Here is a 461,373-nt window from a genome sequence, read left to right on the forward strand (position 1 = left end):
ATTGGCTGGATCTGGGCGAGTTGCGTAAATCCTTGGAACAACAGATCCCTACGATACGCGATGTACACCACGTACATGCCTGGCTGATCAGCCCTCAGGAAGCCTTGCTGACCATGCATGCCACGGTCAGTCCGGCAGCCGACCATGCGCAGGTGCTACGCGAAGCCAAGGCGCTGCTGGCTCAGCGTTACGGCATCACGCATGCCACCATTCAGATCGAGATCGAGGGATGCCCGGATGAAAGCTGCGATCAGGATTGCGATCGAGCCATCCGCGCTCCGTGAGCGGCCCGCAACGCCGCCTGATCCCGATGATGGATCGGGTGAACGGTCTCGCATCGCTGACATACCGTCGGCTATAGCGCCGCCCGGGCCTTCTGGAACGTCATCAACAGGCGACGCTCCACTTCGCGCTGAGCCGCCTGCATTTCGGCCTCCTGCATTCGCTTGGGTGGGAAGTAAGGCTCGCCGATCGCGATGCGAATTTTTGCAAAGGGAGGAACCAGGACGAACTTGTCCCAGGTTCCGAGCAGACGCGCCGGCTTCGCGGCGTAGGCGATCGGCACCAAGGGCTTGCCGGTGATCTGCGCTGTAAAGATTGCGCCTGGCTTGAGCACGAAACGTGGCCCGCGTGGACCGTCGGGCGTGATACCGGACGAGATGCCCCGCTTGACGATCGCATGATGGACGCCACGCACGGCGCGCACGCCCGTATAGGAACCCGAACCGCGCACCACATGTGCGCCATATAATTCCGCGAGCATGGTCGGCGCCTGGCCATCCACTGAAGGGGAAATCATGAATCCGGGCTTGAAGCCCTCGACGCCTGTACCCACCAGGTAGCGCGAGCAGATCAACAAATGCTGATGCCAGAACGTCGGCACGACGGCGCCATGTTCCTGGATCAGCGCAACCAGCCGATCGCCGTCGACGACCTTCACCCGGGCGGTACGCCAGATAAGCTCGATAAAGGCTGCTGCAAGCCAGACTGCCAGGTGATAGCCGAACATGCGCACCGGTGTCAGCCGCCGCTTGGACCGTGTGACCTGAGTGGGCTGGGCGGTCCCTGGGGCGAGTCCCGTGCCGGACTCGGTGATGAGTTCTGTAGTCGGCCCAGTGGTCGATCCTGTGGTCGGCCCTGTGGTTGCATTGGGCTTTTCGAACGGCAACGAATCAGTCAAACAGGACTCCTTCGGACACGAATGCCCACTGCTCAAGCCGCTCGTAACGCATGCAACCGCCGCGTCGACCGACCCCTGCCGATCGAGCCGGGCCGAACAACCCAGCCTGACATTATAAAGAATGGAGACTTCACCCTGGTGGGCTGACCCGCATCACATACGATGCTGTCCCCTCCAGTGATGACCAGCTCACGGAAATGACGTAGCTGACCGGGATCGTCGAGAGATCGCGCCTGATCTTGCCCTGGCTACTGGGCAACTTTCGCGCCACTTCGTCCTCCCAGCATGCGGCCACCAAGGCAGCGACATCGATGGCCAGCCTGGGCCGGCCATCCCCTTGGGGAGACACCTGCCTTCCTGGGGCCAGCCCCTCACGGTATCGGTCCTCTGGACCGCAGACCACGCCGATCGTGGTGGAAAAGCCCTCACGGCCTTCCCGGGTAGCCAGGATGCGCTCAGCGATAATATCGACAAGCTCGGCCGCCTCCTGACGCCATCGCGCTCCTTTTCGAGGCACCTGATCCGAGTATAGTGCAGCGATCCCGAGGATCCCCACGGCAACGACCAGCAACGCCGCCAGCCCCTCGGCCACCGTGAAACCCCGTGCCGCCGGGCGGGACAGCCTCCTCAAGAACGAATCCATGCGGCATCTTCCCCGGCAGCTCTCCCGGCCGCAACCCCAAGGTGACAAGCCGCAACCGAGACGCTGTACCCCCGGATCAATACCACCCGGCCGGAAGACCTCGTGATCACACGCAAGTATGGTCCCGCCCATGATGCTTGTCCGCCGTGCCTTCGGGATTCAGGGCGGACAAGCATCATGGGCGGGGCCGTCACCCCAGCACGGTCGTGAGCAAGAGAACCGCCGCAATCCATGAGATACCGCACATCGGATCAACGCATACCCGTGATACTCTCGCTTCGAGGTGGCCGGTGCGGTATTCTGCAGCGGTACTCCGCCTTGCGGTATGACGACAAACCTCGGGATTGAGCGTGAGTTTCAAGTATACCGATACGCTTCCGCCCCCAGTGCGGATCGCCCATGAGCTGCATCGGCACGGTCTGAAGCCGACCAAGCAGCGGCTGCGTATCGCGGAAATTCTCATGAACGAGCCCACGCACATGACGGCGGATCAGATTCTTACCGTCTTGCGCCGCGATGGCGACCACGTCTCCAAGGCGACGGTCTACAACACGCTCAAGGTACTCGCCCAACGCGGCCTGGTGCGCCAGATCAATATCGATCCGGAACGCGCCGTATACGACTCCACGCGCATTCCTCATCATCATTTCTATGATCTGGAAACCGGCGAGCTATACGACATCAATCCTTCCGAAATCGAATTCAGCCGCTTCCCCGCATTACCTGAGGGCATGGAAGCCGACGGCGTCGAACTCGTCATCAAACTGAGGAAGAAGCGCCCCGCCCCGACAGACTCGGGTCCGATGGCCCTCAGTTCGATGAAATTCGATCCGATAGACCGCGGCCCGGCAGAATAGCCTCGCAAAAACCCCAGCTCGACCGCCCGCAGACGCAGTTCTTCAGCTGCATGTCGACGGCGGCCAGCCGACGCCTTTACGCGCTTTTTCGATGTGTACAGTAGTTCGGCTGCGCTGCTTTCCGTATACTGCGTCCCCTCGCCGGAGTAGCTCAGCTGGTAGAGCAGCGCATTCGTAATGCGCGGGTCGGGAGTTCGAGTCTCTTCTCCGGCACCATCCATCACCCGACGCCCCGTCTCATCGGCGGGGCGTTTTTCTACGGATGAGCGTCTTTTTCAGGAATCGATACCGCCTGTCTCGGCACCCTGCGAAGACAGGGATGAGGAATGTCCACGCAGTTCGCGCGGCAGACTGAACACCACATTCTCGGCCTGGCCCAGTACATTCTGCGGCACCTCCCCGCCCCAAGCGCGAATCTGCTGTACGACGCGTTCCACCAACACTTCAGGCGCGGACGCACCGGCGGTCACACCGACCGACTGCTTACCCGCAAACCACTCTCGCTGCAGATCCTCCGGTCCATCGACCAGATAACCGGGAATGCCGGCTTTTTCCGCAATCTCGCGCAACCGGTTGGAATTGGAGCTATTGGGCGAGCCGACGACCAGGATGATGTCGCATTGCTCGGCCAGGCGCTTCACCGCATCCTGACGGTTCTGGGTGGCATAGCAGATATCTTCCTTGCGCGGGCTGGCCAGATCTGGGAAGCGCCGGCGCAACGCCTCGACGATCTTGCGCGTGTCATCCACCGATAAAGTGGTCTGGGTCACGAACGCCAGGCGCTGCGGGTCGCGTATCTGCAAGCGCTCCACGTCCTGCGGGGTTTCCACCAGCAGGATGCGTCCACCGGCGGAGGTATCGAATTGTCCCATCGTGCCCTCCACTTCGGGATGCCCCTGGTGGCCGATCAGGATGACGTCGCAGCCCTCGCGAGCGTAGCGCAGGACTTCCATGTGGACCTTCGTCACCAGCGGGCAGGTTGCATCGAAGACCCTCAAGCTGCGCCGGCGTGCCTCTTCCTGCACGGCACGCGAGACGCCGTGGGCGCTGAAGATCACCGTGGCGTCGTCAGGCACCTCGGCCAGTTCGTCGACAAAAACCGCGCCCAGGCCGCGCAGGCGCTCGACCACGTAACGATTGTGCACCACCTCGTGACGCACATAGATCGGCGCGCCGAAAAACTCGATGGCGCGTTCGACGATGCCGATCGCGCGATCGACGCCGGCGCAAAAGCCACGAGGATTGGCAAGCAGGATGCGCATGATCGATGTCTCTCCCGGGACTGCGTGCGGTTACTTCGGCGATGCACCGGACGCCTTTCGCCCGGCTTTCTTCTCCTGGCCGCTTTCACGGAAAGCATCGATCAGCAGACAGCCTGCCCCGATCGAAATCGCCGTATCCGCAATATTGAATGCCGGGAAATACCAGCTGCGCCAATGAAAGAAAATAAAATCCACGACGTAGCCGTGCATGACCCGGTCGATGACGTTGCCCAGCGCACCGCCCAGTACCAGCGACAAACCGACCGCCAGAAACCGCTGATCGGAGCGAATGCGGCGCAGCCACACCATGAGCACGACGCTGACACCCAGGGCCAGCACGATGAAAAACCAGCGCTGCCAGCCGGAAGCCTGGGCAAAGATGCTGAAGGCAGCGCCGGTATTCTCCAGATATACGATCTCCAGGAAGGGCAGCAAGGCGATCGTGTCCTGCAACTTCACGGTACCGATGACCAGCGCCTTGGTCGCCTGGTCCAGCAGAATCACGAAAATCGACAGCCACAGCCAGTTGCTCGCCCCGCGGGTGGGCGTGAACCAGATCTTCGCCAGCGAATTGGAATTCATCAGCGCTCCTGCAGAAAGCATCAAGTTCCAAGACTTCGATCCGGAAGTTCGGCCGTAAATTCCAGTTTCGGGCAACGGCAAATCCCGGGTCGGTTTCAACCGAAGCAGCGACGCTCACCCGGTCCTTCTATATTGATCACACAACGTCCGCACAATTCCGGATGCTGCGCGCAGCTGCCCACGTCGGCCCGCTTGTGCCAGCAACGCACACATTTCGGCGCGGCGCTCGGTGCCGCTACGATCCAGACGTCATTGTCATCGCCGTCCTGTGCCGCAACGGCCTGCGCGGGACGCTGATCCGCGGCATACACGCGCGCCTCGGAGGTGATGAAAACAAAACGTAGTTCCTCGCCGAATATCTGTAAGGTCTGCAGCACCGGCGCGGTGCAGTACAGATCGACCTGCGCATCGAGCGGTGCACCGATGGCGCCCGCGTTGCGCAATTTTTCCAGTTCGCGCGCAATGGCGCCGCGCACCCGCAGCAGCGCATCCCAATCGATGGCCGGACGCTGTCCCGCCCCTTGCGGCAGCGCCGCCCAATCCGTGAAGAACACCGACTCGCTGCGTTCGCCGGCGGCTGGCGCAGGCATGAATCGCCAGATCTCCTCGGCTGTGAACGACAGAATCGGCGCCAGCCAGCGCACCAGCGCCTCGATGATCCATGACATCGCGGTCTGCGCCGAGCGGCGCGGGTGGCTGCCGGCGCCCGTCGTATACAGCCGGTCCTTGAGCACATCCAGGTAAAAGCCGCCCAAATCGACGCTGCAGAAATTATGGAGCTTCTGATAGATCAAATGGAATTGATAGTTGCGGTAGGCCGCAGTGATTTCATCCTGCAACTGCTGAGTGCGCCACAGGGCCCAGCGATCGATCGCCACCAGTTCCTCGAGCGGCACCTGGTCGTGCGCCGGGTCAAAGCCAGTCAGGTTACCGAGCAGGAAACGCGCGGTATTGCGGATACGCCGATAGGATTCCGCGACCCGTTTCAGAATCTCATCCGAGAGACTCATCTCGTTGGCATAGTCGGTCGCGGCAACCCACAAACGCAGGACATCCGCCCCCAGCGTCCCCACAACCTTCTGCGGCAGGATGACGTTGCCCAGCGACTTCGACATCTTGCGTCCCTTGTCATCGATCGTGAAGCCGTGGGTGAGTACCCCACGATAGGGCGCATGACCGTGCAGCGCGCACGACACCAGCAGCGAACTATGGAACCAACCGCGATGCTGATCGGAGCCTTCCAGATACAGATCAGCGGGAAAACGGATCTCGGGACGAGTCTTGGGCACGCAGTAGTGCGACACCCCCGAATCAAACCAGACATCCATGATATCGGTGACTTTTTCATACTCCGGCGCCTCGGCACCCAGCAGTGCGACCGGATCCAGGTCGTACCAGGCATCGATGCCCTCCGCCTCGATGCGATCGGCCACGGCATCCATCAGCTCCGCGGAGCGCGGATGCAGCTCGCCGCTGACCCGATGAGTGAACAAGGCCAGCGGTACGCCCCACATACGCTGGCGCGAAATGCACCAATCGGGGCGATCGGCAATCATGCCCCCCAGACGGCTCTCGCCCCAGGCGGGCGTCCATTTCACCTTGCCGATCTCGCGCAAGGCCGTCTTGCGCAGACCGGCCTGCTCCATGCCGACGAACCATTGGGCGGTCGCCCGGAAGATCACCGGAGATTTGTGGCGCCAGCAATGAGGATAGCTATGACGCAGGCTTGCCTGGTGCAGCAGCGCGCCGCGCTGCTGCAATACTGCGACAACGTGAGCATTGGCGTCGAACACCCGCTCCCCCCCGAACAACGGCGTATCGGGCAGGAAACGCCCGTCGCTGCCGACCGGATTGTCGATCGTCAGCTTGTATTTCCGGCCTACGACATAGTCTTCCTGACCGTGTCCGGGCGCGGTGTGCACCAGGCCCGTGCCCGCATCCAGCGTAACGTGATCCCCGAGGATCACCGGCACCCTGCGCTCATAAAAGGGATGCGACAGCAGCAAGCCTTCCAGCGCCTCGCCCGTCGTCTCGCCTATCCCCTCGGCCTTGCCGGAGGCATCCTCGATGCCGGCCCGCTCCAGGACCTTCGGCGCCAGTTCGCTCGCCAGTATCAGCAGTTCTATGCCGGTGTGGATCAAACGGTAGCGAATGCTCGGCCCCACGGCGACCGCTTGATTCGCCGGCAAGGTCCAGGGTGTGGTGGTCCAGATCACCACGCTGGCCGGCACGTCCGGCACGCTGGCCAGAGCGAAGCGCCGGGCCAGCTCGGCCGGGTCCACGATCGCGAAGCGCACGTCAACAGCGGGCGAAGTACGTTCCTCGTACTCGACCTCCGCCTCGGCAAGCGCCGAACGGCAGTCCAGGCACCAGTGCACTGGCTTCAAACCCTTATAGATGTGGCCATTGCGCAGGATCTGTGCCACCGCGCGCAACTGGTCGGCTTCGTAGCGCCGATCCAGTGTGAGATAGGGACGCTCCCAATCGCCCATCACGCCCAGGCGCTTGAAGTCCTTGCGCTGTGCGTCGATCTGCTCCAATGCATATTCGCGGCAGGCTTGGCGAAAGGCCCGCGGCTCGAGCATTTTGACCGCCTTGCCGTGCGCCTTCTCGATCTGATGCTCGATCGGCAGCCCATGACAATCCCAACCGGGTACGTAGGGAGCATCGAAGCCGTCCAGGCCGCGGGATTTGACGATCACATCCTTGAGAATCTTGTTGATCGCATGACCGAGGTGTATCGCACCATTGGCATAGGGGGGGCCGTCGGCCAGAATAAACGTCGGGCGGCCGCGCGCCACGTCGCGCAGTTTTGCGTAGATGCGCTGCTCTTCCCACCATTTCTGGATTTCGGGCTCGCGGCGGGCGAGATCGGCCTTCATGGGAAAGCCGGTCTTCGGCAGGTTGATCGTGCCCTTGTAATCGCTCATGCGTGCTCAGCCATCGTCATTCATGTCATCGTCTCGCGCGCCAGGATCTCGCGCGCCTGTGCGGCATCGCGATGCATCTGTTCGACCAGCGCGCCGATATCCGGGAACCACTTTTCATCGCGCAGGCGGGCAATGAAATCAACGTGCAGGGTACGTCGATACAGGTCGCCGTCGAAATCAAAGATATGCGCCTCCAGCAACAGTTCCTTGCCATTCACGACCGGGCGGGTGCCGAGGCTGGCCACGCCAGGCGCATCATGCAAACCGGCGCCCGATACGCGGATCGCGAACACCCCCGCCAGCGGTGTCGCACGCCGCAGGGGCAACAGGTTCGCAGTGGGGAAACCCAGCCGTCGGCCGAGTTTCGCGCCCTGCACGACCTTGCCCGTCATGCGATAGGGCCGGCCCAGCAATCGGGTCGCACTCGCCATGTCGCCGGCCTCCAGGGCCAAACGGATACGCGTACTGCTGACACGCTCCCCCCCGATCTCGAACGGCGGCACTTGCGTGACCTCGAATCCAGCCGTCGGTCCGAGTGCCAGCAATGTGCCGATATTGCCGGTCAAGGCACGGCCGAAGCTGAAGTCATGGCCCACGACCAACTCCCGCGCTCCCAAAGCCCGTACCAGCACTTCTTCCACGAACACTTCCGCTGGTAGATTACGGATCTGCTTGAAGCGCAGGCAGACGAAACGCTCGACGCCGTAATGGCACAGTGCATCCACTTTTTCGCGAAAGCGGGTCAAACGCGCGGGCGGGGCGTCGCGCGCGAAAAATTCACGCGGGAGCGGCTCGAAGGATAGTACCACTGCCGGCAGACGATGCGCCGCGGCGCGCTCGCGCAACACCCGGATCATCTCCTGGTGACCAAGATGAATACCGTCGAAGGCGCCGATCGTCAGCACGCAACCGCGGTGCCGATCATGCAGACTGTACAGGCCGCGAATGAGTTCCATCGTGGCCTCGCACTCTCGCCCACCGGAAAAACGGCATTATATTATAGGAACGCCGCCGCCGGCCCGATTGCTTTCGTCATCGGTTCAGCCTGCCGCCGCCGGCACCTGCAGACGGAACTGCCGCGGACGTACGCCCAACAGCCACAGGATGCCGAAATACGCACCCGCGCCGCCGGCCACCAGGGCGGTGAGCCAGACGACGCGATGCGTCCTAGGCGCATCCAGCCAGTCGGTGACGCCCCCGCCGAACCATAGCAGCAGCGCCGCCATCACCATGCTGGCAATGAATATGCGTAGCAACAGCAGGCCGCCCAGGGACTGTCCGGGACGCAGGATCTGCCGGCGCACCAGGCCGGTGTACAGCAGCGCAGCATTCAGCAGCGCGCCGACGCCGTTGGTCAGGGCCAGCAGGGCATGCGCGCCCGGAGACTTCAGCAGCCCCATCAGCCACAGCCCCAGGACCACGATCACATTCAAAGCCATCGTCAGACCCAGCGCCCGCATCGCGACGCGCACCGGACCGCGGGTATCCTGGCGGGCGTAGTAGCCGGTCGCCAACACCTTGATCAGGCTCCAGCCCAGCAACGCAAAGGAAAAAGCCATCAGCGCCAGGCGGGTCATTTCCACGTCGACAGGAGTGAACTTCCCATGGTGGTACAGCACGACGGTCAACGGCCCGGCGAGCACAAACAATGCCACGGAGGCCGGAATCACGATCAGGCAGACCAACCGCACCGCCCAGGCCAAGGTTGCGGAGAACTCATCGGAACTGCGCAGCGCATGCTGAGCCGACAGGCTGGGCAGGATCACCGTGGCCAGCGCGATGCTGAACACGCCCAGCGGAAACTCGACCAGCCGGTCGGCGAAATATAGCCACGTCATGCTGCCGTCGGCCAGCAGCGAGGCAATACCGGTACTGACCATGACGCTGAGTTGGCCCATCGAGGAGCCGATGATGGCGGGTCCCATCAATACGGCGATACGGCGTACTGCCTCGTGCTGCGGGTTCCAGCGCGGCAGGCGCAACACGCCCAGGCGCAGCAGGGCGGGAATCTGGATCGCCACCTGCAATATGCCGCCCACGAAGACACCGACGGCAAGCGCCACCACGGGCTGCTCGAAGTAGGGCGAAACCCAGGCGGCAAATACGATCATGACCAGGTTGAGCACCACCGAGGAGAACGCGGGCAGTGCGAATCTGCCGTAGCTGTTGAGTACCCCCCCGGCCAGGGCCGTGAGTGAAACGAACAGCAGGTAGGGAAACGTCCAGCGCAGCATTTCCACGGCCAGCGCATACTGGCCCTCCCCCTTGGCCAGGAAGCCGGGAGCGCAAATCAGCACCACGAGGGGTGCGGCCAGGACGCCGATGATCGAGATCAGGGCCAGGACGGCACCCAAGGTACCGGCGACCGAATCGACCAGGCCGCGCACCTCCTCGAGACTGCGCTGGCTGCGATATTCGGCCACCACGGGCACGAAGGCCTGCGAGAAGGCGCCTTCCGCGAACAGGCGGCGCAACAGGTTGGGAATCTGGTTCGCAAGGACGAAAACCTCCATCGCCACTGCCGGCACAAAGGCGGCGTACACGACATCCCGTGCCAACCCGGTAATCCGGGACAGCAGGGTCGTGATTCCAACGATGGCGGTACTGCGAAAAAAGCCGCGAGTCATAGGGATCCGGCATCATTTCGCATGGCGGGGCCGTAGTTACAGATTTTCATGGCGGCCATACTGAAGTCATGACGTGGATTATCCATGAACATCGCTCCAGTATTCGATGCCTATAGCGATCCTGACCGTACCTCTTGCCTTACCGTGCCTATAGGGGCAGAATTCGTGTTCCATTTTTGGAACCTCGATCCGTGGCCAATATCAAGTCATCAGAAAAGCGAGCTCGCCAGACGGTCAAGCGCCGCGCCCATAACATGGCTGCCCGCTCGAAGCTGCGCACCGCCATCAAGAGTGTCGTGAATGCCGTCGCCCTGGGCGATAAGGATGCTGCAGCGGCCAATCTCAAGGTAGCCGGTCCGATCATCGATTCGGCCGTGAACAAGGGGCTCATCCATCGCAACAAGGCATCCCGGCACAAGAGTCAGTTGAATGCGCGCGTGAAGGAATTGAGCCAGGCAGGCTGAACCTCACACCGGCTTCCGGCCGCCGGGACGGTGGCTTTCGAAGAAGCTCAAAAGCCGGGTAATACCCGGCTTTTTTGTTTCTACGAATCTGCTGAGACGGCATGGATCAATGCCGAGGCCGGCGCGCCGAATCGGCATTCAGGCATTTTCACCCTATTCACCACTGCAGGCTACGCCGTACCTCGTCCTGGGACGGCGGCTGCTCCTGCGGCTCGCGCCGAATGTCCTCCAGGCGATTCATGAGCGCCTGGCACAGGGCCTCCGTGCCTCGATGCGCCAGCCCCGAAATCCGATACACCGGCCCCTTCCAGCGCAGGCGGCGGACGATGTCTTTACAGCGCCGCTCGGCCTCCTCAGGCGCCAGCAAATCCACCTTGTTCAGCACCAGCCAGCGCTCCTTGGCAGCCAGATCGGGACTGAATTTCTTTAATTCCCGGACAATCGATCGCGCATCCCGGACCGGATCGGCCTGCGGATCGGGAGGTGCGATGTCGACCAGATGCAGCAATATCCGGGTACGCTGCAGATGCTTCAAAAAGCGGATACCCAAGCCGGCACCCTCGGCCGCGCCTTCGATCAATCCCGGAATATCGGCCATGACGAAACTGCGATGAATCCCCACGGAGACGACACCGAGATTGGGATACAGGGTGGTGAAGGGATAATCGGCAACTTTCGGCTTCGCTGCCGATACGCTACGAATCAACGTTGATTTACCCGCATTCGGCAGACCCAGCAGGCCAACGTCCGCCAAGACACGCAATTCCAGGCGTAGCTCCCGCTGCTCTCCGGGCAATCCGGGCATGGCCTTGCGGGGGGTGCGATTCGTGCTGCTCTTGAAACGAACATTGCCCCAACCGCCCTTGCCACCTTTCGCCACCAGCAGGCGATCACCGGGCTGCAGCACATCGCCGAGTTGTTCTCCGGTATCGATGTCGATCACCACCGTACCGATGGGAACGGGAATATCCAGATCCTTGCCGCCGGCTCCGGTACGCTCCTGGCCTGCGCCGGGTGTGCCGTTTTGTCCTTTGAAACTGCGGTGGTAGCGAAAATCCGCCAGCGTGTTGATGCCGGACGTGCCCACCAGGTACACGTCCGCCCCTTTGCCGCCGTCGCCACCATCCGGACCGCCGAAGGGAATGAATTTCTCACGGCGAAAGCTAGCCGCGCCACGTCCGCCGTGACCGGCCTGGATCCTGATCTGTGCTTCGTCGACGAATTTCATGGCATGGCAGGGCCTTGCTGACGAAAAAGCCCCGGACTGGCCGGGGCTTTTGGGATGACCTGCGTCCGATCGCGAACTTATTCGGGCACGATGCTCACGTAGGTACGCTGCTCGAGACCCTTCTTGCGGAACTGAACCCGGCCCGGCGCCGTCGCGAACAGGGTGTAGTCCGTACCCACGCCGACATTGTCGCCGGCATGGTACTGGGTACCGCGCTGGCGTACCAGGATGTTACCGGCCAGCACCTGCTGTCCGCCGAACTTCTTGACACCCAGCCGCTTGGACTGTGAATCGCGGCCGTTCTTGGTACTGCCGCCTGCCTTTTTATGTGCCATGACACAACTCTCTAAAAATAGATTTCGATATGCCGAGCGTACAAGCCTTTCCAGGCGTCGGCAGTTTCCAGGCGTCAGCTCAGGCGCCGACGATGCTCGTGATTTTCACTTCCGTGTAGGGCTGGCGGTGATTGCCCTGGCGCAGATAATGTTTGCGTCGGCGAAACTTCACGATCCGCACCTTGTCGCCCTTGCCATGACCCTGCACCGTGGCCACGACCTTACCGCCGTCGAGAAACGGGGTGCCGACCTTGATCTGCTCACCCTGCCCCACCAGTAGTACCTGGTCGAACTCGATATCGGCGCCAGCCTCGGTCTCGAGCTTTTCGATTCGCAGAACCGAGCCTTCGCTGACGCGATATTGCTTTCCACCCGTGGTGATTACGGCGTACATGATCTTGAGGGAACTCCAGCGCACCGGGAGCCCCCGGCGAATAAAGGGCGTAAAGTTTACGGATTAGGCTGGCGCGGGGCAAGAGCAGACATATAAGTCCGCCCGACGGCAGTCTTTCCGCTACCATGCGCCGTCCGAATTTCCCCATTAGCATACATGAGCTTCGAGTCCATCAAAGCCCTGGTCGAAAACGATCTCCGACAGGTCGATCAGGTCATCAGAGACCGGCTGGCCAGCGACGTGGTGCTGATCAACCAGGTCGCGGAGTACATCATCGGCAGCGGCGGCAAGCGGCTGCGGCCGCTGGTCGTGCTGGTGGCTGCGAAAGCCTGCGGCTGCGAGGGTATGCGCCACGCTGAAGCGGCTGCCATCATCGAATTCATCCATACCGCCACGCTGCTGCACGATGACGTCGTGGACGGCTCCACGCTGCGGCGCGGCCGAGATACCGCGAACGAGATCTGGGGCAACGAGGCCAGCGTCCTGGTCGGCGATTATGTCTACTCACGGTCTTTCGAAATGATGGTCGCCCTGGGTGACATGCGCATCATGGACGTCATGGCCAGCGCCACAAACCAGATCGCGGAAGGCGAAGTCCTGCAGCTCATGAATACACATGACCCGACCACCACGGAAGAGCGCTACTTCGAGGTCATCTACCGCAAGACGGCCAAATTGTTCGAGGCAGGTTCCCAGGTCGCCGCCCTGCTTGCCGGCGCTCCGCCTTCCCTGGAAGCGGCCATGGCCGCCTACGGCAAGCACCTGGGTATCGCCTTCCAACTGGTCGACGACGTGCTCGACTACTCCGGTTCAGATCGGTTGGGCAAGAACGTCGGCGACGATCTTGCCGAAGGCAAGCCCACCCTCCCCCTCATTCATGCACTGCGTCATGGACTGCCGGAGCAGCGCGAAATCATCCGGAAGAGCATCGAGCAAGGCAGCGCCACCGAACTGGCCCGGATCACCAAGGCGATTGAATCGACCGGAGGCCTTGCGTACACCGCGCGCCTTGCGCGGCGAGAGGCCGCTCTTGCCATCGAGGCGCTCGCCGAACTTCCCGCATCGGCTTACAAGCAGGCCTTGCGTGAGTTGGCGGATTTCGCGGTCGAGCGTACTTATTAGTGAGTCGCCGGCCGGCCCGGCGTACCCAGGCCAGAGCCACTGGTCCATCTTGCCACCGCTCTTAACGTCGGCGAGATCGAATTCGGGATGTGGCTCAGCCTGTCGCTCTATCTCCAGCACCGGAGCACGCACCCCGGAGAATAGCGCTCGAGAACGCTGCGCATGAACCGTTGCGATGGAGCTTGTCACTGCTGACTCAGGTATCCCATCCCCATCGTCATCCCGGCCCCCATGGCGGTAAGCCGGCAGAATCAGGGTCGCGGCATCGGCACAGGGCTACTGCAGGACGCGATCCGCCGCACCCTAATCGTCGCCGAACAGGCTGGTATCCGGGCACTGTTGACGCACCCGATTGATGAAGAAGCCTCGCGCTTCTACCTACGTTTCGGTTTCGAAGCGTCACCCGCCCGCGAACAGCAATTGCTGTTGCTGCTCAAGGATGCGCGTCGGCATAGCCGTGAGCTTCGGTGACGATGACCTAAAGCACCGGACGCCGAACCTCCATCCATCTCGGATTGCCATGGCAAAGGGTTTTGTGCCCGGTTAGGACCGTGAGTTGGTCGGGATGACAGGATTCGAACCTGCGACCTCTTCGTCCCGAACGAAGCGCTCTACCAGGCTGAGCTACATCCCGAAACATCCATGCATGCCTGCGTGGATCTCACGTCGCGATGTCAGGCGGGGACAGGTCGGGAAACCTGCCCACATCGCACCGCTCTGACGGTCGCAGGACCGGCCAGCGCGGGGCCGCGTAGTGTACGGGATGAGTTGGGCCGGTTCAATTAAATTGCGCCGCGATACACCTCTCCAATCGGGTCCGCCTACACTCGTCCTTGGGATACCGTTCACCGATGGAGTTCGAGCAGGCCCGCAGCCAACCAACGGGTGTCCACTTTTTCGTTGGAGCTCTCGCCGTGAAGCGGTATCGGCTTGAATGAATCGCTAGGCGCGTCCACACTTGTAGGCCCAATAGTCATGAACTCTATTGAACTCGGATATCCAGCAGACCAGCGAATCCTTAGTGTCCTTACCCAGTGACTTAGCTAGCTCGAAGAAGCTTGGCCCTACAGTGACGTCTCGCCACCGATGTTACTGAAGATGCGATGCAATCTGGATTCAGTTCAACCGGCGGTTAGTAGTCTTCATCTGTCCTTTTTCTCTTCGATAGCGCAGTCGATCAATGCTCCATGAATTCTTCCAGGGATTCGTTTCCCGATACTTGCGTTCGCTTTATGTTCTGCCGACAGTCTTTGCGGTCGCGGCGCCCATTGAAGGGTTGGCGGCGACCCAATGCGTCAATCCGGAAGCTCCGGCCCCATTGGAGGTCTGCGTCGAGGATTCAGGCGCCCCGGGCGTATGGGTCGATCAGCCGAATGGACGGTGGCAGCAGTACTATAGCGGACACTCCTGGGGCTCGCTGGTCTGGCTGGACGGCCTCAATACCAGCATGCGCTTCGGCAGCGGCTATCTCGGCGGCACCCCCTGGAGCACGCAGTCCAATACGACGACCGGCACGGGCGCTGCGAACGACCCTTACGTGATCACGACCATCGCCGATCTCGGCGCAACCAATGTGCGCTTCACCCAGAAGATCTCCTATGTCAATGGCGATCGCAGCATCCGCAAGACTTGGTCGTTCGAGAACACCGGCGAGACGACCTTCGATGACCTGCGCTTCTTTCATGGCGGAGATACCTATTTCGGCGGTCAGGACTCCGCTCGCAGCTGGTATGACAGCGGCAATGCCATGGTGTATGTCACCAATTCTGATTTCACCAATTCCGGCTATATGGGGTTCTATCCCAACCCGGCAACGCCCGCGGCGCGCTATTTCAGCGGGCGCTACAGTACCGGAAGAACGCAGGCGATGGCAGGGGAGTTATCCAACACCGCAGACTCGAGTTTTCTGGATGCCGGCTATGTCCTGCAGTGGAATCGTGCCACTCTGGCTCCCGGCGAGACCTGGACATTCGAAGGCTTCGAGACCTGGTCCGCACCGGGTGAGCTGCAGGTCTTTTCACCAGCGGACGAATACGTGTTGTCCGGCACGACTGTGCACAAGACCTTCAAAATCCAGAACCTGACCGAGGAAGGCTTGACGGCGGGTATCACGGTTACGGCGTCCGCGGGTTGGACCGCCACCTTGTCCGAGGAGGCCACGATCACACTCGCCGCGCTCGAAGTCGGCGAGATTCTCGTGGATGTGCAGGTGCCTGCCGAGGCGGGCGCGGGTGCCTCCAGTGATATCACCGTGTCGACCACCGGCGCCATTGTCACCAGCGCCGCGACGCGCCTGAGCGTCTTGCAGACCGATTATGTGATTTCACCGACGACACTGGACTTTGGCATAGTCCCCGTGGGGAGTACTGCGGATCTCGTCGTCACGATGAGCAATGATGCATCGGGTCTGCCAGTTGCGATCGGCCGGATCGCCGAGGCGAATCAGCTCGCAGCGCCGTATTCCATCGTTGCGGATCAGTGTTCGGCAACGACACTGGCAGCCGGCGAGGAGTGCGCGGTCACCGTCCGATACACTTCCACGACGACGGCGGCGACGCTGGACAGTTTCAGCTGGCCGATACTCGCGCCGGTCATTACCTCCCAGACCATTTCGACACGCAGCAGCGAGATACCATCGACTCATGTCGTGACGGCCAGTGCCGAATCCAATGGCACCATCACGCCAGCCACTGCCAACATCGCTCACGGCGAGCGTGCCGTGTTCACTTTGACGCCCGCGGTGGGTTACAGCATCGCGGCGGTCAGCGGGTGCGCAGGCACGCTCAGCGGCACCACTTATACGACGGCGGCCATTACCGGCGCTTGTTCGGTATCCGCCGGCTTTTCTAGTACGCTGCCGGCGTTCAGTCCCGGCGTGGCGCAGCCGCTAGAACTGGAGACGGATGCACTGACGACGCAGCTGCCGCAGTCGCTGTGGCCGCAGGCCACCGATTATGCCGGCACGAAGCTGGAGGTCACCTTGCTGAACCCCCAGCCGCGCTACCTGCCAGGGGAGCATGTGCTGACATGGCGCGCGGTCGACCAACGCGGTGTCGAGTCCATTGTGCAGCAGACGCTGCGCGTCTGGCCGACGGTGTCGCTCGGCAAGGATGTCATCTTGGGATATCGGCAGGGTAATTCAGGATCATTCAAGGTGGTCCTGAACGGTCCGTCACCGGTGTATCCCTATGTCGTGGATTATCAGGTGAGCGGCGACGCCCAGCATCATGACCTGGCAGATGGCAGCGTGCGCTTCGAGCAGGGGGAGGTCGAAAAGGACGTCTACTTTGCCATCGTTGGTGCGCCGGCGTCGGATGCCCCCGAACAGCAGATCCAGGTGTCCCTGGCGGATGATGTGAACGCCGGTGGGCGCAGCTCGCTCACCGTCACCCTGACCTCTGCGAATGCGGCGCCGGCCGTCCACTTGCATGCCTTCCAGGATGATGAAACACCGGCGGCTTTCGGCCGGGCAGGCGGAGTCATCACGGTTCGAGCGGACGTTCGCGATCCGAACTCCGAGGACACGCACACCGTGCAATGGATATCCCCTTCCGGCGCCGTGGTGACCACGCTCGGAGAGGTACTGACGCTGCAGCCACAGAGCCTGGCGGTGGGCATCCATCGCTTCGAGGCAGTCGTGACCGACAATGGTTCGCCGGCGTTGGCATCGCGCGGCACGATCGACCTGGTGCTGGCGGAACAGGCGGCGGTGCTGCCCCAGGGCGCTTCGGCCTGGCTCGACAATGGGCTGCCCGATCATCCGGCCTATAGCCTGCCGATGAGGAACGTGGTACCGGAGCGCGCGCGCGAGCTGCACTACTATCTGCTGGAAGCCGAGCCGGGAGTGCAACTGAGACTGGGACCGTTGGCGCTGCTGGCGGCCGCCTCCCAGGCGGAAGTGCAGCTGGACGACTCCGCCCTGGTGCCGCCGGACACGGTGGGTAACGTCGGAGGATATTTCGACTTCGTGGTCAATGAGCTTCCCAAGGTGGGACAAAGCGTCAGCATCGTGCTGCCGCAGCGCCGCGTCATCCCGTCCCAGGCGGTGTATCGCAAGTATGACCCCGCAGCCCAGCATTGGTTTACGTTCGTCGAGAATGCCTCCAACGCGCTGGCCTCGGCGCCGGGTGCACCGGGCCTGTGCCCCTCACCGAACAGTGACGAGTTCCGCGCCGGCCTGAATGCGGGCGACTGGTGCGTACGACTGACAATCGAGGACGGCGGCCCGAACGATACCGATGGTCAGCCCAATGGCGCGATTTCCGATCCGGGCGGCGTCGGAGCGACGGCATCGGTGATCGTCGAAGGGCGTGGCGGCGGCGGCAGCATGCATCCGCTGCTGGTGCTGCTGTTCGCCGGGATGCTGGTCTGGCGGCAACGCGCTCGCATCCTGCTGATTGCCGGCGGCATCGCCGGCGCCACGGGGCTGGTCAGCGCAGCGGCGTCTGCCGACGATGCGACACCATATTGGTATGGCGCGGCACACCTGGCGCAGACGCAAGGCGGCACGGGCAATGCTGGATTGACCGCGACGCTGCAGACGCAAGGATACGACGTGACGGCCACGATCGATGATCGCAAGCGTCTGGCGTGGCGCATTCGAGGCGGCTACCAGTGGACGAAATTTCTTGGAGCGGAACTCGGCTATGCGGACCTGGGCAATGTGGAGTCCACGATCGCGGGCAATGTGGTGGACGTACAGGCATTGCTGGCCAGTACCACTGCAACGCATCCTCGTTCGGCGAACGGCTTCGAAGCTGCCTTGGTGGCCCGCTATCCCATGGGCGAGCTGTTCGCCCTGACCGCGCGCGCGGGTGGCTGGCGCTGGGATTCGAGCTATCGTGCCCGCAATGTCGCAGGAGAGTTTCGACGCCACAAGCGCACAGGATCGGATGCGCTCTATGGCATGGGTGTGCAGATCGGTCCATGGGCGCAATGGAGCGCCGCTCTCGACTGGACGCATTACCGGCTCGAGAGGGAGCGCATCGATGTGCTGGGCGGCGGACTGGTCTATCGATTCAGGTAGTCGCCAGCCTCGAGCGGGCTGGCGGCCGCCCGCCTTGCATTGCGACAAACGGTGGCGACACAATGATAGCGGTAAGCATGCCTCTGCCCGCCCTGTCTTCTTCGCTGCTGATTTCTCCGAGAAAGCGCTGCGAGTTCTGAAGGCCGGCAAGTACGGCGCCAGCCGCGAGAAGCTCGGTACGGCACTTGGTCAGCGCGGCCTGTTCAACGAAGTTGAAACGGCGGTCGAACTCACCGAAGTAGTCGGTAACAAACCCGCGCTGAGCGCCACGCCATTGCGTGAGACGCGCAGTGTACTTCGTCAGCATTGTCGTGGCCGCCACGATCAACATCGACGATCCACCCACCGGTCGTTGCCGCCGTCGCCCCGGTGTCGACGCTGCAACGGGATCGTGCTCTCCTATCCCAGCCTGGATGAGAACGATCGCATCTACTGGTTCTACTTAGTGTGTCACGACAATGGTGCGATCAGCGGCTGGCAGAACACTTTGTGGGACAGCTTGCTCGATCCTGATCCTATGGGAATTTCGTGACGCACAGCTCGCGATCACTCACAACCCCGCGGAAAATAGATCGCTTACGCCGTAGATGCAAAAATCTATTGCGCAACGACGAAAACCGGGCTGATTGGTAAAAGCAGAGGCACATGTCTACACATAACGGCCAACTCCTTACAAAAAATCACTACAGCTACGCCCAGTATGGTGACTCGCCAAGTTGCTTCGCACTCGTTTCACTACTAAGATTTCAGTCATGATCTCAGTCACTCATCGCATCGAAAGCGGCGGACAGAATGAGGATCGAATATTGGTGGAGCGCAGCGACCGTCGTACCATAGTCGCAGTATGTGACGGGATGGGAAACGGCGGCCGTGGCGCGCAGGCGGCTGAGCTTGCGATCTCCGAGCTGGAACGTGTTTGGCGGGGCGGTGGTTTTATAGATTGGTCGCGCACGCTGCGCCGCATCGATCAGCTACTCAAGCTCCAGGTTCAGGGCGGCGAAACGACCTGTGTGGTGGCAGAGATTTCAGACACCGGTAGCTGCAGGGGAGCCAGTGTAGGCGATTCCGGCGCATGGATGCTTCCGACCGGCAGTCCGATTCGCGACTTGACGATAAACCAGGTTCGAGCACGTCTCGGCTCTGGCCAAGCGGGGCCCTCTCAATTCAAAATGCAGTTAATGGGCCGCCTACTGATAGCGTCCGATGGATTGCTGAAGTATGTTCGTTTGACTGATATCAAGACTTATGCCGCCCGCGGTGTAGAGGCTCTCATTGACAGCGTACGCCTCAAGGACGGCGCGTTACAGGACGACGTAGCCATGATTCTTGTCGAACCATGCGCGCCTTGCACGCTGAATCAAGCTTAGCTCGTGAAAATTGGCTCGTGCTTGTTTCACGACTCAAGTTGAACTAGTTTCGTCCCGACACCGAGGATGAACGCGGCACCGAAAGTTGTACACTTGCCGAGTCAGTGATCAATGAACTGCATGATTCCTGCGGCCGCTCCCGAGGGCGAATGGTAGGTCGTATATTTTTCCGATATCGTCGCGGTCGCGGCAAGACAGGCGAGATATACCGAGATGAGAACCGCGGACAAGGCGGAATCATCGCCTCACGATAGCTGGATGTTCACGCGTCGGACCGGCGGGGCGAGGTGAAGTATGCGGCCGTCAAACCTAGACCTTCGCGGTGTACTTTCATTTCCATACGCGCGACGGAGCGCAGATGCACCTCGTCCGGTCCATCTGCAAACCGCAGGCAGCGGGCCAATGTCCAATGGTCGGCAAGAGGGGTATCGGAACTGATTCCCATTGCACCGAACGCCTGCATTGCCCGATCGCAGACCGTGGCGTACATCATCGGAACCGCTGCTTTTATCATCGCAATTTCCTTGTACGCCGCCTTCGCACCCAGTTCATCAATCATCCATGCGGTCTTGAGCACGAGTAGCCGTGCCTGATCGATCTCAAGGCGCGAACGGGCAATCCAATCGGCAATTACTCCATGCTGATAGATATACCGACCGAATGTCTTGCGCTCCCGGACACGCTCGATCATAAGCTCTAATGCAAGTTCCGCAGCACCGATCGAACGCATACAGTGATGGATGCGTCCCGGTCCGAGGCGGGCCTGCGCCAGTGCGAATCCACTGCCCGGCTCACCAAGAAGGTTCGACGTGGGCACACGTACATCCCGGAACACGACCTCGCAGTGTCCCTCCGGCGAGATATGATTCATGACCGAAATGTTGCGAATCACCTCCACGCCCAGCGTATCGCGCGGAACAAGAATCATACTTTGCTGTGCATGGGGAGCAGCATCCGGGTCTGTCTTCCCCATGACGATGAAAAGCTGACAGTTCGGATGGGCGGCATTGCTTATGAACCACTTACGGCCGTTGATGACGTATTCATCTCCATCGGCCCGTATGGATGTCGTAATGTTCGTAGCATCCGAAGATGCCACGTCAGGTTCGGTCATCGCATAGGCTGATCGAATCGAGCCATCGAGGAGCGGGACGAGCCATCTTTGGCGCTGCTCCGGGGTTGCGAACATATGCAGTAATTCCATGTTACCCGTATCCGGAGCGCTGCAATTGAAAACTTCTGACGCCCATGTGACGCGTCCCATGATTTCCGCGAGTGGCGCATACTCCAGATTCGTCAGTCGAGTGCCGGGCTCGTCATCACATAGATGCGGCAGAAAGAGATTCCAAAGACCTTCTTGCTTCGCGTGCGCCTTCAGATCCTCCATGAACGAAACAGGGAAGATACCTTTGCCGGTCTCTTCGTGATGCTGGCGAATACGCGGTACGATATGCTCATCCATGAAATTACGCACTCTCGAACGCAGCGCTTCCACTTTATCCGAATATGCGAATTCCATCGTCTAACTCCTTTGGCTCTGAATCTGAATTTGGATCGAGTTGTAGCTTTGCATCGACGATACGCCTCTCATCATTTGCTCGCCCACGGATCGCTACCGCCCCGCCTGTGCGATATCGGCGTTTCGCCAGCGACACACTAGATCGCGTTGATCTTGATATTTCTGCCGTCGTATATACTGGTTGACGACTAGATCAGGCCGATGACTGCATGAATGAAAGCTGTAGAAGTACTCCTCCTGCGGCACTGCCGATTCCGAGGAGAGAAGGCGGCGTAGAGTTCGCCGATCGCGCAGCCTTCATCGACTTATCGCCTCGAGTCCTGCCTTTGCAACTACCTCAACCGTCGCTCCGCTCTCCAGAGCGTGCGCGTTGGAAGCATTTCCCGCCAATGCGCGCTTGTAGACACCTTGCAGGATGGCGGCCATTCGAAAGAAGCTGAACGCAATATAGAAATCCCAGTGAGAAATCTGAGCTATACCACGCAACTCGCTGTACTGCTGAACAATTTGCGCTTCGGTCGGAATGCCGAGTTGCTCGCGGTCAATTCCAGCAAGACCCGGAATATGCTCATCAGGTCGCAGCCTAGGCGTTGCACAGAAGTAGGCCAGATCGGCAAGTGGATGGCCGAGTGTCGACAGCTCCCAGTCCAGCAACGCTTTAGCGCGTAGCGTCTGGGCGTCGAATATCAGGTTATCGAGACGGTAATCACCGTGAATGAGGCTGCACTGACCATCGTCAGGCGGCATTCTTGCAGCGAGCGCCTCCATCAAAGCTTCCATCTCGCCCCGCTTGGTCGTCTCCGATGCGCGATACTGCTTGGTCCAGACCGATAATTGGCGCTCGAAGTAACCTGTTCGTCGCCCCCAATCGCCAAGTCCAAGCTGATCCACATCGAGACTGTGCAGGGCAGCGAGAACGCGGATCAGCTCCGAATAGACGACTCTACGCTGCTCCGGTGTCAGTTCCGGTAGCGCCGGATTCCAATAGCTCGATCCCGGCTCGAAGCTCATGATATAGAACATGCTACCGATGACGTTGGTGTCAGTACACAACAGGTAAGGATAGGGAACCGGTACGGCAGTTCCCCGCAACACGCTCAGTACGCGATACTCGCGATCAACTGCATGAGCGGACTTGAGCAAAGGCCCAAATGGCTGCCGCCGAAGTACGTACTTTGAACTCGGAGCCGTCAGCAGGTACGTGGGATTCGACTGCCCACCAGCGAATTTTTCCAGTCTGATCGGTCCAGCAAAACCCTCTAGGCGGTGTTCCATAAGATACGCTTCCAGCCGCGAAACATCGATTTCGCATCCAAGCGCGCTCGTCGGTTCTCCGTCTGTCATTAGTTCTCCGTCTGCAGGGGCCGATCGCGAGTCAGACCAGAGACATGCTTCGGCCAAGATCCGTTTCATCTGTTCGATCCGAAATTTGCAGGACTCGTGGATCGACGTGCGTGTTGTCAAGGCGTACAGGACCATTGCAATGTTTACACAGCAGATCGGCGGTCAGCGGTTGGCCGCACTCCAGGTGTGTCGCAAACGGTCGGCTACCACCGGCAAGCCATCGCTCCGCCCAGCGAAATAATTGCAGGGTCGGCAGCATGAAATCCCAGCCTGCCGGGGTCAGGTGATACTCGAAACGATCCGGCTTCTGTTGATATAGACGCATATAAACCAATCCCATGATCTGCAACTTCCTGAGTCGCTGCGCCAGTGTCGCGGGAGATAACTGCGTCCAGCGCTCGAGTTCATCGAATTTATGACATTCGCGCAGCAAAGCAGCGATCACAATCGTAGCGCAACGATCACCCCATAGCTCTACCACCCGGGGTGGTTGCAATCCCTTCGAACGACCGTCCGTGGCGGTCCGGCTCGACAGCCGCCGGTAACGCGGCGATGTCTTGGTGTCATATAGCGTCGCCTCACGCTCGACCAGGCGAATCGTCCCTTCCTTCGGCTCCACACCGCACACGTGACATACGCTGTAGCAGCGCAGCGGTTGACCGCATGCATGTAACCATGGGGTTACGAACGCGTCTTCGCGCGGATGCCATCTCAATTGCCATTCTCGAATCGCCATCTGAAACGGAAAGAGATCGATACCCTTCTGAGTCAATTCGTAGGTAGGGCCGGCGCTGCCACTATTACTGGTCGTCTTGACCAATCCCGCCTTGACTATCTGCTTGAGCCGTATACTGAGGGTTACCGGCGACACGCGCAGCCAAGCCATGAAATGCGACCACTGCCGCGCGCCGATATAGAGTTCACGGCAAAGTAGAATCGTCCAGTAATCTGCAACTATATCGAGCGCGGCGCGGATCAGTGAGCGTCCTGCTGTGCGGTTCCCATTGGTCATCATTGGCCTTGTATCATTTACTACTGGTTTTCTACTGAGCGGACGAGCAGCCCTGTATCTCTGGCGCGTATTCGATAATCGCTTGCCCTGGTATCAGGCATACAAGCGTGCGCTCTCAAACACGCTTAGCGGCCAGCAGCCTCGCATATTCTCCCTGTTCAGATATCGCCTTGGAGATCTCTGCGTCAGTGAACCACTTGCGCAGGTCCACCGCTGGATATTCACCCCGCCAATAGTGCTGCTGTTCTGCCTTCGGCCCGGTAAGATCCAATCCGACCCGTGCAACGGGCTTCAGAGGTCCGCCTACCCTGCGTCCGTGCTGCGGGTCGGGTATAACGATCATGTTACTCTGCGCGTCGAGTCGAGTATTCATCGCCCAAATTATTTCATCCGCATTATAGATATCGACGTCAGAGTCGACAACGATTACAAGTCTAAGTTGAACGCTCAACGAGAATGCAGCCAGAATCAGATTACGTACGAGAGCATCATCCCGACGAAAGCGCTTCTTGACCTGAATGACCAATCCCAGCTGTTTCATACTGTCGAGCGCATTGACATCCGTGATCACGCCTGGCGACAAGCGATCGAGATACTCCAGCAGCACCCCATCGTTCACGAGCCGTACGATATTGGGCAGCTGCAGCGAATGAGCCAGCCATACGTCGAAGATCGGATCGTCCCGCCGCCGCGTAATACCCGTAGCTACAAATTTATAGGTGATCTCCGCCTCCCCCTCGTGTCCATGCCACTCGGGAAAAAAAGGTGCATACGCCTCCGGATCCCTCGCACGCAACTCGCTTTCGGCAATGCGCGCACTCGTGTCTACATAACCTTCGATAACCCACTCGGCATCCGCGAGAGCCATGGCAGCTATGGTCTTGGCACGACAGATATTCACCCCTCGACCTTGAAGCCCACCCGCCATCGCCAGTTCGTCGCTACCGGCAGGAATAACCGAAGGAATACCTCCTCCGGCCGCAACGGCCATTACCGCCGGCGGTGGCGACACGTTGATCGTCAGCGGCAGATTCTGCCCGGCTTTGCGGCGGGCCAACACCCAGTGCTCGAAATGACTACCGGGGATGAATGCCAGGCTTGCCCAGTCCTTTCCCTGGAAATGCAGGCGCTTATACGAAAGACAGCTGCCGATATCATCGCCCGACAGCAGCACCAGACCTCCCAGGATTCTGCCGGGATCGGTTTCCGTGTACGTAGGAATCGGCATTGCGCTGAGAACGTCAACTTCCTCGCCGCGGATGACCACCTCCTGCGAGGGCGCAGCGCCTATCTCCTTTGCGGATACCGGCGATTTGAATGCGCTCAGACCGGCATGTTTGAGATTTTTCAGGTCTGATGCACCGAACAGTTTACAGACACGTTCGTTCGTTGAAAAAGGATTACCGAAGATACGCTGTCCAGGGTAGCCCTTGATATTCTCGAAAAGTACGGCCGGTCCGCCTTCAAGAGCCTTGAGAGCTCCGGTGATCTCAAACCTGGGATCGATCTCTTGGTTGCTACGGATGATCCGATCTTCGGCGAGCAGCTCGTCGACCAGCGATCTTACGCTCGTGACATTAATCATCGTCGACACTGCCTCACTGGAACTGACGCTCCGAGAATACGAAGCAACCCACACCGCACCCTATCTGCCCCACCACTCGCGACGGGCAGGTTCTTGATCCACAAACCCGGATGGCATCGATGAATACAAGTCGCTGATTCGCCCTTCATCCGAAGCATTATCCGCCAAGTATCGCAACGGCGCCAACGCCAGGTGCACCATAAACCTGACTATATGCGATCTGTGGCGACTTGCCGACCTGCCGCGAGCCCGCTCGTCCCATGAGCTGTACGTAGTTCTCGTAGACCTGACGTAGACCCGAAGCGCCGATGGGTTCACCGCACGCAAGGCAACCGCCGTCCGTGTTGATGGGAAGACGCCCTTCCAATCGAGTAGCCCCCTCTAATAACATACGTTCCTGCTCGCCCTCCTCGCAGAAACCGTTTTCGGCCATATGCATGATTTCGGAGCCCGACTCGGTATCCTGGATCTGGGCGAGGTCGACATCCTCGGGACCCAGACCACTGAGTTCATAGGCAGCCTGCGATGCCAGCACGGTGGCGGATGGCCCCGGTTCGATGTCGATGGATGGCGCGTACACCTCATAGGATCCCCTGACCCGCGTACGGACGGTCACTGCTCTCACCCGCACACCACGTTTACCGAGTTCGCGGGCCTTTTTCTCACTCGCCAGCACGACCGCAGCCCCCCCATCGGATGGAGCGCAGAACATGTACTTCGTCAGCGGATCGTTGATCATCTGAGAATTCCCGATGGTGTCGAGATCGACTGGCGACCTGCGCCAAGCGTGATCGGCTCGCGACCCGTTGATATAAGCTTTCTCAGCCACACGCGCCAAGGTGCTTGGCGAGATGTCATACAGGTCCATATAGCGACGAATTTTGATGCCGAAATATTGTGTCGTCAACATGAATCCCGCCTCGCCATACCAATCCGGAAGCCCCCAGTCCGCGGCTCTGGTGATGAAGGCTCCGCGCGGATGCTTATCGAACCCAACGACCAATCCGAGATCGAACTCTCCCGCCTTGATCGCCAGATAGCCAGACAGCAGTGATGACACTCCGGTCGCACAGCCTGTATAAACGTTGATGAATTGAGCCCCGGTCAGACCAAGTCTGGGAATGACGGCATCGGCATTACCAGCATCATGTGAACCGCCATATCCGAACTGCATGTCCTTCCATTCCACTTCCGCATCCTGCAAAGCCAACCGTGCAGCATGAACCCCCAATTCGAGTCCGGATTTTTCTGCACGCCCGAAAGGATGTATCCCGGCACCAATGATATATACGTCACTCATGCTCTCAATTCTCCTGTCGCATCCCGATCAGATCGTGGGCCGGAACGCATAAATCGTGACCTCGGTCCCATCCGCATTCGTCGAGAATACCCGCGTCGTCAATTCCATAGGTTGGCCGACCCGAAGGGTATCCGGTTCAGCCTCAATATAGCCCTCGACGATGACTTCATCCGGAATCGAGAGGAATCCGACGACAAACGGACGGAAGTCATCTTTACCCGCGCCGGCATAGGGTGGCGATCCGGGCCGAAACCGCTGCACCGTCCATCCCCAAAGCGTTCCTTTCGAACCAAGAAGCATTCGCTCGTAGAGTTCCCGCTCCGAGCCGCCAGGCAGCGGGAAGACGACGCGTCCATCAGTCTTATTTCGCCCTCCTACGAGGCGTGGTCCTGCAGATGTCTCCTCAAATAGATCCGGTGCGATATGACGCCGTTTCATAGCTCCGCCTTTGACGAATCCACTATCCATTCAAACGCCTCTGTTTGCTGTTGCCGACACCTTGCAAAACGCCTTGACGAATCCTTATCAAGAGCTTGACCGCCAAGTCTCTTGCGGGGACCGGAGTTGCGACAACTAGCGATCCCACTCGACCACCAGCTCACAGCCATAGTCGCCATAGATCTTCCCTTTCGTACGCCGCGCCCGCAGTTCGGGATTCATCAGCTTGACGAGGTTTCTCTCGAACGCCGTCTCGACATTGCACATTCTCCAATCGCCCTGCCTCGCGCAATAGTTGCAAGTAGCTGGGATACCGAGAGAATGCTGAATGACCACACGGTCTGCAGATATCTCCGGAAAAGTCAGTGGTGCACGGCCATTCACGTCGTACATAAAGCAGATATAGCGCGCAGCCTCGATAGGACCCATCTCGCTCGGTGTCTTGATGTGCCCACGCCGACGTCCCAGTTGATACTCAGATTCCGCGAGACTGCCATAGGCCTTTTCGATGAGGTCGTAGCCTTCATCGCCGTACAGCTCGGCAATCATCGTACGAAGAGCTCCAGCCTCTGCGGAAAATTTCCTCGTGCAGGAAATGTGCTTGGCTTCCCAGTGCATGACCTTCGGAGCGACGCGTTTCGTCCATGAAGACGGATCAACTGGCATGTCCAGCATGATCTTCTTATAGACTTCCGATTGCTCGAGCTTTGGCCGTACCAAAGGTGGTCTGACGGCAGGATCCTTCTGCGAGAAATCGTCATCGTCCTCCCATTCGATACAAACTTCACAGGAAAAATCGCCAACGGCTCGTGTCTTGGTGACACGGCTGCGAAGCTTCGGATTCATCAACTTGACGATCGCGCGCTCCCAACCTCCTGTCATCTCGCACAGACGATGATCGCCCTTTCTAACCCCATAGTGACACAGATCACAGCCACCTCCCGATTCGAAGTAACCCTGAAGTCGCACACGCTCGTTGGTGGCTTCTGCAATGACGAACGGCTGAAGATACTCGACGTCATAGATCGTACAAATGAAATTGGCCGCCTCGATCGGACCACACTTGTCAGGCTCCGGTATGAGCCCCTTTTTTCTCGCCTTACGATAGTCATCTTCCGCAAAACTGGAATAAACCGCATCGATGATCTGATATCCCTGATCTCCATAGACTTCAACGAGCAAAGTCCTGAAGAGTCCAACCTCGAGCGCGCCGCGGCGCCCCGCTGCTCTATGTTTCTGTTCTGCAGGTAGAACCCTCCACGTGAGCTTCTCCTGGTGCCACCGGGAAGGATCGACGGGCTTGTTGTGAAAGACATTGGCATAGAACTGCGACATGTCCTTGGCAGGCCGCAGGACCACGGGACGATCTTCGTTCGGCCGATTCTGGTCCAACGGACTCCACGCAGGAGCCTTGCCGTACTGCGCCAGCTTCTTGAGTTCCCAATCCTGCATGACCCATTTCCTCGAGAATTACTGAGACGAGAATTACTGAGAATTGAAAATCACCGTCACTGGATGCCGCCTGCTGCGGACGAAACCTCTGATCGTGCGTTGCAGCAAGTCTCGCTGTATACGCGAATGGAGACTGACGCAATCGCCTCGAAGCGCACCCAGTGCTTTAAAGCGGTCGCTCTTCGCACACCAATGGCGAGTAACTACCTTAAGCGAAGTAACTATCCCATACTGCAGTTATCTTGTAAAGAATGACAGCATAATTTATCGTATAATTATGGCGAATCTAAATTGCTTTTATAATAAAAGTAAATAATTATTCATATGTGATATCACATCCAGGTCACCGGCTTCATGCAGTCTTCGAACATCGGCAGGAAAACGCTCCCCGCGTGGGAGCTTCCCGAGAGGGAAATGAGCGCTACCGTTCTCAAGTGGGTGCGTTGCGCCCGCATACATGTCAATAATCGATCGTTTCTCTGTTAATGAGTGCGTATATGTACTTCACAAACGAACCTGAGCACATCGGCGTGTTGCGCACGACGATTCATCGCTTCATCGAAGCCGAGCTGCCTCGTGATAAGGCGCGCAGGCTAGACCGCGAAAAGACTTTTGATCGCGACTCATTCCGACGTCTGACAGAGTTGGGAATCTGCGGTCTCACTGTTTCCGAGCATTTCGGAGGGAACCGCGATCTCGTAGCTGCGGTGATGGTAATCGAGGAATTGTGCCGGCGGGGCACATCGTTGGCGGGCCCCTTTATCCACTGTGCCTTCTATGGTGCCCTCAACATCGAGCACAATGGTTCGGAACAGCAAAAAGAGGAACTTCTGCCCCGCCTGCTGCGTGGGGAACTTATGTTTTCATACGGTCTTTCCGAACCAGACGTCGGAGGAGATCTCGCCAGCGTCGGGACCCAAGCGCGGCGCGAAGGGGATGAAATTGTGATCAACGGCGTCAAACGCTGGTGTACAGGCGCGAGGTTCGCCGACTACATCTACTGTCTCACACGATCTGATCCGGAAGCGCCCCGTTATCGCAATCTCTCATTCATACTCGTTCCGACGAGCGCACCGGGCATCGTCGTTACGGACATCGAACATATTGGGCTTCGCTATGCCGAAACGTGTGACGTCGTCCTAGAGAACGTTCGCGTGCCCGCTGCCAATATCGTCGGCGGTGAAGTAGGCTGGAACAATGGCTGGGGGATGCTTGCCGGCCCGGCGCTCGATATTGAAAAGATAGAGGTCGCAGCGTGTGCGCTAGGCATTGCCAGCGCCGCGCTGGAGGACGCTTGGCAGTACTCGCAGGAGCGCAGACAGTTCGGCAAGGCCATCTGCGGACATCAGGCGGTGCGTCATTCTCTGGCGGATCTCAGGACGAAACTGCACGCCTGCCGCCTAATGCTCTATCATGCAGCGTGGCTCGCCGACAGCGGCCGTGCATGCACGGTTGAAACGTCCATGGCGAAACTGTTTATTACTGAAACTGCACTTGAGGCAGCCATCGCCTCGCAGCGCATCATGGGCGCCTATGGCTGTGCCGAGGAATACGACATGGAACGACACGTCAGGGATCTGCTGGTGATGCCCATCATTGGAGGATCTTCGGACATGCAAAGGAACAATATCGCCAACCGGCTTGGTCTTCCTACTCGCTAAGCCGTAGACGGCGTTGGCCGACGTGATCCAAGAACACGGAATACGGATAGTCGAAGTCGGTGAATCAGCAGTCCACTGGTCGAGCTGCAATCGGTCGGCCGTAGAAATTCCGTGCAGAAACCACGAGAAACTCGTGTGTCATCCGCTAACTTTTCAACAGGCACTATCGTCCTAATTGACCTTGAGTCGAACAATGCACGTAAAACCGACACGCCAAATCAAGACAGGAGGCGAGATGTTCGATCTCAGCGGCCAGGTAGCGGTCATCACAGGGTCGAGCCGCGGAATCGGTCGCGCGATCGCACATGCCTTGGCGCAGGCTGGTGCGCGCGTCGTCGTATCCGGCCGCAAATTGCCGGCCTGTGAAACCGTAGTCGAGGAGATCCGCGAGACCGGCGGCGAAGCGGTTGCGGTTCCCTGCAATGTCTCCGACAAGACCCAGCTCGAGCACTTGGTCTCTATGGCTATCGACACTTGGCAGCGCCTCGACATCGTGGTGTGCAATGCAGCGGTGAACCCGTACTTTGGTCCGATGACTGGAATGAGCGACGCGGTCTACGACAAGATCATGAACAGCAATGTGCGCAGCAATTTCTGGCTGTGTAATATCGCAGGTCCGCACATGGTGCGTTCCGGCGGCACCGGCTGTTTTATTCTCATCTCGAGCATCGGCGGCAATCAGGGTAGCGACACGCTTGGCGTCTACGGCATGTCCAAGGCGGCCGATTACGCACTTACACGCAATCTCGCGGTCGAGTGGGGACCACGAGGGTTACGCGCGAACTGCATTGCACCGGGTCTGATCAAGACCGATTTCTCGCGCGCCTTATGGGAGAACCCCGAGCTACTGGCCGGCGTCGAGGAGGCCACACCGGTACGCCGCATCGGACAGCCCGAGGACGTCGGTGGCGTAGCGCTGTTTCTCGCTTCCCGTGCGGCCGCCTATGTGACGGGCCAAGTCCTCGTGGTCGATGGCGGCATCACTGTAAAAGAGCCGGCTTAGCTATCGAGGCCGATTTCCGGCGTATGCCGGCATCACGTTCACACCATGAGCGGATGATCGCTGCTGCACCACTATTAACCTTACTGCCATTACTTAGCCGGAGTCGATCACCACAATGAAGCGCGCGTTTCCATTCCGGCTGCGGCTTCCAATAGTCGCAGCACCGATGTTCATCATCACTGGTCCCGAATTGGTGATAGCGGCCTGCAAAGCCGGCATCATTGGGGCATTTCCGACGATGAACTGCCGCACGGAAAACGAACTTGAACGCTGGATGAGCGAGATCAAGATCGCCGTCGAGCACGCATCTGCTAGCTGCGCCGGATACGCCGTCGCTCCTTGGGCTGTTAACCTGGTCACGCACTCGACCAACACCCGTCTTGGGGAGGATCTCGCCCTTGTGGCCAGATACCGTCCCCCGATCGTCATTACCGCCCTCGGGTCTCCACGCCCGGTCATGGAGACGGTACGGAATTACGGCGGCATCGTGATCGCCGATGTAATCAATATCAGCCTCGCCCGCAAAGCCGCCGAGGCCGGTGTCGATGGCATAGCCTGCGTTTCCGCTGGAGCCGGTGGCCATACGGGCCATCTCTCGCCCTTCGCGTTCCTGTCGGCTGTCCGCGAGTTCTTTGACGGTTGGCTCACTGTAGGCGGCGGCATCAGTGACGGGGCAGGCGTCGCGGGCGCGATCGCGGCGGGCGCTGACCTCATCTACATGGGCACCAGATTTCTTGCCACGGAAGAGTGCCGAGCAGTTCCCGCATACAAACGCATGGTTATCGAATGCGGACCAGACGATCTGATCGTCAGCGCGGCCGTCACCGGCACCCCAGGCTCCTGGTTGAAGCCCAGTCTCAAGGCGTGTGGAATCGACCCCGATTCGTTAGGCGGCTCTCGACCTCGCGACTACGCTCCGAGCGACGAAGCTTACAAGCGCTGGCGCGATATATGGGCTTGCGGCCAGGGATTGCAGGTCATCCGCAGTATCGAACCTGTCGCCACCGTCGTAGATCGACTCGAAAGGGAATATGCGATTGCACGCGATCGGTTCTACCGCCTCAACGGCGAAATCGTAATTCACGATCCCAATTCGCACCGCTAAATATCAAAGCATTTTCAATATTTTTTGTGGCGCCGATGAATAGATTTGAGATGTAGCGCCATAGTGGATAATCGCACGATCAGCAAAATCACGAGACCCTTGTCGCGGTGAGTTGCGCACGTGACCATTCCTCCCGATATCCAAAGCTTCGAGCGTTGTCGATGAAACGAAGTTTATTCACTGCAAGTTCATACCAGCGTGCCTTCAACAGCGAAGGTCCAATCTCGCTGGATGCGGCACTGGAGGTAAATACTTCGGGAAATTTTGCTACATATAGATGTTGTGCAGCCTCACTTTCCGATCCTGCCAGTTCTCGGCCTATAGCGTTCATCTGCACTCCCTTGATGCTGGACCAATCTATATAGTCCTCATGAATCGTAATGGCCACTCGAGGATCAGCCAACATATTGCGGCAATGGCGCGTATGGGGTGCGGATACAAAATAGAAATTCAGTCCATGATTGACATAGAAGACAGCAGCCGCAGCCACTCCTTCCTCACCGGCAGTGGCCACCACCATAACACGATGTGTCTGCAGATAATCAAGCACTCGCTTACGCTCATCCATGTTGAGTATCTATCAATCGAGCCTCATCGATCGCGGCTGCCGGAGCCAAACGATTGTGGCGATTGTATACCTTCCCAGCGCTTCAGAGCAGGCACATCAATGTCAAAGAGATCGAGAATCCGACCGACACTGTGATTGACCAGGTCATCCAATGTCGCCGGACGATTGTAGAAAGCAGGAATCGGCGGGGCGACGATCACACCCAAAGCAGCTACTTTGAGCAAGAGTTCACAATGCCCGGCGTGTAGAGGTGTTTCGCGCACCATCAACACCAATCGGCGTCGCTCCTTGACCACCACATCTGCAGCTCGTGTCAATAGATTATCCGAATGCGAGCAGGCGATGGCAGACAATGTCTTGATTGAACATGGCGCGACCAGCATGCCGACAGTACGGTAGGAACCACTCGAGATACTGGCAGCGAGATCCTTGACGTCGTAAACCTTGCTGGCGAGCGCTTCCACCTCTGATACCGACCAGTCCGTCTCCAGACGAATATTCAGCTTGGCAGCGGCACTCATCACCAAGTGCACCTCGATATTTCCAGCGTCACGAAGCATCTGAAGCGCCCGAATTCCGTAGATTACACCGCTCGCGCCGGATATCCCGACGATTAGTCGGCGGCGCATGCCTACCTCATTCATGGCGCCGGTCCTTTCATCTTCGTCATGTATGCATTTCGACCGTTGACGTCAGCCACACATTCGGCTTCTGCCACTTGATGGCGCAGCAATTTTTTGAGTACCTTGCCATGCGGACTACGCGGCAGGCTGGTGACCAGCTTGATCTTTTCGGGCAGCTTGAATATTGCTATTTGCTTTTCGTCGCGCAGGTATGAATTGATCTCCGTGAGTTCGACGGAACAATTTTCTCTGGGGACGATAAACACGCACACTTTCTCTCCGAGTCTCGCATCCGGGTAACCAACGATCGCACACTCCCGGATCTTGGGATGCGCTAGAAGAAGGTCTTCGATCTCGGCCGCAGATATATTCAAACCACCGCGAACCACGATGTCCTTCGCGCGCCCTACATAGCGGTAGAATTGTTGCTGGTCTCCCGTGATCTCGAACAGGTCTCCGCTACGGTAGTAGCCTTCATTATCGAAGGCGTTTACGTCCAGATCATCAGCATTGTAATACCCGTCGAATACCTGCGCTCCCCGATAACGCATCTCTCCCACTTGACCCGGCTTGGTGATTGGTGTTTCGGAGTCGAGATCCATCAGCCTGGTTTCGACCCAGGCAGGTGTTGCCTTCCGCCAATGAATGTGTGGCAGATTAGTCCGAGGAAAGTGATTGCTGCGCAAATGAGGTGCGGGAATATCCTCCGGAAAGCTGAGGAGACAGGCTCCTTCTGTAGAGCCGAAGATATTTACGATTTGCAACCCGAGTTGTGTCTCGAGCGCCGATACGATGCCGGCTTGAAGCGGTGCCGAACCCGAGCTCACGTACTTCAAATTCGAAAGATCCAGTGTTCTAACCAGTTCGATATTCTCGGATAATGACCGCAGAATCGCTGGTGCCAACGATGTAAACGTTATTCTTTCATCTGCAAGCTGCCGAATGAATAGTGCAAAATCAAAAGGATGGTGGCATACGATCGTTCCTGCATTCGCCAGCCATGGAACGATGTACGCGGTGAAGGATCCACAAGTGACGAGTTGCCGAGCAGCGAGCAACCGACAGCCATCAATAATCCCGAAATTCTTCCCGAAGATATCCGCATAGAGTGTCCAGCCGTTGTGGCTGCGAGCAACGCCCTTCGGGCGCCCCTCGGTGCCGGAAGTCCACAGAATATTCACTAGGTCATCCGGCGATACCGGATGGGCTGCCTCATACTGCACGAGCACCTGGCGATCGAGTTCAGACGTCAACATGCCGGACAAGTTGATGGTTCCAGCGACAGGCTGTTCCCCCAAGACCAGAACAATTTCTACCGTCGAACAGTGCGCAGCCAGATCCCGCATCATTCCGGCGTGATCGTGTTTCTTGATTCTGGCTGAACAGATCAGCGCTCGAGCCTGGGTGTTTTTTACGATATGCGTCAGTTCATTTTCACGATACATGGCCGACACTGGAGTCGTAATAATACCGACTTTCGCGCACGCCAGATATAGCGCAGGCAGCTCCCAGATATTGGCGAGCTGTAATACTGCAACGTCGCCCTTTTTTAGGCCTGCAGCGATCAATAGGCAGGAGAAGCGATCAACCATCTCCGCCAGTTGACCCCAGGTGAGGCGCTGCGGATATCCACCTGTAAGCTCTGCGCGATTGGGCGGATCAACCAGGGCTTCTCGATCCGGCACTGCCCGGGAATTTACTTCGAGCCAGTCACCGAGCCGTATACCCTTCCAGATTCCTCTGGCGCTGTAGTCGCGAATCCTCTCAGCATTAGCAATGATCATGAACCTTCCTACGCTCTCCTGTGACTAGCCCACACGCTAGCCGGTATCCTAGCACTGCACTGCACTACCCTGACCGGCTTGTCCAGCCGCCCCGCCAGGGATGCAGGCAAACCGTCATCTATGGTCACCCGTAAAATCCCATGTCGGCGCCATTCTCATTGGACCTTACCTTTCCACTTCGCAATCGTATTCTCGCGTCGCTCCGGTAATGGCAGTGCGGTATACAGAATACCGCACTCGCTCCGATAGGGCGTTCATTTAAATTCAGGACTGAACGTTGAGCATGATATTGAAGTTGCGCACCAGAGAAATTCTATTTTCCGTCCGCCTGCCTTCCCGTCAGTTGCATGGACGCATCAAGCTGTTTCGTAAACTCTGGAAACAGCAACGTTCCCGGAGTCCATGAATCAGCTCCCGGCGTGCACAAAAGCCTTATCGAACGCCATCCAAGATCACTGCGCAGACTGCTCACGCCCACGGCAGTGCACAATTTATATTCAAAGAGATGGACACAGTCGCAATAAAGCAAGACGAGACGGAACAGTCGTAAATCGATCTGTGTCCTCCGCAAAGCAATATCTCGACGATCCTTTACGTCGCGCTATCCATGACGTTGAGCGGCATGGACGGAGGCGTCGATACCGCTCGATTTCTACTTCTACCCGAATCCCTTGTACCGAAAAGTCCTTACTTATAGATAACTACATTTGCAAAAGTAACTATCTAATATTATGATGCCGGTGTAAAGGTATAATCTTTATATGACCGGTGATCATAATTATATTTGGTGGCTTTCATAATAAAAGTATGTACCTGATGACACACTTGGGAACACATCCGGTCAGCCGGTACAATTCGGTCTTGGAGGCGATCGATAGAAGGATCTGGGCCACTCGAAGATCGCGCAGAGGGACAACAGGTAACTGTGGCGTGAAGTACGGAATCGTTGCGATTGGATACCCGTTGACGAACCCTCTCTATCGATGAGTAATCACATGTGGATGGGCTACGGGTTCATTGCGGCAGTCACTCTGGCGTTTGCATGGCTGACAGCTATGCCTCGAAACATTTCTGCGAAGCGCTGGCACTATGCTCATGCAGCGATACCTCTGGCGGCAGTGCTCGCGTTTGCAGTTACGCCGCTCGCAGCAAGGGCCACGGCGCAAATGTTTCTGTCCTGCGGCATCCTAATACTCGCTCTGGTTACGCTTTCCTGGATGGTCGGACAGACGTTGCGCAACCACAGCATCATGGATATCGCCTATCCAATCATAATCGCTTCGGTAGCTGGCTACGCCCTCGCTCACTCTGCATCGGGCCTCAGCGCACATGCAGTTACGCTATTCGCTCTGGTGGCGCTTTGGGCAGCCCGTCTGATTGCGCATACAGCGAGCACGAACTTCCAGGTCGAGCAGGAGCCCTACGCCAGTTTGCGCCGGCGGTTTGGCGCACACTGGCCGATATGGAGCTTCTTCTCGGTTTATGTTCTGCAGGGCACCATCTTATGGATGTGGTGCCTATCCATCGTTTTAGGCATGTCCGCCACACAGGGATCTTTTTCGGTCCTGGACGGCTACGCCGTACTTGTTTGGCTGACCGGATTCAGCTTCCAGGCGGTGGGTGACTGGCAACTCAGGCGCTTCAAGCTTGACCCTGCTAATGCAGGTAAGTTGATGCAGCAAGGATTATGGGCCCTGACACGCCACCCAAACTATTTTGGCGAGGCACTAATGGCGTGGGCATACTTCTTGTTCGCTCTGCAACATTCTTGGGGCTGGGCGGGCTTGATCAGCCCGCTGTACGTCACTTGGTTCATGGGTTTCGGATCTGCCGCACCGGGTAACGAACGGCATATGCGCAAGACACGTCCCGAATATGAAGCATATGCGGCACGCGTTCCGAAGTTCTGGCCACGCTTACCGTTCTTGCGTCGCTAAACACATGCGTACGCTGAAAAATCAGGTTGCAATCATTACCGGCGCAGGCAAAGGCCTAGGCCGTGCCTATGCCCTCGACATGGCATTGCGAGGAGCCGCCGTCGTCGTGAACAATAGACGACATCCTGGCGAGACGGACGAAGAAACGTCCGCATGGTCAACCGTCGAGTGCATACGCGCCGCGGGCGGCCAAGCCATCGCGAGCTATCATAGCGTAGAGGATCCAGAAGCTGGCAACGCCATAGTACAGCTTGCACTGAAGACGTTTGGCCGCCTCGATATCATCGTCACCAACGCTGCCGTACCGCAAGCCTCGGCATTTCATCAAACCAGCCCCGAGGATTTTCGCTACATCTTCGAGGTGGGGTTCTTCGGTACTCTTCACCTGCTACACGCGGCTTGGCCGATACTGCGGCAACGCAGGTACGGGCGCATCATTACGACCACCTCGAGCGCCGGCCGCTATGGACAGCATGGACTTTCTGCATATGGGGCCGCCAAGGCTGCTGTCGAGAATCTCACACGTACCCTTGCAGCCGAGGGCGCACGCCATTCGATCAAGGTGAACGCCATCTCGCCATATGCCTATTCGCAGATGACGGCGTCGCACATGCGCGACGATATTGCAGCGCTTTTCACTGCCGAGCATGTAGCACCGATGGTTGCATGGCTTGCAAGCGAAGCGTGTACCCTCAATGGCGCGATCATCTCAGCAGGAGCGGGTCGTTACAGGCGCGCCTACTGCGTTGAAACTACCAGCATCGCCGCTACGCCGGCGGAGCTACCGGAAGCCGTCAGGCGCCTGGCCAGCGCTCCCGCTACAGCCTTTTCTACATCGAATGCTGCTTTCGACGCCTTGCTTGTCGATGCTGGATTAGCGCCCCGCCGTTGACACTAGAACTGGTTAATGCAGGCTCCATACTTCATTATCAATATCAAAAAAACTACATCATTTAGCGATATTCTTTCTGCGTCATAGTAGTAATTTGGCGATTTTAAGCGGTATATTTTATGGTATCTACATTTTTTAATACAAGAAAAGTTGCATCATGACTACCTTAAGGTGTAGGTTACTTTTCTTACAATATCTGTAAGAACTGTCCGATCTGCAGCAACTCAAGCCAATTATTAGGGGATTATCAATCATGCTTCGGTACAGCATCACGAGCCTGGTAGGCGCCTCGGTCACTTTAACGTTGTGCACTGCGAGCGCGCTGGCACAGAACGCCAGCGCGCAGCAGGAACTCATCGGGGAAATCATCGTCACTGCGCAGAAGCGCGAGCAGAGCCTGCAGGATGTAACCGTAGCGGTCTCGGTTCTCGATCAAGAGACACTGGCGCGCTCGCGCATTCAAACCGTAGAAAACTTTCAGGGGCTGACGCCAAACTTCACCTATAGTGAGCACAACTCGGCTGATCCGCAGATTCGCATTCGTGGCATCGGCTCCGATTTCGACGGTCCATCCCTGGAACGCTCGGTCGCCTTGTTCGTCGATGATGTCTATATTGGCCGCGCTGCTGGCGGTACGACGGATTTGTTTGATCTGCAACGCGTCGAGGTCCTGCGAGGTCCGCAAGGAACTCTATATGGAAAGAACACGGTCGGTGGCGCCATCAACTTAGTGAGCGCCCGCCCGAGTCCAACGCCGAATGGGCAGGTTTCGATGAGCGTTGGCAATAAAGGCATCCTAGAGGCCCGGGCTATAGCGAACGGTGCGCTCAGCGATACTATAGCCGGCCGCATGTCGATCAGCAGACGTGAGCACGACGGTTTCGCGCGTAACCTGAATACCGGTAATGACATCGAAGATCTCGACAGTACTGCAGTACGCGGCTCTCTGCTCATCAACGCCAGTGACGATGTCGATGTCTTGCTCTCGGCTGATGGCTACCGTCGCCGCGGTAACGGTGTCAATCGCCACGCCGTCAATATCGGCGATCCCGCCTTTGGAGCTGCGACTGGCCCCGGTCCGCGCTCCAACTATGCCATGGACGATGGCAGGCAGGATAACGATACCTGGGGTGTCTCCGGACGTATCGACTGGCGCCGGCCATGGGGTGAGATCACGTCGATCTCTGCCTATCGGACCAGCGATTCGAGCATCAGTCTCGATCTGGCCGGCGTGCAGTTCAGCCGTGATCCGGCGGCAATTTCAGCACCGTTCACCGTGGCCAACGACATCGAAGAGGACGCACATCAAATATCCCAGGAACTGCGTTTCATGGTTGACTCCATCGAACATGTCACCTTCGTTGGTGGCCTGTACTTCTATCGTGAAAAAGTCGACCGTACCGAAGCAACCATCGTGTTCGTGCGGACACCACCGGTCACGCAAACCAATACGCAAGAGTCCTCAGTGCGTGCAAACAGCTATGCCGTGTTTGCCGACGCAAGCTGGCGAATCAACGATGCTTGGGAACTCTCCGGAGGACTGCGCTGGAGCTACGACGACAAGAAGATTGACAGTAACATCACCGGTAATCGTTTTCCGGGGCTGCCATGGGTAATCGAGGCGGACAAAAACTGGGATGCATTCACACCAAGACTGACCCTCGCTTATCATACCGACCGCAATAACATGCTCTATGCAACCGTCTCGCGGGGCTTTAAGAGCGGCGGCTGGGACGGTCAGCCTTCCAGCGAGGCGACTGCCTCGCAGACGGTCGATCCGGAATACGTAACCAACTATGAGTTGGGGGCGAAGACCCTGTGGCTGGATGGACGCCTGCTGTTCAATGCGGCCGCCTTCTACATGGATTACACCGATCTGCAGCTGTTCGCACTTCGCTCTGTCGCTGGAACCCCGGTACCGGTTTCCACTTTCGTGAACGCTGGCGAAGCGAGCAATCTAGGTCTCGAAATCGAAAGCAAATTGATGCTAGGTACTAGCACTTCGGTGTCCATTAATTATGGCTACCTCGATACGGAAATCACCGATACGCTCTTACTCGGAACCGTGAACGTCGAAGGTAACCGGTTATCCCGGGCACCGGAACATACGGCTGGCGTGACCTTCGATCACAGTATGAGCGTCGGCACCAATCACAATTTAAGTCTGCGAGCAAGCTATAAGTACACCAGCGAATATTACTTCAACTTGGAGAACACCCCATCCGCACACGTGGACGCCTATGGGCTAGTCGATGCGCACTTGGCGTTCGCACCCAACGACGGACGCTGGGAGATCGGTCTATGGGGTAAGAATCTAAGTGACAAAATCTATCCCACACATATGATTATCGCCTCAAACACCGGTTTCATGCGTGTCGGCCCGCCGCGCACCTATGGAATGGACTTTACGTGGAATTTCGAGTGAGCGATCTTGGAGAATGTGCGGTAGCAGTTGATATTCGACGTACGACGTACACCGGATCGGACTGATGATCTTCGCCAGAGCGCAAGACATCGAACGCTACTCGGCAAACGGGTGGTGGGGTCGCGAAACACTCGACCAGATATTTCGCGAGAACGCATTGCACAACCCGGGGGGCGTGGCTGTGGTCGACGCCCCAAATCGTGCAACCTTCGCCCATGGCACGCAGCAGCGGCTGAGCTATGCGCAACTTGACGAGGCAGTAGCTGCCTTTGCAGCTCGTCTATTGACGCTGGGTTTGCGACGCGACGACGTGGTGGCATCGCAACTCCCGAATATCGTGGAGTCAATCGTCGTACTGCTGGCCTGTGCGCGTCTCGGACTGGTAGTCAGCCCGCTGCTGGTTCAATTCGATTTGCATGAGTTGCGTGATGTGTTGGAGCAGTTACGCCCCAAGTTGTTCATCACGGTTACTGGCTTCAAGCAAAGAAAGCTCGCGCAAACCGCCGCTATCGCCTGCGTCGAATACGGCTGCCTGCTTGCAGTACTCGATGACGGTAGTACTCCTAGCGACTGGATGAACTGCCGCCCGGGAGATAAAGAGAGTGTACGACGGCATGGCGATGACCTTGAGGTCGAAGCCAATGATATCTTTACAGTCTGCTGGACGTCCGGTACGGAAGGCAAGCCGAAAGGCGTCATGCGCAGTCACAACAATTGGATGTGGACCGGCCGTGCCATGCTCTATGGCTATGGAGAGGCACTTCGCAAAGGCGATGTTATTCTGAACGCATCGCCGCTGGTCAATATGGCCGCGATCGGCGGCAGCTTCATGTCGTGGCTGCTGTGTTCCGGGACACTGGTGTTGCATCATCCGCTCGACATGGCGCTTGCTCTACGGCAGATTCGCGACGAGCATGTACGGGTAACCTTCATGCCACCAGCGTTCTTCGTTTCGCTACTAAACGATCCTGAAATGCTCAGCTGCGCAGACCTGACCTGCCTGCGTGCCATGGGAACCGGCTCGACCAGTATCCCTGCCTGGGCTATCGAGCGCATGGAACGCGAATTTGGTGTCGAAGTCGTGAATTTCTTTGGTGCTAACGAAGGCACTAGCCTGTTCAGTTCCTCTCGGCAGATCATCGATCCAACACAACGCGCCTCATTTTTTCCGCGGTTCGGCTGGCCTGACTATCAGTGGCCGACCTTTCCGCTTGCCGAGCAGATCGAGAGCCGGTTGGTGGATCCGGAAACCGGCGTCGAAATCGAGAAACCTGGTCATCCGGGTGAACTGCGCATGCGTAGCCCAGGTATATTCCCTGGATATTTTCGCGATGAACAGCGGACTCGCGAGGCGTTCGACGATCAGGGATTTTTCAGGACTGGTGACCTATTTGAGATCGCCGGGGAAGGAGAACAGCGCCGTTATCTTCGTTTTGTCGGCCGTTCAAAGGATATCATCGTGCGCGGTGGACTGAAAATTGCACCGATGGAGTTGGATGAGATCCTATCACGGCATCCCTTGCTCAAGGAAGCGGCTGCCTTTGGTTATGCCGATGAACGCCTGGGTGAGAAAGTTGGAATCGCTGCAGTACCTGCCGATGGTCGTCAAGTCACTCTCCAGGATATCGTCACTTTTCTCAAAGAAGAGCGTCTCTCTGTATATAAGTTACCCGAGCGACTGTTACTGGTCGAGAAGCTGCCGCGCAACGCTTTGCAGAAGATATTGCGACAACAGCTGTCTTCATTGGCCGATGAGCGAGCGTGTCGCGCGAATCAAGACCGCCAGCAGCTTTCGAGTTGACAGCGGAACCGAAGATGCCGCGCTTACGCTTGTCGAACCTGGTGCGACCAACATACGCGGCGCTAATATTCCGCGTGCAGGAGCTGGATCGTGCGATCGCTACAGGCTGCTCCGACATCGTTGCGGTTTTGCACCTGCAAATCCTCGGCCTGCGGAAACACTCTACGACCGGCTTCGACGGATCACCGGCACGCTGGCGCCGTCGAGCAAGAACGACGGCACAGAGGCTGTTATCTGGTACATCAAATTGACCGTCAATCAGATCAAGCAATATCGCGACACCGAACTGACATTTTATTGGCAAGTCAATAGATGTCAGCCATAACGTCCGCCGATAGCGTAGATGCGATCGTCGTCGAGTCTGAATCATAAATCCAAGCGACTGCTTCGACGGGGAATCACGATGAATACGACTGAGGTCGATCTGACAGGCAGGCGGACAGAGACCGGTTCCGGGTATTTGTTGTTCCTCCTGATGTCGGCGTATTTGTTGTCGTTCTTCGATCGGCAAATTCTCATCCTTATGATCGAGCCGATCAGTCGCGATCTTCATTTGAGCGATACTCACTTCGGGCTGTTATACGGCTTCGCTTTCGCTCTCTTCTACACCTTTCTAGGTCTGGTATTTGGGCGCTTCATCGATATATTCAGTCGCACGAGGGTGCTCGCCACTGCGATCGTCTTATGGAGCGCGGCAACTGCTGCGTGCGGTCTAGCCAATACCTTTGGCGAGCTGTTTGTGGCACGCATGCTGGTCGGTATCGGAGAAGCAGGCCTCGCTCCGGCTGCCTACTCATTGATTGCTGACCTGTTCAAGCCGAAGCAGCGTGCTCGTGCATTCGCTGTGTACGGTAGCGGAATCTACCTTGGATCAGGCCTGGCATTTGTGCTGGGCGGTCGCTTAGTTGAATTTTTGGAAACCCTACCACCGCTAGACGTTGCTTTATTCGGCACGATGCAAGGATGGCAGCTCACATTCATGATTGCCGGCGCGCCCGGCGTGATTCTGGGACTGGTCATTGCCTTCACTCGCGAGCCGCAGCGCGGCCGTTTCGATCAATCGACGAAAATTGTGCAAAACCACGCTATCGGTACATATTTGAATGCACTTGTCTCGAACTACAAAGGGCGTTGGTGCGCATATGCAACACATCATTTTGGCTTTGCGCTTCATACCGGCTTCGGATATGCGATTCTTTCCTGGATGCCGGTTTTCTACATGCGTTGTCATAACTGGAGCATCGCCGATATCGGACTAGCGATGGGGCTGATGCTGTTGATCTGTGGACCTCTCGGTGCCTTCATTGGCGGCACCGTTACCGATGGATTCATTCGTCGCGGCGTGCGCGACGCGCATCTCAGATACTCGGCCATCGTCTGCGTCATTCAGGCGTGCGCCATCGCTGTGGCGATTTTGGCGAAGGATATAATGATATCGTTCGTCGGAACGTCTGCAGCGATACTAGCCTTGGGTTTTACCGTCGGCCCTGCGGGTGCAGCCCTGCAAACTATTACGCCGGCAGCATTACGCGGCCAGGCGGGCGCTTTCTATACGTTTATCGCCAATCTGTTAGGCTTGAGCCTGATTCCGCTCTTTGTTGCTTTGATTACGGAATACGTCTATCGCGATCCTCTGATGGTAGGACGCTCATTAATGAGCGTAGGTTTCGTAGCCATGTCTCTTGCGGGGATCGTGTTATGGTCGGGAAAACACTTTTTCAAGGTGGTAGAACGCTGACTAGTCTTGGCAAACGGCAAGAACGAATATGATGCGTATACAGTCCACCATCATCGATATGCCATCGACTGTATTGAGGCCGCTTTAAGTTTACTATTCACAAAAGTATGTATCTGGACGCCGGCAAATCTCGATCCCTTACCCATGGTGGCGACTTCTACGTACACTTTTCGTTACCGATACCGAGCATCGTCTGATCCACATCAGTTTTTTTCATGAACGCATTCCATCCCATGTTTGATCTCAGCGACAAGACAGCCTTGGTGGTCGGCGCTTCCAGTGGTATTGGATTGCATGCATCTCATACGTTCGTACAAGCCGGTGCCGCCGTAGCGCTAGGTGCCAGACGTATCGACCAGCTAAATGCTGCTGTGACAGCTTTGCGTTCGGCTGGACACCGAGCTTGCGCCGTCACACTGGATATAACGAAACCAGAGACAATAGCTACTGCCTGGCAAGCTAGCGAAGTACAACTCGGTCGGTCGATCGACATTCTCTTCAACAATGCTGGTGTAATCTACCTCGAACGCTTTGTGTCACAGCAGGCGACTGAAGTTGAGCGGATTTTCTCTACAAATCTTAAAGGTGCTTTCTTGATGGCTCAGGAAGCGGCGCGTCGCATGGCAGAACGAGGTACAGGATCGATTATAAATGTGGCATCCACCTCCGGTATGCGTGCAGGCGCTTACCTAGCCAGTTATGGCGCGTCAAAGGCTGGATTGATCCATTTGACGCGTATCATGGCCCTGGAGCTGGCGAGCAGAGGTGTACGCGTCAACGCGCTGGCGCCGGGGAACATCAGGACGGATATGCACAGCCAATTCGAGGCAAGCGGCCTTGACGAGAATCTGCTAAAGCGTATTCCAATGCGTAAATTCGGTGAATGTCGGGATCTGGACGGCGCCACTCTCCTGCTCGCCTCCGAGGCTGGCAGCTATATAACCGGAACTGTCATTCCAATTGACGGTGGGCAGCTGTTAAGCTGGATGTAGAAGTCAGATCGCACGCGCCTCGTACAGTTCGATATTATCCAGACGGTCACCATGGGGTCATGCTGTCGTGACAACCCTTTTCGGCCCCGGCGTGAATCTCGGTGATGTTGCCGGCACTCCTGGCAATAACCAGCGGCGCACGGCGGTGAAGAGTAAGGTCCTTCAGCTATACTTTCAAGTTGCTGCCTACGCTGCGATTGCGCGAACACGTCGCATATGGTGCAAAAAGATGGATCAAACATGATGCTTGACTACCAGTGGCTTTACGACGCGGTACGCAAGCGTTTTGAATCGGACGGGGCCATGGAGGCCTTTCTGCCCAAGGCGCTTACCCCCGAGGAATTAAGACAGAAAGGCGATGATCGCTATCTTTCCGCGATGACTCGACGGGTATTTCAAGCCGGCGTGCAACACTCGATGGTCGACGCCAAATGGCCCGCCTTCGAGGAAGTTTTCTGGGGTTTTGTACCTGAGACGATGGCGCTGCTCAGCCCAGAGCAAATCGAAGGCTACATGAAGGATGGCCGAATCATCCGCGATCGTGCCAAATTGCAGGCCATCCCAAGAAACGCTCAGTTTATTCTGGATATTCGCCAGGAGCAGAGCGGTAGTTTTGGCGAATTTATTGCCGACTGGCCGAGCACGAATATCATCGGCTTATGGCGCCTACTGGCCAAGCGCGGCGCCCGCCTGGGTGGACGTTCGGCTGCGGGATTCTTACGTCTGATCGAGAAGGATACTTTTCTATTGACCAGCGACGTGGTTGCACGCTTGATAGCCGCAGGTGTTATCGATCACGAACCTACCAGCCAACGCGATCTGCAAATCGTACAGAACGCTTTCAATGAATTGCAGCAGACTTCAGGGAGATTCTTGTGCCAGCTCTCGGCCATGCTGTCGTTGAGCATCAATCCCAAGTTTTAATAAAAGGCGTTTGCAATCACCGCCTCCGGCGATGCGGACATCAGACCGCACTGTACTCGCCGTGCCCCACCGGGGATAAGCAACACTTCGAATGAATCACGGGTGATGACCGATCTTGTGGAATATTACAGGTCTGATTACGACACCAGATGAATCATCCCAAGGACGGCGCAGAAATCGGTGCATCGGATAGAGGTGTCGTAGAAAGTTTTCGCGAGCGAAATTTCCAGACTCCCTGCTCCTTCACATATTCGTCTATGTAAGAACCGATATGGGTGACGCGAAGGTTTTCCACACCCTGCCTGAGCTCAAAGTACAGGGTTCCGCGAGCATTGTCGGACCCCAGCATCTCGATATAGTGTTGATGAATGAACGGCCAAGGATCTGCACGCGGCAGATCGATGCGCAGTGTCTCTCGAATCGCCTCACGACCCGATCTGAGTCCCGGTAATGTACCCATGTTCTCTGCTATATCGAAGCTCGCATCGCTCGAATAGAGCGCCATGAGGTCATCGATATTCCGGGTCCGGGCAAAGTGCGCATAGGAAACGGCCAGTTGACGAATCGCCTCACGATCGAGCAGAGCCTCGAGTTGCGCACGGACGGCGGCTAATTCCGCTTCGACCTGGTTCTGTCTCATGTCGGATGACTCCGTAGACGACATCGTGATCACCCCATTCAAGGACGCTGATGATGATTGGTGCGACTGAGGGACTACACTAACCGCGGTAAGTAGCTAATATTAAAAGAAATCCCCGCCTACGGAAATATCGCGTATCCCCAACCCTCTCCCGGTTAAGTTACCTATGATTTTACCTTGAAAGGGGTTCCGCGAGGCCGAAACGTCTGGGTCTGCGCAACTTCGGTGGTGGATCTGGCGGGGTCGGTATCACGCAAGACCGGGCGGGTAATCGGATGGAAATGGGTGGACAAGTGGATGGTGCTTTCAATGCACTTAATAAACAGTGCAATTCGCCAGTTTCCCGCCTCCCTCGCTATCCCACGCCACGCTTCGCCTGCCCGAATCCCCCACCATTTTTGGCCCCGGGATCGAAAGGTCTGGCGTTCGGAATCGCCTCATGATAGGTTACATGTAACTTATTGCATGGAGGTCGATATGGCAGCAACATCGAAGGCCAAGCCCGTCCGGGAAAAGGTGCGCGAGCATCGTGACCGGCTGCGCGCTCTCGGGCTGCGTCCGATCCAGATTTGGGTGCCGGACGTGCGCTCGCCGTCTTTCCAGGAGCAGGCTCGCCGCCAGTCGCAGGCAGTCGCGGCCAGCGCCCACGCGCACGACGATCAAGCCTTCATCGACGCCGTATCCGCCATCGACTTTGACGGTGGCGACGAGTGAGGCGCGGCGAGGTCTGGACCGTCTCTGGTGGCAACAATTACGCGGGCAAGCCGCGCCCTGTCGTCATCGTGCAGGACGACAGTTTCGACGCCACCGACTCCATCACGATTTGCGCCTGCACCACCGATCCGACTGACGCGCCGTTGTTCCGCCTCGTGGTGGAGCCGAACGAGCGTAACGGCTTGCGCTCGGCCTGCCGCCTGATGGTGGACAAGATCACCACCGTTCCCAAGACCAAGCTCGGCGCGCAGGTCGGGCGACTCGACGATGAGAACATGGTGCGGCTCAACCAGGCGATGACCGTGTTCCTCGGCATGGCGGTGACGCCGAGGGCCGGAAGAGGGAAGCAGTCATGACGCTCGCGGTTGCGCCCTGGCCGAGCGACAAAGGACGAGTACGCTTTGCGCGACCAGCTTGGCGCAGGGCGGTGTGCCAACCGCCGCGCGCAAGCACATTCCGCGTTATCCGCTCGTCAGCGCCACGCTGGTCGGGCGGCTGGCGGTCTCCGAAGCACGGCAAGGCGAGCGCCTGGGCGCGATGCTCCTCGCCGACGCCGTGCGGCGGGCCTATGCGAGCGCCGCGACGGTGGGATCGTCAATGCTGGTGGTCGACGCGATCAATGATCGCGCCGCCGCCTTTTATGAAGGAAACGGCTTCGTGCGGTTACAGGAGTCGCTCCGGCTGGTGTTGCCGATGCAAGCGATCCAGCGATTGGTGGAACCATGATTGACGCAGCACCTACAGCCCCTGACGGGACGCCCACGCCTGCGGTTGCGAAGGCGGCGCTCTATTTGCGTGTTTCGACTGGACGGCAGGCGGAGAGCAATCTGTCGATCCCCGATCAGCGCCGGCGGATTACGGCCTACTGTGTCGCCAAGGGCTGGGATGTCGCGGCCGAGCAGCGCGGCGCGAAGATCAAGAAGAAACTGGAAATCGATCCGCTCCACGCCGACACCGTGCGGCTGATCTACCGGCTCTTCCTCGAAGGCGACGGCGTGAAGGGGCCGATGGGGGTCAAGGCCATCACCTGCTATCTCAACGAACGCCGCCTGTTCACCCGTGACGGCGGGCGCTGGGGCCTCGCCCAAATCCACGCCATCCTGACCGGCACGACCTATACCTGCGCGCGTCACCAGCGGCCCTAGCAGGCGGCGGCTACCGTCGCGATCACCTGCGTGCGCTGGCCCAGCGCATAGAGATAGCCGACACGGAAGTCCGCATCATGAGATCGAAGTCTGAACTGCTGCACACCCCCGTCGCCGCCTCCGGTGGGAAATCGGCGGCAATCGGTGTTCAGAATTCTGTACTGAAATGGCGCGCCCGAGAGGAGAAACTTCGAACTCTTTGGTCAACATGCTTGTCCGCTGGAACGAGATTCTTGAAGCCGCATGAACTGTCGCCGCGCAGGGGTAGCAGGTCCAACCGAGAGGCGGGCCGGGCCGGGTAATAATCTCACCACTTGATTATCTGTGGTGCTATAATTACCCGCCATGAAAACTCGGGATCTAAACACAGCACTGAGGATCTTCCGCGAGAAAGGCGGCACGCTGCGCACCCGCGATTTGATCAAGCTCGGCGTGCATACGGACGCACTCTACGCTCTTCGCGATAGCGGCCGAGTCACTGAGCTTGGCCGCGGACTCTATCGCCTGACCGAAATTAGCGAGGCGGAGCATCCCGACCTCGTGGAGGTTGCAGCGCGCGCGCCGAACGCAGCCGTCTGCCTGATCAGCGCACTCTCGTATCACGGAATCACAACCCAGGTCCCATCCTCCGTCCACCTGGCCGTGCCGCGCGGCAGCTATCACCGAATAAAGCTGTCGATCCCCGTTACCGTGTACCGCTTCGATCCGAAAACCTTTGAGGACGGGCTCGAGACGCATCGCATCGGAGGCATGCCGCTGAAAGTCTACGGCGTCGCGCGCACCGTCGTGGATTGCTTCAAATTCAGGAACAAGATCGGGCTGGATGTTGCCCTCGAAGCCCTGCGTCTGGCCAGGCAACGCAAGCGCGTACAGAACCGTGATCTGCTCCGCTACGCGCGACTGCTGCGCGTCGAAAAACCTATGTCGCCGTACCTGCAAGCCATTGAATGAGCAGTAAGGACACGAAAAACGTCGTTGCCTCTGTGCTTGCGAGACTGCGCAATCATTCGAAGTCGCGCGGCCAACCGTTTCAACAGGTGCTTCAACAGTATGCCATCGAGCGGTTCCTGTATCGGCTCTCGAAGTCGAAGCACGCGCAAACCGTCGTTCTAAAAGGTGCGCTGCTATTGAAGACAATCGGTATATTCGGCGCACGCCCCACGATGGACATCGACATGCTGCGCGAGGGTAAGGCCGATCAAGCAAGTCTCGTGGCACTCATCAAGGACTGTGCGACGCTCGAAGTGCAGGCAGACGGCCTCACCTTCCTCGCCGAGCGTGTGACAGCCGAGGAGATCACGAAGAATTCAGAGTACCAGGGAACCCGAATCCTGATGGATGCACGCATGGACAAAGTACGTCTGCGAATTCAGGTCGACTTCGGCTTGGGCGATGTCATGAGGCCGGGACCACGGGTGCTCGAATACCCGGTTCTTCTTGAGAGCGACACGATCCGGCTGCGCGCCTATCCGATCGAGTCCGCAATCGCGGAGAAGCTCCAGGCGATGGTGGCGCTCGGGAGTGCCAACAGTCGCATGAAGGATTTCTATGAAGTCTGGATCTGCTCGAAGCATTTGGACTTCGACACGGACACGCTTCTCGACGCCATAGGCGCTACGTTCAAGAATCGGGAAACGCCCGTACCTGCCGAAGACCTCGAAGCGCTGACGGCAGATTTCGCCAACCAGCACCGCGTTCAGCGGAACGCCTTCGTGAGAAAGATGGGCGAGAACGAGCTCACGGATGCGTTCGGCGAAGTCGTCGCTGAGCTCAGGATCTTTGCGCTGCCGTTGCTCCATTCACTTGCCCGCAGTGAACGGCTCGCCCAGCAGTGGAAAGCCGGGCACGGATGGGTACGTCGGTGAAATCGGCGTGCCCGGAAGGACAAACTTCGAACTCCATTCTGGAGGCGCTCCAAGAGTGGAGCCATTACCTGAGCGCGCCTTCCGGGTCATACACACGCAACTGCGACGAAGGCCGGCCGGAACTGCGGTAGATCACCAAGTTGGTTCCGCCCGGATGCGCCTGCGAGGGAAACAGAATGCCATTCAGCCCCGCGGCCACCACATCGTCGGCCATATACCAGGTCGGTGGCTCGACCTGCCTTCTATCCTTCAGCACCGGAGGCGCGCCAAGGATGATGAATCTGGGCGCTGGCAGACTGTTGTCCGAATTTCTAGTTAACGCACTAGCTGAGCACGCGCAGCACAGCGCCAACGATTGACCTGAGGGTCCGCTATCGCTTGCTCGACAGGGCCCAGATATTTCCGGAAATGTTCAAATAGAGACCGAACAGCCTGCGCCAAACGCCGTGAAGACATTGCATACCGATGAGATCGCTTTCGGCGAGCGCGTGTTTGCGGATTCTTCGCATCAAGAGGCTGACTTCGCCCGGCGGCGCGCCTTGTTCTTGATGTCATCCATATCCAGTTCGCCGGCATCGCCGCTCTTCTCTCCATCGATCAGCGCTTGCCGCAACGCGCCGATCTTCTGTTCATGCTCTTCAAGCAGGCGCAGGCTGGCGCGGACGACTTCGCTGGCTGAGCCGTAACGCCCGCTTTCTATCTGCCGATTGATAAATCCCTCGAAATGATCGCCGAGGGAAATGCTGGTGTTTTTTGCCATACCATAACCTCCGATTGGTACCAATATATACCAATAATTGGTATCTCGGAAGGGTATCTAACCTCTTGCCAATCATGCCAACGGAAAACTCTGGGCAGCTTGCAAAATCGAACCGTTCGCTACTGGATGAGACGTTGGCGGATCGGGCTGGACCTTAATGGAATTGGCGCGCCCGAGAGGAGAAACTTCGAACTCTTTGCTCGGAATGCTCGTAGTTTGGAATGACTACCTTTTACGCCTCCCGCACCATCTCGACGTCTGCGGCCTTAGCCGCCTTGATGAACTTGCGGTCGAATGTGACCAGCGCCTCGCAGTGGCGGGCCTTCCCAAGATGTAGAGCGTCCGCGAAATCCATGCCGCGCTCAACGTGATCGAGTGCCGTCGCCACCAGCGCCTCATCCTCGATCGTTATGCCGGGAAGGCCGGCGAAAGCGCGCAACGCTCTGCACACATCCCCTGGCTGATACTCATAAACGCTGCGTAGCACCCATTCCGCTTCGAGCATGACGGTAATACCGACGTATATGTCGCCCGCGTCGATCAGTTTGCGTGCCCGCGTCGATTGTTTCGGATGGTCACCGGTCAGGTAGCGAATGACCAGATTGGTATCAATCGCGAGCATGGCGGCGTTTCGCTTCGGCGACGATCCCCGCCTCCATATCCTCAATCGTTTTCGGTGGGCCGCTATGAGGCAGAGACGCAAATACGTCTTCCGGACGTGTCTTGGAAAAGACCGAGGCCGGTTTGAGCAGTACGCCCTCCGGCGTATCCTCGACGAGAAGCCGCGTTCCCGTATCCCAGCGACGCTGCCGCCGGATCGTCTTGGGAAGGATGACCTGGCCTTTCGTCGATACCACCGTAGTCAGTTTTTCGGCCTCTTTCGAAATCTGGGCCATAGCACCGTCTCCATACTCTGCAGGTAAGACGTTGGTAAGATATCTATTGGCACAGCCGGACGCAAGAGACAGCGAAATCAAGGCACTTCATTACGAGCCGTGTACCTTTCGAGCGCGGAACGAACCCGACAAAACGAGGCGCATTGGCTCGCAGTGGACGTCGGTGGAAAATTGGCGCGCCTTCCGGGTCCTGGACACGCAACTACTTCAAGAATCAGTCGTTTTTTTCAACATCGGGCCGAGTCCTGAACCAGGTCGGGTTGCAGGACGCCGGATATGGTATATTGCCGGCGATATGAGTATGGTGCTGGACACGGACGTGATGGTCGCCGCCCTGCGCTCGCCGGGCGGGGCCTCGGCCGAGCTGCTGAGCCAGGTGCTGGTCGGCGATCGGACCGCAATGGCGAGCGTGCCACTGTTCGTGGAATATGAGTCGGTGATGAGCCGGTCCGAGCACCTGAAGGCGGCCGGCGCCGTGGTGGCGGATGTGCAGAACCTGCTCGACGTGCTGGCAGGCGTCATCGAGCCGGTGGAGATCCGCTACCTGTGGCGGCCCCAGCTGACCGATGCCGACGATGACATGGTGCTCGAATGCGCCGCCAACGGCAACGCGCGACATCTGGTGACGTTCAACGTGGCGGACTTCAAAGGTCCGGCCGAACGGTTTGGAGTGAGGCCCCTGACCCCTGGTCAGATGCTGAAGGAGACAAAGCCATGAAGACCCCGAGCAATTACGCACTGCGGCTGCCGGCGTCGCTGAAGAAGACGGCCGAGGTGGTGGCGCGCGAGGACGGCAGCACGCTCAACCAGTTCATCGTCAGCGCCGTGGCCGAGAAGATCTCCGCGTTGAAGACGGCCGAGTACTTCCAGGAGCGTGCGGCGCGCGGCAACAAGGCCAGGGCCTTGCGTTTCCTGCGCCGCAAGGGCGGCGAGGCTCCGCGCACGGGCGACGAGCGCCCCTGATCAGGGAGTCGATCCCTCGCAGGCCACATGGCGCCGCGGGTGATGGCTGCACCTGGGTCAATCGGAGGAAGCCGTGTCTGCCTTGCTGCCCTTCGGCGAGCGATTGTTCGCCGCGCTGACTTCGACGTTGCGGGGAGATTAGTCGGCATCAACTCCGCAAGCAGGTCGCCGACGGTCCTGCACGTGAAAACAGCCCAACCGGCCTTCAATGGACTTCCATGACCCTTCATGGAATGGCGCGCCCAAGAGGACAAACTTCGAACTCTTTACTCGAAGCGCTGATCGATTGGAACACTCGCCTGAGCAGCTTAAGCCGTTACGTGGGCCAGCATGCCGCGTAATCGCTCAAGCTCTCGAGCAAGCGGCCACCTTGATGCCGATAATAGCATATGCTATTACTAGCATATGTCGGACGCCATCCTGATTGAAGACCGCAAGTTGCTTCTGGACAGCGGCGCAATCGTGCAGATCAAGATTTGGCAGTTGCCGGAGGCAACGAAGGAAAGGCCACACGGTCTGAAATATTCCCTGTTCTACGGCCGATCCGGTGAGCGCGTTGTTGGGTACGACAACGAAGCCGGAAAAGGAGATCATAGACACTATCGCGAGCGCGAAGAACCGTATCAATTCACAACCTACCGGAATCTTCTTGCTGATTTTTGGCAGGACGTGAGGAAGGAGATTGAACATGAGAGAAGTTAAATTGCATGTCGAGACGCTGGATCGCTTTATTGGCGAAACGATGGCGATGGCCGAAAGGCTGGATCGCAGCAAGCGTGAGCGGCAGGCGGCCCACATCGCGTTCGAGAGTATGGAGACGTTCTTGAAGGTACTCACGCCCAATCGCTGGGCGTTGCTGCGCGCCTTGCGCGGCCATGGGTCCTCATCAATCCGCGCCCTCGCGCAAACCCTCGGCCGAGACTATCGCGGCGTCCACGCTGACGTAGCGGTGCTCGTCGATGCGGGTCTGATCGAGCGGGACGACAGCGGCGCGATTTCGGTGCCCTGGTCTCAGGTCACTGCAGAGATGGCGCTGGATGTGGCCGCTTCCGCGTAGGCTATGGCACTTGAGCGTAGCCGCGCCGTTCGCTGCGGGGAAGACCTTGGCGGATCGGGCTGGACCTTAATGGAAAATGGCGCGCCCGACTGGAGAAAGTTCGAACCCGCTGTTCGACGTTCTCGCTGAATGGAATGCCTATCTTGAGAGGCAACCGTCAAGCGTATCTCCCATAAGTCATTGATTTTCTGGTCTTCTCGTCCCGAATCTTGAGCATCATGTATATACTGATAATATACAACTATGCAGGAACTGGAAAACGCCACTGGCTTTGAATGGGACGCCGGCAACGCGGGCAAAAACCACAAGCACGACGTAACCGATGCGGAAGCCGAACAGGTATTTTTCTGTCCCGATCTGCTGGTGGTGACGGATGCACGACACAGTGATGTGGAACCCCGTTTTCACGCACTCGGAGAGACGCTTTCGGGCAGGAAGTTACACGTGACGTTTACGCTTCGGGCGGACGGCACACTGGTTCGCGTCATTTCGGCGCGCACTATGAATCGCAAAGAAAGAGCCATTTATGAAAAGCAAACTGAAGACCCCACCTAAATTCACCTCCGAAGCCGCGGAGCGAGCCTTCTGGGCCAGCCATGACAGCACGGAGTATGTGGACTGGTCCGCAGCCAAGCGCGTGCAGTTGGCCAAGCTCAAGCCATCGACGGAAACCATTTCGTTGCGACTGCCGAAGTATCTGCTGGATAGCATTCGGCAGATCGCCAATTCGCGCGATGTTCCGTATCAGTCGTTGATCAAGATCTGGTTGCAAGAGCGTGCGGTAGAGCGCCGCTAAATCCAGCGGAAAACATGGGACAGATCAAAAACTCATGCGCCTCCGTGATTTGTAAAGCCAAAGAGAACACAGCATGAGTGACGTCTTTAACCAACTGTTTGCCAGACTCAACGATAGACCGGACGACACCGAAGAGCTCTTTCGAGGTAAGCGGTAACCTCGCGGCGTCCTTCCATCCTCTTCGCGCCCGCGGACAATATCGCTCCGGGCTACACAGCCTCTGTAAGAGCCTATGAGGGCCTACCAGAACTCGCCTACCCCTTCCACGACCGCGACATCCTCGTCACCGCCTGCGGCCGTATTTGCTTGCATCGAAAGAAGATTAATCCGAAGTTCTTTCTGAATTCCCCCGTTGGGTAATTAGTTAGCCGTTGCGGATCAGTGGCTTGCGAGTCTTGTGTGGTCTTTCTGCGCAAAATATGTACCCATGTAAATAGTTGCAACGGGGCCAATTTAGCGTAGAATACGCGCATGCATATCGATGTTGTACCCAACCGTAAGTCCCGCCCCGCCTACCTGCTGCGCGAGACGTTCCGCGAGGGAAACACGGTCAGGAAGCGCACGATCGCGAACTTGTCCAGCCTCACCGATGAGCAGATCCATGCCTTGCGCGCGATTCTCAAGGGTGAGCCCCTGTACCCACTCCAGACGCTGTTCAACGTCGTGGGATCGCAGGCACACGGCCACGTCGAGGCGGTGCGCCTGGCCATGACCAAGCTGCGCCTGAGTTCACTGCTGGGCACGAAGCCCTCACGCGAACGCGATCTGGTGCTGGCCATGCTGGCCGCCCGGGTGCTCTGCCCGCGCACCAAGCTCGCCACCACCCGCTGGTGGCACACCACCACCCTCGCGCAGGACTTCGGCGTGGCGGATGCGAGCGAGACGGAACTCTACGCCGCCATGGACTGGCTGCTCGAGCGCCAGGGCGCGATCCAGAAAAAGCTGGCCCAGCGGCATCTGGGTCCCGACAGCGTAGTGCTCTACGACCTGTCGTCGAGCTATTTCGAGGGAACCACCTGCCCGCTGGCGAAACTCGGCTACAGCCGCGACGGTAAGCGGGGGATGCTGCAGGTCAACTACGGCTTGCTCACCGACCGCCGGGGCTGTCCGGTCGCTGTATCGGTCTACGAGGGCAACACCTCAGACCCGCAAACGCTGATGCCGGAAATCGCGCGGCTGAAGCAGGAGTTTGGGGTCGAGCAGCTGGTGATGGTGGGTGATCGCGGCATGATCTCCCAGAAAGCCATCCATACGTTGACGAATGAACAAGGCGTACGCTGGATCACCGCGCTCAAGAGCACCTCCATCCGCACGCTGGTGAACCAGGGACATGTGCAGTTGGATCTGTTCGACGAGCGCAATCTGTTCGAGCTTGAGCACCCCGATTATCCCGGTGAACGCCTGGTTGCCTGCCGTAACCCGGCGCTCGCGCAACTGCGCGCACACAAGCGCGAAGAGCTGTTGTGCGCCACCGAAAAGCAGCTCGAGAAGATCCGCGCGTCCGTGGCCAAGGGGCGCTTGCGAGGCCAAGATAACATCGGTGTGCGGGTTGGCCGCATAGTCAATCAATACAAGATGGCCAAGCACTTCGCACTCGATATCCGCGAGGATCTCTTCGGCTTCGAGCGCAAGACCGACGGTATCGAAACCGAAGCCCGCCTCGATGGGCTCTATGTCATCCGCACCAGCGTCCCGGCCCAGATCATGGACGCGGCCGAATGCGTGCGCCAATACAAATCGTTGGCTCAAGTAGAGCGCGCGTTCCGAACGCTGAAGAGCGTGGATCTGCGCATCCGGCCGATCCATCATCGGCTCGCCGAGCGAGTACGCGCACATATCCTGCTGTGCGTACTGGCCTACTACATCGAATGGCACATGCGCGAAGCCTGGCGCGAGCTGCTGTTTGCGGACGAAGACCAGGCCGCCAAAGCCACGCGCGATCCGGTGGCGCCGGCGAAGCGCTCTGAGGCCGCGAAACGCAAAGCCCTGACGGGTCGGCTTCCCGACGCAACGCCCGCCCACAGCTTCTCAACGCTCCTGGCGGAGTTGTCCACGATCGTGCGAAATACCTGCCGCGCCGCGCTGCCCGGCGAGTCGACATCCACGTTCGCCGCGGTGACCACCGCGAACTCGAAACAACAGCGCGCACTGGAGTTGTTGCAGAAGATCACCGTGTAGCCAGGCGCGAGCACCCCAGGCTCAGGTTAAGTATCTGAGCCTGCGAATAAATTTACTCTTTCTTCACAAGAACTTCAGATTAATGTCTCCACCGTGCTCGCCGGTCAGAGACTGGGCATCAAGGAGGTCGACGAGGACATTTGGCTGGTGAGCTTCATGCACTATGATCTGGGATATATCGACCTGGAACAGAGAACCCTACAGACCATCGACAACCCGTTCGGCACGAGGTTGTCACCCATGTCTTAGTCGTAAGTTCCTACTACGCGGAGCGAAAGATTCCCTTGTAGATCAGTGAGCTGATCATCTTTGCGGTGTCGGCTCAGTGTCTACACAGTGATGGTTTGCAGTAGCTGGAGCGCTCGGTGTTGACTTGCGCTGGGCGTTGTGACCATCTGAAAGGGAACCGGATTCGTGCGTGCGCCACGGGCGATGCAGGTGTTGCGCACGATCGTGGACAGATCCTGCAGCAGGGTGTGGAAGCTGTGCAAGGGCGTTCCGTCCTCGCTCGTGCGCTGCGCGATCTTTTGCAAGGCCCGCTCGGAACGGCGGGCGGGTGCGACCGGATCGCGCGTGAGCTTGGCCTGGAGGTCCTCATCGGCGAACAGCAGTTCGCGCCAAGCCTGCTGCATGTGCCACTCCACGTAGTAGGCCAGCATGCACAGGAAGATGTGCGCGCGCACGCGTGACTCGAGCCGATGGTGGATCGGCCGTACTTTCAGATCGACCGTTTTGAGCGAGCGAAAGGCACGCTCGACCTGGGCCAACGCCTTGTAGCTGCGCACCGTGTCCGCCGCGGACATCTGCTTCTTGGGCAGGCTGGTGCGGATCACGTAGATGCCATCCAGGGAAGCTTCCGCTGCGATCCGTTCCTGTAGCAGCTGGCAGTGTAAGTGCCGCTCGCCGATGTCCAGCGCGAAATGCTTGCCGACCTTGTACTTGTTGAGCACCCGGCCCACGCACACACCGATGGCGGCCTGGCCTTTCAGCGCACCGCGTTCGACGCGACAGCGCACCTTGTCCAACTCCTTCATCGTCGCCTCCAGCAGCGCTTGGCGCTTATACGCACGCAGCTTGGCCAGTTGCGGATTACGACAGGCGACCAGCCGCTCGCCGGGATAGTCAGGATGCACCAGCTCGAACAGATTGCGATCATCGAACAGGCCCAGCTGCAACGCCTCCCCTTGCACCAGGGTGCGGATTTGGCTGCTCTTGAGCGCCGTGATCCAGGCTAGACCGTCCAGTTCGCGCAGTTCAGTAATCGCCTTATGCGAGATCATGCCGCGATCGCCCACCAGCACGAGCTGCTGCAATCCGAAGCCTTCGCGCAACTTCTGCACCTGGGGCATGAGTGTCTTGGCATCGGCGGTGTTGCCTTCGTACACCGAGATCGCCACCGGGCAACCCGCCCGGGTCGTGAGCAATCCGTAGTTGACCTGCAGCTTGTTCTTCTTGCCGTCGCGACTGTGACCGATCTTCGCCAGCGGACAATGCGAGCCTTCGAAGTAGCTGGAGCTCAAGTCATACAGTGCCAGGGCGCCTTGCTGCAGGTGCCGTGCAGCCAGCTTGCGCTCGATACGATCCTGTCGCTCCAGCAGCCAGTCCATCGCCGCATACAGATCATCCTCGTCGGCCTCAGCTACCGCGTACTCTTCCGCCAAGGTCGTGTTGTGCCACCAGCGTGTCGTGGCCAGCTTCGTGTGCGGCGCCAGTACGCGTGCGGCCACCATCGCACACACTCGATCGCGCTCGGGGCTGGGACGTGAGGCGATCAGCGCCTCGAACCCAAGCCGCTGCATGGCTACACGCACGGCCTGCGCATGCCCATGAGGGCGCGATTGCAGCGTCTCAAACAGCTCCTGAGCGGGCCTGACTGCGACCCCGGCCAGCACGGCGCGAATCGCCTCGATCTGCTCATCCGATAGCGCCGAGAGGTTCGCCAGCGTGCGTTTGCGCACGCTCCTGCCCTCACGATATGACTCACGCAGCAGGTAGGTGGGGCGCGAGGTGCGGTTGGGCACGGCATCTATGTGCATGGCTACATCATGCCGCACCGCCGACCAACATGCAAGCCTGGTCCTATCCTTTTACATGGCTACACCATGCACCCAACCACACCCCTCTGATCGTCACAAAATCGCGGTAATCTCAGGCGTTGAGGACCTTCACGTGTCGTGAAGTTGCCGGGAACTTGCGCTTAGTACAGTCTGTTACCCATGTCTCCGGGCTGTACAAATGGAAAATGGCGCGCTCGAGAGGAGAAACTTCGAACTCCTTGGCAGAGCAGCTCTTTGAAATATTGGCTTCATGGACGAAATATCTGAAGAACCGCATCCCTTCCAGTGGAGCGGACCGTGCGGCAGCCTTGCCATGAGGATGCTGCGTAACGCGGGTCGAGAAGCCTGCCTATGCCGCGATCTCGGCGAATGTGACCATCGCCTCGTAGTGGCCGGCCTTCCCAAGATGTAGAGCGTCCGCGAAATTCATGCCGCGCTCAACGTGCTCGAGTGCCGCCGCCACCAGCGCCTCATCTTCGATCGTTATGCCGGGAAGGCCGGCGAAAGCGCGCAACGCTCTGCACACATCCCCTGGCGGATACTCATAAACGCTGACCTACGCCGGCGAGCGCGGAATGTAGCCGCGCAACAGAGGCACATGCGACACTCGCCGCCTGAAGATTAGCCACCGAGCAACCGGCGCGATAGCAGGCTCTGCATATCGCGACGTCCATCGGTAATAACGTAGATGACAACCTTCTTGTCGAGCACGCGATAGATCGCCCGATAAGGCTTGAAGAACACCTGACGGTATTCTTGAATTCCGAGAGAGCGCAGTTCTTTCGGCTGAGAACCCCGTTCAGGCGAAGTCGCCAGGCTCTCGGTTACTTCAAGCAGTCGATCGAAAACGTAATCTGCGTTCTTGGGCGAATCGAACTTCGCGATGTACGCATACAGATCTTCAAGATCCTGCTCCGCATCCTCCGTGAGGAGCACTTCATAACGCATTAGTCGCTGACCTGGCCCCGCAGCCGTTTCACGACATCCGCGACCGGTTTCACCTTGCCCTGCTCGATCTGCTTGTTGCCGAGAGCAAGGATCTTCAGAAGCGCCATTGTTTCCTGCGTCTCCTCGTAACTGGCTACGTCCTGGAGGACGGCTTTGGCCTCACCGTTCTGCGTAATGATGAGCGGCTTGCGTTGCGCGTTCAGCTCGCCAAGAACGTCTGCGGCGTTTGCTTTCAGGTAACTGATGGACTTGATCTGGGTGGAATAGCGCATGGATGCCTTCCTGGGTGAGACCGAATATAGTCCTTAAAAGATCTTGAGGCAATCCGACGCGTCTGTCCGGATGTTCAAGTCGGCGGCCGATTTCGCCACTGTTCTCGCGCGTGGGACGTGGCGATTCGCTCGAACTCCCCGGCGCCAGAACATCCCCTGGCGCTATCTTGAACACTGCACAAAGCAGGCTTGCAATCCACCCATAAGCGAGTACGATTAACTATCTATTACTAATAGTTAGTGAGCATCCGTCATGCCCACCAGTGTAGCCCTCGGGAATCACTTCGAGGAGTTCATCAAGGAACAGCTTGAATCAGGGCGTTTCAACAACGTCAGCGAGGTTGTGCGCGCCGGGTTGAGGCTGCTCGAAGACGAAGAAAAGCTGCGTCAGATTCGTCACACGGAACTCAAGGCTGCAATCCAGGAAGGAATCGACAGTGAAGATGCCGGCACGATTGAAGAGGCCATAGCCAGAAATCGCGCGCGGCGGCGAGTACGCGCGGCGCCTGATAAGTAATACGCGTGGAGCGGACCGTGCGGCAGCCCTGCCATGAGGATGCTGCGTAGCGCGGGTCGAGAAGCCTGCCTATGCCGCGATCTCGGCGGTGGAACAGCCGTCGCCAGCCCGCTTGCCAACGGGGCATACAAGGACAGCGCGTAAAGGACACCTGCGCCGGGCTGTCCTTTAGGAACCCTTGAAGGTTCCGCTGGCTGCGCGCCCAGCGTCCGACGCTTGCCCGCGTCGTCACGGTTGGTGTCCTTTATCGCCCGCCAGCCGGTACTTGCGCCGGCTTGCTACGTATGCCTTTTGTGCATACACTTTCACGCCATGAATTACGTATGAGACGAAACCAAACGCAAGGAAAACCTACATAAGCACGGCGTCGACTTCGCCGATGCTGTTGGCGCCTGGAAGATCCGGCCGCCTTGACCGTCGAAGACGAATCGGAAGGAGAATTCCGCTACGTCACGCTCGGCACCGGTTTCTGCGGTCGCATCCTGTTCGTCGTCTGGACTGAACGCAGCGAAGACACCATCCGCATCATTTCAGCGCGCAAGGCCAGCCCCGGCGAAGCGCGCCAGTATCACGAAGGGTAAAGCGCCATGAGCAACGACATGCCGGAACGCGATTTCAGCAAGACCAAGCGCGCCAGGCAGGTGCCGGCGCTGGCTCGCATCCAGAAGGAAAACGAGGGTAAGGAACGCATCACCATCCGCCTGGATGCGGATGTGTTGGCGTGGTTTCGCGACCAGGTCCAGGGCGGCGGCAACTACCAGTCGCTCATCAACACAGCGCTACGCGCGCACATCGATGATCACGAAGGAGCCCTCGAACGCACGCTGCGGCGCGTGCTGCGCGAGGAATTGCGCCGCAAGCCAGCTCATGCCGGATCGTCGAGCCGGCGATAGATTACGCTGTAAATGGCGCGCCCGGAAGGACAAACTTCGAACTCTTTACTCGAAGCGCTGATCGATTGGAACACTCGCCTGAGCAGCTTAAGCTGTTACGTGAGCCAGCATGCCGCGTAATCGCTCAAGCTCTCGAGCAAGCAGTCACCTTGGCATTCCCCCCGAAATCCCGGACCTCAACCAAGGCCGGTTATGCGGCCTTACTGAGCATTGACTCAAACTCATTGGGTGGCCAGTAACCGATGCTTGAGTGTAAACCGGACTGGATTGTAAAACGTCTCGATGTAAGCGAACACAGCGGCTCTGGCGGCGGCATGCATGGCAAAACGCTGATGCCCCAGGTGCTCGCCCCTGAGGCTGAAGAGGAAGCTCTCCATCGGTGCATTATCGTAGCAGTTGCCGCGTCATGACATACTCTGGCGCATACCGCAGTCCTTGAGTTTGTCGCGAAAGTCCGTCGCGTACTGAGCTACCGCGGTCCGAATGCACGATGAGCCCCGCAGAAGGTCGCTGGCGGGCGATCACCATAGCCAGCGCCGACGGCAAGCTTGGCATCGATCGTGGCGCTCATCGACCAGCCAACAATTTTCCTCGTGCACAGATCTTTCATACCGACGAAATACAGAAAGCCCTGCCCTGTCGGCAGGTAGCTGATATCAGCCAACCAGACCGTGTCGGGCGTGTTGCAGGAGAAATCCTGCCGCAACAGATTCGATGCAATCGCTAACGTATGGTTCGAGTCGGTGGTGCGGCAGCGCTTCTTGCGATGCCGTCCGATGATCTGGTTTTCCTGCATCAAGCGTTGAACCCGCTCCCGACCGCCGGGCGATCGAAGACTCATCGAGAAGAACAACATAGTGCCGTTTCTTTAGCGTCACCGACAGATCCAGCCCCGTACCACTCCTCCTTTCCAAACTGTATCCATTACCCAAAATGGACTTCAAGTAGCGAGAGGGCTGTTCTGGATTCAGCAAAAAATATTGGTGCTCTCGTGTATCATTATCTCCCCGATTGGAATCGCGAAGAGGGTATAGAGTCGAATCACAGCATCGTAACGACGGATACCAAGCGCGTCAGGTTGCAGAGCCGCGCCAGATGGTGGAGTCGAGCGCCTGCCATTGCGCGCCTCGCCGCCCAGCGACGACGTCTGATTTTCCGATGCGATACTTACTTTCTCCAGTGACATCCTTAGGACGACAGCCCGCCGAAGCGGGTGGTCCAGGCAAGTATAGGCTGCCCTGAACAGCTCATCCCTGAGCTGTCCTTTCTCCTCAGTTGTGAGGAATTCTGGAAAGACGTTTGATGGCTCCTCATTGAACTCGAAGGTGGCGTAGGTGCCGACTGCAAGAGCAATAGATGCAATCAGCAACAATCCCACGAAAGTCTTCGGGCGAAACATATAGAATAGCCGTGTCCTCCGAAAACATGCATTACATCACCAGTATACTAATGTGGGATAGCCCCCCACATTCATCTGCAATGGGTACGGGATCACGTCAGTGGTTGACACTCCGTTCATGCAAAATTGCCAATCTATCGAACAAAAGTAATGCTCGACGTTCTGTGCATACAAATCCACTGGACCAAAGACCTGACCTCGCGGCTGGGAGAAGTACCACCCTCCGTAATAAACAGTGTTCGCTTGAATTGCGTTCGCGTTATACGATCCGAATGAAAATATGATAAAGCCTGGCGGGTCAGAGATGCCAGCTGTAATACAATCATCGTAGCCGTTCGGAAGGTTCGTGAAGCTAGTACATGCTCCGTAGATGCCATCGTCGACTGCTAAGTCGTGTTCATATCCGGGGCCAGAGCCGGAGAATGGGCCGGGGCTTGTCCAGTAGAACACTGAATCTGCGTAATACGCTCCATCATAGTACAGATCGCCGCCCGCTGGCCGCACTGCAGCCGCGGCGTGCAAGGACAGCAACACGCTGGCCAGCATCCCAATCGTTCCAACCACATGTGCCTTGCGCATAACACATACTCCTTAAAATTCGTCTTATCATCTTTCGTAACATAGAACTACGGGCTGGTAAGCCCGGGAGTACCGCTTTCGATTGGAGGACGTGATGGGTTCATCAGACCAATTACTTTGGTCAGGACTTCTTCGTTCGTCAAAGCATCTGTTTCACGATCAACGTACTCCGTCCTGGTGTCGTCCGGTCGTAGGTTCTGAATGGCCTGCATCCTAGGTTGAGCATCGTCCCCAATTGCCACAACGCGAACCGCAGCATCTTGTCGCAGGCTTTCGAGAGCCTCCGACGCCCCCTGGACATCAATCGCGTAGATAAGAGGAGCCCCGCTCTTTGCCTCGCGCATCACACTTTCAAATTGCCCTCTCAGCTTCAGTAGAGCCCTTAAATTTGAACTCAACTCCTGATTCTGAACAAGCTGCTCGGGAGCGTTCGCCTCTGTCAGCTTCTGCAGCCGATACGCATTTCCCTCTAAGGCTTTGCCGAAGAAAGCGATGGTTTCGTTCCTTGCTCGCTCAATCAAAAGGTCACGCTCCGCGCTAGTTGCAGTCGCGTTGCCGGAACCGTGAGAGCCGGAAAACCCGGATGCAGCGATATACACCCTACTGACCATCAAATTGTGATTCCCTAGTAGTTCCAGAACTTCCGTGTCGGACATGCGTGAGGTTAAACCAACGCTTACACCACTATTCTGTTGAGCTGCTGCTATGTTCATGGCTGAGCTGATCAGAAACAGCACGCCTAAACTCCGAATCAATCTCGGCCTTGGGATGCTCCTAGTCATTTTGAATCCCTCCAAAATAATTTCATACCGATCACTGTTGCTCACCATATATCAGCGACAAATCGTCCAATTCTCCCTCACGATAACCCGCTGTGGAAAGTACTTAAATTAGCCCGATATATGCCCCCCCTGCGTTGCAAGCGAGTCTTGGCTTCTGGATTCAGGATCGGACTGCAGACAATATATCCGGCCTCTGGAGTGCGTCCCTCGACGCGGGCCCTGATGACAATCGCTCGCAGGATCATCACAACTTCCCCGGTGTCTGAGCCACCGCACGGGCTATCAGGTTCATCCTGCGCCGGTCTGACCTGTTTCCATCAGTTTGTACGTTCTTGCAATTCCAGGTGAGATCTCCTCGATCTCGACTATGGGCTCGCTCCAGTGCTGGCCTACGTCGGACCACAGCCGCTGGGAGTACCGCAGATCGATATTCCGTGCCATACGCCAGGATCGCCCACCGTGGCAACCAGAGCGGTGGCGGTCCGCAGTCCGATCGCCTCGATCCGCATCACTCGGTGCGCCGATTCGCTGATTCTTTCTTCAAGAAGCACGATCACTTCGCGGAAGACGAGCGGCGGCTGCTTGCGCAGAAATGGAATACCGTGATGCACGCGGAGCACGGGAAGCGAGTCACGTTACTGAACGAACCCTGCTTCGACTTGCATTATATCGCCCGTGCTCCTGGCTGCTCCACCAACGGTCGTCGCTGCGATTAAGTCGGTGATCGCAATTATCCCACCAGTCGAAGTGTAGCGATTTCCCTGCCCGATCCCAGCAAGCGACTACACGATACATCCTGCTGCAACGGTTCTTCCGCGGCATGCGAGCGTCTCATACACGCGCCAGTCGTAGTTGCACCGATCAAGCGGCGGCAGCCGTCTGATCGGTGCTCTTTCTCAATCTTCCCAGCGCGTCGCGCGGGCCGTCACTGCTACCGCAGTGACGGCCCGCGCCCCTGCCGCAACAATCCGGCTTGGCGCGGCGTCCTATTGAATGATGCAGCCGTGACGATGCCTCGTCACGCTGTCATCGCAGTAAGCCTGCCGGTGGGCCTGAACACCGGATCACTGGCGCAGGGCATCAGCGTCAGGTCGCGCGAAGTACCCCTTCGCCGATGCCGGACCCAGCCGGCTGCCCAGGAGCGCAGGTTCCTGCAAGCGCTCGTCCCGAATAGGGAGGAACCGCCTGGCACGCTTCGGTTCCGTCATGCGTGTCGCCTCGATCCCATCGGGGTGGAACCTCGTTCCTTTCTGCGGCAGCACCGATCTGCCCGTCCGTTCCGGACATCCTCATCGCGTCACGCCTGCCGCCATCGGCTGCAGGTCATGTGCGCCTTTCTTTCCATCAATCCACAGGAGGTATTCATCACCGCTATCCGCGTGTTTTTCTCTCGCAATCCCCCTGCCCGATCTCTCCACAAGGAGTACGGCAGGCGCCTCATTCGAGGCAACAGGTGGCTCTCTGCACCTGGCCCTTGCCCTTCTGGGATCTCGCTTCGGCGAGTTGGCAATAACACTGACCGGATGGACTCAGAGAAACAGACCGCTGGAGCCTTCGATGGACGATCTGACATACAGCCTGCGACAGCTCTGTCAGCGCAATCGCGATGGCAGCCACGCGACGCAAGCGGACCGGCAAGGGGTGCTGAGCCTGGCCAGCCGCCAATTGCGCGAAGCCGGGTTCAGGCAGATGCGCGCCACGTCCCTGAAGAGCAAGCATGTCGAGGCGTTGCTGAATCGCTGGCAGACAGAAGGCTTATCGGCCGGTACGCTCAAGAACCGCCTGGCGCATCTGCGCTGGTGGGCCGAGAAGGTCGGCAAAGCCGGCACGATTCCCGCCGACAACGCGCATCTGGGCATCCCGGACCGGCGCTTCGTGCCGCAGGAGAACAAGGCCAAGGAACTGGGCGACGGACTGAGCCGCATCCGCGATCCGCATGTGCGTATGAGTCTGGCATTGCAGCAGGCATTTGGCTTGCGGCGCGAGGAGTCCATCAAGTTCCAGCCACGCTATGCCGACCGTGGCGACTGCCTCGTGCTCAAAGGCTCGTGGACCAAAGGCGGCCGTCCCCGCACGATACCGATTACCAAACCGGAACAGCGCGCCGTGCTCGATGCCGCGCGCCGGCTGGCTGGAGCCGGATCACTCATCCCGCCAGAGAAGACGTACATTCAGCAGCGCCGGACTTACGACGGGCAGTGCAAGGCCGCGGGCCTGAGCCACATGCATGGGCTGCGGCACTGCTACGCACAGGCGCGATACGAAGCACTGACGGGCTGGAGTTCGCCGGCGGCCGGCGGACCTTCCACACGAACTCTTGATGCAGCACAGCGCGAGGCTGATACCTGCGCCCGCCAGACGATCAGCAGAGAGTTGGGCCATGAGCGCACGCAGATCACGACGGTATACCTCGGCAGATAGCGGCGTAGGGAACAGGTCGCCGTGCAAAAGGATCGGGACAAGGGTTGGCGCAAAGACGAAGGGACAGGGATAAGGGGAATGGCCCTACCCGAAAAGGCTGCTGGCGCAAAAGGCCAAAGCTACGAAAATGGGCATTCGCCATGATCGCATTGTGGATTGCGGCGATTCGATGCCGGAACCGAAGCTCCGAGCATGCACTCGCCATCCCCACCCCGACTGGAACCAAGCCCGCGGGCACAAGCGGCCCCGGACGCGCACGCTTCCGGGGAAGACCTCCGCGAGTATCTGCCATACCTCGCCGACACGCATCTCTCCGAGTTCCAGAAGCTGGAACTGTTGCAAACCCTGTGGTCGATCATCTCGGCTTTCGTCGATCAGGGTTTCGGGATAGATTCTGTACATCTCGCGCAACCGCAGCACCAGGACGGCACTGCCGAAACGGACGCCGCTGCGGAATAACACATCCAGCCCAATAGCCGGGCAATCCTGCATTCACTCCAAGGAAGCTGGATCATGACGCACGCGGCTACGACAAAAAGAGCCATTATCTACTGCCGGGTTTCTGACAAGAAGCAGAAACACGACGGAGACGGACTGCACAGCCAGGAGCATCGCTGTCGGGAGTACGCGGCTTCCCGCAGCTACGAGGTCGAAGCCGTCTTCCACGATGATGTTTCCGGTGGCGGCGACTTCATGAAGCGCCCCGGCATAGTCGCCATGCTCAGATTTCTGGAAACGCAGGCGCACGATGGCTACGTAGTCGTTTTCGACGACCTGAAGCGCTTTGCCAGGGACACAATCTTCCACCTGAAGCTGCGGCAGGAACTGGCGACATATCGCGCGACCGTCGAATGCCTCAACTTCAAGTTCGAGGACACGCCCGAGGGCCAGTTCGTCGAAACCGTGATCGCCGCACAGGGTCAGTTGGAGCGCCTGCAGAACCGGCGCCAGACCTTGCAGAAGATGAAAGCGCGGCTCGAACGCGGCTATTACGTGTTCGCAGCGCCCGTCGGCTACCGATACGAGAAAGTGGAAGGTCATGGCCGCATGCTGGTTCGTGACGAGCCGCGGGCCTCCATCGTTCGGGAAGCCCTCGAAGGCTATGCCTCGGGCCGCTTCCAGCTCCAGGCGGAGGTGAAACGGTTCCTCGCATCCCACCCGGAGTATCCGCGCGACCGCAGCGGCGAAGTGCGCGCGCAGGACGTCACCAATCTGCTGAAGCGGCCGACCTATGCCGGCTACGTCGAAGGCCGGAATTGGGGCGTGGCTCTGCGCAAGGGCCACCATGCGCCGCTCATCAGCTTTCAAACCTACAGAGCCATCCAGGACCGCCTGCTCGGCAAAGCCAGGGCACCGGCGCGCAAGAATCTGAACGCGGATTTTCCGCTGCGCGGCGCCGTCGCCTGCGGTCACTGCGGCACGCCGCTGACGGCCTGCTGGACCAAGGGCAAGTATTTACGCTATCCGTACTATCTCTGCCCCAAGCGAGGCTGCGAGAGCTACGGCAAGTCCATCCGCCGCGCGACCATCGAGGGCGAGTTCGAGACGTTGCTCCATCAACTGCGACCGGCACCAAGACTGTTCCGCGTCGCACGGGCCATGTTCGAAGACCTCTGGAACCAGCGCCTCGCGACGGCGGAAACCAGCAGAAGCGGCCTGGAAACTGAGCTGGCGAAGATCGAGCGTGAGGTCGAACAGTTCCTCGACCGGATCGCGCAAGCGCAACTCCCTTCGGTCATCACCGCCTACGAGAACCGTATCCGCCAACTTGAAGAACGGAAGATCGAAATTAGCGAGAAAATCTCGAACTGCGGCCGACCGCTGCGTAGCTTCGACGAGACACTTAGAACTTCGCTCGATTTCCTGGCAAACCCTTGGAATCTCTGGGCTTCGGAGCGTCTAGAGCACAAGAAAGCGGTGCTGAAACTCGCCTTCGCCGACCGGCTGACCTACGTCCGGGATGAGGGGTTTAGAACTCCCGATCTCGCCTTACCTTTCAAGGTGTTGGCAGAGATCGGATGCCCCGGCTGAACGACCCGAGACATAGGTGACGATTTGTACCGAACACATGGGTAACACTTTTCGCTTTTGGGCGGGAGGTGTTGATGCCGTGGAAGGAGTGTTCGGTAATGGAAGAACCTCTTCGCTTCGTGGCCCGTCTTCTCGATGGAGAAGGCATCAGTGAGGTGTGCCGGGAGTTCGGTATTTCGCGCAAAACCGGCTACAAGATCTTCAACCGCTACAAGGATGAAGGCCTGGAGGCGCTGAGCGATCGCAGCCGTCGGCCGGTGCGCTATGCCAACCAGTTGCCCGAGCAGATCGAGCGGGCAATCGTGACGGCCAAGAAAGACAAGCCGCATTGGGGCGCCAGGAAAATCCGGGAGTTGCTGGTGCGCAAGCTCGCCGGTGACGTGCGCATCCCGGCGAAAAGCACGGTGCACGCCGTGCTCGACCGTCACGGCTTGGTAAAACGGGCTCGTCAGCGACGACGCTTCAAGGCCGAGGGAACGCCCCTGTCCCAGGCCGTTGCTCCCAACGCGCTGTGGTGTGCCGATTTCAAGGGCGAGTTCAGGCTCGGCAACCGCCAATACTGTTACCCCCTAACCGTGACTGACCAGGCCTCGCGCATGATCCTGATGTGCGAAGCCCTTGAGTCCACCAAGGAACCCCCCGTCATCGAGGCCTTCCTACGCCTGTTCAGAGAGCGCGGCCTGCCAACAGCGATCAGAAGCGACAATGGCCTGCCCTTCGCAAGCCCCAACGGCCTCTACAACCTCTCCAAGCTCTCCGTGTGGTGGCTGAGGCTGAACATCGCCCTGGAGCGCATCAAACCGGGCAACCCGCAGCAGAACGGCCGGCACGAGCGTATGCACCGTACCCTCAAGGCACAGACCACCCGCCCGCCAGGCATGAACGTCCTGCAGCAGCAAGCCAGGTTTGATGCTTTCATCAGCGAATTCAACGAGGAACGCCCTCATGAGGCGATCGACATGAAGGTGCCCGCCGAACGGTATACACCCTCTCCAAGAGCCTATGAGGGCCTACCAGAACTCGCCTACCCCTTCCACGACCGCGACATCCTCGTCACCGCCTGCGGCCGTATTTGCTTGCATCGAAAGAAGATTAATGTCTCCACCGTGCTCGCCGGTCAGAGACTGGGCATCAAGGAGGTCGACGAGGACATTTGGCTGGTGAGCTTCATGCACTATGATCTGGGATATATCGACCTGGAACAGAGAACCCTACAGACCATCGACAACCCGTTCGGCACGAGGTTGTCACCCATGTCTTAGGTACAGTCTGTTACCCATGTCTCCGGGCTGTACAAGATAATGAGATGGCGCGCCCGGAAGGATTCGAACCTCCGACCTCATGGTTCGTAGCCATGCGCTCTATCCAACTGAGCTACGGGCGCACACGGGAGCCTTTGGCGGTGGAACCCGCCTTTGCCGCATCGAGGGAGTCTAAGCCGGACGTTCTCAACAAGTCGCTGAGAAATAACGAATAACCGACTCACTCCGTCTTTTCGGCGCTACCGAAAACGATGCAAAATGGCGCCGACAGGTGCCGCCTTCGCATCGCGGGCGCGCATCCTATCATATCATCGCCCCCGAAACGCTAGCCCTGACCGATTCAAATTTTGGATGCGGACAAAATCAGCTTCAAAAGGACCCACCTCGTCGACCCGGTGACGATCAGGATCTCAATACGACCGTGCGGTTGCCGGTGATGAATACACGATGCTCGGCGTGCCAGCGCACCGCACGATTCAGCACCATGGCTTCCAGGTCGTGGCCGATCTCCACCAGGTCGGCCGGCAGCATGGTGTGATCCACTCGCTGCACGTCCTGTTCGATGATCGGCCCCTCGTCCAGATTCGCAGTGGCGTAATGGGCGGTTGCACCGATGATCTTGACGCCGCGCTCATAGGCTTGGTGATAGGGCTTCGCGCCCTTGAAACCCGGCAGGAAGGAATGGTGGATATTGATACAGCGTCCTTCGAGATATTCGCAGGCCCGGTCCGTCAATATTTGCATGTAGCGCGCCATCACCAACAACTCCGCCCCGGAGGTACTGAACAGCTCCAGCATGCGCGCCTCCTGTGCGATCTTTCCGCCCGGCTCGATCGGATAATGATGAAACGGCAGCTCGTACCACTGGGCCAGGCGCGCATGGGTATCGTGATTCGATACGATACCGACGATGTCGATCGGCAATGTACCGATGCTCCTGCGATGCAGCAGGCTGTTGAGGCAATGATCCTGCCGGGATACCGCGATCAGCGTCTTGCAGTGCATCTCCGGTATATGCAGTGCCCAGTCCATTTTGAAGCGTTCGCCGACGGCGGCAAACTCGGCGCGCAACACCGGTGCTTCCGGAAGCGCATCGCCGCGAAAAGTGGTACGCATGAAGGAGCGGTCCGAGAATTCATCCACGAAATGCGCGGTTTCCGTGATCAATCCGCCGCGCTCGGCGATAAAACTCGTGATCGCCGCCACGATACCCGTGCTGTCCGGGCAGGACATGGTCAAAATATATTGAGGCATGGTTCTTCTGGAATCGGTGAGTCGCAAATTTCTGGAACATCGGCGGAACCGGCTGTGAAAATCCGCTCGGGATGCCGCCCCGCAAGGCCGCTACATTACCTTGGTCGAAACCCTGATCGTGACTGCATGTCACGAAAACAGCCGATCAGCCTCACAACCGTCCCAACCTCCAGCCCCAACCCCCAGGCCCAATCCCTGATCCCAGCCCAGCCCAGCCCAGCCCTACAGCGCTGCCCAGCCGATCCCGCCAACCGGCCCTTCCCATCCGGTGCTTCCCATCCGGCGCTGGATATCCCGGCCGCTGCCGTCCCGACAGCGAAAATGTCCGGGCTTGCGCTCACGTCCTGCGAGGCTGAAACTGACCTTGTTTCTCAACGACAAGAATATTTGTACGACATGCCCATGAATTCCACGATTGAAGTACGCCGCTACCGCGGTGCCGATGGGATCAACCTGGTAGCTGACGTGGGGGGCGATCCTTCGGCGCCGCCCGTGATACTGCTGCACGGCGGCGGACAAACACGCCACTCCTGGCGTGGCGTCATGCGCGAACTGGTAGCGCGCGGCTATCATGTGATCAATTTCGATGCACGCGGACATGGCGACAGCGGCTGGTCGCCCGACGGCGCGTACGGACTGAACCTGTTCGCCGCGGACCTGGGCAGCATCGTCGCAACGCTGCCGAGTCCGCCGGTGCTGGTCGGCGCCTCGATGGGCGGTGCAACCTCCCTTTACGCCACCGGCATGAGCACGAAGCCGTTCGCCAGGGCGCTGGTGCTGGTCGATGTCGTACCTCGGATCGATCTGGCCGGGGCGAAAAAAATCATAGCTTTCATGAGCGCGCGGTCTGACGGTTTCGCGACGCTGGAAGAAGCCGCCGATGCCGTCGCCGCCTATAACCCGCATCGGCCCAGGCCGAAGGATACGGCAGGGCTCATGAAGAATCTGCGGCGCCGTGCCGATGGCCGTCTGCATTGGCATTGGGATCCGCGATTCCTGGATGATCCGCAACGAGCGGAGCCGCCGCTGTTTACGGAGCAACTGAATCAGGCAGCGGGACAGATACGAATTCCGACCTTGCTGGTACGTGGTCTGAAAAGCGATCTGGTCTCCGAAGAAGGCGTCGCCGAACTGCGCAGGCAGCTGCCGCAGCTCGAAGTCCATGATGTGGTAGGCGCCGGCCATATGGTCGCCGGCGACAAGAACGACGCCTTCAACGAGGGCGTACTCAAATTCCTGGACAAGCATATGCCTGCGCCTTCCGGAGCCTCTTAGGCGGCCGGCCCTCCCCTGCCGAACTCCGCGGGTACCGGCACCCACGAACCGTGCTACGACCTATTCGCCGACTCTTTCGACGGCAGGAATGCGTCCGACAGACATGCGTCTTCACTGACTCCCTGAGCAATGAACGCCGGCACCGCCGTTTCGACCATCCGTACCGAGCCGCACACGTAGATCTCATATCCGCTTAAATCGGGATGGTCCGTCAGCATCGCCTCATGCACCAACCCGCGGCGCCCCTGCCAATCGGCCGAGTGATCCTCGGAGAGCACCGGTGTCACCGCAAAATTCGCATATTCACGCGCCCAGCGTTCAGCCAGATCGAGCATGTACAGATCCTTGCGTTCGCGCACTCCCCAATACAGATGCATGGGACGCTGGACCCCGCGGCGAAAGGCTTCCTCGACAATACTCTTGATCGGCGCAAAGCCGGTTGCGCCGGCGACGAACAGAATCGGCTTCGGACCTTCGCGTAATGTGAAACGTCCAAACGGCCCCTCAAAGTTCAGCGTATCGCCGACCTTCATGGTGGTGAACACACGCGTAGTGAAAAGACCGCCGGGAATCAGGCGAACATGCAGTTCGATCTGTTCATTATCCTGCGGTGCATTGGCGAAGGAAAACGCCCGCCGTTGTCCATCCTCGAACACGATATTGATGTACTGGCCCGCCGCGAAATCGATACGGCGTCCGCCGGAGATCGAAATTCTGAGCCGCATGACATCATCGGCCAACCGTTCGAGGCTCGATACTTGTCCGATATAGGAACGGATGCTGCTGGCACCGTCGGAATCCAGCGCCTCGACCTCGATCTCGAGATCGCTACGGGGTGTGGCGCAGCACATCAGCGCCTTGCCTGCATCACGCATCTGCTGCGTCAATACGCTCGGCTGGTAAGCGCCGTGATCGATGCTGCCGTTGAGCACCGTGCACATGCATACGCCGCAGCCGCCGTTGCGGCATTCATAGCGCAGCGCCACTCCTGCACGCAGCCCTGCCTCGAGAATGGTCTCCCCGGTTCGCGCAACCGCGTGGCTGGGGCCCGGATGAATCTCCAGTTGAAAGTCGCGCCGGCTGCCGCGGCGCTGCAACGGCAGCCATGGGATGACGACGAGCAACGCCGTGACCGCGCCCGTCAACAGCCATACCCTCTCGGGCGACCAGTGATACAACAGCGGCAGCCCTCCCAGGTAGAACCAGTCGAATTTGAGCGACGTGACCGCGGTACCAAGATCGGCTGCGCCGCCCTGGCTCAGCACCGGCTGCACCAGGGCTGCCACCAGCAGCATGAACACCACGCTGAATCCGATCAGCCGCGGCGGCTGCATCCGCGCCTTGGGTACGCGCTGCACGTGCACCCACATCACCAGCAACAGCAACAGCGGCACGCCGATATGAATGAACACCAGCAGCGAGAAGAATCGATCGTTGATGCTCGTAGGGTAGAGAACGTTGCGAATCAGCGCATCGAAGCCCGGCAACTGACCCAACCACTCGAAACTGGCATCGATGACGAATTGTGACAGCTTGTCCCACGGCAGCATGTAGCCGTTGACGCCCGAGGTATAGACCAGCCAGATCAGCGCCACGCCCGTGATCCACGAGAACGATCGGAAGCCACGCATGCGATTGAACGCAAAGTAGCGCACCATGTGGATCATCATCACGACGACCATTGCATCGGATGCGTAGCGATGAATGCTGCGCAGTACACCGCCGGCGAACCATTGCTTGTGCGTGAGCGCATCGACCGAACTATAAGCGCCGACCACACTGGTATCGAAGAAGGCGTAGAGATACAAGCCGCTTCCGGCCACGATCCAGAACAGGAAGAACGCGATCGAACCAAGATGATAGAACGGATTCAGCTGATCGCCGAAAGCTCGATTGAACAGCGCCTCGATCTGCATGAATAACCAGCGCAACAGCGCCTGCAATCGGGCGATCATGATGCTTGCTCCATCTGGCGAACGTTGCGGCGACGCATCGATCCGGCTACGACTACAATGAACAGCAGTCCGCCGATGATCGCAATGAGGCCGCCGAGCCCCATCAATCCCATACCGACGACCTCGCCGGTACTTCTCAACACCTGCTCGGCTCCGGCAACCTTGCGCTGCACGCCGTAACCGCCCGACCAGACCAGGCCGATGATGTGCATGAGCTGCCCGGCACCGTAAATGAGCGGCTGCAGCACGGCCAGACGTCCGCTCACCGTGCGATAGCCTAGTTGCGGCAACAGATGGTAGACCAGGCCCATCAGCGCCAGCGTCACACCGACGATGCTGCCGTGATAGTGTGCCGGGATCCTGACATTGTTGCCGCTGATGAACATGCCGATCACACCACCTGCGGCAAACAGCAGCACCGAGGAGACGAGCGCGGCGCGCAGGGGCGCTTGCGCCGCGCTCGCAGCAGGGCGTGTCTTGCGGCGCGATGCAGCGTCCGCGGCCAGCGCGATCACGACCGCCAGGCTGACCGGCAGAATGGCAACGCCGCCGCCGAACCGCATCGCCCAAGTATGCAGGTCGCGATGCTCGACGGAGGCGATGTCATGGGAAAGATAGGCATACGGCGTAATGAACACGCTCACGAGTGCGAGGGCGAACATCAACAGCGTCACGCGCGGGCTCAACGGAACACGCGCGCCGCTGGCGCTGGCCAGCCACAACCAGCCTGCCAGCATCAACAGCGTCCAGGTGAACTGCAGCGCGTGACCACCGCCCCAGAATAGAATCTCGTAATAGGGTTTACCGTCCAGACCCGCCGGCATCGTCAGGTACGACCAGCCGAACGCCAGCAGCGCCACTGCCGTGGACACCACGCTCGCATTCAGCCCGAAACGCAGCGCGCCGCCGCCATCGAAGGTCACACCCAGCTTGGGCGCGGTGAACAGGCTGCGCAACACCAGCATTGCACCGCCGGCCGCGAACACCACCAGCCCCGTGATGAACCAACCATCGTCGAGCACCGGGATGTAGTTGGCCATGATGGCTTCACCCCGGCCAAAAAACGGCGCCAGCGACATCAGCACCGCGCCGGCAGTGCACAGCGCCAGCGCGAACCATGCCCATGCCAGTCCCCGCTCCGAGCCGTTGATACTCCACAGCAGACCCGCGAGCGCCACAAACCAGACAAGCACTGACAAATCGACGTGGACAACCAGGGCAACCCGGAAGAAATCCACGACCGGAAACCACTCGTTGATCACCGGAGTGCGCGACAGCACCAGCAGCACCGAAAACAATCCTGCACCGATCAGCGCCAGCAGTCCCAGCCATAACCAGCTGCGCGCCAGCGTCCGTTGTGCTCCCTCGGGAATGACCAGCAGATAATCGTCGAACGAAGCTGCATTCGGCCGTACATCATGCATCGCCAAGTCGATCGAAGTCCCGGCAGTAGTATTCATTGCAATGTAATTCCACCTTTTTCGGCGCTGAAATCGATCACCAGGATCTGCGCCGGTTTCAGGCTAAGCACTTCATTACGCTCGAAATCAAATCCCTCGGTACGCATGCTGTCCCGAAGTCTGACATCCAGACGATGAGTGCCGGCAGGAACTTCGATGCGCTGATACACGGAGGCGGCGCCGTCGCGAGACAGCCCGGAAGGTTGCGCCGTCTTGCGCAAGGCGGCGACGCCGTCGATATCGACTTCGACCGTGATCGGCGAGCGTTCGCGCGGGCAAGCCATCGGCGCACGCATGTTCGGCGGCAGTTTTGCCAGTTCCTCCGGAGTCATTTTCTTGCATTCCTGCAGCCGCTGACCGTGATGAATCAAGCTGAGCTTGATCAGGGCATGATCCTCCGGCAGATGCTGATACGCCGGCCAGTGCGAGAACACACCGATGAACAGTGCGAAAGCCGCATACAACACCACCTGCCCGATCCATGAAAACACTTTGGTCATCACGCTCCTCGTCTCCGTCGGCGGATCACGCCGGTTCCAAGGGAAAGTGGCAGTTCGCGCAGAACACCCAAGGCAGTCTGCAACGATTTTTCATCTCCCCGGTCGGCCCATACGACCTGAAGCCGCTCTCGCGGCACGCGCGCGCGCAGCCACGGCTTACGCTTGCCCTGCAGACGCTCTGCAGTCCAGCGGTTGCCCAGGCGGAATTCGCAGCCGCTCTCGCGGCATCCTGTGACCACCACGCCCGTGGCGCCGGACCGCAATGCATATTCGATGAAGGACGGCGGCAGCATGCCCGTGCAAAGCAGGCTGAATGCCGCCACATCGGCTGCCTCCATCGCCTTTACACGGGCGCCGCAGTCGCAGCCGAACACTATGATCTTGCGCTCACCCTGCAGCGTTGCCAGACACGCCTGCAACTGTCTGCGCAACGCATCGATCGGCGCCTGCGGCATATCGATACCGGTCGTCAATCGTTCGGTGCTGCGGAAAGGTGTCGAGGATGGACAGGCACCGGCGCAAATGCCGCAGCTCGCGCACAGTTCCTCATGCACCAGCGCCAGCTCCTTGCCCGGCGTACCGTCAGGATGCGGCAGCATGGTGATCGCCGCGTACGGACAATCATCGAAGCAATGCCGGCAGCCGCTGCAGTTGTCAGGGTCAACCTGGGCGACCGGCGGCCGAGCGGCGCGCACTGTAAACGGCAGCAAGAACAGCAGCAGCAGCGCGCCCATCGACAGTGCCCAGGTCCATCCGGCCGACGTGGCGTACATCAGCGGATGAATGAACAGCAGCAACCAGTCGATGGTCAAGGCGCCCTGCGCAACCGAGAGATCGGCCGGCGCCTGGCTCAGGACCGGAGCGAACAGCGCCAACAACAACAGTGTGACCGCGGCGCCGATCGCCAGAGGCTTTGACGGCAGCATTTCGGCATGTGAAATACGCTGGACGTGAAACCACGCCAGAAAGAGCAGCAACAGCGAGGCGCCAATGTGGACGAACACGAACAACGAGAACAGGCGATCGGTGACCGCCTCATTGCTCAAAAAATTGCGCGTGAACGGTGAATTGAAGATCGGTAGCCAGTCGAGCAGCTCCGCCGTCGCGGTCGCCGAGAACTGTCCGATCTGATCCCATTTCAACCAAAATCCCCCGATGCCGCAGATATAGGCGAACAGCAGCAGCGGCACCCCGGTAAACCATGAATAGCGGCGAAAGCCGCGGAAATGCCCCAGCAACCACTCCCGCACCAGGTGCAGTACCGTGACCGTCACGAATGCGTCGGCTGCATAGCGATGCAGGCTGCGCAGCAGACCGCCCAACCACCACTGGTTACGCGACAGATCATCGATGGAACGATATGCGCCGGCGACCGACGTATCGAGCACTGCATACAAATAGATGCCGCTGAGGGCCAGTAGCCAGAAAAACAGAAACGCGAGCGCACCGAGGTGTCGCAGCGGATTCAGGGTACCGCCGAACAGGGTATCCAGAACTCGTTCACAGTGGTTCCAGACAGCGAGGACGGATTCACGCATCATCCACAGTTCATTGGCCGGCGTGACGCTGCACGGCTGCGCCACTCCGACAGAGCAAACCAAAGCATGGCAATGAAGAACGTCACACCACCGGCAATCATGAAGTACAGGGTGTAATCGGCTCGATAGGCGCCGGTCTTCGGATCGTATACCGAGCACAGAATGCGTACTCGATCGATGAGATCCGTGAACCCGACATCGCCATCGATGATCCGCATACCCGTGAGCAACTGCTTCAACGGCTCACCGATTTTGGCGGCAGTGAAGCTGTCGCCATAGATCTGCCGGTAGATCTTCCCGTCCGCATCCAGCACGCTGACCTGCAGCGTATGATCGAAACCGCCCGGCGTAGGGATATAAGTGAAACCGAAATCACGGCTAAGCGCCGCCACATCAGCGGCATCCGGACTCAGGAATTCCCAGTTCGGATCGTCGATACGCAGTTGCGACGCATAAGCCTTGAGCGCCGTCGGCGAATCCTCCGGCTGGTTGAAACCGATGGTGATGACGTTGAACTGCTTGTCGCCGAAGCGCTTGTGCATGGAGCGCACGGCCTTGTGAAGCGCCTGTGTACTGGCCGGACAAATGTGAAAACAGCCCGTATAGATGAAATTCGCCAGCAGCGGCTTGCCGCGATAGTCCGATAACCGGACAGGCCGTCCTTCCCGATCGCGCAGCGTATAATCATCCGGCGTATGGCCTACAGCGGCTCTACTTGCGCGCAGCGCTGCTTGGCCGTCGAGTCCTGCCGTGGCTACGGCGTCGCGTGCCAGGCCGGCCTGATGCGGTCGCGCCGCCTGATGCGCAGCCGCTGACGGCACGTGGCCGCCGACACCGAATACTGCCAGCAACAGGCTCAGTACCACCGGACGTATCCAGGCGGACATCTGCAATACCTTCATCGACTCTTACCGCACTACCGTATCACTGCATCGATACTCGCTGCGATCAGTAGTACGCTCAGTTGCACCAGTGAAGCGAAGAAAGCGCGCATCGCCGCATCCCTGCCCGGCGCAAGCGCCAGCGTGCGGGCCTTCGCAATGAAATACAGGCCGCCGCCCAGCGCCCCGGCCAGATAGATCAGCCCGGCGCCGTAAAAGACCGGCAGAACCGATACCGCGATGAGAACCACCGTATTGCCGTACACGACCCGAGCAGCGCGTTGCGGACCGATCGCGACCGGCAGCATAGGTACGCCGGCGGCAGCATAATCGGCATGATTGGCGATCGCCAGGCTCCAGAAGTGCGGCGGCGTCCACAGGAATAGAATGAGCGCCAGCAGCGCCGGCAGCGGTCCGATCGCAGGATCGACGGCAGCGGCACCGGCAAGTACGGCAAAGCTCCCGGCGAGGCCGCCGATCACGATGTTCAACCAGGTGCGCCGCTTGAGCCAGACCGTGTAGACCACCGCATAAAAAAACGCCCCCAGAAACACATACGCCGCCGCGACCGGATTGAGAACCAGCCCGGCAAGCACGACCGCTCCTGCAAGCATGACGCCGATCATCGCCAGCCACGCAGGCGAGTGCGGCAATGCGCCGGTGGCGAAGGCGCGCCGCCGCGTGCGCGCCATCAGCCGGTCGGTTTCATGCTCGAAGTACTGATTGAAGGCACCGGCGCTCGCCGAAGCGATGAGCACGGACACCGCCAGCGCGATCACCTGCATCAGACTGAGCGACGGACCCGGCGTGATCGCCAAGCCGACCAGCGCAGTGATCATGATGAGCACACCGATCCTGAGCTTGAACAGCCCCAGAATATCGCGCGACAACTGCATCATGCTGCGAGCAGTCGGCACAGGCATCGTCGTCATGGCAGCGGCCCTTCGATTAATCGTAAAGCTACGCAGCGGCGGCTCTTCGAAGAACCGCTGCGGCGAAGACGTTCGTCTTCGCCGCAGCGTGCTCTCAGCTCAGCCCCCAAAGCGTCGAGAGATACTTCCAGTTGATGAAGTAATAAAGGACGAAGGCGACCAGGAAGATCATCGCGAGTGTGAAAGTGCCGGGTGCGACGAAGCCCATCGAGCCGTAGGTCTGCGCAGCGGCTGCCGGCGCCGTGGGCGGAATCGGCGTCACCTTCTGACTCTTCTCGCCGCTCTCGAGCCGCTTGCCCCACAGCAGGGAACCAACGGTGACATAGATGTAGATCGCACCGCCGACGATCGCCACGACACCACCGATGCCGACCAGGCCCATCATCATGTAGGCTGCGCCGGGCCACTCATACGCCAGCGCGGAACCGTCGAAGGCCATGTCCCAGTGCCGGCGCGAGACACCCAGAGTGCCCGCCCCCATCATCACCAGACAGAAGAAGTACATCGACAATCCGAACAGGTACGGCTGCCATTTCGCCAGTGTCGGCGCGATCATCTCACGCTTGAACAGCACCGGAATCAGGTAGTAGGTCAACGCCATGAAGGTCAGCGTGGTGCCCACCACGACCGTAGCGTGGAAATGTCCTGGTACGTAGATCGTGTTGTGAATGATCATGTTGAGCTGTTCCGTGCCCATCATGACTCCTGAGATTCCGCCCAGGAAGCCGAAACCGATAATCGAGATGAATACGCCGGAGAATACCGGATTGCCCCAGGGCGCCTTGCGCAACCACTCGAACAATCCCTTGGTGAATCCCTTCTGACGCTGCGCGACTTCCATCGCCCCCGGAATGGTGAGGCCATGGATCATCGAAGCCAGCACCGCGAAATACATGAAATAGCTGGTGTTGACCACCTTCCACTCCGTGCTCACGCCGGGATCGGCCAGCAGGTGATGCGCACTCGCCAGCTGCAGGAACAGGATATAAAGCAGGAACGCGCCGCGGCTGACGCGCTCCGACATCGGCCGGGCGCCGAACACCACGGCGGCAACCAGATACCAGATCGAAATGTGCGCCGCCACGTTGATCTGCTGAGAGGAGTGGCCGAACGCCCACCAGATCATACGATAGATCAGCGGATCCACATGTTCGACGAAGCCGATCGACTGCAGATACGTCGGAATCAGGATGATCGCCCCCGAGACGATCGTGAAGACCGCAATGATACAGGCGACAATCGCACCGAAGGTCACCAGCGGTACGGACCCCTGATAGGTCTTGTCGCGCTTGGCGATCACCAGCGTGCCGAAAAATACGAAGCAGCCGATCAGCGCTCCGACGGCAAACAGGATCAGCCCGAGATAGAACGACGGCGCGGCCATCATCGGCACATACGACGTCATCATCACGCTCGAGCCGCCCTGATAGACGGCAACGTTGTTCACCACCGCACCGATGAACATCAGCGCAAATGCGAACCAGGCGATCCTGGGCGTCGCTATCCGGCAGCGCAGCAGCGTCGATGAACAGAAATATAGAACGGCGATTTCGAAAAAGATGATCCAATAGATCAGCATGTTGATGCCGTGAGCGGTCAACACCTGATAGAACGTGGCCGCTTCCAGCCAGTGCACCGCTGGCCATCGTGTGAGCACCACGCCGATGGCCAGCAACCCGCCGATCAGCAGGCAAACCACTGCCGCCACGGCATTGGCCAGAATCAGTTTTTCCGCCTGAGCCTCGAATTGAAGGCCCGAGCGCGGGCAGATCCGATAAGTCGTTGCGCTAGACATTGTGCCGCTTCCTTTATCTTTATCGTACGTAGAGGCGGCCGACCATCATGTGGTGGCCGATTCCGCAATATTCATTGCATACGATGGAAAATTCGCCGCTCTGGTTGGGCGTCACCGTCAACACATGCTCGTAGCCGGGTACGATCTGAATATTGAGATTGGTCGGCTGCAGCGAAAAGCCATGGTTGTAGTCCATGGAGGTAAGGTGCAGACGGTAGGTCTTGTCTTTTTCGAGCTCGAGAATCGGCCAAAAATTCCACAGCCGGGCGATCAGGTAGATATCGCTGCCGGCAGGCGGCGCCACCACCGGGATCTCCAGATCGGTTTCGGTCCGGACGGTGTACTGATCGACCATGGCCTGCGCATTGGCGATGAATGCATCGGGCGTGGTCTTGTAGGTCTCGGTCGACAGGTTCTGATCGCCGTAGACGTGCCATAGCACCATCATGAAAAACATGACCATGCACCAGACGAAGGCAAGGGCGATCCAGGTACCCTCGACACGATCGATCGGGTGCTTCCACCACAGCCGGTCCGCCGGCGGTAAAATTGCGCTCATTGACGCTTCCTCCCCAAATCCTTTGTCATGCTCTTGTTAAGGATGCGCGGATGCATCCCAATGATCACACGGCTGAATTCACGCATGAATTACGGTGCGACCGGTATCGTCAGAATGTCGATGACACCCCACAGCGTATAAATGATCATCGGGATCATCACACCGAGGAACAATAATAGAAACGGATTGTCGAGGAGCTGCTGCACCAGCGGAACCTTCTCGTCGTTTTCGTTGTGATCGTTGTCGCTCATGAAAACTCCTGAAGCCACCCGTAAGAAATGGAACTGGCGGGACGGCTAAAGATAGCTATTTCCTATGTAAATGACACCGGCTTCTATGATCTGGATCAGGAACGAAGCAGATACCAATCTGGTATTGCGAAAGCGCAATTCATCTACCAGGTATGTTTCAGGCCGATGCCGTCCGCCCTTATGGACTCGCCCTTATGATATTCGATGGATAGTCGGTGGATAGTCGAATTATATCGCCCTTGGCCGCAGTCTTTCCCGCCGACCGTCGATGGCCCGCAGGATACAGACCAAGACTCTGAGAAACAATAAATTATCGCCTGCCGAAGAATCTGCACCACTGGCGACCGGCCCGGTCCGCCGGGGCGACAATGCGATCTGCCGCCGTCCATCCGGTGAACGGCGGCGGGACGGCCGAGAGCTATGGAAGGCCGCTCTTTTCAGGGTATTTCCTAATACGGCATGAGGCTGAAGATGAATGACCCCGATGAATCGATGGAGACGAAACCTGACGGATTTTCACGCCTCCCCGCTTGACGTGCCGTCCGCTTGACGTGGCGCGTCCACAGGCCAAAGCTTCGGTGATGAACTTGGACGACTTATATTTGCAGAGGCTGGCGGCGCGCACGGGGGCGATACTGCTGGATCGCGACTGGCGGCTGGTCACGGCCGAATCCTGCACGGGCGGTTGGATCGCCAAGACGCTGACCGATGTTCCAGGCTGTTCGTCGTGGTATCTCGGCGGGGTGGTCACTTACAGCAATGCGTTGAAGCAGACCCTGCTGGGCGTACGGCCCTCGACCTTGGCGGTACACGGCGCTGTCAGCGAGGCCTGTGCGCGAGAAATGGCGCTCGGTGCACTGAAGAGTCTCGGCGGCCAGGTGGCAGTGGCCGTGACGGGCATCGCGGGACCGGGCGGAGGGCAGCCAGGCAAACCCGTGGGTACGGTCTGGTTCGGCTGGGCCTGGCAGGCTGACCGAAACGAAACCGGCCGAATCGAAACCGGTCGAACCCGAACCCATGTTGCGATGGAAACCTTCGCCGGCGATCGCGAGGCGGTACGCCGCAGCACAGTGGATCGGGCGCTGGCTGAACTTGCCAGACTCGCCTGACTGATCCGGCTTGCCCGACCGACCTGCCCCGCCTGAGCCTCCTGACTCGTCTGACCGGCCTGACCTGCCTGACTCTTCGACTCGCCAGACCGGACGACCGGGAATCGGCGACCGGCCGGATCGGCGGTTTCACGGAACGGAGGGTGGATGTCCCCGAATAACTGTGTAAACATACAGATATTCGAGTACACAAGCGCGCCGAGCCTTGTAAAATGTCAAGCCATTCCCGTCATTGCGGAAGTGGCGGCGACGCTTTCCCACCCTAGCTTTTCAAGGTCATTATCAAATGGAAGAGAATCGTAAAAAGGCACTCGCTGCCGCACTGGGACAGATCGAGAAGCAGTTCGGCAAGGGCTCGGTCATGCGGCTGGGCGACGCCAGTGCCAGCTACGATGTCGATGCAGTATCCACCGGCTCGCTGGGACTGGATATCGCCCTGGGTGTCGGCGGCCTGCCGCGCGGCCGCGTCGTCGAGATCTACGGCCCGGAATCCTCGGGCAAGACCACCCTGACCTTGCAGGTCATCGCCGAGGCGCAGCGTGCCGGCGGGACGGCGGCATTCGTCGATGCCGAGCATGCGCTCGATCCCTCCTACGCGGAGAAACTGGGCGTCAACGTGAAGGATCTGCTGGTATCCCAACCCGATACGGGCGAACAGGCGCTGGAGATCACCGATATGCTGGTGCGCTCCGGCGCGGTCGACATCATCGTCGTCGACTCGGTGGCGGCATTGACGCCCAAGGCGGAAATCGAGGGGGAGATGGGCGACTCGCACGTGGGCCTGCACGCGCGCCTGATGTCGCAGGCGCTGCGCAAGCTGACGGGTAATATCAAGCGCTCCAACGCCGTGGTGATTTTCATCAATCAGATCCGCATGAAGATCGGCGTCATGTTCGGCAGCCCGGAGACCACCACCGGCGGTAACGCGCTCAAGTTCTACGCCTCCGTGCGTCTGGACATTCGTCGGATCGGCGCGCTCAAGAACGGCGACGAGGTGATCGGCAACCAGACCCGCGTGAAAGTCGTCAAGAATAAAGTGGCGCCGCCGTTTCGCGAGGCTGAGTTCGAGATCATGTATGGCGCAGGCATCTCGCGTGTCGGAGAAATCATCGATATCGGCGTGGCGCAGAATCTGGTCGAGAAGTCCGGCTCCTGGTACAGCTACAATGGCGAACGTATCGGCCAGGGCAAGGAAAACGCCCGTAATTTTCTACTGCAGCGTCCGGAGATCGCCCAGGAGATAGAGACCCAGTTACGCGCGAAACTGTTACCGCAACGGGGTGAAGGACGCGCGGACAATCCGCGGGAACGTGCCGAGGCACTCAAAGGTGAGGCAATCTAGGCAGCGGACGGCAGTGTTTTCCTCGAGGATCGATCAGTCCACCGCGCAGCCGGCGGCAGCCGACCTGGAGCGAAGCATCGAGCACAGTGCGGTGCAGTTGTTGTCCCGTCGTGAACATTCCATCCAGGAATTGCGCCTCAAGCTGGAGCGCAAGGGGTATGCATCCGAAGCCGTAGGGCGAGTCATCGACAGACTTAGCGCCCGGCGGCTGGTCTCCGACGAGCGCTTCGCCGCTGCCGTCATCCGCTATCGTGCCCAGCGCGGACAGGGGCCGGTGCGCATACGCGCCGAGTTGCGCCGCCAGGGTATTTCCGATGCCGGAATCCGACAGGCTTTCGACCATGCCGGCCTGACGACTGATGAAGCGGTCCAGGACCCCGAGGCCGCCATCGACTGGGGCGCGCTGGCCGGCCGGGTACGTCGGCGCAAGTTCGGCGCAACGCTACCGCACGCACCGCAGGCGCGCGCAAAGCAGGCGCGTTTCCTTCAGTATCGCGGCTTCACGGCCGATCAGATCCGTATCGCACTAGATGCCGACCCCACTCCCGACTTCGATTCCGATCTCGACTTCGACGCCGGGGCGAATGAGGATTCTGACGAGGATCCGGACTTGGATACCGGAGCGGGCGATGGCTGAAATACGCCGACCTCAGCCTACAAGCAGTCCGCCGGCCGGAGATTCGGCCCGGACATTCAACTGGCGATGCACGCCACCCATGGTTCCCATTGTCGTGCATTCCTCTTGATACACGACAACGAGAACCATGGGCGGTACCCGACACCTCTATAATGGCGCGGACATCACCACCTCCGGAAGCATGGTTTGCGCGCGTGCAGGAACGCTCCCGGGGCCGAAACCGGATCGGGCTGATTGCCGATACTCACGAGACAGCCACTCTCAAAGATAGTCGATGATTCTCTTATGACGACTGCACCGCGCCTGTCCAGCGCCGACCTTCGCACCTTGTTTCTGAGGTTTTTCCGTGAACGCGGTCACCAGATCGTGCCGTCCAGCTCACTGGTGCCGGGGAACGATCCAACCTTGCTGTTCACGAATGCGGGCATGGTTCAGTTCAAGGATGTGTTCCTGGGCCAGGACCAGCGCCATTACAGCCGGGCAGCCAGCGCCCAGCGCTGCGTGCGCGCCGGCGGCAAACATAACGACTTAGAGAACGTCGGCTACACGGCGCGGCACCATACCTTCTTTGAGATGCTCGGCAATTTCAGCTTCGGCGATTATTTCAAGCGCGACGCGATCCGCTTCGCCTGGGACTTCGTGACCGGCAGCCAATGGCTGGGCATCGATCCACGGCGCCTGATGGTGACCGTCTATCACACCGACGAGGAAGCCTACGCGGTGTGGCACCAGGAAATAGGGCTGCCGGCCGAACGGATCGTACGCATCGGCGACAAGCCGGACGGCGGATCGGACAATTTCTGGCAAATGGGCGAAACCGGCCCCTGCGGACCGTGCAGCGAGATTTTCTACGATCACGGCGCAGATATTCCCGGGGGACCGCCAGGCTCGCCCGAGGAGGACGGCGACCGCTGGATCGAGATCTGGAATCTGGTGTTCATGCAGTTCGACCGCTCGGCTCAGGGCGAGCTGACGCCCCTGCCGCAACCCTCCGTCGACACCGGCATGGGCCTGGAACGCACTGCCGCGGTCATGCAAGGCGTGCACTCCAACTACGAAATCGATCTATTCGTCAATTTGATCCAGGCCGCCGCGCAGGCAACGAACAGCGACGCGCTGGATTCGAGTTCATTGCGGGTCATCGCCGATCATATCCGCGCCTGCGCGTTCTTGATCGCCGACGGGGTGTACCCCTCCAACGAAGGACGGGGCTACGTCCTGCGCAGAATCATTCGCCGCGCGGTGCGCCATGGCTACAAGCTGGGGCAGACGCAGCCGTTCTTTTATTCGCTGGTCGGTGCGCTGGAGCGGGAAATGGGCGCGGCCTATCCCGAATTGGCGGCGCAGCGCGCGCATATCGAGCGGGTATTGCGCCAGGAGGAGGAACGTTTCGCCGAAACCCTGTCCCAAGGCATGGGACTGCTGGAGGAGGCGATCGCCGCCTTGCAAGGCAAGGAGATCCCCGGCGAGACCGTGTTCCGTCTATACGACACCTATGGCTTTCCCGTCGACCTGACGGCGGATATCGCCCGCGAACGCGGCCTGGGCATCGATGAGGCCGGCTTCGAGGCGGCCATGCAGGCGCAGCGCGAACGCGGACGCGCTGCCAGCCGCTTCGGCGTGGATCTGCGCGCCGGCGTCGTGCTCCAGGAACAGACGCGGTTTGGCGGCTACGACGATCTGGCGGGCACCGGCACGGTGCTGACCCTGTTACGCGGTACGCAACGGGTGGACACATTGGAGCCGGGCGAGGAAGGCCAGGTCGTGCTGGACCGCACGCCTTTTTATGCGGAAAGCGGCGGCCAGGTCGCAGATACAGGCGTACTGACCGGAGTCGGTGGCGTGACACGGTTCGAGGTGGTGGATACTCGTAAGATCGGCCAGGCCTTCGCGCATATCGGCCGTCTGACGGGCGGTCCGCTCCATGTAGGCGAACCGCTGATGGCGCAGGTGGATGAGATGCGCCGGCAGGCCATCATGCTCAATCACTCGGCGACGCACCTGCTGCACGCCGCCCTGCGCAAGGTGCTGGGCACGCATGTGACCCAGAAGGGCTCCCTGGTCGCAGCGGACCGGCTGCGTTTCGATTTCTCGCATCCGGCAGCCGTGACGCCGCTGGAGCTTCGGGAGATCGAAACCCTGGTGAATGCACAGATTCGTGCCAATTTACCTGCGCGGACCCGATTGATGCCCTATGACGAGGCGATCGCCTGCGGCGCCATGGCCCTATTCGGCGAAAAATACGAGGACGAGGTCCGCGTGCTGAATTTCGGCGAATTTTCGACCGAATTGTGTGGCGGTACGCACGTGGAGCGTACCGGCGACATCGGCTTGTTCAAGATCGTGAACGAAGGGGGCGTGGCCTCCGGCATCCGGCGCATCGAGGCACTCACGGGACAGAAGGCGCTGGACTGGGCCAATGCAGCCGAACAAACCTTGCAGACGCTGGCCACCCTGGTGAAAGGCGGTCGCGAGGACGTGGAAGACAAGCTGCGCCAGCTGATCGAGCGTGGCCGCCGGCTGGAGAAGGAGATTGCCAGCCTCAAATCGAAGCTCGCCGGCGGCCAAGGCGGTAGTTTGGCCGACAAGGCAATCGAAATCGCGGGCCTCAAAGTAGTGGCGGCGCAGGTGGATGGTGCGGATGCGCGAGCCTTGCGGGAAGCCGTCGACCAGCTCAAGAGCAAGCTAGGATCGGCCGTCATCGTCCTGGGATCCGTTGGCGACGACAAAGTCGTCCTGATCGCCGGCGTCACCGCGGACCGCACCGCCGTACTGAAAGCCGGCGAACTGGTGAACATGGTGGCGCAACAGGTGGGCGGCAAAGGCGGGGGACGGGCGGATATGGCGCAGGCCGGCGGCAACGACCCGGCTAAACTCGGCGAAGCCCTGGCCTCCGTAGTGCCCTGGGTGACGAGGAAGCTGGCGGGCTGAGCATGGCCGGCTCGCGACAATCGGAATTCCCGGCGCTCGTCAGCGCTGAAATCACGTCGATATTTCGACGACCGGACGGCTGAATTTCCGAGTCTTGAATCCTATCATGGAAGATAGAGCAATAAGGGAAATCCCTGATGATCTATACTGAAAATAGAGAGTCTTTCTGGAGATCGTTCTGGAAGGGTGCGGTGGGCTGCTAAAAAATATATTCTGTTTTGTGTGAGGGTGATTTTGAGGGATGTCTCGATCCCGGAGTTTGGACCACTAACCTACATTCGATTCGGATGACTGGACGATTCGCACAAGCACACTGGGAGGCTGGCAGCGATTCTGCAGCCGGCGAGCTTGTAGCCGATTCGTTCAGTTACCAGCAAGGAGCGAAACATGTTGATTCTGACAAGGCGCGTCGGTGAGACCGTGATGATAGGAAACGACATCACTGTGACCGTCCTAGGCGTCAAGGGCAATCAGGTGCGTATCGGCGTGAACGCACCCAAGGAAGTTGCGGTTCATCGCGAAGAAATCTATGAACGCATCAAGCGGGAAGAGCAGTCCACGGATGATGAACGGCATGAGGTGGACGGCATAGAGCCCTGAGCCTGCCCCGGATGGGCGCGGGCCGCCTACGATGAGGATGACGCTCCTGAGTCGACACCCTGACCGGCATCCTTCACCCGGCTCGCTCCCCGACTGATGCTCCAGAGCGATGATCCTGATCGATACCCCATGATTTATCACCCTGATCGACGATCCTGACTTGTCGACTTGCTTTGCTCCTTTACGTTCGCATGCATGGCCAGTATTCTTGCCGGCCTTCGCGGACCGCCAAGCGGTCCGGCAGGTGAAATCAAGCACCGGAGAGATGGCCGAGCGGTCGAAGGCGCGCCCCTGCTAAGGGCGTATGGGTCAAAAGCCCATCGAGGGTTCGAATCCCTCTCTCTCCGCCACCCCTCCCGAGGTGCCGGGCCGGGAAACCGGGAAACCTGGGTAAGCGAGACACTGAACGATCGCCGATTGAGCACCCTTTGCAGGCATCGTCGCAGGCATCGTCAAAGCGACCGCCCAAGACTTCGGCCCGAAGCTCCGGATAACATCGCGTGAATCTCGCCGGCGATCGCTAAGGCGATCGATTCCGGCGTATTTGCGCCGATATCCAAACCGATGGGACCATGCAGGCGTCCAACGAGCATCGCCGCCTCGGCGCCTAACTCGTTCAACAGCCGTTCACGACGAGCTACAGGACCCAACACACCGATATAAGCCGTCGAACTTCTTGCAAGCGCGCGCAAATAGGCGATATCGGAGATGAGATGATGGCTCATCACGACGGCTGCATCATAGGCGTTGGGATCGACGGCGGACGCCATGTCGAGCGCCGGCGACAACACCACCGAGGCATTCGGAAAGCGATCGGCGACGGCATACGCAGGCCGATGATCGACGATGGTGACCTCCCATCCGAGGAGATCGGCGATCTGGACCAGAGGCAGAACATCCGGACCCGCCCCCAGGATCAGAATCCTCAGGCTCAGCGGCACGGGAATCACCCGCAGCAACGCCCCTCCGGCATGCACTTCCCAAGTATTCGAGCGCGCGATCGGCAGCGTCTGTCGGTTCGCATATTCGACCGGGTCCTCTACAATGATCTCGGCTTCGCCTTCGAGAGCCTGCAATGCTCGCCCGTCGGAACTCATCTGAAACCATTGCCCCAGCGGCAGCTGCGGGGCGGCTCGGATCACCACCGCAAATGCCGTTCGCATGCGCGCTACGCGTGCGGCTTCGATCGTGGCAAAAGGCCGATAGCCGCTATCGAGATGCAATGGCGTAAGCAGAATGGTCGTCGCGCCTTCACAACCCAGGCCGAGGCCCCAGATGAGATCGTCGGATGAACGTGTGTCGTAGGTCACCAACTCTGCTGTGCGCGATTCGAGTACGCGCTGCGCGCGTTCAAACAGATCGGTTTCCAGACACCCGCCGCTCAGAAGCCCTGCCGCTCTGCCCTCCGGCCCGATCAGCATATGCGCACCGGCCTTACGGTAGGTGGATCCCGATGTCTGTACGATCGTTGCCAGCACCAGCGGCTCGCCGCGATCCCGCGACTGCATGAAAAATGAATGCAAGTCAGCGTGATAGGCAATCATGGCACTGCATCGGCCGTCCGGCCTCTATCCTGGTTTCCATGTTTTCGAGCGGAGCATGACCTTGATGTTTTCACCTGAAAATGTCGTCACACGATATATTCTGGAGCGGCACGCCAGGACAACGCCCGATGCCGAGTTCATAAGATTCGAGGATGGATCGTGCTGGACTTATAGACAAGCGCTAGAAATCTCTTATGCCGCCGCCAACGTGCTGCGTCAGGCCGGACTGCGTCAAGACGACCGGATCGGTATTCTCTATGGAAACGGCCCGGAATTCATCCGCGCCTGGTGGGGAGCGGCGGCCCTCGGCGTCCAGGTCGTGCCGATCAATATCGGCTATCGGGGCCGTATGCTCGAACACCTGCTGCGATTGAGCCGTCTGGATGCCGTAGTAGGCGACCCGCAATTGATGGACGTCTTCAGCGGCATCACGGAGCCGGGACTGGTGCCTGAACGCAAATTCACCGCGAACGATCTGTTGTCAACCGATATCACGGCGCCGGCCTTACAGCGTCCGATCGAAACCTGGGATATCGCCTTCTATCTGCTGACCTCCGGAACCACCGGTCCTTCCAAACTGGCCATCGTCACTTACCGCAATATTCATGCCGGCGTCCTGTGCAGCGTACCGTTATCGAGAGGGTATGAGGATTGCGCGTTGATCGATATACCGCTGTTTCACGGCGGTGCGCTGCGCTTGGCCATGGGTGCTCTGTCATACGGGGCGCGTATGGCGATCCTGGCAAAGCCGCGTATGTCGACCTACTGGCAAACGGTGAAGGAAACCGGTGCAACACTGAGTTTCCTGGTGAGCACGATGGTGGACTTCGTACTGGCACAACCGGTGAGCAGAATCGAACGTGAACATTCGCTGCGAATTCTGGGGGCCAACCCGCTGCCGAGCGATCCGCAGGGCTTCATGGAGCGCTTCGGCGTCCAGGAACTGCTGGTGGCTTACGGCTCGACCGAAGCACCCGGCATGCTGCGGGCAGCCAGCGATGATCCTCTGGCGCGCGGCTATTGTGGACGGGCGCGACCAGGGTATCACTACCGGATCGTGGATGAAAACGACATCGAGCGTCCCGCCGGTGAACCCGGCGAGTTGATCGTGCGCCATGACGAACCCTGGGTGATTTCGCCGGCTTATGTCGATAACCCGGCGGCAAGCGCCGCCGTATGGCGCAACGGCTGGTTTCATACCGGCGACCTGCTGCGCCGGGACGAAGCGGGACGCTTCTTCTACATCGATCGAGTCAAGGATTCGTTGCGGCGCCGTGGCGAGAATATTTCTTCGGCCGAGGTCGAGTATGAAGTCAAGGCCTTCCCCGGGATCACGGAAGCGGCCTGCGTCGCCTACCGCATGCCGAACACCACCGATGATGAGGTCAAGGTATGGATCGTGCCCGAGAAGGGGCAACACATCGACCACGAGGCGCTGCTTAAGTTTTGTGTGGAGCGCATGCCCTATTTCATGGTGCCGCGTTTTTTCGAGATGATCGATGAATTACCGAAGACGCCCAGCCAAAAAATCCTTAAATTCGACTTGCGCGAGCGTGGCAACAGTGCGCGAACCTGGGATCGGGAAGCACACGGCTTTCGGCTGACGCGAACCGGACTGAGCAAAACCAACGGCTGAGCGATGATTTCGGATCCTCCGTCCCGACCCCGGATCGAGCGATCCAACGAGGACGCCGATACCGCTGCGCCAGATTCAATGTAATTCCCCTGTAAGTACGTCCCGGGAGACTTCTCATATCGACCACATGAGGGCTCCCCGTGCCAACCCGTCTTCTGAAATGGCTTTTCGGCAGTCTCGCCAGCCTGATACTGGCTGTCGCCGCAGGCGCGCAGACACCGACCGACCCGGGACGTGTGCTGTTCGAACAGCTGTGTGTCGCGTGCCATAGCATAGGTGAAGGTGACCGTGTCGGCCCCGATCTGGCCGGCGTCACCCAGCGGCGCGATGAGGCATGGATCGGGCGGATGATTCGCGAGCCCGATGCCATGATCGCCGCGGGCGACCCGGTCGTCACCGCCCTGGTCAAACGCTTCAACGGCATCATCATGCCCAGGCTCGGGCTGGACGAAGCCCAGGCCGAGGCGCTCGTGGCTCACTTGCGGGCACTGGATGCCGGTGCCGCCATGACGACGCCGGCACTAGTCTACGACACGCCCGAACTGATGCCGTCGCAGGCGCTGGTGTGGCGCATGTTCCTGCTGATCGGCGCGCTGATTGCACTGGTCTTTGCGGCCGTCGCCTTCAGCACCAACCGTCCACGCGAGGTCAGCATTGCACGTGCCTATGGTCTGCGCCGGGCACTGTTCCTGGCGGCACTGGCCGCGGCCATCGGCATACTTGCAACGACCTTGCCCAAAACGCCATACGCAGCCCATGGCAGTGCCGCGGTTGCCGACGTCGATCGCATCATCTATGTCGCCGGACGTCAGTTCGAGTTCATCTGGTCGGATGAGCCGATCGTCAGCGCTGCGGATATCGGCCGTGTACCGCGCCTGCATCAGCTGACGATCGATCCAGGCGCGACAGTGGAATTTCGCGTCACCAGTCTCGATGTCAACCATGGCTTCGGCTTGTACGGACCACAGCGTCAGATCGTGGCACAGACCCAGGCCATGCCCGGCTATGTCAATCGCCTGCGGGTGCGGCTGGATGAGCCCGGCGAATATGCCGTGCTGTGCATCGAATATTGCGCTGCTGCACATCACCGCATGCGTAACAGCTTGATCGTGCGGTGAATGCCATGACACAGGAGACACAAATTATGCAAACCGCGAACCGCCAGATCTTGCGCTGGATGCCGGTGGTGTTCGTGCTGTTCCCGATCCTGATCCTGCTCGGAGCGTTCATGCGCTCGGTGCAAGGTGGCGTGCTGTCCGAATTCGAAAACTGGTTCTATCCGGTGATGACTCTGCACGGTGTCGGCATGGTCGGGCTGTGGTATGTCGCCGCGATGGCCATCGCCGCCGATCTGTTGACTCGTTATGTACGGCCCTCGCCGGCGGTCGCCAACCTCGCCCTGTGGGGCACCGTGCTCGGTGTGGTGTTGCTGCTGGCGAGCGTATTCCTGGGCCGATACGCAGCCGGCTGGTATTTCTTGTATCCACTGCCGTTCAAGGGCGAGTGGCCGGCCTGGTCGAACGTGGTGTTCCTGCTTTCGCTGACGGTGCTCGGCGCGGTCTGGCTGGTTTGGACCTTCGATCTATTGCGGGCGATCGCCAGCCGCTACTCGCTGCCGCAGGCGCTGGGCTGGCATTACATCGCCGGACGCAGCGAGCCGGCGGTGCCGGCAGCCGTGCTGATCATCACCATCAGCCTGATCTCCGGCGTGGCCGCATTGGTGTCGGCAGTGATCCTGATGGTGCTGTTCTTCCTCGAAATATTCACCGGCATCGCCAACGATCCGCTGTTGATGAAAAACCTGACCTTCTTTTTCGGTCATACCATCATCAATCTGGCAATGTACCTGGGTGTTGCCGCTGCCTACGAGATCCTGCCGCACTACGCCGGACGGCCGTGGAAAAACAACCGCGTGGTGGCAATCGCCTGGAACTGCGTGCTGCTGATCGTTCTGTTCGCCTACTTTCATCATTTATATATGGACTTTGTGCAGCCCGGTCCGCTGCAGTACATCGGCCAGATCGCTTCCTATGCAAGCGCGGTCCCCTCCACGATCGTCACACTGTTCGGCGCGCTGCTGCTGGTGTTCCACGCCCGCATGCGCTGGAATCTGACCTCGATCCTGCTGTTTCTGGGGCTGGCCGGTTGGGCCATCGGCGGCATCGGCGCGATGATCGATTCCACCATCAGCGTCAACGTGCGCCTGCACAACACACTGTGGGTACCGGCGCACTTCCATACCTACAATCTGGCAGGACTGGCATTCCTGGTGCTGGCCTACTTTCATCACGTGTGCCAGAACGCCACCGGGCTGCCGGAAAACCGCTTACTGCAACGCGCCTCGGCACTGACGATGACCCTCGGTGCCTATGGGGTGTTTTTGATGTTCTATCTCGCCGGCGCGTATTCGATACCGCGCCGTTTCGCCCTGTATCCGGCAGAATTGGCCCACGGCACCGGCTACGCCTTCTGGGGCATGCTGTGCGCCCTGTTGTTCCTGCTCGGCTTCCTGCTCTATCTAGGCGAAACCGGCCGCCGCTGGTGGCGGGCGCTCGCAGCTTAGATCGTGCGTCGCTTGATCCTGCTCCTGGTGCCGGGGTTGCTTGCCCTGGCCGTCATCCCGACCGCCACCCTGGCGGCGACGGAGATTGCACCCTTGCCCGCGACTGGAGCCGAAGCACGACTCGAGGGCAGACCGGTACCGGATATCCCCTTGCAGCTGGCCGATGGCCGTAAACGGATGCTGTCGGATCTGAGCCGGGAGCAGGCCTTGCTGGTGACCTTCTTTTATCGGCGATGTGCCGGCGTGTGCATGCCCTTCCTGGAATGGATCAACAACGCCATCATGGAAGTCGGCGGCCTGGGCAGCGACTACCAGGTATTGGCACTGAGCTTCGATGAAGCCGACACCGTCACCGATCTGCTCGCCCAGGCACGCGTCTTCGGATTGCTCGGCAACCGCGATTGGCACTTCGCGGTCACCGATCGGGCGGCGCTTGCCGGCATCACCGAGGCGCTGGACTTCTGGTACCGGCGTCAAGGCAGCTCGAACCAGTACGATCATGGGTCATTACTGGTGGCCATTCGTAACGGACGTGTGATCCGCGCACTCAGCGGCGGGCCGGGACAGACCCAGCGCCTGCGCGAACTGGTCTGGGAGCTGCGCGGTCGAGTCACGTCCTACTATGCAGTGGACAACCGGCCGATATTGCGTTGTCTCGATTTCGATCCGCGCACCGGTACGCCGCGGCTGGACTGGGGCATGCTGCTGCTGGTCACCCCGGCGTTGGCTTCATTGGCGGCGGCGATAAGCGTATTCCGCCCGCGCCGGCATCGCTCCGGAATCCTACGGTCCTGATCGGATTGCATGCATGCTCGGCAGACGCCTCTGTTCGACGATCTTGCGTAGCAGTGCATCGTGCCAATCGCTGTCGAAGGCACTACGCTCGCGCGCCTCGGCCAAGGCTGCCAGCGCCGCGTCGACCCTGCCTTGACGTAGATACAGGTCCACCAGCAGGCGCAACGCCTCGCGATACCGGTCACGGAAGCGTTGCCTCGGCGCTTCGAAGGCGATGTCATCGGCATCGGCAAACAACTCGCCCCGGTACAGCGGCAGCGTCTGTTCCAGACAGCGGAGCGCCTCGGCCGAATCGCCTCGATGGGCGCAGCGGCGGGCTTCGTCCAACGCATCGGCGAATTGGAATGCATCCACCGCTCCCAGGATGTCGATGTCCAGCCGATAATGACCATGCCGATGCTGAATGAGACGCGCACCTGCATCAGGCAGCGTCTGTCGCAGGACACCGCGCAGGGCGTGTAGAGCGACGTGCAGACGATTGGCACCGGTGTCCGGATCGACTTCCGGCCACAGATACTCGATCAAGGTATCGCGCGACACTGCGGCGCCGCGCGCCAGAAGCAGATGGCGAAGCAGATCGAGCGCCTTACGCCGAGGAAAGCCGGCAACACCCAGCGTCCCGGTCTCAGCGACAATGGCGAATGCGCCCAGGCAACGTATCGTTACGGCGGCGGGCGAAAGCTGCGGCGCGCCGCAGGTCAGACGGGCAGCGGCCACCGCGATCGGACGTGCCGCCTCGAGCAGATGCAGGATCCAGTCGAGCGGGACGGCGCCCTTCCAGGCGAGCCCGAGATAACCGATGACCCGATCGCTTTCGATCAATGGAACGCCGACAAAGGTGCGGATACCTCGCTGCTTGACAGCCGCACGCTGAAAGCGACGATCCCCCTGAAAACACGTCGTGGACAGCGGCTTGCCGGTGGCGGTGATCCATCCCGGGTAGCCGATCCCGAGCGGCATCCGGGTGCGCTCCAGGAAGGCGGCGCGATCCTGGCCCACACAGCCGCGCAAGGCGACTTCCTGCTCTCCCGGACCGAGCAGGAACATCTCGCAGTCGTCGGCAGCGCAGGCTCGACGGATCGCCTCCAGCGTGTCCTCGAGCGAACCTTGCGCCAGACCTTCGGCCAGCGCCCCGCGCAACATCACCCATTCCAGCTGCGCGCTGCCGACAGGACCCTCGGCGATCAACGCCGGCGGCGACCACACCAACCAGCCGCAGCCCCCCGAAGGAGCGCGCAGACGCGCGCAGTGGCTCGTTGGCGAAGCATGCTCGTGATCGCCATCGAGGCAGGCCTGGCAGTTGGCATGCCCGGCCAGCAGCTGCCAGCAGGGCCGGCCCCTGGCCTGGATCTCCGGAATGTCCAGCGTACGGGCAATGGCCTCCGGCCAGACTTGGATCCGCATCTGTTCATCGATGACGAAATGCGGCCGAAAGCGCTCAGAACTTATCGCGATGGTAGGCAGATTTTGCATGAGGACCAGAAAGTCCGATATCGGTGTGCGGCAAGGGTACGCTTGCCGGGTGGTGAAGCAAGGATCCGGGACGTTAGCCGCTTCGCCGTCGGCAAATATCTCCTCATTGTCCGGGTACCTTGAGAAGATTTCACTGCCGGGTCTGCTTATACTACTCGAGGAAATTTCCGATTGGGCGATCGATCATGGCCATATCGAAGCGAGAAGCCTGTTTCATCGGCGGTGAGTGGGTTACATCGGATCAATGGATGGATGTGGATGATCCGGCGACCGGTCAAGTGATCGGCCGCGTTCCAAGACTCGGACGCCGGGAAACGCAGCAAGCCATCGCGATTGCAGCACGAGCGATGGGCGCCTGGGCCAATCTCACCGGCAAGGAACGCGCCCGAACGCTGCGGCGTTATTACGAACTCATTATCGACAATCAGGAATCGCTCGCCGCGCTCCTCACACAAGAGCAAGGCAAGCCGCTCACCGAGGCGCTTGCGGAAATCATCTATGCAGCAAGTTTTATCGAATGGTTCTCGGAAGAGGCCAAGCGCGTCTACGGCGATGTCATTCCGGGTCATGCACCCGACAAGCGTATCATTGTCCTGAAACAACCCATCGGTGTCGTCGCGGCGATCACCCCGTGGAATTTTCCTGCAGCCATGATCACTCGCAAGATCGGGCCGGCACTTGCCGCAGGTTGTTCCGTCATCGTCAAACCCGCCGCTCAAACGCCGTTCACCGCCTTGGCGCTCGCCGAGTTAGGCGCCCAGGCGGGTTTACCCAACGGAGTTCTCAATGTTCTGACCGGCGGTGCCGCTGAAATCGGCGGCGCGCTGACGGCGAGCGAGACCGTGCGCAAACTGTCGTTCACCGGCTCTACCGAGGTCGGCGCCAAGCTGTATGCGCAATGCGCACCCACCATCAAGAAGCTCAGTCTGGAACTGGGCGGAAATGCACCTTTCATCGTCTGCGACGATGCCGATCTAGACGCCGCGGTCACCGGGGCCATTCAGTCGAAGTTCCGTAACGCGGGACAAACCTGCGTCTGTGCCAATCGTATTTATGCGCACGAGAAGATCCATGACGCTTTCATCGAAAAGCTTGCTGTCGCCGTCTCGGCTTTGCACGTGGCACCAGGCTGCGAACCAGGCTCGCACATCGGACCGCTGATCGACGAGCGCGCCGTTCAGAAGGTCCGCGAACATATCGAAGACGCGGTGCAAAAAGGCGCAAGAATCGTCACCGGTGGTGCGCCTCATGCGCGCGGCGGCCGATTCTTTACGCCCACGGTGATCGCAGAGGTCAACCAGGACATGATTGTGAGCCGGGAAGAAACCTTCGGTCCGTTGGCTCCGGTGTTCCGCTTTCGCGACGACGCCGAGGCGATCACCCAGGCAAACGCCACGCCGTTCGGGCTGGCGGCCTACTTTTATGCGCGCGATCTCGGGCGTGTCTGGCGTATTGCCGAGCAGCTCGAAGCAGGCATCATCGGTGTCAACACCGGCCTGATTTCCACCGAACTGGCTCCCTTCGGCGGAGTCAAGGCCTCAGGGCTCGGGCGCGAAGGATCGAAATACGGAATGGATGATTTCCTTGAGATCAAATACGTCTGTATGGGCATCTGATCATCGTGTTGCAGCCGCCAGGAAACCTGTCATCCAAGGCTGGGATGACCATCGTCATCACACAGGAGACATGTAACCGCACCTTGACCGGCCGAATACCGGCCAATCATGATGCGAACCGATGGAGCTGATATCTCGTCGCGCAGCGCCGAGTTCACGGATTACGCAGGATTTCTGCTCGGCCGAATGCTCACCACGTTCGCCACACCACCGTCGACATTCAAAATGTGACCGGTAACATAACTTGCGGCATCCGAAGCCAAAAAGATCGCAGCACCGCAAATCTCTTCCGGACGGCCGAAGCGATCGAGAGCGATTGCGTTCACGAACGCCTGCATGAGCGGGGTATCGTCGGCCACCCGCTCTATCATGTCGGTCATGAAGTAACCGGGAGCAATGGCGTTGCAGGTGATACCGTAGCGTCCAAGCTCACCAGCCAGCGACTTGGTGAGTCCCGCGATGCCGTGCTTGCTTGCGGCATAGGCCTGCATTCGTTCCCGGCCCAGCACCGAACAGTAGGACCCGACATTGATGATACGACCGGACTGCCGAGGAATCATCACCCGCGCCGCCTCGCGCGCCAGCAGATAGGCGGCGGTGAGATTCGTGTCGAGCGTGCGACGCCATAGCTCGAGGGTTGAATCCAACAGCTTGCTGGTGATGTACATCCCCGCATTGTTGAGCAGAATGTCCAGACGTCCGAAACGCTCGACGATCCGGGGAACCGCAGTGACGACCGCCTCCTCATCCAGCAGGTCGAAGGCGTCCACATGAGCCTGATGCCCCTCCCGGCGAAGCTCATCAGCGACTTCCTCCAGGCGCGCCGCATCGCGAGCCGTCAACACCACCGTCGCTCCGGCACGCGCCAAGGCCTGCGCCATGGCCTTGCCGAGTCCCCGCGAGGCGCCCGTCACGAGTGCAACCCTGCCGCTGAGTGAAAATAGATTCATCCGTTTCCTGATTCCAATGACTTGTGTTGCCTGGGAACTATGCGGCGGGCTCGGCTGCCCGATCCACCTGTTCGAACGCTTCGCACGCGTGACCAAAGGCCTCGATCGCGGCGGGAAAACCCGCATAGATCGCCACCTGAAAGATGATTTCGCATATCTCCTGTCGTGTCAGTCCCTGCTTCAGGCCACCGATGATGTACGCCTTCAACGATCCGGGTTTATTCAACGCAGCCAGCGCCGCAATGGAAATCATGGCTCGATACTTCAACTCCAGCCCCGGCCGTGACCAGACATCCCCGAGGACGGTCGACACCGAGAAGTGCCCCCAGTCCTTTTCGATCTCCGACGGATAATGAAACTGCGGCATGGCGCTCGAACCGACCGGGAAGACCTTCTCCAGCGCCGCCATCCCGCGTGCGAACCGATCTTCGGATGTTTCGGTCATGCTCTTTCTCCGCTTGCGTTGTATCGATCATCCTCAAATCCTCGGGTCACTGAACGGCACCCGTTCCGGAAAGCGCCGCCCGACCGGCCGCATCCTTCTGTAACGCAACCTTCTGGATCTTGCCCGTCGGAGTCATAGGCATCTCCTCGAGCCGAACGATCACCTCGGGATGCAGGTATTTCATCGCCTTGTGTTCGATAAGAAAATCGCTGATCTCTTCGACACCGACTTCCTGCCCGTCACGCGTGACGATGTAGGCGCATACGCGCTCGCCCAGCCGCTCATCAGGCATCCCGACCACGGCGGCCTGAACAATGGCCGGATGCTGACACAGCAGTTCCTCAATTTCCTTCGGATGGATCTTCGAGCCACCGCGATTGATGACCTCCCTGGCCCGCCCGACGAAGTGCAGATAGCCGTCTTCATCCACGTAACCAAGATCGCCGGTGTAGAACCAGCCTTCCGCATCGCGTGTCTCGGCGGTCTTCTCGGGCTGGTTGTGATAACCGACGAAGAGCGTCGGGCCGCGGAAACAGATCTCACCGATGGCGCCGGCCGGCTGCACTGCTGCGCGGTCGTTCTGATCGACGATCTTGAGTTCGGCGCCGAATATGGGCCGCCCCACGGTGCTGCGAATTCTTTCCTCAGGATCGTCCGGCACGGTGCGGGTGTGGATGATCGTCTCGCCCATGCCATAGGTGTTTGCGGACTTCACGCCCCATACGCGCCCCAACTCAGCGATCAATTCGGGCGAGCTGCGCGCACCACCGACCGCGACCGACTTGACTGACGAAGTGTCGTATTTGGTGAATTCAGGATGGTGCAACAGGCCGAAGAAATGCGCCGGCGTCCCCGACAGCTTCGTTACACGCTCTCGCTCGATCTGTGCCAGGATCTCAGTGGGACTGTAGCGGTCGACGACCACCATGGGAAAGCCGGCCAGGTAGGTATAGTACATTTCGAAGTGGCCAAACGTGTGCGTCATGGGCGAACACGTCAGCATCACGGTGTCCGTCGGCATATGCTGAATGAGCCGCTTGTGCAACGAAATCACAGCATCGTGCACATGCAGGAATCCCTTGGGATTTCCCTCCGTGCCCGACGTGAAATTAAGGTAGAAGATATCATCCGCGGCAGTGGTGATGCCGGCGAGGCGTTGCGGGTTGCTGCGGCCGTCCTCGATCAGATCCTCCAAGGTCGACTCGCCCGCTGCCGTATCGGCCTCTCCCCTGGCAACCACCATCTTGCGCAGCGCGGGAAGCTGGGGCCGCAGCGAGCGCACCATGTCCGCGAAAGCAAAGTCCTTGTAGGTATCAGGGACGATAATCGCATCACTCCTGCAGAAAGCGAGAAGATTGGCCGTCTCGCGCTCGCGAAACACCGTGTGTATGGGTTGAATGACGGCGCCGATACGCGATAGCGCTATCTGCAGCAAGCAGAACTCGACCCAATTCGGCAACTGCACCGCCACGATATCACCCGGCCCGATGCCGGCTCCCAGGAGCCCGGCGGCCAGCGCAGTGGATTCGGCCTTGAACTCTGCAAGAGTGTAGCTTCGGTCCGCGGTGATCAGAACCGCCTTGTCCGGCTGCGAGGCTACCGTCCGGTCGAAACCCTGGTGCAGGGTCATATCCATCCACAGCCCGGCGTCACGCCAACGCTTGCGGTAGGCAGCGGAAAAGGCGGGAAAACTGTGCTTGGTCATCGAGCTCTCTCCGGGTGGCCAGCTCGTCGTGGCCGGGATTCCTATGCCGGCCGTTCCGCGACCCATCTTTACATCACCTGCGGGTTCATACCCGGTCAGGCTACGTTCAACTATCGGTCCATCGTTCGAATTACTAATATACAGCGATGGAATACGGCTGCCAAGTACGTTCTTGCTCCTCCACCATCGACGATATCGGTGTCCCGGGGAAGCTACGTTGCAAAATAAGTCGCTTCGGTCCGTCCGGATTGCATGGCGTAGCTAAGCTCCGCTCAGACGCGAATGCCTACCCCGCCGGGCGGCCTCCGCTGCCTCGTGGTGCACGACTACTCCCCGGTGAAGAGAGGCGGGCGCTTGTCGCGAAACGCATTCACGGCCTCCTGATGGTCCTTCGTCAGGTTCGACAGAGCCTCGTACGCGAACGAAGCATCGATCACCGCGTTGACGACCTCCTTGAGCCGGATGTTCACCGCCAACTTGGTCCACTGTACGGCCCGCGGTGCGCCGCTTGCCAGCCGCTGGGCGAATTCATCCACGACCTTGTCGAGATCTGCGGCGGGAACGGCGCGGTTGATCAGCCCGATGCTCGCAGCCTGCTCGCCCGTCAGCGTATCGCCGAGGAGCAGGTACTCCTTGGCGCGGGCATAGCCGATGAGTTGAGGCCATATGGCCGCGCCGCCATCCCCGGCGACATACCCGATCTTGACGTGCGGATCTGCGATCTTGGCATGGTCGGCCGCGATGATGAGGTCACAGAACAACGCGATGGTGGCACCGAGGCCGATCGCCGGGCCGTTGACCTTGGCGATGATCGGCTTGGGACAGTCGAGTATCGAATGAAGCAGTTGCTTGCCGGGAGCCATTCCCTCCAGAAAGATTTCCGGACGATCGATCATGCGCTGCATGTACTCGATGTCGCCGCCGGCGCTGAACGTACGTCCCGCACCGGTGATCACGAGCACGTTCGTCTCCGGATCCCGGGCCACGTCCGGAAACAGCCTCGCGAGCTCGCACTGCATCTCACCGTCCATCGAGTTCAGCGTGTCGGGCCGATTGAAGGTAGCGTATAAAACACGCCCGTCACGGCGGAATTCAATCGAACTGTAAGTGGAGAATTGCACGGTAAAATTTCCTTCGATTATCAGGAAAGATCGGGATTCCTCGAGACGCAATCCCTCCCGTACTCAGCGCCGCCGTATCCAGCGGATCAGCGTCACGTCATCGGTCACTGGCACAAAAACCGCCTGTACCGGTTCGCCGATCCGGATCGTCTCGGCGCTCACACCGTTGATCGGACCTGCCGGCTCGCTGACCAGATTTCCCACAAGCCGGATGGCAGGCTCTTCCTCGAGCTCGACTACGATGACGTTATAAGGCGCCAAGGGGTTGAACACGGGAAACAGCGGAGGATGCGGAACAATGAACGACCATATTCGACCTCTGCCGGAAAGCTCGCGCCATTGCTGCTGCCGGGAATGACAGGAGGGACACATGGGGCGCGGCGGGAAACGCAGTTTGCCGCAACTACCGCACGCCTCCATAACGACGACACCGCGTCTGGCACCCTGCCAGAACGGCGCATCGTGGTCATTCGTCGTGGGCAGCGGCCAGGATGCGATCATCTTTTCGTCGCCCGCCATGATGACTCCTCAGTTCCGGAGGATGAGTGCGCTGGTCGGCACGTCGTCACAACTCGTCACCAGGCAGACGTCGGCTCCCGGCACCTGATTCGCCGAACTGCCACGCATCTGCCGAACTCCCTCATTGATGAGATTGAACCCGTGCACATAGGCTTCGGACAGGCTGCCGCCGCTCGTATTGAGTGCAAGCCTTCCACCCGGATCGAGCGCGCCGTTTTCGGTGAATGCGGCGCCCTCGCCTCTGCCGCAGAAGCCGTATGCCTCGAAGGACAGCAGCACCATGGTCGTGAAGGCGTCATAAATCTGAGCGACTTTGATGTCGTCGGGCTTGAAATCGCTACCGCGCCAGAGCGCCTTTGCTGCTGCGTAGGAGGGTGTTCTGAAAGGAGTACCGCAATAGTCGTTCATGAACCCGGGATGAGGTGCAGATATGCCCTGCGCACCGGCATGGATATAGACCGGCCGGTGTCGGCAATCACGGGCACGCTCCGCCGAGACAATGACGCAGGCCAGCGCCCCGTCGGTCTCGAGGCAGTTATCGTACAGACACAGTGGCTCCGCAATCCATCGCGCGGCCATGTATTGCTCACGCGTCAGCGGTTTGGGGTACATCGCCGCCCGTGGATTGTTATTCGCCATGCGTCGGCATGTCAACGCAACGTTCGCGAGATGCTCGCGCGTCGCTCCGAACTCGTGCATATATCGACGCGTCAGTACAGCCAATTCGTCGGCCGGACGCACCAGACCATAAGGCCGCGTGTACTTGTATCCATCGTACAAACGCTCCGCCGACGTCGCCCATACCCGCGGCCCGGAGCCTCGCTTGCGGGAACGCCAGGCTACGGCCACCTCCGCCTGCCCGCTCGCCACTGCCATGGCCAGATGCAATACCGTGCCGCACCCCGCCCCGCCTCCATACCCCACCTGCGAGAAAAACCGAATATCGCCAAAGCCGAGATTGCCGGCGATTTCGATCTCCTCCGTTCTTTCCATCGTATACGACGACAAGGCGTCCACTTCGGATGGGGCGATTCCCGCGTCCTCGAGCGCCGCGAGAATCGCCATCGATGCCAGTTCGCATTCACTGGCCTCCAGGCGCCTGGCAAAAGCGGTCTCTGCAATACCGACGATGGCAGCCTTGTCCTTGATCACCCGACCTCCCGAATACTTTTACGAATCGCCGGCACGAGGGCCCTAGTCCTTGTGCCGGCGGGCCTCGTATTCCTCACGAAGCTGCCGGCGCAGCTCGGCCTCACGCTTGCGGATGGTCCAGAATTCCGGCTTGCGTTTCTCGAGAAAGGCCGCACCGCCCTCCCGGCCCTCGGGCATATCGAAGAAGTCGGGGTACAGCTGTGCGGAAATGGTGCCGAATTCCTTGTAGCCGTCCATCTCCTGATCGAACGCGGCCTTCAGTATTTCGAGGCATCCCGGACTGACGGCCAGCAGTTCCTCACACCATCGGTCGACCTCCACTTCGAGCTGCTCCAGCGGAACGACGGTGTTCACGAGTCCCATTTCCAGCGCCTGCTCCGCCTTGTATTTGCGACAGAGCATCCATATCTCGCGAGCCTTCTTCGCCCCCACGACTTTGCTCAAGTAGGGAACGAAGGCTCCATCCGCCGGTGAGGACACGCGAGGTCCAGCCTGACCGAAGACCGAATTATCCGCGGCAATGGTGAAGTCGCAGCAGTAGACCATATGATTATGGCCGCCGATGCAGTAACCCTGGACCTGGGCAATGACCGGCTTGGACGACATCCGTACGAGACGATTGTGCGGATAGCGGTGATAGAAAACGCTGCGCAGTCCCCACTGCTCCCATTCCACATCACCCCCGACGCCGAAATGCCTGCCGCGTCCGGCCACCACGATCACGCCGATCGTCGCATCGTGATTGGCGTCGTAGAAGGCGCGAAACATCTCGTCGATGACATCCGGCGACATCGCATTCATTTTATCCGGCCGGTTGAACGAGATGCGCGCCACACCGCCGCCGAGATCGCGGTGGTGCTTTTTCTCGTAGGCAATGAATACGAAATTGTCCAGCCCGTGCCCGGTAACGGCACTCCAGTTGGTCCAGCTCATGCTCGCTCCTCCGATGACTGCCGGAACGAACGCTACTATTGAACGACGTTCGAGATTATGAATATCATGCAAGGCGTCACGGGTATTGTCAACGGATTTGCGGGTACATTGCCGCGTACCGCAAGTTTAGATTCGGCAGCGAGGCAGACATGAAGAATTTTCTCGAGCACATCGCGCTGCGGCCGGAAAGATTGTGCATCGAACAATGACCGCGGGTTTCCGGCAAGATGCCTCGTATGGAAGGTGGCTGCAGTTATTGCGGGAAAATCATTCAGAACAAGACATTCATCCGCGGCGAAGTCGATGTCCGCCGGTCATGTCTTTCAATTTCTGTTAGATTTCAGGCGCGGCAGAACCTTGGTGCAAAACAGTTCCAGGCTCTTCCAGCCGACATCGGGAGGCAGGCCACCGATCAGCGGCTGAACTGTCATCGTGTAGCCCCTCGCCTCGCATTTTTTTGCGAAGGCAACGCACTGATCGGGTGTGAGCACGTGAAACATGCCGGATCTCCGCACCGCATCATCATCCACAAGAGATTCGAACGGCGACGATGAATTCGACGCCTCTGCAGCCATGCGCGCGTAGGATGACACGACGTGGGCAGCGTGCGGCATGAGCTCCGCCCAACCCTTGTCCGGATCCTCCACGATATGCATGCACCACGCCCTGCTGAGAACGATCTTCTGCCCAGGCTCTCGTCCGAGCTTTCTGCACTCCGCATCGTAGACTGCAAAAAGTTCCGTTTTCAAAGGAAAGAAACCCGCACCGAAGCGTGCGGCACGTACCGCGCTGGCCTTGATGCCTCCTCCGACGAGCAGCGGCGGATGCGGCTTCTGCAACGGCAGCGGACGAATGAAAATCGGCCGTCCGTTCATCACAAACCGTTCTCCGGAAAGCGCTCGGATCAATATTTCCATGCCTTCATCGAGCAGCCGGCCGCGATCCGCAAGGGACACACCGAACATGGCAAATTCGGACGGCACATATCCCCCACCCACGAGGACATCGAGGCGACCGTCGCTCAAAAGATCGATAACCGCGATTTGTTCCGCTATCTTGACCGGATCGTGCAGCGGCAGGATCACTGCGTTCGGCATGAGCCGGGCGCGTTTTGTCCGCGCTGCAAGGGCGGCGAGAAAAAGAAGATTGCACGGCATGTAGCCATCTTCGGCACCGTGATGTTCACAAACGGATATCCTGCTGATGCCGTGTTCGTCGGCATAGGCCGCCATCTCGGGTGCTGCGGCATAAAGATCCCGCGGCGCCGCTCCGAAGGAGGGAGCGCGCATATCGAACATCAACATCGTATCGAGCATGTAGACCTCCCGCTTCGTCTACGGATCAGGCCCGAGTAACAATACGCCACGGCTGGATTCCGCCGCGGCGTATTTCCCTCGTTTCAAGCCTTTCGCATACACCGGAATATCCCATTCCCGCGCCTGATCTGTACGTCCGTGCTAGAACTCGTATGCCAACTCCAGGCCGTAGGTACGCGGCTCGCCGACGGCCGCGGCATTGTGGCCGAGCGCCGATGCCAGGGTCATGCCGCCCACGAAATAGGTCTTGTCCAGCAGATTCTTCCCGAACAGCGCCGCGGACAATCGGGTACCCATGATATTTGCCCACTGAAGACGTCCACTGACAACCCCATAGCCCGGCAATTCGGTATCCAGCGCCACGGAATCCGCCGCGTTCGAAAAATATTGGCTGGTCTGCGCATAGACTTCGCCCCTCAAGCTGATATCGCCTGTATTTTCGCTCGTCGGAAAATGGACCTGTGCGAAGAAGGTACCCGAAACCTCCGGTGTATCGCCCACCGGCCCGTACTTGTAGGCCGTCCCGAACAGCTCGACATTGCCGTCACTGAAGCTGGCGTGGGTGTATGCACCCGTAAGACCGAGTTGCAGCCAATCGGTCGGCATGATCGACGCTTCGAGCTCGAGCCCATAGACCTTGGCGGACGGAACATTCGCCGTCACCGCGATCGATGCCAGCCCGCCCGGACCGTCCGGATCCGGAAACTCGACGCGCTGTACATCCTGGATCCACTGATGATAGACAGCCAGGCTGAGGTTTGCAGGGCGCCCGAACAGGCTGCCACGTGACTTCAAGCCCGCCTCGATATCCTGAGTCTGCTCGGACTTGAAGATATTACCGCCTTGTTCGGCAGGCGCGTCGACCGGCGGCGCAGAGCCATTGAAGCCGCCACTGCGGAAGCTGCCTCGGGTCTTGATATATGCGAACAAGCTTGGTGTAGCCTGATATTCGAGGCCAAGCTCCCAACTCGGATCGCTGAACGAATTATGCTGGTCGGGCATGCCGTAGGTATATGTCGCGCGGGGCAGCTGCTTGATACGCACCTTCTCCCAGGTGTAGCGAATGCCTGCGGTGAGGCGCAGATTATCGATCCAGGATGAAACATCCCAGGTACCTTGCGCATAGAGGGCGCTGGTCTTGTTCTCGATACGGAAGGCATTCGTGACGGAACTCGGCAGCAGGACCGGACTCAAGTCGAAATAGGTCTGTGGCCAGATCGTATCGCCTTCCTCGCGCTGGAAATAGAAACCAACGATATAGTCCAGGCTGCCGCTATCCGTCCTGCCCTGGAGCTGCAATTCCTCGGAAATCGACTTGATCAGACTTTCGTTGCCGACTTCGCCGGTGTCCAGATTCGCCGTCAGGATGGTGATGAACGGCGCGCCGATCTGCGGCCTGTCGGAATCCGATTCCGAACGAGATGCGCCGAAAATATTTCTGATCTGAAGGTTATCGTTCACATCGAAACTGGTCGTATTGGACAACAGCCAGTCCTTACCGTCCTGCTTGGCGCCGAGAGGATAGTACGTGGAATAGGCGCCGTTTCGCCTTTGCTCCTCGATATACGCCAGGAGGCCGGGGGCGTAGGCATCCGGATGGGCGGCGAGATAGTTCGCCCATGCTCCTGGGGTAGCCACCACATCGTCCAGTGCCGGGCTGAACAACAGGCCGCTGGAGCAAGTGAGAACGAAACCATGATTGGTCGCGCCGCAGGGGTAGGCGCTGTAGGTATAGGATGCACCGGTATTGGTGCCGCCGATATCGGCATACTGGAAGACCGTGTCATTGGTCACGGTCTCGCTGGGCTTGATGGTGAGGGAGACTCGGCCGCTGGTACGGCTGAGTTCTCCCAGGTAGCTATTGTTCGCGCGGTTATGAATATAACCATCGCGGTCGACGATACTGAAGGCGGCACGCAGCAGGACGGTGTTGTCGACGATAGGGATATTGACCATACCTTCGATTTCACGCAGATCCAGATTTCCGACCCGTCCCCGGAAACGCGCTGCAAACTCGTTGGTCGGTTTTGCCGAGGTATACAGCACGGCACCGCCCGTCGTATTCCTGCCAAACAAGGTGCCCTGCGGCCCTTTCAGGACTTGAATCGATTCCAGATCATAGAATGATGATGCGCTGCCGATAGTCAACGGCACCTCATTCATATAGGCGATGACCGCCGACGGCGAACCGCTGAACGTGTCGGCGCTTTGTCCACGAATCGAGTAGGTAAGCGAATTGTTGCCCTGGGTCTGGCGAATGGTAAGTCCGGGAGCCACCAGTTGCAGATCGGAATCGCTGCGAATAGCACGCTCGATAAGTTGATCCTGGCCAAAGACGGCGATGGTGCCCGGAACACGTGCCAGATCTTCGCTGCGCCGGCGTGCGGTGACGATGACTTCCTCCACGCCTGCCCTGCTGTCAACGATGCTGGCACCAGATTCCTGTGCCGAGGCGCCGGACGGCACACCAAGCACCATCGTAATGAGCGCCGAGGAAGGACCGCCCACTGACAGCAGCCAATGACGACTCCGCTTTGCTGAATCGATAGACATTGCAGACATCCTCCGTATTACATTCAAGACATCACGATGGACGACTCCATGCTGCAACCCGGCGGAACTCTCACACCGGTTGGCACAGGATCGAATGCCTGCCGGAGGAAAGGCACGACGGGACATGACCGCGCGAAACTCATATCAGATTTCGCGTCCAATCATGCGGCGTAGAAGCCTTCGCTTCACCATAGTTATAATTATGAACGACGTTCCAACTTACGAACATCTTGCGTGATGCCGGGGGCGATGTCAACGGATTCATCGAAGCCGCTTGTATCTGCGGCAGCGCAGCAACGATCGAAATAAATCATTGCCTACCACTATCGCCGGCATGCAAAGAACTAGTGTTGTAGATAGATATGGCGCGGTGCGGATCGTGGCGCATCCCGCGCATCTTCGGCTCTGGAACGAAAGCTCACGAGAATTTTCGACGCTGGACGCAAACAGCATCGGAGCACCTCTATGGGCGCTTTGATCAAAGCGGTTCGATCATCGGATCAAGCAGATCTTTCGGCAGAATTACGCTGCGATGAGCATTGATACATCCACCGAAACCGATGCTACGGCAACCGTACAGAAACTACCGATCTATCCCACTTTTTTCACGGATGTCACTGCCGCCGATCTTGCCCGGGCATTGAGCCCCGATGCACGGCCGGCGACATCCCTGATGATCGGCGCCAACTCCGGAAACTTCGGCGGCAGACGTTCCACCGGCCCGCCGATCACGATTGCAGCCATGACCTTACCGTCAGCCCCCAGGATCGGGGCCGCAATCGCCGCCGATCCTGGGTAGGATTCATTGATGCTCATGGCGATACCGGATTCATGAACCTCGGCGATCGCCGCACGCAGAGCCTTCTGTGTACTCATCATTCCGGGGGCTCTGGCCTCGAATTTGACCGTGCGCAGATATTCCGCCTGATACTTCTCGCTCGAAAATGCAAGCAGGGTACGGCCTGCTGCCGTGCAATAGAGCGGAGCCATGCTGCCTATGGGAACCGAGAATCTGACTGGATGCTGGCTGTCGATGGCATCGACAAAGGTAACCGTATTGCGGACGGGATCGAGCACACCGATATATACCGACTCTCCGGACCGTTCAGCCAATTCCTCGAGATAAGGCCGGAGCGTACTCGAGAAATTCCAGACGGACATGATGCTCGCCGAGAGCCGGAAGATGGACGTCCCCAACCAGTAACGGCCGTCCTCGTAAGTCAGATAGCCCTCGGTGACGAGAGGCCGCAGCAGATTGAGCAAACTGCTTTTTGGAGACTTGAGAAGCGCGTTGAGTTCGGCAAGCGTCAACCCCTTCGAACTCTTCGCCAACACCTCGAAGAGCCCCAGAAGCCGGGTAAGAGAACGCGGTCCGGCTGCCGCCTGACGCGGGCGGCTCGACGTCTTCTTGCTCTTGACCACGCTGTTTCTTGCCACGACGCAACCCCACTAGATCCACTGTAAAGAAGCCAACCACAAACCCGGCGGCGCTGTCGCGGCCCTTCGGCTTCGCACAAGCTTCAGTATATGCCACCGCCTTCCAGGCCGAGCGATCGCAAGCGACTCTACCGTGGGGCGGATATCGGCCGTTTCGAGCCTGCAAATTTCATCGGGCGTCCTGTTTCGGCGTGAGAAGAAAGATCGGGAACGGCCTGTCCGTTCTATGCACGAACACTCCCCATAGCGGCATGGCCTTGATGAGGGATGGCCACAACTCGGCTCCTTCCTCAGGCGTCAACTGGCGCACGTCCGCTTCCCATTTTTGATCTTTGATCTGCACCCACGCCTCAGGCGTCTTTTTCAGGTTCTTCGCCCAATGAGGATCTTCAGCGGTGCCGCCCAGCGAGCCCACCAGCAGGTAACCATCACCGTGCTTGACGAAGTTCAAGGCGGTGGTCACCTGCTTCCCGGACTTGCGTCCCACCGTAGTCAGCAACAGGACCGGTGCGCCGCCCAGCTCGTAGCCTTCCTTGCCGCCCGTTGCCCGATAAAGTTTAACATGAGCCTTCGAGTCCTGCCGCATGCGCTCGGCAGACGCCACATTCTCCAGCATCACCTTCCAATCCGCCTCGGACATCCAATCCGGCTTGACGAGTTCATTCAATGGCTTTTCGTAGCTCATGGCACACGCTCTCCCCGGCCTGAAGGCCAATGACCATCGATGCGAAAGGATCCACTATCGACAGCGGACCCGATAAAAGTCGACTTGCTCAAATCGTCAGTCCGATGCGGGCGCCGTGCTGAGTCGCCTCCGCAATACGCCGCGGCGTCCAGGCGGCGCCTGCAATGTACAGCGGACAAATATTCGGCTCCTCGGCTCGCAGCTCTTCGTAGAGCCTACCATTCGGCACCGCGCCATAAACCAGCACCACCGTATCGAATCCTTCGATCCGATAGATTTTACCGCCGAAGGACGAAACGAAGACCAGTTCCCCGGACCGCACCTCGGCGAGGCGACGATTGGAGTGGACCATGATCTCGCGATGTTCCAGACGGCTCAGAACGGCGCCCATCGAATACCTGCCCGTCGCCAGGCCTACCGAGGGAGATTTGTGAAAAATCGTCACCTGCTTGCCACGCTCGGCCAGGTACTCTGCGACGTTGAGCGTTTCGAACCCATCCTCCTGTGACACAAGGGCGATGCGCTCCCCGGTATCGGCCTTGCCGAGCAGCACATCCCAACCCTGTACGACATGCTCCAAGTGAATGCCGGGAATACCCTCGGGCAGCCGCGGTAGTGCTCCCGTGGCGATGACCAGCGCTTCGGGCGCCAAGACCCTGATGGTCTCGCGATCCGCGCGCGTCTCCAGCCGCACCTCCACGCCAAGGCGGTCGAGAGCGTTTTCTTCGAAATAGACCTGGTCCTCAAAGGAGTCGCGTCCCGGAGCCTTGGCGGCAATGAGAAGTTGTCCGCCAAGGCGCTTGCCCTGCTCGAGCACCGTTACTCTATGGCCTCGCATCGCGGCGATGCGCGCCGCCTCGGCTCCTGCGACCCCGCCGCCGACCACCAGCAGGCGCTTCGGCTTGTCCGCCGGACGAAATTTTTCCCGCCATTCCAGCTCGTTGCCGACCACCGGATTGACCGAACAGGTGGGCTTGACGAGGCTGTCCGGCAGATCGCTGTCGTTCGCCTCCTGGATACACCGGTTGCAGCCGATGCAGCGGCGAATCTCCATCAACCGTCCTTCGCGGGCCTTGTTGGCGAACTCGGGATCGGCGATGCCGGCTCGCGCCATCCCGACCAGGTCGCAATAATTGCCTTTCAGCAACTCCTCTGCGACCACAGGATCGTTGATCCGACCCGCGAAAATGACCTTGATGCTCGAATCCAGGTCCGCCCTTGCCGCCCTGCCTACCTCGCGGTACTCGGCTGGACCGTAAAACGAGGGGGGCACATAGGAGTGCGGGCCCCAGGAGTGGCCGACATCGAGATTGACGTAGTTCAGCAGACCCGTCTCCGCGATCGTGTAGGTCATCTCGCGCATCTCGAGATGATCGTACCCGCCCTGGCGGAATTCCTGGCCGTTGAGCCGCACGCCCAGTGCGAGACCGGTGCCGATACGCTTGCGGACACGCTCCAGGATCTCGATGATGAAGCGGACGCGCTCGGCCGGGCCGCCCCCCCAGCGATCCGTGCGAAGATTGAGTGCGGGGGACATGAAGCTCTGCGGCAGACTGTCGTGCGAGCAATGAATCTCCACTCCATCTGCCCCGGTTGCCTTGGCTACGGCTGCGGCGTCGGCATAGATGTCGATATAGGCGTCTATTTCCCCCTCGGTCATGGCGTGCGGCACGAAGTCATTGGCTTCGCTCACCGGTACGGAGGAAGGCGCCAGCGCACAACTGAACAGCGAAAATTGGAATACCGCGACCGCTCCTGCCTTATGCACTTCCTCGACGTAGCGCGTCGCGCCTTCCAGGAAGGCCGGAGCCTGGTAAAGTGCCTCGCGAGTCGTGAACGACACGCGCCGCAATAAAAGCTCATCCGGCGCCTCCGGCGGCAGCGGTGAGTTCAGAAGCCAGGTCTCGCCGCCGATCCAGCCGGTGCCGCCGCGCGCCTTGCCCACGTGGTGGGCGATGAAGGCGTCATCCAGCAATCCGCCGGAACGGGATGCCCAGATTGAGTTGGTCGTCTCGACGATTCGATTGGGCACGCGCATCGGCCCGACCTGTAGCGGCGAGAAGAGATGCTCGAACTGTTGCTTGCTCATCGGCTCGCTCCCGGTTGCATATGATCAGTCTGCATCAACCCCGTCCGGCAGTGTGCGCACGGGTGACGGCCATGCCATGGGCAGCTGCTCCACCTATTTCTTTACACAGTGCGCGCAGGCGCATAGTCCATCGATGCAACGGAAACTCGCGGGTGTAACCGATCGCGCCGTGCATCTGGTGGGCCTCCTGGAAGACGAGTTCCGCCATGGTCGCCGCCACCGTGGCTGCGGCGGCGGCCATCTCGGGATCCGGTGCCCGCCAGGCGGCCTCATAAGTCAGGCAGCGTGCTTTCTCGACTTCCACTGCGACTCGTGCCGCGCGGTGCCGAATGGCCTGATTGGCTGCGATCGGCCGTCCGAATTGCTTGCGATCCTTGATGTACTGGATCGTATGATCGAATGCGGCCCCCGCTGCCCCTACGATTTCCGCTGCAAGACCGATTCGCCACAAGGCCAGACAGTCCGCTGCCGAGATCGCCAAAGGCCGCCCCTTGGCGCGTACACGGATGCGGCCGACCGGATAGCCCCAGGCGGCACCGGCGCCGCGCACCTCGCAATCTGCAATATCGACCACCGCAACGACGTTGCGCTCCTCGTCGATGGTCACGATCCCCCGCGCGCTGTCGGCAAATCGCGTGAGTTCCTCGATACCTACCCTGCAAGGAACGAGCGGCCAGATATCGCTGCCCAGCGAAGGCCAAAGCACCGTTCGCCAGCCGATGGGAAGGACCGAAATCTCCCGGGTCACCAGCTCCGTCAGCAGCACCGCATCAAGATACGAGCCGCCCGCGGCGGCGATATCCAGGAAACCCGCATCCGCGAGTTCGTGTTCGAGTTGCAGGTCGTACTGCGGATCGAGTTTCAGGGTACGGGTATCGGTTCCGCGATGCCTCGCCAGCAAGGTCCGAACGGAATCGAGAACGGCTTGCTGCGTTTCATTCAGGGTCGTATCCATCACGCGCCCCCTGTTAGGCCGAGCGCCCGTTTCGCAATGATGCCGAGGTTGACCTCGATGGAACCCGTCGCATGTCCGGAGGGCAAGGCACTTTTGAGCGCCTCATCTGCAAGAGAACCGGCCTGCAGCGCATCGGGTGAAAGTTCGAAAATCACATCCACCGCGAACTGTTCCGCCCAGTTCGATGCCAGGCGGGCCAGGTTCGCCTCCGGTCCCGGAGGCAGGGACCGGGCGCGCGCATCGATGACGCGATAGGCGATCGCCCGAGCTGCATGGCACGCAGCGATGGCGCGGCCTACCTTCTCCGCTACTGCGGGCGTCGATAACTCGCCTGATCCATGCAGACGCGCGATGAGTTCGTCCAGGAGCCGCAGGGCCCGCGCGAAGCGAGCCATGCCGATGCGCTCGAAAGCGAGCGCATCCATGGCGACCTTCCAGCCTTCTCCCTGCGGCCCCAGCCGCGATGAGACAGGCACCCGAAGATCATCGAAAAACAGTTCGCAAAACCCATGATCCATCAGGTTTGGAATCGGCCTGACGGTGAGGCCAGGCAGATTCATGGGAACAAGCAGCACACTCAAGCCTGCCGGTCCGCGTGATGCCGGATCGGTACGCACGACCAGGAAACAGAAATCAGCCGTCAGGGCATAGCTCGTCCACACCTTCTGACCGTTGATGAGATAATCCTCGCCGTCGCGGCTGGCCGAGGTTCTGAGAGCGGCAAGATCAGAGCCTGCATCCGGCTCGGAGAATCCCTGGCAGAACTGTATCTCGCCGCGGGACATCCCCCCAAGAAAATGGGTCTTCTGCTCAGGTGTGCCATAACGCATGATCGCCGGACCGATCCAGTTGACGTTCATATATTGTTGACCGCGTGGGTCGCCGTACGCGGACAGCACTTCACTCAGTGCGAATAACTCCCAGGCTCCAGCGTTCCTGCCACCATGCTCCGTCGGCCAATGGGGAGTCAGATAGCCGTGTTTGGCAAGTTTGGCGCAGAACTCTCGGCAAAATTCGTGGTGCGGCGTCCCTGCTGCCGCCGTGAGCGTATTCACCCCGATGTCCCACCAGGGAGGCAGCTCCCTATCGAGGAAGACGGAAATCTCATTGCGAAAAGCCAGTGCCTCTTCAGGCCAACCGAACTCCATGGACATTTTCCTCCAGGCTCGCACCCGCACCGCATTTCGCTGACTGCCGCGGACTTCGCAACTCAGCTGCCATTGGAACCCTTCCACCGGATCACACGCGGCACGACGGGCTCCTGGAACAGCGCTTCGACCGCGGCGGCGCGCCGGCGCAATACAGCAAGCGGACTGACCGACTGCTTGGCTGTCAATTCTCCGCTATCGATCGTGGGCGGCTCCGGCTCCAACATCAGCCGCACGATACGGCCGGCACTGCCCTGATCCGCGTTCAATGCTCCAAGACGCTGCTCGAAAGTCCCGCGCACAGCTACGCTGGCTACGATGCGGTCCGGGTCAGCTCCATCCGGCAGGGACGGATCGAGTGTGCGGCAGACATCCAGGTTCGGAAACACGAGCGCGCCAACCTCGCTTTGCCCCTCGCCGACGATGACGACATCGCGAGCCAATGCCGCAAAGGCCGCGAGCGCTTTCAGGCGCAGGGTTTCGGTATTGACCCAGGTGCCGGTGATGAGTTTGAAATTCTCCGCCAACCGACCTTCGAGGCGCAGCCGTAAATCGCCACCGGGCAGATCGACGAAGCTCGCGGCGTCTCCCAGTCGAAAAAAACCCTCTTCGTCGAAGGCACGCTCGTTGAGTTCCGGCTGCCGCCAGTATCCCGGCGTCACGCTCGGCCCCTTGAAGCGCAGCTCCAGCTTGTCATCGACCGGCGCAAGCTTCACCTCCATGCCAGGCACGGGCACGCCCATGATCGGCTCGCAGCCAGGATCGCGCATGGTGACCAGCGCACACGGTCCGCACTCGGTCGACCCGCCGATGGAGATATACGACACCTCGCCGCCAGCCTGATGTGTGACTTCGTCGAAGCCGCGGCGCACGTGAGGAGGACAAAGTGCGCCGCCGTAGTTCATCACCCTCAGCCGGCTGAAGAAATTCTTCCGCAGCGGTTCGTCGCTCGACAGATGGGGCAACAGCGCCGCCATCCCGCCCGGCGTGCTGCCATAGAATGTCGGTGCAATCTCGCGCAGCGCCTGAAGCGTTCCGTCGATTCGACCGGGCACCGGCTGGCCCGGATCGATGTAGAAGGAGCCACCGCCCGTCAATGCAATACCCACGCAGAATGTGCCGCCGAAGGTGTGATGCCAGGGCAGCCAGTCCACCAGCACGGGCGGTTGGGCATAGATCGCGGGAAGTGTCTGAATGAGCTGCTGCCGGTTGCAGCAGATCATCTCGTGCGTGAAGATCACGCCCTTGGGCCTCCCGGTCGTGCCCGAGGTGAAAAGCACCTTGACCGGCTGATTCGGGCTGATGGCTTCATAGGCGCGCTCGACAGCCGCTGTCGGCTCCGTGCGCAACAGCGCGTCCAGGGGTGTTGCATCGTCACCGTCGCATTGTCCAGTTACCCACTCAACCTGGGGAAATGCTGCCTTGACTGCGCGACGATAGGCGACGCTGCTGGACGCATACACCAGGCCTGGCCGGCACAGTGCCGCGAGCCACTTCAGCTGATCATGATCCTTCGCCTGTAGTGAATAGGCGGGCGCGACCGGGATATAGGGCACTCCGACATGTGAGCAAGCGAGCGCAAGCAGCTGATTCTCGATCTGGTTCTCCGAAAGGATCATCACCGGACGTTCGACCGACAATCTCCGATCAAGCAATGCTTGACCGAGCGAGCGCACGGCCGCCAGCGTCATGCCGTAGGTCCACTCCTCCCAGGCATGCTCACGGATCACTTCCCGCGGCCGCTGCGCGATGAATACGCGGTCCGGTACCTCGCGCGCCCAGCGCAGGAGCAGTTCGGTACAGCGATGCGGATAGGCTTCCAGTGGAATGTTGCGGCGTATTAGAAAGGATCCGTCGGCACGGCTTTCGACCTTGCAGCTCTCATCGACCGGCAGCAGTCGATCATGGAGCCGCGGCTTCGCTTCGCCGTGCGTGTTCATTGGGGCAAGCCCAGCACCGCCTTGGCGACGATATTGCGCTGGATATCGTTGGTGCCTGCATAAATCGCCGCGGGGCGCGCCAGGAAATATTGTTTCGCGACATGAATCGAAGTACCGTCGGCCAACGGCTCCTGTTCATCGAGGACGGCACTCTCGCCGCCGATATCGAGCATCATGTCTGCGATCCGCTGGAAGGTCTCGCTGATCCAGATCTTGAGGATGGAAACCTCGGGTCCGACCTCTCCGCCGCCTTCCAGCACGTTGACCACGCGCACGAAGGCCGCACCCAGATCGAGGACATCGAGCCGCAGTTTCTCGAAGCGGGTACGTGCCACCGGTTCATTCCACAGGCCGCGCGAGCGCAGAAGCCTGCCCAGGAGCTCGAGCGGATATCGGGCAAGCTTGGGGTGGCCGATCATGATCCGCTCCGTGCCGAGAACCGACTTTGCCATCGGCCAGGCACGATTCATTTCGCCGACCAGGTTCTCCTTGGGCACGCGCACATTGTCGAAGAACATCTCGCAGAAGCTGGTCTCGCCGCAGAGATTGACGATCGGCCGCACGGTGATGCCGGGCGTCTGCAGATCCACGAGAAGAATGCTCAGACCTTCATGCTTTTTTGCATGCGGATCGGTCCGGACCAATATGAAAGTTCCCTCGTAGTGATCGGCGTCGCTGGTCCAGATCTTTTGCCCGTTGACCACGAATTCGTTGCCCTCGAGCACCGCAGTAGTCCGCGCTGCGGCCACGTCCGACCCGGCGCCGGGCTCCGAATAGCCCTGAGCCCACAGCATCTCGCCGGAGAGGATCTTGGGCAGATACTTCTTGCGCTGACTATCCGTGCCGTAGCGGATCAGCAGCGGTCCGAGCATGTTCAGCGCCGCATTCGGTGTCAGAAAAATCCCGTAGCGATCAAACTCTTCCTGCAGCCTTACTTGATCGTGGGCCGAAAGCCCCATGCCACCGTATTCGGTCGGCCAGTTGGGCGCTCCCCAGCCCTTCTGATAGAGCTTGCGTAGCCACGGCCTCGCTTTCACCAGGTTGATGCGATAGGGTGGAAAGCGCCACTCGGGCGGAAAGTGAGACTCGGCAAAGGCACGAGCCTCCTGCTGTAATGGTGTCCGCACCTCGTCGGCATCCGCCTCTTGTGCGTTCGGATCGGCATCCACCAGTCTGCCGTAACGCCGGCGATGTACGGTGGCGTTCCCGAGCCACGCCGCCAACACCATGGCGCGCTTGAGAAACAAGCCGACGTTGCATTCATCGGTGTAGCCCATTCCACCGTAGATATGCACTGCACCCTTCGCTACCTGCAGCGCGGCGTCCGAGGCGCGTGCCTTGAGCTGGCTTGCCGCAAGCGCGCGCCGCCGGGGATCGGTGGAAGCATCGAATACCGCCGTGGTCTGGTGCAGTACGGCACGGGATACTTCGACCTGCATATACAGATCGACGGCGCGGTGCTGCAGCGCCTGAAAGCTGCCGATGGGCCGGTCGAACTGGCGCCGAACCTTCATGTATTCGACCGTCATGTCGAAGACACCGGACATCAGCCCGACGAGTTCCGCGCCGGCAGCGAGGCGAGCCTCGTCCAGCGCTAATTCCAGCGACTCCAGGGCCTGCGGACCGTTCGCGATAAGCGCCTCGGTTCCGAGCGGAACATCCTGTAACGCAACATCGCTCCACGTACCACCATCGACTCGTAAGTGCGGCGTGACGGTCACTCCCGCAGCCTCGCGGTCCACCAGATACAGTCCACAGCCATCGATGCCGCGTGCGGAGACAAGGAAGGCATCAGCCGATTCCGCGATCGGCACGAAACGCTTGCGGCCATGAAGAACATAGCCGCCGTTGCGCGCCTCGACGCGCGTCGCGATCGGCTCGACGGAATGCGGCTCGGCGCCCAGCTCCTGCCAAGCCAGCGTCGGCAGCCAGGTGCCCGCGGCCAGACGCTGCAGCCATTGCTTATTCGCATCATTGAGGCTGTGCGCCAAAACGCCGGCGGCCAGCACGCCGACCGCGACCAGCGGCTCCGGTGCAAGCGATCGTCCGTACTGTTCCAGGATGAGTGCGAGCTGACGGAAGTTGAGTTGGCTGCCGCCGCAAGTCGACGCTATCCGGCAGCCGACCCAGCCCATCGAGGCCATTTCGTTCCAGGCCTGCCGATCGAAGCTCGGCGTGGCACCCCGCAGGCCGCGCACTCGTTTGTATTCAGGATCACGCGCGCAATACGCGGCGGCGGCCTCTTCGATCATGCGATCATCATCGCTCATGCGGTCATCTTCTTCGCTCATGGCATCGCTCCGCATTCGAACAACGTGATTCGCACGGCCGGAGCCGAATGGCCGGCGTAGGATCCCGCAACATCGATATCAGTATCTGCATCTGCCTCTAACCCCTATGTCGCATCCGGATGCAGTTCCGTTCGGATTTCGAATCATTCACGCCATGCGTACATCTTCATGAACAACATACTACATCATGAACGGCTATGGAATGACGCGTCAAGGCGGGCTACCCGCTGTACACCTGTCGTATCGATGCCGGCGGTACCGCGGGCCAGGATCCGGGAATAGTCCAGGATCGACTATGTCTTGGACTCCTGTTGCATACCTCGTGCTGCCTTGAGGCGCAGTATCTCGGAGCGATCGGCAGCAAACCCTTCGGCAATCATGGCATCGACCTCCGCCGTGCTGTAGCCGGCCTCGGTCAACACCTCGCGTGTATGCTCGCCTTGCATGGGCGGGTGTCTCTTCACCAAGGCTGGGGTGCCCGAGAAGTGAATCGGAACGCCCGTGACCTCGACATGACCGAGCTCCGGATGCGGCAGGGAAACGATCATATTGTTATGCAGTATCTGCGGATCCTTGACTATATCGTCCAAATCGTTGACCGGCGCCGTCAAGACATCGGCGGCGACCAGCCTATCGATCAATTCGTCACGGTCGATCTGACGGGTGCGCTCGCTCATGAGCCGGTCCAACTCGTCATGGTTGGCGCGTCGCAGCGCAACATCGAGAAAACGTGGATCTTTGTCCCAATCGGCCTCCAGCGCCCTGCAGATCTTGGGAAAGAACTTCTGGCTCGGCGAGGTGATGATCACCTCCTTGCCATCGCGTGTCGGGTATATTCCGGACGGTGCGAAGACATTGCTGCGGTTGCCGGTGCGAGGCATCCGCTCGCCGGTGCCGAGGAACGAGCCGACGAAACCCGCCTGGGCATGCATCATGGCGTCGAGCAGCGATACGTTGACGCATTGACCCTGACCGGTGGTATTGCGCACATGCAGGGCCGCAAGTGCCGCGTTGGCCGCCAGGAGCGAAGTCATTACGTCCACGACGGTAACGCCCATTCGCACCGGCCCCCCCGAAGGCTCGCCGTTGAAGCGAATGGCGCCGGCGTAACCCTGCGCCAGGAAATCCACGCCGGGCCGCCCGGCATACGGACCATCCGCGCCGAACGCGGTGACGCCGACCCAGATGATGTCGGGTTTGTGCGCTCTGACCTGCTCGTAATTGATACCAAAGCGGGTCAACCCCGGCTCGCGTACATTTGTGATGAGAATGTCGGCCGTCGCAGCCAGGCGACCGAAAACCTCCTGCGCCTGCGGTCTGCGTAGATCCAGCACGATACCTCGCTTGCTGCGATTGACGGAGAGGTACGGACCGGACTCGCCGCCTCGCTGCATACCGAAATGACGGCCTTCGTCACCATGATGAGACTCGATCTTGATGACTTCGGCACCCATGTCGCCCAGCAGCGTGGCAGCGTAAGGCCCCGCCAGCATGACGCCTACATCGAGCACCCGCAGGCCGGCGAGTGGGCTGGTGGAATTCTCTTGCATCATCGCTCCTCTTGCTCCGCATCTGCGGGCATAACGGCATATTCACCGTCACACATAATTCTGAACGGCATTCGTAAAACTATGTGCAAGCACCGGACAATGTCAAGAAGACAGGGCGCCACACATAGGTAGGTACCGGACGAACAACATGACGCGCCGCACACAAGTGCAGGAAATACCGCGTCACAAAAGCCGATAACAAGCCGGCTGCGCTCCATATGCGATATCCGCCGCTGCGAACAGCCGCGACGCGGCGGCGTCGTTCGACCGGCCGATGTCTTGACAATTCATCCGCTCGGCGTAAAGTGAACGTCGTTCAATTATAAGTTTTTAGCATCATGTGCCTGCGATTGAGCCCAAGGATTGGCCTGGAACGCGGAAACGGCACCGCCGGAGCGGCTGCGGCCGATTGCAATGGCGCGTCCGAGTCCTCTGTGGTTTGCCATGAGCATGCGCGGCGAATGTGCACCCGGTGAATAGCGCCCGGGCCTTTACCGTGGCCGCGAGAGCGGATCTGCGCGGCGCGAGGAACTACACGTCGAGAGTCAAGAGGACCAACTCATGGATTTTGATCTGAGTCCACAGGAACAGAAGTATCAGGAACAGGTCAGGGAGTTCATCCGGGCCAACATCACGCCCGAGGTACGCTGGAGCCTTAGCTACGCAGGGTTGGTCGATACTCCTGAGCGAAATGCCTTCATCGACAAACTGGTCGAGAAAGGTTGGCTGAAATTCGGCTTTCCCAGCGAATACGGGGGTGACGGCATTGCCAATCCGATGGCGAAATTCATCCTCAACATGGAACTGATGCTGGCCAACTGCCCAATCGTCGGTAAAAGCCTCGGGCAGATCTGCGGCGCCCTGATGCTCTACGGGAGCGAAGAACTCAAGCGCGAATTCATCGGGCGTACGCTGTGCAACGAAATCCAGTGGGCGCTGGCCTACAGCGAGCCAGGTGCCGGTTCCGATCTGGCGAATCTGCGTTGCAGCGCAGTGGCGGATGGCGAGGATTTCATCATCAATGGTGAAAAGCGCTGGATCACTTCAGCTCACTTCGCCGACTATTTCTGGCTGGCGGTACGCACCGATTCCAGCGGCCGCAAGCAGGAGGGAATCAGTCTGTTCATCGTAGATACGGACTCTCCCGGTGTCACCATCGAGCCCATTCGCATGGTGTTCAAGGGGCATCGCACCAATACCGTACGCTTCGATAACGTACGGGTGCCGCGCGCGCGCCTGGTGGGTGAATTGAATCAGGGTTGGAAGGAAATCGCGAATGCGCTCAACCTGGAACGATTCCTGATGGCTGCTTCCTTTCCGGCGGTGGGCCGCTATCGGATGCTGACAGAGTGGGCACGCACCGCAAAGGTCGACGGTAAAAGTCTTCTCGATGATCCTGTCGCACGGCACAAGCTAGCCAGAGTAGACGTTCTGATCGAAATGGCGCGACTCCTCGAAATTCGCTGCATCGCCCGTTATACGGCAAATCCCGCTGCAATACCGGGTGCGGAAGCCATGATGAATAAAGCCATGGCGGCCATCGCCTATGCCGAACTGATCGATACGACGCTGGATTTGATGGGCCCGGACGGCTATGTGCTGGATGAAGACGCACCCATGAGCGGCGAAATACCGTCCTGCTATCTGGAGAGCGGCCACATGAAAGTCGCCGCGGCAGGACTGGACGTGGCCAGAAATATGATTGCAAAGCAGCATCTACGCCTGCCGAGCAGCTAAGGGAGCAGCATGAATATCGATCTGACGCCTGAACAGGAGGAACTCAAGTCGGCGGTACGCCGGTTCCTGGAGAGGGAGTGTTCGCTCCAGGTCGTGGCAGCGCTCGAAAAAGATCCGCTCGGCTATTCTCCCGAGCTCTGGACTGAAATGGCCAGTATGGGCATGACGGCAATGCCGCTGCCCGAAGCCTACGGAGGCAGCGGGCTGGGCATGGCCGAGATCGTAACGCTGGCTCGGGAGATCGGCCGCGTTATGCTCCCTAGTCCCTATATCCCAACGGTAATGCTTGCAGGGGGCATTCTGGTTGCGCTCGGCAACGACGAACAGAAGCGGCGCTACCTGCCCCGCATCGCCCGGGGCGAAGCTGTCCTGAGCTTTGCACTGCAGGAGGCAGGCGGAGGCTTCGGTACAAATGGTATCGCGGCTTCCGCCCGCGCCGCGAAGGGAGGCGGATTCATACTGAACGGCCAGAAGCGGTTCGTCGAGTTTGCACCCGCCGCCGAGCGCATCATCGTAGCGGCACGATCCGGCGATGCGGATTCGGCAGGAAACGACGGATTGATACTATGTTCGGTCGACCCGGAAGATTCCCGCGTCACCCTGAAACCCATCCGGACCCTGGCGCGCGATCGTCAGTGCCATATCGAGTTTGACGATGTAACAGTCGCCAAGGAGGACGTGATTGGCACACCGGGACAAATATGGACCAGCTTGAACGGCGTCATCCAACGTGCCGTCGTCGCGTTCTCCGCCTGCATGCTGGGCGCATCGGAGCGCGCACAGGAACTCGGCAAGGACTATGCTTGCCAGCGTATCCAGTTCGGCAAGCCGATAGCGGCCTTCCAGGCCATCCAGCACCACCTGGCACAGATGGTGATCGAGAACACCGCTGTGGAGACCATGATCTACTATGCAGCCTGGAATCTCGACAAAGGCAACCCTGCGCAAGCCGAGGTTGCCCGCGCCAAGCTCGCCGCAGGCAATGCAGTCAGATTCACCACATCGAAGTCCGCGGAAATCTATGGCGGCATGGGTTTCGTCGACGAGGTCGATATTGCCTACTATTTGCGGCGCGGCAAGCAGTGGCAGCTGCAAATGGGCGATCCGCGCTACTGGGAGGAGGCTTTGATCCATGCGCTGTACGCTCTGCCGGCAGCATGAGCCGCCCCGAGCGGGATCCTCGAACGCTTCCGGCTGAAGGAAAGACTCGATCTTCCAAAGGGCATCGCAATCAGATGCTCACGCACGTCAGTCGAATCCGCCACGCCGGTCCATCGACGACACTGAGGCGAACATGAAAAACATGCTGAAAGATAAAGTCGTTCTGGTGACGGGTGGCGCATCCGGTATCGGAGCAGTGGCGGCGAACGCCTTTGCACGCGAAGGTGCCGCTGTCGTTCTTGCGGATATACAGCTCGAGGCTGGTGCCAAGATTGCCGAGTCGATTTGCGATGCAGGCGGGAAAGCCCTCTTCGTGAAAGCCGATGTGACCCTTGAAGCTGACGTAAAAGACATGGTGACGACGACCGTGAAAACCTTTGGACGTCTGGACTGCGCTTTCAATAACGCCGGGGTCGAAAGCACACCCGGCGACACTGTTCAGTGCACCAACGAGAACTGGGACCGTACGATCAATATCAATCTTCGCGGTATCTGGTGGTGTATGAAGTATGAAATTCCCGAAATGATCAAAACCGGCGGCGGCGCCATCGTGAACTCATCCTCGATTGCAGGAATGATCGCCTTTCCAGGCCTTCCCGCCTACGTGGCGAGCAAACATGGGGTCATCGGGCTGAGCAAGAACGCGGCGCTCGAATTTGCAACCCAGAATATCCGTGTCAATGCGCTATGCCCGGGCGTGATTCATACGGCGATGATCGACCGGCTCACCCACGGTGAGGAACAGGCTGAGCGCGCAATGGCCGAAGGCGCACCCATGGGACGCATGGGCACTCCGGAAGAGATTGCACGAACGGCGCTCTGGCTCTGTTCGGACGAATCGTCATTTGTGACGGGCCATGCCCTGGTTGCCGACGGCGGCTGGGTCGCGAGGTAAGCGCAAGGGCGGCAGACTACGGGGTATCCAGGTGACCAGTCTTCGTAGAATACGCAACGGATATCCCCCGATCCGCTTCGTACGCTTCACGGGATCGGCGCTGACCGAAGGCGTCCAACGCCACCGCATCGAGGGCGTTGAGGTGGCGATTACCGAGCCGCGCTTCCTCGCCAGCCACACCTCGGAAATCCACGATCACATCGTCAAGTGGTTCGCCAAAGTTGCGCTGCTGGAAGGCTACGCGCGAAACCGTACGGCCCTCCATGCCAGGCGCATAGGCTTCGCCCAGCAGAGCCGCCAAATAGAAACCGCCGACACCGCCTTCAAAAGTAAAGCCGGCACCTCCGGCAAGCTCGGAAGATTGAGTCCCGGACGCATTTCTGTTCTGCGTGGTCATTGCGCTTGCCGCTAAAGAATTCGCATCAACAGTCTTCCCCGCTCTATCCAATTCGTGCGAGGAGCTGTTCGATCACGTCGCTGACCTCGCGCTGGCGCAACGCTCTCCGTGTCGGCGAGGATCTGGAGATCGATCACGATGTCAACATCCATCGTGCCGGCGTGCGCCGGCACAGAGGGCGGCCGCGCCTTCACCAGATACCGCGGGGTGAGTCCGCCGACCAAGTAGACCGACTCCTTCCAAGGCCCTAGTCCACGCAACAAAGTCACAAGCACACGTTCGCAGTCCCGCGTATATTGATCGGTGTAGCCGTCGAATGTCGCGGGCTTGGCCATCAGAAACCGATCCTCTCGCGACGCAGGTGTTCGGCCATCTCCTTGGCACGACCTTCACCGCGCAATAGGTCGAGATAGACTTGAATCGGGCTCGCCAGCCAGACTCCGCCCACTTGCTGGCGGAACAACAGTTCTCCCGCGGACTTCACCTCGATGACGGCGAGGTTTGACCCTTCGCTGACGACACGCGCATCCAGTTCGGCTATCGCCACATCGGCGTCGGCATTCGGCAGGAGCCGGGTGCGCACTTGCGAGATACCGGACAAGAACGGTGCATAGCGCTGCGCGGCGGCTTCGTAGCTCACAGCGTAGCCAACCTGATGCGCGTCGAGGACCTGACCGAGCCGTTCGATCAGTGCATCGGATTTCAAGCCAGGCACGTAGTAACGACGCAGCGCCGGCGCACGCAAAGCCGCAAGCTGCTTGGCCCAGGCATCGAGTAGCGCGCCGGGCTCACGCAAGTGACGCTCCTTACTTGGTCCCTGCCCGCGCGACACCAGCCAGTCGAACCTATCCAATTGGCTCAACACATCGGAAGCGGTGGACGGCGCCACTTGGGCCTGTTCGGCCACCTCAGTGACACCAAACCAGTCCTGGTGGCGGACCAAGAGTGCGTGCACCACCTGTGCACGTCGCCCCGAGAACAGCGACCGCACTGATTTTTCCAAGGTCTTCGGAGGCGGTTTGTCGATGTAGACGTAGGCACCGGAGGCAGGCAGAAACAGGCTCCCGCCACTGTCGTAGTAACCGACGCGTTCGTTCCTGAGCAGTTCCTTCGCACCAGGTGACAAGGATTCGGCGATAAGCAGGGGCTGCTCGTCGGCATGCGGCGGCTGACGTAGCACCTTGAACTGCCATAGCACTTGGCGAACGTCTCGGGGGTAGACGGCTTTCTTCGCCTCGACCAGCAGGATGATCGACTTGCCAGCGACGTTCAGATGAATCTTGGCGTCGAGACGGTCACCTGCGGCCGTGGCGATTTCCACACCATTTGATTCGACATGCACATCCGGCAATTCCTGGACGGAGACCAAGAACTGGTCAATCAAAGCCTGTTCGGTCGCGGCCGACTCGGTCATCATTGAGGCTATTCTCTGAACAGCGAATAACGCCACTATATCGAATATTCGGCGTAATTGCTAAATTCACTGTTCAGCGAATTTGATAGAATCTCCACCGGACCCGCGCGTACCGGGGCAATATTTCGAGAATTACCCCAAATTTACCCCAACAGCGAAACCGGATATCAAGTAACCTACTGATTCAAAAGTGAAAGATCAAGATACAAGCGCACACGCCGGGCACACTCCCGTGATGCAGCAATATTTGCGCATCAAGGCGCAGCATCCCGATGCCCTGCTGTTCTACCGGATGGGTGATTTCTACGAGCTGTTCTTCGAGGATGCGCGCCGGGCGGCGCGGTTGCTGGACATCACTCTGACGGCCCGTGGCCAGTCGGGCGGGCAGCCCATTCCCATGGCCGGCGTGCCCCATCACAGTGCCGAGAACTATCTGGCGCGGCTGGTGCGGCGCGGAGAGTCGGTGGCGATCTGCGAGCAGATCGGCGATCCCGGCAAGGCCAAGGGACCGGTGGAACGCCAGGTGGTGCGTATCGTGACGCCTGGCACGGTGACGGACGACGCCTTCCTGGAGGAACGCCGCGACACGCTCATTGCCGCACTATGCCGTGAAGCCGACGATTTCGGACTGGCCTGGCTGGAGCTGGCCAGCGGCCGCTTCTGTGTACTGGAGGCTGCCGGGGATGAAGCCCTGGCCAGTGAAATCGAACGATTGCGGCCGGCCGAACTGCTGGTGCCCGAACAGACAAAACCGCTTGCCACGAATACCTTCGTTCGCGAACGTCCGGTCTGGCATTTCGACCTGGAGTCCGCCACTCGCCTGTTGTGCGAGCAGTTCGGTACGCATGATCTGTCGGGCTTCGGCTGTGAGCAGCGCAGGATGGCGGTACGCGCCGCCGGCTGCCTGCTGCAATATGTGCGCGATACCCAGAAAGGCGCGCTGCCCCACCTGCGCGGCCTGCGCACCGAGGAACGCAGCGACGCGGTACTGCTGGACGCGGCCACCCGGCGCAATCTCGAGCTCGACGTCAGCATGTCCGACCGGCCGGAGAGCACCGTCGCCGCGGTCCTGGATCATACGGCGACCGCCATGGGCGGGCGTGAACTACGCCGCTGGTTGCACCGTCCATTGCGTGATCGCCGGCCCATCGAGTTGCGCCTGCAGGCCATCGGTGCCTTGATCGAACTCGCCCAGCACGCAGCGCTGCATGAATTGCTGCGTCATGTGGGTGACATCGAACGTGGCCTGGCACGCGTCGCCCTGAAAAGTGCCCGGCCACGCGATCTGGCGCAATTGCGTGATGCCCTGGCGCTTTTGCCGACATTGCAAGACCTGCTGGCGCCCATCGATTCCCCGCTGTTGCGGCAACTGGGTCGGCAAGCGGGTACTCATCCGGAAATTCAAGCACTGCTGACCCGCGCCATCGTCGCATCGCCACCCGCCCTGCTGCGCGACGGCGGCGTGATCGCTGCCGGCTACGACAGCGAGTTCGACGACCTGAAGCGCATCAGCGAACACAGCGATCAATATCTGCTCGACCTGGAGGCGCGCGAGCGCGAACGCACGGGCATCGCCACGTTGCGGCTGGGTTACAACCGGGTGCAGGGCTATTTCATCGAGGTCAACCGCAGCCTCGCCGACCGCGTGCCGGCGGACTACCATCGCCGCCAGACCGTCAAGAACGCCGAGCGTTACATCACGCCGGAACTCAAACAATTCGAAGACAAGGTACTGGGAGCGCGCGACCGGGCGCTGGCACGAGAAAAGCAGCTGTACGATGAACTCCTCGACCATCTGATCGAACGGCTCGCCGGCCTGCAATCCACCGCGGCGGCGCTCGCCTCGCTCGATGTGCTGGCCAATCTGGCGGAGCGCGCCGTCACCTTGCGCTATGCCGCTCCCGAACTTTGCGACGAACCCGTCATCCAGATCAATGAAGGACGCCATCCGGTCGTCGAACGCTTCATCGAGCAACCCTTCGTTCCCAACGACCTGAACCTGCACGACCGGCGCCGCATGCTGGTCATCACCGGACCGAACATGGGCGGCAAGTCGACATTCATGCGCCAGACGGCCCTGATCGTCGTACTGGCGCGTATCGGCAGTTTCGTACCGGCAACCGCCGCCCGCATCGGCCCGGTGGATCGCGTATTCACTCGCATCGGCGCCTCCGACGATCTGGCCGGCGGACGCTCCACATTCATGCTGGAGATGACCGAGGCCGCCAACATTCTGAACAACGCGACCACCCACAGCCTGGTGCTCATGGACGAGATCGGCCGCGGCACCAGCACCTACGACGGCCTGTCCCTTGCCTGGGCATGCGCCAACCATATCGCCAAGCACATCCACGCCTTCACCTTGTTTGCCACGCATTACTTCGAGCTGACGGCGCTGGCGGACGATCTAGATGCCTGCGCCAATGTGCATCTGGATGCCACCGAGCATGGCGATAAACTGATCTTTCTGCACACGGTCAAGGAAGGCCCGGCGAACCAAAGCTATGGACTGCAGGTCGCAGCGCTGGCCGGCGTGCCGCCCAAGGTCATCACGGCGGCACGATGTTATCTTCACGAGCTCGAGCGGCGCTCGGCCGCCGCGCATGAGCCGCGGCCGCAACAGGAACTGGCACTCGAATTCGCCGAGCCCGAACCGCCGCCCCATCCCGCCGTAAGCGCACTGGAACAATTCGATCCGGATGCCATGACGCCACGCGAAGCACTGGAGGCAATATACAAGCTCAAGGCGCTGACCCCGGCTTGACCTGACCTGCGGGCCAGCTTCAACCTGACCTGTAAATCGGCTTCACCCTGATCGGCAGGCCGGCTCCCGCGGCTGGTACGGAACTCTCCTGGTGGATTCCCGAATCATTCGTATCGCAATGTCATAAGACACTTAGACATATGATCGTTCGGTGTTCCTACGATTCACCGGCCTGAAAAGATCGTCTTTCACTGGAAATCATGACGTGACCAAAACCAAAGAACCCACTGAAAACACCGCACTGGATGATGCGGGACGCAGAAATTTCCTGAATACCGCCGCATTCGCCGGCTTGGCCGGCGCGTCGCTGGGGCTTGCCGGCTGCCAGCCCGATGGTGAAGGCGGCGCGACTTCCACGGGCGGAAGCATCGATTACGGCAAGTACCAGGTCCATCCCGGCCAGCTGGATGAGTACTACGCATTCTCCAGCGGCGGTCATTCGGGCGAAGTACGCATTTATGTGCTGCCCTCCGGCCGTCTGCTGAAGCGCATCCCGGTCTTCAATATCGATTGCATGACGGGTTGGGGAATCACCAACGAGTCCAAGAAAATACTCGGCACCCATCCCGACGGCACCCTGAAGTATTGGACCGGCGATACGCATCATGTGCATCCGTCCTACACCGACGGCACCTACGACGGCCGTTACCTGTTCGTGAACGACAAGATCCATGGCCGCATTGCGCGCGTACGCCTGGATACGATGGAATGCGACAAGATCACCGAGCTGCCGAACATTCAAGGCTTCCACGGTATCTTTCCCGACAAGTGCGATCCGCTCGACAGCGCCGTCAACTACACCACGCGGGTATTTTGCGGCAGTGAATTTCACACCCCGCTACCCAACGACGGCCGCGATCTGGACGATCCCACACGCTATTCCTGCGTGTTCACCTGCGTCGATGCCGAGACCCTGGAGCCGCGCTGGCAATGTCAGGTCGACGGCAACATGGATCTGGTCGCCACGTCCTATGACGGCAAGCTGGTCTGCTCGAACCAGTACAACACCGAAGGCGGTGCGGTGTTCGCCGACATGATGTTGCGGGAACGCGATGCCTGCGTATTCCTGAATGTCGCGCGCATCGAAGCGGCGGTAAAGGCAGGTAAAACCTTCACGATCGGCGACTCGAAAGTCCCGGTGGTCGACGGAACGCAAGCGGCGAACGCCGATCCGGCGACGGCGCTGACTTGCTATGTACCGGTGCCGAAAAATCCGCACGGCGTGAACATCAGTCCTGACGGCAGGTACTACGCCTGTTCCGGCAAGCTGTCGCCGACGGCCACACTGATCGCCCATGATCGCGTACTGCAATGGTTCGAGGGCCGCCTGCAGGATCCGCGCGAGGCCGTGGTCGCCGAGCCGGAGATCGGTCTGGGCCCGCTGCACAGTGCATTCGACAACCGCGGTTTCTGCTACACCACTTTGTTTCTGGATAGCCAGATCGTCAAATGGAATATCGAGGCGGCGATCAAAGCCTATCAGGGCGACTCGTCGGCGCAGGTGGTCGTCGATCGTCTCGATGTGCATTACCAGCCCGGACATGGTTTCACCTCGATGGGCGAGACCCGTGAAGCAGACGGCAAATACTTCATCTCCGACAATAAATTCGCCAAGGATCGCTTCCTGCCGGTCGGGCCGCTGCATCCGGAGAATTCGCAGTTGATCGATATCAGCGGCGACAAAATGAAGCTGGTGCACGACACTCCGGTATGGTCGGAACCCCATGATTCGATCGTGGTCCGCCGCGACATCATCAAGACCCGGCAGATCTACAACATGGACGATTTTCCGCACGCGGTAAAATCGCCCCTGGACTGCCGCGTCGAACGCAACGGCCGCAAAGTCACCGTGTATCTGACTTCGCAGGCACCGACCTTCGGCTTGACGGAATTCAAGGTAAAGCGCGGCGATGAGGTCACGATCATCCTCACCAATCACGACAAGGTAGAGGATCTGACCCACGGCTTCGCAATTCCGAAGCACAACATCAATTTCATCGTCAACCCGCAGGAAACCAAGTCCGTGGCCTTCATCGCCGACAAGCCGGGGGTGTACTGGTGCTACTGCACGCACTTCTGTCACGCGCTGCATCTGGAAATGCGTTCGCGTATGCTGGTCGAAGCATAAGCGTTCGCTGGAGATAGCTGCATCGGGGGAGCCGCCGCAAGGCGGTTCCCTCTCATGAATTATGTGTTCAAGTCCGCGCCGCTGGCGCACGATCATCGCAACCCTGCTCCTGATCATATTCGCGAACCCGGTTTTCGCCGATCAAGGGTACGAAGCGCCGCTGCCGCCGCAACTCAGCAGCGATCCGGACATGTGCGCCTACGCGCCCTGCACGGATGTCATGCCGAAGGCACGGCGGTTCTCGCTGCGCAAGGGTCATCCGGCCTATGTCGAGGCATATCGTGGCGAGCCTCGCCGCCTGCAGGACCATCGCGAACAGAGTGAACGGGATGTCGATGCAAGGCATGCCGGACGCGACGATGACCTCCTCGGGTACGTCTTCCTATCCACCGACATGATGGACATTCCCGGATACTCCGGTAAACCCATCGTCACCCTGATCGGCATGGATACCGCCGGCATCATCACCGGCGTGAAGGTACTGCGCCACTCCGAGCCCATTCTGTTGCTCGGTATTCCGGAATCGCAGCTCGATGCCTTCATTCGCCAATATGTCGGCAAGTCGGTCGGCCGGAAGATCGAAGTCGGACGCAGCCGCGCCGACGTGCTGGGCGTCGATGCCATCACCGGTGCGACCGTGACCGTGATTGCCGAGCACCAGGTCATACTAGGATCGGCACGCGCGGTCGCCAAACAGGTCGGTATCATCGAGCCGGATGTACGGCCAGCAGTCGAATTCACCTCCGTCGCCAAGCTGCCTGCCGACCGTCCCGATTGGGCCGACCTGATAAAACAGGGCAGCGTGCGCCGCTTGATGGTGCGACCGCAGGAGGTCGGTCAGCCGCCGTCACGACAGCGCTATATAGATATGTATTTCGGCTATCTCAACGCCCCGGCGATCGGCATATCGGTACTGGGCGACAGCGGTTACCGGCGCCTCATGGCGGACCTTGGACCGAATGAGCATGCCATTTTCGTCGTTGCCGACGGCATGGAGTCGTTCAAGGGTTCAGGCTTTGTGCGCGGCGGTATTTTCGACCGCATCCAGGTGATACAAGGCAGCGACAGCTTCACATTCCGCGATCAGGATTACTTGAATCTCTATGACCTGCATACGCCGGGCGCGCCGCAGTTTCGCGAATCGGGGATTTTCCTTCTCCGCAGCAGCGCCTTCTCGCCGGCATATCCCTGGAGCCTGGTTTTCCTGGCCAACAGGATCGACACGGGCACCGGCGCACGCACCTTCCTCAGTTTCGAACAGGAATACTGGCTGCCCGGCCGGTACATTGTCGGTGGTCGGCCCGACTACAAGGCGCCGGCACCGATGTGGATGAAGATCTGGCGCGATCGCGCGCTGGAGATCGCCATTTTCGTCATCGTGCTCGCCGCCGCCGGTGTTCTTTATGCCTTGCGCGATCGACTGGTACGGCGCTCCACGCGCAACAACAAGCGCTGGGTATCGTGGCCGAAGTATGCGCTATGGACCATCAGTATCGGGTTTTTCGGCTTCTATCTCATGGCGCAACCGTCGATCACGCAGGTGTTGACCTGGTTCAACGCCATCCTGTTCGAATGGCGCTGGAGCCTGTTTCTCAGCGATCCGTTCATTTTCCTGTTCTGGTGTTTCATCATTCTTACCGTGTTCTTCTGGGGACGCGGCATGTTCTGCGGCTGGCTATGCCCGTACGGCGCACTGAGCGAAGGCGTCTTTCGCATCGCCGGTGCGCTCGGCCTGCAGCGCTTCCAGTTCAAGCTACCGCAGCGGCTGCATGACCGGCTGAAATGGATCAAGTACCTGGTATTCGCCGGCCTGCTCGTCGTGTCGTTCTACTCGATCGGCATGGCGGAAAAACTCGCCGAGATCGAGCCGTTCAAGACCACCTTTCTGGTCGGGGTATGGAATCGCTCCTGGCCGTTTGTCGTTTTCTGGGCCGTATTGCTCATCCTGGCGCTGTTCATCGAGCGGCCGTTCTGCAAGTACCTTTGCCCGCTCGGCGCCGGCCTTGCCGTACCCTCGACATTTCGCTGGTGGGCCCTCAAGCGCAAACCGGAATGCACCACCTGTCACGCCTGTGCGGCCGGCTGCGATTCGCTGGCGATCGATACTCGAGGCCGCATCGATCCGCGCGAATGCCTGTTGTGCCTGGACTGCATGGTCATGTACTACGACGACCATGCCTGCCCGCCGCTGGCGAAGGAACGTAAGCAGCGCACCAAGGCCGGTATTGCACTCACGCCCATCGGTGCCGACGGCTATTACATTCCCATTCATCCTCTCACCACTACGCCCCTGCGGCCGGTCGAAGCGAAGCTCGGTCCACTGGCATGGCTGCGCCGCGAACTGGTCGATCACCTGTTCCCCTGGAATCGGCAATTCCTCACCTATCCGCTGGCGCTGCGCGCGGCAGGCATCGCCTTGGCCATACTGGTGACCTGGGCATGGCTGCTGGGCGCCACCGGCCGTCTGGGTCCAGGGCTCGTCCTGGGGTGGTGGTTCGCCTGGAGCGTGTATGAATTGATCGTGCGTATGCGATGCAAACCCTGGGTCAAGGAAGGCCCCTGGTGGGGACACACCATGCGGCCGGCAACCTGGGCCGACATGGCGGCATACGTTTCGATGAAGAATCTATTGATCGGTGCGGCGTTGTTCCTGTTGATGCGCGGAACCGGCGTGCTCGATTTCCTGCACGATCTCGTGGAGCTGCAATGGCTCTACTGAAAAACCCGGCAAGACGCTGCGGATCGCTCATCCGGTCCGATTCCCGTATAAAAAATCCGGCCTACCACGATTGCTTACGGTTGCTTATTTTTTTCATTGCTTTATTGGGCACGCTGCAACTGACCACGGCGGCGGCCCGTGCGGCGGAACTAGCGGTACAGCCCGGCGAATCGATCGGCGCCGCCATAGCAGGGGCGCAGCCGCATGACGTGATCCTCGTGGCTCGTGGTCACTATAAGGAGCGTCTGTTGATCGACAAGCCGCTGACGCTGCGCGGCGTGGATCGGCCCACGCTCGATAGCGCGCTGCAGGGCGACACGATTCGTGTGGCGGCAGCGGATGTGACCATCGAAAATTTCATCATCACCGACAGCGGCGATGATCTGACGCAGCAGAATGCGGGCATCTATATACAGTCCGGCGCCGACCGGGTGACGGTGCAACATTGTGACATCGCCTACAGCCTGTTCGGTGTGTGGGTGGAATCGGTCAAGGATGTACGCATCATCGGCAATCTCATCACCGGCAAGCGCGACTACCCCTCCGCGCAGCGCGGCAACGGCATCCAACTGTTCAACACCACCGGGGCGCAAATCATCGGCAATCGCATCAGCTTCGTGCGTGACGGCATCTATGTCGATGTGTCGCATCATGCTGTATTCCGCGGCAATCGCATTCATGATACGCGCTACGGCACTCATTATATGAACTCCTATTACAATCTCTGGGAGGACAACGATGTGTACCGCAACCGCGGCGGGCTGGCACTGATGGAGATACGCAACCAGGTCGTTCGCAACAACCGTGCCTGGGGCAACAGCGACCACGGCATCATGCTGCGAACCATCCAGGATTCCGTCATCGAGAACAACATCGTCGCCGGCAATCAGCGTGGCCTATTCATTTACGATGCCGAATACAACATCCTGCGCGGCAACCTGGTGGTGGCCAACGATGTCGGCGTGCACCTGTGGGCCGGATCCATCAATAACCAGGTGGAAGACAACGATTTCATCCGCAATCGCCAGCAGATCCGTTATATCGCGACGCGCGACGAACAATGGGGCGCCGAACAAGGAAACTACTGGAGCAACTATGTCGGCTGGGACCGGGACGGCGACGGCAGAGGCGATGTACCCTACGAAGCGAACGATCTCGTGGATCGGCTCGTATGGCGGCTGCCTGCGGTCAAATTGTTATTGAACAGCCCGGCGCTGCAGACGCTGCGCCTGGCGTCGCAACAGTTTCCCCTGCTGCGTGCACCGAGCATCATCGATCAGCAGCCACGAATGCGACCGGCTCATCCCGATTGGAGCTCATGGACCGATGGCCGGCCCGGTCATTGAAGTACGCGGCGCAGTCAAGCGCTTCGGCACCATCGTCGCAGTCGACGGCATCGACCTCGACATCGAAGCCGGCGAGGTGCTCGGGCTGATCGGCCGCAACGGCGCCGGCAAGAGTACCTTGTTCAAGATGATGCTGGGCCTGATACCGCCCACGGCAGGAGAAATCCGCATCGACGGCTGCCGGGTCCAGGATGCGGCTTTCCGCGAGGTGCGCCGCCGTCTGGGCTATCTGCCGGAGAATATGGCGCTGTACGACAACCTGACCGGACTGGAGACACTGCGCTTCATCGCCGCACTGAAGGACGCACCGCGTGGCGAGTGCGGCGCGCTTCTCGAACGGGTCGGTCTTGCGCATGCCGCCGACCGGCGGGTGAAAACTTATTCGAAAGGGATGCGCCAGCGGCTTGGATTTGCACAGGCGCTGCTTGGCCGGCCGCTGCTGCTGTTTCTCGACGAGCCGACCAACGGATTGGATCCGGAAGGTATCCGCGAGTTCTATCAACTGGTGCGCGAGCAGCGCGATCGGGGCGCCACCATTGTTCTGACCTCGCATATCCTTGCCGAGATCCAGCAGCGCGTCGATCGCCTGGCGATCCTGAACGGCGGCAAGCTGCAGGCGCTGGGCACATTATCTTCACTGCGCGAGACCATGCAGTTGCCGCTATGGTTCGAACTGCGCCTGGCGCCGACGGCACACCAGGCGCTGACTCTCGCTCTGGCGCATATCGACGGCGTTACCATCGACCTGCAGGACGAACAGGCATCGATACGCTGTGCACGCACTGACAGGATGAGGATATTGGCGGCGTTGTCCGGCCTCGGCGAGCAACTCACCGATCTGGTCATCCACGAGCCGTCGCTCGAAGACGTGTTCCTGGGCCACAGCGATACCAGGGATGCTTCATGAGTACGATCCAATACCGGGCGATCGGGGTGCTTGCCTATAAGGAGTTTCGCGACTGCATCCGCAACCGCTGGGTGCTGGCGGTGACGTTGATTTTCGCCGCCTTTGCCTTGGCGATCACTTATTTCGGGGCTGCTCAACAAGGTACGGTGGGTTTTCGCGGCATCGAGGCCACCATCGCCAGCCTGGTAAGCCTGGTAATCTATCTTGTGCCCTTGATTGCGCTGATTCTCGGTTTCGATGCCATCGTCGGCGAGCGCGAACGCGGCTCGCTCGACCTGCTTCTGTCCATGCCGGTAACGCGCGTGGAACTGCTGCTGGGCAAGTTTCTCGGCCTGGCGGCCGCACTGGCCGGGGCGACTCTCATCGGCTTCGGCGCGGCAGGCGCGCTGCTCATGTTTTCCGCACCGGCGGGCTCCTGGCACCACTACCTCGGATTCATGTTTAGCGCGGTATTGCTGGGCCTGGCCTTCCTGAGCCTGTCGATGCTGGTATCCGTACTTGCCGCGGATCGAGGGCGAGCAAGCGCCACGGCTATCGTGGTCTGGTTTTTTTTCGTGCTGGTCTATGATCTGCTGTTGCTCGGCCTTCTGGTGGCCACGGGGGGACGCTTCGGTGCCGATGCGCTGCCCTACCTGCTGTTGCTGAATCCGGCCGATGTGTTCCGTATCCTCAATATTTTCGGCATGGACGAAGTGCGAACATGGTACGGACTTACCCAGGTCTTTCCGCAAGGATGGGCGAGCCCGCTGCCGCTGGTGGCGGTCATGCTTGGCTGGATCATCATCCCACTGGCGCTGGCCTCATGGAGATTCAGAAAATGACACTGCATCATGCTCGTCACGCTCTTCTTGTGCTCATACTCGCCGTCAGCAGCCTGCTGGCGGCCTGCGGCAATGGATCCCAGGCCGACAGAGGTCCCGTGACGATCACCGCCGATTCCTATTGCAGCCTGGATGGCATGGCGCTTGCGGACTATCCGGGACCGAAGGCGCAGATTCATTATGCGCAGGGCGAACCGGACCTGTTCTGCGACACCGTGGAAATGTTCTCCATCTACCTGCAGCCTGAACGGCAGCGTCCGATCGTCGCCATGTATGTACACGACATGGCTCGCAACGACTGGGATCATCCCACCGGCGACTGGATCGACGCCCGTACGGCCTACTACGTGGCCGGATCCAGGCGGCGCGGCTCGATGGGACCGACATTTGCGTCCTTCGCACGGCAGTCGGATGCTGCCGCCTTTGCCGCGCGGGAAGGCGGCAAGGTGCTCGCCTTCGATGAAATCACGCCCGAGCAGGTGATACTCGATGGCGGAGTGCTCAAGGATCGCGCCATGTAGCGCCATCCGGGTTGCCTGTCGCTCAGGGTATCGCCAGCTCGCGCGCGACATCCTCTATGCGCTCGAGGCCGCGAATCTGTTCCACCAGAGCGTCGATGCGAGAGTCCGGCAGGAGATGCGAACAGAAGTTCCGGAACTTCCCCCGCACACTGTCCCAGGTGGCATGCGTCGCCTCGGTCCAAGGATCCCCATCCGCATATTCGGACTCGCAAGTGAACTCCTGACCCTTCGCCCACACCTTCATCGATGCAGGCGTCTTGCGAAAGCGGCGAATGCGGGTCTCGCGAAAAGCGTGCAGCACGTCGTCACGGGCCGACTCATCCTCCGTAGTCACGATTCGCGAGGCCAGGTTCCATACTTCCGGGTCGGCGAGATTCTCTGGGGCGTACCATTGCGGTCCCGGCGTGCGTCCGAGCGCGGCGAGCGCCATTACGTACGGGATATTGAAAGCGCCGTTCAGCGGCGCGCGATGATCGGCGGCGATCGAGCGCGGCGGTTCACGAAAAATGCGCAACGCATAGCCCATCGGATGCATGCGAATCTCGATACGCTCGATGTCCTTCGCCGCAAGCTTTTCCTTGTGCATGAGGCGCCGTAGCATATCGATCGGGCCGGCCGTATAGCGACAGGAGGGGTAATACTTGATGCAGGTCTCGAGGATCCACCACTTCTGCCCGAGTTCCTCCACCATCAACTCGTGATCGGTACTGAGGCTTCCCTGGGCGCGGATGAACCCTTCCCCGTCCAGACATTCCTGATCACCGACATAACCGCGTTCGGCCAGCGCCAAAGCCATCATCCCACCCAGTGCCGCCCCGGGATAGTTCGCATACTTGAAGGACAGATGATCGAGACGCGTCGTCACCTTGCTGACGACCGGCGTCGGTGCCGTCCAGGCGGCCAGACCGAACATGTTGCGTAACTGCTCGCGCGAAAGCACGCCACGCACGGCCGCGGCGCTTGCCGCCGTGCCGAAGGCGGCAAAGCCCATACCGTTCACGCCAGCCCATTGAAAAGAGCCATCGGCTGCTTCGCCCAGCACGACCGACGCCAGATTGAGCCGTGCATTGATATCGAAACCGACCGCCATGCCAAGGATCAGATCCCTGCCTGATCGCCCGAGCCGCTGCGCCTCGGCGAGCGCGCCGGCGACGTTGAAGGCGGCAAAATGGCTGGAGGTGAAGAAGGTGTCGTCGGCGTCCAGCAGATTCATGATCTCGGCATTGGCCATCGCTGCATGCGCAGCAGGCACACGCTCCGACATGCCGAAAATACTCGCTTCCGCCGGACCGCCAAGGCCGCGTACGACATCGTGCATCATGCGCGAGCGTTCGAGACCGCCCGCGGCAATCCCGCAGATGAGGGTGTCGAGAATCACGAGCTTCGTGTAATCCACAACCTCTGGCGGCAGACTTGAATAACTCGTGCTGCCTACGAAGTCCGCCAACCGTGAAGTCACTCTATCCGTCATATGGCAATCCTACGTTCAATATTCGCCTATGCTCAGTATTCGAAGTTCAGTTCGATCCCGTAACTTCGCGGTTCACCGAACAGCCCCACAGGCAGCCCGGCATCCCCGTGGAACAGGTAATATTCTTCATCGGTTAAGTTCTTGCCAAAGACCGACAGTCGCCATCGGCCGCCGCTGAGCGGAATCTCCGTGAGCATCAGGCGCGCATCCAGCAGACCGTAAGAGCCGATGACATAGCGGGCATCCGCCGCTGCCACGTTCTTTTTGGTCTGGTAAAAATATTCGACCGAGGCGGTCAACCTGCCGATCGGCGTGGCCGGAAATTCATACTGAAGACTACCCGTCACCGTATGCTCCGGCGCCTCGACGAAGCTGTAGCGGCTGGTGATGTCGGCACCGAAAGGATCCAGGATTTCGTCGTAACCGGCATCCAGCCACGCGTAACTCAGGCCGGCCGTCAGCTCGTTTGTCGGCCGCGCGACCATGTCAAGTTCGAGCCCCTGAATCGTCGCCTTGCCGGCGTTGAACACGTCGGTGAGTCGGAAATTATTCGGATCGACCTGCACAGTGACCTGGTTGTCCTGGTAGTCCGAATAGAAGCCGGCGACATTGACTCGCAGCCGATTGTCGAACCAACTCGACTTCATCCCCAACTCGAAGGCATCGAGTGTTTCTTCGCCGAAACCTTCATTGAAGCGCGCGATCGTGCTTGCGCGCACATTGAAGCCGCCGGTCTTGTAGCCCCGGGCGTAGCGGGCGTACAGATTTACGTCATCTGTCACGTCATAGCCGATGACGAAGCCGGGACTCACATTCGAGCCGCTCCTATCGCCGCTGCCTGGAGGATAGACGATAGGAGTACCGCCTCCTGGAATCTCACTCTGCACGAGCGTCGCCTTTCGTTGATCGCGGGACCAGCGAACGCTCGGTGTCATGTACAGCTTTTGCAGAGAGGCAGGACGGTAGGTTGCCTGACCGTACGCGGCGTACGCCTTGTTGTCTGCTGTTACCGTGCGCGCGGTAGTGGGATACATCGGGATACCGAATACGGCCTGATCGAAGGAATCGGCGCTTTCGTCCAGGTAATAGACGCCAAGCACATACTGCAAACGGTCATTCATCGCCTCGCCGATCGCCTGCAATTCCTGGCTGAACTGCTCCTGGGACTGGATGAAATCGTTAGTGATGAATGCGAATGGACCCAGGACACCGCTCAAATAGTGCTGGGTATTGATTGCGTCCAGTTCCCTGTAGCCGGTGATCGATTTGAGAGTCAATCCTTCGACGGGCTGAAAGCTGGCGGTGATATTGTGACCCTGCACAGTCGCCTTGTTGCGCGGCAGGTTGCGTTCGGCGGGCGAACCCTGCGACGGCCGCACCGGATCTGCCGGATAAAGGTTGGGGGTATAAGCAAGAAACCCCGGGGTATCCGCGATCTCCGAGCGATCGTAGGTGTAGCGGATATCGACGGCGTCACTCGGTACCCAGCGTGCGCCTGCGCGATACGCGTCGCGTCGCTGATCGCCATAGCGACTCGCACCGGTGCCGAGATTCTTGACGAAACCGTTCTTTTCCGAATGCGTGTAGGCGAATTCCATCGCAAGTTCGTCGCCGACGGGAATGTTCAGACGGGTACGCGTGCGGATTTGATCGTAGTTGCCGAAGGCGACGCTTTGCCTGGCGCTGAAGGCGCCGAGTTCCGGGGCGCGAGTAATGTAGTTGATAGCGCCACCGGTGGCATTGCGCCCATAGAGCGAACCCTGCGGTCCGCGCAGCACTTCGATCCGTTGCAGATCGGCGACTTCGGCCGAAAGGCCCTGGCTGCGACCGATATACACCCCATCGATATAGATGGCGACGCTCGGATCCTGTGTAAACTGATCGTCCAGATTACCGACGCCACGGATGAATACTTGCGCCGTGGTGGCACTATTGGGATGAGGCACGATCTGCAGGTTCGGCACTTCCGCGCGCAGGCCATCGATGCCGTTGATGCCTTTCGCCTCGAGCATATCCGCAGTCAGCGCCACGATCGAAATCGGCGTATCTTGCAGCGACTCCTCGCGCTTCTGTGCAGTGACGATGATCTCTTCGAGCTGCGCATGGGACGCAGCTGCCGGCTGCGCCGCCGCGGGTGCCGGCAAGCTCTGTGGCGCTTGTGCCGGTGTCTGTACCTGTGCCAGGATCACCACCGACGAGGCACCGGTCATGGTGTACTCCAGTCCGGAAGCTGCCAGCAACTGATGCAGCGCCTCTTCGGGAGTGTAGCTACCGCTGAGACCGTCGGTTCTGGCACCACCTATGTCGCCGGACGATGCCACCAACTGCATGCCGGCTTGTTCGGCAAACGCCACCAGTCCGGTCGCCAGCTCCTGCGGACGGATGTCGAACACGGTCTTGGCCGTCGCCGGCACCTGCGCCTGTACCGATGCTGGCAGAGCATCGGCAGCTATACCGATCATGGCAAGCCAGAGAAAGCCGGCCAGGCGTCGGCGGGGAAATGATCCAGCCAGAGTTCGAAATTCGCTGCTGCAGAAATTAGGCATGGAACACCCTTGTCGATTGGAGTAGTTATAAATACACATGCGTTGTTCCGGTCGGCGCAGACGATAATGAGGCCGCCCTTGAATAACGAACCAGGTTCTCGTTTTGGGAATGGAGAGCACTCAACGGTTGCGCTGGCTCGCACCGGCAGCGGCGACCACCACGGTACGTGGACCGACGAACTCGATGTTGAAACCGGTTTCCACCAGCAGGGCCAGGGTGGCGGCGGCGATGGTGTAGGTGCCGTAGATGCCCGGCGAGTGGTATTCCTGCAGCAGGTCGGTGCGAAAAATGATCTGCAGATCCGCCTGCTCGGCATAGGCAAGCAGCGCAGTGCTCAGCTGCTGCGGTGGAATCGAAAAGAAGTGCAGTTCGTCGCCCAGCGCCTCCATGGCCTGAAAATCGGCATCCGGCGTCGTTGTTGATACAGCTACGCACCACGGCAGGCACAGTATCGCCGCCGCTAGGCGCCGCCTCCGCCGGCCTCGCTCAGTGCTGGACATCGGCCCGCCGCAATACCCAGTCGGTGCCGCTGTCGTCGAGTGTGATCGCAGAAACGTTCTGCAGCGCTTTCAGCCATTCCTCGATACCCTGCACGCCGACGGTACCGGTGACACGCAGCGATTTCAGCGCGTCGTTGTCGATCACCACCAAGTGCGGCGAATAGCGGTTGATATCCGCTACAACCGCTGCCAGCGGACGATCGATGAAAGTCAGTACGCCCCGGGACCAGGCCCCCACCCGTGCCGGGTTGATCGCCCGCACCGGACCCACTCCGGCGCTCGCCGAATAGGTCACCTCGCGCCCCAGCGGCAGCTGCACCGGTGCTGCATCCGCCCCGCTCAAGCCGACCTCCACCAATCCCTCGGCGACACCGACGGTGACACCCTCGGTGCCCCGGCGCACGCTGAATACGGTACCCAGCACTCGGGCGTAACCGCCGCCGGCCTCTACCACGAACGGTCGCTCCGGCTGCCGAGTCACCTTGAGCAAAATTTCGCCATCGACCAAGACGACGCGCCGCGTCTCGGCGCGGTATTCGACCGCGACGCTGCTCGCGCCGCCGAGCGTCATCTCCGAACCATCGAGTAGCTCGATGCGACGAATCTCGCCCACCGCAGTGGCATAACGCTCCAACTGCGGTGTATCCGGCCAGGGCGCATTCGTGCGAATCCCCACGCCGACCGCCACCATCAACAGCAGCACCGCCGCGGTCCACAGCATTCTCGCCAGCGGCATACGCGGCGTCGGCGCAGCAGATTCCGATGGTGCAACAGCGGGCGTCGATGGTGTAGCGGCGAGCGCCGCCGGATTGCCGGCGTGCCAGCAATGTTGCATACGCTCGAAAGCCCGACGGTTATCATCGCAGGCATCGATCCAATCGAGAGCGGCATCGAGCTCCTCGGCTTTGACGTCCGGCTCCTGCAGCTTCAGGAACCAGAAGGCCGCCTGCTCGTCGCGGTTGCCGTAAAGGTTCATGGCGTGTCCCCCGCTCCTTCCAGACGCGTCGCACAGTAATGCAGGGCGCGCAGGACATATTTGCGCACCATGCTTTCCGTCACTGCCATCCTAGCGGCGATCTCTCGGTATTCGAGTCCCTCGAACTTGTAACAGACGAAGGCATACTCGCAGCGCGGCGGCAATTCCTGCAGCAGTTGCCGCAGTTGCGCCAGCTGCTGTTGCGCCGCCACGATCCGCTCCGGCGAGGCTGCTTCGTCCACCCAAGCATCAACGACAGCGTCTCCATCGGGATGCGCCGCTGCCCGTTGCCGCGCACGTAACCGATCGGTGGCGATATTGCGCGCGGCGACGAACAGCAGCGCCCGCAAGTCGCGGTCGAGCAGCTCGCTGCGCCGTTGATATAGCCGAAAAATCGCGTCCTGAGCCACATCCTGGGCCTCCGCTTCGGAACCAAGCCGGGCACGCAGAAAACGCACCAGGCGAATCCGCTCGACCCGGAACAGCTCTCGCAACCGGACGCCGATGGCATCCTCCGACACCTCCCGCTCACGAGCGGACCGGCGCGGGAACGCCAGTACCACCCGGGAACCGGACGGCGTATCGCCGAGTTCATCAGGCTGGCCTGGCTCGTCGGACTCGGAATCAGGCATGAGCACTCCCGTCATGCCGATAGAACGAAACCGATGTCGATTATGGGAATCCGGGAGGATGGATGGGATTCTTTATCTGACCGAAGAAAGGATCGCTGAATATGCACGAATTCGCTCCATGCTGGAGATTCGCGGCACGCCCATCGGTCCCAACGACATGTGGATCGCCGCTCCGGCGCTCGTCGAGGATGCGCTGTTGATCTCCGCCAATACGCGAGAATTCGCACAGCTCCCAGAGGTTAGAGTGCAGAACTGGCTCGCTGTTTGATCAGCGGCATTCCACAAAACATCCGTTGATCCGGCCACCATGGTGCAAGCCGCTCACGGCTCCATGGCACGCGCCCACACCCGTAGCACGCGCACGATGTTGGCCAGCAGCCAGCCGAACTCGACCAGCATCGCCGCGCCGGCGATCCGGCCGGCCTGCGGCAGAAAGACCGCCACCAGGAGAATGATCAGCACGGCGCCATGCAGGCGCAGTTGCGCTTGGATCGGCGCCTCGGGCAACAGTTTTTTCACGTTCGCCACCTTCACACGCGCCTCGGTCAGATGCAGCCAGACGAGGAAAGGCACGATCTTGTAAAGCATGGCGCTGATGGCACTGGCGAAGCCGCCATGCAGGATCAGTACACCGGCCAGTACCGGCCAATGCGGCGCATCGGAAACGAACGAGGCGAGTAGCGCCAGCAACCCACCGATGCTCGCCGCCATCGCCAGACGGAAGGTGCGCGACGAGGCGTCCGGGACGGTGCGACGCGTGCGTAACAGCAGGTTCAGCGTCGTGCCGGCGTAGGCGCCGGCGAGGACCAGCAGCGCCAGAGCGACGGCGAGGATGAGCGGATCGAAGCCGCTCAGCATCGCCCCGGTCCATAGCAGCAGCACCGTCAGCACGGTGGGCGCCCATAAAGACGTGAATCGAGCGGGATAGACCGGCGTGACCTGGAACATCGGCACGACCACCCAGCTGGTGGCCGCCAGCAACAAGCCGCCCCAGCCCAGCCATCCCCATCCGGCATGCAGGTTCACCAAGCTCGTCAGCTCGACCGGCATGCTGAAGCCACCGGCAAGGAGCCAGGCCAGGAGCAGTCCGAGCACAGTGGTCACGACCAATCCCGTGAGCGCCAGACGTAAATCGCGCTGTGTACGGCTCCCGGGTTGCGCTTGCGGTGCCCGTCGCAGGGCGGCCGCGGCAGCGTACAGGAAGAACGCCAGGCCGAGGCCGAGCAGCGTCGCGCCGGCGACGAGAATACCGGGCTGACCACGGCCCAACCCCCAGCACAGGCCGACCGCGCCGGCGCTCGTCGTCCCATGGGTAAAAGCCGCGATGCGCAATGGCGCCGAGAAAGATGCACCGGCTACTACCGGTAAGATCTGTAGCAGGGCCCCGAGCATCACCTGCAGCATGAAACCCACGGTGAACAAATGGACCGCGGCGAGCGCCCCCGGCGTCCAGCGCGACACCAGCACGGCATCGTCGATCAGCAGCAGCAACCCGGCCATCATGCCGAACAGCGGTGCCGTAAGAAAAAAACGCATCGGCACCGACAGCGGCGGCATCGCCTCGTAGGCGAGCCGGGGGATCTTGCTCATCCGTATCAGTCCCGGGAGCCGCAGGAACCGGCGGCGGCTTCGAAGCACGCTAAGATCTGCTGCTTCCCGGCATCGAAATGCACATTCAATCCGACGATCGTCATCGCTCGTCCCCACGTCGATGGATCATCACATTCTGCGCATCGACCTCGTCCGGACACTGATCCGCATCAAGTTGCACGATTCTCGAATTCGACGCGGTCCCGCCCCGAATCGGCCAGAGGGACTCGTCCACCGCATTCCAGGACGGGCGGAGCCGCGCCCAGTCAGCGCTGAAACGTCCCCATACGCAGAAAATGCACCGCCTGTTGCAACGCCTCGGCGGATAGCAACATGCCGGTATGCGAAGTGGCGATAACGATATGATCCTTGGCGCCCGGCAGACGCGTCTCCTCGACCCGCACGGTACCGTCATGCTCGCCCTCCAGGCCGGCGAACAGGCGGCCCAGCCCCAACCTCATGGAACCGGCGATCACCCCGACCTCGCGATGACCGGACCACTGGCGCGGCGGGATGTCCGCAGGTTCGATGCACTCCTGGTACAACGCCGGGCCCAGGATCCGCCTACCGAAAGGCAGCCGCCGGGCTATCTCGCGAGCCGCTCTGGATCCCTGGGACGGGGTCCCCATCAGAACCACCCGTCCCGGCGTCAGATCCTCCGACTCCAGCGCTCGCAGAATCACCAAGCCGCCGAGGCTATGGCCGATGAAATGCAAGGTCTGCGCACGCTGCGCGCGTGCGAACCGCAGCAGGCTCCGGGCATGCTCGCGCATCGAGCCCCGCAGCGTAGGGTAGGAAAAGATCACGGCACGCAGTTGGCCGGCCTCCAGCCGCCGCTTGATGATGCCCAGCTCCAAACCCGACATCCACAGGCCATGCACCAGGATGACCAGCGGCCGGGCATCCCCTCCGGCCTGTACAGCGCCGATGACAGAACTCATTCTCACGCAGCCACGAAGCCGTCTTCACGGCCGCTGCGCGAATGCCGCAACCGCCGTTCATGTGCTCACCCGGATCTCAGCCCACCTTCACCGGCAGCCTGACCCGGATATACAGTTCCTTGAGCTGCTCCTCGCTGACCGGCGTCGGGGCGTTCGTCAACAAATCCGCCGCTGTCTGGGTTTTCGGGAAGGCGATGACATCGCGAATGCTGTCGGTGCCGGCCATGAACATCACGATGCGGTCCAGGCCGAAGGCGATACCGCCGTGCGGCGGCGTACCGTACTTGAGCGCCTCCAGCAGGAAGCCGAACTTCTGCTGCGCCTCTTCCGGCCCGATGCCCAACAAATCGAACACGGCCGACTGCATGTCCGGGCGATGGATACGCACCGAACCGCCGCCGATCTCCGAACCGTTGAGCACCATGTCATAGCCCTTGGAGATCGCGTTCGCCGGATCCGCCCGCAATTCCGCGGCATCCTCGCAACGCGGCGCGGTGAAGGGATGATGCAGCGCCACCCAGCGCTTGGCATCCGCATCCCATTCGAACATCGGGAAATCCACCACCCACAACGGCCGCCAGCCGGTCTGCGCCATGCCCAGATCATGTCCCAGCTTGATGCGCAGCGCACCCAGCGAGTCGTTCACGACTTTAGCAGTATCCGCGCCGAAAAAGATCAGGTCGCCGTCTGCCGCCGCCGCGCGGGTCAAAATGCCCTCGATGGCCGCATCACTCAGGAATTTCAGGATAGGAGACTGCAGACCGTCGCGCCCCTTCGCCAACTCGTTTACCTTCACGTACGCCAGTCCCTTCGCGCCGTAGCGTCCGACGAAGGCAGTGCAATCATCGATTTCCTTGCGCGTCATGCGCACACCGCCCTGCGGCACCCGCAATGCGGCGACGCGGCCCTGCGGGTTGGCGGCCGGCGCGGCGAACACCTTGAATTCGCAATCGCGCACCAGGTCGGCCACATCCACCAGTTCCAGATCAATGCGCAGATCCGGCTTGTCCGAACCATAGCGGCGCATCGCCTCCGCGTAGGTGATGCGCGGGAAGGGCGCCGGCAGCTCATCACCCAGGACAGTGGCGAAAATCGAGCAGATCAGTGCCTCCATGTGCTGCATGATCTGTTCCTCGCTCATGAACGAGGTCTCGATATCCAGCTGTGTGAACTCCGGCTGGCGTTCCGCGCGCAGATCTTCATCGCGGAAACAACGCACGATCTGATAATAGCGATCGAAACCGCTCATCATCAACAATTGCTTGAACAACTGCGGCGATTGCGGCAGCGCGAAAAATTGCCCTGCATGCGTGCGGCTGGGTACCAGATAGTCACGCGCGCCTTCCGGCGTCGCCTTGGTGAGCATGGGTGTCTCGATGTCGATATAGCCCTGCTCGTCCAGGTAGTCGCGCATGGCGCGCGTCACCCGATGGCGCAGTCGAAGACGCTTCTGCATCACCTCGCGGCGCAGGTCCAGATAGCGATACTTGAGGCGCAACTCCTCGTTGGCGGCTTCATCGTGATGAAACGGCGGCGTCTCGGCCCGGCTCAGAATCTCCAGCTCGCGCGCCAGCACTTCGACCTGGCCCGAGGCCAGCGCCGCATTCGCCGTCCCCGGCGGACGGGGACGCACCAGCCCGCGAATGCGCACACAAAACTCTCCCCGCAGGCGCTCGGCATCCTGGAATATTTCCCTGGCATCCGGATCGAACACGATCTGCAGCAGACCCTCGCGGTCGCGCAGATCCACGAAAATCACTCCGCCATGATCGCGCCGCCGGTGCACCCAGCCCGCCACGCTGACCTCCTGGCCACTGAGGATTTCGTCGACCTGACCGCAATAATGGGAACGCATGGGGAAGACTCTGAAAGGTGTGTCCGCGGGGGATGCCGCCCCGCCTAAATTACGAGCGCGCGATGTTACGGAGCCCCCGGAACCCACGCAAGGCAAGCCGGCGCCGTTCCGCAGCGCCTTTCGCCCGCGACGCGCCGGGGCCAGGCCCGGCGCGCTGCTCAGCGGGCCTTCTTGGTGCCGGTCTTTTTCTTGGCCGTGGACCGGGCTGCGGGTCGGGCCGCGGGTCGGGCTGTCGTGGCCGGGCGGGCTGGGCTGGCCGGCTTCGAGGAACGCCTCGGCCCTGCGGCGGCGCTACCGGTCGTCGCTGTCGACTTGGCGGCCGGCTTGGCCACCGGCTTGACAGGCGTCTGGGCATCAGCGCCCGTACCGGCACCGTCCTTGGCCTCCGCCCCGGCAGTCTTGCCGTCCTCCTTGGCCTCGCTGCGCTCGGGGGCCTCCTCGCCACCGGCCAGATTGCGCTTCTGCTCCTGCTCGGACTTGAAATCGGTCTCGTACCAGCCCGATCCCTTGAGGCGGAACACCGGCGCGGAGACCAGCTTTTTCAAGGCCTGCTTCTTGCAGCTGGGACATTTGCGCAGCGGCGGATCGGAAATCTTCTGCAACGCTTCGACATAGAACTTGCAGGCCGTGCATTCGTATTCGTAAAAGGGCATTGAACGCCTCAAAACATCATGACAAGCAATAATGGGCGAGCGCATCTTAGTGCCGCTGCGCCGCAGTTCAAGCCGTCCCGTCAAGTCCACCACATCAGTGGCCAAGGGCCGGTACGCCGCCCTCGGATCCGGCCGTTCTACCGCGCCGGCCGGTACCCGGTCAGTGGCCGAAGACCAGCGCACCGTCTTCGGCGGACACGGTCACCCGGCTGCCCGGGCCGAACTCGCCTTTCAGGATCCGCTGCGCCAGCGGGTTTTCCAGCTGCTGCTGAATCGCCCGCTTGAGCGGCCGGGCGCCATAGACGGGATCGAAACCCGCCTCCGCGAGGGCATCCCGCGCATCTTCCTGCAGCACCAGCTCGATCTCCCGCTCGGCCAGGCGCCGGCGCAGATATCCCAGCTGGATGTCGACGATGGAGCGCAGCTGCTCGCGTCCCAGCGGATGGAACACCACGATGTCATCGACCCGGTTGATGAACTCCGGGCGGAAGTGCTGCTGCACGATCTCCATCACGCTGGATTTCATCTTGTCATAGTTCGCTTCTCCGGCCAGCTCCTGGATCACGTGCGAGCCGAGATTGGAGGTCATGATGATCACGGTGTTGCGAAAATCGACCGTGCGCCCCTGGCCATCGGTCAGCCGCCCGTCATCCAGCACCTGCAACAGGACATTGAATACATCCGGATGTGCCTTCTCGACCTCATCCAGCAGCAGCACCGAATAGGGACGGCGGCGCACCGCCTCGGTCAGATAACCGCCTTCCTCGTAACCCACATAGCCCGGCGGCGCGCCGATCAGGCGGGCGACGGAATGTTTCTCCATGAACTCGGACATGTCGACGCGAACCATCGCGTCTTCCGTATCGAACAGGAATTCCGCCAGCGCCTTGCACAGCTCCGTCTTGCCCACACCGGTCGGTCCCAGGAACAGGAAGGAGCCGTTCGGGCGGTTCGGATCCGACAAGCCCGCCCGGGAGCGGCGCACCGCATCGGCCACCGCCGCCACGGCTTCGTGCTGGCCGATGACACGCTTGCCCAGCGCCGCCTCCATCTGCAGCAGCTTCTCCTTCTCGCCCTCCAGCATCTTGGAGATCGGAATACCGGTCCACTTGGAGACGACCTCGGCCACTTCCTCGTCCGTCACCTTGTTGCGCAGCAGCCGGGTCTCCTGCTGCTCGGCCGCCGTCGCATCCGCCAGCCGGCGCTCCAACTCCGGGATCTTGCCGTAGGACAGCTCGGACATGCGCGCCAGATCCTGCGCGCGCCGCGCCGTCTCCAGTTCAAGACGGGCGCGCTCCAGTTCCTCCTTGATATGCGCCGAGCTTTGCAGGGAGGCCTTCTCGGCCTTCCAGATTTCCTCCAGATCCGCGTATTCCTTCTCCAGCGATCCAAGCTGTTCCTCGAGCGTGGCCAGCCGCTTGCGAGAGGCCTCGTCGGATTCCTTCTTCAAGGCCTCACGCTCGATCTTCAGCTGGATGATGCGCCGCTCCAGCCGATCCATTTCCTCCGGCTTGGAATCGATCTCCATGCGAATGCGCGAGGCCGCCTCGTCGATCAGGTCGATCGCCTTGTCGGGCAGCTGGCGATCGCTGATATAGCGGTGCGACAACGTCGCGGCGGCGACGATCGCCGGATCGGTGATATCCACGCCATGATGCACCTCGTAGCGCTCCTTCAGGCCACGCAGGATCGCGATCGTATCCTCCACCGAGGGCTGATCGACCTGAACTTTCTGGAAGCGCCGCTCCAGGGCGGCATCCTTCTCGATGTATTGGCGATATTCATCCAGGGTGGTGGCACCCACACAATGCAGCTCGCCGCGCGCCAGCGCCGGCTTGAGCATATTGCCCGCGTCCATGGCACCTTCCGCCTTGCCCGCACCGACGACGGTGTGCAATTCATCGATGAACAGGATGATCTGACCTTCCTGTTTCGCCAGATCGTTGAGCACCGCCTTCAGGCGCTCCTCGAACTCACCGCGATACTTCGCACCGGCGATCAACGCGCCCATGTCCAGGGACAGGATGCGCTTGTTGCGCAGGCCCTCCGGCACCTCGCCATTGACGATACGCTGCGCCAGTCCCTCCACGATCGCCGTCTTGCCGACCCCCGGCTCGCCGATCAGCACCGGATTGTTCTTGGTGCGCCGCTGCAGCACCTGCACCGTGCGCCGGATCTCGTCGTCGCGGCCGATCACCGGATCGAGCTTGCCCTGCTCGGCCCGCTCGGTCAGATCGATCGTGTACTTCTCCAGCGCCTGGCGGCTTTCCTCGGCATTGGGATCGGTCACCTGCTCGCCGCCGCGCAGATCGTCGATCGCCTTTTCGATGGCCCCCTTCACCGCGCCCGCACCGCGCAGGATCGAGCCTAACGATCCCTTGTCCTCCAGGCCCGCCAGCACGAACAATTCGCTGGAAATATATTGATCGCCGCGCTTCTGGGCGATCTTGTCGGTCAGGTTGAAAACTCGGTTGAGATCGCCGGAAATATGTACCTCGCCACCCGTACCCTCCACCTTCGGCAGACGATCCAGCGCCTCGCCTAGCTGCGAGCGCAGCAAGTTGACGTTGGTACCCGCCTTGTCGAGCAGATGACGCACCGAGCCGCCCTGCTGATCCAGCAACGCCGTCATGACGTGCAAGGGTTCGATGTATTGATGATCGCGGCCGACGGCAAGCGACTGGGCGTCCGCCAGGGCCAGCTGGAATTTACTTGTCAATTTATCCATGCGCATGGAACAACCTCACGACGGCGCCCACGGGGCGGTTTCCGCCTTTTTATATTGACGATGGCCGTGTCGGCCGATGCCGTCGATGTGGGGCGGACCCTGCGGAAATTCAATCACACCGAAAGGATTTTCCGCCTTCCTGGCTTTCGCTTCCAGCCGCCGCAAAGCCGGCGTGGCTCACCCGCGTATCGCGCTCATTCACGGCTGCGCCGAATCATGCGCCGGGATGAGTGTCACTTTTTGGCGGGTACCTTGCTGCGTTTTCCAAGCAGCGTCTTGTCGAGCAGGCGTTCACCTCTGACGACATGGACGAGATGAATCGACCCTTTCTCATGACGGTAGATCACGCGGCACGGCGGTTCAACGATCTGGCGATAGCGCCAACCCTGGAACTCCGACAGCTTGGAGCCACTTAGGGGGTGTGCAGCCAATTGATCGACATGATCAAAGACGCGCCGCACGAGCTTGCGGGCCGCCTGCGGATTATCTAAAGCGATGTAGTCGGCGATGGTATCCAGATCGGCCAGCGCAGGTTCAGTCCAAATTATTTCAGCCATCGAGATAGACGTTGCTTGGCTTGGGCGTGCGTGACCGTGCGCCCCTCCTCGATGGCTTTTTCGCCTCGGGCAATACCCTCCAGCAGTCTCATGCGGCGCTGCAATAACTCGTAGCTTTCCACATCCACCAAATAGGCGCTGGGCAGACCATGCTGGGTGATAAGGATGGGCTCACGACTGCGCTCCAATTCATCCAGGAGCTCAGTCGCCTGCCGCTTAAGCGTGGTCACGAGTTCGGTGCGCATGAAGTGATACTAAAGTATCACTTCATGCAGTACAAATCGGTAGTGATGCCGGATAAGCTCAGCGGCCGCCTGTCAAGATCAGACCGCTGAGTCAATGCGCCAGGCTATGCCCGATATAGATGACCGCCACGCCCAGCAGGATGAACACGAACTGGCGAATGCCCGAACCCGGATCCACGCGCCGGTGCAGGCCTGGGATCAAGTCCGCCACGGCGATGTACAAAAAGCTGGAGGCGGCGATCGCCACCGCGTACGGCAACATCCAGGTCACCGGCGCCAGGGCGAAATAGGCGAGCAGGCCGCCGAGGATCGATGTCAGGCTGGTCGCCAGATTCAGCGTCATGGCCTTCAGCCGCGACATGCCGCTGTCCAGCAGGATGGCCAGATCGCCCACTTCCTGCGGAATCTCATGAGTGAACACCGCCAGCGCCGTCACCACGCCTAAATGCAGGTCGGTCATGAACGCAGCGGCGATCAACACCCCGTCGAGCACATTATGGAAGCCGTCACCCAGCAGGATCAGCATCGCCGAGGCCCGCGCCCGCCCATCCTGCCAAGGTCGAGCCGCAGCATCGGCCATAGCATCAGATTGACCCCGGATGAGCCCGTCCCCAGCATGGCCCGCATGGTCCGCATGGCCTTGTGAGACGAACTTCGCCGCCACCGGCCGATGTGAATGACCATGGCCGACCTCCTGATCCGGCCCGCCCAGCGGCACGGGCGCGTGCGGAAAGTGCCCCTCGCACAGATCCTGATGACAATGCCGCCACAGGACCAGCTTTTCCAGCACAAAAAAGATCAACAGCCCCACCAGCACGGTCAGCCCGATGCGATGGGTATTGGCGAGGCCCGCCCCCTCGATCGCATGCGGCAGCAGGCCCAGCAGCGCTGCGCTCAGCAATGCGCCGGTGGCGAAACTGACCAGGTGCGGCAACGCCCGCGTCCGCAGCGACACCGGCGCCACCAGGAACACGGAGGCCGCCAGCGCGCTCAGCACGCCACCCAGGGCGGTAAAGATCAGGATCCAGAGCAGCAATGACATAAATGATGCACGCTTCGCCCTGCGGATGCGCCGGCCAGGCCATTCGACCCGTGCACGAGCGCACTGCAAGACACTAGAACGGTTCTCGGAAACCGCAGGGATATTGATATTCTATCGAGATCATCAGCCTAGCATGCGCGTCAAGCAGTTGAGCCGCCGCCCGCGCGGGTTAAGTCGTCAGCTCTCTCTCCAGATCAACGTGGCCATCCGGCCGGTGCGCCCGTCACGGCGATAGGAGAAAAAGCGCGTCGCATCGGCATAACAGCGAAAGCTGCTGATCCCGTCATGCTCCCGCTCGCCTCCCTGAGCGTCCGTCCGGCTAGTCGCGCCACTCTCCAGCCACCCTCCCTCGAAAACGGCCTCTACGCCGAGCCGTTGCAGCTCGCGCCGGGCCAGGGCAGCCAGATCCGCCTGCCAGCGTCCCTGCGCATTGCCCTGGAAAGCCTTCGAATGCAGCGTATCGCGCACCAGGAAAGCCGCACGCACCTCCTCCCCGACCTCGAAGGCCGCCGGCTCGATCGCCGGACCCAGCCAGGCCATCATTTCACCAGGCGCCCCGCCCATCGCCGCCAGCGTTGCTGCCAGCACCCCCCCCGCCAGTCCCCGCCAGCCCGCGTGCGCGGCCGCCACCCGCGTACCGGCCCGATCGCAGAACAGCACCGGCAAACAATCCGCCGTCAGCACCACACAGACCTGGTGCGCCTGGCGCGCATAGACGGCATCGGCCTGCGGTGCGGGCCGCATCGCGCCGCGCGGCGCGGCCTCCACCACGCGTATGCCATGCACCTGGTCCAGCCATAAAGGCTCGCCCGGCAGATGCAGGGCTTCGCACAGCCGGTGCCGGTTGCTCGCCACCGCCTGCGGGTCATCGCCCACATGCATCCCCAGATTCAAGCTGGCATAGGACCCGGCGCTGATGCCGCCGCCTCGCAGACTCACGGCCGAGCGCACCTGCGCAGGAGCCGGCCAGGCCGGCCGGATCCACTGCAGATCGCCCTGCTGCAACTCGTCCGGCGCATCGCTCATCGGCGCCCCACCCGGTTCCCCGGGCGATCCCGCGACCGGTGCTCGGTGCAGCTCAGCCGCGCCATGCGCTTCATGCCCCGAATCATGTTCTGGATCATGTTCTGGATGCGTCGCGGGCATCCAGCGCCAGCGCCTGCAACAGCAGGCGCATATCCGCCGGCAACGGCGCCTCGCACACCACCGGCTCGCCAGTTGCCGGATGCTCGAACGCCAGTCTTGCGGCATGCAGCGCCTGACGCCTGAATCCGCGTAACACCTCGATCAATGCAGCCGTTGCTCCCCGGGGCAGTGTCAAGCGTCCCCCGTAAACCCGATCGCCCACCAGTGGATAGCCTATATGCGCCAGGTGCACCCGAATCTGGTGCGTCCGCCCCGTCTCCAGTTTCAGGCGGACATGGGTATGGCCCCGAAAACGCTGCAATACCCGGTAATGCGTCACCGCCTCACGGCCGTCGGCACGAATCGCCATGCGGACCCGGTCGACCGGATGGCGGCCGATCGGCGCCGTCACCGTACCGCCGCCCGTCATCACGCCCGCACAAACCGCCTCGTATTTCCGCTCCACCTCACGCGCCTCGATCGCCCGCGCCAGCGCCGTATGCGCCTCCACGGTCCGCGCCACCACCATCAGGCCGCTGGTATCCTTGTCCAGGCGATGCACGATGCCGGCCCGCGGCAGCCGCGACAGGCCTGGATCGAAATGCAGCAAGGCATTCTGCAAGGTGCCCGCCGCATTGCCGGCCCCCGGATGCACCACCAGGCCGACCGGCTTGTCGATGACCAGCACATGGGAGTCTTCATAGACCCGCTCGAGCGCGATCGGCTCAGGCGTCATCGCCACCGCATCGGGCCACTGCGCATCCACCTCGACGCGCTCTCCTCCCAGAACCTTGTCCTTGGGACGCAGCCGCGCACCGTTCACCAGCACGCCCCCCGTATCGATCCATTCCTTGATACGGGTACGCGAATACCGACTCAACAACTCCGCCAGCACCTGGTCCAGGCGCTGGCCGGCCAGCTCGGGCGGGATCGTGAGACTGTGACGGATCGATTCGGACATCGTAGCCAGGACTTTTTCCAGACAGGTTGAGGCATTGCCGGAATGGCGCTCGGCCGCGGCGGCAGCCTGCAGGCCGAATGTTCATGAACCCGGGGTGGGGCTATACTCGCCGGATTGCCCGACGACGGCGGTAACCGATGAATTCTCGCACGCGCATCCTTATTCTGACCATGGCCGCCCTGATGCTGGCCTTGACGGGTTGCGGCAACAAACCCCGCGAGCAGCTCGGTAGCCCCGAAAAACTCTATGAACTCGCCAAACGCGCCGCCGACAGCGGCGACTATCGCACCGCCGTCACTTACTACGAGCAGCTGGAAGCCCGCTTTCCGTTCAGCAACTCCGCGCGCCAGGGCCAGCTCGACCTCATGTATGCGTATTACAAGAGCCGCCAGCCCGAATCCGCCATCGACCAGGCGGATCAGTTCATTCGCGAAAACCCCGCCCATCCCCGCGTGGACTATGCCTATTACATCAAGGGTCTGGTGCAGTTCGAGCGCAACGCGAATTTCCTGGAGCGCTGGTTCAATGCCGATCTCAGCCAGCGCCCGCCGATCGATGCGCGCAAGTCCTTTCAGGCCTTCCAGACCCTGGTGCAGCGTTTTCCCGACAGTGAATATGCCCCCGATGCGCGCCAACGCATGATTTTCCTGCGCAACCGGCTGGCCAACTACGAGGTCTACGTGGCGGGCTACTACCTCAAGCGCGGCGCCTATGTCGGCGCAATCAATCGCGCCAAGTATGCCATCGAAAATTATGACGGCGCGCCCCAGGTCAAGGAGGCGCTGCAAATCATGAGCGAATCCTATCGCAAGCTCGACATGCCTGAATTGGCCGGCGATGCGGAGCGCACCCTGCGGGAAAACTACGCTCACGCCGATGTGGTCCAGGAAGAGGCCCGGCGCAGCTGGTGGAAGTTCTGGTAGGCCTACCGTGCCGGTCCACCGGGTACGATAGCCCGGGGTGAATAGCCCGAGGTGATCGGATAACGCCAGTCCCGGCCGAACGCCCGGTCGCTGATCCTGATTCCCGGCGGAGCCTGGCGGCGCTTGTATTCATTGCGCTTCACCATGTCGAGCACCCGGCCGACCGTGGCGCGATCGAAGCCCTTGGCTGCGATCTCGTCCACCGACAGGTCATCCTCGATGAACAATTCCAGGATCGGATCCAGAATCTCATAGGGAGGCAGCGAATCCGAATCCTTCTGATTGGCGCGCAGCTCGGCGGACGGCTCGCGCTCGATGACCCGCACCGGGATCGCCGCTGCGATCGTGTTGCGATACTTCGCCAGGCGATACACCAGCAGCTTGCTGCAATCCTTGATGGGCGCGAAGCCGCCGGCCATGTCGCCATACAAGGTCGAATAGCCCACCGAGATCTCGCTCTTGTTGCCGGTGGTCAGCAACATCCTGCGGGTCTTGTTGGAGATGGCCATCAGCAGCAGGCCGCGGCAGCGCGCCTGCACATTCTCCTCGGTCGTATCCGGCGGCCGGCCGGCGAAGACGCCCTCGAGGGCCTCCAGCACCGTCGCGAACAGGGTTTCGATGGGAATGACATCGTATCTCACCCCCAGCAGGTCGGCCTGTCCTTGCGCGTCCTCCAGACTCATCTGAGAGGTATAGCGCGACGGCATCATCACCGCCCGCACCCGCTCGGCACCCAGCGCATCGACCGCCAGCGCCAGGGTCAGCGCCGAGTCCACACCGCCCGACAAGCCGATCACCACCCCGGGAAAGCCATGCTTGCCGACATAGTCGCGCACCCCCAGCACCAAGGCGTCGTATACGCTGGCTTCCTCGCTCGGCAGCGGCGCCAGCGCCGCCGCCTGCGGCAGCGCCCGCTCGCCGGTCAGATCGATGTTCACCATGAACAGTCCTTCCTCGAAGGCCTTGAAGCGCTGCGCGACCTGGCCCGTGCCGTCCATGACGAAGGATGCGCCATCGAATACCAGTTCATCCTGCCCGCCCAGCAGATTCAGGTAGACCACCGGCAGACCGGTCTCCCTGGCGCGCGCGCGCGCCACCTCCTCGCGGCGCTGCTGATAATGCAGCGAGTAGGGCGAGCCGTTGATCACGCAGAGCAGTTGCGCCCCCAGAGCCCGGGCGGCGCGCGCCGGGCCAGGCCGCCAGATGTCCTCGCAGATCAACAAGGCGATGCGGATTCCCTTGATTTCGACGATGCAGCTTGCCTGCCCGGGCTGGAAATAGCGTTTCTCATCAAAGACGCTGTAATTGGGCAGCTCCTGCTTGCGGTAGTTGGCCAACACCTCGCCATCACGGATCAGGGCCGCCGAATTGTAGATGTCCTCGGCCTGATACTCCGGATAGCCGACCATGACGGCGATGCCCCGGGTTTCGGTGCGTACTCGTTCCAGAGCCGCGGCGACCTGCCGGCGCAAGCCGTTGTGAAACAGCAGATCCTCGGGCGGATAGCCGCACAGTGTCAGCTCGGGAAACATGACCAGATCGGCGCCGAGAGCACGCGCCTCGGCCGCGGTATCGATCACACGCTGGGTATTGCCGGCCACGTCGCCGACGAACAGATTCAGTTGCGCCAGGGCGATGCGCAGAGTGGTTGAAGACACGGGAGGTTCGCTGATGCGGTTCAGAGTCACCATCATAGCAAGGTGCGCGTCCAAGAAGCCGGAAGCCGCCGTGAATCGCCAGCGCCCGAAGCTCGCCGCCGGGTACTGGGCGAAACTGAAGCGAGGCGGCAGGGGCAGGCTGCCGCAGACGCCGTTCAGGGCTGCCGGGCATCCCCGGTAGCCCTGGATCAGGTTTTATCTCCGGCCGCGTGCGCTCCTGGCCTTGCTCACCGTCTTTTTGCTCGCCGTTCGGCGTGCGGGTGCCGCCTTCGCCCGCCGCACCGCCGAGGCGGCGGTCCTGGCCTTGCTCCTGGCCTGGGTGGCAACCTTGGCCGTGGCGCGGCTCACTGTCCTGCCGAGGGTCTTTACCGCCTTTTTCGCCGTCTTGCGCAGCCTGGCCACCGGCGCCGCGGCTTTCTTTTTCGCGCTCTTGGTCGTTTTCCGGGCGGTCTTCACGACAGCCTTCCGAGCCGTCTTCGCCGCGGACTTGGCCGCCGGCCTGGAGGCGCGGCGACGAGCCTTCTTTTTCAGCTGCTCCGCGATGGCCTGGCCCAGATCCGCCGGACTCTGGACCGTGCGCACACCGGCGCGCTCCAATGCGGCGAATTTGTCCGCCGCCGTCCCCATGCCGCCGGAGACGATGGCGCCGGCGTGGCCCATGCGCTTGCCCGGAGGCGCCGTGACACCCGCGATATAGGCGACGGTCGGCTTGGTGACGTTATCGCGGATGAACTCGGCTGCGGCTTCCTCGTCGGCACCGCCGATTTCACCAACCATGATGATGCCTTCCGTGCCGGGATCCTCCTCGAAGCGCGCCAGGACATCGATGAAATTCATGCCGCGTACCGGATCGCCGCCGATCCCCACGCAGGTGCTCTGTCCCAGGCCGACGTTGGTGGTCTGGAACACGGCTTCATAAGTAAGCGTACCGGAGCGCGACACGATGCCGATGCGTCCGGGTTTATGGATGAAGCCCGGCATGATGCCGATCTTCGCCTCGCCCGGCGTAATGATGCCCGGACAGTTCGGCCCGATCAGCAGGCTGCCGTAGCTGGCCAGCGCGGTCTTGACGCGCACCATGTCGTTCACCGGAATACCTTCGGTGATGCACACGATCAACTCGATGCCGGCATCGGCCGCTTCCAGAATGGCATCGGCCGCGAACGGCGCCGGCACATAGATCATGCTGACCGTTGCGCCGGTGCCCTTCACCGCCGCGCGCGCCGTATCGAAGACCGGCAAGCCGAGATGCTTCTCGCCGCCTCGACCGGGGGTGACGCCGCCGACCAGTTTGGTGCCGTAGGCCAGGCACTGCTCGGAGTGGAAACTGCCCTGCTTGCCGGTGAAGCCCTGGCAGATGACTCGGGTGTTCTTGTTGACGAGAATGGACATATGAGATGGGTCCGAAGCTTGGAGGGATTCTCGTTCCTGCCCGCTTCAGCGGGACAGGAACCAGGAATGATCTCGATATGGATCAGCCGCGCGCGGCCGCGACGACTTTCTTGGCCGCATCGGTCAGATCGCTGGCGGCGATGAGCGCCAGACCGCTTTGCTGCAGCAGCTTGCGGCCTTTTTCGGCATTCGTGCCCTCGATACGCACCACCACCGGCACCCGCACGCCGACATCCTGCACGGCGTGGATGATGCCATCGGCGATCATGTCGCAGCGAACGATGCCGCCGAAGATGTTGACCAGGATCGCCTTGACGTTCTGATTCGACAGGATCAGGTTGAACGCCTCGGTGACCCGCTCGCGGGTCGCACCGCCGCCGACATCCAGGAAGTTCGCCGGTGAGCCGCCATGCAGCTTGATCAGATCCATGGTGGCCATCGCCAGGCCGGCGCCGTTCACCATGCAGGCGATATCGCCGTCCAGCGACACATAGTTCAACTCATGCTCGGCCGCGGCACGCTCCATCGGGTCTTCCTGAGTGATGTCGCGCCATTCGGCCAATTCCTTTTGGCGAAACAGGGCGTTGTCCTCGATGTTGATCTTGGCGTCCAGGGCCACCAGCCGGCCCTCGCCGGTGACGATCAGCGGATTGATCTCGACCAGGCTCGCATCCTTCTCCAGGTACAGCTGGTACAGCGCCTGCGCGATCTGGGTGAATTCCTTGATCTGCTCGCCTTCCAGTCCCAGGCCGAAGGCCAGCACGCGGCACTGCGAGGGCTGCAGCCCGGCGGCCGGATGGATATCCACCCGGATGATTTTCTCGGGCGTGTGCGCCGCCACTTCCTCGATATCCATGCCGCCGGCCGCCGAGGCGATGAAGGCGATATGGCCTTTGTCACGATTGAGCACCAGGCTGAGGTACAGCTCACGAACGATCTTGGAGCCCTGCTCGACGAATACCTGGTGGATCGGCAGGCCTTCCGGACCGGTCTGATGCGTCACCAGCCGCTTGCCGAACATGGCGGCGGCCGCCTTTCCGGCCTGCTCCGGGGTATCCACCAGCTTCACGCCGCCCGCCTTGCCGCGGCCACCGGCATGGACCTGGGCCTTGATCACCCATTTCGAACCGCCGATGCGCCGGGCCGCCGCGGTCGCTTCCGCGGCGCTGGAGGCCGGATAACCTGTGGGCACCGGGATGCCGTAACGGGCAAACAACTGCTTCGACTGGTACTCGTGAAGATTCATCGGCCAAGTTTCTCGTTGGAAGCGTATGTGGAATCGTTGAGGGTATCGTTCATGCGAGGGCGCAAGCCGGGTATTTTGGCGGGTAACACCTCAAAACTGCAACTGCCCTCTCGTCCATCGCCGGATCGGAAAGGTAATTGGGGCCGCGAATTCGGGGCCCATGCTTCGCACCCGCACGTAATAGACCCTACACTTGCGACACATGAAAGTCCCGGCTCGCACCCCATGATCGCCCGATGAACGCTCCCGCCGACCCGCCCGCACCCGCGCCGCCCGCGGATCTCGGCTGGCGCGTTCTGGCGCTCATCAATCTTTTTCGGTTGCTGACGCCCCTGTTGCTGGCGCTGATATTCGCGGCGCTCGACCCCGCGCCGGTGGGCACGACCTTCCCGGCCCTGTTCATCGGCACGACGGCGACCTATTTCGCCTACGCCGTCGTGTCGATCGCCGGCGTGAAGCGCCGCTGGCCCGAGATCAGCGTGCAGACCATCGTCAGCGTCTGCGTCGATATCGTGGCGATCGGCATCCTGACGTATGCCAGCGGCGGCATGGCCAGCGGCCTGGCGGTGCTGATGGTGCTGCCGATCGGCGTCGCCAGCTTCATCGTACGCCCCCAACTGGCGCTGCTGCTGGCTTCGCTGGCGGCGATCGCTCTGGTGGCTCAACAGATTTTCATCGCGCTGGCCGCGCGCGGCGAGATCGGCGATCTGACCTCGGCGGGCATCGCCGGCGCGCTGCTGCTGCTGGTGACCCTGGGCGTGGGCCGGCTCGCCGGCAATCTGCGCGACAATGAACTGCGCCTGCGCCAGCGCGAAGTCGATGTCGCCGATCTTGCCCAGCTCAACCAGTTCATCGTGCAGCATCTGCGCGAAAGCATCCTGGTGGTCGACGCCAACGACACCATTCGCCTGATCAATGAATCCGCGGCGCAACTGCTGCACAGCGGACCGGTGGCGCCCGGCACCTTGCTGGGCGAAATCTCCCCACGCCTGATCTATCTGCTGGGCATCTGGCGCCGCCATCCCCACGACTGGCAGCTGAGTTCCTTGTCGATGCCCGCGCACGACGGCGGCAACCTGCTCCAGCCGCATTTCGTCTCGCTCGACAGCAGCCACGGACCGACCCTGATCTTTCTGGAAGACACGACCTTGATGGCCGAACGTGTCCAGCAGTCCAAGCTGGCGGCGCTGGGCCGGCTCAGCGCGTCGATCGCCCACGAAATCCGCAATCCCGTCGGCGCCATGAGCCACGCCGCCCAATTGCTGGCGGAAACGCCGGGGCTGTCGCCGCAGGAGCAGCGGTTCGCCGAAATCATCATTCGCAATGGGGCACGCGTCAGCACCATCATCGAGAATGTATTGCAGCTGTCGCGCCGCGACTCCACGCGCCAACAGCGTCTCGAGCTCAATGACTGGCTGCGCGGGTTCCTGGTGGAATTTCGTGATGCCGCGCAGCTACCGGAAGCGGCGCTGTCACTGCATGCGCCGGGTGTGCTGGACGTGCGCATCGATCCCTCGCATTTGCATCAGTTGATGTGGAATCTGTGCGAGAACGCCATCAGGCACGGCCGCCATGACGGCTGCGAACGCAACGGCGACGGCAACAGCGCTGAGGTGGACGACGGCAATCCTGCCGAGGATGGCGGCGGGCGCGACGGAAACGACAGCGAAGCGGCGGGGCAGGATGCGGGGACAGCCACGGTGGAGATCCGCAGCGGGCGCATCGCCGGCACCGACCGTCCCTTCGTGGAAGTGCTGGATCGCGGCAAAGGCATCCCGGCCGAGGATACCGAACGCGTCTTCGAGCCTTTCTTTACCTCCGGCAAGGGCGGTACCGGCCTGGGGCTGTTCATCGCCCGGGAGCTGGCCCAGTGCAACCGGGCACTGCTGCTCTACGAACCCCGTCCCGGCGGTGGTAGCATTTTTCGGCTCGTTTTCTCGGATCCGCAACGTTGGGAAATTCAGTGACGAAACCGCGCGCCCTCATCGTCGATGACGAACCCGACATCCGCGAACTGCTCGCCATCACCCTGGAGCGCATGAACCTGGAGGTGACGGCCGCCGCTACATTGGAGACGGCCATCCATGCACTGCGCAGCGGCAGCTTCGATCTGTGTCTCACCGACATGCGGCTGCCCGACGGCGATGGCCTGGACCTGGTCCAATGGATCCAGACCCATGCACCGCAGACACCGGTCGCCGTGATCACCGCGCATGGCAATGTGGAAACCGCGGTACGCGCACTGAAGCTCGGCGCCTTCGACTTCATCTCCAAGCCCCTGGACATCGCCGCGCTGCGCAAGCTGATCACGGCGACGCTCAAGCTCGGTGAATCCAGCCCCAAGAATGGGCAGCCGCCGCGCATCAAGCTGTCCGGCCAGTCGCGAGCCATGGAACAGCTGCGCGAAATGATCGCGCGTGTCGCGCGCAGCCAGGCGCCGGTGCACATCTACGGCGAGTCCGGCACCGGCAAGGAATTGGTGGCCCACTTGATCCACGATGCCGGCGTGCGCCGCGACGGCCCTTTCGTGCCGGTCAACTGCGGCGCCATCCCCTCCGAACTCATGGAAAGCGAACTGTTCGGGCACAAGAAAGGCAGCTTCACCGGCGCGATCGCCGACAAGCAAGGCCTGATCCAATCCGCCGAGGGCGGCACCTTGTTCCTGGACGAGATCGCCGACCTGCCTCTGCACATGCAGGTGAAGCTGCTGCGGGTCATCCAGGAAAAACGCGTGCGCCCCGTGGGCGAGTCGAAGGAAATTCCCATCGACGTGCGCATCCTATCGGCCACCCACAAGAACCTCGCGGCACAGGTCGCCGACGGCAAGTTTCGCGAAGATCTGTTCTATCGCATCAACGTGATCGAGATCCGCGTCCCGCCGCTGCGCGAGCGCCGTGAAGACATCGATGAACTGGTCCAGTCCATACTGGCTCGCCTCGCTCCCCAGATCGGCAATGACGCCTTGCATCTCACCGAGGCCGCCCGGCGCGCCCTGCGCGACTACCATTTCCCCGGCAATGTGCGCGAACTGGAGAACGTCCTGGAACGTGCCGCCACCCTGTGCGTGAACGACGCCATCGACGTCGGCGATCTGCAGCTGCGCCCCAAGGTGACTCAGACTGACACTTCCATCTCCAGCACCGTCGCCCCCGGCGAACCCCTGGGCGATGCCCTGGAGGACATCGAGCGCGACGCCATCGTGCGCGCCCTGGAGCAGACCCGCTACAACAAGACCAAGGCCGCCGAGTTGCTGGGCATGACCTTCAGGTCGCTGCGCTATCGGATCAAGAAGCTGGGAATCGAGTAGACGGCGAATAAAGCGATGACGGCTCTGTCAACGATGCGATTCATTGCAGATCTTCCCGGCACTTGACTTTGATTCCGCAACGGTAGCAAGGCCTCCTGAAATTGGGGGGCATCGCTAAAGCCTAGACGTTTTACTGCTGAAGGCCAGAGCGATTGACTGCGAGTCTGTGCACGTATGCAGCCGCCTTGAATTTCGATCATCAAACGCTGGACAAGTTCGCTCATGATCCAGTTCCAGCCATGCATCCCGGGCAAATGCATGGCTGGAACTGGATCATGAGCGAACCTCAACCCCCGACGGCTTTGGGGGAATCAGCAATTCGGCCTGATTGCCATCTTTCAGAATGCCATTGATGATTTCGAGCGCCAGAGTAGGGTTGTATTGACACTGTCATGGCGTTAGACGTAAGGTAGTTGTCATGACATTCGCCTTCTCACATGAGGAGCAGCCATGAGCACCGATTCGACTGCACGCAAAGACGATCTGATCCAGATCAGAGCCTCTGCTACCACCAAAGCCACCCTCAACCGAGCGGCGGCCATGCGTGGTCAAAGGCTGTCGGAGTTTATGCTGGAGAGCGCCCGGGCACGAGCTGAGGAGACGATCCTCGATCAGCGCTTGTTTGCTCTTGATGACGACGACTACAAGGCATTCCTTGCCATGCTCGATGCTCCGGCCAAGCCAGATAACGCACTGCGAGCAAGGATGAAACGCAAGCCGGCGTGGGAACGCTGAGTGCCAACGATCCCGGCGCCGGGCGTACTGGACCCCGAGCGCCTTGGCGCTCACCATGATCTTGCGCACTTCAAGAATGGTAGGCACGAGTCGCTCGATGCATGGCTTCGCGATCGAGCATTGACAAGCGAAGGCCTGTCGGCTCGAACCTATGTCGTGTGCGCGACCGACACTCCCGCCCGCCTGGTCGGCTATTACGCGATCTCGACCGCAATGGCACATCGAACCGCTCTACCGACGGCAAAACTCCGTCGCGGCATGCCGGATGAGGTTCCGCTGCTCCTCATCGGTCGATTGGCAATCGATGCCGACTTCCAGAAGCGCGGATTGGGCGTTGATCTTCTGATCGACGCACTGCGCCGCTGCCTCGTTGCAGCCGAAACGGCTGGAGCCCGAGGGATCATCACTCACGCCATCGACGACGAAGCTATGGCGTTCTACGAACGACATGGGTTCGTTCGCTGTCCGCTCGGCGAGCGAACGATGCTTATGCCGATGGAGACTGCCCGGATTCTGGTTGATTAAGCAGGCGAGATCGCTAAGTCCTCGACGATACGTTCCTACCCTATATTGATAGGCGTAGGCATCACCATCGGTCAGTTTGACGCCAGCGGTGGAACCCGGGCGAGTGTGAGCCGGCCAAGACCGAGGAGTTCGGCCAGGACCTGCGCGACTAAACCTTGCCGCTTGCACAACCTCCAAAGATGGGTCGCGCCGGCCGGCCAGGCCTGCCCGCCTTCGTGCGCGAGCTGGTTGCCCACCGGAATTACATCCTGTTCTATCGCGTGCTGGACGAGACTCGCACCGTGGAAATCCTGCGAGTGAAACACGCGGCACAACAAACGCCGTGGCAAGGGGGTGGCAACCCGCGAGATGAAACCGCGCTCGTCATGGACGTGCCAGACGTTCCCCATCCATCCGCGCAGATAAATTTGGATTGACTGGCTTCGCTGTCTCCAGGCAGCGTCGCGGACTGACACGATTTGTCAGTTGCTGCCCCAAAGCGCCCTCCGCGCAATGAAAACCGATTCGACATACGCCGACTGGATCTCAATATAAATCCCGCCGAACCAACAACTTACGCGCCCAGGAAGGTAGTTGGCACAAGCATTGCTATACGAACTGCACCGGCACACGCCGCTGTTTTCCGTGTTCCCTACCAGGAGATTTAAATGTTGAAACAAGTTCAGAAGGGTTTCACCCTTATCGAACTGATGATCGTGGTCGCGATCATCGGTATTTTGGCGGCCATCGCCATCCCCGCTTACCAGGACTACACGATCCGCTCGCAGGTGACTGAAGGTCTGAACCTTGCGGGTGCTGCGAAAGCTGGCGTAGCAGAATCGTTTGCAAACACTGGTGCTTGGCCGGCAGATAACGAAGCAGCTGGTCTCAACGCTAATGTAACGGATATCTCTGGCAAGTATGTGACGCAAGTAGCCATCGAGGATGGCACGATTACGATCACCTACGGCAACCAGGCCAACGGTGCAATCAACGCTGTGACGACCGCGGCGAATTCTACGCTGTCCCTAAAGCCCTACCTCAGTCCCAACAACGACGTTGTGTGGGTCTGCGGCACCGCGGCCGTACCGGGTACACCGCCCGTCGTTGATACCGACACTTTTGGCACTGCTTCGGGCGCTGCTTCTACGACACAGATCCTGCCCAAGTATCGTCCGGCAAATTGCCGCGGTGCGGCTGCTGGTGGTGCCCCCGGTGGTGACGGCGGCGACGGTGGTTAATAGAATCTAAATATCTGACAATGAGGATTGTCACACTCGAGAGGGCGCTATAGGCGCCCTCTCTTTTTCCTTCGCTCCCAGCTTCGCAGGTATCCCGTGTACCGCTTGCTCACCTTGTTTCTGGGTCAACTAATCGCAGGTTTCGTATTGTCGGAAGCGATCGGTCAGGATTGGACTGAAAATTCGCAAGCGCGACTTTGGGTCCTGCTCTCGATCTCACTCATACTCGGTACTGCCTTGGTGCGTGAACTGATAGTCTCTCCGAAACCCGCCGCGCAGTCAGCCGATGTTCGCGCCGACCGCATCCTCAATAAATGCCTGACATTGACTACGGGATGGCTGCTCGTACTGGTTGTGACCAGTATAAGCGCCTCGTGGGGCGTCGCCGCCTCGCAAGTCTTCATAGACGACCTTGTACCCCTCTTGCCGCTCCTGCTCCTACTCATCCCAGCGTATATCGTCATAACGGAGCGCCTGCGGGGCAAGACGGAGGATGCCTGCTCGTCATTCGGCGCAGTATTGCGAGGGAAAGAGCAGTGGAATACCGCAACCCACAAGACACTGATCCTGAGTTGGATAGTCAAGGCATTCTTTATCCCTCTGATGTACGGCAACCTAGTTCTCGCTTGCGAGAAACTTCTGATCCTAGGCGTCCTGCCACAAATGCACAACTGGGTTGCTTGGTTCGTCGTCCTGGGACTTTGCATCGACCTGCTGGTCGGCGCCGTGGGCTATATCAGTGCGGGAAAACTGCTACGAACGGAAGTAATCAGCGTCGATGATTCTTGGCTTGGTTGGGTGGTCTGCCTGGTTTGCTATGCGCCGTTCTTCCAGTATGTGAAATTGCTGACTGAACAGAAAGATGAGCTGCTATGGACGGACTGGCTCAGCCCCGAGCAGCCGCTTTACTGGATATGGGCTGCGCTGATTGTGTCGGCCTGGACCATCCACTGGTTATCTTTCATCGCATTTGGCCTGCGTTTTTCCAACCTCACCTATCGCGGATTAATCGACAGAGGACCCTACAAGTACTGCAAGCATCCATCCTATCTCTCAAAGAACATTTTCTGGTGGCTGAATACTGTTCCCTTCTACGGAGTTCTGAGCTTCTCCGACTTCGCCGCAAATATCGGCGGACTCAGCCTGGTCAGCTTGATCTACTACTTGCGCGCGAAAACCGAAGAGCGTCATCTGCGGCGCTTTTCTGAATACGCCGCTTATGCACGGCGGTTGGAAAATACTTCATTGTGGCTGAGGGTACGTGCCTGGATGCCACGCGGATCCCACGCCTGAGGTACTGAAATGGTCATGCATCGGCGTGCAGCGGCGCTGCTGATCTGTCTTCTGGCTGCGGCATTGTCACTTTCGCTAGTCCATCGTGAAGAAATTCGATCGAGGCTTGTGCAGCTAACATCAAATCTCGACGGCGGCTGCGACAAGAAGACGCCTCGATGGCTATCCGATGTTCGATCCTGGGCGAAACGCCACAAGTTACCAGGCATACAGATCCATCTGATACAGAACGGCGATACTTACGAATGTGCCTTCGGCAAGGCAATCACACCTGACGGTAAACGCATCGCGATGAATGCGCAGGCCGTACTCCCGTACGCAAGCCTAACCAAGATTTTTACTGCATCGATGGTCCTTATAGAGGTGCATAAGGGCACCATGTCCATGGACGATCGAATTTATGAATTATTGAGCTTACGCGAATATCCACTACCGAATGAACAACGCTGGCAAACCATCACGATAGAGCATCTACTCAGCCATCGCGCCGGTTTCAATCGTGCTGTTTCCGGCGATCCTACTCTATGGCCAAAATCTCCCTGCCCTCATCATCTCAACGAGCTAGGACGTGCAACCACCGATTTCGAACCCGGAGGCGACTTCGCTTACTCGAACCTTGGCTATTGTCTCCTAGGTGTAGCCCTGGAACGTCTGAGCAGCGAGCGATTCACGGCCTTGCTTGATCGTCAGTTACTCTCACCCCTGCATCTGAGCTCTGTACGCGTAACCGATCCCGACAACCTTCAACAGGCAGGCACCGCATTATATTTTGCGAATTCCAGCGAGCGCAGAATGTTCCACAGGCTGGATTGGCCAGCACGGCAAAGCATGGGTGCGCTCGCTGGCACGACAGGCGATTTTGCACAGCTGCTGGTTGTACTATCGAGGAATCGTCAAGATGAATGGGCCGCCGCAGGAAAGGCGCTGCTATCGCCACGCGAAGACTGCGACGAGACGCGTTGGCGCACCTGCCATGGATTAGCGTTCTATTCGCACCGCGAAAACAGTCAGGAAAGGATGTTCTGGCGCGATGGCAGCCTGCCCGGCGTCACGGCATTTGCTGCGATAACGGTCTCCGGCAATATCTTCGTACTACTTGCCAATAGCCGCGACCCGAACTGGATGCCTGTGCATGACGAGCTTGGAAAGATCGTCTATGAGAATCTCGCAGGCATTGGGCCGTGGCATTCGCTCCCTCCAGATGATCTCGTTGAAAAATGACCAAACTGGGTGTCCGTCGTCGACCTGAATGGCCCGCCCCTGCAGAATGTGACGCACGCACCGAAGTCCGCCCTGGCTCTAGGTCACAATAGGCAGTAATTTGACAATTGCTTGCTCCGAGCACACATGCGCTAATAAGGGTTTCTCCCCCGGATTCTGTTAAGTTCATGACCGAAAACGTCGCTCCCACCCTCCATGCTCAGCGCCTGGCCCTGCAGGGACTGCCGGCGCGCCTGATCCAGGACGGGCTTCTGGATGAGCGGGCGATGGTGCAGGCCATGACCGAGGCCAAGGAAGCCCATACCAGCCTGGTGGGGCACCTGGTCTCCCAAGGTCTGGCCGACGCGCGCGAGATCGCCATCGCCGCCTCCCAGGAATTCGGTGTCCCGCTGCTGGATCTGGATGCGCTCCAGCCGGATCTGGAAACCGTGCGGCTAGTGTCGGACAAGCTGCTGCAAAAGCACCGCGTCCTGCCTTTGATCAAGCGCGGCAAGCGGCTGTTCGTCGCGGTTTCCGACCCGACCAACCTGCATGCGCTGGATGAAATCAGGTTCCAGACGGGCCTGTCGGTGGAAGCCATCATCGTCGAGGAAGACAAGCTGCAGCGCGTGGGCAGCAAGGCGATCGAGCAGGTCGATGCCCAGATGCCTTCCCTGGGCGAGGAAGACCTGGATCTCGAGAACCTGGACGTCACCAGCGGCGAAGACGACGGGGAGCGCGAGGCGGTGGGCCGGGACGATGTCGAGGACGCCCCCATCGTCCGCTTCGTCAACAAGGTGATGCTGGATGCCATCAAGAAAGGTGCCTCCGACATTCATTTCGAGCCCTACGAAAAGACCTACCGCATTCGCCTGCGCCTGGACGGTCACCTGAAGGAACTGGCCGCTCCGCCGGTGCAACTGGCCAACAAGATTTCCGCCCGCATCAAGGTCATGTCGCGCCTGGACATCGCCGAGCGGCGCATCCCTCAGGACGGCCGCATCAAGATGCGGATTTCCAAGAACCGGGCCATCGATTTTCGCGTCAGCACCTGCCCGACCCTGTTCGGCGAAAAGATCGTCGCGCGTATCCTGGATCCCTCCAGCGCCATGCTGGGCATCGATGCGCTGGGCTATGAGCCGGCGCAGAAAGACCTGTACATGAAGGCACTGGCCCAACCCCACGGCATGATCCTGGTCACCGGGCCGACGGGCAGCGGCAAGACCGTGTCGCTGTACACCGGACTCAACATCCTCAACACGGAAGGCACCAACATTTCCACCGCGGAGGATCCGGCGGAAATCAATCTTCCCGGGGTCAACCAGGTCAACGTGAATCCGAAGGTCGGCCTGACGTTCGCCTCGGCCCTGCGCGCCTTCCTGCGCCAGGATCCGGATGTGATCATGGTCGGTGAGATTCGCGACCTGGAAACCGCCGAGATCGCCATTAAGGCGGCGCAGACCGGTCACCTGGTCCTCTCGACCTTGCACACCAACGATGCGCCCAAGACCTTGACCCGCATGGTCGACATGGGGGTCAAGCCCTACGCCATCGCCACCTCCGTCTCCCTGATCATCGCCCAGCGCCTGGCACGCCGGCTTTGCAGTCACTGCAAGACGCCGATGGACATGCCGCCGGAGGCGTTGCTGAAGGAAGGCTTCAGAGAGGAGGACATCGCCGCCGGTATCAGGATCTACAAGCCGGTCGGCTGCAGCCAATGCACGGACGGCTACAAGGGACGCACCGGCCTGTACCAGGTCATGCCGGTTTCCGAGGAGATCCAGAAGATCATCCTCCAGGACGGCAATGCGGTCGACATTGCCGCGCAAAGCGCCGCGGAGGGCATCTGGGATCTGCGGCGTTCGGGACTGGAAAAGGTCAAGGCCGGCATCACCAGCCTGGATGAAGTCAATCAGTGCACGGTCGAGTAGCGGCTGAAATACGGACGGCGTAGCGAACTTGGCGGCGTAGGACTAATACATGTCACAAGCAGCATCTGCACAGCAATTCCCGTTCACCTGGGAAGGCACCGACAAGAAGGGCAAGCGCATCAAGGGCAAGATGCTGGCGGTGTCGGAAGCGGCGGTCAAGGCCGACCTGCGCCGTCAGGGCGTGCTCGCGAAACGGGTGCGCAAGGAGACGCAACTCTTCAAGAGCGGCAAGAAGGTCACCACCGAGGACATCGCGCTGTTCGCCCGGCAGCTGGCCACCATGCTCGAGGCCGGCATCCCGATGGTCCAATGCTTCGACATCGTCGGCAACGGCGCCGACAAGCCGTCGATGCAGAAGCTGGTGCTGGCGATCAAGGCCGACATCGAATCAGGCACGACCTTGCACGAGGCCCTGGCCAAGCACCCGCTGCACTTCGACGATTTGTTCGTCAACCTGGTCGAGGCCGGCGAACAGGCCGGTGCCCTGGAAAATCTGCTCGACAAGATCGCGACCTACAAGGAAAAAACCGAGGCGCTCAAGAAAAAGATCAAGAAGGCCTTGTTCTACCCCACCGCGGTGCTGGCCGTGGCCGTGATCGTGACGGTCATCCTGCTGATTTTCGTGATCCCGCAGTTCGAAAGCCTGTTCAAGGGCTTCGGCGCCGATCTGCCGGCCTTCACGCAGATGGTCATCAACCTGTCGCGCTTCGTGCAGGATCAGGGCTGGTGGATGGGGCTCATGGTGGTCGGCGTGGGGTATGCGTTCTTTTATTTCAAGAAACGTTCCCGGCCGATGCGCCGCTTCCTGGATCGCATGCTGCTCAAGGCGCCGGTCATCGGCCCGATCATGGTGAAGGCCGCGATCGCCCGCTATGCGCGCACGCTGTCCACCATGTTCGCCGCCGGCGTGCCGCTGGTCGAGGCCCTGACCTCGGTCGCCGGCGCCACCGGTAACATCGTCTATGAAGAAGCCACCTTGCGCATCCGCGACGAAGTGGCCACCGGCCAGCGGCTGCAACGCTCCATGGAAGCCACCGACCTGTTCCCCAACATGGTCATCCAGATGATCTCCGTCGGCGAGGAATCCGGCTCGCTGGACTCCATGTCCGCCAAGGTGGCCGATTTCTACGAGGCCGATGTCGATGCGGCCGTCGATGGCATGAGCAGCCTGCTCGAACCGCTGATCATGGCGATCCTGGGCGTGCTGGTCGGTGGCCTGGTCATCGCCATGTACCTGCCCATCTTCAAGCTCGGCGCGGTCGTTTGAGCAAGTCCGGGCAACGCTCGCGTCCGGCCGCAGGCTGACATTGCCGCTCAGCGACGGGCAGAGGACGGACGGCGTATTCACCGCGGAAAGGCAGTGAAAAACGCACTGCGGCTGGAACCGGGACGACCATGCAGCACGCGCTTGACTTGTTCTTATACGCCTTGACGACCCACCCGATCCTGTGGATCGGGCTGATCTTCGTGCTCGGCCTGCTGGTGGGCAGCTTCCTGAACGTGGTCATCCATCGCCTGCCCATCATGCTGGAGCGCGAATGGCGGACCCAGGCGCGGCAGATTTTGCAGGACAGCGCGGGGGCTGCCGGCGAAAAGGCAGCCCCTGAAAAAGCCGGCCCCGCCCATCAAGCCGACGCCGCGCCTAGCCAGGAGATCTACAACCTGGCCGTGCCGCGCTCCGCCTGCCCCGGCTGCGGCGCGCTCATCACCGCCTGGCGGAATATCCCGCTGGTGAGCTACCTGCTGCTCAAGGGCAGGTGCGCCAACTGCGGTGTGAAAATTCCGCCGCGCTATCCCGTGGTCGAACTGGCCACCGCCCTGTTGTCCGCCCTGGTTGCCTGGAAATTCGGCATCGTCTGGTACACCGCCGCGGCGCTGGTGCTGACCTGGTCGCTGATCGCCCTGAGCGGCATCGACCTCGATCATCAGCTGCTGCCCGACAACATCACCCTGCCCTTGATGTGGCTGGGACTGCTGCTCAGCCTTGCGGCGACGATGCCACAGAGCGGCCTGCCGGTGGATCCGCGCTCCAGCATCATCGGCGCGGCCGCCGGCTATCTGAGCCTCTGGAGCCTGTTCCACCTGTTCAAGCTGCTGACCGACAAGGAAGGCATGGGCTACGGTGACTTCAAGCTGTTCGCCGCGCTGGGGGCCTGGCTGGGTTGGCAAATGCTGCTGCTGATCATCCTGCTGTCGGCGTTCACCGGCGCGCTGGTCGGCATCGCCATGATCGTGCTGCGGGGCCGCGACAAGAACATTCCCATTCCCTTCGGCCCCTACCTCGCCGCCGCCGGCTGGATCGCGCTGCTGTGGGGTCACGAACTGATCGGCTCCTACCTGCGGATCAGCGGCATCGGCGCGGCGTCCTGACTCGTATACCATCGCGGACGATGCATACCTCGGCTTCACCTCTGCTCATCGCGCTCACCGGCGGCATCGCCAGCGGCAAAAGCGCCGCCGCCGATTTTTTCTCCGACCTCGGCGTGCCGGTCTTCGATACCGACCAGATCGCCCGCGACGTCGTCGAGCCGGGTTCGCCTGCATTGGCGCGGATCGTCGCGGAATTCGGCGCCGACGTCCTCGATGCCGCCGGCCGCATGGACCGCGCCCGCATGCGCGAGCGGGTATTCAACGATCCCGAGCAGCGCAAGCGCCTGGAGGCGATCACGCATCCGGCGATTCGCACGGAGCTGGCGCGCCGTGCACAACAGGCCGATGGTCCTTATCAGATTCATGTGATTCCCCTGCTGGTGGAAGGCGGCCGCGCGGGCGCCTATGACCGCGTCCTGGTCGTCGATGCCCCGGAGGAACAGCAGTTGCGCCGGCTCATGGCGCGCGATGCATCCAGCGAGGAGCAGGCCCGCCGCATCCTGGCGGTGCAGGCCACCCGCCGGCAACGGCTGGCCATCGCCGATGATGTGATCGAGAACACCGGCACGCTCGAGGATTTGCGCCGGCAAGTACACTCGCTGCATCAAGACTATCTGCACATGGCCGCCCGGCGGACACCGGCGCCGTGAGCCGCGGCAGCGCCGGCTGAAAATCGGCGATATCCCGGCCTGCATCTGCTCGCGTCCTCGTCTGCAGCTGCGCTCCATACGCATCGCGGCATTGCAATACAACACGTACTATCGATATGCCCGTCATCCTGCGGGCGGGACAATGGAGGATGCATGCGGCTCCCGCGGCGTGGATTCATGCGCGTCATCCAGGACCGATGCCGGCAGGCGTTGCGCGCCTTGGTACTGCCGGTGCTGGTGCTGTACGCCGCGCTGCCGGCGCTGCCGCCGGGACCGGCAACCGTGTCGGCCTTGGCGTCGGCCGCACAAACCCCGGTGGCCGAATCACCCAGCGATCAGGCATCCTCAGGCACTCCCGCGGATACCCGTGCCGATGCGCAAGCATCAGCGAATACCGCCCTGTTGATCGAGATCCGCGATGCGATCGGACCGGCCACCAGCGATTTTTTCGTGCGCGCACTGGCGCAGGCGGCCGAACGCCAACTGCCGCTGGTCATCGCCGCAATGGATACCCCCGGCGGACTCGATAGCGCCATGCGCGACATGATCAAGGCCATCCTGGCCTCGCCCGTTCCGGTCGCCGTCTATGTGTCCCCCTCGGGCGCCCGCGCCGCCAGTGCCGGTACCTATCTGCTGTATGCCAGCCACATCGCGGCCATGGCCCCGGCCACCAATTTAGGCGCCGCAACACCGGTGCAAATCGGCGCGCCAAGTTCACCCTCACCCTCGCCGTCGCCCTCACCCGGCGGGCAACCGCCCACGGGCCGAGAGGGCGCAGGTGATGGGCATACCGATGCTCCCAAGGAGAAAGGCGCCCCCGCCGCGCATGCGCCGGCCGATGCCGATTCGGCAGCGCAAAAACCGGATGATGCGGCTGCGCCCGCCACCGGCACCGCCATGGAACGCAAGGCGGTCAACGATGCCGTGGCTTACATTCGCGGGCTGGCCGAGCTGCGCGGCCGCAATGCCGAATGGGCGGAAGCCGCCGTGCGTACCGCGGCGAGCCTGTCGGCCAGCGCCGCGCTGGAACGTCGGGTCATCGATGTCATCGCCACGGATGTGGCGGACCTGCTGCGCCAGATCGATGGACGCACGGTAAAGGTCAGCACGGGTGAAACGACGCTCGCCACCGCCGGCCTGGTGGTCGAACGCCTGGAAGCGGATTGGCGCACCAATCTGCTGGCCGTGATCACCAATCCCAATGTCGCCTATCTGTTGATGCTGATCGGCGTCTACGGCCTGCTGCTGGAGGGCTACAATCCCGGCGCCATCCTGCCGGGCGTGGTCGGTGCCATCAGCCTGCTGCTGGCGCTGTACGCTTTTCAGGTTCTGTCGGTGAATTACGCCGGCCTCGGCCTGATCCTGCTGGGACTGGTGCTGATCATTGCCGAGGCCTTCACGCCCAGCTTCGGCGCCCTCGGGCTCGGCGGCGTCATTGCGTTCGTGGTCGGCTCGATCATTCTCATGGATACCGACGTGCCTGGATTCCAGATTGCCACCGGGCTGATCGGCGGTATCGCCACCGCGGGGGCGCTGCTGGCGCTGCTCATCGCCACCTACTACGCCCGCTCGCGCAAGCGCCCGGTGGTCACCGGGTTCGACCAGATGCTGGATGAGCCGGCGGTCGCGATGGGGGACTTCGAGCACAGCGGCCCGGTGCGTATCCGCGGCGAAATCTGGCAGGCTGTCACGCGGCTGCCCGTCAAGCATGGCGAGCGCCTGCGCGTGCTGCGCATCGACGGGCTTACCCTGCATGTCGAGCCCGAATCCTCTCGGCTCCTGAACGCCGCCCGGTCATGAAACGCCCGCTGCGTCTCCTCGCACGCACCGGATGCACATTCCGGCCAAGGCGTCCGGACTGCCAGCCGGCGTACCGATCCCACCCCCGGGCTCGATCCATCCGGGCCCGGTTCCTGCGCCATCATGGCGCTCCCCCATCATGCATCCCCGGTAGTGGAGGCTCGTCATGTTCTTGATCGTACCCATCGTCATCCTGATCATCCTGATCTTCTCGGCGATCAAGATCCTGAACGAGTACGAGCGCGGCGTGATGTTCACGCTCGGACGCTATACGGGCACCAAAGGCCCCGGCATCATCCTGGTCATTCCCTTCATCCAGCGCATGGTCAAGGTGGATCTGCGCATCATTGTGCTGGACGTGCCCACCCAGGACGTCATTTCCCGCGACAACGTCTCGGTCAAGGTCAATGCGGTGGTCTACTTCCGTATCGTCGATCCCTCGCGAGCCATCATCCAGGTCGCCAATCCCTTCGAGGCGACCAGCCAGTTGGCGCAGACCACCTTGCGCTCCGTGCTGGGCCAACATGAATTGGATGAAATGCTCTCCGAGCGCGACAAGCTGAATCTGGACATCCAGCGTATCCTGGATCAGGCCACCGACGCCTGGGGCATCAAGGTCTCCAATGTGGAGATCAAGCATGTGGATCTGGACGAGACCATGGTCCGGGCCATCGCCAAACAGGCCGAGGCCGAACGGACGCGGCGCGCCAAGGTGATCCATGCCGAGGGGGAGCATCAGGCGGCCACCATGCTGGTCGAGGCGGCCAAGGCGCTGGGCGCCGACCCGCGCGCCATGCAGCTGCGCTACTTGCAGACCCTGGCGGACATCTCCGCCGAAAACTCTTCCACGATCGTGTTCCCGCTACCGCTGGATCTGATCAGCCCGCTACTGCAAAAGGGGCGCAGCCAGGATTGAGCGAGGCGTTCAACGCATGACGCGATTCCCCCGCGCTCGCTAACAATACGCGCTGAGACACCACCTTAGGTGTTAGGTAAACTTCCGAAGGTTCGCGCCCGATGCGAGCCAATAATATTGTGTCCATAAATTTTATCAATGAATTCAATAAATAAGATGAGAGATATAGACGTGGATGTCATGCCGTCGTTTGCTTTGAGACGTGCGATAGGACGTGGCCTGGGACTGGCCGCAATGACGGCGGCGGTCACGTTGCCGGTGCAGGCGGCCGAGACGCCGGCCGCCGCACAGTCAGTGACGCTCGCCGAGGCGATCACTGCGGGCCAAGCGCATATTTCGGCACGCTATCGCTTCGAGCAGGTCGATGAGGATGGCTTTGCGAAGGACGCGCACGCCTCGACGCTGAGGCTGCGCCTGAACTACGAAACCGGCGTCTGGCACGGATTCTCGTTCATGACGGAGTTCGATCATCTGCAGTCTGTCGGCGGCGATACCTACAACAGCACCCGCAACAATCGCACGACGCGGCCCATCGTGGCCGATCCGGAAGACACGGACCTCAACCAGGCGCTGCTGCGTTATGTGAGCGGCCAGGAAGAAGTGGTGCTCGGCCGCCAGCGTATCAACCTCGACAATCAACGCTTCATCGGCGATGTAGGCTGGCGTCAGAATGAACAAACCTTCGATGCCGTGACGCTGCGCTCCACGCGCATCCCGCAGACTCACCTGACTTATTCCTACGTGGACAATGTGAATCGCGTCTTCGGACCGGATTCCGGTACGCCGCCGGGCGATCTGCGTTCGGATTCGCATCTCATCGATGCCGCGTGGGATCTGCAGGCCGCCGGCAGACTGAGCGCCTTCGGCTACCTGCTCGACTTCGATAATGCCGCCACCCTGTCGAGCAAGACCTTCGGCGTGCTCTGGACCGGGCAGTATCCCGTGGGCCAGTTCAAGATGCCCTGGTCGCTGTCCTACGCCACACAAAGCGAGACCGGTGACAATCCGGTGAATTACTCCGCCGACTACTGGCAAGTGGAGATCGGTCTTGCGCAGGACACCTGGAGTGCGCGCATCGGCCGGGAAGTGTTGACGGGTGATGCCACCCGGACCGACCGCGCCTTCCAGACGCCGCTGGCCACGCTGCACCGCTGGCAGGGCTGGGTCGACAAGTTCCTCACCACCCCGCCGCAAGGCATCGAGGACACCTATGTTGCGCTCGGTGCCAAGCTCGCGGGCTTCGATCTGCAGCTCGCATGGCACGACTTCGGTGCAGAGGCGGTCAGCCGCGATTACGGCACCGAGTGGAACCTCTCGGTCGGCCGCAAGGTCGGCAAGCATGTGGATCTGCTCCTGAAAGCCGCCCGCTACGATGCCGATACCTTCGCCACGGATACCACCAAGCTCTGGGCAAGCGCCACGGTCTCGTTCTAGTACGAGTACGTCCTGAAAGTGAAGGCATGATCCGCGCCGGGACGGCGCGGATCATCGCCGCGCGCGGCCCGATCGGTTGCAGACACAAAGGCGCCGGCTCTAGGCGGGCTTGCAAACCGGGTCACCGATGCGATAGACGCGCTCCAGCATCCGGCTCACGCCGCGCTGACGAAAACGCATGCTGGCGGCAGCGGCGGTGACGTCGATTTCATCCAGACACTCCACCGGCAACGCCGCGAACAGTTGCCGCACTTCCCGATCGCTCACCGCGAACGGCGGGCCGGGCATCTCCTCCTGCCGGTAGTCCAGGGTAATCAACAGCATCGGGACCTGCGCCGGCAATATGCCCAACAGCTTGTGCACATAGGCGTGGCGCATCTGCGGCGGTAATGCAATGAGCGCAGCCCGGTCGAACACCGCGCCGACGTGGACCGTCGATGTCGGGTCGAGTGCAAAAAAATCGCCGCACAGCACGGTGATTCCCTGCGCGCCACCGGCACTCCATTGCTCGAAGTCTCCCAACGGCGCGACGTGTACGTCCGTTCGCCATGCCGTAAAGAAATCGCTGACCGCCGTTCTGGCGACCTCCACGCCCAGCACCGGGTGGCCCTGTTGCTGCAGCCAAAGCATATCCAGACTCTTGCCGCACAACGGCACGAACACCGTCGCGCCTGCGGGTACGCCAAGCTGCGGCCAATACTTTTGCAGATGCGGGTTGGTCTGCTGCTGATGAAAGCCGGTTTCGTGTTTAGCCCAGCGCTCGAGCCAGAAATTCAGATCCATCGCGGCCTCCCGGTTCGGCTGGATAAAAATCAGGCCGAACATTCAGACGTGAGTCGATCTACGATCCAATCCGGATCCCGGAGATCATAGGTTCATATTGCAGCAATAGCAGAGTCTCGGTGCACGGGTCACCAGGATCAAAGCCTGCTAGCGCAATGCCGGGAACTTCAACCGCGGATCGACGCGGGCGATTCGCTCGAAATCCCGATCACGATGAAGCAGCGGCAGTTGGAACCAGATCGCATAGGTGGCAATCAGACAATCGTTCGCGCTGCGTGGCGTGAAGGCCTGCCATCTGCATCGAGCATAGAGCATCGCAGCATCGCGTGTCAGTCGTCTCAGATCATCGCATTCGACCATCGGCAACTCGCCGAACTCGCTAGCCCACTGATCGAACCTAAGTGGCAAACTCGCACCCCGCAGAACCTCCTGCAGAATCGGCGGCGCCAGCCACACCGGATCGCTACGATCAAGACTCTCCTTGAGAAAGGAAACTTCGGGCGTCTGCTCGCCGCGCAAAAATCCGATCCAGACCGATGAGTCGACCAGCATGATCAAGACGGACTGGCGCTCTTCGGATCGTATCCTTCGCTCACACCGCCCGTCCCGTACAGGGCCAGCACGCCAGAGTAGTCGCGCGAACGCACAAAGTGTTCCAAGGCCAACTGCACCGCCTCGCGTGTCGTCTTGGCCCCGGAGAGGTGTTTGACCTGCGCCACGAGGCGTTCATTGAGGACGATATTAGTGCGCACCTCGGACTTGAGGGCTATCGCGGACTTTTGCCTGGCTTGCGGCTTCTTCATCGATGCTACCCTCATACACACAAGAGGTGTATAACATAGCACTTTGAATACGCGGGATCGAGGCACACTGCGCCGTTCAAGGCGGGGATGCCCCAGACAAGCCTGGCCGGGTATGCAGGGGATCTACAGTTTCAAGTGTCTGCATCCGATCGGGCGCGCCCAAACAAAAACCCCGCACGAGGCGGGGTTTTTGCCGCGGGAGCCTCGGGCGCCGCCGCGAAATCCGGAAGGATCCGGATCGGCCTTTCGGGCCGGTCCGGAGAGCCGGTCCAGGGCGATTACATTCCCATGTCGCCCATGCCGCCCATGCCACCCATGCCGCCGGGCATGCCGCCGCCATGAGCATGGTCGTCTTCCTTCGGGGCCTCGGCGATCATCACCTCGGTCGTGAGCAGCAGGCCGGCGACCGACGCGGCATTCTGCAACGCCAGACGGGTGACCTTGGTCGGGTCCAGGATGCCCAGGTCCAGCATGTCGCCATAGCCGCCGGTGGCGGCGTTATAGCCGAATGTACCCTTGCCTTCCTTCACCTTTGCCAGCACCACCGCGGCATCCTCGCCTGCGTTGGTGACGATCTGGCGCAGCGGCTCCTCGACCGAGCGCGTCAGGATGCGGATACCGAACTGCTGGTCCTCGTTCTTGGCTTCCAGCTTCTCGATCGCCTTCTGAGCGCGGATCAGCGCCACACCGCCGCCAGGGACCACACCCTCTTCGACGGCCGCACGGGTCGCATGCAAGGCATCTTCGACGCGCGCCTTCTTTTCCTTCATTTCGACTTCGGTCGCCGCGCCGACCTTGATGACGGCCACGCCGCCGGACAGCTTGGCGACACGCTCCTGCAGCTTCTCCTTGTCGTAGTCGCTGGTGGCCTCTTCGGCCTGCTTGCGGATCTGCTCCACACGCGCCTTGATGTCGGCGTTCTTGCCCTTGCCATCGATGAGGGTGGTGTTTTCCTTCTCCACCACGATCTTCTTGGCTTCACCCAAATCGTTCAGCGTGGCCTTCTCCAGCGACAGGCCGACTTCGTCGGAAATCACCACGCCACCGGTCAGCACTGCGATGTCCTGCAGCATGGCCTTGCGGCGATCACCGAAGCCCGGCGCCTTGACCGCCGCCACCTTGACGATGCCGCGAATGGTGTTGACGACCAGGGTCGCCAGCGCCTCGCCCTCGACATCCTCGGCAATGACCAGCAGGGGCCGGCCGGCCTTGGCGATGCCTTCCAGCAGCGGCAGCATTTCGCGAACGTTGGAAACCTTCTTTTCGTACAGCAGGATAAACGGATTATCGAGTTCCGCCGTCTGGTTCTGCTGATTGTTGATGAAGTAGGGCGAGAGATAACCGCGATCGAACTGCATGCCCTCGACCACATCGAGTTCGTTCTGCAGTCCCGAGCCTTCCTCGACCGTGATCACGCCTTCCTTGCCGACCTTCTCCATCGCATCGGCGATGGTCTGCCCGATCGACTCGTCGGAGTTGGCGGAAATCGTGCCGACCTGGGCGATCGCCTTCTGATCCTTGCAGGGCTTGGACAGGCGCTTGAGCTCCTCGACGGCCGTGGCGACGGCGGTATCGATGCCGCGCTTCAGATCCATCGGGTTGGCGCCGGCGGCCACGGCCTTCAGGCCCTCGCGCACGATGGCCTGGGCCAGCACGGTGGCGGTGGTGGTACCGTCGCCGGCTTCATCGGAAGTGTTGGACGCCACTTCCTTCACCATCTGCGCGCCCATGTTCTCGAACTTGTCCTTGAGCTCGATTTCCTTCGCGACCGAGACGCCATCCTTGGTGATGGTCGGCGCGCCGAAGCTCTTCTCGAGCACTGCGTTGCGGCCCTTGGGACCCAGCGTCGTCTTGACCGCGTTTGCCAGGACGTTCACGCCCTTGAGCATGCGCGCGCGCGCGTCGTCGCTGAAACGTACTTCTTTAGCTGCCATGTGAGTCAACCTCTACTGAAAATTCTTCGACAATGATTTCGATGATGAAACGTACGCGAACGCCGTTACTTCTCGATCACCGCCATTACGTCTTCTTCGCGCATGACCAGCAGCTCTTCGCCGTCGACCTTGACTTCGGTGCCGCTGTACTTGCCGAAAAGGATGTTGTCACCGACCTTGACGTCCAGCGGACGGACTTCGCCGCTCTCCAGGATCTTGCCCTTGCCCACGGCAATGACCTTGCCCTTGATGGGCTTCTCTGTGGCCGAGTCAGGGATCACGATGCCACCGGGGGAGGTGCGCTCCTCCTCGAGACGCTTGATGATCACGCGATCGTGCAAGGGACGGATTTTCAGTTTCTCAGCCATAGCTCGAACCTCGACTCAAAGATCGATTTAAGGGATGGATCAGGAAAGTCTGGACAGGAAAATCCTGACCAGAGAAATCGTGGGATGGACACATCGCCGGACGGCCGGCAAAGTTAGCACTCACCCCATGCGGGTGCTAATAATAGGCATCGATGGGTTAAATTCAAGGCCTGAACCGATATGAATTTCCGCTTTCCGACAGACCGGATCCCCGGACGAACCCGGAACGAAGCATGACCCGGTCCACCCCGAAAAGCCCCATCGTCCTTGCATGGACCAGCTGTCCCGACCAGGCCGGCGCCCAGGCCATCGCCGCCACCCTGGTCGGTGAGCGGCTCGCCGCCTGCGTAAACCGCATCGGCGGCGTGAGTTCCACCTATTTCTGGGACGGGCGCCTGCAGGAGGACGCCGAGGTTCTGCTGGTCATGAAAACCACGGCGGCGCGGCTGCCCGACCTGAAAGCGCGGCTGCTGACCCTGCATCCCTATGAGTTACCGGAATTGATCGCCGTGGAGGTCGTCGGCGGGAACGAAAGCTACCTCGACTGGGTCCGACAGGGTGTCGCGCTGCCGAATGAAGCCCTGGCGAACGAAGATTGACACGCGGTTTTCCGGGTCGAACCGGGTCAGGATGTCCCGGCATGCCCCAGAATACCCCTAGAGCACCCGCCTGCCCAAAGGTCCGGAACCTTGCCGCACCCGATGATCCTGAACCCCCTATCCAGATCCTTGACCAGATCCTTGACCAGATCCTTGTCCCAAGGCTTGTCCTGCCTGCTGCTCTACCTCGCGGCCATGGCGCTCCTCCCGCCGGCTTCGGCCGCGGAGGATTTCCTGCAGCCCGAACAAGCCTATCGTTACGCCGGCCGGGTCGATGATGGACAGTTGATCCTCACCTGGACGATCGAGCCAGGCTACTATCTCTACAAAAGCCGCATGGGTATCGCCGCCACGACACCCGGCGCCGTACTGGGCGAGCCGCGCTGGCCCCCAGGCGAATCCCACACGGACGAGTTCTTCGGTACCCAGGAAATCTATCGCGGCACCATCGAGGTGCCCGTCGCGCTGTCGTTCGCATCCACCCCGCCGGCGATGCTGGAGTTGGAATTGAAGCTGCAAGGCTGCGCCGACGCCGGGCTGTGCTATCCGCCGCTGAAATGGAAAAGTACCCTCGATCTCGACCTCGCGCCCCGCGGCGCCGGGCCGGGTACCGCTGCTGTCGCCCCTCCAGGTAACCTGCGCGCGGGCGGCGCGCGGGCACTGTTCGGCCGCGGACCGGCAGGCGCCGACGACTTCCTGTCTCCCGATGAAGCCTTTCGCTTCGATGCGGGGATTGCCGACGCCGATACGCTCACTCTGACCTGGATCATCGCCGCGGGCTATTACCTTTACCGCGACCAGATCCAGATCGAAAGCGCCACCCCCGGCATCCTGTTGAGCGCGCTGCGGCTGCCCGCCGGCCAGCCCAAGCATGATGACTCCTATGGCGATACCGAGGTCTATTACGGCGTCCTCGAGGCCACCCTGCCCATCGTCCGCACCGCCGGCTCAGGAGAGACCCTGGACCTCCGGCTCCGCTATCAAGGCTGCGCCGAGGACCGGCTGTGCTACAACCCCGTCGTTCGCACCGTGGCGCTGATGTTGCCGCCGGCAGTCACGGCCGGGAGCGCATCCATCCCGGCCGCATCGACCGGTGCGCTTCCGGCCGGACCGCGCAGCCGGCTCGAACCGGCCATGAACGAACTCACCTTCGCTTCGCGCCCATCCAACGACACCGCGAGCAACGCCGCCGCGCCCGCCGAACAGGACCGGCTGGCCTCTCTGATACGCGAGGGCCGGCTGCCCATCGTGCTGGCGACATTCTTCGGCCTGGGCGTGCTGCTGTCGCTCACGCCTTGCGTGCTGCCCATGATTCCCATCCTGTCCGGCATCATCGTCGGCCAGGGCGGGAAAGTGACACCCGCCCGGGGTTTCTCGCTTGCCTTGGTCTATGTACAAGGCATGGCCCTGACCTATGCCGCGGCCGGCGCCGCCTTTGTTCTCGCCTTCAAGCAAGCGCCACAGGCATTTTTCCAACAGCCGTGGATCATCGTCGTTTTCGCGGCGTTGTTCGTGGCCTTGGCCCTGGCGATGTTCGGCGCCTACGATCTGCAGCTGCCCGGCGCACTGCAAACCCGGTTGGCGTCCATCAGCAATCGCCAGAAGTCCGGCACCTGGATCGGCACCTTCGTCATGGGCGCACTTTCGGCGCTCATCGTCACCGCCTGCGTCGCCCCCGCCATCATTGCCGCCCTGTCGGTCATCAGCCAGACCGGCCTGATCGCCCGTGGCGCCGGTGCGCTGTACGCCACCGGCCTGGGCATGGGACTGCCCCTGCTGATCGTCGGCGCCTCGGCCGGATCGCTGCTGCCCAAGGCCGGTCCCTGGATGAGCAGCATCAAGTCGCTGTTCGGCGTCTTGTTCCTGGCGGTCGCGATCTACCTGCTGAATCCGCTGCTACCGGGCGGGCTGGTGCTGCTGTTATGGGCGCTGCTGGCGGTCACGACGGGTTTCTGGATCCTCAGCCTGAAATCCCGCGACGGCACCGCGGTGGCCGCCCCCGTACGCGGGTTGGGCGTCATCATGCTTGTCTACGGCATCCTGCTGCTCATCGGCGCCGCTTCCGGCGGGCGCGATCCGTTGCAACCCCTCGATCGGCTACGCGGCGTCGATCGCAGCTCCACCGCCCGCGAACTGGAGTTCCAGCGGATCAAGACCCTGGACGACCTGCAGCGGGCGATCCGGCGCGCCGGTGCCGCAGGCAAGAGCGTCATGTTCGACGTTTATGCCGACTGGTGCATCTCCTGCAAGGAAATGGAGAAATACACCTTCACCGATCCCGGAGTCCGTGCCGCCCTGGCCGGCGTGGTATTGCTGCAGGCCGACGTCACCGCGAATGATGGGCACGATCAGGCGCTGATGCAGTATCTAGGCATTTTCGGTCCGCCTACGATCGCTTTTTTCGGCGTGGACGGCGTGGAGCGAAAAAATTTCCGGCTGGTAGGATTCGTTCCCGCGGAACGCTTCCAGCGCCATGTCACCTCGGCATTCTCCGGTTGAGATGAAACCACTTGCCTATATCGCCATCGCCTCGCTTGCCGCCACCGCCGGCTTCGGCCTCTACCGGTATGCCCTGGTGCCGTCTCACCCTCCGGAGAGCCAGGCCATCCCGTTTTCCGGCTTTCAGGCCTCGCCGCCCGGCGCCGCCGCGCAGGCTGCGGCGTTGGCGCCCGGAGTCCCGGCGGAATTGCCCGATTTCACGCTCGCCGACCTGGAAGGCATCCCACGCTCGATCAGGAGCTGGCCTGGAAAATCCATGATCGTGAATTTCTGGGCCACCTGGTGCGCCCCCTGCCGGCGGGAAATTCCCCTACTGAACCAGCTCCAGCAGCAGCATGCGGACACGGGCTTCCAGGTCGTGGGCGTCGCGGTCGATTTTCACGACGATGTCCTGCGCTATGCACAGGACATCGGTATCCGCTATCCCATCCTCATCGGCGAACAGGATGGCCTGGACGCCGTCAGCCGATTCGGTCAAGGCGGGCTCGGTTTTCCATTCACGGTCTTCACCGACCGGCAACACCGCATCGTGATGTTCCATCTCGGCGAGCTCCATGCCGAGCAGGCGCAGATACTGCTGGATGCGGTAACCCAGGTCGACCAGGGCGAGCTGACGCCCGCACAGGCACGCGCCGCGGCTGCTCGCCGGCTGACCGCCCTGGAGGCCCGGGCAGCTCGGCCGGACGCGCCACCGCTCTGATATATTCCCCTTCGCTCTGTATCGGCTGCGATTCCCGGCGGCGGCCCCGATGATCCGGCATTGGGTAAAATCGGCCTATTTCGCATCGAATGATCGCCAAATAGCACCCAATCTGGTTAAATTCGCGCCTATTTACGCTGAAACCGACTGCTGTCGATCCGTTCGCGACGCCTACATGGCCCATGTATTACTCCTCAACGGCCCCAATCTGAACCTGCTCGGCAGCCGCGAGCCGGCGAAGTACGGTCGTGCCACGCTGCCGCAGATCATCGCTCGCACGACCGTGCTGGCCGCGGAACTGGGCCATCGGCTGTCCGCCTTTCAGAGCAATGCGGAGGCGGAACTGATCGCCCGGATCCAGGCGGCGCCGGCCGAGCAGATCGCATTCATCATTTTCAATCCGGCGGCGTTCACGCATACCAGCATCGCGCTGCGCGATGCGCTGCTAGCGGTCAAGATTCCCTTCATCGAAGTACACCTGAGCAATGTGCATGCACGGGAATCGTTTCGGCATCATTCATATTTCTCGGACATCGCCCTGGGAACCATCACCGGCTTGGGTGCGCTGGGCTACGAACTGGCGCTGCATGCCGCGGCGCAGCAGCTTGCCTCGATGACCGAAGCCGCAGCGCCCCCGCAGCCCGCCCGGCGCCCCTCCAGCCGCGGCAAGTCGCCGAGATAACGACAATAAAAGAGGACTCCATGGATATACGCAAGGTAAAGAAGCTGATCGAGTTGCTGGAGGAATCGGGTATCGCGGAAATCGAGATTCGCGAGGGCGAGGAATCGGTACGCATCAGCCGCTATTCGACCAGTGCGGCCGCCCAGGCTCCGGCCTACGCATACGCCGCCCCGCCCGCGCCGCTTGCCGCAGCCCCGCCGGCAGCTCCGGCGGCCGCGCCGCCGCTTGCCGCGAAAGCCGATCACACCGTCACCGCACCCATGGTCGGTACCTACTATTCGGCCGCCGCGCCTGGCGCGAAGCCCTTCGTCGACCTCGGCAGCGAGGTCAATGTCGGGGATACGCTCTGCATCATCGAAGCCATGAAGATGATGAATCAGATCGAATCCGACAAGGCCGGCCGTGTCACTTCCGTACTCGTCAAGAACGGCGATCCGGTGGAATTCGGCCAGCCGCTGTTCACCATCGAATAACGTCCGCCCCCGAACCGCGAACAGGGACCGAAGTGATCCCATGCCCGCAAGCTGCGGTCCGCCCGGTCCCGCGCGAGGCGCCTGGCCCTGCCGATCCTGAAGAACCATGCTCGAAAAAGTAGTCATTGCCAACCGCGGGGAAATAGCGCTGCGCATCCTGCGCGCCTGCCGCGAACTCGGCATCAAGACAGTCGCGGTGCACTCCACCGCCGACTTCAACCTCCAGCACGTCCTGCTGGCGGATGAATCGGTATGCATCGGCCCGCCGGCCTCCAAGGACAGTTACTTGAACATGCCGGCGATCATCAGCGCGGCGGAAGTGACCGACTCCGTCGCCATCCATCCCGGCTACGGCTTTCTTTCCGAGAACGCCGATTTCGCCGAACGTGTCGAGAAAAGCGGCTTCATTTTCGTCGGTCCCAAAGCCGAAACGATCCGCCTGATGGGTGACAAGGTGTCCGCCATCCGCCTCATGAAGGCTGCCGGCGTGCCCTGCGTCCCCGGCTCGGGCGGCCCGCTCGGCGGCGAACCCGATGAGAATTTCCGTATTGCACGCGAGTTGGGCTATCCCGTCATCATCAAGGCCGCCGGCGGCGGCGGCGGGCGCGGCATGCGTGTGGTACACAGCGAAGCCACCTTGCTGAACGCCATCAATGTCACCCAGGCCGAGGCGGCGGCGGCCTTCGGCAATCCCGAGGTCTACATGGAGAAGTTCCTCGAAAAACCGCGCCATATCGAAATCCAGGTTCTCGCGGATCATTACGGCAACGTGGTGCATCTAGGCGAGCGCGACTGTTCGCTGCAGCGCCGCCATCAGAAGGTGATCGAGGAGGCTCCGGCGCCGGGCATCAGCGTGAAGCAACGCAAGTCGATCGGCGATCGCTGTATCGCCGCCTGCCGCGAAGTGGGCTATCGCGGTGCCGGCACCCTGGAATTCCTGTACCAGGACGGCGAATTCTATTTCATCGAAATGAATACGCGCGTGCAGGTCGAACATCCGGTCACCGAACAGATCACCGGCATCGACATCGTCAAGGCGCAGTTGCGCATCGCCGCGGGCGAGCGGCTGCCCTGGGCCCAGAACGATATCGTGTTTCGCGGTCATGCCATCGAATGCCGCATCAACGCCGAAGATCCGAACGGATTCATTCCCTCACCCGGTCCGATCAAGCTGTTCCATGCACCCGGGGGACCCGGCATACGCATCGACAGTCATCTCTACAGCGGCTACACCGTTCCACCTCACTACGATTCCATGATCGGCAAGGTGATCGCCTATGGCGAGGATCGCGATACGGCGATCGTGCGCATGAAGAACGCCCTGTCGGAAATGGTGATCGAGGGGATCAAGACCAACATCCCACTGCACCAGGAAATATTCAATCACGCTGCCTTCAAGGCCGGCGGATTGGATATCCACTACCTGGAACGCCGCTTGGGGATCAAGTAGCAACGGCCATCGTCGCATGGCTTTCCTGCAACTCAGTATCGATATCGGCGCTGCGGAACCCGCGCCCTTCGAGGATGCGCTGCTGGCGGCCGGTGCCTTGTCCATCACCTTGCAGGACGCCGCCGACGATCCCGTGCTGGAGCCCGCTCCCGGCACGACTCCGCTGTGGCCCTGCGTGCGCATCCAGGCGCTGTTCGATGAGCACTGCGATGCCGAGGCACTGCGTCTCATCATCGACATCGTGCAGCAAGGCATGCGCCGGGATCCAGAAGCTGCCCGGTCCGCTGACGGGGTGCAGATGCCGCACATCCGCCCCCGTTTCGAGATCCTCGCCGATCGTGCCTGGGAGCGCGAATGGCTCAAGGATTTCCAGCCCATGCGCTTCGGCCGCCGGCTCTGGATCTGTCCCGGCGGCCAACGCCCCCCGTCCGAGAACACGGCGACGCCGGCCTGCCTGGTCGAACTCGACCCCGGCCTGGCCTTCGGCACCGGCACGCATCCTACGACGGCGCTCTGCCTGGCATGGCTCGATGGCGCCGAGCTGCATAATCAACGGATCATCGACTACGGCTGCGGATCGGGCGTACTGGCCATCGCCGCCCTGAAACTGGGTGCGCGCCGCGCCGTCGCCATCGATATCGATCCGCAGGCCTTGCTGGCGACACGGGACAATGCCGAGCGCAATGCCGTGGATGACCGGTTGAGCATCCATCTGGCGGGGACCGAAGCCATGGAGCCCGCCGATATCCTGCTGGCAAACATTCTTGCCGAACCACTCCAAGCGCTCGCCGCCACGTTCGCACAGCGGGTCGTTCCCGGGGGCAGACTGGTGCTCTCGGGACTGCTGCACAGTCAGGCGTCCGCCGTAGCACGCTGCTATGCGCCATGGTTCGACCTCCAGCCGCCGGTCCTGCAGATCCCGTCATGCGCAGAGACGGATGCCGGCCCAGAATCAAACCCCGGGCCAGATTCCGGACCGGATCCGTGGGTGCGCCTGGACGGCACCCGGCGCCGGAGCGCATGAACCCATGCTGACCCAGTGCCCCCAATGCCGCACGACATTTCGCATCACCCGCGAGATCCTGCGTATCGCCGATGGACAGGTGCGCTGCGGCCGTTGTCAGACTCAGTTCGACGCGCTGGAACGATTGTTCGAGGAACAGGACGATCTGGATATTCCGCCCGGCCGCTTGCTGCGCGAATCCGGCACACCCGCTCCCCAGGAGCCGGACACACCATCCTTCTTTCGCCCATCCGTCGCGTCATCGCCCGAGGCCCTGAATGACGCCGCCGGCAGCGGCGCGGACGAGGTCATGGACGACGTTATGGACGATGCCTGGGCCGATATCCTGAGCGGCGGCACAGACGGCGCCTTGGACAACGTCTTGACCGATACCTGGAACGACGCCTCGAGGGATCCTCCGGACGATGCTTCGAGCGATATTCGGGCCACGGACTTCGAACCGGAACCGATCTACGAAATCGAAGTCGATGCCTCGCATGAGGAAATCACCCTGGAAGGCCGCCGAATCGAAATCAGCGGTACCTATCAGGTGATGGACGATACCGGCCGCGGCAGACTGGAGGTGCGCGAAGAAAGCTTCCAGGAAGAATGGGCCGAGATCGACGAGCCGGAGCCTGACGCCGTGGAGAGTCCATCCTGGCCGGCAAGCGATGCCGCCCCGGCAGCCGATGCTACCCCGGCGGCCGAGGAGGACGAAGATCTCCTGCCGGCCCCCCGGCCCCGCCGCAGCGCCCTGCGGTGGAAAATCCTGTTTCTGCCGCTCATTCTGGTTCTGGCCGCGCAAGTGATTCACGCCAACCGCGCCGTGCTCGCACGCCATCCGCGCCTGGGGCCGCCGCTGACCGGGATTTATCGGCTCCTGAGCCTGGATCTGCAACCCGAATGGGATCTGCATGCCTATGAGGTGCGTCAGTGGGGCATCGTTTCCGACCCCGCAACACCCGGCATGCTCAGGGTGCGCGCCAGCATCCGCAACCTGGCCGGCTTCCCGCAGCCCTATCCTTTGTTGAAGCTGGTGCTGGAGGATCGCTGGGGCGAGCAGGTGCGTGCGCGCAACTTCGAACCCGCCGAATATCTCGATCCCGGCATTGCACCGGATCGCCTGCTCGCCCCCGCCCAAACCGCGAATGCCACGATCGTCATCGTCGATCCCGGACCGGATGCCGAAGGCTTTCACTTCGATGTATGTCTGCGCGGCTCCGCGGGACCGGTATGCGCGGCCGATCTTCCCGGGCGCTGATATCCGGGCATTGATGTCCGGACGTCGACATGCGTATCGGTCCCTACGAACTTGTCAACAACCTGGCGCTCGCCCCCATGGCGGGGGTGACCGACCTGCCGTTTCGGCTGTTGTGCCGCCGCATGGGCGCCGGCATTGCGGCGGGAGAAATGCTGACCTCCGCGACACATCTGTGGCGCACGCCGAAATCCCGCCGCCGCATGGATCGCCGTGGTGAGGCCGAGCCGCGTATCGTGCAGATCGTCGGCGGCGAACCGCGCATGATGGCCGAGGCGGCCAGACGCAATGTCGATACAGGCGCGCAGATCATCGACATCAATATGGGCTGTCCGGCAAAAAAAGTCTGTAACAAGGCGGCCGGCTCGGCGCTGATGAAAGATGAAGCGCTGGTGCGCGCAATCCTGGAAGCCGTGGTTACAGCGGTCGACGTGCCGGTGACCTTGAAGATGCGCACCGGCTGGGATGAGGCGAATCGCAACGCGGTCGCCATCGCTCTCATGGCCGAAGCGATCGGGGTTCAAGCCCTGGCCGTGCATGGGCGCACCCGCGCATGCCTGTATCGCGGCAGTGCCGAATACGACACGATCCGCAAAGTCTGTCGGAGCGTCTCCATTCCGGTTTTCGCCAATGGAGACATCGACTCCCCGCACAAAGCGAAGTTTGTACTTGAACAAACCGGCGCACAGGGCCTGATGATCGGCCGCGCCGCGCAAGGAAGACCATGGATTTTTCGCGAAATCGACACCTATCTACGTACCGGCGTCGTGCTTCCCGAACCTTCGGCGGCCGAAGTCCGTGATATCATGCTTGCACATTTACACGACCTGCACACCTTCCATGGAGGTGCTGCGGGCGTCCGAGCGGCGCGTAAACACATCGACTGGTATGCGAAAGACCGCGCCCGGACACATGTCTTGCGCCTTGCCGTGATGCGCGCGGAAGATGCATCCGGCCAACTGGCCTGCGCGCAAGCATATTTCGATGCACTGGCAGCAGAATCCGCGGCCCAGGACCGCGGCGGCGATCGTCCCGGCGGACATTAGATTTGGGGAGAGCCCATGACACCGAGAAAAAAAACCAGTGTCCGCGGAGATTTTCTCGCGCGCCCCGCCTGCCGCACGATGCCGCTGCGGGCGATGACGGCGGAAGCACTCGAGGCTTATTTCGCGACACTCAACGGCCACAAACCGGGCCAACTCTACGATCTGGTGCTGCGCGAGGTCGAGGAGCCCCTGTTCAAGGCGGTGCTGGACTACGCGGCGGGCAATCAAAGCCGCGCAGCCGAAATCCTCGGCATCAGCCGCGGCACCCTGCGCAAGAAACTCAAGACTTACGGACTGACGAACTGACGTGACCACACCCATACGCCGCGCTCTCCTGAGTGTCTCCGACAAGAACGGCCTGCTCGAATTCGCCCGCTCGCTGCATGAACGCGGCGTCACGATCCTGTCCACGGGCGGCACCGCCAGCCTGCTCGAGAGCAACGGCATTCCCGTCACCCAGGTATCCAGTCATACCGGCTTTCCCGAGATCATGGACGGCCGCGTCAAGACGCTGCACCCCAGGATCCATGGCGGACTGCTGGGACGACGCCGGATCGACGCGGAGATCATGCGCGAGCATGACATCGAACCGATCGATCTGCTGGTCGTGAATCTGTATCCGTTCGCGGCCACCATCGCGCGGCCCGGTTGCTCCTTCGAGGAGGCGATCGAGAACATCGATATCGGCGGTCCGGCAATGGTGCGTGCCGCAGCCAAGAATCATGACCGCGTCACCGTGGTCGTCGATCCCGGCGACTACGCCGGGGTGCTGGACGAACTGACGCACAACGGCGAGGTGTCCCTGGCCAGCCGCAAGCGTCTGGCGGCAAAGGCGTTCGCCCATACCGCGAATTACGACACTACGGTATCGGACTATCTGCAGCGTGCCCTGCAAGCGGACGGCGCCGGCAGTGCAAGCGAGTTTCCAGCGGTCCTGACGCTGGGCTTCGACAAGCGCATCGATCTGCGCTACGGCGAAAACCCGCACCAGGCGGCAGCGTTCTATGCCACTCGCCCGGCCAGCGGCGCGCAGACGCCGGGCACCGGTGTCGGCAGCGCCCGGCAGCTGCAGGGCAAGGCGCTCTCGTACAACAACATTGCCGACAGCGACACCGCCTTCGAATGCGTGCGCCAATTTCTGGAGCCTGCCTGCGTCATCGTCAAACACGCCAACCCCTGCGGCGTCGCCGTGGGTGCCGATACCCTCGAAGCCTATGACAAGGCGTATCGTACCGATCCGACCTCGGCCTTCGGCGGCATCATTGCTTTCAATCGTCCCCTGACCGCGGCAAACGCGCACGCCATCCTGGATCGCCAGTTCGTCGAGGTGATCATTGCGCCGGACGCCGATGCCGACGCCCTGGAAATCTGCTCGCGCAAGGAGAATGTTCGTGTACTGGTCACCGGCGCTCCGGCTGCGAACACCGGGCAGCTCGAATATCGCAGCGTGAACGGAGGACTGCTGGTGCAGACGCGCGATGAGGGCATGGTGACGAGGAAGGATCTCAAGATCGTCACCCGGCGCCAGCCGACACCGCGCGAACTCGACGACCTGCTGTTCGCCTGGCAGGTCTGCAAATATGTCAAATCAAATGCCATCGTCTATGCCAGGGATCGCATGACCGTCGGCGTCGGCGCCGGCCAGATGAGCCGCGTCGTTTCCAGCCGCATCGCCGCCATGAAGGCCAAGGATGAGGGGCTGGACGTTGCCGGCGCGATCATGGCCTCGGATGCCTTCTTTCCCTTCCGCGACGGACTGGATGTGGCCGCCGAGTTCGGCATCGAGGCGGTCATCCAGCCCGGCGGTTCCATGCGCGACAACGAGGTGATCGCGGCGGCCGATGAGCACGGCATGGCCATGGTACTGACCGGCATGCGCCACTTCCGGCATTGATTCCAGTTGTCGATACAACACTCCTGCAGCCATCCTCCATGAAACTCCTGATCATCGGTGCCGGCGGACGCGAACATGCGCTGGCATGGAAGGCCGCGCAGTCCCCGCGCGTGAGCATCGTCTACGTCGCCCCGGGCAACGCCGGAACCTTGGCGGAGCCGCGCGTGCGCAATATCGACATCGCCGCCGACGATATCGATGCGCTGCTTGAATTTGCAGAGCGCGAACGCATCGACTTGACGATCGTCGGTCCGGAGGTGCCGCTGGTCCTCGGCGTCACCGACGCCTTCGAAGCCGCCGGCCTGCGCTGCTTCGGTCCGCGTCGCCTGGCGGCCCGCCTGGAAGGCTCCAAGGCCTATACCAAGGACTTCATGAAACGCCACGGCATTCCCACCGCGGCCTATGCCACATTCACCCGGGGGGACTTCGATGCCGGCTGGGTACACGCCCAGCGCCCGCCCCTGGTGGTCAAGGCCGACGGGCTGGCCGCCGGCAAGGGTGTGGTCATCTGCGCAACCACACAGCAGGCAGTGGCCAGTGTCGAGGCCATGTTCAGCGGACAGTTCGGCGCCGCCGGCCATACCGTCGTCGTCGAGGAATTCCTCGAGGGCGAGGAAGCCAGCTTCATCGCCATCGTCAGCGGTGAACACATCCTGCCGCTGGCCACCTCGCAGGATCACAAGCGTCGCGACGATGGCGATCGGGGACCCAACACCGGCGGCATGGGGGCCTACTCACCCGCTCCGGTCGTCACGCCCGCCATCCACGAGCGCATCATGGACGAAGTGATGCGGCCGACGGTTCGCGGTCTGATCGCCGACGGTACGCCCTATGTAGGTTTCCTGTACGCCGGATTGATGATCGGCGCCGACGGCACTCCCAAGGTTCTCGAGTTCAACTGCCGTTGCGGCGATCCCGAAACCCAGCCCATCCTGATGCGTCTGGAATCCGATCTGACCCTGCTGTGCGAGGCGGCGCTCGACGGCCGCCTCGATACGATGGAGGCTCGCTGGGATCCGCGCGCCGCACTCGGCGTCGTCCTGGCTGCCGGCGGCTATCCCGATCAGGTCCGCAGGGGAGACGTCATCCACGGCCTGGAAAACGCGGCGAAACTGCCGGGCAAGGTGTTCCATGCCGGCACCGCCATGGTCGAGGGCCGGCCCACCACGAACGGCGGCAGGGTGTTGTGCGCGGTCGGGCTCGGTGCCACGGTCGGCGAGGCGCAACGTGCCGCTTATGCGCTATGCGCTACGATCCACTGGGAAGATCAGCAATATCGCCGCGATATCGGCTACCGGGCGATCGCGCGCCATCCTTCAAATCCACATCGAAGCTGACGACGATGTGGCCACCGCCGGGCGTCCCGCTGTCCGACAGCTCGAAGGCATGCTCGATACCTTCCTTGCTGGGCGGCGATCGCGCCAGGGATGTCAGTGCGTCACGCGGAATCGTCAGCCACAGGCCGGTCGGATCGCTGTCCAGCTGCCACTCGCCGATGACCGCCGCCGCCGGCCGTACACTCAGGGAAAATGAATGCTTCTGCGGCAAAGCCACCTTGAGCGTCACGGCTCCCCCGCTCAACAATCGATCCAATTCCAGGCGAGACACCCGGCAACGCATCGCCTGTTCGGAAAATCTGACCCTCATGACGACCTGTCCTCCCGGCCCGGCACCATCTGTCCGGACTTCCAGGTCGACAAAGATAGCGCGAGATGGTGCGGACGGCATAGGCGTCCCGGACATTCAAGGTTGGCTTGACCCATCCCGCTCATGGCCCCGGTCTGCCGTGAATCCCGAAGCCGCGGCAGACCGGGGCCATGAGCGGGACAGTTAGGACCCGAGCAGCCCTTCGGCCTGCAAGGCGCGCTGCACCCCCGGGCGGGCGCCGACGCGCTTCTGGAAAGACTGCAGGTGAGCATAGGGTGTCAAGTCCAGATTCATTACACCCGCCCAATTCAGCACCACGAACAGATAGGCATCCGCGACCGTAAACTGTTCGCCCATCAGGAAGCTGCTCGCCGCGAGCTGCTGATTCATATAGGCAAGCCGCTGCGCCAGGCGCTCGCGTATCACCGGCTTGTAATCCTCGGGCGTATGCGGGGCGAACAACGGACTGAAGGTTTTGTGCAATTCGGAAGAAATGAATGCCAGCCATTGCATCAGGCGATAGCGCGGCATCGTCCCCGCCGGCGGCGCCAGAGAAGTCTCCGGCTTCTGGTCCGCGATGTACTGCAAGACCACACCCACCTCGGTCAATCGCTCGCCCCCGTCCAACTCCAGCACCGGCACATAGCCGAGCGGATTCACTTGGCGAAAGTCTGCGCCGCCGGCCAGTGTCTTGGCCTTCAGATCGACAGGCTCCGCCCGGAAGGCCAGACCAGCCTCGTACAGGGCGATATGAGCCGCCAGGGAGCAAGCACCGCGACTGTAATAAAGTTTCATGACATCGGCCTCCTGAGATTTCGGAACTCGAATCGTTCAATCCTGCGCGTTCAGTGCCTCGATGACCTGTGCGTGCAAGCCGGCGCCCGAGGCGATGACCACTTTGTCCGCCTCCCAGGCCGCCTGCCCGGCCCAATCGGTGATGATACCGCCGGCACCCTCGATGATCGGAATCAGGGCCTGGACATCCCAGGGCTTGAGGTCCGCCTCCACCACCAGGTCGGAGCTGCCGGCTGCCACCAGGCAAGGCGTGTAACAATCGCCGCCGAAGCGAACCGCGCGCGCACGTGCAGCGACCCGCTCGAAAGCCGGCCTGAGTCCGGGCGCCGCGAACATGAGCGGATCGGTCGCACACAGCACCGCCTCCTCGAGCCGCACTCCGGCGCGCGCCGACAGCCGCGTCGTCTGCGAACCGCGGCGCAACTGCGCCCCCTGCTCCGAGCCCAGGAATGTCTCCCCGGTGTAGGGCTGGCGCATCACGCCCAGCACCGGCCGGGTACCGTCATTCAGCGCGATGAGCGTTCCCCAGTGCAACTGCCCCAGAACGAACGCGCGCGTCCCGTCGATGGGATCGATCACCCAGGTATAAGGGCTCGCACCCACCTGCAACCCATGCTCCTCGCCCAGAATGCCGTGTGTCGGATAGGTACGCTGAATCTCCCGGCGAATCGCCGCTTCCGCCTCCCGATCCGCGAGCGTGACGGGATCGAATCCTTGCCGATCCTTGTTCTCCACATCGAGCAGCCGGGTGCGAAAGTGCGGCAGGATCTGTGCGCCGGCCAGATCGGCGAGATGTACGGCGAACTCCAGCAACCCGGCAAGTTCGGCGGGTGTAAGCGAAGAGGATATGGGATCCGTGCGCGGTGGTACGGGACTGGACATGAGCGTTCACCAGAGGATGAACGCAGCATCATGCCTGCCGGGTGCGCAAAAATCATCCGTGCCGGCGACGACCGGTCAGCCCAGCATCTGCTCCAGGAAGAACGGTTCCGGCGCCGCCTGCGAGGTCGTCTCGCACGCCAGCAGATCCAGGACACGCTCGCCGCTGCGCAGAACGAAGCTGTTGCCCTGTTTCTGTTTCGCCAGTTTTTTCACATGGGTCAGCAGGTTCGCGATCGCATCGGCGCTTGCCGCGCCCGGCGTTTCGGAATCCAGCGCCGCCACCGACAACGTCAGCATGGCGAATTCCCGCCTCTCTCCGTCCCGTCCAGGCGCCACGATACGGCCTGCCGCCGCATGTTCCGGCGAATAGAATCTCGCCGCCGTGGCCGAAAACTGCTCCAGGATGCGCATTATCCGCTGGCGCCAGTCCGCGGAGCGCACCACGACCAGAAAGTCATCCCCGCCGACGTGGCCGACGAAATCCAGCCGCGCCGAGAAGTTGCTCTTGAGCAGGCCCGCCAGGTGCAGGATCACCTGATCGCCGTTCGCATAACCGTAGGCGTCGTTGTAGGGTTTGAAGCTATCCAAATCGAAATAGGCGATCACGAAGCGTTTACGGTTCTCGATCAGCCGATCCACACGATCGCGCACTGCCGCATTGCCCGGCAGCAAGGTCAGCGGATTGGAGTGCTTGGCCGATTGCAGTTGCTGTTCGGTGATCAGGCGCAACACATCGATCGTCTGGCCCAGCCCGAGATAGCGCCCATCCTTGGTGATCACGAATTCCTCGCTCAGACGGGGCCGGCCCTTCTGGGTCACCAGACGGCTCACCTGCTCGAGACGCAGCTGGCTGTCGACCAGCAGGGTCGGCGACTCCATGATCGCGACCACCGATTTTTTATTGTAAATCTCCGGATGCAGGGGTTTGGCCAACAGATCGAACAATTGTTCGCGCCGCACGACACCGAGCGGCCGGCCTTCCTGCACGACGGCGAAGGTCAGATGCTCGGGATTGTCGCGAAACAATTCGGCCAGCTTGCCGACCCGCATTCGCGGCGTCACCGGCGGCACATAGCAGGCGATATGCTCCGCGCTCAACGCCGTCGTATGGGTCACGATGGAGCGGTCCAGGGATTCCAGCTGCTGTAGGGCCAGCATCGGCGCGGCTCCGGGCCGTCCGAGCAAATGGCCTTGCAGGCGGTCCACGCCCAGGTCCACCAATTCCCTGCATTCCTTTTCGGTCTCCACGCCTTCGGCGATGACACGGCAACCCATGGCACGCCCCATATCGAGTATGGAGCGTACGAATTCCATCTTGGTGCGATCCGCATCGATACCGCTGACGAAATAACGGTCGATCTTGACGTAGTCGGGTTTCAGCTCGGACCAGGTGCGCAGTCCCGAGGATCCCGCACCCAGATCGTCGATGGCGATGGCGATGCCGGCCTCGCGCAGGCTTTGCAAGGTCGAGCGCAGCCGCGCATAGTCCTCCAGCAGGCTCTCCTCCGTCAGTTCCATGACACAGCGATCGGCCGGCATATCCGCCTCGCGCGCGCAGGCAAGAAAACGCCGCGCAAAATCCGGCTCTTCGTAGATCGTATCCGGCGACACATTGATGAACAGCAGCCCCGAAACGCGCGAGGCGACAAAGCGGCGGAAGGCGTTCCGAACGCACAGGAAATCCAGCTCCAGCTTCAAGCCGCCGCGGCGTGCCGCCGCGAACAGGTTTTGCGGCGAATGCAGCCAGCTGTCGGAGGGACCGCGCGTCAGCGCCTCGAAACCGCAGACGGCTCGCGCCCGCGGATCCACGATCGGCTGGAACAAGGTCGAGACACGTCCCTCACGCAGCACGTCCATGAGTTCGTGAGTGGCGGCATCCAGCCTGCGCAGCCGCAAGGTCGGCGAGTCGGGTCGTGAATCGGACATGGATTAAGTACAACCGCGCGATCCGGGTAGGGTTCATATCTCCTGCAACCAGCAAATTAATGATCCTCGCGGCACGGGATCCGAGAAATACATCCCAACGTGAAATTTCACCCCGGCAGCCGCAGTGATGAGCGGCTCCAACTGTGACCCGATCGACATTCTTGCCCGCAGGGAGGGCGGCGCACAGGCGCTTCGGCAAGATCGACATCCGGCGCCTGGCCGCGCTCGGGCCGCTGCGGGCATTCGCCGGCGGGCGGCTCCGGCGCGAATACCCGGCTGCTTCCCCCTACGGTCGGGATTTGACAATGAGTCAAATATCCATGTATGAGCACACGGCGCCCGCCGCACCAAAAATGTAGTGCCGACTTCTGGCGTAAGCTATTGATCGTATTCGCCTGAGACCCTGATTCTGCTCAAGTTGGGCTAACCTTCTCGACGCCGGTATCATCTAGACGCCATTCCTCTGCGCTCGGACTACCGCCCAGGAAAAACCCCTAAATAACGACTTACATATGATCTATAATTCGGATATTTAGGCGTTTAGAATCATATAAGATCCTTAATAATCAAGCACAAAACCTATCATTAATAGTTCATATGTGATACCTTTGCGCTGTATAGCGCCGATAAGAGCCACATATGATTCTTAATTTTTCATCAGGCACAGGAAACACCGAGACCACGTTGCGTGATCTGGGAGCACGGCTGGCCAAGGTTCGCCTCAGTCGCAACCTCACCCAAGCACGACTGGCACAAGAAGCCGGAACGTCCCTGCCCAGCATTAAACGGCTGGAGGCCGGGCGAAACAGCTCGCTCGACACCCTCATCCGGGTCCTCAGGGCTCTCAACCTGGGCGATCGCGTTCTCGACATCCTTCCCAATCCTGACGTCCGGCCAGTCGAACGGGTTCGACATGAAGGCCACGAGCGTCGTCGCGCACGAACCCAAACCGAAGTGGCCAAGGCCACGGACTGGGCATGGGCCGAGGAAGATGAACAGTGACCAACGCCACCGTCCGCCTGTGGGGTAGAGAGATCGGCGCCGTCAGTTGGCTCGACGACAGAGCGATCGGCGTATTCCAATATATGCCCGATTTCGTCCAGAGCTCCTTCGAGCTGGCACCCATCATGATGCCGCGAAGCCCAGACCCTTACGAATTTCCGGGGCTGCCGCGAGACGCATTCAAGGGTCTGCCCGGCATGCTGGCCGACTCCCTTCCGGACAAGTTCGGCAATGCTCTGATCGATGCGTGGCTTGTAACGCAGGGTCGATCAACCGGCAGTTTCAATCCCGTCGAGCGTCTCTGCTACATCGGAACGCGCGGCATGGGCGCGCTCGAATTTCATCCAACGATCCATCAAACATCACGCAAACCCCAGCACCTTGAGATCGCCGCGCTCACCAAGCTGGCTAACGACGTCCTCAATAACCGCGCCAATCTCTCCGGCGTCCTCAACGGCGAAGACGACCACGAAACTCTACAGGAGATCCTTCGCGTCGGGACATCGGCAGGCGGTGCGCGCGCCAAAGCCGTTCTCGCATGGAATGAGAAAACTGGTGAATTTCGATCCGGCCAGATCAAAGCCGGAGAAGGTTTCACCTACTGGCTCATGAAGTTCGACGGCATCTCCAACAATCGAGACAAAGAGTTGGCCGATCCACAGGGCTTTGGCTTGATCGAGTACGGCTTCTTCCTCCTGGCCCGCGCCGCCGGCATCGATATGACCGAGTGCCGCGTCCATCACGAAGGCGTCCGATCGCATTTCATGACGCGGCGCTTCGATCGCACAGCCAGCGGCCAGAAGCTCCACATGCAGTCGCTCGCTGCCCTGCGCCACTATGACTTCAACGCGGCGGGGGCCTATTCCTACGAGCAGGCGGTCGAGACGATACGGCTCCTTGGCCTACCTGCCTACGACATCGAACAACAGTTTCGCCGCGCGGTCTTCAACATCCTCATCCGGAACCAAGACGACCACGTCAAAAACATCGCCTTTCTCATGAATAGGAAGGGGGAATGGCGCCTGTCACCAGCGTTCGACGTCAGCTACGCCTACAATCCGGATGGAAGCTGGACGCACCAGCACCAGATGAGCCTGAGCGGCAAGCGTGATCATTTCGAGCTCTCCGATCTCATCAGGTTCGGCGTTTTCTGTGACATCAAACCGAAGAAGGCCGAAGACATCATCCGTGGAATGCATGAGCAGGTCGACAACTGGCTGACCTTCGCGGAACAGGCCGGAGTTGCCGAGAACACCGCGCGAGCTATCCACAACGCCATGCGGCGTGAAATCGTAGTACCAGGCTAGATTGACCGCAGTGGTGAGCAACGCCTGGTACACGTCTGCCTCGACCGACCTCACCTCAATACTTTACCTCGCCTAGTGACATGATCGAAGGGAAAGATGTGCTCCTGAGGCAAGTCTTCACACCGGCCAACGATCCGGGAGAAGAATTCGAGACCGCCTGAACGTGCAATGACTCTTCCCCGGCATATTGGGCACACACTCGTATATCGCGCTATTTTCAGGCTCTTTTCTGGGTAGCGCGGTAACGACTTTGTTTTCGACGCACACGTGCACCGGCCGAACCTTTGACTTCCGCCACCGCGCCGGTGGGGTATTGCTCCAGTTCCGTCCGGGGCGGCAGTGCGACGTAGTGCGTCTTGCCATCGGTGCCATCGACGATCAGGTAGCCCTTGTCGTACAGCTCGTCAGCCAAGCCCTTGGCAGCGACTGAGGTGCTTGATTAGCGGCCCTGCCACGCAGGGCTCCGTTTAAACGCCGCCACCCTTCTGCTTTTTTGAACTGGTGTCGGAACCAGCGCCTCTGGCGTCATCTGGCCCCCTTTCAGGGGCCAAAATTCAGAATCCACCACCCCAGCGCAAGATTCGCGACTCCGCACTCGAAAAACTCAGCGCTTCATGGCATCGAAGAATTCGCTGTTGGTCTTCGTGTCCTTCATCTTGTCGATCAGGAATTCGATCGCCGCCAGCTCATCCATCGGATGCAGCAGCTTGCGCAGTATCCAGATCTTATGCAGCTCCTCGGGCGAGGTGATCAATTCCTCGCGGCGCGTACCGGAGCGATTGATGTTCACTGCCGGGAAGACCCGCTTCTCCGATACCCGGCGATCCAGATGGATTTCCGAGTTGCCGGTGCCCTTGAACTCCTCGTAGATCACATCGTCCATGCGTGAACCCGTATCGATCAGCGCCGTGGCCAGAATGGTCAGCGAGCCGCCTTCCTCGATGTTGCGCGCCGCGCCGAAGAACCGTTTCGGCCGTTGCAGCGCATTGGCGTCGACACCCCCGGTCAGCACCTTGCCCGAGCTGGGTACCACGGTGTTGTAAGCGCGGGCCAGGCGCGTAATGGAATCCAGCAGGATGACGACGTCGCGCTTGTGTTCGACCAGCCGTTTGGCTTTCTCGATCACCATTTCGGCGACTTGCACATGACGCGTCGCGGGCTCATCGAACGTGGAAGAAACGACTTCGCCGCGCACCGTGCGCGCCATTTCGGTCACTTCCTCGGGACGCTCGTCGATCAGCAATACGATCAGATAGACGTCCGGATGATTGGAGGTGATGGAGCTGGCGATATTCTGCAACAGCATCGTCTTACCGGCCTTGGGCGGCGAGATGATCAGCCCGCGCTGTCCTTTGCCGATGGGTGCGACCAAATCGATGATGCGCGCCGTCATGTCTTCGCTCGATCCATTGCCGCGCTCCAGCTTGAAGCGCTTCGTGGGATGCAGCGGCGTCAGATTCTCGAACAGCACCTTGTGCTTGGCGCCTTCGGGAGAATCGAAATTGATTTCGCCGACCTTCAGCAAGGCGAAATAGCGCTCGCCGTCCTTGGGGGGACGGATCAGGCCCGAGATCGAATCGCCCGTGCGCAGATTGAACCGGCGAATCTGGCTGGGACTGACGTAGATGTCGTCGGGACCGGCCAGGTAGGAGCTGTCCGCAGAGCGCAGGAAACCGAAGCCGTCCTGGAGGATCTCCAGCACGCCATCGCCGTAGATATCCTCACCCGAGCGTGCATGGGTCTTGAGGATCGAGAAAATGATGTCCTGCTTGCGCGAGCGGGCCAGATTCTCCAGGCCCATGCGCTGTGCGATCTCCACCAGCTCGGGGACCGGCTTGAGTTTCAGCTGCGTCAGGTTCATCGACTGGCGCGAAGCTGCCAGCTCGGATGGAGAAATGATCCCCATGTCGTCATCATCGAAATCATCGGCCGGCAGCTCCTCACGCTGCGATTGCCGGTGATTTCCGCCGCGGTCGCGATTACCGTCGACGTTGCCGCGGCTCTGACGACTCTTGCCCGGTCGATTACGGGCCTGATTACCTAGATAGCCTCTCACAGTTTACCGTCCAGAAATGCGATGAGATCCGCTTTGCGCAGGGCTCCGACCTTCTGGCCTTCGACCTGACCGTTCTTGAAAAGGATGAGGGTAGGAATGCCGCGAACATTGAAGCGCTGCGGCGTCTTGGGGTTTTCGTCGATATTGAGCTTGGCGACCGTAAGCTTGTCCTTGTACTCGAGCGCAATCTCCTCGAGCATCGGGGCGATCGCCTTGCAGGGCCCGCACCACTCCGCCCACAAGTCCAACAGTACCGGCCGCTCGGCCTTGGTAATGTCGTCCTCAAAACTCACATCGGTAACGTGCACAATCGTGTCGCTGCTCACCAGGAAACCTCCAGCGGTTGATTTCGGCCGGTTCTAGGCCATGGAAAAGATCAAAAAATGAAAAAATGGATCGAAATAGAAAGTTGCAGTGAAAAAGTTGCAGTGAAATAGACGTCGGATGCCGTAAGGAATGGGACCGAAAAGAATCGATGTATCGCGCGCGACCAGCCCGGGGCGCTATCGGACGGGAAATGACCGAGTGACTGTCGGTGCTCGGTCGGGCACAATGGCCTTAGGGTGTTCCAGCCTCCGTACACATACCCGTGAACCAGTGAGCGGTGCTCGTGCTCGATGTAAGTCTATGTTCCAGCGCCAGTATATGACTCGCCACTACCCGGATGGAGCACCCCGAACGGCGCCCTTGAGAGGGTCTTTTTGCGAAAAGCTTGAAGCCGGTAATCCGGTCAGGGCGGGCGCGGATGACTCCGCTGCGTCGGAGCTTATTAAAACCGGGCCCTTCATAATTTGCAAGCCTCGGATCTCGACTTTCCTGTTCCGGACGCCCTGCACCGCTACGACTTGGACCGCCACGCCCCCCACTCACCACAAACCGGCATACCCTACCGAATGTCCGACTCGCACCTGACCGAGCAGTCCTTTTCCGGCCTGCACCTGCCCGAAAGCCTGCAAAAAGGCATCGCGGATGCGTCCTTCGAGCGTTGTACGCCGATCCAGGCGCAAACCTTGCCTCGAGCCCTGGCCGGACTTGATGTTGCTGGACAGGCACAAACAGGAACCGGAAAAACAGCTGCATTTCTGGTTGCGTTGTTTGCACGCCTCATCAGAGAGCCGATCCCCGCATCCCGCAGCCACAATGCGCCACGGGCGCTGATCATTGCGCCAACGCGTGAACTCGCCGTCCAGATCCATCACGACGCCGAAATACTCGGCTCCCACACCGGCCTGTCGCTGGGCCTGGCCTTCGGCGGCGTGGACTACGAGAAACAGCGCCAACAGCTTGCACAGGGCGTGGACGTGCTGATCGGCACACCCGGACGCACCATCGATTTCTTCAAGCAGCGGGTGATCGAGCTGCGCTCGGTACAGGTACTGGTTCTGGATGAAGCCGACCGCATGTTCGACCTCGGCTTCATCGCCGATATCCGCTACATCCTGCGCCGTCTGCCCGCGCCCGAGAATCGCTTGAACATGCTGTTCTCGGCCACCTTGTCACAGCGCGTCCTGGAATTGGCTTACGAGCACATGAACGATCCGATCCTGGTGCGCATCGAACCGGACAAGATGACCGTGGAGCGCATCCGCCAGGTGATCTACTACCCTTCCAACGATGAAAAACCCCGCCTGCTGGTCGGACTGCTCAAGCACATGAAGCCACAGCGCAGCATGGTGTTCGTGAACACGCGGCGTGCCGCCGAGGAAATCGAACGCCTGTTGCGCGCCAACGGCATCGATGCCGAAGCCATTTCCGGCGATGTTCCGCAACGCAAGCGCCTGCGCATGCTGCACGACTTCCACGAAGGCAAACTATCGGTGCTCATCGGCACCGATGTCGCCTCGCGCGGCCTGCATATTCCCGACGTCAGCCATATATTCAACTATGACCTGCCGCAGGATCCCGAGGACTACGTGCATCGCATCGGCCGCACCGCACGTGCGGGTGCCGAGGGCGACGCCATCAGTTTCGGCTGCGAGGAATACGTGATCTCCCTACCGGACATCGAGACCTATATCGGCCGCAAGATCCCCGTCGAGCCCATCCCGCTGGAGATGCTGCCCGAAATCATCATGCCCGAGCCGCTGCCCCGCGGACATCGTTTTCGCGATCACGGCGGTCCACGCAGCGGTTCCAGAAACGGCGGTTCCAGGGGAGGCGGCGCCCCGAGGGGCCGCAAGCCGCCTCGATCCAACGGCTCGAAGCACGCCGCTCAGGCCCAGCCCGCACCCGGCGCTCCTGCCGATGGACAGCCGGCATCCGGAAACGCCGAACCATCCTCCGCGCGCAGCCGGCGCCGCCGGCGCAGCAAGCCTTCCGGCGAAGCGGATCCCGCATCTCCCGCTGCATCCACGAAAACCGCGCCCCCCGCCAAGGCCGAATGAATCCTGTCCGGCCGGCGCGTCAGGACCTGGATCGATGCCCCAGGGCCGGGGCCGGTGCGCCAGGATCCGCGCAGGATCAACCAAGGAATGCTCCACCGTCGGGAGTCGCGGCGGGTAGACTGTCCAGCAGCCGCTCGACAGCCTCGACCGCGGCGAATTCCTCCACCTGCCGCCCCTCGCAGGACGAGTCCGGCCGGGAAATCGCGAAAACCTGGCCGATACCATGCCGCTTCGCGGCCCGCAACACGCCCAGGCTGTCATCGACGAACAGGCTGCCTGCCGGGTCGAATCCCAGCATTGCCTGCAGTCTGGGCCAGAAAGCGGCCGATTCCTTGGGCTGCCCGAGGTCGTGCGAACTCACGGCCTGATCGAAGTAGCGCAATAGTCCGGTACGCTGCGCCTTGATCGCCAGACTGTCGCGATGAGCATTCGTCACCAGGATCTTGCGCAGCGGCAGCTCACCCAGGCGGCGCAGAAAGCGTTCCGCGCCCGGCAGGAAGCGCACCCGGTCGCTGACCGTACGCTTCAGGGCAGCCACATCGAATCCCAGTTCGCGCGACCAGAAGTCCGTGCAATACCAGGCCAGCGTGCCCTCATTGGCTTGAAACAAGGGCTGCAGCGCCGCACGCGCCGCCTCCAGCGACAAGGCATGCCGGGCTGCGTATTGCCGCGGCAGCAGTTGCCCCCAGAAATAATTATCGAAATGCAGATCGAGCAGTGTGCCGTCCATGTCCAGCATGACGGTATCGATCTCGCTCCAGCGCGGACGCCCCGGCTTCGGGATCGTGCCTGAAACAGGATGCCTCGATGTCGATGCCATCCACTGCGCTCCTCGTACCTGATCGGGCCGCCGTCGACGGGTGTCTACCGGCAACTTCGCCGGACTTGCGGCAGAATGATACCGGACCCGCCGCCGACGGCCAGCCGCCGATGAATCCCGTCGATGTCCGGCGGCCGGATCGTAGTAATCTGGGCGCCGGCTGGACCGTCCCGGCGCGAAATGTCCCACGAGTAATTTGCAGATGGAACTTGGTTGGAGCGCACTGGCGCTACTTTGTCTGGCAGGCCTGATCGCCTGGTTCTGGCAGGACAGCCTGGCCGCCCGCGAGAGCGCGAATGCCGCGGCCACGGAGGCCTGTCGACGCCTCGGGCTGCAATTCCTGGACGGCACGGCGGCATTCGTCCGGTTGTCGCCGATCCGTGAGTCCGGCCGCCTGAAACTGCGGCGCACCTATGTGTTCGATTACACCGCGAACAGCATCGAGCGGCGCCAGGGCTTCGTCATCCTCATCGGCAGCCGTGTGGAATCCCTCGGCTATGCACCCGGCGAAGTCTCCCCTGACGGCTCGCCGAGGCCGGCTGACACGCCCCGAGCGCAGATCCAAGGCCAAAGCGTTGTCGAATACCGTTTCGCACCAGACACGACCTCAGCGTTGATGCCGCCTCGAAAGCATACCCTCCGGCTCAGTTCAAAACGGCGGCCTCCCGGTCAGGCGGCGAGGTAGCCGCCGCACCCTCCGCCGATACGCCCCATGATGCTCCCGCAGCAAGCGAACACGCTGCGCCGCCGCGGTATGCCGCGGCCACTGACGGCGCCTCGAACGTCCTCAATCTGGCACAGTGGCGCGCACGGAACCGCCCCTCGACACCCGCGGGGCCGCTGAATCACAAGAATCGCCGGCATTAGCCTGGAACCTCCATCGGCCTATCGCCTGCGACACGCCTGGACGCACTCGCCAGCCGCACGCATGTTGCGTAGAGTACGCAGTGATGACTGAAACGGAAGACAATGTCGAAACCGAAACTTTCCGACGCCTGGAAAGACTGAGGGAATTGCGCATCGAGCATCGCGATCTCGATGACGTCATTCACAGGCTGCAGATGGATCTGTACATCAACGAGGTGCAGTTGCGGCGCCTCAAAAAACGTAAGCTCCTGCTCAAGGACCAGATTTCCCGGCTGGAGAGCGAGCTGATCCCTGACCTGAACGCCTAGATTAGGACGCCGAAAACCCATGCAGGACATGCTGCGAACGGCGGGCCGGCAATTGCTGGCGCAGCTCAGCCCCCCCACGATGCTGCAATTGGCGGCAATCGGCCTCGCCGCCCTGCTGGCCTGGTGGTTCGGCCGGCAGGTTCGCGCCAGCGAGCGTGCCCGCGCCGCCATCGTGCACACCGGTCTGCAGGCACGCATCACCGAGGCGCTGCTGATCGTCAGCCCGCACCTGGCGCTGCTGGTGATCGTCGCCGGCATCGGCGCGGTCCTGCATGCCCTGCAGCTGCAAAGCCGGCTCATCGACCTGGCCATTACACTCGCCGGCCTGCTGCTGCTGATTCGTCTGGGCGTCTACATCGTGCGCTTGTCGCTCGGCAATCGCGCCAAAGGCTGGGGCGGCCTGATCACATTCGTCATCTGGGGACTGCTGGCGCTGCACGTGCTCGGCTGGTTCGATCCGCTGGTGCAGGCGTTGGACAGCGTCGGCATCAGGACGACCAAGAGCCGCATCACGCTGTGGTCCGTACTCAAGATCCTGTTCACCGTCGGCGCCTTCATCCTGATCGCCGTATGGATCGCACGCTGGGTCGAGCGGCGCCTCATGGCCATGCACGGCCTGGCGCTGAGCATGCGTATCGGCATCTCCAAGTTTTCGCAGACCTTTCTGATTGCTCTGTCGATCCTGCTGGGCCTGAATGCCACCGGGCTGGACCTCACGACGCTGAACGTGCTCACCGGTGCCATCGGCGTCGGCCTGGGTTTCGGCCTCCAGGCCATCGTCGCCAACTTCATCAGCGGCTTCGTGCTGCTCATGGATCGCTCCATCAAGCCCGGCGACGTCATCAGTTTCACGGGCACCACCGGCACCAGTACCGAGGGTTTCGGCTGGGTCCAGGAACTGCGTGGACGCTATGTCGTGGTGCGCGATCGCGATGGCGTGGAAACGCTGGTGCCCAATCATCACCTGATCATCAATCCGGTCATCAACTGGAGCTACACGGATTCACGGGTACGCCTGAAGCTGCCGGTGCGCATCAGCTATCGAGACGATCCAGAGCAGGCTCTCGGCCTCCTGCTGCAAGCTGCCGAGGGACATCCACGCATCCTGCATTCTCCCGCGCCGGTTTCGCGCATGATCGGCTTCACCGATTACGGCATCGATCTGGAACTGCGCTTCTGGATCGCCGATCCGCAGGAAGGCGTCAACAACGTGCGTTCCGACGTCAACCGGACCATCTGGCGATTATTCCGCGACAGCAATATCACCATCCCGGCCGCGCAGCGTGAAATCATCATGCGCGATCCGCCGGCGATCGCTCACGACGCATGAGCCGGACCTCGCGGCCATGAGGTAAAGACAATGCGCCTATCCCATGAACCGCCGCATGGATCCGCATGAAAATTCCGGAGGAAGCCGTCGAGTTGCGCTTCATCCGCGCCGGCGGCCCCGGAGGGCAGAATGTCAACAAGGTATCGAGCGCCGTCCAGCTGCGCTGCGATCTGAACGCCTGGCCGGCCCTGCCTGAAGCAGTACGCATCCGGCTGCGCCGGCTGGCGGGCAGACGTCTCACGGACGAAGACGTGATCGTGATCACCGCACAGCGCTTTCGAACCCAGGAGCACAACAAGCGCGATGCGCTCGAACGCCTGTCCGCACTGGTGGCGCAGGCCCGCATCGAGCCCAAGCCACGCAAGCCGACCCGCCCCACGCGCGCATCGCGGGAACGGCGTCTGGAAAGCAAGCAGCAGCGCAGTCAGGTCAAGAGCGGACGGGCGCGGGTGCGCGATCTCGATTAGGCTCGAGCCTCGCCACAAGCGCCCTCGGCCGAATGCGCTCGCCCCTCGGCCGAATGGACACCGCGGTCTCGCCGCAAGCCCGGCGGCGGATGCAACATATGCTTACCGGTGCGTCACCTGCAGCACACTGTTGCGTATCTGCTCGTGCAATACCATCTGCGCATCGTCGGCGACGGCCGGCAGCATGTCCGTATAGGTCAGCCGCCCCTCGGCGCTCACGCCGAGTACGCCGCGCGCCCGCAACAGGTCGATGAATTTCTTGAACAATGTCTTGTCGAAGAATTCCGGTGAGTTCAACTCGTAGAGCAGCGACATGCGTTGCGCCATCAGCTGGCACTGAGACTCCAGCGCATCCTGGCTGACGCGCCCGCTGCCGGATTTCAACAGCACCGAAATGACCAGGTAATAACGCTCGATGATCTGCACGGTGACCTGTGCGAGCACCGACAGCTGGACCGCTTCCGTGGAACCGGTCGCCGGCCGCCGCCACTGCGCGCCGGCCTCGCTGGACTCCAGCAAGCCGTGATTCGCCAGATCGTCCAGCGTCTCGCTCACCGCCGCGGCGATTTCCGCCTCGCTCCAGCGCAGAAACAGTTCATCGCGCACATAGGGATAGATGCGCCACATCAGCCGTTGGATATCCTCGGTACGAACCGTCCGGTTGTTCAGGAAGCAGCACGCGATCAGCGACGGCAACGCCATGAGATGCAGCACATTATTGCGGAAGTAGGTCATGAGCACGGAGTTCTCTTCCGTCATCTTCAGGACGTCGCCCAGCGGATGCCTGAGCCTCTGGATCACGCCCATGCTTTCGGCATGCCGCAGCATCGAGGCGCCATCCGCCCGCGTGATCCACACCTGCGCGGAATACGGCGCCTGGCGCAGCAGCGAGGCATAGAGTTCCAGCTGACGCACCAGGTCGCTCTCCAGCATCGACTGCTTGGGTGTGGCGAGCAGCACCAGCGCCAGCAGGTTGATCGGCGTGACGCAGGCCGCCGCGTTGATATGGGTCATGATGCGCCCGGCCAGTTCACCGACGGCAGCCGTGAGCCAGGGCGGACGCTCCTGTTTTTCGGCACTGCCGGGCGTGCGATCCGGTACGTAGCGGGCCAGTATTTCGTCGAGATGGATGGCCTCGCCGAAACTGACATGCACCTTGCCGAAGCGCCGCCGCAGCGCCGGCAAGGTGCGCAGGATGCCGAACACGGTTTCCTTTCGCTTGGGCCTGCCGGACAGCTCGCTGATATAGGTCTCGCCCTCGACGAGCCGTTCATAGCCGAAATACACCGGCAGGAACACGATCGGGCGACGGGGTTCGCGCAGATAGCTGCGCAGGGTCATCGACAGCATGCCGGTCTTCGGCTGCAATAACCGTCCGGTGCGGCTGCGGCCGCCTTCGATGAAATACTCGATCGAATGCCCGCGAGCCATCATCAGGCCGAGGTATTTCATGAACACCATCGTGTACAGCGCGTTGCCCTTGAAGCTGCGGCGCATGTAGAACGCCCCGCCCTTGCGCAGGAAACGCCCCACGACCGGCATGTTGAGATTGATGCCTGCCGCGACGTGCGGCACCGCATAGCCCTTGTAATACACCGCGTAGGACAACAGTAGATAGTCGATATGACTGCGATGACAGGGCACATAGACGACCTCGTTGCTCTCGGCGATCTTTTGCAGCTGTTCGACATTGTGCAAATCGACGCCGTCGTAGAGTCGCGTCCAGAACCAAGTCAGCCCGCGGGCCATGAACGCCACGAAAATATGCGAATAATTCGCCGCGATTTCGTCGATATATCCTCGCGCGAGCTGCAAAGCTGCGCGTCGCGGAATCTTTCGGGCGCGCATTTCATCCGCCATGGCCTTGCGCACGGCGGCGGCGCGCAGCACCTGGGTTGCAATCGTGCGCTGGTGCGACAGATCCGGGCCGATCGCCGCGCTGCGCTGCCGCGCCAGCAAAGTGCGCAGATTGCGCGCGATGCGTCGCACGGCCCGCGCTTCGTCCGGGCCTTCATCGACCCCGGCACGCAGCGAGACCGGTTCGCCGAATTGCACGAACAAGTTGCGCGCGTTCACCAGGACCGACAGCAAGCGGCGGAACCGTCCGACGCGCGTCCAATTCTCCGCCAGCAGCATCCGCAGCCAGGAACCTTCACGATCCGGCGCCCGACCCCACAGGACGGTCACGGGAACGAACTCCACCTCGAGTTCGGGATCGGCCGCCGCCGCCGCCACCCAGCGGCGCAGCGGCGCCTGGATGCGATGATCGATGCGATCGCCCCAGAACCCCGCCCGCCGCTCCATGAACACGACCGCCTCCGGCGGCAGCGGTGCCGGCAGCCCCTGCAGAGGCGCCGGCAACCCATGCGCCGCACAGACTTTCTCCAGCACGATCAGATCGGCAATGCCGCGGCGCTCCAGCACATAGCAGATCACACGCTCCCGCCGGCCGTAGCGGCGCTGCAAGTCCTCGGACAGAACATGCGGGCGAGCCAGGCGGGACAGCGGCGCGCGCGTCAGGCGCAGCCAGAATCGTTCGAGCCTTTGCATCGATTTATTCTTGTTATCGAATCCCGCACGTCGCTCAACAGCTGCAAGCCGTTTCGGCGCGGTCCAGCTGCCCGATCAAGGATCGCCTCCCTCGGCTCGCTCCAACGCGCGGTCCAGCGCCTGCTTGTGCTGCCGGGTGATGTCCTCCACTTCGCGCGCACGATCCATGGTGCCCACCATATCGTCCAGCACCGTTTCCCTGACGTCCGGGGAATCCGCAGGCTCCGCATCCCGCGAGGCCGGCGCTTGAGAGGAGCCGCAAGCCGCCAGCAGCAGCCATGCGAACATCATGAAGCCGAGACGTTGAAATGGGATCATCGAGGAGCCTCGCAGTCGGTCACGGAGCATGATCGTCGCATATGCGGCGCAGGAACAGCTCCAGATAATCGCAGATCTCATCGATATTCGCCGTCAGGCGATGATCCGAATCGATCAGGTGCAATACCGCCTTGTATTGCCGTGCCCAGCGAATGACATTGTCCGGCGGCACCACCTCGTCGTTCCATCCTTGCACGATCATGACGGGACAGGAGGCCGGCTGCGGCGTGTGCTGCTCATACCCCGGCATATAGAATGCTGGTGCCAGCAAAAACAGTCCGGCGGCCGGCACCTGGCTACAGACTGAGGCAGCGACATGACCGCCCATACTGGAACCGACCAGGATCAGCTCGCCCGGCAGATCCCGGCAAACCTGCAGCACGCGCTGCACACGCGCCTGCGGCGCCATGCCACGCTGGTCCACCGATTCCACGCTCAGTCCGTGCCGGCGCGCCACCGCCGCCATGGCGAGGATCTTCGTCCCCCAGGGTTCGCCGTCCTGGCCGTGGCAAAAAACGATATGAGAGCGGCTCATCGCCTTCCCTGCCCGGCGAAGGCCGATTCACCCCGGAGCCGGCCTTCGCCGGGCGACACCTCGCCGGCCGGGACGGAGCCGGCGGAAGAGAACCCGAACAGGCTCCTATCGGCCAGATGCGAAGGCACCACGTTGCAAATACTGGAAAAAATCGTCTCGATGCGGCCCGGATGGCGCCGTTCCCATTCGTGCAGCATTTTCTTGATCTCCATGCGCTGCATATTGTCCTGCGATCCGCACAGGGAGCAAGGTATCAGCGGAAACTGGCGCGCACGCGCATAGCGCTCGATATCGGCTTCGGCGACATAGGCCAGCGGCCGGATGACGATGTGGCGGCCATCCTCGGAATGCAGACGCGGCGGCATCGCCTTGAGCTTGCCGCCGAAGAACATGTTCAAGAACAGCGTCTCCACGATGTCATCGCGATGATGGCCCAGGGCCACCTTGGTGATGCCGTTCTCGGCCGCATAGCGATACAGGGCGCCGCGGCGCATGCGGGAACATAGGCCGCACATGGTCTTGCCTTCGGGAATGACGCGCTTGACGACGCTGTAGGTGTCCTGATCGATGATATGGAAAGGCACGCCCAGGTCGGTGAGATAATCCGGCAGTACGTGGGCGGGAAAACCGGGCTGTTTCTGGTCGAGATTGACCGCGATCAGCTCGAATTGCACCGGTGCACTGCGCTGCAGCGACATCAGGATGTCCAGCAGGGTATAGGAATCCTTGCCGCCCGACAGGCAGACCATCACCCGGTCGCCCCCTTCGATCATGCCGAAATCCTCGATCGCCTTGCCGACCAGGCCTCGCAGCCGCGCCTGCAGGCGCTTGAAGTTGTTCGAAACATTCATTCCTAAAATTCTCCACTCCGGGCGCGGCGCGGCCGCCGAGGCGCTCAGCGCCGATCGGCGTCCTGAGCGGGCGCGGCGCGGCCGGCGGCGTGACGCAATTTTTCTATCTGGTGCGCCACATGCTCGGGTGTATGCGTATTACGAGCCAGAAAGCCATAGGCGATCGGCACGACATACAGTGTCAGCAGCAACGAAAAAATCACGCCATAGACGACCACGGCGCCGATCGCGGTGCGGGCCTCGGAGCCCGCGCCCGTGGCCAGCAGCAGCGGCACCGCGCCGAACGCCATGCACAGGCTGGTCATGATCACCGGCCGCAGCCGGATCGCGGCCGAACGGATGACGGCCTCATGAAACGCCACGCCGCGATCGCGCAACTGGTTGGCGAATTCGACGATCAAGATGCCGTTCTTGGCGGCCAGGCCGATCAGCATGATGGCGCCGATCTGACTGTATACATTGACCGATCCGGAAGTCGCCCAAAGCCCCAGCAATGCGCCGGTCACGGCCAGCGGCACCGTGAGCATGATGATGAACGGATGGCGAAAACTTTCGAATTGGGCGGCGAGCACCAGGAACACGATCACCAGCGCCAACACGAAGGTCAGGTATAGGGCGCTGCCGGAACGCTTGAATTCGCGCGATTCGCCATCGTAACCGATCTGCGCGTGGGGCGGCAATTCCGTGCGCACCAGGTTTTCCATGTAATTCAACGCATCACCAAGCGCGTATCCTGGATTCAGACTGGCGGAGATCGTGATCGCCCGCAGCCGATCGAAACGCTTCAGTTCCTTGGGTCCGGCACTTTCCTGCACGCTCACCAAGTTCGACAACGGTACCAGGGTATCGGTCGTGGCGGAGCGCACATAGATGTTCGCCAGATCCTTCGGCGTGGCGCGGTCGTGCTCGCGCGCCTGCAGGATCACGTTGTATTCCTCGCCGCGATCCAGAAAGGTGGTGACGATGCGCGAGCCCATCATGGTTTCCAGCGTGCGCCCGACCGCCGTCAGCGACACGCCTAAATCGGCGGCACGGTTACGATCGATGGACACATCCAGCTGCGGCTTGCGTGAATAAAAATCGGAACTCAGGTTCGACAACCCCGGATTCTCCACGGCCTTTTGCATAACGATGTCGCGCCAGCGAGCCAGCTCCTCATAATCGCCGCCGCGCAGCACGATCTGCACGGGCGAGCCGCCGCCGCGGATGCCCAGCCCCGCGGGCGTGATGACCGTGACGCGCACGCCGGCCAGGCTCTGCAACTGCGGCCGCAGCCGCGCGGCAATCTGCTGTGCGGATTCGGTGCGTTCATCGAAGTTCGACAACACCAGCAGCAGACGCCCGACGCTCACATCGCCGCCGCCACCCCAGTCACCGCTGCGCGTCATGACCCGGCTGACATTGCCTCGCCGTACTTCCTGCGCAACGATCGCCTCGGCCTGGGCCAGGTAGCGGCCCATATACTGCAGGCTGGCGCCTTCGGGTCCGGTCAACACGATCATGACGCGCTGGCGATCCTCCGCGGGGGTGTATTCCGCCGGCAGCAGCTTGAACAGCACCACACCGAGCAGAAGCGACAGCACACCGGCGCCGATGACCCAGGCGGGGACGGCCTGCGCCTTGCGCAACGAAGCCTCGTAGCAAGCCGAGAACCAGCGAAAGAAGCGCTCCACCGCATGCGCCAATCGGCCGCGCACGATGCCCTTGTCGAAGATCCTGGAGCACAGCATGGGCACCAGTGTCAGCGATACCAGTGCCGAGAACGCCACCGCCGCGGCGATCGTGATGCCGAACTCGCCGAACAACCGACCGACATTGCCCGGAATGAACGAGATCGGCAGGAACACGGCGATCAGCACCAGGGTCGTGGCGATGACCGCGAAGGCGATTTCACGCGAGCCATCCAGCGCGGCCAGCAGCGGCGCTTCGCCCTGCTCGATGCGCCGCACGATGTTTTCCAGCACGACGATGGCATCATCCACGACCAGGCCGATCGCCAGCACCGCACCCAGCAAGGTCAGTACATTGATGGAAAAACCCGCGACAGCCATGACCAGACCGGCCGAAATGATCGAGACCGGAATCGTCAGCGCCGGAATGATCGTGGCACGCATCGTGCCCAGGAACAGATAGATCACGATCAACACCAGCAACAACGCCACGATCAGCGCATGGATCACCTCGTTGATCGATTCGCTCACGAAGATCGTGTCGTCGGCATGGACCTGCAGGCGGATATCCGCAGGCAAGGTTTCGCCGATACTGGCCAGTTCCCGGCGCACACCCCGGGAAACCTCCAGCACATTGGCCGTGGATTGCGGCACGATCCCCAGGCTCACGCCGGGCCGGCCGTTGGTGCGCGCGAAATTGCGTAAATCCTCGGCGCCGAGCTCAACGTCGGCGACCTCTCCCAGGCGCACCAGGTAGCCGTCCGCGCCGCGCCCCACGACCAGCGAGCGAAAATCCTCGGGCTTGCGCAGGCCGGCGTCGGTGCGCAAGGTAAACTCGCGCTCCAGGGATTCGATACGGCCGGCCGGCAGTTCGACATTTTCGGCGCGCAGCGCCGCCTCGACATCCTGTACCGTGAGCTGGCGCGCCGCCAACGCCTGGCGATCCAGCCAGATGCGCATGGCGTAGCGCCGTTCACCCGAAATGCGCACCTGCGCCACCCCCTCGACCACCGAGAGCCGGTCGACCAGGTAGCGTTTGGCGTAATCCGTCACCTCCAGTTGGGAGCGATGCGTACTGTCCAGGCTGAGCCACATGATCGCATCGGAACCGGTATCGACCTTGGCGACTTCAGGCGGATCGGCTTCCACCGGCAGATCGCCCAACACCCGCGAAACCCGATCGCGCACATCGTTCGCCGCCGACTCGATATCGCGTCCCAGGCTGAATTCGATATTGATGCGTGAGCGCTCCTCCATGCTGGTGGAACGCAGCGTATCGATGCCTTCCAGGCCGGCGATCTGATTCTCGATGAGCTGGGTGATCTTGGACTCGACGATTTCCGCCGATGCGCCTCGATACAAGGTATCGATACTGACGATGGCAGGCTGCACATCGGGTGTTTCACGTACCGTGAGGCGCGTGGCCGCCATCACACCCAGGATCGTCAGCAGCAAGCTCACGACCATCGCGAAGACGGGGCGCCGAATGGAAATATCGGACAGGATCATGTCGCGCCGGGGCCGGGGCGCTCGCCCAGCGCGTCCAGCAAGACCTCGGTACCCGCATCCGGCCCGCCGGCATCCGCTTCCACCCGGACGCGGGCGCCGTCATGCACATTGAGCGTGCCGTCGGTGACGATCTGGTCCTGCGGCGTCAGGCCCTGCAGGATCTCCACTTCGCCGGGACGCCGCCGCCCGATCTCCACCTGGCGCTTGTACACCCGTCCCTCGTCCACGACGAACACGAAATGTCGGGAATCTTCCGGAACGATCGCACCTTCGGGAATCAGCAGCGCCGCGCCTTCCTCGCGTACCAGCTTCAGATTCATGAACATGCCAGGGCGCAACCTGTCGTCGCGGTTGTCGATCAATGCGCGGATGCCGATCGAACGACTGATCGGATCGAGCCGCGTGGCTACGCTGGCGACACGGCCGGTGAATATCTCGCCCGGATATGCCGTGCTGCGTGCCTCGATCGTCAAACCCGGCTGCAGAACCGCCATGAAAAGCTCCGGAACCGAAAAATCCAGCTTCACGATGCTCAAATCATCCAGCGTCGTGATGATCTGTCCCGGGCTGACGAGTCCGCCGAGACTGACGTTGCGCAAGCCCACGCGCCCGGCGAACGGGGCGATGATCCGGCGATCTTCCAGCCGCGAGCGCGCGGCGACGGCCCGTGCCTCGTTGGCCTGCAAGGCGGCCCGGAGCTGATCGAGTTGCGCCTCGGACAGCGCCTGCGTCGCATAGAGTTCCTGACTGCGGCGGTACTGGCTGCGGCTGTCGCCGGCGGCGGCCTCCGCGGCGGCCAGATCGGCACGCGGCTCGCTGCTCTCCAGTTCGACCAGCAGTTGTCCCTTGCGCACCTGCTGGCCTTCCTCGAAATGGATCGCAACGACACGATCGGCCACCTTCGCGGTGATATCGACGGACTCGTTGGCGCGGACGGTACCCAGCGCCTCGACCTCCCGCGCGAATGTCTTGCGCTCCGGATAGGTGGTATGGACCGCCGTTGCGGCGGTGCCGGGACCAGCAGCGGCCGGCAACGACGCCACCGGCAGGGACGATCGAGTGGCAAACAGATACCCGGCTGCGGCGATGGCCGCGAGGATCCCTGCTGCGATGATCAGGTGTCGCCGGACCGCAGGCCGAATCATCGCGCCATTCGCGGCCGGCGTACCGGACTCATCGTCCGCGGCCGGCGCATCGATGCCGTCGCCCGAAGCGGACGATTCCGACCCCCGGCTGATGATGGGTGGATCGGGAACCCGGCGAGGCGAATAACTCACGGCCAGCCTTGATGCATCTCTAAGTCCAGTCAGGCGCCGCGGGTGCGGCATCAACGAGATCCACGCCCGGAGCCGAGCGTCCCGGTAGGATTGAGAGTGAATTGTACCGGCTAAGTTCAGTATTGCCGGCACGCCGGCCGGAATCCCGGCGAACTGAATCCGTTATCGCCGGGGCGCCCGACAATACCGAACCGCGGGTGAGCGCATTCTCACCCGCGCAGGTGCCTCCCCCGCCGGACTAAAGCGGTTCGGCGTCGGAGGCTTCGTTGATACCTTCGAATAAAGGCGTGGACAAATAGCGTTCCCCGGTATCCGGCAGCATGGCCAGAATTATCGAACCCTGCGGCGCACCCTGTGCGACCTGCAGTGCGGCCGCAAACGTCGCGCCCGAGGAAATACCGCAAAAAATACCTTCCTTCGACGCAAGCTCACGTGAATACTGGATCGCCGCGTCATCCGTCACCGTGACGATCTGGTCGCAGACCGAGCGATTCAGTACGGCCGGCACGAAGTCGGGCGTCCAGCCTTGGACTTTGTGGGATTTGAACTCCGCCCCCGTCAGCAAAGACGCATTGGCCGGCTCTGCGGCGATAATGCGGGTCTGCGGCCGCGCCTTCTTGATGATTTCCCCGGCGCCCGTCAGGGTGCCGCCGGTACCCCAGCCGCTCACCCAGAAGTCGAGGCGCCGGCCGGCGAAATCGCTGAGGATTTCCGGGCCGGTGGTATTGCGGTGATACGCCGGGTTCGCCTCGTTCTCGAACTGGCGCGCCAGAAACCAGCCATGCTTCTGCGCCAGTTCCGCGGCCTTGACCACCATGCCGCTGGCCCGCCCGGCCGCGGGGGTCAGCACAACCTTGGCACCCAGCATACGCATGACCTTGCGGCGTTCCACCGAGAAGGACTCCGCCATCACGGCGACGAAGGGATAGCCCTTTGCCGCACAGACCATGGCCAGCGCAATGCCGGTATTGCCGGAAGTGGCCTCGACCACCGTCTGCCCCGGTTTCAGCACGCCGCGCTGCTCCGCGTCCTCGATGATGGCGATCGCCAGGCGATCCTTCACCGACGCCAGCGGGTTGAAGAACTCGCATTTCACATACATCTCGACATGCGCTGGGGCGAGCCGATTTATCTTGACGATGGGTGTGCGGCCGATCGTACCGAGTATGTTGTCGTAGATCATGGTGTTTGCTGATGTTTGGTCTAACGATGAAAAAAGCAGGATGGCTCGAGGACACCCTGGATATTATTTCCAGAGCGTTATTCCCAGGATGTTATTCCCAAGACGGACCTGTGAGGCGATAATGGTACCAGCCCTGCATCCAGCAGGCTTATTCCATTATTGCACTGCCTAATGCCTGTGGTTAGGGTAACCGCCCTGGTCTGCAGGCGATGGCGTATGCCGCAGACCGTACGATACCCGCTCCGGGTTGCCGGCGTTCGCCGGCATGCAGCTTTCGCAGGGGGCCGTCTCGCCCACAAGCGCACCGGTCCAAGGACCGTTTTTCCTGCCCACCGCCGTCCCACCCATTCCAGACATCTCTCTACATGATGAGCTTGCGCATCTGTTTCATCGCCTCCGAAGTCGCACCGCTGGCAAAATCCGGCGGGCTGGCGGACGTCGCCAGCGCACTGCCGCGCGCCCTGCATGAACAAGGCTGCGATGTGCGCGTATTCATGCCCCTGTATGCCGGCATGAGCAGTGTGGGGTTGACTCTGCAGCCGCTTTCCCAGGCTCGCGCCATCGAATTGCATCTGGGCGCGCAGCGCTACGAAGTAGCGCTGCTGCACACGCAGATCCCGGGATCCTCCGTGCCCCTGTATCTGGTGCATTGTCCAGCAGCCTACGATCGTCCCACGCTGTACACCGGTGACGCCGATGAACATCTGCGCTTCTTGATCCTGCAGCACGCGGCTCTGCAAGGCTGTCAGCGCCTGGGCTTCGCGCCGCAGATCGTTCATTGCAATGACTGGCATACGGCGCTGATGCCCTCGATGCTCCGGTCGCTGTACGCCTGGGATCGGTTGTTCGCCGATGCGCGCTCGCTCCTGTCGATCCACAATATCGGCTATCAGGGTAATTTTCCGGCCGCGACGATCGCCGACGTCGGCGGCGATATCGGTGTCCAGCCCGGCACGCTTGCCGACGGCACATTCAACTGGTTGCGCGAAGGCGTCCTGCACGCCGATGCGGTCACCACGGTCAGCCCGACTTATGCCCGGGAAATATGCACACCCATGGGTGCGCACGGGCTCGATGCGACCCTGCGCAGCCGCGCCGACGGCGTAACCGGCATACTCAACGGCGTCGACTACCAGGAATGGAACCCCGCCGCCGATCGCTACCTGAAGCACCATTACACGCCGCAGGACATGAGCGGCAAGGCCGCGACCAAACGCACCTTGCTGGATTGGTTCAATCTCGAGACGGGGGATGCACCGCTGCTGGGCATCGTTTCACGCCTCACCGTACAGAAGGGTTTCGACCTGTTGTTCGAGGTGCTGCCCGACATCCTGACTACACGGGATCTGGGCATCCTGGCGCTGGGCAGCGGCGATGCGCTCTATGAGACGTTTTTCACCGGCCTGCAGCAGCGCTTCCCGGAACGGGTCATGTTCCATTGCGGCTACAGCGATGAACTGGCGCATTTGATCGAAGCGGCCAGCGATATGTTCCTGATGCCCTCGATGTACGAACCCTGCGGCCTGAACCAGATGTACAGTCTGAAATACGGCACCGTGCCGATCGTGCGGCGCACCGGCGGACTGGCCGATTCGGTGCAGGCGTGGGATCCGTCCACCCGTAGCGGCACGGGCATCGTATTCAATGACTTCGATGCCTCGGCGGTACGCTGGGCCCTGGGCACGGCGTTGGATCTCTACCAGGATCGCGACACCTGGAAACGACTGGTTCGCAACGGCATGGCGCAGGATTTTTCCTGGCCGCGCCAAAGCCGGCAATACCTGGACCTTTATCGTCGTTTATTGGGCGCCCCGGTCCGGATCTGATCCGGATCTCCGCGGCGCGGCATCAACGTACCATCTGCAGGTTGACGATGCCGCTGCGCTGAAACGGGATTTTCCGGAGCAGTCCCAGATCGGTACGCACCGACCCTTCCAGTATGTAATTGACCTGGTCGCGCCCGTTCAAGCGTGACAACAGCCGTCCCGCGCTGCTGACGAAATTCGTGCGCACCGTCATGTCGAATTCCGTAGCTCCCAAGGCCGGGACGACAAAGGCATTGTGCGTGGAGCCTTCGGCGAAGCTGTCTCCTTCCAGGAACAATTTGTAGTCGATGGCCTTGATCGGCAACTGAAGATCGTTCGGGTTCTCCACGTTCAGACGCACCAGGAACTGCTGATTGAACAAATCCGCGGAGGTCATCGCAATACTGACGATGCTCAGGCGCGGCGTTTCGACCCTGGGGGCCAGCGCGCTGCAACCGGCCGTTCCCGCCGCCAGCACGATCAGCAGCGCAGCCATCCGGCCGGACGAGGAGAAGCTTCGAGACATGAAGGCAGCGAAAGACTTGAGCATAGAGACTCCAAAAACTGGGGACTGGACACTGGGGCAGGTAACAGGGAACCGGAATCGCAGACCTGCATGGCTTGCCGCCCTGACGGATCGTTCGCCTGAACGTTCGATCGCAGGTTCAAGTGCGCAAAAACCGGATTATCCGCGTTTCAGGCTGGACAACATGCTGCGGGTCACCAAGGTCACGCCTGCCTCGGTGATATAGAAGCGCCGCGCATCCTCTGCCGGATCGACGCCGATACGAGTGCCGGCCGGCACCACCGAACCGGTGTCGATGATCGCTCTCTTGATCGTACAGCCCGGCCTGATCAACACGTCCGGAAAAACGACGGCGCGCTCTATATAGCTGCGCTCATCGATACGCACATTGGAAAACAGCAGCGACTGATTCACATGCGCGCCGGAAATGATGCAGCCGCCGGATACCATGGAATTGACGGCCATGCCGCGCCGGCCCTGTTCATCGAGCACGAATTTGGCCGGTGGATACTGGCGCTGATAGGTCCAGATCGGCCATTTCTCATCGTATATATTGAGTTCAGGATCGACGTGCACCAGTTCCATGTTCGCATCGTAGAACGCATCCACCGTGCCTACGTCGCGCCAATAGCGCTGCACCCGGGTATGCACATCGGTGAACGGGTAGGCATACACCTTCAGCCTGTCGAGCGCCTCGGGAATGATATTGCGTCCGAAATCGTGCGAGGTACCCGGGCGATTCGCCTGCTCTTCCAGCAGCCGGTACAGCAGGTTGGCCTTGAATACATAGATGCCCATGGAGCCCAATGCGAATTGTTCGCGGCCCGGAACGCCCTCGGGTTCGCGGGGCTTCTCGGAAAATTTCGTGATACGGTATTCCGTATCGACGCTCATGACGCCGAAGGCCGTCGCCTGCTCGCGCGGCACCTCCACGACACCGACGGTGATATCCGCCTTTTTCTCCACGTGCTTGGCCAGCATTGGACCATAGTCCATCTTGTAGATGTGATCGCCGGCCAGCACCAGGATATGACGCGGATGATGCAGTTTGAGAATCTCCAGGTTCTGATAGAGCGAATCGGCGGTTCCGCGATACCACATCTCCCCCATCTGCTGCTGCGCCGGAATCACCTCGACGAACTCGCCGAGTTCGCCGCGCAGGTAACTCCAGCCGCGCTGGATATGTTGGATCAGGGAGTGCGCCTTGTACTGGGTCATCACCGAGATGCGGCGAATACCGGAATTGACGCAATTCGACAGCACAAAATCGATGATGCGGAACTTGCCGCCGAAGGGAGTGGCCGGTTTGCAGCGAAAATCCGTCAGATGCTTCAGGCGCTCGCCGCGCCCGCCCGCCATGACGACCGCCATGGTATGGCGCGTGATGCGGCTGACATATCGTCGAAACTCCATTTGCCGGCGCACAGGCCGCTCGTCCTGGAATCCGCTTGTCGCTGTCGGCGCTGTATTCTGCTTCATGTCTGGACGCTCTGGCGCCATGTGCGATCGGCTCGGTGCGGCCCGGTGGGTCTCGACACGCATGTTAGCCGACAATGGCCTGACTGCCGACCGTGTTGGCGCAACTCATTCCGCACGGCCCATTCTGCCCATGCCGCAGCTATTCCTGCCATCCTGGTCATGCCATCCTGATCATGCCATTCTGACGGGCCGGGTCGAGATGATAGATGATGATGCCTCCACGACACCTGATGTCCTGCTGTCTGTTGGCGATGAACCTGCACACGGTCAGTGCGGGTGCCGCCGACCCAGCCGGGGATGCCGTCCTGAAGCCGGCGGCTGCCGATTCGGTCACGAAAACCTATCCGCCGGCCCCGCGGCCGGCTCATGAATCCGAGCCCTTGGCAGATCAGACGCCGCGATGCCTGGCGCAGGGCGACGGTTACCTGCGGGCCCGCATCGCCGGCTCGATCCAGGGCGAATTGGACTGGGGCAACGAAGGCACGCACTGTACCGGCACGATACGTCCTGCCGGCCAAGGCATCCGGATACACTTCAGCCGCTCGGAGGCCGCAGCCGACGACATCGAGGCACACGGCGCAGCCGAGGATGCGACCCGCCCGTCCGCTCGCCAGAGCAAGACCGACACCGGCCGCCCTGCCAATGTAGGCGCCGCGCACCGGCTCGTCCTGGTATTCGGCATTACCGGTCTGCGCGAAGGGCAGTCCGCAAAGGCCCAACCCGTCAATCTCACTGTGATCCGCGAAGGCCGTGGACAGTTCTACAGCACGCAGGGTGACGACAAGTGCCTGCTGGACGAAGTGATCCAGACGCCCATCATCGGCCTGCCGAGACGCTTGCGCAGCTATCGGATCGTCGCCCGCGGTTTCTGCACCGAGCCGGCGCGCGCAGTACGCGGTCCGGGAGCGATCCTGTTGTCCCGGTTCGATTTTGCCGGACAGGTGGACTTCGAGACACAAGACACGGAAGATGAATCCCACATGGCCATGAAGGTTCAGGGTACGGCTCAAGATGCCGGGAATCCTGACGCGCAGGCGCTGGACCGGTTCTTTCCCCGCGCCCACCTGCGGATCGCCACGCCCGATGCGCGGCTTCACGATTTCGATGTATGGCTGGCCGATAACGATGCGCGCCGTGCGCGGGGTTTCATGCATATCGAGCAACTCGATGCGAACGCCGGCATGCTGTTTCTATTTCCGCGGCAAGAACGCATCGCCATGTGGATGAAGAACACCCATGTATCGCTGGACATGCTGTTCGTGCGCGCCGACGGGACGGTGGATCGTGTGGTCGAGCACACCAAGCCCCTGTCGCTCGAGACGATCGAGTCGATCGATCCGGTGGCGGCCGTGATCGAGCTCAAGGCCGGAACGGCCGCCCGCCTCGGAATCCGCAAGGGCGCACAAGTAATGCATCCGGCGTTCGGACGGCCCTGATCCACGGGCTAAGGAAGGGTTCCTCCGGAAGAATTTTCCCGGCCATCGAACAGGGGCTGCACGCATAAGGAAGGTGAATCATGGATCGCTTCGACCTCGTCCAGTCGTTCATCGAACAATGCGAACGAGCCACACATACCGACGATCTGAAACTGGCCTTCCAGCACGCACTGGGGCGTCTGGGATTTCGCTACTTCGCCTGCGGTTTCCATGTCGATCCCCTGCATCCTCGCGATGCGATCATGATGCTCGATTATCCCCGCGCATGGGTCGCAATCTACAGCGAACAGCAGCTACATCGCATCGATCCGGTATTCGTGCGTGCCGGCCGCACGGCGCTGCCCTTCTTTTGGGACAGCAGGGAATTCAGGATCGGCGTGCGGCCGCGTCAGCGCAAGATGCTGGCGGAGGCGCGCCGCTTCGGCATCGCGCACGGCTATACGATTCCGATTCATTCGCCGCGATCTCCGCTGCCGCTGCGCGCCTCCTGTTCCGTCATTCCCGATACATCTTCGATTCATCGTCACAGCTATTTTGCCGTCCAGCTGATGGCCGGCCATCTGTTCGAGTGCGCCGCCCGCCTGAGAAACTTGAATCGCCCTGCCGTCGAAACGCCTCAACTGTCCCGGCGGCAACGGGAATGTCTGGAACTGGTTGGACAAGGAAAAAGCGACTGGGAAATCGCGATGATCCTGGGCATCAGCGCACATACGGTCCATACATATATCACCGCCGCGATGCGGCGGTTCCAGGTTTCGACACGCCAGCAGGCGCTGGTGTGTGCGCTTGCCTGGCATCAGATATCGTTCGGCGATGTACTGCGCGCGCGGCCGGTCGCGGATGACGGCAGCGCCGAGGCATGAAAACCGAAACACCCTCACGAGCGGATACCCCTGATCAGGCGAATTCACAAAAGAGTGCAAGCATCACAATCTTGCCCGGAGTGAATCGGAGGTCGAGGGATGATCTTCATCGTCAATGCCGAGAATCGCCGTTTTCTCGATTCTGCTCTGATGCAGATGTATCGTCATCGCAAAGCGGTGTTCGTCGACGAACTCGGCTGGAACATCCCGCACGCCGGCGGCCTGGAAATGGATCGTTACGATCGTGAAGACACGATCTACCTGGTTGCCCGTCATCGCGGCGAGCGGCGGATTCAGGCCTCCGCGCGCCTACTGCCGACCCTGGGCCCGCATCTGATGAGCGACGTGTTCCCGCATACTCTCCACGGCGGCATACCACGCGGCGAGCGGATCTGGGAAGCCTCTCGTTTCTGTCCTGCACCGGACCTCGGCGGCCGGCGGCGCCGGCTGGCGCTTCTTTGGGAAGTCTTCTGCGGACTCATGGAAACCTCGCTGCTGTTCGGTATCGAGCGCATCGTCTTTCAGGCCGGCACCGCGCTTCTACCCCTGGCGCTGCGCTGCGGCTGGGATGCCGCCGTGCTCGGTCCGACCCTGCCCTGCGGCAATGATCGTGTCACAGCCGTCGGCGTCGATATCACCCTGCAAGGGCTGCGCTCCATGCGTGAACGTTTCGGCATTCCGTCCCCCGTCACACGCTTCGTGACACCCGCCGACGTCGCTGTATGCCTCGGCTGGCTGCGGCAACACGAGGCCGACATTCCCGTTCAATTACCGACGAGCGCCGGACAGGACGATGGCCGCCGTGCGCAGGAAGACTTCGTCCCGCCGCGCTCCACATGATCGTACCCCGCGATGTCACGCCGGCAACGACTGCATGTCCCGGGAGGGATCTATTGCGTTACTCAATTCGGCAGTGCCCGACAGCCCCTTTTTCCAGCGCCCGGCCATCACGGAATTTTCGAGCGCTGCTTCAGCGCCGCGCTCGAGCGCACCGGTACCCGCGCCATCGCCTATTGCTGCCTGCCATGCCGGATCCACCTGGTGCTGCAGGTCGGCACCGTACCGCTCGGACGCTTCCTGCAAGGCTATGCCGGTCCTTACGTGCGGACGATACATTCGCAGACCGGCGAATCCGGCCACCTGTTCGCCCGACGTTATCACGCCGTGCTCATCGATCCGCAAGGTTGGCTGCCGTCCATGATCCGTTATATCCATTATCTACCGGTAACGCTCGGCCTGGCGGCGGACCTGGGCGCCTATCCTTACAGCAGCCATTTCGATTATCTGGGCTGGCGAAACCGCGCCTGGTTGCACCAGCATATCGCGTTGCGGTCGATGGAAATGCATGAAGATGCACGCGGAGATTACACGCGACTGATGCAGCGTCCACCCGCCGCGGGAGAGATCCGTCGGCTCCAGGCCGGTGAGGTGGATCCCCGCGTACTCGGCGACGGCAATTTCGTCGCTACGCTACCGCGCAGCGTGCGGATACCGCGATCCGCCATGTCGCTGGAGAAGATTACCCGCAACGTCACCCTCATGCTCAACGTGAAGCACACCGAACTGTTTTCACGATCCAGGTTGCGCCGTCCGGCACTCGCACGCTCCGTCATCGCCTGGCATGCCATCGAACTGGGCGTCGCCCGCCTGAGCACCATCGCGAATTATCTCGGACGCGATCCGGCAACGATCACACTCGGCATCGCCCGTCATCGAGTGCGCCGCCCCGAGTTGTTCCGGCTGGATGCATTCCGTCATCTGGTGCCGCTGGGGTAAGCTCCAAGCTGCGTCACGTCGCGCCGGAATCCCTGCCGATGTTGAGCGTGCCACAGGCCCGCGTACACACCCCGGCATTGCAGCAATTCGGCATGGCTGCCCTGTTCCACCAGCATGCCGCCGTCGAGCACCAGGATCCGATCCGCTGTCGTAACGGTCGCAAGCCGATGGGTGATCGCCAGAACGGTGCTTCCCGCAGTGATCCGTTGCAGTTCGCTCAGCACACCACGCTCCGTTGCACCGTCCAGCGATGCCGTCGCCTCGTCCAGCACGATGATGCGTGCTCGTCCGAGCACTGCGCGTGCGATCGCGATACGCTGGCGTTCGCCGCCTGAGAGCCGCACGCCGCGCTCGCCCACCGGCGTATCATAGGCCTGCGGAAGGCTCATGATGCGGTCATGAATATTCGCCAGGCGCGCAGCCCAAATGATTTCTTCGCGTGGCGCGTCGCGTCCCACGGCGATATTTCTGGCGATCGTGTCGTGAAACAGGATGACATCCTGGGGCACGACGGCAATCTTGCGCCGCAAGACAGCCAATGGCATCTGCTCCACAGGCATACCATCGATACGTATCGTACCCTGGCTTGGACTGTACAGACGCAGCAGCAGGCGGATCAGCGTGGATTTACCTGCGCCGCTGCCCCCCACGATCGCTACCGTATCGCCGGCATCGATCCGAAAGGAGATCGAACGCAACGCCGGCGCCCCTTCCTCATAGGAGAATTCGACCCCGTCGAATTCCACATCGCCCCGAACCATGGGGACCGTGCGCTCATCTGCCACAGCCATTGCAAACGGTGCTTCCGGCCGCTCGGCCAGGACACCCAACAGCCGCTCGACATATGCGAACGCCTGGGCGCTGTCGCGCAATGCCAGCCCAAGCATCTCCAATGGAGCCACCAGTCGTATCACATACGCATGGACCAGCACGACATCTCCAAAGGTCATGGCGCCGCGCAACACATCGCGAGCGGCGAAAATCACCGTCGCGCCGAGACAAGCCGCAAAAATGCCACCCAGCAATACGCCGTTGGCGGCGCGCCGGCTAAAGAATCCCCGCCAGGCAGCCTCGATGGCACGCAACGCAGCGCGATAGCGCGCACCGGCAGCAGCTTCAGCATTGAAGCATTTCACGGCTTCGCAATTCAGCAAGCTATCGGTAAACATCGCATGAGCCGCGATATGTGTCTGTGCGATCCGGCGTGCCGGCCCTTCGATATCCGCCGCGCCGTGCTGGAACGCCAGCACGTACGCCGCGGTTGCCGCCAGCAATACTGCCAGGTAGATTTCATGCTCGAGCCGGACGAGAACGACGGCGATCAACCCAAGTTCCAGCAACACGGGAAACACCGTGCACAGTGCCGCGCTCAACAGCAGGCGACAGCCCTGGACGCCCTGTTCAGCCAGCTGCCCTATCGACCCCAAGCGCCCCCGGACATGCCAGTGCAAAGGCAAACACAGTAGATGCTCGAACACTCGCCGGCCGATCGCCCGACATACGCGCTGCTCCGCACATCCATGGCGATACAGGCGCCACTCGCCGATCAGGCGCGTCGAATACTGACCCACTGCATACAGCAAGGCCAGGGCGGTGACGGCAAATTGCTCCTCTCCCGCCCTCTCCAGCACATCCAACAGGAATTTCAGCACCAGCGGCGTCAACGCCGCCGCGCAGGCACCCGCCACCGCCAGCAAGATCACCATCCGCAAATCACGCCGCACGGAGCGATCCGCCGCCCGCCGAAACAGCAGCCAGACATCACGCCATACGTGAAAGCGAAAGAGCCGCGCGTGACCGGGGAAGGCAGAGGCATTCATCGGTACACGATGTAAAACCCTGCCGGACATCGCAAGCGCCCTTGCCGATATCATTCACCGTGTATGGGTCGGGCTGCCGCGTCCACCGGCAGCTCAACCGAGCGCCCCCGACATCGTCCCAATGCCATTCTCAGTCATTGGCGGCCATTCTCGAAATCGTCCCACAAACCTTTTCAACAATGATTCTATAGTTGATGCTGCCATGATCTTCTGTTGATTTTGCAGCGATTTTCGAGCGATTGCCTAGGCGACCTTCCAGGTGATCCTCGAAGAAATAATCTTCGATGATTCCTGGATACCTTCCGGGTACTTCCTGGACGATGCAGCAGACAGCCGCCTGGACGCTGCCCTGCTTGTCCGCTTCGATTTCTCCGAAAACATCCGAAGAAACAGGTTCATGACCGATGGTGTCAGAGTTTGCTTGTTTGCTTTCTTTTCTGGATCGACCGGCGCCGAAGGGTGATGTCGGCGCACCGGTTCGTCTACAAGCAAATTAGCAAACTCCGGCACCGGCTCGGAATGACCGTCGCACAATGCTGGTTCAGAACGACGCATCGGCGAATCCGGGGATTTTTATTGATCGAGTCCTTCAAGCGGACAGGCTGCAAACCCCTTGAATTCCGGTATTCTCGCCCGATCCGCCTCAGGAAATCTCCACTGCGCCTGGATGGCCCCGACTCACCTGCGCGTATCCACGCGCGACCGGAAATAATTATTACAAGACTATCCCCGTTGACACCGATGATTCTGGCGCGCACGTTGATCCCGCCACTGCGGTCGGCAATCACTCGCACTCATCGAAGGAGACAGTCATGAATACGACACTGACAATGGTCGATCTGGGAGATGCACGGGTCGAGACACGGGAGATTGGAGCACGGCAGCAGCAGGACAACGAGCGTGTTCTAGGACCGAGGCCGCTGGTGTAATTCAGCAATAACCTTCGGCGGAGTGCGCGGCGCCGGTACCAGCCGCGCACTCCGCCCTCCAGCGTTATGGCGATACGACCATGGACATGCCTTCTTTATTCAATATCTCTCGCAGTACATGCCCGGCCACGCTGGATTTGGATGAATGGCCGAAACCCGTGGGTTCCAGCAATGATCGAGCGCCGAACGTAACCCGGCGCCCGGGCGATGGCACGACGCGTTTCGAGCGCCTCCCCACCTATTGGCTACCGGCCCACGTCTATACCTGTCATGTCCCCGGCGGCACAGTATTTCTGGATCTGCGTCGCAATCGTTATCTCGGCGTCGGTGAAGCCGAAACGCAGACATTACAACGTCATGTAGCAAACTGGCAGGATGCCACTCTCGACCTGGAACGCGATTCATTCAACGAATCGACGGCGAGGCACATTCTCGATGCGTTGGTCGAGTCCGCGCTGTTACAAACGGAATCTGAATGCAGCAGGATCTTCTCGTCAACCTCCACCGGCCTGCAGGAAGCGCGGCACGGTCTCGAGACCGTTCGGGCTTCTCATCGATCCATTCGTGCGCCAGATTTGTGGCGATTCCTGCGAAGCTGCCTTTGGGCACATTGCATTCTGCGCACCTCGTCACTGTACGACGCTGCCCATGCCATCGAGGATTTCAGGCAGACCGGCGGTTCGATCTTATCTCCGGCGGATCCCGCACAGACTTATCGCTGCGTACAGATCTTTCGCCGCCTGCGGCCCTACGTCTTTGCCGCACAGGACCGATGCCTGTTTCAGGCACTGGCGCTGGTGCGTTTCCTGCAGTATTACCAGACACCCGCCACCTGGATCATCGGCGTGCGCGTCAGACCCTGGGCTGCGCACAGCTGGGTGCAACAGGACGAACTGATCCTGGATGGGACGCCCGAGTCCGTACGCGAGTACATACCGATTCTCGCCGTCGAGGCATAGGCTGCCGTGCTGCGCTTCATGGGATGGGTCTGGGATGCGAGAGAGCCGCAGCAGGCCGAATTCGCTCGCTCGCTGCAACGAACACTGCTCGCTAGGCTGAACTGGCAGATGGCATTGGATACGCGTGGGGCGCAATGCTTCCTCACTGGCGGACACCCGAGTGCCCAATACCAGGTGCTGCCTCACGGCGCCGGCATCGTGCTCGGCACCCTGTTCGAGCAGCGTGCCGACCCCGTCGATGATTCGGCCTACCGGCCTGCGATCATCGAACCGCGGGATATACAGCCGCTCCTGAATAGCCAGGGGCGGCGACTGATCGAAAATTACTGGGGCAACTACCTCGCCATCCTGTGCGACGAACATCGCAGCGGCATCTGCATCATCAAGGATCCCACCGGCCCTCTGCCCTGCTTCATCACCTCGCTGCACGGCCTTACGATGCTGTTTTCCTCTGTGTCCGATTGCCTGAATCTCGGCGCATTCTCCTTCACCGTCAATCCCGCCTACTTGAGAGATCGAGTTTCGGGCCGGCACGAAACCTCCCACGGCGCACTCAACGAAGTCCGCCCGCTGTATGGCGGCGAGTGTCTTCACTTCGACTTTCGCACGCACCCCATGACGCGCACCACCCGGCTCCATTGGCACCCATTGCGTCTGGCCTACGATACGAATCCGGTTGAACACCCCGCCCAGGCGGCCGCCATGGTGCGCGCCGCGGTGCGCGCCTGCACCCGCACGCTGGCTGCCGAGCACGATGCCGTGCTGCTGCGGCTCTCCGGAGGCCTGGACTCCTCCATCATCTGCGCCTGCTTGGCCGATATGCCCTCACGACCCACTGTGACCAGCTATACCTACTACGATCCGCACGGACCCGCGGACGAGCGGCCTTGGGCACGGCTCGCCGCTGCGCACGCCGCCTTTGAACACCTCGAATATCCTTTCGACCCACAAACGATCGATCTGCGTCGGCGGCCCAAACTGCTCCCATCGGTATACGTGGTATCGATACTCGAATATCTCGATCTTTCGAAGCTCGAGCGGCAGCTGACCGCCGACCGTGGCGCAACCGCCATATTCTCAGGCGACGGCGGCGATTCCGGCTTTTGCAGCGACTCGATCGCGCTTGCCCTCGTCGAATACTTGAAGCGCCACGGCCTTCGTTCAAACGCTCTGCTCCTGGCGACCCAAATCTCGCTCTATACCCAACGTTCGTCCTGGCAGGTGTTGGCCAACTCCCTGCGACGCTGGTTTCGCGGTCAGACGCCGGCCGATCAACAGGAAGTCCAGGAGACCATCAACCGGCTGGCCCATCCGGATCTGCGATCCCGTACAGCTGTCGACTCTACGCCCGTACATCCCTGGTTTCGCGACTGTGACGAGACTCCCTGGGCACTTATGCGCCGGCTCGGTAATCTGCCGAATCCGATGCCCTACTACGACCTGTCCGCTGATCCTGACACCAAAACACCGGAGGTCGTCGCGCCGCTGTATGCGCAACCGGCCGTGGAACTGTTTTTGCGCATTCCCCTGTACGTCCATTTTTTTGAGGGAAAGGATCGTGGGTTGGCACGGGACGCCTTTGCCGGCATGGTACCCGCGCCCATACTCCAGCGTCTGTGGAAAGACCGTGCCCCAGGCTTTCTGGAAGAAATCGTGAGCCGCAATCGGGAAGCGTTGCGTGAACTCCTGCTCGATGGTGTACTGGCGGCATCGGGCCTATTGGACCGTTCGGCCACCGAACAGGCGCTGTCGCCGATGCCTTCGAAAAGCCTCGTTGTTCCGATCGAGTTGTTCAGTCATCTGGACACGGAGCTCTGGGCGCGCCAATGGATGGACGGCCGGCACGAACCCGGAATCGCCGAACCATGACTCTCTGCCGTAGTCATCGAGGAACATGGGCGGCACGGGAGGACGGGGCCTTCATCGCCCGATCCCGCAATACCCGCCAGCGCTCATACTGATGGACTTTGCTCTCGTCTGCATCCTCACGGCCATTGAGCCAAAAATCGAACCAATCGATGCTGCGCTGCTGAACCGCGAGAATCTGCTTCGGGTTCTGGGTATTATGCGCCCCGTACATCGCATCGGGCATAACGTACATCTCCACCGCCTTGCCTAGGTGGCGCAGCCGTGCGAACAACTCCCACTTAAACAGCACGTCGAGTATGCCGGTGGACTGTACGATCGTGAGCAGCGGCGTTCGAACCCGTTCGGCATTGAATCCCGGCGCACGCTCGATCCACTTCACAAGTCCAGCGCCGAACGGTTCGGCGCCATGGATATCGATGGCTGACGCATCGAATCCTCCTAACATATGCGCCATGTAGCTGGGATCCCAATTATCGGCACTGATGGCCGCCGCGAACGGAAATGCCGAGTGTGTCAGCGTGTGCTCGACATAGTAGCCATTGCGGCTGAACCCCAGCAGCCCGATCCGCTGCCGGTCGACGAGCCCGGCCTGCACAAGCTGCTGCGCGGCCGCCTCGAACGCACGTTGCCGGATTTCGGGCTCGGCCGGCGTGTCGAACTGCATCCCCCGCGTCACATCCATGTGCAGTACCAGGATATCCCGGGCGGCCAGCAGCCGTCCGGGATAGGACGCGATCAGCGTGGGACCCAGTCCGGCATCTTGTTGAACGCCATAGAGCGTAAACCCCTCAGTGAGAGCGCTGCCATAGACGCTCTGGATGACCAGCGGATAGTGCCGCTCAGCCCGGTAGCCTGGCGGATAAAAGAGCAGGCCTGCCCAGCGTTCGCCGGCCGCTGTATCCCCTTCGATCCGCTCTACGGACCCCAGTTCAAAGCGGGTGAGCAGATCGGGGTTCGGATCCAGAACCAGGCGCGCCTTGCCCGACCCGACGTCCACCGCGAAAAGACGGGGCGGCATGTCGAGACTCTGGCGAAGCTCGAAGCGTACGCGAGGGGAAGCAGCGCTCCGACTCGGCGCTTCGGCGGCCCGCCAGCATCCACGCTCCTTCGTAAAATACCGGCGTTCGATCTGTCCGGACCTGACCACCGTCAACTCGATCCGATCCGCTGTCAGCCAGCGCAGAGCGGCCACTCGCGAGTCATTGAGCTCGATCGGCAAGACACTGTATCGGCCTGTCTCTACGTCGATGACAGCAGCAGCCGTGCCGGACCGCCCGCGGGGATCCTCATCCTGCGGCGGCAGGAAAGTCGGCGCGAGCAGCAGCCGGCCGCCGTCGGGGGACCAGGAAACCTCCGTCCCGAAGCTCATCGCAGCCGCGCCCCATAACGGCCGGACCTGTGCGGAGTCGGCATCGAGCAGGAACAACTGGTGAACCTGCCTTCCAGTCAGGTCGTTCGGATTCAAGTGCGCCGTGCGAATCGCATGAGCCATATACTCATCGTCGTAGACGTTCCAGCGCTCCGGCATCTCGATCGCGTTCGTACTCACGATTGCGCGGCTGCCGGCGGGCGAAAGCCATGCGGGTTGCGGCGAATTCAGCGCGGTGTCCCGACCGAAGCGAATATGCAGCGGCTGCGATCCGGGACGCTGCAGAAACCACTGCGCGTTCCAATAATAATCGGCCGATGGACCGGTATTGACGAACCCCAGGATCAACGCGGCCGCATCTGTATCGGGCTCGACCGTGAAGCCCTCTTGCAGTGCCTGCGCCAAACTGGAAGGCCGCGACGGCAGCAACGCTTGATACAGTATCTCGCCGCCGGCACCGATATCGAAACTTATGACGGCACTGGGATGCTGCGTCAATCGATCGACCTTCCCGGCAATCAGATCCACCCGCGTCACTTGAGGTATTTCACGCTCGTCGCTCCAGAGAAATACCACGTGGGTATCGTCGAGCCATCGCAGCCCGTTCAGTACCGGCGACACGTCCTGATCCGCGCCCTGACGTCCATCCCGCGCGCCTCGGCCGCTGCTGAATAGTTGTGCCACCGCGCGCCCGTTGGCAACCTGCTCGAGCGAATCCAGCCCCCCCGTGATCACTTGCATCGAAACGCCGTTGCGCCGCGCGTCGCCGCGCACGATGCGGGCCACATAGCGGCGTCCGCTCGGCGCGATCGACACCACGCCATCGGGATCGTACTCGGAGGCCAAGGCACGGTCCGTCATGAACCTCGCCGTCTCGATGGCATCACGCGCGGTCGGCGGCCGGCGGCCACTGTCCCCCTCGATTTGCCCCTCGATGTCTCCGGCGGCTGCAACGGCGAGCGACAGGCTCATCCCCAGCATTGCCGCCCGCCGCATGCCCGGGGCGAGCAGGCACCTCCACCGGCCGGGTATCATCAGAGCTTCTTGGACAAGTTGATGTAACCGAAGCGCTGCCGGATATCGCCCTGCGACGAATCGAAGCCAAAAGAGCTACCGATTTCTGAAAAACGCGGTTCCTCATCGAACAGATTCGACACGCCGAGCGTCAGCTTCAAACCACGCAACCATCGGGAACCGGCCATGTCGTAGGCATCCGAATCCCACGTCACCTGCGCATCGAATAATGTTTGCGACGCCACTCTGCGGTCCAGGCGCCCAAGGTAGGTCGCATCGTCATATGAGTCGGTGTATCGCGCCGAGGTCGATACGCTCAGGCCGCGCCTGCTCCAGCCCAGCGTGGCCACGGCGCTCCATTCAGGAATGGTTCCCTCTACATCCGCCACCCCCACCCGATCGAGCGGCGCGGTATCCGGAACGTCGACCGTTTCGTATTTCTTGACCCAGGTCGCCGACAGACTGGCGCTCCATTGGCCGGCCGCAGTGTCAAAAACATGGCTGACCCCGAAATCGATACCGCGGGTATCCAAGAGTCCAAAGTTGATATCAGACATATCCACACTCAGGACGCGTCCAGGCAGACCCAGTGCCGCATCGGCGGGAGAAGGATCGTCCCGGACCACTCTACCCGGGAAACGCGCCTCGTTGGCCAGCACGAGTTCCGGCAGAAAAACTTCCACCCGCTTTTTCAGCTTGATCCGCCAATAGGAACCTGTCAGGCGCAATCCCGGCTGGCCCTGAGGCGTAAATACGAAACCCACGGTGGAGGATTCGCCTTCCACCGGGTCGAGATCCGGGTTGCCCGCGAGGATCGCCGTGGCCTCCGTGACTTCGCCGTTGCGACGGGGGTCGACGATCACGTACGGGAAGGTGTCGCGGCTCGAATAGAGCCTGAGAAGCTCCGGCGGACGGAAGCTGGTGCCGTGCGAGATGCGCAACAGGAGACTCTCGACCGGGGTCCACATCAGGCCGAACTGCGGGTTGAAGGTATCGCCGAAATCGCTGTAGTGATCCTGCCGGCCCGCAAACTGCAGCGACAGCCCGTGCACGCCGGGGATCTGCATGGCGCCATCGATCAGCGGCAGGCCAACCTCCGCGAACACGGCCGAGGCTCTGCGATCCACGGGATGACCGATGAAATCACCGGAGAGAATCTCTTCCTCGCGCCACTCGGCGCCGACGACTACCTGCACGGCGCCTGCCGGCAGCGTCAGGGCGGCGCCACGCGCAAAGGCCGCCACCTGTGTGCCGTCCGAACCGTAGTCGCTGACCGTGGGCACGGCCATGAGCGATGACAATAAGGCGGCGCTGCCTGCCGGTCCATCCGCGAACACGTTCAGCGCCTGCGCCGGATCCGACGCTGCCAGCGCCTGCGCCACGCGCGCGGGATCGAGTGCGTTACGGGTCCATGACGAACCCTCCTCCTGAGTGTTCAGCAGCGACACCTCCCACTCCCATCCGCCGAGCCAGCCCCGCGCCCCGCCGACGCCGCGCCACAGCTCCGCCTCACTCATGATGTGTCGAGAACTCATGCCTGCGAAGCGATAGTCCACCGCGACATCGATTCCAAAGGGATTGAAGGGATTGATCGCGGGCACGACAGCCCCCGATAGTCGCGCCGGGCTGAGCTCGAGGTCGCTGCGCCGGTCGTTGTACAGCAGCTCTGCGAACAACTTCGCGTGCGGCGAAATCTCCAGCTCCGCGAACGCCGCCACGCTATAGCGTTCGGCTTCGGGAAGGATGGCCTCGTACTTCAACAGGCTGTCCATCCGCCGTTCGCCCGCCGTGGCCTGGAAGTCCGCCGGCGTCAGGCCGATGCCGCTGCCGCCCTGCGGCACCGCCGCAAAGGGCGAGGGCAGCCCCGGCAGATTCTCACCCGTCAGGGAGCGCACATTGCCGGGATTAGTGTTGGGCACGCGATAATTTTCGCCGCCGAAACGCCGAAAATCCTGATCGCGGATACGGGTGCGCTCCGCACCCGGCAGTGCTCCCTTTTCAAAGGCGTCGAACACCAGTACGGCGTGCCCGCGGCTTCCCGACCAGCCGGTGGTGAGCGAGGCGCGCCGCTCGCGCGCACCGCCCTGGGCAGTACCATAATGCAGATCGGCAACCGTGCCGGATACGTCCTGTTTAAGGATGATATTGACCACGCCGCCGACGGCATCGGCGCCATACACGGCGGAGGCGGCATCGGAAAGCACTTCCACGCGTTCCACGGCGGCCAGCGGGATCGTGTTCAGGTCGAAGGCATTCTGCGCCACCACGCCTGCCGAGGGCACGACGCGCCGGCCGTTGATCAGGACCAGGGTCATGTCCGCACCCAGGCCTCTCAGCGACACCACCTGCGAACCGTTTACTGCGAAAACCTCCGAATGAACATACGGCTGCTGCGAGGTGAATCTCAGCAACTCCGACACCGAACTGACGCCCAGGCTGTCGATTTTTCCCCGGTCGAGCACGATCACCGGTGAAGGCCCCTCCAACGTGTCGGTTTTCAAACGCGACCCCGTGACCACGATTTCTTCCACCCGGACGATTCGCGGCACCGATGCCGTATCTTGCATCGAGGGTTCCGCCGACGTGTCGGCCTGGGCAGCCACACCGACACTGAGTCCCAGTACGATACCCGCCATACCTGACCACGCACCTGCCTTTGGCATCGATCTCATTATTTTCCCCATGGATTTTTCAGTAAAATACGAACTCGCGCTCCGCCGGATGTTTCCGGCGCCGGGAACACAGGGACGCGACTCCTAGCTCCCGGCGATCACCGGCCGGCGCAATGCGACATCACTACAAGGAAGCATTCGGAACTGACAACAAACTAAGGCGCTTATCAGCATTAATCCTTAATAAGGATTTTATATATCGCGTCTTCACTTCCCTGGCTTGTCCTGGTTTGTTACGACTTATCCCGGCATCGACATTCGACGTCCGATTGCAAGACCGGACGACCCTGGGATGTCATCCCCCCGGCCCGCCGCCATGACATGCCCTTGCCCAACCGCTCGAGCCTCCGAGCGTCAACCGTGTTTTGCCGAGCAGCCGGCCAGACACGATAGCGCACCTCGTATCCATCGCTCATCGTATTGAATAAACTTGTATTATGCCCGTCCCCTCTAAATGCGCCTCTCTAAGTCATGGCGACGCTCGTCGACGAATGTTTGCCTCATTCACCAGGTTCGAGCGGAATCCAAAAGGAAAGCGCTGGATGAAAAGAGCGATTCGAGCCGATTATCGAGTGGCAATGACCGCACTGTGCGCCGCTTTGGACGGCGTACTGGGTGTCGCCGAAGCACAGACTGCTGAGGATCAGAGTGTCGAGGTCGTGATCGTGACCGGCTCGCGCATCCAGCAAAACGAGTTCGACGCGCCGACGCCGACGATCTCCCTGTCGTCGGCAGCCATCGAGCTGTCCGGGACGACCAATCTCACCGATCTGCTGAGAAGCCGGCCGGCCCTGGTCGGCTCGAAGGACTCGACGCAGACCACCAACGACTTCATCGGCAGCAATGGCCTGAATCTACTCAACCTGCGCAACCTAGGCAAAGATCGGACCCTGGTTCTGGTGGACGGCCGCCGCCACGTAGCGCAGCTGCCGGAGACTGCCGCGGTGGACATCAATACGATTCCCGCGGACCTGGTCGAGCGCATCGACATCGTGACCGGCGGCGTGTCGGCGATCTATGGCGCCGACGCCGTGTCCGGTGTCGTCAACTTCGTGATGCGCAAGAATTTCGAGGGCCTCGTCGGCCGGCTGCAGTATGGCAGCGCCGACGCCGGCAACCCCGGCGATCTGCAGGCCAGCCTGACCGGCGGCTTCAACTTCGCGAACGGCCGCGGCAATCTTTCGGGTTCGATTCAGCACACCCGCGAAGGGCGTCTGAGAGCCTCGGATCGAAGCTATCTTCGCGGCGCCAATTACACCACCATGCGGCGCAACCCGGATGATTTTCCCGACGACCCCAACGTCCCGGACCAGATTCCAACCAATGATCTGCGCTACGACAGCAGCTCGCGCGAGGGCGCCATCGATATCGATATCGATGAGGAAGACGAAGGCAGGTACATTGCCGATCTGCGGCCTGACGGCACGGCCTACGATCTCGGTGTATTCATTCCTCCATACTTTGCACAAGGCGGCACCGGCACGCCGGTGGCCGATTACATCGGTGATCTGCGCTCCAAGAACGAGAACACCATCGGCAGCCTGTTTCTGAACTTCGAGCTCAACCCGTCGGTCAATCTGTTCGCGGAAACCAAGTTTGCCCGCGGCACGGCCGTCGGCTTCTATCAGCCGACCTATGATTTCGATTTGTTCTTCACACCCGACAATCCCTACATCTCGCCGGCGCTTGCCGCACAGATCCAACCGGAAGGCTTCTTTGTCACTCGGGACAACTTCGATCTCGGCGTTCGCGGTGAGGACAATACCCGCGAAACCATCCGAACCGTACTGGGCATCAACGGCGGTTTCCTGGACGGCTACAGCTACGAAGTGTCATACGTGTACGGGCAGACGGAGATCGACTCCCTGGCGATCAACAATCGCTACAACGACCGGTTCTTCGCGGCGATCGACGTGGTGGCCGATCCGCTGAGCGGTGCGCCGACCTGCCGTTCGAATCTCGACCCCTCGGCGCTGCCGGACGATCCGATCTTCCATTTGCCGGAACTGTCCTTCACTCCCGGACCGAACAGCGGCTGTCTGCCCTTGAATATTCTCGGCGAAGGCGTCGCCACTGCGGCGGCGATCGATTGGGTGATGCTCAACAACCGGACGCGCTCCAGGATCACACAGAACGTGTTCACCGCCTTTGCCGCCGGCCCGCTCCCCGGCATCACCCTGCCCGCGGGTGCGATCGATACGGTGGCGGGCATGGAATGGCGGCGCGAGACCAGCCGCTCCACGCCTCCCTGGGAGGATCAGGCCGGCCTGACCTTCGGCAACGTGATACTGCCCAGCGACGGCAGCTTCGATGTCAAGGAAGCCTTCGTCGAACTGCGCGCACCCATCCTGAAGGATCTGGCGTACACGGAACTGCTGCAGCTCTCCGGCGCGGCGCGTGTTTCCGACTATTCCACGGTCGGCAACACGGTCACCTGGAATCTGGGCGCCTTGTGGGCTCCCGTTCGCGATATTTCGTTTCGCGCCACCGTCTCGGAGTCGGTCCGCGCGCCCAATATCGGCGAACTTTTCGGCCCGCAAAGCCAGACATATGAGGGGATCGACGATCCCTGCGGCATGAGCCAGCTCAACAACGGCACCTCCTACCGGACGGCCAACTGCAGCGCCATGCTCAATGCCCTGAGCATCGACCCCATCGGCTACGATGATCCGAATCCCGGCGACAGTATCCCCGGACTCAGCCAGGGCAATGCCGCGCTGAGCGAGGAAACCGCCAGAAGCTATACCTTCGGCACGGTGCTGCGGCCCCGGTTCGCGCCGGGTCTGGCCCTGGCCATCGATTACTACGACATCAACATCAAGAACGCGATAAGCACCGCGACAGCGCAGGTGATCGCGAATACCTGTGTCGACCAGCCCTCGATCGATAACGTGTTCTGCGATGCGCTGAGGCGCAACGCGACCACCGGCGCCATCGAGTCGTTCATCGTGCAGCCGGAGAACGTCGCCTCCTACCGCACCCGCGGCATCGACTTCAACGTAAGCTACCTGCTCGATCCAGCCCTTCTCGGCGTGGACTCCTATATCGGATCATTCGGGATTTCGCTGCTGGGCAGCCGGCTGGAGCGGCTCACGACCATCCCCACGCTCGGCGCGGACCAGATCGACGAGCGCACCACCGCGTATGCGCCCAAACTGCAGACCAGCCTGGACCTGACCTGGTACTTCCATGGATTCACGGCCTTCTACGGCTATGATCATTTCAGCAAGACGTCGCGCTATGATTTGCTCACACGAGCCGGCAATCCCGATATCGCCTCGTCGAAAAACATCGACTACGATGCCTACGACATGCACACGCTGAGCCTGGCATTCGACTTCAAAGGCGGCTACCGGCTATATGCGGGGGTGCGCAACCTGACCGACGAGCGTCCTGATTATTCACTGAATTATCCGGTCAGTGCAGTGGGTCGCTTCTACTACGGCGGATTCAAGATGAGTCTTGGTGCTGCGCCCTAGGAAGCTCCAACGAAATGACGCTCACGGTGATGTTTCGGCCCGGCAACGCCATGAAGGTTCGTTTCGTTAGACGCTCTAACGCTCGGCGCCGCGCTGCCCGGAGCAGGCGGCTTCATGCATGTATCGTAATGAGGCTACGCATTATTGCCCAGCAACGTATGCATATTTGCTGATGCAACACGACTGCGCTGCTCGTCGAGTATGGTGGCACTTCGTCAATCACCCGAGCACAAGCCGATCTTATGTCCAACGTCTCCCGCATTCTCGTCACGGGCGCCACCGGCGCCCAGGGCGGATCCGTCACCCGTCATTTGCTGCATACTGGAAAATATAAGGTCCGCTGCCTGACGCGACGCCCCCATTCGAACACCGCCGTGGCGCTCGAGCGGCTGGGCGCGGAAGTCGTGGCCGGCGATCTGAACGATCCCGTCGCTCTGCGAGCGAGCCTGCGCGACTGTGACGGCGTTTTCGGGGTGACGGACTTCTGGGAACACCACGACAAGGAATATCTCCAGGGCTGCAACCTGGTGGATGCGATCTTCGGCAGCAGCGTGCAGCACACGGTGCTGAGTACCCTGCCGAACACCAAGCAACTCTCGGGCGGACGGATCAGCGTGCCCCACTTCGACACCAAGGCGCGTATCGAGGAATACGCGCGCAGCCGGCAGCTGGCGGCGACCTATGTGCACGTCGCATTCTATTATGAAAACTTCATTCGCCATTTCCCGCCGCGCCTGCAACGCGATGGCAGCTATGCATTCAGCCTGCCGCAGGGCACCACGACACTGGCGGGCGTCGCGGTCGAGGACGTCGGTGGAGTGATAGCTGGAATTTTCGCGGAATCCTTCTGGTACCGCGACAAGACCATCGGCATCGTCGGTGACGAGCTTCGCTGCGATGAATATGCGCAGATCATGAAGCTGGCGACCGGCCGTCCCATCGTCTACCGGTACCTCGCACACAATGACTTCGCCGCGCTGGATTTCCCGGGTGCGAAGGATCTCGCCGACATGTTCGAGTTCAATCGGCTGTACATCCCCAACCGCCAAGCCGATCTTGCCAAATCATGCGAACTGTATCCGGAGATCCGCAGATTCGAACGTTGGATGAAAACGAATGTCGGCGCCCTGGAGCAGGCCATGGATCAGGCACCGGCTGCATAGCCGGCAATCTCTGCTCCTGCTGTCCCTGACTGCCCCTGGCTGTCTCTGCCGCCCCTGCTGTCCCTACCCTGCCGGCGTACCGGCAGCCTGGATCCGCCCGGGCGGCTGCAACATCACCGGACGGTGCGCTCCCGCAGGAACGATTCGAGAATACGTGCCGTATGCGACGGTGTCATCGCTCGCGCAGCCCTTCCGGCCAACGCCTCGGGCGCACCCTGCGCCACCACCCGGCCGCCGCCGTCGCCGCCCTCCGGCCCCAGATCGATGACCCAGTCGGCCTCGGCGATGACATCCAGGTCGTGCTCGACCACCACCACCGTATTGCCGACCTCGACCAGCCGGTGCAGCACCCGAATGAGTTTTTCGACATCCGCCATGTGCAAGCCGACCGTCGGTTCATCCAGTACATACAGCGCCGGTTTGCGTACCCGGCCAGCCGGACGCCCCGGTCTCGTGTCCGGCCCCGGCGCTGCAGCTGCCGTATCGACCTTGGACAGCTCCGTCACCAGCTTGATACGCTGCGCCTCGCCGCCCGACAGGGTCGGACTTTGCTGTCCCAGCCTTAAATAGCCGAGCCCGACATCCTGCAGCAGGCTCAAGGCACGATGGATGCGGACATGTGCGCTGAAAAACTCCGCCGCCTCATCCACGCTCATCATCAGTACATCGCCGATGCTTTTGCCGCGATAGCTGACCGCCAAGGTTTCCTGGTTGAAACGACGGCCGCCGCAACGATCGCAGACGATACGCACATCGGGCAGAAAGCTCATGCCGATCTTGCGCAGCCCCTGTCCGTCGCAGCCCTCGCAGCGCCCGCCTGCGGTATTGAAGGAAAAACGCGATGGCGTATAGCCGCGCATGCGCGATGAAGTCGTTTCGGCGAATACGCGCCGGATGGCGTCCCAGAAGCCGATGTAGGTTGCCGGACAGGAACGCGGCGTCTTGCCGATCGGTGTCTGATCGACCTCCAGGATCCGGCCCACCTGTTCCCAGCCCTCGATCTCGCGGCAACCGAACCATTTCAGTTTCGCACCTTTGCGCCGCTCGAGCGCGGCCCGCAGATTGTCGTGCAGCACATCACGCGCCAGCGTGGACTTGCCGGAGCCCGACACACCCGTAACGACCACCAGCCGCCCCAGGGGAATGCGGCAGGTCTGCCTGCGCAGATTGTGCAGGCTGGCCTCGCGGATCGTCAGGACCGGATGTCGCCGGCCGGCCGGCCGGCGCGGCGCCAGCGGATGGCGCAGCGGATCGGCGAGCAGCCGCCCGGTGACCGAGGCCTCGCAATCCTGCAACTGCTGCGCCGTACCCGCCGCGACCACCTGCCCGCCGTGAACCCCCGCTCCCGGCCCGAGATCCACCACATGATCCGCACGCCGGATCGTCTCTTCATCATGCTCCACGACCAGCAGGGAGTTACCCTTTTTCGCCAGCCGCTCCAGCGTATCCAGCAGGATACGATTGTCTCGCGGGTGCAGGCCGATGGTCGGCTCATCCAGGATGTAGCAGACGCCTTGCAGATTCGAACCCAGCTGCGCCGCCAGCCGGATACGCTGCGCCTCGCCGCCGGACAAGGTCGGCGCCGAACGATCCAGGGCCAGATAGCCCAGGCCTACGTCCTGCAAAAACGCCAACCGGGAACGAACTTCGGCGAGCACGTCGCGAGCGATCTCGCGCTCGCGCCCTTGCAGTCTCAAGCCGTCGAACCAGGCACGCAGCTTCAGCACCGGTTTCGCCGTCATCTCGGCGATCGACTCTCCCCGGAAACGCACCTTGCGAGCGATCGCATTCAACCGCTGTCCCTTGCAGGACTCGCACGCTGCCGCCTCGCCCTCGAACCACTCGTTCCAGCAAATCTCCTCGCCGCTTTGTTCCGCATCGAAACCCTGCAGGCGCACCCCGGTGCCGAAACACGACTCGCACCAGCCATGTTTTGAATTGAATGAAAACAGTCGCGGATCAAGTTCGGCGAAACTGCGCGCGCAGGATGGGCAGGCGCGACGAGTGGAAAAAATACGGATCGGCGCATCTCCATGCAGCACATGCACGACGCCCTTGCCGAACTCCAGAGCAAGATTCAGCGCCGCGCGTAACCCGGCTTCGGCGCGTGCCGACAGGCTCAAGTCCGCCACCGGCAGCTCGATCGTGTGCTCCTTGAACCGCGGCAGCCGCGGCCAGGGCTGCGTCGGCAGCAGCTCTCCGTCGACACGCAGTCGGGTATAGCCCTTTTTCGCGGCCCAGGCCGCCAGATCGGTGTAGTAGCCCTTGCGCGCCACCACCAGCGGTGCCAGCAGTGAGACGCTCTTGCCGCGATAATCCTTCAAGAGCCGGGCGGCGATCGACTCGAAGCTCTGCGGCTCGATCGGTACATCGCAGTCCGGGCAATACTGGGTGCCCAACCTGACATACAGCAGGCGCAGGAAATGATAGATCTCGGTCAGCGTCGCGACCGTGCTCTTGCGTCCGCCGCGGCTGGTGCGCTGCTCGATCGCGACGGTAGGCGGGATACCGAAAATGGCATCCACGTCCGGACGCGAGGCGGGCTGCACGAACTGCCGCGCATAGGCATTCAGGGATTCCAGGTAGCGCCGTTGGCCCTCGCCGAACACGATGTCGAAAGCCAGCGTCGATTTACCTGAACCCGACACGCCCGTGATCACCGTGAAGCGGTCCCGCGGCAGCTGTACATCGATGTTCTTGAGGTTGTGTTCGCGTGCGCCATGGACGGCGATGACATCGGCCGTATCGACGGCATTCGAACCGGCTGCGCGCTGCGTCTTGAAGGCCACGGCTGTCGCACTGCTCGAGGCGCGCCGCGCCTCGGCCATGGCGTCGCGCAGGGCCCTGCCGGTATGCGAGCCCGGCACCTTCATCACCTCGGCCGGAGTGCCCATGCACACGATCTCGCCGCCGGCCTCCCCGCCTTCGGGCCCCAGATCGATGAGCCAGTCGGCCGCTGCGATCACCTCCAGGTTGTGCTCGACGATCAGCAGCGAATGCCCGGCATCCTGCAGGCGGCGCAAGGCGCGCAACAATTTGGCGATATCATCGAAATGCAGGCCGGTTGTCGGCTCGTCGAACAGGAACAGCTTGCCTCGCCCGGCCTGGCCTGCCCCGCCTCGCGGCTCGCGCTGCGCGGCCAGATGACCTGCCAGCTTCAGGCGCTGGGCCTCCCCGCCCGACAAGGTCGGTACCGGTTGGCCGAGCTTGAGATAATCCAGGCCCACCTGTACCAGCGGCTCCAGCGTACGCACCACCTCAGGCTCGTCCGCGAAGTATGCGGCCGCTTCCGACACCGTCATTTCCAGGACTTGGGCGATGTTCGGGTGTGCTCCCGAGCCTCCATCGAGCGTGATTTCCAGTATCTCGTCGCGATACCGCCGGCCATTGCAATCAGCACAGCGCAGATAGACATCCGCGAGGAACTGCATCTCCACATGTTCGAAACCGTTGCCGCCGCAGGTCGGGCAACGGCCGCTGCCGGAATTGAAGCTGAAGGTCCCGATCGTATAGCCGCGCTCCTTCGCCAGCGGCTCCTTCGCGAACGCTTTGCGGATCGCATCGAAGGCCCCCACATAACTGGCCGGATTGGAGCGCGTGGTACGGCCGATCGGCGCCTGGTCGACCATCACGACACCCTCCAGGTGATGCGCACCCCGCAGCGCGCCATGCGCACCCGGCGTCTCGGTCGGCTTGCCGAAATGCTTCAACAAGGCGGGATACATCACGTCCTGCACCAGCGTGGATTTGCCGGATCCCGATACCCCCGTGATGCATACCAGCTGATGCAAGGGAATCGAGACATCGATACCCTTGAGGTTGTGCTGGCGCGCGCCGCGAATTTCCACTGCGGCTTGGGCGCGCCCTCGCCCGGCACGCCGTCCCGCCTGCGTGTTTCCGGTAGGCGCATTCTTCGCCGGCGCGTTTCCCGGCTCCCGGCTCACCCGCTTGCGGCCTGCCAGATAGTCCGCGGTCAAGGAATCCTGCGCGCTCAGCAGCAATGCCGGCGGCCCGCAGTACACGATCCGTCCGCCCTTTTCCCCTGGTCCCGGGCCGATGTCCAGAATACGATCGGCGGCTCGCATGACCAACGGATCATGCTCCACCACGACCAGCGAATTTCCCGCCTGCTGCAAGCGCCGCATCACTTCGATCACCCGTCCCATGTCACGCGGATGCAGTCCGATCGAAGGTTCGTCCAGAACGAACAAGGTATTGACCAGGGACGTCCCCAGCGCGGTCGTGAGATTGATACGCTGGACTTCGCCGCCCGAAAGCGTACGCGACTGGCGATCCAGGGTCAGGTAGCCCAGCCCCACGTCCAGCAGGAAGCGGAAGCGGCTGCGAATCTCGCGCAGCACCAGATCGCCGGCCTGATCCAGCGGCGCCGGCAGCGACAGGCTCTGGAAGAAGGCATGACATCGCTCCAGCGGCAGCAACATGAGCTCATGCAGGCCGACCCCGGGCAGGTTCGCCAGCACCGCTTCGCTCCAGCAAGCCCCGTTCGGCGCCCTTCGCTCCTCCGGCCGCAGCAATTCCCCGGCCTCGGCCCGCGTCCCCAGCCGCCACAGCAACGCCTCCGTCTTCAAGCGGGCGCCGCTGCAGTCCGGACAAGGCGTATAGGCACGGTACTTCGACAACAGCACACGAATGTGCATCTTGTAGACCTTGGTCTCCAGCCAGGCGAAGAAGCGCCGCACGCCGTACCACTTCTTTTCCTCCCAGGAACCCTCGCCTTCCAGCACCCAACGGCGATGCTCTTGTGCAAGCGCACGCCAAGGGACGTCCACCGGAACGCCGCGACGGCGCGCGAACTTCATCAGCTCGTCCTGGCATTCGCGATAGGATTCGCTCTGCCAGGGCCGGATCGCGCCCTCGCGCAGCGACTTGGTCTCGTCCGGCACGATCAAGCCGAAATCGATGTCGATCGTGCGTCCGAATCCACGGCAACGCTCGCAGGCGCCCAGCGGCGAATTGAACGAAAAAAGACTGGGCGTCGGCTCCTGATAAGGAATATCGCAGTCGGCGCAATGCAAGCCGGAGGAGAAGCGCCAGCGCCGGTCGGCCACCTGCACATCGACATGCCCGCGTCCCACACGCAGTCCTGCCTCGAGCGCCTCGATCAGGCGTGCGGGATCGGCCGGATCGAAACGCAGCCGGTCCTGGATCATGTCGAGAACGACGCCAGGCGCCGCCGAGCGCCCGAACACCCGCGTGTAGCCCTGCTTCTCCAGCAGCGTCAGGACTTCCTGTTCGCTGAAATTATGCGGAACGGGCACCGGAAACGTGATGACGAGGCGCTCGTCCACGAGCCCCTGCGCCGCCAGGCGCCGCTCCACCTCGGCATGGATGCTCTGCGCCGAATCACGCCTCACCGGCGCGCCGCAGCCACGGCAATACAACTGTGCCGCGCGCGAATACAGCAACTTCAGATGATCATTCAGCTCCGTCATCGTCCCCACGGTGGAACGCGAGGTGCGCACCGGGTTGGTCTGATCGATGGCGATCGCCGGCGGAATCCCTTCGATCCGATCCACCTGCGGACGATCCATGCGATCCAGGAACTGCCGGGCATATGGCGAGAAGGTTTCGACATAGCGCCGCTGCCCCTCGGCATACAGCGTATCGAACACCAGCGATGACTTGCCGGATCCCGATACTCCGGTGACGACGATGAGTTCGTTCGTGGGCAGTTCCAGATCGAGATTCTTCAGGTTGTTCTGGCGCGCGCCGCGGATGATGATCGACTGGGACATGCCTGCATGGAACCTTGTAGAACGGCGACGCCAAAACGGCGTCGCGCCGCAACATTTGATCCGCGCACTGCGTGCCGGTCAAGCATCGGAATCGATCACCGGCGGCAAAGGACAGTGCAGGCCGGCGCAGATCGCCCGCAGCAGTTCCGCCTCCCCGAGCGTCAGCCGCCCATCATGCGCCACGGTCTTCAGCAAGGCCTCCACGAGTCGTTCCTTCGCGGCCGGCGCCAGCCGGTCGAGCCGGCCGAGGGAGGCATCCAGCAGGCGCGCCCAATCGCCCGGCACGGCATAGGCAGGCCGTTCACGCGGATACAGATGATGTACGCCCGCCTCATAGGCCCGCCGCGCCTCGACACCATCGGAGTGTCCATGGCGTGCCAGGACCGAGAACAGTACCTGGATGTCGCCGCGCACCACCCGCAAGGACAGTGCGTGCCCTGTCCGCACCGGTTGTAGTTCATCGAGCAAATGCACCTGCGCCAGCTTGCGCAGCACATAGCTGTGCAGTCCACCTTTGCCGCCTCGCTGCATCATGCCGTTCAGGCAGGACACCAGTTCCACACGAGCCTCTCGCGACAGCTGGCGCAGGGTTGCATAGCCGCGCAAAAGCGCCGGAATGCGCTGCGTCGGCATCAACCGGTCGACCTCATCCTGCAACCCGGCGACCTCCGCGGAGATGACCGTACCCAATTCCTGATCGATGAACCGAATTTGCAGCTCACGCACTTCGCCCGGCGCATTCAGGGCCAGCGCCAACAGCAGAGCGCGCGCCGAATCGGGACGCTGTCCGGCGGCGATCAAGGTTTCCGGCAGGGATTCACGGATTTTGCGCGCCGACTGCATATGCGCGGTGCCGGGGCTACCTACCTGCTGCACGATCACCAGCGCCTCCGGCGGCCTGATCACGTCTCCCCGGGTCTGCGCCGTGCCGGATTGCGGCCATCCGGCCGCGCGGCGTTGCGGCCGCCCCTGCGACTGCGGCTGTGAGTGTGACCGGGGCCGGCCGATCAGCCGCGCCCGCGCTGCCTCGATCTGGCGCACGTCGAAACGCGGATCGATCGCCTTGAGCCGCTTGATCAACGGCGGATGCGTGGCCATGAGGCGCCGGGTACCCGGTGCGAACAACATATGCGCGACTTGCTCCACCTCCAGGGTACGGATCCTGGAGCCGCCGGCATGAGCGGCGATCTTGATCAGCGCATCCCGCAGGCCGCGCGGATTTCGTGTGAATTGCACGGCCGAGGCATCGGCCAGGGATTCGCGCCGGCGCGATACGGCCGCTTGCAGCAGCCTCCCCAGAAACAACCCCAGATAGCCGACGATCAGCAGGGTCACGGCGAACACGACCGCTACCGGGATGATGACACCGCGGCGGCGATCGCCGCCATGAACCTGGGCCACCAGTCTCAACACGGTGCGGGCGATCAGCGCAATCACCAGCAGGCCGAACAACATCCCCATCAGGTGCAGGTTCAAGCGCATATCGCCGTTCAGGATGTGGCTGAACTCGTGCGCGATCACGCCTTGAAGCTCCGCACGATCCAGCGCGGTCAGCGCGCCGCGCGTCACGCCGATGGCGGCGTTCGAGGGATTATGACCGGCGGCAAACGCATTGATGCCGTTTTCATGCTCCAGCAAATAGACCTCGGGCATGGGCACGCCGGAGGCGATCGACATCTCCTCGACCACGTTGAGCAGGCGGCGCTGCAAGGGATCGGTCGTATCCGCCGAAACCCGTACGCCGCCCAGGGACTGCGCCACCAGGCCGCCGCCGCCGCTCAAGACCACCGTCTTGTACAGGCTCGCGCCCGCGATGATGCCAGCCACGGCCAGCGTCACGGCCACGACGGTTCCCGGATGGACCGCCATCCAATCCCGCAGCGGCAAGTAGTACCCCTGCGTTCCTTGATAGAACGACAGTCCCGCAAAAATCACCAGGTCCACGGCGATCACGACCATGATCACGGCGAACACGAATGCGGCGACCAATCGGCGCGACGCGCGGCGCGCTTCGGCCTGACGATGAAAGAAATTCATGACGGCACCGTCACCGGCTCAGGCCGCCGCTCGCCCGGCCGGCCGAAAATGAATTCAGGTGAAACTGATCTGCGGCACCGCACGCCTGTCCGGCGACTCGATATTCAGCAGCTGCGCCGGCAGGAACGAGAAGATGCCGGCGATCAAGCTGTTCGGAAACATTTCCCGCGTATTGTTGTAGCTCATCACCGCATCGTTGAAAGCCTGGCGCGCAAACGCCACTTTGTTTTCCGTCGAGGTGAGTTCTTCGGACAACTGCATCATGTTCTGATTCGCCTTGAGATCCGGATAGGCCTCGGCCAACGCGAACAAGCGTCCCAGCGCGCCGCTCAAGGCATTCTCCGCGCCCGCCAGCTGCTGCACGGCATGCGGATCGCCGGGATTCACTGCCGCATTGCGCAGCCCGTTGACCGCCGTATTGCGAGCGTTGATCACCGTTTCGAGCGTCTCGCGCTCATGCTTCATATAGCCCTTGGCGGTTTCGACCAGATTCGGAATCAAGTCATGCCGCCGCGTAAGCTGCACGTCGATCTGTGCGAATGCATTCTTGTAGAGGTTGCGGCCGGTCACCAGGCGGTTGTAGATCGAAACGACAAAAACCACGATGGCAATGAGCACGCCGCCAATGATCCAGCCCATCTGCTGACCTCCCCTTGAAATGAACCGCCGCCCTATCGGATCGCACTGCTTTGCGCCGCTGCATGCCGCGGCTTCCACCGGCGCGCCCGCGGCGAACCTACAACGGGCAGGGCGGCGGATGAAACTACGGAAGCACGGGCATCACTCATGGGACAAGCCTTGATTCATCGGAATCCGATCGGATCAGACTAGAACAGCGGACCGTATCGCTGCGTGAGCTGGATCACGTTCGCGATCCATGATGGGCACCTATCGGCACCGATTGCCTGTATCCTTGGGTTTCACGGCCCGCCGAAGCCGTATTTCGAAACGGTCTCATCGAACCCTCATGGCAGTACCCTGGCTACAGATCGTGCAACTCGTCCCCTCCATCGTCGAGGTTTCCCGGGACCTGTTGAAATCCGCGCGGCGGATGCCGGCGGCCACGACTGCGGCCGAACTCGCACAGCTGCAGGGTGAGGATGCGCTGCTCGCCAGGCTGCAGGCGCTGGAGGAGAACGAACGCCGCCAGGCCGAGCTCATCAGCCAGATGGCGCAGCAGCTCGACGGTCTGACGCGTGCCGCCACGGCGCTGCATCGACGCGTCATCTGGCTTACCGCCGGTCTGGCTATCGCGCTATTACTCGGCTTGAGCGCGCTCTTCCCGGGCCTGCGCTGACGCCTGCGCCCTTCCCTCGATGGCTATTGGACGACCGCCCGGTACAAGGGCAGCACGCGCGGAATATTCGTTTCCAGGTCGCGGATGCGTGATTCGCCCGACGGATGAGTGCTCAGGAATTCCGGACCGCCGCCGCCGAGTTTCGCCATCTTTCGCCATAGCGTAACCGCGGCATTCGGGTCGTAACCGGCGCGCGCCATCAGCTCCAGGCCGATACGGTCGGCTTCCGCTTCCTGCTCCCTGCTGTGCGGCAGTGTGAAGGTCACCGCCGATATCTGACTGGCAAGCTCCAGGGTGCTCTGCCCTGCCCCCGTAGCCACCGCAAGACCCGCCAGCGCGAGCTGCTCCGCATAAGCGCGGGAAATACGCTCGCGCGAATGCTCGCGCAGCGCATGCGCGATTTCATGGCCGATGACCGCCGCCAGTTCCGCGTCCGTAGCCTCGAGCTGATCGATCAGGCCCGTGTAGACCATGATCTTGCCGCCGGGCATGCAGTAGGCGTTCACGTCAGCGGAAGTTTCGACGTTCACCTCCCACTGCCACCGAGGCGCATCCGCCCGGAATACGCCGGTCTGCGGAATCAATCGCCTGGCGATCGTCTGGATACGTTGATATGCCTTTTGATCCCGGTTCAACACTCCGCCGGCGCGCGCCTTTTGGAGTTCCTGATCGTAAGCCACCTTCGCGCCCGCATCGATATCCTGGGCGGAGACCAGCATCATCTGTTTACGAGCGACGCCGATCGCACCCGGCTGGGTCGTCTGCACCGTCTGGCAGCCCGTCGCAAGAATCGCCACGGCGGCGATCAGCAGCGTGCGAATATGCATGAATGATACTCCGATGACAGCAAAAACCCGGCGGCGCCGCGGGTTCCCGACGAGGAACCGGCCGCGGCCCGTGCGCGCCTCCGGTGAAACGGCCTTTGGAAATAGCAATGGGGAAATAGTAATACCAGGCGACCGTCCCGCCAAATTACGCTAGCCTTCCATCACAACCACCGCGTAAGGAGACAGATGCATGATTCGGGTACCCCGCAAAAAATCTCCCCGGCCCGCTGTGCCCGGCGTCACCGAGGAACAAGCCCAGGAGGCCATCCGCGTACTGCTGCGCTGGGCTGGCGAGGACCCGCGGCGTGAAGGACTGCTCGATACGCCGGCGCGCGTCGTCGGCGCCTATCGCGACTGGTTCGCCGGCTATCTAAGCGATCCGGCCGATTACCTGCGCCGCACCTTCGAGGAAGTGGACGGTTATGATGAAATGATCGTATTGCGCGGCATCGAGTTCGAGTCGCATTGCGAGCATCACATGGCGCCCATCATCGGCTGCGCCCACGTCGGCTACCTGCCTACCAACAAGGTCGTGGGCATCAGCAAATTGGCACGCGTCGTCGATGGCTATGCAAGACGCTTCCAGGTGCAGGAGAAACTCACGGCGCAGATAGCGAATTGCATCGAATCGGTCTTGAAGCCGCGCGGTGTAGCCGTCGTGGTCAATGCCGTACATCAGTGCATGACGACGCGCGGGGTACATAAGCGCGGCGTATCGATGATAACGAGTGCGATGCGCGGCGACTTCCGCGACGACGCCCGCACCCGCGATGAGTTCCTGCGCTTCATCAAGGAATGAGTTCGAGCGAGGCCGCGTGCAGCCGTCGGCCCCGCGAGCAGCCTGCATCGCTTGTCGTCGGCCAAGCCTCGGCTTTGGCAGCCCGTCCGATCCCGCGAATAGTCCGTGTCGTTCGTCGCCGGCCCGGCGCCACGGGGCGGGCATGCCGGGCATGCCTTACACCAATACCCGCTCGATGCCGCCGGCGTTGGCCGCCTTCACATACTCCGGCAGCCAGCGCTCACCCAGCACATGCCGGGCGATCTCGATCACGATGTAGTCCGCCTCGGTAGCCGCATCGTCGTTGTAGCGTTTCAATCCCTGCATGCAGGAGGGGCAGGAGGTCAGAATCTTCACTTCCCCCTGAAACCCGTCCGCCCGCAGTTTCTGTGCTCCGGCGCGCATTTCCTCCTCCTTGCGAAAGCGCACCTGGGTAGCGACATCGGGACGGCTGATCGCAAATGTACCCGACTCCCCGCAGCAGCGCTCATTCTTTTCCACCCGGCCGTTGACCTGTTCGTTGATGAGCGTATTCACCACCTGCATGGGATCATGGGTCTTGATCGGTGTATGGCAGGGATCGTGGTACATGTAGCGCACTCCGGTGGCACCTGCCAACCGGACGCCGCGTTCCATCAGAAACTCGTGGATATCCACGATCCGACAGCCCGGAAAGATTTCCTCGAACTTGTAGTCCTGCAGCTGATCGTAGCAGGTGCCGCAACTCACCACGACGGTCCTGATGTCCAGGTAATTCAAGGTGGTCGAGACCCGATGGAACAACACCCGGTTGTCGGTGATCATTTTGTCGGCCTTGCTGAAATCACCATTGCCGCGTTGCGGATAGCCGCAACACATGTACCCCGGCGGCAACACCGTCTGTACACCGATTTGCCAGAGCATGGCCTGGGTCGCCAAGCCCACCTGTGAGAACAGGCGCTCCGAACCGCACCCGGGAAAATAGAACACGGCCTCGGATTCACTGCTGGTGCGGGCCGGATCGCGGATGATCGGCACATAGTTGCGGTCCTCGATGTCGAGCAGCGCCCGCGCCGTTCTCTTGGGCAGACCGGCGGGCATCTTCTTGTTGACAAAATGCACGACCTGCTCATGAACCGGCGGCTTGCCGGTCGTCGCCGGAGGCCGCGCCGTCTGCGGCGACGCGAACACGCTCATCGCCCGACCCGCCAGGCGCTGTGCCTTGAAACCCCACTCCAGCATCACCTTGCGCGTCAGCTTGATGGTTTCCGGATGAGTCGCATTCAGGAAAAACATCGAGGCGGCGGTCCCGGGATTGAAGCGCTTCTTGCCCATGCGGCGCAGCAGATCGCGCATCGCCATCGACACATCGCCGAAATCAATGTCGACCGGGCAAGGCTTTTCGCACTTGTGGCACAGCGTACAGTGCTCCGCCACATCCGCGAATTCATCGAAGTGTCGAATCGATACGCCGCGGCGTGTCTGCTCCTCGTACAGGAACGCCTCGATCAGCAGAGAGGTCGCCAGGATCTTGTTGCGGGGCGAGTACAGCAGGTTCGCCCGCGGCACATGGGTTGCGCATACCGGCTTGCATTTGCCGCAGCGCAAGCAATCCTTGACCGCTGCCGCAATGGAAGCGATGTCCGACTGCTGCATGATGAGCGATTCATGACCCATCAGCTTGAAGCTCGGCGTATAGGCATTGCGCAGATCGCCGCCGGGCATCAACTTGCCGCGGTTGAAATGACCATCCGGATCGATGCGATTCTTGTAGCGCCGAAAATCGGCAGTCTCCGCCGCGGACAGAAATTCCAGCTTGGTGATACCGATGCCGTGTTCGCCGGAGATGACGCCGCCGAGCGAGCGGGCGATCTGCATGATGCGCTTTACGGCACGATTGGCCTCCTGCAGCATTTCGTAGTCATCCGAGTTGACCGGAATATTGGTATGCACGTTGCCGTCGCCGGCATGCATATGCAGCGCAATCCATACGCGTCCACGCAGGACTCGCTTATGAATCGCCTCGACCGCCTCGATGACCGGGGCGAACGTACTGCCGACGAATGAACGGCGCAAATGAGCCCGCACTTCGGTTTTCCACGAGGTGCGCACGGAACGATCCTGCACCAGGTCGAATATGCGTGCCTCCGGCTCGCGCTCCAGCCGGCGCTCGAAATCCCCGCGCAACGGTTCGAAGCCCAGCGCGGCGAGAGCCGGCAACGCCTGCGCCAGCGGCGTGTCCAGGTGCTCGTACAGGTAGCGCCAGCGCGCCCGCGCCTGCTCCAGCACATGCCGCGCCTGACGCTGACGCTCACCGAGCCGCTCGTCGCGGGAGGCATGCTCCAGATCGGGATCCTCGATCTTGCCTAACGTAAGCTCCGTGCTGAAATACTCCAGCAGCTCGTCCAGCAGCTTCAGTTTGTTCTTGAAGGATAGCTCGATATTGATGCGCTCGATCGCGTCGGTGTAATCCCCCATGCGATCCAGCGGTATCACCACGTCCTCGTTGATCTTGAAGGCATTGGTGTGCTTGGCGATGGCGGCGGTGCGTGAACGGTCCAGCCAGAATTGCCGCCGCGACTCGGGGTTGACCGCTACAAAACCTTCGCCGGAACGGCTGTTCGCAATACGCACCACCTCGGAAGTGGCGCGCGCCACGGCATCCTCGTCATCCCCGACGATGTCGCCGAGCAACACCATCTTGGGTAGTGCGCCGCGCTTGGAACGGGTCGAGTAGCCGACCGCGCGCAGATAGCGTTCATCGAGATGCTCCAGTCCCGCAAGTTGTACGCCGCCGCTGCGCGCCTGCGCATCCAGGTGACTCTTGATTTCGACGATCGATGGAATCGCGTGGCGCGCATGCCCGAAGAACTCCAGGCATACGGTACGAACATGATTCGGCATGCGATGCAGCAGCCAGCGTGCGGAGGTGATCACGCCGTCGCAGCCTTCCTTCTGCACCCCCGGCAAACCGCCCAGGAACTTGTCGGTCACATCCTTGCCCAGACCGGCCTTGCGGAACCTGCGGCCCTCGATCGCCACGACACCGGTGCGCAATACGCGGGCATGCGCCGGCGCGGCGCGGCCATCCTTCCACACCAGTTCGAACTTCGCCTGATCGACCTCGTGAATCTTACCGCGATCATGCTCGAGCCGCGTCACCTCCAGCCAGTTGCCGTCCGGGTCGACCATGCGCCACCACAACAGATTATCGACGGCCGTTCCCCACAATACCGCCTTCTTGCCGCCGGCATTCATGGCCACGTTGCCGCCGATGCAGGAGGCATCCGCCGAGGTGGGATCGACCGCGAACACCAGTCCGGCACGATCCGCCGCCTCGGCAACCCTCCGGGTCACCACGCCTGCGCCCGTGAGAATGCTCGGCGCATCATCCGTCGTACCCGGCAAAGGCCGCGTTTCGACCTTGCCCAGCGCCTCGAGTTTCTCGGTATTGATCACCGCGGCCCGCGGCGTGAGCGGTACTGCGCCGCCGGTGTAGCCCGTGCCGCCGCCGCGCGGAATGATGGTCAATCCCAACTCGATGCAGCCGCGCACCAAAGCCGGAATCTCGTCCTCTCCATCGGGCGACAGCACCAGGAACGGATATTCCACGCGCCAATCGGTGGCGTCCGTGACATGCGAGACACGGGCGAATGCATCCAAGCGGATGTTGTCGGCACGCGTATGGCGCTCCAGCAGGCGGCGAGCACGCTTGCGCAAACTCGCCACTTGTTCCAGGCCGTCGGCAAAGGACTCCACGGCTTCACGCGCCGCGCGCAACAATTCACCCACCTTGCGATCGCGCTCGGCGTCGGTATCGTCGCGGCGCCGTTCGACCTCGTTGAGGCGATGCTGCAGCGCCTCGACGAGTTGGCGCCGGCGCTTGGCACTATCGACCAGGTCGTCCTGCAGATAAGGATTTCGCTGCACCACCCAGATGTCGCCCAGCGCCTCGTACAGCATGCGAGCGGAGCGGCCGGTGCGCCGTTCGCCGCGCAACTCGTTCAGCAGGTCCCAGGCCGGTTCGCCCAGCAGCCGTATAACGATCTCGCGATCCGAAAACGAGGTGTAGTTGTAGGGAATCTCGCGCAGGCGCGCGGGAATGCACGCGGCAGAAGACTCCTTCGGTGCGAGTGGCGCGGACAAATGGAGCGGCGGCAGGTTGGACACGGCGGTACCCGCAGTTCAGGGGTGGCAGCGGATTGTAATTAACTCTCCGTAATATTCGCGAACTCCGGCTTCCAGAGACCGTCATAATCATGTCTTCGACCTAGGAGTCCATGCATATGGTTGCGAATTGGTTGCGTGTCGGCATCGTATCGATCGCCGTAGGCATGGCCTCGGTCGCCTGTTCCGGAAACCTCGATTCGCGCGCCGCCACGCCGCCGGTCGGCGTCACGGCCGGCGGGGCGGGAGCTTCTGCGGGGAATGCCCAGGAACCGATGCGGGGCGCCGTCTCGTCCACCCTGCCGGATTTCGCCTCCCTGGTGGACCAGTACGGGCCGGCAGTCGTCAATATTACGGTCATCGGCGAGCGCCGGGACGTGGCCGACACCATCGATCTGCCGGGTCTCTCTCCCAACGATCCCTTGTACGAATTCTTTCGGCGTTTCAGGCGTCCCCTGCCTCGCGGCGGCGAGCTGCCGCCTTCGCGCGGAGAAGGTTCCGGCTTCATCGTCAGCGCCGACGGCTACATCCTGACGAATGCTCACGTCGTGGACACTGCCGCCGAAGTGACCGTCAAGACGATCGATCGGCGTGAATACACGGCCAAGGTCATCGGCGCGGATTCGGCCACCGATGTCGCGGTATTGAAAATCGATGCCGACAACCTGCCTACGGTACGCATCGGTAATCCCGAGGAACTGCGGCCCGGACAGTGGGTCATCGCCATCGGCTCTCCGTTCGGCTTCGAAAACAGCGTCACCGCGGGTATCGTCAGCGCGACTTCGCGCTCCATGCCCGGCAGCAACTACACGCCTTTCATCCAGACCGACGTCGCTGTCAATCCCGGCAATTCCGGCGGCCCCCTGTTCAATCTCAAGGGTGAGGTCGTCGGCATCAACTCCCAGATCTATAGCGGTACCGGCGGATATATGGGCCTGTCTTTCGCCATTCCGATCGACGTTGCCAACCAGGTGCGCGAACAGTTGGTCAGCACCGGCAAGGTGATCCGCAGCCGTATCGGCGTGTCCATCCAGGACGTCAACGCACAACTCGCCGATTCCTTCGGGCTGGACCGGCCGCGAGGCGCTCTGGTCGGCATGGTCGAAGACGGCGGCCCGGGCGCCAAGGCCGGCATCGAGGCGGGCGACGTGATCCTGAAGGTCGGCGATACAGCGATCGACCGCTCTTCCCAGGTTCCCGGGTTGATCGCCAACACCCGGCCCGGCAGCGCGGTACGGATCGAAGTCTGGCGCGACGGACGTATCAAGCGTCTCACGGTGCATCCCGAACAGATGCAGGCGGAAGCAACCCGTAGCGCGGCAAATCGGGAAGACAGCGACGATGAGGCAGTGCGCCTGGGACTGGCCATACGCACCCTGACGCCCGAGGAGCAGCGCCGCAGCGGCACTCAGGGCGCTTTGCTGGTCGAGGATGTCGAGGGCCCTTCGGCGCAAGCCGGTGTGCGGCCCGGCGATATCATCCTGGGCGTCAACGGCAAGACCGTGAAATCGCTCGATGAATTGCGCCAGGCAGCCAAGCAGCGCAAGGGCAAGATCGTTGCGCTGCTGATCCAGCGTCAGGATGCGCAGATCTTTCTACCGGTGCGCATCGGCTGATACCCGCAAGAGGCTGCCTGGAAAACGAACCGCATGCGACTGCTTTTGATCGAAGACGACCTGCAAGCCGCCGAGTATCTGGCCAAGGGGCTGCGTGAGAACGGCTATCGGATCGACCACAGCCCCGACGGACGCGACGGCCTGGCGAAGGCGCTTGCCGGGGGTTACGACATCATCATCGCCGATCGGCAGCTGCCGCATCTCGATGGCCTGGAAATCATCGCCGCGCTGCGCCGGCGCAACGATCACACTCCCGTGCTCATCCTGTCCGCGCTTGGCACGGTGGATGACCGTGTACATGGACTGCAGGCCGGCGGCGACGACTACTTGACCAAGCCCTTCGCCTTTGCCGAGCTGCTGGCACGCATCGAGGCGCTCAATCGCCGCAGCACCGCCTCGGCCGAGACCACCCGGCTGAAAGTCGCCGATCTGGAGCTGGATCTCCTGGCGCGCCGCGTGAACCGTGCCGGCCGCACGATCGAGTTGACCACCAAGGAATTTCAGCTGCTGGAATACCTGATGCGTCGCGCCGGGCAGGTGGTGACGCGCACCATGCTGCTGGAAGGGGTGTGGAACCTGCATTTCGACCCCCAGACGAATATCACCGATGTGCATATGAGCCGCCTGCGCAACGCCATCGACAGGGGATTTTCCAAGGCACTCATTCACACGGTGCGCGGTGCAGGGTATGTTCTGAGGGAATGAGTTCCCCACGACGCCCCGCATGACGGATCCTGGCCCTACCACGGCAGGGCACACGGATACCGGCCGCAGAAAATCCTCTCCGGCCGCATCCGGGCGTATGGAAGCGGGGCACGTCCACGCGCAGGGTTCACGCCTGGAACCGGCGCCGCGATTGCGCATTCGTCTGTCATCCTCGCGGCTTGCATTGCTGCTGATCCTCGTGTTCGCAGCCGGCGTCGCCCTGATCCTGACCTCGGTCTATTATCTCACCGCACGGGTACTGGATCGCGAAGTCGATGCAGTCATCAGTTCGGAAGTGGGTCACTTGGTGGATGACTATTCACGCGGCGGCCTGCTGCAGCTGGTATCGACTCTGCGCCGGCGCACCGACAGCTGGGGCCGTTTCGGCGCCGTCTATCTGCTGACCGAGGCCAACGGCTATCCGATCGCCGGGAACCTGGCGCGCTGGCCGACGGAGGTCCGGATCTACGACGAATGGATCGAATTCGAGATCGATGCAAGCGAAGCAGGCGGCATCATCGCGCATCCGGTACGCGCACAGCGTTTTGTGCTGCCGAGCGGCCGGCGGCTGCTGGTGGGCACGGATATCCTGGAACGCCGGCGGCTCGCCTCGCGGCTGCGCACGGCGATGTATTGGGGTATCGGCTCGATCGTGCTGTTGGCAGCCGCTTTCGGCATCGCCTACAGCCGGGGTATTCGCCGCCGACTAGGCGCTTTTGCGGCAACCTGTGAATCGATCATGGCGGGCGACTTGTCGCAGCGCCTGCCGATGCGGACTGCTCATGACGAGTTCGATGCACTGGCTGCCGCAGTCAACCGCATGCTCGAGCGTATCGAACAGCAGACGCGTGTCCTGCGCACCACGTTCGACAGTGCCGCGCACGATCTGCGCGGTCCCCTGTACCGCGCTCGAGTACGCATCGAGGAAACGCTCCGGCATCCCGATCTCGCCGACGGTTCACGTGAGACCATGGAAGCGACGCTCGCGGAACTGGAGCGCGTGCAGCGCATACTGGGTACCTTGCTGCAGATCGCCCAGGCCGACGGCAGTGCGCATGAACTGCCCACCCAGGATGTGGACCTGGCGCGGCTGGCACGGGAACTGGTGGATCTCTACACCCCGGAGGCCGGCGAGCGCGGCATCACGCTGACGTATTCCGGCACCGGGACCGCAGCCATCCGCGGCAACGGCCAGCTGCTGGCACAGGCGCTCGTGAACCTGATCGAAAACGCGATCAAATATGTTCCGGCAGGTGGACACATCGAAGTCGGCATCGCCCACGAACCCAACGGCCTGCTGCTGAGCGTGGCGGATGACGGACCGGGCATTCCGGCAGCGGATCGTCAACGCATCCTGCAACCGTTCGTTCGCCTGGAACGCGATCGCGATCAGGTCGGCAGCGGCCTGGGTCTGAGCCTGGTGGCCGCAGTGATGCGCATGCACCTGGCCAGCATGGAATTGCTGGACAACCGGCCGGGTTTGCGGGTGCAATGCCGTCTTCCGGCAGCCGCTCCCGAAGTATGTTCTTGAGGAGATCCGGATCAGGGGATCTGGATCTTGCCGCCGCCCCCCAGACCGCCGGCACCCAGATTCGGCATGCCGCCCTGCGGAACCACCAGCTGGGAGGCCTGCTGACGGCGCAATTCCTGAATCTGCTGCACCGTGCGTTCGATTCCCGCAGCCGCAGCACCGGCGAAGCCGGCAACCGCCGCATCGAGCGTGGCGCCGGGAATCTCGAAGCTGATCGGCACCGGCCCCATGTTGGTCATGATCTCGGCCTGGCCCAGAAACAGCACCGGACGATCGGCATCCACGCTGCCGTCGCTCTTGACGGGCGTGAGCCGGCGGATCGTGCCCACCTTCCTATCGGTAAAAGTATCTTCCTGATACAGGGCTCCCGCATCCATTTGGGGGTCCAGGGTCTGTTCGTCGGCCATCGATCGCTCCAGCGGAATGTCCGGCACAGTAGACCAGCCCGATGGCATATCTTCAAGACGGTTTGCGAACGATGCCCGGGCGACCGGAGCAAAAGATCCGTTCGGATCGGAACAGGGTTCCGGAGGGACTCGGGACGGGTACAATGCGACATGTGTTGAGCACCGGCCAGGACCATGCAGGAAACCGATAACCCATTCAGCGAAGCCTTCGGTAAGGCCGTGGATCTGGCCAACAGGATTGCCGATACCGACGATAAGGCCGATATCTGGGATATCGCCGATGGGTTGATGGCCGGCGCCGTCCAGTATTGGCTGTACTCACGCCAACCCTGTCCCGACCCGGAATGCGAGGAATGTACACCGATCAGCACGGCCGAAAGCCGACTGGAAGAACTGCGTAAGCTGATATACCAGTTCGCGCGGGAGAGCGAGTATTACCACGCCCCCACCGATCGCAACGTCGGCCGCGCCTGAAATACACGGCTGAAGCGCCTGGGCGGAATCCATACCGACCCGATCCGCCGGCGAACCGCGGCAAAACCGCCGAATGCGCCCCGTCCGCACGGAAGACGAAGGCAATCTGGGATCCAGCGCACACCACCGCCGATGTGATGCCGTCCACACTGTCATCGCCTGTTCTGTGGACTCGCCCCAAGGAGGCCGGAATTGGGAATGCTGAAAAATCTCAAGCTGCGCCATCGCGCCTATGCGTGTACCTACAATTCATTTCGCTTTGCGGCACGCCTGCGGGGTGATCTGAGCGAATTCGCTCCATCGATCGCCGAAACGCTGGAAAGCGTCGGTGACGAACTGGCCGCCCTGGCGCGTGACAACTGTCCGGATGAGAAGGAACGCCGGCAACTGATCGACGGACTGGAAGGCGCCCTGCGGGCCCTGGGTCTATCCGATACGGCGCAGGTTCATATCGTCTCGCAGCTGGCGCCGCGCATCATGGCGGGCGAACCCGCCAGCGCCGGCAAGGAGGCCTGGACGCGTATCGCGGTCTGATTCGGCGTTTACTGTTCGCCAAATATCTCGCGCGCGCGTCGCGAACCGTCCGCTGAACCAGTCCCGGCTGAGACTGCGGCGGACAGCAAGGCGACGACGGCGTCTTCCAGATTGGCGACGAACAGCCGGATGTCGACCGTCGCACGACGTTCGCCGGCCGCATCCAGCAGACGCGAGTAATCGTCGAGGCCGTGAAAGACCAGCACCGCGGCGAGCATCCCGCGGTTGCGAGCCACCGGTCCCGGCACCGCGGCGGCGCGCAGCGCGCGCTGCAACGCACGGGTGAAGCGATCGGCGTGCGCCAGGCGCATCGTCGAAGCGGGTACGCCCCGCACCGAAAGCGTATGCAGCGCAATGAGCTGCGCATTGATGCGAATGAACTCCCGACCGCCGTCGGCATCATGAAGCTTCGCGGCCACCGGCCGCACCAGGGCTTCGGCCAGCGGGCGCAGCCACCGCCTGGACGGTGAACCCTGCAGCCGCCCGAGCATGACCTCGCGCGCAGCGGCGATCCCAGGCACATGCTTGTCGAGGATCGCCTGCAGGAGACCCTGTTTATCACCAAAGTGATACTGGCAGACGTTACTGTTGCGTTGAGCAGCTGCCTTGCTGATCTCGTTGAGCGAGACACCCTCGATGCTACGCTCGGCGAACAGTCGCTCAGCGACACTGATGAGCTTGGCACGCGTCGCGACGCTGCGCCGTGTCGGAACCGCGTCGAGAGCCTGCATCAGCACATCGTGCCGAAGCGGCCGTCCATTGCCGATGTCTGCCCCGCCACGCGTCCCGCTGCGGCGGCATGCTGCTCGTTGGCCGCGATATGTCCAGGCTGTTGCCGAACCCGCTGCAGCCAGGCAACGACCGCAGGATAGGCCGACAGCTCGAAACCTCCTTCAGGCGCTGCATGCGTGTAGGCATAAAGCGCGATATCCGCGATGGAATATTGCTCACCGACGAAGAATGTATGTGATTGCAAATGCGCATTCATGACTGCCAGCGCCTGATTGCCCGCCGTCTGCTTTTGTCGCAGCAACTCCATATTGAAGGGAGTTTTCTCCATGCCTTTGACCGTCAACCAGAACCTGGCCGTTGCGATGTTCGGCTCGTGACTGTATTGCTCGAAGAACATCCACTGCAACACCTGCGACTGCTCCAGCAACCCGTTCGGCCAATAGTGCGTCCCTTGAGACAGGAAATGGAGAATGGCATTCGATTCGGGCAGGCGCGTTCCGTCATCCAGCTCCAGGACTGGTATACGCCCATTATGATTTTTGGCGAGAAATTCCCTGGTTCGGGTCTCGCCCTGCAAAATATCGACAAAAACGTATTGATACGGCAAGGCAAGATGCGCAAGCAACAACCTTACCTTGTAGCCGTTACCTGATCTTGGATCGTCGTAAAGCTTCATTGCCATGCACCGCTGCTCGTCGTCATGGTAGCGCGCCGCCAGTCTCGATTGTCAACCCGGATGATGGTCGCATCAGCCTCGGGATCAGCCTCGGAAACGACGCGTCCGCAAGGCCCCGCTCTCACCGGCACCTGTCATTTCATATACCAGCAGCCGCCGGCGGCTGCCAAGCATGCTGCCTGGAAGTCCACGGAATGGGCCTGTTATCATATCGCCTGGCGATTTGGAGAGATGATGTCATCGAGCAGCTTGCCCAGGTGTCCGCAGTGCACCTCGGAATTTACCTACGAGGATGGAAATCTATACATTTGCCCAGAATGCGCGCATGGATGGAGCAAGGATGCCTCAGCTGAGGAAGCCGAATCAAAGCAGGCGATACGCGATGCGGTCGGCAACGAACTTCAGGATGACGACACCGTCACCGTCATCAAGGATCTCAAGGTGAAGGGTTCATCCCTGGTCGTGAAGATGGGCACCAAGGTGAAGAATATCCGCCTGGTCGCAGGCGATCACGATATCGACTGCAAAATCGACGGTATCGGCGCCATGCAGCTGAAATCGCAGTTTGTGAAGAAGGCGTAGAGCAGATTCGCTCAGGAACCATCCTTTGTCTTCATCGCGAGAACCCGGCGCGCGGCTTTCAAGTGCGGTATATCGATCATTTTCCCCTCGATACTGAGCGCACCTGCTCCCGGGTTGTTTTCGAATAGTTCCACCACGGCCCGCGCTGCCGCAATCTGCGCATCGGTGGGCGTAAAGGCAGCATTGATGATTTCGATCTGTGACGGATGAATCGCCATCATGCCGGTGAAGCCGTCCCTGCGGCCGCGTTGCGCATAAGCGGCCAGACCCTCCGGATCGCGAAAAGCCGGATAGACTGTTTCTATCGCTGCTACTCCCGCCGCATGGGCCGCAAACAAGGTCAGGGAACGAGCCAACTCGTAGGGTGCTGAATATCGGCCATCCTCTTGTCGCGCGGAGATTGCGCCGATCGACGCCGGTAGATCTTCCGCACCCCAGGTAAGACCACACAGCCGGGTGCTGCTGCCTCTATAGGAGCCAAGGGAAAATATGGCGCTGGGAGTTTCGGCGGTGATCGGCAAGATCATGCCGTCCGTCCACCCCAGCGAGGTCAATCTTGCATCCAGCGCCGCGACACTGGCGCCCCCTTCCGCCTTGGGCAGCATGATTCCATCCGGCCGCGCGTCGCAGAGCGCCTCGAGATCCTCGTCGACGAGACCGCTGTCCAGCGGATTGACGCGGACGAAAAGGCATGTCGTACTGCCTTCGACGTCTTTCAAGAATGCATGAACGGCACGGCGCGCGGCCGGCTTGGCCTCGAGCACCACCGAATCTTCCAGATCCAGGATCAAGGCATCCGCGCCGCAGGTGAGCGCCTTTCGCATCCGGTCGGGGCGATCGCCCGGCACGAACAGCAATGAACGTAGTTGCATCATTACGGACTTCGATTCAATTGATCCGCTCGGAGACATTCGTGGATCGTTTCACTTTTCTGATTCAATAGTTCGTGTCGGCACATGACGATGCCTGCCTGGAGGCGCGATCCGCCGATCTTGACCACCACCGCTTCCGTGTCGGCGTGCAAGGTGTCGCCGATGAATACCGGCCTGAGCCTGACCACTTTATCATAGCCGGGATCGGCAACGAGCCTTGTGCCGGGGTCGATCGGTCCCGGCGATGAGGCGATAATTTTTCGACGCCTAATCGACGCTCCTTTCGGGAGAGAATGTCCAGCCCAGCTGAAAGCCGATGTCGGGCGTATTATTGAGATTCTGCAGATTCTCCGTGATCGCAAAGCGGAAGGCGTGTCTGCCTCTGCGATGGAAAAATCCCAGGCTCAGTTGATACTTGGTGGCCAGCAGTTCATACAGATCAGTTTCGTTGCGATCGTATACGCTGGGACTGATATAGCCCTGCAGAATTGCATTGGTTCGCTGCGTCAGGCGTCGCTCATAACCCAGCACCAAGGTGGGTACGATTTGTGCGTCGGATGGCATGAATCCACCGGCGCCCGCATAGTACACGGCGGCGGCATTCACATAGATCGCTTGAGATTTTGAAAAGCGCTGTACCGCCGCCTGCACGCCGACATCGGTACGTCCCGTGGACAGGATCGTACGATGACCGTTCAGCGGAAGCTTGGCGGCCGCCTCCAGGATCAGTTTCCACTTCTCCGGCAGGCTCACGCCCGAGTAACGTACACCGATCGTCGGATCCAGCAGTCCGCCGCTCGTTGGCATGCCGGATGAGACGTATTGCGTCGACTTCAGGTTCAGCAATATGTTGGCATCATTGCGCGATACTGCATGCCGCCCGAAGCTGCTGAAGCCGAACGTATCGTGAAACCCCTCGATCGCGCTATCGAGAAATCCACCGCCATACGCTGCACCGCTCAAAATCAGGTAAGCGCTCCAATCTGCAGTGAACTGATAATGTAGAGTGACATCGAGCTGTGCCAGCTCTTGATCCACCAGGTAATTATCGCCAGGCAGATCCAGCATCGCCTGATACTCGGCAGGACCCAGCGTACGGCGCCCCGGCAAGCCGACGAGATAACGTTCCACCTCGGGACTCAGCGCCCAGGTATTTTGATACGCCAACTCGGCCTCCATCGCCCATGAGCCAGGCGCCAGGGAGCCTGCGTACGCCGGACGCATATCCAGGCGCAGATATCCGAAGGGCGTCAAGTCGCGCGCCCGCAGCAAGCCGAAGTACCCATCTCCGCCGGCCGCAAATGCAGGCGCTTGGATCATCGAAACGAGGAGTATGAGAACAAGACTGTGACGTAGCATGCTGCTCATTTGCGTACTGTAGCCGCGCATGAGCAGCGCCCGCCAGATCGATTTTGCAACCATCTGCCTGCCCGCGGATCGAGGCCGCTCAGTCGTCTGCTCAGCCAGGTCGTCAGATCGGCTAGGTCGTCAGATCGGCGAACTGCTGCTTGAGCACCCGCCGCAGCACCTTGCCCATCTCATTGTAGGGCAGCTCATCCAGGTAACGGATCTCACTGGGAACGCGCGAGGAACGCAGCCGCCGGCGCACCCACTCCTGCAGCTCCGCCGGCGTCGCCTTCGCGCCCGCCTTCAGCACCACTGCCGCCCCGACCCCCTCGCCCCATTGACGATCCGGTACCGCCACCACCGCCGCATCGCGCAGCGCCGGATGCTCCTGCAGCACCTCCTCGATCTCCCCGGGGGAGATATTCTCCCCGCCGCGCACGATCACATCATCCGCCCGGCCCTCAAGGTACACATACCCGAAGCCATCCACATGGCCGCGATCGCGCGTGGCGAACCACCCCTGCGCATTGAGCTGACTGCCCTGCTCCAGATACTCCCCGGAGACCTGCTCGCCGCGCACATAGATCTCCCCGGACTGCCCCGCTCCAAGCAGCTGGCCGTCCTCATCGCGCACCTGCAGCTCCACCGTCGGCACCGGCTTGCCCACCGAGGCCAGACGCCGGCGAATCTGCGGATCCTGGCTCTCAAAGCCACTGCGATGATCCTCAGGGCCCAGCAGACAGATCGTCGAGCTCGTCTCGGTCAGCCCGTACGCATTGGTGAAGTCCACCCCCGGGAAATACCCCATCGCCTGCTCGATCACCGCCAGCGGCATCTTGCCCCCCCCCCATAGGCGATCGCCCGCAAGGAGGGCACCTCGGCCGTCGCACACCCCGCCTGCTGCAGATGATCCACGATGCGCGAGAGCATCGTGGGCACCACGAACGCATTACTGATCCGCTGCGAGCGGCACAGCTGCAGCCAGCCGGCGGCATCGAAGTTCGCCATCTGCACCATGCGCCGGCCCGCATACGTGGAGCTCAAGATCGCCGAGATACCCGCGATGTGGTACGGCGGCACCGAGATCAGGATCGCATCCGTCTCGCTCGCACAGCCAAACTCCACCGTGCCCAGCACATAGGACATCAGGTTCTGATGACGCAGCACCGCCGCCTTGGGCCGCCCCGTGGTGCCGCTGGTGAACAGCTGAATGGCGGTATCCTCACCCTGGCCCGGGGCCGCCAGATCTTCCGCTACCGCTGGTGATGCCCCTTGTGATGCCCCTGGTGATGCCGAGGCCTCGATCGCCCCCAGGCTCAGGCGCAAAAACTCCTCCCGCCGCAGCACCTCGATCCCCGCCGGCAAGCGCAGCGTGCTCAGCAGCGGCTCATCGCTCAGCAGCACCGCCGGGGCAATACGCTGCAGCTGCTCCTGCAGCTCGGGCGCGGTGAGCCGGTAGTTCAGCGGCACATACACCGCCCCGGCATACGCCGCGGCGAACAGCGCAATCGGCACCGCCGGGCTGTTGGTGTCCAGCACCCCAAAGTACTTCACCCCCGCCGCGGCGATGCGCCGCGAGCCTGCCTGCGCGCCCGCCAGCAGCTGCCCGTACGTCAGATGCGTCTCCCCGCAGCTCACCGCAATGCGCTGCGCATGGCACTGCGCCGCCATCTCCAGCGCCATGACCAGATTCATCGCTTGATCCTAATCCGAAGAGGGCAGCGGCTTGGCCTGCTTCACCGTCAAGGCCTCACCCCCAAGCCCCAGCGCACCCTTGCCCGCCTTCGTGCACAGCAGCTCCAGCGTATCGCCCGCATCCACATAACGCTTGCCCACCAGCGCCATCTCCCCCGCCTCAGCCGCCACATGCTCACCGACCCTCTTGGGCGCATCCATCGCCACCATCTCCACCCCTCCGCAGCTCAGCACCACCTCCTCGGCCGGCGAGCGCACCACCATCACTTCCGTATCGCATACCGCGCATTTCACGCGTGTGCCTGCCTTCAACAGCCTCATGTGTATTCCCGTCGCTTTAATTCAGGCATTGGTGCCTTGATCTTTCACCGCACAGCCTAGCTGCTGCGGCGGATATGAATTCTTAACTATGACCGCCGATATTACACCATTCATCGCCCACCCAGACTACAACTCGTTGCTGCAACCACCCATGCTTCCGCCCGGCGGTGAGTTCCCGATCGAGTCTTAAGGGAGCGATCGATCCTCGATGCTGTCGATCAATCCCCAGGCCAGTGCCGTCGATGCATCGATGCGCTCGGCCGATAAACCCATATAGGCAGCGCGCTGACGACCGATGCGGCGCGGAATGCTGACACAGCCGCCGGCGCCGGGAACCAGTCCAAGACGAATTTCAGGAAGCTGGAAAAACGCGTCAGGTGTCGCGCGTACATATCGGCCGAAAGCAGGCAGTTCCGCGCCGGCACCGACACAGGCCCCGTGCACATGAAATTCGACCCGCTCGGCACACTGGAGCAGCACTGCCGCCGGCAGCCGCAGACTGCGTATCGCATGCGCTGTCGCTGTATCAGGCCGCGTACCGAATTCATCGAGGTCGCCGCCGGCACTGAAACTTTTTCCGTTGCCCGCCAGCCGCGCCTTCTTGATCGACGGATCGGCAACCACGAGTTGCAGCGCCTCGCAAAGTCCATCGCGCATCTCCACCGACATCGAATTACGGCGGGACGGGCGATTCAACCGGATCTCGAAATTTTCGCCCTGGCGCTCCATCAGTACGGGCGGCCCTGGATCATTGGCCCTTGCGCCGGTGCGCGGCGCCCGCTCATCCAGCCAGCGGCGAAACTCCGGACCGCCCTGGAGCACGGCATAGGCCAGCGACTCGACCACAAGCGCCTGCTCGGCGGCCATGTGCTCGGTGACCCGCAACACTTGCACGAACGTCATGGCGGCCAGCGGAGAGCGCCGTATATTTTCCAGGGTGGCACCCAGCAACGCCGCATCCGGCACGACCATGTCGCAAGCCTGCTGCACAATCTCATGCACCCCCTGTTCGGCGATGGCAACGACCGGGCACGACAATCTGCGCAGCCAGCCGGCAATGAACGCCTCCTCGTCTATGCTCAGTCCAGGTGCAGACTCGTCCAGGTGCAGGAGCAGACAAGGAAATTCGGCAAATGGCGAAGCGGCATCGGCCTCCGGCAAGCGCGCCAGCGCCGCCAGTTCGCTCAAGCCGATCGCCTCGGTGGTCAGCGATGCGATATTCATTCAAACCTTGGAAATCAGCTCCTCGGCGACCCGTTCGAGTTCCGCGCGCTTCTGCGCCAGCGTCGTATTCGGGCCGAGGGTGAAGGCGAACGGAAAGACCGTGTAGCCGGTCGCGCCGGCATCTTCGAGACGGCGTATATCAGCCGGAGTCATCGGTCTTTCGTCCCAGATCGCCACGATCGAGTCGAACGGCTTGTTGTAGGTGCCGTACTCCTTGCGCAACTTTTCGAGTGTCCGCAGCGTGTCGAGCGCCTGTTCGAGCGTCTGCCCGGGAGCAACCCAGCCGTCCCCGAGGAGGGCGGCGCGTCTGAGTGCCGGCTCGCTGATGCCGCCGATCAGGATCGGAACCGGAGCGGGCGGAGCCGGAGTCATGATGACGCGTGGAAAGTTGAAAAACCGTCCGTGATGTTCGACGAATTTTCCGGTCTGCAACTTGCGGATGACCTCGATGCACTCGTCATAACGCTTGCCGCGAGTATGAAAGTCGACACCCATCATGTCGAATTCCTCCTTCATCCAGCCGGCGCCGGTACCCAGATGCAAGCGTCCCTTGGAGAAATATCCCAAGCTGCCGGTCGCCTTTGCGACCTCGATCGGATGGCGCAGCGGCAAAATATAAATACTGGTGCAAAAGTGCAGCTTCTGCGTCACCGCCGCCAGCCCGCCGACCAGTGTCCAGGGATCGGGCCACAGCGTTTCATCCGTAAATTGCGGCGGCTTGTGATCAGCCGAATATAGGTATTTCGACTCCTGCTTCTCCGGATGCACGAGATGATCCGGAACGATGAACCCATGGAACCCTATGCTCTCACAGGCCTTCGCCACATCGAATAGCTGGTCACCTTCACACAAAAACGACGATTGCCAGAATTGCATTCTCACTCCTCGAAGCAGCGCCCGCCCGCACCATACCCCGGATTCAGGCTATTGAGGAACCAGGCAGCGGTCAACGCCCTCGAGGGCCACGCCGCTAGCTCATCGAGGCGACGCTGTTCAACAGCAGGTGAACCAGGGTGGTTTGTCGCCGCACGCCGGTCTTGGCAAAGATCGAGCGGAGATGGGCTCGAATCGTGTTTTTGCGGATCTTCAACTCCGCGGCCGCCTCATCCAGCGTCAGGCCGTTGGCCAGCAGCAGCGCCAGCGTGGCTTCCGCGGCCGTCAGGCCGAACAGGTTTCGCACCGTCTCCAGGGAAAACTGCGATTTCTGTTCCGGATCCCGGATGAACGCCACCGCAGTGGGACGATGACGGCCCTCCGAGTATTCGCCGATCGGTATCGGCCGTACCAGCACGCTCAAACTGGCTCCCCCGGAGCGCCGGGTCAGCGACATCGCCTCCGGAACTCCCGGCGCCGGCCCCGCCGCGTCCAGAGCCAGAGCGATCAAGCGCTGCAACTCCCGGTCCTCGGCTGGAAAATCGGCACGCAACTCGTTGTGAACGATCCGAATCCCATCCTTCGCTTTCAGCAACGCATCAACGATACGGTTGGTGCGCATGATCGCACCTTTTTCATCGAAAACGATCATGCCCACCAGCATGCGGTCCATGGTGCTCGAATACAGCTGCCGCTCCGTTTCGATGAAGCCCATGCGCGAATGCAGCGTCACCGCACGCTTGAGGTGCGGCAGCAGCGCCTGCGTCAACGCCTTGTCCTGCGCCGAGAACTCCCCGGCAGCCGACGCCCGCGTGATGCGCAGCCGGCAATTGGCACCGCCCTCGGTGAGCAGATCGGCCCCCATGATGAAGCGGATGTCGTTCGGTTCCAGAAACGATTTGTAAAACTCTCCCGCCATCCAGGAGGTATCGCTCCTCTCATCGATGGTGACTACTTTTTCGATAGGCAATCCCATGAACGGGTCCATCGAAAAGAACTGATAGTGGCTATAGGAGGAATTGCACACCTCCGCCCCCCATTCACCGGCCCGCGTCAGCAGCGCAGGCTGATCTACCGAGGCGGAGCGTAGAATCAGCGTCGTCCAATTCGCCCGCATGAGCCGGCGCAACATGATCAGCGCCTCGCTCCACGGCACCGGCTCGAGCGGCCCCTGATAAATAGCACCGATCAGCGCACTGAACTGCTCCAACGGCAGGGACATCGCTCCATCTGCGGCTTTCGGTCGCTTATCGAACGCTAGCGGCTGGCTCATTACGGTGCATGGCCCCTGCGAGAACGGGAAGGCTCGAACCTGGAAAGGAGCGGACGAGCATCAAGCCTCCGGCAGGAGGCACGGGCCCACCGTGCCCGTCCGTCACGTCATCCAGGCATGATAGGTGCACCTCAAGCAGCCTGCAATCGAACTTCGTCGATCCTCAGCCGATACTGCCGCGGGCAATTTGCGCCAGGTCCAAAAACACGGGCTTTTCGCCGCCGCCGTGTATTTCGATTTTGGCGCCGCTTACATAGGCGGCCAGCGGCGAGGCAAGGTATAGACAGGCATCGGCGACATCCCGCGGTCTGCCCATGCGCTGCAGCGGCAGCATCGCGCCGATACGCTTTATCCCCTCCTCTCCACCATAGTGTTCTCGTGAATTCTCGGTGGTCACGAGGCCGACGATCAATGCGTTGACCCGGATGCGCTGCGGTCCCCACTCCATCGCCAGCGACTCCGTCAGGTTCAGCAGTCCGGCCTTGGCTGCTCCATAGGCCGCAGTACGCGGCGATGAGCGCACCGCCGACACGCTCGAAATATTGATGATCGAACCGCCTTCCGGCTGGTCTTTCATGGCCGCATACGCCGCCTGTGACATGAAGAACGCAGCTGTCAGATTCAGCTGGATCACCTTCTCGATCAACGACGCAGAGCAGGTCGCCGAATCGACCTCGGGGCCGCCTCCGGCGTTATTGACCAGGACATCGAGACCTCCATGGTCGCGCGCGATGTCCTGAATCAACCCGTGGCACTGGTCGGCCTGGCGCACATCGCATTTACGGAATTCAGCCACATTCGCACCTGCCGACGGCCGCTCCTCGGGATCCGAGCGGCCGCAGACGATGACCGTGGCGCCACACTCCAGAAACGCCTCGGCGATGCCGCGGCCGATACCGGCCGTGCCGCCGGTCACCAGTATCCGGCTGCCCGAGAAGTTCAACACTGCGTCCGCCACCTTCATCTCCTGGCTGGCAACTGAATCCGACCTGCACCTGGCCTTGGGCGGGCCTGGATTTGGGTTGTGGTTTGGGCTGGGGCTGGGCCTGCTGGGACCGGCCGGACTGCAGGCCGGCCGTCTAGATGACCAGGCCGATATTGGCACCATGGCGGGTCGCCTCCGCCATGCGCCGCGGCAGCCAGGCAGCCCCCGCCAGATACAGCGGCGTAAAGCCTTCCGCCTTGAACTGATCGTACAGCTCGTTCTGCGCCACCGCGCCGTACACCAGCACCACGCTGTCGAAACCCTCATGGCGAACCGGCCGGCCCCCAAAGACCGATACGAACTGCAGTCCCCCGGCATCGATCTGCGTCAAGATCACATTCCCAACCGTCTGCACCCCCAACTCCTCCATGCGCGCCAGCGCCATCCCCTGGGAGTAGCGGGCGATCTCTCGGCCGAGCTGCGCGCTCTTGTGAAAGACGACGACCTCCCGACCCTGACTCGCCAGGTAATCCGCCACGCTGACCGTCTCGTAATAGTCCTCCTGCGACACCAGCGCCACGCGCTGCCCGCAGGCAGCCGCCCCCTGCATCACATCCCAGCCGTACGCCACATGCGCCAGCTCCAGACCCGATACATCATGCGGCACCCGCGGCCGCGCCCCGGTGGCAATCACGATCGCCTCGGGTGACAGCGCCTTGATCGACGCGGCATCCGCTCGGTTCTGCAGACGCACCTCCACCCCCAGGCGCGTCATCTCGTTCTCCTCGAAATAGATCTGATCTTCGAAGGAATCCCGACCCGGCGCCTTGGCTGCGATCAACAACTGCCCGCCCAGACGCTTGCCCTGCTCCAGCAACGTCACTCGATGTCCGCGCTGCGCCGCAATCCGTGCAGCCTCGCATCCCGCCAGGCCCCCACCCACCACGACCACTCGCTTCGGCTTTTGCGCCGGACGATATTGCTGCTCCCAGCGCAGTTCGCTGCCGATCACCGGATTGATCGAACACATCGGCGTATATGGAACATACAGCGACTCGGACGCCTCATCGATGCAGCGCGTGCAGGCGATACAGCGACGAATCTCCCCCAGTCGACCCTCGCGTGCCTTGTTGGCGAATTCCGGGTCGGCGATCCCCGCGCGCACCATCCCCACCAGATCGCAGTACCCCTCCTCGATCAGGTTTTCCGCCAGCACCGGATCATTGATGCGGCCGGTGAACATCACCGCCACCTTTCTGGGCAACCCCGACAGGTCCGCCTTGGCCGCCTTGCCGGCCTCGCGATATTGGGCGTGCGGATAATAGGAATTCGGCACGTACGAGGGCGCTCCCCAGCAATGCCCGGTATCGATGTCGACGAAGTCCAGCAGACCGTGCTGCGCGATCCCATAGAGCATCTCGCGCATTTCCATATGGTCGTAGCCGCCCTGACGAAACTCCTGTGCGCTGATGCGCATGCCCAGCGCCAACGACTCTCCGATACGCCCGCGCACCCGCTTGAGCACCTCCACGACGAAGCGGATGCGCTCGCTCGGCCCGCCCCCCCAGCGGTCGGTGCGCCGGTTGGAAACCGGCGAAAGAAAGGCGTGACCCATGGTCTCGTGCGCGCAATGAATCTCGATTCCATCCGCCCCCACCGACTGCGCCACCCGCGCCGCGGCAGCATATACATCGATGCAATACTCGATCTCCTCCTCCCCCAGCACATGCGGCGTGTAGGACTGCGCGCCGATCATGGGTACTGCCGAAGGACCCCACGCAGAGGTCAGCTGTGTCAGCTGCACCACCGCCACCGAGCCTGCCTCGTGCACCGCGGTGACAAACTTCTTCATCCCCTCGGCAAACGCCGGATACTGATACGCCGCACCATGCGAGGCGCAGCCGATGGACAGGCCGACCTCATCGGCCGTCTCGGGCGGAAACGGCACATCCAGCAGCCAGGTCTCGCTACCGATCCAGCCGGTGCCTCCGCGCGCCTTGGCCACATGATGAGCGATGAAATGCTCATCGATCATCCCCGGGGTCATCGAGGAATTGATGGTGTTGGTCGTCTCGCAGATCCGGTTCGGAACCCGCATCGGACCTATCTGTAATGGCGTGAATAGATGCGTGAATTTCATATCGCTCATGACAGCTTTCCTTCCATCCTCCGTCCCCTCATCCCCCGTCCCGGTCCGCAACCTCGCCTCTCGGTTCGCGATTCGGCCGCTTCTCGCCCCCGCGAAAAATCCGCTCAGGCCGGAGCACTCACCGTCAGCCGCTTCACGGCAAAAGGGCGCTCCGTTTGCATCTGAAAGTAACCCCAGGCGGGAAACACCTTCACCAGCCGCGGCCACAGTGCTTCGCGCTCCTCTGTCGTCACATCGCGCGCCACCGCCGCGTACTTGTCGAAATCAAGCTGCACCCAGCAGTTCGGATTGGCCTGCAGATTCATGATCCAACTCGGATGTTGATCATAGCCGGCCAGCGAGCCCACCACGATCATGTCCTCCCCATCGCGCATGAACACCGCCGGCGTGGTGCGCTGCTTGCCCGTCTTGCGGCCGATCGTCGTCAGCAACAGCGTCGGAAAGCCGCCCTGCGCGTTCTGTCCCGTCGATCGACCCGCAGGATCGGCCAGGTACGCCTCCACATCAGCGTGTGCATCGCTTCTGATCAGTTCCAACGAGGCTGTGCGCTCCTTGAACCAGGCCCACTCCTCATCGTTCATCCAGTCAGGCTTCTGCATGTTCTCTCGATTCGTCTTGGTCACCATTGTCAGCCTCTCCAGATGGGTGATGCGAGATGACGTGCATCTCACGGGACAACTCCTGCGGGACAACTCACACGGGACAATGCCGCGCCGCGGCCTCGCCACGCCCGCCGTGGGTAAACGTGTCTTTTGCGATGGTCGACCCGCCTGGTCAACCCTCATTTGGGGTAGAGCCGCCGTGACTGACGACAGCCGCGAGCAAGACCGTCCTGCCTGTCATGGAGCAGTTTCCGCACGAAATCCTGGCGGGGAATCCTGGAGGGCTCGACATAGAGGGCTTGACATATGCGCCGTCCATGTCAATCATGACATCGTCAAACAATGGGCAAACTCGCCGAAAGGCGGGGACGCAAAGCTTCCGGTCTACAGGAATCATTCCCAGGACAGCGGGGTTGCCGCGGAGCCGCGAACATTGATTCGCGGTTGCCGACTCGCCATCGATCAGCGGTGAATACCGGCCGATCGATCCAGAATCCAAGCGAGACGGACCGTGCAAAGCGACATCCTCCCCGAATGAATTCCCCGCGGGCATTGCGTCGAGCGTCGGCCGCCGGCGAGTTTTACTCGCTCGTGACCGCAGTGCCGGCCCTGAAACAGGCGTCATGGGATCCGTGACCGGGGAACGAGCGTGGCCGACAACACCAGCAAAGTCTTCCAAGCGCCGGCGGTCGAGACCGCCGGTTTCCAGACGGTGACGCATGGCGACGCCGACACCGGGGCAACGCTGTTCGTCATCAATTTATGCGCCTCCATCGCTCCGATCTCGACCGACGGCCGCAATCTTCCAGGCCTGGAGAACTACCGGCTCTATCGAGTTTCACGCCTGGAGGACGGCCGTACCCGCCATCGCCTGCGCCTGGGTTTTTTTTCCAGCGAAGCACACGCCGAGAATGTGCTCGCCCTGGTTCGCCAGCAATACCCGACGGCCTTCACCGCCTGCCTGCACGAGGAAGACCGCAAATTCGCCCGAGGCTACCTGGCGCCGGCCGGCCGCGAAACAGTCGTGAAACCCAGGCCGGCGGCGGCACCCGTTGCCGCACCGACGGCCGGGGAGCGACCGGCGCGCCAAGCACCGGCGGAGCTCGTGGTCACGCCGCTGCAAGCCGCCGGTATCCGGCCCGCCACGACACGTCCCATGCGCCGCTCGCCTCCGCAACTCGATACCACCCAAACGATCCGTGCATTGACGCGCGCGGAACTCGAAGATGAAGGACTGGAAAAGTGGTTTGCCATCCAGTTGGCCGCTTCCGAGCAACCGGTCAATCTCGACACCATGCCGCATCTCGACATCTTCGACGCCTATCGGCTGTACTCGGTGGCCTCGATGAATGCCGGCAAGATCGTGCACTCGCTGCGGCTCGGTTTTTTCAAGGAGGATATTTCGGCCGAAGCGGTCGGCGGCTATCTCAAGACATTTTTCTCGACACCGACGGTTCTGCGCGTGAGCGAAGCCGAGTACACCCGGTTCAAGGCTCCTCCGGAGCAGACACGGCCGGCGGCGAGCGCGGACATCGTCACGCTCACTCCGGCTCGCGCGCCTCGAGCCGACATCCCGACGATAACGCTGGCCGTGCCCACGCCGGACTTCGCCCCCCTGGCAACCGGCGCATTCGAATCGCGGACCGGCGACCGACAGACCGTCGAGCAACTCGATGCCGCAACCACGGGCAGTTTCAAATCCGGTATCAGCGCCTCGACCCTGGCGCAGCTTGCATCACGGCACGAGCCCAAGGCCATTGTGTCTGCGCGGCAGCGTCCGACACCCTCGCGCAACAGGACAGGCATGACGGGCAAGCACAAGGCCCTGGCGCCACGCAGCTTGTCGGAGCAACTGCTGGAAGAAGCTCGTGCCGTCGCACTGTCCGAAAGCGGTATTCGTGAAATTCCCAAGAACGGCTCGCTGTTTTCGCGTCTGGTCGGCAAGCTGACACGTTGACACCGGGCCATCACGACGCTCGGCGCCTCCCGACAGCACAGCGGCACGCTGAAATCCTATCGCCGCACCCAGCGACGCTGCGTACTGCGCCAAGACATCCGACTTGGTGCGCTCCACCAGGACGTCTTGAGTTAACATGTCGCCCGGACCGCCCGCCGGAATCAACCCTTCCCGGCAATACGCAGCCATCCTGACGGCTCGCCGTGGACTCAGCCGTGATTCTCATCCGACGAAGTGTCTTCCATCATCATCCTGCATCCAGTGACCCTGCGCGGCAGCCTGATTGCGGATCATGATATCGGCTCGGGCAAGCGGCCTGCGGCGTTCGCGCCAGCCTGAATCATGAAAGATTCCGGCATCGCCGTGGCGTTGGTTTTCGCCATACTCACGTTCGGACTGTGGGCCTACATGAACCGTCCCGCCGCTGAGCCGCCCTGGCCGGCCCGCGTGCAGGGCATGGCCTTCTCGCCGTTCCACGCCGACCAGGATCCGGCCTATCGCAGACTACCCGACAGAACGCAGATCGAGGCGGATCTGCAGCTGCTGTCCGGCAAGGTCGCCGCGCTGCGCATCTATTCCTCGCTGTACAGCCTGGCGGAAGTGCCGCAGCTCGCCGCACATCACGGCATCAAGATCACGGTCGGCGCCTGGCTGGATACTCGGCGGCACAGCAATGAAGCGGAAATCCACGGAGCCATCCGCCTGGCGCAGGACAATGACAATGTCACCCACGTCATCGTCGGCAACGAAGTCCTGCATCGTGGCGATCTGACGCTCGCCGAGCTGGTGCAGCACATCGACCGAGTCCGGGAAGCGGTGCAACAGCCGGTCAGCACTGCCGAGCCGGCCCATGTCTGGCTGAGGAACCCCGAACTGGCGCAGCACGTGGATTTCGTCACCGTGCACCTGCTGCCTTACTGGGAAGGCATCGGTGTCGAACAGGCGAACGATTTCATTGCCGGCACGATGCGACAGCTGCAAGCGGCTTTTCCCGACAAGCTCATCGTCATCGGAGAGGTGGGTTGGCCTTCCGACGGGCGCACCCGCGGTCAGGCGATCGCCTCGGTCAGTCACGAAGCGCTGTTTCTGCGCCGCTTTCTGCGCCTGGCACGTGATGCAGGCTATGTCTACTATCTGATGGAAGCCTTCGATCAGCCGTGGAAGGCGCGCTTCGAAGGCGCAGTCGGCGCCTACTGGGGCGTGTACGATGTACATCGTCGGCCGAAATTCGAATTCGTCGCTCCCATCGTGCGCGTACAGCGTTGGCAGTTGCTCGCCGTCATTTCGGTGGCGCTCGCCGCCCTCCTGCTGGGACAGCTCTATATGCACAGTACGGCGCTGCGCATCCGCGGACGCGGCCTGCTGGCGATGGTGGTCTATGCGGCAGCCACCGCCGCGGTATGGATCATCTACGACTACTCGCAGCGATACCTGAGTTTCGGCGGCATCATCATCGGCGCCTTGCTGATCCTGTGCATGCTCGCCGTGATCGCACTGCTGCTGACCGAAGCACACGAATGGGCCGAGGCGCACTGGGCCACCACCCGGCGGCGGCGTTTCACCGTCTCTTCGGTACCCTCACGACATTGGCCGAAAGTTTCCATTCACGTACCGGCCTACAATGAACCGGTACCGATGTTGATCGAGACGCTGAACGCGCTCGCCGCGCTAGACTATCCGGACTTCGAGGTCATTCTGGTCGACAACAACACGGCCGATGAAGCCGTGTGGCGGCCTTTGGAGGCGCATTGCCGGCTCCTCGGTCCGCGCTTTCGCTTTTTCCATGCCGCACCGCTGGCCGGCTTCAAGGCCGGCGCATTGAACTACGCGCTGCGCCGCACGGCTGCGGACGCCGACATCATCGCCGTGATCGACAGCGACTATCGCGTCGATACGCGCTGGCTGTGCGACCTGGTGCCGGGCTTCGATGATCCGAAGGTCGCGATCGTACAGGCACCGCAGGATTATCGGGACAGCGGCGCCAGCTTGTTCAAGGCGATGTGCTACGCCGAGTATCGCGGTTTTTTTCACATCGGCATGGTGACCCGCAATGAGCGCAACGCCATCATCCAGCATGGCACCATGACCTTGGTTCGCCGCGCGGCCCTGGAACAGGCAGACGGATGGGCTCAGTGGTGCATCACGGAGGATGCCGAATTAGGCCTGCGCTTGTTCGCCCTAGGTCATGAAGCCTGCTATCTGGTGCATAGCTACGGCCGCGGTCTGATGCCGGACAGCTTCGCCGACTATAGAAAACAGCGCTTCCGCTGGGCCTACGGCGCCGTGCAGATCCTGCGCATACATGCCGCTGCCTTGTTCTCCGGCACACGTTCACGGCTGACACGCGGCCAGCGTTATCATTTCATCGCCGGCTGGCTGCCCTGGCTCGCCGACGGTCTCAATCTGATCTTCACCCTGGCGGCTTTGTGCTGGTCGGCGGCAATGATTCTGTGGCCCAATCGCATCGATCCGCCGCCGATCATGTTCTCGGCGCTGCCGCTGGTCCTGTTCACGTTCAAGCTGCTGAAACTTGCCCACCTGTATACTTCGCGCATCGGCACGAACGTGCGCCAGACGTTCGCCGCGGCAATGGCGGGACTGAGTCTGTCGCACACCATCGGCAAGGCGGTGATCAAGGCTCTGTTCACCCGCGACGAACCTTTTTTTCGTACGCCCAAGCATGGCACGCGGCATGTGCTGGCTCGCGCCGTTACAGATGCCCGGCAGGAAATGCTGATACTGGCGGCACTATTGCTGGCGGTCCTGGGTCTGACTCATCGGTTCGCAATTGCACCCGGACTTGTGATCGGCCTGCCGCGGGAGTTGAAGGGAACCGACGTCTCGGTCTGGATCGCGGTCCTGCTGATCCAGGCGGTTCCCTATGCCGCCGCCTTGCTGATGTCGATCATCGACGCCTTGCCGCTGCCGGCAAAATGGCTCGGCGATCCGGCCCGTCCCCTGCCCGACCTGCGGCCCGACCCATAGCAGATCGGAATCCAGCCCGCCCATGGCGCTTGCTTCGTCATGCATTTCGATTTGAATGCATGACGAAGCAAGCGCCATGGGCGGGCTATAACCCAGGATGGTTACGAACGGCATGTCTTGTGAAGGCCTTTTTCGCGCCGTCATGCAAGACAGCGGCGCGGAAACGAGCGAGGTAAGCTTACGGATCCACTCATCCAGGCAAACTTCCAATGACGAGTCCCCGACAGCGGCACGCTTCCCCGGCCCGCGGTAAAACCGCCGCACGCCGGCGAAACGACGGCGAATCCGGCTCGGCGGCCACCCGGCGGCTGACACCTCCGGCGCCGGGGGTGCGCCTGCAGAAAGCCATGGCCGACGCCGGTCTGGGTGCGCGTCGTGATTGCGAAAACATGATCACTACCGGGCGTGTGCGCGTGAACGGACGCACCATCGACACCCTGCCCTGTTTCATCGATCCCGCCAGAGACATTGTCGAACTCGACGGCGAAATCCTCCGGCTGTCCGCTGCCGCAGGTACGCATCCTGAAGACGCCGCTCGAAATCAGGAACGGTCCGGGAATCAGCCCGCGAGCCGATCCGAAGCCGCAACCGCCATCCAGGCACATGCGCATATTTATGTGCTCATCAACAAACCGAAAGGGGTGATCACCACCACGCGCGATCCCGAAGGCCGGCGCAATGTGCTGGATCTGGTACCGCTGGCGCTGAGGCGCAACGCACGCCTGTTCCCGGTCGGACGGCTGGATGGTGACTCCACGGGCCTGCTGCTGCTCACCAACGATGGCGACCTGGCCTATCGGTTGACTCATCCGAAGTTCGGCGTCACCAAGGAATACCGCGTGACCTGCGCGGGGCTTGCGGGCGAGGAACAGATGAAAAAACTTCGTGCCGGCATGTATCTGTTCGATCCGCGTGCGGAGGGCGCCAAGGCGGCAAAGCGCGCCTCGATGGAATCGGTACGCATCATCGAGCGCCGGGTCGACCGTGCCCGCGGCGATCGTACATTGCTGAGCATCCGTCTGCGGGAAGGGCAGAACCGCGAAATTCGCCGCATGCTGGCACGCACGGGGCTGAAAGTCCGTGAACTCGAGCGTGTCGCCATCGGCCCGTTGCGGGCGCCGGGACTGAAACCCGGCCAGGCCAGGCTGCTGGGCAAAAAGGACGTGGACCGCCTGCGGGCCGCGGTCCTGTCGACCAAGGATTGATCGATGCGTCGCGCTGGCCTGGACGAATCCATGTTCGAACCTTCCGTTGCTTCTGCGCATATTTCCGCTCTGCCCATCGCTGCGGCGCTGGATGCGCTGCGGCTGGCGCTGAGGCGGCATGCCAACGTGGTACTGCAGGCGCCGCCCGGCGCCGGCAAGTCCACCGGTGTACCGCCGACACTGCTCGCGGAAGAGTGGCTGCAGGGCCGCAAAATCGTGATGCTGGAACCACGCCGCCTGGCGGCACGCGCCGTCGCCGAGCGCATGGCCGCCACGCTCGGTGAGAATGTCGGCACCACGATCGGCTATCGAACCCGGCTGGAATCCCGAATCGGTAAGGACACTCGTATCGAAGTCGTCACCGAGGGAATACTGACCCGTCGGCTGCAGTACGACGCCGCGCTGGAAGGGGTGGGTCTGCTGATCTTCGACGAATTCCACGAACGCAGTCTGCAAGGCGATCTGGGGCTGGCGCTGAGTCTGGACGTGCAGCAGACATTGCGCGAAGACCTGAAGATCCTGGTGATGTCCGCGACGCTCGACGGCGAGGCCGTCGCCCGGCTGCTGCACGGCGCGCCCATCGTGAACGCCCAGGGCCGTGCATTCGACGTCGAGGTTCGCTGGCTCGATGCCTTCCGAGCCGGAGCCCCGCGCGGTGCCGGACGACGCCCCGATGTCGCCGGCATGACCTCCGCCACGATACGACAAGCCTGTCTCGAGTCACCTGGCGACATCCTTGCCTTCCTGCCCGGTCAGGCGGAAATCCACCGCACGCGGCAACTGCTGGAAAACCTCTCCCTGCCGCAAGGCACGCGGATATCGCCTTTATATGGAGAACTGGGACTGGACGCCCAACAGGCCGCCATACGGCCCGGCCACGCCGGGGAGCGCAAGATCGTGCTCGCCACGAACATCGCCGAGACCAGCCTGACGATCGAAGGGGTGCGCATCGTGGTGGATACCGGCCTGGCGCGCCGCGCCCGATTCGATCCGGCCACCGGCATGAACCGGCTCGAAACGCAGCGTATCTCGCGCGCCTCGGCAAGTCAGCGCCGAGGACGTGCCGGGCGCCTCGCACCCGGCATCTGTTATCGGCTCTGGACACGAGCCGAGCATGACGCCCTGCCGGCGCATACGCCCGCAGAAATCCTGGAAACCGATCTGGCGCCGCTGGCGCTGGACCTCGCCGCCTGGGGCATCCATGATCCGGGCCGGTTATGCTGGCTGGATCCGCCGCCGGCTGCGGCCTTCCAGCAGGCGCGCGACCTGCTGACTTCGCTCGAAGGATTGGACAACCATGGACGGATCAACACACATGGACGCGCACTGAACCGGCTCGGCACGCATCCGCGCCTGGCGCACATGATCCTGCGCGGCGCCGCACTGGGCATGCAGCGCACCGCGCTGGAAATCGCCGCCGTATTGGGCGAGCGTGATCTGCTGCGCACCGGACCCGCCCATCGCAACGTAGATCTGCGCCTGCGGCTGGAAGCGTTGCGCCACGGTCGAATCACCGACCCGGCAGCCGGCGCAGAACTGCGCATCGATACAGGTGCTCGCCGGCGAGCGCTGCGCAATATCCCCTTGCTGAGGCGGCAGCTGCAGGGCCGCGCGGACGGAACCGAGCATCCCGCCCGCCAGGAGGATTTCGCTGCAGACCATGATACGGACATCGGCCGCCTGCTGGCCTTTGCCTATCCGGAACGCGTGGCGCAGTCGCGCGGGGCCGATGGCCGCTACCTCCTCGCCAATGGGCGCGGCGCCGCGCTTCCGCCGGGGCAGAGTCTCGCACGCGCGGAATTCCTGGTCGTTGCCGATCTGGAGGCCGGTGAGCGCGAGGCATCGATCCGTCTTGCCGCGCCCTTGGAGCGGACGCATTTGACGGCGGACTTCGCGGCGCGTATCGAACATCGTCGGCGTTGCGAATGGGATGCACGCAGCCAGGCGGTACTGGCGCAGGATGAAGACTGGCTGGGCGCGATCAAGTTGCGCGAACGGCGTATCGAACAACCCGATGAGGAACGCATGCATCGCGCCTTGCTCCAGGGCATACGCGAACTCGGCATCGACGCTCTGCCCTGGAGCCGCGAGGCGCGCTCCCTGCAGCGGCGCCTGATGTTTGCACGCCGCATGGATGTCTCGATCGGACCCGACGTGAGCGATGCCGTATTAGGCGCACAACTTGAGGACTGGCTGTCGCCCTGGCTATCCGGCATGAGCCGAAGGGAACACCTGGCGCGTCTGGATCTGCATGCCATCCTCATGTCCCTGCTGGACTGGAATGCGCAGCAGCGGCTTGCACACCTTGCGCCCAGTCATCTGGAAGTGCCCAGCGGCTCGCGCATTCCCATCGACTATTCCGGCGACGCGCCCAGCGTCGCCGTAAGGCTGCAGGAAGTCTTCGGCCTGCACGTCACGCCGACCATCGCCGGCCGTGTACCGCTGACCTTGCAGCTGCTTTCGCCCGCAGGCCGTCCGGTACAGGTGACTCGGGATCTGGCCAGCTTCTGGGCACACGGTTATCTTGAGGTAAAAAAGGAGCTCAAGGGACGCTATCCGAAACATTCCTGGCCGGACGACCCCAGGAATGCCGCTGCCGTGCGCGCCGGGCGCGGCAGGCGCTGACCCGAATGCCCCTTCACGGCTGCAGGGTTGGAAAACGAGAGCATCGGGATAGAATGTTCTCGACATGGATACCGTATCCGCTGTCATCCACCCTGTCCTCGCAAGCTGCCGCGCCCGGCCGCGGACGGAGAATTCGTATAATGCAACCTTTGAACGAGCAGCTTGCGGCACTACATGCCGAACTCGCCCGTACACGCTCGGTCGATCCGCAGACACGCGAGCTGCTCATTGCACTATTGACCGACATCACTCGCCTGCTGGGCCAATCGGCCAGTGCTATCGAACAACAATCGCGTACCGCACGGCTCAATGAACTGGCCGTACAGTTCGAGGCGGAACATCCGGCACTGGGCAGAGCGCTGCGGCAGGTTGTCGATACTCTCAGCAAAGCAGGTATCTGAATGTACGACGACAATAACGTATTCGCGAAAATCATCCGCGGCGAGATCCCGGCCTTCAAGGTTCATGAAGATCCTCATACGCTCGCCTTCATGGACGCAATGCCGCAGTCCGACGGGCATACGCTCGTGATTCCGAAAGTGCGCGCCCGTAATTTTTTCGATATCGAACCGCAGGCGCTGGCCAGGCTGATCGAGTCGACACAGTGGGTTGCGCGCGGGGTGCGTCAGGCGTTCAACCCCGGCGGTATCCGCATCCTGCAGTTCAACGAAGCGATGGCGGGTCAATCCGTCTTTCACATTCACTTCCATATCATTCCCTGTTACGAGGGCACCGAGCTGCTGATGCATGCCCGCAAACCCGCCGACAAAGCGCTGCTCGCAAGGCAGGCCGAACAGATACGCCAATCCCTCGCTGCGCTGTAGCACCCCTATTCACGCACCGGCGAAAACGAATGTCCGAGAAAATCCACAAGGTACCCGACGACTTCGCCACCCTGGCTCATTTGCGCCAGGCGGATTATCAGCGGCTGTACCAGGAATCGATCCGTGATCCGAATGGGTTCTGGGCACGCATCGGCCGGCGCCTGGACTGGATCCAACCGTATACCAAGATCAAGGACACCAGCTTCGACGAGCACGATTTCCGCATTCGCTGGTTCTATGACGGCAAGCTCAATGTCGCCGCCAACTGCCTGGATCGCCATCTGCTCAAGCGCGGTGACAAGACCGCCATCATCTGGGAAGGCGATGATCCCCGCTTGTCGGAGCACATCAGCTACCGCCAGCTCCATGAACGCGTCTGCCAATGTGCCAATGCTCTGAAATCCCTGGGCGTCGGTCCAGGCGATCGGGTCACCATCTATTTGCCGATGATCCCGGAAGCCGCCGTGGCAATGCTGGCATGCGCCCGCATCGGCGCGGTGCACTCGGTGGTATTCGGCGGATTCTCCGCGGATTCGCTCGCCGGGCGTATTGCCGATTGCGGCTCGAGCGTCGTCATCACGGCCGACGAGGGATTGCGTGGCGGCAGGCGCATCGCGCTCAAGGAAAATGTCGATGAGGCGCTGAAGGCGTCCGGCACCCAATGCGTCAAGCATGTGCTGGTTACGCGGCGCCTGGGATCGAACGTGTCCATGCAGAAAGGCCGCGATCGATGGTTCGAGGATCTGCTACAAGGCCAAAGCAAGGAATGTCCGGCTGCAGCCATGGATGCGGAGAGCCCCCTGTTCATCCTTTACACTTCCGGTTCCACCGGGCAGCCAAAGGGCGTCCTGCATACCAGCGGCGGCTATCTGGTGTTCGTCGCAATGACGCATGAACTGGTGTTCGATCTGCGCGAGGACGACATCTTCTGGTGCACCGCGGACGTGGGCTGGGTCACCGGCCACAGTTATGTCCTATATGGTCCGCTCGCCAATGGCGCCACGACCGTGATGTTCGAAGGTGTGCCCAGCTATCCCGACGCCGGCCGTTTCTGGCAGATCGTCGACAAGCATGCAGTCACACTGTTCTACACTGCGCCGACGGCGATACGCGCCTTGATGCGCGAAGGCGAGGAGCCCGTCAAACAATGGTCGCGGCGCTCGCTGCGTCTGCTGGGTTCCGTCGGCGAGCCCATCAACCCCGAGGCCTGGGAGTGGTATCACCGCGTCGTCGGCGACGGCCGCTGTCCCGTCGTGGATACCTGGTGGCAAACGGAAACCGGCGGCATCCTGATCTCGCCCCTGCCCGGAGCGATCGACCAAAAACCAGGTTCGGCCACCTTGCCCTTCTTCGGCGTACAACCCGCCATTGTCGATAACGAAGGCAACATGCTCGATGGCGTCGCTGAAGGCAATCTGGTGCTCATCGATAGCTGGCCGGGCCAGATGCGCACCGTATTCGGCGATCATGCGCGCTTCGTGGAGACCTATTTCCGGACGTTTCCGGGAAAATACTTCACCGGCGACGGCGCAAAGCGCGATGCGGACGGCTACTACTGGATCACCGGCCGCGTGGATGACGTGCTGAACGTTGCCGGCCACCGGCTGGGCACCGCCGAAATCGAAAGTGCGCTGGTGGCGCATCCGAAAGTGGCGGAAGCCGCGGTCGTCGGCTGCCCGCACGATGTCAAGGGACAGGGCATCTATGTCTATGTCACCCTCAATCTAGGCGAGACACCCAGCGAGGAGTTGCGCACCGAACTGCGCAACCGTGTACGCCAGGAAATCGGCGCGATTGCCACGCCCGACTTCATCCAGTGGGCGCCCAGCCTGCCCAAGACCCGTTCTGGAAAGATCATGCGGCGCATCCTGCGCAAGATCGCCGCCAACGAGCATGATCAGCTCGGCGATATCTCCACCCTGGCTGATCCTGGTGTCGTGGACAGCTTGATCCGCGAGCGCCTGAACGGGTCCGACCGGTAGGGGTACGGCACGGCTGCGTGGGGTACGGGCGGCATCATGCGCCGCCGCGATCATGGCGCCAGGCCGGACACCGGGCGGTTTCGAGCCGGGATCATGTCCTGCTCGGAGCCGCCAAAGGAGCCGTCAAAACAGCCGGCCCGCTCCAGCCAGCCGGGGCCGATAATATGCATCGTCCAAGGTACGCAGCTCGACGGTGCGCCCCGTTTGCGGCGCGTGGATGAAGCGGCCCTCGCCGGTATAGATCGCCACGTGGGAAACGCGTGTGCCGCGAGTCTTGAAAAACAACAGGTCACCGGGTGCAAGCTGTTCGAGACCGACGGGATCCGCGGCGGAATATTGTTCGAGCGTAGTGCGCGGCACATCGATGCCGAGTTGACGGTGTACGAAGCGCACCAGGCCGCTGCAATCGAATCCGCCGGGTGCCTCGCCGCCGTAGTGATAAGGCGTGCCGAGCAGGGACATCGCCCGCATCGCGATCTCGCTGCCCAAACCGGCAGCAGCGAATTCCCGCGCGCTCGATGCCAGCGGCGACACGGCAGCCGGCGGACCGGTCCGCGTGCGTTCGGCAGGGGAAGCGCAGCCTTGCAGGAACAGTCCTCCCGCAAGCACGATCAAAACCATCGGTAGTCCGCGGTCGTGCAACATCTCGAGTCAGAATGCCGCAGCCGGCGCCGGGTTCCAAGGCCGCCAGACCGAAAACCCCTGCAACCTCCTGTCCGGGCCTATTCCTCCGGAGCCAAGGTCAGCTGCAGCCCGTCCAGATGCGCGCCCAGCGGAATCTGGCAAGACAGGCGTGAATGCTTTTGAGCGAATTCCAGCTCGGTCAACAGCTCATGCTCGTCGCTTTGCCGATCGGGAACGCGATCGATCCATTCAGGCGCCACATACACATGACAAGTGGCGCAGGAGCACATGCCGCCACATGCCGCCGCCAGGCCATAGTCCGGATCCCGCAACGCCTCCATCAGAGAACCTTGTGCCGGTACCTCGAGTTCATGCGTCTGACCATCACGATCGACGACATTCAATTTGATTTTCACCCACCGACTCCCGACCCGATCGATTTCAACCCAACCGCTTCCGTCCCAACCACTTCCGTCCGGCATCACCGCGCATTTTAAGCAACGCCCGGCCGGACTCCAACCGACCGGCCCGCAGCGTGGATCAGCCATGCCTCACCGGTCGGCGCCTCTCCGGCCGGCGCTGCCAGCGTAGCGGCGAACGCTTGCGCTGCCCCGCCGACCGGGATTCCATCCTACAATGCCCCCGATGAATGTGATTTCAAGCTCCCGGCACGCTCTGCATACATCGGCCACCGTGCTGCTGTGGATGCTGCTGCCCTTGGCCCAGCCTGCAAGCGGTGCTCCCTGGGATGCCATTCGCCCCTCTGCCATACGCGCACACGTCGAATTTCTCGCCGACGATCTGCTGGAGGGGCGTGCCGCCGCCTCGCGCGGACATGACATCGCAGCTGCCTACGTGGCGGCACAATTCCAGCAGTCCGGGCTGCTGCCCGCCGGGGAGGCGGACTCGTTTTTCCAACCCGTCCCGCTTCTAGAGGCGACACCGGTGCTGCCTGGTTCGTCCGCGGAATGGGTGTTCGCAGGCGGCAGTCATGTATTCGAGTACGGCATCGACTATCTGCCTTCCGCCGATTTTGAATCGGCCAGCTCCACCTTGAGCGCACCGCTGGTATTTGCGGGATTCGGTGTCGAGGCACCCGAATTGCAGCATGACGACTTTGCGAACATCGATGTCAAGGGACGCATCGTCGTGGTGCTGAGCGGCGCACCGGCGAAGTTCCCGGACCATCAACGGGCTTATTATTCCTGGCCGCAGCGCAAGGCGGCCACGCTCCTCGAGCATGGCGCGGTAGGCGTCATCCACGTCGATTCTCTGGAAGACAGCCGCCGCATCCCATGGGAGCGGCGCGTCGCCATGAGCTGGACCTCGCAGATGCGCTGGCTGAACGAGCAGGGCGAACCGCAGAACACCTATCCTCAACTGAAGTTGCAATTCCGTTTCAATCACGCTGCCGCCGCGTACCTGTTCGAGCAAAGTCCCGCCAGTCTCCCGGAAGTGCTCGCGACGGCTGAGACAGGTGATGCACAAGGCTTCGAACTCCCCGGTATGCTGACGCTGTCGGCGACAACCGGACTGCGGCGCACCCAAAGCTCCAACGTCATCGCTGTATATCCGGGCGCGGATGCTCAGCTCAAAGACGAATATATCGTGCTGAGTGCGCATCTGGATCATCTGGGCCGCGGTTCCGCCGTCGACGGCGATTCGATCTACAACGGCGCGCACGACAACGCCGCCGGTGTGGCCATCCTGCTGGAGATCGCCCATGCGCTGCACGCATCCAAGGTACGTTCGCGTCGCTCGCTCCTGATCGCCGCCGTGACCGCGCAGGAGAAGGGCCTGCTGGGCTCGGACTTCCTCGTGCACAGCGCTCGGGCGGCGAACCGACGCATCGTGGCAAACATCAATATCGATATGCCGCTGATTTTCGCGCCGCTGCAGGACTTCGTCGCGATCGGAGCGCGACACTCGACTCTGGGCGTGATGGCACGTTCGGCTGCAGCGAGCCAGGGATACCAACTCGCCTCAGAACGCTTTCCGGAAGAATTGCGCCTCATACGCGGCGATCAATTCTCGTTCATCCGCCGCGGCATTCCTGCGCTCGCCCTGACCGGCGGATATCGTGCGCGCGACAATGCGCTGGATCTGGAGCAGATGCGGCGGCAATTCCGCGCCAGCCGCCATCATCAACCCGGTGACGATCTGTCTCTGCCGATGGACTATCGAACCATGGCAGACCTGGGAAAGGTCAACCTGCGTATCGCGCTGGCGGCGGCCGATGCGTCGGCCCGGCCGCACTGGCAGCCGGGAGATTTCTTCGCGCGAATATTCGCGCACCAGGAATGAGCGGGCGCAGCGCCCCTTCACCGGACGAGACCGCAATCCCGCTCCAGCGTGGCGCGCACGGCATCGATGGCGCTCCTTCACCAGGCGAGGATCGATCTCCGCGTGCGCGGCATTACGTAAAAAAGCTCATATTTCCGGGTAGTCCACCGTACCCATGAATGTGAACCAGCACTCATCCCAGACATCCCGGACGCAATTCAGACCCTCTCGCAGTCGAACATCGGCAAGGCATTGCCTACGCTAGGCGCAGCTCCGGCCGATAACAAGGTCAAGGAGAGGCGAGCCATGAGCGACGAATGGATCCAGCTACGGGTGGGTGACCCGGTTCGACTTAAAGACAGCGGTATCGAGCTGCGCGGCGATGTCTGGCGGCTGCGCGCCGGGGGCTATCTGGTCGTACGCTGGCAGGATGCCTGCTGCAGCACTCATTGCATGACCGCGTTGGAGTACGATCATTCGCGCAGCCGTGCCGACTGGAGCCGCAATATCATCCAGGAGGACCGCTAAGCAGAATTTCTCCTGCGCCGTGAGCAAGCCCGGCACACGAGATATCCGGGCCCCAACCGAGCGTCGCGACACATGTTATTCGCATTTCCTCCCCCTTCCATCCCGTCGGTCGAAATCAAGAATCGCGAGGAGCGCTTTCCCGTCCACCGCATCTATTGCGTAGGGCGCAATTACGCTGCGCATGCGCGTGAGATGGGCTCGGACCCTGGGCGCGAGCCGCCGTGCTTTTTCACCAAGCCGGCCGATGCCATCGTCGCCAATCATGCCGAGATACCGTATCCGCCGCGCACTGCCGATCTGCACCATGAAATCGAACTGGTGATCGCTATCGGCACAGGCGGCTTAGATATTCCGATGACACATGCACTGGAGCATGTTTTCGGCTATGCCGTCGGTAACGATCTTACTCGACGAGATCTGCAATCGACCGCGCGTGAACAGCGGCATCCCTGGGACACGGCCAAGGGCTTCGACCGCTCGGCGCCTATCTCGGCCATCACGCCGGCGGCGCTATGCGGACATCTGCAACGCGGCCGTATCTGGCTGAATGTCAACGATAAGCTGCGCCAGGACGCAGATCTGTCCGAACTGATCTGGAGCGTTCCGGAAATCGTTGCCGAGCTCTCGGCCTTGTTCGAACTCGTCCCGGGAGACTTGATCTACACGGGAACGCCCGCCGGCGTCGGCCCGCTCGAGCGTGGCGATCACCTGGAAGGCGGCATCGACGGTTTGGACACCCTGGTCACAAGGATCGTGTAGAGCGCCAGCCGGATGCCGTCCGGCTGTCCCCTGGGGACCGCCCAGGAACCGTCCCGGCGATCCGGAAACCACCCGCTGACCGCCCCGGCGGGCATTCCGAAAACTCAGGCTCCCGGAGCCCATGAAATCCCTGCGAAAACCTTCAAGATTCCCGGATCCGCCTGCGAAAGGCCCTCCAGACCTGTCAGCAAAGGCCGAGCAGCGGTAAATCAACCGACAAATCGACCTGGGGCTTGAAGAATTCGATGACGCCGGCATTGATCCAGCGGCCATATCATCCGACAATTAAGGGCTCGGCTTGTAACTCGAATTTGGCTGAAACCCGATCCCGGCTCGCTACTTGAATCAAGGAAATCTCATTTCCGTCTGAATTTCGCTCCAGTCCGGCTCATTGTGGGATTTTCCCAGGCTCAGTCACGCCCACGCGGGATTTCCGCGGCAATCGCCGGCACGCTCCGGGCAACCTCCCCGATACCAAGCCTCCTCAGCAAGACTCATTCTGGACTACAATCCGCGCCCCCATGATCAACCACCCCAAGGAATCCGATGTGAATCAACCGGAACTAGAGCTTCAATTGAAGGTATGGAAGGAACTCGCCATCAGTAAACAGGTGCTGATGCGAACCGCAACCGATGCATTGAAGCTGGATCCGAACTGCACCCAGGAACAACTCAAAGAAGCGCTCGAAAGCGTCATCCAGAAGATCGCCAAGTCCGAGACTCATGTCGCCCAGGTTCAGGCGGAAGCCAAGAACACGGTCGCCGCGATCGAGAAAAAGCTGACCGCAAGTGAAAAGGCTCAGGCCGCCGCCGCCGCCACGATCGAACAGTTGCGCGCCGCTCAGGAAGGCATGGGCCGGGACATCGTGGCCGAACGCACCGGGACGACCCGGGAAATCCAGAAATTGAAGGAACGCATCGCCGAACAGGAAAAGGCCATGAAGGCGATCAACACGGCGTTATCGGATACGCCGGAAAACGTGCTGCGTAAAATGAACACGCTCAAGAAGCAGAAGCAGGAAGAGGCCGAGGCTCGCAGAGCCGTCGAAAGTGCGTTGAACACCATGCGCGCCGACAAGCGCAAGCAGGAACAGCACACCACCGAGGTGCTCAAGGACAGCGCGAAACTGCTGCAGGGCTACCGCGATCTGCATGCCGCATGCACCACCATACATGAACAACTCAAGCCCCTGGTCGCCGATGCCAAGGATCTGCCCGCATTGCCCGAGTTCGATACGAAGCTCGTGGAAGGCATCGAACAGGCCACCGCCAAAATCGAGAAATCACTCGACAAGAAGTGATCCGTCAGGAATTCGGCGGCCGGCCCGGCGCGCTCACCACATCAGGTCATCCGGCACGACGAAGTCCTTGTAAGGATCGTCCGCCTCGGCGACCGGACGCTCGTCCGTCAGGGCGACGACCGCACGCGGCTCACGTTCGCGTATCCGTTCGGCAATTTCGGCCGGAACCACATCGTACCGTCCTTCGCAGCGCACGATGACCAGTGAACCGGCGATCAATTTTTCGCGCAGCGCCGCATCGACGCTCATGCGCCGCACCTTCTGCCGATCGATGAAATTGAAATAATCGTCGGTCTGCGGACGGGTCACCCGATGCTGCTCGATCAACTGCTTGATCTGGGCCCAGCGCTCTTTCCTTTCCGCCTGTTCCTGGCGCTTGCGATTCAGTTCCTGATCGCGCGCGGCTTTCGCGGCTTGCGCCTGTGCGGCACGGCGCTGCTGCTCCTTGTGGCGCTCCGCTGCGGCAGCCCGGTTCTTATCCTGCTTGTTTCGCTGATACTGCTGCTGTTCCGCCTGCTTCGCCTGTTTGCGGCTGCCCAGACCGGCCTGCAACAACTGCTCTCGCAACGACATGCTCATGAATCGATCCCGAACGCCAAGAGTCCCGTGCGGACCCGGAAGGCACTATGGGGATTGCACCGTTGCCGGTCAATCGGCAGACCCCCGCGGCGTAAACAGCCGGTCGAGATCCGCAGCGGCGAGCAGCCGCCATTGACCCGGCGCCAGAGTGCCGAGTTCCAGCGCACCGATGCGGCATCGATGCAGACTTTCCACATGGTTACCCAGCGCTGCGAACATGCGGCGCGCCTGATGATAGCGGCCCTCGGTCAAGGTCAGGCGCGCCCGGCGCGCGTCGAGGACCTGCAGCAACGCCGGCGCCAGCGGCTGGCGCTCGGAGGCGAGCATCAGGCGGCCGCTGGCGAACACCCCCGCCTCATCGCCCCGCAAATCGCGCGCCAAGGTGACTTCATAGACCTTGGGCAGGTAGGCGCGTGGATGTGTAATCCGGTGCAGCAGCCGCCCGTCGTCGGTCATCAGCAGCAAGCCGCTGGTGTCGCGATCCAAGCGGCCGATGCTGGCAAGTTGCGGGGAACGCCGCCTGAATCGTGGCGGCAGCAGGTCGTAGACGACGGCACCCGGGTCACGCGTCGAACAGGTGTATTGTGTCGGTTTATGCAGCATCAGCAGCATGCCGGCCGGTGGATCCAGCGGCTCGCCGTCCAGGCGAACGTTGCCATGTTCGACCCGGTCATCCGCATACAGGATCTCGCCCGAGGCGTCCGTGACTCGCCCTTCGCGGAACATGAGCGCCACTTGCTTGCGGCTGCCGTAGCCTAGGTTGGCGATCAGCCTGAGCGCCTTGATCACAGGATCCATGGATATCGAGACATCGAAAAATCCGTTCAGCCCGATCTATCGAGATACGGCCGCCCGGGACGCCTGCCGCCGGGCTTTCACCGCCTCGATGACCTTGAAGCCGCCGGCCTGCGCGATCGTGTGCACTGCGGCGAAGCCGCGCGCCAGTTCGGCCTCATAGGGCAGGTGTCGATTGGCCACCAGCCACAAACGGCCGCCGCCGGCCAATGCCTGTGCAGCCGCGGCCAGGAACCGCCGGCCGATGTCCGGACGATCGGCGCCGCGCTGTGCGTGAAAAGGCGGATTGGTGACGATGACGTCATAACGGCGCGCCAGACCGGCCATTACGTCATGCCAAAGAAAATCGATGGCGATACGCGCCTGGAACGGCGCCAGGTTCACGCGCGCCAGATCCAAGGCACGCCGTTCCGCGTCGATGACATCCAGGGCCTCGATACCCGGACAGCGCTCCAGCAATTGTACCGACAGATAGCCATGACCCGCCCCCAGATCCGCGGCATGGCCAGCCAAATCCAAGGGCAGCAACGAGCCCAGCAGCGCGGAGGCCGGGTCGATCCGGTCCCAGGCGAAAAGACCCGGCCGACTGACATAACGCCCGCCGGCGATCCGTCTGGGAGCATCGAGCCGTACCCAAGCCTGCGCCAGCATCGGATCGGCGGCGCCCTGCAGCGGCCCGCTCCAGAACACGCGGCATTTGTTCTTGACCATGACCTCGACGGGACCGGCCAGACGTTCCAGATCCGCCTGCACCGATCTTGCCCCTTCATTGTTGCTCGCGCAGGCCAGGACCCGCCCACCGGGCGCGGCCGCCATGACTGCGCGCGCCAGCAACGTACGCGCCTCATCGCGCTGACGCGGCGGCAAGACCAGGACCAGCGCATATCCGCCGGGCACCGGCGGATCCTCCCCGGGCAGAATCACCGGATGCCCCGTGTGCATCAATTCATCCACCTCGGGTTTGAATGTTTGCTCGCACACCAGGCCGGGCAGACGGCAGCCTGATAAAACGCCGCCGGCCCGCGCGCGCAAAAACAGGACCGCGGGAGCATTCCCGTCCGCCGCGTCCAGGCACGTACCGCCGGAGGGCCATGCCAGCCGGCCGTGCCGAATCGGTAAAAACAATGTATCGAGTACGGCGTCCGTGGCGCTGCTATCCAGCCAGCTTTTCCAGCGCCGCCAGCAGCACGCAGATCGCCACGCCCTCCGCGGCCGGGCCGACTTCGGCCAGGTCCGGGAAGCTCGGTGCGATGCGGATGGTACGATCCTCGGGATCCTGGCCATAAGGATGAGTCGCGCCCGCCGGGGTCAATTCCACGCCGGCCTGTTTCGCCAGCTTCACGACTTCCCGAGCGGTCCCCGGCAGGACATCCAAGGAAATGAAATATCCTCCCTTGGGCTGCGTCCATTTCGCCACACCCGTGCCTCCGAGCAGCTCGGCGAACACCGCCTGCACCTTGGCGAATTTAGGCGCCAGGATGGCTCGATGACGGTCCATGAGCGCGGCGATGCCGCCGACGTTGTGCAGCAGGCGCAGATGGCGCAGCTGATTCAGCTTGTCGCCGCCGATCGTGCGTTTTTCCATGCGCGCCAGATACCACCGGACGTTGGCCGGCGAGCTCGCGAACAATGCCACGCCGGCACCGGCAAAGGTCACCTTGGACGTGGAGCCGAAGATGAACGCCCGGTTCGGATGACCATGGCGCGCACAGGCCTCGCCGATATTCGCAATCTCGACGGCCTCGGCGCCCAGATGATGCACGGCATAGGCATTGTCCCAGAACAGCCGGAAGTCCGGCGCCGCAGTCTTCATTTTCGCCAGGCGATCCACGGTCGAGTTCGAATACACGGCGCCGGAAGGATTGCTGTACTTCGGCACGCACCACATGCCTTTGATGCGCGCATCCTCGGCCACCCGCTGCTCGACCACGTCCATGTCGGGGCCATCTTCGTGCAGCGGCACGCTGATCATCTCGATCCCCAGTTCCTGACAGATGGAAAAATGCCGGTCGTAGCCGGGAACGGCGCACAAAAAGGCGATGCCCGGTTCCTTCGACCAGGGCCGCTCGCTGTCGCAGGTGCCCTTCAGCAACGAGTAGACGATCGCATCGTGCATCAGCGCGAGACTGGAATTGTCGCCCAGAACGACGCACTCGGGGGACACGCCGAATACCGGCGCCAGCAAGGTGCGCAAGTCGGCCAGTCCCTGCAAGTCGCCGTAATTGCGGCAATCGAGCGCGCCCACCGAGTAGTCTCCCGCGCCTGGCAGGCACAGCAGCTCATTGCTCAGATCCAGCTGCTCGGCCGACGGCTTGCCCCGCGTCAGATTCAGCTTCAGGCCGCGTTGGGCAAATGTCTCGTAACGGCTGCGGACTTCGGCCAGGGTGGCGCGCAGTTCATCGGCACACAGACGGGTGAGCTCGGACATGCAATCCTCGACTATACGGCAAGCGGATAATGGTAGCCCGGGATCGCACCGGGTTTCGTGCGGTTCGTACAGCAGGGCTTCAGCCTGCCTCCTGACCGGCAGGCTGCGACTCGGACTGAGCCGCCTGGAGCGGCGAGACCGGCGCAACCGTATCGGCGGACGCTGCCGCCTGAACCGATGCAGCCGCCTGGGCCGATGCAACCGGCTGGGCCGGTGTAGCCGTCTGGGCCGGCGGCGCCGGATTCGCGGCCGCCGCTCGAACCATTGATTTGGGCGGCTGGCGCACGGTATGCAGCACATTGTCGGCGACCCTCGACATCCACCCGCCCGAGTAAAGCATCATCTTGAGGACATGCAGCAATACCTGCCCGGGACCTTCCACGGCCAGCCGACAATCCTCCTCGATCTTGCAATCCTGCATTTCGAACAAGCCGTTGCCCTCGATGACGAGGTTGGCATCCTTGAAATGGCACTGAATGAACGACTTGCCGTCCAGCACCACCCGCTGGCCGATGAAGGTCTTGCCGCGCACTGCTTTCATGGGGAACTCACCGGGAAACTCACTGAGGTCATCTCGCCAAACCCGTCTCGAGCCGAAATCAACTCCACCTCGGGATCGGGGCCGCATTTCTACACGATTGGGGGCCGACTTGCATAGCCGGCAGATCAAGGTGGAAAACAGCGGCCCGGTACAAAGCTGGCGCGGCGTCCTCGCGCAGACGCTCCAAAGTCGCGGCAGGTGCTGCCGATCGAGCTACACCCGGCCGGCATGACGGCAGCGGCCCAGGCAACACTGTCGCCATTTTGCGAAGAACGGGGCGAGGCGGCAAACTTTGGTTATAGTCCCAGCGGCTTTTGTCCCGATATGCCTAACTTCATACTACCCAAGGAACTCCTGCTGATGCGAATGTCGCTGCCGGCAATATCGATTCTGTGCTGTGCTCTCTTGCTGGGTTCATTGCCCGCGTCGGCTGCCAAACGCTACATTTCCGACGAATTGGCGGTGCCGCTGCGGCGCGGCCCGTCCACGGGCCACCGGATCCTGCATGCCGGCCTGCCCAGCGGCATGGAACTCGAGGTGCTGGGCGAAGACTCGGCTGCCGGATTCACCCAGGTGCGCACACCCAATGGTACCGAGGGCTGGGTCCCGACCCAGTATCTGACTGCCCAGCCCATCGCCCGGGACCGCCTGGCGGCGGCGAATCGCCGCATCGAATCCCTGGAAGCGCAGCTGAAATCCGTACGCGACAGCTACAAGGACGCCAGCGGCGCCCGCAACGAAATGGCGAGCCGTACCGCGGATCTCGACAAGCAAGTCGATCGGCTGCAGAGTGAGCTTGCCGAGGTTCGCAGTGTTTCCGCTGCGGCCATCGCGCATTTCGAGGAAAACAAGCAACTTAAATCGTCCAATGAATCGCTGCGCGCCAAGGTCATGGCACTGAATGCACAGGTCGAGCAACTGGAGCGCAACACCCTGCTGCGCTGGCTGCTGGCCGGTGGGGCTCTGGTTCTGATCGGCCTGCTGCTGGGTGCCTGGCTCAAGTCGCGCCCCCGCCGCAGCCAATGGGCCTGAGCTCACGTCCCTGAGCTCGTCCCCCTCGAGTTCACGCCGCTGAGCTCATAGCCGCGCCATCGTAGGAGCTGCCGACAACCATCGCCCGGATTCAGAATAATTCACCTTTCTCCCCCGGCAGCATCCGAGCACGCAGCAGCGGAATCGGCGGACCGCCGTAGGACAGGAATTCGTCATTGAACTGCTTCCATGCCTGTTCGCCGCCACGCGAACGGCTCCAGTCGGTGCGCAGCTTGCGGATCATGAGCTTGCCCATCGTATAGTTGAGATAGGCGGGATCATAGGTGCCGCGTGCAGCCTGCTGACGCGCGTTACCTTCATCCTGGAAGGCCTGTTCCCTGAACATCTGCTCGCACTGCTGCATCGTCATGCCCTGGGTATGCAGGCCGATCGCGCACATGTATCGGACATTGCGCAGCAAGGCATTGAGCAACTGGCCGATATGCAGTTCGGGGGCCTCCCGGGCCAGCCCCTTCTCGATCATGAGCTCCTCGGCGTAGTGGGCCCAGCCCTCCGCGAACCCATAGCCGATGAACAGTTGCCCGAAGCGCCAGGGAGAGCGGTTCGAATGCAGGAATTGCAGGAAATGCCCCGGCCAGACTTCGTGTATCGAGGTGAACAACAGATCCGCCTTGCCCGGAATATAGGCCTGCTGCTCCCTCGGCGGCCAGCTCGGATCCGGCGGGGCGATGTAATAGACCGATGGCAGATCTTTTTCGTAGGGCCCCGGGATATTGATGTAGGCAAAATTCTGGCGCCGATAAGCCGGCGCTTCGCGTACCACGGCTTCCTCCATACCGGGCACCGTGACCACCGAATTCTCGATCACGAACTGGCGCAGCCGTACCAGTTGCCGAGCGGCTTCCGCGACCACGCTACCGGTCGGCTTGGCGGCATTCGTACTCGCGACGCAAGCTTCGAGCGTCGCATTCGGTGCGTAACGCCGGCAGACATCCTCCAAGGCGGTCAGGTTACGCTCCAGGTCCGCGCGTCCGATTGCCTCGATCCTCGTCAGGGGGGTCGTCACCCCTTCGGTCATGCGCAGCATGGCGCCAAACCGTTCGACACCCAGCGCGTATCCGCCCTCCAAGGCATCGTCCCGGCCGTCCAGCCACTTGGCCAGATCAACCATCGCAGCAGCTGCCGGCTCGATGACCTCGGACAATTCCTGCTGCAGCGATGCATCCTGCACCTCGGCAAATGCCCGCGGCACGTCGTTGCGATAGAACCGGGCGAAACCTGCGAAGCTTTTGCTGCCGTACTCGACATAGCTGCGCGGCAGCGGCGCCTGAAGATTCTCCCGAATCTGCGCCGTCAAGGCGGGAATCTGCCGGGCATACTTGATGAATGCACGCAGCCGCTGGCTCGGCGGAGCATAGGGCACGTCCACGTAAGTGCTTGGATCCAGTCCATTGTCGAAATACCACGCGGGATTATTGAACGGCTGCCGGGCCTCACGCAGCCAGAACAGATCCCGATCGATCACGCTCACGATATAGTCGCGCTGAAAATCCTCCTCGGGAGACAGGGTCGAGGCCTGAAACTGCGCCGCGCGAGTCCTCGCCTGCTCCAGGCGGGCAATCTCGCGCCCGATGCCCGCCGCGCTCCAGTCGGGCATCTGGCCATCGAACTCATGGCGCCCCTGGGCGGCTGCGAAGCTGGGATTGGCGATGAAATAGGCGTCGATGAAATCATCGACGAAGCGGCCCCACTCGACATTGACGGCGGACGCAGGCGCCGGCGTGACCTGCGTGGCAGGGTTCTGAGACCGCTCGCAGCCCGTTGCACCGGCCAGGGCGAGCAAAACGACGATGAACCAGCACGGCCGGAAGGACGGATAGCACGCACGGAAATGCATCATGAGAGCAGCCTCGGGGCGCCGGCGGACAGCCGCAATGATACTCGGGCATCCGCCGAATGCCGTATCGCCGTCGTCACCGACTTCAACAACAACGCTGAACGCCGCTCCATTTCCGGCGCTGTTCGCTCAGATAGAACGCACGCCGGGTCATCGCCGGTGCATGTGGATGCGCCGTGCCGTGATAAGCAAGATAACGCTCATAGGCATCGTCGCCGGAGAGTTCGCGGACGAACTCCCACAGCCGGCCAATGATTTTTTTCATGCCATGCACTTTTTCATACCCCGCCTCGCGATGATCCAACCTCGCGATCGCGCCGGCCATCCACTCATGCCTGCAGCGCCGCTGCGGCCGGCGTCTCGGAACTGGGCAACACCGGCAACCCCCTCACCACGCGCACGCAAACACGCGCGGTATCGGCGATGACCACCCACAGGATCATGGTCAGTAGGATGGTCAGAGCGGCGTCGAGGCGCTGATTGAAAATCAACTGCGGCGCCACGGCAGCCTGCTCCGCAGACAGCGTCCCGGCGGCCAGCTGCGCTGCTGTATGATCGGCGGCCGCCAGAAAGCCGATGCGCACATCCTCCGACACGATCTTTTGCCAGCTCGCCACGCTGGTGACCAGTGTCAGCCAGGCCAGCGGCACACCCGTAATCCATGCGTAACGCAGCTTGCCCTGCTTCACCAGAATGCCGGTGCAGATGCACAGCGCAATCCCCGCCAGGAGCTGATTGGAGATACCGAACAGCGGCCACAGGATATTGATACCGCCGTTGGGATCGATGACGCCGATATACAGAAAGTATCCCCATCCCGCGACCATCAGACCGCTGGAAATCAACACCGAGGGATACCATGAAGTTTCTCCCAGCCTGGGCCAGAGGTGCGCCAGCGTATCCTGCAACATGAAACGCCCGACGCGCGTACCGGCATCCAGGGTCGTCAAAATGAAGACCGCCTCGAACATGATGGCGAAGTGATACCACAAGGCCATCAGGCCCTGGCCGAACGCGGAGGAAAGAATACTGGCCATGCCGACGGCCAGCGACGGCGCCCCGCCCGTACGGGCGAACAGCGTGGACTCGCCCATTTGCGCCGCGAGATCCCGCATCTGTTCCACGCTGACCGGAAATCCCCAGCTCGAGATCGTTTCCACCGCCGCGGCCTCGGTGGCGCCGAGGATGCCCGGAGAACTATTGATCGCGAAAAACACGCCCGGCTCCAGCAAGGTCGCCGCGATCATGGCCATGATGGCCACGCCCGACTCCAGTATCATGCTGCCATAGCCGATCATGTGTATATCGCTTTCGCTGCTGATGAGCTTCGGTGTCGTGCCGCTGGCCACGAGCGAATGAAAGCCGGAGACCGCGCCGCAGGCGATCGTGATGAACACGAACGGAAACAAACTTCCGCCGAAGATCGGTCCCGTACCATCGACGAATTGCGTGATCGCGGGCATCCTGATTTCAGGGCGCATCGCCACGACAGCAATCGCCAGCAGAATCACCGTACCCAGTTTCAGGAAGGTCGACAGATAGTCACGCGGCGCCAGCAGCAGCCACACCGGCAGCACCGCGGCGATGAAGCCGTAGCCGATGACGAACCATGCCAATGTGATGCTGTCGAGATCGAACCAATGTCGCAGCCCCTCATGAGCGTCCACGGCGCCGCCGCCGACCACGGCCAGCAACAACAGCGCGACGCCGATGAACGAGGCCTCCAGCACCCGGCCCGGACGGATGCTGCGCATGTACAGGCCCACCAGGATCGCGATCGGAATGGTCGCGAACACCGTGGAAGTGCCCCAGGGACTGTGCTTCATCGCGTTGACGACCACCAGACCGAGCACCGCGATCAGGATGACCATGATCATCAGCGTGCCGAATATGGCGGCATAGCCGCCGACGGGCCCGAGCTCATCGCGCGCCATCTGCCCGAGGCTGCGTCCATTGCGGCGCATGGAAAGGAACAGCACGGTCATGTCCTGAACGCAGCCGCCCAGTACCGCGCCCACCAGGATCCACAGCGTACCGGGCAGATAGCCGAACTGCGCCGCCAGTGTCGGGCCGACCAGCGGTCCCGGACCGGCGATCGCGGCGAAGTGGTGACCGAATACCACCCAGCGATTCGTCGGTACGAAGTCACGGCCATTGTTCAGGCGCACCGCCGGGGTGACGCGCGCCGGGTCCAGCACCAGAACCTTCGTCGCGATCCAGGCACCATACAGACGATAACCGATGGCGTAGACGCAGGCCGCCGCCACCACGATCCATATCGCGTTGATCGACTCGCCCCGATGCAGTGCCAGGCCGCCCACGGCAAATGCACCGATGAGGGCGACCAATGCCCAGACCAGTCTTTTCATCAAGATAGGCGCCGTTCGATCCGGTTATCGCCCCGTATAGTTGGCTGCTCTCTTGCCGAGAAAGGCATCGACCGCTTCGGCGAAGTCGGCCGTGCGCGCGCATTCGGCAAAGGATTGTCGCTCAGCGGCCAATTGCGTTGCGAGATCATTGGCAAACGACTCTCGCAGCAATTTTTTCATCTTACCCATCGCAATCGGCGCCTGCCTTGCCAAGCGTGTCGCCAGCGCCTCGGTCTGTTCTTCCAGTTCCTCCTTGGCGACGACGCGATTCACGAGTCCGAGGCGCAGTGCTTCTGCGGCATCGATCGTGCCGCTTAACAGGGCGATCTCCGTCGCCTTGCGCAACCCCACCACCCGCGGCAATGTCCATGACGCGCCTAAGTCGCTGGTCGTGGCGAGATTGCAATACGCCAGATTGAAGCGCGTGTCATCGGCGGCAATCGCCAGATCACAAATCATGGCCAGGCTGAAGCCCGCCCCGGCCACCGGCCCGCGCAGGCTGGCGATGACCGGCGCCCGCAGGCCGGACAGCAGCAATACGCCTTCATGCAGCGGATCGATCAGCGTTGCGGCGACGCCCGCGGCGTCGGCCTGGAATTCCTTGATGTCTCCACCGGCAATGAAGGCACGGCCTTCGCCGCTCAACACCACCACGCGCACCTCGGGATCGGTGCTGATCGCCGTGCATGCGGCCTTGAAATCGCGCGCCATGGCGGCATCGATCGCGTTCAGCGCTTCCGGACGGTTGAAATGAATCCTCGCGATATGGCCATCGCGCCGATAGATCAGGGACGGGGACGTCTGGGTCATGAAAAATAATATCGACTCTGAAGGCGATCACGCCACGCACGGCGAACGATACGCGCGGCAAGGGGTATCGATCAAGGCTGGACGCCGGCCCATCGAACCACCGTACCGGGCCACACCCAGTCCTTCCGTGCGAATCTCCGGCCGGCGCCCGGTCATGAGGTCGGCAATCAGCCGGCCCGATCCGCAGGCCATGGTCCAGCCCAGCGTCCCATGGCCGGTATTGATGAAAAGATTCCGATACGGACTGGCGCCGACGATCGGCGTACCGTCGGGCGTCATGGGCCGCAAACCCGCCCAGAACTCGGCTCGAGACAGTTCTCCAGCCTCCGGGAACAGATCGCTCACGACCTTCTCGAGGGTGGCTCGCCGGCGGCGATCCAGTCGCAAATCGAAGCCGGCGAGTTCGGCGATGCCGCCGATGCGGATGCGATTCCGGAAGCGCGTGACCGCGACCTTGTAGGTTTCGTCCAGCACGGTCGAGACCGGCGCGGCGGTCTCCTTCACGATCGGCACGGTCAGCGAATATCCCTTCACGGGATACACGGGTATATCCAGGCCCAGCGGCACCAGCAGCGCCCGTGAATAACTGCCCAGCGCCATGACATAGGCATCCGCGGTCAACAGCTCATCGCCGATGCGGATGCCGCTCACCCGATTGCCGCAGACACTCAGGGCGTCGACGGCTCGGCCGAACCGAAATATCACGCCGAGCGCCGCGGCCCTTGCCGCCAGTGCCTGCGTGAACATATGGCAATCGCCGGTTTCATCGTTCGGCAGACGCAGTCCGCCTGCCAACCTGGATTGCACGCGCGCCAGCGCCGGCTCGACGGTTGCCAGCCGTTGCCCATCGAGCAACTCGTAGGGGACGGCATACTCGTCGAGTATCCGAATATCACGGCGCGCCGCCTCGAACTGCGCCTGGGTACGAAACAACTGCAAGGTACCGCCGGTACGCTGTTCATACCGGATATCGATCTCGGCGCGCAGTTCCCGCAGGCAGTCGCGGCTGTACTCCGCCAGCCGCAACATTCGCCCCTTGTTCACCGCATAACGATCCGCCGAGCAATTGGCCAGCATGGCAAGCAGCCACTGCAGTTGCTGTAGTGAGCGGTCCGGGCGGATGACGAGCGGGGCATGACGCTGGAACAGCCATTTAAGCGCCTTGAACGGGATGCCGGGCGCCGCCCAAGGTGTCGAATAACCCGGCGACACCTGGCCGGCATTCGCATAACTCGCCTCGAGCGCCGGTTCCGCCTGCCGGTCGATCACCGTCACTCGCGCCCCGCGACGCGCAAGATACCAGGCACTGGTCGTACCGATGACGCCCGCGCCGAGCACGATGACATGCATGCCCTTACTCTCTCTCCATGCCAGCAGTCTATGGCGCAATAAACAGTGGTTCCGAAGAAAAAGCGCTTATACGGCAGTGATTTCCACTGACCTGCTCATGAAATCACCCGGCCGCCGGGGAAATGCACCGATTCGGCCGGACGAGGACTCGCATGCGCTCACGATGCGCGCATATCTTCATTGTCGCGCGGCGCGCGATGCCTTGTAGAACCGCGCTCTTTGCTCCAGAGCTGCGCGTATTGCATGCCCATCGAAGAGCGCCTCGACCGGCTTGTAGTCGGCGTCGTAAAGAGACATTCCATGCTGGCGGACAAGCGCAATACGGCCTTGCGAGGCGATGGCGAAATCCGAATAGTCACTGAAAACGATCGGCTCCCGGCTTGCCGTATCGAAGAGCGAACGGCCTACGCTATACGTCTCGCGGGACTCGTTGCAGCCCAGATATTCGCCCAGCAGTGTGGGCGCCACATCGAAATGCGTGGTCTGATGTCCGAGGACGGCGGGCTCCCGGTTCGGTGCATAGAAGACGAATGGTACGCTGGTCTGATATTTGCTGAAATTGCTGTTGTGTCCCCAGAAGTTGCGGCCGTTATCGTTGAATTCCTGGCCGTGATCACCCGTGATGATCACGATAGTGTCATCGAGCAGGCCGCGGCCCTTCATGGCATCCAGCACCTCGCCGATCAGACTGTCGACATAATGCACGGAATTACGATAGAGGTTCAGCAGCGGAACCGCATCCGTCTGGTTGTCAAGCTTGAGATAGTTGATCGTCGGAGCGCTTGGCTGGAAGGGCTGCGGATGATCCGGCGGCACCACGAAACTATGAGACGAGTCGTAAAACAGGAAGGCGAAAAACGGCTCGTCTGCGGAGCGCGCATCCAGGTAGCGTAAAAAGTCATCCGTGAGATCGCGGTCCCACTCGGCCGGATTTGCGCCATCGGAGGTCATCCGAGGGTTGGACAGGCGGGTGAAAACGGTTCGATCGAACTCCGGACTATGCAAGGGCGCACTTTGAAAAACCTGGATATCGTAGTGTCGCTCGAGCAGTTCGTCGATGAGCACCGGGCTTCGGCGTTCGATCAGCGCCGAATGCCAATAGGTACCGGGAACCGAATAAAAGAACGAAAAGACACCGATCCTGGTCGCGTTTCCGCCGCTGTAATGGCTCGTGAACTGCACGGCACGCTGCGCGAAGGCATGAGTGTTCGGCGTCACTGCGGCATCCATCGCATCGAAGCGCCAGGAATCGATCATCAGGATCACGATATTGGGTGTATGCCGCGGCGCGGCGCATTGGAGCGGTTGCAGGGGATACGACAAATTGCTCCCACGCGTTTTCCCGATGAATTGCTCGTGCGATGGCGCCGAACTTGCGACGCCAATCGCCCGCAATGCTCTCTTCGCGGTCGCCACATAACGCAGCGGCAGTACCTCCGTCTGCTCGAGCCAGGGGCGATAAGATTTCACATCCGCCCACATATGCGCCACATGAAACCCGAGCATCGATACCAGCACGGTGGCACCGACCGCACGCCCGAGATTCCTTTGCACCGGCCGCATCGACACATGCCGCCAGGCAAGCGCGCCGCAGCCGGCCGCGGCCGCGAGCACCACGAGCATGATCAGGATGGCGATCAAGTACATCTCTGTCGGGAAAACGAAGGTCTCTCGTGCCGCTCCACCGAACAGTAGATTCAATACGCCGGCGTTGATGTGGAATCGGTACAGCTGATAGACCTGCGTATCGATCAGCAGCACGAGCACGATCGAGGTCAGGACGGCTACACCCAAAGGAATAACCACGCGCGGCCTTGGTATCAAAAGAAGGAACAGCAGCACCGGCAGCATCAGCAGGGTCGTGAGGGCGGTGAAGTGGCCGAGCAGCATGGCGGCACGGAACAGCAGGGCGCCTGGCGAGAAGTCGAAGTCGTGGACCGCAAAATAACGCTGGGTGATCAGGAGCGCCGCGACGATGGCGCTTCCAGTCAACCATAGCCACCATCGAGTCAGGCGCCGGCGCGGCGAACTATCGGTAGCATTCGCATGATTATGCCCGGGAGCGGCTAACGGTTGCACTTTGATGCCTCATCGAACCTACGCGGAAAGACCGGCATCCTGACGCTGGACACGTCCGCGGCGGCCAAGGTAACGCAAACGGCCGGTCACATGACTCAAACTGGCGGTCAGAATGATGATATAGCCCAGCAGTTCGGTGCTCTCTTCGATGGCATTCTTGAACAGCCGCAGATATCCAGCTTCCAGCAACCCCTGCCATAGCCACCCCATACCCAGCAAGCGTGAGTACGCCAGCAATATCGCCAGCCCGACGATCATCATCACGCCGGCACGTGAAACGGCAAGGCGCGCCATGCCGCGCAGCGTTGCCCGCCAGTCGAACAGGCTGTAGGTCAAGCTGGTGACCGATACCAACGTCACCAAGCCTTGCCACAGGCCATCCAGCAACAGATCCAGCACGGCATCGATCTCGCGGATCAGCATGCAGGCAAAAAAGCCGGCCGCCAGTACTGCAAACCGACGATCCTCCCGGCTGCGCCAGGCAAGATGAAAAAAAAGCAGCATCGTAACGGCGACCAAGGTCAGCTGGGTGAACTCGGTGACCGAGAATTCGCCGACCGCGTTGCCCAGCCACTGGACATCCAGCCACAGTAGCAGGATCGGCGCGCTGATGAGGCACGACAATACCAACAGGCGTGCCGCTGCGGCCAGCACGGCGCGCCTGGCACGGACGACATCGATCTGTATGGCGGCAGCCGGCCGCGGGTGGCGGCGTTTCCGGACCGGAGCGGCCGCCCGATCCGCAAGCAAGCCGGGGTCATTGGCATCCGGAACCGACTGCCCATGGGGAAAACCATTCATGATTCAATCATTACAACGGGATGAACCGTTAATGATAACTCGTCTGAGAACAGAACCGGAGCTTCGGTTCATAGCCCGTCGTGACGGCTCCTGGGATACCTGGGGCGGACTGCCTCGAACGGCGGAATGCATATGCCGAACCCTGAACCGCCGGCGGTCAAACCCATCGAGATGCTGATCGGCTGGCGCGAACCCCTTGCCGTCGATCAGTTCTTGCCGCCGATCAGTGGAACCATGCGCCGCAATTGACGCCGATACTCTGGCCCGTGACGGGCCTGCTGAGATCCGATGCAAGATACAGCACCGTCCCCGCAATCTCCTCCGGTCCGGGTATGTAGCCCAGACGGTACTCCCCGGCAGTCATGACCTTGTACATTTCCTCGTAGGAAAGACCCCGCGCGTCGCCCATTCCGGCGACATAGGCCTTCACGTCGTCGGCCATGATCAGGCCGGGATGCATGGCGTTGACCCGGATGCCCATAGGCGCAAGCTCGACAGCCAGCGAGCGCGTCACGCTCGCCAGCGCCGCCTTCGATGCCGCATAGGCCGCCATGCAGGGTTCCGGATTCCAGGCCTGGGTACTATTCACCAGTATGATCCTGCCGTTGCCGCTTTCGCGCAGATGCGGCACGAGCGTACGCACCACTGCCAACGCGCCGAAGAGATTGACATCCATGACCTTGCGCCAATCGGCGAAATCGGCGGCAACGATGGGAGCCGGCTCTCCCATGTAGAAGGACGTAACGACAAGAATATCGATGCGCCCGAATGCCTCGTTGCTGCGGTCAGCCAGGCGCCTGCACTCCTCCGGCTGCGAAACATCCGTCGGTACGCACAATACCCGGCGCCCGCGCGTTTCGACATCACGAGCCACTGTCTGCAGCACCTCCGCACGGCGAGCCGCCAGCACGATATCGGCGCCCGCCTCCGCCATCAGCAGGGCGCTCGCACGGCTCAGCCCTGTGCCGGCGCCGACGATGACCGCCACCTTGCCATCCAGCAACGTCGTCGAATGCGCACTCATAGCGGACGGAGTCATTGCGGCCGATACAATCCGCGTCCGCTGAGCAACGGCAGGTCCAGTGCCGAGATCACGCCGGGTTTTGCGGCGCACACAGCAGGAATGGCATTGACCAGACGCGTGCCGGTCGCGAGGATTCCGCCGGAATGATGGTCGTCGTCCGGCCCCACGCAGATCATGTGGCATCTCATACGGGGATCGCCGTCGACATCCACATAATAGCCCGGACCATACTCCCCCTGCGGCCACTGCGGTGCCGTATCGGGACGAAGCCGGGTGATGTGCTCCAGGACGATCGCCTCGCGTCCTTCGACGAGGCCGCACAGCTGGAATCGGAAGGCGTCGGCGGTACCTTTTTCGATCCTGCCCAGGCCTTTGACCTCGTAGGTCCGCTCGGCCGGATGACGCCACACGCGTTCCTCGATCCGATCGAGCACGACCCCGAGACCGCGAGCAACCAGGCTCACCGGCCCTCCCCATACATATGTCAGGCGGCCGGGTGCGAATAGGATCGGTTGATAGCTCATCGGCCGGCCGAAGCCAAGTACATCCCCCATGATTTTCTCGGTCTCATTCGGCAGATAGGTCGAATAGTCGAGAATTTCCTGAACTCGAATAGAGCGCCAATATTGGCTGATCCCCGTGATCGTGAGCGGCAAAGTATCGCTCATGAACCCCGGCTCGATCCCGGAGGTAAAATAGGATGCCCCGCCGCGGATCGCCGCCTCATCCAGCTGCTTCACCAAGCCTTTGTCAGGGTGGGCCAGCGGGTCGACCATTCCGACGATCGAACTGCTGACCACGTTGGTGCCCGCTTCCAGAAAACGGCAGTGAACCTCAGCCATCCATTGTTCTCGACCGTCGCCGCCTGCTGCCGAGGACAGACAATCCACCTGCAGTCCGAGCAGATCGTCGATACTGTCGGTGGCGCGGATACCGGTTCCGATGTCGAGACCGGCCAGTTCGCCCGCATCGCGTCCGACCTTGCTTGGATCGTGCACCCAGACGCCAGCCAGTTCGAGTTCCGGATGCTCGATGATTGCTCGCAGCGCGAAGTGCCCGACGAACCCCGTACCGAACTGAATGACTCTCGTCTTCCTTGTACTCGAAGCCCCCTGTCCCGCTCGCGACATGACCGCCCCTCCTCTGAGTGCCGCCGGCTTGCCGGCATCAAAATTTGAATCGGCCTTCGATACCGATCGTGCGCGGCTCCGAATAGGGCGCCGCCTGCGAGAAATATCCGTCAATAGCCGTACCCACGCTGATGACGAAATCCTTGTGGCGATCGTCGGTCAGATTCTTTCCGTACAGCGACAACTCCATCATTTTGCCGCTGGCCAGCGGACTCGTCAGGGTGAGCCGTGCATCCAGGAGCCGCGTACTGTCGTTACGAAAGAAATTACGACCGGGCACGATCGGTCCGGCGCCCGCCATCGTGAAGAACGATTCCTGATACTTGTATGAGGCATGCGCACTGAATGCCTTTGCGCCGAGTTGCAGGAATTGCCAGTCCGCCGACAGCGAAAACGCCTGCTCGGGCAGGAAGGGCAGTACGAAATACGCGGTCACGTCGTCTCCGACCTGCACCGGGGAACCAGGATTGAGGGCCGGATCGAAATTGGTTCCAGCCGGGGCATGGATGGATTTCAGCTTGGGGTCGAGATAGGTATACGAGGCGATGAAGCTAAGATCGGCTACTGGCTGTAAAACGGCCTCGAGCTCGAATCCTGAGACCGTTGCCTTACCCGCATTGCTGGTCGCAACGACCGAGACATCGCTCGGATCGGCGACAAAATCCAGCTGGAGATCGTCGAATTCGTTGCGAAATGCCGCCATATTGAGGGTCAGCATACGATCGAACAGCTGTGACTTCAGCCCGAGTTCATAGCTGGTGACCTTCTCCGGCCCATAGGTCGCCGTGAAATCCGGACCGCCCTCAGCCGAGCCGCCGGCCTTGTAGCCCTTCGACATCTTTACATAGGTCATCGTCTGCGGCGTCCACTGCATCGCGAGGGTGACCGCCGGACTGGAGTTCGAAAATTTCTGGTCGTTGGCGACGCCGACATCGACCGGGTAGCCGTTCATCCGAAGATCCCGTGTAGCGTCACGCTCATCGCGCGTATAACGCCCACCCACGGTCACCTTCAGTCGATCCTCGAGCACAGGCGGCGTCCAAGTCGCCTGCAAATAGACCGCTTTCGAGGTCGACTTCGCGGCAACCAGACGATCTCCGTCCACAGAGGTATCAAGAAGCAATAGGCCGATATCCTGTAATTGCCGATGCCGGCCCTTCTCGCGAAAATAGTACAAGCCGCCCGTGTACTCGATGCGTTCACCGATTTCTCCGATCAGTTGAAATTCCTGGGTGAACTGATGGGTTCGATAGTTGTGAGACTGTGCAACCGTGGTCGGGAAGAATGGATTCGACAGTGCAACATCGAAATTGACCGATTGAAAGCCGTCGAAGTCACGGTACGAAGAGAGCGACTTGAATGTCAGCGAGTCCAAAATATCCCATTCTGCCGTCAGTTGATGATCGACGAAGATGGCTTCGCTCTCGTCCAGGTCGAGCGGCGCATAGGTACGATTCTTGCTCGCGAAGTAGCCCGGAATCACACCTTCGAGATCTGGATTCAGATAATAGGGTTGGGTCGAGGTCACCTTGCCACGATCCCAGGCATAATCGACCGTGAAGGAATCCGCAGGCGTCCAGCGCACGGCTACACGGCCGGCAAGCTGACCGAATTCGTGGTAATCGTGTGCGGCACCGCGGTTCTTGACCCAGCCATCGCGGTCGGAATAAAGAACCGTAGCCTTGATCGCAAAATCGCCGAATCGCGGCAAATCGACATCGGCGAGCGCGCGCACACTATCGCGGCTGCCGAAACTGACCGCGGTGCTTCCGCCCCACTCGCCGGTCGGTTTCTTAGTGATGATGTTGATCGCGCCGCCCGTGGTGTTGCGTCCGTAAAGCGTGCCCTGCGGACCGCGCAGAACCTCCACTCGCTCGGGATCGCCGATGTCGAACAGTGCTGCCTGGGGACGCGCGATATAGAAACCATCGATGTAGAGCCCGACGCCCCCGTCCTTGGTAATCTGGCCCGCATCAGCGGTACCCTGACCACGCATATTGAGGGAGATGGTATCCGAGGAGTTTGGATAGGCGATGACGCTCAGGCTGGGCGCCAACTGCGAAATGCCTGCCAGATCGACGGTGCCGTGGTTGTCGAGTACTTCGGAGGATATCGCCGTGATCGCAATCGGCACCTCTTGGAGACGCTCCGCGCGGCGCTGCGCCGTCACGATGATCTCACTGAGCACTCCCGTGCCGGTGACGGCCGCAGACCTTTGTTCCTGTGCCGAGACGGGGCTGGCGAACAAGAGCCAGTGAGCGGTACCGATCGCAAGACAGGCCTGGAGCCGACGACTCCTATCGTTTCTAAAGCCGTATATCCTTGTAATGTGATTCATATAAAAATTCCCCCTCTCTATCTTTATGCCTTAATAAAAGGCCGCCACAAGACGCTCGCATTCCTTCAGGAAGCGAGGCATCTGCTGCGGATCGTCGATGAACTGGGATGGTTTAACGGTGACAACATCGACCCCCGTCGCCACGAGAGCCGGCATACTGACCTCGATGCTGCGCGCCAGGTCCGCCGGTCGCCGGGCATCGGAAAACACGGGAAAGATGAGGCCGCTGGTCCGAAGATCGGCCATGCTGCGTCCGGCCTGCGCCATGGCCTGCGCCAGACGCGCAAGATCCTCGGGCTCCGGCACACTCGTCAAGGTGTAGCCCTTGCCGAATTTGACGATGCGCGCGATCACTCGCGCAGTGAGGCGATCACCACCAATGATGATCTCCGGCCCGCCGGGCTGCACCGGTTTGGGATTCACGAAAACGTTCTCGAACCGATAGTGTCGACCGTAATAGCTGATCGGCGTCTCGCGCCAGGCCAGATGCATGATCTCGAGCTGCTCGTCCAGGCGATCGCCTCGCTCGTCGAAAGGCACGCCCATGGCCTCGTATTCTTCCTCCTGCCAGCCGCCTATCGGCGTCAATGTCACCCGGCCGCCGGAGATCAAATCCAACGTGGCCCACTGCTTGGCATTGAGCAACGGCGGGCGCAGAGGCGCCAAAGTTGCCGTCGCCATCAAGCGGATGCGCGAGGTCACCGCCGCAATCGCGGACAGCATCACGATCTGGCTCGGCATGTGCTGGTCTGGATGCTGATTGCCCACCCAGCGGAACGCCCGTGGATTTTCCGGCAGACCGTTGCGCGCCGAGTTGGGACCCATCACGATGTGATCGATGATGTGGATCCCGTACCAGCCGGCATCCTCGACCTGACGGGCAAAATCCAATACCCGCCGCTCCTCCTCGGGACGAATCAGCGTGTCCAATTCACTCAGGATCGCCGTCAGGCCGGGTTTATCCGCCATTATCGGTACTCGTCTGGCGCCGTGGATTTTCCTGCCGTCGATCCACCAGCCCAGGCGGAGCGACGGCCACCCTGCTATTCCCTGAAGGGCATGCCAAGAGCGGCGAGTTCATCGCAGGTCTGCAGCATCGCCTTCTCGTACTCGGGACGCGGCTTCACCGTGTTCACATCGTAGGCTTCATAGAACGGTAGCTGCTTGGTCTGCTGCGGCAGCAACTCATCCACCTTGCGCATGATCTTTTGAGCCAGCTCGTTTGCACGATCCGGCGCCATGCCCGCACAGCCATTCATCATTTGACCGATCAGGCGCGCCTCGAGTCCGGTATGCCCGGCGATCCATGCATAGGAAAGACCGCTGGCGACCGAAGTGACCACGACGCCTGCCGACTGCCACAGCGTCAGCGGCGTGCGCCAGGCCTTATCGATTCCGGAAATCGATGTACCGATGGCAAGACCGAGATGCCGCTCGGCCGCACGAGCCGCGCCACTGAAGGCCCAATGCGAGGCGCGAGTCGCCCAAGTACCATCCAGATGGCTCGGGAAATAACTCATCGAACCGGCCTTGGCATAAGAGAGCTGCCCGAGTGCATTGGCGAGCATCACCACGGCGACATCGGCTGCATCGCGGCACAAGCCGCCGATGCAGGACATGGCGCTTTGCCAGGGCTCGATGCCGGTGAGCTCGCAGTACTGCGTCAGCAGTAACGGGTTCCAGCTGAGCTTTTGCTCCGGCATGATATGGATGCCGATCTGGGTGTTGAAGGAATCCCGATAACCCGAAGCCATTACCGACATCGTCCCGGAGGGCGTGCTCGCCGTGCACAGCAGTCCAAGATTCATGTCGAGCCGCCCGGTGCGCTTCAACGCTTCACGCAGCGCCTCCTGCTCCCAAAGCGCCACGGTCACCTCGGACAGCTGGCCTGCTTTCGGATCGAGATTGCCGAGCCTGGCAAGACCGGGAACGATGCCGAAGCCCTTGACCGAGGGTTCCTGGGCGAACGATTGAACATAGGGAATGAACCATTCCATCTCCGCCACGCCGGCCGGTCCACCGTAGTTCGTGGGCGCCCAAGTATCGCTGCCACGGCGATAGCGCAGCTGCATGCGCTCGGCGCCTTTACCCAGGTTCACACAGGCCGGATTCTGCTGCGACTCGCGCGCAAACTGACGTATCTCCTGCTCTTCGTACTTGATCACCCGCCCGGTGCTCTGGAAGTAAAGGCCAATCTCCGCCAGGTGCCGCACCGCCGCCTCGAAGATCGCATCGGCCGTGCGGTCATCGACCACCAGCTGCTCGGGGTCGTACTTGATCTCGTATTCGGCGACCAACTCCCGTACCTTGAAGGCGAGCTCCAGATCGAAGTCATCGACCGCGGTCACCGGACCGCGCGAGGCACGGTGCTGGAATTCAATGCTCGGTATCATGCCGCGGCTCCTTTGATGCGGCGGCTGTTGTACCACCAGGTATGATCGTGAGTGCGCGCTCGCGCGAGTTCCGCCGCATCGACCGGCTTGCCGCAGATATGCTGGCACAGCGGCACGGAGGCCACGGCATTCAACGCCCAACCGTCCACATCCATTGCATCGGCCTTGTCCGCCGTGCATTCGGTACCGCCGATGATCACCTTGTACTTGTCGCGCAGCCCCATGTCCTCCAGGTATCCAACCACCTCCTTGCAGTAGGGGATGGTGGTCACCAGGAACGCCGACAGTCCGATGATATCGGCCTTGTGTTCCTTGGCTTTCTCGATGAAGTGCATGCTTGGCAGATCGATGCCGAGTTTATGCACCTCGAAGCCGTTGAGTTCCAGTTGCGTGGTCACCAGTCCATAGCCGATGGTATGCAGATCGCCCGTCACCGCGCCGATCACGACCCGCCCTTGGGCACCTTCGGCATTCGGCGGCAGATACGGATTGATGAGTTCGATGCAGGGTTCGGCCACTTTGCCGCTCATCACCAGTTCGGCAAGGAAATACTCACCGATTCCGAAGCGCCGTCCGACCTCCTGGAGTCCGGCGATCACCCCTTCCTTGAGCATGGCCACGGGATCGACCCCCTCCTCCAGGCCCTGCTGCACCAGGTCATAGGCTTTCTTTTTTTGCAGCTTCCAGACTGCATCAAAGATTTCTTTCGGTGTCACGGACATTGGAAATCACTCCTGCTGAAAGGGTAGGCCGTGGCGGATAGCCATCTCCGCCCGGCCGAGTTCGTATGCCAGATAGGCAAGATGCGAACGGCTCAGATCCCACTTCACCAGCATCTTGCGAATTCCGACCGTATTGCCGGTGAAGGCGACACGCGGGAGATCATCGACCATCACCGTGGCGCGTCCCCTCTTGGCGTGGATATTCGCTTCGATCACAAAACAGAATCCGGAGGCATCTTCGTCCCAGGATTCGTCGGATCCCACTTCTTCGAAAGTGAGATCGGGATAGGCCGCCTTGAGTTCATCGAGATTCATGCTGATGCTCCTTGTTTACACAACAAGTTTTGCCATGACGTTCTCGGCGTAGTTCTCCAGATAGGCGCGCTTTTCAGCCAGACTGGTCTTCGCACCGAGCGCGAATGCGAACGGCAGACTCACGGTGCCCGTCGCCCCCGCGTCTTCCAGACGGCGCAGATCGTCGATCGTGATCTTCTCGCCATAGAGCGGCACGATGGTTTCGAAAGACCGATTCAGCGTGCCAAACTCGGCGCGCAGCCGTCCAAGCTCGGCCAGTGTTTCGAGCGCCGCATCCAGCGTCTGACCGGGGCCGATCCAGCCGTCGCCGAGCTTAGCTGCCCGGCGCAGTGCCGGCTTGCTGATGCCGCCGATCAGAATCGGGACCGGCGCCGCCGGCACCGGATTCATCATGAGGCGCGGAAAATCGAAAAATTCGCCGTGATGCTCGACGTACTCACCCGTGTAGAGCTTGCGTAGTACCTCGATACACTCGTCATAACGACGGCCGCGTGACTCCCAATCGACGCCGAGCACATCGAATTCCTCTTTCATCCAGCCGGCGCCGGCACCCAGTAGCAGCCGCCCACCGCAAAAATAAGCCACGCTCGAGGTCGCCTTGGCGACTTCGAGCGGATGACGCAACGGCAAGATGTAAACATTGGTGCAAAAACGCAGTGTCGGATTCTGTGCCGCAAGCGCTGCAGAGAGGGACCAGGACTCCGGCCAGGCCGTATCTTCGGTGAACGACGGCGGTTTGCCGTCGGCGGAATACAGATAAGTCGAGTTCTGGGATTCCGGATGAACGAGATGATCCGAGATCAGCGCACCCTCGAAGCCCAGCTCTTCGCAGAACCGCGTCACCTCGAAGAGCTGCTCACCCTCACAAAGAAAAAGAGACTGCCAGAAATGCAAGGTTCACCTGCCTTATGCCGCGGCCGGATATTCCGGCGCACTGCCATTGATGTAGCTCGAGCACGGCCTTTATTTCGAAACGGTACGTCTCGGCTCGGAATATACGCAGTTGCGGGAAGCGGCGTCAACAATACTTGCCAATTCCGCGCCATCAGCAGCTGGCGGGCACCCTGATTCGGGGTCGAGCCCTGCGGATTTGCCGCGTGGTCAGCCATCGCTTCGTCGCTGCCCTGGAGAATCTCGATGATCCACAGGCGGCTATTGTGGTAACGTGCGCGCCTCATGACGAGCCGCAGAAGAGCCACTAGCAGCCCACTTTCTCGACAGGTTTCCAGGCAACCCCGTCGTGACATCGGTACCGATAACTCGACACGCGTAGCGGCGCGTGGTCGCCCGCGCAGTGCGCATGCGCACCAGGCGATTCTTGAAGCCACGCTCAAACTACTCGCTGATGTCGGCTACGAAAAACTCACCTTGGGAGAGGTGGCTGCTGTCGCCGGCGTAGGCAAGGCGACAATCTATCGGCGCTGGCCATCGAAGGTGTCCCTGGTCATCGAATCGTTCTTGCAGCTGCCGGCGCTGGTGGCTCCCGATACCGGCAACGTACTCGACGATCTGACCACGCTGCTGCGCAGCTTTGCACACATACTGGAGACCACTCCGCTACCGCGTGTACTGCCGATTCTTGCAGCCGAGTGTCTGTACGATCCCGAACTCTCGAAGCTCTTCGTACCGATGGTCAACGCTCGGCGCCAGCCGTTGCTCGACGTGCTGCGCAGTGCAGTTGCCCGCCACGAACTGCCAGGAGATCTCGACCTCGAAGCAGCTGTCGACCTGATCGTCGGACCGATCATTACGCGGTTGCACTTTAGCGCCCGACCCGTACGCCCTCGTGATATCCGCCCCTTCGTCGAGGCTGCGCTCTACGGTATCCATCGTCTGCGCAGACCCTAGGCAGCACTTCCTCCATCCAGCGTAGTTCGTGATCAAATCTACGAGCAGCATCTTGCTGCGCATGCGCGACGCAGCGCCGGTTCAGGATATCGAATTCTGCTTCTCCCGAACCTGCTCCGGGGATAATTTCAACGACGGCGATTGACGCCGCCGCCATAGCCCCGGTATAGTTTTCGAGACTCATAGACTCGTAAATACCTGGATTCCTGAATACCGAGGAGTACGAGCGGTGCATGGCGACGCTTCGGCAGTCCGAGACCGAACCAGAGATGCTGAGCGTGAAGCTGTTCGAGCTGTGCTGGCCGAATTCGGCGACACGATCGAGTTGCGGCTTCTGACAACGACACTACAACAAACCCTGGGTTACGTCCCACCGCCGGCGGTGCCGCTGCTGGCGGAGAAAACCGGCCTGGAACGCGCCCAGGTGTTCGAGTTCATAGAATCCGATGCACAGCTGTCATTCAAACCGCCGGGGCGCCATCGCGTGGCAATCTGTCTGGGTAAGAATTGCAGCCAACGGGGAGCGGCAACACTGGCCGAAGAGGCGATGCGTACACTCGGCATCGATTCCTTCCGGGTCACTGCGGATTTTGCCGTACGCCTCGAATCCTTCTACTGCTTCGGCCGGTGCAAGGACGGTCCCAATGTCCTCATCGACGAGGAGATCCACGGAACCATGACCTCTGCAAAACTCACCGAGCTGCTCCGCGGCGTATTGGCGACCGGTTGAGCCATGACAAAATCCGGTACCACGGAAAGTTTCGAGGTCTGTTTCCTGCCGGCAGGACTGCATGCCGTCGTGCCTGGGGGTACGCCGCTCAGGGATGCGGCCCGCCTGCTCGGTGTCGAGATCGAATCCCTCTGCGGCGGCCGCGCCTCCTGCGGCAAATGCCTGGTACGGGTACTGGAGAGCGAGGCCGGCGAGGACGGTCTGCATTCGCAGGCGGCGCACGTCTCGGAGCTTAGCGATGCGGAACGACGTGCCCGCGCTGCCGGAAGGCTCGGCGATCAGGAACGCTTCTCCTGTCAGGCGTGCGTGGAAGGTGAGCTCGTGATCTATGTTCCCGAGGCGAGCCGCGTGGGACGACCGATCGTGCGTAAGCGCGCCGGCGAGCGTGAATGTGCGCTCGCCCCTGCCATCCGCAAGTATTTCGTCGAGATCGAGCTGGCAACAGTCGGCGAATCGCGCGGCGATTGGGATCGCCTGCAGGAAGAACTGTGTGTTCGATTCGGACTCGATAGGAATCTAGCGGTCGATCCGCTTGCACTGCGCACGCTCGCCGAAGCGCTGCGTGGCGGACGCGGCCGACTCACGGTGACGGTATGGCAGGGGCGGGAAGCGATTCGCTTCGAGCCCGGCTTCAGCGAGCGCGTGCTCGGCCTGGCGGTGGATCTTGGCACGACGACGCTTGGCGCCCTGCTCTGTGATCTGCAAAGCGGTCAAGTCGTCGCACAGGCCTCGGCTCACAACCCGCAAATCCGCTGGGGCGAGGACATCATGAACCGCATCGCGAGCGCTAAACCACCCGGACAGCTCGCAGCCATGCAGCAGGCGGTTGCCGAGGCGATCGGTGAGCTCGCACGCGATGCGACACTGGCCATCGATGCAAAGCCAGATGATGTGGTCGAAGTCGTGGTCGTCGCCAATACAGTCATGCATCACATCCTGCTCGGTCTCGATGTGCACTCCCTCGGGGTGGTACCTTTCTCGCCGACGCTGAGCCGCTCACTGGATGTGAAGGCGCGTGACCTCGGCATTCCGATACTGCCCTCTGCGAACGTGCATCTGCTGCCGATCGAGGCGGGCTTCGTGGGTGCGGATAACGTCGCCGCCATGCTCGCCGCCGCTCCGCATGTTTCCGAGGAGCTGACGCTGCTGATCGACATCGGTACGAACGGCGAGTTGGTGCTCGGCAATCGCGACCGGCTGCTCTCGGCCTCCTGTCCCACGGGACCTGCGCTCGAAGGCGCGAATATCCGCTTCGGCATGCGTGCTGCCCGCGGCGCGATCGAAAAGATCCGAGTCGATCCGGCGACACACGAGGTGCGCTTTCGCACCATCGGCGTGCCACGCTGGAGCGATCGGCAGCCGCCCGAGGAGATCGGCGCGCGCGGCCTGTGCGGATCGGCTGTGCTGGAGGCTGTCGCCGAACTGGTCCGCGCCGGCCTCATCGACAGCACCGGGCGTCTGTATTCCGAGCTGCCCTGTCGGCGCCTGCGCCAAGGCACCGACGGCATGTGGGAATTCGTGATCGCCTGGGCCGAGCAGACTGTCATCGGTGAGGATATCACGCTCACCCAGGCGGACGTGCGCGCCATCCAGCTTGCCAAGGCGGCCCTCTACGCCGGCAGCCGCCTGCTGCTCGAGCGCTTCGGCGCCGAACAGCCTGACCGTGTAGTGTTGGCGGGCGCTTTCGGCAGTGTGATCGATCTCGAACGGGCGCTGGCCATCGGTCTGTTCCCCGACTGCGGCCTCGATAATGTGACCGCTGTCGGCAATGCCGCCGGCGATGGCGCGCGCATGGCGCTCCTGAACGTTACATCGCGTCAGGAAGCGGAACTCCTGGCACGGCGGGTCGAATACCTCGAACTTTCGACGGCACGTGGTTTCAACGACGCCTTCGTCGCGGCCACGCAGCTGCCGCATGCGGAAGATCGCTTCCCCTCGACCGAGACACGCTGGTCGCCGAAGGCGGCCGCGGGTTGACTGCGCAGCGGCTGTCCCATGGATAATCTCTTGCAGGGCATGAGCGCTTCGGCCGAGTTCGACGAAGTAAGCCGCCTCATCGGCTATCCTTCACCCGAACGGATGAGTGAGCCCGTGCGGGAGATGTGTCTGCAGCAGCTCGTCCGCCTGCCGTCGCTATGCGAACCTTGGGGCACGTGGCGCGACTTCGAACTGCGCTCGGCACACCAAGATGGCATCGAACTCGCAGGGGGGCTGCAACTCATCAGCCGGCGGCTTGCAAAGCTGATGCGCAAGGCTCGGACCATGCGGCTATTCGTGGCCACACTCGGCGAGGCTGTATCGCGGGAGATTCAACATCTCGTGCATGACGCCTGCATGCTCGAGGCGATGGTGCTCGATGCCGCCGCCACCGCGGCCGTGCATGCGCTCACGGAGAATCTCATCCGGCGCACCTGCGACGAGGTTCAGCAGCGCGGTCTCGGCACCACCACCCGCTATGCTCCAGGCTATACGGGCTGGAATATCGGCGACATTGGCGTGCTGTTCGCGACGCTGGAGTGCGAACACATGCCGGTGCAACTGAATGCCCAGCTCATGATGCGCCCGGAGAAGTCCCTGCTGTCGATCGTCGGCCTCACCGACGACGGCCACATCGCGGCACCACTCGAACAATGCCGTGGCTGCGATCTCATTCATTGCAGCGCCCGTAAAGCCCCCTACCTGCCGCGCCCCCGGCGCGGCTTATCACCCCTGCGGAATACCTGTCCATGAGCAGCTATCTCTTTACCTCCGAATCCGTCTCCGAAGGTCATCCTGACAAGGTGTCCGATCAGATTTCGGATGCCATTCTCGATGCGATTCTCGCCCAGGACCGCCACGCGCGCGTCGCGGCGGAAACCCTCTGCAACACCGGATTGGTGGTGCTTGCCGGGGAAATCACCTCCAACGTGATCGTCGACTATCAAACGATCGCTCGCGAGACGATTCGGGACATCGGCTACGACAATACCGACTATGGCATCGACTATCGCGGCTGCGCGGTGCTGGTAGCCTATGACCGCCAGTCCAGCGACATTGCCCAAGGCGTCGATGAAGGCCGCGGACTGGATCTGGAGCAGGGCGCAGGCGATCAGGGCCTGATGTTCGGCTATGCCTGCTCGGAAAGTCCGGCGCTGATGCCCCTGCCGATCCATCTGGCCCATCGCCTGGTCGAGCGCCAGGCCGAACTGCGTAAAAGCGGCCGACTGCCCTGGCTGCGTCCGGATGCAAAATCCCAGGTCACGGTACGCTACCTAGACGGCCGCCCGAGCAGTATCGATACCGTGGTGCTGTCCACTCAGCACGCACCGGAGATCTCGCATGCCGAGCTTTCGGAAGCGGTGATCGAGGAAATCATCAAGCCCGTACTGCCGAAGAAGTTGCTCGGCAGCGGTGAGGCGCGCTATTTGGTGAATCCCACGGGGCGTTTCGTGGTGGGCGGTCCGCAGGGCGACTGCGGGCTCACCGGCCGAAAAATCATCGTGGATACCTATGGCGGGGCCGCACCCCACGGCGGCGGCGCCTTCTCCGGGAAAGATCCTTCCAAGGTCGATCGCTCGGCCGCCTATGCGGCGCGCTATGTGGCCAAGAACATCGTGGCGGCGGGGTTGGCCGAGCGCTGCCAGGTACAGATCTCCTACGCCATCGGGGTGGCACGCCCGACCAGCGTGATGGTGACCACCTTCGGCACCGGAGCGGTGCCGGATGAGCGCCTGGAAGCACTCGTCGCGGCGCACTTCGATCTGCGCCCGAAGGGTATCGTGCAGATGCTCGACCTGCTGCGCCCGATCTACCGCAAGACGGCCGCCTACGGGCACTTCGGGCGTACCGAATCCGAGTTCACCTGGGAGAAAACGGATCGCGCCGCAGCCCTGGCCGCCGCCGCCGGAATCGAGCGTCGTGACTCGGTACCATAGAGCGCGCCGAGCGCACCCGACAGCGCACCGCTGAACACCAGCGCCCCGAGTTGGATCGAGATTTCCGCGAACGTCAGACCGAAGCTGCGCCTGACGAACGCCGGCATCGGGAATATGGCTATACGCTCACGCCTTGATATCTATGTCTTGGCCGCGGTCACGACGAATTCGACTAGCCTGAAGTTCTTGTGAAGAAAGAGTAAATTTATTCGCAGGCTCAGATACTTAACCTGAAGTTCTTGTGAAGAAAGAGTAAATTTATTCGCAGGCTCAGATACTTAACCTGAGCCTGGGGTGCTCGCGCCTGGCTACACGGTGATCTTCTGCAACAACTCCAGTGCGCGCTGTTGTTTCGAGTTCGCGGTGGTCACCGCGGCGAACGTGGATGTCGACTCGCCGGGCAGCGCGGCGCGGCAGGTATTTCGCACGATCGTGGACAACTCCGCCAGGAGCGTTGAGAAGCTGTGGGCGGGCGTTGCGTCGGGAAGCCGACCCGTCAGGGCTTTGCGTTTCGCGGCCTCAGAGCGCTTCGCCGGCGCCACCGGATCGCGCGTGGCTTTGGCGGCCTGGTCTTCGTCCGCAAACAGCAGCTCGCGCCAGGCTTCGCGCATGTGCCATTCGATGTAGTAGGCCAGTACGCACAGCAGGATATGTGCGCGTACTCGCTCGGCGAGCCGATGATGGATCGGCCGGATGCGCAGATCCACGCTCTTCAGCGTTCGGAACGCGCGCTCTACTTGAGCCAACGATTTGTATTGGCGCACGCATTCGGCCGCGTCCATGATCTGGGCCGGGACGCTGGTGCGGATGACATAGAGCCCATCGAGGCGGGCTTCGGTTTCGATACCGTCGGTCTTGCGCTCGAAGCCGAAGAGATCCTCGCGGATATCGAGTGCGAAGTGCTTGGCCATCTTGTATTGATTGACTATGCGGCCAACCCGCACACCGATGTTATCTTGGCCTCGCAAGCGCCCCTTGGCCACGGACGCGCGGATCTTCTCGAGCTGCTTTTCGGTGGCGCACAACAGCTCTTCGCGCTTGTGTGCGCGCAGTTGCGCGAGCGCCGGGTTACGGCAGGCAACCAGGCGTTCACCGGGATAATCGGGGTGCTCAAGCTCGAACAGATTGCGCTCGTCGAACAGATCCAACTGCACATGTCCCTGGTTCACCAGCGTGCGGATGGAGGTGCTCTTGAGCGCGGTGATCCAGCGTACGCCTTGTTCATTCGTCAACGTATGGATGGCTTTCTGGGAGATCATGCCGCGATCACCCACCATCACCAGCTGCTCGACCCCAAACTCCTGCTTCAGCCGCGCGATTTCCGGCATCAGCGTTTGCGGGTCTGAGGTGTTGCCCTCGTAGACCGATACAGCGACCGGACAGCCCCGGCGGTCGGTGAGCAAGCCGTAGTTGACCTGCAGCATCCCCCGCTTACCGTCGCGGCTGTAGCCGAGTTTCGCCAGCGGGCAGGTGGTTCCCTCGAAATAGCTCGACGACAGGTCGTAGAGCACTACGCTGTCGGGACCCAGATGCCGCTGGGCCAGCTTTTTCTGGATCGCGCCCTGGCGCTCGAGCAGCCAGTCCATGGCGGCGTAGAGTTCCGTCTCGCTCGCATCCGCCACGCCGAAGTCCTGCGCGAGGGTGGTGGTGTGCCACCAGCGGGTGGTGGCGAGCTTGGTGCGCGGGCAGAGCACCCGGGCGGCCAGCATGGCCAGCACCAGATCGCGTTCGCGTGAGGGCTTCGTGCCCAGCAGTGAACTCAGGCGCAGCTTGGTCATGGCCAGGCGCACCGCCTCGACGTGGCCGTGTGCCTGCGATCCCACGACGTTGAACAGCGTCTGGAGTGGGTACAGGGGCTCACCCTTGAGAATCGCGCGCAAGGCATGGATCTGCTCATCGGTGAGGCTGGACAAGTTCGCGATCGTGCGCTTCCTGACCGTGTTTCCCTCGCGGAACGTCTCGCGCAGCAGGTAGGCGGGGCGGGACTTACGGTTGGGTACAACATCGATATGCATGCGCGTATTCTACGCTAAATTGGCCCCGTTGCAACTATTTACATGGGTACATATTTTGCGCAGAAAGACCACACAAGACTCGCAAGCCACTGATCCGCAACGGCTAACTAATTACCCAACGGGGGAATTCAGAAAGAACTTCGGACTAGCAATTCCGGCGCTGCCAGCCCTTTCACCTCGATATAACTCGACGTCGGGTGGCCTTCGCTGAAAGCCTCGAAAAGCACATGGCCATGCTCGAGCAATGCAGGCATATCCGTCGTGTAGGTGGTCGTCGCGACAACATTGGTCAGCGTCATCCCCTCGCTGGCAAGCAGTGCGACGAGTTGTCTACGGATGTCTCCGAGTTGCGCAGCCATGTCGCCGCCCTGAAAGGAAGCGAGTCCTGACGCGAAATACAGATTCCCGACGCCGACCAAGGAAGCCATGTGGCTATCGTTCAGCAGTTTTGTCGGAAAACCGCCGATTTCAGGGGTGCTTCGCTTGATCATCGACATCCAACCTCCGATAAGGTGGTCCGGTTGATTACAGATTCCCAGGTTTACTCGCCATTGCGAATGTATTCGGCGGCCTTCTCGGCGATCATGACCACCGTCGCATTCAAGTCGCTCGTACAGACTCGCGGCATGACGGAGGCATCCACCACGCGTAACCCTTCCACGCCGTGCACCTTCAAACGATCGCTCACGACCGCCAACGGGTCCCGTCCCATCTTGCAGGTTCCGACACCTTCGTAGTTGCTCGTGGTCCGTTTTCTGATGTAAGCATCGATCTCGGCCTCAGTGGTGCAATTCGGCCCGGGATCGATCTCGCGCCCCCGATAACGATCGTATGCCTTCTGTTCGAAGACTCTCCGGGCGATATGCAGTGCGCGCCGCCCTACCTCTAGATCGCGCTCATCCGCCAGGTAGTTGGTATCGATGCGTAGTCTGTCCATCGGGTCGGACGATCGGAGCTTCACGCTACCGCGGCTCTCCGGGCGCGTCATGACGATCAACACCTGTGCACCATGCTCCGGAATCGGCTTCACCGAATTCTCGGACAGCATTATTGGCAGGAAGTACAACTTCATATCGAGCTTTCCGGCATGACAAGGAGCACCGGATGAAAGATAGGCGATCGCTTCTATACCGTTCTTCGCGCCCGGTCCGGTTCGAGTAAGAAAGTACTGCATCGCGATCTTCAGTGTGGAGAATGGACTCGCGATATTCTTGTAATCGGATACCGGCTCCGGACAAGTGAGCTGAACCAGAAAGTTGAAATGATCGTGCAGGTTTTGCCCGACACCCGGAAGATCCCTGAAAGGTGTTACTCCAACCGAACGCAGATGCCCCCCATCGCCGATGCCGGACAGCATTAATAGTTGTGGTGACTGAAATGTCCCTGCACAAAGGATGACTTCCGCGCTTGCATTGGCCTGTCTCTCCCGCCCCTTATGCAGGTATCGCACTCCAACCGCGCGGTTCCCTTCGAAAAGGAGTCTTGTGACATGAGCGCCGGTCACGACCTGAAGATTCGGTCGCTTCATCGCCGGACGCAGATAAGCATCCGCGACGCTGAAACGACGCCCGTCCACGATCGTCTGCTCGGAAATTCCAAACCCTTCGGGATGAGCGCCGTTGAGATCTTCGCTATATGGATAGCCTGCTTGTCGACCTGCCTCGATCCAGGCGCGGGCCATCGGACTGTCCAGCGTCGCATGCGTGACCCGTAGCGGCCCGGTACCGCCATGGTATGCACTTTCTCCATGCTCGTTCCCTTCCGAACGTTTGAAGAACGGAAGAACGTCCTCATAGGACCAGCCGCGGTTACCCAACGCTGCCCATTCATCGAATATATCGTGGGCACCGCGCGCATAGCACATACCGTTGATGCTGCTGCTGCCGCCCAGGCCCTTGCCGCGGGCCTCTACGAAGGCCCGATTGTTGAGATATTTCTGTGGTTCGATTTCGTAATGCCAGCTGTTCATGCCATATTGCAACATGACCATGAAGGCGGCCGGCATCTTCACCAGCGGATTCTTGCTGTCGGATCCCGCTTCCAGCACCAGGACACGGCATGCGGAATTCTCGGACAACCGCCCTGCCATGACGCTGCCCGCCGACCCCGCTCCGACGATGATGTAATCGAAATCTGCATTACGGCGCATATTGCGGTGTCCTTGGAAGGTTCATCATCCTCATCTCGTTAACGAGACGCATAATATCTATTACCAAAGTTTACGCCGATTGCCGCTCGACACACCGCGGTCGCCTGCGCTGAGACGGACGCGACTGATCTGGCGGCCTGGTCATGGGCGCTCCCGTCGCACGATCCGTAATCTCAGTTGATTTCATGTATAGATCCCGCTTGATTGCAGGCCGTAGACTCTCGATCGATCTAATGATCGTCACACTTGCTGGAAATTCATTATCGGGCGACAATTGCTTATTTATAGTATTACAAATGATCTAATGGGACTTTACGTTCCGATAAGATATGTTCAGCATGCTCGTTTGTCAAACACAGAACATTTCAGGTAAGTGCCTTTGGTCGAACGCTGATTGGAGGTTCGACGCTTGAGCGCGATCAAACGACGCCCTGGGGGTCGAACCGAACGCATCCGTCAAGCCGTTGCCACCGCGGTCCTGGAACTCATCGGCAGGGGGCGGCTGGACTTCGACATGCAGGAAGTCGTGACGCTCTCCGGCATCGGACGCTCCACGCTGTTCAGAAGATGGCCCGATCGAGACGCACTGATCGTAGAGGCGCTGAGTGAGCATGTATCCCAGTTGCAGATCGTCACGTCCCGGGATTGGGAAAGGGATCTCGCCACCAACATGCATGGACTTTGCCGATTCGTTGCGCGTCCGATCGAGCTGGCACTCAATAAGCTCCTCGTCACCACCCACAATGCGGCTTTGAAAAAGGCGATTATCGACGCCTGGTTACCTATACTCAGAGTGTTCGAGCAGCCCCTCCGGCACGCGCTCCGTTCAGGTGAACTGATCGACGGCACCGACACCCGGCAGGTCGTTCGGTTCATATTTGCCGAGATGGCATTCAGATCCATGATCGACCCGGCATCCATGGATGAAAAGTATGTCGACGGACTGCTGCGTCTCATTCTCCAAGGGATAAAGCAGGAACGGCACTCGTCGGCTCGCTAGCCCTCATGAATAAATCGAAAATGCATTCACCCGATCGCACACACGGCAACATCGCCCGTATTCGCGCCTTGTTTCCGGGATGCGTGATGGAAGTTCGCGGCCTCGACGGCACCTTGCAACTGGCTGTGGACTTCGATCGGTTACGCCAGGAATTGACCGGCTCGATCGTCGAAGGCCCGCAGGAGCGCTATCACCTGGACTGGCCGGGCAAGCGTGAAGCCCTGCTCGCCGCCAATGCGCCGATTGCGAAAACACTGCGGCCCTGCCGCAACGACAGCGTGGACTTCGATACTACGCAGAACCTGTTCATCGAGGGAGACAATCTCGATGCACTGAAGCTGCTTCAGGAAACCTATCTCGGCAAGGTCAAGATGATTTACATCGACCCGCCCTACAATACCGGCAAGGATTTCGTTTATAGCGACGATTTCACCGATGGAGTGACCGACTTTCTTGTTCGCTCCAATCAGGTGGATCTCCAGGGAAATCGTCTAGTCAGCAGCCTGGAAACCAATGGACGATTTCATTCCAATTGGCTATCCATGATGTATTCCCGGCTCAAGGTGTCGCAAAACCTGCTGCGAGAGGATGGGGTCATCGTCATCCATATCGATGAGCACGAGTACCCCAATCTGGAAAAAATTCTCACGGAAATCTATGGTGAAACAAACAACCTTGGAACGATTGTTTGGGACAAGCGAAATCCCAAAGGCGATGCAACCGGCGTTGCGCAACAGCACGAATTGATTTGCATCTACAGCAAGAATCGAGAGTTCTTTAAACGAACATCCGAGCTCAAGCGGCCGAAGGAAAATGCGGCAAGAATGCTTGCGAAGGCCAAACAGATCATCGGCAAGGAACGCAGCGTCACGGCGAGCGCCAGAAAGGAATACAAGAACTGGGTAAATCGGCAGGATCTCACCGGAGGAGAAAAGGCATACAACCAGATCGACGAGAACGGAGATGTCTTCCGTCCGGTTTCGATGGCTTGGCCGAACAAGAAGAACGCTCCAGGGGATTATTTCATACCGCTCATCCATCCGCTGACCGGAAAGGCCTGCCCGGTTCCCGAACGCGGCTGGCGAAATCCGCCGGCAACGATGCAGGAACTGTTGCGGTCCGAACAGATCATTTTTGGTCCCGATGAAACTACGCAACCCACCCGGAAATATCGACTGAAGGACAATTTATTCGAAAATGTTCCTTCTCTCCTTTACTACGCCGGCAGTGACGATGCCCTGCTCTCGGAACTGAATATTCCTTTTGATACTCCGAAGCCGCTCCAAGTAGCCAAGAGACTTATCCAATCCCTATGTCATCGGGAAGACATCATGCTGGATTTTTTTGCCGGTTCATGCACAGCCGCACATGCGGTGATGCAATTGAATGCCGAAGATGGTGGGCATCGCCGATTCATAATGGTTCAACTGCCCGAACCATGCTCTGAAAAATCAGCCGCATACAAACTGGAATATGCGACGGTTTCCGCCATCGGCAAGGATCGCATACGAAAGGCTGCTGGCAGAATTCGAAAAGAGCACACTGAAACCTTGGCCACGCGAGAAAAACCATTGGATCTCGGTTGCCGGGTTCTCAAAGTCGACAGCTCCAATATGGCGGATGTGTATTACACCCCGAATGCGCCGGACAAGGACTCGCTCGAACTGTTCGTGGACAACATCAAACCGGATCGCACGCCTGAAGATCTTTTGTTTCAAGTGATGCTGGACTGGGGCGTCGAATTGACGCTACCGATTTCAACTCGGATACTCGAGGGCAAGAAGATATGGTTTGTCGACGGCAACGCCCTGATCGCCTGCTTCGAGATACAGGGCATCGATGAAGCCTTCGTCGAGGAAATAGCGCGCCATCAACCGCTGCGCGTAATATTCCGCGATGTCGGATCCAAGAATGACGCTGTGAAGTTCGGTATCGAACAAACCTTCAAGAAGCTATCCCCCGCCACGGAAATAAGATGCATCTAAAATCCCGGTGACATCAGGACTGTCCAGGCCGAAGCTGTCCGCCTTATCAACGAGCAGAAGGCGGCGATCATCATCGATCCCTTGACCCACGATGGCGACTACATGCCCGCCGACTCCGTTCGGCGAGCGCAAGTTCGTGAAAAATTTCCTGCCGCTTCAGGCCGCGGTTTCAAAGCCGCAGCTTCAGGCCGACGAAGGCGCCGCGGCCATCGCCCGGTATGAACGCCGCCTGATCGGGACGCGCCAGATCCACCACCAGGGTAGAGGCGGCATACTTGCGATCGAACAGGTTGGTGACCTCGGCGAACAACGTCAGGTTGTCATTGAACCGGTACCGGGTACGCAGATCGGTAACAGCCCACGAATCGGACCAGACCGTATTCATATTATCGACAGGCGTGCGTTCGGGAATCCAGCGCACCACGCCCTGCAGCGACCAGCTACCGGTGAGCTCATGATCGAGCGCAGCGGTGATGATCTGGCGCGGCGCGCCGGCAAGATCATTGTCGCCACGCAGCGGATCATTGTCGAAATGAAAATCCTGCCACGTCCAGACGAGCCTGGCACGGGTACGCTTGCCCAGGCTCTTGCGGGCACCGAGTTCGATGCCCGAGTGGATGGTCTTGTCGGCATTGATTGCGCCGAGCGAGCTACCGCTTTCATCGCGCAGACTGAGCAATTCGTTGCGTACCTCGGAGCGATACACCACCGCATCCACACCGAAGCTCTCATGGTCGGCACGCCAGCCGAGTTCGGCGGTGGTCGCCTTTTGCGCCTTGAGCGCCGGGATGCGAAACACATCGGCGACCAGTCCCGGGTTCGGCGGCTGCGGGCGGCCGGCGCTGGAGTAGGGCGTGCCATTGACCGTTGCCAGCAGATCATCGTGCGTGGGCGGCTCGAAGCTGCGGCTCAGGGCGGCAAAAAAAGTGTTGTGTGGATCGGGCTGGAAAGTCAGGGCCAGACTGGGACTCCAGCCGTCATAGCTGCGTGCATAGCGGGTACTGACCGCGGGCACCGCGCCGTTGGGCAGCTGCATTGCGGGGTTGGCCGGGTTATAGGCGATCGTCGGCCGGGTGGCGGCAGTGTAGCGATCGTCGTTGCGCCGCTTGGCGCTGGAGTAATCCAACCCCGGCGCCAGACTCCAGTGCTCGCCGAGCGGAATGTTGAATCCGGCATGTACCGTCAAAGTCTCGGCGCTCAGGCGGCTCTCCCCGAATAGCGCACCGCGCTCGCCGGCGGCATTGAGGTAGTTTTCCCGGTCGGCCGAACCATCGATGTATTGCGTGGTGAACTCGAACAATGGCAATGCCCGTTCCGCATCGCCGCGCCAGGCGTAGCGCAGCACGCCTGTGGCATCCCCGCCGCGCGTGACACGCTCGCCGGAGGCCATCGGGAATCGGAACACATCATCGGTATGGGTGTAGCCCAGAACCACGTCCCAGAGGTGGGCGCCGAATTCGATGCTGGTACGCGAACCGATCAGCCAGCTCTCGGAGCGCCGCCCTGGGCGATCATGGAGCACATCGGGACCGGGATTGATTGCACCCTCAGGGGTGACCGTCGGACCGTCGTGGACACGGCTTGGATCAGCCTTCAATTGTGCCTTGGTGATCGGACCGCTGACATCGAAATCGAGATCGGTGTAGCCGACGAAAAGACGGGTCTTGACTCGTTCGGAAAGCTGCCAGGCGACGTTACCCTCGAAGCTGTCGCGGCGGGATTGGTTGTAATCACGAAAGCCGTCGCGTTGATCGTGTCCGGCCTGCAACATGCCGTCCATGGACTCACCGGCAAAACCCGCGCGCGCTACCGCGCTGCGTTGATCGAACGAACCCGCACTGATTTCAGCCCCGAAGCCGGGCTGCTCGGCACCGTTGGGAGACACGAGATTCATCGCCCCGCCCAGCACCGTCGCGCCCAGCCGGTTGGCCATGTAGCCGCGATAAATCTCGATCGAACTGGCCAGCCCGGGATTGGCCAGGCCGACGATGTAGGACCCGTCGGCGCGGTTCAATGGCAGGCCATCCTGCAGAACCAGAATGCCCCGTTCCACCGGGTTTTGCTGCAGGCCGGAGCCGCGGATCTGGATACGAGGTTGATCGTTACCACCGAAAAAATTCTGCACCACGACGCCCGGCACCGTTTCCAGCGTCCGCGCGATGGTCAAGTTGGCGCTATCGGGCAGTTCTTCGCGGCTGACTCGCGCCGCGCCGCCCGGCAAGGCATCGAAACGCCGCTCGAGCGGCTCCCTGACGTCGGCCTCGACCACCACGGGCTTGAGCATCGTCGTCCCCGGCGTTGCCGATTGCGCCAGTACTTTGCCGCCGCTGCAGCTCAGTATCAAAAAAGTGGCCGCGCAGCCGAGAAATGCGCATGACCGATCCGGAGTCGGCACACGCGGCGTCACGGCGCATACCAGCTTGGCTTGTGGCAACATCATCATGGTTTCTCCGAATTGCGGCAGGTCGGCTACTGCGGGGTAGCCAGCGGAAATCACCCGTGAAATGGCCCCATGCAACAGTCGCCGGTCACGAGCGGCATGGAGTATAATAATTCTCGTTTGCAACTGTAAGTACCCATCGTCCATGCCGTCGCTGGATCGCCTCTTTACCTGGAAACCACCGATGCCCGCCGCCCACCTCCCCACTCCGTCATCCCGCCGCAAGTTCCTGTTCGGCTTGGGAACCCTGCTCAGCCTGCCGGCACTGTCCCGTATTTCCACACCGGCGCATGCGGCCGGACCCGGCGAACTGGTGCTGTACGGTCCGCCTGCCGGACCGTCCATCATTCTTGCCCAGGCGGTGCAGTCCCAAACCTTCGAGGGGAGCGGCAAGCTGGGTTTCAAAGTGTGGCGCAGTCCCGATGAAATGCGTGCCGGCCTGACTTCGGGCACGATGGCCGCGGTCGTGCTACCGACCCAGGTGGCCGCCAATCTCTATAACCGCGGCATGAAGATCCGGCTGCTCAATATCCTGACCCAAGGTCTGCTTTATATCGTTTCCACCGATGCCGGCATCGATAGCTTTCCGGCTCTGAAGGGTCGCAAGCTCGCAGTGCCCTTCCGCAACGACATGCCGGATCTGGTGCTCGCATATCTACTCAAACATCACGGCATGAACCCTGCCAGCGACCTGACCATACAGATCACCGGCTCGCCGGTGGAAGCCATGCAGATGCTGCTGATGGGGCGGGTGGATGCCGCCCTCGTCGCCGAGCCCGCGGCGACCGGCGCCACAATCCGGGGCCGGCTGATGGGTAGAAAAATCCGCCGCGTAATCGATATTCAGGCCGCCTGGGCCGAGGCGACGGGACGGGCACCCGTCCTGCCGCAGGCAGGACTGGCGCTGACGGATCCGCTGCGCACCGCACGCCCGGAACTTGCCGAAGCACTGCAGACGGCGCTGGAAGCCGCTGTAGCCAAGGTCAATGCCGATCCGCAAGCTGCCGCCGAGTTGGCGGCTCCCTTCCTGGATTTTCCAGCGGCAATACTGGCGGCCTCCATCCCGACATCGAAACTCGTGGTGACCCGTGCCCGCGCCGCACGCAACGACATCGAAGCCATGTTGACCACGCTGGCCGATGCCGATCCGGCAATCATCGGCGGGCATCTGCCCGACGACGGATTTTATCTCTGAGCGCCGGACCAGTTCACCGCATGCAATCGCTGCTGGGTCGCCTGGGCCGTTGCGGGCTGTTCCTCTGGTCGGGTTGGGCCGGCTTGACAGCCCTGTGTCTACTGGCCGCACTATGGCAACTCGGTCACGAAGCCTACGGCGATTTCATTCTTCCCTCGCCCGCCGTCACGCTTGCCACCGTCGCCGATCTATTGTCCCGCCCCGACACCTGGGAATTGACCCGGCTGACGGTTGGGCGCGCCCTCAAGGGCTTTGTGTTCGCTGCACTTGCCGGCGGCATCACCGGCCTCGTCGCCGGCTATTCGCCGGCCGCCTTGCGCCTCGCGCGTCCGCTCATCACGGTATTGTTGGGCGTACCGCCGATCGCCTGGATCGTACTTGCCATGATCTGGTTCGGCGCGAGCGACGGCACGGTTGCCTTCACCATTCTGGTTGCCGCCTCGCCGCTGGTGTTCGTGAGCGTAGCCGAAGGCATCATGTCGCGCGATCGCGGGCTCGACGCCATGGCGCGTGCCTTCGGTGCCGGCGCATTCAAGCGCCTGACCAGCCTGTCATTGCGCCATGTCGCCGCCCACTTGTTCCCCGCGCTGGTGCTGACGCTGGGCACCGCATTCAAGGTAGCGGTGATGGCGGAATTGCTGGCCAATGTCGGCGGCATCGGCGGCGAACTGGCGCGCAGCCGCGCCAATCTCGATGTCGCCGGCGCGCTGGCGTGGATTTTGATTTCGGTGGCGGCACTGATCGCGGTGGAATATGGCATCGTGCATCCGGTGCGTGCCGAATTCGAACGCTGGCGCGCCGTCACCGAACCCTGGGGCGTCAAGCGATGAGCGCGCTGGCGCTGGAGCGGATCGGCCACTCCTACATCGGCCGCAGCGTGCTCGATCATGTCGATCTCAGCATCGACGCAGGCGAGGTGGCGGCCCTGGTCGGCCCCTCGGGCTGCGGCAAATCGACCCTGGTGCATATCGCCGCAGGCATCTTCGAGCCTTCGCGCGGCAACGTCCGGCGCCACTACCGGCGCCACGCCATGGTATTCCAGGAACCCAGGCTGCTGCCCTGGGCCACGGCACGCGACAACATCGCCTACCCGCTGCGTCTTGCCGGTACGGGGCGGCGCGAGCGGCGCGCGCGCGCCGAGGCCGCGGCGGCCAGAGTGGCCTTCGATGCCGGCGATCTCGGCAAATATCCGAGCGAGCTGTCCGGCGGCATGCGCCAGCGCGTGGCGATCGCCCGCGCCCTGGTGGTGACACCGGATTTCGTCTACTTCGATGAACCTTTCACGGCACTCGATGTGGCACTCAAGCGGCGCATGCAGGATCTGGTGATCGCAGCGGCGGGCGCGGCGCATTTCGCCGCGCTGTTCGTTACCCATGACCTGATGGAGGCAGCCCGTATCGCGAACCGTATTCTGGTGCTCGATATGCACGGCGCGGGCATCATCGGTGAACGCCGTCTGCCTGGTATGCCGGGTGCGCGCAGCGAGCGCGAGGTCTTCGATACCGTACAGCACTTTCTGCATCAGGATCCGCTGTTTCGCCACATCCATGATGTGGATGAGCGGCAGACCCCATGAGCACGGCGCCGGTCACTCCAACGATTCCGCTGGCACGCGTCTTGACCGACGAAGGCCTGCGTCTGTTCTTTCCGCTCGGCGCGATTTATGCCGCGTTATGGCCGCTGCAATGGGTGCTTATCTTCGGCCTGGATCTGCCGTTCGTGCGGCATACGCCACCGGCGCTTTGGCATGCCCACGAAATGATCTATGGCGCCTTCGGCGCGGCTTTGCTCGGCTTCATCTCCACGGCGGTTCCGGAATGGACCGATACGCGCCGCCCGTCCGCACGATTCCTGTTCTGGCTGGCGGGACTCTGGCTCGGCGGGCGGCTGGTCGGCTTTCTCGGCGCCGATCCGCTGGGCTGGCTGGGCGCGCTATGTGATCTCGCCTGGCTCTCGGTACTGGCCGGCTATGTCGCCTGGGTGTCGTGGCACAAGCGCAGCACCAAATTGCTTGGATTCTGCGGCTGGATCAGCGCGCTGGCCATCGCCGAAGCGTTGATCCGCTACGCCTTCGCCGCCGCCGATCTGGCCTCCGCGCAGCGCCTGCTGCATGTGGCCGGCTTCGTTTTCATGGGGCTTCTGGGCCTTGCGCTCGCCCGTATCACGGTCTCGGTCAACAATCTCATTCTTGATCCCGGCAAGACGACCTCACCGTATCGTCCGCACCCCGGCCGTATCAATCTCGCCTCCGGCCTGATGGCTTTGGTAGCGATCGGCGAACTGGCCGGCCTGTCCGCCACTGCCAGCGCATATCTGCTCATTGCCGCGGGAGCGGCTTTCATGGATCGGGCCGGCGAGTCCTTCATCGGGCGCGAAGCCGTTCGCGCCGAGATCCTGGTGCTGACTGGCGCCAGCCTGTTCGCCGGCGGCGGCCTGATCCTGCTCGGCCTGTCCAGCCTTGGAGTTCCGCTTGCATCCTCACTCGGTCTGCATATGGCACTGATGGGCGGCCTCGGTCTCGGCGTGATGGCGGTGTACTCGATCGCCGGGCTCCTGCACACCGGACAAAAACTCGTCTTTGCCCGCGGCACCAAGCTGGCCGCCTTGCTGCTGGTCCTGGCGGTCGTGGCGCGCGTGTTGCCTCTGCTCGGCTGGAATCCTCCCCTGCCCGGCAATCCTTATGGCCTCGCCGCGCTACTCTGGGCCGCTGCCTTCCTCGTCTGGCTGAAAATCTATTGGCCGCTATTATCCGGTGCCTGGACGCTGCCAGCCAGGCAAATACCGGCGGACGCCGATGCCGGCTGAGGACATGGAAACCACCGAGCCCTTGGCAGGATGAAAACAACCAGTGCCTTATCTGTTTATGAGATCAGTGTCATTCCGGCACTTTTTACCGCACCTACATCAAACGTCATCGTCCTAGGTCATGCCGAGCCGGCCCGGGAGCGGCGCGTGAGCCATACCAGCGCGGTCATGACCAGCACGATCCAGCCCGAGAGCCAAAACAACTCGTTCGCAGCCAGCTGGTAGGCCTGACGCACCATCTCCCGTGTGATCATGCCGGCCGCCTGCTCGGCACTGACACCGAAGTGCTGCAGAGACTCCACTACCGCATGATAGTCAGGCGTAAGTACCGTGAGGTGATCCGTTAGCCGGGTCTGATGCATCGCTTCGCGCCGATCCCACATGGTGGTAATCAGCGAGGCCGCAAAGCTGCCGCTGATGATGCGTGCGAAGTTGCTGATGCCGGTCGCCATCGGGATCTGTGCTGCTGGAATACCTTCGAGCTGAATCGTCAACAAGGAGACGAAAAAGCAGCTCATGGCGATGCCTTGCACCAGCAGCGGCAGGGTGTAGGTCCAAAGATCGTCGCCGGTGGTGAAGTCTGCGCGCATGAAAAAAGAGAGTGCAAATGCCATGAAGGCGATCGTCGCCATGATACGCGCGTCGATCCGATTACCAGCGCGCGCCACCAGCGGTGTCAGCAGGAATGCAACCACGCCGGCCGGCGCGGCCACCAGGCCAGCCCAAGTCGCCGTGTAGTCGAGCTGGGTCTGCATCCACAGCGGCATCAGCAACAGATTGGCAAAGAACACCGCATAGCCGGAACAAAAGGCGACCGTGCCGAAAAAGAAATTGCGATTAAGGAACAGGCGCAGATCCACCGCCGGGTGCTCATCCGTGAGTTCCCAGATCAGCCAGGCGATGAACAACACACCGGCGAGGATCGCCAGGACCGTGATGAAGGGCGAGTGGAACCAGTCCGCGTCCTTACCCTTGTCGAGTACCACCTGTAGCGCACCCACCCAGACGACCAGCAGCGCCACACCAATAGTATCGATCGGCAGCTTGCGCGTCGGTGTCTCGCGTGTACGCAGACCGCGCCAGCAGGCCAGCGCACAAAAGATACCGACCGGCACGTTGACGAAAAAGATCCAGCTCCAATGATAGTTGTCACAGATGTAGCCACCGAAGATCGGCCCGGCGACAGGGCCGATCAGCGTGGTCATCGACCAGATCCCGAGCGCGGTCGAACGTCGATGCGCCGGGAAGATGGCGATCAGCAAGGTCTGACTGCCGGGAATCATCGGACCGGACACCGCGCCCTGGAGGATACGGAAAACGATCAGTGAAGGCAGACTCCAGGCCAAGCCGCAGAGCAGCGAGGCGAACGTGAACAGGCTGACGGAGGCGACGAAGACACGCACCACGCCGAAGCGCCCCATCAGCCAGCCGGTCAAAGGCACGGCGACGCCGTTGGCCACGGCGAAGGACGTCACCATCCAGGTGCCCTGGCTGGCGCTGACACCGAGGTTGCCCGCGATGGTCGGCAGCGAGACATTGGCGATGGTCGAATCCAGCACCTGCATGAAGGTGCCGAGCGCCAGCGCGAATGCCGTCAACGTCAGTGCGCCGCCCTGGAGGGGCGCTTGTGCGCCGGATCCGTTCACCGCTTCTCGCTGGCATTGGCGCTGATGATGCGCTCGATCTCCGCCTCGACGTCGGGACTCAGGCTCGGCTGCGTCGGATAGGGGCTGCGCGCCTCGCGACCGAGCGGTGAGCCGGAGCGGCTGGAAGTGTCCACCTCCACGAGAGCCGACAGTCCGATACGCAGCGGGTGCTCGATGAGCTCACGGGGATCGAGGCCGATGCGCACCGGTACGCGCTGGACGATCTTGATCCAGTTGCCGGTGGCATTCTGCGGCGGCAACAGCGCGAAGGCATTGCCGCTACCGGCGCCGAGACCGATCACTTCGCCGTGGAAGACCACGCCGCCGCCATAGGTATCGGTGGTGATCCGCACCGGCTGGCCGAGGCGCAGGTCGGCGAGCTGGGTTTCACGGAAGTTCGCATCGATCCACAACCGATCCAACGGCACCACCACCATCAGCGGCGTGCCGGCGCCAATCTGCTGGCCGATCTGCACGCTGCGCTTGGCGATCGTGCCGGCAACCGGCGCGACGACGTGCATATGGCTACGCCGGATCGCCGCGCGCCGATAACCGGCGATCGCCGCCAGCACCGCCGGGTTGCGCCGCAGGTCCGTCCCGTGCACCTGGGCCTCGGCCTGTGCCAACCGGCTCGCCGCGCGCTCCAGTCCGGCATCGGCAGTCTTCACGGTCTCGAGCGCATGTGCGAACTCCTCGCCGGACACCGCACCTTGCGCGGCGGCCTGCTCGCGGCGCGCAAGGTCGGCCCGGGCACGCATCAACACCGTATGCGCTTCGCTGCGCTCGGCCCTGGCTGCATCGACCTGCGAGAAGTCGGCGCGCACCGCGCGCACCGCCTGGCCGAGTGCGGCCGCGGCGGCTTCCAGCTCGGCGTCCGCAATCGCAGGATCGAGGTCGACGAGAGGTTGGCCGGCCTGGACACGTTCGGTGTCATCAGCATGAAGGGCAAGCACCGTGCCCGCATCACGCGCGGTAATCGCTACCAGATCGCCGTTGACGTAAGCGTCGTCCGTCGTTTCGCTGGCACCTGCGAACAATAACCACCCGGCGCCGTAGGCCAGCAACCCCACGCCGACGGCGGTTGCAAGCAGCAGCAGACCCCGGCGGCGCGCACGCGGATTACCCCGCAGCACCGATGCTGCGGCCGGTGCCGGCACCGCCCCGGCAGGCCTGCCGGCAGCTTCCGGCGTGTCGTCGTTCCTATTGGTCATGAATTTCTAGGATTTCTAGGATTCCTGGGTTCCTGGGGTTCCAGGCGCTTATGGGGAAGGCCTTGTATCGACAAGGGCCGCGCTGCCGGCCTCCGAATCGAATCCACCGCCAAGAGCCAGCAAGAGCCTGATCCGCGCAACAGCCTGATCGGCCTCTAGATCGACGGTCTCTTGCCGGGCGCTGAGCAGCCGCAACTCGGCATCGATCAGTTCGAGCCGCGAGCCGAGGCCGGAAATAAAACGGACTTCATCGAGGCGCCGCAGCTCGGCGGTGCCGGCTGCGGCGGTGCGCTGCACGTCGAGGGTAGCGGACAGGTTGGCTACGCGAGTCAACGCATCGGCAGTCTCGCGCACCGCACTCAGCACAGCCTGATTGTAATCGGCGATCGCCGCATCGACCCGGGCGTTGGCGCCGGCATACTCCGCGCGCAATCGTCCACCGTCGAAGATCGGTAGATGCACGGCGGCGCCGGCACCGTAGGTCACGGCATCCTTGCCGAATAGGTGATTGAGACCGATCGCCTGAGCTCCGGCAAGACCGATGAGGTTGAAGTTTGGATAAAAGGCCGTGCGTGCCGTCTCCCGGCCCGCCAACGCAGCATCGACACGCGCCTGCGTGCTGAGGATATCGGGCCGGCGTGCAAGCAGATCGGCCGGCAGTTCGGCAGGTAGCGGCAGCACGGCGTCGAGCGCCGGCGTCGGCGGGCGGATCGTTGCATAATAGTCCGCGCCCTGACCAGCAAGAAGCGCAAGGGCATGGACCAGCATCTCACGCTGGCCCTGCACGCGCACCAACACCTGCTGCGCTTCCGCGCGCAGGATTTCCGCCGCACGCGCATCGCGCTCGCCGGCAAGTTCGCTGCGCACCCTCAGGCCGACCAGCAGCAGCGCCTGTTCCCGCTCGACAAGAACTCTTTGCGCGAGGCCAAACTGCCGCTCGACACGGGTAAGTTCGATATAGGTCTGCGCTATCGATCCCGCGAGTGCGAGAGAGGCGGCGGCGTAATCTAGCCCCGCCGCATCCGTCTCGGCGCGGGCCTGTCCCACGGCAGCTGCCTGACGACCCCAGAAATCGAGATCCCAGCCGAGATTCGCCTGTGCCTGACCGATCCAGCGAGTACTGCCGCCATAGGGCGGCGGAATAATGTAGGCATCGCTCAAGCGCTGAATCTGTCCGTTCGCATCCAGGGTCAGCTGCGGCCGCCTCGCCGCCTCGCTCACCGCCAAGGCGCTCTCGGCGAGACGCACGCGCGCCAGTGCCGCCTCCAGCGTCGGACTGCCGGCGAGCGCGTCGCCGAGGATACGATCGAGCTGCGGGTCGCCGAACGTCTTCCACCACTGCGCGTCGATGGGCGCAGCAGCCTCCGCAGCCAGCCCCAGGGACGGGACGGCGATCGGAGCGATATTGCCCGGCTCACGCGGCGCCGCGCAGGACGCCAGCACCAGCACCGCCGCCGTTACGGTGGTGACAGACCAACGTTCCATGATCTCAACTCCCCTGCTCCTCGATCGCCTCCAGTCGGGCGACGAGACGGTTGAGTGTCGCAATCAGGCGAGTGATGTCCTCGCGATCGAAATCCTCGAGAACCTCGTTCCATCGATCGACCACCTTCGCCGCGAGGTCGGTGAAGGTGACGTGGCCCGCCGCGGTAAGTGCCAGCCGAGTCACACGCCGATCCATCTCGTCGCGCCGGCGCACCAGCAGGTCGCGCGCCTCGAGCTGGTCGATCAGGCGGGTCATCGCCCCGCTGCTGTACCCGATGTTGCGTGACAGCTCCGCGCAGGTCGCCGCCGTGCCGTTGGATACCAAGGCCAATACGATCCACTGCGTAAAAGTGATCTCATTACCCGCGAATGCCGCCTCCGCGCGCGCCATGCTGAGCTTGTTCGCTCGACGCAGCAAATAGCCGATGGAATTCGCAGGACTGAACGCTTTGGGTTGGTAGAAGGGAGGCACCGATAGCTGCCTAGGCAATCACTGCCGCGGAAGATAATACGGCGGCGGGCGGGGATCAAGAGGGATGTACTGGGAACGTCTCGCCAGGCGTGCCTGCGGCCGTACCGACACTCCATTCGCCGCAAAAGCTTTTGAACTTGCCGGTGATTGAGCTTCGGTCGGCAGCGGCCGGGTGCTCCTTGATCAGAAAGATGTCGCCGTATGCATCGCGAAGGGCGTCGCCCAAAACAATTTGGGATCGAGAGTGGTCGCGATAGTCGTTGTAGCGCTGTGTGGGCTTTCCGTCAGGCGTCAGAGCCCAAGGACAAGCCTCAGGCCTTCGTCGATGGCGCGCACGGCCTCCGCCGGCAGAGAGCGCACACGTTGGGTCAGCAGCTCACGATCCAGCGTATAGAGTTGCGATACGTTGATCACAGACTGTTTGGCCAATCCAGACTCGGCCTTTCCGATGCGAAGGTTTCCAGGAGCATCTGCTAAGGCAAGGTTGGAAGTAATGATCGCCACAACGACTGTGGCGATGCGGCTTTGGTTAAATGGGTTGGACTGAACTACGACGACGGGGCGACGAAATCCCGGCCCAGAGCCGGTGGGAGTCGGCAATGAGGCCCACCAAACCTCACCACGTTTCATTGGCGAGGCGCGTCAGTTGCATGCGAGCAAAGGCTGGATCGGGCTTTGAGGGTTCCGTGGCATATACCGCGTTGAGCTTTGCCGTGACGGCTGCCGCCCCTCGTTCGCTCAAGTATGCCGATAGGGCATCCGAATAGAGCTGACTTCGGGATAACCCGAGCTGCTGTGCCAAATGCTCTCCGGCCTCAAATACTTCATCTGGAACGGAGATGGCGATCTTCATGTCGTCATGGTATCACCATGGTATGACTCATGCAATTCTGACGTCTAAGCGAGCGAAAGAAGCGAAAGCATAATCAGCAATGCCGACCAGAGCGCCTGATCTTTGGACAAATACTCTTTCGTCATCTGCCAAATAGCAAAGAAGCCCGCATACCCACCAAAGATGATCACGGCGGTGTACACGGTGGCATAGTCATAAGCACTCGCAGTGATTCGCTCCTGCGTATCCGCGATCTCTCGGGCAACGCGGTTCTGCTCAACGATAGGGCGCCGAGCCAACAAGCGAGAGGTGAAGCAATATGGCAAAACGTAAACCGAACCCGGAGATGATCGACGACGACAACCCGGAGTGGACCGCCGAGGATTTCGCGCGCGCGAAGCCCGCGTCCAAGGTGCTGTCGGCGGCAGTGCTTCGGCGTTTTCGCGGCGCGCAGAAGGCGGCCACGAAGGAACGCATCACCATCCGCCTGTCGCCCGATGTGATACAGCGCTTCCGGGCCAGTGGCCCAAGGCTGGCAGACGCGCGTGGATGACGCCCTACGGTCCTGGCTCAAGCGCAATTCTCCGGAGGCGTAGAGGAATTGAGCCGCGCCCGGGGACAGAACGCCGCGCCCCGGGACTGGCTTGCAGCGCGGCCCGATACGGAATGCCGACCGGCGGCGCCACACCTGGCTGCACGGGCTCACCTCGCGCGAGGTTGCGGAATTCAAGCGCCGGTCACTCTCGCTCGGCCACGGCTCGCAGGATTCGATTGGGCGACTCATCGCCACCCCTTCGCCGGCATCGCCGGACTCATGCTCAATCTCCATCGCTGCTCGGCATGCGGGCATGAGGAAGATCGGGAGCCCTACATAGAGAGCGGGTTCCGATCCAACTGTGGCACCGTCTCATGACGACTGCTGCGGAGGGGTCAAAGCGAAAGAATGGTTCCTGGCTCCTGAGCCGGTCATCACCGAGCGGTTCACGTTCCACGACTTGAGGGCAAAGCGCGCCAGCGACGCTGAGGACGTGATGGAAGCCAACGAAGCGCTGACTCACGATGATCTGCGGACGACCCAGAAGATCTATCGCCGAAAGCCTCGTAGCCAGAGCGGGCGCGAAAATATTAGACAGCTCGCCGGATATTAGACGGGACGGGGTTTGAGCGCCGTCATAAGTTATTGATTTAATGGTGGTAGATTCTACCGGAACCTTGAACCCATTATCTTCAACCATGCCGAGACGTCCCCATAGGAGCGGGTTCCGGCGTAACGAGCAGGGCACATATGCATAACCCCCGGATGTTCGCATTGGGCTGAAACTGCATGGAACCCTTCCCGAGGACTTGGCTTCTTGGCCGACATCGCACCTGAATGCGTTGCCTTCATCGTCGAGTCCAGAAGCTCGTTCGGTTCGACCGCGACGAGGTCATGGCATGGGCCAAGCGTTGGGTGCAAGACGCCCAAGATCAAGGCATCGATGTGAAGACCGATCCCGCCAGCCAGAGCAGATCGTTGCTGCATGCCCTGGCATCGCTGCCCGTTTGACCGCCGCATCCGCGCCATTGATCTCCTCCGGGGCGGATGCGCCGACGCAGGCGTGGTCGCCGACGCGCCTCGGCCTTTGCCGTCCAGCACCATGATATGGGTGTAAATGGGCGTCGAAATAGCGCAGCCCAGCCGCTGCGCAGCCGGTCAGTCCTGTTCCGTTTCATCGGCAAATCATCGCATTGGACGAAGAAACGGAACAGTCGTTTCGCCCCTCAATGGCCAGCGGTTCGATCCCCAAACACGGAATCGAACAGGCCAGTCACTTCAATCCATACCAAACGCCACGCCCGCTGCCGTGCTGCTCCAGATGGTTGCGTTCGGTCAGGTCGCGAAAGTGCTGTTTCAGGGTGTTCCGGCTGGCCCCGGTCAACTTGATCGCCTCGGCCATCGTGACGCGTCCGTGCTCCCGGGCGAAGTCCACGATTTGCAGTGACAGCTCGGGCAGCGCGGCCAGTACGATCTTTTCGCGCTCGACCTTCTTCTCCAGACGCCGAGCCTGCTCAGCCAGAGAGCGCAGAAAGAACAGCAGCCACGGGTGCCAGTTCGGGGCGTCGCTGCGGATCGTGCCCTGCGTCTGCCGCAACGCGAGGTAGTAACTTTCCTTGCTGGCCTCGATCACGCTTTCGAGCGAGCTGTACGGGACATAGGTGTAGCCCGCCTGTAGCAGCAACAGGGTCGTCAGCACGCGGCTCAAACGCCCGTTGCCATCTTGGAACGGGTGAATTTCGAGGAGCACGACCACGAAGATGCCGATGATGAGCAAGGGATGCAGCACGGCCTTTTCGCGCTCGTCATTGATCCACTGCACCAGTTCCGCCATCAGGCGCGGCGTGTCGAACGGTGTGGCCGTCTCAAAGACGATGCCTATTTGCGTGCCGTTCTCATCAAAGGCCGCGACGCTGTTCGAGTTGGTCTTGTAGCCACCCCTATGCCACTCGTCCTTCTGGCTGTACTGCAGCAGGATCTGATGCAGCTGCTTGACGTGGTTCTCGGTGAAGGGGATGTCCTCCCATGCCCGAAAGATCAAATCCATCAGCTCGGCGTACCCGGCAACCTCCTGCTCATCCCGTGAGTCGAACTTCTTGATGGCGAGGTTGGACAGCAGCCGCTCGACCTCCCGGTCGGAGAGCTTGCTGCCTTCAATGCGAGTGGATGAGCCGATGCTCTCGATGGTGGCCACACGCCGTAACGCCGACAGGCGGTCGGGCGCAAGCGTGCCCAAGGCGCGCCACGCTCCTTTGAATTCGTCGATCCGGGCGACCAGGCCCAAGACCTCCGGGGTGATCTGGAGGGTGTCGGTTCGGAACATGAACCAATAATACACCCATTTACACCCATTTACACCCATTTACACCCATTTCAACAGGCGGCAGAATTGGGTGTAAATGGGTGTAGAAATGGAGGGGCGCCCTCGGGGATGGGCCTGCGACTATCACCGCCACGAGCTCCATGCAGGTTTTGCATGGAAATCACGACGATGCCCCAAAATTGCGCGCACTGCGGCCAAGCCTTTCAACCCAGCCCCCAAGTCCCGAACCAGACCTACTGCTCGTCCGCCGAATGCCAGCGCGCTCGCAAGCTGCGCTGGCAGCAGGACAAGCTCCGCACCGATCCGGACTACCGCGACAACCAGCGTGATGCCCAGCGCGCGTGGTTCGACCGGCATCCCGGCTACTGGCGCGCCTATCATGCCGCCAATCCCGATGCGGTGGAAGGAGGCCAGAACGGAAGCGCCAGTGGCGTGGGCAATGGCCTTGCAAAAATGGACGTGTCAATTCTGCCGTCCGGCCTGTACCAGCTGCGGCGAATTCCCGCGCCTTTCCCAGAGGAAGGCGATGCGTGGCTGGTCGAGATCACGCCCGTGAGCATCGACTGCGTCTGCAAAAAGGACGTGTGCAAAGAGATGACTTGATCGACGCTTCGGTACCCGGTCGCTATCGTCGTTCCCAAACGGGTTCTCGAACATTCTGCATGGCAACGATTCCAACCGTGTGCGCAGCTTCCGTCAGGTGGCGACGCAACCATTGAAAGGAATGGCAGACCCGACAACGTCAACCATCGAAGTGACCGGGTCTATGCAATCGAACGAATCACCTCCAAGCCCAACAGGCTCCGGGTCGGTGTACCGCGCCGCACAGTACGTGCGCATGTCCACCGAGCACCAGCAGTACTCGACGGAGAACCAGGGCGACAAAATCCGTGAGTACGCTGCCCGGCGCAACATCGAGATCGTCCGCACCTACGCCGACGAGGGCAAGAGCGGCCTGCGCATTGATGGTCGCCAAGCCTTGCAGCAACTGATCGCCGACGTGCAGGCGGGCAAGGCCGATTTCCAGATCATCCTCGTCTATGACGTCAGCCGCTGGGGCCGGTTCCAGGACGCCGACGAGAGCGCCTACTACGAATACATCTGCCGCCGCGCCGGGATTCAGGTGGCCTATTGCGCCGAGCAGTTCGAGAACGACGGCTCACCCGTGTCCACCATCGTCAAGGGCGTCAAGCGCGCGATGGCGGGTGAATACAGCCGCGAGCTTTCCGCGAAGGTGTTCGCGGGCCAGTGCCGCCTGATCGAACTCGGTTTTCGGCAAGGCGGGCCTGCGGGCTACGGCCTGCGCCGCGTGCTGATCGACCAGTCCGGCTCGGTGAAGGGGCAACTTTCTCGCGACGAGCACAAGAGTCTGCAAACCGACCCTTCGACAGGCCGATGGCGGCAGCGATCTTCTCGTGACTCAGTCGCGCCTCGAACTTCAGACGCAGAACTTCTTTGATTTTGCGCATGGCACTCTGTTTGGCTGGCATCGGCTCCCCAATCAAAAAAATCGGGCAGCTTAGCCAGAAAAATATAAGTTCCAGCGCAGAACCGACTTCGTTCCGCTCGAAGATGACCGAGGATTCCGGGAACATGACTGAGGATTCCGGCCAATGCCGGAAATCGGTCATCTTCAATCGGAATCGCCGGTCACGTTCGGCCGGAACGACCGGTCACGTTCAATCGGAATCAGCGGTCAACTTGGTCCGGAATACGCAACAGTAAGTCAACGTATGCCGAACACCGCTATACCTACCGTTCTGGCCGAGTCTGTCATTGCACCGATGAGTTGGTCCTGACCAGTCGTTAGAGGGTAGACGATAGCCACACCTGTCACCGTCTGATTCGGAAGGACGCATGGCGCCAGACCGAAAGTCAGTGTGACGTTGAAAACATTCTTTCCTGACGGCCGAGGTGCTATCGAGCCAGAACCGCTACAGCCACCCTCTGAAACCGTTAGTACGCCACTTGCAGTGATATCCACCGAAATACTACCTCCGCTGGTACCGAGAGTATCCCAATGCCCAGCGATGGCGCCCAAGGACGCTGCTGTGTCGTAGTCGTACAAGGAGTCGGGAATCGGACTGCCAGAAAACTGGACACTACCCAAGCTATTCGTGACTGTGCCACTTATGGTCTTCGTTGCGCCGCTATACGTCGAAGCTAGTGTTCCAGAAATCGCAGGATAAAATCCGAAGTCCTTGACATTGTTTGAGGTGAACGATTCACCGCTCCATGTACCATTCCCCTGCACAAACCCATCTACATAGAAGATCGAACCATTATCCTGACCATAAAGTGACCAGACATCGCCATTTTCGAGGATCAATACTTGAAACTCGCTGCTCGTACTACCGATCAGTTCACCCCCAAATACACCTTCAGCAGCAGCTGCCGGTGGGGGCGGCGGGGGTGGGCTCGGTGTTGCCGAGACTTGGTTTCCACCACCGCCACCACCACCGCACGCACTGATGAATGCAGGAAGCAAGATCGCTACTAGTGCGGTAGCCGTGGATCTCTTCATATGCTGTCTCCCTTGTTAGCAACTCCACTTAAGGCACCTAGCATATGCATTAGGTAGCCGAGACTACTGATACCTGAGTCACGTTTGTCCCGAAAATGGCGACAATAATTTTGTGCCCTATATGTCTGCCCTCTCATTTTCAGGGGTGCAGCTTTGAAGTCGCTTCGCAGCCGGGAACATCGACGATTACGCGCCATCCTGGTGGAGGCACGAGAAGCAGCCGGACTGACCTTGCGGGATATGGGGGTCCGCTTGAAGCAGTCTCATACCATTCTTGCCAAGGTGGAAAGCGGTGAGCGGCGCTTGGACGTGATCGAATTCATCTATGTCGCCCGAGCCTTAGGCGTCGATCCAAAAGAGCTATTCGCGAAGCTGCTGGACTGATGATAGCTGCGGCTTCACGCTGTTCCTAAGTCGACACGTCCAGCTATCCATCGTAGATATCACTAACGAAATTTTTGGCCTTAGTGAAAGAGAACTCCCCGAGCACCCCCTACCCCAGTGAGAGCTTGGTCCGATACGCCCCCCCTGAACAAAGCTGCATCAGTGGCGGAGTCGCTATACATCGATTCCCCAATGAGGCGCGCACTGGCGAAAGCGTTGTTCGTTCTCCCATACGGCCCCAAAACAAGCAAGTACAGGCACACACACTTCCTCAGCACTCCAAATCGATCGAACCCCGCAAGCCGACCATTTTTCAGCCAGGGTAGCAACTGAGTAGCAATGCAGTTCAGACGCGATCTTCGCCGTCCACATCCCACTCGTAAGCTCTTGTAATATCTTGAGAAAATGGTGGCCAGGGGCAGAATCGAACTGCCGACACGCGGATTTTCAGTCCGCTGCTCTACCAACTGAGCTACCTGGCCACGAGCGTCCAGCCGGAGGACTGGAATCTTTACGCGCCGAACTTCGGCGACTAGGCCGAAGCGGGCGCGTATTAATAGCGATGGGCTGGCGGCCAGTCAAGGAGAACCGTCCTTCAGCCCGTGTTCCAGCCTCCGCAGTTCGCATCCATGATGTCTTCCACTGCGTCAGGCCGGGATCTCGACCGAGGTTCTCTCCCCCGGATGACGGCATCCTTCCAAGTCCACCGCATACAAGCGCGAATCGCACCGCGGTCGAATCTTCGGATGACAACACGCTTTCTAAACTTAAACGATGTCGCTAATTAGCGACAATTTGTATGCAACTTACTTCAATGTCGATGCGTTGACTCTATGAGCCGGCGGTCGAGTCGGCCTCCCCGTCCAAATACATCTCGAATCTCGCGAGGTAATGAGCAATGGCGCTGACGACGAACACGTCGGTCACTGATCGGGCAAATGCCTCCGCAACGTCCTCGACCCGTCCAGCCAGGCGGTGTCTCCGGTATCGACACGTCCGCGCCACGACCCTGCAGCTCTGCGAGCCGCTCGAAGTCGAGGACTACGTAGTGCAAAGCATGCCCGACGCCAGTCCCGCCAAATGGCACCTAGCGCATACCAGCTGGTTCTTCGAGCAATTTTTGCTCAAACCCATGCTTTCCGGCTACCAGGCGTACCACGAGGACTTCGAATACCTGTTCAACTCCTATTATCAAAGTGTCGGTCCCATGCATCAGCGTCCTCGGCGCGGTCTGCTCAGCCGCCCTACCGTGCAGGAAATCATGCGCTATCGGATGCATGTCGATAGACACATCGAGTCGCTCTTGGATGCCCACGCGGATGATGACCAGCTCGCGGCCCTCCTCGAACTCGGTGTGAATCATGAACAGCAGCACCAGGAACTCCTGCTCACCGACATCAAGCACCTGTTCTCCTGCAATCCCCTGCTGCCCGCCTATCGCTCGGCGGCGCTGCGCGGCACCGCAACGAAGTCCGCCGCACCGACCGGTGATTCCGCCCTCCCGTCCATGGCCCGTCCCATGACATTCATCGCCTTCGACGGCGGCGTACAAGCGATTGGCGCGCCCAGCCGGCATGGCAGGCCGGATGAACGTTTCTGCTTCGACAACGAACAGCCTCGGCATCGCCTCCTGGTGGCACCCTTTGCGCTGGCCGATCGCCTGGTCACCAGCGGCGAGTACCTGGACTTCATCCGAGACGGCGGCTACCGGCGCGCAACGCTGTGGCTCTCGGACGGCTGGCAAACCGTGACTCGGCACGGCTGGAATCGTCCCCTGTACTGGTCGGAATCGCTGGACGCCGAATTCACGCTCGCCGGCCTGCAAGACCTCGACAATGACACCCCCGTCTCGCACCTCAGCTATTACGAAGCCGACGCCTTCGCGCGCTGGGCCGGTGCGCGCCTGCCGACGGAGGCCGAATGGGAACTCGCCGCCGCCGGGCTGCCGGTCCAGGGCAACCTGCTCGAGGCCGGCACGCTGCACCCCCGCCCGGCGCGCGCGCATTGCCGGGACCGAAGCGAATTGCAGCAACTCTTCGGCGACACCTGGGAATGGACGGCCTCCCCCTACGTCGCCTATCCCGGATATCGCAGCGCCTCCGGCGCGCTCGGCGAATACAACGGCAAGTTCATGTGCAACCAATGGGTGCTGCGCGGCGGTTCCTGCGCGACACCTGCCGAGCATATTCGAGCCAGCTATCGCAACTTCTTTTACCCGGATACACGCTGGCAGTTCGCCGGACTACGTCTGGCATGCAACGCCTAGGCATGTGCCTGTCAACCCACCGATGGATGAGTCATGGCAAAACACCCCGGCACCGCCTCCGCGCCCTCCAGCATCGATACATTGATAGACGCCGTTCTCGCGGACCTCGAGAAAACACCCAAGGAAATCTCCTCGGTGTGGTTCTACGATGAACTCGGTTCCTTGCTGTTCGACAGTATTTGCGAATTACCCGAGTACTACATCACCCGTACCGAGTTGCAGATCATGCGCACCCATGCCGCCGACATGGCCCGCATCATCGGGGGCGGTGCGGCGCTGATCGAACTCGGCAGCGGCACCAGTCTCAAGACGCGCCAGCTGCTCGATCATTTACAGACACCTCACACCTATGTTCCCGTTGATGTTTCACGCCGACAGCTGCTCGATGCCTGCAGACATCTGGCACACGACTATCCTCGATTGCGCATCACGCCCGTATGCGCCGACTTCAGCCGGGACTTCAAATTGCCTTCGGACATCCTATCGGCACGCAAGCGCATCATTTACTTTCCAGGTTCCACGTTCGGAAATTTCACCCACGCGCAGGCCCGGCACCTGTTGGCTCGTTTGCTCGCGATCATCCGGGCCAACGGCTCGATACTCATCGGCATCGACCTTTGCAAGGATATCGGCATACTGAAACAGGCCTATGATGATCCAGTCGGTGTCACGGCAAAATTCAATATCAATGCATTACGTCATATCAATCGTGAACTCGGTGCGGACTTCGAGCTGAAGAACTTCGACCACGCGGCTCTGTGGATCGATGATCAAAGCCGCATGGAAATGCACCTCGTCAGTAAACGCGACCAGATCGTCCATCTCGGAGGCCGGGGTGTGCGTATCGCTTACGGCGAACATCTGCGCACCGAATACTGTCACAAGTACACGCAGGACAGCTTCGAACAGTTCGCCCTGGAGACGGGACTTGTGATTACGCATGCCTGGCACGATCCGGCGCACCTGTTTGCTGTGCTGATGCTGGAACCGCGGCGCCTGCGCGGGTAGATCTCGCGCCTTCATTGCTCCAATATTCACTATCGCCTCAGCACGGCGACGCCGAAATATGCGTACAACGAAATTCGGCGGACGTATTTTCATCTCCCGGGGTTGAGCCCGCAGGCAAAGCAAAGTAAGGTTCAAGTCCCATGTCGTCGAATCCAGTTCTTCTAAGCGATGATGACTGGGCGCTGTTTCTCGATGTCGACGGTACCTTGCTCGAGATCGCCGAGACGCCGCAGAGCGTGCATGCGCCCCACAGTCTGAAGCGGCTCCTGGAGACGCTTCAGATGCGTCTCGACGGTGCGTTGGCGCTGATCAGCGGACGCAGCCTTGCAAACCTGGATCAGCTGTTCGCCCCCCTGCGCCTGTGCGCTTCCGGAATACACGGCCTCGAGCGCCGTGACGCGCTGGGCATGCTCATCGATCCTGCCTTCGATGTATCCGGCCTTGCCGCCGCGCATGAGGAACTCGACCGCTTCGTTGCGCAACATGAAGGTCTGCTGCTGGAGGACAAGCGCTACAGTCTGGCAGTGCATTTCCGCCGCGCGCCCGAACTGGCCGATCGAGTCCGCGACAAGATGAATTCGATATCGGCACGCCTCGGGCCGCTATTCGCGCTGCAAGCCGGCAAATGCGTCCTGGAGCTTCGTCCGGCAGCCTGGAACAAGGGCGTGGCTGTGCACGCATTCATGCAGGAGGATCCCTTTCGCGGCCGAACACCGCTCTATATCGGCGACGACGTCACCGATGAGGACGCATTCGCGGTCGTCAATGCCTTGCAGGGACAGTCCATTCGTGTGGGTACCGGCTCCGCCACGCATGCCCGGCATCATCTCGCCGACGTGGATGCCGTGATCCGCTGGCTGCATGACAATCCGCCGATACGGCACCGGACTGTACGCGCTCCGCAAGGCAGTTCAAGATCCGAATACTCGTCATGAGTACACGAATCGTCTGTATCTCCAACCGCGTCTCCTTGCCGCGCAAGGCCGCTGCCCCCGGTGGACTGGCGGTCGGTGTGCTGAGCGCGCTCAAGAACAGTGGCGGATTGTGGTTCGGCTGGGGAGGCGAACTCGGTGACACCGAGCCTGCGGGGCCGGATATGCAGACGCGCGACGGCGTAACCTATGCGACGCTCAAGCTGCGTCGCCAGGAATTCAATCGCTATTACAACGGCTACTCCAACGGCGCGCTGTGGCCGCTATTCCACTACATGTCGAGCAAATTCCGATTCCGTCACGAGGAATACGAGGCCTACGAAAATATCAACGGTCAGTTCGCCCGTAATCTCCTGCCCTTGTTGCGCCCGGACGACTTGCTATGGGTACATGACTATCATCTCATTCCACTTGCCCGCCGGTTGCGCGAATTAGGCGTACGCAACGCCATCGGCTTCTTCCTGCACATCCCCTTTCCTCATATAGAAACGTTGCGCATCCTGCCTGGCTACGAAAACCTGATTCGTGACCTGACAGGATTTGACATCGTTGGCTTCCAGACGACCGGTGACCTGGCTTCGTTCCGATCCGCGATCTCCCATATCCATGCAGTGGAATCATCCGATACGGAATCGGCGTCGCGGATACAGCTGGACGGGCGTGACATACGTGCCGGCGTCTTTCCCATCGGCGTCGATGTGGAAGCCATCGCGGCGGACGCCGAGCGCGCCTGCGGCAGCGAAGTCATCAAGCGGATGATCGCCAGCCTGGTCGGCCGAAAGCTCATGATCGGCGTCGACCGGTTGGACTACAGCAAGGGGCTCGTGGAACGTTTCGCGACCTATGAACAATTCCTGGAGACCTTTCCGGACAAGCGCGCGCATATCACCTACCTGCAGATCGCACCCGTCTCACGCAAAGACGTCCCCTCCTATGTCGACATCCGTCGCGCCCTGGAACAAGCCGCCGGGCGCACCAACGGTCGTTTCGCGGACGCCGACTGGACGCCGGTGCGTTATCTCAACCGAAATTATCCGCACGAAACCCTGATGGGCTTCTTGCGCATCGGCAATGTAGGGCTCGTGACGCCGCTGCGGGACGGTATGAATCTGGTTGCCAAGGAATACGTCGCCGCCCAGGATCCCGAGAATCCCGGCGTACTGATCCTGTCCAATCTCGCCGGTGCGGCTTATGAACTGGAGGCGGCATTACAAGTCAACCCGCATGATACGCGCGCCGTCGTCCAGGCCATCGCTCAGGCTCTCATGATGCCTCTACCGGAGCGCCGGGAAAGACATGCAAGCCTGATGACGGCACTGAGGAATCACAGCATTCAGGTCTGGGCCGACCGCTTCATCGCTCAGCTGCAGGCTGTCCGCCGCTGACGGGCGTCATTTGGCGCCGGCAGCCCATTCCAGAATCGCCCGCGGCAGTCCCGACAGCGGCAGTACCCGCTGAGCGCCGCCGAGACGTACCGCCTCCTTCGGCATACCGAAGACGACGCAAGTTGCTTCGTCCTGAGCAATGGTGCTGGCGCCGGCATCGCGCATCTCCCTCAGTCCCCGAGCGCCGTCGTCTCCCATACCGGTCATGATGATGCCCAGAGCGTTGGCGCCGGCATACTTGGCGGCCGAGCGGAACAGCACATCCACCGAGGGCCGGTGCCGGTTCACCACGGGACCATCGATCACATCGACGCAGTAATAAGCCCCGCTGCGCTTCAGCATCATATGCTTCCCCCCCGGCGCGATCAGCGCATAACCCGGCAATAAACGCTCGCCGTGGCGCGCCTCGCGCACCTCGATCCGGCACAGCCGGTTGAGCCGCTCGGCGAATGCCCGTGTGAATTTTTCCGGCATGTGCTGCACGACGGCAACACCGGGACACCCGCTCGGCAGTGCCGTGAGTACATGCTCCAACGCCTGTGTTCCACCCGTCGATGCACCGATCGCCACGATACGCTCGGTGGTCTGCTGCAGCGCGCACGACCCTCCGGGAGCGAGTACGGCATCGGCACTCAACTTCATCGCTGGGGTGGAATCCCGACGGACCGCATCGCCGGGCGGTGCCCCGATTCTCAGCCTTCGCAGGTTGGCCTGCGCAGCCGCCTTCACCGCCGTTGCCAGATCGGCGGATGCCTCTTCCATGAAACGCTTCAGTCCAAGTTTCGGCTTGGTCACGATACTGACCGCACCCGCGGCAAGCGCCTCGAGCGTGGTGGTCGCGCCCTTCTCCGTGAGCGTCGAGCAGATCACCACCGGCGTCGGCCGCTCATCCATGATCTTTCGCAGGAATGTAAGTCCATCCATGCGCGGCATCTCGATATCCAGGATGATGACATCGGGCCATTCCTTCTGCATACGCGCCATGGCAAACAGCGGATCGGCGACTGCTGCGATCACGGTGATCGCCGGATCGCGCGCCAGTTGTTCCGTAAGTACCTGACGTACCACTGCGGAATCATCGACAAGCAGCACTCGAATCGGATTCATGAACGCTCCCGGATACCGTTCGGGAATGCGCAACGACGTCCTCGACCATACTGCCTTCCTGGAGCTGCGATGCAAATGCTCAGGCGCATCGACTTGCCCTGGTGTAGATGGAGGCAGTCGACATCGCCAGGCGATCGGTCACGCCGTTCAGCGTCTCGCAATGCCCGACAAGGAAGTGGCCGTCCGCCGTCAGCGCCGGCAACATTCTTGTGACCACCTGCGATTTCGTCTCCGCGCTGAAATAGATCATCACATTGCGCAGCAAGATCACATCGAACACGCCGATATCCGGCAGAGGTTCGTTGAGATTGATGTATCGGAACTGCACGCGTTCCCGAATTGCGCGATCGACGCGAAAGGTCCCGGCCTGCGGCCCTGTTCCCTTCAGGCAATAGCGATGCAGATATTCTTGTGGAATCGGTCTGGCGCGCTCCATGGCGTAGATCCCGTCGCGGGCAGTCGTCAGTACGCTGGTGCTGATATCGGAACCCAGGACCTCCCATGGAACATTACCAAGCTCCGCTGCCAGCAGCATCGCGATACTATAAGGCTCTTCACCACTGGAGCAGGCGGCGCTCCATACCCGGAACCGACCTTGCTGGCGGGCTTTGGGCAGCACGCGTTCACGCAGAAAATCAAAATGCTGCCGTTCCCGGAAATAGTTCGTCTCATTCGTCGTCAGAAGGTTGAGCGCTGTCTGTAATTCTCCCCGTGCTTCAGGTTGCGAAAGCAGGTCGAGATATTCACTGAAGCTTCCGAGCCTATAGTGCTGCAGGCGTCGATTCCAACGTCCGACAATGAGTGATTTTTTCGCCTGCGAAAGATTGATGCCGGCAAGACGGAATGCCAACGCCTTGATGCGCTCGAATTCCGCCTGGGTGAGGCTCGTCGCTGAAAAGCGGAACTCTGCGCCATTTCTTTCCAGCGGCGCCGTCACAGCCGGACTCCTGACGCAACAGCCCAATCGAGGCTGGACTCGACAATCGCCGGACAGGGAGCAAAGTGGCCCTTCAACGCGAAAAACCGCATGAACGGATTCAGGCCAGGACGAGACGGGCGACTGCATCGAGCATCGCCTGCGGTTGAAACGGTTTGACGATCCAAGCCTTGGCGCCTGCCGATCGACCTTCGCTCTTCTTGGTCTCTCCGGCTTCCGTCGTCAGCATGATCACCGGCGTGAACTTGTAGTTCGGATGCGCCTTGACCGCCTTGAGAAAGCTGATACCGTCCATGCGCGGCATGTTCACATCGCTTATGATCAAATGCACTTTGCCGCTGAGTTTGTCCAACCCGTCCTGGCCATCGCACGCTTCGATCACTTCGTATCCGGCACCTTTCAAGGCGATCCCCGCGACCTGGCGCACCGAGGCCGAGTCATCGACGATCAGAATCCGTTTCGCCATCACACTCACTCCGCTCAGAAAAACTCGATGGCCTGGGTGGTCACCTTTTCCGCCGCTCCGCCGTCGTGATTGCGCCGTTGCTCCTGGGTAGTGTAGCTACGGGCCATCTGCGCTAGATACTCGGCTACGGCTGCATCCGGCTCATCATTCAATGCCAGCACGCCCGCCTGCTGATGCAGATCGCGCATGCTGGAAACGGCCTGAGTGAGAATCTGCCCGACGCGGTCCTGGAACTGCAGCTGCACCAACGACTCCGCAACCTCATTCTGGATGTCCCTGCTCCTTTCCCTGAGATCCTCGCTGGAGCGCGACATCTCCAGGCTCATGCAGCTGAATCGGCTCAGTACATCCTGAATACGCGCGCACGAATCCCGCACCGCGATACCCTCGCGTTCCGCGGCCTGCTCATTGGTCGCTATGATGTGAGCAAGCGAATCGTTGATGGCACCGATTTTCTCGACGATCATCGTGCCTGTCTTGCGGGAGGCGTTCGACAATTGCCGCACCTCGTGCGCCACCACCGCAAATCCCTTGCCGGCCTCTCCCGCATGGGCCGCCTCTATCGCCGCGTTCAGCGCCAACATATTGGTTTGAAAAGCGACCATCCCCACCTCCTCGGCCATCTTGCCGAGTTCGGTGGTATAGGCCGCCAAGGAACGGATCTCCCCGGCCAGGACCGTACGGCTCTCCTGAATCGCCGCCAGTTCGCCCATGACATGGGCAAGCTGCTGTTTCCCGTCGTTCAGGGTTGTGATGAGACCGCTGCCGCTGACTTCATCATTCTGCGGCGCCGCCTTGAGGGTCGCCTCGAGACTGGCCGCGATGCCGGCAAAGCGCGCACTCAGGGCAACGATCGCCTCCTCGGTCTGCAGACGGGCGGTGTCGATCTGCTTCACCCATATCGGCAGCGCCTCGATGCACGCTCGCTCGGCCGCGCCGGCCGGCGGCTGATCCGGTACCGGATCGGGCTTCTTGCGGGTAAACATGTTCGTCACGCTCTCTTGAAACCAGGCCGTTCTCGATGCAACGGCGCTCCCGCCGTCATGCACAGGCTTGCATCGCATCGGTACCAGTCTGCACCAGTACTTCCATTTCCTCCACCGACAGGACGCGTTTCTCGTCGAGAATGATGACGAATCGACCCCGCACCTTGCCCATGCCCTGGATGAAATCGGTGCGAATCGAAGCTCCGAAGGTCGGCGGCGGCTCGATGTCCTCGTCCGGAATCTCGAGGACCTCGTTGACCGCATCCACCAGCACGCCGAGCACATGGTGTTCGGCATCCATCCTGGTTTCGACGATCACGATGCAAGTTTTTTTTGATACCGGAGTGCTAGGCCGTCCAAAACGCGCGCATAAATCGATGACCGGGACAACGGCGCCGCGCAGATTCACGACGCCGCGAATGGACGGCGGCATCATCGGCACATCCGTCGGCTGCGTATACTCCAGGATCTCCTTGATGCCCAGAATGCCCAGCGCAAAGGTCTCTCGCCCCAGCATGAACGTAAGGTACTGATGCTGATCGTGCCGAGGCTCGGCATCAACGGCATCGATAGGGTGTGCTGCGATGGCCATCATGATCTCCTAGAAGCGCACGAAGTGCTCGGCCGCATCGGTATCGCCAACATAATGCCCGTTGTGATGCCCGTTAACCCTGCCGTTTAACTTGCCGTTCGGCTTACCATATGCCGCGGCAGGCGTTGCCGCGGCAGCCAGATGCTGCAGATGCGCCGTGGCGCGGGCGCGCGGCTTCGGTGCGTTCTCGGTACGCTCCGCCTGGAACTCATAGGCTGCGGCCGGAGTGGCCTGTTGCGCCGCAGATAGGTTACCCACTCTGAAAAAGCTCATGGAGGTCTGCAACTGTTGCGCCTGGCTGCTCATCTCCTCTGCGGTCGCGGCAAGCTCCTCGCTCGAAGAGGCATTCTGCTGCGTCAGCTGCGACAATTGGTTCATCGCGCTGTTGATCTGGCCCACGCCCGAGGACTGCTCCTGGCTTGCCGCAGTTATTTCCTGCACCAATTCCGCGGTCTTCTTGATGGACGGCACCATGTCGCCAAGAAGCTTGCCGGCTTTTTCGGCGAGTTGAACCGAGGAAGTCGCGACTTCACCGATCTCCTGGGCTGCAACCTGTGAGCGCTCTGCGAGTTTGCGCACTTCGGCGGCGACCACCGCGAAACCCTTGCCATGCTCACCGGCACGCGCTGCTTCGATTGCCGCGTTGAGTGCCAGCAGATTGGTCTGATAGGCGATGTCATCGATGATGGAGATCTTATGGGCAATCTGCTTCATCGCCTCGACAGTCTGTTCCACAGCCGTACCGCCTTCGGTTGCTTCGGCCGCCGCCTTGGTCGCCATCTGGTCTGTGACCTTGGCATTTTCGGTGTTCTGTCCGATCGAAGCCGTCATCTGTTCGACGGAGGCAGAGGTCTCCTCCACGCTTGAAGACTGTTCGGTGGTTGCCTGCGACAGCGACTCCGCGGTAGCCGATACTTCTTCACTGGCGGACGACAAATTATCCGCCGCGGAACGCACCTCACCGATCACATGGGACAGCTTCTCGATCATCGCGCCCATCGCTGCGAGCAATATTCCCGGCTCATCCTTCGATGTGCTCTGCACACGCACCGTCAAATCACCGTCAGCCATTCGCTTCGCTGCCTGTGCAGCCTCGCTCAGCGGCGCCGTGATGGACCGGGTTACCCAGATGGCTGCCAACAATGCAAACAGGGCAGCGGCAATGGACAATACGATGACGATCTGGCGGGATTCAACATAGACGGCTTCGGCGCTCATGCCGTCCATCTCCATACGCTGAGCCTGCATCTCCGCGAGGCTGCTCAACGAAGCCGTATAGGCATCCAGCATGGGGCGCAACTTCGTATGCAGCAAATCGGTAGCGGCCTCGCGCCGACCCGCCATCGCCGTATCCAGAACGAGCGTCGCTTCGCCCTGATAGGTGCTGCGCGCCGCCTTGACGGTGCTGAGCTGCTGAATATCTTCCGGGTCTACGACGACCCTATCCAATTGATCGTATAATTTGCTGTTTTGTTCGCGCAACGACGAAATAACATCCATGTATCGCTTGGCCTGCGTTACGTCGGGTGTCATCAAGACGTCGCGAATCGCAATCCCGATGAGATTCTGATTTCTGGTGAGTTGACTGAGCGCGGCGATCTTCGGATACCGATCGTTCACGATCTGATCGGTTCCCGCCTTGATCTCGTTGAGACGCATCAGCGACAGTATCGAAACCGATGCCAGCAGGATCAGCACCAACCCGAAGGCAATGCTCAAACGCATGCCGACTTTCATATTCTTTAACATGGAACGACTCCGGAGATTTCCTTGGAAATTGAGGTGGCATGGGCAACGGACATGACGTCGGCTGTATTCGTTTCTGGCGCCCCTGCGGTCGGCGCAAGACAACGCTCGACCAGCCCGCCGATGTCGAGGATGAGGGCGACTTCACCGCCGCCCAGAATGGTCGAGCCGCTGACGCATTGCAGTCGGCTGAAAATCTTCGACAGCGGCTTGATGACCGCCTGCTGCTCGCCCAGCAGTTCGTCGACGACGACACCGGCGCGCAAACCGCCGTGGCGAACGACAACGATACTTTCCCGCTTGGGCGGTGCGGCCTTTACGCCCAACAGATCACGCAGCCGGATGAAGGGAAGAACCGAACCGCGCAGATTGATGTAGCGCTGACCGTGAGCAGCTTCGCTTTCTTCCCTGGCAAGTTCGACGCACTCCTCCACCGCATCGAGTGTAATGACGAAGGATGAGCGGCCGACGCCGACCAGGAATCCGTCGATGATGGCAAGGGTCAGCGGCAGGCGAACCTTGATCAAGGTACCTCGGCCCTCGCGGCTTTGGATCTCCACGGAGCCGCGCAGGGCGGTAACATTGCGTTTCACCACGTCCATGCCGACGCCGCGGCCCGACAAGTTGGTAATCCGCTCGGCCGTGGAGAACCCAGGCTCGAAAATCAGCGCGTGAACCTGCGCATCGGTAAGCGTGCCGGCATCGCTGATCAGACCGCGTTCGATTGCCTTGCGGGCGATACGCTCGCGGCTCAGACCGTTGCCGTCGTCGGCGACTTCGATGACGACGGATCCGGCTTCGTGATAGGCGTTCAGTTGCAGTATGCCTTCCGGTTCCTTGCCTTGCGCACGGCGGACCTCGGCTGGCTCGATCCCGTGATCGATGGCATTGCGAACGAGGTGCGTCAGGGGATCGGTGATACTCTCTATCAGCGTTTTATCGAGTTCCGTATCGCCGCCTTTGACTTCGAGTCGGATCTCCTTGCCGGCCTCGCGCGCCACGTCGCGAACGATGCGCCGGAAGCGCGAGAACGTCGGTCCGATCTCCACCATGCGCAGCTTGAGCGCCTGATCCCGCACTTCCTCGACGAGGCGTGCCAGACGCATCGTCGATTCGTTGAGATCCGAGAAGCCGGCCTGCCGCGCCGCCATGCTGGTTGCCGCACCGGCCGTGACCAGCTCGCCGATGAGATCGATCAGCTGATCGAGCTTGTCGCCATCCACGCGCAGTGAACCGTCGCGGCCTTTTGTTTCAGCTGATGCCCTGGCTTCCCGCTGCCTGTCCAGCGCAGCCGTGATCACGGCGGGCTGGACGAGCTGATTGCGCACCAGCAACTCGCCCAGCGGCTGCGCCTGCGCAGGATGGCTCGCCACAAGCGATTCCTGCATGTCGAGGCTGCGGTCGAGCTCCTGGCTTGTCAGCGTACCGCAGGCGACCAACAGTTCCCCGAGCCGGTCGTCGGCCTCCGGCAAGTCCCGGATAAGAGATACGTATTCCGCGACCCGCGAACGCGGCGGCAAAATGCGCAGATCGCAATCTTCCCGCACGAACTCGAACGCCGCCTCGATACGCTGCTTGCCGGCATCGGTCTTGAACCCGATCTCATACCCTAGATAGCATGTTTCCGGATCGAAGTGATCTACAGCCGGCAGCGCCTCCTCGACGATCTGTAATCCCGTGATGGAGCCCATCGTCGTCAAGTAGCGGATGAATGACAGTGGATCCATGCCGTTTTTGAGCACATCGGCACGAAAACGGATGGAAATGTGCCAGGAGTCGGTCGACGCACACCAGGAATCGCCGGTTGCGGAGCTGGATTCGGCCCGCAGGAATTCGGACTGCCTGGTTGGGGTCAAGACAGCGGACGCCGGTCCTGCAGCACCTGCAGGCGCAGGGCTGACGTCTCCACTCGTCCCGGTCAACCGCTCCAGCAAACGGACGCCTGCCGCGGTAAGTTGAGGGTCGCTTGCCTCGTGGCCGTCGGCGACCGAATCGACCAGCGCCTGGAGATGATCGCGGCATTCGAGCAGCACCGCCGTCAATTCCCGGGTCAGATCGAGTGTACGGTCGCGGATGCGATCGAGTACGCCCTCCACGACATGCGTGAATTCGACGATCGGATCCAGGCCGAACAATCCTGAAGAACCCTTGATGGTGTGTGCAGCCCGGAAGATGGCGTTGACGATCTCGGCGTTTGCCTCACCGTGTTCACAGGCGAGCAGATCGGCTTCCATCTCCCGCAGCAAATCCCTGCTTTCTGCAATGAAGGTCGGCAGTGCCGAATCAATGCTCACTGCTTCGACTCCGCTGCAGGCGCCTTGGTGATCATGTCGGTTACATTGCACAACATCAGCACGTCTTTGACGCATTCGCTCGGATCGAATACCGAAAAATATCCACCGTCGGCGCGCGCCATACGACGCGCCAATAGCAGAATCTGCAGGCCCGCAGTATCGAATTCGGTGACTCTTGACAGATCGGCACCCAGGCCCGCGCCGGCTGGACAACCGCGAACGGCCACGGAAAACTCCTGCAGGAGTTCATGTGCGCGATAGATGGTCATCTCGCCGTCTATGTGCAACACGTTCTCGGTATCTCGAATACGCTCAGCCATTCGTCCCTCGCGCAGCAGCAGCATCGGTTGCCTGGGCTCCCGAAATTTCACTCGGGGGGCGGTTGTTTATCTTTTCACTGTCACAAAACCTATCGGCGTGCGAACAGGATCGTTTAGTAGGCAAAACGATGAAACATCATTAGGGAAATAGCGCTGGACCGAAAAAGCTCAGGTATCGATCGGCACGTCGAAAACGAGTCGTGACGATGCATCGATGCAGTAACACAGAATCCGTGTAGCAGATGCCATGAACGTCGATTCAGCAGCGGAATATTTTCTTCTGGTGTACAGCCGCGCCGGCTCGATCGCGATGAAGCGATATTTTCTAAAGATCCTTTTGGCCAAGCCGTTATAACCAGCGTTGAACACGAACACTCGCGCTCTTACAACGGCAGAGCCAAAGGCGCAATAAGTTCGCTGTTAAAAAACCAACAACTAATAGATACAAAAGACCGATACATACGCCTTCTTCGGTTTTACAGATATTTAGTTGATATCACAAGGAAGGCGTCAAATACATCCAAACTCTACAATAAGAAGGAACTGACATGAGCGATCATTCAAAAAAATTGCTTTCAACAGCAATCTTCGCGACTGCTCTTGCCGTGAGCGGATGCGGCGGCGGTGGCGGCGGCGGCAGTGGCGGCAGTGGCGGCGGTGGTGGCGGCGGTGACGGTGGTGGTGGTGGCGGCGGTGGCGGTGGCGGCGGCCTCACCAGCCTCTCCGCCACAGTTGTGGACCCCTATATCGAAGGCGCGGTGTTTTGCCTGACCGACACTGGAAGCTGCAAGCCGGATGATCCGCGCTCGAATGCCTCCGACAGCACAGGCAAGATCAGCTTCGAACTCGAAGGACCGATACCCGAGAACGCCATGCTGGTCGCCGATTCCGATGCAGGGCTCGGTATCCACAACGGCACCGACTTCATGTTGACTATGTCTGCGCTGGTAAACACCGATGCCGATGATGTCGTGATCTCTCCGATGACCACCCTGCGTGCAAACTCAGCCACGGTGAGTGGGAATGGGGTAGATCACGACAGCGCTTTGACCGATGCCGACATCGTCGAATTACTGCAAGCAGCCGGGCTCGCCGAAATTTCGGCACAAGATATCTCTGCCGACCCCATGACAGACATTGCCGAACTCTCCGGCGAGGTCGACGACGCACAGTTTGCGCGCATCCAGGGCGCTCTCAGCACATATGGTTTTCTGCGGCTGGTTGGTCTATCGAGCACACTCAGCAACATGTCCGCAGCTGAACTCCTCGCCAGCGGTCTGGAGACGGAAAACGACACCAGCAATGGCGCCGTTCAACAGATCCTCTCGACTATGATCGAAGCCGTTCAAACCGCGGTAAATCCAGCCGTGATCGACGCTGCGCAGGATTCTATCGATCAGATCAATGACTTTATAGAGGCTACTCCTTTGAGCAGTCGGCCCTTCCCGGCGGTGACCGCCGAGGTGATCGTCAAGGCCGGCGTCGCCATCATCGACATGGTAACGGGAAAAGCAGTAGAGGCCTGCGAACAGGCGGATGGCGACTATACTGCAGGATTGAACGCTGCAAGCGCGCTATTGGGTAACGCCGGCTTTGCCGGCCTTGTAACTCGGCTCGGCACCAGTTACTACGGCGCCCACAACAAGGGGGTATTACAGAAATTTATAGCCGAGGTACCCATGACGGACGATATGGATGCTCTACTAGGAGCGAATCCTGCCGGTAACTGGCTGGATACAGGCATGAGTTGCGAAAGCGGCCACTTTACCGTGGATTCAGACCTAACCTACACCTGCATCGTATCCGGACAAGACTAAAACCGATCCAGGACCCAAGCGGCCGGAGCGGTACCAACCCACGGCGGCCCGCGAGTGAATTCGCGGGCCGCCGTCAATTGGAGTCCGCATGTGGTTTGTCGGCGGACTCCCAGTGTATTGATCTTCTTCCCATATGCAGGGCATCGTCACGCCGCAGCGGACGTCCGGCTCAAACGCGCAGAGCCGCCTGATGGGCATGCAAAAACCAGCGGTCCAGCAATACACGCCGCGTGAACCACCGGGTCTGCAGCAAATGGCGCGCCAGCGACAGGCGCAGGCCTGAGGGAATACCTTTCGAGAGCGTGCCGCCGCCGCGTGGACCGAAGCGCTCCCGCAGCCTGTCTTCGTACCCGGCAAGGCGCTCACGACGATAATCGCCGGCGGCAGCGGCGATCACCCCTGCAGCCAGCAACCCTGATTCGACCGCCGGACGGATGCCCTCTCCGCTCTGGGGATATGCCAGACCCGCCGCATCGCCGATGAGCATGACGCCGTCGGCCAGCACGGGACGCCGCGCGTGCGAATACAGCAAATAGGCATGTCCCTTGAAATGCGCCGATGCGTCTTGCGGCACCTTCCCCTGTGACTGCAGCCTGCTCCAGAAATCCTGCACGCGCTCGGCAAGCCGATGATTGCCCTCGCGCCCCAGACCCACATTCAGATAATTGCCCTTACGGAAACACCAGCCGTAACCTTGCAGATCCTCGCTGAAATACAGCTCGGGCTGCTCGGCGGAAACACCGCAGCGTGCCGCCTGGGCGGCGCTCATCACGAATTCGGCTTCCTGGGCGGCGATGGCCCGCTCATCCTTGCCGAGTTGCGCCCCCAGAAAACGCGCCACAGGACAAAAGTGGCCGCCGGCACCGATCACCAGAGCGGTGCTGATATGCCCGTTGACCAACCATCGGCCATCCTGGCGCCGCATGTCTTTCCAGGTCTCGCCCAGACACAGCTGCGCACCGCTGCGCGCCAGAAGATAATGATCGAACTCGCAACGGCGGATACCATAGCTCACAATGCCGCCGTAGCGCACGGTACGGGCGGCATGTTCACCCAAGCCTGCCGTGAAGGCTGTAATCGGCTGCAACACCCGTCCACTTGCGTAGTCGCGAAGGTCGATCTGCAGCACCTCGACGACCTGCGGCGTGATCCATCCGGCGCAGACCTTGTCACGCGGAAAGCTGGCCTTATCGAGAACCACGGTCTGCAGTCCTGCTCGACGCAGCGCGCGGGCGCAGCTCGATCCCGCCGGACCGCCGCCGACGATCAATACATCACAATTGATCATCGCTCTTCCCGTGTTTCCACGACGGGTACGGCGGACGACCGGGGTTGATACAGGTCATCGCGCGTCCAGGGGATCTGATTGTTCCTGCCCGGCGAAAACACCACCTGGAACAGCTGCATCTCCCCGGTCGTGAACGCAGCGATCGACCCCAGCAAGTACAGACGCCACATTCTCACAAAACGCTCGTCGAACATCTGCGCCACACGATCCTTCGATTGCTCGTACAGCGCATGCCAATGGCGCAGGGTGCACGCATAGTGCAGCCGCAGATTTTCGACATCCAGCACCGAGAACCGGCAACCCTCGAAGAGATCCATCATCTGTTTCAGGGAAGGAGGATTGGCCCCCGGAAATATGCGCCGGTCGATCCAGCGATTCATCGGCTTCCAGCGGTTGCGGCCGATGCTATGAATCAATCCCAGCCCATCAGGCTTCAGGCAGCGATTGATCAGCTCGCCCAGCGCCGGATAATTCTCGATGCCCACATGTTCCAGCATGCCTACGGACACGAATGCATCGTAGCTGCCTTCGATATTGCGATAGTCCTCTTCGACATAGCGTACACGATCGCCGATACCGGCCGCCTGAGCCCGCCGGCGCGCATACGCAATCTGTTCGCGCGAAATATTGAAAGCCGTGACCCGCACACCGTAATGCTGCGCCATATGCAGCGCCAGAGCACCCCATCCGCACCCGGCCTCCACGACATGCTGCCCGGGCTGTAGCCGCAGTTTGCGGCAAACGTGGTCCATCTTCGCGAGCTGCGCTTCATCGAGGCTGGCCTGGGGCGTCGGATAGTAGGCACAGGTATAGGCCATCGTGGATCCCAGCCACAATGAATAAAACTCGTTGCCGATGTCGTAGTGGTGATGAATGTTCGCACGCGAACCCTGCAGCGTATTGGCGCGCTTGCGGTGCAGCCGATGCACCACCCGGCGCGCCATGGCGACGGAACCGCTGGCATCCGCGCCCCGATAGAACTCCTCGAGCATTTGCTCGAAATCACCGTCGACCTGGATGCGCCCATCGCTGTAGGCTTCCCCGAATTGAATGTCCGGGTCTGTACACAGACGCAGGAGCGTGCGGCTGTCGGCAATACGCAAAGTCGCCACCGGCGTCTTGTCCGGCGACAGGATCCGTTCGCCATTCCACAACACGACGTCGACGCGGGGATCGCCAAAGGCATGCAGCAGGCTGCGCAGGATTCGCGCCGGTACCGATCGCCCCTGGCCGGATCCGGCGCCGTGCGGATCGTTCGGCGGCTCGCCATCGGCACGCCGCGGTTCGTGCCCGGATATACGCGCCAGCTGCGCGTTCGTCACGACGGCTGGCGTCGACGGCGGCTGTCGTGACGAAGGTATTTGTGCAACCCTCTGTGAGGTTCCGGCTGAGCTGTCATCGACTGTCTGCACTGCTCGACCCTCCGGACTGGACGTCGGCGCCATTGTAGTGTGGACCCATCGGAATAAGCACTTAGCCGAATTGTCGTCCACATGCAAGCATCTTGCACAAGAGAGGCTGTCCGAGAGTACCTTTCGAGAATACTCGCCCCGACCAGGTTCGCCGTCTCAATCGCCGCCTTGCAGCGCCTGGTCCTGTGCAGATGACGCAGCCAGAATCCACAAAGCGGTCGGCAGGTCTTCGCAGAAGTTCTCCCGGCCAAGCAGATCGATGAGCCCCGCCTTATCCAACTTCACTCGCACGCGCTCGCTTGCGCCTGTCATCATCACCCGCACCTTGCGGCGCTGGAAATCCCGAACGACTTCCTCGAGCGTCTGCAGACCCGTGATGTCCATGAACGGCACCCATCGCAGCCGGATGATCAAGACCTTCGGATCGGTGTGGGTGCTGGCCAGGGCCCGCTCGAAATTCTCCACCGCACCGAAAAAGAACGGTCCTTCGACCCGGTAGACCAGCACATTCGGCGGCAGGGTCAGGCCACGCAGCCTGAGTTCATCTTCCAACTGCGGCCCGCTCTGGAGCTCCACCTCCACGCTGGCCGCCATACGCCGCAGGAAATGCAGCGTCGCCAGGATCACGCCGATATTGACCGCGACGACCAGATCGACGAACACGGTCAGAATAAAGGTGACCAGCAGAATGAGCACATCTGCGAGCGGCGCGCGGCGTACCATCTTGAGGAAATGCCGGGCCTCGCCCATGTTCCAGGCGATGACGAACAGGATCGCGGCCAGCGCGGCCAGCGGCACATGCACGGCCAACGGCGCCAATAGCAATACGATCAGCACCAAGGTCAGGCAATGCACGATACCAGCAATGGGAGAATTGCCGCCGTTGCGAATATTGGTTGCGGTGCGGGCGATCGCGCCTGTCGCCGCGAATCCACCGAACAGCGGCGCGACGATGTTGGCGATGCCCTGTCCTATCAGCTCCTGGTTCGAATCATGGCGTGTCCCCGCCATGCCGTCCGCCACGACCGCGGATAACAGCGACTCGATCGCGCCCAGCATGGCGATCGCGAAAGCGGGGCCGATCAACTCGATCACCCGCCCGGCGGTCACCTCCGGCACCTGGAAGGACGGCAGGCCCGAAGGGATGCCGCCGAATGCCGTGCCGATCGTCGCCACCCCGGAAAAATCGAATACCGCCTGCACCAAGGTCGCTGCGATCAAACCCACCAGGGGTCCGGGCAGGCGCCGCACCCTGGGGATGCGCGGCGTATAGATCACCAGCAGCAGGGCCATCACTCCCAGGGCGGTGGTCGCCGGATGCAGCTCCGGCAACGACAGCAGCAGCTCCGGGAGTTTCTCGTGGAAATGCTGCCCGCTCACCGCCGGCAAGCCGAAGAAATCCTTCCATTGCCCCACGAAGATGATGACCGCGATACCCGATGTAAATCCGAGAATCACCGGGTCGGGAATGAACTTGATGATCGCGCCCATGCGCGACAGGCCCAGCAGCAGCAGCATCACGCCCGCCAGCAAAGTCGCGATCTGCAAGCCGTCGATGCCATGCTCGGCGGTAATGCCCGCGAGGATGATGATAAACGCACCGGTGGGCCCGGCGATCTGTACCCGGCTGCCTCCCAGGGCCGTAACCAGCAGGCCGGCGACAATGGCCGTATAGATGCCCTGCTGCGGCTTCGCGCCGGATGCGATCGCGAATGCCATCGCCAGCGGCAGCGCCACGACGCCGACGACCACGCCGGCAACGATGTTGCGCGCCCAGTGTTCGCGTCTCAGCAGCCCGGCGCGCCCAGCCTCCAGCAGCGCGATCATGGCAGACGGGCAGCGTCAGCCGCGCGGCAACCCTGTGCGCCGGACCGCCGCGCGGCACCGGACACCTGCATCAGACCATCGTCGGCGCTGTTGTTCAATCGCGGAGATCGGTCAGTTCTGGGAGGACGACGGCGAATCGGGATCCACGAATTGCTGTGGCCGCTGCGAGCCTTCACCGAAAAAGAATTTCTCCATTTCCTCGACCAGGAACTTGCGTGCTTCTGGGTCGATGGGCGTCAGGCGATATTCGTTGAGCAGCATCGTCTGATGCTTGATCCAGCGCTGCCAGGCTTCCTTGGAAACATTCTCATGGATGCGCTGACCCAGCTCGCCGGGATAGGGCGCTCGCTCCAGCCCTTCGGCTTCGCCGCCCAGCAGCACGCATTTGACCATCCTCGCCATGTGCCAAGAATACCAGAAGCACGGCCCGTTACGGCAGTGCCGCAAGCAGATCGATGACCGGCTTGGCCAGGCCGATCTTCGCGGGCCGGTGTGCATGGTACCAGCGATAGCGATCGAGATCGGCGACGCCAGGGCGCTCACCCACCCGAATCAGCAAAGGCCGCAGACTCAGATCGAAATGCGTGAAAGCATGCGCATAGGGCGCCAGGGCGCGCAAGTGCAGCACGTTGTTCGTGACCGGCCCCGCGTTCGCGGCCCATTGTGCGGCGGCGCGACGCGTGTCGAACTGCGGGAACGTCCACAATCCACCCCACAATCCGCTTGGCGGGCGGCGCTCCAGCAGCACCGCCCCATCCCGGCGCTGCAGGATCAGTGCATACGCACGCCGCCGCGGCCGCGGCTTTTTCGGTCGCGGCGTCGGCAGGACCGACTGGCGTGCCTCGATACGCGCCACGCAAAGCAGGTGCAATGGACAGGCCGCGCAATCCGGACGTGTACGCACGCATACCGTCGCGCCCAGATCCATGATTGCCTGGGTATAGCGGGCCACGCCGCGCACGGGCGTGCAAGCCTCGGCGAGCCTCCATAAGTGACGCTCGATGTCGCTCTCGCCGGGAAAACCCTCTATCCCGAAATAGCGGCACAGCACCCGTTTGACATTGCCGTCGAGAATGGCGTGCCGCTTCGAGGCGGACAATGCCAGGATCGCGCCCGCCGTGGACCGGCCGATACCCGGGAGCGATTGCACCGCCTGGAGCGTCTCGGGAAAACGTCCGCGGTGTTCCGCCACGATACGTTGCGCGGCACGATGCAGATTGCGCGCTCGCGCGTAGTAGCCCAACCCGGTCCACAAGTGCAGCACCTCGTCGATCTCCGCCGCCGCCAGTGATTGCACGTCGGGAAACCGCGCCATGAAGCGCTCGTAGTAGGGTATGACCGTCGCGACCTGAGTCTGCTGCAGCATGACTTCCGAGATCCAGACCCGATAGGCGCTCGGCCGATGCTGCCATGGCAAGTGCTTACGGCCGGCGATCTCGAACCAGCGCAATAGATGTTTGCCGATGAAGACGATCCGTTCGGCCGCTTCGGCGGGAAGCGCCGCCCGCGTCATCGCTTGAAGAGATCCTGCAGCTTGTCGCCGAGCTTTTCCCTGATTTTTTCCTCGACTTTTTGTTTCTCCTGCTCGACGCGCTCTTTCACCCTGCCCTTCAGGTAACCCTCCACATCGGGGCGCACTTTCAGGTCGGCGAACGGACCGGTCACCGTGACCGGAATCTCGGCATCGATCACCTCCTGCATTTCCTCGCCCAGCGCGCTTTCGCGCGGAATTTTCATGACGGTGGCCAAGAGACGGTAATCGAGCGTTTCGGCAGGGATATCCATCGTCCCTTGGCCGGACACCTGCAAATACTGCATCGCGACCCGCAAATCATCGTTCGACAGCACGCCCCCGCGAATCACGCCCGAACCGGTCGCCGCGGTAAACGGCGTACGCGCCGGCCCGCTGCGTGCCGGAACGGTCTCCTGTTTCAGCAACGCACGGGCGCGCCGGATCTCGTACCACAGGTCGGCGCCCTCCAAAGCGCCGTCGGTTACCGAAAAATCGAGCGAACCGTTCAGCGTCCTCACGATATCGTCGCTGGTCCGGCCCCTGCCGGACGCCTTGATATTCGCGCTGCCCTTGCCGGAGACCCGCTCCGAGTCAAAAAAATCCTTGAACAGCGGCGCGAAGTCCACGCCGCTGACGTGCTCATCGAGCGTGACTTGGGCCTCCTTTCCAGCCGCATCGATACCGATATCGCCGTTGTAACGGCCGCCATACATCGACGCTTCCGCGGGATGGAATCTCACTTTGCCGTCACGAGCATTCACACCCAGCCGGAGTTGAGTGAACCGAATGCCGGCGAAGACCGCCTCCTGCACCCGCAACTGGCCACGCGCATCGAGCTTGCGCAAGGCCTCGAGCGGCAACGGCATGGGCGTCTCGTCCCGTGGTCCGCCGGCACCTTCCTGCGGCGGCGCCAGATAGCGATCCGCGTCGAGACGATCGACATCGAGATCGAAGCGCAGCGCCATAGTGTCGAAGTCGGCCACGCCCAGCATTCCCTTTGCCGTCGTGTCGTCCAATTGCATCACCATGTCGGTGAATTGCGCCGAGGACTTATCGAGCGTGACCTGACTGGAAAAGCTCAGGTGCTTGAACACCTCCGGATCCCGGGTCAGCGGCAATTCGATGCCGAGTCTCGGCAGCCACTCTCGTGGGGAGATCGGCGCCAGCGTCAAGGGCCCGGAGATCCGCGGGGCATCCAGGATGCCGGCGCCGTGCAGCCTGCCCCCCAACTGCGCTCCCGCGACGTTCAGGTCCACATCCGTCAACTCCAGGGTCTGGGCGGCCAGATCCAGGTCCGAAACCTTGGCCTGGAGGGCGATCGGCACGCCCGCGGACGGGAATCCGTCACCTTTCCAGCGCGTGGCCACGCTCAAGCCATCAAGTTGGTAACGCTTCCGGCCGATATCCGCCTCAAGAACGCCGGCGCGTACCTGGAATGGCAGTCCCTCGCGAGGATATTCCGGACCTGACAATGTGACGTCGATCTCGGGTTCGGCCAACCGGTAAACATTGCGCTCCAGGTCGGCCGTAATATGGGTCACAACATGCACTTTGATCGAAAACGACGCTTCCTGCTCCAGGACGAAGCCTGCCGTGAAATCGAACGGCTCGCCGGATTGCAGTCGTCCGGTCTTCAGATTGAAGTCACGCACGGCCCTGCGCGTGCCCTCCCGGCGATTCTCGATCAACAGCGCCGCATCCCGGATCTCCAGCCCTGCAATGATGATCGGCGGCGGCGCAGCGCCGTCGCTTGCCGCAGCGACGGACTGTCCCGACGCCTGGCGCGCAACCAGATCGTCCCAGTTGTTGCGTCCCTGGGCATCCGTAAGCAGCCGGATCCGGGCGCCGGCGAGCCGTACCGCACCCACCTCGAACCGGCCGCGCAACAGGGGCAGCAGTTTCGCACTGACGCGTGCCTCCCGAATCGAAACAAACGGCTCCTCGCCGAATCCCGGCGCTTCCCCGATGCTGGCGTGCCCGGTCTGCAAGGCCAGCCAGGGGAAAACAGACAATTTCAGCTCGCCGTCGAGAGACAGCGGGCGCCCCAACTGGCGTTCGGCCAATCGCTCGATATCGTTCCGATAATGGTTCGGATCCACCAGCAGCACGATCAGCAACATCGCCACGACGATCAAGGCGGCCAGACCGGCGGCGACATAGACGGCAATCTTCAGTATGCGCATCGGAACTCCTCGACGAACCGGTTCGTCAACACTGTGCGCGGGCATGCGTCCGGCATTCTATCAGCCGGGGTGCACCCGGCATGATCGTGCAAAGCGCAGTGACGCACTTCATCGCCGCCTGCACCGGCGCGGCGGCGCTGTGGCTGCTCAAGAGTACGTTTGTGCGCCGGGCATCCGGACGGGCCGGCGCGCGGGACGGACCGGAAAGCCAGACGCCGCAATCACCGCCCCCTCTTCGCGCTGCTGCGGATGACCAGATGATCCAGCCGCAATCGCCGCTGGATCGCCTGAACATCGCCATCCAAGCAGCCGGCTTGTCCGTCTGGGAAGCAGAACTGCCCAGCGGCCGATTCCTTTGGGTCGGCAATCCCATCCGGGTCTTCGGCCTCGAGGAACTGCCCCTGAGCCAGTACAGCGAGGCACTCGCGCAATATTTGCATCCCGAGGATTACGGCCTCCTGCTGCGGGACGTCGCCAAAGCCCTGGCCGCCGGTGAGCGAATCCTCTCGAGCCGCTTTCGCCTGGAGCGCGCCGGCATGATTCGCCACATGCAGACCTATGCACATGTCGTGCTGGACAGTCAGGGCACGCCGGTGCGGCTGGTGGGCGCCACCCAGGACATCACCAACGAGGTGCAAGCCGCCGACCTGCTGCAACGCCAGGCCGAGCAGGAACGCGCCCTGTTCGACCGGCTGAACATCGCCACCGAAGCAGCCGGCATCGTGCCCTGGGAATACGACATCGATGGAGAGCGTTTCATACTTGGGGATCCGCAGGCCATCCTGAGCCTGCACGGTATCGACCCGGCCGACAGCGACGCCGAGGAATTTCTTGGTATCGACCGGTTCTTCACCTTGATACACCCGGACGATCGCAACGTGTTCACCGATGCCCTGGGCGAGGCGCTCAAGGCCGGCCGTAATTGCTATTCCTGCCGTTATCGTTGCCTGGGTGCCGACGGCAGGATCTCGTATATCCGCTCGCATGCACGCGTGGTATTCGATCAGCACAGCCGGGTCCGCCGCCTCTATGGCGTGGCCTGGAACATCACCGAGGAAATCTCGGCCGCGGAACGGCTGCGCCAGCAGGCCGAGCGGCTGCGTAGTGCCGAGCGGCGGCTGGAGCGCGCCTCGCTGTCCTCCTTGGAAGGTCACTGGGAGTCCAATCTACAGTGCGGCACGGTCTGGTTTTCGTCCAGCTATCACGCGCTGCTGGGTTATGAAAACGGTGAATTGCCGTGCAGCTTCGAGGGTTTCCGGGAAACGGTTCACCCCGACGATCGACAATCCGCGCACAAGGTCAGCCTGGCCCACGTCCGCAATGGAACGCCGTTCAGACACGACCTGCGCCTGCGCATGAAGAACGGCGATTATCGCTGGTTCCGCCGGCACGGCATGGCCGAGCGCGACGACAGCGGCCGCGCCTTGTCGATTTCCGGATCGATCCAGGACATCCATGAGCAAAAACTCGCCGAAGATGCGTTGAAACTCGCACAACAGCGTTTCGAGCGCGCCATCAACGGCACCCAGGACGGGTTGTGGGAATTGGAGGCGAACGGCACTGCGTGGTGCTCGCCGCGAATCGGTGAACTGCTGGGATACGGCCAGGACGAACTGCCCAGCGACAGCAACTTCCTACAGCTGTTTTTACATCCCGGCGATGCCGCCACGGTGGTATCCGCGACTCGGGCGCACTACGAAGAGGGCTGTGCATACGACATCGAAGTTCGTCTGCGCACCAAGCCGGGAGATTACCGTTGGTATCGTGCCCGCGCCACGGCCGAGCGCAATGCGCACGGCGAACCCCTGCGCCTGTCCGGATCGCTTCAGGACGTCACCGAGGCGCGCACCGCACGCGAGGCCTTGTTGAGCGCGACCGAGCAGGCGGAAGCGGCGAATCGGGCGAAGAGCGAATTTCTCGCCAACGTAAGTCACGAGATCCGCACGCCCATGAACGGCATCATCGGCATGACGGGGCTGCTGCTGGAAACCGGCCTCGACCGCATGCAGCGCGACTATGCCGATACCATCCGCTCCAGCGCCGACTCGCTGCTCAACATCATCAACGACATCCTGGATTTCTCCAAGATCGAGGCTGGGAAACTCGATATCGAAGCCATCGATCTTGACCTGCGCAGCAACGTGGAGGACGTGGCCACGATCATGGCCTTCCAGGCGGCGGCCAAGAATCTCGAACTCATCGTTCATGTGCATCCGGACGTCCCGAATCGGGTCATCGGCGATCCGCACCGTCTGCGTCAATGCCTGCTCAATATGGTCGGCAACGCGATCAAATTCACTCATCAGGGCGAAATCGTGATCGAGGTCAGCCGTGTGGGCCGTAACGACACCGGGGTACTCGCCCGATTCGAAGTTTGCGATACCGGCATCGGCATCTCGGAAAACACCCTGGCCAAGCTATTTCAGCCGTTCGTCCAGGCGGATTCTTCCACGACGCGGCATTTCGGCGGTACCGGTCTGGGCTTGTCGATCGTACGGCGTCTGGTGGAAATGATGGGCGGCAAGATCGGCGCTCGAAGCAAAGTCGGCAAGGGTTCGACTTTCTGGTTCGAACTGCCGCTGCAGCCGACGGAGGCGACCGGGCAGCATCTCGTGCTCGATATGAACCGCGTCGGCCGGCGTGTCCTGGTCATCGACGACAACGAGACCAACCGGCGCGTCATCGCCGGCCAACTGATGCATGCGGGATATGAAGTCAGCCTGGCGGCATCGGGAATCGAAGCGCTCAGCATCCTTCACCAGGCTGCAGCCGACGCGCAGCCGTTCGATGTCGTGCTTGCCGACCACCACATGCAAAACATGGATGGCGCCACCCTGGGCGAGCGCATCAATACCGATCCTGATCTTTCCAGCGCCCGCATCGTCATGCTCACCTCCATGGACCGGCACGGCGACATGCAGCGCTTCGCGTCGCTCGGCTTCGCCGCCTATCTCACCAAGCCGGTGCGGCCGCGCGAGCTGCTGGCCTGTCTGGACCGGGTGTTGGCACGCGACTCGCGCGAATGGCATATGCAAAGCCAGCCCATCATCACCCGCGGATCGCTGGCAAGCAGCGAGTCACGACGCCGCTACGGCTGCAGCGTCCTGCTGGTGGAAGATAACGCCGTCAATCAGAAAGTTTCGGTGCGTTACCTGGAGCGCATGGGCTGCAAGGTGCGTGTCGCCGACAATGGCGCCGAAGCGCTTCGAGCCTGGCGCGAGACCAAATACGATATCGTGCTGATGGATTTGCAGATGCCGGTCATGGACGGACTCACCGCCACGGTCCACATCCGGAAACTGGAGGGCGGCGGCACCCGGACACCGATCGTTGCGCTGACGGCCAACGCCATGTCGGGACAGCTGGAACGCTGTCTGGCGGCGGGCATGGACGGATTTCTCACCAAACCGTTGGAAATCGCACGACTGCACGAGACGCTCGAGCGCTTCGGACTGGGCGGACATGCCGCCGGCATGGCGCCGATCGATGAGGTGCCGGCGACCGGTGCGACACCGGTGAACCTGGCCCGCTTCAATGAGATCGTCCAGGACGATCCCGAGTTCGCTCACGAATTGACATCGACGTTCATCTCCAGCGGCGGACAAATTCTTCAGGAAATCCAGACGGCATTCCAGTCCTTCGACCGCTCCGGCCTCACCCGTGCCGCGCACAAGTTCAAGGGCGCCGGTGCGAATGTGCATGCCGAACGTCTGCGCGACCTGGCCTATACCTTGGAAGCCCAGGCGCAAGGACTGGACCAGCCTCGGTTGAAGGAACTGATCGATGCGTTGGCCACGGAATTCGCGCGCGCCGCTGCCTTTCTGCGCGCCCAGACTGCTGGGCCGAAAATCACCGGTCAGCAACAGAAAGCCGGCTGACCGACCGTTAATCAGGCCGAGCTGCTCAGGCCGAATTACTCAGGCCGGATTGCGCAGGCCGGATTGCGCAGGTCGGCTTCATCGAGACGCGGCCGGCAAGCGGCGGCCGCATAACGGAGCGGCCGCGCAGTGCGGTTCAATCCAGTGGTGCGACGCTGACCCGATTGCGTCCACTGTTCTTGCTGTCGTATACGGCCATGTCACAATGGGCCATCAGCCCGTCGAGCGATGCATCAGACGACACCTCGCCATGCCAGCCCGATACCCCGAAGCTAGCGGTCACCGCCAGCTTTCCGCAGGAAGACACGAAGGGCTCGGCGGCCAGCCGCTCGCGCAAATTTTCCGCCGCCACCGCCGCTCCGGATATGTTGGTCTCCGTCAGTACGACGACGAATTCTTCTCCGCCGTAGCGAATCAGCCAATCGACGGCCCGTATACCGCTGCGCAGCCGCTGCGCAACGGCCTTGAGCACTTCATCGCCGCACTGATGACCGTACGTATCGTTGATGTTTTTGAAGTGGTCCACATCGCACATGATCGCTGCCAGCGGACGGTGATAACGAGCGGCATGCTCGATTGCGCGTGGCAGCTGTTCCATGAGATGCCTGCGATTGTGCACTCCCGTCAACGGGTCGGTCACGGACAGCTGACGGTTTTCCTCATTGACCAAGCGCAACGAACGCTCCAGGGTGACGATGCGCTTGCCGGTATTCAGACGAGCCATCAGCTCTGCCTCGACAACCGGCTTGGTGAGATAATCGTCGGCGCCGGAACTCAGGCCGGTCACGACATTCTCGATAGAATCACGGGCGGTCAGCAGCACCGTGTAGATGTAGGGTTGCCGCCGCAAGGACCGCAGTGCGCTGCATAGCGCCACGCCATCCATCTCGGGCATCTCCCAATCGGTGATCATCAGCTGGAAATCGCCGGATTCGAGCATCGCCAGCGCCTGCCTGCCGTCCGCGGCCATTTCCACCTCGTAGCCCGCGCGGCGCAGCAGCCGCGCCATGATGAGCCGCTGCGTCGCCTCGTCATCGACCAACAGGACGCGCCAGCGCGATTCCGGAGGCGATCCTGAAAGCAATCCACCGGATGCCGCCTCCACGGTGTCGGGAGCGGGCGCCGGATCAGGCGCCATGCCGTGCGCCGGTTCGGACTCCGGACCAGGCTGGCCGGCAGACAGGATCGAGGACTCGGGTCGCATCCCGGAGGGCTGCGTCCCGGAGGGCGGTTCGGCTAGCTGGCCGGATACCTGGGCGTACTGGCTCATTGGCGTACTCGCTCATTAAGGATCAGCCGGCTAATTCGTGAACGAGCATCCTAACCGCGCGGCGTTCGCGCCGCCACCGACGGGTACCGGTCACGCACTGTGAACCGTCCCCATCGATCCATACAATGCGTTCCATTCCCGCGTGCATGCCGCCAGCGCATTTCCCGTCATGGGCCGGCCGATGAAATAGCCCTGTGCACGGTCACAGCCGACCGCGTCCAGGAAATCCAGCACCTCCTGGGACTCTACCCCTTCGGCACAGGCGGTCAGGCGCAGCTTATGCGCCAGAAGCACCATGGTTTCCACCATGGTGCGTGCATCCTCATGGGAAAACACGTCACGCACGAATGAGGTATCGATCTTCAGCTCGCTGAACGGCATCAGGTACAGCTGCTTCAAGGAAGAATAGCCGGTGCCGAAATCATCGATCGACAGGCCGAAGTTTTTCACGCGCATACGCGTAAGGACGTCCATGGTCGTATCCGGATCGGACATGGCGGCGCTTTCGGTCACTTCGAAAATGATCCGCCGCGGATCGGCGCCGGCCTGATCCGTCATGCGCGCCACCTGATCCGGAAATGAGCGATCGTTCAGCAGCTGGGGCGATAGATTGATTGCAACCGACAGAGAGAGCCCCGCAGCGTCCCAGGCACGGCACTGCGATAATGCTGTTTCCAGAACCTGCTCCGTCAGCGTACGTATCAGACCATGCTTCTCGGCCAAGGGAATGAACTGCGCCGGAGAAATCATATCCAGCGTGGGATGCTGCCAGCGCGCCAGCGCTTCGACTCCTTCGATGATCCAGCGGTTCGGTGCGATGCGCGTGGCCTTCGGCTGGTAGTACACATGGATCTCGCGCCGCGACAACGCGGCAACCAGCGACTCCGGATCGATCGGTGCGGCAGTGAGGAGGCAGCGGCCCAGCAATGCTTCCAGATCGGCCAGCAGGATCGGTTTTTGCAATGCACCCAGCATATGCAGCCCTTGCGCCTGCCCTATTTTTTGTGCCGTCGCCAGCACGCGCTGATCCATGCCGCTGGCCACCAGGATCTGCGCCTTGCTGCCGCGTTCGCTCAGATAACGCAGCAATTCGATGCCGTCGGTACCCGGCATCTGCAGATCCATGACCACCACGGTCGGGAGAAATTCCTGCACGGCGCGGCGAAAAGCCTCCGGTTCGGTCACCACACAGGTTTCATAACCCAGACCGATGGCCACTTCCGAAATGAACTCGCAAAGATCGGGCTGATCGTCGATCACCAGCAGCTTGTTGGCTTGTTCAGGCAACATGCATCTCCCGATCGAGCACATGGCGAATACGCATGGCCAGATCCTCATTGCGATAAGGTTTGATGATGATATCGGCCGATATCAGCTCGACTGTACCCGCGAGCACGGCATTTTCTGCATAACCCGTGGTGAACAGCACGCCGATCTTCGGCCGCAGTTCCCGGGCCCGTTTCGCCAGGGCCGGTCCCAGCATTCCGCCGGGCATCATCACATCCGTAAACAACAGATCGATGATCTCATCTTCGCGCGACAGTATGCGCAGCGCCGCCGCCGCATTGGCGGCCGTCAGCGTTCGATAGCCCAGTTGCCCCAGCGCCGTCGCCGCCGTTTCGCGCAAATCCGCATCATCCTCCACGACCAGGATGGTCTCGGTGCCGCCGGGGGCGATCTTCGTGACGATCGTATCTACGTAATCCAGATGTTCTTCATGGCAGCGCGGCAACAATATTCTCACGGTGGTACCGGCACCCGGGAGGCTCTCTATCGTCGCGACGCCTCCGGCTTGTTCGGCAAAACCATGCACCATGGCCAGCCCCAGGCCGCTGCCCTTGCCGGACTCCTTGGTCGTGAAAAACGGCTCGAAGACGCGCTGCAGCACTTCTCGATCGATGCCGATACCGGTGTCGCTGACACTGATCGAAACGAATTCACCGGGCTCTACCCGCGGATGGTCGGCACAGAACAGCGCATCCAGCGTCGTATTCTCGGTTCGTACAGTCAGACGTCCCCCCTGGGGCATGGCGTCACGGGCGTTGATCGCCAGATTCAGGATCGCATTTTCGAACTGTCCGGCATCCGCCTGCGTATGCCACAGCCCGGGCGCCTGATCCATGCGCACCTCGATCGAATCACCCAAGGTGCGTTGCATCAGTTCGGACAGACCCGACAGCTGCCGATTGAGATCGAGCACGGCCGGATCGAGGATCTCACGCCGCGCGAATGCCAGCAGCCGGCGCGTCAGGTCAGCCCCCCGTACTGCGGCCCTCATAGCCGTGTGCACTTTGCGGGCCAAGGCCGGAGTCTGCGCCACGCTACGCTCCAGCAGCTGCAGATTACCGATGACGATACCGAGCAGATTGTTGAAGTCGTGGGCAATTCCGCCGGTCAATTGGCCGATTGCCTCCATTTTCTGCGATTGCAGCAGATGCGCTTCCAGCCGCTTCTGTTCGGTCAGATCATAGACGATATGAAAGAATCCCATGACGACGCCATGCGTGTCGAGCTGCGGCACCAGGTGATTCTCCCATTCGCAGATGACCTCGTTGCGCATGCCGGATTGGCGCATGTACACCGTCTCGCCGCGAAACACCGTCGGCAGATGCGGTCGGATCTTTGCGACCGACTCCGCATCCAGCACGTCGCACGCCGATCTACCGATCAGTTCGGAGCGCGGCCGGCCCAGCCACTCCTCCAGAGCGCGATTTGCATAGGTTACGATGAAATCCCGATCTACATAATCGATGGGGATGGGGACCGCGTTCAACGTCAACTCGAAAAAATCGCGCGTTTCCCGCAGCTGACGTTCGGCCACGACCAGATCCGTGACATCCTGCACCGTACCATGCAGACGCACTGTCTGTCGGCCGCGCCGCTCTCCCTTGATGATTACGCGGGCCCAATATTGCCGGCCGCTTGCACGCATGAACGGCAGATGCATGTCGGTTTCCGCGCCGCTGTCCATGGCCTTCTTCACCGCGGCATCGAGCCGGTCCTGCTCCGCACGATCGAATCGTTCCCGCAACGAGTCGAATTTGACCGGATGATCCAGCGACAGGCCGCAGATGGCGTACAGCGCCTCCGTCCAATGGGTGTTCCCGCTCTGGACATCGTATTCCCAACCGCCGATGCGCGCGGTCATCTGCAAGTCCTTGAGCAAATGATCCAGGCGCACGCGTTCCGTGACATCGCGGAACACCAGGATCGTACCGACCGACACACCCCGCTCCGTGACCGGCAGGATACGGTACTCCACCGGCCGATATTGTCCGTTCTTGCGCCTGAGCAGCGCGCCGACGCCGCGCATCATATCGGTGGTGTGGCGCGTCTTGCGCACCGGATCACGCGTATCCTCATCCTCGTGGGTATCGATCAGGATCCGATAGTCCAGGCCCGGCAGTTCTTCCGGGCTGTAGCCCAGCATTTTTGCGGCTGCCGGGTTGGCGTAAAGCACCATCCCGGCACTATCGAGTTCCAGCAATCCTTCTCCGGAGCCCTCGACGATCGACTGATTGCGCCGATGCATGCTCAGCCGTTCGGCATGTTCGCGCAGTCGCCGATGCGCTCTCCTGGACGTTACGAACAGATAAAGAGCCGGCACGCCGGCAAGTATCAGCCCGATCAGGAAAGTGGTGGCTGGATAGGCGCCGGTCGTTGTAAGCAGTTCAGACATACTACTCGCGCATGGCCGTGCCGCTCAGCGCGCTCTCACCGTACCCTCAGGCATTCTGGGTCGGTTCGCGCCCCGCATACCAATTCACGGCATACTGCATCAGCTGCGCGGAGGTGCGCAGCGACAGCTTGCGCTTGATGCGCTGGCGATGCGACTCGACGGTTTTTACGCTTAAGTTGAGGGCCTCGGCCGTCTGCCGCGTGGACAGTCCCTTGCCGATCATGTGCAGCACCTGCAGTTCGCGATTCGTCAGACTGTCCACCGGATTGGAGGAGATATACGCGCCGCCGGAGGCGAACTTCTCGATCATGCTGTTGCCGACCGCTTCACTGACATAAATGCCGCCCTCCAGTACGCGCCGCAGAGCAACCAGAAACTGGTCGGAGGCGGCCTGTTTCATGATGTAGCCATTGGCGCCGGCAGACAGCATCCGCTCGGCATAGATCGCCTCATCATGCATCGACAGGACCAGCAAGGGCAGCGAGGGATAATGCGCCCGGGCGTCTTTCACCAGTTCCAATCCGTCACCCTGCTTCAGGGAGACATCGACGATGACCGCGTCCGGCTCCAGCTCGCGAATCAGCGATTTGGCTTCGCGGGCTGTTTCGGATTCGCCGCAGACTTCCAGGTCGGCTTCCGCCTCGATGAGACGCCTCAGCCCCTGGCGCACGATGGGATGATCATCGACGATCAGCACGCGCCGCTTGCGGCTGCTGCTCATCCCGGCCGGCGGGCGATGTGTGGTCTTGGATAAAGAAGACCCGACATTCATTTTAAAGTACTCCTAGTGAGAATCCGGTGGTAGAACCGTGACAATAAACACCTTACCCCTGCTGCCACACGAGTGCAGCCGTACAGGCCGCGCACTCCTCGACTGCGCTCTTCTGTCCGGCCGGCCTTCGCCCGGCCGGTTTTCGATAGGCTTGGCCGGCCGCATGAGCGGAACCGCCGTAACGGCGACGAAATGGTCGTCGAGCAGCCCCGCAGAGGAATATCAGACAATCCCCTAATATCGGCACCCGCGCCTGTTGCCGGGGCGGCCGCAATGCCGCCGGCGGGATCCGGGATGTCCTTGAAATCCGTACCATAATCTTTCCAGCCATGCGTCGTCGGTCCTGCCGTTCTCCTCCCTGCAGGCCTGTGCTATGGTGGCACGAGCATGGAACTTGCATATTCGCTGACCCAGCGGGTAGCGTAGCGGATCAGCTCGCTGGTCGAACGTAAATTGAGCTTCTCGCGCATGTGGCGCCGATGTGCATCGACCGTCTTCATGGACAGATTGAGGCGTTGGGAAATCTCTCGGGTGCTGGTTCCGGCGCCGATCAGATGGAACACTTCCCGTTCGCGCTCGGTCAGCGCCGAAACCGGATCCTCCTGTTTGCCCGGTGTCCGGCCGCGCACGAGCCGGCTCAGCAGGCGCTCGCTCATCGACGCGCTGACATGCCGCTGGCCACGGGCCACCTTGCGCAGCGCCGCCAGGAAGTCTGCGCCGGCGACGCTCTTCATCACATAGCCGCCGACACCTAGCCGCAGCAGGTTTTCGGCGTACAGCGCTTCATCCTGCATCGACAACACCAGGATGCGCACGTCGGGGTGGCTGGCACGAAGCCAGCGTACGAGTTCGCTGCCGTCGTCGGGACCCAGGGCCAGGTCTACTACGGCAACGTCCGGAGTTCGAGAGGAAATCATCAAACGTGCATCCGCGATCGACGACGCCTCTGCAACCAGCATGAAGTCCTTCTGTCCGGTCAGAATCTGCTTCAAACCCTCCCGTACGAAGGGATGGTCGTCGATGATCACGACCCGCGTCTGTTCCGACACCGCGCGCGCTCCGCTAGCTTCATCGTGCGCCGCGAGCAGGACCCCCCATGCTTGATCGACGCAACGAACTTTCGATATTGGGTTATCACCCGCACATGCACAAGGGTCCGATCGCGGCGATTTTCCGCTTTTTCCTCAAGGCACCGGCATACCCGCCCGAAACAGGAAGCAGGATCGACGCCGATGGATGAGGATATGACAGTACATTTGCGTTTCGTACTGCTCGAGGATGATTCGAGCGACGCCGAGTTGATCCGGTTCGAACTTGCCAGGAACGGGCTCGCGGTCGAGTGGCTGCACGCCGTGTCCGAGGGCGATTTCCGCAAGGCGCTCGATGCGCCTCCTCCCGATCTGGTACTCGCCGACTACACGCTGCCGGGATTCGACGGACTGGCTGCATTGAAAATCGCCATGGAACGCTGCCGGGACGTACCGTTCATATTCGTTTCCGGCTCATTGGGCGAGGAGCGGGCGATCGAGGCCCTGAAGAGCGGCGCCACCGACTATGTGCTGAAGGATCGACTGCAACGACTCCCTGCCGTGGTCAAACGCGCCCTGACGGAGGCGCGCGAACGCCGCGAACGACGTCTGGCCGAAACGGCGTTGGAGGAGCAGCGCATCTTGCTCGGTACGCTCATCGACAATCTACCCCAGATCATCTACGCGGTGGACGCCGACAACCGCCTGACCGTAATCAACGCTGCCTTGCTGAAGTTGGCGCCCTGCAAAGCCGGCGACATACTGGGACGCCGGTTGTCGGAAATCTGGAAAGATGAGGATACGGAAGAGATCGAAGCACTGGCCGCCGACAGCATGCGCACGGCGCGTCCGCTCATCGACCAGGAGCGTGCGCGGATCGCGCCGAATGGGTCCATGATTTGGTACACGCTGACCCTGATGCCGCTGCGTGATCAAAAGAGCGTTTCCGGGCTGGTCGCCACGATTCAGGATGTCACGGCACGCAAGGTCCTGGAGCAGGAGATCCTGGAGATCTCCAACCGGGAACAACGCCGTCTCGGTAGCGATCTGCACGACGGATTGGGTCAGGAGTTGACGGGCTTGTCACTGCTGGTCAAGGGTCTGGAAATGCAGGTCTCGCGGGAATCGCCGCAATATCTTGCGCAAATCACCAAGATCAGCGGTCTGCTGGCACAAGCCATCCAGAGCACGCGCTCTCTGGCCCGCGGCCTGACACCGGTCAACCTCGAACACGGCGGACTGCCTGAAGCACTGAAACTACTGGCGGAACATTGCTCCGACATCTACAACCTGTCCTGCACTTTCGACAACGGCGCCCTCAAGCTGCCGGAACTGGAGGAAAGCGCGGCAACCCACTTGTATCGAATTGCGCAGGAGGCCACCACGAATGCGGCGCGCCATGCACGCGCGCGCGCGATTTCCATCGAATTACGCTATACGGCGCGCCGGCTTCACCTGATCATCACCGATGACGGTATCGGGCTGAGCACCGCCCTTGCTCGGGGCGCACCGGGAATGGGACTGAAAATCATGGAGTACCGCGCCCGCATGCTCGGCGGCACGATCACCTTCGAGGAGCCAGGCAAGGGAACGCGCATCGCATTGTCGGCACCGCTGCAGATGCTACGCCGAACCAAGGAGCTGGCCCGCCGCGGCATGTAGGGTGCCGCCCTCGCCCCGCATGGCGCCGCCGCCGGCCCCTGCAGTCCGGATCCGGCGAATCAGGAACGGTGACGTCCGTCGTTCCACACGCCGATGAACGATTCCATCTCTGCAGCCGGCATCGCCTTGGCGATATACTCTCCTTGCAGAGCATCGCAACCGCATTGATCCAGGAAATCGAAGGTCTGGGCATTCTCCACGCCTTCCGCACAGACCGTCAGCGACAAGTTGTGCGCCAGATCGACGATGGCGCGCACCACCGCAGCTGCCGGTTTGCTGCCGGCGATTTCGGCAATCAGCTCTCCATCGATTTTCACCTCGCTGAACGGCATCTTGTATAGCTGCGTCAGCGATGACAGGCCGACACCGAAATCGTCCAACGACAGGCCGACTCCCTTTACACGCAGGCGCGTGAAGATGTCCATCACCAATTCGGGATCATCCAGCGACGCCGCCTCGGTGACTTCCAGCATCAACTGCGCCGATGGAACGTCGAACTCCGTGAGTATGCGGACCAGCCGATCAGGAAATTCCAGATCCTGAACCAGCCGTGGCGAAAGATTGACGGCCGCGGCCAAATGCAGTTTCTGCTTGCGCCACTGACCGATCTGTCGGATCGCATCCGCCAGGACGAAATCCGTCATGTCGACGATCAACCCCGACTGTTCCGCCAACGCCAGGAATTCAGCCGGATACAGCAGGCCCAAGCGGGGATGGCGCCAGCGCACCAGCGCCTCCGCGGCGCCCACCAGCCAATCTTTTCCCGCACGCCGCAGCTTGGGCTGGTAGTGCACCAGCAGTTCGTGCTCATCGATCGCACTGCGCAACTCTTCCGCGGAAATCCGCGCGCCCGGCTCGAGATGGGTCGTCAGCAAGCTCTCGATTTCATCGAGCATCGCCGGTTTCTGCAGCGTCCCGAGCATACGCAATCCAAGGGAATCCCCCAGCTGACGGGCGCTGGCCAGCACGCGCTGGTCCATGCCGCTGGCCAGCAGGATGCCGCTGCCGATACCCAGGCGCGCCAGATAGCGCAACGCCTCTATACCGTCCATTCCCGGCATTTGCAGATCCAACAGAATCAACGCCGGCTGGCGACGTGTCAGCTGGTCACGGAAGCTTGCTGCCGTATCGGCCGTGATCACCTCGCAACCGATGCCCTGGCCGATTTGTTCGATCAACTCCAGGAAGCCGGCTTCGTCGTCCACTGCCAGCAATAAATTCCGTTCCCGCCAAAACACCCTCAGACCTCCTTTTTCTTGCCGTCCAAGCTGTCGCGGACACGCCGCGCCAGCTCTTCCAGCGTGTAAGGTTTCGCCAGCAAATCGATGACCCCAACCAGGATGCCCCGGCTCATGACCGAAGTTTCGCTGAATCCGGACGTCAACAATACGCGGACATCCGCATGTCTAGCCATGATCTCATCCACCAATTGGGACCCCAGAACCCCGCCCGGCAACATGATGTCCGAGAACACCAGGGCGATATCCGTGTCCCGTTCAAAGCATGCCAGCGCCTCATGGGCGTTGCCGGCCTCGAGCACGCGGTAGCCGAGGCTGCTCAGGATGTCCACGGCAGTCGCCCGAACCGCGGCGTTGTCCTCGACCACCAGAATGGTTTCCGTACCTCGCGGCAGATCGGGTTCCTGACCTTCCTGCGCCTCGACGCACGGCGCATCTTCATGTGCCCTGGGCAAATACAGGCAGGCGCTCGTTCCTTCTCCCAACTGGCTGCGGATCTGTATGTGTCCGCCGGACTGCTTCACGAAGCCATACACCATGGACAAGCCCAGGCCGCTGCCCTTGCCGACATCCTTGGTCGTAAAGAACGGTTCGAATACGCGCTTGAGTGTTTCCTCGGACATGCCCATGCCGCCATCCCTCACCTCCAGCATGACGTAATCGCCCGGCACCAGCTCGGACGGCATCGACTCCTGGACTGTCTCTGCCGGTGCCGCGATGTTTTCCTGGGCGGCGCGCACGCCGCCTATGACCCTGTTGCGCGTCGTGATCGAGATGATACCCCCGGCCGGCATGGCATCGCGGGCGTTGAGCACCAGGTTGAGCACCGCGTTCTCCATCTGCCCCGGATCCACTCGGATCGTCCAGAGCGGCGTCCTCAGGTCGCTGGCGATTTCCACGTCCCCGGTGAGCGTGCGCCGCAGTAATTCGCACATGCCGCCGATGAGCAGATTCAAATCGACGACCCGGGGCTCCAGGACTTGTTGGCGCGCGAATGCCAGCAGGCGTCGGGTCAGATTGGCGCCTCGCATGGCGGCGCTCAAGGCGGTATCCGCCTGGCGCAACAGGCGCGGACTTTCACGCAATGAGCGTGCCAGCAGCTGCATGTTGCCGATGATCACCGACAGCAGATTATTGAAGTCATGAGCAATGCCGCCCGTCAGACGTCCGACGGCCTCCATTTTCTGGCTCTGCCGCAGTTCGGCCTCCAGTTGCCGTCGCTCGGTCAGATCGCGTGCGGCGATGAAGCAGCCCAGGATTTCACCCGCATCGCCGTAATGCGGGATGAAGGACGCCTCCAGATCGATGAGATAGCCGAGCGCATTGCGGTAGCGCTGCTGGCTTTCCATCACCTGTCCTTGCAGCGCCCCGCCGAGATACGGCTTCAGTTGCGCATGGATACGCTGGCCCAGCACCTCGACGATCGCACGGCCACGCAGGCTCCCCAGGGAGCGCCCGGCAAACTCCTGCGCCGGACGATTCACATACACGACCCGCTCCTCGCGACATAGATAGAGGATCAGCAGGGGCAGCGAATCCAGGATGGTGCCGTAGAAGTCCTGACTGCGATGCAACGCCTCCTGCGCATCGATCTGTTCACTGATGTCGCTCAGGGCTCCCGACAGGCGTATGGGCCGCCCGCCCGCATCACGCTCGGCCTCCCCCCGCAGCCGGCACCAGCGAATCTCCCCCTGGCGCGTGATCACCCGGCAGCGGATGTCCAGGCGGGTGCGGCTTTCCAGGTGCGCGCGAATCTTGCCTAGTACCAAGACTCGATCATCCTCGTGAAGTACATTCTGGAAAGCCAGGAACGTGTCGGGAAATTCCTGGGCGTCGTAGCCGAGGATGGCGCGAAATCGCTGCGCGTACCAGACGTGGCCGCTGTGCAGATCCCAGTCGTACAGCCCATCGGAGGTACCGCGCACGGCCCGCTCCCAGCGCTGCTCGACATCCTTCGCATCCCTCCGGTCCCTGGACAGATTTTCCAGGGTGACCAGAATATGTCCCGGAGACAGATCTTCCTCCGGGGCGGCCTCCTGCGGGAACGTATTCTGCAAATGACACAGGCGAATGCGCCCCAGGAAGGCCGTGCCGCTCTTGTGATCGATCGGCCAGTCCCCCACGAAGGACCGGCCCGTCTTCAATGCCTTCTGGAATTCGCGATTCAATTTCGGGTCGGCGGGCAGAGTGATGAACCGGGCCACACGGCGATCCGAGGCACCTTTGATCTCATGTCCGGTGAGTTCAATGAAACAGTGATTGGCATACAGAATCGGCCGCCGCGGATCGCCTGCGTCGACGATGAGCACTCCGTACCCGAGAAGCTTACCCAGGGTGTCCAATACGGCATCCAGGGCCGGCGGGATGGGCGAAAGACTTGCAGCAGCGGTCATTGGACGGCGTCGTGTGAGTTTGTTCGTTCGCGTGCCCCAGGCGTGGTCCAACCATGCTCGCCTTCGCACGGGAAAACTGTGGCACAGGCCGCGCGTCCGGCCGTTTCGGGGAATGTCCTACACGCGTGTGCGTGCGTATCCTCAAGCGCGTAACATGCCGATACGATGTAAATGATTCGTTCGATCCATTATCGAATATCCACGGTCGGGGCAGAAGCGCCATGTACGATCTTCGAAAATTCTTTATCGACGGCGCCTGGGTCGTCCCCGCCGGTCGGCGGGAACACCCGCTTATCGACCCGGCGACGGAGACCGCCATCGGCAAGATCCTGCTGGGCACCCCCGAAGATGTGGATGCGGCAGTCCGCGCGGGCCGAACCGCCTTTGCAACCTGGCAGCAAACGACGCGCGAGGAGCGCATCGAGCTGTTCGAGCGCATCATCGAAGCGTATCGGGCCCGCACGCAGGAAATGGCCGCCGCGATCTCGGATGAAATGGGAGCGCCGATGAGGTTCGCCTTGCGCGCGCAGGCAGCAAGCGGACTCGGCCATTTCGGTGCCGTACTGGCTGTACTGAAGGATTTCGAGTTCGAGGAATCCATCGGCTCGACCCTGATACGACGCGAGCCGATCGGCGTATGCGGTTTGATCACGCCCTGGAACTGGCCCATCAATCAGATCAGCTGCAAGGTGGCGGCCGCGCTGGCAGCCGGTTGCACCATCGTGCTCAAGCCCAGCGAAATCGCCCCGATCAGTGCGCACCTGTTCACCGAAATCCTGGTGGAAGCCGGTGTACCGAAAGGCGTATTCAACCTGATCGATGGCGAGGGAACCACCGTGGGCGCAGCCATCTCGCGCCATCCCGACATCGATATGGTGTCGTTCACCGGGTCGACACGCGCGGGGGTGCAGGTCGCCAAAGCCGCGGCCGATACAGTCAAGCGCGTGTCCCAGGAGCTGGGCGGAAAGTCCGCGAACATCATCCTGGAAGACGCCGACCTCGATGCTGCAGTCAAGGACGGCGTGCGGGCGATGATGGTCAACACCGGCCAGTCCTGCAACGCACCTTCGCGCATGCTGGTACCCGCAAGGGTCTACGATAAAGCCGTGGCGATTGCAAAAGCCGCCGCCGGCCAGCCCGTCATAGGCAACCCCAAGGCGGACGGCACCACCATGGGTCCGGTATCGAACCGGCGACAGTTCGAAAAGATTCAATGCCTGTTGCAGCAAGGCCTCGATGAGGGCGCCACGCTCGTGGCCGGCGGCCTGGGACGACCGGAGGGCCTGGAAAAGGGCTATTTCGTAAAGCCGACAATCTTCGCCGATGTGCGTAACGACATGACCATCGCGCGTGAGGAGATCTTCGGTCCGGTCCTGGTCATGATCCCCTACCAGGATGAAGAGGAAGCCGTCCGCATGGCGAACGACACCATTTATGGACTGTCCGGCTATGTGTATTCCGGCGATCGGGAGCATGCGCGCCGCATTGCCCGCCGGCTGCGCGTCGGCATGGTGCATCTCAACGGCGCCCCCACCGATATCGACGCACCCTTCGGCGGTTACAAACAGTCCGGCAATGGCCGTGAATGGGGTCGGGAAGGTCTGCAGGAGTTCCTGGAAATCAAGGCCATCATGGGCTACTCCGACACCGGCGGCTGATCCGCAGGCGATAACCATCTTCAAATCACATCAATCGTTATATACAATGATATATTGCGTGTTCTGGATTGCGCATTCTGGAAGTTGCCGGACAAGGCTTTGAGAAAGCTCTTCACGACACCCTGAGGCCGGAACAGACAAGCGTACGCGACAAGCCCATCGACAGGCCTATCCATCGCCAGGCCTATCGTTATATACAAGCTAATATTACCAAGGAAAATAAACATGTGCAGACGAGCAGCCGCGATCCCGGCGCCGGCCATCACCCTGCTGGCGAGCCTCCTGGCCACGGCAGCAGGCTCGCCGGCCCAGGCGCAAACCACGGTTCCGACCAGTACCGCCACGCCGTTCAGGCTGGGCACCATCGTCGTGACCGACACGGCGACCGAAATCGGTGAAATCGGCGCGGACCAGGTGGGCGCGGTCGTGACCCGCGAGGAAATGCGGCGGTTCAACCGCGACAACATCGCCGACGCATTGAACCTGCTCTCCGGCATCACGCTTTCCCACGGCCAGAAAAACGAACGACGCGTGTCCATCCGCGGTTTCGAAACGACCAAGGTCGGCTTGTATGTCGACGGCATCCCGGTCTACATCCCCTTCGACGGCGCGGTGGACATGAGCCGCTTCACCACCGCGGATCTGGCGGGCATCCAGATCGCCGACGCATTGAACCTGCTCTCCGGCATCACGCTTTCCCACGGCCAGAAAAACGAACGACGCGTGTCCATCCGCGGTTTCGAAACGACCAAGGTCGGCTTGTATGTCGACGGCATCCCGGTCTACATCCCCTTCGACGGCGCGGTGGACATGAGCCGCTTCACCACCGCGGATCTGGCGGGCATCCAGGTCGCCAAGGGCTTCACCTCGATGGCCTACGGCCCCAACGCCATGTCCGGCGTGATCAATCTCATCACGCGCAAGCCGACGGAAGCTTTCGAAGGCGATGTCATGGTCGGCTTCGGCGAGGGCAACGAGCGTCAGGCGCAAATCAATGCCGGCACCAACCAGGGCCTGTGGTACCTCCAGGGGAGCCTATCGCACCTGGAAAGCGACTGGTTCCGCATGTCCTCCGATTACGAGCCGCCCCAGGTCGTGCCACCAACGATCCCAACGACCGAGAACGGCGGCCGGCGCAACAACTCCTACCGGAAGGACCAGAAGGCCTCCTTCAAGATCGGTCTGACGCCGAACGACACCGACGAATACGCACTCAGCTACATCAGGCAGGAAGGCGAAAAGGGCCAGCCGCCCTCGGCCGTCGTGCGCGGCAACCAATTCTGGCGCTGGCCCTACTGGGACAAGGAGAGCATCTACTTGAACACGCGCACCGCGCTCGGTGACCAGGAGACGCTGAAGGTCAGGCTGTATCACGACACCTTCGACAACGCGATCGACATGTACACGGACGAGACCTTCACGCAGATCGTGGGCACCGGCCCCAGCGTCTACAACGACAAGACCACCGGCGGCTCGGTCGAACTGGAATCGACCCGCATCGACAACAACACTCTGCGGCTGTTCGCCTTCTACAAGAAGGACGTCCACGACAAGGACGACGACTCCTACGTCCCCACCAGGTACGACCGGATGGAGGACGAACTGGTCTCCTACGCGATCGAGAACAACTACCAGATTCGTCCCGACCTGCTGATTTCGCTGGGTGCCGGCCGCCACCGGTTGAAGCCGAACGAGATCTACAAATCCGACGTGGCGGGCCTGACGCTGCCGAGCGCGAAGTCGGCGACCGACGCGCAGGGTGGCCTGTTCTACGAGTGGTCGGCGCAGACGCGCTTCTACGCCACCGTGGCCAGGAAGACCCGCCTGCCGTCGCTGCAGGACCGCTATAACGCGAACTTCGGCAGGTTCATCGAAAACCCCGGCCTGCAACCGGAAAAGTCGATCAACTACGAGGTCGGCTATCAGGGCACGCTCTGGCGGGGCGCGAAGGCGGAAGCCGCGATCTTCTACAGCGAGGTCGAGGACAAGATCCAGGACTGGGCACCCAACCCGGATTCTCCCTGCACCGCCGGCACCAACGTCTGCCAGCGGCGCAACGTCGGCAAGGTGCGCTATCCAGGCATCGAACTCAGCCTGCGCGCGCAGCTGTCGTCGCAGCTCGAACTGGGAGGCAACTTCACCTATCTCGATCCGGAGAACGTCAGCAATTCGGAAACGAAGGTCCTCGACGTGCCGAAACGCAAGCTGACGGTGCACGCCCTGTACCATCCCATCGACGCCGTCGATGTCGTCGCCTTCGTCGAGAACAACAGCGACCGCTGGGTATCGAACACCGTGCAGCTCGGCAACTACACCACGCTGAACGTGAAGGCCGCCTATCGGCCGACGAAGGCGCTGACCCTGGAAGCCGGCGTCAACAACACCGCCGACAAGGACTACTCGTTCTCCAACGGCTTCCCGCAGCCCGGCCGCATGTGGTTCGCCAACACCAGCTACCGGTTCTGATCCGGGGCAGGCGGATGGCAGCCTCTTTGTACGTCGACATTTCACCATGAAAGCAGCCGTCAATACATCCGCCGTTATCCTGCTGCCGGCCCTGCGGCCGGTCATGAGGCGGGTCGTCGTGCTCGACGAATCCACCCTTCCCTTCGCCGCCGCGTGAACATGCGGCGGCGTGACTTCCTGCAAGCCCTGGCGCTTGCCTCGTGGTCGGCGGCCATTGCCTCACCGACAGCGGCAAGAACGGCGAGGGCGGCGGGTACCGGCATCGCCGCCGCCTTCGGGGAGATACCACCGTCGCAGCGCGTGGCGCGCATCTTCGCTGCCGGCGCGCCGGCCGGTATCCTGGTCAACGCCCTGGCGCCGGAGAAGCTGCTCGGCTGGCCGCTGCAACTCGGCAAGGAGGCCCGTTCCTGGCTTGCGCCGGCGGCGCGCGACCGGCCCTTTCTAGGACGTCTCGGCGGACGCGGCAGCACCGTGTCGGTCGAGACCCTGCTGCAATTGAAGCCGGACCTGATCCTCGACGTCGGCAGCACCGATGCCACCCATGTCTCCGCCATGCGGCGGCTGGCGGAGCAGACCGGCCTGCCCTGCCTGCTGATCCAGGGCCGCCTCGCCGAGCATCCGGTGCAGTTGCGTGAAGTCGGACAGCTGCTCGGCGTCGCTGCGCGCGGTGAACGCCTGGCGGCCTGGGCCGACGATACGCTTGTTCGCGCCGCGCGGGTACGTGCCGCACTGACGCCGAACGAGCGCCCGCGTGTTTATTTCGGACGCGGCGCCGACGGCCTTGAAACCGGACTGGCGGGTTCGATCAACATGGAGGTGATCGACGCCGCCGCCGGCATCAACGTCGCCGCGGCCGCCGGCCGGGGCGGTCTGGCACGGGTATCGCTGGAACAGATATTGGCCTGGAACCCGGATGTGATCATCACCCATGACCGTAACTTTGTCCGTCGGGCGCTTCGTGATCCGCTGTGGCGTGCGCTCGAGGCGGTACGCGCCGGGCGCGTGTACTGTGCACCCAGCACGCCCTTCGGCTGGCTCGACCTGCCGCCGGGCATCAATCGCCTGATCGGCGTGTGCTGGCTGCTGGCGCGACTGCACGCCGGCCGCTCCTTTGCACCCACGCTCGAGGACGTGCGCACCGACACCGACGAATTCTACCGGCTGTTCTACGGCACCGATCTCGCGACCAGTGCATTCGATCGCCTGCTGGAAGGCGACGCTTGAGTATGCCGGCCCGTCATCGCGTATCGCTCTGGCTGGTCGCCGCGGCGCTGCTCGCCACGATCGTCGCCACGGCCTTCGCTGTCGGTAAATATCCGGTATCGCCGAGCGATCTGCTGCGCGCGCTGGCTGGACGCCTCGCCGGGACGGACTCCGGCCTGCCACAGGCGGTGGAAACGGTGATCTGGAACATCCGCCTGCCGCGCATCGCCGCCGGCCTCCTCGTCGGCGCCGTGCTCGCCGCTGCCGGCGCCGCCTATCAAGGCATGTTCCGCAATCCGCTGGTGTCGCCGGACATCCTGGGCGTATCGACCGGCGCCGGACTGGGTGCCTCGCTCGGCATCTTCCTGAGTCTGCCGCTGGCCGCCGTGCAGGGCCTGGCCTTTGTCGGCGGGCTGGCGGCCGTCGGTATCGTCTACCAGATCGCCAGTCTGGTGCGCCGACACGACCCGGTACTGGTCCTAGTGCTGGCCGGCGTCGCCATCAGCGCGCTGCTGGGTGCCGGTATCTCGCTGATCAAGATTCTCTCCGACCCCTACGCCCAGCTTGCCTCGATCACCTTCTGGCTGCTCGGCGGCCTCAACGCGGTGACCTGCAGCGAGCTTGCGGCAACGGCACCCGCCATGCTGGCCGGCCTGGTGCCGATGGCACTGTTGCGCTGGCGCATGAACCTGCTCAGCCTCGCCGACGAGGAAGCCTCGGCGCTCGGCATCGATGTCGTCCGCCTGCGCCTGATCCTGGTCACCGCCGCCACGCTGAGCACCGCGGCCACGGTCTCGCTGGCCGGCATTGTCGGCTGGATCGGCCTGGTGGTGCCGCATATCGCGCGTTTGCTGGTGGGCCCCGATTTCTCGCGCCTGCTGCCGGCCTCGCTGCTGCTGGGTGCCGGTTTCCTGGTCATCACCGACACCCTGGCACGCACCGTCGTGTCCATGGAACTGCCGCTGGGTATCCTCACCGCCTTGGTCGGTGCCCCCTTTTTCCTGTTCCTGCTCGCTCGCGGTGGAAAGACGGCATGAAGGCGCGACGCCATATTGAGCACACAACGTCCTGGATACCATCATGAGCGCCGCGGCGGCAATCGAAGCGCGCGCGCTGAGTATCGGCTACCGCAACCATTGCGTCGGCACGGACATCTCGTTTGCCGTCGCCGCCGGTGAGGTGCTGTGCCTGCTCGGTCCCAACGGCAGCGGCAAGACGACGCTGTTCAAAACCCTGCTCGGCCTGCTGGCGCCGCTGGCGGGTGAGGTACGAGTGCTCGACGAACCGGTCTGCGGCTGGCCGCGAGCCGCCTTCGCCCGTCACGTCGGCTATGTGCCGCAGGCGCATGCCGGACTCTTCGCCTTCACTGCCGAGGACATCGTGCTGATGGCGCGCACCGCCCGCCTCGGCCGGTTCGCCGTGCCTTCGCGACACGACCGCCAAATCGCTGCGGACTGTCTCGCGGCGCTCGGGATCGGCCATCTGCGCCAGCGCATCTATACCCGCATCAGCGGCGGCGAACGCCAATTGGTATTGATCGCACGCGCCCTGGCACAGCAACCGGTATTACTGGTGATGGACGAACCGACCGCCAGTCTCGACTTCGGCAATCAGATCCGGGTGCTGGAACACATCAACCATCTGCGCACCCAGGGAATCGGCGTGCTGATGTCCACCCACCAGCCGGAGCATGCCCTGCGTGTCGCCGACCGTATCGCCCTGCTCGCGCCGGGGGGTCTGGTCGGTATCGGCGCTCCCGTCGCCATCGCCACGCCGGCGAATCTCGCTGCGCTCTACGGCGTTACCGAGGATGCCGTCGCCGCTGCATTCGCATTCCCTAATGGCATTCCAGCGCCTACTGCCCTACTCTCGAACGCAGCGCATCATCGCGCCGCCAGGAGAATCTCATGATGCAAGCCAACAAATCGATTTCGGCACTGACACTGGCCTTCAGCTTGTGTGTCTTCATGCTGCCGGCGAATGCCCAGGAGCACTCTGCCGCCAAGAGCGAGCAGGCCTGGCTTGCATCACTGATCACGAAGACTCCCCAGGAAGGCTTCGAGCTTGCCACGACGCTCGCCCGGCGGGGTGTTCGGGCGACGCAGCCCGACACCGAGGTCCTTCGCGATCTGCGCAGCGTCTATGCAAGCGACCCCGATAGTCTCATTGCAGCATCGAGCGTCGTGGCGATTCATTTCCAGACGATCGCCGCGGCCAATGACTATTGGCGCTCATCCGGCACGCAGGCGCGCGACTGACCGCACTCGGCAGGCGTTTCGTTTCCTGATGCAGACTTCGAAGCGCCGCAGACCAAAACCCATTCCGGTCAAAACGGCCAGCACCACCAATAGGCCGAAGGAACTGACCCAGGCATTGAGCGAGACGCCTGTCGGAATACTGGCAGCGTCATTTTTTGAGTGCCTTCATCCATGAGCGGCTGTGGCATTTCCGCAGCTGTTTTGGTCCTCAGGGAGCAATGAAACCATCGGCCTGATCTAGAGAAGTCATCGCTACGATGCGAGGGTTCACGAGGCGGGATTTTAAGGCCCATCCGCCAAAACCACTATGTTCGGCGGCCACGTCGGCGAGTATTTTCCCACGGGTCTTTATAGCGAGCTCAATCAGCGCTGTGGTAAGGTAACTACCGAATAATATTATCTCTTACGCTAAGTAGGAGTTCTGGCCATCCCCTAGCTCAGGGAGATCGATCGATGCTGAACAAGAAGATCCTGTCACGCAACCTGCAGGCCGGTCTTGCCGCCGGCGCGGCGATTGCGGGATTTTACGGTCACGAAGCCGTTGCTCAACAGCAACAGTTCACCGCCAGCGGTATTCAGGAGGTGATCGTCACTGCCCAAAGGCGCGAAGAATCTTTGCAGGATACGCCGATCGCGATTACGGCGATTTCGGCCGAAGAGCTCGCCGACCGTGGTATCACCGACTATCAGGGTGTGGCGGCGACTACTCCCGCCATCACCTTTACGCAATATCCAAGTTCACCGAACACCTTCATCCTGTACATGCGGGGGCAAGGTGTATCGGATGCGATGCAGGTGACCGTCGATAGCGCGGTCGGTCTTTACCAGGACGGCTTCTATATCTCCCGGCCGCAGTTGATCACCTTCGATCTTGCCGACATCGAACGCGTGGAGGTGCTACGCGGCCCGCAGGGTACCTTGTACGGACGCAACACCACGGGCGGCGCGGTGAACCTGATCAGCAAGAAGCCCTCGGGTGAATTCGGTTTCAAGCAGGAACTCGGCTTCGGCAACAAGGGCCGGCTGCGAAGTCTTTCGGTGCTCGATCTGCCCAAGTGGAACGGTCTGTCCGCCAAGCTGTCCTTCCTGAAGCGTGAACAGAACGGCTATGTGAAAAACCTCGGTACCGGCCATGATTTCGGCGAGGAGGATCAGATTGCCGGACGTGTGGCGCTGCGCTGGGATGTGGGCGGACCCGTCACGGCGGATTACTTCTATGAGCGGGGCGATCTGGATTCGACGCCGACCTACTATACGAACTCCGGCCTGGTCGGATTGATTCCGGGATACAGCGACAGCGGCAAGCCGGAGTCGCACACCTACCGGCCTTTCGATCTGGAGGAGAGTAAGGGTACGTTCGAGGCGCACGGCCTGACGCTCGCCTGGAACGTCAACGATGCGCTGACGCTGAAATCGCTCACCGGCTATCGGGAAATAAGTGTCGGCTATTATCAGGATTATGGCGATGCCTTTTTCACCAGCTATCGCACCTTCGACGATATTCGCTCGCATCAGTTCTCCGAGGAGCTGCAGGCGGTGGGCAGCCTGTTCGACGGCCGTATAGACTATGTCGCGGGCCTGTATTACTTCGATGAGCACGTACGCCACTTCGAGAACCTGACGATCACGGAACTCTTCCCGCCGCCGCTGCTTCTGGTCAAGGATCGCTATGTCGAGGGTGACTCCAAGTCCAAGGCGGCCTTTGCCCAGTTCACCTGGACACCGCCGGTACTGGACGACCGCCTATCGCTTACTTTCGGCGCCCGCTACACCAAGGATGAGCGTCAGGCCGAGCGACAAATGCTGGATACTTTCTTCGGTTTCCCGATTGGGGAGGAGCCCACTCCCGGCGTTGCCAACTCAAACTCGGTGAAATACAACCGTTTCAATCCGGCCTTCACGGCCAACTACGCCTGGACTGACGATGTCAGCTCCTATCTGCGTATCGCCACCGGCTACAAGTCGGGAGGCATGTCCGAGGCGGTGGAGGCCGGGCGATTCGCTGAACTTGCCTATAAGCCCGAGAAGGTTTTGGTCTATGAACTAGGCCTCAAGTCCTACCTGCTCGATCGTCGCGTCCGCCTGAATGCGGCGGTGTTCGAAAGCAAGTTCGACGACATGCAGATGTTCTTTACCACTAATCCGACCGATCCTTCCGTGGTACTAGCCCTCAATGCCGGCAAGGCCACGGTCAGGGGGCTTGAGCTGGAGGCACTCTGGCAGCCGATCGAGGCACTGAGCTTCACCCTCGATTACAGCTATCTCGATGCGAAGTTCGATCGGGTGCTAGCACCGGCCGGCACGATCTTCGATCCGTCGGTGAATCCCTATTCGCCCTACCAGATCGGCGATAACGTCAAGGATGTATTCGTGATGCCGTATGCGCCGGAAAACAGCATCAATGCGGGGCTCAGCTGGACCCTCCTGAATATGGCTACCGATTCATTGACGGCCGTCCTGAATTATCGCTGGCAGGATAAGACCTACATTACCTCTCCTGCAGGGCCTGCCGTACCGGGTCGAGATCTGTATTCACGCCCCTCCTTCGGGCTGCTCGATGCACGTTTGGTCTGGAGGACCGAGCTTGCCAATCAGGCCAAACTGCGCGTCGATCTATGGGGCAAGAATCTGAACAATCAAAAATGGCCGGCTGAAGTCATCGCTCAGGGCAACTCCATTCCGCTACCTGACTCGGTGACCGGGGATTATTCACCGGCAGGCTGGACCTCACAGGCCGCGACCTGGTCGGAACGCCGTACTTATGGGGTGAACTTCGTCTACGAGTTCTAAATATCACTCACCCTATAAAGAACAGGATCGAAGGCAGAACCACAGGCAAGCCCGCGCATTGCTCACCAGGCCGTAACAGACGGTCGAATGCGCGGCCTGCCGCAGGCCACTCCAGACGCCGCATCATCGCCTGATGCGGCGTTTTTTTGTCATCAGCCTTGTTGATTTCTCACTGGTTGATCTATCGGCGAACCGCAGCAACCCTTCCAGGAATCCCCATCCCTGAAAGCGGCACGGATATCGGACTGCCGATGATGGTATGGATGTCTGCGGCTACAGAAGCCGCCGGATGGACGAGCGGCGTAACCCCCTCCGGCGGCTGACCTTACCGGGGTGTCAGGCCGCAGACGGCGGCGCATTCCTCCAGGCGCCGGCAATGCGCCTGCAATCCCGACAGCCCGTCGTCCATCATGTTCAAGACGGCATGGGTGGCCCCGAGACGCCGCCATGCTTCGACATAGCCCGGCCACTGGGTGTCGCTGCGTGCAGCCACCACATAGCCTTCGATCCCCAGGCTGGTCGGATCCCGACCCTGTTCGGCGCAATAGGTACGCATCTTTTGTACACGCTCGGCACCGGCGGCATCGGGTAGAAATGGTGGCAACCAACCGTCTGCTGTTCTGGCGATGCGGCGCAATACCCCATCGGGTGCTCCGGCTCCGCCGCCGCCGAGCCAGATAGGAACCGAGCGAGCGGGATGCGGCGCAATGCCGGCATCGGTAATGCAATGATGCTGAGTCTGGTAGGTCACGGCTCGCTGCGTCCAGATCAGGCGTAAAAGCTCGATCTGCTCGTCCAGGACCGCACCGCGTGATTTAAAGTCGGCTCCAAGTGCCTCGTATTCTACTTCGTTCCAACCGGTGCCGACGCCCAGGCGAAAGCGCTGCTCAGAGAGCATGTCCAACTCGGCCGCCTGCTTGGCGACCAGTACCGTTTGTCGCTGCGGCAAAACCATGACGCCCGTCACCAGCTCCAAGTGGCGCGTCATGCCCGCGATAAAGGAGAGCAGCACCATCGGTTCGCGAAACTGGGTGTCGATATCATAGGGTCCATTCCAGCCAGGTCGACTTGCAGGATTGGCGCCGACGACATGATCGATGGCGATGACATGGTGGAACCCCAACGCCTCCGCCGTCTCGACATAGGCGCGAATCGCTGCCGTGTCGCTGCCGATCTCGCATTGGGGAAAAACTACGCCGATATGCATATCGTTTCTTTGAACTGCCCACAACAACATCAAGGATGCTGACAAAACCAGGCAGGCTATGCAAGGAAGGGGCAGCGACAAGTTCACCAGCCGGCCGCTCTCGACGGCAAATAAAGTCCGGCGCAACCGCGCATGCCGACGATTCGGACAGCACATCACTAGTCCCAACGGACGATGCAATGAACGCACCGCTGTTCCAACAATGAAAATGGGGCCGTGCGTCGTCAGACCTTGGGGAGTAGAACATGCGTCTAAAGGACAAGGTAGCTGTCATCACTGGAGCGGGTAGCGGCATCGGACGGGCTACCGCCGAACTGTTCGCCGCCGAAGGGGCCGCCGTACTCGCCAGCGACCTGAATGCCGGCTCTCTCGAAGAAACCGTCGTTGCAATCCGCAGCGCAGGCGGCAGGATCATCGGTGTACAGGGCAATGTGACCTTACGCGCCGAGGCCGAGGCCATGATCGATCAAGCGATCGATCATTACGGCCGGATCGACGTGCTGGTCAACAATGCAGGCGCCATGGATTACAACCACGGTGTCGGCTCGGTGCCCGATGACGTCTGGGACCGAATGTTAGCCGTCAACCTCACCGGGCCGATGTTCACCAGTCGCCGTGCAGTGCAGTGCATGCTGACCGGCGGTGGCGGTGCCATTGTCAACGTAGCCTCGGCTGCAGGCGCCAGCGGTGCGGTGGCGGGTGCGGCTTACACCTCCTCCAAGCACGGCCTGATCGGCCTGACTCGCAGTACCGCCTGGATGTATGCGCAGCAGAATATCCGCTGTAATGCCATCCTGCCCGGCGGCGTGCAGACCAGTATCGTATCCAGCATGGACCCCAACAAGTGGGATGCCGAGGGCACGGCGCGCGTCGGCGTCTTTCACCAGACCATGCCCGGAATTCTCGAACCCATCGACATCGCCCTTCTGGCGCTATTTCTGGCCAGCGACGAGGCACGCCAGATCAATGGCGCATTGGTTTCCGCCGACGGCGGCTGGCTGGCGAACTAAGCCTCGTGGGCGTGGGAGGTTCCGGCAATATGGCCTTGAACGATGTCCGGCTGATGGAACTCTTCGGTCTGCAGGATCGCTCGGCGGTCGTGAGCGGAGGTTCATCCGGTATCGGCCGCGCCGTGGCGGAATTGCTGGTCGCTGCAGGGGCACGAGTCGTCGTGGCAGGCTCGACAGCATCCAAGGTGGAGGCGACGGTCGCCGATCTTCAAGATCGCAGCGGCCGTGCTGCCGATATCCTGGGTGTACCGGCCGATATTACCCAGGAAGCGGCGGTCGTGGCGCTTTTCGATCGCGCCGCGGAAGCTTTCGGCGGCGTGGATGTGATGATCAATTGCGCCGGTATTTATCCGGTCGTACCTTTTACCGATACCTCGGCCGAACTATGGGATCGGGTGCACGCCGTCAACACGCGGGGAGCTTTTTTGTGCATGCGCGAGGCGGTGAAAAAGATGCTGATCGATGACCGCGGCGGCGCCATCGTGAACGTGTCATCGCTCGCCGCCCGCATGACCATGATCCACGGCCACGCGCCCTACGGCTCCAGCAAGGCCGGTGCCGACATGCTGGTGAAGACTGTGGCCATCGAATACGCCCGTCACAATATCCGCGCCAATGCCGTACAACCCGGAGCGATTCTTACCGACACATTGACCGCGGCCAACATGCGCTATATCACCGAGAAATTCCCGTTGATCGGTCCATCGAACGATCCGGCCCGATTCCCCATGGGGCGCATCGGTAATGTCGAGGAGGTGGCATCGACCTGCCTGTTCCTGGCCAGTCCAGCCTCCGCCTACATCACCGGTCAGGTGATCGCCGTGGACGGCGGCCTGTCCCTGAGTTGATTGGAGTCTATCGACCATGAGCACCGCCCAAAGCAAGTGGTTTTCCGCAAATCCGGATAAGGCCTGGGCCGAGAAACTCTTTCTGAGTTTTACGCCGGTTTTCATCGTCTTCAATCTGGTCGTACAGAAGATGGGCTGGCTCGATACCGGCAACTTCTGGAACGTGGTGCAAAATCTTGCCATGTGGATCCCATATCTGGTGTTGCTGCCCTGGTGGCTGCGGCGCCGCTCCGGCTTTGCCTGGCGTGACAGTTACTGGTTCAAGGTCAACATCTACATGGCGGTGTATGTGTTCTTTGCCACGTACTTTCATACCGAATGGTTTTTTTCGGCTCTGGGGCTGCGCTATCATTTTCCCAACGTCAGCTGGTATTTCGACTCCGCTCTTGCCGGCCCGGATCAGGTGACGGCGCTGGCGCAGCATCAGCGCATTCCGCTTGGGATGTATTTCAATACCATGGCGTTTTTTATCGTCTATCACACGCTGGCGGTCATTTTGATGCGGCGTATCCGCGCACTGGCGGGAGATTGGGGACTCGCCGCGAGAAAGGCAGCGTGGTTTGCCATCGTACTCATCACAAGCATTTTTTTCGCCTGGGCTGAGACTTTCTTTTATATAACGCCGGATATCGCCAACCATGTGTATTACGTGGACAAGGAAAAGATGCTGGCGGTCGGTACCTCGCTGTACGTACTGTATCTGATCGTCAGTTTCCCGAACTTCTTTCGGCTGGACGAGACCATCGATACCCGGTGGAGTCTCAAGGACTGTGTCGTGCAGGCCAGCTTCGTCAGCATGTGGATCCTGCTGCTGATCGATCTCTGGGTACATATCTACGGCCGCATCACCTGAAGCTTGCCGCCGGGCCCCGCGAAGACACGCAAAAGGAGGGCGGCACTGATGAACGGTTGTCTCGCGGACGGCACTGCCGCCGGCACCGTCGTCGCGATCCGCGGCGGCATCGTCGATGTCGCCTTTACCGGCAACAAGAATGTACGCATCCGGGAACTGCTGCAGGTGCGTGAGGTGCCGATGGTCGTCGCTTCGCTGGTGGACGACCGTACCGCACGCTGTATCGCGCTGGGCCCGGTGCGCGGGCTGGGTCTGGGCATGCCGGCTTCGACTACCGGGGGGGAGATTCAGGTACCCGTAGGCGAGGCGCTGCTCGGGCGGATGCTGAATGTTTTCGGCGCCCCCATCGATGGCCTGCCGCCGCCCGAGGTTGAGCTGTACCGCCCGATCCACCGGCCACCCCCGTCCCTTCCGGAACGCGTGCTGCGTGCCGAGGTGCTCGAGACCGGCATCAAGGCCATCGACCTGCTATCGCCCATAGAACGCGGCGGAAAAACCGGTCTATTCGGCGGTGCGGGAGTAGGCAAGACCGTCCTGCTCAGCGAGCTGATCCACAACACGGTAGAACATCACCATGGTGTCAGCCTGTTCTGCGGCATCGGCGAGCGCTCGCGCGAAGCGGAGGAACTCTGGCGCGAGATGGATGAAGCGGGCGTGCGCGATCAGATGGTGATGCTGTTCGGGCAGATGAACGAAGCACCCGGCGTGCGTTTCCTGGTCGGCAATACCGCATTGACGATGGCCGAGTTTTTCCGCGACGATCTCGGACAGGACGTACTGCTGCTGATCGACAACATCTTTCGGTTCGTGCAGGCCGGGTCGGAAGTTTCTGGTCTGCTTGGCCGTATGCCCTCGCGCGTCGGCTATCAGCCGACGCTGGCCACCGAACTGGCGGCATTCCAGGAACGCATCGCCTCGACGCGCAAGGGCTCCATCACCTCGATACAGGCGGTCTACGTACCGGCCGACGACTTCACCGACCCGGCGGCGGCGCACATCTTCTCGCATCTGTCCGCCTCGGTTGTGCTGTCTCGCAAGCGCGCCGGCGAAGGCCTGTACCCGGCGGTGGATCCGCTGGTCTCATCTTCCGTGATGCTGACTCCCGCCGTCGTCGGGCAGCGTCACTACGACATCGCCCGCGCGGTGCGGCGCACGCTGGCAGAATACGAGGAACTGCGCGACATCATCGCGATGTTGGGGATCGAGGAGTTGTCGGCGCACGATCGCACCATCGTCGCACGTGCACGCCGCCTGGAGCGGTTTTTGACGCAGCCCTTTCATACGGTATCGGCGTCAGCCGGTGCCGGCGGCAGGTCGGTGTCCATCAACGAGACGCTGGACGGATGCGAAACCTTGCTGGAGCAGTCCAGCTTCGACCGGCCCGAAGGCGCCTATTATATGATCGGCGGTCTATCGGACCTGAAGGAGGCTGCCGCATGAGCATGGCCGATCAGATGCAGGTCTACGTGAGGCTGCCGGCGCGCATCCTGTTCGAAGGGCCGGCAACCCGCCTGGTCGCAACCGCCGCCAACGGCAGTTTCGGCATCCTGCCCAATCACATCGATTTCGTGACCGCCCTGGTGCCCTCGGTACTGCTGGTGACACCGCTGGATGCACCCGAGCAGGTCTTCGGTATCGACGAAGGACTGCTGCTCAAGAAGGGACACACGGTCGAGATCGCGGTGCGCCGTGGCGTGCATGGTGCCGATCTGGAGAGTCTGCGCGAAACCGTCGGCGAACGTTTCGCGGGCATGGAAGACGAAGAACGTGCCTCGCGTGCGGCGCTGTCGCGACTGGAAGCCGACATGGTGCGCCGCTTTGCCACCCTGCGCAGGCCGCACCATGAACAATGAAACCGATCCGTCGGCTGCGGACATCGTCAAGCGAGCCCGTCGCATGAAGGCGGCACGCGATAACCCAGGACCCAGCCCGCTGCGCGGCATTGGGGTGTTCGGGATGATCGGCTGGTCGATCGCCGCGCCGACGGTCGGTGGCGCGCTGCTTGGCCTGTGGCTGGATCGAGTCGCCCCACGGGGGTTTTCCTGGACCATCGCACTGCTGCTGGGCGGGCTGGTGCTGGGGATACTGGTGGCCTGGAACTGGATTGGCAAGGAAGGAGGAAGGGAATGACCTCCATCGACTGGAGCGCCATCGGACTTGGCATCGTGGCCGGCGCGGTGGGGGGCGCGCTGTTTTTCACGGGCCTGGCGCTCGGGCTGCACCAAGCCTTGCGCTCGACACGACCGGGGGTGGTCCTGCTGGTCAGTGCCGTACTGCGCATCGCGGCCATGGCAGCGCTGGGCTGGTTGGTTGTCGTACGAGCTGGGACCGTGGCGCTGCTGACGTTTTCGCTGGCCTTCCTGGTCATGCGGATCCTGGCCGTCGCACTGAGGCGGCGACTACCGGCGCATTTACTTGCCAAGCCGGAGGCACCCTGATGCCACTGAGCCCGGACAACTACATCGTATTCACGATCGGCGGCCTCGCCATCAACAAGACCATCACCAACACCTGGGTGGTGATGGCGCTGCTGACCGGGGTGTCTTATCTGATCACCCGCAACCTACGCCCGGACGTGCCGCCGAGCCGCTGGCGCATCACATTGGAAGTCATCGTCAGTGGTATCCAGGACCAGATCGCTGAGATCACGCAGCGCCGCGACCGTCAGCTGTTATCCTTCGTCGGTACGCTATTTCTGTTCATCTTCACCTCAAATCTGATGACGGTGGTGCCGGGCTTCGATGTGCCCACCGGTTCGCTGTCCACGACCACGGCGCTGGCGTTATCGGTCCTGGTGGCCGTCCCGCTGTTCGGCATGAGCAGTCACGGGATGCGTGCATACCTGCGCACCTATCTCGAACCCTCATTCATCATGCTGCCGTTCAACATCGTCAGTGAACTTTTGCGCGCGATTTCACTGGCCATGAGGCTGTACGGCAACATCATGAGCGGCGGGGTGATCGTGGCCGTCCTGCTCAGCGTAGCACCCTTCTTTTTTCCGGTCATGATGAGCATGCTGAGCCTGCTGACCGGTGTCATTCAGGCCTATATCTTTTCCGTCCTTGCCACCGTCTACATTTCCTCGGCCATGGCGGCCCAGACCACGAAGGTTCCCAAATGACTGAATACTCTCTTATCGCGATCATCTCCGTCATCACCGCAGGCCTGACCGTAGCGGTGGGCGCGACCGGTGCGGCGATTGCTGAAGGCCGCACGGCCGTGGCCGGACTGAACGCCATCGCACAGCAGCCCGATGCCTCCTCCACGCTGTCGCGAACCTTGTTCGTCAGCCTGGCCATGGTCGAGTCCAGTGCCATCTATTGTTTCGTCGTCGCTTTGATTCTGGTGTTCGCCAATCCGTTCTGGAGCACGGCGCAGGAAGTGGCCCGGCAGGCGGCAGGTGGCTAGGCATGTCGATCGACTGGGTCACCGTTGTCGCGCAACTGCTCAACTTCCTGGTTTTGGTATGGCTGCTTAAACGCTTCCTCTATCGGCCGATCCTGGATGGGATCGATGCCCGCGAGAAGGAAATCGCCGAACGCATGGCCGAGGCGGCGAAGGTTCGCGAGACTGCGCAGGCCGCCCATGCCCGGCACCAAGCCGAAATCGCTGCGCTGCACGCGGACCGGCATGAAACCCTGGAAGGCGTGCGCCGGATTGCGCAGGCCGAACACGACAACCTGCTGGCGCAGGCTCGCGAACGGCTGGCGGCAAAGCAGGCCAGCCAGGCGGCACAGCGCGCCGAGGAGGCGCGCCGATACACCATCGACCTGCACCGCAGCGGCGCCGAAGCCTTGCTGTCACTGACCCGCAAAGCCCTGTCGGATCTGGCCGATGAGATCCTGGAACAGCGCATCATCGCCCATTGCACGGCGCAACTCGGCGAAGCCGCCGAACAACTGCGCGCAGCCGGCGGCGACAGCCATGAGGTCGTGGCGCTCACCCATGAACCCTTGCCGCCGGATCTGGCCACGCATCTGCGCAACGAGCTAGGTCGCGTCCTGCCCGGCGTCTCGGTGCGCTTTGAAACCGATCCGTCGCTGGCCTGGGGCCTCACGCTGAAGCTGGGCGGCGCGCAGGCCGCGTGGACACTGGACAGCTACCTCGACGCGCTGCACACAATCCTGGAAGACTTCGCCGCACGGGCGACAGCAACGACAGCGACGGTATCGGCCGATGCCTGATGCTGGGGCCGGCACCAGCACCGGCGCACTGGTGGAGATGCTGCTGGAAAGCACGCCCGTCCTGCCGGCGATCAGCGAGATCGGCCGGGTGGTCTCGGTCGGTGACGGCATCGCCATCGTTGCCGGCCTGGCACGCGCGCTGTCGGACGAACTGCTGGCATTCGCCTCGGGAGTGCGCGGCATCGTCTTCGATCTCGAGCCGGACCGGCTGGGCGTCGTATTGCTGGGACCGTCCGAGAAACTAAGTGTAGGCGAAGACGTTCGCCGGACCGGCGAGGTCGTCGGTGTTCCGGTCGGACCCGCGCTGCTGGGGCGTGTCGTCGATGCGCTGGGCAATCCGCGCGACGGCATGGGGCCGATCGCCAGCACCCTCTTGCACCCGGTCGAGGCCGAGGCGGCCGCAATTCTACAGCGGCGTCCCGTCACACGCCCGCTTGCCACCGGGGTGAAGGCAATCGATGCCGCCGTGCCGGTGGGCCTGGGCCAACGTCAGTTGATCATCGGCGATCGGCAGACCGGCAAGACCTCGATTGCTGTCGACACCCTCCTGAACCAGAAGACCACCAAGGCGGTTTGCATCTATTGCGCCATCGGCCAACGCGGCGACGCGGTAGCCAAGGTGATCGGTGCGATCCGTGACGGCGGCATGATGGATCGGTCGATAATCATCGCCGCCGGCAACGAGGATGCGCCTGGGCTGGCTTACATCGCGCCCTATGCCGCGATGTCGGTAGCGGAGAGCTTCGCCGCCAAGGGTCGCGATGCACTGGTGGTGCTGGATGATCTGACCCACCACGCCCACACCTACCGCGAGCTGTCGCTGCTGCTGCGGCGGCCGCCCGGCCGCGAGGCCTTTCCGGGGGATATTTTCTACCTGCACGCGCGCCTGCTGGAACGGGCCGGGCAGTTCGCACCGAGTATCGGCGGCGGCTCGATCACCGTGCTGCCGGTGGTCGAAACGCAGGCTGAAAATCTGTCGGCCTACATTCCCACCAATCTGATCTCGATCACCGACGGGCAGATCTATCTATCGCCCCGGCTGGTACAGAAGAACCAGTTCCCGGCCGTCGATCTCGGCATTTCGGTATCGCGTGTCGGCGGCAAGGCGCAAAGCCGCGCCTTTCGCGATGTTGCCGGCAACCTGCGGGTAACGCTCGCGCAGTTCGAGGAACTGGAGGAGTTCGCCCGTTTCGGCACCCGGCTCGACGAAGTCACACGAGCGCGGCTGACGCGCGGCGCCGCGACGCGTGCCGCACTGCGTCAGGCCGAGCGCGATCCGATGCCGGCCGCCGAACAACTGGCCGTGCTGCTCGCGGCGATGGATGGATTGCTCGACGGTATGACGGAGGAGCGTACCATCGCGGCAATGCACGCGATCCGCACCGCGGTCCGCGCCGACGACACCGGCCTGGCGGTAAAGATCGCGAACAACGAGAAGCTGACCGACGAACACCGAACACGGATCATCCAGGCGGCGCGCGGCGCGATCGCCGCCCTTGGCGGGCACGATGGCACAGACGCTTGAACTGCTGACGCTGCGTACTGAAACGATGCGCGGCATTCGCAGCATCGTGCGCACGATGAAGACGATGTCCGCGATCAACGCGCAGCCCTACGAGCAGGCGGCGCGCGCCATCGGCGCCTACAGACAAACGGTGCTCGATGGCCTCCATGCCTTCGTGCAATGTTACGGCCCGCTGCCAGCCGGCGCCGCGCCGCAGGCCACGCCGGTCGTCATCGCGTTCGGCTCCGACCACGGCCTGTGCGGCAACTACAACGAGATCGTCGCCGCCGAGGCGGCTCGGACGATGCAGCCGCATACCTGCGCCACCCGGCTGATCTGCGTGGGTGCACGTATGGAAGAGGCCTTGGCAGGACGGGATATACAAGCCGAAGCAACACTGTTCCCACCCGCCACGCCGGATGGTCTGCAGCGGCTCGCCGCCAGCCTCATCACCCGCCTCGATGCGATCCGGCTTACGGCACCCGCGGGGGACGTCGTCGTATCGCTGGTGTTCATGCAGCGTGCCGGGCACGGTCGGCAATTCTCCGTGTCCCAGCGGCTGCTGCCGCTCGACCCTGCGCTGGTCGATGCGCTCGTGCAGCGCCCGTGGTCCTCGCGCAGCCTGCCGCGCGCTGGTCTGCCTGCAGATCGCTTACTGGCGGCATTGATCCGCAACTACCTGCTCGCGGAACTGACCCGTGCTGCGGCAGAGGCGCTGCTCACCGAGAACGCCACCCGCCTGGCCAGGATGCAGCAAGCCGAACAGTCCGTCGATGAACGGTTGGAAGCGCTGGCCGCGGAGGTACGTACGGTCCGGCAGGACGAGATCACTACCGAATTGCTGGACGTGATCATCGGATTCGAAGCGCTGAAGGAGCGGGACAGGAGCCAAGACATACCCCGTCCCGGCAGCTAGACGTAAGTTCCTACTACGCGGAGCGAAAGATTCCCTTGTAGATCAGTGAGCTGATCATCTTTGCGGTGTCGGCTCAGTGTCTACACAGTGATGGTTTGCAGTAGCTGGAGCGCTCGGTGTTGACTTGCGCTGGGCGTTGTGACCATCTGAAAGGGAACCGGATTCGTGCGTGCGCCACGGGCGATGCAGGTGTTGCGCACGATCGTGGACAGATCCTGCAGCAGGGTGTGGAAGCTGTGCAAGGGCGTTCCGTCCTCGCTCGTGCGCTGCGCGATCTTTTGCAAGGCCCGCTCGGAACGGCGGGCGGGTGCGACCGGATCGCGCGTGAGCTTGGCCTGGAGGTCCTCATCGGCGAACAGCAGTTCGCGCCAAGCCTGCTGCATGTGCCACTCCACGTAGTAGGCCAGCATGCACAGGAAGATGTGCGCGCGCACGCGTGACTCGAGCCGATGGTGGATCGGCCGTACTTTCAGATCGACCGTTTTGAGCGAGCGAAAGGCACGCTCGACCTGGGCCAACGCCTTGTAGCTGCGCACCGTGTCCGCCGCGGACATCTGCTTCTTGGGCAGGCTGGTGCGGATCACGTAGATGCCATCCAGGGAAGCTTCCGCTGCGATCCGTTCCTGTAGCAGCTGGCAGTGTAAGTGCCGCTCGCCGATGTCCAGCGCGAAATGCTTGCCGACCTTGTACTTGTTGAGCACCCGGCCCACGCACACACCGATGGCGGCCTGGCCTTTCAGCGCACCGCGTTCGACGCGACAGCGCACCTTGTCCAACTCCTTCATCGTCGCCTCCAGCAGCGCTTGGCGCTTATACGCACGCAGCTTGGCCAGTTGCGGATTACGACAGGCGACCAGCCGCTCGCCGGGATAGTCAGGATGCACCAGCTCGAACAGATTGCGATCATCGAACAGGCCCAGCTGCAACGCCTCCCCTTGCACCAGGGTGCGGATTTGGCTGCTCTTGAGCGCCGTGATCCAGGCTAGACCGTCCAGTTCGCGCAGTTCAGTAATCGCCTTATGCGAGATCATGCCGCGATCGCCCACCAGCACGAGCTGCTGCAATCCGAAGCCTTCGCGCAACTTCTGCACCTGGGGCATGAGTGTCTTGGCATCGGCGGTGTTGCCTTCGTACACCGAGATCGCCACCGGGCAACCCGCCCGGGTCGTGAGCAATCCGTAGTTGACCTGCAGCTTGTTCTTCTTGCCGTCGCGACTGTGACCGATCTTCGCCAGCGGACAATGCGAGCCTTCGAAGTAGCTGGAGCTCAAGTCATACAGTGCCAGGGCGCCTTGCTGCAGGTGCCGTGCAGCCAGCTTGCGCTCGATACGATCCTGTCGCTCCAGCAGCCAGTCCATCGCCGCATACAGATCATCCTCGTCGGCCTCAGCTACCGCGTACTCTTCCGCCAAGGTCGTGTTGTGCCACCAGCGTGTCGTGGCCAGCTTCGTGTGCGGCGCCAGTACGCGTGCGGCCACCATCGCACACACTCGATCGCGCTCGGGGCTGGGACGTGAGGCGATCAGCGCCTCGAACCCAAGCCGCTGCATGGCTACACGCACGGCCTGCGCATGCCCATGAGGGCGCGATTGCAGCGTCTCAAACAGCTCCTGAGCGGGCCTGACTGCGACCCCGGCCAGCACGGCGCGAATCGCCTCGATCTGCTCATCCGATAGCGCCGAGAGGTTCGCCAGCGTGCGTTTGCGCACGCTCCTGCCCTCACGATATGACTCACGCAGCAGGTAGGTGGGGCGCGAGGTGCGGTTGGGCACGGCATCTATGTGCATGGCTACATCATGCCGCACCGCCGACCAACATGCAAGCCTGGTCCTATCCTTTTACATGGCTACACCATGCACCCAACCACACCCCTCTGATCGTCACAAAATCGCGGTAATCTCAGGCGTTGAGGACCTTCACGTGTCGTGAAGTTGCCGGGAACTTGCGGCTAGAAGCAGTGACGCCGGCACCGCGATCGCTCCTGCACGAGCGGAGACACCAGACTCTCTAAGCGGTTAGAGATACCTCGACAACACCATGCTCTCGATCACGGAATTGCCCTTCACTCTTCACCGATAACACCTCGGTCAGTTGTAATCGAGCGATGGTGCCGCCCGTCACACTCATATCGAATTCGAGGCGCCAGCCCAGGTGATCACACAGCCGTGCGATCAGATCGAGGCCGATGCCATCGCCCTGCCGGCCTCCGGCGCGTGCCAGTTGCACCTGCAGGCGCGCCAGCTCTTCCTCGGTCATACCGCTGCCCGGATCTTCGATCACAAGGGTGTCCGATGCGTCCAGTGATACACGGATCGTGCCGCGACTGCTGTTCTCGATCGCATTGCGAACCAGATTGCCTATTGCTGCCTGTGCAACCGGAACCGGCAGCACCATTTCGCGGGACGGCATAGCGCCGAAGGCAAGCTTAAGCTCCTTGCCCTCGAGCAGATATTCATGGTCCAGCGCGACGCGATGAACCAGATCAGCCAGGTTCACGGACGTTGCACTCGACCGCAGTCGTCCTGGATCACGCGCCAAAACGAGCAGCAGTGTCACCAAGTCCTGCATGCTGTGAGAGGTTCGCAGAATGCGAGAGAGATGGGGACGCGCCAACTCGATGCTCGGTTGTTCGGCGGCAACCTCGGCGGCGCCGGCGACGACCGTTATGGGGGTGCGTAATTCATGGCTTGCCATGTTGAGAAATGAGTGCTCGCGCTCGACGAATTTTTCACTGCTGTGCAGATATTCGTTTAAGGCCTGACCGATCACGGTGGTCTCCACCGGATCGGAGCCGCGAATCACCACCCGCTGATGGCGCACTCCAGGACGCAGGTTGCCGATCGTGTCACTCAGTCGTGTGAGTGGTTCGACCAACCATTTTGCGCCCATATAAGTCAGACCACCGAGACCTGAAACGAGCAAAGCCGAAAATATCGCCATCGTCAAAAACAACGTCCTTTCCTGGCGTTCCATCTCGGAAATATCGAGTGCGAGTACCGTGCGATCTTTTCCGATACCTTCGACGAGTACGGCATATACCTTGCCGTCGAAGATGAGCTCGTCATGAACGCCCGGTGGCAGGGATGCAAACACGGCCGGAATCGGCTTGTCCACCGCGCGGCCGAATGCCCGTACCGCATCGGTATCTTCCCAGTGTTTGTCCTGTGCGCCGCGCTGTAGCCAGTGCGCCATTTCTCCCTGCAGCAGCGCCTCCCAGGTTCGGTGCTCCGCTTGCTCGTTGACCCAGTAGCCGAGCAATGTGGTCAGCAGAGAAAGCAGCACGGTGTAGCACACCACGCCGACCACGATCCGCTTACGCAGACTGTTGCGCTCACTCATGAGTTGCGCTGCTCCGGCGCAGCGATGCGATAGCCGACCTTCGGGATCGTCTGCAGCAATTTGACGGGAAATGGGCCATCCACTCGTTTGCGCAGCTCATAGATATGGGCGCGTAACACATCACGATCCGGCGCATTATCACCCCATATGGCCAGTCCTAACTCGTGTCGTTGGACCAAGGACGGACTCGCCTTCATCAGCACTTCGAGCAGGTTGGTGATGGCTGTATACAGATGCAGTTGGACCGCTCCGCGCCAGATTTCACGTGTCGCTACATTGAGCTGCAGATCGCCGACTTGCAGAATTTGTTGTCTGCCCTGCGCGCGAACCAGCAAAGCCTGCAGACGTACTTCCAACTCGGCGAGCGCAAAGGGCTTTGTCAAATAATCGTCTGCGCCGGCCCGAAAGCCGGTGAGCTTGCTCTCCAGCTGATCACGCGCAGTGAGCATCAACACGGGCAGCATCGAGCCACCATCACGCAGCGTACCCAGCAACGCAAGTCCGTCCATTTTGGGCAACATCCAATCAAGCACGATCGCATCGTAACCACCGTTCAACGCAAGCCTCAATCCGGCGCGCCCATCGCGGGCGACATCGAGTTCGAATCCGCGCGGTTCCAGGTAACCGAACAGATTGGCGACCAGATCGGCATTGTCCTCGATCAACAAGATACGTTTGCCCATCGCTCCCGGAGGGCTCCCCATTCGGTGCGTTTGACAAATTTTTGACATCATCCGGTCTAAAGTTTACGGAATGCGAATAGTTTGCATTCTATTTTGCAATAACCCGACTTAGCATCAAAATCAAGATGAAATCCATGCACCCGACCGCCCGCACTCATCGTTTACTTCTCTCGTTCGTCGTCGGTACTGCGCTTGCACCTGCAGCGTATGCGGCCGAGGCACCGCCCACAACAACGCTGCCGACCGTTCGCGCCATCGCCGAGCCGGACGCCTATAGCGCATCTGCTGCCGATGCCATGAAAACGAACACGCCGCTTCGGGATGTGCCGCAATCCGTCAGCGTCATTACTCGCAAAAGCATTGACGATTTGAATATGCAGAATATCGGTGATGCCGTCGTATATGTGCCCGGTGTCGTGATGGCTCAAGGTGAAGGTAACCGCGAGACACCCGTCATCCGAGGCGTCAGCTCGACCGGTGACTTCTTTCTCGATGGCCTGCGCGATGATGTTCAGTACTACCGCGACCTCTATAACATCGCACAGGTCGAAGTGCTTAAAGGACCCAACGGCATGCTGTTTGGCCGCGGGGGCACCGGCGGGCTGATCAATCGCGTCACCAAACAAGCTGACTGGCAGGAAGTTCGCGCCCTGACCCTGCAAGGCGGTTCGAACAGCAACAAGCGCATCACCCTCGATGCGGGACAAGGACTCAATGAATCGGTCGCCTTCCGCGTGAACGGCCTGTACGAGGACTCGGACAGCTACCGTGACGATGTGACACTGAAGCGCTACGGCATTAATCCGACCCTATCGTTCAAAGCCGGTGAAAACACCACCATCAGCCTCGGCGTCGAATACTTTCACGACGAGCGCGTCGCGGATCGCGGCATATCCTCCTATCTAGGCCGGCCATTGGATCTCGACCCGGGCACCTTCATCGGCGATCCAGACCAGTCACCGACAGAAAGCACAGTCAAGTCGTCGAACGCGCTCATCGAGCATCGTTTCAGCGATGACATGGTATTGCGCAATCGCACGCGCTACGCCGACTACGACAAGTTCTATCAGAACGTCTTTGCGGGGGCGGTCAATACGGCGGCAGTCGCGGGCAATCCACCGGGCACCATGGTGGCAATTGTCGCTTACAACAGCGCGACTCAGCGACAGAACTTCTTTAACCAGACGGACTTGAATTTTTCAGTTACCACCGGCGTCATTCGGCACAACCTCCTGACTGGGATCGAGCTCGGCCGCCAGGATACAAAAAATTTCCGCAATACCGGTTACTTCGACGGCGTCGCGCCAGGCACCACTTCGATCACGGTGCCGGTCAACAACCCTCGCACGACGCAACCGGTGACTTGGCGCCAGTCGGCCACCGATGCCGACAACGACGGCACCGCAAAGATCATCGCCCTGTATGCCCAGGACGAAATCGTGCTATCGCCCCGCTGGCAGGTGATTGCCGGTCTACGGTTCGACAATTTCAAGGTGGATCTGACCAACAAGCGCACGGCTGCGAGATTCGACTCCAAGGATAATCTGCTGTCCCCGCGCCTGGCGCTCGTGCACAAGCCGCTGGAAGCGCTGTCCCTTTACGCCAGCTATGGCCTGACGTATCAGCCGCGTGCCGGCGATCAGCTCGCCTCATTGTCGGCAAGCAACGCATCGCTTGATCCGGAAGAATTCACCAACTATGAAATTGGCGCCAAATGGGATGCGTTGCCCGCCCTCTCCCTGTCGGCGGCTTTGTTCCGTCTCGAGCGCTCCAATATTGCAGTGGCCGATCCCCAGGCGGGTGAGCCGGGCGGACCTCCGCCTGGAACGATGATCCTGGTCAAGGGGCAGCGTAATCGAGGTATCGAACTCGGCGCGACCGGCGCGGTCACCAACCAATGGTCCCTCATCGGATCCTTCGCGTACCAGGAAGGAGAGGTGACGCACGATCAATCGGCAACGATTCTGAAAGGCGCGCATCTTGGCGCGCTTCCCAAAGCCACCTTCTCGTTATGGAACCGGTATGACTTCTCATCCATGTGGGGCATCGGAGTCGGTGTCATCCACAAGGACGATGTCTTCGCATCGACGCAGAATCTGGCCTCTCCGGCCATCAATGTGAAACTGCCGAGCTATACGCGGGTGGATGCCGCTGCATTCTTCACGTTCAGTGAACGTCTGCGCGCACAGGTGAACATCGAGAATCTGCTGGACAAGGACTATTATGTCTTTGCCAACAGCAACAACAACATCACGCCCGGATCGCCGCGTGCGTTCCGGGTTACGCTGACGGCATCGTTCTAATCCGGTAAAGCCCCTCAGCTCATCGGAGCCATCAACGATTCGTCGCTCTCGATCCCGGTCTGTCAGGAATGACAGACCGGCGCTCGGTCATCCGAACGCGGCCCCTGCAAGGTTCAGGAAACTGCGTAGTTTGGGGGGCTCGCCTGGAACGCATTGGTCGAGGCAAGCAAACCGGATTGGAGCAAACAGGAATAACCGCGTTGTTCGGAAGATGGCGCTCGACGACGCTCGAATCAACCAAAAACGGGCGGGTGATGAAAACAGAATCTGGCACCCAACTCATTGATTTATAAAGCATTATTTCCGTTAAAAACGAAGATACGCCACATTTTGTACCAGCTCCATGCATGCTGGCAATGTTGTACGGATCGGTGCCGGAAGTCCCCACTGAGACTGGGTATCGAGCTCTCTGAAACAATTAACACTCCTGTAAGAGTCTCTATTATAATTAATAGCTCTTATCAGAGCTCTTATGGATTAATCTCGACTCTTAAGATATAACAGCTCCCCTGAGACCGTAAATCGATCTTTAGAGGTTCATTGGGAGTTCTTATGCCAGATATTCCCGCTCCCAAGCCTGTCGAGCGTGCCATCCGGAAGCTCGGCAGCGACATTTCCCTTGCACGTCGGCGCCGCCACATCTCCCAAGCTTCTCTCGCAGAGCGCATGGGGGCGTCCTTGTCCACCGTGCGCCGTATGGAGAAAGGCGACATGCGCATCCCCATCCACTTCTTCGCCCGCGCACTGCATGTCTTCGGTGAGATCCAGGCGCTTGAGCGCCTGCTGGATACACCGAACGATGAAATCGGCCTCACACTGATGGACGAGCGCTTGCCCCAACGGGTACGCAGTAAGCCCAGCGGCGCATCAGGCGCCCTGTGATGGTCATCACCGCACCGATTCGCCAGCAGGTTCAGGTCTGCATCGGAAAGGCTGGTCTTCCACTGGGTTCACTCGTCTACGTCCGGCAGGGTCGGCGTGAACACTGCGCTTTCGCCTATGACGAGGCTTGGCTGGCCAACCCGGCACGCTTCAACGTATCGACCGACCTGCAACTGACACCCGGCCACCAGTCGCACAAGGCCGCTTCGGCGCACAACTCCGTGTTCCATGGCGCGATTGCCGACACCGCTCCGGATGCTTGGGGCCGGCGCGTCATCGCCCGTAACTATGCCAAACGCCGCAAGGCCGATCCACAATTGGCACCGCTCACCGAACTGGACTACCTGCTAGCTGTGGACGACTTCAGCCGAGTGGGGGCCTTGCGTCTGCGCGATCCAGAAGGGAATTGGCACCGAACGGTGCCCCAAGGTCAGCGCAGCACTCCGCCATTGATCGAACTGGAGCGAATCTATCAGGCAAGCCGAGCCGTCGAACGTGGCCAGGAGACGTCCGAGGACTTGCGATACCTTCAGGGCAAGGGGACTTCGCTGGGTGGCATGCGGCCGAAGTGCACGCTGGTGGATGAGGATGGCCGGCTGGCCATCGGGAAGTTCCCAAGCGTGAACGACACGCGCAGCGTGACGCGTGGTGAAGTGCTGGCGTTGAGACTGGCCGCACTCGCGGGCATTGATATCCCTGCTCACAGAGTAGAGATGGACTTGATTTTGTACCAGTTTGACAGCTGTTGACAAATTCTAGTCGCAGGCTATTTATTACGCTATAATGGACAAAATTTGATATTTTTGTCTTAAATAGAAAACATGCCCCGTAAGTCACCTGTTGTCTTCCCCCAGGAACAGCGTCTGCTCTCCGAGCTGGGTGAACGGCTGCGCCTTGCCCGCAAGAGGCGCAAGCTCAGCAACGCGGTGGTGGGCCAACGGGCGGGGGTTTCCAGGACCACCGTGTACAAGGTGGAAGCGGGCGACCCCGGCGCAACCCTGGGGGCCTATGTCCGGGTGCTGGCCGTGCTGGGCCTCGAAGGCGATCTCAATCTGCTGGCCGCCGACGACCGGATCGGGCGCAAGCTGCAGGATCTGGCGCTGGAACCATCACCCGATACCAGGCGCCGAAAGGTCAACCCTCCGCCGGCCCGGAATCGCGAGGGGTCTGCATGACCAAGCAGGACAACGCCCTGGAAGTCTGGCTGGATGATGACCTCGACCCTCCATGCCTGGTCGGCACGCTGGCCCATGACCGTGGCCAGATCCGCTTCCACTATGAACGGGACTGGCTCCAGAACCCTCGCGCCTTTGCGCTGGATCCCGACCTCTCCCTGGACGAGCACCCCTTCTTTCCGAAGCCGGAGTTCGGCAACTTCGGCATCTTTCTGGACTCGTCGCCTGACCGCTGGGGCCAAACGCTGATGAAGCGCCGTGAGGCCTTGCAGGCCAAGGACGAGAAGCGGCCGCCCCGCACGCTCTACGCCTGGGACTTCCTCATCGGTGTGCAGGACCAGACCCGCCAAGGCGCATTGCGCTTTCGTCGGCCGGGTACGGAAACCTTCCTCGGCGACGAGACGATGGCGGCGCCGCCAGTGACGACCTTGCGTGAACTGGAAGTAGTCGCCTATCAACTCAGCAGCCGGCGCATCGACGACCTCGATGCCCTGCGCAGATGGTTGGCGGTACTCGTCGCGCCGGGCGCCTCGCTGGGTGGGGCCAGACCTAAGGCCAACTTCACGGAGGCAGACGGCTCGCTCTGGATCGCCAAATTCCCCGCCCATGAGGACGACCGGGACGTTGGGGCCTGGGAGTACGTGGTTCACCAACTGGCCCGGAAGGCTGGCGTGGATGTACCACCGGCGAGGCTGATCAGGCTGGGCAACGATTTTCACACCTTCTGCGTGCAGAGGTTCGATCGCGCGCATGGTACCCGGCGCTTCTATGCTTCGGCGATGACGCTGCTGCGCAAGACGCAGAGCGAGGGCACGAGCTACCTGGAACTGGCCCAGTTCATCCGCGCCCAGGGAGATGCGGAGCATGCGGACGCGGACCTGGCGCAGCTATTCCGTCGCGTGGCATTCAACGTCGCGGTCGGCAACCGGGATGATCACCTGCGCAATCACGGCTTTGTGCTTGGCAAGATGGGGTGGCGCCTCGCGCCGGCGTTTGATGTCAACCCGAACATCTACAAGGCGGAGCATGTCCTGAACATCGACGATGTCGACAACCGGCCGAGCCTGGAGACGGTTCTCGGCGCGGCAGTGTTCTACGGGCTGGGTGACGACCCTGCTCGGCAGGTGATAGAGGAAGTGGCGGCAGTGGTCGATGGCTGGCAGGATGCGGCGCGCAGAGCCGGCATCTCAGGCGCCGACATTGACCTGACTGCGGGGGCTTTCTCTGCCCATGCGGAGTTTCGTGCCCAGTAGGGTAGACGGATGCCAGCACTGTGCCGCGCTGAGAAACCGCATCCACGTCTGCGAATCCTGACTCTCAATCCCGGCATGCGCAAGGCGCAGTGGGACGCCGATGAAAGCGGCTGTCTCTGCCGCGATCGCCAAAGTTCAGGACGAAATCGATCTGACCCAGAGGAAGGTCAAGAAAAAGGCCGAGGAAACCGCGCGCCACACGCACGACGCGCTGAAGGCCATCGACCCCAACCTTGCCAAAGAGCTGACCCCGCAATTCACGCCGCTGACCACCGCCAAGTGGGCTGGGCTGTTCTCCGTCAACATGGATATCATCAGTTGCAGCTGTTTTACAAATTCTGCAGGAACAGTCCAGAGCCTTCACTCTAGATCGAACTGATCCGGCGTTGCGAATCGCAGCTCTCCTGTGCGTACACCTGCCAGCAATAGCAGGCGCAGACCAAGCCGAATCTGCTGGTGTCCCCGATAGCCACGCGATCCCTGCAGAAGCAGCGGCAACTCCTCCACCCGCAAGAAGGGGTTGTGGGCAACGGGCATTCTCGGCAGGGCAACGGCATCCAGATCCGACGCGGGATTGCACTCAAGTCCTGGGAACTTGACCATGGCGAACCGGAAGAGTTGCCGGAGCCAGAGCCGGCACTTCTGGGCAATGGTGAATGCGCCACGTGCCTCGATTTTTGCCAACACTACGACCAGATCGCTTCGGCTGATGTCGTATATCGACCGCTTCCTGAATGACTGGCTGTAAGTGGATCTCGGTAGACGTCTCTGGAACGTCGTAGCCGCGAAAAAGAGGCTTAAGCCTCTGACTAACTTCTAATTCGCAGCGCTCCATGGCCTTCAGTGGACTGGAGCGGGTGATGGGAATCGTACCCGGTCCCTAAGCGGTTGATGAAAAAGACTTCCTCGTCCATGCGGCCGGTGATATGGGCCGCATTTCGGGCCCAATTTTCGCACGTGGCTGAGACGTGTGTACAGCTGTTCCACCGCGTTCCGCTGACGCCTGTTAAGAGCCATTTCGCCAGTTCTCCGCCGCTGCAGAAATGTTCAACAGCGGGCCCGCATATCTACACTTGGACGTGGAAGCGGCTATGCACTACGGCGTCCGCATGTGGCGCAGTACCTCATTCGCAATGTCGGTGATGCTGTCCTCGACCAATTCGCCCCGCCCGGCTTGTGCGATCCGGCCGGTCAGCAGGGTCTTCAGTTCCTGCAGAGCCTGATGTTGCTGGTCGTCGGTGGTGTTGATCGTCAGGCGGTTCATGGGCGTGCTCCGAACTGAAGATGTAGGCGCTCAGTATCGATCATGTGTGAACTCGTAGCTCTGAAGTGATGCGGGCCACAAACCGATGCCTATCGGGCAGCGCTACAGCGTCCTTCCGCCTGCCGATGGAGGCGCTACAAGCAGTCGGCGCGCATCTTTCAGCAGCAGCAGTAGTTGCTGTTCGCGGGCCGGCGATGCCGCAAAACCGAAACGCAGATAGAAGCGCGAGGCATCCTCGTCAATCGGATGAGTTAACAGTGCCCGAACACCGGCCTGTTCGGCGATGACCAGAGTGCGGCGGATCGCATCCTGCAGGAGCCCAACGCCAATGCCACGACCCTGGTCCTGTCGGGCCACCGCCATCCGGGCCAGGATGACAACGGGGATGGGATAGGCGCCCATGCCCTTGCGGATACGATCCGGGGCTTCGAGCGTGTCGATCTGCCCCACCGTCAGACTGTAGTACCCCACGATACGGGGACCGTCACAGACCACGTAGGTCTTGGCGGAACCGCTGGCCTGCGCCTGTCGTGCATGGCGCGCCAGCCAGTCATCCAGGCTGGGTTTGCCGCAGTCGAAGCCATCCAGTACGTGGCTGGCCTCCAGTGCCTGGGGCACCGTCAGCGGCATTGGCTTAAGCCCAGGGCGCCGTTCGGGAGAACAGGTCCTTCAGGCCAGGGTTGTCCTGTGCCGGCCGATCCAGCAGGTCCAGCAAGGCCCGTGATTGGCTGCCAGACACCAGAAACAGGCGCTGATCGAGCAGCGTCTGTTCGGCGGCCTGGCAGGCGCTATCCAGGATGAAATCGGTCATCGACTTGTGCGCTGCTTCGGCGGCGCGTCGCAGGACGGCTTCCTGCTGGGGTGTGGCGCGCAGACCGAGACGGGCGGAGCGGGCGGTGGTTGCCATGATAGGGAACCTCCTGATCTGAATTGTACGCTACGTTATCACAATAGGCGCACAAATCGGAATCTGATTGCTACCCACGTCACCCCTGAGGTGAGATCTGCCTAGGTGCGCCGAAATGATTATTAGATGCTAAATTTATAAATTATTAACAGAAATAAAAGACATCAAGTAATCAAGCACCTCCAAACGGAGCTTCCCCGAGGGGCTCCGTTCGATCTGGCTGTGCTCCGCCAGTTCGGCGTCTCTCCCCAGCTGGCTGCCCAGTACGTCAGGAGTGGCTGGCTTCTGCGTCTGGCTCAAGGCGTCTACGCCTTTCCTGCGGATCGCTTCGAGGTTCATGGCGCGCTGCGGGATGATCCAAAGTCCCTGGTCCAGATGGAACTGATCCGGCGTCGCCAGTCGCAGTTCGCCGGTGCGCACGCCGGTCAAAAGCAGGAACCGCAGTCCGAGCTGGGTCTGCAACCTGCCGCGATACTTGCGCAGCCGCTGCAACAGCTTCGGCAGGTCGGGCATACGCAGGAACGGATTGTGGTTCACTGGCGGCAGCGGCACCGCGACCACATCGAGATCGGATGCCGGGTTGTACTCCAGGTCCGGCACCACAACCAGCGCGTAGCGGAACATCTGGTCGAACCAGGTTCGCACCTTCTCGGCGACGGACAGCGCCTTGCGCCGCTCGATCCTGGCGATCACTTCCAGCAGATCGGGGCGCTTGATGTCATAGATCGAGCGCTTGCCCAATGCCGGCAGCACGTCCTTCTCGAAGATGCGCGGGAGTACCGATGCGGTGCACTGCCGGCCCTTCTTGAGGCTGAGTTCGCGATGGGTGAACCACTGCTTATACACCAACTCGAAAGTGTGCTCGCCAGCGAAACGGACTGCGGCGCGCTTCTGCTTGCGATGGGCACGTGGATTGATGCCCTTAGCCAACAGAGCTCGCGCTTCATCACGCAAGCCACGCGCTTCGCGCAGCGTGATCTCTGGGTACGTACCCAGCGACATACGCTTCTGTTTGTTCGACCAGTAATAACGGAAGTGCCAGGTTCTACCACCGCCCGCCGTTACAGCCAGTGAGAGGCCATCCGTGTCAGCAAGGGTGTAGGCCCTGCCTGTTGCCCTAGCTCGTCGAACAGCGAAATCCGAGAGTGCCATGCTCTTGCTCCTGTGCAGGAATCAGGAGCCGATGCTCGTCTCGTTGACCTCGCCCCTCTATCATCAATCCGGAATCCATCGCACCCACAAATATGGACTTATTTATGGACTTAAACGTCCTGGCTGCAGGCGGATTCCGGTGGACGGCGCTGGAACGTCGAGTCGAGGAAAACCTCCCACATGACAATGACTTGCAGCGCTTCCTGGCCGTCCGCGGAATTCCGCGGATTGATGAAGTGGAGCGGGTGATGGGAACAGCACCCGGTCGCTAACTCGTTTATTACGAACGTTTTTTCCGATCCAAGCGTCACGGAATGGACTCGATTGTGGACTCAAGTCTTCGGCCTGGTCAACGCAGGCCGTTGCGGGTGATCCAAAGCGAGCCAAGCACATCCATCAACAGCCAGAGCATCGGATTTCATACCGAAGTCTATCTGTCCACTGGCACATCACGCCACAGGCCGCTACGGACAGGTGAGCTGCGTCCTCAAAGGATTGACTCATCATCGACAGGCGCGGTCCCGCCCGCCTTTCGCCCGCTCGATGAACCGCTTCATGGGCTCCGAGGGTTCGCCCCGGCGGCGCAGCAGGTAGGTAGAGAGCACCGGTGGGCTGCCGGCCAAGGGACGAATGGAGATGTCCGGGCGCTGTAGCGTCTGCACCTGCGAGGCGATGGCGAAGCCGATGCCGTAGCCGGCACCGACCAGGGTCAGCATCACGCCCAGGCTGGTCACTTCATCGACCAGCTTGAGCGGCGTGCCTGCGTCCTGCAGCAGCGCTTGAATCTGATGGCGGCAGCCCGATCCCGATTCGGGATGGCACAGAACCAGCGGGAACTTCAGGGCTTCGGCCAGCGGCACCTGCACGTGTGCCAGCAAGGGGTGGCGTGCGGGCACGATCACCGACAGCGGATCGGTCCACACCGGCTCGGCGACGAGGCCATCATGTACCGCGTTTGACAACGCAAAGCCGATGTCCAGCAGATCGTCGTGCAGCGTCTTGAGCTGCTGCGCGAACGGCAGCTCGAAGACGCGAATCTCCATCTCGGGCTCCTCCTCGCGGCTGCGTGCCAGCAAGGTGGCGATGCGGGGCTGCGCCAGGCCGTCGCAGATCGCGATGCGCAGATGGCCCTGGTAGCCCTGTGCCGCCGCCTTGGCACTCTTGACTGCCTGCTCCACGGTGGCCATCACGCGTCGGCATTCGCCTAGGAACACCTGGCCGGCCCAGGTCAGCCGCGTCAGGCGGGTGCTGCGGTCGAACAACTGCACGCCAAGCTGGCTTTCCAGGTCGCGCATTGCTCGCGATACGGGAGATTGCTCGATCCCGAGACGCTCGGCCGCGCGGGCGAGATGCAGCTCTTCCGCGACTGCAACGAAATAGCGTAGCAATCTAGGCTCCAAGGCAGCCTCCCATCGGCCCTTTCCACCAGGTCTTGGTACGAGCCAGCCACCAAGCGATGGGGATGTCAATCAGGATCAGGGTGACGACGCCTGCTAAACGTGCGGTCAACCGGAGGACTTGCAGATCACTATCCGTCAGCACGCAAACACCCTCGTGTCAATGCGCATGCTTCGTGTCCGAGCACCCGAGTGTGTAAAGGATGCTCTTCGGTGAACTGCCCAAGCGAATGGTCCAGACTTTCATGCCGCAGGCCCCTCGACTACTCAATACATATGCTGGCCGCCGTTCATCGCCACGTTGCTGCCGGTCATAAAGGCGGCGGCTTCGCTGGCGATGAAGGCGACAAGTGCCGCAATCTCGTCCGGCTGGCCCAGACGGCCAACCGGAATCGCATCGATGATCTTCTGGCGCATGTCCTCCCGCACCGCCATCACCATCTCGGTGGCCAGATAACCCGGCGACACGGTGTTGACCGTCACACCCTTGCGCGCGACCTCCTGCGCCAGCGCCTTCGTGAACCCGTGCACGCCGGCTTTGGCCGCCGAATAATTGGTCTGCCCGAACTGGCCCTTGCTGCCGTTGATCGACGAGATGTTGACGATGCGACCCCAGCCGCGCTCGACCATCGGATCAATGAACGGCTTGGTGACGTTGAACATGGAGTCCAGGTTGGTGTGCAGTACGGCATCCCAACCGGCCTTGTCGAGCTTGCGCAGCGTTGCATCGCGGGTGATGCCGGCGTTGTTCACCAGGATGTCGATCCGATGACCGTCGGCGTGGATGCGCCGCGCCAGTTCCTGCGTTGATTCGTAGTCGGATACATCCACCCAGTAGGCAGCAAATGTGTAGCCCTGTGTCGCTTGCGCTTGCTGCCACTGGCCAATCGTGGTGTTGCCGGGGGTATGCGTGACGATCACGCGGTGGCCGGCATCGTGCAGGGCACGGGCGATCGCAGCGCCCAACCCCCGGTTGCCTCCCGTCACCAGCGCCGTCCGTTGCGTCGTATTCATTGCCGTCCCCTCATTTCTTGGTCTTGCCCTGGGGTACGGCGCTTGGGGCGGTCCAGGGCTGCGTCCAGCGCTGGCAAAGCTGCGTGAAAGAGGCTGCGTCGCCACTCGCGCCGAATGCCTCGGAGACAGACTCCTGCCAAGTCGTGAGCGCCTGGCGCAGTCCATTGGCAAAGGCCGTCTGGCTCTTGGCTGCTACTTGCCCGACCGCTTGGGCATCGCCCATGCGGCCTTGGCACAGACGCCAGAACACCTCGGACGGCAGGGTCGCGAGCGCTTGCCAGTCGGCCGCCTGTTGGAGGCCCTGGATGCGCGAGGTGGTCTCCAGCACGCCGCCAGCGCTGAGCTGTTGCATGACTTCGAGCCAGTGATGGCTGCTCTCCTGCAGCAAGCGCGTGATCTGCAGTTGCAGCTCGGCATTGGCTTTGTAGAGATGGATTGGCAGTTCGTTGCTCATTGCAGTGCCCTTCGGTCATGGTGGGCCCCCTTCGGGGCGGGTGTAGGCCATCCCTAGCGATGTCCCTGTTGAAATAGTCTTGTCTTGTCTCGGCTTCGGCGCGTCGTATCAGCGCATTGCCACATAGGTTCCCGGTGCATCACCAAGCGGGACCTGCGTGCCGCCCATGGCGGGCGGCGATACCCGCTCGGTCGAATGTCGTGCCAGCCACTGCTGCCAGGCTGGCCACCAGGAGCCCTCATTCAGAGGGGTTTCGGTACGCCACGTTTGCGGATCGACGTAGCGAGCGCCGACGCTGCGGGTCGCAATCTGGTAGCTGCGCCGGGGGTGCCCCGGCTCGCTGACCACGCCGGCGTTGTGCCCGCCGCTGGTCAGTACGAAGGTCAGCTCCGCATCACTGAGCAGATGCATCTTGTACACGGATGGCCAGGGGGCAACGTGGTCGCGCACCGTGCCGACGATGAGCATCGGCACTTCGATGTCGGCGATCGCCACCGGCCGTCCGCCGACCCGGTAGCGTCCCTCGGCCAGATCGTTGTTCAGATACAAACGCCGCAGGTACTCGCTGTGCATGCGATACGGCATGCGCGTCACGTCGGCATTCCATGCCATCAGGTCATTGAACTCCTGCCGTTCGCCCAGCAGGTACTCGCGCACGCGGCGCGACCAGATCAGGTCGCGCGAGTTGAGCATCTGGAAAGAGGCGGCCATCTGCTTGCCGTCGAGATAGCCCTTGTCCCACATCCCGGCTTCCAGCCAGGCGAGTTGACTGTCGTCGATGAAAAGCGCGATTTCGCCCGACTCGCGGAAGTCGGTCTCCGACGCCAGCAGCGTCAAACTGCGCAGCCGTTCGTCGCCATCGCGCGCCATCGCGGCTGCGGCGATCGTCAGCAAGGTGCCGCCCAGGCAATAGCCAACCGCCTGCACCTTGCGCTCGGGCACGATGGCCGTGACCGCGTCCAGTGCATCCATGACCCCCAGCCACCGGTAATCCTCGAGGCCGAGGTCGCGATCGGCCGCGGTCGGGTTCTTCCAGGAAAGGATGAACACCGTATGCCCCTGGTCGACCAGGTACTTCACCATCGAGTTGTGCGGTGACAGGTCGAGGATGTAGTACTTCATGATCCAGGAAGGCACGATCAACACCGGCTCGGCATACACATCGGGCGTCGTCGGCGTGTACTGGATCAGTTCGATGAGGTGGTTTCGGAACACCACCTTTCCTGGCGTGACCGCCACGTCCTGGCCGACCTTGAAGCCTTCGACCCCGGCCGGTTCATCGTCAAGCGCAAGACGCTGTGCATCGTCGAGGAAGTTCATCGCGCCGCGCCACAGGTTGACGCCGCCGCTGGTTTTGATGGCTTCCAGCACTTCCGGGTTGGTCCAGACGAAATTCGATGGCGACCACATGTCCAACCACTGCCGCCCGGCGAAAGTGACCATGTTCTCGTGATGGCGCGACACGCCGCGCACGCCGGTCGTGGCGTTGTGCCACCACTGCTGCTGCAGCAAGAAGCCCTGGTGGATCACGTTGAACGGCCATTGCTGCCAGGCCGGCGCCTCGAAGCGCCGATCCTGTTCCAACGGCTCAATGCACGTGGGGCAGCCGTGGGCACTTGCAGCGTGCGCGACGTAACGCGCCAAGCGTCGCTGCTTGTGCAACCCCTTGTCGATCAGGCTGCGCTGCTTGCCCGGTGAAAGGCTCAGGTGCAGCGCCCAGTCGTACCAAGCCAGCAAACCCGCCGCCGGCGACAACCCGCCAGTGCCGCGTGCCCGGCACGCGTTCGCAAGCGTATCCAGGACATCGGGGTGACAGACGGACGGTGCCGGCGCGGGCTTGTCAGGTATGGCAAGGGTGTTCATCTCTGATCTTCCGATGTTGTAAGTAACTTATTACTATCCTAATGCCTAAGGGAAAAGATGCAAAGCCTTGAAGAACGCCCGGGGGATTTCCGCCTTCGCTCGAACGAAATCGCTTCTCTTGCTCTGACTGAGGTGGCCGACTTGCCGACCGATTACTCATGATCCGCCTGAGGGGCGTGTTCGCTTCCTGGGTCTCGTCAGCTCACTTGGCCACGATCCATGGATGGGGCAGGAACCATCCTTTCCCGTGCGATGAACCGTATTCCCGATCTTGCGACGCGGATGTTTTGCATGTTAGGATAGTAATAGGTCACTTACTTTATGGAGTCTGATCGGTGAGCGAACGTCCTCAACATCTGTCCGCTGAAGAGCGGCGTGCTGCCACAGTGCAAGCGGTGGTGGACTTGGCCGCGGAGCAAAACCCGGCCGAAATCACGACCACGGCCATCGCCGATCGAATGGGTTTGACGCAGGGCGCGCTGTTTCGCCACTTCCCCACCAAGGACGCGATCCTGGAGGCAACGATGACCTGGGTCGGTGAGCGTCTACTGGTGCGCGTGGACAAGGCGGCCGAGGGCGCCGCGTCTCCTGCCGCAGCACTCGAAGCCATGTTCATGACGCACATCGACTTCGTGGCCAAGCATCCCGGCGTGCCGCGCATGCTGTTCGGAGAACTGCAACGCTCTGGCGAGACGCTCGCCAAGCGGATGGTGCAGACCTTGCTCCGTCAATACGAACAGCGCCTGCGCCGCCTGATGGAGGCAGGCAAGGCGCAAGGCGACCTGGATGCGGATCTGGACGTGGATGCCGCCGCCGTGTTGTTCATCGGCACGATCCAGGGACTGGTCATGCAGTCGCTGTTGGCCGGCAAGGTCAGTCGCATTCGTCGCGACGCGCCAGCCGTGTTTGCCATCTATCTCCGTGGCATCACGCACACCCGATGAAACGCCTTCCATCCTGCCGCCACGCAGTTCCTCGGTCAGCCGAGAGGCACACCACGGTCATGCGATCGCGTTGCGCCTCCAGCGCAAATCCGCGTCATTCAACACTCAGCCCGACCGCCCGGCGGAATGCACACGCACGCCGCGACGACGACGAAGGCCTGGGAGTTTCCCCGATCAAGTAAAGGCCATGAAGATGACCACTCATCCACAACGCAGCATCTGGCACTGGCTGATCTCCCTGCTTGCGATCGGCTTCGGTCTGCTCACTCTTCGGGAGGGCGGCGCCGTTCTGTTTGTCGACGGCGCGGCGCGCCAAGCCGCCGGCCACTATGTGCCCTTCGTGCTCTGGTTCAATTTTCTGGCTGGGTTCGCCTACATCGTCGCCGGCGTCGGCTTGTGGATGCGCCGGCGCTGGGCCGCGTGGTTAGCGATTGTCATCACGGTGGCGACCGCACTCGTGTTCCTCGCTTTCGGAGTGCATGTGGCTCTGGGTGGCGCCTGGGAGCGACGCACGGTGGTCGCCATGACGCTGCGCACGTTGGTGTGGGCTGGCATAGCGGCCATCGCCTGGCGCCGGTCAGCGGCGAATGCGCCGGTCGCACGCGAGCACTGAGCACCTTTATCCAGCGGAAACCCATCGATGAAAACTCCAAACCTCCTCTTCAAGAAAACCCGTTGGGTCGTGATCGCCGTCGTCGTGCTCGCTCTTGGCGGCGCACTGGCGTTCTGGTTGTCGCGCGACCATGGACAACAAGATGCATTGCGCCTCTACGGCAACGTCGACATCCGCGAGGTGCAACTGGCCTTCCGTCAGCCCGGGCGCGTGATGCAAATGGCTTTCGATGAGGGCGATGCCGTCAGCGCGGGCGCGCGCCTGGCGGCGCTTGACGCGCAACCCTATCGGGAAGCACTTGCGGCAGCACAGGCCCAGGTGCAGGTGGCGCAGGCGGAACTGGCCAAGCTGCGCCGCGGTCTGCGACCGCAGGAAATCACCCAGGCGCGCGAAGCCCTCAGGCAGGCCCAGGCGCTCGCCACCGAGACCGAGCGCAATTTCCAGCGCCAGAGTGGCCTGCTGGCATCGGGCGCCAGCAGCCAGCGCACGGTCGATGCAGCCCGCACGGCGCGCGACCAGGCAGCCGCTGGCGTCGAAGCGGCCAAGGCGGCCCTGTCGCAAGCATCCGAAGGTTTTCGCAAGGAAGACATCGCCGCGGCAGAAGCTCGCCTTGCGGCCGCACAGGCTGCCGCAGCGCAAGCCACGACAGCCTTGGCGGACACCGAGTTGATGGCGCCCAGTAGCGGCACCGTCATCGCACGAGTGCGGGAGCCCGGCAGCATGGTCGCAAGCCAGAGCGCGGTCTACAGCCTGAGCCTGGACAAGCCGGTTTACGTGCGCGCCTACGTGGGCGAGTCGGACTTGGGGCGCATCGCGCCCGGTACTGTGGTGCGCGTCAAAAGCGATTCATCAGAGAAGGTCTATCGCGGCCAGATCGGCTTCATCTCGCCGCGCGCCGAGTTCACCCCCAAGACGGTGGAGACGACGGATTTGCGCACGGATCTGGTCTACCGCCTGCGCATCGTCATCGACGAAGCCGACAGCGACAGTGCCTTGCGCCAGGGCATGCCGGTGACGATCGAGGTCGATGCGAAAGCCGGCACCCGTATCCCGGCGGGGGAGCGTTGAAATGCAGGCAAGCCCTGCTATCGCCGCCGTGCCTGCGGGTGCGGGCGAAGACGCTGCCATCGTCATCGAAGACGTGGACAAGCATTTCGGCGACGTAAAGGCGCTGCGGGGTTTGAGCGCGCGCATCCACTATGGACGGCTGACGGGTCTGGTCGGCCCCGACGGCGCCGGCAAGACGACGCTGATGCGGATTCTGACCGGCCTCCTGGTGCCGAACGCCGGCCACGTCACCTTGGCAGGCTATGACGTGGTCAAGGACAACGACGCCATTCATGTCGCCAGTGGCTACATGCCGCAACGCTTTGGCCTGTACGAAGACCTGTCGGTGATGGAGAACATGCGCCTGTATGCGCAGTTGCGCGGCATGGATGCGGACCGCAACGCCGATCTGTTTGCCGAGCTGCTGGACTTCACGCGGCTCGGACCCTTCACCAAACGCCTGGCCGGCAAGCTCTCCGGCGGCATGAAGCAGAAGCTGGGCCTTGCCTGTGCGCTCATGGCGCGGCCGAAGGTGCTGCTGCTGGACGAGCCGGGCGTGGGTGTCGACCCGGTCAGCCGCCAGGACTTGTGGCGCATGGTGCAGGCGCTGACCGATGAAGGCATGGCCGTGGTCTGGTCCACCGCCTATCTCGACGAAGCCGAGCGCTGCGAGAGCGTGCTGCTGCTGAACCAAGGGCAGCTCCTGTTCGATGGCCCGCCGCAGGAGCTGACCGCGCAGCTCGAAGGCCGCAGTTTCCGTCTGGAAGACGTCGGTGCCGAGCGCCGAGCGGTCCTGACCCAGGCACTCGACCTGCCCAGCGTGAGCGATGGCGTGATCCAGGGCGCCGGCGTGCGCGTGGTGTTGCGCGAGGGCGCTCAAGCGGAGCAGCTCCAGGCCCTGTCCGATCAGGCGCGAGTGGAGCTGGCGCAGGTGCCCGCGCGCTTCGAAGACGCCTTCATCGATCTGCTCGGTGGCGGCCCCGGCGGCACGTCGACGCTGGCCGAGCGTCTGCCACCGGTTGAGCTGGGTTCCGACATTGCCGTGTCGTGTCGAAACATCACCAAGCGCTTCGGCGAGTTCACTGCCACCGACAACGTCAGCTTCGAGGTGCAAAAGGGCGAAATCTTCGGCCTGCTCGGCCCCAACGGCGCCGGCAAGTCCACCACCTTCAAGATGTTGTGCGGCCTGTTGAAACCCACGGCTGGCGAAGCGCATGTGGTGGGCCATGATCTGCGCCGCGCCACCGGCGCAGCCAAGAGCCGGCTCGGCTACATGGCGCAGAAGTTTTCGCTCTACGGCCTGCTCTCGGTGCAGCAGAACCTGGAATTCTCGGCCGGCGTCTACGGACTGGAAGGCAACACCCGGCGCGAGCGCATTGCCGAGATGATCGAAACCTTCGATCTGGGCGACTGGCTGTCTGCCACGCCCGATTCCCTGCCGCTGGGCCACAAGCAGCGCCTGGCATTGGCTTGTTCACTGATGCACCGGCCGCCTGTGCTGTTCCTGGATGAACCCACTTCGGGTGTGGACCCGATCACCCGGCGCGAATTCTGGACCCACATCAACGGACTGGCCCGCAAGGGCGTGACCATCATGGTCACCACCCACTTCATGGACGAGGCCGAATACTGCGACCGTGTGGCCATGCTCTCGCGTGCGCAACTGATCGCGCTGGATACGCCCGACGCGCTCAAACGTTCCGCGGTCAGCCCCGAACGACCCGACCCGACGATGGAGGACGCCTTCATTCATCTGGTGGAGTCGTCAGACCGCGAACTGGAGAGCGCCACATGAAGGGCGCCACAATGCAAAAAGACGGGAGTGGCCCCCTGCAGACCGACTTGCGCCGTTTTGATCTGCGGCGCTTGATCGCCCTGGTGACCAAGGAAAGCTACCAGGCGCTGCGCGACCCCTCAACGCTGCTGATCGCGTTCGTGCTGCCGGTGGTGTTGCTGCTGCTGTTCGCCTATGCGGTGTCGCTGGATGCGAAGGATGTCCGTGTCGGCGTGGTCCTGGAGTCACCCGGCGCATCGGCACAGTCGCTGGCCGCAGCGTTTTCGGGCACCCGCTTCCTGGATACGCACTTCGCTCATGACCGACGCGAAGTGGCCAACCAACTGGTCTCAGGCGACCTGCGCGGCTACGTGGTGATCCCGCAGGATTTCGAGCAACGTCTGGCCCTCCGTGGCAGCGAGCCGCTGGTGCAGATCGTCACCGATGGCTCCTACCCCAATACCGCCAACTACGTCGAGAACTACGCCCGTGGCGTGGTCCAGTCCTGGCGTGCCGGACTGGACGTCGGAGTGCCAGCGCAGTCCATCATGCTGGAGCCGCGCTACTGGTTCAACCCCGAGCTGGAAAGCCGACGCGCACTGATTCCCGGCGCCATCGCCATCGTCATGACCATCATCGGCACCATGCTGACTGCACTGGTGGTGGCGCGTGAATGGGAGCGCGGCACCATGGAGGCAGTGCTGTCCACGCCGGCCTCGGTGGCCGAAATCCTGATCGGCAAGCTGCTGCCGTACTTCGCGCTCGGCATGCTGTCCACGCTGGGCGCAGCGGCGCTGGCGGTGTTCGTGTTCGGCGTCCCGATGCGCGGCTCCTTGCTATCCTTGTTGCTCTTGTCGACGGTATTCATGGTGCCGGCGCTGGGTCAGGGTCTGCTGATCTCGTCGCTGGCACGCAACCAGTTCCTAGCCGCGCAGATCGCGCTGTTCACGGGCTTCCTGCCGGCCTTCATGTTGTCGGGCTTTCTGTACGAGATCGACGCCATGCCGGCACCGATCCGCGCCATCACCTTGGTGGTTCCGGCGCGCTACTTCGTCGATTCGCTGAAGACGGTGTTCCTGGCCGGCGACATCTGGGCCGTGTTCCTGCCCAACCTGGCGGCCATGGCGGCCATCGGGGTGCTGTTCTTCGTGATCGCCAAGCGCGCCACGCGCAAGAACCTGGAGTGACGCGATGTTGACTTCCACATTCTCGTTCACCCGCCTGCGCGCCCAGTTCATCAAGGAAGTGCTCAGCGTCCTGCGCGACCCGCGCAGCCGCATGGTGGTGTTCGTGCCGCCGATCCTGCAGTTGCTGGTGTTCGCCTTTGCCGCGACGCTGGAAGTGCGCAACGTCGATATCGCCGTCTACGATCAGGATGCGGGGCGGTGGTCGCACGAGTTGGTACAGCGCCTGGACAGCGCCCGCTTCATCACCCACGTCCGGCATGTCGACAGCCAGCAGCAGCTCCACGAGCTGATCGACCGTGGCGAGGTGATCGCCGCGCTCGCCATCCCGGTGGATTTCTCGCGCTCCATCGCCGCCGGCGAAAGTGGCCGCGCGCAAGTACTGGTCGATGGCCGGCGCAGCAACTCCGGGCAGATCACCGTGGCCTATCTGTCCACCATCGCCGCCGATGTCGGCGCCGAGGTCGTGCCCGACGCCCAGGCACCAACGCCCGTGGTCGTGCGCCACTGGTTCAACCCGAATCTGGTCTACCGCTGGTTCATCGTGCCCGGCCTGACGGGCATCCTGGCGCTGTTCAGCGCGCTGCTCATCACCTCGCTGTCGATCGCGCGCGAACGTGAACTCGGGACCTTCGACCAGTTGCTGGTGTCGCCCACCTCGACGCCAGAGATCATCATTTCCAAATCACTGCCGGCGCTGGCGATCGGCACGCTGCTGGGTTTGTTCATGATCAGCGCAGGCGTGTTCCTGTTCGGCATTCCATTTACCGGCTCGTTCGCACTTCTGCTCGCCAGCCTGGTGCTGTTCATCGCCTCGGTGGTCGGCATCGGCCTGATGATTTCCGCCGTCAGCATGACGCAGCAGCAGGCCATCCTGGGTGCGTTCGCCATTGGCGTGCCGGCGGTGCTGATGTCCGGCTTTGCGACGCCTGTGGAAAACATGCCTGTCGTCCTGCAATGGCTGGCTCAGGCCATCCCACTGACCCATTTCCTCATCATCGTCGAAGGCAGCTTTCTCAAGGCCATGCCGCCCGGTGACATTCTCGCCAGCTTGTGGCCACTGGCGGTCATCGCCCTAGCCACGCTGACGATGGCCACCGTATTCGTCCGAGGACGCCTGCAATGAAATCCAAGCCTCGCACTCCCTTTCTTCGCGCAACCGTCACTGGCCTGACCCCTGGGCGCGCGCGTCCGCTCGCGCTGGCCCTGTCCTGCGTGCTGCTGACTGCCTGCGCAAGCGTGGGCCCCGACTACCGCGAGCCGCCGCCGGTCAACGTCGGCAGCGGCTGGAGCTTGCCGTTGGCAAACGAATCCCAGTCCGCGGACTTGAGCCAATGGTGGTCTGCACTAGACGATCCCATCCTCGATCGCCTGATGGCCACGGCGCTGGCACAGAACCTGGATCTGCGCCAGGCTGCGGCACGCATCGATGAGGCACGCGCCCTGCGCGATCGTGTGGCCGGCGAGGCATTGCCCACCGCCGCCGCTGGCGCGAGCGTCAACCGGCGCCGTCAAAGCGAGAACGGACCCCTGCCCGTAGGCTCCATCCCCGGTCTTGACGCCACGCAGACCATCTACGACGCGGGCTTCGACGCGGCCTGGGAGGTCGACTTGTTCGGGGCCAAGCGGCGCGCGCTGGAAGGCGCCAGTGCCCGCCTGCAGGCGACTGAAGCCGAGGCACAGGGCGTACGCATGCGCATCGTGGCCGAGGTCGCGCGCACCTGGTTCACCGCCGTCGGCGCCCGCTATGAGTTGCACGCACAACAGGCCACGCTGGATACGCTGCAGCAGACCTTGGAATTGGTGCGCCTGCGGCATGCGCTGGGCGATGCGTCGGCCGCCGGCGTGGAGGCGGCGTACGCTCAATGGACAGCAGTCAACGCGCTCATCCCGGATATCCAGGCGCGTCAGCGCGCCGCAGTGCTTAGCCTGGGCGTGCTGCTGGGCGCACCGCCGGAGAGGGAACTGGCACTGCTTGACGGCCCTTTGACTCCGAGCACGCTGCGGGCGCTGCCGGTGGGCGAGCGCGCCGACATGCTCCGCCGACGCCCGGACGTGCTGGCTGCGGAACGTCGCCTGGCAGCGAGTTCTGCCGACATCGGCGTGGCCACGGCCGAGTTGTTCCCGAAGCTCTCCATCGGTGTTGGCGGCGGGTTCCAAGCGCTCAGCACGGGCGATTGGTTCGATGCCTCCAGCTCGCGTTTCTCCATCCTGCCGCTGATTTCCTGGCGCCTGTTCGACGGTGGCCGTGTGCGCGCCGAAATTCGGGCGCGCGAGGCCGCCGAGCGGCAGGCCGCGCTGGCCTATGAGCAGGCCGTGCTGACGGCGCTGGGCGACGCCGAGCGCGCCCTGGGCGACTACCACGGCGGGCTAGACACGCTTGAGCGCCGTGGCATGTCACTGGATGCCGCACGCACCAGCTACGGCCACGCCAAGGCTCGCTACGCCGCGGGCGACATCGCCCTGGTCGAGCTGCTGGCCGCCCAGCGCAGCCTGCACGAGGCCGAAACCGCAGCCGCGCGGGCCCATACCAACGCGGCCGTGCAATTGGTGGCGCTATACAAGGCTCTTGGTGGTGGCTGGGACGCATCCACAGCGGCATCGACCGCAACCCATCCGCTTCGGGGCGCTAACGCCCCCGTCGCGTTTTCAAGCCGCTGACGAAACACAAGGAGACCATTATGCAAATCAACGTTGGAAGTGTCGACCGCATTGTCCGCATCGTCCTCGGGCTGATTCTGCTCAGCCTGCCGTTGTGGCTGGACTCGCCCTGGCGCTGGCTGGGGCTCATCGGAATCATGCCCCTCATCACCGGCCTGGCTGGTCGCTGTCCGGGCTACCGTCTGCTTGGCCTGAGCACTTGCCCGATACAAAAGAAAAATCCGGAGTGAACGTCCCATGAAACTGCATTTTCTGGGCGCTGCGCGCGAAGTTACCGGGTCGTGTTTCCTGGTGGAAGCGCTCAACGTACGCTTCCTGGTGGATTGCGGCATGGTTCAGGGCGGAAGCACGGCGGCAGCACGTAACCATGAGCCATTCCCGTTCGACCCGGCGTCGATTGATTTTGTGCTCCTGACCCATGCCCACATCGACCACAGCGGGCTATTGCCCAAACTCACGCGCGCAGGATTCAAGGGGTCTATCTACGCCACGCCAGCCACGGTTGATCTGCTCGGGGTGATGCTGCCCGATAGCGCTCACATCCAGGAAAGCGACGCGAAGCGGGATGCCAAGCGATTCAAAGAGAAGACCGTGCTGCCACCCCTGTATACCCTGCAGGATGCACACGAATGCCTGCAGCAGGTACGAGGCATCGAATACGACCGGGAGTTCGCTCCCCGCGTCGGGGTGCGCGCTCGCTTTCGTGATGCCGGACACATCCTCGGGTCGGCCATCATTGAAGTCTGGGTTACCGAATATGGCTACCCGACAAAACTCGTATTCAGCGGAGACCTTGGGCAACCGGGACGGCCGATCCTGCGCGACCCGACACCCATCGAGGACGCCGACATCCTCGTCATCGAGTCCACCTACGGCGACCGCCGGCACAAGGATTTTTCGGTGACCGAAGCGGACATGATCGGCATCATCGAGAAAACCCTGTTCGAGCGCGGCGGCAACGTCATCGTGCCGGCCTTCGCGGTTGGCCGAACCCAGGAAGTCCTTTATCACCTGCATCGACTCACCTGCGAGGGGTGGTTGCGACAACCGATGGTATTCGTCGATTCGCCGATGGCCACCGAGGCCACACGCATCACGCGTGAACATCTCGAATTGTTCGACGAACAGGCGAAGCGGTTGGCAGGATGGCACGCGCGCGGCCAGAACCTCCCATACCTGAGTTTCACAGCGAGCGCTGAGGAGTCGATGGCGCTGAACCGGATCCGCTCCGGGGCCATCATCATCTCTGCCAGCGGCATGTGCGATGCGGGACGTATCCGGCACCACCTGCGCCACAACTTGCCACGCCGGGAGTGCAGCATCTTGTTTCCCGGCTTCCAGGCGCAGGGGACGCTTGGCCGGCGCCTGATCGAGGGGGCCGAACGTGTACGCATCTTCGGTGAGGACATCCCGGTACGTGCGGCGATCCACAGCGTGGACGGCCTCTCGGCGCATGCCGACCAGAAGGCGTTGCTGGATTGGGCTCGGGGTTTTGTTCACCCACCGGCGCAAACCTTCGTGGTGCATGGGGAACTGTCCGCCGCGCAGGCCTTCGCCGAACTCCTGCAACAGCAACTCGGCTGGCAGGTCACGGTGCCCGAGCATGGTCATGCACTGCGCTGGCCGGACTTTCTGGCGCACGAGTGATGAAGCCCGCCGAAGATCTCGCTGAACGCCTGCGCGCCATCCGCGAGTCGCCAACGTACCGTCTTGCGTACGAAGACATCGAGCTGCTTGGCCAGGACGAACTGCGGCCGCTGCGACTACAACTCGAACTGCTCAAACCTGAGCGCATCCTGCACGAGCAAGGCATCCGCTCGACGGTAGTGGTCTTCGGCAGCGCACGCGTGAGCGATACCGAGACGGCAGAGACCCGCCTTGGCGCGCTGGAGCGTCAGGCGCTCGTCACTGCGGAGAATGCCGGGCTGAGGCAAGAGCTTGCGCGAGCCCACCGCCGGGTCGAACAGGCACGTCATTACGAGCAAGCGAGGCGTTTCTCGGGTCTGATTTCGGCGCGTTTTCAGCAGCAGAACCGCCGTGATTTCATCGTCGTCACCGGGGGTGGGCCAGGCATCATGGAGGCCGCCAACCGCGGTGCTTTCGAGGTTGGCGCACGCTCGATTGGCCTCAACATCACGCTGCCGCACGAACAGGCACCCAACCCCTACATGTGCCCGGACCTGGCGTTCAGGTTCCACTATTTCGCGCTGCGCAAGATGCATTTCTTGTTGCACGCCAAGGGCTTGGTGGCATTCCCCGGTGGCTATGGAACGCTTGATGAGCTGTTCGAGGTGCTCACCCTGATCCAGACCGGAAAGATGCAGCGGATTCCGGTGGTACTAGTCGGTCGTGCATTCTGGCGTCGCGTAGTTGATTTCGATCTTCTGCTCGACGAAGGCTATGTCTCTCCATCCGATCTCGACTTGTTCACTTGCGTCGACGAAGCCGAGGAAATCGTCAGTGCCCTCGAACGCTTCTACGTCAACAGGGTGGCAGGCGATGGGGCAACATGATTGGCATCGACGGGTATCTCTGGAGCCTGCGCGGCACCAAGGTGCAGCAGCCGATGCAGTGCGCCGCCTTGTTGATTGCGGGTGCATTGTTCAGCCCGATTGATGCTTTCGGTTCCGAAGTCTCGCTCTCTGCAAATCCTCCCTCCTGCTCGCCAGAGCAATCCCTGCGCTGGCGGGGCGGCACCCTGCGTCTGGAGAACGATTTGTTCACCGGCTCCGATCGCAACTATACCAACGGTGTCGCGCTAACAGCAGTCTCACGCGATCTGCAAGGCGGGCTCCGTCCGGAGTGCCTGCCCCAGCCGATTGGTTTGTACGCCCGCTTCATCGGCTGGGCTGATCCCGGGTTCTGGCGCGATTCCGGCGCCCAGACATCGTCGCAAAACCTCGTCGTGCGCTTTGGCCAGTCCATGTACACGCCCGAGAACAAGACACGCACCGATGTGATTCCAGATGACCGACCGTACGCTGGTTTGCTCTACCTGGGTTTGGCGTGGAATCGCCGCATCCACCCACAAGCCGCCAGCTACGAAATGCTTGACGTGCGTGAGTTGACCCTGGGCGTGATCGGCCCCTGGTCGCTGGCCGAGCAATCTCAGGATCTGGTGCATCGGGCACGCGGCATTGAGCGCTTTCGCGGCTGGGACAACCAGTTGCGCAACGAGCCGGCGTTTCAGATGGCCATGGAGCGCAAGTTCAAGGCGTACACGGAGGGTGCTGTCCGTCCTGGATGGGGCAGCGACGTGATCGGCGGCTATGCATTGCGGGTTGGAAACATCGAAACCGCCGCCAGTACCGGCGTGGAGTTTCGCGCGGGCTGGAACATACCGAACGACTTCGGCAGCTATCCGATCCGCCCTGGCGCAGAAAACCGCCCGCCCTCTGGTGTTGCCGATCTGCGCACGACAACGCCGCAATCGGTCCTGGCGCCCAAACCTGGGGCACATGTCTTCCTGAACCTGGAGGGTAAAGCCGTCGCCTGGGACTTCTCACTCGACGGAAACATGTTCCGGCATAGCCATCATGTCAGCCGGTGGCCTTGGGTCGCGCAAGCAGCTCTCGGCATCAGTAGCCAATGGATCGTTGCTGGACGTGGCGTACGGCTCGCCGTGATGCGCGTTTGGAGAACCCGCGAGTTCGACCAGCAGGCGGGCCATCACGCATTCGGATCGATCGCGCTGAGTCTGGAATTTTGAAGACACCTGCAACCATTCGTTAGACCCAAAGCATTCGTCACAACATCAATGGAGAAATTCGTGAGCCAGCCCTTGAAACCCAGATCGTTCTTCATCGTCTCGCTGTCCGTGCTCTTGGCAACCTTCGCCACGGCACTCGGTGCGCAGTCCGTAGAGGCGGCAAAGCCAATGGCGCTTCGTACCATAATGGAAAGGCTTGGTCGCGACATGCAAGCCGTCACGGGCGCGATCTCCAAAGAAGACTGGCCACTGGTCGCCGAGCTAGCACCACGAATCGCCAAGCATGCCGAGCCGCCCATGTCGGAAAAGATGCGCATCCTTGCCTGGCTTGGAGCAGACGCTGGAAAGTTTCGGGGTCTTGATGGACAGGTGCATGACGCCGCGACCGCCATGGGCGAGGCCGCGAAGCGGGGTGACGGCCAAGCAGTCATCGCGACTTTCTCCAAGATCCAGCAAAGCTGCCTAGCCTGCCACCAGAGTTACCGTCGCTCGTTCGTGGAAAAGTTCTATGGAAGCCGCTAGTGGGTCAGTATCACACCGGCGCTGACAAGTATTACTCTGGCGCTAACAGCTAGCAAAGGATGACTGAAGAAATCAAGTTCTGCCCCACGGTTGATGATCAGTTGATCGCCGATTCCGTTGGCGCGCTGGTCTGGTGATCCAAGTCAGTGCTCCGCTTCGTGCGCAGCCGATAGCTGTCGCCACCGGGCGGTTGCCGGTCACCGGCATCGAGCCCCACTCGTAGCGGCGGCTCACGATCTCGAAGAACAGTGCGAATGTCCTGCTAAGTGGCGGCTTCACCGTCGAGAACCGGCGGTGCTTCGACTCCGGTGAACGCTCGAAGGCCCGCTTCCTGCGCTTGCACAGGCACCTGTGCCCGCAGGGCCCGGCCGCGGCCGCAAGGCGCTTGTTGCGCGCGAGGTTCGCATCAAGGCGGGCGAGACCACCGTATCGAAGGCCACATCACGCTAGACTCGAAGTCGCGGACGGTTCGCGCGACGGTCAATGCCCACCAAGCGCTCATCCAGCGCCGGAAAACTCGCCGCGGGCACGTCGAATACGAGACGGTCGGCCAGGTCGACGCGGACGAGCGCTTCGCACTGGCGCACCTCAAGCGTCGAAGCGAGCAGGTTGTGTAACTAAGCCTGCTCGATCGCGTCTGCAAGCGACTGCGGACATGCGCCGGTCTCCAAGCCAGCAGCGCCAAGTTCATTGCTGGAGTTCCCAGGATTTAGTGGAGAGTGGTATATAGCAAGCGTCTCCTGGGAGTTACTCCATGCCCACCAAGTTTAGCTCGGGAAGGGTTAGGCAGATCTACCGGTTCATTGAAGCTCATCGAAAGCTGTATAGCATCGAAGCCATATACAGCCTACTCGAAGTAGCACTTGCCAAGCTGCGAGGCCAAGCAGGCCTCGATGTCCCGCAGGCTTTCCCGAAAGTGATCTGAGCGAAGGCCATGGGCAGAAACTGATCCAGGCAGCTGAAGGTGCGCACGTTGAAATCACCCCGGTACGTGGCAATTCAGTACCGCCATAGGACCCCTACAGAAGGCACAAGTGGCAGCCAGCTGTCAACGTCGGATTCATAGTGCACGCTTCCGCTCTCGTTGACGTGGGACTTGTATTGCACGCAGCATGCATTGGCCTTGGACGTCGCATTCGTAACTTCCGCGAACACATCCAGGACACCGCGGCTCAAGGCGAACACCCGAGTCACCCGAAGATCCAGCGAGTTGTAGGAGCCAAAGTGGTCGCGATTGCGTACCCCGCTCGATACGCGGGGAACGCCTGAATCGAATTCGATGCGGAGCGGCGTCCTGGGCCAACCGCTGTGATAGCTGTTCGCGAGCGAGACGGTCCACGGCCCCTTCGACCATACGACACCCAACGTGAGTGCATGCCGCTGATCCCAGCTACGAGGAACGTCCCGGCCGTCGATCCGATCCTCTGCTCTCGACCAAGCGTAGCTCAGCCATCCGCTCCATGACCCGTGCGGCCGCAACCGCAGGAGAGCCTCGATACCATAGGCACGCGCACTGTCCGGATCGATCATGACCCGGTCGAACTCGGCTTCGGGAAATAGCACGACAGGATCGAACATGTTTTCGAACCGCGGGCTCAATCTGCGGTATCGCTTACGATAGGCTTCGATCCGCAGATCGAGCCCTGTTGCAAATGCGTGATCGAACCCGACGATAAAATGGTCCGCGGACTGCACAGGATTGAAGCGATCGATTCCATCCTCGACTTGCAGCTCATTGATGCCTTGCGGCTGATAGAAGCGTCCCCAGCCGACGCGCAAGTTCGAATGCCGCCCGAGTGCGTACAGTGCGCTCAGACGCGGGCTCCATTGCGCTCCATCTCCGGAACCGTCGTACGTTTGCGTGTCGAATCGCAAACCGCCTTGGAAAGTCCAGCGATCGGTGATGTCTGTCCTCACATCCCAATACGCGACGGCCTCATAGCCATCGGGCTCGGGGGACAAATCGCGCTGCACTTGCAGTGCCGGCGATCCGGGAAATGGCGTACCTGCCGCGAGGCTCACATCGCTTACGTAGCGGTACTGGCCCCAGAGCCTGCGCCCCTCGAGGCCGAAACGATGCTGTAGCAGGTCGGTATCCAGCAAGTTTTCCCAGCGAAGGCCGAGCACATGAAAGGTTCGCTCGTCGTTCAGCATTGCAGTCCGCGCCGCTTCGCTGATGCGGCCATAGCGGTCGTTCGACAGGTCCGTGTACGACAGGATCCCGCGTGAGCTTGCCGCTTCCGACCACTCATGTTCCAGCGTCGCCCACGCGTATACGTTGCGATACTCGGCTGTAACTTTCTGCGTTTCGCGCGCTCGAAGCGCCTCTATCGTATCGATTGATACGAGCACATTGAACGATGCTCTCGTGCGCTCGGTAAGCGAATAACCGAGGCGTCCGAAAGCGTCTTGGTAATTCGGTTCGCCGAACTCGGCTTCACTGAACTTCGCGAGTTCGCCGAGATTGCTGCGTCGATACGACAGCAGTGCGCGCCCCCGATCTTCCGCAAAAGAAACGGACCCGAGCGCCGATGCATGAAATAAATCGACGCCGAGTTCGAAGTATCGCGGTTGGCCAGGACGGATGCTGTGTGCCTCGATGACGGCGCTCATTCTGTCACCGTAGATGGCGGGGAAACCGCCCGAGTAGTACGCGACAGAATCGATCAGTCGCGAGTCGAGCAAACTCACCGGACTCAAAAAATTCTTTAAGTGAAAGGGCTCATACAGGCGCAGCCCGTCGAGAATAATCGCAACCTCACCAGGTTCGCCGCCGCGTACTGGACCGATGCCCGAAAAGCCGTTTGTCGCGCTTCCCGGAAGCCGCTGTACCGCTCTCAACGTCTCTCCTGCCAATTGCGGGAGATCTTTGATCTGATCCTGCGTCAGAAATGTCGCCGTCGTAGCGAGGTCATTGCTCAGGGTGTAGCGGCTCGTCTGTACAACGAGTTCCTCAATGGGATATGCGTCCGCTGACGGCGGTCGCGGACCAGCCGTCTTTGCCGCGCGCGCTATCGAATAGATTTTGGGTGCCGCCTCCAGCAGCATAAGGCCGTGCGGCGCCAGAATCTCACGTGCGAGTTCGACACCGCCACGTGCGACTGGCTCTACCGTGATACGCAGCCCCGCAGGGACCGTGTGCGTACTGTAGATGAATACAAAACCGGCGCCCCGCAACTCGTCGAGCACATCGCTTACGCGACGATTCGCATAAGGTGATGCGTACACCGTACTCGTGCAACTGGCTATGCACGCAACGAGCGCACGCAGCACATGTCGCAACGTCATTCGATTGGAACGATTCAACATCGGCGCTACGTCAGCCGCGCGCGACGACGACCAAGCCCAGGACCATGAGCGAACCACCTACGAGCTTCGCCGCGGTAATGGGCTCTTTCAGAATGAGAAACGCAAGAACGACTGCGACGACCACACTTCCCTTGTCGATCAGAGCTACCGTTGCCACCTCGCCGGCGTGGATCGCCTTGTAATAGAAGATCCAGGAGATCGCGGCGAGCGCTCCCGACAGGGCGAGCCAGCCGAGGTTAACCGCTGTCAGCGATTGTAGCTCCGAGCGCGGCACGATCACTGCTGCAGTTGCAAGCACGATCAGGAAAACAACACTGGTACGCACCGCTAGACCGAGTTCCGCCGAGATTCCCGTGAGTCCCAGCTTCGCGACGACTCCCGTCGCACCTGCGAACACCATCGAGACGATCGCGTACCAGATCCAACGATCCATCGACTGCTCCCGGAGGATTCGATTCGTAGAGCCGCATTGAAAAGCAAAATACGTACACCGATGCGGCGACCACCCATACGATGAACGCGCTCCACATGTCGTGCGATAAGAAGTGCGCCCCGCGCGCCTGTTGTGCAAAGCCGAAGGTAACGCCACAGGCTATACTAACCCATAACCCTGCACGCGCGAATGCGTATCCGCGCTCGCGAAACACGAAGTATAACGTTACGAGCGCATAGCCCGAGCTTGCGTGCGCAGCAGGAAAGCAGTGGCCGGCGCGTAACGCATCAGGACGATCCGCAAACAAGGGAACGAGCGGAAAACGTCCGCCGAACGGCACGAGATCCCAAGGACAGTCTACGTTCGTGACGGACTTCAACAAGCCGACGACACCGATACCGAGCACGGTCGCGATCACGAAGTAGGCCGCGGGCCGCCGCAGTGCGCGCCACCGCGAGTGGACCGACGCTGCTATCCAAATCGCGAGCCCGGCCGCCACGATGACTCGTATCGCCCAGCGACCACCCGTGTGCAGGAACGCTTCGATCCACCAGTTGTGAGCGCCGAGCCAGCGCTCGTGCGTCGCATCGAAGAAAAATCTCCGTGCAATCGCAATATCCGCGTCCGTCAGCGCGAACAACACGGCCAAAGGGATGAATACCAGCAATGGCCAGCGCACCTCGCGCCACCATGCCTGCCGAAGGGAGTAGGTCATTAGAACGATTTTTTTGTTTCAATCGTGAGTTGCATTGCGTCGATATCGTCGGTTCGATCGAGAGGAATTGCAATGTCGATATGCAGAATGTTACCGAGGCCGGAGCGCGCGCTCCCAAGGCGCAGACCGACACCGACATCGGTTAGCCAACCCTTCGGTACGGCAGCGAATCGATCGCGTCCCCACATACGACCTGCATCGGCGAAAACGGCCGCGCCGACATTGACCAGCTTCAGCGGCTGCCAATTGGTGTAGAACCGTTGCTCCAAGGCCAATACAGCGCTTGACGTACCGGCCTGATAGCGCAACGGATAACCTCTTAATCCATTGTCACCCCCCAGGAGAAGTTGTGTATCCTCATCGAGATACGATGCCCATGTCGCGGCGAGTCTCGCAAAAAACACACGATGCTTCGACTGCCGCTTGTAGTACTGCCCATCCGCTTCGAGCTGTGCGTTGCGCAGATCGCCTGCCTCGACTCGCGACTTCAACTCGAAGCTTCCGATCAGGTACTGCTCATTGCCAAGGTCGAATCCTGCTTCGCCATCCGTCCTGAGCATGAATGCGTTACTCGTCGAGCCCAGCGCCGAGGAAGCCCATCCGGCAGTCATCGTGAGAGAGCGCCCGAGGTGCACGTCCTCGGTTCGCCCAATCTGATTGAGATTCCTGGTCGTGATATATGCGTCTTCGATCCACTGCACGCCGACGTACGGATAGACATAGTTACGATCACTGGGAATGAGGGCTGTCGGATCACTCGGATCGGTGCTGAAACTGCGTTTGTCGTAGCGTAAGCCGAATAGGTAGCGGATCGCCCGTCCATCTACGAGCCCGCGCGAGATGCCGCCGTCGAATCCTATCGCGCGAACGCGCGCGCCGAAGCGCTCGGTCTCCTTGCCCAGCGAATAGCGAGGCAGCGTTGCGTCGGTATCGATCGCGTTGAGTTCTGCGCACCAGCGACTGTCGAGAGAGTAGAAGGGTCGCCCGAACGAAAGCTGATCGTCCGAGCCGTCGCTAAGCGTTGAGTGCGCCGCCGACAACCGCCACCAACTGCCGAGCACATGCGGGTCCACGTACCCTAACCGCCAGGCGCTGCGGTCGACATTCTGGGATCGACCCACCGAAATGGTCTTGCCAAGACCCAGAAAATTCGTATCCTCGAATGCGAATTTTGTGCTGTTCTCCCCGCCCTTACGCCCGAAGGAAATACCGGGACTCATCGTCCATACGTCGCGCACACGCACTAACACATCAACCGTATTGTCGTCATTATAGTGCAGCGTGCGGATCGACGCTTCGCCAAGATATCGCTGTTCACGCAAAAGACGTTCGGTCTCATCGAGCACGCGCCGACTAAAGAGATCGCCTTCCTTGAACAAGAGATGCTGGCGGATCGTCGTTACGTGCGTGTCGACATGCAGTGCGTTCACAACCCTATACGGCGCAGCAAGCGACAAGGTCTGCTCGAAAACATCGTCTACAACGACCTGAACCCTGCCGATTCGCGCGCCACGGCGCTCGAATTCCCGATCCGACGGGAGATCGATGAACGCTCGACCACTAGCCCGGATATCTCACCGCTAGGGGGTGCATCGAGGCTGTGATTGGGTAAAACTTGTTTTACGACGACGAGTTAAGACCCAACCACAGGAGTCCCCGATGCCGACACAGTGTAACGCTGAACAACTGCAATTTTCATGTGTAGAACGCCGCCGGGTGGTGGCGGCATTTGACGGCGGCACGGTCAGCTCGGATGCCGGCGCATTGCTGCTGGGCAAGTGCGATGAAGCGATCGGATTGATCGATCGGCTGGCGGGGTGTTTTGTCGATTCGCGCGATCCGAACCTAATCGAGCATACGGTGAGGACGCTGATCGGGCAGCGCGTGTTCGCGATGGCGCTAGGGTATGAGGACCTGAACGACCATGACAGTCTGCGCCATGACCCAGTGTTCGGCGCCTTGTTGGGCAAGCTTGAGCCGAAGCGTCGCGGCGATTGTGCGGCGCTGGCGGGCAAGAGCACGCTGAACCGTCTGGAGTTGCACGCAGCGCAAGGCATCAGCCGCTATCACAAGATCCGCCCCGATACACAGGCCATCGAGGGGCTGTGGGTGGATCTGTATCTGGATGCCCACCACGAGGCGCCCAGCGAGATTGTCCTGGACCTGGATGCCACCGATGATCCGCTGCACGGTCATCAGGAAGGCCGATTCTTCCATGGCTATTACGACGGCTATTGTTATCTGCCGCTGTACATCTTTGCGGGCGAGCATCTGCTGTGTGCGAAGCTGCGTCGCTCGAACATCGATGGGGCCGCCGGGGCGCGCGAGGAAGTCGAGCGCATCGTGGCGCAGATCCGCCAGCGCTGGGGCGCGGTGAAGATTATTCTGCGCGCCGACTCGGGCTTTTGCCGCGAGGAGCTGATGAGCTGGTGCGAGCAAAACGCGGTGGATTATGTGTTTGGGCTCGCCAGGAACGCCCGCCTGGTGCGCTCGATCGGCGCCGAGTTGCAGGCCGCGGCGGCCGAATCACGCGAGACGCAGCAGTCTGCGCGGCGCTTCAAGGAACTGGTGTATCGAACGCGCAAGAGCTGGTGTCGTGCGCGACGCGTGGTGGCCAAAGCGGAACAAACCGGGGATAAAGCCAACCCGCGCTTCATCGTGACCAGTGTGTCGATGCGGCAGTGGCCAACGCGCGCGCTGTATGAAGAGTTTTACTGCGCCCGTGGGGAATGTGAGAACCGCATCAAGGAAGCGCAGCTGGATCTGTTCGCCGATCGACTCTCAACCGCCACGTTCCGGGCCAATCAGTTGCGCCTCTGGCTGTCCTCGGCTGCCTACGTGTTGATGCACGCGCTACGTCGTATCGGACTGGCTGGCACTGCGCTCGCACGTGCCTGTGCGAACACCATTCGACTGCGATTACTGAAAATCGGCGCTGTCGTCACCGTGAGCGTGCGGCGCGTGAAACTTGCCATGAGTGAGGCCTGTGCAACCCAGCGCGAGTTCATCGCAGCCTTCCACGCCTTGAGCGCTGCGGCGCGATAAACCGCACCCCCACGAACCAGACTGCCTCAACGTTGCACCATCGCCTCGATTACCGCTCGCTCGCAGCGGCGGTATTCTATATCCAAAAATCCACCTCCTCATCGGCGCGCCGCGCCGCGCTCGTGCCTGCGCGATCGCGATAACTCTGACATGTGTTTATATACAGTTATGTCGGTCGGTGTGAGAAATGCGGGCTAGGCGGAGCGAGCATTGCAAAGCTGTCAGCTCGTGAGTCGATCTTGGCTTCTTCTGCAGCGCCCGCCAGCGAGGCGATCGAAAGCAAGGCGCAATGCGCGACAGAGCGAACTAAGAACCTCATGGAACTCTCCACACAACACCGCGCCGTTCGCGCGGCGTTGGAGCCGGCGCTCAGGGAGTAAGACGCGTGTCGGCTGCCGAATCAATCGGCGAGGCGAAGCCGACCTCGATCACGTCGGCTTTTGTCTCAACACGCCGCAGCGGCGTCGTCGCGAGAACCGCAGAGAGGGCGATCTCCGGCGCAAGCCCATCGACGGAACCACGAAGAATTACGCTTGTGGCCGTTGCTTGTACGCGCGGTGATTCGTACACGAGAGACCGGCCGGTTTCCCGCGCCGCCCATTCTAGAAATGCAGCCAGCGATACGCTGTCGAGCGAAAACGGCGGCGCGACCTCGCTCGCCCATCGCCAAGCCTCGTCACTCGGTGGAATCAGTTCCCTTTGCACTGATCCTTGCGTAGAGATATCCAGCCGCTCCCCCGCCGTTGCGACGACACTGGCGATCTCGCCTTCGACAATCACACGGCCTTCACGGACGCTGACTTCGATTCCATCGACCCGCATACGCACTTGATACTGCGTTCCAAGATGCCGAATGATCCCTGCGTGCGTAGCCACGATAAAGTCCTTCGCGGGCTCGCCCGGCTTCGCATCGACATAGACGGCGCCTGCATTCAACGCGAAACGATCACGCGCGGCGATGCTGAACGACGTGTTGCGATCAATACGGACAGAAAGACCGTTATCGAACTGCAGCGCCGCACGCCCGTCACTGCGCACGATGTCGCCAATCCCGATGCGCTGCCCTTCGCCGATGCGCAACCAGCCTTCGCCGTTCGACGCCCGGAACATTCCGCCTTCGACGCGCTGTATGGTTGCCACCGGCCGGCCTCGCTCCTCCGTCACCTTGAAACTGATCGTGGCGCCCAATATAACGGCGCAGACCGATGCTGCTGCCGCCCACATGAAAGTACGCCGTCGCTGGCGCGTCTTCACGACGGCCTGCCATTCCGCATGCACGGCCGCTTGAACTTCTCGCACCATGCCCTCCGGAGGCTCGGCGCGCATTCCGGTCTCGCGAAGAATCGCGGCGATCTCCGCGTCGTCCGAATTCAAATCGTCACGATTGCTCATAAATCAATGTCCACGCATACCGGAGAGTACGTCGTTCGCCGCCATCCCGAAGACGGTTTCCAGTACCGACCTAAACGCTACACGCGCTCGCGCCAACATCGACTGAACGGCAATCTGACCGACGCCCAAAAGCGCTGCGATCTCCTCTACACTTCGGCCTTCGATATACTTCCACTCCAGCACGTCGCCGTAACGATTCGGCAATTTGTCAAGCACTGACTGCACAATTCGTCGCGTTTCATCGGCGCTATAGCCGTGCAATGGCTCATCATCGCAAGGCGCAGCAATCGCTTCGAGCACTCGTTGCATTTCATCGCTGTCTTCCACCAGCGCGAGGCGGCTCAGGTGGCGACGGTGCGTGCGCACATGGTCAATGATCTGTCGGCGGCAGATCTGGCATAACCAGCTGAATACGGCAGCTTCGCCACGATAGTTTTCAAGGTTGCGCATTGCCTTGATCAACGTCGCCTGTACCACTTCTTTGGCCGCATCCGAATCGCCGCCCAGGCGAGGCGCGGCAAAACGATAAAGTCTCGGGAAGTATGTCTCGAAGAAGCGCCGGAAGGCGATCTCGTCGCCTTTCAGCATCAGGGCGATTAGCTCGGCGTCTGCTTCGGTAATCTTCTTCACTGGTGGGTCCTGCTCCATTGTTAGACGATTGCAGTCGCCTGCATCAATCGCCAACTTCCCGGTTCACCAGGCTCACTCAGGCACCATCGCTCGGCTCCTGCGCTCCTCGACAGGGAGCCAGAATATCCAGCGTTGAATCGTAGCTGATATTGCGCACTTCGAGCGCACCAAGCATCGTGTGGTAGATGTTATCGTGACTGAAAGATTTCGCAGCCTGTGATTTGACGCAATCCAATACTGTCCCGCTCCGCACCATGTAGGATGATGACAGCCACATCAACATCGGCACCTTCTTTTGGGTATCCGGTGCGAATGCGTATGGCAGGCCGTGTAAATACAACCCCTGCTCACCGAGCGACTCACCATGATCGGAGACATAAAGCAACATGCTGTCGACGCGATCCGACGCGCGGCGCAGTATCTCGATCGTACGAGCAAGCACGTGATCGGTATAGACAATCGTATTGTCGTATGCGTTCACGATTCCCGCCGCCGTACAGCGTTGCAGCTGATTCGAATGACACGCTGGCTTGAATTGCTCGAACTCCGGCGGATAACGCTCCGCGTATGCTGGCCCATGACTGCCGATCTGATGCAGTACGATCACCGTATCTCGGGTCAGCATGTCGATGCGCGCAGGAAGATCCTCCAGCATCTTCTCGTCGTAACAGTACGAATCGCGACACAACTGGCTGTCCTTGTGTCCGACGTAGTCGATTTGGGTAATACGGACACATACACCTTTGCAGCCGGCGTTATTGTCGCGCCACTCGACATCCAACCCTGCTTCATGCAGCGCATCCAGCACGTTCGTATAGCGCCACGCCTCATCGACATCGAAGGCACGGCGCGACAGATGCGAGAACATGCAGGGCACGGAGATTGCCGTTGCCGTGCCGCACGACGTCGTATCAGGAAAGTAGATCAGCCCGGGCTGCGCAGATAGCTCGGGATTCGTCGGACGTGAATACCCGGCTAGCTGGAAGTTGGCAGCACGCGCCGTTTCCCCAACGACCATGACGAGTACGATCGGCCTTGCGTGTACGGGCGTGGTGCGCCGTGCTTGTCCGCTCACGTTGACCACGGAGCCTCCGCTACCTTTCGCGTGATCGAACCACACGCCGATCGCGCTGATAAGGGGCGCGGCAGGCATCAAAGTAAAGCGAATTGGTTTGTATTCGCGAAAAAATACTGCATAGCTGGCGGAGGCGGCAAACAGCGCGAGGGCGCACACGAGAAGGATTCCGGCGACGGCCACAGCCCGCATACGCAAACGCCTCGACCATTCGATTGATGGCAGCCGAACCGTCCACACGAGCAACGCCGGAACGACACCGAGCACAGCGACCCGGGCCATCAGACCCGAAGATATGAGCCCTCTGGATTCGACAGAATTCGTTTCGAAGACGTTGCGCAGCATATCTTTGTCCATGACGATTCCATACTTCATCGAAAAGTAGGAACTCAGGGCAGCGAGGATGAAAAGCGCGCTTGCGACGCCGACCATCAATCGGCGCGATGGAAGTAGCAGCAGCAACATGGCCTGTAGACACAAGACCAGCACGAGCAGGCTAACGAGGAAGCCTCCCGATGCGATATCTCCATGCCACATGGCATGCACGGTATCGATCCAGAAGCTGGTATTGTAGAACACGAGCCACAGCGCCGAGACGCAGAACGCGAATCGGACATCGGATCGACACGAGAACGTGACGGAGTATCGCGCCTTTAACGAAGTAGGCGTCCAGCTATCGAATCTGGAGTGGGACGAGTGCTTCTCAGAGCGGCTGATGTGCATGCCGCGTTTGACGATGATGCGCTGCAGATCAATCGCGGAGCCACGTACTTTCACCCCGATTCAGGGTTTGACTTACGGACTCCGGTGGTCTCTAGTGCATCTGGTGCTTGGCCGCACGGGGCAAGATTCAGCTTCCCGAAACCGCAGCCATGCGCGCGCGCACCAGCGCAACCATACGATTGGTGACGCGTTACAAGGCGCTCGATGGCGGCTGGAATGTGCCTGCAAAGATATCACGAACAGTGAGTCCGGCCCAAGACCACGTTGCCATCGCACTCGCCACACGCTCGACGCCTTGATTCCACAAAAAGAAGATCGCCATGCACCCTCGCGGATTCTTCATCATCGCCTTGTCCGTAGCCTTGACGGCCTCCGCCGCGGGACTAGGTGCACAGTCCGTAGAAGCCGCAAAGCCAACGGCTCTTCGCATCGTGATGGAAAAGCTTGGCCGTGACATGCAAGCTGTCGCTGGCGCGATTTCCAAGGAGGACTGGGCACTGGTCGCCGAGTTGGCACCCGAGATCGCCAACCACGCGGAGCCGCTCATGTCGGAAAAGGTTCGCATTCTCGCCTGGCTTGGAGCCGATGCCGGAACGTTCCGAGCTTTCGATGGACAGGCGCATGACGCTGCGACCTCGATGGGCGAGGCTGTAAAACGAAGCGATGGCCAAGCAGTCATCGCCGACTTCGCCAGAGTGCAGCAAAGCTGCCTGGCCTGCCATCAAGGCTTCCGCAAATCGTTCCAGGAGCACTTCTATATAAGGAGCACTGCTCGGCCCTCGAGCTGATTCAGTCCATGCAGCACCATATATCCTCGGAGCGGATAGCCGGCCTCGACCCGGACGGACTGACAATCGCACAAGTCGTCGAACGACGGTCCCGCTATGGCACGAACGATATCGTCACGGCCGCCCCGAGCGGATGGCGCGAGGTGATGCGGGAGACGGTCCGCGACCCGATGATCTGGTTCCTGATCGGTACGGCGCTGATCTTTCTGTGGCTCGGCGATCTGCTGGAAGCAACGATCCTTGCCGTTGCGTTGCTGCCGATCATCATCATGGACGGTTATCTGCACCGGCGCACGCAGGTGGCCACTGAAGGTCTATCGGACAGGCTGGCGCCGACAGCTCGCGTACTGAGGGATGGCGCTTGGATGAAGCTCCCGGCAAGGGAGATTGTCGTCGGTGATACCGTTCTGGTCGAGGAGTCACAGCCGTTTCCGGCCGACGGAATCGTGCTCGCGGGCGAGAACCTGCAAGCAGAGGAGTCGGCGCTGACCGGTGAGGCGCTCCCGGTGCGCAAGCGTCCGCTGCCACAAGATACGCTCGCGGGGCTGGAAAGCGGCGCCGACGAAATCGCTGTCGATCACGAGGCATGGGGCGCAGCCGGCACCCGCCTGCTCACCGGAGAGGCGCACCTGCGGGTGGTGTTCACCGGTGCGGAAACCTTGTATGGAGCAATCGCCCATTCGGCGCATGCAGGATCACACGAACGGACCCCGCTGCAGCAGGCTCTCGGCTCGCTGGTCGCCACGCTGGTCGTCGCGGCGGTCGTCATATGTCTGGCGCTTGCCGCGACACGCTACTACCAAGGACACGGCGTGGTCGATGCGCTGGTAAGCGCGGTGACATTGGCCGTGGCGGCGCTCCCCGAGGAATTTCCGGTGGTCTATGCATTCTTTCTGGGTGTGGGCGTTCACCGGCTCGCTCGACATCAGGCACTGGTACGTCGTGCTGTCGTGGTAGAGAACATCGGCCGTGTGAGCTGCATCTGCTCCGACAAGACCGGCACGCTCACAGAGGGCCGGCTGCGCTTGGAACATCTTCTACCGTCCAGTTCATTCACCAAGCATGAACTGCTGCTCGCTGCAGCCCGTGCTTCCCGACCGGCCAGTGTCGATCCCATGGACCGGGAAGTGCTCGCCCGTCTCGCGGACGTGAGCCTGGGCGCAGAACGCATAGCGACCTTCCCGTTCACTGAAGATCGCCGCCGAGAGGTCGGCATCGTGCGAGACGCGACCGGTGATCTACACGCTTTCATCAAAGGCGCTCCGGAAACCATTCTCGTGATGACGGATCTCTCGACCGGAGAACGCGAGGAATGGCAACGAACGACCCTCGAGTTCGCCTCGACCGGTCATAAAGTGATCGCGGTAGCGAGTCGCCCGCTGCCGCACTGGGCCGGCGGTGAACCGGACCGCGGGTACACTTTTCTCGGATTGCTCGTTTTCGAGGACCCCCTTCGACCGAGTGCTGCAGAAGCGGTACGCAAAGCAGTGGCGGCCGGAATCCGCGTCATCATGGTCACCGGAGACCATCCCGCCACCGCGCAGGCGATTGCCGCGAAAGCAGGTATCGGCGCTGCGCCACCGCGTGTAATCGAGGGAACGGACCTCGTCGAGCGCCTGCGCCGAAAGGATCCGGATTGCTTGCAGGATGTGGACGTCGTCGCTCGTAGCGCCCCCAGTCAGAAACTCGATCTCGTGCGCGCTCTGCAAGCATCCGGCGAGATCGTCGCCGTGACGGGCGACGGCGTGAACGACGTGCCCGCCCTGCAGGGCGCCGATATTGGCATCGCCATGGGCGAACGCGGCACACGCAGCGCACGCGAAGTCGCCTCCATCGTGCTGCTCGACGACAACTTTCGCACCATCATTCGCGCCATTGCCGAAGGGCGGCAATTGTTCGAAAATTTGAAATTCAGCTTCGCCTACCTGCTGATGGTGCACATCCCCTTGGTGCTCACCGCAGCATTCATCCCGTTTGCCGGATTCGCACTGGTGTATCTCCCGGTACACATCGTCTGGCTGGAGTTGATCATTCACCCCACCGCGCTGCTGGTTTTTCAGCAGTTGCCCTCATCGGACGAGCTGCACAACGTACACAACACTAAACGTCCGCGATTCTTCGACACCACCGAATGGGTGCTCATCGGCCTGGCAGGTTTGGTCGTCACTCTCGCGGTCACTTTAGGGTACGTCCGCAGCCTCGGAGCGATGCAGGACGTGGAGCACGCCCGTGGCATGGCCATGGTGACACTGGTCGTGGCCAGCGCAGCCATCACCGCAGGTTTGAGTGGACTGCGCACGCGCACGGCCACCATCAGCGTCGTGGCAGCCATCGCATCCGCCGCTGTACTGGTGCAGCATCCGGTACTCGCCGAGCTGGTGCACCTGAGTCCGCTGCATGCGGACGACTGGATGCTCGCGACCGTGGCCGGGCTGCTCCCAGGCGCGATCGCGGCGCTGCTGCCCCTGCGCCGCCGCTTGCGGAAATGATCAGGTGCTCGGATTGCCTGCCCGCAGGATCACGCCGCGCTCCTTTGCCCGTTTCTGCATGGCGCCGGCGACGGGTACGCCGCGATCGGGACGAATGGTGCGCGCTTCGCTGCCGTTCTCGCATTGGGCCGCTCACAGTCCAACACGCGGTAGGCTTCCCGCACTGAGTCAGCGCGCCTCTGAAATCGTAGCTGGAAGCATTCTCATTACTTCCGGATTTATGATTACGGCACATCGAGATCTGGAACGAAGAGCGCGGGAGACTCTGGTATTCCCTCTTCGATCATTCTAAACTTTTGGATGCGGCCCAAGCTTTTAACGGCGACCATCGCCGCCATCTACAAGAATCCCAGCAAAATCGTTCCGCACCTCAAAGAGCCCCAATGAGAAGCATTCACACCTCGTGGATCTGTGCTCTCGCCTTCACAAGCTGGATCGTGCCCACGATATCGCAGGCGATGCCGGCACTCGCGCGGCAATACAACGTAAGCTGCGTTGCCTGCCACGATGCGTTTCCACGGTTGAATGCGTTCGGGGAGTCGTTTGTAGCGAATAATTTTCGAATGCCGAATTGGCGACAGACCATGATGGATCTGGGCGACGAGCGGCTGGCGCTGCCCAAGTCCTTGCCGCTTGCCATTCGTGCGCAGGCCTTCGCGCAAGGCCGTGAGGGAAAAGATATCGATCCGGCGACCGGTCCGACCGGTAACGCCTCGAGCTTCGACTTTCAGGCTCCCTACCTCATCAAGCTGCTGTCGAGCGCGCCGCTCTCCGAACACATCACGTTCTACTTCTACGCAATCTTCGCGGAGAAGGGCGGTAACGGCGAAACGCTCATCGAAGATGCGTGGTTTCGCCACGACGACGTGCTCGGCTCAGGTGTGGGCGCACAGCTCGGACAGTTCCAAATATCGGACTTGATGTTTCCGCGCGAGGTTCGCCTCACCTTCCAGGACTTCTATGCCTATCGGGCTGCGGGCATCACCTACGACCGCGGCCTGATCCTCGATCGAGGCTTGGGTCCGCTCGAGATAGCCATCGGGGCCGTGAACGGCAATGGCATCACCCAGAACTTTGCCATCGATAGTCCAGGCTATCGCCGGCCCGACCAGATGTTCGACAACGACTCGCGCAAGAGCCTGTTTGGGCGTGTCGGTTTCACTGCGGGCGGAGTGAATGTCGGAATTTTCGGCCTCGCCGGACAACAGAAGAGTGCGGCGGGCTTCGCAGGTACCGTGACCGGCAACCGCGACACGGACAAGCGCATCCTCGGGCTCGATCTCTCCGGCAGTCTCACACCGAGAACTCACTGGTTCGCGCAAGGTATATGGAACGAGTGGCGCGACTTCCTCGATGCCGAGCCACAACGCGATTTCGACTGGTTCGGCGGCTTCGTCGGCGTGGACCATGTCCACAGCGACCGTTGGACCTTCTCTCTGCTCTACAACTATGCCGAGGCGGATGATTTCCGCGGCACCGGCACGGTATTCGAGGGTATCAAGATCAACTCGCTCTCGTTAGCCTCCTCGTATTACTTCATGCGCAATCTCAAGGGTGTCATCGAAGTGAACGCCGACCTGCTCAGCAAGGATCCCGCGGGCCCGCCGTACGTGGGTCACCAGACCCGGGAGCACTACCTGTTGATCGGATTCGATGCGGCCTATTGAGCGGACGGCGCGAAGGAACGGTACTTCCGTCCGTCCGGTATTCAAGCGCAAGAATCCTTGCTCCGAAGCGATTGATCTTTGCGGCATCACCCGTCTAACGCCAGTACCTGGATCTATGACGGTCGAGAATGCCCAATACTGTTGAAGTCGGCCACGCCCGAAGTGGGAAGGCTCTGATCCACAAGCTCCTGCTGACCATCATGCTGGCTGCCGCCTGCGCCGGACTGGCTCGCGCCGAAGACGCCAAGGACCCTCCTCCATGGCTCGATGCGGATCGCGGCAAAGTGGTCCTGCTGGACTTCTGGGCGTCCTGGTGCACCCCCTGTCGCCAGTCCTTCCCGTGGATGGCGGAGCTGCAGCATCGCTATGGCCCCGAAGGCCTGCTGATCGTTGCCGTCAATCTCGACCGCGAGCGCCCGCAAGCCGAGCGGTTCCTGGCGCAAACGCCGGCGGGCTTTCGCGTCGAGTACGACCCCGAAGGCGAGCTCGCCACCCAATTCGACGTCACCGGCATGCCCATGAGCTTTCTTATCGACCGCCACGGCAGAGTACGCGCGCGCCACACCGGCTTTCGCGAAGCGCAGCGTGCCGAGCGCGAGGCACAAATCCGAACGCTCCTCCAGGAGTAATCAATGCAAACGCCACTGAGCAGGCTCCCGCAGCTCGTTACATGCACGTTGCTCGTAGCCGCGCTCGCCGGCTGCACACTCGTCAAGCCCTGGGAACGAGACCTGCACGCCCGCCCGGACATGCAGCCGGACAGTCTAGACATCGCCATCGACGAGCACATCTATTTCAGCAAGGAAGCCTCGAGCGGCGGCCGCGGCTTCGGCGGCGGAGGTTGCGGATGCAACTGAAGAACAATGTACGATCGATCGGCAACGCCCTCGCCTCGGCCACGTGCGGACTTCTGGGCGCCCTGCCCGCCGGTAGAGTGCTCGCCGAGGAAGCTCCGAAGTGGCAGGTCGATTCGGCTCTGCTCTACTACTCGGAAGACGATGATCGGGTGCGCGACATCAGCTTGAAGGCAGCGATTCGGCGCGCGTTCGACGAAGACCGCTCGCTCGACATTGGCCTGTCCGTGGACACGCTCACCGGCGCTTCGCCATCCGGTGCGGTACCGACGGATGCCGTACAGACCTTCACGCGACCCTCCGGTAACGGCAGCTATCAGATCGCGCCCGGAGAACTGCCGCTCGACGATACTTTCAAGGACACGCGCGTCGCGCTGTCGGCGACCTGGTCGCAGCCCTTGGGTGAACGCTCCCGCATCGCGCTCGGCGTGAACGGCTCAAACGAGTACGACTACCTGCACCTCGGCGCGGACGTGCGCTTGGAACGCGACTTCAATCAGCGCAACACGACGCTGTTCATCGGCGCGGCCTACGGCAACGAGAGCATCGATCCGGTCGGCGGTACGCCCGTACCGTTCGCTCCCATGCGCGGCACCGACGACCCGGCGAGTAAGCGCGGCACGGATTCAAAGACCGTCGTAGACGGTTTGATCGGCCTTACACAGATTCTGAGCCGCCGCGCATTGCTTTCGTTGAGCTACTCGTACAGCCTGTCCGACGGTTATCTCACCGATCCGTACAAGGTGCTGTCCGTTCTCGACCCCGGCACCGGGCGCACAATCGCAGGTCCGTCAGGCAGCGACCTAGGCCTGTACCTGTACGAGAGACGGCCGGACTCGCGCACCAAGCAGAGCCTGTATACGGAGTGGCGTTACGCTCTGGATCGCGACTCGGCACGCGTAGGCTATCGCCTCATGGACGACGACTGGGGTGTGACTTCCAGTACGCTCGAAGCCGCCTACCGCTGGAACCGGTCGCCTTATGACTACCTCGAACCACGGGTTCGCTACTACACGCAATCCGCGGCGGATTTCTACCGGACATATCTGCTTGACAGCCAGCCCCTGCCACAATACGCATCCGCGGACTACCGCTTGGCGGATCTTGACGCGCTCACCGTCGGACTCAAGTACGGGCGCAGGGCGGCCTTCGGCGAGTACTCGTTACGGCTCGAGTACTATCGCCAGACTGCGGACGCGCACGAGCCAGGCTTCGGCGTCCTTACCGGCTACGAACTGGTGCCACCGCTGACCGCTATCATGGTGCAGTTCGGCTACAAGTTCGGTTTCTGACGACTCGACGCCGCGAAATCATGACGTCCGTGCCCGCTTCACCACAGCTCGAGTTGCAGCGCGAGCGTGGCTTCTGGCGTGCTTCGTTCTACGCCATGGCAAACCCCTGCGAGGTTCTGTGCGAGACCGCCGACGAAGCGATTGTGCGCCGCATTGGTGCACTCGTCATGCAGGAAGCTGCGCGCATCGAGCGCAAGTTCAGCCGCTATCGTTCCGATAGCGTCGTTCATACGATCAACACGGGGAGTGGCCGACCGCTGGTGGTCGATGACGAAACCGCAGATCTCATCGATTTCGGCGCCGCATTGTGGCAGCTGAGCGAGGGCGCGTTCGATCTCACCTCGGGCGTGCTGCGGCGCGCCTGGCGGTTCGATTCCGGCGAAGCGCTGCCGTCCGCGAGCAGTGTTGCAGCGTTACGCAAGTACATCGGATGGCAGCACGTAAGCTGGCTGCGGCCGGAATTGATCCTGCCGAAAGGCATGGAGATCGACGTCGGCGGCATCGGGAAAGAATACGCCGTCGATCGCGCCGTAGCTCTCACCCAGACCGCCACCGACGATCCGGTGCTGGTTAACTTCGGCGGCGACCTGCGTGCCGCTGGTGCGCAGCCCCACGAAGGCGCTTGGCAAGTCGGCATAGAGTCTGCCGCAGCGCCCGAGCGTGCCGGTCAAGTGATCCGGCTGGGCGCAGGCGCCCTGGCCACGAGCGGCGCCACGCGTCATTTCATCGAGGTGAATGGAAAACGGTACGGCCACATCATCGATGCTCGCACCGGATGGCCGACGACCGATGCGCCGCGTTCGGTCACAGTCGCCGCGGACACCTGCAGCCAAGCAGGCGTTTTCACCACGCTCGCCATGCTGCGGGGCGCGAATGCCGAGGAATTCCTGAAAATGGAAGGCGTGCAGTTCTGGTGTCTTCGATAGGCTCGGGTCGGGGTTGCGCATATACTCAATCCTTCACGCGCTTGCGTCCGGTAACCATTGCGCGCACCAGATTTTCACGATGACGCAAGCTGCTGAATATGACGCCGACGATATGGAGACCGACCAGGAAAAGCGTGCCGTTGGCAAATCCTTCATGCACCTCTTCCAGCGCTTCGCTGCCCCAAAAGGCATCGCTGGTAAGCAACCAGCCGGTCGTGCCCGTGCCGATCAACATCAGCAGCAGCGCCACGATCATCACGGCACCTGCCGGGTTGTGACCGAGGTGGCGCGCCTCACGACGCGCCACCAGGTCTTTCAGGTAACTGATCATCTTGCGCGGCGTCGGCACGAAACTGGAAAATCGCGCGTACTGCGTACCCACCAGTCCCCATGCCAGACGAAATGCAACCAGCCCGAGCGCGGTGTAGCCAAGAGCTTGATGCCACCAGTCGCCATCGTCGCCGAGAGCATAGGCACCGAAGAAAACCAGCACCAGTGACCAGTGAAAGATCCGCACCAGCGGGTCCCACACCCGTACCGTTTCGGCACTGCTCGCGCTTACGGTCGAGACGGGCTTCATTTCTTGCCTGCCCGGCCAACGACGCTGGCATCAACCGGATTGACGAAGAGTTCGACTTTCTTGCCATTCTTGTCCTTGGCGTACACCTCATAACAGCTTCCGCCCGTCTTGACCTTTCCCACGCTATACCCTTGGGTTTCAAACTTGGCCTTGACGTCGGCGGGGCTCATCCACTTGGATTGCGGTTGGTTGGTGCATTCACCGTCATAGGTGGAAGCAAAAGCGCCGAACGACAAGGCAAGAAGTGTCAGCGCAGTCGTGAGCTTGGCGGATCGTATATTCATGATATTTCCTTTCAGCAAGGTGAGGTTGACTTGGCGGGATGCCGGTATGCCGCTTGGCATGAGTGCAAATTGCGGTTAGGCGCTGAAGCGAACCTTAAGAAGGAGAAGCCAATTTTGCCGCCGCTTTCAGATCGCCTTAAGGTTGAATGCCGATACGGAGGATTCGCGCGAGACAGGCGGTTGGAGAGACGATGCGCTTATTGCTGGTAGAGGATGACCCGATCCTCGGAAACGGCATTGAAGCCGGTTTGAAGCAGGCTGGCTTTACCGTGGACTGGGCTCGGGATGGCCGCAGCGCTCAACTTGCACTGGGAACGACCGCCTATGAACTGGTGGTGCTGGATCTGGGCCTTCCACGTGTGACCGGTCTGGATCTGCTGCGACAATTGCGTGCGCGTGGCAATGATTTGCCCGTGCTGGTACTCACTGCCCGTGATACCGTACGCGACCGCGTCACCGGCTTGGAAGCGGGCGCTGACGATTACCTGATCAAACCGTTTGATCTGACCGAGCTGGTGGCGCGCATCCGAGCGCTGCTCCGGCGCGCTCACGGCCGAAGCATAGATGCCATTCACTATCGAGATCTGGTATTGGTGCCCGACAGCCTGACAGTGACACGTGGTGAGAGAACCATCTCGCTCTCAAAGCGAGAGTGCGCGATTCTGGTCGACCTGCTGGAACATCGCGGCACGGCACTATCGCGCGCACGACTGGAAGAAAGTCTGTACGGCTGGAACGAAGAAGTCGAGAGCAACGCAGTCGAAGTGCATATCCACAACCTGCGTAAAAAGCTCGGAAGCGATCTGATCAAGACTATCCGCGGCGTCGGCTACCTGATCTCCAGGGAAGCGCCATGAAGCGCTACTCCATCCGTCGTCGCCTGCTCTGGCTGCTACTCGGCAGCCTCGTTGTGGTCTGGAGCGCGATGCTAGGCGTCGGCTACCACAAGGCGCACAAAGAAATTCATGAGCTTGCCGACGTCCGCCTGCAACAGGGAGCACACACGCTATTGACGCTCGATCTCAAGCGTTTGGCGCGGCTCGCAAAGACAAGTGAAGCGAACAAAGCGGAACACGGCGAAGACGATGAACACGGGGACGAAGCGCCGCCGCTGGCATTTCAGGTTTGGAGCGACGACGGCAAACTGCTCCTGGCCAGCGCTGGAGCCCCCGATGCGCCCTATCGGCCGGGAAAGGGTTATGCCACCCGAATCATCGACCGTCGAGATTGGCGCAGTTACAGCGTGCATGATCGCAAACGTGACTATCAGGTGACGGTGCTGGAGCCGCTCTTCATACGCGAGCATCCTATTGCCGAGCTGGCCGGTCGCATGGGCCAGATGCTGGCTCTGGCTCTGCCATTGCTGGCGCTGCTGACCTGGCTCAGCATCCGCCATGGTCTGCGGCCACTGATGCGGCTGTCGGATGCGATCGGCGCGCGTGATGCCATCAACCTGGAGGCGATTCAATTGCAACAGGTACCGGATGAAGTACGCCCGCTGATCACCGCGCTGAACGGACTGCTGCAACGGCTGGCGCACTCGCTCGACAAGGAACGCGCGTTCACGGCCGATGCCGCGCACGAATTGCGCACGCCTTTGGCGGCCATCAAGGTGCAGGCGGAAGTAGCGTTGGCGGCACAGGATGAGGCGATCCGCCGACGAGCCATCGAACAAGTGATTGCCGGCGTCAACCGCACCACGCACCTGGCACAACAACTTTTGCTGCTGGCACGACTCGAGCACGTCGAGCACGATACACGCCAAGCAGTCGATCTTGGCCAAGTGGCTGCCGACTGCATGGCGCAATGCGCAGACGAGGCTGGCCGGAAGGAAATCGAGTGCGAACTAGAGGCCGAGACGGACTGTGTCCTGCAAGGCGATCCGGCGATGCTTGCAGTACTGATCGACAACCTGCTCGACAACGCCATCAAGTACGGCCGCAGGGGCGGCCGCATCGTCGTCAGCGTGAGACGTGGTGCCGGTGCGCTACTGCTGGCCGTGGAAGATGATGGTAATGGCGTTTCAGAGACCGACCGCGCTCGCCTGCGGGACCGATTTTTTCGTATCGAAGGACAGGCCGTCCCGGGAAGCGGCTTGGGATTGTCCATCGTGGAGAAAATCGCCGCTGCGCATGGCGGCACCGTTGACATCGGTGTCGGCCTCGGCGGGCGCGGACTGGGTGTGAGCGTGAACTTTCCCAATCGATGAATCATTTCAAGGATGCCCTATGCGAAACGTAAAGCGTGCCTTTTGGGGGGCGTTTCTTCTCCTGGTCGTCTTGTGGCTCATGGCCGAGCCCACGGTCTTTCGATCTTCCACCTTCTTCG

392 protein-coding genes, 5 tRNA genes, 17 pseudogenes and 1 riboswitch (2 of these 415 only partly in view) are annotated in these 461,373 nt (G+C 61.3%); of the genes and pseudogenes, 200 read left to right on the forward strand and 214 right to left on the reverse strand.

Features of this window, described 5'->3' with window-relative positions; genetic code table 11:
• On the forward strand, nt 1–284 hold the 3' end of the coding sequence (locus tag ACG33_RS11235; protein ID WP_210399029.1) for a cation diffusion facilitator family transporter. The gene continues 727 nt to the left of window position 1, outside the view; 284 of the gene's 1,011 nt are visible here — the last part of the coding sequence; the start codon falls outside the window, past its left edge; it ends in the stop codon at nt 282–284.
• A gap of 71 nt (nt 285–355) precedes the next feature.
• On the opposite strand, the gene ACG33_RS11240 is transcribed toward ACG33_RS11235, so the two are convergent.
• Together ACG33_RS11240 and ACG33_RS11245 are read right to left on the reverse strand one after the other, a co-directional pair.
• Nucleotides 356–1,180: a lysophospholipid acyltransferase family protein gene (locus tag ACG33_RS11240; RefSeq protein ID WP_157071767.1), complete on the reverse strand. Its 825-nt coding sequence runs from the start codon at nt 1,178–1,180 to the stop codon at nt 356–358.
• A 130-nt stretch (nt 1,181–1,310) separates the two neighbouring features.
• Nucleotides 1,311–1,823: a type IV pilus modification PilV family protein gene (locus ACG33_RS11245; RefSeq protein ID WP_066921245.1), complete on the reverse strand. Its 513-nt coding sequence runs from the start codon at nt 1,821–1,823 to the stop codon at nt 1,311–1,313.
• Between the two features lie 350 nt (nt 1,824–2,173).
• Here ACG33_RS11245 and ACG33_RS11250 point away from each other — a divergent pair, with 350 nt between their 5' ends.
• Together ACG33_RS11250 and ACG33_RS11255 are read left to right on the forward strand one after the other, a co-directional pair.
• A complete protein-coding gene (locus ACG33_RS11250) occupies nt 2,174–2,680 on the forward strand; it encodes a Fur family transcriptional regulator (RefSeq protein WP_066921247.1) in 507 nt (168 codons plus the stop codon).
• Between the two features lie 140 nt (nt 2,681–2,820).
• Nucleotides 2,821–2,896 (forward strand) — tRNA-Thr (locus ACG33_RS11255).
• Nucleotides 2,897–2,955: 59 nt separating this feature from the next.
• Here ACG33_RS11255 and ispH read toward each other — a convergent pair.
• The 5 genes from ispH to murJ all read right to left on the reverse strand — a co-directional run bounded on the left by ispH (nt 2,956) and on the right by murJ (nt 10,081).
• Nucleotides 2,956–3,942 carry a 4-hydroxy-3-methylbut-2-enyl diphosphate reductase gene (gene ispH, locus ACG33_RS11260; protein WP_066921249.1) on the reverse strand — a complete coding sequence of 329 codons (987 nt, stop codon included), beginning with the start codon at nt 3,940–3,942 and terminating at the stop codon, nt 2,956–2,958.
• 30 nt (nt 3,943–3,972) lie between these two features.
• Nucleotides 3,973–4,524: a signal peptidase II gene (lspA, locus tag ACG33_RS11265; RefSeq protein ID WP_066923301.1), complete on the reverse strand. Its 552-nt coding sequence runs from the start codon at nt 4,522–4,524 to the stop codon at nt 3,973–3,975.
• Nucleotides 4,525–4,619: 95 nt separating this feature from the next.
• On the reverse strand, nt 4,620–7,454 hold the full coding sequence (gene ileS, locus ACG33_RS11270) for an isoleucine--tRNA ligase (protein WP_066921251.1): 2,835 nt from the start codon (nt 7,452–7,454) through the stop codon (nt 4,620–4,622).
• 20 nt (nt 7,455–7,474) lie between these two features.
• Nucleotides 7,475–8,410 (reverse strand): bifunctional riboflavin kinase/FAD synthetase, encoded by a 936-nt coding sequence (locus ACG33_RS11275; protein ID WP_066921253.1) that lies wholly within the window; start codon nt 8,408–8,410, stop codon nt 7,475–7,477.
• An 84-nt stretch (nt 8,411–8,494) separates the two neighbouring features.
• Nucleotides 8,495–10,081, reverse strand: coding sequence for a murein biosynthesis integral membrane protein MurJ (gene murJ, locus ACG33_RS11280; protein ID WP_066921255.1), 1,587 nt, complete (start codon nt 10,079–10,081; stop codon nt 8,495–8,497).
• A 191-nt stretch (nt 10,082–10,272) separates the two neighbouring features.
• On the opposite strand from murJ, the gene rpsT reads away from it, so the two are divergent.
• On the forward strand, nt 10,273–10,545 hold the full coding sequence (gene rpsT / locus ACG33_RS11285; RefSeq protein WP_066921257.1) for a 30S ribosomal protein S20: 273 nt from the start codon (nt 10,273–10,275) through the stop codon (nt 10,543–10,545).
• Between the two features lie 157 nt (nt 10,546–10,702).
• On the opposite strand, the gene cgtA is transcribed toward rpsT, so the two are convergent.
• From cgtA to rplU, 3 genes are all read right to left on the reverse strand, one after another.
• A complete protein-coding gene (gene cgtA, locus ACG33_RS11290; RefSeq protein WP_066921259.1) occupies nt 10,703–11,773 on the reverse strand; it encodes an Obg family GTPase CgtA in 1,071 nt (356 codons plus the stop codon).
• A 77-nt stretch (nt 11,774–11,850) separates the two neighbouring features.
• Nucleotides 11,851–12,108, reverse strand: coding sequence for a 50S ribosomal protein L27 (gene rpmA / locus ACG33_RS11295; protein ID WP_066921261.1), 258 nt, complete (start codon nt 12,106–12,108; stop codon nt 11,851–11,853).
• A gap of 79 nt (nt 12,109–12,187) precedes the next feature.
• On the reverse strand, nt 12,188–12,502 hold the full coding sequence (gene rplU, locus ACG33_RS11300; protein WP_066921263.1) for a 50S ribosomal protein L21: 315 nt from the start codon (nt 12,500–12,502) through the stop codon (nt 12,188–12,190).
• Between the two features lie 156 nt (nt 12,503–12,658).
• Between rplU and ispB the strand changes: the two genes are divergently transcribed.
• Entirely contained in the window at nt 12,659–13,624 is a 966-nt protein-coding gene (ispB, locus tag ACG33_RS11305; RefSeq protein WP_066921265.1) for an octaprenyl diphosphate synthase, read from the forward strand.
• A gap of 198 nt (nt 13,625–13,822) precedes the next feature.
• Nucleotides 13,823–14,095, forward strand: a pseudogene (locus ACG33_RS11310) (GNAT family N-acetyltransferase); the annotation flags it as partial.
• Nucleotides 14,096–14,181: 86 nt separating this feature from the next.
• Here the strand turns inward: ACG33_RS11310 and ACG33_RS11315 are convergent.
• A tRNA-Pro gene (locus tag ACG33_RS11315) sits at nt 14,182–14,258 on the reverse strand.
• Between the two features lie 546 nt (nt 14,259–14,804).
• Here ACG33_RS11315 and ACG33_RS11320 point away from each other — a divergent pair.
• The 3 genes from ACG33_RS11320 to ACG33_RS11330 all read left to right on the forward strand — a co-directional run bounded on the left by ACG33_RS11320 (nt 14,805) and on the right by ACG33_RS11330 (nt 20,017).
• On the forward strand, nt 14,805–18,650 hold the full coding sequence (locus ACG33_RS11320) for a choice-of-anchor U domain-containing protein (RefSeq protein ID WP_066921267.1): 3,846 nt from the start codon (nt 14,805–14,807) through the stop codon (nt 18,648–18,650).
• Nucleotides 18,613–19,182, forward strand: a complete 570-nt coding sequence (locus ACG33_RS16190) for a hypothetical protein (protein ID WP_210399030.1) — start codon at nt 18,613–18,615, stop codon at nt 19,180–19,182. The genes ACG33_RS11320 and ACG33_RS16190 overlap by 38 nt, the downstream gene beginning before the upstream one ends.
• Before the next feature lie 220 nt (nt 19,183–19,402).
• Nucleotides 19,403–20,017, forward strand: coding sequence for a PP2C family protein-serine/threonine phosphatase (locus ACG33_RS11330; protein ID WP_066921271.1), 615 nt, complete (start codon nt 19,403–19,405; stop codon nt 20,015–20,017).
• A gap of 262 nt (nt 20,018–20,279) precedes the next feature.
• Here ACG33_RS11330 and ACG33_RS11335 read toward each other — a convergent pair whose 3' ends face one another.
• The 7 genes from ACG33_RS11335 to ACG33_RS11365 form a co-directional block, all read right to left on the reverse strand.
• Nucleotides 20,280–21,536, reverse strand: a complete 1,257-nt coding sequence (locus ACG33_RS11335) for an acyl-CoA dehydrogenase family protein (RefSeq protein WP_066921273.1) — start codon at nt 21,534–21,536, stop codon at nt 20,280–20,282.
• A gap of 297 nt (nt 21,537–21,833) precedes the next feature.
• A complete protein-coding gene (locus tag ACG33_RS11340) occupies nt 21,834–22,880 on the reverse strand; it encodes a phosphotransferase family protein (RefSeq protein ID WP_066921275.1) in 1,047 nt (348 codons plus the stop codon).
• Nucleotides 22,881–22,911: 31 nt separating this feature from the next.
• Nucleotides 22,912–23,895 (reverse strand): winged helix-turn-helix transcriptional regulator, encoded by a 984-nt coding sequence (locus ACG33_RS11345; RefSeq protein WP_066921277.1) that lies wholly within the window; start codon nt 23,893–23,895, stop codon nt 22,912–22,914.
• A gap of 112 nt (nt 23,896–24,007) precedes the next feature.
• Nucleotides 24,008–25,477 (reverse strand): UbiD family decarboxylase, encoded by a 1,470-nt coding sequence (locus ACG33_RS11350; RefSeq protein ID WP_066921279.1) that lies wholly within the window; start codon nt 25,475–25,477, stop codon nt 24,008–24,010.
• A 157-nt stretch (nt 25,478–25,634) separates the two neighbouring features.
• The gene (locus ACG33_RS11355) at nt 25,635–26,777 is read right to left on the reverse strand and encodes a thiolase family protein (RefSeq protein WP_066921281.1); all 1,143 of its coding nucleotides are present in this window, start codon (nt 26,775–26,777) and stop codon (nt 25,635–25,637) included.
• A gap of 27 nt (nt 26,778–26,804) precedes the next feature.
• Complete coding sequence (locus ACG33_RS15795) at nt 26,805–27,245, reverse strand: Zn-ribbon domain-containing OB-fold protein (RefSeq protein WP_210399032.1); 441 nt, start codon at nt 27,243–27,245, stop codon at nt 26,805–26,807.
• A 105-nt stretch (nt 27,246–27,350) separates the two neighbouring features.
• A complete protein-coding gene (locus tag ACG33_RS11365) occupies nt 27,351–28,667 on the reverse strand; it encodes a hypothetical protein (protein WP_066921284.1) in 1,317 nt (438 codons plus the stop codon).
• Nucleotides 28,668–29,164: 497 nt separating this feature from the next.
• On the opposite strand from ACG33_RS11365, the gene ACG33_RS11370 reads away from it, so the two are divergent.
• From ACG33_RS11370 to ACG33_RS11380, 3 genes are all read left to right on the forward strand, one after another.
• Complete coding sequence (locus tag ACG33_RS11370) at nt 29,165–30,328, forward strand: acyl-CoA dehydrogenase family protein (RefSeq protein WP_066921287.1); 1,164 nt, start codon at nt 29,165–29,167, stop codon at nt 30,326–30,328.
• A gap of 235 nt (nt 30,329–30,563) precedes the next feature.
• The gene (locus ACG33_RS11375; RefSeq protein WP_066921289.1) at nt 30,564–31,331 is read left to right on the forward strand and encodes an SDR family NAD(P)-dependent oxidoreductase; all 768 of its coding nucleotides are present in this window, start codon (nt 30,564–30,566) and stop codon (nt 31,329–31,331) included.
• 115 nt (nt 31,332–31,446) lie between these two features.
• The gene (locus ACG33_RS11380) at nt 31,447–32,436 is read left to right on the forward strand and encodes an NAD(P)H-dependent flavin oxidoreductase (RefSeq protein ID WP_066921291.1); all 990 of its coding nucleotides are present in this window, start codon (nt 31,447–31,449) and stop codon (nt 32,434–32,436) included.
• 88 nt (nt 32,437–32,524) lie between these two features.
• Here ACG33_RS11380 and ACG33_RS11385 read toward each other — a convergent pair whose 3' ends face one another.
• Genes ACG33_RS11385 through ACG33_RS11395 form a run of 3 tightly spaced genes read right to left on the reverse strand, consistent with a single transcriptional unit; the run spans nt 32,525 to nt 35,411 of the window.
• On the reverse strand, nt 32,525–33,004 hold the full coding sequence (locus ACG33_RS11385; RefSeq protein ID WP_066921293.1) for a pyridoxamine 5'-phosphate oxidase family protein: 480 nt from the start codon (nt 33,002–33,004) through the stop codon (nt 32,525–32,527).
• A 23-nt stretch (nt 33,005–33,027) separates the two neighbouring features.
• A complete protein-coding gene (locus ACG33_RS11390; protein ID WP_066923305.1) occupies nt 33,028–33,633 on the reverse strand; it encodes a UbiX family flavin prenyltransferase in 606 nt (201 codons plus the stop codon).
• Nucleotides 33,634–33,644: 11 nt separating this feature from the next.
• A complete protein-coding gene (locus ACG33_RS11395) occupies nt 33,645–35,411 on the reverse strand; it encodes a class I adenylate-forming enzyme family protein (RefSeq protein WP_066921294.1) in 1,767 nt (588 codons plus the stop codon).
• Between the two features lie 983 nt (nt 35,412–36,394).
• Here ACG33_RS11395 and ACG33_RS11400 point away from each other — a divergent pair.
• From ACG33_RS11400 to ACG33_RS11430, 8 genes are all read left to right on the forward strand, one after another.
• A complete protein-coding gene (locus ACG33_RS11400; protein ID WP_083536815.1) occupies nt 36,395–37,348 on the forward strand; it encodes a DUF1295 domain-containing protein in 954 nt (317 codons plus the stop codon).
• Nucleotides 37,296–38,240 carry an SDR family NAD(P)-dependent oxidoreductase gene (locus ACG33_RS11405; RefSeq protein ID WP_168160076.1) on the forward strand — a complete coding sequence of 315 codons (945 nt, stop codon included), beginning with the start codon at nt 37,296–37,298 and terminating at the stop codon, nt 38,238–38,240. Before ACG33_RS11400 ends, ACG33_RS11405 begins: the two co-directional genes overlap by 53 nt.
• 253 nt (nt 38,241–38,493) lie before the next feature.
• The gene (locus ACG33_RS11410) at nt 38,494–40,665 is read left to right on the forward strand and encodes a TonB-dependent receptor (RefSeq protein ID WP_066921300.1); all 2,172 of its coding nucleotides are present in this window, start codon (nt 38,494–38,496) and stop codon (nt 40,663–40,665) included.
• A 64-nt stretch (nt 40,666–40,729) separates the two neighbouring features.
• Nucleotides 40,730–42,466, forward strand: a complete 1,737-nt coding sequence (locus ACG33_RS11415) for a class I adenylate-forming enzyme family protein (RefSeq protein ID WP_066921302.1) — start codon at nt 40,730–40,732, stop codon at nt 42,464–42,466.
• On the forward strand, nt 42,417–42,791 hold the full coding sequence (locus ACG33_RS16195; protein ID WP_157071769.1) for a hypothetical protein: 375 nt from the start codon (nt 42,417–42,419) through the stop codon (nt 42,789–42,791). The genes ACG33_RS11415 and ACG33_RS16195 overlap by 50 nt, the downstream gene beginning before the upstream one ends.
• A gap of 78 nt (nt 42,792–42,869) precedes the next feature.
• On the forward strand, nt 42,870–44,204 hold the full coding sequence (locus ACG33_RS11420) for a spinster family MFS transporter (protein ID WP_066921304.1): 1,335 nt from the start codon (nt 42,870–42,872) through the stop codon (nt 44,202–44,204).
• A gap of 233 nt (nt 44,205–44,437) precedes the next feature.
• Nucleotides 44,438–45,196 carry an SDR family NAD(P)-dependent oxidoreductase gene (locus tag ACG33_RS11425; RefSeq protein WP_210399034.1) on the forward strand — a complete coding sequence of 253 codons (759 nt, stop codon included), beginning with the start codon at nt 44,438–44,440 and terminating at the stop codon, nt 45,194–45,196.
• Nucleotides 45,197–45,439: 243 nt separating this feature from the next.
• Entirely contained in the window at nt 45,440–46,120 is a 681-nt protein-coding gene (locus ACG33_RS11430; RefSeq protein WP_066923308.1) for a DNA-3-methyladenine glycosylase I, read from the forward strand.
• A 154-nt stretch (nt 46,121–46,274) separates the two neighbouring features.
• Here ACG33_RS11430 and ACG33_RS11435 read toward each other — a convergent pair whose 3' ends face one another.
• A complete protein-coding gene (locus ACG33_RS11435; RefSeq protein ID WP_066921308.1) occupies nt 46,275–46,760 on the reverse strand; it encodes a nuclear transport factor 2 family protein in 486 nt (161 codons plus the stop codon).
• Nucleotides 46,761–47,237: 477 nt separating this feature from the next.
• Here ACG33_RS11435 and ACG33_RS11440 point away from each other — a divergent pair, with 477 nt between their 5' ends.
• The 6 genes and pseudogenes from ACG33_RS11440 to ACG33_RS11465 all read left to right on the forward strand — a co-directional run bounded on the left by ACG33_RS11440 (nt 47,238) and on the right by ACG33_RS11465 (nt 50,484).
• Nucleotides 47,238–47,474, forward strand: coding sequence for an antitoxin MazE family protein (locus tag ACG33_RS11440; RefSeq protein ID WP_066923311.1), 237 nt, complete (start codon nt 47,238–47,240; stop codon nt 47,472–47,474).
• The gene (locus ACG33_RS11445; protein WP_066921310.1) at nt 47,471–47,830 is read left to right on the forward strand and encodes a type II toxin-antitoxin system PemK/MazF family toxin; all 360 of its coding nucleotides are present in this window, start codon (nt 47,471–47,473) and stop codon (nt 47,828–47,830) included. Before ACG33_RS11440 ends, ACG33_RS11445 begins: the two co-directional genes overlap by 4 nt.
• Nucleotides 47,831–47,903: 73 nt before the next feature.
• Nucleotides 47,904–48,200 (forward strand): GNAT family N-acetyltransferase, encoded by a 297-nt coding sequence (locus tag ACG33_RS11450; protein WP_210399036.1) that lies wholly within the window; start codon nt 47,904–47,906, stop codon nt 48,198–48,200.
• Nucleotides 48,197–48,592 (forward strand): annotated as a pseudogene (locus ACG33_RS11455) (recombinase family protein); the annotation flags it as partial. The gene ACG33_RS11450 and the pseudogene ACG33_RS11455, both read left to right, overlap by 4 nt.
• A gap of 372 nt (nt 48,593–48,964) precedes the next feature.
• Nucleotides 48,965–49,570 (forward strand): type IV toxin-antitoxin system AbiEi family antitoxin domain-containing protein, encoded by a 606-nt coding sequence (locus ACG33_RS11460; protein ID WP_066921314.1) that lies wholly within the window; start codon nt 48,965–48,967, stop codon nt 49,568–49,570.
• Nucleotides 49,567–50,484, forward strand: a complete 918-nt coding sequence (locus ACG33_RS11465; RefSeq protein WP_066921316.1) for a nucleotidyl transferase AbiEii/AbiGii toxin family protein — start codon at nt 49,567–49,569, stop codon at nt 50,482–50,484. Before ACG33_RS11460 ends, ACG33_RS11465 begins: the two co-directional genes overlap by 4 nt.
• Before the next feature lie 64 nt (nt 50,485–50,548).
• Here the strand turns inward: ACG33_RS11465 and ACG33_RS16200 are convergent, their stop codons facing one another.
• The 4 genes from ACG33_RS16200 to ACG33_RS11485 form a co-directional block, all read right to left on the reverse strand.
• A complete protein-coding gene (locus ACG33_RS16200) occupies nt 50,549–50,698 on the reverse strand; it encodes an RES domain-containing protein (RefSeq protein WP_210399038.1) in 150 nt (49 codons plus the stop codon).
• 294 nt (nt 50,699–50,992) lie between these two features.
• Nucleotides 50,993–51,244 (reverse strand): type II toxin-antitoxin system ParD family antitoxin, encoded by a 252-nt coding sequence (locus ACG33_RS11475; protein WP_066921321.1) that lies wholly within the window; start codon nt 51,242–51,244, stop codon nt 50,993–50,995.
• 232 nt (nt 51,245–51,476) lie between these two features.
• Nucleotides 51,477–51,866 (reverse strand): type II toxin-antitoxin system VapC family toxin, encoded by a 390-nt coding sequence (locus ACG33_RS11480; RefSeq protein WP_066921323.1) that lies wholly within the window; start codon nt 51,864–51,866, stop codon nt 51,477–51,479.
• A complete protein-coding gene (locus ACG33_RS11485) occupies nt 51,853–52,140 on the reverse strand; it encodes an AbrB/MazE/SpoVT family DNA-binding domain-containing protein (RefSeq protein ID WP_066921325.1) in 288 nt (95 codons plus the stop codon). The genes ACG33_RS11480 and ACG33_RS11485 overlap by 14 nt, the downstream gene beginning before the upstream one ends.
• A 301-nt stretch (nt 52,141–52,441) precedes the next feature.
• On the opposite strand from ACG33_RS11485, the gene ACG33_RS11490 reads away from it, so the two are divergent.
• The 9 genes and pseudogenes from ACG33_RS11490 to ACG33_RS16205 all read left to right on the forward strand — a co-directional run.
• The gene (locus ACG33_RS11490; protein WP_210399039.1) at nt 52,442–52,858 is read left to right on the forward strand and encodes a putative toxin-antitoxin system toxin component, PIN family; all 417 of its coding nucleotides are present in this window, start codon (nt 52,442–52,444) and stop codon (nt 52,856–52,858) included.
• Nucleotides 52,855–53,103 carry a hypothetical protein gene (locus ACG33_RS11495; RefSeq protein WP_066921329.1) on the forward strand — a complete coding sequence of 83 codons (249 nt, stop codon included), beginning with the start codon at nt 52,855–52,857 and terminating at the stop codon, nt 53,101–53,103. Before ACG33_RS11490 ends, ACG33_RS11495 begins: the two co-directional genes overlap by 4 nt.
• A gap of 405 nt (nt 53,104–53,508) precedes the next feature.
• The gene (locus ACG33_RS11500) at nt 53,509–53,805 is read left to right on the forward strand and encodes a toxin-antitoxin system TumE family protein (protein WP_066921331.1); all 297 of its coding nucleotides are present in this window, start codon (nt 53,509–53,511) and stop codon (nt 53,803–53,805) included.
• Nucleotides 53,792–54,160 carry an HVO_A0114 family putative DNA-binding protein gene (locus tag ACG33_RS11505; protein WP_157071770.1) on the forward strand — a complete coding sequence of 123 codons (369 nt, stop codon included), beginning with the start codon at nt 53,792–53,794 and terminating at the stop codon, nt 54,158–54,160. The genes ACG33_RS11500 and ACG33_RS11505 overlap by 14 nt, the downstream gene beginning before the upstream one ends.
• Nucleotides 54,161–54,403: 243 nt before the next feature.
• On the forward strand, nt 54,404–54,715 hold the full coding sequence (locus ACG33_RS11510) for a BrnT family toxin (RefSeq protein ID WP_066921335.1): 312 nt from the start codon (nt 54,404–54,406) through the stop codon (nt 54,713–54,715).
• On the forward strand, nt 54,687–54,956 hold the full coding sequence (locus ACG33_RS11515) for a BrnA antitoxin family protein (protein ID WP_066921337.1): 270 nt from the start codon (nt 54,687–54,689) through the stop codon (nt 54,954–54,956). The genes ACG33_RS11510 and ACG33_RS11515 overlap by 29 nt, the downstream gene beginning before the upstream one ends.
• Nucleotides 54,957–55,166: 210 nt before the next feature.
• A pseudogene (locus ACG33_RS17165) lies at nt 55,167–55,283 on the forward strand (transposase); the annotation flags it as partial.
• A 144-nt stretch (nt 55,284–55,427) separates the two neighbouring features.
• Entirely contained in the window at nt 55,428–57,134 is a 1,707-nt protein-coding gene (locus tag ACG33_RS11520) for an IS1634 family transposase (protein WP_066918020.1), read from the forward strand.
• A 75-nt stretch (nt 57,135–57,209) separates the two neighbouring features.
• Nucleotides 57,210–57,383 (forward strand): annotated as a pseudogene (locus ACG33_RS16205) (transposase); the annotation flags it as partial.
• Between the two features lie 80 nt (nt 57,384–57,463).
• Here ACG33_RS16205 and ACG33_RS11530 read toward each other — a convergent pair.
• The 4 genes from ACG33_RS11530 to ACG33_RS11545 form a co-directional block, all read right to left on the reverse strand.
• Complete coding sequence (locus ACG33_RS11530; protein WP_066921341.1) at nt 57,464–59,170, reverse strand: IS1634 family transposase; 1,707 nt, start codon at nt 59,168–59,170, stop codon at nt 57,464–57,466.
• A gap of 370 nt (nt 59,171–59,540) precedes the next feature.
• Nucleotides 59,541–59,717, reverse strand: coding sequence for a PIN domain-containing protein (locus ACG33_RS16210; RefSeq protein ID WP_210399041.1), 177 nt, complete (start codon nt 59,715–59,717; stop codon nt 59,541–59,543).
• A 95-nt stretch (nt 59,718–59,812) separates the two neighbouring features.
• Nucleotides 59,813–60,139, reverse strand: a complete 327-nt coding sequence (locus ACG33_RS11540) for a type II toxin-antitoxin system RelE/ParE family toxin (protein WP_066921343.1) — start codon at nt 60,137–60,139, stop codon at nt 59,813–59,815.
• Entirely contained in the window at nt 60,139–60,411 is a 273-nt protein-coding gene (locus tag ACG33_RS11545; RefSeq protein WP_066921346.1) for a type II toxin-antitoxin system Phd/YefM family antitoxin, read from the reverse strand. Before ACG33_RS11545 ends, ACG33_RS11540 begins: the two co-directional genes overlap by 1 nt.
• 253 nt (nt 60,412–60,664) lie before the next feature.
• On the opposite strand from ACG33_RS11545, the gene ACG33_RS11550 reads away from it, so the two are divergent.
• The 3 genes from ACG33_RS11550 (at nt 60,665) to ACG33_RS11560 (ending at nt 61,821) form a co-directional block, all read left to right on the forward strand.
• On the forward strand, nt 60,665–60,928 hold the full coding sequence (locus ACG33_RS11550) for a type II toxin-antitoxin system ParD family antitoxin (RefSeq protein WP_066921348.1): 264 nt from the start codon (nt 60,665–60,667) through the stop codon (nt 60,926–60,928).
• A 410-nt stretch (nt 60,929–61,338) separates the two neighbouring features.
• Entirely contained in the window at nt 61,339–61,509 is a 171-nt protein-coding gene (locus ACG33_RS16560; protein WP_210399042.1) for a BrnT family toxin, read from the forward strand.
• Between the two features lie 6 nt (nt 61,510–61,515).
• On the forward strand, nt 61,516–61,821 hold the full coding sequence (locus ACG33_RS11560) for a BrnA antitoxin family protein (protein ID WP_083536828.1): 306 nt from the start codon (nt 61,516–61,518) through the stop codon (nt 61,819–61,821).
• A gap of 469 nt (nt 61,822–62,290) precedes the next feature.
• Here the strand turns inward: ACG33_RS11560 and ACG33_RS11565 are convergent, their stop codons facing one another.
• The 5 genes from ACG33_RS11565 to ACG33_RS16565 all read right to left on the reverse strand — a co-directional run bounded on the left by ACG33_RS11565 (nt 62,291) and on the right by ACG33_RS16565 (nt 65,201).
• The gene (locus tag ACG33_RS11565; RefSeq protein ID WP_157071772.1) at nt 62,291–62,662 is read right to left on the reverse strand and encodes a hypothetical protein; all 372 of its coding nucleotides are present in this window, start codon (nt 62,660–62,662) and stop codon (nt 62,291–62,293) included.
• Nucleotides 62,663–62,788: 126 nt separating this feature from the next.
• The gene (locus tag ACG33_RS11570; RefSeq protein ID WP_157071773.1) at nt 62,789–63,199 is read right to left on the reverse strand and encodes a hypothetical protein; all 411 of its coding nucleotides are present in this window, start codon (nt 63,197–63,199) and stop codon (nt 62,789–62,791) included.
• A 57-nt stretch (nt 63,200–63,256) separates the two neighbouring features.
• Nucleotides 63,257–63,799, reverse strand: coding sequence for a hypothetical protein (locus ACG33_RS11575; protein WP_066921355.1), 543 nt, complete (start codon nt 63,797–63,799; stop codon nt 63,257–63,259).
• Nucleotides 63,800–63,846: 47 nt separating this feature from the next.
• Nucleotides 63,847–64,536: a hypothetical protein gene (locus ACG33_RS11580; protein ID WP_157071774.1), complete on the reverse strand. Its 690-nt coding sequence runs from the start codon at nt 64,534–64,536 to the stop codon at nt 63,847–63,849.
• Nucleotides 64,537–64,970: 434 nt separating this feature from the next.
• The gene (locus ACG33_RS16565; RefSeq protein WP_066921359.1) at nt 64,971–65,201 is read right to left on the reverse strand and encodes a hypothetical protein; all 231 of its coding nucleotides are present in this window, start codon (nt 65,199–65,201) and stop codon (nt 64,971–64,973) included.
• A 937-nt stretch (nt 65,202–66,138) separates the two neighbouring features.
• Here ACG33_RS16565 and ACG33_RS11595 point away from each other — a divergent pair.
• From ACG33_RS11595 to ACG33_RS11610, 3 genes are all read left to right on the forward strand, one after another.
• Complete coding sequence (locus ACG33_RS11595) at nt 66,139–67,002, forward strand: phage integrase N-terminal domain-containing protein (protein ID WP_066921364.1); 864 nt, start codon at nt 66,139–66,141, stop codon at nt 67,000–67,002.
• Nucleotides 67,003–67,515: 513 nt separating this feature from the next.
• The gene (locus tag ACG33_RS11605) at nt 67,516–69,033 is read left to right on the forward strand and encodes a recombinase family protein (RefSeq protein WP_066921368.1); all 1,518 of its coding nucleotides are present in this window, start codon (nt 67,516–67,518) and stop codon (nt 69,031–69,033) included.
• Nucleotides 69,034–69,107: 74 nt separating this feature from the next.
• Nucleotides 69,108–70,295 carry an IS481 family transposase gene (locus ACG33_RS11610; protein WP_066921370.1) on the forward strand — a complete coding sequence of 396 codons (1,188 nt, stop codon included), beginning with the start codon at nt 69,108–69,110 and terminating at the stop codon, nt 70,293–70,295.
• A 45-nt stretch (nt 70,296–70,340) separates the two neighbouring features.
• Here ACG33_RS11610 and ACG33_RS11615 read toward each other — a convergent pair.
• Together ACG33_RS11615 and purU are read right to left on the reverse strand one after the other, a co-directional pair.
• A tRNA-Arg gene (locus ACG33_RS11615) sits at nt 70,341–70,417 on the reverse strand.
• Nucleotides 70,418–70,697: 280 nt separating this feature from the next.
• Entirely contained in the window at nt 70,698–71,549 is an 852-nt protein-coding gene (purU, locus tag ACG33_RS11620) for a formyltetrahydrofolate deformylase (protein ID WP_066921372.1), read from the reverse strand.
• Nucleotides 71,550–71,951: 402 nt separating this feature from the next.
• Between purU and ACG33_RS11625 the strand changes: the two genes are divergently transcribed.
• Nucleotides 71,952–72,824 (forward strand): alpha/beta fold hydrolase, encoded by an 873-nt coding sequence (locus ACG33_RS11625; RefSeq protein ID WP_066921374.1) that lies wholly within the window; start codon nt 71,952–71,954, stop codon nt 72,822–72,824.
• A 53-nt stretch (nt 72,825–72,877) separates the two neighbouring features.
• On the opposite strand, the gene ACG33_RS11630 is transcribed toward ACG33_RS11625, so the two are convergent.
• From ACG33_RS11630 to ACG33_RS16360, 9 genes are all read right to left on the reverse strand, one after another.
• Nucleotides 72,878–74,779, reverse strand: a complete 1,902-nt coding sequence (locus ACG33_RS11630) for an FAD-binding oxidoreductase (protein ID WP_066921376.1) — start codon at nt 74,777–74,779, stop codon at nt 72,878–72,880.
• Nucleotides 74,776–76,239, reverse strand: a complete 1,464-nt coding sequence (locus ACG33_RS11635) for a cbb3-type cytochrome c oxidase subunit I (RefSeq protein WP_066921378.1) — start codon at nt 76,237–76,239, stop codon at nt 74,776–74,778. The genes ACG33_RS11630 and ACG33_RS11635 overlap by 4 nt, the downstream gene beginning before the upstream one ends.
• The gene (locus ACG33_RS11640; protein ID WP_066921380.1) at nt 76,236–76,739 is read right to left on the reverse strand and encodes a hypothetical protein; all 504 of its coding nucleotides are present in this window, start codon (nt 76,737–76,739) and stop codon (nt 76,236–76,238) included. The genes ACG33_RS11635 and ACG33_RS11640 overlap by 4 nt, the downstream gene beginning before the upstream one ends.
• The gene (locus tag ACG33_RS11645) at nt 76,739–78,280 is read right to left on the reverse strand and encodes a hydrogenase iron-sulfur subunit (protein ID WP_157071775.1); all 1,542 of its coding nucleotides are present in this window, start codon (nt 78,278–78,280) and stop codon (nt 76,739–76,741) included. The genes ACG33_RS11640 and ACG33_RS11645 overlap by 1 nt, the downstream gene beginning before the upstream one ends.
• Nucleotides 78,277–79,179 (reverse strand): SCO family protein, encoded by a 903-nt coding sequence (locus tag ACG33_RS11650; RefSeq protein WP_210399045.1) that lies wholly within the window; start codon nt 79,177–79,179, stop codon nt 78,277–78,279. Before ACG33_RS11650 ends, ACG33_RS11645 begins: the two co-directional genes overlap by 4 nt.
• A gap of 14 nt (nt 79,180–79,193) precedes the next feature.
• Complete coding sequence (cyoE, locus tag ACG33_RS11655) at nt 79,194–80,090, reverse strand: heme o synthase (protein ID WP_157071776.1); 897 nt, start codon at nt 80,088–80,090, stop codon at nt 79,194–79,196.
• A gap of 94 nt (nt 80,091–80,184) precedes the next feature.
• Nucleotides 80,185–81,885 (reverse strand): cbb3-type cytochrome c oxidase subunit I, encoded by a 1,701-nt coding sequence (locus tag ACG33_RS11660; RefSeq protein ID WP_066921385.1) that lies wholly within the window; start codon nt 81,883–81,885, stop codon nt 80,185–80,187.
• Nucleotides 81,886–81,904: 19 nt separating this feature from the next.
• Nucleotides 81,905–82,444: a cupredoxin domain-containing protein gene (locus ACG33_RS11665; RefSeq protein WP_066921387.1), complete on the reverse strand. Its 540-nt coding sequence runs from the start codon at nt 82,442–82,444 to the stop codon at nt 81,905–81,907.
• Nucleotides 82,445–82,533: 89 nt separating this feature from the next.
• Nucleotides 82,534–82,695 carry a hypothetical protein gene (locus ACG33_RS16360; protein WP_168160077.1) on the reverse strand — a complete coding sequence of 54 codons (162 nt, stop codon included), beginning with the start codon at nt 82,693–82,695 and terminating at the stop codon, nt 82,534–82,536.
• A 587-nt stretch (nt 82,696–83,282) separates the two neighbouring features.
• Here ACG33_RS16360 and ACG33_RS11670 point away from each other — a divergent pair.
• The 6 genes from ACG33_RS11670 to ACG33_RS11695 all read left to right on the forward strand — a co-directional run bounded on the left by ACG33_RS11670 (nt 83,283) and on the right by ACG33_RS11695 (nt 89,664).
• A complete protein-coding gene (locus ACG33_RS11670) occupies nt 83,283–83,804 on the forward strand; it encodes a CinA family protein (RefSeq protein ID WP_237392617.1) in 522 nt (173 codons plus the stop codon).
• A gap of 286 nt (nt 83,805–84,090) precedes the next feature.
• Nucleotides 84,091–85,146: a recombinase RecA gene (gene recA / locus ACG33_RS11675; RefSeq protein ID WP_066921391.1), complete on the forward strand. Its 1,056-nt coding sequence runs from the start codon at nt 84,091–84,093 to the stop codon at nt 85,144–85,146.
• A gap of 13 nt (nt 85,147–85,159) precedes the next feature.
• Entirely contained in the window at nt 85,160–85,783 is a 624-nt protein-coding gene (locus ACG33_RS11680; protein WP_066921393.1) for a regulatory protein RecX, read from the forward strand.
• 285 nt (nt 85,784–86,068) lie between these two features.
• Nucleotides 86,069–88,714, forward strand: a complete 2,646-nt coding sequence (gene alaS / locus ACG33_RS11685; protein WP_210399046.1) for an alanine--tRNA ligase — start codon at nt 86,069–86,071, stop codon at nt 88,712–88,714.
• Between the two features lie 387 nt (nt 88,715–89,101).
• Nucleotides 89,102–89,314: a carbon storage regulator CsrA gene (gene csrA, locus ACG33_RS11690; protein WP_066921395.1), complete on the forward strand. Its 213-nt coding sequence runs from the start codon at nt 89,102–89,104 to the stop codon at nt 89,312–89,314.
• Between the two features lie 259 nt (nt 89,315–89,573).
• Nucleotides 89,574–89,664, forward strand: a tRNA-Ser gene (locus tag ACG33_RS11695).
• A 102-nt stretch (nt 89,665–89,766) separates the two neighbouring features.
• On the opposite strand, the gene ACG33_RS11700 is transcribed toward ACG33_RS11695, so the two are convergent.
• Nucleotides 89,767–90,822, reverse strand: coding sequence for an XdhC family protein (locus ACG33_RS11700; RefSeq protein WP_168160078.1), 1,056 nt, complete (start codon nt 90,820–90,822; stop codon nt 89,767–89,769).
• 100 nt (nt 90,823–90,922) lie between these two features.
• On the opposite strand from ACG33_RS11700, the gene ACG33_RS11705 reads away from it, so the two are divergent.
• The 4 genes from ACG33_RS11705 to ACG33_RS11720 all read left to right on the forward strand — a co-directional run bounded on the left by ACG33_RS11705 (nt 90,923) and on the right by ACG33_RS11720 (nt 95,852).
• The gene (locus ACG33_RS11705; RefSeq protein ID WP_168160079.1) at nt 90,923–92,494 is read left to right on the forward strand and encodes an AMP-binding protein; all 1,572 of its coding nucleotides are present in this window, start codon (nt 90,923–90,925) and stop codon (nt 92,492–92,494) included.
• Between the two features lie 140 nt (nt 92,495–92,634).
• Nucleotides 92,635–93,612 carry a c-type cytochrome gene (locus tag ACG33_RS16570; RefSeq protein WP_066921402.1) on the forward strand — a complete coding sequence of 326 codons (978 nt, stop codon included), beginning with the start codon at nt 92,635–92,637 and terminating at the stop codon, nt 93,610–93,612.
• Nucleotides 93,613–93,638: 26 nt separating this feature from the next.
• A complete protein-coding gene (locus ACG33_RS11715) occupies nt 93,639–95,057 on the forward strand; it encodes a cbb3-type cytochrome c oxidase subunit I (RefSeq protein WP_168160080.1) in 1,419 nt (472 codons plus the stop codon).
• A 3-nt stretch (nt 95,058–95,060) separates the two neighbouring features.
• Nucleotides 95,061–95,852 carry a thioredoxin domain-containing protein gene (locus ACG33_RS11720; protein ID WP_066921406.1) on the forward strand — a complete coding sequence of 264 codons (792 nt, stop codon included), beginning with the start codon at nt 95,061–95,063 and terminating at the stop codon, nt 95,850–95,852.
• Here the strand turns inward: ACG33_RS11720 and ACG33_RS11725 are convergent.
• On the reverse strand, nt 95,841–97,325 hold the full coding sequence (locus ACG33_RS11725; protein WP_066921408.1) for a BTAD domain-containing putative transcriptional regulator: 1,485 nt from the start codon (nt 97,323–97,325) through the stop codon (nt 95,841–95,843). The two genes, ACG33_RS11720 and ACG33_RS11725, sit on opposite strands and share 12 nt — an antisense overlap.
• A gap of 185 nt (nt 97,326–97,510) precedes the next feature.
• On the opposite strand from ACG33_RS11725, the gene ACG33_RS11730 reads away from it, so the two are divergent.
• Complete coding sequence (locus ACG33_RS11730; protein WP_066921410.1) at nt 97,511–98,941, forward strand: NAD-dependent succinate-semialdehyde dehydrogenase; 1,431 nt, start codon at nt 97,511–97,513, stop codon at nt 98,939–98,941.
• Nucleotides 98,942–99,102: 161 nt separating this feature from the next.
• Here the strand turns inward: ACG33_RS11730 and ACG33_RS11735 are convergent, their stop codons facing one another.
• From ACG33_RS11735 to ACG33_RS11815, 17 genes are all read right to left on the reverse strand, one after another.
• On the reverse strand, nt 99,103–99,891 hold the full coding sequence (locus ACG33_RS11735) for an SDR family NAD(P)-dependent oxidoreductase (RefSeq protein WP_066921413.1): 789 nt from the start codon (nt 99,889–99,891) through the stop codon (nt 99,103–99,105).
• Between the two features lie 37 nt (nt 99,892–99,928).
• Entirely contained in the window at nt 99,929–100,336 is a 408-nt protein-coding gene (locus ACG33_RS11740; protein WP_066921414.1) for a carboxymuconolactone decarboxylase family protein, read from the reverse strand.
• Between the two features lie 46 nt (nt 100,337–100,382).
• Nucleotides 100,383–102,041, reverse strand: a complete 1,659-nt coding sequence (locus ACG33_RS11745; protein ID WP_066921416.1) for a class I adenylate-forming enzyme family protein — start codon at nt 102,039–102,041, stop codon at nt 100,383–100,385.
• Between the two features lie 326 nt (nt 102,042–102,367).
• Nucleotides 102,368–103,162 (reverse strand): enoyl-CoA hydratase/isomerase family protein, encoded by a 795-nt coding sequence (locus ACG33_RS11750; protein WP_066923323.1) that lies wholly within the window; start codon nt 103,160–103,162, stop codon nt 102,368–102,370.
• A 63-nt stretch (nt 103,163–103,225) separates the two neighbouring features.
• Nucleotides 103,226–103,681: a Zn-ribbon domain-containing OB-fold protein gene (locus ACG33_RS11755; RefSeq protein WP_066921418.1), complete on the reverse strand. Its 456-nt coding sequence runs from the start codon at nt 103,679–103,681 to the stop codon at nt 103,226–103,228.
• A gap of 9 nt (nt 103,682–103,690) precedes the next feature.
• A complete protein-coding gene (locus ACG33_RS11760) occupies nt 103,691–104,833 on the reverse strand; it encodes a thiolase C-terminal domain-containing protein (RefSeq protein WP_066921419.1) in 1,143 nt (380 codons plus the stop codon).
• 42 nt (nt 104,834–104,875) lie between these two features.
• A complete protein-coding gene (locus ACG33_RS11765) occupies nt 104,876–105,766 on the reverse strand; it encodes an enoyl-CoA hydratase-related protein (RefSeq protein WP_066921420.1) in 891 nt (296 codons plus the stop codon).
• Between the two features lie 323 nt (nt 105,767–106,089).
• Nucleotides 106,090–107,082: an LLM class flavin-dependent oxidoreductase gene (locus ACG33_RS11770; RefSeq protein WP_066921422.1), complete on the reverse strand. Its 993-nt coding sequence runs from the start codon at nt 107,080–107,082 to the stop codon at nt 106,090–106,092.
• A 141-nt stretch (nt 107,083–107,223) separates the two neighbouring features.
• A complete protein-coding gene (locus ACG33_RS11775) occupies nt 107,224–109,635 on the reverse strand; it encodes a TonB-dependent receptor (protein WP_168160081.1) in 2,412 nt (803 codons plus the stop codon).
• A gap of 591 nt (nt 109,636–110,226) precedes the next feature.
• Nucleotides 110,227–111,072, reverse strand: coding sequence for an IclR family transcriptional regulator (locus ACG33_RS11780; protein WP_210399048.1), 846 nt, complete (start codon nt 111,070–111,072; stop codon nt 110,227–110,229).
• A 169-nt stretch (nt 111,073–111,241) separates the two neighbouring features.
• Nucleotides 111,242–111,757, reverse strand: coding sequence for a nitroreductase family deazaflavin-dependent oxidoreductase (locus tag ACG33_RS11785; RefSeq protein WP_066921428.1), 516 nt, complete (start codon nt 111,755–111,757; stop codon nt 111,242–111,244).
• Nucleotides 111,758–111,845: 88 nt separating this feature from the next.
• A complete protein-coding gene (locus tag ACG33_RS11790; protein ID WP_066921430.1) occupies nt 111,846–113,846 on the reverse strand; it encodes an oxidoreductase in 2,001 nt (666 codons plus the stop codon).
• Between the two features lie 34 nt (nt 113,847–113,880).
• Nucleotides 113,881–114,801 (reverse strand): acyl-CoA dehydrogenase family protein, encoded by a 921-nt coding sequence (locus tag ACG33_RS11795; RefSeq protein ID WP_157071778.1) that lies wholly within the window; start codon nt 114,799–114,801, stop codon nt 113,881–113,883.
• Entirely contained in the window at nt 114,801–115,949 is a 1,149-nt protein-coding gene (locus ACG33_RS11800) for an acyl-CoA dehydrogenase family protein (RefSeq protein WP_066921435.1), read from the reverse strand. Before ACG33_RS11800 ends, ACG33_RS11795 begins: the two co-directional genes overlap by 1 nt.
• Before the next feature lie 62 nt (nt 115,950–116,011).
• On the reverse strand, nt 116,012–117,889 hold the full coding sequence (locus tag ACG33_RS11805) for an AMP-binding protein (protein ID WP_066921437.1): 1,878 nt from the start codon (nt 117,887–117,889) through the stop codon (nt 116,012–116,014).
• Nucleotides 117,886–120,180 (reverse strand): acyl-CoA dehydrogenase, encoded by a 2,295-nt coding sequence (locus ACG33_RS11810; protein ID WP_168160082.1) that lies wholly within the window; start codon nt 120,178–120,180, stop codon nt 117,886–117,888. Before ACG33_RS11810 ends, ACG33_RS11805 begins: the two co-directional genes overlap by 4 nt.
• Before the next feature lie 293 nt (nt 120,181–120,473).
• Nucleotides 120,474–121,733 (reverse strand): CaiB/BaiF CoA transferase family protein, encoded by a 1,260-nt coding sequence (locus ACG33_RS11815; RefSeq protein WP_066921440.1) that lies wholly within the window; start codon nt 121,731–121,733, stop codon nt 120,474–120,476.
• A 558-nt stretch (nt 121,734–122,291) separates the two neighbouring features.
• Between ACG33_RS11815 and ACG33_RS11820 the strand changes: the two genes are divergently transcribed.
• From ACG33_RS11820 to ACG33_RS11830, 3 genes are all read left to right on the forward strand, one after another.
• Nucleotides 122,292–123,467, forward strand: coding sequence for an acyl-CoA dehydrogenase family protein (locus ACG33_RS11820; RefSeq protein WP_066921442.1), 1,176 nt, complete (start codon nt 122,292–122,294; stop codon nt 123,465–123,467).
• Nucleotides 123,468–123,476: 9 nt separating this feature from the next.
• Entirely contained in the window at nt 123,477–124,628 is a 1,152-nt protein-coding gene (locus ACG33_RS11825) for an acyl-CoA dehydrogenase family protein (protein WP_066921444.1), read from the forward strand.
• A 133-nt stretch (nt 124,629–124,761) separates the two neighbouring features.
• A complete protein-coding gene (locus ACG33_RS11830; RefSeq protein WP_066921446.1) occupies nt 124,762–125,523 on the forward strand; it encodes a glucose 1-dehydrogenase in 762 nt (253 codons plus the stop codon).
• 16 nt (nt 125,524–125,539) lie between these two features.
• Here ACG33_RS11830 and ACG33_RS16365 read toward each other — a convergent pair whose 3' ends face one another.
• The 3 genes and pseudogenes from ACG33_RS16365 to ACG33_RS11845 form a co-directional block, all read right to left on the reverse strand.
• Complete coding sequence (locus ACG33_RS16365; protein WP_066921448.1) at nt 125,540–125,920, reverse strand: hypothetical protein; 381 nt, start codon at nt 125,918–125,920, stop codon at nt 125,540–125,542.
• A 101-nt stretch (nt 125,921–126,021) separates the two neighbouring features.
• A pseudogene (locus ACG33_RS17095) lies at nt 126,022–126,255 on the reverse strand (antitoxin); the annotation flags it as partial.
• A complete protein-coding gene (locus tag ACG33_RS11845; RefSeq protein ID WP_237392618.1) occupies nt 126,255–127,337 on the reverse strand; it encodes a type IV toxin-antitoxin system AbiEi family antitoxin in 1,083 nt (360 codons plus the stop codon). The pseudogene ACG33_RS17095 and the gene ACG33_RS11845, both read right to left, overlap by 1 nt.
• 232 nt (nt 127,338–127,569) lie before the next feature.
• Here ACG33_RS11845 and mutS point away from each other — a divergent pair, with 232 nt between their 5' ends.
• The 7 genes from mutS to ACG33_RS11880 all read left to right on the forward strand — a co-directional run bounded on the left by mutS (nt 127,570) and on the right by ACG33_RS11880 (nt 138,540).
• The gene (gene mutS / locus ACG33_RS11850) at nt 127,570–130,098 is read left to right on the forward strand and encodes a DNA mismatch repair protein MutS (protein ID WP_066923329.1); all 2,529 of its coding nucleotides are present in this window, start codon (nt 127,570–127,572) and stop codon (nt 130,096–130,098) included.
• Between the two features lie 205 nt (nt 130,099–130,303).
• The gene (gene nosZ, locus ACG33_RS11855; RefSeq protein WP_083536833.1) at nt 130,304–132,226 is read left to right on the forward strand and encodes a TAT-dependent nitrous-oxide reductase; all 1,923 of its coding nucleotides are present in this window, start codon (nt 130,304–130,306) and stop codon (nt 132,224–132,226) included.
• Between the two features lie 61 nt (nt 132,227–132,287).
• Complete coding sequence (locus tag ACG33_RS11860) at nt 132,288–134,945, forward strand: 4Fe-4S binding protein (protein WP_066921454.1); 2,658 nt, start codon at nt 132,288–132,290, stop codon at nt 134,943–134,945.
• An 86-nt stretch (nt 134,946–135,031) separates the two neighbouring features.
• Nucleotides 135,032–136,291 carry a nitrous oxide reductase family maturation protein NosD gene (locus tag ACG33_RS11865; protein ID WP_066923332.1) on the forward strand — a complete coding sequence of 420 codons (1,260 nt, stop codon included), beginning with the start codon at nt 135,032–135,034 and terminating at the stop codon, nt 136,289–136,291.
• Entirely contained in the window at nt 136,272–137,198 is a 927-nt protein-coding gene (locus ACG33_RS11870; protein WP_066921456.1) for an ABC transporter ATP-binding protein, read from the forward strand. Before ACG33_RS11865 ends, ACG33_RS11870 begins: the two co-directional genes overlap by 20 nt.
• Before the next feature lie 5 nt (nt 137,199–137,203).
• Nucleotides 137,204–138,019 carry an ABC transporter permease gene (locus ACG33_RS11875; protein ID WP_066923335.1) on the forward strand — a complete coding sequence of 272 codons (816 nt, stop codon included), beginning with the start codon at nt 137,204–137,206 and terminating at the stop codon, nt 138,017–138,019.
• Nucleotides 138,016–138,540, forward strand: coding sequence for a nitrous oxide reductase accessory protein NosL (locus ACG33_RS11880; RefSeq protein WP_066921458.1), 525 nt, complete (start codon nt 138,016–138,018; stop codon nt 138,538–138,540). Before ACG33_RS11875 ends, ACG33_RS11880 begins: the two co-directional genes overlap by 4 nt.
• Before the next feature lie 22 nt (nt 138,541–138,562).
• Here the strand turns inward: ACG33_RS11880 and ACG33_RS11885 are convergent, their stop codons facing one another.
• From ACG33_RS11885 to ACG33_RS11905, 5 genes are all read right to left on the reverse strand, one after another.
• Nucleotides 138,563–140,011, reverse strand: a complete 1,449-nt coding sequence (locus tag ACG33_RS11885; protein ID WP_083536838.1) for an MmgE/PrpD family protein — start codon at nt 140,009–140,011, stop codon at nt 138,563–138,565.
• A gap of 32 nt (nt 140,012–140,043) precedes the next feature.
• Entirely contained in the window at nt 140,044–142,557 is a 2,514-nt protein-coding gene (locus ACG33_RS11890) for a TonB-dependent receptor domain-containing protein (RefSeq protein ID WP_210399051.1), read from the reverse strand.
• A gap of 120 nt (nt 142,558–142,677) precedes the next feature.
• On the reverse strand, nt 142,678–143,058 hold the full coding sequence (locus ACG33_RS11895) for an STN domain-containing protein (protein ID WP_157071779.1): 381 nt from the start codon (nt 143,056–143,058) through the stop codon (nt 142,678–142,680).
• On the reverse strand, nt 143,045–144,034 hold the full coding sequence (locus ACG33_RS11900) for a FecR family protein (protein ID WP_066921463.1): 990 nt from the start codon (nt 144,032–144,034) through the stop codon (nt 143,045–143,047). The genes ACG33_RS11895 and ACG33_RS11900 overlap by 14 nt, the downstream gene beginning before the upstream one ends.
• A complete protein-coding gene (locus tag ACG33_RS11905; RefSeq protein WP_168160084.1) occupies nt 144,031–144,666 on the reverse strand; it encodes an RNA polymerase sigma factor in 636 nt (211 codons plus the stop codon). The genes ACG33_RS11900 and ACG33_RS11905 overlap by 4 nt, the downstream gene beginning before the upstream one ends.
• A gap of 58 nt (nt 144,667–144,724) precedes the next feature.
• Between ACG33_RS11905 and ACG33_RS11910 the strand changes: the two genes are divergently transcribed.
• Nucleotides 144,725–144,934: a PIN domain-containing protein gene (locus tag ACG33_RS11910; RefSeq protein WP_066921467.1), complete on the forward strand. Its 210-nt coding sequence runs from the start codon at nt 144,725–144,727 to the stop codon at nt 144,932–144,934.
• A 53-nt stretch (nt 144,935–144,987) separates the two neighbouring features.
• On the opposite strand, the gene ACG33_RS11915 is transcribed toward ACG33_RS11910, so the two are convergent.
• From ACG33_RS11915 to rluD, 10 genes are all read right to left on the reverse strand, one after another.
• Nucleotides 144,988–146,256, reverse strand: coding sequence for a hypothetical protein (locus tag ACG33_RS11915; protein ID WP_066921469.1), 1,269 nt, complete (start codon nt 146,254–146,256; stop codon nt 144,988–144,990).
• A 266-nt stretch (nt 146,257–146,522) separates the two neighbouring features.
• Nucleotides 146,523–147,197, reverse strand: a complete 675-nt coding sequence (locus ACG33_RS11920) for an alpha/beta fold hydrolase (RefSeq protein WP_066921471.1) — start codon at nt 147,195–147,197, stop codon at nt 146,523–146,525.
• 76 nt (nt 147,198–147,273) lie between these two features.
• Nucleotides 147,274–149,052, reverse strand: coding sequence for an aspartate--tRNA ligase (aspS, locus tag ACG33_RS11925; RefSeq protein WP_066921473.1), 1,779 nt, complete (start codon nt 149,050–149,052; stop codon nt 147,274–147,276).
• Nucleotides 149,053–149,210: 158 nt separating this feature from the next.
• Nucleotides 149,211–149,705, reverse strand: coding sequence for an FmdB family zinc ribbon protein (locus tag ACG33_RS15820; RefSeq protein WP_083536841.1), 495 nt, complete (start codon nt 149,703–149,705; stop codon nt 149,211–149,213).
• A 160-nt stretch (nt 149,706–149,865) separates the two neighbouring features.
• Entirely contained in the window at nt 149,866–152,439 is a 2,574-nt protein-coding gene (gene clpB, locus ACG33_RS11935) for an ATP-dependent chaperone ClpB (RefSeq protein ID WP_083536843.1), read from the reverse strand.
• 227 nt (nt 152,440–152,666) lie between these two features.
• Nucleotides 152,667–152,990 carry a type II toxin-antitoxin system RelE/ParE family toxin gene (locus tag ACG33_RS11940; RefSeq protein ID WP_066921475.1) on the reverse strand — a complete coding sequence of 108 codons (324 nt, stop codon included), beginning with the start codon at nt 152,988–152,990 and terminating at the stop codon, nt 152,667–152,669.
• Entirely contained in the window at nt 152,978–153,235 is a 258-nt protein-coding gene (locus tag ACG33_RS11945; RefSeq protein ID WP_066921477.1) for a type II toxin-antitoxin system Phd/YefM family antitoxin, read from the reverse strand. Before ACG33_RS11945 ends, ACG33_RS11940 begins: the two co-directional genes overlap by 13 nt.
• 91 nt (nt 153,236–153,326) lie before the next feature.
• Nucleotides 153,327–154,277 carry a ZIP family metal transporter gene (locus tag ACG33_RS11950; RefSeq protein WP_066921479.1) on the reverse strand — a complete coding sequence of 317 codons (951 nt, stop codon included), beginning with the start codon at nt 154,275–154,277 and terminating at the stop codon, nt 153,327–153,329.
• Nucleotides 154,278–154,454: 177 nt separating this feature from the next.
• Nucleotides 154,455–155,303, reverse strand: a complete 849-nt coding sequence (pgeF, locus tag ACG33_RS11955; protein WP_210399052.1) for a peptidoglycan editing factor PgeF — start codon at nt 155,301–155,303, stop codon at nt 154,455–154,457.
• Nucleotides 155,304–155,397: 94 nt separating this feature from the next.
• Nucleotides 155,398–156,363 (reverse strand): 23S rRNA pseudouridine(1911/1915/1917) synthase RluD, encoded by a 966-nt coding sequence (gene rluD, locus ACG33_RS11960; RefSeq protein WP_066921481.1) that lies wholly within the window; start codon nt 156,361–156,363, stop codon nt 155,398–155,400.
• Nucleotides 156,364–156,500: 137 nt separating this feature from the next.
• Here rluD and ACG33_RS11965 point away from each other — a divergent pair, with 137 nt between their 5' ends.
• Nucleotides 156,501–157,286 carry an outer membrane protein assembly factor BamD gene (locus tag ACG33_RS11965; RefSeq protein ID WP_157071780.1) on the forward strand — a complete coding sequence of 262 codons (786 nt, stop codon included), beginning with the start codon at nt 156,501–156,503 and terminating at the stop codon, nt 157,284–157,286.
• A gap of 2 nt (nt 157,287–157,288) precedes the next feature.
• Here the strand turns inward: ACG33_RS11965 and ACG33_RS11970 are convergent, their stop codons facing one another.
• The 3 genes and pseudogenes from ACG33_RS11970 to sucC all read right to left on the reverse strand — a co-directional run bounded on the left by ACG33_RS11970 (nt 157,289) and on the right by sucC (nt 161,582).
• On the reverse strand, nt 157,289–158,977 hold the full coding sequence (locus ACG33_RS11970) for an NAD+ synthase (protein WP_066923350.1): 1,689 nt from the start codon (nt 158,975–158,977) through the stop codon (nt 157,289–157,291).
• Nucleotides 158,978–159,472: 495 nt separating this feature from the next.
• Nucleotides 159,473–160,336: pseudogene (sucD, locus tag ACG33_RS11975) on the reverse strand (succinate--CoA ligase subunit alpha); the annotation flags it as partial.
• 82 nt (nt 160,337–160,418) lie between these two features.
• On the reverse strand, nt 160,419–161,582 hold the full coding sequence (gene sucC / locus ACG33_RS11980) for an ADP-forming succinate--CoA ligase subunit beta (protein ID WP_066921483.1): 1,164 nt from the start codon (nt 161,580–161,582) through the stop codon (nt 160,419–160,421).
• Between the two features lie 236 nt (nt 161,583–161,818).
• Here sucC and ACG33_RS11985 point away from each other — a divergent pair, with 236 nt between their 5' ends.
• From ACG33_RS11985 to ACG33_RS12055, 15 genes and pseudogenes are all read left to right on the forward strand, one after another.
• Nucleotides 161,819–163,549, forward strand: coding sequence for a sensor histidine kinase (locus tag ACG33_RS11985; RefSeq protein ID WP_066921485.1), 1,731 nt, complete (start codon nt 161,819–161,821; stop codon nt 163,547–163,549).
• Nucleotides 163,546–164,889, forward strand: a complete 1,344-nt coding sequence (locus ACG33_RS11990) for a sigma-54-dependent transcriptional regulator (protein WP_066921487.1) — start codon at nt 163,546–163,548, stop codon at nt 164,887–164,889. Before ACG33_RS11985 ends, ACG33_RS11990 begins: the two co-directional genes overlap by 4 nt.
• 450 nt (nt 164,890–165,339) lie before the next feature.
• On the forward strand, nt 165,340–165,624 hold the full coding sequence (locus ACG33_RS11995; protein WP_066921489.1) for a type II toxin-antitoxin system TacA family antitoxin: 285 nt from the start codon (nt 165,340–165,342) through the stop codon (nt 165,622–165,624).
• Nucleotides 165,625–166,149 carry a GNAT family N-acetyltransferase gene (locus ACG33_RS12000; protein ID WP_066921491.1) on the forward strand — a complete coding sequence of 175 codons (525 nt, stop codon included), beginning with the start codon at nt 165,625–165,627 and terminating at the stop codon, nt 166,147–166,149. It abuts the gene before it with no gap.
• A gap of 125 nt (nt 166,150–166,274) precedes the next feature.
• Nucleotides 166,275–166,472: pseudogene (locus ACG33_RS17100) on the forward strand (type II toxin-antitoxin system RelE/ParE family toxin); the annotation flags it as partial.
• Nucleotides 166,473–166,796: 324 nt separating this feature from the next.
• Nucleotides 166,797–167,369: a pilin gene (locus ACG33_RS12010; RefSeq protein WP_210399053.1), complete on the forward strand. Its 573-nt coding sequence runs from the start codon at nt 166,797–166,799 to the stop codon at nt 167,367–167,369.
• A 96-nt stretch (nt 167,370–167,465) separates the two neighbouring features.
• On the forward strand, nt 167,466–168,662 hold the full coding sequence (locus tag ACG33_RS12015) for a methyltransferase family protein (RefSeq protein ID WP_066921495.1): 1,197 nt from the start codon (nt 167,466–167,468) through the stop codon (nt 168,660–168,662).
• 15 nt (nt 168,663–168,677) lie between these two features.
• Nucleotides 168,678–169,883 (forward strand): serine hydrolase domain-containing protein, encoded by a 1,206-nt coding sequence (locus ACG33_RS12020; protein WP_168160085.1) that lies wholly within the window; start codon nt 168,678–168,680, stop codon nt 169,881–169,883.
• A gap of 167 nt (nt 169,884–170,050) precedes the next feature.
• A complete protein-coding gene (gene pilB / locus ACG33_RS12025; protein ID WP_210399054.1) occupies nt 170,051–171,793 on the forward strand; it encodes a type IV-A pilus assembly ATPase PilB in 1,743 nt (580 codons plus the stop codon).
• A gap of 49 nt (nt 171,794–171,842) precedes the next feature.
• Nucleotides 171,843–173,060, forward strand: coding sequence for a type II secretion system F family protein (locus ACG33_RS12030; protein ID WP_066921499.1), 1,218 nt, complete (start codon nt 171,843–171,845; stop codon nt 173,058–173,060).
• Nucleotides 173,061–173,188: 128 nt separating this feature from the next.
• The gene (locus ACG33_RS12035) at nt 173,189–174,163 is read left to right on the forward strand and encodes a prepilin peptidase (protein ID WP_066921501.1); all 975 of its coding nucleotides are present in this window, start codon (nt 173,189–173,191) and stop codon (nt 174,161–174,163) included.
• 20 nt (nt 174,164–174,183) lie between these two features.
• Nucleotides 174,184–174,813, forward strand: a complete 630-nt coding sequence (gene coaE / locus ACG33_RS12040) for a dephospho-CoA kinase (RefSeq protein ID WP_066921503.1) — start codon at nt 174,184–174,186, stop codon at nt 174,811–174,813.
• A 153-nt stretch (nt 174,814–174,966) separates the two neighbouring features.
• Nucleotides 174,967–176,613 (forward strand): NfeD family protein, encoded by a 1,647-nt coding sequence (locus tag ACG33_RS12045; RefSeq protein ID WP_210399055.1) that lies wholly within the window; start codon nt 174,967–174,969, stop codon nt 176,611–176,613.
• Nucleotides 176,614–176,779: 166 nt separating this feature from the next.
• Nucleotides 176,780–177,529, forward strand: coding sequence for a slipin family protein (locus ACG33_RS12050; protein WP_066921505.1), 750 nt, complete (start codon nt 176,780–176,782; stop codon nt 177,527–177,529).
• A gap of 156 nt (nt 177,530–177,685) precedes the next feature.
• A complete protein-coding gene (locus ACG33_RS12055; protein ID WP_168160086.1) occupies nt 177,686–178,963 on the forward strand; it encodes an alginate export family protein in 1,278 nt (425 codons plus the stop codon).
• Nucleotides 178,964–179,062: 99 nt separating this feature from the next.
• Here ACG33_RS12055 and ACG33_RS12060 read toward each other — a convergent pair whose 3' ends face one another.
• The 5 genes from ACG33_RS12060 to groES form a co-directional block, all read right to left on the reverse strand.
• Nucleotides 179,063–179,746, reverse strand: coding sequence for a thiopurine S-methyltransferase (locus ACG33_RS12060; protein ID WP_083537266.1), 684 nt, complete (start codon nt 179,744–179,746; stop codon nt 179,063–179,065).
• A 147-nt stretch (nt 179,747–179,893) separates the two neighbouring features.
• Nucleotides 179,894–180,298, reverse strand: a complete 405-nt coding sequence (gene vapC / locus ACG33_RS12065) for a type II toxin-antitoxin system VapC family toxin (RefSeq protein ID WP_066921511.1) — start codon at nt 180,296–180,298, stop codon at nt 179,894–179,896.
• Between the two features lie 2 nt (nt 180,299–180,300).
• A complete protein-coding gene (locus ACG33_RS12070; RefSeq protein WP_066921513.1) occupies nt 180,301–180,549 on the reverse strand; it encodes a type II toxin-antitoxin system VapB family antitoxin in 249 nt (82 codons plus the stop codon).
• Nucleotides 180,550–180,827: 278 nt separating this feature from the next.
• Nucleotides 180,828–182,483, reverse strand: a complete 1,656-nt coding sequence (gene groL, locus ACG33_RS12075; RefSeq protein WP_066921515.1) for a chaperonin GroEL — start codon at nt 182,481–182,483, stop codon at nt 180,828–180,830.
• A gap of 65 nt (nt 182,484–182,548) precedes the next feature.
• Nucleotides 182,549–182,839, reverse strand: coding sequence for a co-chaperone GroES (gene groES / locus ACG33_RS12080; RefSeq protein ID WP_066923361.1), 291 nt, complete (start codon nt 182,837–182,839; stop codon nt 182,549–182,551).
• Between the two features lie 245 nt (nt 182,840–183,084).
• Between groES and cutA the strand changes: the two genes are divergently transcribed.
• The 12 genes from cutA to purD all read left to right on the forward strand — a co-directional run bounded on the left by cutA (nt 183,085) and on the right by purD (nt 195,792).
• Entirely contained in the window at nt 183,085–183,450 is a 366-nt protein-coding gene (gene cutA / locus ACG33_RS12085; RefSeq protein ID WP_066921517.1) for a divalent-cation tolerance protein CutA, read from the forward strand.
• Between the two features lie 129 nt (nt 183,451–183,579).
• Nucleotides 183,580–185,949: a protein-disulfide reductase DsbD gene (gene dsbD, locus ACG33_RS12090; RefSeq protein ID WP_210399056.1), complete on the forward strand. Its 2,370-nt coding sequence runs from the start codon at nt 183,580–183,582 to the stop codon at nt 185,947–185,949.
• Between the two features lies 1 nt (nt 185,950).
• Nucleotides 185,951–186,649 (forward strand): TlpA family protein disulfide reductase, encoded by a 699-nt coding sequence (locus tag ACG33_RS12095; RefSeq protein WP_066921521.1) that lies wholly within the window; start codon nt 185,951–185,953, stop codon nt 186,647–186,649.
• Between the two features lie 175 nt (nt 186,650–186,824).
• On the forward strand, nt 186,825–187,331 hold the full coding sequence (gene aroQ, locus ACG33_RS12100) for a type II 3-dehydroquinate dehydratase (RefSeq protein ID WP_066923364.1): 507 nt from the start codon (nt 186,825–186,827) through the stop codon (nt 187,329–187,331).
• A 20-nt stretch (nt 187,332–187,351) separates the two neighbouring features.
• Nucleotides 187,352–187,804: an acetyl-CoA carboxylase biotin carboxyl carrier protein gene (gene accB, locus ACG33_RS12105; RefSeq protein ID WP_066921522.1), complete on the forward strand. Its 453-nt coding sequence runs from the start codon at nt 187,352–187,354 to the stop codon at nt 187,802–187,804.
• Between the two features lie 106 nt (nt 187,805–187,910).
• Nucleotides 187,911–189,254 (forward strand): acetyl-CoA carboxylase biotin carboxylase subunit, encoded by a 1,344-nt coding sequence (gene accC / locus ACG33_RS12110; RefSeq protein ID WP_066921524.1) that lies wholly within the window; start codon nt 187,911–187,913, stop codon nt 189,252–189,254.
• 16 nt (nt 189,255–189,270) lie between these two features.
• Nucleotides 189,271–190,278 carry a 50S ribosomal protein L11 methyltransferase gene (gene prmA / locus ACG33_RS12115; RefSeq protein ID WP_083536854.1) on the forward strand — a complete coding sequence of 336 codons (1,008 nt, stop codon included), beginning with the start codon at nt 189,271–189,273 and terminating at the stop codon, nt 190,276–190,278.
• A 4-nt stretch (nt 190,279–190,282) separates the two neighbouring features.
• Complete coding sequence (locus ACG33_RS12120; protein ID WP_066921525.1) at nt 190,283–191,518, forward strand: DUF3426 domain-containing protein; 1,236 nt, start codon at nt 190,283–190,285, stop codon at nt 191,516–191,518.
• Between the two features lie 29 nt (nt 191,519–191,547).
• On the forward strand, nt 191,548–192,561 hold the full coding sequence (gene dusB, locus ACG33_RS12125) for a tRNA dihydrouridine synthase DusB (RefSeq protein WP_066921527.1): 1,014 nt from the start codon (nt 191,548–191,550) through the stop codon (nt 192,559–192,561).
• A 78-nt stretch (nt 192,562–192,639) separates the two neighbouring features.
• A complete protein-coding gene (gene fis, locus ACG33_RS12130; RefSeq protein WP_066921529.1) occupies nt 192,640–192,867 on the forward strand; it encodes a DNA-binding transcriptional regulator Fis in 228 nt (75 codons plus the stop codon).
• 1 nt (nt 192,868) lies between these two features.
• Nucleotides 192,869–194,455, forward strand: a complete 1,587-nt coding sequence (gene purH, locus ACG33_RS12135) for a bifunctional phosphoribosylaminoimidazolecarboxamide formyltransferase/IMP cyclohydrolase (protein ID WP_066921532.1) — start codon at nt 192,869–192,871, stop codon at nt 194,453–194,455.
• A 38-nt stretch (nt 194,456–194,493) separates the two neighbouring features.
• Complete coding sequence (gene purD / locus ACG33_RS12140; RefSeq protein ID WP_066921534.1) at nt 194,494–195,792, forward strand: phosphoribosylamine--glycine ligase; 1,299 nt, start codon at nt 194,494–194,496, stop codon at nt 195,790–195,792.
• Here the strand turns inward: purD and ACG33_RS12145 are convergent.
• The 4 genes from ACG33_RS12145 to ACG33_RS12160 form a co-directional block, all read right to left on the reverse strand.
• Nucleotides 195,704–196,102, reverse strand: a complete 399-nt coding sequence (locus ACG33_RS12145; RefSeq protein WP_066921536.1) for a hypothetical protein — start codon at nt 196,100–196,102, stop codon at nt 195,704–195,706. The genes purD and ACG33_RS12145 overlap by 89 nt on opposite strands.
• A gap of 183 nt (nt 196,103–196,285) precedes the next feature.
• Nucleotides 196,286–196,897 carry a glutathione transferase GstA gene (gene gstA, locus ACG33_RS12150; protein WP_066921537.1) on the reverse strand — a complete coding sequence of 204 codons (612 nt, stop codon included), beginning with the start codon at nt 196,895–196,897 and terminating at the stop codon, nt 196,286–196,288.
• A gap of 36 nt (nt 196,898–196,933) precedes the next feature.
• Entirely contained in the window at nt 196,934–197,779 is an 846-nt protein-coding gene (gene hisN / locus ACG33_RS12155) for a histidinol-phosphatase (RefSeq protein WP_066921539.1), read from the reverse strand.
• 75 nt (nt 197,780–197,854) lie between these two features.
• Entirely contained in the window at nt 197,855–199,705 is a 1,851-nt protein-coding gene (locus tag ACG33_RS12160) for a bifunctional diguanylate cyclase/phosphodiesterase (RefSeq protein ID WP_066921541.1), read from the reverse strand.
• A gap of 639 nt (nt 199,706–200,344) precedes the next feature.
• Between ACG33_RS12160 and ACG33_RS12165 the strand changes: the two genes are divergently transcribed.
• Both ACG33_RS12165 and ACG33_RS12170 read left to right on the forward strand, forming a co-directional pair.
• Nucleotides 200,345–200,707: a helix-turn-helix domain-containing protein gene (locus ACG33_RS12165; RefSeq protein WP_066921543.1), complete on the forward strand. Its 363-nt coding sequence runs from the start codon at nt 200,345–200,347 to the stop codon at nt 200,705–200,707.
• Nucleotides 200,704–202,014 (forward strand): type II toxin-antitoxin system HipA family toxin, encoded by a 1,311-nt coding sequence (locus ACG33_RS12170; protein WP_066921545.1) that lies wholly within the window; start codon nt 200,704–200,706, stop codon nt 202,012–202,014. The genes ACG33_RS12165 and ACG33_RS12170 overlap by 4 nt, the downstream gene beginning before the upstream one ends.
• Before the next feature lie 265 nt (nt 202,015–202,279).
• On the opposite strand, the pseudogene ACG33_RS12175 reads toward ACG33_RS12170, so the two are convergent.
• From ACG33_RS12175 to trxA, 3 genes and pseudogenes are all read right to left on the reverse strand, one after another.
• Nucleotides 202,280–202,441, reverse strand: a pseudogene (locus ACG33_RS12175) (DUF3363 domain-containing protein); the annotation flags it as partial.
• A gap of 177 nt (nt 202,442–202,618) precedes the next feature.
• Nucleotides 202,619–203,875 carry a transcription termination factor Rho gene (rho, locus tag ACG33_RS12180; protein ID WP_066923366.1) on the reverse strand — a complete coding sequence of 419 codons (1,257 nt, stop codon included), beginning with the start codon at nt 203,873–203,875 and terminating at the stop codon, nt 202,619–202,621.
• 191 nt (nt 203,876–204,066) lie between these two features.
• Nucleotides 204,067–204,396, reverse strand: a complete 330-nt coding sequence (gene trxA / locus ACG33_RS12185) for a thioredoxin TrxA (protein ID WP_066921548.1) — start codon at nt 204,394–204,396, stop codon at nt 204,067–204,069.
• Between the two features lie 567 nt (nt 204,397–204,963).
• Here trxA and ACG33_RS12190 point away from each other — a divergent pair.
• A complete protein-coding gene (locus ACG33_RS12190; RefSeq protein WP_083536858.1) occupies nt 204,964–206,454 on the forward strand; it encodes a DEAD/DEAH box helicase in 1,491 nt (496 codons plus the stop codon).
• Between the two features lie 76 nt (nt 206,455–206,530).
• On the opposite strand, the gene yrfG is transcribed toward ACG33_RS12190, so the two are convergent.
• Complete coding sequence (gene yrfG / locus ACG33_RS12195; RefSeq protein WP_066921550.1) at nt 206,531–207,274, reverse strand: GMP/IMP nucleotidase; 744 nt, start codon at nt 207,272–207,274, stop codon at nt 206,531–206,533.
• A 202-nt stretch (nt 207,275–207,476) separates the two neighbouring features.
• Here yrfG and ACG33_RS15830 point away from each other — a divergent pair, with 202 nt between their 5' ends.
• The 4 genes from ACG33_RS15830 to arfB all read left to right on the forward strand — a co-directional run bounded on the left by ACG33_RS15830 (nt 207,477) and on the right by arfB (nt 210,246).
• The gene (locus ACG33_RS15830; RefSeq protein ID WP_083536859.1) at nt 207,477–207,959 is read left to right on the forward strand and encodes a DUF3301 domain-containing protein; all 483 of its coding nucleotides are present in this window, start codon (nt 207,477–207,479) and stop codon (nt 207,957–207,959) included.
• Nucleotides 207,960–208,224: 265 nt separating this feature from the next.
• Nucleotides 208,225–208,449 (forward strand): DUF465 domain-containing protein, encoded by a 225-nt coding sequence (locus ACG33_RS12205; protein ID WP_066921552.1) that lies wholly within the window; start codon nt 208,225–208,227, stop codon nt 208,447–208,449.
• Nucleotides 208,450–208,468: 19 nt separating this feature from the next.
• Nucleotides 208,469–209,779: a mechanosensitive ion channel family protein gene (locus ACG33_RS12210; protein WP_066921554.1), complete on the forward strand. Its 1,311-nt coding sequence runs from the start codon at nt 208,469–208,471 to the stop codon at nt 209,777–209,779.
• A 65-nt stretch (nt 209,780–209,844) separates the two neighbouring features.
• Nucleotides 209,845–210,246, forward strand: coding sequence for an alternative ribosome rescue aminoacyl-tRNA hydrolase ArfB (gene arfB, locus ACG33_RS12215; RefSeq protein WP_066921556.1), 402 nt, complete (start codon nt 209,845–209,847; stop codon nt 210,244–210,246).
• A 102-nt stretch (nt 210,247–210,348) separates the two neighbouring features.
• Here arfB and plsB read toward each other — a convergent pair whose 3' ends face one another.
• The 7 genes from plsB to cysK form a co-directional block, all read right to left on the reverse strand.
• The gene (gene plsB, locus ACG33_RS12220) at nt 210,349–212,796 is read right to left on the reverse strand and encodes a glycerol-3-phosphate 1-O-acyltransferase PlsB (protein ID WP_066921558.1); all 2,448 of its coding nucleotides are present in this window, start codon (nt 212,794–212,796) and stop codon (nt 210,349–210,351) included.
• Between the two features lie 75 nt (nt 212,797–212,871).
• The gene (locus ACG33_RS12225) at nt 212,872–213,114 is read right to left on the reverse strand and encodes a hypothetical protein (RefSeq protein ID WP_066921561.1); all 243 of its coding nucleotides are present in this window, start codon (nt 213,112–213,114) and stop codon (nt 212,872–212,874) included.
• A 19-nt stretch (nt 213,115–213,133) separates the two neighbouring features.
• Nucleotides 213,134–213,649, reverse strand: a complete 516-nt coding sequence (locus ACG33_RS12230) for an alpha/beta fold hydrolase (RefSeq protein WP_066921563.1) — start codon at nt 213,647–213,649, stop codon at nt 213,134–213,136.
• Nucleotides 213,646–214,548 (reverse strand): tRNA 2-thiocytidine(32) synthetase TtcA, encoded by a 903-nt coding sequence (gene ttcA / locus ACG33_RS12235; protein WP_407696497.1) that lies wholly within the window; start codon nt 214,546–214,548, stop codon nt 213,646–213,648. The genes ACG33_RS12230 and ttcA overlap by 4 nt, the downstream gene beginning before the upstream one ends.
• Nucleotides 214,545–217,679: an efflux RND transporter permease subunit gene (locus ACG33_RS12240; RefSeq protein ID WP_066921567.1), complete on the reverse strand. Its 3,135-nt coding sequence runs from the start codon at nt 217,677–217,679 to the stop codon at nt 214,545–214,547. The genes ttcA and ACG33_RS12240 overlap by 4 nt, the downstream gene beginning before the upstream one ends.
• A complete protein-coding gene (locus ACG33_RS12245) occupies nt 217,676–218,956 on the reverse strand; it encodes an efflux RND transporter periplasmic adaptor subunit (RefSeq protein ID WP_066921569.1) in 1,281 nt (426 codons plus the stop codon). Before ACG33_RS12245 ends, ACG33_RS12240 begins: the two co-directional genes overlap by 4 nt.
• 238 nt (nt 218,957–219,194) lie before the next feature.
• On the reverse strand, nt 219,195–220,139 hold the full coding sequence (gene cysK, locus ACG33_RS12250) for a cysteine synthase A (protein WP_066921571.1): 945 nt from the start codon (nt 220,137–220,139) through the stop codon (nt 219,195–219,197).
• Between the two features lie 365 nt (nt 220,140–220,504).
• Between cysK and ACG33_RS12255 the strand changes: the two genes are divergently transcribed.
• Nucleotides 220,505–221,965: a glycogen synthase gene (locus ACG33_RS12255; RefSeq protein WP_066921573.1), complete on the forward strand. Its 1,461-nt coding sequence runs from the start codon at nt 220,505–220,507 to the stop codon at nt 221,963–221,965.
• Nucleotides 221,966–221,987: 22 nt separating this feature from the next.
• Here ACG33_RS12255 and ACG33_RS12260 read toward each other — a convergent pair whose 3' ends face one another.
• Together ACG33_RS12260 and glgC are read right to left on the reverse strand one after the other, a co-directional pair.
• Nucleotides 221,988–222,494, reverse strand: a complete 507-nt coding sequence (locus ACG33_RS12260; protein WP_083536865.1) for an LEA type 2 family protein — start codon at nt 222,492–222,494, stop codon at nt 221,988–221,990.
• A 135-nt stretch (nt 222,495–222,629) separates the two neighbouring features.
• Nucleotides 222,630–223,883: a glucose-1-phosphate adenylyltransferase gene (gene glgC / locus ACG33_RS12265; RefSeq protein WP_066921577.1), complete on the reverse strand. Its 1,254-nt coding sequence runs from the start codon at nt 223,881–223,883 to the stop codon at nt 222,630–222,632.
• 272 nt (nt 223,884–224,155) lie between these two features.
• On the opposite strand from glgC, the gene ACG33_RS16575 reads away from it, so the two are divergent.
• The 4 genes from ACG33_RS16575 (at nt 224,156) to ACG33_RS12285 (ending at nt 228,024) form a co-directional block, all read left to right on the forward strand.
• Nucleotides 224,156–225,385 carry a DUF192 domain-containing protein gene (locus ACG33_RS16575; protein WP_083536867.1) on the forward strand — a complete coding sequence of 410 codons (1,230 nt, stop codon included), beginning with the start codon at nt 224,156–224,158 and terminating at the stop codon, nt 225,383–225,385.
• 80 nt (nt 225,386–225,465) lie between these two features.
• Entirely contained in the window at nt 225,466–226,248 is a 783-nt protein-coding gene (locus ACG33_RS12275; protein WP_066921581.1) for a LuxR family transcriptional regulator, read from the forward strand.
• 99 nt (nt 226,249–226,347) lie between these two features.
• Entirely contained in the window at nt 226,348–227,088 is a 741-nt protein-coding gene (locus tag ACG33_RS12280; RefSeq protein ID WP_066921583.1) for an acyl-homoserine-lactone synthase, read from the forward strand.
• Nucleotides 227,089–227,100: 12 nt separating this feature from the next.
• Nucleotides 227,101–228,024 carry a hypothetical protein gene (locus tag ACG33_RS12285; RefSeq protein WP_066921585.1) on the forward strand — a complete coding sequence of 308 codons (924 nt, stop codon included), beginning with the start codon at nt 227,101–227,103 and terminating at the stop codon, nt 228,022–228,024.
• Here ACG33_RS12285 and ACG33_RS12290 read toward each other — a convergent pair.
• Together ACG33_RS12290 and ACG33_RS16225 are read right to left on the reverse strand one after the other, a co-directional pair.
• A complete protein-coding gene (locus ACG33_RS12290) occupies nt 228,003–229,844 on the reverse strand; it encodes an ATP-binding cassette domain-containing protein (RefSeq protein ID WP_066921587.1) in 1,842 nt (613 codons plus the stop codon). The two genes, ACG33_RS12285 and ACG33_RS12290, sit on opposite strands and share 22 nt — an antisense overlap.
• A 243-nt stretch (nt 229,845–230,087) precedes the next feature.
• Nucleotides 230,088–230,399 carry a hypothetical protein gene (locus ACG33_RS16225; protein WP_157071782.1) on the reverse strand — a complete coding sequence of 104 codons (312 nt, stop codon included), beginning with the start codon at nt 230,397–230,399 and terminating at the stop codon, nt 230,088–230,090.
• 454 nt (nt 230,400–230,853) lie between these two features.
• Here ACG33_RS16225 and ACG33_RS12300 point away from each other — a divergent pair, with 454 nt between their 5' ends.
• Both ACG33_RS12300 and ACG33_RS12305 read left to right on the forward strand, forming a co-directional pair.
• Nucleotides 230,854–231,732: a lasso peptide biosynthesis B2 protein gene (locus ACG33_RS12300; RefSeq protein ID WP_066921591.1), complete on the forward strand. Its 879-nt coding sequence runs from the start codon at nt 230,854–230,856 to the stop codon at nt 231,730–231,732.
• A 6-nt stretch (nt 231,733–231,738) separates the two neighbouring features.
• Entirely contained in the window at nt 231,739–233,601 is a 1,863-nt protein-coding gene (locus ACG33_RS12305) for an asparagine synthase-related protein (protein ID WP_066921593.1), read from the forward strand.
• 13 nt (nt 233,602–233,614) lie between these two features.
• Here the strand turns inward: ACG33_RS12305 and ACG33_RS12310 are convergent, their stop codons facing one another.
• Both ACG33_RS12310 and ACG33_RS12315 read right to left on the reverse strand, forming a co-directional pair.
• Complete coding sequence (locus ACG33_RS12310; RefSeq protein WP_066921595.1) at nt 233,615–235,942, reverse strand: prolyl oligopeptidase family serine peptidase; 2,328 nt, start codon at nt 235,940–235,942, stop codon at nt 233,615–233,617.
• A 62-nt stretch (nt 235,943–236,004) separates the two neighbouring features.
• The gene (locus tag ACG33_RS12315) at nt 236,005–238,656 is read right to left on the reverse strand and encodes a TonB-dependent receptor (protein WP_168160088.1); all 2,652 of its coding nucleotides are present in this window, start codon (nt 238,654–238,656) and stop codon (nt 236,005–236,007) included.
• Between the two features lie 542 nt (nt 238,657–239,198).
• Between ACG33_RS12315 and ACG33_RS12320 the strand changes: the two genes are divergently transcribed.
• Complete coding sequence (locus ACG33_RS12320; protein ID WP_168160089.1) at nt 239,199–242,135, forward strand: TonB-dependent receptor plug domain-containing protein; 2,937 nt, start codon at nt 239,199–239,201, stop codon at nt 242,133–242,135.
• A 242-nt stretch (nt 242,136–242,377) separates the two neighbouring features.
• Nucleotides 242,378–243,298 carry an NmrA/HSCARG family protein gene (locus tag ACG33_RS12325; protein ID WP_066921601.1) on the forward strand — a complete coding sequence of 307 codons (921 nt, stop codon included), beginning with the start codon at nt 242,378–242,380 and terminating at the stop codon, nt 243,296–243,298.
• 113 nt (nt 243,299–243,411) lie between these two features.
• Here the strand turns inward: ACG33_RS12325 and uvrA are convergent, their stop codons facing one another.
• The 3 genes from uvrA to ACG33_RS12340 form a co-directional block, all read right to left on the reverse strand.
• Entirely contained in the window at nt 243,412–249,054 is a 5,643-nt protein-coding gene (gene uvrA / locus ACG33_RS17105; protein ID WP_066921603.1) for an excinuclease ABC subunit UvrA, read from the reverse strand.
• Between the two features lie 78 nt (nt 249,055–249,132).
• Nucleotides 249,133–251,091 (reverse strand): M48 family metallopeptidase, encoded by a 1,959-nt coding sequence (locus tag ACG33_RS12335; RefSeq protein ID WP_066921605.1) that lies wholly within the window; start codon nt 251,089–251,091, stop codon nt 249,133–249,135.
• A gap of 54 nt (nt 251,092–251,145) precedes the next feature.
• Nucleotides 251,146–251,730: a LemA family protein gene (locus ACG33_RS12340; protein WP_066921607.1), complete on the reverse strand. Its 585-nt coding sequence runs from the start codon at nt 251,728–251,730 to the stop codon at nt 251,146–251,148.
• Nucleotides 251,731–252,058: 328 nt separating this feature from the next.
• Between ACG33_RS12340 and ACG33_RS12345 the strand changes: the two genes are divergently transcribed.
• Nucleotides 252,059–252,388 carry a hypothetical protein gene (locus tag ACG33_RS12345; protein WP_066921609.1) on the forward strand — a complete coding sequence of 110 codons (330 nt, stop codon included), beginning with the start codon at nt 252,059–252,061 and terminating at the stop codon, nt 252,386–252,388.
• 23 nt (nt 252,389–252,411) lie between these two features.
• Here the strand turns inward: ACG33_RS12345 and ACG33_RS12350 are convergent, their stop codons facing one another.
• A complete protein-coding gene (locus ACG33_RS12350; RefSeq protein WP_066921611.1) occupies nt 252,412–253,215 on the reverse strand; it encodes a M48 family metallopeptidase in 804 nt (267 codons plus the stop codon).
• 190 nt (nt 253,216–253,405) lie between these two features.
• Between ACG33_RS12350 and folE the strand changes: the two genes are divergently transcribed.
• A complete protein-coding gene (gene folE, locus ACG33_RS12355; RefSeq protein WP_066921613.1) occupies nt 253,406–254,014 on the forward strand; it encodes a GTP cyclohydrolase I FolE in 609 nt (202 codons plus the stop codon).
• A 156-nt stretch (nt 254,015–254,170) separates the two neighbouring features.
• On the opposite strand, the gene ACG33_RS12360 is transcribed toward folE, so the two are convergent.
• On the reverse strand, nt 254,171–258,118 hold the full coding sequence (locus tag ACG33_RS12360; RefSeq protein WP_066923369.1) for a DUF3683 domain-containing protein: 3,948 nt from the start codon (nt 258,116–258,118) through the stop codon (nt 254,171–254,173).
• 140 nt (nt 258,119–258,258) lie between these two features.
• Between ACG33_RS12360 and ACG33_RS12365 the strand changes: the two genes are divergently transcribed.
• Genes ACG33_RS12365 through ACG33_RS12375 form a run of 3 tightly spaced genes read left to right on the forward strand, consistent with a single transcriptional unit; the run spans nt 258,259 to nt 261,991 of the window.
• Nucleotides 258,259–259,755: a Do family serine endopeptidase gene (locus ACG33_RS12365; protein ID WP_066921615.1), complete on the forward strand. Its 1,497-nt coding sequence runs from the start codon at nt 258,259–258,261 to the stop codon at nt 259,753–259,755.
• Between the two features lie 33 nt (nt 259,756–259,788).
• Nucleotides 259,789–260,460: a winged helix-turn-helix domain-containing protein gene (locus ACG33_RS12370; protein WP_066921617.1), complete on the forward strand. Its 672-nt coding sequence runs from the start codon at nt 259,789–259,791 to the stop codon at nt 260,458–260,460.
• A 19-nt stretch (nt 260,461–260,479) separates the two neighbouring features.
• Nucleotides 260,480–261,991, forward strand: coding sequence for a sensor histidine kinase (locus tag ACG33_RS12375; protein WP_083536874.1), 1,512 nt, complete (start codon nt 260,480–260,482; stop codon nt 261,989–261,991).
• Nucleotides 261,992–262,002: 11 nt separating this feature from the next.
• Here ACG33_RS12375 and ACG33_RS12380 read toward each other — a convergent pair whose 3' ends face one another.
• Complete coding sequence (locus tag ACG33_RS12380) at nt 262,003–262,398, reverse strand: hypothetical protein (RefSeq protein ID WP_066923372.1); 396 nt, start codon at nt 262,396–262,398, stop codon at nt 262,003–262,005.
• Between the two features lie 174 nt (nt 262,399–262,572).
• On the opposite strand from ACG33_RS12380, the gene ACG33_RS12385 reads away from it, so the two are divergent.
• Both ACG33_RS12385 and ACG33_RS12390 read left to right on the forward strand, forming a co-directional pair.
• Nucleotides 262,573–262,872: a hypothetical protein gene (locus ACG33_RS12385; protein WP_066921621.1), complete on the forward strand. Its 300-nt coding sequence runs from the start codon at nt 262,573–262,575 to the stop codon at nt 262,870–262,872.
• Between the two features lie 198 nt (nt 262,873–263,070).
• The gene (locus ACG33_RS12390) at nt 263,071–263,406 is read left to right on the forward strand and encodes a hypothetical protein (RefSeq protein ID WP_066921623.1); all 336 of its coding nucleotides are present in this window, start codon (nt 263,071–263,073) and stop codon (nt 263,404–263,406) included.
• 8 nt (nt 263,407–263,414) lie between these two features.
• On the opposite strand, the gene ACG33_RS12395 is transcribed toward ACG33_RS12390, so the two are convergent.
• Together ACG33_RS12395 and ACG33_RS12400 are read right to left on the reverse strand one after the other, a co-directional pair.
• Nucleotides 263,415–264,137: a TetR/AcrR family transcriptional regulator gene (locus ACG33_RS12395; protein WP_066921624.1), complete on the reverse strand. Its 723-nt coding sequence runs from the start codon at nt 264,135–264,137 to the stop codon at nt 263,415–263,417.
• Nucleotides 264,137–264,814, reverse strand: a complete 678-nt coding sequence (locus tag ACG33_RS12400) for a glutathione S-transferase family protein (protein ID WP_083536876.1) — start codon at nt 264,812–264,814, stop codon at nt 264,137–264,139. Before ACG33_RS12400 ends, ACG33_RS12395 begins: the two co-directional genes overlap by 1 nt.
• Nucleotides 264,815–265,048: 234 nt before the next feature.
• On the opposite strand from ACG33_RS12400, the gene ACG33_RS12405 reads away from it, so the two are divergent.
• Complete coding sequence (locus ACG33_RS12405; protein WP_066923375.1) at nt 265,049–265,396, forward strand: zinc ribbon domain-containing protein YjdM; 348 nt, start codon at nt 265,049–265,051, stop codon at nt 265,394–265,396.
• 11 nt (nt 265,397–265,407) lie between these two features.
• Here ACG33_RS12405 and ACG33_RS12410 read toward each other — a convergent pair whose 3' ends face one another.
• The 11 genes from ACG33_RS12410 to ACG33_RS12460 all read right to left on the reverse strand — a co-directional run bounded on the left by ACG33_RS12410 (nt 265,408) and on the right by ACG33_RS12460 (nt 276,701).
• Complete coding sequence (locus tag ACG33_RS12410) at nt 265,408–266,268, reverse strand: HpcH/HpaI aldolase/citrate lyase family protein (RefSeq protein WP_066923378.1); 861 nt, start codon at nt 266,266–266,268, stop codon at nt 265,408–265,410.
• Nucleotides 266,269–266,535: 267 nt separating this feature from the next.
• Entirely contained in the window at nt 266,536–267,588 is a 1,053-nt protein-coding gene (locus ACG33_RS12420; RefSeq protein WP_168160090.1) for a DUF3187 family protein, read from the reverse strand.
• A gap of 160 nt (nt 267,589–267,748) precedes the next feature.
• Nucleotides 267,749–268,450 (reverse strand): class I adenylate-forming enzyme family protein, encoded by a 702-nt coding sequence (locus ACG33_RS16775; RefSeq protein ID WP_237392624.1) that lies wholly within the window; start codon nt 268,448–268,450, stop codon nt 267,749–267,751.
• Nucleotides 268,435–269,310: an AMP-binding protein gene (locus ACG33_RS16780; RefSeq protein ID WP_237392625.1), complete on the reverse strand. Its 876-nt coding sequence runs from the start codon at nt 269,308–269,310 to the stop codon at nt 268,435–268,437. Before ACG33_RS16780 ends, ACG33_RS16775 begins: the two co-directional genes overlap by 16 nt.
• A gap of 9 nt (nt 269,311–269,319) precedes the next feature.
• Entirely contained in the window at nt 269,320–269,631 is a 312-nt protein-coding gene (locus ACG33_RS12430; protein WP_066917856.1) for a hypothetical protein, read from the reverse strand.
• A 186-nt stretch (nt 269,632–269,817) separates the two neighbouring features.
• Complete coding sequence (locus ACG33_RS12435; RefSeq protein WP_066921630.1) at nt 269,818–270,855, reverse strand: enoyl-CoA hydratase/isomerase family protein; 1,038 nt, start codon at nt 270,853–270,855, stop codon at nt 269,818–269,820.
• Nucleotides 270,856–271,731 (reverse strand): TIGR03619 family F420-dependent LLM class oxidoreductase, encoded by an 876-nt coding sequence (locus ACG33_RS12440; RefSeq protein WP_066921632.1) that lies wholly within the window; start codon nt 271,729–271,731, stop codon nt 270,856–270,858.
• Between the two features lie 94 nt (nt 271,732–271,825).
• On the reverse strand, nt 271,826–272,950 hold the full coding sequence (locus ACG33_RS12445; protein ID WP_210399059.1) for a helix-turn-helix transcriptional regulator: 1,125 nt from the start codon (nt 272,948–272,950) through the stop codon (nt 271,826–271,828).
• Nucleotides 272,951–273,164: 214 nt separating this feature from the next.
• Nucleotides 273,165–273,965, reverse strand: coding sequence for an SDR family oxidoreductase (locus tag ACG33_RS12450; RefSeq protein ID WP_157071784.1), 801 nt, complete (start codon nt 273,963–273,965; stop codon nt 273,165–273,167).
• Between the two features lie 115 nt (nt 273,966–274,080).
• On the reverse strand, nt 274,081–276,075 hold the full coding sequence (locus ACG33_RS12455) for an FAD-dependent oxidoreductase (RefSeq protein WP_066921636.1): 1,995 nt from the start codon (nt 276,073–276,075) through the stop codon (nt 274,081–274,083).
• Nucleotides 276,076–276,179: 104 nt separating this feature from the next.
• Nucleotides 276,180–276,701: a nitroreductase/quinone reductase family protein gene (locus tag ACG33_RS12460; RefSeq protein ID WP_066921638.1), complete on the reverse strand. Its 522-nt coding sequence runs from the start codon at nt 276,699–276,701 to the stop codon at nt 276,180–276,182.
• Between the two features lie 311 nt (nt 276,702–277,012).
• A riboswitch (cyclic di-GMP riboswitch) is annotated at nt 277,013–277,098 on the forward strand.
• A gap of 228 nt (nt 277,099–277,326) precedes the next feature.
• On the opposite strand from ACG33_RS12460, the gene ACG33_RS12465 reads away from it, so the two are divergent.
• The 7 genes from ACG33_RS12465 (at nt 277,327) to acs (ending at nt 288,255) form a co-directional block, all read left to right on the forward strand.
• On the forward strand, nt 277,327–278,634 hold the full coding sequence (locus ACG33_RS12465) for a hypothetical protein (protein WP_066921640.1): 1,308 nt from the start codon (nt 277,327–277,329) through the stop codon (nt 278,632–278,634).
• Between the two features lie 342 nt (nt 278,635–278,976).
• Entirely contained in the window at nt 278,977–281,619 is a 2,643-nt protein-coding gene (locus ACG33_RS12470) for a glycosyltransferase (RefSeq protein ID WP_066921642.1), read from the forward strand.
• Nucleotides 281,620–281,828: 209 nt separating this feature from the next.
• Nucleotides 281,829–282,824 carry a pseudouridine synthase gene (locus tag ACG33_RS12475; protein WP_066921645.1) on the forward strand — a complete coding sequence of 332 codons (996 nt, stop codon included), beginning with the start codon at nt 281,829–281,831 and terminating at the stop codon, nt 282,822–282,824.
• Between the two features lie 3 nt (nt 282,825–282,827).
• On the forward strand, nt 282,828–285,449 hold the full coding sequence (gene hrpB / locus ACG33_RS12480) for an ATP-dependent helicase HrpB (protein ID WP_210399060.1): 2,622 nt from the start codon (nt 282,828–282,830) through the stop codon (nt 285,447–285,449).
• Nucleotides 285,450–285,589: 140 nt separating this feature from the next.
• Complete coding sequence (locus ACG33_RS12485; RefSeq protein ID WP_066921647.1) at nt 285,590–285,850, forward strand: DUF4404 family protein; 261 nt, start codon at nt 285,590–285,592, stop codon at nt 285,848–285,850.
• Nucleotides 285,851–286,273: an HIT family protein gene (locus tag ACG33_RS12490; protein WP_066921649.1), complete on the forward strand. Its 423-nt coding sequence runs from the start codon at nt 285,851–285,853 to the stop codon at nt 286,271–286,273.
• 29 nt (nt 286,274–286,302) lie between these two features.
• Entirely contained in the window at nt 286,303–288,255 is a 1,953-nt protein-coding gene (acs, locus tag ACG33_RS12495; RefSeq protein ID WP_066921651.1) for an acetate--CoA ligase, read from the forward strand.
• 123 nt (nt 288,256–288,378) lie between these two features.
• Here the strand turns inward: acs and ACG33_RS12500 are convergent, their stop codons facing one another.
• Together ACG33_RS12500 and ACG33_RS12505 are read right to left on the reverse strand one after the other, a co-directional pair.
• On the reverse strand, nt 288,379–288,876 hold the full coding sequence (locus ACG33_RS12500) for a C40 family peptidase (RefSeq protein WP_168160092.1): 498 nt from the start codon (nt 288,874–288,876) through the stop codon (nt 288,379–288,381).
• 101 nt (nt 288,877–288,977) lie between these two features.
• Nucleotides 288,978–289,295 (reverse strand): 2Fe-2S iron-sulfur cluster-binding protein, encoded by a 318-nt coding sequence (locus ACG33_RS12505; RefSeq protein WP_066921656.1) that lies wholly within the window; start codon nt 289,293–289,295, stop codon nt 288,978–288,980.
• 229 nt (nt 289,296–289,524) lie between these two features.
• On the opposite strand from ACG33_RS12505, the gene ACG33_RS12510 reads away from it, so the two are divergent.
• From ACG33_RS12510 to ACG33_RS12525, 4 genes are all read left to right on the forward strand, one after another.
• Nucleotides 289,525–291,183 carry a M28 family metallopeptidase gene (locus tag ACG33_RS12510; RefSeq protein ID WP_066921658.1) on the forward strand — a complete coding sequence of 553 codons (1,659 nt, stop codon included), beginning with the start codon at nt 289,525–289,527 and terminating at the stop codon, nt 291,181–291,183.
• 285 nt (nt 291,184–291,468) lie between these two features.
• Entirely contained in the window at nt 291,469–291,690 is a 222-nt protein-coding gene (locus ACG33_RS12515; RefSeq protein ID WP_157071785.1) for a hypothetical protein, read from the forward strand.
• A 72-nt stretch (nt 291,691–291,762) separates the two neighbouring features.
• Complete coding sequence (locus ACG33_RS12520) at nt 291,763–292,449, forward strand: fumarylacetoacetate hydrolase family protein (protein ID WP_066921662.1); 687 nt, start codon at nt 291,763–291,765, stop codon at nt 292,447–292,449.
• 548 nt (nt 292,450–292,997) lie between these two features.
• Complete coding sequence (locus tag ACG33_RS12525; protein ID WP_157071786.1) at nt 292,998–293,750, forward strand: hypothetical protein; 753 nt, start codon at nt 292,998–293,000, stop codon at nt 293,748–293,750.
• A 33-nt stretch (nt 293,751–293,783) separates the two neighbouring features.
• On the opposite strand, the gene ACG33_RS12530 is transcribed toward ACG33_RS12525, so the two are convergent.
• The 5 genes from ACG33_RS12530 to ACG33_RS12550 form a co-directional block, all read right to left on the reverse strand.
• The gene (locus tag ACG33_RS12530) at nt 293,784–294,329 is read right to left on the reverse strand and encodes a DUF2058 domain-containing protein (RefSeq protein WP_066921667.1); all 546 of its coding nucleotides are present in this window, start codon (nt 294,327–294,329) and stop codon (nt 293,784–293,786) included.
• A 69-nt stretch (nt 294,330–294,398) separates the two neighbouring features.
• Nucleotides 294,399–295,115 carry a pseudouridine synthase gene (locus tag ACG33_RS12535; protein WP_066923387.1) on the reverse strand — a complete coding sequence of 239 codons (717 nt, stop codon included), beginning with the start codon at nt 295,113–295,115 and terminating at the stop codon, nt 294,399–294,401.
• A gap of 48 nt (nt 295,116–295,163) precedes the next feature.
• Nucleotides 295,164–296,105, reverse strand: a complete 942-nt coding sequence (locus ACG33_RS12540) for a class I SAM-dependent methyltransferase (RefSeq protein ID WP_210399062.1) — start codon at nt 296,103–296,105, stop codon at nt 295,164–295,166.
• Between the two features lie 172 nt (nt 296,106–296,277).
• Nucleotides 296,278–297,552, reverse strand: coding sequence for an aminotransferase class I/II-fold pyridoxal phosphate-dependent enzyme (locus ACG33_RS12545; RefSeq protein WP_066921669.1), 1,275 nt, complete (start codon nt 297,550–297,552; stop codon nt 296,278–296,280).
• A gap of 79 nt (nt 297,553–297,631) precedes the next feature.
• A complete protein-coding gene (locus ACG33_RS12550) occupies nt 297,632–298,093 on the reverse strand; it encodes a hypothetical protein (protein WP_066921671.1) in 462 nt (153 codons plus the stop codon).
• 324 nt (nt 298,094–298,417) lie between these two features.
• Here ACG33_RS12550 and ACG33_RS12555 point away from each other — a divergent pair, with 324 nt between their 5' ends.
• On the forward strand, nt 298,418–299,125 hold the full coding sequence (locus tag ACG33_RS12555) for a TIGR04211 family SH3 domain-containing protein (protein ID WP_168160093.1): 708 nt from the start codon (nt 298,418–298,420) through the stop codon (nt 299,123–299,125).
• Nucleotides 299,126–299,216: 91 nt separating this feature from the next.
• Here the strand turns inward: ACG33_RS12555 and ACG33_RS12560 are convergent, their stop codons facing one another.
• The 15 genes from ACG33_RS12560 to ACG33_RS12630 form a co-directional block, all read right to left on the reverse strand.
• Nucleotides 299,217–300,986, reverse strand: a complete 1,770-nt coding sequence (locus ACG33_RS12560) for a DUF885 domain-containing protein (protein WP_210399063.1) — start codon at nt 300,984–300,986, stop codon at nt 299,217–299,219.
• Between the two features lie 82 nt (nt 300,987–301,068).
• On the reverse strand, nt 301,069–301,308 hold the full coding sequence (locus ACG33_RS12565) for a YbdD/YjiX family protein (RefSeq protein ID WP_210399064.1): 240 nt from the start codon (nt 301,306–301,308) through the stop codon (nt 301,069–301,071).
• Between the two features lie 4 nt (nt 301,309–301,312).
• The gene (locus tag ACG33_RS12570; RefSeq protein WP_066921675.1) at nt 301,313–303,352 is read right to left on the reverse strand and encodes a carbon starvation CstA family protein; all 2,040 of its coding nucleotides are present in this window, start codon (nt 303,350–303,352) and stop codon (nt 301,313–301,315) included.
• A gap of 24 nt (nt 303,353–303,376) precedes the next feature.
• Nucleotides 303,377–304,162 carry an enoyl-CoA hydratase/isomerase family protein gene (locus ACG33_RS12575; protein WP_066921677.1) on the reverse strand — a complete coding sequence of 262 codons (786 nt, stop codon included), beginning with the start codon at nt 304,160–304,162 and terminating at the stop codon, nt 303,377–303,379.
• A 27-nt stretch (nt 304,163–304,189) separates the two neighbouring features.
• A complete protein-coding gene (locus ACG33_RS12580) occupies nt 304,190–305,512 on the reverse strand; it encodes a D-amino acid dehydrogenase (protein ID WP_066921679.1) in 1,323 nt (440 codons plus the stop codon).
• Nucleotides 305,513–305,689: 177 nt separating this feature from the next.
• On the reverse strand, nt 305,690–307,504 hold the full coding sequence (locus tag ACG33_RS12585; protein ID WP_066921681.1) for a DUF3413 domain-containing protein: 1,815 nt from the start codon (nt 307,502–307,504) through the stop codon (nt 305,690–305,692).
• Nucleotides 307,505–307,609: 105 nt separating this feature from the next.
• Nucleotides 307,610–308,392, reverse strand: a complete 783-nt coding sequence (locus ACG33_RS12590) for a hypothetical protein (RefSeq protein ID WP_066921683.1) — start codon at nt 308,390–308,392, stop codon at nt 307,610–307,612.
• 223 nt (nt 308,393–308,615) lie between these two features.
• Nucleotides 308,616–309,416, reverse strand: coding sequence for an SDR family oxidoreductase (locus ACG33_RS16370; protein WP_066921685.1), 801 nt, complete (start codon nt 309,414–309,416; stop codon nt 308,616–308,618).
• A gap of 11 nt (nt 309,417–309,427) precedes the next feature.
• The gene (locus ACG33_RS16375) at nt 309,428–310,546 is read right to left on the reverse strand and encodes an NAD(P)H-dependent amine dehydrogenase family protein (RefSeq protein WP_066921687.1); all 1,119 of its coding nucleotides are present in this window, start codon (nt 310,544–310,546) and stop codon (nt 309,428–309,430) included.
• Between the two features lie 37 nt (nt 310,547–310,583).
• The gene (locus tag ACG33_RS12605) at nt 310,584–312,884 is read right to left on the reverse strand and encodes a TonB-dependent receptor (RefSeq protein WP_083536896.1); all 2,301 of its coding nucleotides are present in this window, start codon (nt 312,882–312,884) and stop codon (nt 310,584–310,586) included.
• Nucleotides 312,885–312,914: 30 nt separating this feature from the next.
• Nucleotides 312,915–313,853: a TIGR03619 family F420-dependent LLM class oxidoreductase gene (locus ACG33_RS12610; RefSeq protein ID WP_066921692.1), complete on the reverse strand. Its 939-nt coding sequence runs from the start codon at nt 313,851–313,853 to the stop codon at nt 312,915–312,917.
• 74 nt (nt 313,854–313,927) lie between these two features.
• Nucleotides 313,928–315,277 carry a monomethylamine:corrinoid methyltransferase gene (locus ACG33_RS12615; protein WP_066921694.1) on the reverse strand — a complete coding sequence of 450 codons (1,350 nt, stop codon included), beginning with the start codon at nt 315,275–315,277 and terminating at the stop codon, nt 313,928–313,930.
• Entirely contained in the window at nt 315,274–315,999 is a 726-nt protein-coding gene (locus tag ACG33_RS12620) for a cobalamin B12-binding domain-containing protein (protein ID WP_066921697.1), read from the reverse strand. The genes ACG33_RS12615 and ACG33_RS12620 overlap by 4 nt, the downstream gene beginning before the upstream one ends.
• Nucleotides 316,000–316,005: 6 nt before the next feature.
• Nucleotides 316,006–316,314, reverse strand: coding sequence for a hypothetical protein (locus tag ACG33_RS12625; RefSeq protein WP_066921698.1), 309 nt, complete (start codon nt 316,312–316,314; stop codon nt 316,006–316,008).
• Nucleotides 316,315–316,329: 15 nt separating this feature from the next.
• On the reverse strand, nt 316,330–317,208 hold the full coding sequence (locus ACG33_RS12630; RefSeq protein WP_066921700.1) for a TIGR03619 family F420-dependent LLM class oxidoreductase: 879 nt from the start codon (nt 317,206–317,208) through the stop codon (nt 316,330–316,332).
• Nucleotides 317,209–317,490: 282 nt separating this feature from the next.
• Here ACG33_RS12630 and ACG33_RS12635 point away from each other — a divergent pair, with 282 nt between their 5' ends.
• From ACG33_RS12635 to metK, 5 genes are all read left to right on the forward strand, one after another.
• Nucleotides 317,491–318,162, forward strand: coding sequence for a TetR/AcrR family transcriptional regulator (locus ACG33_RS12635; RefSeq protein ID WP_083536900.1), 672 nt, complete (start codon nt 317,491–317,493; stop codon nt 318,160–318,162).
• Between the two features lie 295 nt (nt 318,163–318,457).
• Nucleotides 318,458–318,892, forward strand: a complete 435-nt coding sequence (locus ACG33_RS12640) for an NADH-quinone oxidoreductase subunit NuoE family protein (RefSeq protein WP_066921705.1) — start codon at nt 318,458–318,460, stop codon at nt 318,890–318,892.
• 3 nt (nt 318,893–318,895) lie between these two features.
• Nucleotides 318,896–320,869 carry an ASKHA domain-containing protein gene (locus ACG33_RS12645; protein WP_066921707.1) on the forward strand — a complete coding sequence of 658 codons (1,974 nt, stop codon included), beginning with the start codon at nt 318,896–318,898 and terminating at the stop codon, nt 320,867–320,869.
• 18 nt (nt 320,870–320,887) lie between these two features.
• A complete protein-coding gene (locus ACG33_RS12650; protein ID WP_157071788.1) occupies nt 320,888–321,622 on the forward strand; it encodes a hypothetical protein in 735 nt (244 codons plus the stop codon).
• A complete protein-coding gene (gene metK, locus ACG33_RS12655; RefSeq protein WP_066921711.1) occupies nt 321,619–322,806 on the forward strand; it encodes a methionine adenosyltransferase in 1,188 nt (395 codons plus the stop codon). The genes ACG33_RS12650 and metK overlap by 4 nt, the downstream gene beginning before the upstream one ends.
• Nucleotides 322,807–323,114: 308 nt before the next feature.
• On the opposite strand, the gene ACG33_RS12660 is transcribed toward metK, so the two are convergent.
• From ACG33_RS12660 to ACG33_RS12670, 3 genes are all read right to left on the reverse strand, one after another.
• A complete protein-coding gene (locus tag ACG33_RS12660) occupies nt 323,115–324,821 on the reverse strand; it encodes an IS1634 family transposase (protein ID WP_066918020.1) in 1,707 nt (568 codons plus the stop codon).
• A gap of 128 nt (nt 324,822–324,949) precedes the next feature.
• Nucleotides 324,950–325,318: a RidA family protein gene (locus tag ACG33_RS12665; RefSeq protein ID WP_066921713.1), complete on the reverse strand. Its 369-nt coding sequence runs from the start codon at nt 325,316–325,318 to the stop codon at nt 324,950–324,952.
• 44 nt (nt 325,319–325,362) lie between these two features.
• Nucleotides 325,363–326,970: a GMC family oxidoreductase gene (locus tag ACG33_RS12670; RefSeq protein WP_066921715.1), complete on the reverse strand. Its 1,608-nt coding sequence runs from the start codon at nt 326,968–326,970 to the stop codon at nt 325,363–325,365.
• Between the two features lie 514 nt (nt 326,971–327,484).
• Here ACG33_RS12670 and ACG33_RS12675 point away from each other — a divergent pair.
• Together ACG33_RS12675 and ACG33_RS12680 are read left to right on the forward strand one after the other, a co-directional pair.
• Entirely contained in the window at nt 327,485–327,970 is a 486-nt protein-coding gene (locus ACG33_RS12675; RefSeq protein ID WP_157071789.1) for a TetR-like C-terminal domain-containing protein, read from the forward strand.
• A 5-nt stretch (nt 327,971–327,975) separates the two neighbouring features.
• Nucleotides 327,976–329,955, forward strand: a complete 1,980-nt coding sequence (locus tag ACG33_RS12680) for a site-specific DNA-methyltransferase (RefSeq protein WP_066921720.1) — start codon at nt 327,976–327,978, stop codon at nt 329,953–329,955.
• A gap of 169 nt (nt 329,956–330,124) precedes the next feature.
• Here ACG33_RS12680 and ACG33_RS12685 read toward each other — a convergent pair whose 3' ends face one another.
• A complete protein-coding gene (locus ACG33_RS12685; RefSeq protein ID WP_210399065.1) occupies nt 330,125–332,398 on the reverse strand; it encodes a TonB-dependent receptor family protein in 2,274 nt (757 codons plus the stop codon).
• A gap of 181 nt (nt 332,399–332,579) precedes the next feature.
• Between ACG33_RS12685 and ACG33_RS12690 the strand changes: the two genes are divergently transcribed.
• The 4 genes from ACG33_RS12690 to ACG33_RS12705 are packed head-to-tail and all read left to right on the forward strand — an operon-like array spanning nt 332,580 to nt 336,395.
• The gene (locus ACG33_RS12690; RefSeq protein WP_066923396.1) at nt 332,580–333,590 is read left to right on the forward strand and encodes an ABC transporter substrate-binding protein; all 1,011 of its coding nucleotides are present in this window, start codon (nt 332,580–332,582) and stop codon (nt 333,588–333,590) included.
• Nucleotides 333,591–333,610: 20 nt separating this feature from the next.
• Nucleotides 333,611–334,420, forward strand: coding sequence for an ABC transporter permease (locus ACG33_RS12695; RefSeq protein ID WP_066921722.1), 810 nt, complete (start codon nt 333,611–333,613; stop codon nt 334,418–334,420).
• Nucleotides 334,417–335,166, forward strand: a complete 750-nt coding sequence (locus tag ACG33_RS12700) for an ABC transporter ATP-binding protein (protein ID WP_066921724.1) — start codon at nt 334,417–334,419, stop codon at nt 335,164–335,166. The genes ACG33_RS12695 and ACG33_RS12700 overlap by 4 nt, the downstream gene beginning before the upstream one ends.
• The gene (locus tag ACG33_RS12705; RefSeq protein ID WP_066921726.1) at nt 335,163–336,395 is read left to right on the forward strand and encodes an NnrS family protein; all 1,233 of its coding nucleotides are present in this window, start codon (nt 335,163–335,165) and stop codon (nt 336,393–336,395) included. The genes ACG33_RS12700 and ACG33_RS12705 overlap by 4 nt, the downstream gene beginning before the upstream one ends.
• Nucleotides 336,396–336,514: 119 nt before the next feature.
• On the opposite strand, the gene ACG33_RS12710 is transcribed toward ACG33_RS12705, so the two are convergent.
• The 8 genes from ACG33_RS12710 to ACG33_RS16230 all read right to left on the reverse strand — a co-directional run bounded on the left by ACG33_RS12710 (nt 336,515) and on the right by ACG33_RS16230 (nt 342,244).
• A complete protein-coding gene (locus ACG33_RS12710) occupies nt 336,515–337,960 on the reverse strand; it encodes a DHA2 family efflux MFS transporter permease subunit (protein WP_157071868.1) in 1,446 nt (481 codons plus the stop codon).
• 77 nt (nt 337,961–338,037) lie between these two features.
• Entirely contained in the window at nt 338,038–339,252 is a 1,215-nt protein-coding gene (locus tag ACG33_RS12715; RefSeq protein ID WP_066921730.1) for an HlyD family secretion protein, read from the reverse strand.
• 48 nt (nt 339,253–339,300) lie between these two features.
• Entirely contained in the window at nt 339,301–340,737 is a 1,437-nt protein-coding gene (locus ACG33_RS12720; RefSeq protein ID WP_066921732.1) for an efflux transporter outer membrane subunit, read from the reverse strand.
• Between the two features lie 4 nt (nt 340,738–340,741).
• Entirely contained in the window at nt 340,742–341,209 is a 468-nt protein-coding gene (locus ACG33_RS12725) for a MarR family winged helix-turn-helix transcriptional regulator (RefSeq protein ID WP_066921734.1), read from the reverse strand.
• Nucleotides 341,210–341,264: 55 nt separating this feature from the next.
• The gene (locus ACG33_RS17110; RefSeq protein ID WP_168160130.1) at nt 341,265–341,504 is read right to left on the reverse strand and encodes a DUF5343 domain-containing protein; all 240 of its coding nucleotides are present in this window, start codon (nt 341,502–341,504) and stop codon (nt 341,265–341,267) included.
• On the reverse strand, nt 341,501–341,839 hold the full coding sequence (locus tag ACG33_RS12730) for a type II toxin-antitoxin system PemK/MazF family toxin (protein ID WP_066921736.1): 339 nt from the start codon (nt 341,837–341,839) through the stop codon (nt 341,501–341,503). Before ACG33_RS12730 ends, ACG33_RS17110 begins: the two co-directional genes overlap by 4 nt.
• A complete protein-coding gene (locus ACG33_RS12735) occupies nt 341,826–342,062 on the reverse strand; it encodes a hypothetical protein (protein ID WP_066921738.1) in 237 nt (78 codons plus the stop codon). The genes ACG33_RS12730 and ACG33_RS12735 overlap by 14 nt, the downstream gene beginning before the upstream one ends.
• A gap of 44 nt (nt 342,063–342,106) precedes the next feature.
• Nucleotides 342,107–342,244, reverse strand: a complete 138-nt coding sequence (locus ACG33_RS16230) for a hypothetical protein (protein WP_157071790.1) — start codon at nt 342,242–342,244, stop codon at nt 342,107–342,109.
• Nucleotides 342,245–342,360: 116 nt separating this feature from the next.
• Here ACG33_RS16230 and ACG33_RS12745 point away from each other — a divergent pair.
• Nucleotides 342,361–342,637: pseudogene (locus ACG33_RS12745) on the forward strand (BrnA antitoxin family protein).
• Between the two features lie 1,212 nt (nt 342,638–343,849).
• Here the strand turns inward: ACG33_RS12745 and ACG33_RS12755 are convergent.
• Nucleotides 343,850–344,899 carry a Fic family protein gene (locus ACG33_RS12755; RefSeq protein WP_066921744.1) on the reverse strand — a complete coding sequence of 350 codons (1,050 nt, stop codon included), beginning with the start codon at nt 344,897–344,899 and terminating at the stop codon, nt 343,850–343,852.
• Nucleotides 344,900–345,052: 153 nt separating this feature from the next.
• Here ACG33_RS12755 and ACG33_RS12760 point away from each other — a divergent pair, with 153 nt between their 5' ends.
• A complete protein-coding gene (locus ACG33_RS12760; RefSeq protein WP_157071791.1) occupies nt 345,053–345,502 on the forward strand; it encodes a hypothetical protein in 450 nt (149 codons plus the stop codon).
• A gap of 163 nt (nt 345,503–345,665) precedes the next feature.
• Nucleotides 345,666–346,280, forward strand: a pseudogene (locus tag ACG33_RS17115) (recombinase family protein); the annotation flags it as partial.
• A gap of 345 nt (nt 346,281–346,625) precedes the next feature.
• On the opposite strand, the gene ACG33_RS16235 reads toward ACG33_RS17115, so the two are convergent.
• Nucleotides 346,626–347,423 (reverse strand): hypothetical protein, encoded by a 798-nt coding sequence (locus ACG33_RS16235; protein WP_157071792.1) that lies wholly within the window; start codon nt 347,421–347,423, stop codon nt 346,626–346,628.
• 153 nt (nt 347,424–347,576) lie between these two features.
• Here ACG33_RS16235 and ACG33_RS16240 point away from each other — a divergent pair, with 153 nt between their 5' ends.
• Entirely contained in the window at nt 347,577–347,807 is a 231-nt protein-coding gene (locus ACG33_RS16240) for a helix-turn-helix domain-containing protein (RefSeq protein ID WP_066921746.1), read from the forward strand.
• A 406-nt stretch (nt 347,808–348,213) separates the two neighbouring features.
• On the opposite strand, the gene ACG33_RS12775 is transcribed toward ACG33_RS16240, so the two are convergent.
• A tRNA-Phe gene (locus ACG33_RS12775) sits at nt 348,214–348,289 on the reverse strand.
• Between the two features lie 416 nt (nt 348,290–348,705).
• On the opposite strand from ACG33_RS12775, the gene egtB reads away from it, so the two are divergent.
• From egtB to ACG33_RS12795, 4 genes are all read left to right on the forward strand, one after another.
• Nucleotides 348,706–350,073 carry an ergothioneine biosynthesis protein EgtB gene (gene egtB / locus ACG33_RS12780; RefSeq protein ID WP_066921748.1) on the forward strand — a complete coding sequence of 456 codons (1,368 nt, stop codon included), beginning with the start codon at nt 348,706–348,708 and terminating at the stop codon, nt 350,071–350,073.
• 33 nt (nt 350,074–350,106) lie between these two features.
• The gene (gene egtD, locus ACG33_RS12785; protein ID WP_066921750.1) at nt 350,107–351,081 is read left to right on the forward strand and encodes an L-histidine N(alpha)-methyltransferase; all 975 of its coding nucleotides are present in this window, start codon (nt 350,107–350,109) and stop codon (nt 351,079–351,081) included.
• A 140-nt stretch (nt 351,082–351,221) separates the two neighbouring features.
• The gene (gene otsB / locus ACG33_RS12790) at nt 351,222–352,016 is read left to right on the forward strand and encodes a trehalose-phosphatase (protein ID WP_066921753.1); all 795 of its coding nucleotides are present in this window, start codon (nt 351,222–351,224) and stop codon (nt 352,014–352,016) included.
• On the forward strand, nt 352,013–353,398 hold the full coding sequence (locus tag ACG33_RS12795; protein WP_066921755.1) for an alpha,alpha-trehalose-phosphate synthase (UDP-forming): 1,386 nt from the start codon (nt 352,013–352,015) through the stop codon (nt 353,396–353,398). The genes otsB and ACG33_RS12795 overlap by 4 nt, the downstream gene beginning before the upstream one ends.
• A gap of 6 nt (nt 353,399–353,404) precedes the next feature.
• On the opposite strand, the gene ACG33_RS12800 is transcribed toward ACG33_RS12795, so the two are convergent.
• From ACG33_RS12800 to ACG33_RS16580, 9 genes are all read right to left on the reverse strand, one after another.
• Nucleotides 353,405–354,505 (reverse strand): protein-glutamate methylesterase/protein-glutamine glutaminase, encoded by a 1,101-nt coding sequence (locus ACG33_RS12800; protein ID WP_066921757.1) that lies wholly within the window; start codon nt 354,503–354,505, stop codon nt 353,405–353,407.
• Between the two features lie 79 nt (nt 354,506–354,584).
• Entirely contained in the window at nt 354,585–355,442 is an 858-nt protein-coding gene (locus tag ACG33_RS12805; protein ID WP_210399069.1) for a CheR family methyltransferase, read from the reverse strand.
• Nucleotides 355,443–355,542: 100 nt separating this feature from the next.
• Nucleotides 355,543–355,908 carry a response regulator gene (locus ACG33_RS12810; RefSeq protein ID WP_066921759.1) on the reverse strand — a complete coding sequence of 122 codons (366 nt, stop codon included), beginning with the start codon at nt 355,906–355,908 and terminating at the stop codon, nt 355,543–355,545.
• A gap of 14 nt (nt 355,909–355,922) precedes the next feature.
• Nucleotides 355,923–356,894, reverse strand: coding sequence for a methyl-accepting chemotaxis protein (locus ACG33_RS12815; protein WP_066921761.1), 972 nt, complete (start codon nt 356,892–356,894; stop codon nt 355,923–355,925).
• Between the two features lie 55 nt (nt 356,895–356,949).
• Complete coding sequence (locus ACG33_RS12820; RefSeq protein ID WP_407696499.1) at nt 356,950–357,486, reverse strand: chemotaxis protein CheW; 537 nt, start codon at nt 357,484–357,486, stop codon at nt 356,950–356,952.
• A 9-nt stretch (nt 357,487–357,495) separates the two neighbouring features.
• Nucleotides 357,496–359,235, reverse strand: coding sequence for a methyl-accepting chemotaxis protein (locus tag ACG33_RS12825; protein ID WP_083536908.1), 1,740 nt, complete (start codon nt 359,233–359,235; stop codon nt 357,496–357,498).
• Nucleotides 359,229–361,526 carry a chemotaxis protein CheA gene (locus ACG33_RS12830; RefSeq protein ID WP_083536910.1) on the reverse strand — a complete coding sequence of 766 codons (2,298 nt, stop codon included), beginning with the start codon at nt 361,524–361,526 and terminating at the stop codon, nt 359,229–359,231. Before ACG33_RS12830 ends, ACG33_RS12825 begins: the two co-directional genes overlap by 7 nt.
• A complete protein-coding gene (locus ACG33_RS12835) occupies nt 361,523–361,870 on the reverse strand; it encodes an STAS domain-containing protein (protein WP_066921766.1) in 348 nt (115 codons plus the stop codon). Before ACG33_RS12835 ends, ACG33_RS12830 begins: the two co-directional genes overlap by 4 nt.
• A 144-nt stretch (nt 361,871–362,014) precedes the next feature.
• On the reverse strand, nt 362,015–362,221 hold the full coding sequence (locus tag ACG33_RS16580; protein ID WP_210399071.1) for a hypothetical protein: 207 nt from the start codon (nt 362,219–362,221) through the stop codon (nt 362,015–362,017).
• A gap of 173 nt (nt 362,222–362,394) precedes the next feature.
• Between ACG33_RS16580 and ACG33_RS12840 the strand changes: the two genes are divergently transcribed.
• A complete protein-coding gene (locus ACG33_RS12840) occupies nt 362,395–363,663 on the forward strand; it encodes a hypothetical protein (protein ID WP_066921768.1) in 1,269 nt (422 codons plus the stop codon).
• 169 nt (nt 363,664–363,832) lie between these two features.
• Here the strand turns inward: ACG33_RS12840 and ACG33_RS12845 are convergent, their stop codons facing one another.
• The 6 genes from ACG33_RS12845 to ACG33_RS12870 all read right to left on the reverse strand — a co-directional run bounded on the left by ACG33_RS12845 (nt 363,833) and on the right by ACG33_RS12870 (nt 371,886).
• The gene (locus ACG33_RS12845; protein ID WP_066921770.1) at nt 363,833–364,951 is read right to left on the reverse strand and encodes an NAD(P)/FAD-dependent oxidoreductase; all 1,119 of its coding nucleotides are present in this window, start codon (nt 364,949–364,951) and stop codon (nt 363,833–363,835) included.
• Nucleotides 364,948–366,273: an SAM-dependent methyltransferase gene (locus ACG33_RS12850; protein ID WP_210399072.1), complete on the reverse strand. Its 1,326-nt coding sequence runs from the start codon at nt 366,271–366,273 to the stop codon at nt 364,948–364,950. The genes ACG33_RS12845 and ACG33_RS12850 overlap by 4 nt, the downstream gene beginning before the upstream one ends.
• A 246-nt stretch (nt 366,274–366,519) precedes the next feature.
• Nucleotides 366,520–368,190, reverse strand: a complete 1,671-nt coding sequence (locus tag ACG33_RS12855) for a SulP family inorganic anion transporter (RefSeq protein WP_066921772.1) — start codon at nt 368,188–368,190, stop codon at nt 366,520–366,522.
• Between the two features lie 111 nt (nt 368,191–368,301).
• On the reverse strand, nt 368,302–368,592 hold the full coding sequence (locus ACG33_RS12860) for an oxidative damage protection protein (protein WP_066921774.1): 291 nt from the start codon (nt 368,590–368,592) through the stop codon (nt 368,302–368,304).
• 28 nt (nt 368,593–368,620) lie between these two features.
• Nucleotides 368,621–369,703 carry an A/G-specific adenine glycosylase gene (gene mutY / locus ACG33_RS12865; RefSeq protein WP_066921775.1) on the reverse strand — a complete coding sequence of 361 codons (1,083 nt, stop codon included), beginning with the start codon at nt 369,701–369,703 and terminating at the stop codon, nt 368,621–368,623.
• Nucleotides 369,700–371,886, reverse strand: a complete 2,187-nt coding sequence (locus tag ACG33_RS12870) for an AsmA family protein (RefSeq protein WP_066921777.1) — start codon at nt 371,884–371,886, stop codon at nt 369,700–369,702. Before ACG33_RS12870 ends, mutY begins: the two co-directional genes overlap by 4 nt.
• An 80-nt stretch (nt 371,887–371,966) precedes the next feature.
• Between ACG33_RS12870 and ACG33_RS12875 the strand changes: the two genes are divergently transcribed.
• Nucleotides 371,967–375,764, forward strand: coding sequence for a hybrid sensor histidine kinase/response regulator (locus tag ACG33_RS12875; RefSeq protein WP_066921778.1), 3,798 nt, complete (start codon nt 371,967–371,969; stop codon nt 375,762–375,764).
• Nucleotides 375,765–375,900: 136 nt separating this feature from the next.
• On the opposite strand, the gene ACG33_RS12880 is transcribed toward ACG33_RS12875, so the two are convergent.
• The 5 genes from ACG33_RS12880 to ACG33_RS12900 form a co-directional block, all read right to left on the reverse strand.
• Complete coding sequence (locus tag ACG33_RS12880; RefSeq protein WP_083536917.1) at nt 375,901–377,034, reverse strand: diguanylate cyclase; 1,134 nt, start codon at nt 377,032–377,034, stop codon at nt 375,901–375,903.
• A 90-nt stretch (nt 377,035–377,124) separates the two neighbouring features.
• On the reverse strand, nt 377,125–378,324 hold the full coding sequence (locus ACG33_RS12885; protein WP_066921781.1) for an EAL domain-containing response regulator: 1,200 nt from the start codon (nt 378,322–378,324) through the stop codon (nt 377,125–377,127).
• Entirely contained in the window at nt 378,314–380,713 is a 2,400-nt protein-coding gene (locus tag ACG33_RS12890; protein ID WP_066921783.1) for a hybrid sensor histidine kinase/response regulator, read from the reverse strand. The genes ACG33_RS12885 and ACG33_RS12890 overlap by 11 nt, the downstream gene beginning before the upstream one ends.
• 46 nt (nt 380,714–380,759) lie before the next feature.
• Nucleotides 380,760–381,485: a response regulator gene (locus ACG33_RS12895; RefSeq protein ID WP_210399073.1), complete on the reverse strand. Its 726-nt coding sequence runs from the start codon at nt 381,483–381,485 to the stop codon at nt 380,760–380,762.
• A 371-nt stretch (nt 381,486–381,856) separates the two neighbouring features.
• Complete coding sequence (locus ACG33_RS12900) at nt 381,857–382,534, reverse strand: response regulator (RefSeq protein WP_066921787.1); 678 nt, start codon at nt 382,532–382,534, stop codon at nt 381,857–381,859.
• A 195-nt stretch (nt 382,535–382,729) separates the two neighbouring features.
• On the opposite strand from ACG33_RS12900, the gene ACG33_RS12905 reads away from it, so the two are divergent.
• Nucleotides 382,730–384,175 (forward strand): hybrid sensor histidine kinase/response regulator, encoded by a 1,446-nt coding sequence (locus ACG33_RS12905; protein WP_168160095.1) that lies wholly within the window; start codon nt 382,730–382,732, stop codon nt 384,173–384,175.
• A 59-nt stretch (nt 384,176–384,234) separates the two neighbouring features.
• On the opposite strand, the gene ACG33_RS12910 is transcribed toward ACG33_RS12905, so the two are convergent.
• A complete protein-coding gene (locus ACG33_RS12910) occupies nt 384,235–385,413 on the reverse strand; it encodes an EAL domain-containing response regulator (protein ID WP_083536923.1) in 1,179 nt (392 codons plus the stop codon).
• A gap of 2 nt (nt 385,414–385,415) precedes the next feature.
• Nucleotides 385,416–387,806, reverse strand: a complete 2,391-nt coding sequence (locus ACG33_RS12915) for a hybrid sensor histidine kinase/response regulator (protein ID WP_066921793.1) — start codon at nt 387,804–387,806, stop codon at nt 385,416–385,418.
• A 221-nt stretch (nt 387,807–388,027) separates the two neighbouring features.
• Here ACG33_RS12915 and ACG33_RS12920 point away from each other — a divergent pair, with 221 nt between their 5' ends.
• From ACG33_RS12920 to ACG33_RS12955, 7 genes are all read left to right on the forward strand, one after another.
• Nucleotides 388,028–389,464 carry an aldehyde dehydrogenase family protein gene (locus ACG33_RS12920; RefSeq protein WP_066921795.1) on the forward strand — a complete coding sequence of 479 codons (1,437 nt, stop codon included), beginning with the start codon at nt 388,028–388,030 and terminating at the stop codon, nt 389,462–389,464.
• A 225-nt stretch (nt 389,465–389,689) separates the two neighbouring features.
• Complete coding sequence (locus ACG33_RS12930) at nt 389,690–391,930, forward strand: TonB-dependent receptor domain-containing protein (RefSeq protein ID WP_066921799.1); 2,241 nt, start codon at nt 389,690–389,692, stop codon at nt 391,928–391,930.
• Nucleotides 391,931–392,089: 159 nt separating this feature from the next.
• On the forward strand, nt 392,090–393,154 hold the full coding sequence (locus tag ACG33_RS12935; protein ID WP_066921801.1) for an ABC transporter substrate-binding protein: 1,065 nt from the start codon (nt 392,090–392,092) through the stop codon (nt 393,152–393,154).
• A gap of 2 nt (nt 393,155–393,156) precedes the next feature.
• Entirely contained in the window at nt 393,157–394,170 is a 1,014-nt protein-coding gene (locus ACG33_RS12940; protein WP_066921803.1) for a FecCD family ABC transporter permease, read from the forward strand.
• A gap of 43 nt (nt 394,171–394,213) precedes the next feature.
• On the forward strand, nt 394,214–395,044 hold the full coding sequence (locus ACG33_RS12945) for an ABC transporter ATP-binding protein (protein ID WP_066921805.1): 831 nt from the start codon (nt 394,214–394,216) through the stop codon (nt 395,042–395,044).
• A gap of 56 nt (nt 395,045–395,100) precedes the next feature.
• Nucleotides 395,101–395,391 (forward strand): hexameric tyrosine-coordinated heme protein, encoded by a 291-nt coding sequence (locus tag ACG33_RS12950; protein WP_066923411.1) that lies wholly within the window; start codon nt 395,101–395,103, stop codon nt 395,389–395,391.
• Between the two features lie 453 nt (nt 395,392–395,844).
• Nucleotides 395,845–398,181, forward strand: a complete 2,337-nt coding sequence (locus tag ACG33_RS12955; protein WP_066921807.1) for a TonB-dependent receptor — start codon at nt 395,845–395,847, stop codon at nt 398,179–398,181.
• A 325-nt stretch (nt 398,182–398,506) separates the two neighbouring features.
• On the opposite strand, the gene ACG33_RS12960 is transcribed toward ACG33_RS12955, so the two are convergent.
• Entirely contained in the window at nt 398,507–399,388 is an 882-nt protein-coding gene (locus ACG33_RS12960) for an LLM class F420-dependent oxidoreductase (RefSeq protein WP_066921810.1), read from the reverse strand.
• A gap of 245 nt (nt 399,389–399,633) precedes the next feature.
• On the opposite strand from ACG33_RS12960, the gene ACG33_RS12965 reads away from it, so the two are divergent.
• Genes ACG33_RS12965 through ACG33_RS13020 form a run of 12 tightly spaced genes read left to right on the forward strand, consistent with a single transcriptional unit; the run spans nt 399,634 to nt 408,703 of the window.
• Complete coding sequence (locus ACG33_RS12965; protein ID WP_066921813.1) at nt 399,634–400,398, forward strand: SDR family NAD(P)-dependent oxidoreductase; 765 nt, start codon at nt 399,634–399,636, stop codon at nt 400,396–400,398.
• A gap of 29 nt (nt 400,399–400,427) precedes the next feature.
• A complete protein-coding gene (locus tag ACG33_RS12970; protein ID WP_066921815.1) occupies nt 400,428–401,246 on the forward strand; it encodes an SDR family NAD(P)-dependent oxidoreductase in 819 nt (272 codons plus the stop codon).
• 16 nt (nt 401,247–401,262) lie between these two features.
• The gene (locus tag ACG33_RS12975) at nt 401,263–402,099 is read left to right on the forward strand and encodes a hypothetical protein (protein ID WP_066921817.1); all 837 of its coding nucleotides are present in this window, start codon (nt 401,263–401,265) and stop codon (nt 402,097–402,099) included.
• A 48-nt stretch (nt 402,100–402,147) separates the two neighbouring features.
• Nucleotides 402,148–403,539, forward strand: coding sequence for a F0F1 ATP synthase subunit beta (atpD, locus tag ACG33_RS12980; protein ID WP_066921819.1), 1,392 nt, complete (start codon nt 402,148–402,150; stop codon nt 403,537–403,539).
• Nucleotides 403,536–403,952 carry an ATPase gene (locus tag ACG33_RS12985; protein ID WP_066921821.1) on the forward strand — a complete coding sequence of 139 codons (417 nt, stop codon included), beginning with the start codon at nt 403,536–403,538 and terminating at the stop codon, nt 403,950–403,952. The genes atpD and ACG33_RS12985 overlap by 4 nt, the downstream gene beginning before the upstream one ends.
• Nucleotides 403,942–404,229 (forward strand): AtpZ/AtpI family protein, encoded by a 288-nt coding sequence (locus ACG33_RS12990; RefSeq protein WP_066921823.1) that lies wholly within the window; start codon nt 403,942–403,944, stop codon nt 404,227–404,229. Before ACG33_RS12985 ends, ACG33_RS12990 begins: the two co-directional genes overlap by 11 nt.
• Nucleotides 404,226–404,537: an N-ATPase subunit AtpR gene (locus ACG33_RS12995; protein WP_066921825.1), complete on the forward strand. Its 312-nt coding sequence runs from the start codon at nt 404,226–404,228 to the stop codon at nt 404,535–404,537. Before ACG33_RS12990 ends, ACG33_RS12995 begins: the two co-directional genes overlap by 4 nt.
• Nucleotides 404,537–405,220 (forward strand): F0F1 ATP synthase subunit A, encoded by a 684-nt coding sequence (locus ACG33_RS13000; protein ID WP_066921827.1) that lies wholly within the window; start codon nt 404,537–404,539, stop codon nt 405,218–405,220. Before ACG33_RS12995 ends, ACG33_RS13000 begins: the two co-directional genes overlap by 1 nt.
• Nucleotides 405,217–405,507 carry a F0F1 ATP synthase subunit C gene (locus tag ACG33_RS13005; protein ID WP_066921830.1) on the forward strand — a complete coding sequence of 97 codons (291 nt, stop codon included), beginning with the start codon at nt 405,217–405,219 and terminating at the stop codon, nt 405,505–405,507. Before ACG33_RS13000 ends, ACG33_RS13005 begins: the two co-directional genes overlap by 4 nt.
• A 2-nt stretch (nt 405,508–405,509) precedes the next feature.
• On the forward strand, nt 405,510–406,283 hold the full coding sequence (locus tag ACG33_RS13010; RefSeq protein ID WP_066921832.1) for a F0F1 ATP synthase subunit B family protein: 774 nt from the start codon (nt 405,510–405,512) through the stop codon (nt 406,281–406,283).
• A 37-nt stretch (nt 406,284–406,320) separates the two neighbouring features.
• On the forward strand, nt 406,321–407,808 hold the full coding sequence (locus tag ACG33_RS13015) for a F0F1 ATP synthase subunit alpha (protein ID WP_407696500.1): 1,488 nt from the start codon (nt 406,321–406,323) through the stop codon (nt 407,806–407,808).
• Nucleotides 407,792–408,703 (forward strand): F0F1 ATP synthase subunit gamma, encoded by a 912-nt coding sequence (locus tag ACG33_RS13020; RefSeq protein WP_066921836.1) that lies wholly within the window; start codon nt 407,792–407,794, stop codon nt 408,701–408,703. The genes ACG33_RS13015 and ACG33_RS13020 overlap by 17 nt, the downstream gene beginning before the upstream one ends.
• 80 nt (nt 408,704–408,783) lie before the next feature.
• Here ACG33_RS13020 and ACG33_RS13025 read toward each other — a convergent pair whose 3' ends face one another.
• The 3 genes from ACG33_RS13025 to ACG33_RS13035 all read right to left on the reverse strand — a co-directional run bounded on the left by ACG33_RS13025 (nt 408,784) and on the right by ACG33_RS13035 (nt 412,725).
• Entirely contained in the window at nt 408,784–410,490 is a 1,707-nt protein-coding gene (locus ACG33_RS13025) for an IS1634 family transposase (RefSeq protein ID WP_066921341.1), read from the reverse strand.
• A 220-nt stretch (nt 410,491–410,710) separates the two neighbouring features.
• Complete coding sequence (locus ACG33_RS13030) at nt 410,711–412,009, reverse strand: sensor histidine kinase (RefSeq protein WP_168160096.1); 1,299 nt, start codon at nt 412,007–412,009, stop codon at nt 410,711–410,713.
• A 29-nt stretch (nt 412,010–412,038) separates the two neighbouring features.
• Nucleotides 412,039–412,725 (reverse strand): response regulator transcription factor, encoded by a 687-nt coding sequence (locus ACG33_RS13035; RefSeq protein ID WP_066921840.1) that lies wholly within the window; start codon nt 412,723–412,725, stop codon nt 412,039–412,041.
• 125 nt (nt 412,726–412,850) lie between these two features.
• On the opposite strand from ACG33_RS13035, the gene ACG33_RS13040 reads away from it, so the two are divergent.
• The 6 genes and pseudogenes from ACG33_RS13040 (at nt 412,851) to ACG33_RS13065 (ending at nt 418,717) form a co-directional block, all read left to right on the forward strand.
• On the forward strand, nt 412,851–415,028 hold the full coding sequence (locus ACG33_RS13040; RefSeq protein WP_066921842.1) for a TonB-dependent receptor: 2,178 nt from the start codon (nt 412,851–412,853) through the stop codon (nt 415,026–415,028).
• 552 nt (nt 415,029–415,580) lie between these two features.
• Nucleotides 415,581–415,910, forward strand: a complete 330-nt coding sequence (locus ACG33_RS13045) for a helix-turn-helix domain-containing protein (RefSeq protein ID WP_066921844.1) — start codon at nt 415,581–415,583, stop codon at nt 415,908–415,910.
• A pseudogene (locus ACG33_RS13050) lies at nt 415,910–416,620 on the forward strand (HipA N-terminal domain-containing protein); the annotation flags it as partial. The gene ACG33_RS13045 and the pseudogene ACG33_RS13050, both read left to right, overlap by 1 nt.
• Nucleotides 416,621–416,731: 111 nt before the next feature.
• A complete protein-coding gene (locus tag ACG33_RS13055) occupies nt 416,732–417,085 on the forward strand; it encodes a helix-turn-helix domain-containing protein (RefSeq protein WP_066921846.1) in 354 nt (117 codons plus the stop codon).
• On the forward strand, nt 417,082–418,338 hold the full coding sequence (locus tag ACG33_RS13060) for a type II toxin-antitoxin system HipA family toxin (RefSeq protein ID WP_066921848.1): 1,257 nt from the start codon (nt 417,082–417,084) through the stop codon (nt 418,336–418,338). The genes ACG33_RS13055 and ACG33_RS13060 overlap by 4 nt, the downstream gene beginning before the upstream one ends.
• A 100-nt stretch (nt 418,339–418,438) precedes the next feature.
• Complete coding sequence (locus ACG33_RS13065; protein WP_066921850.1) at nt 418,439–418,717, forward strand: hypothetical protein; 279 nt, start codon at nt 418,439–418,441, stop codon at nt 418,715–418,717.
• Here ACG33_RS13065 and ACG33_RS13070 read toward each other — a convergent pair.
• The 4 genes and pseudogenes from ACG33_RS13070 to ACG33_RS13080 form a co-directional block, all read right to left on the reverse strand.
• Nucleotides 418,702–419,145 (reverse strand): annotated as a pseudogene (locus tag ACG33_RS13070) (tyrosine-type recombinase/integrase); the annotation flags it as partial. The gene ACG33_RS13065 and the pseudogene ACG33_RS13070 overlap by 16 nt on opposite strands.
• Before the next feature lie 289 nt (nt 419,146–419,434).
• Nucleotides 419,435–419,602 (reverse strand): hypothetical protein, encoded by a 168-nt coding sequence (locus ACG33_RS16250; protein ID WP_157071795.1) that lies wholly within the window; start codon nt 419,600–419,602, stop codon nt 419,435–419,437.
• Between the two features lie 102 nt (nt 419,603–419,704).
• A complete protein-coding gene (locus ACG33_RS13075; protein ID WP_066921854.1) occupies nt 419,705–420,232 on the reverse strand; it encodes a GNAT family N-acetyltransferase in 528 nt (175 codons plus the stop codon).
• 4 nt (nt 420,233–420,236) lie between these two features.
• Complete coding sequence (locus tag ACG33_RS13080; RefSeq protein ID WP_066921856.1) at nt 420,237–420,509, reverse strand: type II toxin-antitoxin system TacA family antitoxin; 273 nt, start codon at nt 420,507–420,509, stop codon at nt 420,237–420,239.
• A gap of 144 nt (nt 420,510–420,653) precedes the next feature.
• Here ACG33_RS13080 and ACG33_RS17120 point away from each other — a divergent pair.
• Nucleotides 420,654–420,860, forward strand: a pseudogene (locus ACG33_RS17120) (AbiEi antitoxin N-terminal domain-containing protein); the annotation flags it as partial.
• Here ACG33_RS17120 and ACG33_RS16795 read toward each other — a convergent pair.
• The 6 genes and pseudogenes from ACG33_RS16795 to ACG33_RS13110 all read right to left on the reverse strand — a co-directional run.
• A pseudogene (locus ACG33_RS16795) lies at nt 420,855–421,661 on the reverse strand (tyrosine-type recombinase/integrase); the annotation flags it as partial. The pseudogenes ACG33_RS17120 and ACG33_RS16795 overlap by 6 nt on opposite strands.
• A 503-nt stretch (nt 421,662–422,164) precedes the next feature.
• On the reverse strand, nt 422,165–423,061 hold the full coding sequence (locus ACG33_RS13095) for a LysR family transcriptional regulator (protein ID WP_013721833.1): 897 nt from the start codon (nt 423,059–423,061) through the stop codon (nt 422,165–422,167).
• A 7-nt stretch (nt 423,062–423,068) separates the two neighbouring features.
• Nucleotides 423,069–423,203, reverse strand: a pseudogene (locus ACG33_RS17125) (molybdate ABC transporter permease subunit); the annotation flags it as partial.
• A 122-nt stretch (nt 423,204–423,325) separates the two neighbouring features.
• Nucleotides 423,326–424,072 (reverse strand): acetoacetyl-CoA reductase, encoded by a 747-nt coding sequence (phbB, locus tag ACG33_RS13100; protein ID WP_059401259.1) that lies wholly within the window; start codon nt 424,070–424,072, stop codon nt 423,326–423,328.
• Between the two features lie 10 nt (nt 424,073–424,082).
• Complete coding sequence (locus ACG33_RS13105; RefSeq protein WP_066921861.1) at nt 424,083–424,526, reverse strand: phasin family protein; 444 nt, start codon at nt 424,524–424,526, stop codon at nt 424,083–424,085.
• A 108-nt stretch (nt 424,527–424,634) separates the two neighbouring features.
• Nucleotides 424,635–426,389 (reverse strand): PHA/PHB synthase family protein, encoded by a 1,755-nt coding sequence (locus ACG33_RS13110; RefSeq protein WP_066921863.1) that lies wholly within the window; start codon nt 426,387–426,389, stop codon nt 424,635–424,637.
• 335 nt (nt 426,390–426,724) lie between these two features.
• Here ACG33_RS13110 and ACG33_RS13115 point away from each other — a divergent pair, with 335 nt between their 5' ends.
• The 12 genes from ACG33_RS13115 to ACG33_RS13170 all read left to right on the forward strand — a co-directional run bounded on the left by ACG33_RS13115 (nt 426,725) and on the right by ACG33_RS13170 (nt 438,843).
• On the forward strand, nt 426,725–427,333 hold the full coding sequence (locus tag ACG33_RS13115) for a TetR/AcrR family transcriptional regulator (protein ID WP_004255154.1): 609 nt from the start codon (nt 426,725–426,727) through the stop codon (nt 427,331–427,333).
• Nucleotides 427,334–427,526: 193 nt separating this feature from the next.
• Nucleotides 427,527–427,946, forward strand: coding sequence for a hypothetical protein (locus tag ACG33_RS13120; RefSeq protein ID WP_010792194.1), 420 nt, complete (start codon nt 427,527–427,529; stop codon nt 427,944–427,946).
• A gap of 27 nt (nt 427,947–427,973) precedes the next feature.
• A complete protein-coding gene (gene hlyD / locus ACG33_RS13125) occupies nt 427,974–429,014 on the forward strand; it encodes a secretion protein HlyD (RefSeq protein ID WP_010792193.1) in 1,041 nt (346 codons plus the stop codon).
• Between the two features lies 1 nt (nt 429,015).
• Entirely contained in the window at nt 429,016–430,788 is a 1,773-nt protein-coding gene (locus ACG33_RS13130) for an ATP-binding cassette domain-containing protein (RefSeq protein ID WP_066921865.1), read from the forward strand.
• Entirely contained in the window at nt 430,785–431,954 is a 1,170-nt protein-coding gene (locus tag ACG33_RS13135) for an ABC transporter permease (protein WP_066921867.1), read from the forward strand. The genes ACG33_RS13130 and ACG33_RS13135 overlap by 4 nt, the downstream gene beginning before the upstream one ends.
• Before the next feature lie 4 nt (nt 431,955–431,958).
• Nucleotides 431,959–433,077, forward strand: a complete 1,119-nt coding sequence (locus ACG33_RS13140) for an ABC transporter permease (protein ID WP_066921869.1) — start codon at nt 431,959–431,961, stop codon at nt 433,075–433,077.
• Nucleotides 433,074–434,612 (forward strand): efflux transporter outer membrane subunit, encoded by a 1,539-nt coding sequence (locus ACG33_RS13145; RefSeq protein ID WP_066921871.1) that lies wholly within the window; start codon nt 433,074–433,076, stop codon nt 434,610–434,612. Before ACG33_RS13140 ends, ACG33_RS13145 begins: the two co-directional genes overlap by 4 nt.
• Nucleotides 434,613–434,632: 20 nt before the next feature.
• Nucleotides 434,633–434,842 carry a YgaP family membrane protein gene (locus ACG33_RS13150; RefSeq protein WP_066921873.1) on the forward strand — a complete coding sequence of 70 codons (210 nt, stop codon included), beginning with the start codon at nt 434,633–434,635 and terminating at the stop codon, nt 434,840–434,842.
• 7 nt (nt 434,843–434,849) lie between these two features.
• Entirely contained in the window at nt 434,850–436,259 is a 1,410-nt protein-coding gene (locus ACG33_RS13155) for an MBL fold metallo-hydrolase RNA specificity domain-containing protein (protein ID WP_066921875.1), read from the forward strand.
• Nucleotides 436,259–437,125: an LOG family protein gene (locus ACG33_RS13160; RefSeq protein ID WP_066921877.1), complete on the forward strand. Its 867-nt coding sequence runs from the start codon at nt 436,259–436,261 to the stop codon at nt 437,123–437,125. Before ACG33_RS13155 ends, ACG33_RS13160 begins: the two co-directional genes overlap by 1 nt.
• The gene (locus ACG33_RS13165) at nt 437,122–438,321 is read left to right on the forward strand and encodes a lipid A deacylase LpxR family protein (RefSeq protein WP_066921880.1); all 1,200 of its coding nucleotides are present in this window, start codon (nt 437,122–437,124) and stop codon (nt 438,319–438,321) included. Before ACG33_RS13160 ends, ACG33_RS13165 begins: the two co-directional genes overlap by 4 nt.
• Nucleotides 438,322–438,369: 48 nt before the next feature.
• A complete protein-coding gene (locus ACG33_RS13170) occupies nt 438,370–438,843 on the forward strand; it encodes a cytochrome c (protein ID WP_066921881.1) in 474 nt (157 codons plus the stop codon).
• An 856-nt stretch (nt 438,844–439,699) separates the two neighbouring features.
• On the opposite strand, the pseudogene ACG33_RS16800 reads toward ACG33_RS13170, so the two are convergent.
• The 5 genes and pseudogenes from ACG33_RS16800 to ACG33_RS13185 all read right to left on the reverse strand — a co-directional run.
• A pseudogene (locus ACG33_RS16800) lies at nt 439,700–439,842 on the reverse strand (DUF4372 domain-containing protein); the annotation flags it as partial.
• Nucleotides 439,843–442,071 (reverse strand): TonB-dependent receptor plug domain-containing protein, encoded by a 2,229-nt coding sequence (locus ACG33_RS13175; protein WP_168160097.1) that lies wholly within the window; start codon nt 442,069–442,071, stop codon nt 439,843–439,845. It abuts the pseudogene before it with no gap.
• Nucleotides 442,072–442,162: 91 nt separating this feature from the next.
• On the reverse strand, nt 442,163–442,585 hold the full coding sequence (locus ACG33_RS16805) for an EamA family transporter (protein ID WP_066921886.1): 423 nt from the start codon (nt 442,583–442,585) through the stop codon (nt 442,163–442,165).
• Between the two features lie 106 nt (nt 442,586–442,691).
• Nucleotides 442,692–443,300: pseudogene (locus ACG33_RS17130) on the reverse strand (phosphatase PAP2 family protein); the annotation flags it as partial.
• Entirely contained in the window at nt 443,300–444,730 is a 1,431-nt protein-coding gene (locus ACG33_RS13185; RefSeq protein WP_157071796.1) for a BamA/TamA family outer membrane protein, read from the reverse strand. The pseudogene ACG33_RS17130 and the gene ACG33_RS13185, both read right to left, overlap by 1 nt.
• Here ACG33_RS13185 and ACG33_RS13190 point away from each other — a divergent pair.
• Nucleotides 444,716–444,904, forward strand: a complete 189-nt coding sequence (locus ACG33_RS13190; RefSeq protein WP_157071797.1) for a hypothetical protein — start codon at nt 444,716–444,718, stop codon at nt 444,902–444,904. The genes ACG33_RS13185 and ACG33_RS13190 overlap by 15 nt on opposite strands.
• Nucleotides 444,905–444,959: 55 nt before the next feature.
• Nucleotides 444,960–446,345, forward strand: a complete 1,386-nt coding sequence (locus ACG33_RS13195; protein ID WP_066921031.1) for an IS1380 family transposase — start codon at nt 444,960–444,962, stop codon at nt 446,343–446,345.
• Nucleotides 446,346–446,714: 369 nt separating this feature from the next.
• Here ACG33_RS13195 and ACG33_RS13200 read toward each other — a convergent pair whose 3' ends face one another.
• From ACG33_RS13200 to ACG33_RS13210, 3 genes are all read right to left on the reverse strand, one after another.
• Nucleotides 446,715–447,737, reverse strand: a complete 1,023-nt coding sequence (locus ACG33_RS13200) for a FecR family protein (RefSeq protein WP_066921895.1) — start codon at nt 447,735–447,737, stop codon at nt 446,715–446,717.
• A 3-nt stretch (nt 447,738–447,740) separates the two neighbouring features.
• Nucleotides 447,741–448,367, reverse strand: coding sequence for an RNA polymerase sigma factor (locus ACG33_RS13205; protein WP_066921896.1), 627 nt, complete (start codon nt 448,365–448,367; stop codon nt 447,741–447,743).
• A gap of 76 nt (nt 448,368–448,443) precedes the next feature.
• The gene (locus ACG33_RS13210; protein WP_066921897.1) at nt 448,444–450,219 is read right to left on the reverse strand and encodes a phosphoethanolamine transferase; all 1,776 of its coding nucleotides are present in this window, start codon (nt 450,217–450,219) and stop codon (nt 448,444–448,446) included.
• Nucleotides 450,220–450,485: 266 nt separating this feature from the next.
• Here ACG33_RS13210 and ACG33_RS13215 point away from each other — a divergent pair, with 266 nt between their 5' ends.
• From ACG33_RS13215 to ACG33_RS13245, 7 genes are all read left to right on the forward strand, one after another.
• Nucleotides 450,486–450,953: a cytochrome c gene (locus ACG33_RS13215; RefSeq protein WP_066921898.1), complete on the forward strand. Its 468-nt coding sequence runs from the start codon at nt 450,486–450,488 to the stop codon at nt 450,951–450,953.
• Between the two features lie 8 nt (nt 450,954–450,961).
• Entirely contained in the window at nt 450,962–453,442 is a 2,481-nt protein-coding gene (locus ACG33_RS13220; RefSeq protein WP_066921899.1) for a cation-translocating P-type ATPase, read from the forward strand.
• A 563-nt stretch (nt 453,443–454,005) separates the two neighbouring features.
• Nucleotides 454,006–455,109, forward strand: a complete 1,104-nt coding sequence (locus tag ACG33_RS13225) for a hypothetical protein (protein ID WP_157071799.1) — start codon at nt 454,006–454,008, stop codon at nt 455,107–455,109.
• Between the two features lie 128 nt (nt 455,110–455,237).
• Complete coding sequence (locus ACG33_RS13230; RefSeq protein ID WP_066921901.1) at nt 455,238–455,738, forward strand: TlpA disulfide reductase family protein; 501 nt, start codon at nt 455,238–455,240, stop codon at nt 455,736–455,738.
• A 3-nt stretch (nt 455,739–455,741) separates the two neighbouring features.
• Complete coding sequence (locus tag ACG33_RS13235; RefSeq protein ID WP_066921902.1) at nt 455,742–455,966, forward strand: DUF4266 domain-containing protein; 225 nt, start codon at nt 455,742–455,744, stop codon at nt 455,964–455,966.
• Nucleotides 455,957–457,255: a DUF3570 domain-containing protein gene (locus ACG33_RS13240; protein WP_066921903.1), complete on the forward strand. Its 1,299-nt coding sequence runs from the start codon at nt 455,957–455,959 to the stop codon at nt 457,253–457,255. The genes ACG33_RS13235 and ACG33_RS13240 overlap by 10 nt, the downstream gene beginning before the upstream one ends.
• Before the next feature lie 20 nt (nt 457,256–457,275).
• Nucleotides 457,276–458,181, forward strand: a complete 906-nt coding sequence (locus ACG33_RS13245; RefSeq protein WP_066921904.1) for an FAD:protein FMN transferase — start codon at nt 457,276–457,278, stop codon at nt 458,179–458,181.
• Between the two features lie 25 nt (nt 458,182–458,206).
• Here ACG33_RS13245 and ACG33_RS13250 read toward each other — a convergent pair whose 3' ends face one another.
• Together ACG33_RS13250 and ACG33_RS13255 are read right to left on the reverse strand one after the other, a co-directional pair.
• Nucleotides 458,207–458,761: a cytochrome b/b6 domain-containing protein gene (locus ACG33_RS13250; RefSeq protein ID WP_066921906.1), complete on the reverse strand. Its 555-nt coding sequence runs from the start codon at nt 458,759–458,761 to the stop codon at nt 458,207–458,209.
• On the reverse strand, nt 458,758–459,045 hold the full coding sequence (locus tag ACG33_RS13255; protein ID WP_066923416.1) for a PepSY domain-containing protein: 288 nt from the start codon (nt 459,043–459,045) through the stop codon (nt 458,758–458,760). Before ACG33_RS13255 ends, ACG33_RS13250 begins: the two co-directional genes overlap by 4 nt.
• A 191-nt stretch (nt 459,046–459,236) precedes the next feature.
• Between ACG33_RS13255 and ACG33_RS13260 the strand changes: the two genes are divergently transcribed.
• The 3 genes in view from ACG33_RS13260 to ACG33_RS13270 are tightly spaced (at most 19 nt apart) and all read left to right on the forward strand, a layout consistent with a single transcriptional unit that may run on beyond the window.
• Nucleotides 459,237–459,902, forward strand: coding sequence for a response regulator (locus tag ACG33_RS13260; protein WP_066921909.1), 666 nt, complete (start codon nt 459,237–459,239; stop codon nt 459,900–459,902).
• Nucleotides 459,899–461,254, forward strand: a complete 1,356-nt coding sequence (locus tag ACG33_RS13265) for an ATP-binding protein (RefSeq protein ID WP_066921911.1) — start codon at nt 459,899–459,901, stop codon at nt 461,252–461,254. Before ACG33_RS13260 ends, ACG33_RS13265 begins: the two co-directional genes overlap by 4 nt.
• Nucleotides 461,255–461,273: 19 nt before the next feature.
• A protein-coding gene (locus tag ACG33_RS13270) for a ferredoxin reductase family protein (protein ID WP_066921913.1) crosses the window boundary here: on the forward strand, nt 461,274–461,373 show its 5' end (the start). 1,250 nt of this gene lie beyond the right edge of the window; only the first 100 of its 1,350 coding nucleotides appear in the window; it begins with the start codon at nt 461,274–461,276; its stop codon lies off the right edge, out of view.

It is taken from the genome of Steroidobacter denitrificans, from assembly GCF_001579945.1.
Classification (GTDB): domain Bacteria; phylum Pseudomonadota; class Gammaproteobacteria; order Steroidobacterales; family Steroidobacteraceae; genus Steroidobacter; species Steroidobacter denitrificans.

Excerpts from the sequence above, each read along its gene's own strand:
- ACG33_RS11245 (WP_066921245.1), bottom strand. The coding sequence starts at position 1,823 with ATGGATTCGTTCTTGAGGAGGCTGTCCCGCCCGGCGGCACGGGGTTTC.
- ispH (WP_066921249.1), bottom strand. The coding sequence starts at position 3,942 with ATGCGCATCCTGCTTGCCAATCCTCGTGGCTTTTGCGCCGGCGTCGAT.
- lspA (WP_066923301.1), bottom strand. The coding sequence starts at position 4,524 with ATGAATTCCAATTCGCTGGCGAAGATCTGGTTCACGCCCACCCGCGGG.
- ileS (WP_066921251.1), bottom strand. The coding sequence starts at position 7,454 with ATGAGCGATTACAAGGGCACGATCAACCTGCCGAAGACCGGCTTTCCC.
- ACG33_RS11275 (WP_066921253.1), bottom strand. The coding sequence starts at position 8,410 with ATGGAACTCATTCGCGGCCTGTACAGTCTGCATGATCGGCACCGCGGT.
- murJ (WP_066921255.1), bottom strand. The coding sequence starts at position 10,081 with ATGACTCGCGGCTTTTTTCGCAGTACCGCCATCGTTGGAATCACGACC.
- cgtA (WP_066921259.1), bottom strand. The coding sequence starts at position 11,773 with ATGAAATTCGTCGACGAAGCACAGATCAGGATCCAGGCCGGTCACGGC.
- rpmA (WP_066921261.1), bottom strand. The coding sequence starts at position 12,108 with ATGGCACATAAAAAGGCAGGCGGCAGTACCAAGAACGGCCGCGATTCA.
- rplU (WP_066921263.1), bottom strand. The coding sequence starts at position 12,502 with ATGTACGCCGTAATCACCACGGGTGGAAAGCAATATCGCGTCAGCGAA.
- ispB (WP_066921265.1), top strand. The coding sequence starts at position 12,659 with ATGAGCTTCGAGTCCATCAAAGCCCTGGTCGAAAACGATCTCCGACAG.
- ACG33_RS11320 (WP_066921267.1), top strand. The coding sequence starts at position 14,805 with ATGCTCCATGAATTCTTCCAGGGATTCGTTTCCCGATACTTGCGTTCG.
- ACG33_RS16190 (WP_210399030.1), top strand. The coding sequence starts at position 18,613 with ATGTGCTGGGCGGCGGACTGGTCTATCGATTCAGGTAGTCGCCAGCCT.
- ACG33_RS11330 (WP_066921271.1), top strand. The coding sequence starts at position 19,403 with ATGATCTCAGTCACTCATCGCATCGAAAGCGGCGGACAGAATGAGGAT.
- ACG33_RS11335 (WP_066921273.1), bottom strand. The coding sequence starts at position 21,536 with ATGGAATTCGCATATTCGGATAAAGTGGAAGCGCTGCGTTCGAGAGTG.
- ACG33_RS11340 (WP_066921275.1), bottom strand. The coding sequence starts at position 22,880 with ATGACAGACGGAGAACCGACGAGCGCGCTTGGATGCGAAATCGATGTT.
- ACG33_RS11345 (WP_066921277.1), bottom strand. The coding sequence starts at position 23,895 with ATGATGACCAATGGGAACCGCACAGCAGGACGCTCACTGATCCGCGCC.
- ACG33_RS11350 (WP_066921279.1), bottom strand. The coding sequence starts at position 25,477 with ATGATTAATGTCACGAGCGTAAGATCGCTGGTCGACGAGCTGCTCGCC.
- ACG33_RS11355 (WP_066921281.1), bottom strand. The coding sequence starts at position 26,777 with ATGAGTGACGTATATATCATTGGTGCCGGGATACATCCTTTCGGGCGT.
- ACG33_RS15795 (WP_210399032.1), bottom strand. The coding sequence starts at position 27,245 with ATGGATAGTGGATTCGTCAAAGGCGGAGCTATGAAACGGCGTCATATC.
- ACG33_RS11365 (WP_066921284.1), bottom strand. The coding sequence starts at position 28,667 with ATGCAGGATTGGGAACTCAAGAAGCTGGCGCAGTACGGCAAGGCTCCT.
- ACG33_RS11370 (WP_066921287.1), top strand. The coding sequence starts at position 29,165 with ATGTACTTCACAAACGAACCTGAGCACATCGGCGTGTTGCGCACGACG.
- ACG33_RS11375 (WP_066921289.1), top strand. The coding sequence starts at position 30,564 with ATGTTCGATCTCAGCGGCCAGGTAGCGGTCATCACAGGGTCGAGCCGC.
- ACG33_RS11380 (WP_066921291.1), top strand. The coding sequence starts at position 31,447 with ATGAAGCGCGCGTTTCCATTCCGGCTGCGGCTTCCAATAGTCGCAGCA.
- ACG33_RS11385 (WP_066921293.1), bottom strand. The coding sequence starts at position 33,004 with ATGGATGAGCGTAAGCGAGTGCTTGATTATCTGCAGACACATCGTGTT.
- ACG33_RS11390 (WP_066923305.1), bottom strand. The coding sequence starts at position 33,633 with ATGCGCCGCCGACTAATCGTCGGGATATCCGGCGCGAGCGGTGTAATC.
- ACG33_RS11395 (WP_066921294.1), bottom strand. The coding sequence starts at position 35,411 with ATGATCATTGCTAATGCTGAGAGGATTCGCGACTACAGCGCCAGAGGA.
- ACG33_RS11400 (WP_083536815.1), top strand. The coding sequence starts at position 36,395 with ATGAGTAATCACATGTGGATGGGCTACGGGTTCATTGCGGCAGTCACT.
- ACG33_RS11405 (WP_168160076.1), top strand. The coding sequence starts at position 37,296 with ATGCGGCACGCGTTCCGAAGTTCTGGCCACGCTTACCGTTCTTGCGTC.
- ACG33_RS11410 (WP_066921300.1), top strand. The coding sequence starts at position 38,494 with ATGCTTCGGTACAGCATCACGAGCCTGGTAGGCGCCTCGGTCACTTTA.
- ACG33_RS11415 (WP_066921302.1), top strand. The coding sequence starts at position 40,730 with ATGATCTTCGCCAGAGCGCAAGACATCGAACGCTACTCGGCAAACGGG.
- ACG33_RS16195 (WP_157071769.1), top strand. The coding sequence starts at position 42,417 with ATGAGCGAGCGTGTCGCGCGAATCAAGACCGCCAGCAGCTTTCGAGTT.
- ACG33_RS11420 (WP_066921304.1), top strand. The coding sequence starts at position 42,870 with ATGAATACGACTGAGGTCGATCTGACAGGCAGGCGGACAGAGACCGGT.
- ACG33_RS11425 (WP_210399034.1), top strand. The coding sequence starts at position 44,438 with ATGTTTGATCTCAGCGACAAGACAGCCTTGGTGGTCGGCGCTTCCAGT.
- ACG33_RS11430 (WP_066923308.1), top strand. The coding sequence starts at position 45,440 with ATGCTTGACTACCAGTGGCTTTACGACGCGGTACGCAAGCGTTTTGAA.
- ACG33_RS11435 (WP_066921308.1), bottom strand. The coding sequence starts at position 46,760 with ATGAGACAGAACCAGGTCGAAGCGGAATTAGCCGCCGTCCGTGCGCAA.
- ACG33_RS11440 (WP_066923311.1), top strand. The coding sequence starts at position 47,238 with ATGGCAGCAACATCGAAGGCCAAGCCCGTCCGGGAAAAGGTGCGCGAG.
- ACG33_RS11460 (WP_066921314.1), top strand. The coding sequence starts at position 48,965 with ATGAAAACTCGGGATCTAAACACAGCACTGAGGATCTTCCGCGAGAAA.
- ACG33_RS11465 (WP_066921316.1), top strand. The coding sequence starts at position 49,567 with ATGAGCAGTAAGGACACGAAAAACGTCGTTGCCTCTGTGCTTGCGAGA.
- ACG33_RS16200 (WP_210399038.1), bottom strand. The coding sequence starts at position 50,698 with ATGGCCGACGATGTGGTGGCCGCGGGGCTGAATGGCATTCTGTTTCCC.
- ACG33_RS11475 (WP_066921321.1), bottom strand. The coding sequence starts at position 51,244 with ATGGCAAAAAACACCAGCATTTCCCTCGGCGATCATTTCGAGGGATTT.
- ACG33_RS11480 (WP_066921323.1), bottom strand. The coding sequence starts at position 51,866 with ATGCTCGCGATTGATACCAATCTGGTCATTCGCTACCTGACCGGTGAC.
- ACG33_RS11485 (WP_066921325.1), bottom strand. The coding sequence starts at position 52,140 with ATGGCCCAGATTTCGAAAGAGGCCGAAAAACTGACTACGGTGGTATCG.
- ACG33_RS11490 (WP_210399039.1), top strand. The coding sequence starts at position 52,442 with ATGGTGCTGGACACGGACGTGATGGTCGCCGCCCTGCGCTCGCCGGGC.
- ACG33_RS11495 (WP_066921329.1), top strand. The coding sequence starts at position 52,855 with ATGAAGACCCCGAGCAATTACGCACTGCGGCTGCCGGCGTCGCTGAAG.
- ACG33_RS11500 (WP_066921331.1), top strand. The coding sequence starts at position 53,509 with ATGTCGGACGCCATCCTGATTGAAGACCGCAAGTTGCTTCTGGACAGC.
- ACG33_RS11505 (WP_157071770.1), top strand. The coding sequence starts at position 53,792 with ATGAGAGAAGTTAAATTGCATGTCGAGACGCTGGATCGCTTTATTGGC.
- ACG33_RS11510 (WP_066921335.1), top strand. The coding sequence starts at position 54,404 with ATGCAGGAACTGGAAAACGCCACTGGCTTTGAATGGGACGCCGGCAAC.
- ACG33_RS11515 (WP_066921337.1), top strand. The coding sequence starts at position 54,687 with ATGAAAAGCAAACTGAAGACCCCACCTAAATTCACCTCCGAAGCCGCG.
- ACG33_RS11520 (WP_066918020.1), top strand. The coding sequence starts at position 55,428 with ATGCATATCGATGTTGTACCCAACCGTAAGTCCCGCCCCGCCTACCTG.
- ACG33_RS11530 (WP_066921341.1), bottom strand. The coding sequence starts at position 59,170 with ATGCACATAGATGCCGTGCCCAACCGCACCTCGCGCCCCACCTACCTG.
- ACG33_RS11540 (WP_066921343.1), bottom strand. The coding sequence starts at position 60,139 with ATGCGTTATGAAGTGCTCCTCACGGAGGATGCGGAGCAGGATCTTGAA.
- ACG33_RS11545 (WP_066921346.1), bottom strand. The coding sequence starts at position 60,411 with ATGCGCTATTCCACCCAGATCAAGTCCATCAGTTACCTGAAAGCAAAC.
- ACG33_RS11550 (WP_066921348.1), top strand. The coding sequence starts at position 60,665 with ATGCCCACCAGTGTAGCCCTCGGGAATCACTTCGAGGAGTTCATCAAG.
- ACG33_RS11560 (WP_083536828.1), top strand. The coding sequence starts at position 61,516 with ATGAGCAACGACATGCCGGAACGCGATTTCAGCAAGACCAAGCGCGCC.
- ACG33_RS11565 (WP_157071772.1), bottom strand. The coding sequence starts at position 62,662 with ATGAGTCTTCGATCGCCCGGCGGTCGGGAGCGGGTTCAACGCTTGATG.
- ACG33_RS11575 (WP_066921355.1), bottom strand. The coding sequence starts at position 63,799 with ATGCGCAAGGCACATGTGGTTGGAACGATTGGGATGCTGGCCAGCGTG.
- ACG33_RS11595 (WP_066921364.1), top strand. The coding sequence starts at position 66,139 with ATGGACGATCTGACATACAGCCTGCGACAGCTCTGTCAGCGCAATCGC.
- ACG33_RS11605 (WP_066921368.1), top strand. The coding sequence starts at position 67,516 with ATGACGCACGCGGCTACGACAAAAAGAGCCATTATCTACTGCCGGGTT.
- ACG33_RS11610 (WP_066921370.1), top strand. The coding sequence starts at position 69,108 with ATGCCGTGGAAGGAGTGTTCGGTAATGGAAGAACCTCTTCGCTTCGTG.
- purU (WP_066921372.1), bottom strand. The coding sequence starts at position 71,549 with ATGCCTCAATATATTTTGACCATGTCCTGCCCGGACAGCACGGGTATC.
- ACG33_RS11625 (WP_066921374.1), top strand. The coding sequence starts at position 71,952 with ATGAATTCCACGATTGAAGTACGCCGCTACCGCGGTGCCGATGGGATC.
- ACG33_RS11630 (WP_066921376.1), bottom strand. The coding sequence starts at position 74,779 with ATGATCGCCCGATTGCAGGCGCTGTTGCGCTGGTTATTCATGCAGATC.
- ACG33_RS11635 (WP_066921378.1), bottom strand. The coding sequence starts at position 76,239 with ATGAATACTACTGCCGGGACTTCGATCGACTTGGCGATGCATGATGTA.
- ACG33_RS11640 (WP_066921380.1), bottom strand. The coding sequence starts at position 76,739 with ATGACCAAAGTGTTTTCATGGATCGGGCAGGTGGTGTTGTATGCGGCT.
- ACG33_RS11645 (WP_157071775.1), bottom strand. The coding sequence starts at position 78,280 with ATGATGCGTGAATCCGTCCTCGCTGTCTGGAACCACTGTGAACGAGTT.
- ACG33_RS11650 (WP_210399045.1), bottom strand. The coding sequence starts at position 79,179 with ATGAAGGTATTGCAGATGTCCGCCTGGATACGTCCGGTGGTACTGAGC.
- cyoE (WP_157071776.1), bottom strand. The coding sequence starts at position 80,090 with ATGACGACGATGCCTGTGCCGACTGCTCGCAGCATGATGCAGTTGTCG.
- ACG33_RS11660 (WP_066921385.1), bottom strand. The coding sequence starts at position 81,885 with ATGTCTAGCGCAACGACTTATCGGATCTGCCCGCGCTCGGGCCTTCAA.
- ACG33_RS11665 (WP_066921387.1), bottom strand. The coding sequence starts at position 82,444 with ATGAGCGCAATTTTACCGCCGGCGGACCGGCTGTGGTGGAAGCACCCG.
- ACG33_RS16360 (WP_168160077.1), bottom strand. The coding sequence starts at position 82,695 with ATGAGCGACAACGATCACAACGAAAACGACGAGAAGGTTCCGCTGGTG.
- recA (WP_066921391.1), top strand. The coding sequence starts at position 84,091 with ATGGAAGAGAATCGTAAAAAGGCACTCGCTGCCGCACTGGGACAGATC.
- alaS (WP_210399046.1), top strand. The coding sequence starts at position 86,069 with ATGACGACTGCACCGCGCCTGTCCAGCGCCGACCTTCGCACCTTGTTT.
- csrA (WP_066921395.1), top strand. The coding sequence starts at position 89,102 with ATGTTGATTCTGACAAGGCGCGTCGGTGAGACCGTGATGATAGGAAAC.
- ACG33_RS11700 (WP_168160078.1), bottom strand. The coding sequence starts at position 90,822 with ATGCAGTCGCGGGATCGCGGCGAGCCGCTGGTGCTGGCAACGATCGTA.
- ACG33_RS11705 (WP_168160079.1), top strand. The coding sequence starts at position 90,923 with ATGTTTTCACCTGAAAATGTCGTCACACGATATATTCTGGAGCGGCAC.
- ACG33_RS11715 (WP_168160080.1), top strand. The coding sequence starts at position 93,639 with ATGCAAACCGCGAACCGCCAGATCTTGCGCTGGATGCCGGTGGTGTTC.
- ACG33_RS11725 (WP_066921408.1), bottom strand. The coding sequence starts at position 97,325 with ATGCAAAATCTGCCTACCATCGCGATAAGTTCTGAGCGCTTTCGGCCG.
- ACG33_RS11730 (WP_066921410.1), top strand. The coding sequence starts at position 97,511 with ATGGCCATATCGAAGCGAGAAGCCTGTTTCATCGGCGGTGAGTGGGTT.
- ACG33_RS11735 (WP_066921413.1), bottom strand. The coding sequence starts at position 99,891 with ATGAATCTATTTTCACTCAGCGGCAGGGTTGCACTCGTGACGGGCGCC.
- ACG33_RS11740 (WP_066921414.1), bottom strand. The coding sequence starts at position 100,336 with ATGACCGAAACATCCGAAGATCGGTTCGCACGCGGGATGGCGGCGCTG.
- ACG33_RS11745 (WP_066921416.1), bottom strand. The coding sequence starts at position 102,041 with ATGACCAAGCACAGTTTTCCCGCCTTTTCCGCTGCCTACCGCAAGCGT.
- ACG33_RS11755 (WP_066921418.1), bottom strand. The coding sequence starts at position 103,681 with ATGGCGGGCGACGAAAAGATGATCGCATCCTGGCCGCTGCCCACGACG.
- ACG33_RS11765 (WP_066921420.1), bottom strand. The coding sequence starts at position 105,766 with ATGAGCTGGACCAACTGGAGTGCCGTTACCGGGCACGGGCTGGACAAT.
- ACG33_RS11770 (WP_066921422.1), bottom strand. The coding sequence starts at position 107,082 with ATGCTCGATACGATGTTGATGTTCGATATGCGCGCTCCCTCCTTCGGA.
- ACG33_RS11775 (WP_168160081.1), bottom strand. The coding sequence starts at position 109,635 with ATGTCTATCGATTCAGCAAAGCGGAGTCGTCATTGGCTGCTGTCAGTG.
- ACG33_RS11785 (WP_066921428.1), bottom strand. The coding sequence starts at position 111,757 with ATGAGCTACGAAAAGCCATTGAATGAACTCGTCAAGCCGGATTGGATG.
- ACG33_RS11790 (WP_066921430.1), bottom strand. The coding sequence starts at position 113,846 with ATGAGCAAGCAACAGTTCGAGCATCTCTTCTCGCCGCTACAGGTCGGG.
- ACG33_RS11795 (WP_157071778.1), bottom strand. The coding sequence starts at position 114,801 with ATGGATACGACCCTGAATGAAACGCAGCAAGCCGTTCTCGATTCCGTT.
- ACG33_RS11800 (WP_066921435.1), bottom strand. The coding sequence starts at position 115,949 with ATGGAGTTCGGTTGGCCTGAAGAGGCACTGGCTTTTCGCAATGAGATT.
- ACG33_RS11805 (WP_066921437.1), bottom strand. The coding sequence starts at position 117,889 with ATGAACACGCACGGCGAAGCGAAGCCGCGGCTCCATGATCGACTGCTG.
- ACG33_RS11810 (WP_168160082.1), bottom strand. The coding sequence starts at position 120,180 with ATGAGCGAAGAAGATGACCGCATGAGCGATGATGATCGCATGATCGAA.
- ACG33_RS11815 (WP_066921440.1), bottom strand. The coding sequence starts at position 121,733 with ATGATGCAAGAGAATTCCACCAGCCCACTCGCCGGCCTGCGGGTGCTC.
- ACG33_RS11820 (WP_066921442.1), top strand. The coding sequence starts at position 122,292 with ATGGATTTTGATCTGAGTCCACAGGAACAGAAGTATCAGGAACAGGTC.
- ACG33_RS11825 (WP_066921444.1), top strand. The coding sequence starts at position 123,477 with ATGAATATCGATCTGACGCCTGAACAGGAGGAACTCAAGTCGGCGGTA.
- ACG33_RS11830 (WP_066921446.1), top strand. The coding sequence starts at position 124,762 with ATGAAAAACATGCTGAAAGATAAAGTCGTTCTGGTGACGGGTGGCGCA.
- ACG33_RS16365 (WP_066921448.1), bottom strand. The coding sequence starts at position 125,920 with ATGACCACGCAGAACAGAAATGCGTCCGGGACTCAATCTTCCGAGCTT.
- ACG33_RS11845 (WP_237392618.1), bottom strand. The coding sequence starts at position 127,337 with ATGATGACCGAGTCGGCCGCGACCGAACAGGCTTTGATTGACCAGTTC.
- mutS (WP_066923329.1), top strand. The coding sequence starts at position 127,570 with ATGCAGCAATATTTGCGCATCAAGGCGCAGCATCCCGATGCCCTGCTG.
- ACG33_RS11860 (WP_066921454.1), top strand. The coding sequence starts at position 132,288 with ATGTGTTCAAGTCCGCGCCGCTGGCGCACGATCATCGCAACCCTGCTC.
- ACG33_RS11870 (WP_066921456.1), top strand. The coding sequence starts at position 136,272 with ATGGCCGGCCCGGTCATTGAAGTACGCGGCGCAGTCAAGCGCTTCGGC.
- ACG33_RS11880 (WP_066921458.1), top strand. The coding sequence starts at position 138,016 with ATGACACTGCATCATGCTCGTCACGCTCTTCTTGTGCTCATACTCGCC.
- ACG33_RS11885 (WP_083536838.1), bottom strand. The coding sequence starts at position 140,011 with ATGACGGATAGAGTGACTTCACGGTTGGCGGACTTCGTAGGCAGCACG.
- ACG33_RS11890 (WP_210399051.1), bottom strand. The coding sequence starts at position 142,557 with ATGCCTAATTTCTGCAGCAGCGAATTTCGAACTCTGGCTGGATCATTT.
- ACG33_RS11895 (WP_157071779.1), bottom strand. The coding sequence starts at position 143,058 with ATGTCCAGCACTGAGCGAGGCCGGCGGAGGCGGCGCCTAGCGGCGGCG.
- ACG33_RS11900 (WP_066921463.1), bottom strand. The coding sequence starts at position 144,034 with ATGAACCTTTACGGCAACCGCGACGAGCAGGCGGCCTTCTGGTTCCTG.
- ACG33_RS11905 (WP_168160084.1), bottom strand. The coding sequence starts at position 144,666 with ATGCCTGATTCCGAGTCCGACGAGCCAGGCCAGCCTGATGAACTCGGC.
- ACG33_RS11910 (WP_066921467.1), top strand. The coding sequence starts at position 144,725 with ATGGATGGGATTCTTTATCTGACCGAAGAAAGGATCGCTGAATATGCA.
- ACG33_RS11915 (WP_066921469.1), bottom strand. The coding sequence starts at position 146,256 with ATGAGCAAGATCCCCCGGCTCGCCTACGAGGCGATGCCGCCGCTGTCG.
- ACG33_RS11920 (WP_066921471.1), bottom strand. The coding sequence starts at position 147,197 with ATGAGTTCTGTCATCGGCGCTGTACAGGCCGGAGGGGATGCCCGGCCG.
- aspS (WP_066921473.1), bottom strand. The coding sequence starts at position 149,052 with ATGCGTTCCCATTATTGCGGTCAGGTCGACGAAATCCTCAGTGGCCAG.
- ACG33_RS15820 (WP_083536841.1), bottom strand. The coding sequence starts at position 149,705 with ATGCCCTTTTACGAATACGAATGCACGGCCTGCAAGTTCTATGTCGAA.
- clpB (WP_083536843.1), bottom strand. The coding sequence starts at position 152,439 with ATGCGCATGGATAAATTGACAAGTAAATTCCAGCTGGCCCTGGCGGAC.
- ACG33_RS11940 (WP_066921475.1), bottom strand. The coding sequence starts at position 152,990 with ATGGCTGAAATAATTTGGACTGAACCTGCGCTGGCCGATCTGGATACC.
- ACG33_RS11945 (WP_066921477.1), bottom strand. The coding sequence starts at position 153,235 with ATGCGCACCGAACTCGTGACCACGCTTAAGCGGCAGGCGACTGAGCTC.
- ACG33_RS11950 (WP_066921479.1), bottom strand. The coding sequence starts at position 154,277 with ATGTCATTGCTGCTCTGGATCCTGATCTTTACCGCCCTGGGTGGCGTG.
- pgeF (WP_210399052.1), bottom strand. The coding sequence starts at position 155,303 with ATGAGCGATGCGCCGGACGAGTTGCAGCAGGGCGATCTGCAGTGGATC.
- rluD (WP_066921481.1), bottom strand. The coding sequence starts at position 156,363 with ATGTCCGAATCGATCCGTCACAGTCTCACGATCCCGCCCGAGCTGGCC.
- ACG33_RS11965 (WP_157071780.1), top strand. The coding sequence starts at position 156,501 with ATGAATTCTCGCACGCGCATCCTTATTCTGACCATGGCCGCCCTGATG.
- ACG33_RS11970 (WP_066923350.1), bottom strand. The coding sequence starts at position 158,977 with ATGGTGACTCTGAACCGCATCAGCGAACCTCCCGTGTCTTCAACCACT.
- sucC (WP_066921483.1), bottom strand. The coding sequence starts at position 161,582 with ATGAATCTTCACGAGTACCAGTCGAAGCAGTTGTTTGCCCGTTACGGC.
- ACG33_RS11985 (WP_066921485.1), top strand. The coding sequence starts at position 161,819 with ATGAACGCTCCCGCCGACCCGCCCGCACCCGCGCCGCCCGCGGATCTC.
- ACG33_RS11995 (WP_066921489.1), top strand. The coding sequence starts at position 165,340 with ATGAGCACCGATTCGACTGCACGCAAAGACGATCTGATCCAGATCAGA.
- ACG33_RS12010 (WP_210399053.1), top strand. The coding sequence starts at position 166,797 with ATGTTGAAACAAGTTCAGAAGGGTTTCACCCTTATCGAACTGATGATC.
- ACG33_RS12020 (WP_168160085.1), top strand. The coding sequence starts at position 168,678 with ATGCATCGGCGTGCAGCGGCGCTGCTGATCTGTCTTCTGGCTGCGGCA.
- pilB (WP_210399054.1), top strand. The coding sequence starts at position 170,051 with ATGACCGAAAACGTCGCTCCCACCCTCCATGCTCAGCGCCTGGCCCTG.
- ACG33_RS12030 (WP_066921499.1), top strand. The coding sequence starts at position 171,843 with ATGTCACAAGCAGCATCTGCACAGCAATTCCCGTTCACCTGGGAAGGC.
- ACG33_RS12035 (WP_066921501.1), top strand. The coding sequence starts at position 173,189 with ATGCAGCACGCGCTTGACTTGTTCTTATACGCCTTGACGACCCACCCG.
- coaE (WP_066921503.1), top strand. The coding sequence starts at position 174,184 with ATGCATACCTCGGCTTCACCTCTGCTCATCGCGCTCACCGGCGGCATC.
- ACG33_RS12045 (WP_210399055.1), top strand. The coding sequence starts at position 174,967 with ATGCGGCTCCCGCGGCGTGGATTCATGCGCGTCATCCAGGACCGATGC.
- ACG33_RS12050 (WP_066921505.1), top strand. The coding sequence starts at position 176,780 with ATGTTCTTGATCGTACCCATCGTCATCCTGATCATCCTGATCTTCTCG.
- ACG33_RS12055 (WP_168160086.1), top strand. The coding sequence starts at position 177,686 with ATGAGAGATATAGACGTGGATGTCATGCCGTCGTTTGCTTTGAGACGT.
- ACG33_RS12060 (WP_083537266.1), bottom strand. The coding sequence starts at position 179,746 with ATGGATCTGAATTTCTGGCTCGAGCGCTGGGCTAAACACGAAACCGGC.
- vapC (WP_066921511.1), bottom strand. The coding sequence starts at position 180,298 with ATGCTGGTCGACTCATCGGTCTGGATCGGATTTTTGCGCGGCGAGCAG.
- ACG33_RS12070 (WP_066921513.1), bottom strand. The coding sequence starts at position 180,549 with ATGAAGAAGCCGCAAGCCAGGCAAAAGTCCGCGATAGCCCTCAAGTCC.
- groL (WP_066921515.1), bottom strand. The coding sequence starts at position 182,483 with ATGGCAGCTAAAGAAGTACGTTTCAGCGACGACGCGCGCGCGCGCATG.
- cutA (WP_066921517.1), top strand. The coding sequence starts at position 183,085 with ATGACCCGGTCCACCCCGAAAAGCCCCATCGTCCTTGCATGGACCAGC.
- ACG33_RS12095 (WP_066921521.1), top strand. The coding sequence starts at position 185,951 with ATGAAACCACTTGCCTATATCGCCATCGCCTCGCTTGCCGCCACCGCC.
- aroQ (WP_066923364.1), top strand. The coding sequence starts at position 186,825 with ATGGCCCATGTATTACTCCTCAACGGCCCCAATCTGAACCTGCTCGGC.
- accB (WP_066921522.1), top strand. The coding sequence starts at position 187,352 with ATGGATATACGCAAGGTAAAGAAGCTGATCGAGTTGCTGGAGGAATCG.
- accC (WP_066921524.1), top strand. The coding sequence starts at position 187,911 with ATGCTCGAAAAAGTAGTCATTGCCAACCGCGGGGAAATAGCGCTGCGC.
- prmA (WP_083536854.1), top strand. The coding sequence starts at position 189,271 with ATGGCTTTCCTGCAACTCAGTATCGATATCGGCGCTGCGGAACCCGCG.
- ACG33_RS12120 (WP_066921525.1), top strand. The coding sequence starts at position 190,283 with ATGCTGACCCAGTGCCCCCAATGCCGCACGACATTTCGCATCACCCGC.
- dusB (WP_066921527.1), top strand. The coding sequence starts at position 191,548 with ATGCGTATCGGTCCCTACGAACTTGTCAACAACCTGGCGCTCGCCCCC.
- fis (WP_066921529.1), top strand. The coding sequence starts at position 192,640 with ATGCCGCTGCGGGCGATGACGGCGGAAGCACTCGAGGCTTATTTCGCG.
- purD (WP_066921534.1), top strand. The coding sequence starts at position 194,494 with ATGAAACTCCTGATCATCGGTGCCGGCGGACGCGAACATGCGCTGGCA.
- ACG33_RS12145 (WP_066921536.1), bottom strand. The coding sequence starts at position 196,102 with ATGAGGGTCAGATTTTCCGAACAGGCGATGCGTTGCCGGGTGTCTCGC.
- gstA (WP_066921537.1), bottom strand. The coding sequence starts at position 196,897 with ATGAAACTTTATTACAGTCGCGGTGCTTGCTCCCTGGCGGCTCATATC.
- hisN (WP_066921539.1), bottom strand. The coding sequence starts at position 197,779 with ATGTCCAGTCCCGTACCACCGCGCACGGATCCCATATCCTCTTCGCTT.
- ACG33_RS12160 (WP_066921541.1), bottom strand. The coding sequence starts at position 199,705 with ATGTCCGATTCACGACCCGACTCGCCGACCTTGCGGCTGCGCAGGCTG.
- ACG33_RS12165 (WP_066921543.1), top strand. The coding sequence starts at position 200,345 with ATGATTCTTAATTTTTCATCAGGCACAGGAAACACCGAGACCACGTTG.
- rho (WP_066923366.1), bottom strand. The coding sequence starts at position 203,875 with ATGAACCTGACGCAGCTGAAACTCAAGCCGGTCCCCGAGCTGGTGGAG.
- ACG33_RS12190 (WP_083536858.1), top strand. The coding sequence starts at position 204,964 with ATGTCCGACTCGCACCTGACCGAGCAGTCCTTTTCCGGCCTGCACCTG.
- yrfG (WP_066921550.1), bottom strand. The coding sequence starts at position 207,274 with ATGGCATCGACATCGAGGCATCCTGTTTCAGGCACGATCCCGAAGCCG.
- ACG33_RS15830 (WP_083536859.1), top strand. The coding sequence starts at position 207,477 with ATGGAACTTGGTTGGAGCGCACTGGCGCTACTTTGTCTGGCAGGCCTG.
- ACG33_RS12205 (WP_066921552.1), top strand. The coding sequence starts at position 208,225 with ATGACTGAAACGGAAGACAATGTCGAAACCGAAACTTTCCGACGCCTG.
- ACG33_RS12210 (WP_066921554.1), top strand. The coding sequence starts at position 208,469 with ATGCAGGACATGCTGCGAACGGCGGGCCGGCAATTGCTGGCGCAGCTC.
- arfB (WP_066921556.1), top strand. The coding sequence starts at position 209,845 with ATGAAAATTCCGGAGGAAGCCGTCGAGTTGCGCTTCATCCGCGCCGGC.
- plsB (WP_066921558.1), bottom strand. The coding sequence starts at position 212,796 with ATGCAAAGGCTCGAACGATTCTGGCTGCGCCTGACGCGCGCGCCGCTG.
- ACG33_RS12225 (WP_066921561.1), bottom strand. The coding sequence starts at position 213,114 with ATGATCCCATTTCAACGTCTCGGCTTCATGATGTTCGCATGGCTGCTG.
- ACG33_RS12230 (WP_066921563.1), bottom strand. The coding sequence starts at position 213,649 with ATGAGCCGCTCTCATATCGTTTTTTGCCACGGCCAGGACGGCGAACCC.
- ACG33_RS12240 (WP_066921567.1), bottom strand. The coding sequence starts at position 217,679 with ATGATCCTGTCCGATATTTCCATTCGGCGCCCCGTCTTCGCGATGGTC.
- cysK (WP_066921571.1), bottom strand. The coding sequence starts at position 220,139 with ATGATCTACGACAACATACTCGGTACGATCGGCCGCACACCCATCGTC.
- ACG33_RS12255 (WP_066921573.1), top strand. The coding sequence starts at position 220,505 with ATGATGAGCTTGCGCATCTGTTTCATCGCCTCCGAAGTCGCACCGCTG.
- ACG33_RS12260 (WP_083536865.1), bottom strand. The coding sequence starts at position 222,494 with ATGCTCAAGTCTTTCGCTGCCTTCATGTCTCGAAGCTTCTCCTCGTCC.
- glgC (WP_066921577.1), bottom strand. The coding sequence starts at position 223,883 with ATGGAGTTTCGACGATATGTCAGCCGCATCACGCGCCATACCATGGCG.
- ACG33_RS16575 (WP_083536867.1), top strand. The coding sequence starts at position 224,156 with ATGATGATGCCTCCACGACACCTGATGTCCTGCTGTCTGTTGGCGATG.
- ACG33_RS12275 (WP_066921581.1), top strand. The coding sequence starts at position 225,466 with ATGGATCGCTTCGACCTCGTCCAGTCGTTCATCGAACAATGCGAACGA.
- ACG33_RS12280 (WP_066921583.1), top strand. The coding sequence starts at position 226,348 with ATGATCTTCATCGTCAATGCCGAGAATCGCCGTTTTCTCGATTCTGCT.
- ACG33_RS12285 (WP_066921585.1), top strand. The coding sequence starts at position 227,101 with ATGTCACGCCGGCAACGACTGCATGTCCCGGGAGGGATCTATTGCGTT.
- ACG33_RS12290 (WP_066921587.1), bottom strand. The coding sequence starts at position 229,844 with ATGAATGCCTCTGCCTTCCCCGGTCACGCGCGGCTCTTTCGCTTTCAC.
- ACG33_RS16225 (WP_157071782.1), bottom strand. The coding sequence starts at position 230,399 with ATGCGTCGTTCTGAACCAGCATTGTGCGACGGTCATTCCGAGCCGGTG.
- ACG33_RS12300 (WP_066921591.1), top strand. The coding sequence starts at position 230,854 with ATGGACATGCCTTCTTTATTCAATATCTCTCGCAGTACATGCCCGGCC.
- ACG33_RS12310 (WP_066921595.1), bottom strand. The coding sequence starts at position 235,942 with ATGAGCCTGTCGCTCGCCGTTGCAGCCGCCGGAGACATCGAGGGGCAA.
- ACG33_RS12315 (WP_168160088.1), bottom strand. The coding sequence starts at position 238,656 with ATGAGATCGATGCCAAAGGCAGGTGCGTGGTCAGGTATGGCGGGTATC.
- ACG33_RS12320 (WP_168160089.1), top strand. The coding sequence starts at position 239,199 with ATGAAAAGAGCGATTCGAGCCGATTATCGAGTGGCAATGACCGCACTG.
- ACG33_RS12325 (WP_066921601.1), top strand. The coding sequence starts at position 242,378 with ATGTCCAACGTCTCCCGCATTCTCGTCACGGGCGCCACCGGCGCCCAG.
- uvrA (WP_066921603.1), bottom strand. The coding sequence starts at position 249,054 with ATGTCCCAGTCGATCATCATCCGCGGCGCGCGCCAGAACAACCTGAAG.
- ACG33_RS12335 (WP_066921605.1), bottom strand. The coding sequence starts at position 251,091 with ATGAATTTCTTTCATCGTCAGGCCGAAGCGCGCCGCGCGTCGCGCCGA.
- ACG33_RS12340 (WP_066921607.1), bottom strand. The coding sequence starts at position 251,730 with ATGGGCTGGATCATTGGCGGCGTGCTCATTGCCATCGTGGTTTTTGTC.
- ACG33_RS12345 (WP_066921609.1), top strand. The coding sequence starts at position 252,059 with ATGGCAGTACCCTGGCTACAGATCGTGCAACTCGTCCCCTCCATCGTC.
- ACG33_RS12350 (WP_066921611.1), bottom strand. The coding sequence starts at position 253,215 with ATGCATATTCGCACGCTGCTGATCGCCGCCGTGGCGATTCTTGCGACG.
- folE (WP_066921613.1), top strand. The coding sequence starts at position 253,406 with ATGATTCGGGTACCCCGCAAAAAATCTCCCCGGCCCGCTGTGCCCGGC.
- ACG33_RS12365 (WP_066921615.1), top strand. The coding sequence starts at position 258,259 with ATGGTTGCGAATTGGTTGCGTGTCGGCATCGTATCGATCGCCGTAGGC.
- ACG33_RS12370 (WP_066921617.1), top strand. The coding sequence starts at position 259,789 with ATGCGACTGCTTTTGATCGAAGACGACCTGCAAGCCGCCGAGTATCTG.
- ACG33_RS12375 (WP_083536874.1), top strand. The coding sequence starts at position 260,480 with ATGACGGATCCTGGCCCTACCACGGCAGGGCACACGGATACCGGCCGC.
- ACG33_RS12380 (WP_066923372.1), bottom strand. The coding sequence starts at position 262,398 with ATGGCCGACGAACAGACCCTGGACCCCCAAATGGATGCGGGAGCCCTG.
- ACG33_RS12385 (WP_066921621.1), top strand. The coding sequence starts at position 262,573 with ATGCAGGAAACCGATAACCCATTCAGCGAAGCCTTCGGTAAGGCCGTG.
- ACG33_RS12390 (WP_066921623.1), top strand. The coding sequence starts at position 263,071 with ATGCTGAAAAATCTCAAGCTGCGCCATCGCGCCTATGCGTGTACCTAC.
- ACG33_RS12395 (WP_066921624.1), bottom strand. The coding sequence starts at position 264,137 with ATGCAGGCTCTCGACGCGGTTCCGACACGGCGCAGCGTCGCGACGCGT.
- ACG33_RS12400 (WP_083536876.1), bottom strand. The coding sequence starts at position 264,814 with ATGAAGCTTTACGACGATCCAAGATCAGGTAACGGCTACAAGGTAAGG.
- ACG33_RS12405 (WP_066923375.1), top strand. The coding sequence starts at position 265,049 with ATGTCATCGAGCAGCTTGCCCAGGTGTCCGCAGTGCACCTCGGAATTT.
- ACG33_RS12410 (WP_066923378.1), bottom strand. The coding sequence starts at position 266,268 with ATGCAACTACGTTCATTGCTGTTCGTGCCGGGCGATCGCCCCGACCGG.
- ACG33_RS12420 (WP_168160090.1), bottom strand. The coding sequence starts at position 267,588 with ATGATCCAAGCGCCTGCATTTGCGGCCGGCGGAGATGGGTACTTCGGC.
- ACG33_RS16775 (WP_237392624.1), bottom strand. The coding sequence starts at position 268,450 with ATGCCGCTGGCGGTGATCGAGCAGGCGATGGGGTATTTCCCGGGGGTG.
- ACG33_RS16780 (WP_237392625.1), bottom strand. The coding sequence starts at position 269,310 with ATGAATCTGGTCATGGCGCTGGAGATGGCGGCGCAGTGCCATGCGCAG.
- ACG33_RS12430 (WP_066917856.1), bottom strand. The coding sequence starts at position 269,631 with ATGAGGCTGTTGAAGGCAGGCACACGCGTGAAATGCGCGGTATGCGAT.
- ACG33_RS12435 (WP_066921630.1), bottom strand. The coding sequence starts at position 270,855 with ATGAATATCGCATCGCTGACCACCGAGGCGATCGGCTTGAGCGAACTG.
- ACG33_RS12440 (WP_066921632.1), bottom strand. The coding sequence starts at position 271,731 with ATGCAATTCTGGCAATCGTCGTTTTTGTGTGAAGGTGACCAGCTATTC.
- ACG33_RS12445 (WP_210399059.1), bottom strand. The coding sequence starts at position 272,950 with ATGTCCCTGCCGTTGGAGCAGTTCAGTGCGCTGATCGGTGCTATTTAT.
- ACG33_RS12450 (WP_157071784.1), bottom strand. The coding sequence starts at position 273,965 with ATGAAGGTGGCGGACGCAGTGTTGAACTTCTCGGGCAGCCGGATACTG.
- ACG33_RS12455 (WP_066921636.1), bottom strand. The coding sequence starts at position 276,075 with ATGAGCGATATGAAATTCACGCATCTATTCACGCCATTACAGATAGGT.
- ACG33_RS12460 (WP_066921638.1), bottom strand. The coding sequence starts at position 276,701 with ATGGTGACCAAGACGAATCGAGAGAACATGCAGAAGCCTGACTGGATG.
- ACG33_RS12470 (WP_066921642.1), top strand. The coding sequence starts at position 278,977 with ATGAAAGATTCCGGCATCGCCGTGGCGTTGGTTTTCGCCATACTCACG.
- ACG33_RS12475 (WP_066921645.1), top strand. The coding sequence starts at position 281,829 with ATGACGAGTCCCCGACAGCGGCACGCTTCCCCGGCCCGCGGTAAAACC.
- hrpB (WP_210399060.1), top strand. The coding sequence starts at position 282,828 with ATGCGTCGCGCTGGCCTGGACGAATCCATGTTCGAACCTTCCGTTGCT.
- ACG33_RS12485 (WP_066921647.1), top strand. The coding sequence starts at position 285,590 with ATGCAACCTTTGAACGAGCAGCTTGCGGCACTACATGCCGAACTCGCC.
- ACG33_RS12490 (WP_066921649.1), top strand. The coding sequence starts at position 285,851 with ATGTACGACGACAATAACGTATTCGCGAAAATCATCCGCGGCGAGATC.
- acs (WP_066921651.1), top strand. The coding sequence starts at position 286,303 with ATGTCCGAGAAAATCCACAAGGTACCCGACGACTTCGCCACCCTGGCT.
- ACG33_RS12500 (WP_168160092.1), bottom strand. The coding sequence starts at position 288,876 with ATGGTTTTGATCGTGCTTGCGGGAGGACTGTTCCTGCAAGGCTGCGCT.
- ACG33_RS12510 (WP_066921658.1), top strand. The coding sequence starts at position 289,525 with ATGAATGTGATTTCAAGCTCCCGGCACGCTCTGCATACATCGGCCACC.
- ACG33_RS12515 (WP_157071785.1), top strand. The coding sequence starts at position 291,469 with ATGAGCGACGAATGGATCCAGCTACGGGTGGGTGACCCGGTTCGACTT.
- ACG33_RS12520 (WP_066921662.1), top strand. The coding sequence starts at position 291,763 with ATGTTATTCGCATTTCCTCCCCCTTCCATCCCGTCGGTCGAAATCAAG.
- ACG33_RS12530 (WP_066921667.1), bottom strand. The coding sequence starts at position 294,329 with ATGAGCATGTCGTTGCGAGAGCAGTTGTTGCAGGCCGGTCTGGGCAGC.
- ACG33_RS12545 (WP_066921669.1), bottom strand. The coding sequence starts at position 297,552 with ATGTCCGAGCTCACCCGTCTGTGTGCCGATGAACTGCGCGCCACCCTG.
- ACG33_RS12550 (WP_066921671.1), bottom strand. The coding sequence starts at position 298,093 with ATGAAAGCAGTGCGCGGCAAGACCTTCATCGGCCAGCGGGTGGTGCTG.
- ACG33_RS12555 (WP_168160093.1), top strand. The coding sequence starts at position 298,418 with ATGCCTAACTTCATACTACCCAAGGAACTCCTGCTGATGCGAATGTCG.
- ACG33_RS12560 (WP_210399063.1), bottom strand. The coding sequence starts at position 300,986 with ATGATGCATTTCCGTGCGTGCTATCCGTCCTTCCGGCCGTGCTGGTTC.
- ACG33_RS12565 (WP_210399064.1), bottom strand. The coding sequence starts at position 301,308 with ATGGCCGGCGCGATCGCGAGGTTGGATCATCGCGAGGCGGGGTATGAA.
- ACG33_RS12570 (WP_066921675.1), bottom strand. The coding sequence starts at position 303,352 with ATGAAAAGACTGGTCTGGGCATTGGTCGCCCTCATCGGTGCATTTGCC.
- ACG33_RS12575 (WP_066921677.1), bottom strand. The coding sequence starts at position 304,162 with ATGACCCAGACGTCCCCGTCCCTGATCTATCGGCGCGATGGCCATATC.
- ACG33_RS12580 (WP_066921679.1), bottom strand. The coding sequence starts at position 305,512 with ATGCATGTCATCGTGCTCGGCGCGGGCGTCATCGGTACGACCAGTGCC.
- ACG33_RS12590 (WP_066921683.1), bottom strand. The coding sequence starts at position 308,392 with ATGAATGGTTTTCCCCATGGGCAGTCGGTTCCGGATGCCAATGACCCC.
- ACG33_RS16370 (WP_066921685.1), bottom strand. The coding sequence starts at position 309,416 with ATGAGTGCGCATTCGACGACGTTGCTGGATGGCAAGGTGGCGGTCATC.
- ACG33_RS16375 (WP_066921687.1), bottom strand. The coding sequence starts at position 310,546 with ATGTCGCGAGCGGGACAGGGGGCTTCGAGTACAAGGAAGACGAGAGTC.
- ACG33_RS12605 (WP_083536896.1), bottom strand. The coding sequence starts at position 312,884 with ATGAATCACATTACAAGGATATACGGCTTTAGAAACGATAGGAGTCGT.
- ACG33_RS12610 (WP_066921692.1), bottom strand. The coding sequence starts at position 313,853 with ATGGCGGATAAACCCGGCCTGACGGCGATCCTGAGTGAATTGGACACG.
- ACG33_RS12615 (WP_066921694.1), bottom strand. The coding sequence starts at position 315,277 with ATGATACCGAGCATTGAATTCCAGCACCGTGCCTCGCGCGGTCCGGTG.
- ACG33_RS12620 (WP_066921697.1), bottom strand. The coding sequence starts at position 315,999 with ATGTCCGTGACACCGAAAGAAATCTTTGATGCAGTCTGGAAGCTGCAA.
- ACG33_RS12625 (WP_066921698.1), bottom strand. The coding sequence starts at position 316,314 with ATGAATCTCGATGAACTCAAGGCGGCCTATCCCGATCTCACTTTCGAA.
- ACG33_RS12635 (WP_083536900.1), top strand. The coding sequence starts at position 317,491 with ATGACGAGCCGCAGAAGAGCCACTAGCAGCCCACTTTCTCGACAGGTT.
- ACG33_RS12645 (WP_066921707.1), top strand. The coding sequence starts at position 318,896 with ATGACAAAATCCGGTACCACGGAAAGTTTCGAGGTCTGTTTCCTGCCG.
- ACG33_RS12650 (WP_157071788.1), top strand. The coding sequence starts at position 320,888 with ATGGATAATCTCTTGCAGGGCATGAGCGCTTCGGCCGAGTTCGACGAA.
- metK (WP_066921711.1), top strand. The coding sequence starts at position 321,619 with ATGAGCAGCTATCTCTTTACCTCCGAATCCGTCTCCGAAGGTCATCCT.
- ACG33_RS12660 (WP_066918020.1), bottom strand. The coding sequence starts at position 324,821 with ATGCATATCGATGTTGTACCCAACCGTAAGTCCCGCCCCGCCTACCTG.
- ACG33_RS12665 (WP_066921713.1), bottom strand. The coding sequence starts at position 325,318 with ATGTCGATGATCAAGCGAAGCACCCCTGAAATCGGCGGTTTTCCGACA.
- ACG33_RS12670 (WP_066921715.1), bottom strand. The coding sequence starts at position 326,970 with ATGCGCCGTAATGCAGATTTCGATTACATCATCGTCGGAGCGGGGTCG.
- ACG33_RS12675 (WP_157071789.1), top strand. The coding sequence starts at position 327,485 with ATGCAGGAAGTCGTGACGCTCTCCGGCATCGGACGCTCCACGCTGTTC.
- ACG33_RS12680 (WP_066921720.1), top strand. The coding sequence starts at position 327,976 with ATGAATAAATCGAAAATGCATTCACCCGATCGCACACACGGCAACATC.
- ACG33_RS12685 (WP_210399065.1), bottom strand. The coding sequence starts at position 332,398 with ATGATGATGTTGCCACAAGCCAAGCTGGTATGCGCCGTGACGCCGCGT.
- ACG33_RS12690 (WP_066923396.1), top strand. The coding sequence starts at position 332,580 with ATGCCCGCCGCCCACCTCCCCACTCCGTCATCCCGCCGCAAGTTCCTG.
- ACG33_RS12695 (WP_066921722.1), top strand. The coding sequence starts at position 333,611 with ATGCAATCGCTGCTGGGTCGCCTGGGCCGTTGCGGGCTGTTCCTCTGG.
- ACG33_RS12700 (WP_066921724.1), top strand. The coding sequence starts at position 334,417 with ATGAGCGCGCTGGCGCTGGAGCGGATCGGCCACTCCTACATCGGCCGC.
- ACG33_RS12705 (WP_066921726.1), top strand. The coding sequence starts at position 335,163 with ATGAGCACGGCGCCGGTCACTCCAACGATTCCGCTGGCACGCGTCTTG.
- ACG33_RS12710 (WP_157071868.1), bottom strand. The coding sequence starts at position 337,960 with ATGCAGGTGCTGGATTCGACCATCGCCAATGTCTCGCTGCCGACCATC.
- ACG33_RS12715 (WP_066921730.1), bottom strand. The coding sequence starts at position 339,252 with ATGACCAATAGGAACGACGACACGCCGGAAGCTGCCGGCAGGCCTGCC.
- ACG33_RS12720 (WP_066921732.1), bottom strand. The coding sequence starts at position 340,737 with ATGGAACGTTGGTCTGTCACCACCGTAACGGCGGCGGTGCTGGTGCTG.
- ACG33_RS12730 (WP_066921736.1), bottom strand. The coding sequence starts at position 341,839 with ATGAAACGTGGTGAGGTTTGGTGGGCCTCATTGCCGACTCCCACCGGC.
- ACG33_RS12735 (WP_066921738.1), bottom strand. The coding sequence starts at position 342,062 with ATGAAGATCGCCATCTCCGTTCCAGATGAAGTATTTGAGGCCGGAGAG.
- ACG33_RS12755 (WP_066921744.1), bottom strand. The coding sequence starts at position 344,899 with ATGTTCCGAACCGACACCCTCCAGATCACCCCGGAGGTCTTGGGCCTG.
- ACG33_RS12760 (WP_157071791.1), top strand. The coding sequence starts at position 345,053 with ATGGAAATCACGACGATGCCCCAAAATTGCGCGCACTGCGGCCAAGCC.
- ACG33_RS16235 (WP_157071792.1), bottom strand. The coding sequence starts at position 347,423 with ATGAAGAGATCCACGGCTACCGCACTAGTAGCGATCTTGCTTCCTGCA.
- egtB (WP_066921748.1), top strand. The coding sequence starts at position 348,706 with ATGGCGCTGACGACGAACACGTCGGTCACTGATCGGGCAAATGCCTCC.
- egtD (WP_066921750.1), top strand. The coding sequence starts at position 350,107 with ATGGCAAAACACCCCGGCACCGCCTCCGCGCCCTCCAGCATCGATACA.
- otsB (WP_066921753.1), top strand. The coding sequence starts at position 351,222 with ATGTCGTCGAATCCAGTTCTTCTAAGCGATGATGACTGGGCGCTGTTT.
- ACG33_RS12795 (WP_066921755.1), top strand. The coding sequence starts at position 352,013 with ATGAGTACACGAATCGTCTGTATCTCCAACCGCGTCTCCTTGCCGCGC.
- ACG33_RS12800 (WP_066921757.1), bottom strand. The coding sequence starts at position 354,505 with ATGAATCCGATTCGAGTGCTGCTTGTCGATGATTCCGCAGTGGTACGT.
- ACG33_RS12810 (WP_066921759.1), bottom strand. The coding sequence starts at position 355,908 with ATGGCGAAACGGATTCTGATCGTCGATGACTCGGCCTCGGTGCGCCAG.
- ACG33_RS12815 (WP_066921761.1), bottom strand. The coding sequence starts at position 356,894 with ATGTTTACCCGCAAGAAGCCCGATCCGGTACCGGATCAGCCGCCGGCC.
- ACG33_RS12820 (WP_407696499.1), bottom strand. The coding sequence starts at position 357,486 with ATGGCCATCGCAGCACACCCTATCGATGCCGTTGATGCCGAGCCTCGG.
- ACG33_RS12825 (WP_083536908.1), bottom strand. The coding sequence starts at position 359,235 with ATGTTAAAGAATATGAAAGTCGGCATGCGTTTGAGCATTGCCTTCGGG.
- ACG33_RS12835 (WP_066921766.1), bottom strand. The coding sequence starts at position 361,870 with ATGCTGCTGCTGCGCGAGGGACGAATGGCTGAGCGTATTCGAGATACC.
- ACG33_RS12840 (WP_066921768.1), top strand. The coding sequence starts at position 362,395 with ATGAGCGATCATTCAAAAAAATTGCTTTCAACAGCAATCTTCGCGACT.
- ACG33_RS12845 (WP_066921770.1), bottom strand. The coding sequence starts at position 364,951 with ATGATCAATTGTGATGTATTGATCGTCGGCGGCGGTCCGGCGGGATCG.
- ACG33_RS12855 (WP_066921772.1), bottom strand. The coding sequence starts at position 368,190 with ATGATCGCGCTGCTGGAGGCTGGGCGCGCCGGGCTGCTGAGACGCGAA.
- ACG33_RS12860 (WP_066921774.1), bottom strand. The coding sequence starts at position 368,592 with ATGGCGAGGATGGTCAAATGCGTGCTGCTGGGCGGCGAAGCCGAAGGG.
- mutY (WP_066921775.1), bottom strand. The coding sequence starts at position 369,703 with ATGACGCGGGCGGCGCTTCCCGCCGAAGCGGCCGAACGGATCGTCTTC.
- ACG33_RS12870 (WP_066921777.1), bottom strand. The coding sequence starts at position 371,886 with ATGCGCATACTGAAGATTGCCGTCTATGTCGCCGCCGGTCTGGCCGCC.
- ACG33_RS12875 (WP_066921778.1), top strand. The coding sequence starts at position 371,967 with ATGATCGTGCAAAGCGCAGTGACGCACTTCATCGCCGCCTGCACCGGC.
- ACG33_RS12880 (WP_083536917.1), bottom strand. The coding sequence starts at position 377,034 with ATGAGCCAGTACGCCCAGGTATCCGGCCAGCTAGCCGAACCGCCCTCC.
- ACG33_RS12885 (WP_066921781.1), bottom strand. The coding sequence starts at position 378,324 with ATGTTGCCTGAACAAGCCAACAAGCTGCTGGTGATCGACGATCAGCCC.
- ACG33_RS12890 (WP_066921783.1), bottom strand. The coding sequence starts at position 380,713 with ATGTCTGAACTGCTTACAACGACCGGCGCCTATCCAGCCACCACTTTC.
- ACG33_RS12895 (WP_210399073.1), bottom strand. The coding sequence starts at position 381,485 with ATGAATGTCGGGTCTTCTTTATCCAAGACCACACATCGCCCGCCGGCC.
- ACG33_RS12905 (WP_168160095.1), top strand. The coding sequence starts at position 382,730 with ATGACAGTACATTTGCGTTTCGTACTGCTCGAGGATGATTCGAGCGAC.
- ACG33_RS12915 (WP_066921793.1), bottom strand. The coding sequence starts at position 387,806 with ATGACCGCTGCTGCAAGTCTTTCGCCCATCCCGCCGGCCCTGGATGCC.
- ACG33_RS12920 (WP_066921795.1), top strand. The coding sequence starts at position 388,028 with ATGTACGATCTTCGAAAATTCTTTATCGACGGCGCCTGGGTCGTCCCC.
- ACG33_RS12930 (WP_066921799.1), top strand. The coding sequence starts at position 389,690 with ATGTGCAGACGAGCAGCCGCGATCCCGGCGCCGGCCATCACCCTGCTG.
- ACG33_RS12935 (WP_066921801.1), top strand. The coding sequence starts at position 392,090 with ATGCGGCGGCGTGACTTCCTGCAAGCCCTGGCGCTTGCCTCGTGGTCG.
- ACG33_RS12940 (WP_066921803.1), top strand. The coding sequence starts at position 393,157 with ATGCCGGCCCGTCATCGCGTATCGCTCTGGCTGGTCGCCGCGGCGCTG.
- ACG33_RS12945 (WP_066921805.1), top strand. The coding sequence starts at position 394,214 with ATGAGCGCCGCGGCGGCAATCGAAGCGCGCGCGCTGAGTATCGGCTAC.
- ACG33_RS12950 (WP_066923411.1), top strand. The coding sequence starts at position 395,101 with ATGCTGCCGGCGAATGCCCAGGAGCACTCTGCCGCCAAGAGCGAGCAG.
- ACG33_RS12955 (WP_066921807.1), top strand. The coding sequence starts at position 395,845 with ATGCTGAACAAGAAGATCCTGTCACGCAACCTGCAGGCCGGTCTTGCC.
- ACG33_RS12960 (WP_066921810.1), bottom strand. The coding sequence starts at position 399,388 with ATGCATATCGGCGTAGTTTTTCCCCAATGCGAGATCGGCAGCGACACG.
- ACG33_RS12965 (WP_066921813.1), top strand. The coding sequence starts at position 399,634 with ATGCGTCTAAAGGACAAGGTAGCTGTCATCACTGGAGCGGGTAGCGGC.
- ACG33_RS12970 (WP_066921815.1), top strand. The coding sequence starts at position 400,428 with ATGGCCTTGAACGATGTCCGGCTGATGGAACTCTTCGGTCTGCAGGAT.
- ACG33_RS12975 (WP_066921817.1), top strand. The coding sequence starts at position 401,263 with ATGAGCACCGCCCAAAGCAAGTGGTTTTCCGCAAATCCGGATAAGGCC.
- atpD (WP_066921819.1), top strand. The coding sequence starts at position 402,148 with ATGAACGGTTGTCTCGCGGACGGCACTGCCGCCGGCACCGTCGTCGCG.
- ACG33_RS12985 (WP_066921821.1), top strand. The coding sequence starts at position 403,536 with ATGAGCATGGCCGATCAGATGCAGGTCTACGTGAGGCTGCCGGCGCGC.
- ACG33_RS12990 (WP_066921823.1), top strand. The coding sequence starts at position 403,942 with ATGAACAATGAAACCGATCCGTCGGCTGCGGACATCGTCAAGCGAGCC.
- ACG33_RS12995 (WP_066921825.1), top strand. The coding sequence starts at position 404,226 with ATGACCTCCATCGACTGGAGCGCCATCGGACTTGGCATCGTGGCCGGC.
- ACG33_RS13000 (WP_066921827.1), top strand. The coding sequence starts at position 404,537 with ATGCCACTGAGCCCGGACAACTACATCGTATTCACGATCGGCGGCCTC.
- ACG33_RS13005 (WP_066921830.1), top strand. The coding sequence starts at position 405,217 with ATGACTGAATACTCTCTTATCGCGATCATCTCCGTCATCACCGCAGGC.
- ACG33_RS13010 (WP_066921832.1), top strand. The coding sequence starts at position 405,510 with ATGTCGATCGACTGGGTCACCGTTGTCGCGCAACTGCTCAACTTCCTG.
- ACG33_RS13015 (WP_407696500.1), top strand. The coding sequence starts at position 406,321 with ATGCTGCTGGAAAGCACGCCCGTCCTGCCGGCGATCAGCGAGATCGGC.
- ACG33_RS13020 (WP_066921836.1), top strand. The coding sequence starts at position 407,792 with ATGGCACAGACGCTTGAACTGCTGACGCTGCGTACTGAAACGATGCGC.
- ACG33_RS13025 (WP_066921341.1), bottom strand. The coding sequence starts at position 410,490 with ATGCACATAGATGCCGTGCCCAACCGCACCTCGCGCCCCACCTACCTG.
- ACG33_RS13035 (WP_066921840.1), bottom strand. The coding sequence starts at position 412,725 with ATGGGCAAACGTATCTTGTTGATCGAGGACAATGCCGATCTGGTCGCC.
- ACG33_RS13040 (WP_066921842.1), top strand. The coding sequence starts at position 412,851 with ATGAAATCCATGCACCCGACCGCCCGCACTCATCGTTTACTTCTCTCG.
- ACG33_RS13045 (WP_066921844.1), top strand. The coding sequence starts at position 415,581 with ATGCCAGATATTCCCGCTCCCAAGCCTGTCGAGCGTGCCATCCGGAAG.
- ACG33_RS13055 (WP_066921846.1), top strand. The coding sequence starts at position 416,732 with ATGCCCCGTAAGTCACCTGTTGTCTTCCCCCAGGAACAGCGTCTGCTC.
- ACG33_RS13060 (WP_066921848.1), top strand. The coding sequence starts at position 417,082 with ATGACCAAGCAGGACAACGCCCTGGAAGTCTGGCTGGATGATGACCTC.
- ACG33_RS13065 (WP_066921850.1), top strand. The coding sequence starts at position 418,439 with ATGAAAGCGGCTGTCTCTGCCGCGATCGCCAAAGTTCAGGACGAAATC.
- ACG33_RS16250 (WP_157071795.1), bottom strand. The coding sequence starts at position 419,602 with ATGAACCGCCTGACGATCAACACCACCGACGACCAGCAACATCAGGCT.
- ACG33_RS13075 (WP_066921854.1), bottom strand. The coding sequence starts at position 420,232 with ATGCCGCTGACGGTGCCCCAGGCACTGGAGGCCAGCCACGTACTGGAT.
- ACG33_RS13080 (WP_066921856.1), bottom strand. The coding sequence starts at position 420,509 with ATGGCAACCACCGCCCGCTCCGCCCGTCTCGGTCTGCGCGCCACACCC.
- phbB (WP_059401259.1), bottom strand. The coding sequence starts at position 424,072 with ATGAATACGACGCAACGGACGGCGCTGGTGACGGGAGGCAACCGGGGG.
- ACG33_RS13105 (WP_066921861.1), bottom strand. The coding sequence starts at position 424,526 with ATGAGCAACGAACTGCCAATCCATCTCTACAAAGCCAATGCCGAGCTG.
- ACG33_RS13110 (WP_066921863.1), bottom strand. The coding sequence starts at position 426,389 with ATGAACACCCTTGCCATACCTGACAAGCCCGCGCCGGCACCGTCCGTC.
- ACG33_RS13120 (WP_010792194.1), top strand. The coding sequence starts at position 427,527 with ATGACCACTCATCCACAACGCAGCATCTGGCACTGGCTGATCTCCCTG.
- hlyD (WP_010792193.1), top strand. The coding sequence starts at position 427,974 with ATGAAAACTCCAAACCTCCTCTTCAAGAAAACCCGTTGGGTCGTGATC.
- ACG33_RS13130 (WP_066921865.1), top strand. The coding sequence starts at position 429,016 with ATGCAGGCAAGCCCTGCTATCGCCGCCGTGCCTGCGGGTGCGGGCGAA.
- ACG33_RS13135 (WP_066921867.1), top strand. The coding sequence starts at position 430,785 with ATGAAGGGCGCCACAATGCAAAAAGACGGGAGTGGCCCCCTGCAGACC.
- ACG33_RS13140 (WP_066921869.1), top strand. The coding sequence starts at position 431,959 with ATGTTGACTTCCACATTCTCGTTCACCCGCCTGCGCGCCCAGTTCATC.
- ACG33_RS13145 (WP_066921871.1), top strand. The coding sequence starts at position 433,074 with ATGAAATCCAAGCCTCGCACTCCCTTTCTTCGCGCAACCGTCACTGGC.
- ACG33_RS13150 (WP_066921873.1), top strand. The coding sequence starts at position 434,633 with ATGCAAATCAACGTTGGAAGTGTCGACCGCATTGTCCGCATCGTCCTC.
- ACG33_RS13155 (WP_066921875.1), top strand. The coding sequence starts at position 434,850 with ATGAAACTGCATTTTCTGGGCGCTGCGCGCGAAGTTACCGGGTCGTGT.
- ACG33_RS13160 (WP_066921877.1), top strand. The coding sequence starts at position 436,259 with ATGAAGCCCGCCGAAGATCTCGCTGAACGCCTGCGCGCCATCCGCGAG.
- ACG33_RS13165 (WP_066921880.1), top strand. The coding sequence starts at position 437,122 with ATGATTGGCATCGACGGGTATCTCTGGAGCCTGCGCGGCACCAAGGTG.
- ACG33_RS13170 (WP_066921881.1), top strand. The coding sequence starts at position 438,370 with ATGGAGAAATTCGTGAGCCAGCCCTTGAAACCCAGATCGTTCTTCATC.
- ACG33_RS16805 (WP_066921886.1), bottom strand. The coding sequence starts at position 442,585 with ATGGATCGTTGGATCTGGTACGCGATCGTCTCGATGGTGTTCGCAGGT.
- ACG33_RS13190 (WP_157071797.1), top strand. The coding sequence starts at position 444,716 with ATGCAGTGCGTTCACAACCCTATACGGCGCAGCAAGCGACAAGGTCTG.
- ACG33_RS13195 (WP_066921031.1), top strand. The coding sequence starts at position 444,960 with ATGCCGACACAGTGTAACGCTGAACAACTGCAATTTTCATGTGTAGAA.
- ACG33_RS13200 (WP_066921895.1), bottom strand. The coding sequence starts at position 447,737 with ATGAGCAATCGTGACGATTTGAATTCGGACGACGCGGAGATCGCCGCG.
- ACG33_RS13215 (WP_066921898.1), top strand. The coding sequence starts at position 450,486 with ATGCACCCTCGCGGATTCTTCATCATCGCCTTGTCCGTAGCCTTGACG.
- ACG33_RS13220 (WP_066921899.1), top strand. The coding sequence starts at position 450,962 with ATGCAGCACCATATATCCTCGGAGCGGATAGCCGGCCTCGACCCGGAC.
- ACG33_RS13225 (WP_157071799.1), top strand. The coding sequence starts at position 454,006 with ATGCCGAATTGGCGACAGACCATGATGGATCTGGGCGACGAGCGGCTG.
- ACG33_RS13230 (WP_066921901.1), top strand. The coding sequence starts at position 455,238 with ATGCCCAATACTGTTGAAGTCGGCCACGCCCGAAGTGGGAAGGCTCTG.
- ACG33_RS13235 (WP_066921902.1), top strand. The coding sequence starts at position 455,742 with ATGCAAACGCCACTGAGCAGGCTCCCGCAGCTCGTTACATGCACGTTG.
- ACG33_RS13240 (WP_066921903.1), top strand. The coding sequence starts at position 455,957 with ATGCAACTGAAGAACAATGTACGATCGATCGGCAACGCCCTCGCCTCG.
- ACG33_RS13245 (WP_066921904.1), top strand. The coding sequence starts at position 457,276 with ATGACGTCCGTGCCCGCTTCACCACAGCTCGAGTTGCAGCGCGAGCGT.
- ACG33_RS13250 (WP_066921906.1), bottom strand. The coding sequence starts at position 458,761 with ATGAAGCCCGTCTCGACCGTAAGCGCGAGCAGTGCCGAAACGGTACGG.
- ACG33_RS13255 (WP_066923416.1), bottom strand. The coding sequence starts at position 459,045 with ATGAATATACGATCCGCCAAGCTCACGACTGCGCTGACACTTCTTGCC.
- ACG33_RS13260 (WP_066921909.1), top strand. The coding sequence starts at position 459,237 with ATGCGCTTATTGCTGGTAGAGGATGACCCGATCCTCGGAAACGGCATT.
- ACG33_RS13265 (WP_066921911.1), top strand. The coding sequence starts at position 459,899 with ATGAAGCGCTACTCCATCCGTCGTCGCCTGCTCTGGCTGCTACTCGGC.